A 461,373-nucleotide genomic window follows, 5' to 3' on the forward strand; every position below is an offset into this window, starting at 1 on the left:
TTGGCACCGGCATTCGTACCTCGCTGGCGCAGATCGTGGCAGAAGAGCTGGAAGTGCCCTGCGCGCAGGTCACCATGGTGCTGGGCCACCCGTTTGAGGTACCCAATCAAGGCCCGACCATTGCCAGTGCCACCATTCAGATCACTGCCGATCCGCTGAGACGCGCGGCAGCTCAGGCGCGGGAATATCTGCTGGAGCTGGCTGCCGAGCGCCTGGGGGTTTCGCGCACGGCATTACGCTGCGTCGATGGCCGCGTTCAATCGACTCAGTCATCTCAAGGATCGCAGGCTGACGGCGATGGCATTCACTATGCAGAGCTGCTCAAGGGTCACCGTCATGCCTTGACGCTTGCCGATCATGTCTGCCTGAAGCCGGTAAGTGATTATAAAATTGTCGGCAAATCGACATCACGAGTGGATATTCCCCAGAAAGCCACGGGCCAGCTGACCTTCGTACATGACATGCGCCTGCCGGGCATGTTGCACGGCGCCGTGGTCCGTCCGCCCTACACGGGCCATGACCGCGGGGACTTCGTCAATACCAGCGTGATTGCGGTCGATATCCAGTCCGTGGAAGGCATGCCGGGACTGGTAGACGTGGTGGTCATCGGCGACTTCATCGGTGTGGTGGCGGAGCGGGAAGAGCAAGCGAGAGCCATCGCCGACAGACTCGAGATACAGTGGCGACCCTGCGCGAGCCTGCCATCACTGGACGACGTTGAGCAGGCATTACGTGAATTACCGGCCACGCATCGACCGTTGCTCAACGAGGGCGATGTTGACAATGCGCTGGAAACCGCTCGTCATGCGCTAAAGCGCACCTACGTCTGGCCCTTTCAGCTGCATGGCTCCATTGGCCCGTCTTGCTCGCTGGCCGACTATCGCGACGGCCGACTTTCACTGTGGTCCGGCACGCAGAACCCGCACAGCCTGAGAGCCGATCTCGCCCGTTTGCTGGCACTGGATGAAGCCCGCATCACCATCACGCGCATGGAGGCGGCAGGCTGTTACGGTCGCAATTGCGCTGATGATGTCGGCGCCGATGCGGCACTCCTCTCGCGCGCCGTGGGGCGTCCGGTGCGCGTTCAACTGACGCGCGCGCAGGAACACACCTGGGAGCCCAAGGGGGCAGCCCAGCTGATGACAGTCACCGGCGCGATTGACGTCGATGGCAGCCCTGCCGCTTATCGTTTCACTTCGCGTTATCCGTCGAACAACTCCCCCACCTTGGCACTACTTCTGACCGGCGCAGCGACGCCCAGTGACATTCCCTTCGAGATGGGGGATCGCACAGCAGTGCCGCCCTACCGGTATGCGAATCGTGACATCGCATGCGATGACGTACCGACGTTGGTCCGCGCCTCCTGGCTACGCGGCGTCTCTGCCATGCCCAACACCTTTGCCCACGAGAGTTTCATCGACGAGCTGGCATTTCTTGCCAGGCAGGATCCTGTCATCTATCGCCTCAATGCGCTGACGGACCCTCGAGCCGTCGAGCTCTCCATGCGGGTAGCGACTCGCGCCGGCTGGGAAACACGAGTTGCACACTCTGCCCCTTCTGAAAGTCTCGATGACGAAGGGTGGCTATCAGGCAGAGGCTTCGCCTATGCCCAGTATGTCCACAGTCGCTTCCCCGGATTTGGTGCGGCACTGGCGGCCTGGGTCGTCGAGCTCACGGTGCACCCCAAGAGCGGACGCATCATCATCACCCGCTTGACGGTCGGCCAGGATGCCGGCCTCATGATCAACCCTGACGGCGTACGACATCAGGTGCACGGCAATGTCATCCAGACGCTCAGCCGAACGCTGAAGGAACGTGTGAGCTTTGAGGATGGCAAGCCGACCAGCAGTGAATGGGGCAGCTACCCTATCCTGCGGTTCTCGGAAATTCCCGATATCGACGTCATGCTGCTGGACCGCCCCGATCTCCCCCCGCTTGGCGTGGGTGAGTCCACGTCACTGCCCGGCACCCCCGCCATCGCGAATGCCCTGTTTGATGCCACCGGAGTTCGCTTCCTCAAGCCCCCATTCACGCCAGAGGTGGTAAGGGAAACGCTCAGGGACGCGTTGAACGAGGCAATTCAATGCTAGCCAAGCGGATTCACGAAACTGACAGTCGTCAGTCAAGAATGAACAACACATCCAGCCGCTACCAGATGACGAAAAGATAGAGCGTATTGGCTATGGCGCTGAGGCAGTCCTATTTCAGGGCTAGACACAATGCTGGCTCAGCTATCTTGCGATGATGTCACGCGATCAGCGATTGAGAATGATCGCCGTGATCGCCCCACCCGCGACAGCCGCCAGCACATAGCGACCATCAATATTCAGCCAGCGATGCCCGCGCGGCGGCTTGGACAGGTGACGATGCCGCCAATTCTGCACCCAGTAGCGATTATCGGAATAGTAATGACGCGGCAGATGGTCGCCTCGGCGCCATTGGTGATGACGACGCGCCTCATGGCGACGATGTTCATGATGCCTTTGCTGTCGGTAATGCTTCTTGTGCTGTCTGCCGTGATGGCCGCGATCATGATGGCCATGCCCTCGATCGTGATGTCCGTGGCCTCGATCGTGATGGCCGTGCCCTCGATCATGAGGACCTGCCTGTGCCAGTGGAGCACCCAGCAGGGTAAAGATCATCATCAGAATGGTCAGTGTGCGCGTGCGCATGGCTGGCCTCCTCATCTTGCCCCGCCGCCATTTCAACACCGGGAATCATGTAGGGAGTTTCTCAGTTAGGAAACAGTGTTGCGCAACCTTAACGAGACTTGTCCAGCACCGCAAGATGTCTCAATTTTCGCTATTTTTGTCGTTATTTCGTGCACAAAGCGTCGCCCGACGCTGCGATTGGTGTCGCTTATTGGATACATGAAGACCACTCCATGCCACACGGATTGATGACTGAGCAACGTACAAAAACGCCCCTATCGATTGACGATAGAGGCGATCTTCACCACATCATGCTTTCTGCGGCCATCTTTCATCGAATATTACGCGCCAGGAAAATTCCAAAAATCCCTATATATCATGAAGTTGCTGAACGATTTCATCATCATCGAGACTTGGCTGTCTCGTCATGGTGTCCCTTCCCGATTTCATGAATGTCCTTTCATTAGCAAGAGGAACAGCCACGTTGTCTCTGATTACTTCGGCGTGAGCGCATGGCGTTGCGAAGCATAGAAGCATTCAAATATGCGCTTTTTTGCATATAAAATCGAAAGAGCCTCCCCTTTATTTCCGCCGCTTTAGCCTTGAAACAATGCTTGGCGTAGCGACTGGCGTAGCGACTGGCGTAGCGACTGGCGTTCAGCATTGTGAAAAACTGCTTTGATGAATCGAGTCATCAAATTGACAAGTTGATAGTAAACCCCCGTATCATGCGGCCTGTAGCGCTACCTCTCTTCAAGAATCAGCAACATCTTGACGACATAGCCCAAAGTTCAAGTACGTGAGCTTTGCATTTCCATGTCCGTTCACCGATCATTTGCGCCACCACTGAGTAGTTTGATCGTTTGACTGACGACTTATCCTCGTCATTGCCGGTTTTAACGCCATCGCACTTACGTGACGCCTCAGGTAGGAGCAGCAAGATAAGCCGTAAAAAAAGGAGCCAAACATGGCCAGTACTGCGCCAGACCTGGATCGGCAAATCGCCCAGATGGACGATGAACTACTGCCGGTACCACGTCACAAACTGCACCGATGGCCGCACTTCGCCGGCCTTTACGCTGCCGAGCATGTTGCCGCTACCGAATTCGTTATCGGTGCGACCTTTGTCGCACTCGGTGCAGGTATCTGGGATATTCTGTTCGGTCTATTGATTGGTAACGCTCTTGCGGTTCTCAGCTTCTGGTTGATCACGACACCGATCGCCATCGAGACCCGCCTCAGCCTCTTCACCTACCTTCACCGCATCGCCGGTGATTCGATGTCACGCCTTTATAACTGGGCCAATGTCATCATCTTCAGTGCCATTTCTGCGGCGATGATCACCGTCTCCGCAACGGCGGTCAGGCTTCTGTTTGATATCCCGGCTCAGACCCAGGCATATCCCACCAGCTTTGAATTCATCCTGTTGGCGCTGGCAGTGGCAGCTATCGTAGTGCTGGTGGCGGTCTATGGCTTCAACGCTCTGACCGAATTCGCCAGCATCTGCGCCCCGTGGTTGATGCTGATGTTCACCGTCGGCGGCATGGTGCTGTTGCCGGAGCTGGCCGAGTCCGTCACCGGTGAGACCAGCCTTGGCAGTTTCTCGAATTTGATCGATGTCGCAGGCAGTACGGTCTTCACTGGTATCAATTCCGATGGTGAAGCAGGCATTGGTATCTGGGAAGTGATCGGTTTCGCCTGGGCGGCCAACACCTTCTCGCACTTCGGTCTGATCGATATGGCGCTGCTGCGCTACGCCAAGCGCAAGCGCTCTGGCTTGGCGACCGGTACCGGCATGATGTTTGGCCATTACGTTGCCTGGATTTCTGCTGGCCTGATGGGGGCGGCGACAGCTGCCGTGGCGGGTATCAGCATCGAAATACTTGAACCTGGTGAAGTTGCTCTCCATGCCCTCGGCGCCTCAGGCTTCGTCATCGTGGTCGTCGCAGGCTGGACCACCGCCAACGCCAATCTTTACCGTGCAGGGCTTGCCGCCCAATCTGCACTGCCCAACCTCTCGCGCAACAAGGCGACATTGGCAGTGGGTATCTGCGTGGCCGTGCTTAGCTGCTTCCCGTTCGTCTATCGCAGCATGCTGCCGCTGCTGACCTATGCGGGTCTGGTGCTGGTACCGATCGGTGGGATCATCTTCGCGGAACATCATCTGTTCCCGAAACTGGGCTTCAGCCGTTACTGGGCACGCTACAAGGGCCTGAAGCATAACGTCCCTGCATTGGCGACCTGGGGGCTATCACTGCTGTTCGGATTCGGTTTGGAGTTGGTCGATGTCATTCCCTTCTACTATCTGTTCCTGCCCACCTGGTTCGTCTCCATCGCGTTGTATACCTTGATGGCAAAACGCGCAGGCGCAGCACAATCCTATCCGGAAGCAGAAGCGGCCGAGCGTGAATTCCAGGCGCGCGTCGAAGTCTTCCATGCCAAGCAGGCAGAGACGACGAACTTCGCACCGATCAAGGATACTTCTGGCCTGACCAAGATCATCAAAGCGACTTGGATGGTGGTGGGTCTTGCCATTCCTCTCGTACTGGCAGTTCGTGTGCTTTTCTTCAGCCCCGACCTCGCCACTTACGAAGCGAATCGTGAAATGTTCTATCACGTGGCCATCTGGTGTACGGCAATCTACTTTGCATTTGCGTACTGGGAGCTACAGCGCGGCAAGGCGCTATTCAACAATCAGCCTGCCAAGCAAGCACCCGCTACTAGCTGAGTCGACAACGTGCCAACAGGCAAATAGACAGGCCAGCGGCGAAGGTAGTCCCAAGACACCGGGCTACCTTCGCCGCTGGCCGTTAGTACCGACGACTTCTTCACCCCTTTTGACCCGACCGCGACACGCGGCAGGAGACCTTCCATGACTCGTCTCTCCAATACCAGTCTGACTCAGCTTGATGCCAAGGTAGCGACGCCGACCTACGACCGTAGTGCGGTGAGCGCTGGTATCGTTCACTTTGGCGTGGGTGGCTTCCATCGTGCTCACCAAGCCATGTATCTCGATGAGCTGATGAACAACGGTCAAGCGCTGGACTGGGGCATCGTCGGCGTCGGCGTGATGCCCGGCGATCGTCGCATGCAGGAAGCCCTGGCTTCTCAGGACAACCTATACACCCTCGTGCTCAAGCACCCGGATGGCACCTATGAGCCGCGCGTGATCGGTTCCATCATCGATTACCGTTATGCACCGGACTCCCCGGATGCCGTGATTGAACTGATGGCAGACCCGGCCATTCGCATCGTCTCGCTGACGGTGACTGAAGGTGGCTATAACTTCCACCCGGTGAGCGGTGAGTTCAATCTTGAAAACCCGGATGTGAAGCATGACCTGGCCAATCCGGGCGCTGCCAAGACCAGCTTCGGCCTGATCACCGAAGCTCTGGCACGTCGTCGCGAACGTGGCGTGGCTCCCTTCACCGTGATGTCCTGCGATAACATCCAGGGCAACGGTGAGGTCGCTCACAAGATGTTCACTGCCTACGCACGCGCCCGCGATGCAGAATTGGCGGCGTGGATCGAAGCCGAAGTGCCCTTCCCCAATTCCATGGTTGACCGTATCACCCCTGTCACCACGCCTGCCGATATCGAAGAGCTGTCTGCACGTTTTGGCGTGGAAGATGCCTGGCCGGTGGTCTGCGAACCGTTTACCCAGTGGGTACTGGAAGATCACTTCGCCAATGGCCGTCCGGCATTTGAAGACGTCGGTGTGCAGCCGGTAGATGACGTCGAACCTTATGAACTGATGAAACTTCGTCTACTGAATGCCGGCCACCAGGCATTGTGTTACTTCGGTTATCTGGCGGGCTATCGCTATGCTCACGAAGCCTGCAATGACCCGCTCATCGTCGACTTCCTGCTCGGCTACATGAACGAAGAAGCCCGTCCAACCTTGGCACAACTACCGGGTATCGATCTTGATGCGCATTGCCGCACCCTGATCGAACGCTTCGCCAATCCGGAAGTGAAAGATACCCTCGCCCGTCTGTGCGCAGAAACCTCTGACCGCATTCCGAAGTTCCTGATTCCCGTTGCCCACGCGCAGCTGGAAAGCGGCGGCGAACTACGTCGTACGGCGGCAGTCGTTGCCAGCTGGGCACGTTACGCCGAAGGCGTGGATGAGCAAGGTGAAGCCATCGACGTGGTTGATCCGCTCAAGGAAGATCTGATGGCCCGTGCCAGCCGTCAGCGTGAAGAGCCAACCGCCTTCATCGACAACCGTGAACTCTTCGGAGACCTGGTCGATCAGCCGCGCTTCCGCGATGCCTATCTCAAGGCCCTGAAGAGTCTGCACGACAATGGCGCTCGCGCCACGCTGGAAATGCTGGTCGCTTCCTGAAATCGCTGATAGCTGATGATTGACGAAGTTCAGGAAATCGCGCGAGTTTGACGGCGGCAGAACGTAAAAAAGCGAGACGGGCTCAGGCCTGTCTCGCTTTTTTATGTCTATTGCGGACAACATGAGGCAGTCCTTCTGTCTTCTGCCTACTGACTCATGGACCTTCGACCTCTCAGCGGGTGCAAGGAAACCTGAATGACACACTGAGTCGTCATGAAGCGCAAAAGATCCCGCCAGGCGGGATCTTTGTCAGACACGTGAAATTGTGCGATCGGGCTTCGAAGCACCCTCAGCCATCGCGGAACAGGAAGCTGTAAGCATTCAAGGCCGGTACACCTCCGAGGTGGGCGTAAAGCACGCGTGACCCCTCAGGGAATTCTCCCTTTCGCACCATATCGATCATCCCCTGCATGGACTTGCCTTCATACACGGGGTCAGTCAGCACCCCTTCGAGTCTTGCGCATAGGCGAATGGCTTCCAGGGTCCCGTTATTGGGAAGACCATATTCTGGATATCCATAACGAGTATCCAGAACGATATCCTCAGCGGTGATTGGCGAATCAAGCTCGACCAGTTCTCCCGTCTGTTGAGCGATACGAAGAATCTGGGCCCGGGTCTGCTCCGGCTTGGCGGAAGCATCAATCCCGATCACCCGGCGTGACCGGTCATCTTCTGCGAAACCGACAACCATACCCGCTTGAGTGCTCCCCGTGACCGAGCACACGACGATATAATCGAAGGTGAACCCCAACTCCTCTTCCTGCTGGCGTACCTCTTCTGCAAAGCCGACAAACCCTAGACCACCATAAGGATGCTCGGAGCAGCCAGCGGGGATAGGGAAAGGCTTGCCGCCTCTCTCGACGACATCCGCCATAGCCTGCTCCCAGCTAGGGCGGATGCCGATATCAAAGCCGGCGGCATCCAGACGGACATCTGCCCCCATGATGCGTGACATCTCGATATTGCCGACTCGATCGTAGACGGCGTCGGAATAATTGACCCAATTCTCCTGAACCAACACACACTGCATGCCGAGATGTGCTGCCACCGCCGCGACCTGGCGCGTCTGATTCGACTGTATTCCGCCGATGGATACCAGGGTATCGCAGCCTTGTGCAAGGGCTTCAGGAATCAGATATTCAAGCTTGCGAGTCTTGTTACCACCGAACGCCAAGCCACTGTTGCAGTCCTCGCGCTTGGCATACAGCTCGACCTTGCCGCCCAGATGCTCGCTGAGTCGCTTTAAGGGGGTAATCGGGGAAGGACCAAATGTCAGCGGATAGCGCTCGAATTTATCCAGATTCATACCTTTTCTCCTTGTTATTGGATGCTCAGAACACTGAAGGCGACGTGAGCGGACACGACGTCACGGGAAAACTTCAGCACCCATAATGGTAGAGATATTCATCCGAATATTGGTTGCAAATAGCGAAGGTTTTTCAGATATTTGTTTCTAAAGAAATCAAGAAAACACATTTTCATTGTGAGAATCTGGCTTTGAACACAACAAAATTACACAAGCGATCTCAACCGACAGACACGAATTCATCTCTGGATCGCACTGATCGCGCCATTCTTGCGGTGCTGCAGGAAGACGCCTCCCTCTCCAACGTGGCCTTGGCCGAGAAAGTCAGTCTCAGTGCTCCCGCCTGCTTGAGACGCGTCGAACGCCTGAAGCAGACTGGCATGATAAGAGGCATCGTGGCATTGCTGGACAATGAAGCCTTGGGGGCAGGCATGGTGGTACTGATTGGCGTGGTGCTGGACCGCTCCACACCGGAATCCTTCGCTGCCTTCGAAGCCGCGGCACAGAAAGTATCGGGCTGTATGGAATGCCACGTCGTGACCGGAGAATTCGACTACTTCATGCTGCTGCGAACGAAAGACAGCCAAAGCTTCAACCGACTGCACGCTGAACAGTTGCTGTATTTGCCGGGCGTGCGTCAGATTCGCTCATTCATGGGCTTGCGTGAGGTGCTGTCCACTCCAGAAATCCCGATCTGATGAGGGTGTTGGCTGCACGACAGCAAGCCAGTTCGATGGGGAGCATGGGGGTACGCGCATCGGGATGACAGGTCACTGTATCTTGTACATGCCACCCACCTGGCTATCTCCCACATACCGCCGCAATCGGGGCCAGGGTTTCCAACGGCGGCCAGAGAGTTTTCTGATGTGTCGCATCAAGCCTTCACAGGCGCGGCTTGTGCAGACGCCATTCAATATTGGCTTTCACCATCGGCCATTCACTGGCAATGATGGAATACGCTGCAGTATCACGCACGGTGCCATTGGGCATGATCGAGTTTGACCTCAGCACGCCATCCAGCTTCGCGCCCAAGCGCTCAATGGCACGACGACTCTGCTGATTCAAAACATGCGTACGGAACTCAACACAGACACACCCAAGCTGCTCAAACGCATACCGTAACAACAACAGTTTGCACTCGGTATTCATCGGCGAGCGCTGTACCGATTTACGATACCAGGTAGAGCCAATCTCGAGGCGTCGATGTTCCTCACTGATATTCATGTAGGTCGTCATACCCACCGCCCTGCCCGTTGCGACATCCAAGATTGTGAATGGCAACATCGTCTCCAGTGCCGCCCTGCGTGATATCTCCGCCTCCATCCCAGCACCGTCCGGGATGCTGGTGTACCAGAGACGATGTAATTGCCCATCGGCAGTGGCCTCCACCAGATCACCATGATGATCGTGAGACAGCGGTACCAACGCGACATGCTGCCCTTTTACCGAAAAGGGCTCCGGCCAGGTAACCATGACAGACTCCTCAGTCAGCTCTCCACGACGGATGAGTAGAGAGTACAGAAGGTCAGTACACCACCAGGCTCTCACAGGAGACAACTCCCACCTCCCTCTTCATGCACAGCAGATAACCCTATTGAGAGGTATGGCTTCACGCGTCTTCTCACTGACAACCGGACGGGAAAATTCACATAGGGGCCAAAACGAAAAATCCCGCAGCCAGGGCTACGGGATCATCAAAGACAAGTACCTTATTGGGCTCCGTCTGATTGCTGGACACTATCTTGCCTACAAGCCGCAGGCTGACGCGGGTGACCGCCGTCTATCCTGTTGCTGATAAAAAGTACTCACTGGTTCGTGTCAACGCCAAGCCAAGTCACACGAAACCTATTGATGGCCGAGAACTCCGTCATGTAGAAAAGCGCTAGACAGTGCTGATGAATAACGACTATCTCTTCAACGAAAGCGGCCGGCCCTTTCATTGCTGAAAAGGCAGGCCACTATGTATTAGCTGACATCAGAGTATGACAAAAGCTCGCTTTGGGTTTCCCATCACTCGCTGCTAGCGTTGCTCATTCACCTGCACCACTGGTGTGGTGTTGGTGAAATTGGGGACATCCGCCATCAGCTGCTCCGTGTGCAGCCCAAAGGCAGCCTGAAACACCTCTACTGATGCAAAGTACAGCGTCCCGATCGCGATATAGGGCGCTTTCTCGCCTTGCGGACCCATATCAAGGCCAGCATCGACCTGGGTGTCCTTGAGCGCATCGCCCATTAGCTCTGCCACCAGCGGCAGATGTGTATTGCGATAGTAGTCAAAGTCGAAGACGACTTGCGGGCCGTTCGGGTAAAGAATATTGACCTTGATCATCAGAAGACTCTCCATCAGGAAGTGACCGTGACTTAGCGAGAAGTGACCGCGACTTAAACTGACAAGTCGCCAAGAATGATGTTGTCAGCATAGCTCTGATAAGCCGCTTCGATCTGCTTGGCCATTGGGTCCGGGAAGAGGTGAAAATCACCGGCTTCCAGTGCTTCCACAATACCAGCAGCCACGGTCTCAGCACCCGGCGCTTCATCAAAGCCGGCGCTCTTGCCCATATCCGTCGCGATCGGCCCTGGATGCACGCTCAGCACGCTGACACCCTTCTCGCCCAGCTTCTCACGCAGACCCTGGGTCACGGAGTAAGCCGCCGCCTTGGAGGCACAGTAGGTCGTCATGTCACCGAAGGTCTTCATGGACGCGATGGAGTTAAGCTGAACCAGCACGCCCTTATTGGCTTCCAGAGTATCAGCGAATGCTTGAGCAGTACGCAGCAGCCCAAAGACGTTCACATTGAACTCTTCCTGCAGGGCCGATTCCGCGTCTTCGCTCAGCGGGGAGACAACCTTCATTATCCCAGCGTTATTGACCAGAATATCGACATCGCGTGTGTGCTCAGCCAGCGCCTTGACGGACGCCTCATCCGTCACATCAACCGGTAGCGCAACCACCTTGTCGCCATATTTGGCTTGAAGATCTTGAGTGGACTCCGGGTTACGCACGGCCAGATAGACCTTCTCGACGCCATGTGCGAAGAAGGCATCGACGATTGCCTTACCGATGCCACGATTGGCGCCCGTCACCAGTGCCACCTTGCCTTTGACTGAATAGCGCATGTTTCTCTCTCGTATCAATGGATGCTCGATCAGCACAATCAATTGCGTACCGATCAGTATGAAATTACTCTATACCTATCAGTACGCAATGACAACACGTTGCGCCATCCCCCCTTGTCCAGGTGTGAAGTCCATCGCCACGCCGCCTGCTCATCTCAGCGATACCCAGAGCCCAGAAACACCAAGGGCCCTCGAAAGAGAGCCCTTGTCACTGCTTATGACGGCGCATCACTGCATGCCTTGCCACTAACTGCCCCAGCAATGGTCTACTCGCCGTGACATCACCCCGGGCCCAACTCGAGCCCAATCCCGCGCAGCGTCGTTTCAATCACTACCTCAAGCTGATTCGCCGAGACACCTGAACGCGCCATGGAGGCCGTACCCTTGAGCACGGTATACACCGTCAGCGCATTGGCCGCTGCCGTCTTGTCGAGCCCAAGCGCAATAGACTCCGGGTCTTGCGTAAACAACGCAGTGAACATGTCCAGTGCCATGCGGTCTTCTTGCTCCAGCAACGCATTAGCCTCTGCTGGCATATCGCCTGCAGCGGACTCCGACTGACACAGCACCAGAAAGCACCCTCTGGGATGCGGTGTAGCAGACTGCATGCTCACGACAGACAACATGTAATTGCGTAAACGACAGGCAAGTGAAACATCGGACGCCTGGAGCCACTGAAAGTGCTCGTGCATCTCGGTCTCGATGTAATGCCTTGTCGCCTTGACGAACAAGGCCGCTTTATTGCCGAAGGCGCTATACATGCTGGTCTTGTTGATACCCATCTGCTGAGTCAACTCGGCTAACGATGCACCGGTGTACCCCTTGAGCCAGAACACCTCCATCGCCCTGCGCAAGGCGATGTGCTCATCAAACTCGCGCTTGCGTCCAACTGCCATCGTGATGACTCCTCGTTTTTACATCGACCTGGGATGTCGGTCGGCATCCATTTCAAGCTCTCACGCTATATTGTACCAGAGGGTAAGAAACCTGCTTTATGGCTAGTAAATCACCACAGGACAGCACAAGAGAGTACAAGAAAGTACAAGGTCAACTTCCTCCTCGCCGACTCTCACCCGGGCGCAGCATTCTGACACGGGCCTTGGGCGTGCGCCGTGGCAAGACCGGAGGCTCAGGAGGCTGATCAAGCTGCATCGTTGCCTCGATCTTGCTGATACCGACGGCGCCACCGAGGGTAGTGGAGAACTCTGAATCGCTTTGATCATCCTCTTTGTCTGCCGAGTGCTGAGCCTTGCTTTGCGCGCCTGTAGACGCGTCGGAAGGGGGCACGATGACCCAGGCAAAGGTCGGCAATGTCAGGTTCCAGTAAATGGCCGGCAATCGAATCATCAGCACCGCTACAATCGCGGCACCGGTTGCCCAGGGCAGTGGGAGGCCAAGTTCCAAGAGCGCAATATAGAGGATGCCACCTGCCAACGACGCCGAGGCATAGATTTCCTGGCGCAGCACCATCGGCACCCGGCGTGCCAGTACATCCCGAATCATGCCACCTGCCACACCACTCATGGTGCCCATCACGACAGCCACGACGCCATCCATTCCCAGCATGCGTGCCTTATGGACACCAAGCACAGTAAATAGCGCAAGGCCGAAAGCATCCGTCACTGGCAGGAAGACGCGCGTCAAGCGATGAATATAATGAAACCCGAACGTCGCCACCAGCACGGTAAGCAGGATCACCCACAGGTAAATAGGCTGTTCGACCCAGAAGACTGGGCCAATCCCCAGCACCAGATCACGCAGCGTGCCGCCCCCAATTCCCGTTACCGCTCCCAGCACCAACATACCGAACGGATCCATCCGTGAACGGCAGGCAACGACAACGCCTGTCAGCGCAAAAATCATGACACCGGCCAAATCTAGCCAGGTTATCCAGTTCATACCTTTTCCTTCCCTTGCAATGTGACGCGACACGCGCTTTCCACAGCGTGGCTTGCACGGTGTCGATGCACACAGGACTTTTTTACTATCGTACTGAGGGTGTCATCGCGGGGCATCACCCTGCCAACGGCGGTAACGAACGGTAGCACTGAGCCACGACAGGCAATAGTGGCGTACCCGACTGATTCTGGCTGCTGAATGGAGCACTTTGGGCTGAATCAATGAATTATTGAGCTAACGAGCGGCTCTTTCATCATTCAGCGATCAATCAGCTGCCAGTCCACGCTGCGCGGTCACACTGGGGGCCTCACCAAAGCGCTGTCGATACGCGCGGGAGAAATGCGCCAAGTGCGAAAATCCGACCGAGAATGCCACTTGCGACACACTCACGCGGCTATCGGCGAGCACTCGCTGAGCATGATCAAGGCGCATGCCGAGATAGCACTGCTTGGGCGTCTCACCGAACTGAGCCATGAAGATGCGCGTCAGTTGCCGTTGGGATTGGCCAGCCAGTCGGCACACCTCGGGAATCGATAGCGCTTGCGCCAGATTCGCTTCCATTACTGCCAGAGCTCGGACAACACCGCGCGGCAGCGATGAAGGCGCAGGGCGATCTCGACTCACCGCTCCCTCATGGGCGCGCTGGTGAACGATCTGTCGCTCCACGGCATCCGCCAGCGACGGGCCATAAAGCGTCTCTATCCAGACCAGCATCATGTCGATACTGGCCGCGCCGCCTGAACCTGTCAGTCGCTCCCCCTGCCATTCGTAATGCGATGAGCTGACGGTCAGCTCAGGGAATTCCTGGCGAAATGCCGGCACACTTTCCCAGTGCAACGCCACCGGATGGCCTGCCAGCACACCGGCACGCGCGAGGATGAAAGGCGCCGTATCCAGCCCTCCCAACCAGGCACCGTGTGCGGCGAGATAGCGCAAGACCGCACGTGCTTCACTCCCGACACTCACCTCCGCCTCGTAGGATGACACCACCATCAGCCGTGGCTTGGTGTCCCTATCACTAGTGCCCGTTCTGTCGTGAGCACCCTCCACGATCAAATCACTCAACTGACCATCGACATCGATACGCACACCGTTACTCGCCACCACGGCTTCACCATTGGCGGACAGCAGTCGCCAAGCAAAAAGATCGCGTCCAAAGCGATTAGCCACCCGCAAGGGTTCCAGCAGGCAAAATAACGTCAGCATCGAAAATCGCGGCACCAGCCAGACGTTCAGCGTGTGCTCAGCCGCGCCCGGGGCCAGCAGTGGCGGGGAGTCAGGGCGCGGATAATGATGAGATCCCGCAGGTGACGTAGGCGAGCCGTGGTGAGAGGTTGTGTCCGACATGGGGCTATTTTTGTCAACTTGTTGGCTAATTTAATCAAACCCTACGCACGTCAGAGGATTAAGGTAAGGAAAACATCACTGCCGGACCGGACTTTCAGTGCCGCTCCCTCTGCCGCGGAGATCCACGAGTGCCCAGCGCGAACATAGCTCTCAGCCTGCTGAACCAAGGACAACAACTCCACCTGACACGCACCGAGGGAGATGTGATCTTCGATGCCCTGTGGCTTCGCGAACGGGCACCTGATGCAGACACGCTCGACGCCCTCACAGGCCAGCGTCTCATTGAGGCGGCCGAGTTGCCGCTGAACTTGAGCATCACTGACGCTACGCTCGAGAGTGGAGCTCTCAAGCTTGTGTTCAGTGACGACCACCATGCGCGCTTTCCACTGACGGCATTGATGACCGAAGCCACGGCCCACGAAGTACGTGATGACCTGACACTCTGGACGTCCGAGTCATGGGCAGCATCGCACGACATCATTCCCAGCACTGACTTCGCGACGGCGCTGGACGACGACGACGCCCTGCTCGACATGCTCGATCAGCTCAGTCGTTTCGGCTTCGTGCGCGTCAGCGGTGTGCCAGGGACGGAAGATGGCATGAAGGCGCTGATTCACCGCATCGGCCCCGTCAGACAGACCAACTGGGGCGGCATCGCCGACGTCAAGTCCGTGGCCAATGCCTATGACCTGACCATGACGCAGCGTGGGCTCGAACCCCATACCGACAATCCCTACCGGGACCCCATCCCCGGCTATATCTGGCTGCACTGCCTGTGCAATGCCGCAAGCGGAGGGGACAGTAGACTGGTAGATGGCTTCAATGCCGCCGAGCAACTGCGACGTCAAGACCCCGAAGCGTTCGCCTCCCTGACCGAGGTGACCCCGGGGTTCCGTTATCACGATGCGACCACCCGTCTGGAAAGCGAAGGCCCGCTGATCGAACTCGACAGCCGCGGCTGCGTCAAACGCGTGCGCTTCTCCAACCGTACCGAGCGCGTCCCCGCCCTGGCAAGCGAGACACTGCGTCGCTACTACGCCGCCCGTCAGGCCTTCTATCGCCTGATCACCAGTGATGCGCTCACCCTCCATCTCAAGCTCGAACCGGGCCAGATGCTGATCATGGATAACTATCGACTCTTCCATGGCCGCAGCGCCTTCCAACTGGAGGGCGGAACTCGTCACATGCGTCAGGGTTATGTGGATCGTGACTCTACCGCCAGCCGTCATCTACTCCTGCGCGATCTCCGCCATACTCAGAAGGCGACCGCATGAGTCAATCAGCCTCTTCTCGCCAGACGCTGTCGCCGCAGGTCACGGACAGTATTCCACCACTGACACAGGCGCGCTTCCGCCACTTCGGGGAGAGTGTTCATGAAGAATGGGCGCTGATTGATGACCATTTCCGCCACTACCAATCCGATGCCTGTCGCCGTGTGTTGCTTCACCTGCAACGCCTTCGTGGCGACCATCATGGCTACCCCATCGATCGCTATGACCATTGCCTGCAGACGGCCACTCGTGCACTGAATGCCGGTGCCGATGAGGAGATGGTGGTGTGCGCACTGCTCCACGACATCGGCGATGACCTGGCACCTGCCAATCATGCCGAGATCGCCGCGGCGATCCTCGCGCCCTTCATCGATCCGCTCAATACCTGGATGATTCGCCATCACGAACTGTTCCAGGGCTATCACTACCGGCATTTCTTCGGCCAGGACCGTCATGCACGCGAAGACTATGTGCAGCATCCTGCATATGAGCGTACTGTGCGCTTCTGCGACGAATGGGATCAGTCCAGTTTCGACCCCGACTATCCCACCCTGCCGCTATCGGATTTCGTGCCCATGGTCGAACGCATATTGGCTCGCGAGCCATTCGGCGGGCTGCCGGAGCTGGTGACGCCAGCCGAGGTGGCGCGAGCTCTCAAGGCAGACCAGCACCCTGACGGTCCTGAGCGCGCGGGGCATGACACGCGACAAGGAACCACCGTATGACGACCTGCGCTCAACATTTGATTCAGCTGCTGGGGGCCTATGGCATTGATACCGCCTTCGGTATCCCTGGCGTGCATACCATCGAGCTCTATCGAGAACTCCCCCACTCCGGGCTGCGTCACTACACGCCGCGCCACGAGCAGGGCGCCGGCTTCATGGCCGATGGCTATGCACGCGCCAGCGGGAAGCCCGCGGTGTGCTTCATCATCACCGGCCCGGGCATGACCAACATCGCCACGGCCATGGGTCAGGCTCTGGCGGATTCGATCCCGATGCTGGTCATCTCTGGCGTCAATGCCACCACTAGCCTCGGCCGAGGTCAGGGTCGGCTGCATGAGATGCCACACCAGCGCGAGACGCTGGCGGGCGTCAGCGTCTTCAGTCATACGTTACTCGACCCCGCGGCGCTGCCGGAGGTGATGGCTCGGGCCTTTGCCGTCTTCCAGGGAGCCCGCCCCGGCCCGGTGCATATCGAGATTCCGCTGGATGTGATGGCAGCACCGATGCCCGCGCACCTCTGCCATTCCACGTCTCCCGCGGTGTCGGCCTTCTTCCCGCCGGCCCCCGCGCCGCAAGCACTGGCGCTGGCCACCCGCTGGCTGGATGAGGCACAGCGGCCGCTGGTGCTGCTTGGCGGTGGCAGCGCCAGTGCGCCTCAGGCAGCACGTGCGCTGGTAGAGCGTCTCGATGCCCCCACTCTCACCACCATCAATGCGCGTGGCGTACTGGGACACCATCATCCGCTGGATCTGGGCTGCACCGCCACGTTCGCACCGATTCGTGAGCTGGCCCGCGACGCCGACGTGATACTGGCGTTGGGCACCGAGCTTGGGGAAACCGATTACGATCAGGTCTTCGACGGCGGTTTCGGTTTTACCGGCAAGGTGATCCGTGTCGATATCGATCCTCAGCAGCTGGCACGCAATCACTTCGCCAGCCTCGCGATGGTGGCGGATGTCAGCCTGACGCTGGACGCACTGGCCGAGTGCATCACACCGGCTCATCGCCAGGGCGCTGACATCTGTGAGGGCCTTCGTCAGCGTCTTGATCTTGAACGACAACCGGATCTGGCGCCTTACGTATCCCTGTTCGAGGTGCTGGATGCCAGCGTGCCGGAGGCCATCATCGTCGGTGACTCCACCGGACCGGTCTACGCCGGTAACTTCCTCGCCAGACGCAGCGAGCCACGTCGCTGGTTCAACGCGGCCACCGGTTTCGGCACGCTGGGCTATGGATTACCTGCGGCGCTGGGGGCCAGTATCGCGCGCCCCGACTTGCCAGTCGTGGCCATCGTGGGAGATGGCGGCCTGCAATTCGTGCTGGGAGAACTGGCCACCGCGCGTGACCTGAACCACCCCATCGCCATCCTGGTGTGGAACAACGATGGCTACGATGAGATTCGTCGTTACATGACCCATGACAAGGTCGAGCACCTCGGTGTCGACCTGCAAGCACCTGACTTCCCGTCGTTGGCAGACGCCTTCCGCTGCCGATACTCAGCCGTTACCACGCCTGACATGTTAAGCAGCGCTCTCGAGAATCTCAGTCAGGCAAGCTCCCCGCTGCTGATCGAGATCAACGTCGAGCGCTGGCTGGACAACGAATTGCAGCACCGTACCTGATGTCGCGACAGATTCAATTATCGACCACTAATAATCATGAGCCTCAGCACGATCTGAGGCCGACAAGGAAAGCCCGATGACGATGCCCTCCAGATCCATCAAGTGCACCCCGTGTGCTTCCGACAACGTAAGTAGCGAGACAGACCAACACTTTCTGAGCCGTACAACACGACTCGCCAGTGCTGCACTTGTCAGCTCAGTGCTGGCCAGCACTCTGATGCTGAGCTCATCGGCACTCGCCGCCGCAGCGATGGATCGCGACAAGAACATGACGCTGGTCGTGCCGCCGTGGCCTGGTGTCACGGTCAAAAGCGAAATCGTTGCCCAGATCCTTACTCCGATGGGTTACACCGTAGAGCGTCAGGAAGTCAGTTCTACCGTGGGCTACAAGACCATGACCACCGGCGATAGTGATGCCTTCCTCGCAGGATGGTTGCCCGCCCAGCAAGACAGCTATGACGCTGCCATCTCCAACGGCGCCATTACTGACCTGGGAAACAATGTCACCGGCGCCCGCATGGGCTTCGCCGTACCCGGCTATGTGTATGACGCCGGTATTCATAGCGCTGCCGACCTGGCGGCCAGTGGTGATAAATTCGACAAGACGTTCTACTCCATCGAAAGCGGCTCCACGGTCAGCGATTTCATCAATAACGCCGTAGACAACAATGTCTATGACCTGGGTGACTGGGATGTGATGGAGTCCTCAACGCCAGGCATGCTCAGCGAAGTACGTGCCGCTGCGCGCAATCAGACCTGGATCGTCTTCTACGGCTGGACACCGCACTGGATGGTGCCGGAGTTTGACGTTCACATTCTCGATGATCCCGACGCTGTTTACGGTGGTAAAAACGGTGCCAGCGACGTCAAGACCATCGTCTCCACCGATTTCGCCACTGCCAATCCCAACATGACGCGCTTCCTCGATCAGCTGATTTTCAGTGCTGATGAGCAAAGTGCGTTTATCCTCGATTACGGCCTCAATGAGCGTGATCTCGAAGATGTCGCTCACGATTGGATTCAGGCACATCCCCAAAAACTGGCCGAATTTCTCGATGGCGTGACGACGCGTGATGGTGGTGATGCCATCGCAGCCGTAGACGGCAGCTTATGAAGGCGAACGAACACGAACACTCCTCTCGACAAGGTGCCAGCGATGAAAGTATCGCCCGGCGCGATCTGGCCGCAGCCTATCGCTTGATGGCGCTTGACGGCATGGATGATGGTATCTCGACCCATATCTCTGCCCGTCTGACCGGAGAGCGCTTCCTGATCAATGCGCTTGGACTGCGCTTCGAGGAGGTTCGGCCGGACAATCTTGTCACTGTGGATGCCAGCGGCGACATACTCGATGACCCCACCGGGCTTGGTATCAACCCTGCCGGCTTTACGATTCATAGCGCCGTGCATGCGGCGCGCCCTGACGTTGAATGTGTGCTGCACGCACACACCGTCGCCGGAGTGGCCGTGTCCTGCCTCGACGAAGGGCTATTGCCACTCAATCAGTGGGCGATGCAGTTTCATCACCGCATCGGCTATCACCCCTATGAAGGTATCGCGCTGGAGCTGGCCGAACGTGATCGACTCGTCGCTCACCTCGGGTCGCACATGACGTTGGTACTGCAGCAACACGGCATGCTGACCTGTGGCACCAGCGTCGGCGACGCCTTCCTGCGCATGCGAGATCTCGAGCGTAGCTGTCAGGCACAGCTAGCGGCTCAGGCCACCGGCCAGATACTCACCCGTGCAACACCAGCCCTGTGCGAACACGTGGCACGTCAGTACGACCGCTGGAATGCCAGCGCCCAAGGCATTGATCTCGCCTGGCGCGCAGAGCTGCGTCGCCTGGGTATCACGGCACCTGCTGCCCAAATGACCTCATCCTCGGCCTTGCTGGAGACCACATGCGCTTCTCAACACTAACCGACCGTATCGCCGGCGAAGGGGCCAGTGCCTGGGACATTCACATACGTGCCCTCAAGCGCCGCGCCGCTGGAGAAGACATCACCGTGTTGTCCGTGGGTGATCCTGACTTCACCACCCCGGATACCATCATCGAGGCCGCCAAGGCAAGCCTCGACAAGGGTGCGACGCACTATGCAGACGTTCAGGGTAAACATGCCCTGCGGGAGGCCATCGCGGAACGTTATCGCGTAGCAAGCACCGACGCCAAGGCAGAGAATCTGATCGTGATGGCCGGTGCCCAGTGTGGCCTCTATGCGGTTGCTCAGTGCCTGCTTGAACCCGGTGATGAAGTCATCGTGCCGGAGCCCTGCTACGTGACCTATGAAGCCGTGATTCAAGCGCCCGGTGCTGTCATCAAGCGGGTGCCTCTGAAAGGTGATGACGGGTTTCGACTTGAGGTCGCCGACATCGCCGCGGCCATCACGCCACGTACTCGCGCCATCCTGCTCAACAGCCCCCATAACCCCACCGGCACGCTGATCGAGGCAGCACAATGGAATGCCATTGCCGCTCTGTGCCGCCAGCATGACCTCTGGTTGATCTCGGATGAGGTCTACGCCGAACTCATCTTCGATGGCGAGCATGTGTGTGCAGCAGCGCTACCAGACATGGCCGAGCGTAGCGTGGTGATTTCCAGTCTCTCGAAATCCCATGCCATGACTGGCTGGCGTGTGGGCTGGGTACTGGGCCCGCAGGCATTGATAGAGCATCTGACCAATCTGGCGCTATGCATGCTCTACGGCTGCCCCGACTTCATCCAGGACGCGGCCATCGCGGCATTGAGCGATGAGCGTCAGGCCGACATTCATGTCATGCGTGAGGCGTATCGTGAGCGCCGTGATGCTGTCTGCGATGCGTTGCAACACTGCTCAGCCGTGCACGTCATCACCCCACAGGCGGGCATGTTCGTGATGGTTGATATTCGTGCGACCGGTCTCAGCTCCCAGCAGTTTGCAGACCGCCTGCTGGATGAACACAACGTCTCGGTGCTGTCAGCAGAGGCCTTCGGCCCCTCCGGTGCGGGCTTTGTTCGTCTGAGCCTGACCGTGTCACCACTATTGCTGGCGGCAGCCTGCCAGCGACTGGCACTGCTGGCCGACACCGCTTGCGCAGGACGTGTGATCGACGCCGACACGATAGCGAACAAGCTCGGCATGAACGCGCCGGATACTTCCCTTCACAGTTGAGTCGCTTATGACAATGACGTCCACGAACACTGCACCGCAGGGCCGATCGACGATCAACCACCATGACAGCGAGCGCCCAACGCAACACACCTCCCCCAGTGCTGCCAAGGATGGCAAGGCGCAGTCATCCAGGATAGCCGTCGAGGCCAACCATATCGTCAAGCATTATGGCGAGCTGGCCGTACTCCACGATGTCTCTCTGCGAGTCAAGGAAGGCACCGTCACGACCATCATCGGGGCGAGTGGCTCCGGAAAAAGTACCCTGCTCCGCTGCATGAATCTGCTGGAACGCCCTGATCAAGGTGAGCTATCAATTGCAGACGAACACGTGCGCTTTGATCGCAATGCGCGGGGCGACATCATCGGGTTGGATCGTCGCCAGATCCAGCGGCTGCGTTCCAAGGTCGCCATGGTCTTCCAGCAGTTCAACCTGTGGCCTCATCTGACCGTGCTGGGTAACGTCACTGAAGCGCCAATGCGGGTCAAGGGCTTGTCGCGGCGCGAGGCCACCAAGGTCGCTGAACACTATCTCGAACGGGTGGGCATGCTGGAACGTGCTGACACCTACCCCGCATTTCTCTCCGGTGGTCAGCAACAGCGCGTCGCCATTGCACGTGCATTGGCGATGGAACCACGCGTACTGCTCTTCGATGAACCGACCTCAGCGCTGGACCCCGAGCGCGTCAGTGAAGTACTGGCGGTGATTCGCAGCCTTGCCGATGAAGGTCGCACCATGCTGATGGTGACGCATGAGATGGCATTTGCCCGTGAAGTATCAGACCAGATCGTGTTCCTCGATCAAGGCAGGGTTGGTGTTGTCGGTAGCCCCGCCGAGGTGTTCGAACAGACACATCACGAACGCTGCCGACACTTCATTGCGCCAGTAGCCTGACAACAAAACGACGTTGATGACGAATATTGATCTGATGATTGATGCACCCAGCAGCATGGCCCCTTTGCCGTGGTGACTGATAACAACAAGACGACCCCAGGAGATGGCCCAATGACACATATTCCCCTTGAAGCATCACGGACATATCCTTCCCTTCGGACTACCAGTGCGATACGCACGGCTCAGCAAACGCTCCAGCGCACTTTTCAACATGTCTTCAAGCAAACGACGCTCGGCGCACTCCTCTTCGGTAGCCTGGCCATCGGTGCCGCTGCTCAGGCACATGCTGCCGACACGCTCAAGATAGGCATTTCCGCAGAACCTTACCCGCCCTTTACCTACACCTCTGCCAGCGGCGAGTGGACTGGTTTTGAAGTGGAACTGGCCGATGCGATCTGCGACGCCATGCAGCGCGAATGCGCCATCACCCCAACGGGTTGGAGCGGCATCATCCCCTCGCTGAAAGCCGGTCGCATCGACATGATCATGAACTCCATGACCATCACCAAGGCCCGCTCGAAGGTCATCGACTTCAGCATTCCCTATTACAATTCGCCGGGCGCCTACGTCGCCTCCAAAGACCTCGACATCGAAATTCCGGACGGTCTCGACGGCAAGATTCTGGGTGCTCAGTCAGCGACCACCCACGCCAATTTTGCGCGCAAGGCGCTGAGAGATACGGGTGTCGATGTGCGCCTGTATGACCAGCAGGAGCAGGTCAACAGTGACCTGCTGTCCGGCCGCTTGGACGTGATTCTGGCCGATGAGATCGCCATGAGCGCGCTCGTCAAGCGTGATGAAGCCAGCAACTTCGAGATCAAGGCGACCACACCGCAACACGAGGCGTATGGCATCGGTGCCGGTGTCGGCATTCGCAAGGGAGAGAGTGAGCTCAAGAACGCACTCGATACCGCCATCAAGTCAGTCTATGCAGATGGGACCTGCACGGCGCTGTCGAAGAAGTACTTCGACACCGATGTCTGTATGGGCTGAACCCTGTCGGGTTACACAAGGTGCTACCTGCCACCTGACCTCCATACCGGCAGAGACGATCCCCACGGTCATCTACGTAGATGCATGACCGTGGGACTGTCGCCCTGCCCCTGACTCGACAAGGCCCCTGACCATGTCCCTTTTTCCCGATCAAGGGCTCGCTGACTGGGCGAGCCCTATCCTGTCTGGCGCCATCACCACGTTGCAGATCGCCTTTGCTGCCTATGCCATCGGGCTACTGCTGGGGTTGATAGGCGCCTCCGCCAGACTTAGTCCATGGGCGCCCGTTCGCGGCCTGGCCACCAGCTACTCGACGGTCGTACGGGCCGTGCCGGAACTCTTGCTGATCATCTTGCTGTATTACGGCGGCTCCCAGGCATTGACGTGGCTGATGAATGCGCTTGGCTTCGCAGGAAGAATAGAAATCAGCGGCTTCATCACCGCCGTCGGCGTGCTGGCCTTCGTGCAAGGTGCCTACATGACGGAGGTCTTCCGGGGCGCCATCCTGGCCATTCCCAAGGGACAGCTCGAAGCGGCCGATGCCTATGGTTTCTCACCCATGGCACGCTTTCGCTTCGTCATGCTGCCCGCCATGTTACCCAACGCCCTGCCGGGCATGTCCAACCTATGGCTGATTCTCATCAAGGACACGGCGCTCATCAGTGTCATCGGCTTCAGCGAGCTGTTCTTCACCGTTCAACAGGCAGCCGCCAGTACGCGCGCCTACTTCCTGTTCTACAGCGTGGCTGGCCTGCTTTATCTGATGATGACCCTGACCTCAAGCGCCGCATTCGGCCGCCTGGAGCGTTACGTGCGCCGTGGCGAGCCTGATATTTCTGCCCAGGAGGCGTGACATGGATTTCAGCTGGTTATCTGATCCGTATTATCAGGAATCGCTCTGGGAGGGCCTGGTCAATACGCTATGGCTGCTGGTGGTGTCTGCGGTGCTGGGCTTCACGCTGGCCGTCGGGATGGCGCTAGCGCGTATCAAAGGGCCGAAGCCGCTCGCCTGGTTGGCAAGCGGCGTGTCCGTCGTGATGCGTGGCACCCCTTTGCTGGTGCAGCTGTTCTTCTTCTATTACGGCATCGGCCGCTTGTTGGAAGGCGTGCCCGGCATCAAGGAGAGCATGTTCTGGGGCATCCTGCGGGATCCTTTCTTCTACGCCACTCTGACGTTCACACTCTCGGTGGGCGCCTATACCGGCGAAGTCCTGCGTGGAGCGCTGCTCAGCGTGCCGCCGGGTGAGCGTGAAGCCGGTCGCGCCTTCGGCATGGGGCCATTCCAGGTGTTCACACGCCTGTGGCTACCGCGTGCCATTCAGTTATGCCTGCCGACGCTGACAGGCGAGATGATCCTGCTGCTCAAGTCCGTACCGCTGGTGTCGACCATTGCCATGATGGATTTGCTGCAGGTCGCCAACATCATCCGCGATGAGAACTTCCTCACCTATGAGCCGCTGCTGCTGATTGCCGCCATCTATCTCGTGCTGACGATCATGCTGACGCTGTGCCTGCGCCAGGTAGAGTTGAACTTCCCCGGGGTACGGGCGCAGCGACGCACCGGCGGTCTCTTCAGGCGCAGCCCGAGTGTGGCCTCGCACTGACAGCTCAATGATCCGGCGCCACCGCCTTTGATCACATTCATATGTCTCACTTCGCGCCGAGCCTTCCTGCTCGGCGCTTTTTTATGTGACATTCACTCTTTTCGATTCCATACAGAATCAAATTGCACATAATACCGATTCCATAATGAATCAAATAGTGACTGTCGATACTGCGACTTTCGACGAATAACGAAATATATATCAATATAATCATCAGGTTGAAAGAGATTGAAAACTGGCATGCTGCTTGCAATCCATTCCTGCAAGAAACGCTGCACGATATCCGTAAACGGTCATCTGTTACAGGACACTTCCATGAGTATCGCGATTTTCAAATCTGCCAATCGCCTGATTACCGGCCAGCACGCCTCCGAGCGGCTCGGTGAAGAGATCATCCGCCTGGGCATGCGCTGTCCGCTGCTAGTGACCGACCCCGGTGTGCTGGCGTCCGGCACGCTCAAGCCCATTACCGACCAGCTGGATGCGCTCAAGGCCGGTGGGCAACTGACGCATTACCGTATCTTCAGCGAAGTCAGCGCCGAGCCTGAGGTGCATGTCGTCGAGGACTGCATGAGTGTCTATCTTGAGGCGAAAAGCGACAGCCTTATCGCCGTGGGCGGCGGCAGCGCGATGGATATCGCCAAGTGCGTAGCCGTCTATGCCACTCACGACGGTGATCTCGAAAGTCTGTTCGGAGAGAACAAGGCGAAGGTACGAGGCGCACCGCTGATTGCCATGCCGACGACCGCTGGTACCGGGTCAGAGGTTACCAACATCGGCATTCTTTCCGACACCGTGGCCAAGATGAAGAAAGGCATCGTCAATGATTACCTGTTACCCGATGTCGCCATCGTGGCGCCGGAGCTGACGGTCAGCTGCCCACGCCATGTCACCGCAGCCAGCGGTGTCGATGCGCTGGTGCATGCCATCGAAGCCTACCTCTCCAACTTCGCCACCCCGATCACAGACGCGCTCGCCATCAAGGCGATGCGCTTGATCATCAAGGCGCTACCCAAGGCCTACGCCAATCCGAATAATCTGAAGGCCCGCGAAGATATGGCGACAGGTAGCCTATTGGCCGGCATGGCCTTCGGTAACGCCGGTGTCGGCGCAGTACACGCGCTGGCCTATCCGTTGGGCGGGCGCTATCACTTGCCGCACGGCGTTACCAACGCTCTGCTGCTGCCCCACGTGATGCGCTGGAATGCACTGGCCTGCGTGGAGCGCTTCCGCGATATTGCCGAAGCCCTCGACATTGAACATCGCCATCTCAAGGATGAGGCCGCCGCAGAGTTGGTTGTCGAACGGCTGCATGGCCTGTGCAGTGACGTCGATATTCCGGCAGGATTGCGCCACTTCGATATACCCGAAGACGATATTCCGTCACTCGCCGCGGACGCCATCAAGGTCGAACGCCTGCTGCGCAACAATCCACGCCAACTGAGCCAGGCCGATATCGAGAGTATCTATCGCGCTGCCTACTGAAAAAAACAGCCAGCGGAGATACGCCCAACTCCGCACATGAACGATTCGACCGCATAACGATAACAACAGGAACGTCACCATGAGCCAGTGGAAAACTCGCCAATCGGGAGAAGAAAGCCCCTACTATGCCCTTGGGCCTTTCAAGATTCGTCTTCCCTTTCTGCATTACCGCTTTGAGCTGCCCGACTATCTGCAAGGTCTACTGATGTGTGCGGTTGATCTTGCCGCCATCCCGCTGATGACTGAGTTACTGGGCATGCCCTTTGAGGCAGCGCTCGCTATCGTGATGATCAACGGGCTGCTGTATCTGGTCCACCACCTGCTGGGCGACCCTGTCATTCCCGGCTGGATCACCCCTGCCATTCCGCTACTGATCGCGTATGTCGCTACCTTTCCGGAGGGTGAGACGCGAGTCCATGCCTTGATTGCCTTCCAGCTGATGCTCGGCATATTGTCGATCGTGCTCGGGCGAACGGGGCTGGCGAGCAAGGTGGTCAACCTGATTCCCTCGGCCATCAAGGCCGGTATCATCATGGGCGCGGGCCTGGCGGCCATTTCGGTTGTCTTCAAGGAAGGCGGACGCTTTGACACCTACCCCATCACGATCAGCATTGCCGTGGGCCTGGCCTTCTACATCATCTTCTCGCGTCACTTCGCCCAGCTGAAATCGTCAAGCCGGATGTGGGGTACGCTGGGCAAGCTCGGTATCTTCCCGATCATTCTGTTGGCAATCATCGTCGCACCGCTGGCCGGCGAAGCGGCATGGCCTGATGTGCAGTGGGGCTTTAGCCAGCCTGACTTCGTGACCATGTTCAGTCAGTACACCGTCTTTGGGGTAGGCCTACCGCCGTTGTCGATGTTCCTGACGGCGCTGCCGACCGTACTGGCAGCCTATATCGTACTGTTTGGCGATGTACTGCAGTCCAAGGCGCTGGTTGAGGAAGCTGATGAGGCACGACCGGACGAGAAGATCGATTACGACGCCAACCGTGCGCACATGATATTCGGCGGCCGCAATACGCTGATGAGCCTGCTTGGACCCGATGTCACCATGTGCGGCCCGCTATGGGCAGCGATGCAGGTTGTCGTGGTCGAGCGCTACAAGGAAGGCAAACAGGCGATGAACTCGCTGTTTGGCGGCTCGGGCTCGTTCCGCTGGGGGACCAACACTGGCCTGCTGCTGCTACCCATCGTCAGCCTCGTCCAGCCGATACTCGGCATTGCACTGGCACTGACGCTGCTGATCCAAGGCTACGTCAGCGTACGACTGGGCATTCTGGAAGCGCGCAGTCAGCGTGACCTCGGTATCGCCGGCGTGATTGCTGCAGTGCTGGTCATCAAGGGTGCCGCCTGGGCCTTCGGCATCGGCATCGCCCTGTGCCTGTTGATTTACGGCAAGCGCTTCTTCTCTGGCGAAATCGACGAAACGTTCAGCCGTGATATCGGAAAGGCAGATGCTGGCGCCTCTGTTATCAAGAAGACGCCGCCCACGTCAGCGACCAATGACGTATCGTAACCCCATGCGCCCCCGTTGCCTGACGGTGCGGGGGCTTCTGACAGGGGAACGATTGATGCAGAACGTGGAACAGGATCTCAAGCTCGAAGCCGCACTAGCGCTGCTGGACCGCCAATCGCTCGATGCGGTCAAGGTCATCGACCCGAAGGGGGAGGTGATTGGCGTGCTGACGCGGCAGGATGTCGAATCGGCGGGTGAACTCAAGGAACGTCTCGCACGGGAAGGCACACGCCCACCTTATCGCGGCGCTTCATCGACTGTCTCTGATACGGCAGCCACGATACAGCCCGCACAAGATCGACTGACCCGCGTGCCAATCCAGCGACTTCTGGATGCCTTGCATGATGGGGTCTATATCACCGATGCCCACGGCGTGACCGTGGCCATCAATCAGGCCTATGAGCGCATTACCGGCCTCAAGGGTAGCGATATACTGGGGCGCCACATGCGCGAACTGGTACGCAGCGGCTATATCTCCAAATCCGTATCGCTTGAAGTCATTCGCGATGGCCAGCCAGTCACACTGGTACAGAGCCTGCGTGACGGCCGCAAGATACTGGTCAGTGGTATGCCCATGCAGGCCGATGACGGGACCCTGAGTCATGTCGTCACCAGTGTGCGTGATATCACCGAATTGCTGCGCGCCAAGCATGCCCAGGAGCAACTACGCCAACTGCATTCGTTGCACGATACCTACAGTGTCAATTCCGGTACCGACGAACAATCACTGGAGCTGGTCACCAGCGATGCCACAGCCGATTGCTTCGCGCTGGCCGAGCGAGTGGCGGCCACTGATGTAAAAGTGCTGATTCAAGGCGAAACCGGCACGGGCAAGACGCTATTGGCGCGCTATCTTCACGAACACAGCGAGCGCGCCACTAGCGTGTTTCTCGAACTCAACTGTGCAGCCTTGCCGGAAGGACTTCTGGAGGCAGAGTTATTCGGCTACGCGCCCGGTGCTTTCACCGGCGCCAGCGTTCGCGGCAAGCAGGGACTATTGGATGTCGCCAATGGTGGCACGCTATTCCTTGATGAAATCGGTGATCTTCCCCTGTCGTTACAGGCCAAGCTACTCAAGGTAGTGGAGGAACAACGCTTCATGCCGGTCGGCGGTACCGAGCTGAAACGCACCAACGTACGTCTATTGACGGCATCTCATCATGATCTGCGGGTGCGGGTGAGCGAGGGGCGCTTTCGAGAAGACCTCTATTATCGCTTGAGCGTCGTACCGATCACCCTACCCCCGCTACGTGAGCGTCGCGCTGAGATCACACCGTTATTGCATCATTACCTGTCGCATTTCTGTCACCGCCATGCCCGCGTTTGTCGCTTTGATCCGGAAACGCTTGAACTGCTCGGCAGCCATGACTGGCCTGGCAATATTCGAGAACTGATCAATCTGGTCGAGCGACTCGTCGTCACGACCTGCGATGAGCTCATCACACCGAAGATGCTGCCGATAGAGTGCCTGGCGGGGACGCTCGGTGCTATCCCGTCGACTCCTCACTCTGCCCCTGATAGCGACTCCGTCAGCGCGACGTACCGTGGGCAACAGCGTGATCAACAACGCGAGCAACGCTTCGACGCCCCCACTTCAGCAACGGATGCCCTGCGCGAGGCAACGCTCAAGGAGAAAACCGAGGCTCTGGAGCGTCAACTGATCAGACAGGCACTGAACAACCACCGTACGACCCGCGCCGCTGCTAGCGCACTGGGCATCAATCAGTCGACGCTGGTCAAGAAGATGCAGAAATATACGATTACGCGATAGTTGGCTCGTCATTCATCTTCGCTTCGACTCCCGTCGCCAGAATACACCTGTCCCTACCGCTGGACTTGGCGCGGTAGAGAGCCTCATCTGCCTGCTGCAAGACACTCTCGAAGCGATAAGCATCTCCCGTACCCACTGCCGACACTCCCACGCTAATGGTAACGATGCCCTGATTGACGTTGTCAGCATGTGGCAGCGCCAACCCTCTGACATGCTGGCGAATCTTCTCAGCACGAGCCAGCAGGTCGCGTGGTCCGGTAGAGGGGAACAGAACCACGAACTCCTCACCGCCAAAACGAGCCACGATATCCACGTCAGGATGCACGCTTTCAAAAATGGCAGTCGCGATCCGCTTTAAACACATATCACCCTTCACATGGCCATATTTATCGTTGTAACACTTGAACTTGTCGACATCGATCATGGCAACGCCATATTGCAGGGAATGACTCGCGTGTTTGCTGATCAGCGATTTCACCAGGCAATCAAAATGACGGCGATTATAGACTTCGGTCAACGGATCAATAGAGGCTAGACGACGAAACTCCTCACTTTTATCAGTGTACTCTTCAACCCTCAGCTGCTCGCGAAGTAACAGTAGATAGGAAAGGCGTTCGGCTTTTTCGGCACGCACGTTGGAAATGATCGAGAATATGGTGACGGCACAAAAAACCATCATGGCCATGAGTCCGGCATTATCGAACGATATCGGGTGATAATTGACCAGATAAAGCATCACGATGATATTGAAGATCGACGTGTAGAGAGCAAACCAGAAACGCAATTGGAACAGGACATTGCCGACCAACACGATCAACCCCAGAGCAAAGAGATCCAGGAACGAGTGCGCCGACACCGACAGCTGCAACAATAGTGCAGTAAACAACATGGCAAAACAGATGAGTACCGACATGATCATTTCGCGCAACGCCGGTGTCACGCCACGTTTCAACAAGAAAATACAGGCCAGGGCAATGGGCGCCATGATACCGACACGAATAATGACAGCTTCCATAAAGTGGTCGGGGCGCATGTGTAAGTCATTGAACAAGAACAGTACATAAATGGTGATGGCAACACCCCCCATATATGTTAGCTGTCGACTTCTCTCTTGATGCACATCACGCTCAAATTTCTCCTCCAATATCAAGTGGAAACCAATACCCAGCAGGCCTGGGCTTTCCAACTGCCTGTCTATCAGTACCAAGAGCTCCTTCATCCCACCGCCCCCACTCGTAATGACTTGGCATTGCTCAAGTCGTTATCGCTGGGAGAAGAATGCCAGAAGCCTCATCATGACAGGGAATATGGATACAATCGTTCACATCTGCTTGTCCAACGTGACGGAATGACGACGCTCGCCACGTCTTTGTCGATCACACCGGCGATAAGGTGATAGCACGCAGCCCCTATCAAAAACGCCACCCGAAGGTGGCGTCCAGTCAATGACGTGGCGCTAGCACGGCAACGAAGAAGTCAATTGACGAACCTTCTGTGATTACCGGTGGGCTCAATGCATGGCTATCACAGTCGATGCCTCTCCCCCATCACTGACCCAGGATGATCGCCGTGATCACACCTGTCGCTACCGCTGTCAGCACATAGCGGCCGTCCACATGAATCCAGCGATGGCCCTGGGGCGGACGGGAAAGGTTGTGCGACTGCCAGTCACTGACCCAGTAGCGTTCGTTGGCGTAGTAATCACGCGGCACATGGCCGCCCTGCTTCCAGCCATGCGCGGGATGATTGGCCGCGGGCTTGTTGTGTGATTGCTGCTTCTGGTGCTGCTTCTGTTGCTGCTTCTGTTGCTGCTTCTGTTGCTGCTTCTGTTGCTGCTTCTGTTGCTGCTTCTGTTGCTGCTTCTGTTGCTGCTTCTGTTGCTGCTGGCCTTGCTGCTGGCCTTGCTGCTCCTGCTTTCCTTGCTCTTGGTAATGGTCATCCTGGGGGGCTGCCAGTGATAGCGAAGACCCCATCAGAGCGGAAACCATTACCAGGCTGATCAAAGTGCCTTTACGCATGATGAATCTCCTCGGTGTCTATTGGTATCGATGGCCAACCAATAAGAAAACAATGTTCTAAAACATTATCCTCCTGCCCCAGGAGTTGCAAGTCATGCACCGCTTCTCAGCCTGTTTCCTCATTTTCCGCACTAGTTGTCGCACGAATGAGACCCTGGGTGTCATCTCTTGTTCAGAAAACTCGGGGTCATCATGACAATCCTCGCCCCGCCACGTTTCCCGTGACCTCGCACTTCTCGGCATCTCTCAGACATCAATCGAAGTGCCAGGGAGCTGCGATGCGGAAGAAGCGCAGGGTCACTGCCGCATCAACGGGGCGGGTCAATCGCGACACCACCACGAATACCGGCAGATTGAGCATCAGGCCCCAGAAGCCCGCGTGAATCCCCAGCGGATGCGGCCAGATAGTGGTAAACACCACCGTGACCACAAAGCCTGCACAGATACCGCTGATTACCCCGATAGCCGAGGCGCGCGGCCAGAAGAACATGCCGATGAAGGCCGGTAGTACCTGCGAGGCAAAGCCTAACCCGATCAGCAGAATCATCACCAGGTTACCCGGCTCCAGGATCGCCAATGGTGCGATGACGAGGAACATGACCGGGAAGATCAGCCAGCGTGCCAGCTTACCAGCGCGACTATCGCTCAAGGCCAGGCTGGGCTGCAGGACATCACGACTGAGGCTCAACGCCACGGAATGGATGAAGGGCTCACTGGATGACATCGAGGCAGCCAGCGTCCCCGCGCCCAGCAAGCCCACCAACCACACTGGCATGTTGGCCATGGCGTACTCGAGCACCACCGTGTCAGCGCGTGCCAGTTCCGGCAGACTGAAAATACCGATGAACCCGACAACGACCAGCGGCAGTATCACCACGTAATAGGTCGGCAACCAACTGGCACTGCGACGAATGGTGCGTGCTGATGATGCACTCATCCACTGGGTCCATACCGGCGGCATGAAGGACAGCATCGAGACGATGATCGAGGTCGTCCAGAAACTGAAACTCATGTCACCACCCGCCCCCGGCAGGCGCAGATACTCTGGATGACTGTCCGCGACACGCGCGAAGACGCCAGCAAAGCCCCACTCTCCAGTCGCCAGATACGCGGCCCACACCCCGATCACCCACGCCACTACCAGCATCAGTACGCCCTGAAACACATTGGTGCGCCCTATCGCACGCTGACCACTGACGAACAGATAGATGGCAATCGCACTCAGCACCAGCAGCACGCCCGCCCATAGCGGGATGCTTCCGCCGCTCATCACCAACAAGATGTAAGCGGAGCCGATGGTCTGCAGCACTGCATAGGCGATGGAGGCGATCGACATCACCAGCGCCGATAGCGCGCCGAGTGCGGGGCTCTGATAACGATCCGCAATCGCGCTGGCCTGGGTGACATGGCCGAATTGCTCGCCGAACTTCCAGACCTTGGGGCCGAAGTACCACGCCACCAGCGCCAGATAGGCCAGATAGATGGCGACGTAGAACACCGGAACACCCTTGCTGTAAGCCCAACCCGGCGCGCCCATGAAGGTGTAGGCACTCACGCTGCCCGCTGCGATCAATAGATAGAGCGTCACCGGCCCCATCGATCGCCCAGCCACTCCCCATTGCTCCAGTGTGTCCATCTTGCGGCCACCGCGCGCGCCAAGCCCGATCAGCATGGCGACCACGATATAGCCCAGCGTCACCAGCAACGGAATGCTGTCATGCAGGTGGGAGAAGGTGCCGAAAAGCGTGCTGATCCGCTCAGTCATCCCGAGTCTCCTCACTGCTATCCAGCCACATGTTGGCAAGCCACATCACGCCACTGCACGCGAAGATGATCAGATAGCTCCAGATCACCAATGACGGCATTCCCCACAGCATGCTCTGACGATTGACCCACCCGATGACCGGCCAGATCCCCAGCGCGATCAGGGCCATGAAGATCACCAGCAGACACCAGCCTCGCCATGTAGAGGGAGACACGATGCGTGGAAGTGACGAGCAAGTCTCAAGAGTGTCTGGATCAGAAGGCATAGTAGAAGATAAAACAGGCGAGCCAGCGGCAGGTGAACCTGATGTAGCGGTGGAATCGTGCGGAACCAAGACAATCTCCGGCATGAACGTGGCATGAATGAAAATGACGGCGCGCAGTGTAGCCCCTCACGCCACGCCTGTGGAGTTGCAGGCGTGATAAATACATCAAAAAAAGCCGGGCCTCATCGAGAGGCCCGGCTTTTCATTTCGCTGACGATCACGGCAAGCGTGATTCGATGACGCTATCCGCACATCATCCGATGATAGCGTTGAGTATCAACAGGGTCACGATGGAGACTGCCCATGCCAATGTTGAAGGCAGCGTCAGTACCAGCATCTGATGCTTGGTACTCTTGACGCCCAGCATGCGATTGACCACCCAGAAATAGCTATCATTGAAGTAGCTGAAGAACATTGCGCCGATACAGGCAGCTTGTGCCGCCAACACCATATTGACGTCTGGCATTCCCATCAGGATAGGCGCAGAGATGGAGGCCGCCGTGATCATCGAAACAGTACCGCTCCCTTGAATGAAGCGAACCAGCGTCGCGATGATGAACGGAATCAACAGGGGCTGCAGACCCAGTGCTGCTACCTGCATGGCAATGTAGTCGCCACCACCACTGGCACGCAGCACAGACCCCAACGCGCCCCCGGCACCAGTCACCAACAGGATGATACCGGCCGTTTCGACGCCTTTTTCCAGATGCTCGAACACTTCCTGCTTGGGTGTCTTGGGCATCAGGCCATAGATCGCCACCAGCACGCCAAGCCCCACCGCAATGACCGGGTTGCCGATGAAGGCGACCGTACTGGTGAGTACATTGGTGGTATCACCCATCACCGCGCCCAGCAGCGTATTGAGGAAGATCAGCGCGATCGGCAGACCAATCGGCATGCAGGACATCAGTAACGACGGTAGCTCAGTATCCGCCATCATGGTGCCACTATCATTCTTGACGCTTCCTTCAAAACCGCCCGGTTGCGCTTCCAGCATCGCTTCAATGCGCGGCCCCATGATGCGGGCATAGATGACAAGCACGACAAGTGCAGGCGCCGTGATAACCAGCCCCCAGCCGATCATCAAGCCGATATCCACGCCGAAGATGCCTGCCACGCCCAGCGGGCCAGGGGTCGGGGGCACCGACGAGTGTGTGATGATCAAACCGGCCGCCAGCGCTATGCCCAACCCGATGACCGAGCGACCACTGTTGCGAGCCAGTGAGCGAACCAGCGGATTCAGGATGACATAGGCCGAATCACAGAAGATCGGGATAGAGACGATATAGCCCGTCAGCGCCATCGCGGCCTCTTCCTTGTTCTTTCCCAGCAGATTGAGGATGGCGTATGCCAGGCGCTGACCCGCACCGGACACTTCTAGCACCCGCCCCATCATTACACCGAAGCCGATGACGAGACCAATGGTGGACAGTGTCTTGCCGAAGCCGGTCGTGATGGCATTGATAACTTCGTTGGGCGGCATGCCGCCGATGAGGCCGGCCAGCGAGGCCGCGATGATCAATGCCAGCAAGGCATGCACGCGGGTTTTCAGTACTAGATAGATCATGACGAAGATGGCGATACCCAGGCCGATGATGACCTGTGGTCCCGCGACGGCGGCGTCTGTCATGGGAGTCTCCTATTCTCTTGTTGTTGTGTGGCGTTGGTGTATTTTTTTGGTGTTGTCATGTGGAGCTTGGCGGCGGATCTGTGTCGTACCTGGCGGAAATGCTGTGTGATGTTACGGCCGAACTAGTCTTGAAGTGTCTCTCCTATGGCATTCGAATGACGACGTCACCGTGAGTCAGTTGCCATTGGCCAGGACGTCACGATCACGCTGATGAAGGCTGATGATGTCGGCGAGATCTGCATCGCCCGTGAAGCCCAGCGCACGCGCCTTGCGTGTCTCAAAGCGCGCTGGCCAGCTGGAGACGATGGCCGTGATGCGTGCATCCGGCACATGACTGACTCGCACCAGCGCCTCAGCCCCTGCCATCTGTTCAAGTGCTTCAAGCATCTCGGCGACACTGACGGTGATGCCCGGCAGCATGAAACAGCGTGAGAGCCCAAAGGCGGCAGCGGGGACTTCCGCTCCCTTGAGCAATGCCTCAATGACACGCTGCGGCGACATCACGAACATCTCGAGATCCGTCGGCACCGGACAGATGGCGGCTTCTCCATTGAGCGGCTCGCGCAGGAGAGAAGAGGCAAAGCTTGAGGCCGCGGCGTTGGGTCGGCCGGGACGTACGATGATGGTTGGCAAGCGCAGTACACAGCCATCAATGAGGCCACGACGGCTATAGTCGTTGATCAGAAGCTCCGACATCGCCTTCTGCGTGCCATAGGAGTTCTGCGGCACCAACGCCGTCATGTCCTCGAGTATCTCGGGCAGATCCCCCCCATAGGCGGCAACAGAGCTGGCCATGACAAGACGCGTGGTACTGAGACCCCGTGCTGCGCAGCCTTCCAGCAGCAAGCGGGTCGCATCAAAATTCACCCGCATGCCGAGGGACAAGTCCGCTTCCGCTGCGGAACTGACGACGGCAGCCAGGTGATAGATGACCTGTGGCTCACCAGCCAGGCAGCGCTCCAGTACCGAGATATCTGCGATATCGCCAGCCACTACCTCGACTGTCAGCGCCGAGACCACTTCAGGCCGCGGAGCTTCAATCTGATCCAGCAGAGTCAGACGCGAGAGGGGCTGGCCGTTGAGGCTGCCCTTCTCGATCAAGGCGGCTGTCAGGCGCTGACCGAGAAATCCTGCCGCGCCGGTAATCATGACGTGCATCCGCTATCTCCTTCCGGTTATTCGATGGACGCCGTGCCATATTCATCTAGAGGCTCACACCGATATCTCATTCATTATTGGTCTAATAGTCATACCAGTTGTTGCGCAAATCTAGAGCGACCAAGGGACTCAGGTCAACATTTTCGTCGATAAGTACAACCAATAGCCTAAAAAAGGCCGTGTTCGCAATGTGCGCAAGCCACATTGGTATGCACAGCATACCAATTATTTGCCACCCCAAAGTGATGAATCATGCACAACGGCAGCACCCAGGACGGGAAATCACCCGACGTGGTGGCATTCAGAGCCAGGCTCCTGCTGCCTCACACGGCAAGCGGCATGCGGCTGGTCCCAAGTGCTTGGTCACAAGTGACGAGTGGCTTGCCACAGACCGTCAACCACTCGTCAATCCATGATCCTTGCCCCAGACCAACCCTTCTCGAGTCTTGCCTCGCGGACGATATTCACAGCCGATCCAGCCGTCGTAGCCCAAGCTTTCCAGCCGCGCGAAGAGCGCGGGATAGTGCACTTCACCGCCGTCCGGTTCGTGGCGGTCCGGCACGCCCGCAATCTGGACATGGCCCATGTGCGCGAATTGCGCCTCGAGATTACGAATCAGATCTCCCTCGACGATCTGGCAATGATAGAGATCGAACTGCACCTTGAGGTTGGCGGCGCCGACCCGGGCGAGAATCTCGCGCGCCTGCGCCTGACCACTGAGATAGAAGTTCGGCATGTCCCGGGGATTGATCGGCTCGATCAAGAGAGTCTTGCCCACCTTGGCCAGCTCAGCAGCGGCATAGCCAAGATTGGCGAGATAGGTGGCGGTATGGCGGGCACGCGTCACCTCGTCGGCTTCTGCCGGCACCAGACCTGCCATCGCGTGCACACGCGGGCAGTCGAGAATTTCGGCATAGCGGATCGCCTCGGCCACCGAGGCACGAAATTCTTCTTCGCGTCCCGGCAGACAGGTCAGCCCGCGCTCACCGGCCTCCCAGTCGCCTGGCGGGAGATTGAACAGCACCTGCTTCAATTGATGTGCATCGAGCCTTTCACGCAGCACCTCTGGCGCATAGGCATAGGGGAACAGGTACTCGACACCGGTGAAGCCACTCTCGGCTGCTGCGGCAAAGCGATCGAGAAACTCATGTTCAGTGAACAGCATGCTGAGATTGGCGGCCAATCGGATCATGATGGCTCCTTGGGTATCGCGAAAAGGCGGTGGCGTGTTGGCTGGCTCAAGTGGGCATTCATGGCCGGCCGAACTTGGCTTCAAGCTGTGCGACCTGCTCGGGTGTCAGACCGCGAGGATTTTCACCCCGCAGCAGCAGAAAGAGCTTGGCGGTCTCTTCGAGTTCTTCAGTGGCATAGACCGCCGCTTCCAATGTCTTGCCGGCGACGACCGGACCATGATTGGCCAGCAATACCGCACTGTGCTGGCCGGCCAGGCCGCGGACTGCATCTCCCAGCGCAGGGTCGCCTGGCATGTGGTAAGGCACCAGGGGCAGCTTGCCGACCCGCATCACGTAATAGGCCGTCAGTGGTGGGATGCACTCACAGGTATCCACACCGGGCAGGCACGACACCGCAACCGAATGCGTGGAATGCAGATGGACGATGGCACCAGACTGAGGACGCTCGTCATACATGGCCCGGTGCAGGAAGCTTTCCTTGGTCGGTGCATCACCCTCGATGAGCTGCCCACGTGCATCAAGACGCGAGATACGCGCCGGATCAAGGCGCCCCAGACAGGCGTTGGTCGGCGTCATCAGCCATCCGCCGTCGTCCAGACGCTGACTGATATTGCCGCTGGACCCCATGGTGAGGCCGCGGTCAAACAGCGACTTTCCATAGGTGGCAATCTGCTCACGCAGGGCATTTATCTCATGCTGAGTCTGGCTCATTGAATCTCCCCATCCCGAGGCATGCCATTGAGGACATCAAAGGCACGCGTGAAAAAGTCTTCACCACCGAAATTACCGGACTTGAGCGCCAGTGATAGCGTGGCACCCGGTTGAGTCGATGAAGTGGTCGGATGAGGCGTCTGCGTCCAGGGTACGCCGGGGTCGATCTGGCCACCGATACGCAGCTCACGAATCTCGAGCGCCGAGACGACCGCACCGGATGTCTCGCCGCCCGCCACCAGCAAACGCCCGACACCCTCCGCGACCAGCGTGCTGGCCAGACTGGCCAGTGCGCATTCGACAAGCTCACCGGCCTGCTTGACACCCAGCATGTCCTGCGCGGCCTTGACGCGCGCCGGCTCAGCCGAGGCAGAGATCAGGAAAGGTTGCCCAGCGCCCGACGCCAGTTGCTCGCGAGCAAAGCTCAGCGCTGCCTCGAAATGGGCATCCCCTTCTTGCAACGCCAGAGGATCAAGGGCGAACGCGGGGTGACGTGACGCGAAATGAGTGACCTGCTTGAGCGTCATGCGTGAACAGCTGCCGGAAAGCACCATGGCGGCACCCTGTCCCGGCGACAGTGCCGCAGCGTCATCAATTTCTTCAAGCCAGCCCTTGTGGCGGTATTGTGCCGGCAAGGCTTGCGCCAATCCGGAACCGCCAGTGACCAGGGCATGCTCGACCAGCACTTCCGCCAGCACCTCCAGATCACGCTCATCGAGACTATCGCAGATCACGTGACGGACATCCTGGCGGGCCAGCAACGCGAGATGCTCAGCGGCTGCCTCACTCCCCTGCGCCAAGGTGGCGTGATCGAGCAGCCCCACTGCATGGGGCGTCTGGCGAGACAGCACGCGAACGAGATCAGCATCCGTCATCGGGTTGAGCGGGTGATGCTGCATACCGCTGTCGTTGAGCAGACGATCCCCCACGAACAAGTGGCCCTGATAGACACTTCGGCCATTGATCGGGAATGCCGGCACGAATGCGGTCTGTGTGCTGTGCAGTGCTTCCAGCAGCGCATCCGCCACCAGTCCGATATTGCCCTCCGCGGTGGAGTCAAAGGTGGAGCAATACTTGAAGTACAGCTGACGTGCACCCTGCGCCTTGAGCCATTCAAGCGCCGCCAGTGACTCACTGATCGCCTGGTCGACAGGACAGCTGCGCGATTTGAGCGCCACGACCACTGCATCAATGTCTTGCAGGTCTACGCGGCTGTCATCCTGTGGCACACCGATCACCTGCAGAGTTCGCATGCCGGCGCGCACCAGGTTATTGGCCAGATCCGTGGCACCAGTGAAGTCATCAGCAATGCCACCCAGTACGATCGGCATCATTGCACTCCTTCGGCATCGTTCGCGGCCGGCAGACTGAAGCTGCCCAGTCGCTGATAGACCTTGATGACGGCAGAATCGTCTTCGCGCCCGAATCCTGCGCCGCTGGCAGCGGTAAACTGCTGCAGAGCACTACCCGCGACCGGCATGGCAAGCTTCAGCTCACGCCCGGTGCTGTGCACGATATTCAAATCCTTGACGAAGATATCGACGGCGGACAGCGGCGTGTAATCGCCTTTCAAAATGTGCGGCACCCGGTTTTCGAACATCCAGGAATTACCGGCGGAATGCGTGATGACGTCATAGAGCGTCTCGGGATCAATCCCCATGCTCATGCCCAGTGCCATGGCTTCAGCAGCCGCCGCGATATGCACGCCCGCCAGATGCTGATTGACCAGCTTGACGCTGGAGCCCGGACCAGCACAGTCGCCGAGACGATAGACATTGGCGGCCATCGCCGACAGCACGGTCTCAGCCTTGGCATATGCTGATGCAGTCCCGGATGACATCACCGAGAGCTCACCACTGCGCGCCTTGACGGCCCCACCGCTGATGGGTGCATCCAGAAGCTCAAGCTTCAAGCCATGAAGGCGTGTTTCCAGTTCGCGAGCAAAGCTCGGCGCCACGGTTGCACACTGAATCACCAGGCTTCCCGGTGACAGCTGTTCGGCCAGGCCGCCCTGCCCCTCTGTCCCGAAAAGAACCTGCTCGACCTGTTCAGCATTGACGACGACCAGCATCACCACCTGGCATTCATCTGCCAGCGCCAGAGGTGACGACACGCAACGACCGCCTGCGGCTTCAAACGCCTGACACGCCATCGGTGAGATATCACACCCGATCACGTCAAATCCCGCCTCCAGCATGGCGCGAGCACTGCCCATGCCCATGGCCCCGAGGCCGATGAGCCCGATCACTGGTGAAGTAGTTGCTGCTGACATCTGGCATCTCCTGCTGAAGCATTTCCCGAACCCGCATCAAGGCGTCCATGACTCACCTATTCGGGCTGAATGTTAGCGCTACCATGTTAGCGCTAACATCAGTAATAGAGTAGGCTGCAAGCCACGACAAGCGGCAGATGAGAAAACGCGACAAATGTCTAATCCCCCCGAATCATCACGGCGTCACCGCAAGGGTGCGATGCAACCAACGCTCAATGAGGTTGCCAAGGAGGCGGGTGTTTCCTCCATCACGGTGTCGCGCTACTTCAATAGTCCGGATAGCGTGCGCGAGGCGACACGTCTCAAGGTCGAGGCCGCCATCGAGAAGGTGGGATATGTGCGCAACATGATTGCGGGTAGCCTGGCCTCGGCGACCAGTCGCGTGATTCCTGTCATCGTGCCGTCGTTGTCCAACATCGTGTTCATCGACGTCATCAAGGGGCTACAGGACGAATTCGAGGCGCACGGCTATCAACTGCTGCTCGGCAAGACGGATTATGATCTCGCACGCGAGACCCAGCTGATACGCACCTTTCTTGGCTGGTCAGCCGCAGGACTTGTCGTGACGGGGCTGCGCCATACTGACGCGACACGCCAGATTCTGGAAAACTGGAATCAGCCCATCGTGGAGATCATGGAGCTGGGGGAAGGGTTGGATCTGAATGTGGGGATGGATCATGTCGCCGCGGGACGCGTCATGTGTGAACACCTGTTGGCACGCGGCTATCGCAACATCCACTTCGCGGGTGCAGAGCTTGATCTCGATTATCGTGCTGCCATGCGCTACGCCGGACATCGTGAGGCACTCGCCGCTGCCGGTATCGAGGAGGCTCCGTTATTGGATCTTCCCGTCCGCCAGCAGATGACCAGTGGCGCCCAGGCACTGGAGCGCATTCGCGAGAGTCATCCGGAGTGCGATGCCATTCATTTCGCCAATGACGACATGGCCTGCGGCGCGATTCTCGCTGCACCCCGCCTGGGCGTGCGTATTCCCGATGACATCGCGATCGCAGGCTTCAATGGCCTACCCATTGGTGAGCACGTCACGCCAAAGCTCACCACCATCCTCTCGCCCCGGGAGCAGATAGGCCGCATGGCTGCACGCAAGTTGCTTGCACGCATCAATGGCGAGCCGGTCGGTGAGGTGAGTCATGACCTGGGATTCACGCTCAGAGTCGGTGAAAGCACCTGACAGAGCCAGTGGTGACCATGGCCTCAGCGCATCAGTTGTGCCATCACCAGCTGCCCTGCCGCGACACAGACAAAGAATGCCGCCCCCGCCAGGCTTGAAGAGAAGATGGCCAGTGCCAAGGATAATACGGCTGCCACCCACAGCAGTCGGGCCGGCATGCTGGGTGCCCGACTGCGCTCGGGGGCCTGTTGATCCACGATCACTGGCTTGCGCAGATTGCGGAAGAATCGGGACAGCTCATCGCGACGTCTGGACGATCGCCCTGGGGCGTAAAGGTAGCGGGCAAGACACAGGAATCCGACGACGCTGATTATCTGGATGACCAGCGCGAGCGCCAGTCGGATATCCACCAACTGCTGAGCAGGAAAGCCACTCAACCCCGGTAATTGCTGCAGCATCTCGGCATCCAGCCATAGATAGCTACCGCTAGTCACACTGATCCCGACCAGCACACTGCCCCAGCCTGCCCAGTCCGGTGTACGCGTATTGAATAGCACCATCAGTGCAGGCAGTGCCAAAGGCATCTGCAACAACACCCCAAACATGATCATGATATCGAACAGACTCAACATCTCGAGCCGACTGAGCATGATCACGAACAGCACCACGATGATGCCTTGCATGACACCAAAGGCGCGCCCCAGCATGACGAGCCGCGACGCCATACCGCCCGACTCCTTCAACAATGGCATGATCAGCGTCATCATCACCCCGGCATCGCGATTGAAGGCGGTGGTGATCGGCGCAATGGTCACCGCCAGCATGGCCGAGATCACCAGACCCAGCACCCCTGAAGGCAAGTAATGAATGATGAAGTGCACGTAGGCCACGTTGGCGGCGTCCTTGCCGAGCTGGGGGTAAAGCGCCGCCAGATCGATATCTGCCGCCCCCATCAACCACGGTGGCAGGAACCAGGTGACGGGGCCAACGACGAAGAGGATAGAGGCCAGCAGCGCTGCCTTGCGGGCGCCACTGTCATCCGCCGTGGTGAGAAAGCGATAGCTGGAGGTCGCATTGTTGATACTGATGAATTGCTTGATCAGCATTGCTGCCGACCAGACCATCATGATGGCGACGCTGTAATCACTGCCGCCAACCCAGAAGGCCTTGTCGAATGCCGGCAATATCAAGGTATCGCTCACCAGCAGACTGATGCAAAAGCCGCCGATCACCAGGGTGAGCACCGCCAGCTGCATCATCTGGATGAAATTGTTGGCTGAGACGATCCATACGCCCCCGACCAGGGTGATGGCGATGATGATGCTACCGATCAATACGGCGAGAGTGAGGACAGATAACCCCAATACCGCACTGAGAAAGAGAGAGACGCCATACAGACCGATCGAGGCGGTCATTAGCGTCAGGAAGATCTGACTCACGACATAGAGAAGTTGCGTTGCCTTGCCGTAGCGCAGCGCAATGATGTCGGAGTAGGTACTGACTCTGAGTCGTCGGAAACGCGGCGCGAAATACAGCGCCGCGAGTAGAAAACCCAGTGCATTGCCCCAGAAGATCATCAAGACCGAAAACCCGTTCTCGAACGCCTTCTGGGCAGCCCCGGTGAAGGTCCAGGCAGAGAACTGCGTCATGAACGCCGTGCTCCCCGCCATCCACCAGGGCACATTGCCGCTGCCACGAATGAAGCCATCCGGCGTTTCGGCGCGACGACGATAGACCACGATAGTCAGCACGATGAGCACGATGGAGAAGAACAGCGCGACTTTATCCAGCTGTGTCATGAAGCTCCTTGCCGACTATCCGATTGGATATCATCACTGCGAATGTCGCTACCATCGTGTGAAGCGACATTTCGAACAGAACCTGAACGCCTTGGTTTCAAGCAACAAGTACAACACCTGAATACCTCAGTAATAATACTTGAGGCCGACACGCGTCTTGAGCTGACGTGTATCCGAACTGGAGCTCGAGCTGACGTCCGCAAGCTCCAGATAGGGGAACCAGGAGCCGATACGACGGCCGGCGCTCAAGATGTAATCATAGTTTTCACGGGTGTTGTCGTAGATATCCTTGTCTTCGTTCTTGTAATAGTTGGCTTCCAGCCAGTATTTATTCTTGCCGTGATTGTACGACATGGTGAAGGTGACCTTGTTCTGCTGATAATCATCATGATAATCCTCACTGTCATTGACGAATTCACGCCGATAACGCAGTGCCGTCGTCAGCGGGATGCTGCTGGCCTTGTAGCCGATCCGCAATTGAGGCTTCAGTGCATACTTGTTGTCACCAAAGGCAATCGGCATGCCTGGCTGGATATACCAATTCTCATCCAGCTTGAATTTGAAGCCCCAGTCTATTTCACTGTCGCCGCGCTCCAGATTGCTCATGGCCGCCTGTGAGCCATCACTGTCCTTCTCGGCACCGAATTTCGTTTCCAGCCCGTAATAGAAGTTGTTGATGGAATCACTGACTTTGACGCGCGTAGCATGCTGGTCAGAGTGATGCTTGTATTCGTGACGTATATCCAACGTGACAGCCTGTGCACTGCTGGCCAACATTACGCCGGCCATCGCGAGGGATATCTTGCCGAGGGAGATCTTGTTGTAGTGTTGCATGGCGAACCTCTTTGTTTTTATAAAGCGTCAGTCAATTGACATTCAGGCATCATCATTCCTGCCGCGCCGCCAGTCCTGGCTGACACGCTGTGTGCCTGTTGCTTCAGTGGCGTTGTGGAACGTTCCAGCTCCAAACGCGGGCGGCAAGATCCCCAGTCGATGAGGCGTTGCTCATCGACCCACATGCCGGGCTGGCGTGCCCGGCCAAGTGGTGGGGATCAAGTGCTGGGTATGGACGCAAGGTCCAGGGATTCAGTAAATCGACTCATTACAAGCTGTCAGTGCAGGAAGCCGCGCCGTATCAGGCCGAACGCAACCCCAGCATCTGGCGTGATCAGCGCGAACTACCTTCGCTGACCAGTACCTCTTCCTGTGCGCGCCCCTTCTTGTCGACCGAGGTCACCAACAGCAGACCGATCGCCAGGATGATGCCGCCGCACAGCACGAAGACCATGCGTCCCCAGAAGGGATTGGGTACCAGGAACATCAGCATCACGCCCAGACCTGCGACCAGAATCAGATAACCGAGGATGTTGCGCTGACGGTTGTCCACGCCGCGGTGTTCGTCGTCATCACTGACGACCGGCGTATCGCGATTGGTGAAGAAGGTATTTACCTCGGCTTCACGCTCCTCGGACAATCCGCGATAGAACAGCGTGGTCATGACGAAGAATCCAGCCGTGATGATGGTGTGAGCCATGATGCCCACGGCGACTTTTGCATCGCTCCACTCACGGGAGGTCAGGTCGTTTTCAAGCCCGAAGGTACTGACGAGGGTGTCAGGCGTCATGACGAAGCCAACGAAGTAGGACACGAAACCACCCACGACCAGCGTTGCCCAGGCCGCCCAGTCCGGCGTCTTGCGGATGAAGAAGCCAAGCAGCCCCGGGATGGTCATCGGCAGACCGATCAGCGCGCCGACATACATCATGGCGTCGAACAGGCTCAGCCCCTTGAGGGAGTTGATGAACAGCGCAAACGCGATGATCGCCAGGCCGAAGACGGTGGAAGACAGCCGCGACATCAGCAGCAGTTCCTTCTCGGAGGCCTTGGGACGCAGGATGACTTCATAGAAGTTCTTCACGAAGATACCGGAATTTCGATTCAGGCCTGAGTCCATGGAGGACATGGTGGCGGCAAACATCGCCGCGACCAGCAGCCCCAGCATGCCGGCCGGCATATACAGGCTGACGAAGCTCATGTAGGCAAAGTCCGCCGCCTTGGCACCGGCATCCGGATACATGGCGAACAGATCGATACCTTCACTGGCCATGAACCAGCTGGGCATGAACCAGATGAAAGGCCCGATGGTCATCAGCACACAGGCCAGCAGACCCGCCTTGCGCGCATTCTTGGAGTCTTTCGCGGCCAGATAGCGATAGGAGTTCAACAGATTGTTGGTGATGCTGAATTGCTTGATGAAGATGAAGAAACCCCAGAGTGCAAACAGCGAGAGATAGTTCATGTCGCCGCCGATCAGGAAGTCGACCGGGAAGTCCTGTACCACATGCGCAGGCCCTCCTGACTTGATGATCGCGACCACCGCACAGGTAATGGTGACAGCCATGATGATGACCATCTGCATGTAATCGGAAGCGATGACGGCCCAGGAGCCCCCCGTGACCGACATCACCAGCACGACGAGACCGGTGACGACGATGGTGGTGTTCATGTCATAGCCGAACAGCCCCGAAGTCACGATGGCCAGACCATTGAGCCAGATGCCGGCATTGATGATGCTGGTGGGCATCGACGACCAGGTGAACACCTGCTCGTTGACGGCACCGAAGCGCTGACGTATTGCCTGAATGACGGTGATGACCCGCAGCTGTCGGAAGCGCGGGGCGAAATACAGATAGTTCATCAGGTAGCCGAAGGCATTGGCCATGAAGATGATCGCCACGGCGAAGCCATCGTTGTAGGCCTTGCCGGCCGCCCCCGTGAAGGTCCAGGCGCTGAACTGAGTCATGAACGACGTTGCGCCGACCATCCACCACAGCATGTTGCCCCCGCCGCGAAAGTAATCGCTGGTCGTGGACGTGAAGGTCCTGAAGAGCCACCCGATCGAAATCAGGAAGAGGAAATATATGCCGATGACGGCAGTATCCAGATCAAAGTTCATGGCGTTGCACTCTTGTCTTTATCTGTCTTGTCGTTGTTGTTGCGCACCCGGCAGTGCGCTCTTGCCCAGAGCCTATCCCTTGCTCCGGGGTCTACTGTCAGCGTGCAGGACGTGCTGAGATGCAGCGTCTCTGCCTGTATTTGGATCGTTCCAACCTCAATGTTGAGTCTCAGTGCTTGAGACCGGATAACAGCCATCACGCCTGTCATCCGGCACCTGTCGTCCGTGTGATCTATCGCTCGAGGAGCATCACCTCCTGATCGATGCGGTAGTACTGCTCACCGATCTCCAATTCATGCAGTGCTGGCAACAGCGAAGGGTCCGTCAGCACCAGTACCAGCTGGCCCGTGCTGAAAGTCAGCTCCAGCACCGTCACCCCGTCTGGGGATGGCAGCGTGGTGAAACTGATCACCTCTGGACGCGCGCCACCGCACTGTTCAAGCGCTTCATTGAAGTGGCCGTGGCTTTCGAAGAGGTTGTAGAAGGTCTGTGTGGTCGCCGTGAGTCGGGTCATCACCTTGGCGTCAGGCCGCAGATTGTGTTGTGGGTCATTGGCACCGACCCGCAATTCAAAGACGTCCGCGGGGGCCTGGGTGATCTGATGCCAGCTATGGAAGCTGTCCCCGTCAAGCCACGTCATGCTGTGCGCGGTATCTGCCGTGAGCTGCCCTGTCTTCCACAGATGCTGATAGCCTGCTGAATTCCCCATCACTTCCCATGCGGCAAGCGCCGTGAACTCGCCATCCCACCAGCGAATGACCTGGCCACCGTGATTGAAGGTGTAGTCATAGACGTGAGGCTGCTCGGATTGCAGCGAGATGATGTCCACCAGCAGCGGCGTTTCGGTGTGATGGCTTTCCAGCAGCAGCACCTTGCGCTGCATGGCAACATTCTCATAGGCGTTGTCACACTGGGCGCGGGCCCCCGCAGCGCAACCATCCAGCAACGCGACATTACCGTGCTGAGTGTCCGCCAGCGCGTGATCCCCGTCGTGCTGGGACTGCATGTCCACGACCACCAGATTGTGGGCAACGCTCTGCTTGGCATAGCCCTCGTTTTCCTTGAGGTAACGCCCGCCAAACTTGGTTTCCACGTTCACCCAGCGCGCGAAGCCGTATTCCTTGAGCACTTCCTTGCCACGCGAGAAGAACGTCAGCCCCAGCTCATCGAAATGCCCGTGCCCCATGCCATGCTGCCCCGCGGTAAGCACTGCATGCTGCGCGGCCAGCCCCTTGCCGCGCTTGAGATGCGCATGCCCGCCACTGTTGCCCTCGGGGCCATCGTGGAAGAGCTGACTTCTCACTTCCGCCTCATGCGAGACTTCACGCATGGCACGCATCAGCACCACGCCATTGGCCTGTATCCAGCAGCCCGCTTGCTGGCGTGCCAATGTCAGCAGCTCACTCGGCGCGTCATATCTGGCCGCCAGCAAGGCCATGGCACAGCGCGCGCCTTCATCATCGAGATTCATGGTCCGCGAAGCATCGTTGAGCGCCGGAAAACGGCCATCGGGATACGCCGAGGACAACAGCACATTGAGTGACTTGCCGATACGCCCCTGGGCGTGTTCGAGGATGTTGCGCTCCGGGCAGTGGCGCACCAGCGCCTCCGCGAACAGGCACAGCGGGTGGATGGCGAAGCGATGGTAGTAAGGCCCTTCGACGTAATAGCCCTGCGGTGAGAACAGCAGCGCAATCTGCGCCAGAAAGCCCCCCGTCTCACCCGTGCCGTCCAGACCATCGATGGAGATCGCCAGGTGCGACGGACTGTCGATCACCAGAGCACAGATCCCGACCGCCGCGACAGACCACAGGCCATGATTGTGGATACGGTCAAAATCGTGGCGATAGGTCTCGGTGAACATCTCGAGCATCGGGCGGAAAAGCCCTTCCAGCAGCGTCTGATACTGCGCCTCACTCAAGGTCGGTTTGAGCAATGCAAGTCCCAAGGACGCATGCAGCAACCAGATGTGCTCATTTAGTATCTGATGGAACAGCTTGCCCGGCGGATTGGTATTGCGCGCGACCTGATATGGCATCTCGCGATAACAGGCGGCGTAACCCGCCAGCAGCTCGTGTGCGTGATCAAGCGCGCGAGTATCATCATCGAGACGCCCCAGCAGCGCGGCGCCTTCGATCAGACGAGCGTTTTCCTTGTGCGTGTTGTGCTCAAAGCTTCCCGCTTCGCCCTGCCCCGGAATCACCACACCGCGCGCAAGGCTTGCCGTCACACGGACCTCGAGCGCTGCGAGACTGCGTCCCATCGCATTGTCTGCGCTACGCTGTTGGCGAATCTCATCAAGCTCCGCGTGGGACCAGAGCAGATATTCACTAGGTGCCGACATAAATAGGTTCCATTGAAATAGAGGACCACCTGGCTTCTTCAGGCCGAACTGGCCCCTGCCAACAGCATGCTATCGACCAATGTTTGTCACTGACGGTCACACCCATGCGCTCCAGCCTTGCCACGTGAGAGTGTCGCCGGCCACTTCCACGGTGTGATCCCCCCCCGTGGTGAGCGCCATGGCCAACCGGTGTCGAGCGCCATCACTTGTTTCAAGTTCCAGCACGCAAGCCTCGTCACTGTCATGCAGCAGTCGAGAACTCGTGACATGGGGGCGTGCATCACTTGAGATCTCGCGCGCTTCATCGAAGACACCGTGCGTCTCGATGACGCTGGCCACCGTGTGACGTGTGCCGTGAGAGCGCAGCATCAGATAAGGCTCACCGCGCAGGTTGCTGTCGGGGTCATTCGCCCCGATCAGTCCCTGCACCAGCGTGGCAGCGTCTGAGCACACCAGGCGCGCCGTGACGAAGTGATCGTCCTGCAACCAGGTCACGGCCTGCGACGTTCCCGCTGGTTGCTCATCACCGACAGACAGCTGCCAGAGATGCTGGTAGCCATTGGCATCACCCAATGCCGTGGGTGACGCCTGCTGTTTCAGCAAAGGATCAGACACCATCAGCTGCCCCTGAAAATGCAGTGGAGTGTCGTAGCGGTGGGGGGTATCACTACTCGCACGCATGAGATCGATCACCAGTGGCTCTGCGATACCCGGCAGTGTCACCAGCGCCAGGCTGCGTTGAAGCGTCACGCCAGGCACATAACCTTCCAGACGTGCACTGGCGGCTTGCAGTGCGGGGTCAGATGTCTCGAAGTACACCAGGCTGCCGTGGTGTTCACAGGCACGCGCCGTGTCCAGGCCATGATGGGAAGTCTCGTCCACCACCAGGGTGTTGTGCGCCACACTTTGCTTGGCGTAGGAGCGATTCTCCGGGGTATAGCGTCCGCCGAATTTGGGCTCGATATTCACCCAGCGGCTGAAGCCATAATCGGTGAGCACCTCATGGCGGCCATTGTGATAGCCGAAGTGCAGGCCATCGAAGTGACCATGATCCAGCGCCGAATGCAGGCCGGGATCGCTACCATGCTGGCCAAATGCCAGGTACAGCATGCTCTCACCACCGCTTGCGGAAGGTGCTCGCAGAATCGCCAGCCCACCCGCATCACCTGCATGGCCGTCACTGATGAACTGGCTGTCACGGGCCAGGGGTGCCCGCTCCGCCGTCTCGGCGAATGTCGCCAGAGCATGGCTACCGGCACACAACGGCAAGTGCTGAACGTTGTCGCGCAGCAATCCCGCGACCGCAGGATTGAGACGCGAATCCTGATAACGATTCAACAGCGTGGCCGCGCCAAGCATCGCGCCTTCATCGATCAGGCCCATCGTCTTGGAGCTGTCATTCAAGGCGAGGAAGCGGCCATCGGGAAACGCGACCTGCTGCAGGCACAGGATGGCCTTGCGAATGATCTCGTCGCGATAGGCGTAGATGTCACGACGCGTGCCACTATTGACCAGTGCCTCGGCAAACAGCACCATCGGGCGCAGCGCGAAACGATGGTAGTACGGGCCCTCCAGGTAGTAGCCATCGGGTGAGAACAGCTGATCGAGTTGCGCGAGGAAACCGCCACTGACGCCATCACGCGCATTGCCGTAAAGCGCCTGGATGACCAGCGTTTCATCGTCCAGCACCAGGCCGGCGATTCCCGCTGCCGCGACAGACCAGATGCCATGGTTATGCACCACATCAAAGTCATGGGCATTCTGCACCACCAGCAGATCAATCATCGGCCGCAGCAGATGCTGCTCGATCTGTTCACGCTCGGCGGCCGGCAGCGCTGACTTGATGTTGCCGTAGGCATCCGCGCCATACAGCAGCCACATGCCTTCGTTCAGACACTGGTGAAACAGCTTGCCCGGCGGATTGCTGTCCTTGGACACATGGGCAGGCAGCGCTTCATAACTCTGCGAATAGCCCAACAACAGACGACGCACAAAGGCGAGATAATCCTCATTGCGTGTCACCAGCCACAGCTGTGAGGCCAGGCTGGCCTGCTGATAATTGAGCTTGTGGCGCGCGTGTTCCTTTCCCCCCGCCTCGCCTTGGCCCGGAATGCTCAGCGGCTCGTTCAGAATGGCCTGCATGTCCTGCTCGGCATGGGCCAGACGGCGTGCCAAGAGCCCCGTCCGATCATCCGATTCGTAGGCCGTGCGCAATTCCTTCAGCGCCGTGCGATCAAATAGCAATGTCTGTTCCATGGCGTGGCCACTCGTGATGATAGTTTGGCGTCGTTGTCATCCGGCGGGCTGCCATGCATGACAGCCCGCGCTTGTCGTGATGCAAGCTTCAATGAAGACTCAAGGACACATCTGTCCGCCGTTGACGTCGATGACCTGGCCGGTGACATAACCACTGGCATCATGAGAGGCCAGATACAGGTAGGTCGGCGCCATCTCCGCGCACTGACCAAAGCGACCCATGGCGATGCTGCCCGCGATGGTCTTCTTGAGTTCATCGCTCTTGTCTTCATGGAAAGCGGTATCGATGGTGCCGGGTGCCACGGTATTGAAGCGGATATTGTCCTTGGTGAATTCCTTCACCCAGTTGCGATGCAGGTTGTGCACCATCGCCTTGCTACCGCCATACAGGCAGGCACCCAGGCCACCGCCTTCACGACCGGCAATCGAGCCCGTGGTGATGACACTGCTGGTCTGTTGACTGTGCTTGGCAGAGGCGCGCAGATGCGGAATGGCAAAGCGCGTCACCATCACCACCGACCGAATATTGAGATTGATGACATTATCGAAGAAGTCATCATCGATGCCCTCAAGCCCCTGGCGACCGCCCAGTCCACCGGCGTTGTTGACCAACACATCCAGACCACCCATGGCCTCTACCGACTGGTTGACCAACGCCTCGCATTGGGCGGTATCGCGAACATCGGCCTGCAGGTAGAACACCCGATCCGGCGCGGAAAGCTCCGCCAGCAGTCCCTCCGCCTCAGCGGCGCTGCGGCTGCCATGGACGACGACCTTGGCGCCTGCCTTGAGCAGTGAGCGAGCCACGTCCAGACCGATACCAGCGGTGGAACCGGTAACCAATACGCGCTTGTCTTTCAGATCATCAAACATTGCCAACTCCTGAGCCTTGAAGGCGCCTTGGGCGCCGAAACGTACGCGCTTGTCAAAGGGCTCTCTCCCCTCACCAGTCACCAGCGTTGCGGGTTTCCGGCTCCGAACACATCGATCATGCGGTAAGTCTCGAGAGCACTTCATTGAAAATTAATTTAGATAAAACTGAAGATACATGTGTGTCACAAAGGGAGAACAAGGGACTCCTGCCATGTGCCATGATTTGTCAGCATTGGGTGAAAAGAGATGAGCAGGAAGTGACGAGTGAAGTGACAAGTGGCGGCTGGCAGGCCTTGCAGCGTGGGCCTCGCCACCTCAGTGTCATTCGTTGAGCATGTCGTCCCGCCTGGGAGAAAAGAGGTCCATCACTCGACTGTCATCCTCGAGGGCGATAGCGCCATGAAGCGTCTGGCGCGGGGCGATGAAGGCATCACCTGCCGTGAGTCTCCGTGTCTCATCACCCAGCACGATCTCGAAGGCACCCTGCAACACATAGCCGATCTGGTCATGTAGCTCATGTGCATGGGCTGGCCCGACAGCCCCCTTGTCGAATTTCACGCAGACTGCCATCAATTGCTCGGTATGCCCGATGATCTTGCGCTGGATACCGGACTCTACCGTCTGCCAGTCATGTTGCTCGGTGAGAAAGAAGTGACTGCCGTTCATCCGTGAACCTCCTGGGTATCTTGCACGCCTTGAACATGAGACAGGCATCCGTGACCTCATCCATGCATCGGTCAATGGCGTGACAAGAATCATCAAACTGAAATAGCGTTTTGAAAAACTAGCACTCAGTTTTTGTTTTTGAAACATCATTTCAATAACTTTTTTTCATATAGACCCATCCAACTATAGCCAAACGATTGGCTAACACTCCGATGCCATTGTGAGTAGCCGACGAAAGGTGTAAAAGCGAACAGACCTGTTCTAAAATCCAATTTCAATAATTTCAGAATTAAGGGATTTCATGTCATTAGAAACCAAGGCCACCGATGCCAAGGTAGACAACGTCACCGCAGTGATGAAGGTGATGGCAGTACTCGAGGGGTTGGATATCGACCATGAATCGAGCCTGTCGGACCTGTCTCAACGCGCAATGATGTCCAAGAGCACCGCGTATCGATTCCTGCAGACGCTCAAGAATCTGGGCTATGTCGCGCAGGACCCCGATAACGAGAAATATCGTCTGACCATGAAGTCCTTCGTACTGGGCAGTTCCGCGCTCGGCAACATGGACCTGATCAAGATGGCCGATCCGGACATGGCTGCGCTGTCGACACTGACGCGAGAAGCCGTTCACCTCGGCACCATCGACATGCCGACCGGTGAGATCGTGTATGTCCACAAGTACAACTCGCATTTCAACCTGTGCATGAACACCCGCATCGGGGACCGAACCCCTGCGCATACCACCGCGATGGGCAAGGCGCTGATGGCCTACATGAGCGAACCACAACTTGAGCAGATGCTGGCCAACACGTCGTTCGAGGCACGCACCAAGCGCACCCTGACCACGGTTGAAGCGCTGCGTGAACACTTCGCGATTACACGCGACACAGGACTCTCCGAAGACCTCGAAGAAATGGATGACGGTGTCTGCTGCTTTGCGACGCCCCTCTTCGATCATACCGGCAAGGCCATCGCGGCACTCAGCATGTCCATTCCGACCATTCGTTATCACCAGGACGTCACCCGCGAGTATCAAAAGATACTCTGTGAGTCCGGCCGCAATATCTCATCAAACCTGGGATGGAAGCCCAAGCGCTGAGTGGTGTCAGTGCACGCATGAGTCCATGCGATCGACGTCGTCATCTCCTGATGCCAGCCAGTGAATCAGCGTGCATTTCATCATGAGATGACGACACGTCCTGGATGATAGGACGTGCTTTTCCACCTGTTTCTTGCCTGCTTTCACACAGATACCTGACAGGATATTGGCGCTTTCTCATTGTCATCTCGTTGATATCCGTCAATGTCATTCCTAGTACTCTCCCCCGCTGCCCCTCCGAAATTCTCGCCACGCTCTCTGCACTTGCTCATCGCCCTTCTCGGGCTCGCTCGCTCTCGTCTTGTGACCAATGGATAACATCCAGTGCTCAATACCGATCATTTCCTTGCATTATTTCTCATGTAATCAATCACATACCTGGCATCACTTTAGCGCTATGACATGGGGTTCCGACCCAGACCCAATGACAGCATTAGCCTCTCAAGTCTTTGTAATAAATAATAAAAACAACAATGAAACGTCATTTCATTAACGTTAAATAATTTCTTGACAGTTGAAACGCTCAGCCTCTAGCCTTCGGATGCCTCAACAGAAACACCTCCCATAAGCACAAAAAAGGCAGGACGCCATGCATAACCATCGGGTACGCCACCCTATTCTCAATGCCCTTATCATCGCGGCAGGCGCAGGTGCCATTGCCTCACCTGCATTCGCCAGTGATGCCCCTCCGGCAGACGCTTTCAACCTGGATACCTGGAAGCTGACATTACCAATGGATGGTGATGGTGACGGCAAGGTGGATGAAATCACGGTATCTGAGCTTCAGTCCTATCGTCATCAGGATTACTTCTATCTCGACGATGAAGATCACCTGGTATTCGTGACCCCCAACAAGGCGTTCACGACACCTAATTCCAGTAATGCCCGTACGGAACTCCGTCAGATGTTACGGGGGACCGATACCAAGATTGGCACCCACGATCCGCAGAACAACTTTGCGCTCGCGTCCCACAAGAATGCCGATGAATTCGCACAGGTCGGCGGATATCTCGACGCCACTCTGCGAGTCGATCACGTGGCGGAACGTTCGAAAAAACCTGAGCGAAAGTCAGCATTTTCAGTCGTTGTCGGTCAGATTCATGCCGGCAAGGACGAGGGCGTCATGGAGGAGGACGAGGGCTTCGGTCACGGTAACGAACCTCTCAAGATCTTCTACAAGAAGCTCCCGGATCAGGAAACAGGCTCCGTCTTCTGGAACTATGAGAAGAATCTTGCCAAGGAAGACCCCAAGCGGACTGATGTCAGCTATGCGGTATGGGGACACGACTGGAATGAGTCGACTGACCCGGGTGAGGACGGTATCGCGCTGGGCGATACCTTCAGCTACAAGGTCGAGGTCAAGGGCGACATCATGCACTTGACCTTCAATGCCGAAGGCCATCCCACCCGCAATTTCGAGATCAACCTGGCCGACAATGTCGATGCCAATGGCAAGGTGGACAGCGATGATCTTCCGGCCGGATATGCCGGTGACTGGATGTACTTCAAGGCGGGGTCTTACAACCAGTGCAATACCAAACCCACCTCCAATGCCTGTGAAGGCACGGGTGATTGGAAAACGGATGAAGCCAACGGTGATTATGCCAAGGTGGTGTTCACCCGCCTGGACAGCGGCAAGTCTCAGTAACGTCAAACCATTTGTATGTGAAGCGCGATTGCGCTGAAATGTTTGCATGCCATGCCTGAAACACCCGAGTCGACAGGAGATACCTCTCCTGCGGTTCGGGTGTTTTGCATTGAGGATACGGCCATCACGGACGGTATCTGACACGCAAAGTCATCAGGCATGCATCGGTCATAGTCCTGGCATATGCCCTGCCTCCTATGCCCCGTCTTTACCTTGCCGGCGCGACTCACGAATGTTGGCGTGAAAAGTCAAATAAACGGCGCTTTTTGCTCATCTGACCTCGCGCAATTTCACGACACTGTGTCCAACCGAAGCGCAAGTCTTCTGCGAGCCCCGCAGAACGCTTGCTCGATTCGACCGAAAGTTATCCAGTTACGTGAGGCTCGACGATGAATCGCAAGACTATCCTGACATGCGCCATCACTGGCGCCGGTGATACCGCCAGCAAGAATCCCAATGTTCCGGTCACCCCGAAGCAGATCGCCGATGACTGCATCGCGGCGGCCAAGGCCGGTGCCAGTGTTGCTCACATCCACGTGCGTGACCCGGAGACTGGCGGCATCAGCCATTCCACCGAGCTCTTCCGTGAAGTCATGGATCGTGTTCGTTCATCAGACACCGACATCGTCATGAACATCACTGCCGGTGGCGGTGGTGACTGGATTCCGGATGCCACTGATCCGACTCGCGGTGGCCCGGGCACTGACATGCAGACCCCAGCCGAGCGTCATGCGCCGGTCGGGGAACTGCTGCCGGAACTGTGCACCCTGGACTGCGGTAGCCTGAACTTCGGCGACATGGTCTACATCAATACCGCTGACTGGCTGCGCGAGCACGCTCGTCTGGTGCAGGCTGCTGGCGTCAAGCCGGAGCTTGAGTGCTTCGATCTGGGCCACGTCTGGTTCGCTCGCCAGCTGCAGGAAGAAGGTCTGCTCGACGACGATCTGCTCTTCCAGCTGTGCCTGGGCATTCCGTGGGGCGCTGAAGCCGACACCGAAACCATGATGACCATGAAGAACAAGCTGCCGACCAATTCCAACTGGGCAGCCTTCGGTATCGGTCGCATGCAGATGCCGATGGTCGCACAGGCAGTGTTGCTGGGCGGTCACGCTCGCGTCGGTCTGGAAGACAACCTCTATCTCAAGAAGGGTGTCATGGCCTCTAATGGTCAGCTGGTCGAGAAAGCGGCAGGTATCATCGAAAACCTCGGTTCCAGCGTCATGACGCCGGCCGAGACTCGCGTCTTCCTCAAGCTGCGTGATCCGTCTACCGGCAAGACTGCCGGCGATGTCGCAGCACGTGAAACCGCTGGAGGTGTTGCATGAGCCAGTTATCCGTCATCGGTACCGGTGTCATCGGCAATGGGTGGATCGCACGCGCACTGGCCAATGGCTGGGATGTCGTCGCCTTTGATCCAGCCCCCGACGCACAGGCACGCACCCGCGCCTTCGTGGAAAATGCCTGGCACGCCCTCGAGAAGGACGGCCTTGCACAAGGCGCTTCCGTGGAACGCCTGCGCTTTGCACCGACCATTGAAGAAGCAGTTGTCGGCGCGGATCTGATCCAGGAAAACGTGCCGGAGCGTCTGCCGCTCAAGCAGGAAATCCTCAGCGCCATTGATGCGGCGGCTGACACTCATGTCGTGATCGGCTCTTCCACCTCCGGCTTCAAGCCGACCGATCTGCAGAAGGACTGCAAGAACGCACCGGGCCGCGTCATCGTCGCCCACCCGTTCAATCCGGTCTATCTGCTGCCGCTGGTCGAGCTGGTCGGTGGTGAGCATACGACGCCGGCACTGCTGGAAGGCGCGCGCGAAGACTATCAAGCGCTGTCCATGCGTCCGCTGATCGTGCGTCGCGAGATCGAAGGCCACATCGCTGACCGTCTGATGGAAGCGCTGTGGCGTGAAGCTCTGCACCTGGTCAATGATGGCGTCGCCACCACTGAAGAGATCGATGCGGCTGTCGTCTATGGCTGTGGTCTGCGTTGGTCACTGATGGGCACCTTCCTGACCTTCCACCTCGCCGGCGGCGAGCCGGGCATGCGTCACATGCTCGAACAATTCGGCCCGGCACTGAAACTTCCGTGGACCAAACTGGAAGCGCCAGAACTGACCGACGAACTGATCGACAAGGTCGTGGAAGGCTGTGAATTCCAGGCCGCGGGTCGTACGGTGGCACAACTTGACCGTCGTCGTGATGACTTCCTGGTTGAGATGCTGACGCTGACGCGCAAGTATTGGCCGGAAGCGGAAGGTCTTGAGGGCCGTATCTGATGGCATTGCTCGACATCACCGTGCCTCACGCATGGGTCGACTATAACGGCCACATGAATGATGCCGAATATGCGCGGGCCTTCTCGATGGGCGTTGAAGCGCTGATGGAACAAGTCGGGTTGGATGCGGCAGGCCGTGAGCAATATGACCTGACCATCTACACGCTGGAAACGCACCTCTGCTATCTGGCGGAAGCGCATGAAGGCCAGGCGCTCAAGGTCGATGTGCTACTGCTGGATCACGACGCCAAGCGCCAGCATGTGCTGTTCACCCTCAGCGATGCAGAAGGCAACGGCATCGCCACCAGTGAGCAGATGTTGATGGCCATGAGCATCAGCGGCGGGCGTCCTGCGCCCTGCCCTGATGAGGTCGCTGAACGCATCGCGGCGCTACCTCAGCCAGCCAGCGCTGATGACTGGCCCAAGGCAGCAGGTCGTCGCATCGGTATCCGTCGCAAGTAAGGGACTGCCATCCTGCGTGACTCGGCTTTTCATCGACACCCCGCCAGCAACCGCTGTCGGGGTGTTATCGTTTGGATCACTCCCCACTCAGAGCCGACTCATGACAACGACACCGTCTCCCCTATCATCTCCACTACGGTCAGCCATCCGCTGCCATGACTTCATCGAGACCTTTTCTCTCGGCCTGGAGGACATGGTCACGCTTGAGATACCGCAGGCGCGTCTGTGCTATGAAAAGCTGTGCCAGAAAATCGGTGCCCCTCTGCCCGCCGGCATGACATCACACGATGAAATGCTGTCAGTCGCGGACCGGGAGTCTCCTCTTCGATTGCGCCACCTCTGCCCGGCGGGATGCCAGAATGCCTCGTTGGCTCCCGTCGTCTACCTGCACGGCGGTGCCTGGCAGATAGGCTCGGTGGAGACCCACCAGGGAGTCGCTGCCAGTCTGGCGAATCATCTCGGACGCGTCGTGGTCAGCGTCGATTACCGGCTGTTGCCCGACGTCAGTTACCGCGACCTGCTGGAGGATTGCCTGGTCGCCGTTCGCCACCTGTCGCAGACACAGCCTCCGGCAGCTCTGGTCGGGGACAGCGCTGGAGCGCGACTGGTGATGGATGTCACCCGAGTGCTCTCGGCAGAATCCTCACCCGCACCATCTCCTTACCATGCCGAGACAGTGCTTGGCCTGGTCTATCCGCCACTTGATCCCGTCTTGTCGCTGGACGCTGATGATGAGCGCACGCTAGGCCCCACTGCGCCCCTCCTCAGTCGTGAGGAGATCGTCAGCATGTGGCAGGTCGTGGTCGAGGGTGATGCGTCAGGCAGCTATGCGCCCTCACCAGCCCACTCACGCTTCGCCCCTGCAAAGCGCATCGAAGTCTTGAGTGTCGAACACGACCCCCTCACCGCTCCACTAGAGGCTGCGATCGCGACATGGCAGGCGCAAGGGGCTGATATTGGCTATCGCTGTGCGCCGGGCATGGTGCATGCCGCGCTTCATGCACATCATGTGCTACCGGAGATGGGCGTCGCCTGGCGCGATTTCTGCGGCGCATTGAAGGGTCGCATTGACGACGCATGAGGCTGACTCTCCTGCACGTCAGCGCGTGACGCTTGATCGCGCAGCGCTATCTGCATTGCACCCAAGAAAATCGTATTCAAGAGAATCTGGCTCAAGACACTCGTACCTCGTCGCACTGCACCTCATCGCGGCGCAGTACCCGCAGCTCCACATCCGCGGGACACTGTGAAACAAGAGACTGCCAGCGGGCCTGCAATTGGCCCCGCAGCTCAGCGTCGCCGTAGATCACGACCACGACCACCAGTCGGAAGTTGTCATCCATCGCCCGTTCCGCGATGAGGGCTTCGTAAAGAATACTGTCAAGCACACGCTCAGCCTTGGCGTGATGTTTCAGCACTCTGACATCAACAAAGGTATTCACGGATGCCTGACCAACAAACACCGCATCGAAGCATGCCCGTGTATCACCTACCTGGATATCGTGGCGAACCTCACTGGCCTGCTTTGCGCCAGACTCGCGTGCAATCTGACGCACCAGAGCCGTTTTCACTGCGCGTAGCTCGTGGCGATGCTCTCGCGTCATCTTCTCGCGCGCCACCTCATGTGATGCCATCTCCCCACTGGATGGTGACGCCATCGGCGTGTCGTTATTGCCGCCGTGAAGCAGTTGCGCCACGTCAGCATCATCCACGGAGATCTGGGCATCCTCTGCCTTCCTCTCATCGCCATCCTCCTCGCCCAGTGAGTCCCGCACCTCAGCGGTCAGACGCGCCTCTTGTTCGCTGGGCGACAGGGTACGCATGAAGGAGCGGTCCTTATGGTAATCGCCAGGCGCATAGAGTTTGCCGTGATGATGGGTGACAAGACGATAGAAAACGCCCAGCACCAATAGCGGAAAGATAACGATGAAGGCGATCAGCGGCCAACGCTCAGCCTCTGTCAGCTTGTCGGCGGATGAATTCAACAACAGACTCGCGAATCCATAGATCAGCGAGATGAACAGCGCGATGATACCGAGTGGATTGCGCGCCAACTCCTTGGCATTTTTCATGAACTGCATAACTGCTCCATTCCCTTGGCCTGTTACTGGCTATGGGGCGCGGGCAGCCACATTGCAATGCCAACCCAGAGGCTTTGCCCTCCACACAACCCTTCGCCGCTGACCATCACTTGCGCCTGCTTCCTGCATATCGTTTGCACAATGACGATATATACTCGATGAGCATTTTCTTATTACGATATTGGCCGAGCATTCTGTACATCATCGGCCAGTACTTAGGTGGCGACCTCCCCAACGCCCCTGACCAACCGCAAGGATTGACACTACATGACAGGCAAGAAGCTCAACTGCCAGATCATTTTCTGGGCCACCTTGATCGGCGGCTTCGTCAGCTCGCTGATCAAGTCCGGCACCGAATCCAACATGCCGCCGCGTGTCAGCGGTGAAGCTTCTCCGCCGGCGATTCACATCGACTCCTGGCTGGGCGGCCTGGGAATCAACTCCCACTCCATGGACTACGTCTATCAAGGCATCACCATCCCGGGTGCCGTGATGCTGTATCACTGGCTGTTCAGCTTTGCTTTCGCCTTCCTGTATGTCGCCTTGTCAGCCTACTGGCCGAAAGTGCGTGCCGGTTATGGTGCGGTGTATGGCCTGTTGATCACCTTCGTCATGCATGGCTTCCTGATTCCGGCCCTCGGCTTCCGCAACCCGGCCTACCTTGGCGGTGAAACGACTGGCTGGCTGTGGAACCTCAACGGCTATGAACTGTGGAGTGAAACCCTCGGCCACGTCTGCTGGTCCATGTCGATCGAAGTCTGCCTTATCGCCGTGCTGGCGCACTTCTCCAAGCCCATCAAAGGCGCCTGGAGCAAGTAACTTCCCGCTCCATCTCTCAGATGAGCGCAATAAAAAGGCGCCCCTGCTTTCGCAGGGGCGCCTTTTTATTGTTACAACGGCACGCGCAGATCAGCCTTCGATAGTCATGCGGCACAGCAGCGTGTTGTCCTGCTTGAGGCTTTCCCCCCAGACGAACTTGGCGTTGTCGTCCCAGTCGATATCGTCATAGCCATCTTTCGGGCTGACGTCGCTGGCAGCGTGTTCAATGGCAGCCGGCCAGTCGCTATCGTCGAAGTCCGGGGCGGTCCAATCACCATCAACCGTAGTTTCCTCGAAGGCACAAGCACCCTCACCCGCTTGTGGGTCACTTTCGTCTTCGCAGGAAGTCTTCACCGGTGCGTGATGTACCACGAGGCAATGCATGTCGCTGTTGGTAACACCGATGACGTCACCTGTCTTTGCATCACGGAACTGGGCAATCATGCCGCCATCACCCATCTGCTGACGATCGGTGCCGATATATTCAAGGCCTGAGTCATTCTCCTTGAAGTCCTTGGCCTTGATGGCAATCGTCACCGGGAATTGCGTCTCGATGATGGCGGTTTCTGAATTGAAAGAGCGCTCAGTGGTGATCGGCACGCTGTCTTGCATCGCCTTCTCGCCATTGACGTACATTTCAAACCAGTTATCGACCCAGACCTCGGCCTTGAGTCTGGTACCGCTCTGAGGCCCGGCCTTGGGCTTTGCTGCATGCTCATCCTTGGCGTGTGAATCGGCAAAGGCAGGTGCAGCAGCCAAAATGAGGGCAGCGGTCAGTAATGTGCGCATGAGGATTCCTTTCGTGGTGAATAGTGATCGGTCTTCTTGGCTTGCAGGGGCTGTCTTGCGTCCATCATCTGCTCAGTTGCGGAAGGTGATGGAGGATGAATCAATGACCTTCCCCTTGAGCGCCTCGGTCATCGTCTCCCAGTTCACGCTCATGTCGTCATGATCCGGCAACGAATCCAGCGGTGCCTTCAAGGCATACAGCGTGATCGTGTATTCGTGATACGAGCCCTCAGGGCCGGGAGGTGAACAAGGCGGCGTATACCCGATACGTTTCTTGTCCTTGTCGGCGCCCTCATCCCCCAGCGACGCCGGGTTGCCGCGCGGCAAGGCGTGGGTGTCTGCCGGGAGATTCCACAGCAGCCAATACTGGCTGGGAGCGTCACGACCTTCGACGGTGCCTTTGGGATAGTGATGCATGATGAGGGCGAGGCTCTGTGTGCCGTCAGGCACATCCCCCCATGTCAGTGGGGGTGTGAGGCCATCGCCGCCGTCGCGAGTGCATTTCAGGTCATCCGGCAGCCAGCCGTCATCACTGAAGGCAGGACTGGTGAGCGTGAAGTCGCCTTGTGCCAGCGCAGGCGTGGCCATGGGCCCGGCCAGTGCCAACGTACAAAGCCCAGCGGCCATCCCACGCGCGAGACGCGTCTGCAAGGCACTTGAGAACTTGCCCGACAAATTGCTCAATAACTTGCTCGATCCTGCAGAACTCATCGGCAGTACTCCCCTGTCTTGACGTCTCCACCATCTGTCACGGTACGCGTTTCAAAGTCATAGCAATCGGGCGTATCGGTGGGCGTATAGCGAATGTAATAGGCTTCACCGTGATAGGTGTAATCCATGCTGCGCTTGCCGTCTGCCTGCTGGGTAAAGACGAGGTCTTCCACGCCCCCTTGCGGCGGAGTGCCGGCAGGACGCCCACGGCTATTGGCATCGCTGGTATCGTTTGCGGCTGACAATGGCGCCACACGTGGCAAGTCCTTCTGGTCAGGCACTTTCCCCATCAGGCACTGCACGATATAGGGCGCCTTCTGCGAAGTGTGGTAGCGATAGCCAAAGGTCTTGTCCGGCTGGCCATTGCAGATATCCAGCGCTCCGTTCGCGATATGACTGCCATCTGGATTATCGTCGCCATAGATGGGATACCCATCCAGCGCCCAACCGATGATGGGGTTGTCATCGGCATTCTTCATCTTGTCGATCATGCAGGTGGGTTTGACATGATAGTGGTAGTCATCGCCACGCCCGGAATGCCCACCACAGGCATCCAGCTGTTTGGTGGCCAGGGTGTCATTCTTGGCCTGATAACTTGAGAGGTCATCCTGAGACATCTCTCCGCCGCCGGTGTAGTCGTAGATCGGCACGCCATTGACGGCGACACCCAGCGCAGCATCACGCGTATAGGGTGACTCCTCACTGCCGCGCATCTTGGGCTCCAGCACTACGGGCGATGCGTAACCCTTGGCCGGCACCGGTATCTGCTCATTGGTGCCGACGATGCCGGTCATCATCTCGTGGTCCGGCCAGGTGTCCGAAGCAATCAATGCCTTGCCATCGTGACAGCTGACCGACACCGAATCGTCAAAGCCTGCGTCCTTCACCGAGGCTTTCACGACATCACAGCGTGTCTTCTGCTTGGCCGTCAGTGATGCCGGGTCATTGGCGATAGACTGCGCAGCGTGAAATGCCAACGGCGCCAAGACCGCAGTCCCTATGCCCAATGCAATGGAACGACGCATGAAGCGTCCTCGTCCATGCGAGTTCTGATCGGTGGATGACATGCTCCCCTCCTTTGAGGTCGTGGTGATGGAATCTGATCCAGACTCTTTGAAGAGAGCGGCCCGATGGCCGCCCCACGCCCAACCCTGGGCAACTTCACGTATGGCGGTTCTTGTGGTGGTTCTGGTGATAGCTCCGATGCCGGCTCGAACAGCAGGCGCTACCACTGCATGACGATGAACGTCAGTGTCATCACGCCGATGGCGACCATCCAGGCACCCAGCACGCGCTGGGCGATCACGAAAGCCGCCTCTGGCAACACGCGCCCGATCAGGGCAAACACCCCCCAGCACAAGAGGATGGTGCCCAGAATCGTCCCCAGCACTCCGACAAGCAACGCGGCGGGCGTAGTCGCCACGTCATGCCCCAGAAACAGCAGCCCCACGATCAGCCCCGCCATCAATGCCGGAACACGTGCCATCGCGGCATGCCCCCAGGCTGTACGCAGCGGCAGATGGATCGACACCAGCAAGGCGAAGAACATCGCAAGCCCGACCACTCCCATCACTAGGTAATCCGGTGCGAACAGCGACACCGCGATACCCAGCACCATGCCATTGATCACTCGCAGAACATGGCGCATCACCTCGCAAGCCGTGAAACGACTCTGAGTGGCAACACCGACCAGCCCTGCCGTCAGCAGCATGTAGAGAATGACGGGGCTTCCGGCGGCGGCTTGAAAGCCCAACATCAACTGATCCTGCCACATCACGCCAGAGCCTCTATCAGGAAGTAGACGCCCAGCAAGGCCGTCACCGCGCCCAACACTCGCAACAGCTGGCCTTGACGGAAACGCTCTGCCAGCACACCGACACCGATACCCGCGGCGTGCAACGAACCAGTCGCCAGCATGAAGCCGATGGCAAAGGCGAACGGATCAGAGGCCAACGGTAACTCCGCCCCATGGGCATAGCCATGACAGATGGCGAACACTGATACCACCAGACAAGCGATCCACAATGGCAATTTCACTCGTCCGGCAATGAAGATCCCCAGCACCAGCGCCGAGAGCGCGATACCGATCTCGATCCCCGGCAGAGGAATCCCGACAATGCCGACGACACTGCCCAGCGCCATGATCATCGGGAAGACAACCGGCAACAGCCAGGTGGCGGGACGCCCGAGAATGACACCCCATAGCCCTACCGCTGCCATGGCGGTGAAGTGGTCCAGCCCGGTCAGCGGATGGAGGAAACCAGCCGCGAATCCGCCGACGGAATCCGTATCCACATGAGCTTCGGCCATGCGTGAAAATAGCAGTAACAAGAAAGCCATGCTGAGTGCGCATGTACGGGCAGTGCTTGGCCGTAAACACTGGGGAAGCGTCATCATGTAGTCATCCATCGAGGTCAATAAAAAGCCTCCCCCCTATGCAGAAAAGAATGCATTGGAAGAAGGCTTGTTCATGCGAAGTTACTTGGCAAAGCAGTACAAGAGACCATCTCCACCGGTGCTTTTCAGCGCCGGGATATCACAGCCCTTGGTCTGGTGTGCCGAATTCCATGAGGTCGGCTGAGCGCCTCCCCCCTGGCGGTCGAAGTGTCCGACCATGACACCTTCATCATTGCTTGAACTGGTCCAGTCCTGACAGGTGCCACCTTCGAGCTCACCTTGGGCATTGGAGGCGGTGAGGATGTCATGACGATTGGGAGTATCCCCATAGCCAGTGATGTGTTCGCCCTTCTCCGTCAAGGCGGTCGCCTGACTGACGTTGGTGGCCACGGAATGCAGTGCCTCGACATCCTTGGCGACCATCACACCCTCGGCGTTGTACCAGGGGCCGGCACCAATGCGATCACGCGCATTCTCTTCGCTGGTAGACAGGTAAGCTGCCCACTGCCTGTCACCCACCCCTGCCGACTCTGCCAGTGACTGACAATGCGCATCAGCCCCTTTGACACCGCCGAAATCACCGCCCTTGCCGGGATTGTGACTGGTGACGAAGAAGCTCATGGAAGCATCCCCTGCGGCACCCTCCGCTGCGAGCGCCTGAGCACTTGCCAGACTTGCTGCCAGCAGGCCCGCCACCAGAGCCGCCACCCATTTATCACTACCTTGCTTGACCGACTTCATCCTGAAATCTCCTGTCATCATGACTGAAGTACTGGAAATATCGCGTCTCATGCGACGCTTGCTTCACATGACTCTGCGCGACGCGACTCATGGCCTACACGACAGACAGGCCACACGAAGATGGCCTGTCAGATTACTGCTCGTTGGCATCACCGGATGCATCATCGCTTTCCGGACCGCCTATGGGTGCAACACCATCCGGGCCCGGACCTGGCCCCTGGCCCGGTGCGCGTGGGGAACCGATCCCCATCTTGGCATTGGTGGTGAAGTTCTCCTTCGCCATCTCGCCTTTCAAGCACTTGGGCAGGTTGGGGAATTCTTCCGTGGCGTGATAGTGATACTCGCCTTCCGGGTGACGCTTGGTCGGGCCGAAGTGGCCATTGCAGCTGTCGAGATCCGTCGGCACTTCCCCCGTCGGATCTTCGCTGCCGAACATCGGATAACCATCGAAGGCATAAGCGAATTGAGCACTGTGGCTCTGTGGCAGCTGGCAGTTGACATCCACCTCTTCCTTGGAATAGACGGCGTCGATATCCGTTGCAGTCGCGTGCCAGTGATACCAGCCGCCGGGGTCGGTATGCCCTCCACAGGTATCCAGAGCCGGCAGATTGCCGGTATCCAGCACTGACGGCGCATCCGCGAAGATCGGGACACCATCCAGTGCCAGCCCGACCTTGGCCACGGTACCCAGTGACGTGGGCTCTTTCGCCTCCACTGGCTCCAGCGGCAACAGAATCGTCATCTCGACGCTTTCATCCGGGGAGACGTTCAGACAGTTGTTGTCGTCGACCGGCTTCTTGCTCAAGTCCGTCATGATGTGGAGTTTTTCATCCTCATCATAGAAATGGAAGCCAAGCGTATCGAGCATTTCAAAGAAGCTGCGATCCAGACGATACAGACCCGGTCTGGTGCCATCCCAATCCCAGATGCCACCGGCATCATCCAGTGTCGGAGGGCAGAAAGGGCCTGTCTTGAGGTCGTCTGGCTTATGCTTGACGACAATCCTGGTGCATTGGGTAGTGGTGCCATTTTCAAGGGTACATTCCACTGTCTCAGGCGCCTTGACCAGCGCAGATTCAGAGAACTGTCCCGGCACGACTTCGGCGCGAGCGGCGCTGGCCAACAACAAGGAGGCAGGCAACACCGCGGCCAGCCATGCCGTCTTGCTCACAAGGGATACTGGCTTCATGTAAGGCTCCAAAAAAAAGCGCCCGCAACTGATCAGTGGGGACATCATCAGTCAGACGGGCGCAGGATATTACGTAAAAGCGTCAGTGCCGCTATCCATGAACAGCAACACGAACATTATACCAAAACAATACACATATCTTTCAATAATCATACAGACATGCAGCAAGCAGAATCATTTCGCTGACAGGCACTGGACAGGTGCGCCATCACGGGATTCCGCCCAGGCAGTAAAAAACGGCAAGAACAGTAAAAAAGCACTCAGTGCTTGTCGCCCTTGGGTGCGTCATCTGGCAGGCAAGCCGTTTCACCACCCTTGGGAGGGGCGACGCACTGACCCGGCACCAGTGAATCAGCGTTCGGTACCTTGATCTGACACTGGTCACCCACCTGCTTGTCAGCACAGGCATCAAAGGCCTCCTGCGGGGGTTTGCCATTAGGCGGCCCACCACTCGGCGGCTGTTGAGCAGCACTCATCCCGCTCACTGTCAGCAGTGCAGTCGTCATCAGGAGCATTGCTCCGACACGCGCCATCTTGGGCACGGCGGCAGACATATGAGTGAAATTCATCGTGCTGTTCCTTGTGTTCCTGTTGATGGGCAAATCCTGCGACTTGACTGTGCAAGCAATAAGTCAAAAAACAGTACGCAACGAGGTAGATACGTCACGCACTGTCGCACGCTCTGCCACGTGATTACTCTGCAGCTTCGGGACGCTCCTGGCCCGGCGGCGGACCATCCGGACGCTCACCATCCTGACCCGGCGGCGGACCTGCCGGAAGCTCATCTGCCTTGCAGACAGCATCCGCAGAGTGGAGTGCACAGCCGCTTTCTCCGTGGAAGCAACCCAGGATCGCGTTCTTCTCGGCACTGTTGCCGTGGTAGTGATAACCAATGCTCTTGGCGGTGTGACCACTGCAGGCGTCAAGGTCCGCGTCTTCCGCGTCATCGCCGGTCAGCTTGGCCAGGATCGGGTATCCGTCCATCGCGAAGCCGATCATCGGGGCGTCCGCCTCGGCCACCTTCTCTTCCGGGCTACAGCCATTGGCGCCGTGGTAGTGATAGCCGGCATGCAGGTTCACGTGACCGCCACAATCATCCAGCGGTGCCACGGTATGAGCCGCGAGAATGACATCCTGCGGGGCAGAACCATCAAAGACGACCCCATTGAACGCCACACCACGCTGGCCATGCTGATTGTCATCTGGCTCGCCTTCCAGCGGCACCGGCACCAATGGCAGCACGTAGGTCGTTTCCGTCAGCTCATCCATGTAAGCCGGGTCACACTTCACGCAGTAGTTGTTGTATTCATCAGCCACGATTATTGCCGCCGCAGCTGCACAGGCTTCCTTGGTATCCGTGACGTTGATCTTGCCAGTCTCCTTGTCGAACAACTGCCATTCGGGGTCGTCATAGAAGGTGGCCAGATTCTCGATGAAGGCACCATCAACATCAATAGATTTGCCATCGCGCATCCAGATGCCGCCTTTATCGTCGCCATCACCAATGTTCTCCGGGCACCAGGAGCCCATCTCGTCATGGTCCAGTGAATTCTTGAGGGTGATGCTGAAGCACTGGGTCTCGGTGCCGCCGGAAAGCGTGCAGTCCACCACCTTGGGGCCCTCAACGATGCTCTTGGCATCGAACATCGACTTGATGTGCTCCAGACGTGCCGAGACATCCATCTCATGAGCCATCGCAGAGCCGGAGGCCATCAGTCCCATTGCACTACTCAGCAACATCGTGCCTGCAAAATGCTTCATGTAATCATCCCTATTGCGTGATATTGGCAGATGACAAGGGTCTACATCGAGGTGATGCCGACTGTCTTGTCTAACTAATATTGTTACCGCGAGACGCAACATTCACCCATCATCCAATAAACGAAGAATCGCTGCCAGCCTAATGAAATCCCTTTCAGCATAGCAGCAATCACGGTGCCGACCCGTCGGATAACAGCGCCAAACCCCCTCCCAACAATGCAAATAAACGTCAAAAATCTCCGGGCTTTTCATGGCTGCCTCTGAGTCATCATCACCATGGCCAATGTTTGTCTTCAGTAGGCGAAATGCCATGAAAGACACCACGTATCGTGCCATCACATTTCGTCAACATTTCCTGCACTACTTCACCGCTAGACTCGCCATCATTCATCAATATCCATACATCATCTTGTTCCTTGTCGAGATGCTAACGATGTCCTGACCATGATCATGATCATGATCATGACGATTCAGTTTGCTTCAGAAGACGGTGCCCTTGTCTTCCTTTTTCTCAATCGGACACCCTACCCATGAGATATCTCTCAGCTCAGACCGCCCTCGGCCTCTCTCTCCTCCTCACAGGCATAGCTCAGCCCGCTTGGGCGCACCACGGCGTGAATTCGGAGTTTGATGTCACCAAGGATGTCGACATTTCCGGCACCCTCTCACGCGCACGACTCGTCAACCCGCATTCCTATCTGTACATCGAATCGACGACAAATGATGACAAACCCGAGACCTGGGCGTGCGAAATGGGCTCATGGACGGCGCTCAAGCGTGATGGCTGGACCAAGGACATGTTGCAGACAGGGACTCACGTCACCGTTCACGGCCATCCCTCGCGCACAGAGGCGCTGGGGTGCGTCGTCGAGCAATTATCACTGGCAGATGGCACCCAGCTGGATACTCGCCCCGAGCATGAAACGAGCGATACAAAAAGTACGGCAGATGAACAAGCGCAGCGGGCGACGACTCAGGACGGCACTCCCACTCTTGCTGGCAACTGGGCCGCGATACACTTCCAGCCACTCGCACCTGGGGCTGGCGGTCCTCCGGGAGAACACGGCCCGCAACTGGGGCCACGTCCGGATCACGGCATGCCACCGTCAGGCGGCATGCCGCCCGAAGGCGCGGACCGCCCAGCACAATCTCTGCCCAAGGACCTGCCCGTGACAGCTGCCGCAAAGACAGCCTCCAAGGGTTACGATCGTGATGACAACCCTCGCTTCAACTGCATGGCGACCAATATCTTCGAAGACTGGACCTTCGATGAGATGGTCAATCATATCGAGCAGACTGCTGACACCGTTCATATTGACTACGGCTTCATGGATCTCGAACGCACCATTTATCTGAACCAGGTAAAGCACCCGTCAGACCTCACGCCCAGTCGGGCGGGGCACTCCATCGGCCATTGGGAAAATGGCAAGCTGGTCGTGGACACCCGCGGCTTCACGCCGGGCTATCTTCTGGCATCGCCCATGGACGGCGTCGCGCTGATGAACAGTGCACAACTGCATACCGTGGAGACATTCTGGCGGGATGAGGACGGTGTCACGCTGCATCGCAGTTACACCATCGAAGACCCGATCTATCTGACAGAGCCGCTGACAGGACAGGACGATGTCGTGGCGACCGATGATGCCTACGAGGAGTATCACTGCGACGACCTGACCAATGCCGGCCATGTTGAGCCGCCCCACTGAGGCGAGGGCTTTCCCCATGGAGCTTTGGTTCGCGCTGGAAGACTCGTGGCTGGGAATGTGGGTGGCAAGCTCTGAATGGGGCTATCCCATCACGCTGTCACTGCACGTGGTGGGCATGGCGATGGTGCTGGGCATCAGCTGGATGATCGATCTGCGCGTGCTGGGAATCAACACGGCTGCATCAATCACTGGACTGCTTCGCTATCGAGGCATCGTTCTGCTGGGGGCATTCATCAGTCTACTGACCGGTATCGGCATGTTCGCGGGGGAGGCCTCAATGGTCTACGACAACACGGCGCTGTGGGCCAAGCTGCTGGTGCTGCCCTTCGCACTGGGCACAAGCCTGTGGCTTTGGCGGCGTCTTCGCCCGGAAGCGCGTGCGATCCGACCGGCCGACAAGGGGCTGGCGCTGGTCAATCTACTGCTCTGGGGGGCCGCCATGCTGGCAGGCCGTTTGATCGGGTATTGCTCGTGAACTACTTGAGGCACATCCCATGACCGCGGACACCCTCGCGCTCTGGATGAAGTCCACCGCCCTGCATAGCGCCATTGTGCACTCGACCTCGGTGTGGCCAATCCTCGAGATGCTGCACTATCTCGGCCTCAGCCTGCTGTTCGGTGGGCTGATGATCATCGACCTGCGCCTGATGAGCGTGATACGTCATCTATCGTTTCGGGGGGCCAACGGCTTCATCCCCGGGGCGCTGGTCGGCTTTGCCATCAACCTGACAACTGGCGTGCTGTTCCTATTCGGGGACCCGGATCGCTATTGGGGCAATACCTCGTTTCAGATCAAGATGGCGCTGATCACCTTTGCAGGCGTGAATGCGCTGGTCTTTCGACACTATTTGAAGCCGTCGCTGATCAGCAGGGATGAGCCGCTGATCAACGACGCTAACCAGACCCCTGCCAACAAGCGTCAACTGGCCCTCCTGGCAGGCCTGCTGTCGCTGTGTGCGTGGATAGGGGTGATCGTGATGGGGCGCCTGATCCCCTACCTGGAATGAGACGCTCTGCATGTGACTGATCGTCAATCGCTCACCACGCAAAAGGCCTGCCCATTGGGCAGGCCTTTTTTGTCACGCTCATCGACGGACAACAAGAACATCGAAGGTCAACAAGGTCATCGCGTCTGGCGTGGCGAGTGCCCGAAGTGATTGCGATAGGCACGCGAAAAACTGGAGCTTGAGGTAAAGCCACTGGAAAGCCCCACCGAGAGGATGTCGAGATCAGTCTCCTTGAGCAGATGCCGCGCTCGCTCCAACCGCAATTTCAAATACCAGGCGCGCGGCGAGGTGGATAGTTCCTGCTCGAAGAGGCGTTGCAATTGTCTCAGCGATACCCGACAGCGCCGTGCCAATTCCTCAAGCGTCAGCGGTGTGTCCAGATGCTGTTCCATCAGCGCCACCGCATCGACCAACTGGCGTTTGTGGGTGCCAAGACGCCTGGCTAGCGTCATGCGCTGCTGATCGGTGCGTGTGCGCATGCGGTCGTGCACCAGCTGCTCGGATACGTCCACTGCCAGTGCTGTGCCATGACGGCGTGCGATCACGTCCAGCGCCATGTCCATGGCCGCTGCCCCACCGGCACACGAAAAGCGCCGTGCGCCCAGCTCGAACAGCTCGTCTGACGTACTGATGGTCGGAAAGCGCTCACGGAAGGCCGGCAGGCTCTCCCAGTGCAGCGTGACACGCTCACCGTCCAGCAAGCCTGCTGCTGCCAACAGGAAGCAGCCGGTATCAAGCCCGCCCAGCACACAGCCTGCCCCATCCAGGCGATTCAGCCAGCCACTCAGGGCACGGTTGAGATGGGCTTCTGGCTCAAACCCGCTACACACCGCCAACGACGGAAGTGAGCGAATATCGAGAATGCTGTGATCTGCCACCAATGTCATACCGCTTGATGACGTCACCGGCTGGCCATCCTCGCTGATCAATAACCAGCGAAATAGCGTCTGGCCACTGATGCGATTGGCGATCCTCAGCGGCTCTACCGCGGCAAAGAACGCCATCATCGAAAAGCGCGGCAGCAGCAGGAATCCGATGGTTTCGGGGAGCGGTCCTGAATAATCGAGACGCATGGCGTCAGGGCCTCCTCATGGTGTCCAGAGTTGAGGTCGTGATGACCTGATGGATGATAACCCGGCAAGTAATGACCTGATGGATGATGATCCGGCAATTAATGACTTGATAGACGGCGAGCTGATAGTTGGCGATCTGATGAGTGATGAAAAGCAACGTGAACCCTCGTTCGCATCTGCGCCCACTCAGACCATTCAGATAACGACTCGTGGTATTCCTATGCACGACAGTAGCGAAAAAATGTCGACTAATGAAAATAAAAAGTCGCTTGAGGTTAAATTATAGCATTGCACCTTTCTAATCTGTCCATGTGCCCTCGACGTGCCGAACACATACGCAGGCTGCAATTCCGTGGTAACAGCGTTAGTTGACAATCAATTTTCCAGAATCTGTAGCCATGAAAACTTAATGTATCCATAATATATCGTAATGCTATGAATTTATTAGCATTGCGCCGAGATTTTCCGAAGCGTTCCTACACCTCATCGCGTTGCCCGATGAACAACAATAAAGGGTTGCCGATGTGCGGCTGATCCGCCTCAGTCGTTCAAGGGATCGCTGGCCCTATGTCCAGCCTGAACAGGAGTATTGTGTGACACCATCTCAACCTGATCCCACATCCCCAAAAGATGCTTCTCTGGATTCTGGCCCCGCCAGTGGTCCACGTCCCTACAACTCTCGGGACATGAGCCTGATGGTCGAAAAGACCGGCATGCTGAAAGGCATGCACAAGGGCATGACACTGACGTCCGCCGGTCTGCTGTTGCTCTTCGTGCTGGCTACTGGTCTGGCTCCCGACCTATCTTCCAGCCTCTTCGGTGCAGCCCGCGGCTGGATAGAAAACACCTTTGGCACCTATTACCTTGTCACCATGGTAGGTCTCATTGGGCTGTGCATCGCTCTCGTAATCTCCCCGTGGGGAAATCTGCGCCTTGGCACGCCGGAGAGTCGCCCCGAATTTTCACGCTTCACCTGGATATCGATGTTGCTCTCGGCAGGTGTCGGCATCGGGATTCTGTTCTTTGGTGTTGCCGAACCGCTGTTCTATTTCGACAACTCCGGTGGGTTTGGCTATCCGAACAATCCGCATGCGGATCTTGCCGGCCATCTGGCGATGGATCATGCCCGTGCCGTGGATGCCCTCAAGCTGGCCTTCTTCCACTGGGGCCTGCATGGCTGGGCGGTCTATGTCATCGTTGGCATGACACTCGCGTATTTCGCCTATCGCCGCGGCCTGCCACTCGCATTGCGCTCGGCGTTCTATCCGCTGATCGGTGACCGTATCTATGGCCCCATCGGGCATGCCGTGGACATTCTCGGGGTGCTGGGGTGCGTGTTCGGTATCGCTACCTCACTGGGGCTGGGTGTCAGCCAGATCGCGGTCGGCCTCAACCGTCTGACAGGCCTGGATTCCGGCATCTACACTCAGGTGGTGCTGATTGCGGTGATCTGCGCAATCTCGATCGCCTCTGCCGTCTCTGGCGTCAGCCGCGGCATACGTATCATCTCTGAGTTGAATGTCGGCGTGTCCGTCATCGTGGTGGGCAGTTTCCTGGTTGGCGGCCCGACGCTGTGGTTGATCAGCATGTTCGGCGAAACCGTCGTCGCCTATGTGCGTGACGTAGTGCCGATGGGGTTGTGGGTGGCGAGCACACCGGCTGAAGCGGATTGGCAAGATGCCTGGACGATCTTCTACTGGGCGTGGTGGCTGGCATGGGCACCATTCATCGGCCTGTTCATCGCCCGTATCTCCAAGGGACGTACCGTTCGAGAATTCATTCTCGGTGTGCTGATCGCCCCGCCGCTGATCATTTTCATCTGGCAGGCGCTGTTCGGAGGAACGGCACTTCATCAGGAACTGACCGCGGCGATGGGGCCTGGTACCGGTGAGTTGATGGGCATGATCCGCGACTGGAACCTCCCGGAAGCCTTGTTCGCCACTGCAGACACGCTGGTCAGCAATGACATCCTGAGCACCACCCTCTCTTCACTGTTGATCTTCCTGCTGGTCAGCTGGTTCATCACCAGCTCTGACTCCAGCACACTCGTGATCACCACCATCCTGTCGATGGGTGACGAAGAGCCGCTGGCACGTCACCGTATCTTCTGGGGTATCTCCATCGGTGTCGTCGCTGCCGTCCTGCTGGTGGCAGGAGGGTTGAAAGCCCTGCAGACGGTTCTCATGGCAGCTGCCTTGCCTGTCAGTGTCGTGATTCTGCTGATGACAGTCGGGTTGCTGGTCGCTCTCTGCGAAGAGTCGATGACGGCTTACAAGCGTCGCAAGGCTCGTCGCCAGACCGTCACTGACTGATCCTACTGACTGATGCCATGAACACGCTGACTGATTAGTCGATATTGCGTCACCAATCCCTGCCAGGCCTCGCGCCTTGCGGGGATTTTTTTCATGGCTCCCTGCACGCGAACCCCGCCACTGAATGAAGCATTAGCCCTCTTCGACTAACGTCTCGATCTACAAATATTACGATGTAGCTGTCGCTTAAAGGCAATTTTATGTCGCTTCAGTTCAAAATTGCTTCTGTCGTCAAGATAGTCTTGTGTCGCTATCGCCATAGACAGGAGCCCACCATCGGTCATTTCGCTCAGCAGTCCAATACGAACGCGCGTTGCAGTGCCAAGACATCCCTGACTGAAGCTACGACAACAATCATAACGAAGACATTCACAGGAGCCACACGATGACGTCCCCCACCTCTCATCCTGACGAGAACATGTCAGATACTGAAGCCGCCACATGCGGACTTGGTGCGTCGACAACCGCCAAGGAGCAGTACTTCACCTCGCTTGCCACGGTGGCAGTCATTGCCCTGCTCATTGGTGCGGCAGCCTTGTTCCCTACAGGCTTCCTGTCGGTGCTCGAGTCCATCAAGACCCATGTCATCGGCAACCTTGGCTTCATCTTTACCTGGCCAGCCTTTGCCGTGTCATTACTGATGGTGGCCGTATGCTTTACACCACTCGGCAAGCTGCGCTTTGGCGAAGGTCCGCCCGAGTTTCATACCCTGAGCTGGATGGGCATGCTGTTTGCCACCGGCATGGGCATTGGTCTGCTGACCTGGGGGGTACTGGAGCCGAAATACCATACCGATGCAGGCCAGAGCAGCGACATGGCATTGCTGAATGCCTTCAATCACTGGGGACTACTGGCCTGGGCTGGCTATCTGGCGATTGGTGCACTGTTTGCTCACGCCATGTACAACATGAAGATGACCAAGCCGGCGGAAGAACTGCTTGGTAACGGACTCTGGAGCAAGCTCAATCTGATCAGCCTGGTCGTCTCGACCGTCATCGGACTGTCACTGTCGTTTACCTACGCCACCATCCCGATTCAGCAAGGCCTTCAGAAACTGCTGGGCATCGATTTCAGCCCGACCCTCATCATCTGTGTACTGGCCGTGTGCGCCATCGTTTCCTCTGCATCTGGTCTCAAGCGAGGCATCAAGTGGCTGAGCAACTACAACACCCTATTCGCCATCATTTTGATGGTGGGAGTGCTGGTACTCACCGTGCCGGGCGACATCTTCTCGACCTTCCTGCGACTGGTGCCGGAATATCTGATCAAGTACCCCGCCATGGCGACGGACATCGGTATTGGGGATCCAGCGCGCAAGGCATGGCTGGCTGACTGGCTATATGCCTTTGAAGCCGCCTGGTATGGCTGGTTTATCTTCACCGGCGTATTCATTGCACGCATCTCGAAAGGTCGCACGCTACGCGGCATGGTACTGGGCGTGATGCTGGTACCGACACTGTTCTCCTGCCTGTGGTTCGTCGTCTTTGGTGTTGGCAGCTTGAGCCTCGGCGTCGATGACGTCTTCGCATTGATCGACACCATCGATGCCAGCGGCATTCTGTCTGTCGTGTTGACCATCAATATCCTGTTGTTCTTCATTACCAGCGCCGACTCTGCTGGACTGGTGTGCGAGATGTTGACCGTCAAGCGCTCACGCGCCCTCTGGATCATCGCCATGGCTGCACTGGCCATCGTGGTCAGCTGGTTGGGCGGTGATGTCTACAAGACCTTGTTGAGCCTTATCTCGGTCGCCGCGATACCCGTTGCCCTCGGTATCTTCGCGTTGGTCATTGCCTTCGTGATTCGCGTACGGCGTGAACGTGCCGGTACCGCGGTCATCACGAATCAGTAACCATCGTTAGAGAATCATCATCGACAATGGGTCGACATGCAGCGACTCCCTCACGGCCCTGCCCTCATTCGAGTGCAGGGCCGTGTCGTGTGGGCGGCCTTTCGATGACACGGAATCCAGGACTCGCTAAAAAAGCATCCGCAAATACTGAAATGGGTTGGACAGCCAGGACATTCCTGCTGATAGGGTGGATTGAGCGCTAAAGCAACGGCGAAACCCCACTATGCTGGAGATAATCGTCACGTTCTGTACGGCTCCAGCATTGCCCAACAACAGGAATCTGCCATGCCAGCCAGTTTCAATGAGCATCTCAACCGCCAGATCACCGAGCTAAACGAAGAAGGCCTCTACAAGCAGGAGCGCGAGCTTACCTCGCCTCAACGTGCCAGCATTCGGGTCGCCAGCGGAAAAGAGGGGGATGAGGTCATCAACTTCTGCGCCAACAACTATCTGGGTCTGGCTGATGATCCTGAGCTGGTCGCGGCGGCACATCAGGCGCTGGACCGCGATGGCTTCGGCATGTCGTCGGTACGCTTCATCTGCGGCACCCATCATCAGCATCGTGTGCTGGAAAGACGCCTCGCGAACTTCCTTGGCATGGACGATGCCATCCTGTACTCCTCGTGCTTTGATGCCAATGGCGGCCTGTTCGAGACGCTGTTCGGCCCTGAAGACGCCATCATCTCGGATGCCCTCAATCACGCCTCGATCATTGATGGCGTGCGTCTGTGCAAGGCAAAGCGCTATCGCTACGCCAACAATGACATGATTGAGCTTGAAGCCCGCCTCAAGGATGCTGACGCCGCCGGAGTGCGCTTCAAATTGATCGCCACCGATGGTGTCTTCTCGATGGATGGTGTGATCGCCAACCTAAAGGGCATCTGTGAAATGGCAGAGCGCTATAACGCGCTGGTGATGGTGGATGACTCTCACGCCACCGGCTTTGTTGGTGCCAACGGCCGTGGTAGCCACGAATATCATGCAGTGATGGACAAGGTGGACATCATCACCACCACCTTCGGCAAGGCGCTGGGCGGTGCCTCTGGCGGTGTGACAGCGGCACGCGGGCCGATTGTCGAGTGGCTACGTCAGCGCTCACGCCCTTATCTGTTCTCCAATTCGTTGGCGCCGCCGATTGTCGCAGCGACTCTCAAGGCGCTGGACAAGATTGAGGACAGTGGCGAGTCGCGCCAAATGCTGTGGGACAACGTCGAGCGCTTCCGCAGTGGCATGCAGGCTGCCGGCTTTACCCTCGCCGGAGCGGGTCACGCCATCATTCCCGTGATGCTGGGCGATGCGCGCCTCGCGGGGGAGTTCGCCAATCGCCTGCTTGATGTCGGCATCTACGTGATCGGCTTCTCTTACCCCGTCGTCCCCAAGGGACAGGCTCGGATTCGCACCCAGATTTCTGCTGCACATACACCAGAGCAGATTGATACCGCGATTGCTGCCTTCACGCGTATCGGCCGCGAGCTGGGCGTGATCAACACGTCACCGGGAGAACGTTCATGAAGGCGCTAGCCAAGCTCAGACCAGAACCGGGCATCTGGATGACCGATACGGCGATACCGGAAATCGGCCATAACGATGCGCTGATCAAGATCCGCAAGACGGCCATCTGTGGCACTGACATGCACATCTTCCAGTGGGATGAGTGGTCACAGAACACCGTACCAATCCCGATGGTGACCGGACATGAGTACGCGGGTGAAATCGTCGCACTGGGCAGTGAAGTGCGCGGTTTCGAGATTGGCGATCGCGTCTCCGGCGAAGGGCACATCACCTGCGGACATTGCCGTAACTGCCGCGCGGGGCGTCGCCATCTGTGCCGCAATACCGAGGGCGTCGGCGTCAACCGCCCCGGTGCCTTTGCCGAATATCTCGCCCTGCCCGCCTACAACCTATTCAAGCTGCCGGATGAGATCAGTGATGACTTGGCCGCCATCTTTGATCCCTTTGGCAATGCCGTGCATACGGCACTGGCCTTCGATGTGGTTGGCGAGGATGTATTGATCACCGGCGCTGGACCCATTGGCATCATGGCAGCAGCAGTGGTGAGGCACATCGGTGCGCGCCATGTCGTGATCACGGATGTAAACGACTACCGGCTGGCCCTGGCCAGGAAGATGGGGGCAACGCGCACCGTCAACGTCGATCGCGAATCACTCAAGAAGGTAATGGCAGAGCTACACATGCACGAAGGCTTTGATGTGGTGCTGGAGATGTCCGGCGTGCCGTCAGCCGTGAGTCAGATGCTCGATGTCATCAATCATGGCGGCAAGATTGCCATGCTGGGCATCCCGCCCGGCGAGATGGCCATCGACTGGACCAAGGTCATCTTCAAGGGTCTGACCATCAAGGGCATCTATGGCCGTGAGATGTTCGAGACCTGGTACAAGATGGCCAGTTTGATCCAATCGGGGCTGGATCTATCGCCCATCATTACCCATCGCCTACCTATCGACGACTTCGAGCAGGGCTTCGAGATCATGGGCTCGGGGCAATCAGGCAAGGTCATACTCGATTGGGGCTAGTCACTCCTCCCCTTTTATAGACCGAATGCCGTGCTCATACCCGGCGCACAGAGACGCTCTATGAACCATTTGAGCGCCTTGCCCTGGCGACCACTGCGCCAGGCGATAGACAGACTAATCGGCACGCGTTCCATCTCCAGTGCCAATACCTCAAGACTGCCGGTCGCAATCTGCTCTCTCACGCGATGCAGCGGAAGATAGCCCACTCCCAGCCCCTTGGCCTGAATCTCGATCTTCTGAGCGATGGTCGGCACGATGATCTGACTACGCCCGTCCAGCAGTCCCGATGAAAGGCTTGGCAGATTGCGTGTGCTGTCTGCCACCACCACCGTCGGATAATCCTGCAGAGACGTGACGGATAATGGCTGCGACAAACGAGTCAACGGGTGACCACTGGCAACGGCAAAGACCAGCGACACCTCACCCAATGGTTGGCTTGCCAATCCTGAGACCGGTGCTTCGCCTGGCGCGCCAATCACGAGATCACAGCGATTATCATGTAGCGCATCCCACGCCCCGCTCAACACTTCCTCGCTCAGTACCACTCGTGTCCGTGGCTGGATGGCTTGGAATTCCTCCAGCAACGGGTAGAGTCCTTCTGGCTCAATGATAGAGTCGATACAGATACGCAGCTCGACTTCCCATCCGGCCCCGGACTGGCGAGCCAATGCCGTCATTTCTTCGGTGGCCAGCAGGATTCGGCGACCATGCTCGAGCACCAGCCGCCCGGCCTCGGTCATTGCTGCGCGACGTCGAGAGCGATCAAACAACGGCACGCCCATCTCTTCCTCAAGCTTCTGTACGGTGTAGGACACCGCCGAGGGCACACGATTAAGTGACTCGGCAGCAGAGGCAAAACTGCCGCGCCGATCAATGGCATCCAGTACGCGCAGTGCATCCAGAGTGATGGGTGATGTCATCATTCAAAAAATTTGACCTTTTAGATCAAAAACCTCCGTTATTTTTTCATTATGTCAGTCTTTATAGTGCATCCATTGATCAAGAACACTCACTCAATGGAGAACATCATGTCCACACCTTCCCTATTCAAGTCTATGCTTTCTCGTCTGCTGAGTACTGATGACAACGTCGCCAGCCTGATACTGCGCGTGCCCACCGGCATCATCTTCATGGCGCACGGTGCGCAAAAGCTGTTCGGCGCTTTCGGCGGTTATGGCCTGGAAGGCACTGGGCAGTGGATGGCCTCCCTTGGTATCGAGCCCGGCTATCTGATGGCGCTGATGTCTGGCAGTGCTGAATTCTTCGGCGGTCTCGCCATTCTGATAGGTCTGCTGACCCGCCCTGCTGCCGCGGTACTAGCCTTTACCATGTTGATCGCCATTCTCACCGTTCATATCAGCAATGGTCTGTTTGCCAGCAACAATGGCTATGAGTACGCACTGGCACTGATGACCACCTCGGTCGCCCTGGCACTACTGGGCGGCGGCAAGGCCTCACTGGATCGGCTGCTATTCTCGGCTCGATAACTCACCGCGAAGACTCGCCGATTGATGCCCCTCCCCGTTCACACAGATGAGGACTCGTCATGATGTACCTACGTCGTAACAATGAGCGCGGCCACGCCAGATTCGACTGGCTCGAAAGCCGTCACAGCTTTTCCTTTGCCAGCTACTACGATCCCGCGCATATGGGGGTTTCGGTGCTACGCGTCATCAATGACGATATCGTGGCACCAGGTACGGGATTTGATGCCCACCCGCATCGCGATATGGAAATCATCAGCTACGTGCTACAAGGCAGCATCGAGCATCGCGATACGCTGGGCTCGCACCGAAAGCTGAGTGCAGGTGAAGTACAGGTGATGAGCGCCGGCATTGGCGTTGAGCACAGCGAATACAACGTTTCAGAGCATGATTCGCTGCACTTCCTGCAAATCTGGATCACGCCGAATATCAAAGGGCTGACGCCGCGCTATCAGCAGCAACCTTTTGAGCCCACGCCTGGTCTGCAGCTATTGATCGCACCAGCAAATGACAAGACTGGCGCCGATAACGCTAACGCTGACGTGCTAAGCATCAATCAGGACGCACGGATGTATCGCGTCCAGCTTGATGGGCAAGATCTTGAACTGCCACAGCGCCCACATCGTGTCTATTACCTGCATGTCATCGAAGGCCAGGTAAGTTTGCAAGGCGAAACCCTGAAGGCGGGCGATGCAGCCGCGGTCAATACGAAGCAAGACGCGCCACTGGTACTGAGCGGCGCACAATCCCTGCATGCCTTACTGTTCGATCTACCGGCCTGAGTCGACGGAACACCATATCGAACATAAGCGTCACGATGATCGACTGCGTGGGGCAGAATAGTCATAGGGTGAACTCACTCACGACTAATCTGTCCCACCTTTCAGTATTCTAGTGTCGAGCCTTTCGGGGCCAATGACGCAGACGATCATCTTCACAGGAGGACGTGTCATGACAGCCAACACTCGTACCCCCGCCATCATTCAGGCAGACAAGGCCGAACCCGCCAGGCACGCGGAGAGAGTCTCTGACGCTCAGGCAAATCTTCATGTGCACGCTGATGCCTATTCCACTGCAGGCTTCTGGAATAAAGTCTCGAACGTGGCGAAAAAGGCTGGCAAGACGGTGCTGAATCCTGCCTTTCGCATGTACTTTGCGGCACAGGACCCCGACACTCCCATCTGGGCCAGAACGACCATCTATGGCGCATTGGGTTACTTCATCTCGCCGATTGATGCACTGCCGGATTTCACTCCTCTGCTGGGCTATACGGATGACCTCACCCTGATGGCCGGTGCCGTGGCCATCGTGGCAGCCCACATCAAACAGGAGCACGCCGAGCGGGCCGATAAAGTGCTCAAGCGCTGGTTCAACTAACATCGCCCATTCTTGCTTTGCCACGTGCATGGAAGGGGTGAAATGCATTACCCGCACCACGATCAGTCACTGACCGTCGGCATGGTATCCTGATCGCCGCTGCAGAATCGCGATTCAACCCCCAAATTCACGAGCCAGAGATATTAACGCTCAGGAAACCTCCATGACATTGATGAAAACCGCACTCGCGGGTCTGGCGATGCTCCTGATGACAGGCTGCGCTTCACGAGCGCAGATTGATGTTCCCGTAGTACAGCCCGTGCAGACTCAGGCCTACGAGCACAAGGCATTTTTTCCCGATATCTATTACAGCCAGCCTGAAGCCAACCTGTTTTCCGGTGCTGCTCAACAAGCCATGCAACCGCTTGGCAACGTCAGGCTATCGCACGTCTGTTCGCCGGCCATGACCAATTTCGATCAGCTGCTTCGTGAGCAACTCCCCAGCACATCGAGCATCACTCATGATGCTCGCGCGGGCGATTACCGCCTGCAGGTCGAGATCATGGCACACGAAAACAGAGGGCCAGTCTATCTTGACTATCTAATGGCAATAAATCTGCCCATGAACCTGCTGACCTTTGGCATCGCCAATGAAGATTTCGACATCATTGCAGATTTCAATGTCGAATATCGACTATATGACAAGGACGAAAAGCTGCTGTTCAGCAAGGATTATACCGTCAGGGATTCTGTGCCTCACCAGGCCGGTAACTTCGACATTGGAAATCGGATTTTCCTGCCCGCGCAGAACATGATGACGAAGTATCTGTTATTGACCATGAACGACTTCTTCAACAATGCCAGCCGGCCTCTGCCCGCAACAGGCACCTGAACAGTCGCCAGTACACAATGGACAATCTGAGCACTCAACGCCTCGTCTGCCTCGCAGCCGGGGCGCTTTCAATCACGCAAACACATCGTGAGATGGGCATTGAATCGCCGACAGATGCCTTACAGCCATGCTATTAGTCTAATCATCTTGCCGACCCGTGAGATGAATTTGCAGATCAAAAATCAATTATTTCATAAAATACAAACACTTGGGCCTATAAAAACGCAGAAACACGACTGGTATTACCAGATGGCCTCCAGTAGCAGAAACAAATCGACTCTCTTACCTTGAACTAGCATCAGACGTATAAACATTTTTCGTTTACTCACAACAATAATGACGTTCGCTGCGCCAAATGATGGAGAGTGCTGCACATGAATCAGTCGCTACTGGCTCTACTGGCCTTTGTGCCATTACTGCTCGCTGGAGTTCTATTGATCGGCTTCCGCATGGCCGCCCGCCTCGCCATGCCCATCGTCTTCGTGGTCACGGCGCTCATCGCGTTGCTGGCGTGGGACATGACCTTCAATCGCGTACTGGCCTCCTCGTTGCAGGGGTTGATTCTGACCATCGCCATCCTGTGGATCATCTTCGGCGCCCTGCTGCTGCTGAATACACTCAAGCACTCCGGCGGCATCGCTGCGATTCGCAACGGTTTCTCCGGTATCAGTCCTGATCGCCGAGTGCAGGCCATCATCGTCGCCTGGCTGTTCGGTTGCTTTATCGAAGGGGCCTCCGGATTCGGCACACCTGCTGCCGTTGCGGCTCCCTTGATGGTGGCGCTGGGCTTCCCTGCGCTGGCCGCCGTTGTCGTTGGCATGATGGTGCAATCAACGCCGGTCTCCTTCGGCGCAGTCGGTACACCCATCGTCGTCGGGGTATCTGGGGGACTCAACAAGGCAGGTGTCAGCGAAACACTGACCAGCAATGGCTCCAGCTGGGATAGCTACTTCCAGTTGATCACCTCTGAAGTCGCCATCACCCACGGCATCATCGGCATCTGCATGCCGTTGATCATGGTCGCTGTGATGGTGCGCTTCTTCGGGGCCAATCGCTCCTGGCGCGAGGGACTCGAAGTGGCACCGTTCGCGCTGTTCGCCGGCGTCTGTTTCGTCGTGCCCTATGTGCTGGCCGGCGTGCTGCTGGGGCCGGAATTTCCCTCGATGATCGGCGCCATGGTCGGACTGGCCATCGTCGTGCCTGCTGCTCGCAAGGGCTTCCTGCTACCCGCCACCACCTGGGACTTCCCGAAAGTCGAAAGCTGGCCCCAGGAATGGATCGGCAAGCTGGATATGACGCTGGAGCCCGTAGAAGGTCGCAAGCCACTGTCCGTCGGCATGGGCTGGATGCCCTATGTGCTTCTAGCAGTCTTGCTGGTGCTATCTCGCGTCATCACTCCCTTGAAAGATGCACTGACCTCCCTGAGCTTCGGCTGGAACAGCATTCTAGGGGAAAGTGACATTTCCGGAAGCCTGCAACCGCTATATCTGCCCGGCGGTATCCTGGTCGTGGTGGTCTTGCTGACCACCGTGCTTCACCGGATGCGCATGAAGGATGTCGGTGCTGCAGTCTCGGAGTCCAGCCGCACGATTCTGGGCGCTGGCTTCGTACTGCTGTTCACCATCCCGATGGTGCGCATCCTGATCAACTCGGGCGTCAATGAGGCGGACCTGGTCTCGATGCCCGTCGCGATGGCACAGTTCATTGCCGATAGCGTCGGCGACATCTATCCGCTATTTGCGCCAGCTGTCGGCGCGCTCGGTGCCTTCATCGCCGGTTCCAATACCGTCTCCAATCTGATGCTGGCTGACTTCCAGTTCAACGTCGCCGAAGCCCTTGGCCTCTCCAGCGCCATGATGGTCGCGCTACAGGCCGTGGGCGCGGCTGCCGGCAACATGATCGCCATCCATAACGTGGTCGCCGCTTCTGCCACGGTTGGCCTACTGGGGCGAGAAGGCATAACACTGAGAAAGACGATTCTACCGACGCTCTACTACGTCATCTTCGCCGGCATCATCGGCATGATTGCCTTCCATGGCATCGGAGTCGTGGATGGATTGATGAAGTAATGATCAGAGGCGTGCCATGGGGAGTGCTTTGAAGACCATGGCGCAATCTCGCTAAACGAAGACGGGGGCCTTTATAGGCCCCCGTCTTCGTTTCATCCTGAGCGAAGCCGCCGCCTCACGACCACTTGATCATCATGTCACCCGTACTGATGGGGAACCCCAGCATCTGCCGCAACGACGATGCATCTGGTGACAGAACCAGCCAGCCGACGGCGCCGATATTGAGCAGTACTGCGCACCAGAAGGTGACCTGATAACTGCGCTTGCGCGTCTTGTGGCGCAGGAGTTGCTGCGCGAACCAAGCACCGGGCCAGCCACACGTCAGCTCCATCAGATGCAGGGTACTCTCCGTGACTCGCCATGCACCACGCCGAGCCGCCTGCTTGTCCGTCCAGTAACTCAGGAAGGCCAGCAGGCTCATGCCCAGATACATGGCAAGTAACATCCACGGCAACACCCCCTGCTGCCACGCGACATACAACCCGCCAATCACGCCCAACGCCACCAACAGGCTTACCCATACGCCGACATTGACGGCCGATGAAGTACCGCCTGCGCCTTCCACACGAAAGCGCGTTACACGTGGTCGACCCTGCTCGTCCATCCCAAGCTGATAGGCCACTTGCGCACTGGCCTTGGGGCGGCCACGCCCCTTGTAGGCACTGATATGAGCGAACACCTCCTGCCCGCCCAATGACGGCTTGATGAAGCCAAAGCCCTTGTCATCGTTCCAGCGCGTCAATCTTCCTTGATGATTCATGTGCCAGCGACTCGTCCGTGTGTCATTGTCCAGCGGCTATCTCTAGCCAACAAAGGTGCCAGTGCTCTTGCTACCCCCAGCATTGCCACCCCCATTCTGGTCATTATCATGATCGTTGTCGTCATGCTCAGTACGCTGGTCGTCATCACGGAAGCTGCCCTGAATGGCATCCTTTGCCATCGCAGCCTTTTGCTCAGCTGAGCGCGCCAGCGCCTCATTCGGATTACGTGCTTCCACCTGCATCTGATATTGATAGCCTTGTGTTTCCAGCAGGCTGGCATACCACTGATTGCCCTTGAGGCTGATCGTGAGATTCAGGCCGAGAAACAGCACATTGGATATCAGCTGCCCTTCCATCGTCGCCGGAATGAGCATGGAGCTGAGTACGATGAAGCCGAACAGGCAAGCGGCCAGCATCCAGATACGCTTGTAGAGTGCCCAGAAAACCCCGAAAAAGAAGGCCGGCCACGACCACCCTTGCTTGACGGCACGGGGGCCGTGAAGGGGATGCTCGAGAATGCTGAATGTCGCCATCACTGAAATCCTTGTCAGATGCCCCGCCCCGAAACACGGCGTGATAGGGGAAGGGAGTCACAGATGAACCGAGCCGATGACATCAGTCGTTATCGACACTGCAAAGCCTGTCACTATAAACACCCGCCCTTGTCAGGACCATGAATTCGAAGCGGTTCTCAAGCGACAATCGTTACGGCCTCCCGCTACAAGGCTGTTCGAGCCGACATCTCCTGATAATCTAACCGGACACGCTGATGACAATCGGATCCTCGTTGGCGGGATAGGCACAACACATCAATACCTCCCCTTGAGCGATCGCCGCTTGCGGAGTGACGGGATATTGAACTTTCCCCGACATCAACCGTAGCGCGCAACTGCCGCAGCGACCGGAGCGACAACTCGACAAGGTGGCCAGGCCAGCCTGCTCCGCCAGCTCCAGCAAGGTGCCTTTCTGCGGAACCCAATCAGCCACCGTTGCTGCCGTCGGCTGAATGGGCTGTCCGCGCCGAGCCCGTGGCATGAAGGTAATCTCCGTGTGTGCCGGCAATGCATGCCTCGAAGGGCCATCGTCTGCGGACGGTGTCTCTGATTCCAACGAACCACGCCCGAAGAACTCGTGATGCAGATGCTCGCGCGGCAGCCCCAATGCCATGAGTGCGGCATATTGCGCCCTCATGAAACCTTCCGAACCGCACAGATAGACATGGCTATGGGCCATGTCCGGTAGCCAGTGCATCAGCGGTGATAGCGCCAGACGTCCACGCGAATGATGATGAGTCGTGGCCGCCGGATTGGCAGAGGGTCGTGAGTGTGCGATATGCAGATGTAACCACGCATGCTTGCGCGCCCATGCAGCGAGTTGGTCGGCAAAGGCCTGCTCTGCGCCATCACGCGCGACATGAACGAAGAACACCTCATGTGGCTCGGTATCACCCGCCGTTACCTGCCGGATCCGCTCCTCCAGCATGGCGATCATCGGTGTGATGCCGACGCCGGATGACAGCAACACGATCGATGCGGACGCTGCTTGCAACGTGAAGTCGCCCGTCGGCGGCAATGTCTCGATCACATCGCCCACTAAAAGCTCATCATGCAGCAACCGGGAGGCGACGCCCTGTGGGTCACGCCTGACTGAAACTCGATAGTCCGCGAGCTCGTCATGCCAGCTCTGCGAGAGGCTATAGCTGCGCATGACCGGAATCGAGCCACTGGTTAGAGGTTGTGATGGCGTCGACGACAACCGCAGGGTGAGAGACTGCCCCGCACGATAGGGAGCAATTCCCGCATCATCTGATGAGAGAGGCGCCAGATAAAAGGACGTGATCGAGGCACTTTCCTTGATCTTGCGTGTGACACGCAGGCGACGAAATCCCTGGGGCCTTGCCGTTGGCCGTGGCCATTCGCCTGTCTGTGCAAGCGACGGCGAGAGCTCGATCAAGCGCGCCTGCGCGGGTAGGGCATCCCTGACATGCAGGGTCTGCTCGGGCACGACATCCACAATCCGCTCGGCACCTTCAATCAATGCCGCGCGTTGCGGATTCCAGTCCACGCGCGCCCGCCCCTTCAGCACCAGTACTTCTCCGCTGGTGAAATCAGGAATCAACAGACTGACGCGTTCGTCCTGCTCAATGTTGCCCAGCGTATTGAAGAAGCGATTGCCGGCAAAATCAGGAAACGACAGACTGCCATCCGAATTCAGATGCAGAAACCCGGGCCTGCCGCCACGATGCGAGACATCCACTCCATTATGCGACGCTGCATCCAGGTCGGCGGCGCGGGTGGCGATGAAAAACGTATCGGCCTGTGCCAGAAGCCTCTGGCTGAGCGATGACGTGATCGCGACTCTCCGGCTTCTGGGGACGAGAGCCGTGCCGGACTGCCAATCCACCTCGCGCTGCTGGATGTATTGAGGACAATTGCCAAAGCTCTGATCAACCGAGAGTCGCAAGCCCCGCTCATCGTGGGACAGCACGGTGCCATTCAGACGATTACGCCGTCGACTGCTCATGTCGAGTCCCAGCAGTCCAAGCTTGGTCCCTGGATCAATCTCGAGATCAAGTAACTTGGCAAGTGGCGGCGTCTTGCGAATCACCATCTCATTCGGTGACACCTCGCACAGTTCACCGGGCGCATCAAAAGCCACGATAGCCCACGGCCAACCCTGCTTGTCTGGCACACCCATGAACAGCACCGGCAGACTCTCGAAGAATGCGACATGCTGATCAGGCATTCTAGCGCGCACATAAGATGTCACTTGATCCACGTAATCCTCAGGGACGCCAGCGCGCGCTTGAACGCGACGTTCGCCTGCATGAAATACCTGCCGGTGACTACTCATGATGAAGGCCTCTGATACACACTGATGTAGCGCTGGTCGACGGTGAGAAGCGTCAGGCCAGGACCGGACTCGTTGCCATGCCCACGAAGCCAGGTAGCGCTTCAACACGCGCAAGCCAGGCCTGGATATTGGGATAAGGCGCAAGGCTGACACCGCCTTCGGGCGCATGAGCGATATAGCTGTAACCCGCGATATCCGCCAACGTGATGTCGTCTCCGGCCAGGCAGGACTGCTGCTCCAGATGGGATTCCATCACACGGAGCAGCGCATGCGCGCGTGCGATGGTCTGCTCATGATCGAAGGACGCACCGAATACGGTGACTAGACGCGCAGCGCAGGGGCCAGAAGCAATCTCGCCAGCCGCGATCGACAACCAGCGTTGTACTTCGGCAGCCGCCAGCGCATCACTGGGCATGAAGCGTTGCTCGTCGTCATAGCGACCTGTCAGGTAAATGAGGATGGCATTGGAATCACTTAGATAGATGCCGTTGTCCTCGATAGCCGGTACCTGTCCGAAGGGACTGATCTTCAAGTACTCAGGGGACTTGTGCACCCCATTGGCCATATCGAGATCGACGGTTTCATAGGGAATGTTCAGCAACGCCAGCATCAGTTCGACACGATGACAATGGCCGGATTTGGGATTGCGGAACAGACGAATGGGGGCTGCGGCTGCAGGAAAGAGAGCGTTCATAGGTCACCTGACAATGTGTTGAAAGGAATCTGATGGATGAAGCAGGGATTGGATGAATCAATTTGGATGAAGCAGATTGGTCGAAAGCTGGCGATCGAAAGCTGATGAGAGAGTCATTTCGAGGCTCAGAACCCGAAATCGCTCAACCCCGGGTGGTCATCCGGGCGCCGCCCCAGTGGCCAATGGAATTTACGCTCGCTTTCGGTGATCGGGTGCTCATTGATACTGGCGTGGCGGTGAGTCATCAGCCCCTGATCATCAAACTGCCAGTTCTCATTGCCATAGGCACGGAACCACTGGCCGCTATCATTGTGATATTCGTAGGCATAACGCACAGCAATACGGTCGCCTGCCGTAGTCCAGAGTTCCTTTATCAGGCGGTACTCGAACTCGTTGGACCACTTGCGTGTCAGGAAGGCCGCAACCTCATCACGCCCGGTCACGAATTCCGCGCGATTGCGCCACCGGGTATCAGAGGAATACGCCAGTGCCACCTGCTGGGGATTGCGACTGTTCCACCCGTCTTCCGCCAGACGTACCTTCTGTGCAGCACTCTCTGGCGTGAACGGTGGCAAGGGATGGCGTGGGAGAGTGGCTGACATGACAGAGACTCCAGCAGTTGAGGGTAACCAGATAGATGCCCACAGTACTCTGCCTGCCAGAGTGCTAGAATCCTCGCCAATCACAATTCATTATTCCAGATATTGACAACAATCGCCGTGAACGGGAGCCACTGATGGACCGACTGCAGACCCTGGAAGTCTTCGTGGCAGTCGCTGATGCGGGCAACTTTGCCGCAGGTGGCCGAGCAATGGGCATCAGTGCACCTTCCGTAACCCGCGCCATCAATGCACTGGAGGCACGGCTCGGTGTGCGTGTCTTCACGCGCACGACGCGCCGAGTGAAACTGACGGAAACAGGAGTGCGCTACCTTGACGATGCACGGCGCATTCTTGCCGAACTCCAGGCCGCGGATGATGGTGCAAGCGGTGCCGCTGCACAGCCGACGGGGCGATTGCGCATTACCTGTCCAACCGAATTTGGCCGTCTCTTCGTCATGCCGCTATTGATGGAATATCTCGACAGTTATCCGGACATGCACGCGGAGGTCGTGATGGTCGACCGCGTGGTCAACATGATTGAGGAGGGCTTCGATATTGCGGTACGCATCGGCTCGCTACCCTCCTCCGGGCTATCAGCTATCAAGGTGGGTAGCGTGAGGCGTGTGCTCTGTGCAGCCCCGGAGTATCTTTTCCAGCATGGCAGGCCAGAGACGCTGGAGGTGCTCGCCACTCATCGTCTCATCACCACGACGACCTTGAACAACAGCAAGGAGTGGCGCTTCGGGAGCGGGCTTGACCAAGTGGTTCGTGTCAGCCCACGCCTTTCCGTCAGCAGCATTGCGGCCGGCATCGAGGCCGCCCGCAGCGGCTGGGGGATGACACGTGTGCTGTCTTATCAGATTGGGCCGGATCTTGAAGCAGGGCGACTGGAGACAGTCCTCGAAACGCTGGAGCCACCTCCACTACCGATCCACCTCCTGCATAGTGAGGGCCGTGGCGCCGTTGCCAAGGTACGGACCTTCCTCGATTTCGCCGCCAAGCGCTTGAGAGCCGAATCAGTGCTCACATCAGCGAGCTGATATCTCATGGCTATTGCGAATGACTGAAGGCCAGCATGTCCTGCATAAGCATCACCATCAATTGATTGGCCCCGACACTCAGCTGTCGCCCCAGTCGACTGATCAACTGCACATGGGGGATGACGAATTGCGCCTCTTGCAGCGGGATGCGGCACAACCGTCCTGCCTTCACCTCTTCACTGACCACAAATTCCGGCAACAATGTCACACCGCCGTGCAAGGCAAACTGCTTGAGCATGGCAATGGCATTGCAGGTCAGCGTCGGGCTGAGCATCACTCCCGCCTGATGCTCCGCCAACGTCACCAGCTGGCGAATGCCGAAAGACACCTCCGGCAGGGCCAATGAGTGGCTGGAAAGCTCAGACAGCGCCAAAGGTTCAGGTAATTCGGCCGCTGCGCATTGCCTGACGAGAGGATGCAGGGGGTTGACCACCGCGCACACCGGCTGAGGCCGTGAGACATGCGTGCGAATTCTGGGATCGCCCGCCGGGTGGAAGACCAGTCCCAGATGCGCTTCATCCTCGACGACCTGCCGGATGACCTCATTGGTTCCGCACAGATTCACCTTGAGCTCGATGCCCGGATAGCGCTGGGAAAAGCGACTCAATGGCTCCGCCAGCCCCTCGATGAATCCCTCGCCGATCGCCAATACCAGCGAGCCGCTCTGTAGCCCTTTCAATGACTGCAACGACTCCAACAGCACTTCCTGCTGTGCCAGGCGCTGTCGGTAATATTCGAGTACCCGCTCCCCGGCCTCCGTCGGCTTCACCCCGCGACGATGGCGCTCCAGCAGCGGCATCCCCAGTTCATGTTCCAGCTGGGTGATCTGTCGACTGACTGCGGAGGGCGCCACGTTCAGGTAGTCCGCCGCCGCGCGCACGCTACCTAGCCTGGCAGCCTCATGGAGGTGCCCGATCCGATGCTCCTGAACCTGACTCATGACGCCCCCAGCATTGCCTTCAAGGCAACATTAAAGTGAATTCTGGATTATTGCTGGAACACAGAAGCCCTGTCCATACTCGATGACATGCTCTTCAGCGACATGGCCTTCAGTGACCTGGAAGCGAACGGCGTTATCCCCTCTCACGACAGGAACGACACAATGACAACAACCGTCGGTGTAATTGGCTTGGGTAACATGGGGGGCGGCATGGCGGCCACACTCGCTCGCCATGACTTCCCCGTCTTCGGGTTCGATCTCTCCGCGGCTGCCCGTGACAAGGCGGCCGAGACAGGCGTCACGCCGGTCAGCTCATTGCCTGAGCTTCTCGAACACGTCGCTATCGTGATCGTGTCTCTGCCCAAGGCGGAGCACGTGGAATTGCTGTGTCTAGGCAAGGAAGGTGACCAGGGCAATGCGCAAGAAGGCGCAAGCCTGATGGCTCTGGGCAAGCCGGGCTTGATCGTGATCGACACCACCACCTCGACTCCCGAGACCAGCCGCAAGGTGGCGGCGGCACTGGCGACTCGCGGTATCGATTTCATGGATGCGCCTGTCTCCGGTGGCCCCAAGGGGGCCGCGACCGGCAGCATGTCGATGGTGATCGGCGCCGAGGATGAGGTGCTGGCACGCGCCATGCCGGTGCTGGAGGCCATGAGCGGCAGCCGCGTTCACGTCGGCAGCTGCGGTGCGGGCAATGTCGCCAAGATCGCCAACAACATGCTGGCCGCCTGCCATCTGATCAGCACGGCGGAGGCCGTCTCCATGGCCGCCAAGGCCGGTGTCTCGCCCGAGAAATTGCTGGAAGGCCTGAACGTGGGCTCCGGTCGCAGTGGCGCCACCCAGGTCATGTTCCCCAGCTGGGTGATCAACAAGGCGTATGACTCTGGTTTCACCATGGGTTTGATGCGCAAGGATGTCGGACTGGCCAGTGACCTGACAGATGCCCTCGGGCTGGAGCTTCCGCTCGCCAGGACCGTCGCTCGGCTCTGGGAAGAAAGCAGCGCTACCCTGGCTGATGGCGAGGACTTCTGCGCCATCGTGCAACGCACTGACTCGGCCCTCTTTGGCCACGGAGAATGACCATGCCTCTTGTTTATGCTAAAGCCTCCTGCACGACCTCCGCCCGCATCGCCGAACTGATGCAGCCCTTCTGGGGCGATCGAGGCAATCAAGACACCATCATCGGTAGCCTGATCGGCGGGGAATTCATCACCGGTACCGGTGACATCATCGAGGTGCGCAATGCCCATGATGACAGTCTGATGCTGTCCTTCCCGGACGCCGCTCCCTCGCAGGTAGTGCTGGCCAACCACGCCACGCAGAAAGCTCAGCAAGACTGGTGGGCACTGACGGCCCAGGCACGCGGACGCGCCATCTATCAAATAGGCGCCCTGATCCGTGAGCAGGCCGAGACGCTGGCCGAACTGGAAGCGCTGAGCGCCAACAAGCCGATCCGAGATGCGCGCGTCGAGGTGGCCAAGGTCGCCGAGATGTTCGAGTACTACGCCGGCTGGGCTGACAAGCTGCACGGTGAAGTGATTCCGGTACCGACTTCGCACCTCAACTACGTGACCTATGAGCCACTTGGCTGCGTACTGCAGATCACCCCCTGGAATGCGCCCATCTTCACCGCAGGCTGGCAGATCGCTCCCGCCATCGCGGCAGGCAACGCTGTGATCCTCAAGCCGTCGGAGCTGACGACTCTCTCCTCACTGGCGCTGGGTGTGTTGATCGAACGTGCCGGCGTGCCGCGTGGTCTGGTCAATGTCATCGCCGGCTACGGTCACACCATCGGTCAGGCCTTCATTGCCGAGGGGGATATTCGCAAGGTGGTGTTCGTCGGGTCTCCCGCGACAGGCCGTCATATCGCCACCGCCGCGGCGCAGCGCTGTATTCCAGTCGTGCTGGAACTGGGCGGCAAGTCGGCCAATATCGTCTTCGAGGACGCTGACCTTGACGTGGCGCTACGTGGCGCCCAAGCCGCCATCTTCTCTGGCGCGGGTCAGAGCTGCGTCTCGGGTTCACGCCTGCTGGTACAGGCATCCATCTTCGACAAGTTCACCAGCGCGCTGGCAGAAGCCGCGACGCGATTCACGGTCGGTGACCCGCAGAACCCCGATACCCAGATCGGCCCGATCAACAATGCCAGGCAGTATCAGCACGTGAAGACGATGATCACCGAAGCACTTGCCGATGGTGCCACCTTGCCTGAGGCACCAGCGACTTCGGTGCCGGGCAATGCCGGCTATTACGTCGCACCCACGGTACTGCTGGGTGACAATGCGATGCCCTGCGCCCAGGAAGAGATCTTCGGGCCGGTCGTCGTCGCCATTCCCTTCGAGACTGAAGAAGACGCCGTGCGTATCGCCAACGACAGCCGCTTCGGGCTGGCCGGAGCCGTCTGGACGCGCGATGTCGGCCGCGCCCATCGTGTGGCACGTCAGGTACGCGCGGGCACCTTCTGGGTCAATGGCTACAAGACCATTCACGTAAGCTCCCCCTTCGGCGGCTATGGCGAGAGCGGTTACGGTCGCTCCTCGGGACTGGATGCGCTGCGTGAATACAGCGAAGTGAAGAGCGTATGGGTCGAGACGGCTGCCGTACCGGCTGCCAACTTCGGCTATGGGGCCAGCCTGGAATAACGCTGAAGCATGCCGAACCTGGCACGAGCCGAACCTGGCTGGAATTGAACCGCAAGCCAGCCTGTCCAATGCCGAACGCATAGGGTTCGAGTCACGCTGGACTCCTCCGGAGACATGGCCCTGAAAGGGCCATGTCTCTTTTTTCGTCTGGGCCTGTCATTTACACCGACCCTCTTCTTTCTCTATCTCCCCTCGCCGTCCCAGTCCTGATCCTATCTCTATCTCTATCTCTGACTATCACGCTCCACCCGAGGTGTTCAGCGTCTCTTTCAGTACCGTGAGTGCCTGGACGATATCCGGGTAGTGGCGCCGACGGCTATGCACCGCCGTGAATATCGGATGCAGTATTTCCGGCGCATCCTCGACGATACCCAGCCCCTCTAGCGTGGATGCCAGGTCCTCGACGATACGCAAGGGCACATAAGTACTGCCGCCGGTTCTGCGCAGGAACTCCACGGCAATGCCTTCAAAACTGACCGAAATGGCGGAGTTGGAGAAATCAGGCAACAGCGTCTGGTGGCGCTGACGAAAAAACGAGGTGTAGTGAGTATTGAGGTAGGTGTCCTTGGGGATATGAGCGAGCTGCTGGCCATGCGTCGACACCATGACGAATCGCTCTTCACCGACCTGCTCAATCTCGAGATCCGGAAGGTACTGGGGGGAGTACAAGAGCCCGATATCAATGGCGCCAAGCGATACATCCTTGATGATCTGCAGCGAGTAATCCGCCTGCAGATCCACCGCAGTACGCTGGTCGCGGGCCCGAATGTTGATCACCCAATCCACCAGCACAGGACGCATCAAGCTGAACTGGCCTGCCAGGCGCAGCAGTCGATCACGGTCCTCACTGGCGCCGGTATCGCGGCGCGCCTGATCCCAGGTGGCGATTAGAAGCCTGGCATGCGGTTCAAAACGAATGCCGGCAGGCGTGGGAGTCGCCCCGGCACGGCCTCTCTCGAACAATTGGGCCCCGACATCTGCCTCCAGCGCTCGAATGCGCCCACTGATGCTGGATTGCGTCACCTCGAGACGGTCAGCCGTGCGGTTGAAATTGCGGCTCTCGAAGACATCCAGAAACGTCGTGACAAGCTTGATATCCATATCAATCACCAGAATCGATCATTAACGTAAGTGCAATCGATTGTATGACTTATGACACGTGAATAGCATTCCCCGTGATGCTTGACGAGCCGTTAAACGCTCGGGGCAGCGAGACAACAACAATGACCCCTTGAAAAGGAGCGTTTCATGTCGCGATTGACCACTGATCTCTTGTCGCGCCGCCAGCCAGGCCATGCATTGGAGAGAGCGTTCTACACGGACCACGACATCTACCAGCAGGACCTGGAGCAGATCCACTACAAGGAATGGCTGTTCGTCGCGCCAGCCTGTGAACTGTCCACAAGTGGCAGCTATCTGACCTACAGGATCGGCGAATACCCGATCGTGGTGATTCGCGGGGCGGACAACGAGATTCGCGCCTTTCACAATACCTGCCGCCACAGAGGATCGGTGATCTGCAAGACGCACAAGGGCAAGACGCCGAAACTGGTGTGCCCCTACCATCAGTGGACCTACGATCTTGATGGCACCTTGCAATGGGCACGCGACATGGGGCCCGACTTCGTTCCTGAAGATCACGGTCTGATCTCCGTTCATTGCCGCACGCTAGCCGGACTGATCTATGTGTGTCTTGCCGATGAGGCCCCGGACATCGAGTCATTCCTCCAGGTCGCGAGCCCCTATCTGGCACCGCACGATCTCAGCAATGCCAAGGTGGCCTTCGAGTCACGCGTGGTCGAGAACGGCAATTGGAAGCTGGTCTGGGAAAACAATCGCGAGTGCTATCACTGCTGCGCCAACCATCCCAGCCTGATCCGCACCTTCCCTGAAGACCCGCGCATTTCCTTCATCGGCGAGAACGCGATTCCCGACTTCATCGCCGACCACTTTGCGGCCTGTGAAGCCGAAGGGCTGCCGTCGCGCTATGTCGTCCCCCCCAATGGCCAGTTCCGGTTGTCACGCATGCCGTTGGTGGAAGGTACAAAAAGCTTCACGATGGATGGCAGCTTCGGGGTACATGGCAAACGACTCGGCCATGTCCACAAGGAAGATGCAGGAGTGCTGAACATGTTTCACTATCCCAGCACCTGGGCCTACTTCCTGCCGGATCACAGCATGACGTTCCGCGTGACGCCTATCAGCCCCACCGAGACGGAGCTGGTCACCTGTTGGCTGGTGGACAAGGATGCCGTCGAAGGCGTCGATTATGATCTCGAGCATTTGACCAGAGTCTGGATCAATACCAACAGCGAAGATCGTCGTGTCGTGGAAGACAATCAACAGGGAGTGAACTCGCGTGCCTATCGTCCGGGCCCCTACTCACCCCTGCATGAGGCCAGCGTCAGAGGCTTCGTGGAGTGGTACTGCGAGACACTGGGACCGCGATTGATCCCGGTCACTGCCGTGGCGTCATGAGGCAGGCCTCGACACTTGATTCAGCATTCCTCTGATTCCCCATTCACGACCACGCACCTCGATGACACTGCAAGGCGACGCGGTTATCACTCCGCGGCGCCTTGCGACGTTAGGAGGATATGCGTCAGCGTCATGCCCCCATACACAACCCGCGTTTGCGGCCTCCCCCCCGGGGGCGGATAAGGTGGTGTCATCTGACATGGCAGCACTCACCCAATAACAAGCACGGGGTTCTGGCGCATGATGCGTTCGATTCGACATCTGGTCTTCTGGCCAACCTTTCTGATACTCATCGCGGCGGTGAGCTTGAGCGTCTACGACAAGGAAAGTTTCCTCGCCACCACGACGGCGATGAACAACTGGGTACTGGATCACTTCTCGTGGCTGTTCACGCTCGGTAGCGTCTATCTGCTGGTACTGGCCGTCATCATCTATTTCTCGCGCCTGGGCAACATCCGCATCGGCGGTGAAGATGCCAAGCCGATGTTGAGCAAGGCGCGCTGGTTCTCCATCACCCTATGTACCACGCTGGCAGTCGGCGTGCTGTTCTGGACCACGGCAGAACCGCTCTATCACCTGATGGGCCCACCGGAATCTCTCGGCATTGAAGCCGGTTCCACCGAGGCAGTCCTGTTCAGCATGTCGACCATGTTCCTGCACTGGTCATTCACGCCGTATGCCATCTACGCCGTTCCAGCGCTGGTGTTCGCACTGGTCTTCTACAATCTTCGTCTGAAGTTCTCCATTTCCAGCATGCTGGAGCCGGTCTTCGGCCCGCGCATCACCCGCTACAGCAGTCTGATCGATGCCCTGGCACTCTATTCGCTGGTCGCCGGCATGGCGTCCACACTGGGCACCGGCGCATTGACACTGGCCGGCGGTATCGGTCAGTACACCGACGGCGAGACGACGCCTCTGCTGCTAGGCATCATCATTGCCGTCATCGTGGTCACCTTCGTGCTGTCCGCCGCCAGCGGCCTGCAGAAGGGTATCGCACGTCTGTCATCCCTGAATGCCGGCCTGCTGCTGGTGCTCGGTCTGTTCGTTTTAGTGTGCGGCCCGACCATCTTCATGCTCAAGCTCGGCGTGGAATCCTTCGGTGTCTATCTGGACAACTTCTTCACGCGCAGCCTGTTCACTGGCGCGGCGGGCAATGACCAATGGCCGTACTGGTGGTCCATCTTCTACTGGGCGATCTGGTTCGCCTGGGCACCGGTGACGGCCCTGTTCCTCGGGCGTATCTCGCGTGGCTACACCGTGCGTGAATTCCTGCGCGTGAACCTCTTCTATCCGGCACTGTTCGCCGTCGCATGGATCACGATCTTCTCCAGTGCCAGTCTCTACTTCCAGCTGCATACCGATGTCGACCTCAACGGCGTATTGAACGACCAGGGCGTCGAACATGTGCTCTACTCGCTGTTCGATCAGCTGCCGCTATCGGGTGTGTGGATTCCGTTGCTGCTGTTCATCGCTTTCATCTCTTACGTGACCGCAGCTGATTCCAATACCGATGCCATCGGCAATCTGTGCACCCGTGGCCTGACCGCTGACAGCGAAGGCAATTCCGGTGTGCCGATGAAGGTCATCTGGGGCGGCATGGTGGGCATCGTCGCCTGGGTCATGACAAGCTCGGTGGGCATCGATGGCGTCAAGATGCTCTCCAATCTGGGTGGCCTGCCGGCGCTCATCATCATCCTGCTGGCCAGTGGTGCTATCTGGCGCTGGCTGAGCAACCCTGAACTGCTGAACGTCGAGGCCAATCTGCGCCGCGACAATGCTTCTGCCACATCGCAAGACCGCCAGGACTCCGCCGCCATTCTCGACCAAAAGGCTCAGTGACATGCAGGTCAAGACCGACTTCCCGTATCCCGTCCGCGAAATCGAACACCTGTTGATTCCGCTCTCGGACGGCACCCAGCTGGCCGCGCGAATCTGGCTGCCAGAGGGCGCCGAACAGGCGCCGGTACCCGCCATTTTGGAATACCTGCCCTATCGCAAGAGTGATGGCACCGCACCGCGTGATGCGCTCACCCACCCGTACTTCGCGGGTCATGGCTACGCATCAGTGCGCGTCGACATGCGCGGCAACGGCGAATCCCAGGGGCTGATGGAAGATGAATATCTGCCACTGGAGCAATCCGATGCGCTGGAGGTGATCGAGTGGATCGCCAATCAGCCGTGGTGCACCGGCAAGCTAGGCATGATGGGCATCTCCTGGGGCGGCTTCAATTCGCTGCAACTGGCGGCGCACAAGCCAGAACCGCTCAAGGCCATCATCACGATCTGCTCCACCGATGATCGCTACACGGATGACATCCACTACAAGGGTGGGTGCCTTCTCAACGAGAATCTGGCCTGGGCCGCGACCATGCTCAGTTTCTCGGCGGCACCGCCGGACCCGCGCCTGGTCGGCGATGAGTGGCGCGCCATGTGGCAGGAGCGTTTGGACGAGATGCCGCTGCTGGCCGAGACCTGGCTTTCGCATCAGCACCGCGATGAATACTGGAAGCAGGGCTCCATCAACACCAATTACGCCGATATCGAAGCGGCGGTCTATACCATCGGTGGCTGGGGCGATGCCTACAAGAACACCGTCGGGCGGATGATGGAAAACCTGAGCTGCCCGCGCAAGGCGCTGATCGGCCCGTGGATTCACAAGTATCCGCACTTCGCGGTGCCCAATCCGGCTATCGGCTTCCTGCAGGAAGCGCTGCGCTGGTGGGACCACTGGCTGAAAGGCGAGGAAAACGGCGTGATGGACGAGCCGTCCGCCACCTTCTACCTGCAGGACTCCCTGCCGCCGAAGACGATGTATGCCGAGCGTCCGGGGCGTTGGGTGCAGACCGATGGCTGGCCTGCCAGCCATGTCGAGATGCACCAGATGTCACTGAGCGAGTCAGGCCTGAGCGATGACGCACGCCTGGGCCAGCAGGCGCTGGCCAGTCCGGTCGTGGTGGATTCCCCGCTCACTGCTGGCCGTCATCAGGGCGAGTACTGCGCCATCTGGTTCGGGCCTGACCTGCCGGCTGATCAGCGCATCGATGATGCGCTGGCCGTGTGCTTTGACAGTGAACCGCTCGACGCGCCGCTGGATATCCTCGGCAAGCCCAAGGTCACGCTGACACTGGCCAGTGACCAGACCTGCGGCCAGTTGGCAGTGCGCCTGAGCGACGTGCAGCCGGACGGCCAGGTCGCGCGCATTACTTACGGCGTGCTCAATCTCAACCTGCGCGATCATGATCATCCCGAGATGCTGGTGCCGGGCAAGCCCATCACGGTGGCACTTGAACTCGACATGGCGGGCTATCAGATTCCTGCGGGCCACCGCCTGCGCGTGGCACTGGCCACCGCCAACTTCCCGATGGTGTGGCCGGCAGCCAAGCGCTCGGCACTGACCTTGCAGCCAGGCTTGCAGTCGCTCGCGCTGCCGGTCTTCACCGGTGAGGCGATTGCCAATCCCTTCCAGGCGCCGGAGTCCGCTCAGCCCGCGAACATCAGCGAGCAACGTGAAGCCAAGCCCAGCCGCAGCGTGGTCGAGGATGTGGCCAGTGGAGAAATCACCACCATCGTCGAGGACGACATGGGGGCGATGACCTTTGAAGACACCGGCATGCGTGTCGAGCATCGCTGCACGGAGCGCTACACCGCGCACCCGGAAGACGCTGACCGCACGCGTGCCGAGATCGTCTGGCATTACCGTGCCGGACGTGACCAGCACGGGCGTGACAGTGCCTTGGGCGAGACGACCCCGGGCCAGTTCGACATCCGTGTCGAGAGCCATTACCGCATGCGCTGTGATGCCGAGAACTTCTACCTGGAAGCCGAACAGATCGCCTGGGAGGACGACATGGAAGTCCATCGCCGCGACTGGCAACGCACCGTGCCGAGAGCCGCGGTGTGACAGGACAGCCACACCTCGTCTGAATGACCGTCCCGCTGCAAGGCCTCACGGGTCGTCATGTTATCCTTCGCCGAGCACTTCCACGCTCAGCATAAAGGACTCGCATGTCGGCCCGTGATGCCCTCCCTCCTCTGCAATGCCTGCGCGCCTTCGAGGCCGCCGCCCGCCATGGCAGCTTCACTCAGGCCGGACGCGAGCTCAATCTGACCCAGAGCGCCATCAGCCGCCAGATCAAACGTCTGGAGGAAGATCTCGGCCGCCCGTTGTTCGAGCGTGACCCGGAAGGCCTGCGCCCGACGCCGGCCGGTGAGGACTACTACCGCGTCATCCGTCGCGTACTGCGCGAACTGGCCGATGAAACCTCGCGCCAACGTCGCCGAGGCAATGAGCGTCAGCTCACCCTGGCCACCAGTCCGACCATCGCCTCGACCTGGCTTGCCCGCAAGCTGACGGACTTTCGCGATCTGCATCCCGATATCGAACTGCGCATCCTGACCATGGAAGACCCGCATCGGCTGGATCTCGCCGAATTCGATCTGGGCATCTATTACCATCTCTCCCATGAGATCGATCCGCCTGGCGTTGCGGCGGAACCCATCTTCAGCGATGAAGACGTGATCGCCGTCTGCAGCCCTGCCTATCTGGCACGCTTTGGCGAAGTTCACGATGCCACTGACCTGCTCGACAACCACACTCTGCTGGTGGTGGAAGACTACTTCAAGGACTGGCTGACCTGGCAGCACTGGTACGGCACGCTGGGACTCGACTGGCACACGCCAGCCCATAGCTTGCGCGCCAACAGCTATCAACTGCTGATGCATGCTGCCTTCGCGGGCCAGGGCGTGGTGCTGTGCTGGTCGAAACTGCTGAGCGAAGATATCGCCGAGGGCAGACTCCTCAAGGCCCTGCCACATGCCATGCCCAGCCCCGGCACCTTCTCCCTGCTCACCCCGCAACACCGCCACCTGAGCCAGGCAGCCCAACGCTTCCGGCAATGGTTGCTGGAGCCGCCTGACGCCTGACGCCGGGCCTCGGGCTCAGGCTCAGGCTCAGGCCCCGATCTAGCCTCAGTACGCCACGACACTGCATAGACGCCAACGGCCCTGACGGTTTACTCATAAAGAGTTCGTCAGGGCCGTTGGCGTTTCTCACTTTTCTCACTGGCTACCAATACAGCCGGTCAGTCTCATGGACGAACCCTCAATACACGAAGGCAAACAGGAAGTTGAAGATCAGCGCGGCTGCGAAGCCCAGCGGAGCGGCCTTGAACAGTAACTTGGGCAACAGCTCATTGCGGCGCTCTTCACTGGGGCACGAGCCCAGAATCAGGCTGCCCCCGGAGGAGAATGGCGAGATGGCCGTGGACTGTGCGCCCACCACGATGGCGACGAACAGAATCATCGGATCGATCCCCAGCTGAAGCGCCAGCGCAGGCACCACCGGGAACAGCGCCGGAGTCACCACGCCCAGCGTGCTGGCGAACAGCGACATGATCGCCGCGATCACCCCGAACACGATCGGCACCGCATAGACCGGAATGTTGCCGCTGACCCAGGACGACAGCAGATCGATGGTGCCCACCTTGATGGCAATCGAGATCAGCATGCCGACACCACAGATCATGATGATGGTGCCCCACGGCAGCGAGGCAATCGCCTTGCGCTCATCGCCAAGCTTCATCAGCAGCGCGATCACGGAGAACACGCTGGCGATCAGGCCGATGTTGATACGGTCATTCACATATGCCACCAGCGAGCTGTCCGGCAGGATCATCGCCGTGATGGGCGGTGCCAGCACGGTCACCATCAGCAGCAGGGTCAGGCGCAGGGTCAGGCGCTGTTCACGATTCATCGCGCTGGGCGGTGCGACATCCGCCAGTCGGGTATCTTGCTGATGGCCTCTGAGCGAGAACAGGACCAGTCCACCGAGCACGATGATCGGCACGATCATGGTGGCCAGGAAGATGCCGAAGCTGTAGTGGAAGGCATCGCCAGACGAGATACCCGCGCCCGTCATCAAGCCCTGGAAGATGATGCCGCTCTGGCTGGAGACAAAGTTGGCGCCGGCCAATGCACCGTAGTTCACCGCCATGGCCCCGACGATCAACGACAGACGCGTCTTGTCACACAGCACTAGCGTGATGGGGGCCATGAAGGCCAGCACGGTGTAATACCCCGCGCCCAGTGCCGAGATGATCACCGACGAGAAGAAGATGGCAAACGGCAGCAACGCCGGCACATTGCGACAGCGATACAGCAGATGTTCGGCGAGCTTCTCGAGCGTGCCATTCACGATCGCGAAACTGTAGAACAGACAGACCGAGAAGATGATGAAGAAGATCTTCAGCGGCCAGAGACCGATCACTTCATTGGGCGACATGCCCAGCCAGAAGCATCCGATCAGATAGGAGAAGGCGATCGCGAATAGACCGATGTTCAGGCGAAACCGATAGCCCAGAACGATCGATACCACGATGGCCAGTATGACAATGAGACTCGACATGGCGAACACTCTTGTTGTTGAGATGAGGCGCAGGAAGTGACACGCAGGCACTGCCGTCAGCAGGAGAGATTCGGCGCAATCCCCTCGCCCGATACCTGACGGCATGAACGCATCGTCTTACAGCTGCAGCAGACGGCTCGGGTTATGCATCATGACCTGCTCTATCAGCGACTCATCCTTGAGCAGGGCGCACATCTGTTGATACTGATGGCGATGATCCGTGACATCTTCAAAGCGGGTGTGCGGCCAGTCACTCCCCCACAGCAGCCGCGTGTCATCTCCCATCGCCCGACGCAACACGGCAAGCGAGGCTGCCGCCTGCTCGGGCGTCGAGCCTGAACGATAAGGCGCAGAGACCTTGACCCAGATCGGCGCTTCCGCCAGCAGCGCCAGGAAGCGCTGGTGCTGTGGCAGGTCGCGATCCAGCACACCCTCCTTCGGCAAGCCGAAATGATCGATCACCAACGTCACGCCCGTGTCGATCAGCGTCGGCAGAACGTCCGCCAGGTCTTCGACACTGCGCTGGATTTCCAGATGCCAGCCGCGCTTCGCCAGCTGACGATAGAGCGCCAGCCACGCCTCTCCCAGGTAATCGGCTGGCGTCTTGCCGACCAGATTGAGACGCACCCCGACCACACCGGCCGCCGCCAGGCGATCCAGTTCGGCCGTCGTGATGTTGCTGTCCACCACCACCACGCCCCGCAGGCGCTCAGGGTGTGCTTCAAGGGCTGACAGCAGGAAATGATTGTCGGTCCCCAGAAAACTCGGCTGGACCAGCAGCCCATGGGAAAGCCCGCTGGCATCCAGGTGTGCTAGATAAGCCGCGCAGGTGGCATCATACTCTGGGCTGTAACGACGACCTTCCGTCATGGGAAGGTCATGGAGAAAGACGTGGGCGTGGGTATCAACGCCATTACACAAGGCCGGGAGTTCTGTCGTCATCAGGGTCACTCACTATCTGGCGCATGGCATGAGGGGCAAGATCCGCCTCATTCATCCAAACATATATATGAATTTGAGTGACAGACTAGCGTAAAAAATACGCTGACACAGCGCCCTCTCGACCAAAGGAGCACTACATGCCGCACGAACGGTCAGTTCGAGGAATCAGTGGTTCGGACAGCCGTCTGCCGCTTTATCAACGACTTCGCGATGAATTCCTGTTGCAGATCGCCGAAGGACGCTGGGTGCCGGGCATACCGATTCCCACCGAAGCCGAGATGACCCGCGAGTATTCGGTGGCGATCGGGACAGTACGCAAGGCCATCGACACCCTGGTGCAGGACGGTATTCTCGATCGACAGCAAGGGCGTGGCACTTTCGTGCGTCGCCCAGAGTTCACGCGTTCGTTATCGCGCTTCTTCCGTCAGGTGGATCAACAGGGCAACGTGCGTATTCCTGAAAGCGACATCCTCTCGCTGGAAAGTGAGCCTGCCAGCCAGCACGTCAGACAGACACTGGCGCTCGGGGAAGGTACACGGGTGATTCATCTGGAACGTGTGCGCCGCATGGAGGGCAAGCCACTGTCACATGAGCGTATCTGGCTACCCCAGACGCGCTTCGCCACCCTGCTCGACACACCGAAGGATGCCTTGGGAGACCTGCTCTACCCCACCTATGAAACCCTGTGCGGCCAACTGATCGCCCACGCGCAGGAGACGCTGTCGGTCGGTACTGCCGATGCTTTGACATCCGCCCTGCTTGGCATCGCGGTCGAGACCCCCGTCGTGGTGATCGATCGCCTCGCGACCGGCTTTGATGGCACACCGCTGGAACTGCGCCGCTCCTATGGCATCGCCAGCGACTTCCGCTATCAGATCGACATAGCATGACGGCATGAACTGAGCGCATTCGCTTCGTAGGCAACGCACACAAAAACGCCCCGGACGATTTCCCGTCTGGGGCGTTTTCTCTTCACTTCGTCGGGCTGTACTCCACCTCACTTGCCAGTGGTGCGTTCAGGTTGAGTCGCATAGTCGACACCATGTGTCTGGAGATAATCCCGAATCAACTGGCGAACGACCTGTGACGGCGTCTGATCCTGTGAGGCACACAGTTGCTCGAAAGCTTGCTTCTTGTGAGGGTCAATCATGAGGGTCAGGCGCGCGGTCTTCTTTTCCATCACACATCTCCTATAAACATTAACATCAGATGTTAATGTTTATTCCTATGCTTGGCAATGATGCCTTCGCTCATCTTCCTTGCTTTCGAGCGTGAGTCAATTGAATTTTATGGTAATCGTATGTTAACGTAGATCACATGCCAATCGCTTCTATTACTGCATGTGATGCCCACGAGAGCTCATGGCAAGAATAGATCTTCACGAGGTACCAGCGTATGGCACGTAGCCGTTTTTCCCTGAACGTTCCCGCCATTGCCACAGGGCTGCGTGCAGCCTGGCGAGAGGGCTACAGCCTTGCAGACCTGCGACACGATGTCATGGCAGGACTCACCATTGGGACGGTGGCTGTACCGCTTTCAATGGCGCTGGCCATTGCGGCGGGCGTCGCACCACAGCATGGCCTCTACACAGCCATCATTGCCGGTGCCATCATCGCGATCACTGGCGGATCACGCTTCAATGTTTCCGGGCCAACCGCAGCCTTCGTGGTCATTCTGTTTCCCATCGTTCAGCAATACGGTCTAGGCGGCCTACTCATTGCCACGATGATGGCAGGCGTTATCCTGGTCATATTAGGTATCACACGAATGGGGCAACTCATTCAGTTTGTCCCCTATCCCGTAGTGCTGGGCTTTACTGCGGGTATTGCGGTCGTGATTTCCGTCCTGCAGATACCTGACTTTTTAGGGCTTAACGTAGGCCAACTCAGCGAGCATTTTGTCGAAAACCTGGGACAGATCATTACCGCTCTTCCTGGTGTCAATCCCTATGAACTCGGGATAGGCGCATTTTCGCTAGCCGTCATGTTGCTATGGCCACGCCTGAACATCCCCATCCCTGCCCCATTGATTGGGCTGGTTGTCGGTGCTATCGCGGCTTATGGTGCCAATCAATGGCTGGGTGGCCCGAACTCTGACACGGTGGTACAGACGATAGCCTCGCGTTTCACATGGGAGGCAGATGGTGAGGTTGGCAACGGTATCCCGCCAATTGCCCCAACGATCATGGCACCCTGGTTACTACCCGGGGCAAATGGCCAGCCACTAGAGTTGAGCTTTGATCTGATACGCGCACTGCTGGGGCCGGCTTTTGCGATTGCCATTCTTGGCGCGATAGAGTCGCTACTGTGTTCTGTCGTATCAGATGGTTTGACAAAAACCAAACATGATCCGAATGCAGAACTCATCGGACAAGGGCTAGGAAACATCGTCGCCCCTATTTTCGGCGGTATCACTGCCACGGCAGCGATTGCACGCACCGCGACCAATATTCGCAGCGGGGCACGCTCTCCCATCGCCGCCGTCGTGCATGCGGGAGTGGTATTACTGGCAGTCATTGCCTTGGCGGGCTTGCTCGGACTGGTGCCCATGGCATCATTGGCGGCACTGTTATTCATCGTCGCCTGGAACATGAGCGAAGCGCGGCATTTCCTGAAAACGTTACGCTCAGCACCTGCTGGGGACGTGGCAATTCTGGTGACCTGCTTCGGCCTCACCGTGCTGTTTAACATGGTGTTGGCGGTCGCGGTGGGCATGGGGCTCGCAGCCGCGCTATTCATTCGACGCATGATTCTGCTAACACAAACGGAACGCATCGATCGCGACAATCATCCGGCCTTGCACACGCTGCCGAACAACGTTGCTGTCTACGCTATCAATGGGCCCCTATTCTTTGGAGTCGCCGAGAAAGCGCTACTGTCGTTGCATGTAGTGGACCCCAAGGTGACTATTGTCATTATCGATATGCAGGATGTACCGAGCATGGACGGAACGGCCATCGTGGCAATTCAGTCACTCATCGATAATATGGGCAGCAAGAACATTGCGCTTATTCTGGTGGGGCTAGCGCCTAGAATGATCGTCAAGCTACGCCGAGCCGGCATTCACAAGCGATTGGAGAGCCTGACGTACTGCCGTGATCTCGAGGCCGCAACAGCAGTTGCGATACGCTGGCAACGTTGATGAATGCAGAGGCTCAGAATTGACCGCTGATACGGACTGCTGGATTCAGATAATAAGTGCAACACCTGATATCTCTCGGCCGTTGATTCTGAGTGCAGCACCTGAGGTGCTCTGTCAGGTATTGCACTCATGTCGTACTCAAGACTCAGCGTTATATATCATGCCCCTATCCAGCTCTGGTTATTTCAAGGCTGTCATCCGGGAGCCCCTGCTGCTTCCAATAGCCAGCGACAAACCGTCAAACGTCAGAGATGATCCATGATCTTGCCTGGCGTGAGCCCGTCGAGGGCCGACCGACACCGGCTGCCTACTGGTCACCGGTGACTCCTGGCGAAGTCAGGTCAAACGATCATCAGATATACGATGGCAGCACCCACGACAGAGGTTGCTCAAGGCCATCAAGCAACATACGCCTGGTTTATAACGGGGCATTTATCATCGACCCAAGGAAGCTGGGACTCTCCCGCTACTGATCAGCCTTAACAAGACGCCCCTGACAGTTTCCCGTCAGGGGCGTCTTTCCATCCTTTCGTCAGTTCTGCGCTCAATGAGTCTTCACTCAACTGGTCTGCACACCTTCAAACATCCGACGTCTAGCGCCTTCCAGGTGCGTGCGCATCGCACTTTCCGCACGTACTGCATCCTTGTCGGCAATCGCAGCAATGATCGCGAGATGCTCATCCTGCACGATACGCAGACGCTCTTCAGAGGCACGCAGCGACAAGCCACGCGTCAAATTCATGCCCTCCTTGATGCTCTGATTCAGTGAACGCAATACCGTCGCATAATAGTGATTACTGGCGGCTTCAGTGATTGCGAGATGAAACTCGAAATCTTCTTCAGAGGCACGGTCGTGATTCAGGTTGGCCTGATTGATGGCCTCATAGCGGTCACGAATCAGGTCCAGTTGCTCAGCCGTCCGACGGAGTGCTGCAAGCCCTGCTGCACTGGCTTCCACATTGGTACGGAATTCAAAGCAGCGCTGAATATCGGCGATGCTGGAAATACGCGCGAATTCAAGCACCGCGCTATCCGGCCGATTGACCACAAAGCTGCCAGACCCACGCCTGGACACTACGAGATTGTCTTCGCGCAAACGGGCAAGGGCATCTCGCAACACAGGACGTGATACTTCATAGCACTCGCAAAGACGTGCCTCGGTAGGCAGCTTCTTGTTGACTGGGTAATCGCCACTGATGATAGCTGCGAGAATCTTCTCGTAGACTACCGATGCCAGCGAATGCTTGGCTACCTCACTCATCTCTACTCATCATCCTTCACATGGGCCTGTCGGAAATCCGACATCTAAGGGGAAGGATACGGGGCAAGCGCTCGTGCGGAAAGCCCGCCCCGCTGACATCCCTGCCAATAACGCTCAAATCACGGGGCCGCCGTAGATACCTTGCGACTGGCACGTACACCGTTGACGATGATCATGGTCCAGACCAGGGTAGCGGCAATCGCCAGCACCATCGCGATCGGACGATCAACGAAGGCGGTCAAGTCGCCATTGGACTTGAGAATCGAGCGCATGAAGTTGCTCTCGACGATCGGGCCCAGAATGACGGCCAAGATCATCGGCCCTACCGGGAAATCATTCTCGGCCATGAAGAAGCCCATCACCCCGATACCCAGCATGATCCAGATATCGAACATGGCATTGTTGGCCGCGAAGGCACCAACGATGCAGAACATCAGAATCAGCGGGAACAGGATCCCCGTCGGGATCGACAGGATATGACGCGCGCCACGGATGGCCATGAAGCCTAGCGGCAACAACAATAGATTGGCCAGGATGAAGACCATGAAGATGGCATTCACCAGCGGCCCCTGGGTCACGAAGACGTCCGGCCCCGGTGTGATGCCCTTGGTCATCAAGACGCCGATGATGATCGCCGTGACCGTATCGCCCGGAATACCGAAGACCAGTGCCGGAATATAGGCACCCGAGAGAGACGCGTTATTGGCGGCACTGGCAGACACCAAGCCTTCCGGATGCCCCGTACCGAATTTTTCCGGCGTCTTGGACAACTTGCGACTGACGGCATAGCTGATCCACGAAGCGATGTCAGCGCCCGCACCCGGCAAGGCGCCAATCACGGTGCCCAGTGCACCACCACGCAATACGCCACCCTTGTACCGCCATAGCGCGCTACCCACGCCTTCGAAAGGATTCTTGATGATCGGCGGCGATAACGGTGCCCGATTACGCGTTTCCGGCATACGGCGGATCAGCTCGGAAATGGCAAACAGGCCAATCAGCACTGGCAAGATCGAAATACCCGCCAGTAGATCGTAGTTACCAAAGGTGAAGCGCATCTGACCAGACACACTGTCCATGCCGACCATGGCGATGACAAGACCCGCCAGCATCGAGATTCCGCCCTTGAGCGGATCATTGCCGGATACCAGGATGGCGCATGAAAGCCCCAACAGCGCTAACCAGAAGTACTCATCACTGGTGAACTGGATCGCGAACTCGGCAATCATCGGTGCACAGAAGGCCAGAATCAGTACACCAATGACGCCACCAATCATCGAGCACGTCACATTGAGGCCCAGCGCCAGGCCGACCTTGCCTTGCTTGCCCATCGCAAAGGCTTCTTCGGTATACACCGCCGAGGCGGGTGTCCCGGGTATACGCAATAAAGCACCAGGGATGTCACCCGCCACGATGGCCATGGCGGTCGCGGACACGATAGCGGCAATCGCCGGTAACGGATCCATGAAGAAGGTCACCGGCACCAGCAGCGCAGTCGCCATGGTCGCCGTCAATCCCGGGATGGCGCCCATGAACAGCCCGAACAGTGAGGCGGCCAGAATGATGAGGCACACCTCCCAGGTGAAGACCATCGAGGCGGCCTGTAGTAGATCACTCATCAGTAGATCACCTTTTCCAGCAGCCCCAGATCAAGCGGCACATGTAGTAGCTGACCAAATACGCCCCAGATAATGGCGGTCGCTGTCAGAGCCATGCCCATCGATGGCAACCAGCGCCGATGATGGAAGGTATAAAGCAGCAGAGAGAGCAGAACAAAGGACACGATGGGGAATCCCACCACCGGCGTCAGGTAGACGTAGGCCACCACAGAGGCACAAATGGCAACCAACGTCAGAATGAAGTGCATCAACGGAATAGGATGCTGCCATTGAAGCCACTTCTCGCGATTGCCGAGACCGCGCAATAGCAGGATGGCGCCAAACAGCACCAGCAATCCACCGATGACCGTCGGAAAAGTGCCAGCGCCATACTCCTGGCGGGGGAGATTCTTGAGGTCGAGCGAGGCATATATGACGGCAGCCCCGAAGGCTGCCGTCACCACACCCGTCACCTTGTCATTGGTACGCATGTGCGGTTTCTCATGAAAACTTCAGGAGTAAAACAGGCAGGTCATCCATTCGCCAGACGATCAATTGGCCAGGCCCAGCTTCTTGATGGTGACTGCATTCTTTTCATCCTGATCCTTCATGAAGGCTTCAAAGCCTTCCGCATCTTCCCAGACGGTACCGTAGCCACGGCTGGACATGAAGGTCTGGAATTGCTCGGAGTTCCAGACTTTTTCTGTCGCTTCCGCCAGGCGCTCCGTCACTTCTTCCGGCATCCCTTTCGGCCCGACCAGCCCACGCCAGGAGCCTTGATTCCACTCAGAGCCCGTCAGCTCCTTGGCAGACGGGACATCCGGGAAGGAGTCCAGGCGATCATTGGCCAGCACTGCCAGTGTCTTGACGCGACCTGAGGCACGCATGGATTCGGATTCCGGCATGGAGGAGAACACGATGTCGACCCCACCGGCGGCCAGCTCCTGCAGACCCGGCGCAGCACCTTCACTCGGCACCAATGTCACGTCATTCGGATCAATGCCCTGCTGATCAAGGAAGCCCGCAAAGGATAGATGGTAGGCAGCCCCCGGCGCAGAGCCAGACACGGTGTAATCGCTGGGATTAGCCTTGAGATCCTTCAGTGCGTCATCCAGCGTCTCCCATTTGGAATCAGCCTTCACGGTGAACGCCGCATAATCCAGATTGAGCAGTGCAATCGGAGTGAAATCCTTGTAGGAAAGCTGAGCGGTACCAATGTGCTGATAAGTGGCAATTTCTGCCGTGCCCAGCCCAAGGGTATAACCGTCAGGGCGTGCCATCTTCATGGTCATATGACCGACAACACCGGACCCGCCGGTCTTGTTGACGACATTGACCGGCTGACCCAACTCTTGTTGCAGCCCAGCCGCCAGCTGACGACCCACCGAATCGGTACCACCGCCGGCAGACCACGGCACGATAAGGGTAATCGGCTTGTAGGGATAATCCGCCGCCATGGCGACGGAAGCAGATAGGGTGAGAACTGAAGCACAGAGGACGTGTGACAACTTACGCATGGCGCGGACTCTCTCTTTATCTTGTTATGGAGGCGTTGGTGAAATGTTCATCAGCCACTTGGACGCTTACGCTTTTCACGTGAACTACGAACAGGGTTAGTGGAAATAGTGGAAACACTGCGTGCTCTGCTTACCTGACGGCGCTGGAGCTATCGAGCAGTGGTTGTCATGTTGTTGCGACTGCCTTGGCACTGAAGTGAGTGTCAGTGGGATGCAATGATTTTACAAGTTATTACAACTTGAACTTTAGACCAATCCAAAAATGATCGGAATGAAATATCTCAATACTGATGGCAGCGGTAAACGGAATGTCATTCCCCTTAGATTAGCTGACCAGACAGGGAGACACCCTTATCCTATGGCCGTAGCACTCCCTATCATTCAGCGTGAAAACACCTCAAAAAAACAACTCAAGTCATTGAAAATCAATAAATATACGAAATTTACAAACAATACCGCCATACCCGTATCAGTCGATAAATGCTTCTACCTCTCGCTATACGACTAACGTGTATCCCCTCTCATGCTACCCGCATGTTTCATCACCCTCCTTCGTTCATGCCGAGACGGTCACGCCCGCCAGTTGTTATTATTTGTTTGTCGATCACAAAAGAGTGGGCTAAGGTGACTCCTGCCGGTAGGAGGGCATCAAGACTCGCCACTGCCTCCCTACCCACCTACTTTCGCCAAGTGGCTTGATTCATAGCAATTGCCCCTGGTGCTTGCTTATTAGTAGTCGCCACACACAACAACACACTGATCACTCAGGAAATTGCCATGTTCACCGATCTCCAGCAGAAAAAAGTACTGATCACCGGTTCTACCAAGGGTATCGGCCTTGCTGCTGCCGTTGCCTTCGCTCGTCAGGGTGCCTTGGTGGGCATCAATAGCCGTCAGAAGGATGAGGCTGCACAGGATGCCATCGCTCAGATGGAAGCCACCGGTGCACGCTTTGAATACTTCGCACGCGACCTCTCTACCAGCGAAGGCTGTGCCGCACTCATTGAAGATTTCACCAAGGCATTCGGTGGCATGGATGTGCTGGTCAACAACGCCGGCGGCCTGGGCATTCGTGCCGGCCTTGAGAGCCTCGACGATGCAGCCTTTGATCTGGTGATGGACCTCAACCTGCGTTCTGCGATCATGACGACCAAGTACGCGATGCCGCATCTGAAGGCATCTGCCGCAGCATCCGGCACCACCGCCAGCGTCATCAGCACCGGTTCCATCGCGGGTCGTGAAGGTGGCGGCCTGGGTGCCTCTCTTTATGGCGGCACCAAGGCCATGTTGCACAACCTGCATCGCAACTGGGTGAAGGAGTTCACCAAGGACAATGTGCGCTTCAACATCGTCTCCCCGGGCACCATCGACACCGTCTTCCATGCCGACAAGAGCGAAGAACTGCGGGCGAAGATTGCTGGCAGCATCCCGATGGGCCGCTTCGGTACCTCGGAAGAATGCGCTCCCACCTTCCTGTTCCTCGCATCGCATGCCACCAGTGGCTACATCACTGGTCAGGTGATCGATATCAATGGCGGCCAGATGTGTCCGTAAACCAGCGTCACGCATAAGACAGCATCATTTGCGAACCAAGACCGCAAATGGGTCAGAAGCTCTCGCAAGCCAGGGATGCCACCGCCTCGACACATGCCAAGCCCTAGTGGCCATCGTTTGTGTCGGGGCTGTTTCGCCCCTGTTCAGTCAACAGAGAAGAGATATTTCATATGTCACTTTCAGACCAATCGCCATTGCACGGACATCAGCTCATCGGCCAGCGCAGCCTGCTCGCCACTGGCAAGCCGCTGCATGCCATCAACCCTGCCAATGGCGAGACGCTTGAGCCGGGCTATCCCTCCGGCGGTGCAGAAGAAGTCGAACTGGCCTGTAAACTTGCACATGACGCCTTCGATAGCTTCCGCGAGACAGACCCAGAATCACGCGCCACCTTCCTTGAGACCATCGCCGAGGAAATCGAGGCCATCGGTGAACAGATCACCGAACGCGCCCTACAGGAAACCGGTCTACCGCGCGCGCGTCTTGAAGGCGAACGTGGCCGTACCTGTGGGCAGCTACGTCTGTTTGCCGGTGTCGTACGTGCTGGCGAGTGGCTGGATGTCCGCATTGATCCGGCCCTGCCGGAACGCAGTCCGATGCCGCGTGCCGACCTGCGTCAGCGTCGTATCGCACTAGGCCCCGTCGCCGTCTTCGGTGCCAGCAACTTCCCGCTGGCCTTCTCGGTCGCCGGTGGCGATACCGCGTCTGCCCTTGCGGCGGGCTGCCCGGTAATCGTCAAGGCGCACTCTGCCCATCCGGGTACGTCCGAGCTGGTCGGTGGAGCCATCCAGCGCGCCGTCAAGCGCTGTAACCTGCCGGAAGGCGTGTTCTCTCTGCTCTACGGCAGTGGCAGAATTCTCGGCCAGGCACTGATCACTGATCCGCGCATTCAGGCTGTCGGCTTCACCGGCTCGCGCAGTGGCGGCACCGCATTGCTCAAGACGGCCCAGAATCGCCCGCAGCCAATTCCGGTCTACGCCGAGATGAGTAGCATCAATCCGGTACTGCTGATGCCGTCGATCATGGAAGCACGCGCAGAAGCCTTGGGTCAGGCATTCATTGCCTCGCTTAACATGGGCGCAGGCCAGTTCTGCACCAACCCGGGCCTGGTACTGGCACTGGAAGGCCCGGCACTGGAGCGCTTCATCAAGACCGCCGCCGACAATGTCGCGGCCAGTGCTTGCCAGACCATGCTGACGCCGGGCATCCACGACGCCTATCGCAAGGGCGTCGAACAGCTCTCCGCTCTGTCGCAGGTCGAGGAAGTGGCGCGTGGCATGCTGGATTCAGACAATGCCAGCCCCTGCCAGACCGCCCTGTTCCGCACCAAGGGCAGTGACTTCCTCAGCGAAGCTGCCCTGCAGGAAGAAGTCTTTGGCGCCAGCTCGCTGATCATTGCCTGCAAGGATATCGCCGAGATGCGCGCCGTCTGCGAGCATCTGGAAGGACAGCTGACCGCCACCGTTCACATGGACGACGCTGATCACGATGCGGTACGTCAGCTGCTGCCAGTACTGGAGCGCCGCGCTGGCCGTATCCTCGCCAATGGCTGGCCGACGGGTGTCGAAGTCTGTCAGGCCATGGTGCATGGTGGCCCGTGGCCCGCCACCTCCGATAGCCGCACGACTTCCGTGGGTAGTGCCGCCATCGAACGCTTCCTGCGTCCGGTGTGCTACCAGGACCTGCCGGAGGAACTGCTGAGCCCGACATTGCGCGACGCCAACCCTGAAGCCCTGCCACGCCTGATGGACGGCAAGCGCTAACGGTTGACGCTCGCCCTTGCCTCTCTCGAGTCCGCGGCATGGCGCTCGGGAGAAAGGCATCAACGTCACGACGGCGCCCACTGCCAACGTCGTCGTGACATCAGTGACAATGGATACAAGACAAGATCAATAACAAGGACACGCCATGATGTCTGATCACCCTTCTGCGTCATCGACGCACGCCTCTTCTCACTCCTCTTCTCAATCCTCCCAAGCGACGTCTTCACGTCCGCTTGAGATACTGGCCTTTGGCGAGGCCATGGCCCTGCTGGTCGCGGAAAGTGAGGGAGACCTCGCTCAGGTCTCACACTACGAGCGACGTATTGCCGGCGCCGACACCAATGTTGCCATCGGCCTGGCGCGACTGGGCTTTCACGTCGGCTGGCTGAGCCGCGTGGGCCACGATAGTCTCGGCCGCTATCTACGCCACACCCTGGAAGCCGAGGGACTCGACTGCCGACACTTGAGCGAGGATGCTCTGGCCCCCACCGGCCTGATGTTCAAGGCGCGCGCCAAACAGGGCGAAGACCCACACGTGGAGTACTTCCGCCAAGGCAGCGCGGCCAGCCGAATGGACGCAAGCGATGCCAGCGGCGTCGATTTCAGCGCTCTGCGTCATCTTCACGCCACTGGCATACCACCGGCGGTGTCCACCACCTGCCGTGAACTCTCCTTTGCTCTCTTCGACAAGGCGCGCGCGTCCGGTGCCAGCATCTCGTTTGATCCCAATCTGCGCCCGACGCTGTGGTCCAGCGAGCACGAGATGCGCGAGACCCTGAATCAACTTGCGTGTCAGGCAGACTGGGTCTTCCCGGGTCTGTCAGAAGGCCAGTTGCTGACGGGAAAGAAAACGCCGGAAGCCGTTGCAGGCTACTATCTCGAGCGGGGCGCCAAGGCGGTCATCATCAAGCTTGGCCCTGAAGGCAGCTATTATCGCGGCGTCATCGGCGGCCAGGAAGCGGCCTTCAGCGTGCCCGGACAACGCGTCGACAAGGTCATCGATACTGTCGGTGCTGGCGATGCCTTTGCGGTCGGTGCGGTCAGCGCGCTACTGGACGGCCTGTCACCGCGCGACGCCATGCTGCGCGCCAACCTGCTGGGCAGTCGCGCCGTACAAGTGCGCGGTGACATGGAAGGCCTGCCGGATCGCGCCACTCTGACAGCGATAGAGCGTGAGCTGGCCGTCAGCGCCACCTGAGCACGACTCAGTCAACTCACCCTGTAGCGCATACCTCTTGTTAGACTATTTTTTCAGCTTCAGTCCAGCCGCTGCTGCCTAGACTCTTGTCAGACAAGAAGGGTCAATCAAGGAGCAATCCAAGGAGAGTTCATGCACGCGCCAACCTATTCCCCACAGAACGTCAGTCATCTGGAGAGCGGCTCTGCTTCGCTCCCCGCCCGCCTCAAGGTCGTAGTCCTCAAACCGCTGGCAGAGGACCAGATGGCCGCATTGCGCAAGCATCATGAGGTCGTGGTGCTCTCGAGCTACACCTCTGCTGAAGCCCTCGATGCAGCCTTGCGAGATGCCTTGCACGATGCTCACGGCCTGATCAGTTCAGGCCTGACCATCACGCCGTCGTTGCTCGATGCCGCACCGCAGCTGCGCGTGATCTGCAGCGTTTCAGTGGGGTACGACAACTACCCGCTCGAGGCGATGAATGCCCGCGGCATCCTGCTGTGCAACACGCCGGACGTGCTGACCGAGACGACCGCCGATACTGGCTTTCTCTTGATTATGGCCACTGCACGTCGCGCAGTGGAGCTTGCCAATCTGGTACGTGAAGGCCACTGGAAGCACAACATCGGTGAAGCGCATTTTGGCAGTGATGTTCACGGCAAGACGCTCGGCATGGTGGGCATGGGCAGAATTGGTGCCGCCATTGCACGGCGTGGCGCGCTGGGGTTCGGCATGCGTGTCCAATACTCCAACGCCTCTCCCAAACCTGAACTGGAAGCTGAATTGGGCGCCCATCGGGTCGAGCTCGACACGCTGCTTGAGAGCTCCGACTTCGTGTGTGTCACGGTTCCCTTGAGCCCAGAGACGGAACGCCTGATCGGACAACGCGAGCTTGAGAAGATGTCCTCTCACGCCATCCTGATCAACATCGCACGTGGCCGAGTCGTCGATGAAGCGGCACTGATCGCCTGTCTCGAAAGCGGCGGCATTCGCGGCGCAGGCCTGGATGTCTTCGAACAGGAGCCCCTGCCGGCAGAATCGCCACTCACGCGTCTGCCTCAGGTCGTCGCCCTGCCCCATATCGGCTCAGCGACACACGAAACTCGTCACGCCATGGCACAGCGCGCCCTCGACAACTTGCTGCTTGCCCTGAAAGGCCAATCACCGCTGAGCGCTGTCAACGTCTCTCATTGGACACGTAAAGGCTGAATGCAATGTTGACGCGACTCCTCGCTGAGGCTTGTGGTATCCGCCAGATGTCAGACCAAAGTGAGACCGTATGACCGCCGAGATTACTCTATGCTGGAAAAACAGGATTTAGATCAATCCAAGTCGTTGCCACATAGAGCAACCTCAGGACAACGCCCAGGACAGACGCCATGACAGAGCTAGTGACTCCAACGCCGGTCGATGATGGCGATGGTGACAGCCACTCAGATACCGGCCCATCAGACGCTGATCACTCCGCGTCGTCCACGAAGGTCTCAGGCAGCATCACGCTGCAAGACATCGCAGCACACGCCAACGTCTCACGCAGTACCGTGTCACTGGTGCTGCGGGCCAGTCCGCTGGTCGCGGAGCGAACACGCGCCAAGGTTCAAGCCTCGATCAAGACCCTGGGCTATGTCTATAACCGAGGCGCCGCCGCCATGCGTGGCGCCCTGACCTCGACACTGGGCGTCGTTGTCTACGATATCGCCAATCCGTTCTTCGGCTCGATGGTGGCCGGTATCGATGCCGCACTCAATCAAGAAGGCTATGTGTCCTTTCTCGCCAACAGTGAGGATTCACCTGAGCGTCAGCAGCGCTTTATCGAGCGCATGCGCGAGCACCGGGTTGATGGGCTACTGCTATGCCCAGCCGAGCATACCGATCCGGCATTGATTCACCGACTGGCTGACTGGGGCATGCCGTGCATTCAGGTCATGCGTTATCTGGATGCGCCGCCCAATGACTATGACTACGCCGGTACCGACTTTCGGCGCGTCGCCGAGCTTGCGGTCAATCATCTGGCCAGCCTTGGCCATCAGCGGATCGCCTTCATCGGCGGCGCCGATCATTCAGTGAGTCATGATCGCTGGCTAGGCTATCAGGCCGCACTGGATGCGCACGGACTGTCGTATCGCCGACTGGTTCGCGGGCACGGCGTCACCCGTCGTGTCGGCTACGAATTGATTCAGGAATTGATGCAGGAAACCCCACGCCCGACCGCCGTCGTCTGCCATAACGACCTGGTCGCGTTCGGCGCCATGCTCGGCCTCAGGCATATGGGATTGGAGCCGGGCAAGGATTGCGCCGTGATTGGCACCGATGATGTCGAAGAGGCGGAGCTGGGCGATCCACCGTTGACCAGTATCGCGACCCACCCCTACGCCATTGGTGAGCAGGCGGCACGACTGGCGCTCAGAAGGATTGCCAACCCGCACGGTAAACGAGAAAACGTCATCATGCCGCCAGAGTTGAGGATACGTCAGTCATGCGGTAGCCAAGCCGCCATACGCTAAATAGCGGCCCGGTAGACAACGACACGGCGCGACGTGAAAACACCACCACGCGGCCCATCCCCAAGCAAACGCATGAACAGGCAAAAGAGCATCACCCGGTCGCCAGGAGGGCTGCCGGCATAGCACTTAGCGAAACAGCACTTAGCGAAATGCTAGTGAAGTCCACAAAAACAACCAACGCCAAGGTAACGTCATGACTCATAATTGGATCAATCCAAACGCCATGCAACATCCCCTCTCCACTCGCCTATCGCACCGTCTCGTACACCGCATAGGGCGGGGCATAGCACTCGGTGCCACCGTGGGCACTCTGCTGACCGCCACACTGGGCTTCTCCGCCAGTGCACAGGCAACGGAGCTGCGCTTCGGACATGCCGGCACCGAGGATACTGCCTATCAACTCGGCGCCGAGCGCCTGCGTGATCTGCTCAGCGAAAGAACCGATGGTGATATCACCATGACCATCATGGGCAATTCGGTGCTGGGTCATGAGACAGAAATGTTCGAGCAGCAGATGGCCGGCGCCCTCGACATGTCGATCGTGAGCCCGGGCCTGATCACCGACTTCTCACCCACCGCCAACGTCTTCACCATCCCTTTCCTGTATCGCGATGTCGATCACTGGCAGAAGGTGCTGGATGGTGAGGTGGGAGCAGAGATCGCTCAGAAGATCAGTGATGAAACCGACGTGAAAGTGTTGGCCTACTTTGGCGGCGGCAAGCGTCACATCGTCAGCTCTCGTGAGGTCAAGACACTGGATGACTTGCAGGGGCTCAAGCTGCGCACCAATCCGACCAAACCGCTGATCGTCGCCTGGCAGGCGCTGGGTGTCGAACCGAGCGTGGTGGCCTGGAAGGAAATCTATACCGCCATCCAGCTAGGCGCGATTGATGGCCTGCTCAACGAGCCGGAATGGACGCTGCGCATGCGTTTCCATGAAGTCGCACCCAATATCGCACTGTCAGAGCACGATATCACCGTGCGCCTGCTCACCATGTCCAAGATGTCCTGGGACAATCTGGATGAAGAGCAGCAGAAAATCCTGATGGAATCTGCCAAAGAGGCCGCCGGCTATGCACGCAAGGTGCAGCTGGAGCAGGACGCCGCAGCACTGGCCGAGCTTGAGAAGCAAGGCGCCAAGCTGCACAAGATTGATCGTGTCCGCATGCAAGAAATCGTGGCCGAGCCACTCAAGGAAGTGATTGCCGAGATGGGCCTGCAAGACATCTACGACAAGGTGCGTGCCGTCAAGTAACGCTGCTGGACAGGAGGCAATCACTGCGGGTGATTGCCTCTTTTGCCTGCGCATTGCTGATGCATTGCCCCGTCGAGTCTGTTGCGCTTCATCTCTCACAATTGGCGTGCCTTTTCATCGTCACGCCTTTTCTCTTCCCGAGGACAGTGCCATGACACGTGTGCTCTCAGGGCTTGACAGCCTGAACCGGACACTCGAACGTTTGCTTTATCTGGTGTTGCTGGCGCTGCTGGCAAGCTTCATTACCTTCATCATCTACCAGATTGCCAGTCGCAATCTGGCGTTTCTGCCGCGTCTGTTTTGGACCGAGGAATTCAGTCGCTTCGCCTTTCAGTGGATGGTGATGCTGGGGACCGCCGTTGGCGTCCTGCATGCCGACCACTTTGTACTGGAAGCCTTCCCCCGCGGCAGTCGCGCCGATCTCGTGACACGCTGGATTCGTGACCTGGCCTGCCTGCTGCTGGGCGTATTGTTCATCGTGCACGGCAAGGACTTCGCGCTCTCGGGGCTCAGGCGCAACGCCATGGCCTCGGGCCTGTCGATGATCTACGTCTACTCGGTCTTTGCCGTCAGCGGCATCTTCATCGTGTTATTCAGCGTGCAGCGTCTACTTCATGCCTGCCTTTACGGCATGAATGCCATGGAAGCATCACTCAACACGCCCAATGAGGCGGAAGTGATACCGGCCATCGATGACACTGATCTGCTGCCTGATGCACTGGCCACGCCTGTCGTTGGTGATGCACCTTCCTCTGCTGCCAGGAGACCTCTGTCATGATGCCCATGGACTGGCTATTCCTGATGCCCTGGCTGCTGTTTGGCGTACTGGGGATACTGATCGTGATCGGCATTCCAATTGCCATGGCATTGGTACTGACCGCGACAACCTTGATCTTTCTCGACCCACGCCTGACGTACTGGATCATGTTCCAGCGCATGTATAACGGCATGGACTCCTTTGTACTGCTGGCCGTGCCGTTGTTCCTGCTCGCGGGCAACTTGATGAATGCCGCGCGCATCACTGAACGGCTGATCACGCTATGCATGCGCTTGGTCGGTCATTTCCGCGGCGCACTGGCACATGTCAACGTACTGGTCAGCATGCTGTTTGCCGGTGTTTCAGGCTCCTCCACTGCCGATAGCGCAGGCGTGGGTACCGTACTGATTCCCGCCATGAAGCGTGAGGGATATCCCGTCAGCTTTGCCGTGGCGGTCACTGCTGCCTCCTCGGTGATGGGCACGATCATTCCGCCCTCGATCAACATGATCGTATGGGGCGCACTGACCAACACCTCAATTGCCGGCCTGTTTCTCGGCGGTATCTTGCCCGGCATCATGATTGGTGTCGCTCAGCTGATGCTCAACATGCGCTATGTCCGCCGCTATAACGTGCCGGTACGCAAGCGTGCATCACTCAGTGAACTGATGAGTTCAGGCAAGGATGGACTCCTGGCATCCGGGATTCCGATCGTGATCATCGGCGGTATTACGCTGGGAATCGTGACGCCAACGGAAGCTGCCGTCATCGCGGTCGTCTATGCGTTGGTGCTCGGCTTCGTCATCTATCGCGAACTCGACATGGCCAAGTTGCTGACCGCCTCGACCGATACGGTAAGGTTGTGCTCGCTATCACTGTTTAGCCTGGTGGGTGCGGCAATCTTCGGCTATCTGATCAGTTTCTATCAGATTCCGCCCAAGCTGATGGCAGGTGTCAGCATCACTGACCCGACGGTGCTGCTGGTCGTGATGACCGTCGTGCTGTTGGTGATCGGCACCTTCATGGATGCTCTGCCGGCCATGGCGATCATGGCGCCTATCTTCTATCCATTGGCGATGGCGGCAGGTGTGCATCCGGTGCAGTTCGGGGTCATCGGGGTCATGGCGCTGGGTCTGGGTTTGATCACGCCCCCCTATGGACTGTGCCTGATGATTTCCGCCAAGATCGGCGGCATCCCACTCCTCAAGGCGATGGCAACCACCATGCTGTACCTGGGCGTGATGCTAGCCGTGATCGTGCTGCTGATCTTCTTCCCGGATCTGATCCTGGCCATTCCGCGCCTGATTGCACCGGATTTCGTGTAGAGCTGCACGCGAATCAATCAAGGTCTGACCAGATGCTGAACAAATACTCTGGTGATCAGACATCGCGCTTGTCATCACTCAATACCGACGTGCCCTGCACGTCGGTGTTTGACTATCGGAGCCCTGTCCATGCCGCCACTATGTCTTCTGTTCGATTCTGATGGCACCTTGGTCGACAGTGAAATTCTGCTCGCCGAGGTGATGGCTGAAGTGCTGTCGAATTACGACCTGCCTTTCACGGCATTGCGCTATATGCGGGAGTTTCGTGGCGTGCGCTTCCTGACCATCGTCAACACGCTAGAGCAAACGTATGGTGCGCTGGCGCCCGATGCGCTGGAGGAGATGGAGAATACGTTGCGGGCGAAGATGGAGGACCGCATGCGTGAGCAATTGCTGCCGATGCCAGGCATGCGTGACGCCCTGGCCGCTCTCAGAGGCCATGACTGCGCCGTCGTTTCCAACGGCCCGGAACGCAAGGTGCGCTGTGCCATGCAGAGCAGTGGACTGGCGGAATTCTTCGGCGACAACCTGTTCAGCGCCTACACCCTCAAGCTTTGGAAGCCTGATCCGCGCCTCTATCAGGCAGCCGCGCGCTTGATGGGCTATCCGCTGGAGCAATGCGTGGTGATTGATGATGCTGCCGTGGGCGTACAAGCCGGACTTCTCGCTGGAATGCACGTCATCCATTTCAATCATTTCCCCGAGCACGAACAGACGCCCTCCGGCGCCATCGCCATGCATCACGCCAGTGAGCTGCCTGCGCTCATCGCGCAACTGTCACGCTCACTCGACATGCCAATGCCCCATCATCGAGACGATGACGAGGCCTTTTCTTGACACACCGTTACTGGTATCAGCTCAGCTGACGTACGGCCATCTCAAGCCCTCGCAACTCAGCCAGGCCCTTCATGCGCCCATAGAGCGGATAGCCCGGGCGTGTCTCACGGTGAGCGTCATCGAGGATATGGTGGCCGTGATCCGGTCGCATCGGCAGCAGGGCACCACCGGCGGAAGTCCGTCGACGCTCTTCCGCGACCAGCACACTGATGATGCCGACCATGTCCAGGTCACCTTCCAGGTGCTCTGCTTCATGGAAGGAGCGCTTGTCTTCACTGTCTCGGCCTGTGGCGCGCAGATGTGCGAAGTGGATATAGGGCGCAAAGCGACGCGCCATCACACAGAGATCTATATCGGGATTGGCACCGTAGGAGCCCGTACAGAACGTCAGACCATTGGCAGGGCTTGGCACCACACCCAGCAGCCAATCCGCATCGACCATGCTCGAGACAACGCGTGGCAGACCGAACATCGGCCGCGGCGGATCATCCGGATGGATGGCGAGGCGAATCCCGACCTCTTCCGCTACCGGTACGATGGCCTTGAGGAAGGTCGCCAGATGCTGACGAAGGCGGGCGGCATCGATACCGTCGTAAGCCGCCAGGGCAGCACGAAATTCCGCCAGGCTATAACCCTCTTCAGCCCCGGGTAGACCCGCGATGATGGTGCGAACCAGCGTCTCACGCCCCGCTTCATCCAATGCCTCAAGATGCGCTTGCGCGGCGCGCTGTTCCTCGTCGCTGTAATCCTGCTCAGCATTGGGGCGCTCAAGCAGATAGAGATCAAACGCGGCAAACGCCTCCTGATCAAAGCGTAATGCGGTCCCCCCCTCAGGCAACGGCCAGGCAAGGTCAGTGCGCGTCCAATCCAGTACCGGCATGAAGTTGTAGCACACCGTCTCGATACCGCACTGGGCAAGATGCCGCAGCGACTGCTGGTAGTGCTCGATGTGGCGTTCATGTCCCGGCGCTGCCTGCTTGATACTTTCATGTACCGGAATGCTTTCGACCACCGACCAGCGCAACCCCGCCGCTTCGATCAGCGCCTTGCGCTCACGAATCGCGTCAAGCGGCCATACCTCGCCATTGGGAATCTCGTGCAATGCGGTGACGATACCGGTCGCACCGGTCTGACGAATCTCTTCAAGACTGATGGGGTCTTCTGGACCAAACCAGCGCCATGTCGCTTCCATGTCATCTCCTGCAGCCGAATAAAAGACCTGGGTAGTTCGTGAGGACGCATTTGCGGCATAGACACTTTCCATTGCGTCACAACAAAATATGACAACTTATTGCAGCTCTTGCCATGCGACCTATGTCGTTGACATGTCTTGGCCGTTCTAATGTTGTGTTTTCTGCCCGTATCATCGACGCCAATAAGTGCACAATCCTCATATAGACAAGGCGATGGGAGCTTATATTGGGTGAGTCGCCCTGATGCTACCGACCTTGGTCGCAGAGACATTTTGTGGAGTCAAAGTTGTCAATATTTGTTTGATCGCCCCGTCATTCAGACCTATAGTGAGTCCGGAAAGCACGACTGCCATCACTTGTTAGCCATCACCACTATCTATCACCACACCCCAGAACACGACGGACGCCATATGACCGCTATCACTTCGACTGATCACGCCAGCTACGCCGAACTCTCCTCCCTGACGCGTGAACGCCTGATGCGTGCATCCACCGCATCACTGCACACCCTGCTGTTCAAGCGCGGGCTGCGTAATACGTTCATTCAGAATGTCGTGCAGATGAACAGCAAGGAAACGCACATGGTTGGCCAGGCGTTCACGCTGCGCTACATTCCGGCGCGTGAAGACATTGATACCGTCGCCGCCTTCCGTGACCCGAAACATCCGCAGCGTCTCGCGGTTGAAACCGTACCTGCTGGCCATGTCATGGTGTCCGATTGCCGTCAGGATGCGTCTGCCGCCAGTGCAGGCAGCATTCTATTGACGCGTCTTGAGTATCGTCAGTGTGCAGGCTTTGTGTCGGATGCCGGCATCCGTGACTCCAGCGCTGCCGCGGCAATGAACCTACCAATCTTCTGCGCCAAGCCCAGCGCCCCGACCAACCTGACCAAGCATCATGCCGTCGAACTGCAAGTGCCCATCGGCTGCGGTGGCGTACCGGTCTTCCCGGGCGATGTGCTGGTAGGCGATGCCGATGGCGTCATGGTGGTACCGCTGGAACTGGCTGACGCGATAGCCGAAGAAGCCAGTCAGATGGAAGATTTTGAAGATTACGTGCTGGAAAAAGTCCGCACGGGTACTCCCGTCATCGGCCTATATCCGCCGACGGATGAAGCGCGTGCCGAGTTCGAGCGCCACATGGCCGCCAAGCACCGGTAATCATCTCGAGAATTGCCACTGCGGACGGCAGGCATCGCCAGTGTGTCGTCCGCGCCCTTCTCTCAATAACCGCTACCTGGCAATTCCCGCTGCGTAGCAACGAAGGTTTCATCAGACACGCCACTCGACGACAACCATAACAATGTCCGGAGTCACGCCATGACCCATACCGCCTGCAAGAATCGCATCGCCAACGCGACAGCATCTCGCCCGCTCATCGCCCTGCTTGCCCCCTTGGCACTGTCAGGACTGATGTTCGCGACGCCCTTTGTCAGCACCACGGTACAAGCTGACTACCCGGTTCGTGATATTCGCCTGATCGTGCCGTGGCCGGCCGGCGGTGGTGCAGATGCCATCAGCCGCAAGATCAGCAATCTGGCGGAGCAGGACCTTCCGAAATCGATCTACGTCGAGAATATTGGCGGTGCGATCACGGCATCCGGCTTGATGCAGCTAAGCAAGGCGCGCCCTGACGGCCATACTGTCGGCGTGATGACCTACGACAGCGTCATTACCTTGCCGCGCGGCAATCTGGTACCAGGCTATTCGCTGGATCGCATGATTCCCTTCGCGCGCATCACCAAGGAAGCGGATGCGATCGTAGTCTCGAAGCAATCAGGTTATGAGAGCTATGAGCAGCTCATCGAAGCGGCTCGAAAAAATCCTGGCACAGTGCGGATTGGCGTGGCACCACAGGGCTCTGGCCCGTTCCTGGCCGTACGTCGCCTGGAAGCCGCGACCGGCGTCACCTTCAATGTCATCACCTATCCGGGCTCCTCAACGGCGGAAGCCGAAGCACTGCTCTCCGGTGAGATTGACGGCGCCATCTCCAGTCTCGGCGACTTCTCGGGCATTCTGGACTCTGGCGATGCACTCGGCATAGTTGAGCTCTCCTCCGAGCAGAATCCCGCCTATCCGGACGTTCCGCCGCTGAGCAAGCTGGGTGGTGATCTGGAAACCGGCAGTTTCATCGTGCTGGCCGTGCCCAAGGGCACACCTGATGACGTGATCAGCACACTGGAAAACGCCTACCACAGCGCTTATGAAACGCCGGAATTCCAGAAATGGATTACGGGGGTTGGCGTGACGCCCAGCTGGTTGGGATCCGATGAAGTGAATGACTGGATCGCGGAATATCAGCAGCAGACCTTCAGCGCAATGGACGAACTGGGACTGTAATCACGGTGGCATGAAGGATTCCTCTATCCGACGTGAATACCGAAAGACGACAGCACCTTCTCCGCTCTCCATCGCTATCCGGTACCCGATGTCTGTCGGGTACCGGTAAGGACTTCTACCATGCAACGCACCGCTTTGCAGACGCCGCAGCGCCATTGGCTGATCAGCGGCTCTACACCTCTGACGCTGGTACTGACAGCTCTGAGTGCACTTTATCTCATCAGTGCACAGCAACTGGCAGCGCCAATGGAGAATGGCCGACTCTCGCCGTCATTCTTCCCCTTGCTCATTGGGCTGATTGCCTTTGCCCTGTGCCTGGCACAATTGATCGCCAACTACCGTGACGCACGCCAACGTCTCTCTCACTCCCCCGCAACACCTGCTGAAGAACACCATGCAGCCCCCGAATCCGCAGGCGATCCCGACGCAGATTCTGCAGAAGAAGAAATGCCAGTCACTGGCGCACTGAGTTGGTTCACGCCTGCTCTGCGCCTGATGGCGGCGACCGCACTCTATATTCTGGCTTTCTCGCATCTCGGCTATCTGCTGTCGTCGGCACTCTATGTCTACGCCATCATGCTGCTGTTTTCTGGTCGCAAGAAGTGGATGAGCAAGGCAGTGATCGCCTGCGTGATTGCCGTGCTGGGCTATGTACTCTTCGAGCAGCTCTTCAATGTTCACCTGCCCACCCTTGAACTGCCTGCCCTTGGGCTTGGTAGCGGGAGCTAAGTCATGGATTTCATCGTTCAGGTATTTTCAAGCTTTGCGCTGCTGCTCGACCCGGTCATTCTGTTCTATGTCGTGGCAGGCTTCGTGATCGGCACTATCTTCTCGGCAATTCCAGGCCTGACCGCCACACTGGCGCTCGCCCTGCTCTTGCCGCTGACGTACAGCCTTGATGTCACCACCGCCTTGATGGCGTGCGCCAGCATCTACATGGCCGGCATGTGCGGCGGCAGCATTACTGCGACCACCATCAATATTCCCGGTGCACCGTCTTCAATGATGACGGCACTGGAAGGCTACCCGATGCAGCAACGTGGCGAGGGTGCGCTTGCACTGGGCCATGCCTCTTTCGCCTCGATGATTGGCGGCAGCCTGGGTGCGCTGCTACTCATCGTGCTTGCCCCCTTCATTGCCGAGGCCTCTTTGCTGGTCAAGACCACCGGCAAGTTCTCGCTGATTGCCTTTGCACTGATCGTGATCGTGGTGGCCCAGCGTGGCAATATCCGCAAGGCCGGGATAACCGCGTGCCTCGGTCTGATGCTCGCGACGGTAGGACTGGATGCCATGCAACCGCTGGCCCGCTTTACCTTCGGTGTCAGTGAGCTGACGGCAGGGATTGATCTGATGCCGGTCATCATCGGTACCTTCGCCATCAGTGAGCTGCTGATTCAGGTGGGTAATCGCAAGAAAGATGCCGACATGCGCCGCCAGTTGAAGGCCAGTACTCAGCTCAAGCGTCGCGACTTCATCCCACCACTCAGCACCATTCGTGAAATCGGTGTGGCCTGCTATCTGAAGTCGACCGTGATCGGGTATCTGGTGGGGACGTTACCGGGTGCCGGCGGTTCGATGGGCGGCTTCCTCGCCTATGTGGAAACCGTGCGTACCTCCAAGAAACCGGAAAGCTTCGGCAAGGGCAATCCGCAAGGTATCGCGGCGGCTGAAAGCGCCAACAATGCAGTCTGTGGTGGTGCCCTGGTACCGATGCTGACCTTCGGCATTCCGGGGGATCCGGTCACCGCCATCGTACTTGGGGTACTGGTGATCAACGGTATTCAGCCAGGGCCGCAACTGATGGCCTCGCAGTCAGGCCTGATTGCGCCCATGCTCGCGTCGCTACTCTTCAGCGCGCTGGTACTGATTCCGCTGACGCTTTATCTGATGGGCCCATACTTCCTGCGTATCGTCACCATTCGCAAGGATGTGCTCTACGGAGTTATCGCGCTGCTGGCCGTGGTCGGTAGCTTCGTCGCTACCTACTCAGTCTTCCAGATGATGATGACGCTGGTGATGGGGGTTATGGCCTACCTGATGCGCAAGCACGATTACCCAGTGATCACGCTATTGCTCGGTTTCATTCTTGGCCCGAACCTGGAAGAGTTCCTGCGCCGTGCGTTGACGCTCTCCAACGGCAACCCGATAACCTTCATCACCACGCCGGACAGCCTGTTCTTCGTAGTGCTGACAGTGGTGTTTGTCTACTTCCTCGGTATCCGCAAGCCGGTACAGCTCAAGAAGATATCTGCCGAGAAAGCTGGTTCTACCGGCTAGGCTCGCCCCACACAGCATCACACCACTAAAGACTCATCCATGAAAAAGCCTGACACATCACTGTGTCAGGCTTTTTCATATCAGTAGGCGCAGAACGCTCAACCCTCTGCTGATTCACTGTCCTGCTGCTTGGCCAGCTTGTGACCGTCTTCGGTCTGGCCAATCTTCCAGTAGCTGGAGACATAGAAGTGAGACTTGGGGATCTCGTATTCGGCTTTCAGAAAGCGCCGCAGTGCCCGCATGCTGCCGAACTCGCAGGCAGCCCAGACGGCAATTCGGCCTGACAGCAAAGGCAGGGCACTGACGGTCTCGAGCAATGACGTGCCTTCTGCGTCCGGATGGGGATTGACGACCCAGTGAAGCTGTACGCCCCGCGGATGCGCGAGTGTCTGGATATCAGCGTCATCGATCACTTCGATGACCGCATGCCCCTGCGCGTGCTCGGGCAGTTCGGCCAGGTTGACACTCAGGGCTGGCAAGGCCGTCATGTCGCCCACCAGTAGAAAGGTATCAGCGTCATGATGGATCAACTTCTTCGGGCCAGGGCCGCCGACCATGATGCGATCGCCGGGTCTGGCATTGGCCGCCCACTGTGCCGCGACACCGCCGGCTTCCTGTTGATGGCCATGCATCACGAAGTCGACATCAATCTCATCCGGGCGCTGATGACGAATGGTATAGGTGCGCATCAACCGACGATCACCCTCCCCACCCGCGAAGATCAATTTGATATAGGCGCTTTGCTGGTCTGACGGGATATCCGTGATGTTCTCGCCACCGAGCGTGACGCGCAGCATGTGATCGGTGACCTTGGCGGTCCGAATCACTTCCAGCTCACGAGGGGTTGGTCTACTCATGAAACTCATTCCTTCAGTCGTCAGTTCGAGGGGCGCATTGCGGGGCTACGGTGTCTTGTCTATCGGCCTTACGAGCCGGTGACGGCTCTGGCAAGCCGGTATCAGACAACCCGCTGGCGTTATGAATGATGGTGTCGACGATGCGCAGGAAGGTGTCGAGATCCTGGTCGCCCAGGTGTCGTGTCAACTGCTGGGCCGTCTCTTGCTCCAACGCGGTGATTCTATCCAGCATCGCAAGCCCCTCAGGCGTAGGCGACAGGAAGTGGCTACGTCGATCGTGAGGATTGTTGGCCTTTTCTATCATCCCCGCCTGCTGCAGATCATTGAGAACACGCGTGATGCGCGCCTTGTCCTGATCCATACGTTGCGCGATCTTTCCCGCCGTACATTCCGGAATGCGGCACACCCCCTTTAGCACGCGAACATGCGTGATCGGGAGGGCTATCTGGTGGTGACGTATCCCTTCCTTCAGCTGACGCCGATAGGCATGCATGAGCTGATGGAGGGCATCATTGAGAGTGGAAACTGTCATGTACGCTCGCTATCTAGTAGACAAGATCAACTATATAGAGATGATTGTAAAAGTCCACCAATTACTGAAAGAGATTCATTATCATCTAAGGGCTGAGCCCTCGCACTCCCCCATCCTTGATTATTCACTTCAACATCAGGCGACGGCGGCGATAGATCCCGAGAGGAAGATGAAGAGGAAGAGATAGAGAGAACAATAGTGCCAACACGCAACAGATAACCCCTTCTGCACCGGCTGCGGCATGGCCGGTGAACGCTGGAACCTGCTACTGTCAGACTATTGATTCCTGACGATTCCAAGAGGCACCGATGGCGGAACTCTGCCTGCTGTTTGATTCAGACGGCACGTTGGTAGACAGCGAGATTCTATTGGCTGAGGCAATGGTCGCGACCCTGCCCGAATACGGCCTGCCCTTCACGACAACCCAGTATCTGGATCACTACCGGGGCATGCGCTTCAGAAGCATCGTCAGGGAGCTGGAAGCCGTACATGGCGAGATGGAACGGGTACGTCTGGAGGAAATGGAGGCGCGCATGCGCGCCATGCTCGAAGACCTGATGCGCTCACGTTTGACGGCCATGCCCGGCATGCCAGAGGCCCTGATGGCACTGTCGGGATACCCGTGTGGCGTCGTCTCCAACGGGCCGGAGCGCAAGGTGCGTCTGGCCCTGGACAGCACGCGCCTGGCCCGCTTCTTCGATGGCAAGATCTTCAGCGCCTATACCCTTGGCGTCTGGAAACCGGACCCACGTATCTATCGTCTGGCGGCGGAAAAGATGGGGTACTCGCCCGCACACTGCATCGTGATCGATGATGCGACGGTGGGTGTCAGGGCGGGACTCGACGCTGGCATGCACGTCATCCACTTCACGCATCATGACGATGGCTTCGATACGCCCTCGGGTGCACTGCGCATGCGACATCCGCAAGAACTGCCGGGCCTGGTGGCTCAGATATCCCAGCGAATCGTCCATCGCGGCCATTGATGAGGCCATTGAAGATTCCACGGGCGATCGCGAGTCATCAGCTCCGTTTCATGAATTGAATTTCACCAGCGTGACGATACGCGTCAATCCCTGCGCCGCTGCCAGCGAGGCTGCGGTGTTACCTTGGGCATCGACGATGCTTGGGTCAGCACCGGCCTTGAGCAGATGCTGGATCATGGCTTCGTGACCAAACAGCGAGGCCATCATCAGCGCCGTCTGACCCGCGTAATTGGTGTGATTCACGCCACAGTCCGTGTTGGCGATCAACCAGTCAGCCGTCTTGAGGTGATCGCGAAACGCCACGCCCATCAAGGCATTGCTGCCTCTTTCATCCAGTGCACAGGTATCAGCCTCGAATTCCTTTAGCAACTTCAGCGTATTGGTATGCCCGTAGTAGGCCGCCATGATGAAGGGGGTGTAGCCGTGCGATCCCGTGATCGAGAGATCCCCTCCCTGGGCGTGATATTGCTCAAGGGCCGCGTTGTCACCCTCGCGCGCCGCGTCCATGACATCGCCAGTGTCCATGGGGCCTGCGGCCAGTGCCGGCAAGGCCACCAGACTCATCAGCAACGCGGCGATGACGAGCCCGGTTCGCGCGAGACGTCGCGCCAATGTCCAGACGGCCTTCAGGGAAAGAATGTCGCTCAGCGAGGCAATGATGCTGAGCGAAAGAGAGGAAAGAGCGCTGGTTGACAGCGATTTGCGATAGCAGAACATGCGAGGACTCCTCAGTGCGAGTCGTGACGACGTGCGCCCGGCACGGGGCCATGTCAGAGAGATGGGGCGGCGCCAGACAGAGGGATGTATCGGGAAATCACGACAGGGAGGCATGGCCTCCCTGTCGTCTCGGCAAGACCGAAGGATCAGTCAGCCGGATGGTCGACCAAGGCTTCAACATCCTCCATGTCGACATCTGCCATCTTGGCCAGACGCTCGCCATATTCATGGTCAGCCTGATAGAAGTAGCTGACCATGATGTCGCGGATCTCTTCGCTCTTGACCTTGCCGATATCGCCGCCCAGCGCTTCGATCAGAGCGTCCTGATCGTGCTTGGAGAAGGAGCGATACAGTTCACCGGCCTGAGCGAAGTTCTGCTCCTTGTCGATCGGCTGCTGCTGAGTCGTGCCGTTGAGGGCATAACGCTTGTATTCGTACTGGGAGTCATCCATCAGCGCGCCTTTATAGCGGCTCGGCTGGTAGTTGACGGAACCGGAACGCGGCTTGGAGTAACCCGCGCCATCCTGATGGTTGTTGTGTACCTCAACCTTGGGCGCGTTGACCGGCAGCTGCATGAAGTTGGCACCGAGGCGATAACGCTGTGCATCGGCATAGGCGAACAGACGGCCTTGCAGCATGCGATCTTCCGACGGCTCGACACCCGGCACTAGATTGGCCGGTGACATCGCGGCCTGCTCGGTTTCCTGGAAGTAATTGTCCGGCGTGCGATTCAGGGTCAGCTCACCCACCTTGCGGGCCGGGATAAGATCTTCCGGCCACATCTTGGTGGTATCCAGCGGATTGAAATCGAAGCTGTTGAGCTTGTCCGGGTCCAGCGTCTGGATATAGAGGTCCCAGACCGGATCATCGCCAGCATCCAGATGCGTGTAGAGGTCATCGGTCAGGTGGTTGAAATCGGTGGACTGCACCTTGGCGGCTTCTTCCGGCGTCAGGCCATGCACGCCCTGACGGGACTTCCAGGTGAACTTCACGTACTTCCAATCGCCTTCGGCATTGACGAACTTGAAGGCATGCACGCCAGAACCATCCATCTCACGCAGGCTTTCGGGAATCCCCAGCGGCGAGTAGAGGTAGGTCAGCATGTTGGTGCTTTCGGGGATATGGCTGAAGAAATCGAAGTAACGATTCGGGTCCTGCAGATTGGTGCGCGGGTCCGGCTTCAGGGCATGAATCATGTCCGGGAACTTCATCGCATCACGGATGAAGAACACCGGGAAGTTGATACCGACGATGTCCCAGTTGCCTTGATCGGTATAGAACTTGACGGCAAATCCGCGCGGATCCCGCAGTGTTTCCGGAGACCCCTTGCTGTTGATGACGCTGGAGAAGCGCACGAAGACAGGCGTGACGTCGCCCTTGTCCTGGAAAGGCGCGGCAACGGTCAGATCCGTCAGATCCTCCGTGGCACGGAATTCACCATAGGCACCGACACCGCGAGCGTGAACGACACGCTCCGGAATACGCTCACGCTCGAAGTGCCCCAGCTTTTCCAGCAGGTGGTGATCTTCCAGCAGCGTCGGACCATTCGGACCCGCCGTCAGAGAATCCTGATTGTTGCCGACGGGTGCCCCGTTGGAACGTGTCAGCGTCACTTCCTGCGACATGGCATTGGCCGACATGCCCAGCGCCATGACAGCAGCGGCGGTCTTGAGGGGAAAACGGACGTTCAGCATCAGACAACTTCCTCGTGGAATCAGGGTTTACGCGCCGCAGTATTAGCGAAAGCTATTGATAGCTAAAATCAATAATGACTAATGCTCATATAGCGAAAAGCGATGAACCTCCCCGCAATTCCGTGTGGTAATTCTATCTTGAGGTGTTGACTGCCCTCTCCTTCATCGTTGTCTCTACTGCCTCTCTAACGCCTTCTGTCGCCATCTGTCGATATCTACCAATAAATACTGACGTCATGTCTCCAAAACGGGCTTTTTCATCAAAGAGTCGTCTCAGAGATTGAACTTCACCAGCGTCACTACACGGGACAGTCCTTGGGCGGCCGCCAGGGATTCGGCAGTGTTGCCTTGCACATCGACCACACTCTTGTCGGCACCGGCATCCAGCAGCTGCTCAATGATCGCTTCGCGGCCGAAGAGTGAAGCCATCATCAGTGCCGTCTGGCCACTGTAATTGCGATGATTCACATCACAGTCGGTATTGCCCAGCAGCCACTCGGCAGTCTGCTCATGACCACGAAATGCCACTCCCATGAACGCATTGCTGCCCTTTTCATCCAGCGCGCAACTGTCAGCGCCTTCTTGCTGCAGCACGGCCAGGCTTTCGGTGTGGCCGTAGTACGCCGCCAGAATGAAAGGGGTAAAGCCACGCGAATTGGTGACCGACACATCGCCACCGTCTGCGTAATACTGCTCAATCGCGGCAGTGTCTCCATCGCGAGCGGCATCGAAGATATCGATGTCGCTTGCCGCCAGTGCAGGTGCTGCTGATATCGCCAGCAAAAGACTCATCGTCAGCCCTGCCAGGCTCGGCATGACGCCACGCCGAACTGCCTGGCGAGGCATGCTTCGTTTCATTGGCTCCATATCGTTTCTCCCGTCGCGTATCTGGCCAATCGGCAGAGGGACGCTTGCCCCCTCTGCCGACCTCTGGCGCACTTCAACAAAATGTCATGTCAGCTCTGTTGCGGTATCACTTTTCGATCAAGGCTTCGACGTCATCCATGTCGACATTGACCTGCTCGGCCAGACGCTCGCCATACTCGTGATCCGCCTGGTAGAAGTGGCTGACCATGATGTTGCGGATCTCGTCGTTCTTGACCTTGCCGAGATCGCCCGCCAGCGCTTCGATCAGGAATGTCTGGTCCTGCTCGGAGAAGGAGCGATACAGCTCACCGGCCTGCGCGAAGTTCTGCTGCTTGTCGATCGGCTGCTGCTGAGTGGTGCCATTGAGGGTGTAGCGCTTGTACTCATAGGTCGCATCATCCACCAGACCACCGGCATTGCGGCTCGGCTGATAGTTGACGGAGCCAGAACGCGGCGCGGAGTAACCGGCACCATTCTGGTTATGGCTGTGTACGTCCACCTTGGGCGCATTCACCGGCAACAGCTGGTGGTTGACGCCCAGGCGGTAACGCTGGGTATCGGCGTAGGAGAACAGACGCCCCTGCAGCATGCGATCTTCTGACGGCTCGATCCCCGGAATCATGTTGCTCGGGGCCAAGGCTGCCTGCTCAGTCTCCTGGAAGAAGTTGTCCGGTACACGGTTCAGCTCAAGCTCACCCACCTTGCGCGCCGGGATCAAATCTTCCGGCCAGATCTTGGTGGTATCCAGCGGATTGAAGTCGAAGTCATTGAGCTGGTCCGGCTCGATGGTCTGCACATACAGATCCCAGATCGGGAAGTCGCCTTGATCCAGGTGCGTGTACAGATCATCGGTCAGGTGATTGAAGTTGGTGGACTGCACCTTGGCGGCCTCAGCCACGGACATGCCGTTATTGCCCTGACGCGACTTCCAGGTGAACTTCACATACTTCCAATCGCCTTCGGCATTCACGAACTTGAAGGCGTGCACACCGGAACCATTCATCTCACGCAGGCTGGTTGGAATCCCCAGCGGCGAGTAGACGTAGGTCAGCATGTTGGTGCTTTCGGGGATATGACTGAAGAAGTCGAAGAAGCGGTTCGGGTCCTGCAGGTTGGTGCGCGGATCCGGCTTCAGCGAGTGCACCATGTCCGGGAACTTCATCGCATCACGAATGAAGAAGACCGGGAAGTTGTTGCCGACCAGATCCCAGTTGCCTTGATCAGAGTAGAACTTGACCGCGAAGCCGCGCGGGTCACGCAGGGTTTCCGGCGAATGCTTGCTGTGAATGACCGCAGAGAAACGCACGAACACCGGAGTGACCTTGCCGTCAGTCTGGAAAGGCGCCGCGACGGTCAGGTCGCTCAGGTCCTCAGTGGCACGGAATTCACCATAGGCTCCGGTACCGCGGGCGTGAACGACACGCTCAGGAATACGCTCACGATCAAAGTGAGCCAGCTTCTCGATCAGGTGATGATCCTGAAGCAGTGTCGGACCATTCGGGCCTGCAGTGAGAGAGTTCTGGTTGTTGCCGACCGGCGCGCCGTTGGAACGCGTCAGTGTCTCTTCTTCCTGCGCCAGGCCATTGGCAGAGAGACCCAACGCCATGACAGCGGTCATGGTCTTGAGGGGAAAACGGATGTTCAGCATCGGGCGACTTCCTCGTGGAATCATGGTTAACGAGCTGAAGTATTCGTGCGCCAGCGCGATAGCAAAAATAAATAATAGCTAACGACTACATAGTAAAAAGCGATGATGTTGCGACTTTGGCAACGTGATAGTGCTTTTTATAAGGGATATATCACGAGGATTTACCCTCTTCTTGCTTCATTAGGTATTGACAATATTGAAGGTATGTTCCGTGAAAACTCACTCAATCAACGCAGAGTTGCGCCAATGCAGCCACTTGATCCAACCATCATCCGAGCTATCCTGCCGCCCTGTTGATTGAAGCACGCGACTGTGGTGGCACCCCAAAACGGCTCCCTGACGTCGTTGCAGTCACCTCACCGCAACGACTCAGCAACTCCTTCCATCGGGTCAACTTCACCAATCGGGTCAACCTCACCAATCAGGTCAACGACATCAAGACGCCAGTCAGCTTCGCGAAGACGGCACAGGATGGCGCCGGTCATTCGCAACAAGCAGACGACAGACAAAAAAAGCGGCCCCCAAAGGGAGCCGCTTCTTCACCGCCGTCTTTTCACTTCACGTACGCGTTCAATCCTTGGCTTGCGCTTTCTTCTTGGCAGAGCGTCGGAAGGCAGGCATGTCGTCAATCACCAGCACAGGATTCAATTCTTCCTTGGGGAAGTCATTCTTGAGCCAGCGCAGCATCGAGAGTGCGAGAATCATCAGCACCGGGATCATTGGCAATGCCACGACAATGGTCGAGGTCTGCACTGTCTGCAGACCGCCCAGCTGAATCAGTGACACCCCTACCGCAGCGATCAGGAAAGCCCAGACAAGACGCAGAGACCGCTTGGGTTCCTGATAGCCGGAAAGCTTGCGCGAGGTAACAGATGCCAGTACGTAGGCGGAGCTATCCAGCGTGGTCGCCAGGAAAATGAAGCACAGCAGGATGAACGCGATCGTCACGACCTTGGCGTAAGGCAATGTCTTCAGGATGCCTTCCACCGCCAGCGGGATACCGCCACTGTCCAGCAGCGCCTTGATATCCAGCACGCCACTCATCTGCAGATCCAGTGCGTAGCCACCCCATACCGCGAAGAAGATCCAGGTGCCCAGTGAGCCGAATACCAGCTCGGCGATGATCAACTCACGGATGGTGCGCCCGCGGGAAATGCGTGCCACGAACAGGCCTACCATCGGTGCATAGGCGATCCACCAGGCCCAGTAGAAGACGGTCCAATCCTTCCAGAAGGTGGAATCACCCGCTGGGTCTGTCCACAGACTCATCGGAATGAAATTGCCGAGTGTCTTGCCGAGGCTGTTGACGAAGCCTTCGACCATGAACTGCGAGTCACCCACGATGAAGGTGAACGCCAGCAGGAAAATCGCCAGAATCACATTGACGTCAGAGAGGATCTTGATGCCCTTGGCCAGCCCGAACCAGACACTGGCCGAGAACATGGCTGTCCAGATACACAGCACCACGACTTCCAGCCCGAAGTTGGCCTCGACACCCAGAATGCCGCTGACCAGCTGAGACACCAGCGGCACGGCCAGGCCCAGCGATGTCCCGACACCGCCCACGATGCCGAACACCACGATGGAATCCAGCAGCACGCCCCAGGCGCCATCGGCATGGTGACCCAGCAGGCCACGGGCGGCGACGGACAGACGCACCCCATCACGCTTCTTGACGTACATGGAGTAGGCAATCGGCAGCGCAGGCAAGCAATAGAAGGCCCACGGCGTCAGCCCCCAGTGGAACTGACCGAAGGCCAGTGCCCACTCGGCCGCTTCGCGACTCTTGGCAACCACGTGATAGGCGGGCGAGGTGTAGTAGTAGATCGGCTCGACCCAGGCCCAGTTGACGATCGCGATGCCCATTCCGCAGGTGAAGATCATCGCCACCCAACTGAAATAGGAGAAGTCAGGCGTATCCTCTGCCCCGCCGAGACGCACATTGCCGTAGCGGCTCATCGCCAGCCAGATGAGGAACACTACAACGCTCAGACCTGCGACCAGATACAGCCAACCGAACTTGCCAGTCGCGAAGGCGAAGGCCGAGTTGATCAACGCGGTGCTGGCCTCGGGGAACATGATGACAGGGCCAATGAAGGCCAGAATCACCAGTACGGCAGGGATGAAGACCCTGGGGTCCAGACTATCGCCCCGCTTGGAAGGAGTTACGTCTTGTCGCACAACATTTACCTTTGTGAGGAAGCTTCGACGACACGACAGGCGTCGCATCGCGGCCGAGCTTCACTGCGAGTTCGATAATTTCTGGTAATACAAAGAGCGGGGAATTATACATATATAGATTTAACGCGCAGTACACTTTCCCCAGCGGCTGACGAACCGTGAGTTGCTATACGGCCTTTTCTCATCTCAACATGAGCGTCATTCATCTTTAGTCGTAGGAATGCTAGGACGGTATTCACATGGCCTCTCAGGCAGATCACCGAGATCTCTCGCTGTGAGCAACGCACGACGCCCCATCCCGAGACATTCGGAATGAGGCGTCGTGTCATGCCTGCGGTTGAAGCCGCTGATTCACCATCATGCGCTGATGACAGGCAAGATGATGAGGTTTCATGGCAAGTCTTGCACAACTTCTGTCCTACCAGGCCATGGGATCAACCGGATCACTCGGCGACTTGATCATGACGGCCGCCTGACCTGCTCTCATGTGCGTGCATCACCGTCGTCCAGCATCCAGCCGGCCGCCTTTTCCGCGATCATCAACGTCGGCGAATTGGTGTTGCCACTGACAATGGTCGGCATGATACCGGCATCAGCCACTCGCAATCCCCGCACACCGATGACGCGCAGGCGACTGTCAACGACCGCCATCGGATCATCCGCCCGCCCCATGCGCGTGGTACCGACAGGATGGAAGATGGTGGTGCCGATATCCCCCGCCAGCGTGGCCAACTCCGCATCACTCTGATACTCGATGCCCGGCTTGACCTCTTCAGGCTGGTAACGGGCAAAGGCCGGCTGACCGGCGATGCGGCGTGTCACGCGCAGCGAATCCGCGGCGACCTTGCGGTCCTCCTTGGTGCTCAGATAATTGGGGGCGATGGCGGGCGCCTGCCGCGGGTCCGCGCTCTGCAGCCGCACCGTGCCGCGACTGGTCGGATTGAGATTACAGACGCTGGCCGTGATCGCCGGGAATGGATGCAGCGGCTGCCCGAATGCCTCCAGACTGAGGGGCTGCACGTGGTACTGAATGTTGGGATGGTGATGCTCAGCACTGCTGCGGGTAAAGGCTCCCAGCTGTGACGGCGCCATGCTCATCGGGCCAGAACGTTTGAACAGATACTGCATGGCGATGCCCATCTTGCCGAGCAGAGTACTGGCGATGGCATTCAGTGTTCTGGCATTGGTGACCTTGTAGACGGAGCGAATCTGCAGATGGTCCTGCAGGTTCTCGCCTACACCTGGCAGGTCCTTCACCACCTCGACGCCGTGAGACGACAACAGCGCCGCCGGACCGATGCCCGAGACCTGCAACAGATGCGGCGAACCGATGGCACCGGCACACAGCACCACTTCGCGTGTCGCGGTCAGATTGATGACCTCGCCATCACGCACCACCTGCAGGCCTGTGCACCGCAGTGACTCCTGCTCAGCGCTCTGTTTTCGACGCTGTTCTTCACTCTGCGCATCACTGCCCTCGAACAGCAGCCGATTGACCTGCGTGGAGTGCCACAGCGTCAGGTTATCGCGCTTGAGCGCCGGTCGCAGGAAGGCCTTGGCGGTGTTCCAGCGCCAGCCCGAACGCTGATTGACCTCGAAATAGGCCACACCTTCGTTGCTGCCACGATTGAAGTCGTCGGTACGCGGTATGCCGGCCTGCTCGGCCGCTGTCGCGAAATCATCCAGCACCTTCCAATTGAGACGCTGACGCTCTATGCGCCACTCACCACCGTGACCGTGAAAGTCACGATGCTCCGGCGTGGCATCACCACCCTCATCGAGACGGGCATGATCCTCATGGCGCATGAAGTCCTGAAGACACTGCTCCCAACGCCACTGATCATCGCCGGTCACTTCGGCCCAGTGATCGTAATCACGTGCCTGGCCGCGCATGTAGATCATGCCGTTGATGCTGGAGCAGCCGCCCAATGTCTTGCCGCGCGGATAGAGCAGCGAGCGACCATTGAGCCCCGCGGCCGGCTCGGTGCGGTATAGCCAGTCGGTACGCGGGTTGTTGATGCAGTACAGATACCCCACCGGGATATGAATCCAGTGGTAGTTGTCCCGCCCACCCGCCTCGACCAGCAGCACACGGTGCTTCGGATTCACACTCAGTCGATTCGCCATCAGGCAGCCGGCAGACCCGGCGCCCACGATGATGAAGTCGTACTCATGAGGGATATCGCTGATGGCAGCTTGTTGTTGTTTGGCGTTGTCGTGCATGGCACATCCCCTGGCAGACACAGTCGAAGCACACGGCAGGCGCAAGCTGTCTTGCCTGGCTGGAAAGCATGCCTTCCAGACACCGATGCTCACGAGGCAACCGTCATGAAGGCTGTGCCTTGAATCTACCCCGCCAGACAGGGCGATCAATTGAATTATTTCGGGGCACGATATAACGATGCCTGATATCACGACAGGTGCCTGAACGCTGAAAGTCAGTTCGTACTGAAACCCTTTCAGGACGGGGGCTGCAGGCAGCTCCCCCTATTCCGGGAGGGGCAGTCTGCCCGCCAGCTCGTCAGACCTCGTTCCGTCGCGCTAGACCAATGGGGGATAGGCGTTCATGACCGTGACAAGTCAAGAATGCAGAGCGCCATGTTCAATTGACCCTCCATCCCCTTGCTGATGAGAACTCACCCGATGCAGCCCCTGTCCCGACTTCAAGCCTTCGTCACCGTGGCCCGTACCGGCAGCGTCTCTCGGGCCGCCGAGGTATTGCACCTCTCGCAACCGGCAATCAGCCTCAAGCTCAAGCAACTACAAGAAGCTCTGGGCCTCAGTCTGTTTGATCGTCATCCGCATGGGCTGCAACTGACCTCCGATGGCCAGGCACTGCTCGCCAATGCGGAAAGCACTCTGGCGAGTGCGCGCCATTTCGAGCAGGCCGCCGCTGCCTTGCACAACACCCTACGGGGCAAGCTGCGAATCGGTACCATCGTCGATCCGGAGTTCATCCGACTCGGCAGCTTTCTGCGTCATCTCCTGGCGCAAGCGCCCGGGGTAGAAACCGCACTTCAGCATGGGATGAGTGGCTGCGTGCTCAAGGCGCTCAGCCGTGATGAGCTTGAAATCGGCTTTTATCTTGCCCCACCCGGCGAAGGGCCAGACGACAGCACGCTGAGTTACCGGGAGCTGGCCTTCTTCGACTACTACATTCTGGCGCCCGCCGGCTGGTCATCTCGATTGGTCGCGACCGACTGGGCCTCACTGGCGGCCCTGCCGTGGATCGTCACTCCCGACAACTCGGTGCATTCCCGGCTACTGGCACACGCCATGCGCGATGTGGATTGCGTACTGCATCGCGTGGCACAGGTGGATCAAGAGGTGTGCATGCTGGATCTGGTGCGGGCGGGTGTGGGCCTGTCACTCGCGCGCGATGTGCTGGCACTGGCCGAGCGACAGGAACGAGGGCTCAACATCGTGCCGGACACGCGCCTGCCCTGTGCATTGAGTGTCGTGTGGCGCAGTGACAAAGCAGAAGAGCCCGCGGTCAAGGCCGCACTGGAGGCACTGAGACACGTGTGGCCCGCCCAGTAAGTAGCCGCACCTTGCACTCCAGAGCCTTGGCAACATGAACCATGAACGCAAAACGCCCCAGCCAACGTGAGTGATCACATTTACTGGGGCGTTCGTCTCTATCATGTCACCGCGACATTCGCTGCTCGGATATTACGATTTGCCTCGTCATTACGAACGGCGCGTGAAGACGACACTCAGGTTGTTGGCCGGCATCTCGATCACCTTGTCGAGCAGCAAGCCATTGCGCTCTGCCTCCTCGATCACCGCTTCAAGATTTCTCACGCCCCACAGCGGATTGCGGCTTTTCAGCTGAACGTCAAAGCCTTCGTTACTGGGCGCGGTATGTTGGCCATTGCGCTTGTAAGGGCCATACAGATAGAGCACTCCGCCCGCGGGCAACAACTGCCCTGCCTGCAGCATCAACTCTGCGGTGACACGCCAGGGCGAGATATGGATCAGGTTGATCGCGACCAGCGCATCACACGCAAGTACCGGCCAGGTACCCATCGCGTCCAGCTCGATCGGTGCCTTGAGGTTGGCAAGGTCAGCTTCCGTGCGCCAGTCCGCAATTGACTCCAGGGCGCGTGGGCTGGCGTCAGTCGGCTGCCACTCAAGATGCGGCAGGCCGTGCGCGAAGTGTACGGCGTGCTCACCACTGCCGCTGGCCAGCTCCAATACCTGGCCCGCCTCAGCCAATACCTCTCGCAGCACCTCGAGAATGACATCACGATTGCGCGCCACGGCGGGGCTCGCCAGGCGCTGACTATTGTCGTGCATCTGATCACGCATCGCGGCTCGCGCACCAGGTTCAGAGGACGCAGGTTCAAAAGAAGCAGAGGGGGGAATATCCGAGGCGGGCATGCAGAACTCCAATGGCAAGGATGGCATCGCCAGCATACAACAGCGCCGCACATCATGGGGATGTACGGCGCCTGTGTTTACAGAGCAATGACAATCAACTCTCTACAATGAACAGCCTGCAATGAACTATCGGGCAAGACCTCGCATGGGGTCCAGCCCAGCTCAGCGCGAACGCACGACACTGCTACGGGCACGCCAGAAATCCAGCACTCGCAGCGGGTCTCCCACCTCATGTGCCTTGTGCTGCGCGTTATGCGCCATCGCGCGTGTCGCATCGCGATCACCCAGCAACCGCTCGAGCGCCGCTATCCATTGCGCTGGGTCATCCTCGACCAACAGGCCGTCCACGCCGTCCTCGATCAAGTCAATGAAGGGCGCGCGACGACTGTAGATGCCGACACCGCCCATGCGGGTGATATCCAGAAAGCGCAGCCAAGACATTTCATGATTGGTAGAACCCGTCATCAATGGTGCCAGACCAATCGCGATCCGACGCCGTGCGCAGTAATCCTGAAACGCCTCCCAGCCAAGCGCCTCCATCGTCTTGAGCCGAGGAATCTCCGTCAATGCCAGCGGCAGATGACGCCCCATCATCAGCTCGATCTCGGTCTCTTCATGGCATGCCTGAATGGCGCGCAATACCGGGGCCAAGGCCACGATGTCTTCGCGATGCGCGAGAGTGCCATGGAAACCAACACACCAATCCTCCGCCTCAAGGTGATGCAGGTCTGGCAAGCTGCCAATCATGGGGGGTGTCAGCAAGCTGATCATGGGATGCTGACCCGCCAAGGCACTGACCAGCTGCTGACTGACCACGACGACTTCATCCGCCAGTGCCATCAGTCGCCGCTGCATGTCGCTGTTGGCAGCACTGGCGCCGGATTCCACTCCACCCTCGCGTGACTCCTGGCCACAAAAGTCCTGATCCAGCAGATAACAGATACGACCATGCTGCTCACGGTGCGCCTCCAGCATGTCGATCCATTCTGGCTTCAGCGAACGCGCGATCAACAGGCAAGCACCCGCCAACCGTGCATTCGCCATCTTGGGTGAGAACTTCCAACGGCGCGTTTCAAAGCGCTCGACACGCGTGCCTTCCTTGCGCAATGCCGTCATGGCAGGCAGAAAGAAGTAGATGTCTTCCAATGCCAAGGCATCATCGCTCAGCACGATCCAGTGGGATGTTGTCGGGAAGGCAGTCATGACAGTCTCCTTTACTCGAGGCATTCATGGTCCCGGCACGCTTGGCTCTGGGGGCCAATGAGGGGTATTGATGTCATGATCGGCGCTCGTTCTGAGAGGGCCTGACGCGTTGCCGCGCATCTACTTTTCATGAAGCGCTAATGATGAGCGTAATGAATTCTCACCAGTCTACCAGTCACAAATGCAGAATTGAGCGGGCTGTCATCAACGCATAGTTGGCATTGAAGTTGTCATCGCCATCTCTGGTCACATTCCTCGGGCCCAAAAGTCAGCACATGTGTCAGGGCTGCCTATGCATCTGGCTTTTTGCTGAGCACGCGCCGCCATCTCGCGCGTCGCCTCGCGATCCGTCAATAACCGCTCGATCGCCGCCTGCCACTCCTGTGGATCATCCCCGACCAGCAGGCCATCCACTCCATGCTCGACAATCTCGGTAAAGGGCGCGCGACGGCTATAGATACCCACGCCGCCCATCGCGGCGATATCGAGAAACTTGATCCACGACTTGCCACGATTGAACGGCGTATCGAGCAAGGGAGCCAGCCCGATCTGAAGCCGACGCGTCGCCTGATAGTGCTGAAATTCCTGCCAGGGCATGGCGTCCGGTGCGGTGAGACGCGGGATATCTAACAGTGCCTCGGGCAGGTGACGTCCCATCATGACTTCAAGCTGTATGTCTTGATGCCCCTGCATGACGGCCGAAAGCGCCGGCGCCAGATGTGCGATGTCATCACGGTGCGCGCGAGTGCCGTGGTAGCCGATACACCACTGCACCTCAGCGAAATGCGACAGTTCATCGGGCGATGACAGCATGGGAGGCGTAAGCAACGAGACATTGGCATGCTCCCTCGCCAACTGAGCCACCAGCGCGTCACAGCAGGCGACTACTTCATCTGCCAGTGCCAATAACCTGGGTTGACGCGCCGCCAAACCACTCAGGCGTGAGACATAGGCATCAGGCAGCCCCGACGTGCGAGTGACGGCGCCGAGGTCATCATCGATGAGATAGACAATACGGCCGAAACGCTCACGGTGCCGCTCGATCAAGCGCACCCAGCGCTCGCCCAGCGAACGCACGATCAACAGATTGGCCCCCGCGAGTCGCCGCAACGCCAGGCGGGCCGGCAAGCGATATCGACGCGTCTCGAAGCGTTCAATGACGGCACCCTGCTCTCTCATCCTTGGAGCAGCGGATTCCAGAAAGTAGATATCTTCGGTCGGCCGAGCGCCATCACTGAGCGCAACCCAACGCACGCCTTCCAGGGGTGAAGCATCAGACGTCATCAGGTCATATCCTGTTCACGCAAGGACTCGCGGGGCACGACATGCCAGGAAGACTCGACGCCGCGCGCTGCAGCACGCTTGTCATCTCGCGCACGCTCTGCCTTCAGAACACGATACTGCAAGCGATTGAGCCACTCTCCGCCCAGGCCCGGCAACGGCAGGAAGGGTGTCGTGCGACTCATGCCCCACAGCGCCAGGCGCGAACTTCCCGCCTCGGCAGGCCCACGACCATGCATGCCAAAGGTATCGGCGATCAGCAGCGTATTCGCCGGCACCTTGAACAGCGTGGGCGCATTGAGGCCGAACTGAGCCAGTGCCCCCTCCTCCACCCGGAAGGAGCCGCGCTGGGTATAGCGATTGGCATGCTCACGCGCTGTCAGACTCATGTGATATTCCCACTCCAGTCGCCCCGTGTTCAGCTGGGTGGACTGCGGCACAAACATGAAAGGCCCGTTGTGCTCACTGACGTCTTCCAGATAGAGCCAGAACTTCATGGTCGGCTGGAAGGTATCGACATGCAGAGACTTCTGCGGGTCCGCCTCATCACTCTCACGGGCACCATTGAAGACTTTCTCGAGATGCACGATGGGCAGACGACGATGGCCGGCGCAGAAGCGCAACAAACGCTGGAGTTGCCCATCAGCCAACACCTGCTTGGCAGTGGGCAACTGACTCAGAGTCTCGGGATCCAGCAGTACACGATGTGTACGCGTATCACCCTGACAGCATTCACGCACTTCCCCCGGGCCGTGTTCATGCACCGATTCGAGCTCGGCACGCAACTTCGCGAATACCTCAGGCGTCAGAAAGTCCTGCTTGAGCAGAAACCCATCACGCAGATACGCCTCACGCTCTGCTGCAGGCACGCCATGACTGAGCATGGCCATGCGCCAGCGCATGACTCTCGAGGCAGTCCGAACACGCAGCGTATGCAGGCCGCGTCGATTGAGTCGATCACTACCGATCAACGGGTTGGCGATGAATGACTTGGCACCGGTGAATAGCGCAAGGCCCCACAAAGGAGCCTTGAGCAAGAATTGTGAGCGTGGCATGGCGATCCTTGCGAGAAAAAGGTGATAAAGGCGCTACAGGCAAGCGTAAACCGGCTCTGAATCTCGGGTCTATCGCATGGCAGCGTCATTTTGCCACCTCCATGCGACAGGTGGAGCTACGTCAGGGCTCAGGCAGGCCCTGTCAAAGAGATCACTGCCCGATTGATTTATATAATAGCGGCTGACAAACCCGAATCCTCATACTGACCGTCAAGCCGACACACTTTTCTATCAGAGTGACGATTATCACGATGTCACGAGATAGGTCACGAATACGGCTGCACAGGACGACGGAAGGCACATCCCATTCAGGCAGTACATGAAGACAATACTCGTCGCCCTTCCAACTGACATACGTTTTTACTTCTAGAATCTTCACATCTGGGGCAATCCTCTAAAAATCGACACGATGTAGTGAAAACCATAACCATCTGGCAAGAAACACTTCGTTAAAAATCTCGGGAGGTACATGGCTACACTCAATAAGCAGCTCTAAGATTTTCAATGACTTAATAACAACCCAGACCCCAACTCTTTATTAATTCTGACAGAAATCAACAGGAAGATAGAGAGCGACAAGACACGTATCATCGCTAAAAACGTTTAAAAAATGTTGAGTACCATTCCTCTGGTACTGATGGTATTGCAATGAATCGTCTTCACTATGGCAAAAAGCTTACACAATTCATGCAAAATGACGTACATCCTGCACAAAAAAAACAAGATTCTTGCTCTTTTATGTTGAACTTTCACATTTCAGGGATTAGCCTTCGGTCGTAAGGACAATAAAGTGCTGGCGGTAAAAAAAGAATTAAACGTAAAAAACACGAATTTTCAGGGGTTGTTCCGCTCCTCCATAAAGAATGCTCGCAAGGTATTCGGGAGCGTGGAATATCATAAAAAGTAGGCAAGGGGATTATATCAATGGCTGTCATCAATCTTGATCTTGCAGGCACTCAGACCCAAGTCATCGACTCTGGGAACTCGGGTGGAGATGAAAGTAACACCGTCAACATCTCTGCACTTGGGTCTTCCGAGCTGATAGTAGATGGTATTTCTGCTGATATTGAGAGTATTTTAGGGATTGAAGCAGGTGCGTCGCCCACATTTACAGCAACCAACGCTGGCGAGATCAATATAGATCAAGGGCTCTTGAGTCTTACCGTAGGGAGCTCGACGACCTACAATATTGAGGACAGCAGTAGTATCAACCTTGACGGTGGCACTATTGGCGCTCTCAGCGGTCTCAGCACCAGCACCGTCAACTTCTCGGGGTCAGAAGATGGCAGCTTCTCCTACTCCTCCCCGAGCATCGGTGTGCTGAATACTGTCAATTTCGAGGTCAATGGCATGGAAGCCGGCGACATCTTCAGTACAAATGGCGATGATTGGACATTGGCAGACGGTGCAAATTCTTATAATGCTGAGACGGGCTATCTGAGTATTACATCGGATAATACCTCTGTCTTGGGAACTGTGGGCACAACCGTCAACGCCAATATCGCGATGACTCAGGAAGAAGCCGATGGTTATCTGTCAGGCGATGTCTCTCTCAACAACGGCGAGAATGGTTTCGAATTCGTCTGCTTTGCAGAAGGCACCATGATTGCGACGCCTGAGGGTGAAGTCGCTGTCGAAGCCCTTAAGATCGGCGATCTGGTGGTCACGGCAAGCGGTGCAGCCGTCCCGGTCAAGTGGGTCGGACGTCAAACGGTCCGCCCTGCGACTGCCAAGGACAAGTTCCAGGCCGTACGTATCCAGGCAAACACCTTTGCCCAGGGGACGCCGAATCAGGATCTGACCGTCACTGCCAGCCACGGCATGATCATCGATGGCCTGGTCATCAACGCAGGCGCGCTGATCAATGGCACAACCATTACCGCTGTATCAGCCCGTGAACTTCCCAAGGAAGTGACTTACTACCACGTCGAAACTGAAAACCATGAAGTGATCATTGCCAATGGTGCTGAGGCCGAAACCTACATCGATTATATCGATCGTCAGGCATTCGAAAATTACGAGGAATACACTTCACTTTACAGCGTCGAGACGCGTATCGTCGAAATGAGTCGCCCTCGTATCTCTGCCCGTCGTCTGGTACCAATGGCAATCCGCGAACGCCTGGCGATTCGTGAGCAAACTCTGGACATCCAGGCTGCCTGATAGCAAGCGTTACCACTGATAGTTCACAGACACCCGCAGGACAGATGCTATCTGGCCCGCGGGTGTTTTCATGTGTGAAACCCAATTTTATGGGGGCATCTGTAAATAATTGGTGCATGTCCAGCGAGTTTTAATGGCTCGGCCGTAGATTCTGAATGCAATACCTGAGCTTCCCTGTGAGGTATTGCGCTCATGTCATACACAGAACTCAACCTTACCGATCGCGTCACTATCCAGATTTGCCTATCTAAAGGATTGAGCCTGCAAGCCATTGCTCGGTGCTTGGATCGGTCACCCTCTACTATCAGCCGTGAAGTCCGTAGAAATAGCGATTCGGGTGATGGCTATCGAGCTGAACGAGCACAAGCAGCCCGACTCAAACATTGGCTCTACTGTCGCCCCAAGTGAAAGCTTTTCATTGATAGCGAACGGTTCGCGCTGGTCGAGAACCTTTTTCGGTACGACTTGTTTCCAGAGCAGATCGTCGGCAAGCTGCGACACATGAATCTAACCAAGTTTGAAGACGCTACGTCTACCGCGAGACGATTTACACTGCGATCTATGCGCTATCGATCGGCAACTGCGCAAAGAGCTCATCCATTGTCTGCGGCATGGAAAAGCTTGCGTAAACCTCGGCGTGGGGGAATGGTCCGGCGTGGTTAGATTCTCGATCTGATCAGCCCCCTTCTCCGTCCACTCGAGGTGGACAAGCGCGAGATGCCGGGGCATCGGGAAGGCACTTTGATCAAAAGAAAAGGCAACGCTTCTGCGATTGGCACTCTCGTAGAGCTCAGTAGCAGCTATTTGATATTGGCCAAGATGTACGATGCCATAGCTACCTCTGCCGTAGAGGACTTCAGTGCTGCACTGAACAGAATGTCATTGGTAGCACGAAAGACCCTGACATATGACCAAGGGAGGGAAATGGCCAGGCATGCCGGTATCACGCAAAACACTGATGTCGCCATCTACCTCTACGACCCTCATAGCCTCTGGCTAAGGGGAGCAACGAGAACATCAATGGCCTGATTCGCCAGTTTCTTCCCAAGGGGACGGATCTCCCTCTGAGCATCCTAGAAGAGATGTAGGTTACTGTCTTCGAGTTGAACATGCGGTCTCGGAAACGCAACGACTTCAAATGCCCAATTGAGGTAATGAATAAACTGATGGCAAAGCACAATGATGCCCCACCCTCAATCCAATGAAAATGTTGCACTCAGTCTCTGCATCCGCTCCGTGAATCCGCTTCTTGCCCCACCGAAAGCGTGAAGGCAATGGCCCTGTCAAGCGATCACAGATCAAATGTATTTTGGATGTGATGTTGTCACGGCTCCGGCCCAAGGCATGATCTAAAGCTCTTCAGAGCTCCTTTTTGCCTCCACCAGTCGAGGCGCGTGTTGCACGAATCGCTGTCGAGTCGACCATCCAGATTCCCAGGTTCATCAAACCACCTTTGCGAAGCCGTAGCTTAAGACGCGACAAGACTACCTCAAGGAGGACATCATCACGCCACTGACGGAACTTGATGCAAACAGTAATCCAAGGGTCATAACGCTCGGGAAGTTCGTGCCGCCTGGCGCCAAGTAGAGAACCCAGAAGACGTCATTTAGTATCTGTCTGTCGTTTTTCTTAGGCTTGCCCGTCGATTGTACCGGTGACACGATATCTTCGAACAACCACCATTGAGGATCAGGGGTTTCGTAGCGTTCTGATATACCTCACCTATGGTGATGTGCATGACTCAATCATTAGCAAAAATGACTTTTCTTACCTGAATTCAAGCAACAAGTGCAGCACCCGCGGTATCTAAAGGTCCTGAATATTCTCCCAGGGATACTTGCGCCGATGTTCGATAGCCGAGACGTCTCCGGGGCCGATCATTCAGTTTCTCGACCACCTTACGTAGCTCAGCATTGCTGACTTTCTGGAAGTCTGTCCTTGGGGAAGCATTACCGTATCAAGGCATTGGTAGTATCGTTGGTCCCTCGCTGACCGGAGTAGTAGGGGTCACAGAAATAAATATTTGCTGCCAAAGCCTTCGCGACATGTTCGGGGCCGGCGAATTACGAGCCATTATCCAAGGTATTTGTCTGGACAACACCACGACGAGGTTTCAGTAACCGAACCATCGCACGTTGCATAAATTCCGCTGTGAGCTTGGGCAATTGTATGTCCAAGGAATAGCCACTTCGGGGCTCTACCAGCGTAATTATCCTCGATTGCTTATGTCCCTTAACCACCGTGTTACCTTCCCAGTAACCAATGAAACACCTGTCATTGGTCTCGACTCGGCAAGATACCGCATCGCGTCGCTACCTTGCCGAGTCCAGTACTCTTGGCATGAACACTATGCTTACTACGGCGTTTCGGTTGGCGCACGTGCTTCCAGAGATCGCCTCTAGAAGCCTTATGAACCCAGTTCATCGTATAAATCCATTGATGTCTGACGCTCATACCGGATAAGGGCGCGATAAAATGGCTGACCTGCTCTGGGCTCCATTCCTCACGCAGGCGACCGGCACAGCGGCGATCATACTAGGTTCTGTACGAAAAGTCGGTTCGTAGGCAGCGGCGTATGCAAGCTACGCATACCATCGCATAAAAGCTACGGGCCAGCTTTTCATATCGCGTCGCAATACGACGAAACTCTTTCAGCCAACTGAAAGAACGCTCCACGATATTGCGCTGACGGTACATAGGTTTATCAAAACCCCGTGGGAGACCTGGACGGGGTTTTCGCTTGATCCTTCGTTGAGCGATGATCGGCTTGATTCGAACGCGGTCGCAGTAACGGCGCAACTCATCACTGTCATAGCCCTTGTCTGCCACGATGTAGCGGCAACGTTTTCGTGGCCGACCAAGACTCCCCGGTAGATAAACTTTTTCCAGGGTGGGCATGAAGTACCGGGTATCCGACTCTTGCCCTCCCGACAGTGTGAAAGCGATGGGCCAGCCAAGGCGATCACAGATCAAATGAATTTTGGTCGTGATGCCTCCACGACTCCGGCCCATTGCATGGTCTAAGGGTTCTTCAGATCCCCCTTTTTGCCTCCACCAGCGGAGGCGCGTGTTGCACGAACGGCTGTTGAGTCGATCATCCAGGTCTCGAGATCCATTAGGCCATCTTCGCGAAGCCGAAGTTGAAGGCGCGACAAGACCGCCTCAAAGGTACCGTCATCACGCCATTGGCGGAACCTGGCGTAGACAGTGCTCCAAGGGCCATAACGTTCGGGAAGGTCGCGCCACTTGGCGCCAGAGCATAGAGCCCAAAAGATGCCGTTCAACATCTGTCTATCGTCTTTCCTGGGCCTGCCCATCGCTTGAGCTGGTGACACAATGTCTTCGATCAACTGCCATTGGCTATCAGAGATTTCGTAACGTCCTGCCATACCGCACCTATGCTGGATGTGCATGGGCCACATTATCAAAAATGACTTTTCGTACAAAACCTAGGTAAAGCCTTGAACCGCATCCTGGCAGTACGGCGACGATGATCGCTACATGACTAGACACTCGCGAGATAGTCGCTGCGTATCGGCGCACCTCGCGCTTGACGATACTGTCATTAATGCCAAGTGCATTAGCAATCTGCCGTCGACTCAATCCTACGTCACAACGTGCATGAATCTTGTATCGCTGAGTCTGGGTCAGCTGTTGGTAGCTAATGCTCTGCTTCACTTTGGTCGGTAAAGTAGAGAGGATGCCGGTGCTAACCTTTTTTCTTATACCGAGTGATTCAAAGTGCTGCACTTATTTTATGAATCCAGAAGGTGAGGTTAACTTGCAGTAGAGGAACCAGCGAGAAATATTTTATAATCTAGCATTTTTTTGTCTTTTGCATTCCAATACGCACTAGTTTTTTTATAAGGCATCTCCATATGAATATGAACATGGCGACGTAGAAGATATTGAGGAAGTATAATAACTTTATCAATATTTTTATTTTTTGTTTCTTCCAGATAATAGGCGACTGCTCTAGTCAATAGTCCAGGGCCAGTTTTATGCCAAGTATTCTCATTATCTCTAGCTAGCAAAGATTCAGCGGCGATTTCTGCTGCATTTATAATGGCAGGATGCTGTGGCGCGGCAATTATCACATTATTTGCTAATGCACCATGTTCTTCTCTAAAACAGATGAGAGACGCCTCTTTAAAAAGCAGTTGATCGAAATCTCGATAATAGCGATCATCAGCATCAGCATATAAACCACCAAATACTGCTAAATAGCATAGGCGGAAAAAATCAGCCTCTTCGGCAGGGCTGTTTGCTAGTGAAAATGCTCTAGCATATTGAGTTCCATAGTGCTTTTTCAAAAATAGTCGCGCTGTAAACTTATTGAAACATTCATAATTAGTATTCGGAATATTTCTCCAAGTTTGCATAACCCCGACTATAGCAGCTGGTAATGTTTTAGTATTCCAGTACTGAACAATATTACGTGGTATAAGACATTGACCCGTATTAGTTCCTGAATTATTCCTGACGTAGCCTCTTATGCATTTGACTGCAGGATATGTATGACGCAATACTAAGTCATTAGATAAAACATGCAAGGATGCAGAATCCACCTCTCTATTATAGAGGGTCAAATCATTCAAAAGAGAACCTAGTACAGAAACAGAGAAATGGTCTGACACTACATTATTAGTCATGGAAGATTTTACATCACTGATAAGTAACTTTGCTTCTTTTTCATTACCAGTCATCAATAATACATGCAACCTAGTCATTAGCAGATAGTTAGTGTTCTTGATTAATGCTGATTGTAATTTTTCTTGAGCCTGTTCTACACGATCTAAGTGAAGCAAACTACGAGTAACAAGATTAATTGCAGCAATACGTTTACTAGGGGAAATAGGATTATTCAACACTACTAGAGAAAGATGAGGATAACCTGCATCCAGTAATATTTTTGCGTGCAGGAATATTAACTCACTATCCTTGGGCCAGCGTCGTCTACAAAATTTAATATATCGAAGAGCAAGATTATGCACATCTACGAGTTGAAGATAACGTATTAGTCTAATTGCCTCTTTTATAGTACGGTTTTTTTTTACTTCTTTGCGAAATACTTGCAAACCAATAACAGGTCCGTATAGCCTCAATGCAAATTCAGCTAATACTAAATAGCGCTCCTCATCCGGAATAAATGTGGTTAAGCGTGACAAGTAAGGCTCTATATCCTTATCGGATACCATATTAATAGTTTTATCGATAATATTAATAGCAATATCTGAAGATACAGGCCCTTTTACAAATATTAGCTTTAACAATAACCTCACTGCTTTATCTTTTTCTAATTCTTCAGCTTTAATCAAGAGATTAAAAATCTGTTGCTCTGAGAATGAATTAGCCTTCATAATCAGACAGTCGATCATTTCTGGGTATATGTTTAAAAAGTCAGGATTTTTGTCAAACGAATGAACATTGAGCATCGATGCGACATGTAGCAACTCATGAACTGATAAAGTATCTACAACAGCATAGTTTTTATATTTTTGCCAAAACACTATTGATTCATTAATAAACAAGCATGAAGAAAACTTTGATATAGCTGTCCAACGCATCAATCTAGCAGCAAGATGATTAGGATTTTTATCCAATAAACGGTCTAGAAGATTGATAGTTACCGTTAATCTACCGCATGTTAAATAGAAACGAGCGGCCGCTAACATAGCATTAGGATGTGATTTTTTTTCGTGTATGTGACGTAATACTGGTAGAGAACACGTAATCATACCTAGTTGTCCTAACAAGTCCAGCCACAAACATTGCAATCCCGGATTGCCAGGCCATCGCTTAATAGCATAGTCTAATATTTTTATAGCTTTTTCTTTCTCTTCTAGTTCACGTAATGCCTGTGCGTAATTTTTATAAATATCTGGATCATCTGGATTTTTCTTCAGTGCTATTTCGCCACGAAGCTTTGCCTGCGTATAGTTTTTTTGATCAATTGAGCTGAGTACCCATAACTTCCATGTAATAGGCAAAGGATTATCTAGTGTCAATGCTGTAGATATTTTTTCCTCAGCGTAAATAAAGGACTTCCTTTTTAGTGCAGCTTGAACTGCTTTTACAGGTATTAAATGAAGTAATTTTAATGCATTATCGTGATTTGGCGATTGGCTTAAAGCCAAATTCACCAAATATATCGCCACTTGAAAGCGATGATGCGATAGGAAAAACCTGGCCCCGGCCATCAATAAAGGTGGCTTTAAGCTATCTATTTCTGTTCTCAATTTTCTTATCAAAGCAAATGCTTCAGATTTTAATCCTAAACTTTGTAGAATACTTAATTTTTCATACTGTAAACCTCTATGATTTGGCCAGTTGTGGAGAGCCTTTTCCAAACAATCTAGTGCTAGTTTTTTTTCTCCGTAACTATCGACAATACGTACTTCGAGTAAATAGAGATATGGGTCGTTCGAGTTGACATGCAATGCTTTTTTTATTCTTACTTTTGCATTATGCCAATTAGCTTGTTGCATTTCAATTTCTACATATAAACGCCATGCTTCCGATGAATTAAGGTCGCAAGATATAAGAGAAGACACTAAATTATCAGCAGTATTATATTGGCCCTCTGCTACAGCTTCTTTGATTTTTATTAGAATAGCACTCGAATTAAGCTCCATACATCCTCACCTTCATCCAATTTAAAATATTACAATAATAATAATTTTCAAACAGTAAAAATACAAATGGTTTTCAATTCCTGGCTTTATAGAGTAAGTGAGTACTTTGAATCCAGGCGGCAAAATTTGCAGTAGTATAATGCATCTTAGCCAGTATTACATAGCCACTACTGAACGATGAGCGAGTGCCAACTGCGAGAGGTTTCCTTTGATCAGGTTACCCTCCCAGGGCCCTGGCAATTTATCCTTTATCCACCTCGGATGGACGGAGAAGAATGTTGACCGTGTCGGTAATCACCCCCTGACAATCTATTTCACCCACCGAGTTTTATGTGAGCATTTCCTCTGCCGTGGCAATGGATGAGCTCTTTGCGCACTTGCACGATCGACAACGGTGAAACCGTCTCGCGGTAGACGTAGGCACCTTCAAGCTTAAGTAGGATCATGAGTCGCAGCTTGCCGGCGATCTGCTCGGGAGACAAGTAGCGCCGAAGGACGTATTCGTCCAAAGCAAATCGATCACTACCGACGAGAAGTTTTCGCTTGGTGCGGTGGTAGAGCCGACGTTCGAGTCGAGAGACATGGACTCGTCCAGCGCATTCGACATCATCTGAATAACTATTTCGACGAGCTTCGTGGCTGGCACTGAAAGGCAAACGCTCCATGGACCGAGCAATCAGTAGGATGCGGTAATATCAAAATTTTTCCTGCCCTTTTTTAATATTCTTGCCAACACTCAGCTACGACATTATATATTTATTATATTAACGAAGAGAAAAGTCCTCGTGTACTAACGTCAAATTAGGATTGTAGGCTGGGTCATTGTCCAGCTGCTCTGCCCAGGTTGAGCGCATGTACTCACACTCGGAGAGCCAGCGCGCGCGCTTCTTCGGCGTGTCATCAGCTCCGCGCGAGATGGACTCGTGATGATAAAGCTCCGCGTAGGGTGTCCATAGATTGCGATACCCTGCTTCTCGCACCTTGAGGCATAGATCAACGTCGTTATACGCTACAGCAAGCTTTTCTTCATTGAGGCCGTTCACCTCTTCAAAGACCCGGCGACGCAACAGCAGACAAGCCGCGGTGACCGCGGAGAGATTCTGTGTCGATTTCAATCGTCCCTGAAAACCATCTTCATTACGATGGAAGAAGCGATGCGCATGGCCGGCAATACTGCCAAGCCCGAGAATGACCCCGGCATGCTGAATCGTCCCATTGGGATAATAGAGCTTGGCACCGACACACCCGATGTCCGAACGGCACACCTGCGACACCATTTCCGTTAGCCATTCGCCATTCATCGGCTCGATATCATTGTTGACCAACCCAATGATATCGCCACGCGCCTCACGTGCTCCAAAATTGTTGATCGCGGAGTAATTGAATGGCTGATCCCAGTGCAATACACGTACACGCGCATCACGTTTGACGATGTCACGCATATACTCAAGCGTTACCGGACACTCACTCTGGTTGTCCAGAATCAACAGCTCAAAATGCCGATAGTCTGTATGGTCAAGAATGGCATCGACGCAAGGCTTGAGAATATCTACACCGTCACGGGTCGGCACCAGCAGTGACACTAGAGGCGGTGTGTCTGGCAGTGGCCATCTCACGCGCACATTCTCGGCAGTATCACTCGCAACATCATTGGCTTCTATCAGCACATTGCCCGGCTCAGCGACGGCCGCCCCCCCCTGACGGGCTAGATAGTCGCTTACACGTGCTAGGTGACGTGATTCGGGTATCCCCTGGTCACCCATTGCCGAGGAGAGGTTAGCATCACGGACATGCAGCAGTACTTGAGGGACTCGCCACACCAGCGTCTGATGGCTCTTGTGGGCCGGCTCGATCATCTCCAGAGCCAACTGATGAATGAGATCAGTAGCCTGCATTCCAGCGATATTTTCGCTCCCGAGAGATCGACGACAAGCTTGCCACTGCTCGCGAGACCAAAGGCCAAGATGCCCCAAGTATGGCGTAGACAAAAGTAGATCCGGGTTCCAGCCAGGTTTGAAGTTCGGCGAATGGCGATGTCCGGAAGCATCGAGGCGGTCTTCGTCGCAGTACAGGAATCCCGCCTGCGGCTTCTCGCCCAACAAATGAGCAAAGCGCATCAGGGCATCAGGCGACAAAGTGGCACCAGTCGTCAACAACCCCATCCAGTCACCCACCATCGCAGTGCTGATGACCTCAAGCTGAGCAGCTATGCTCTCGGACGCACCCACTTCTCCACCTGCCAATAGCAGGATGCGGTCATCACTCTCGCAAAGGGCAGCCAGCCAGGAATGGTTCTCTGACGTCATGCCCGGCGCTGCTACCACAAGTTGCCACCGTGAATACGTCTGTTCCATCAGGCTTGACAGGCTAGCGTCGAAAGCTTCCCGAGTGACATCCTCCTCAAGCATCAGCCCCAAACTGAACACGATTTTGGGGGTGGGATCCGTCGTCAAAGGTGCAGTGCCAGCAACTTTAACCAGCCCTTGCCCCAGCGATTCGACCATGTCGATCCACTGCTGATAATTGTGCTTGGAGCACAGACTGATGAACGTGCTGTCGTAGTGACGAAGCGCAACGACTGACCACTTTTCATGGGTCTGTTGAACTTCCTGCTGGATGGCACGTGCGACAACAGTCTTCGGCAGACCGCGGAAATGTCGATGTGCCGTCACCAACCGTTGAACCAGTCGATCCTTGGCAAAACTGGGCGTCAGCCATACCAGTCTGAAATGCTTGAGACGAAAGGTGCCACGGCTATTAATGGGGCATAGCGTGATACGCCGCACTCCACGAGGGACCCGCAACATGCGACGAGTTATCTTCCCCGCGCGGAGTGGCAGCTCCACCGTATGAATTCGGCTAGAGGTCTCGAAGGTAATGACGGCAGCGGCCCCCGTGACTGAGCGCTCCATGTCTATCTCGACCATGTTCCAGCCGGGCAACGGCCGAGGACCTTCCCAGAGAAAAGCTGGCGTACTGGAAAGTGAACGCCATTCGCCCTCGTCAAGCGGCTCTAGATCGCTATCGATACGCAGATAGCGCGGTACGCGGATATGCAGAGGCAGCGAAAGAAAGGTGGGGGCTTTGGTAGTGGAGGACTGAAGCTTTGATCCCTCCAGAAACGGTGGTGTCGGCAACGCTTTCTTCCATGACTGATGAAAAGGAGAGATAAGAAACAAAAAGATAGATGGCTCGAGAGCGAAAAACCGTAAGACGACCACACGACAAAACTTCGCTCGGGCACACCGAGCGAAGTCATTATCTCATTGCCAGTAATCAGTCATGCCATACAGGATTCAATGTTACGCATCGTCGGAGCCGGGTGCGTTCACTTGCTCAAGCACTGATTTCTTGTCTACTACCCGGCGCTGCAGCTTCTTGATGCTACCGCCACTAGGACGGTTATCCCGTGCTTTTTCCAGCAGCAACAGGGCATCATCCAATAGACCGTGTTGCTCAAAATAAGATCCTAGCTCGCGAAGGCGATCCGCTTCCTTCATATTACTGCTAGCAATGATGCCACGGGCGCGGGGGCTCAAACCTGCCTGTGCAGCAGGTTCTTCAAAGTCAATTCCTAATAGATCCAAAAGCTTTAGGAAAGCATACCCTTGGCGCCCTTGACGATATTGAGCCAACGCCTCTTCTTTCACGGCAGCCAATTCCTTGGCGCAATGGACTTCCAGGTAAGCCAGAGGACGATAAGGGTTGTTCAAATCAGCCGTTCTCACTCTCTTTGGCTCTTGAGGTGGAAACAGCACTGCACGATCAAGCGTCGGGAAGCGCTGTATGACAGGCTCCATGGCTGCCAGAAACATGTCATTGATGTCCTTGTACAATAGCTCCGGTATGTCTCGGCTACCTAAGGAATCTTCTTCTGGATGCTGATCAGAATACCCTTGCAGCGCCCAGTCGATTTCACGCCCTACTTCAGATGGAAGCTTGCCCAGCACAGTATTCAATATTCGTTTGAGTTCCAATGCAGAACGAACATAACTGCGATTCGTGATTTTCTTCTCAGGCAGCAGAGCCGGGATTTCAGAGGCAGCGACGCCTAGTTCCCTTAGGAAAACGGCCTCGATCTGAGGGACATCATCAGCAGGTCTCTGATAGGTCATAAAGTGGCAGTTATCATCACCAAAGGCATTGGCCCACTGAATCAAGGGTAGGCCCGCCAGACTCGGCTTGCCATTGCGCATCACAGGAGCAAGGTGATTGGACAGCCGCCATGTCTCGCCATGACGCTTGATACCCTGATTGTGATTACCCATTAGATAATCAATGGGAGCACGAACAAAAGCGATGACACGGATGTCTTCAGGCGCCAGCTGCATGCGTTCATGCAGTAGGGTGTAAAGCGGCTCGGCCTGGTTGAAAAACGACTCAGACGACAACACAAGCTTCAGGCCCTTCTTGCGGGCATGAGTCAGCCACTTGCTCAGCAGTGCTTCGGCGCCATCGATATCCTTGTCACGTAGTGCTCCTCCAAGCTGACCATGACCGCCCGACACACCGTTCTTGTCGATACCATGCTCAGGGTAATAGAAACCAAGCTTTTCAAGAGGCCTGCGGGAGTTCAGCATAAAATTCTGCAACGCAGAAGAGCCTGCTTTTGGAGAGCCAATGTGGATACAAATGGAAGTTTTCATATCCAAGTAATCCATACTTTTAGATATTGGTCTTATCCAATTTCTAATCATGTAGCAACGTCCTCATGAGTAGAAAGATACTCAAGAATTAACATGAGAAGTGCCAGAGAATAGTTTGCGAGCGATCAATTTATCCTTTGCATCTCCACTCGACATAGAAATTAGTCTTTCAACAACGAAACCCGCTTTAGTTTTTATTTTATCTTTATCAATATCTACCAACTCATCTATACTAAGGCCATCCATAAATTCATATCGAGCTTTTATGTAGTTTTTATATTCTAACAAAGGCCAATTGAATTTGCGACGTGAAGAATTTTTACTTCCTTTATATCCTGAGCGATTTGTTTTTAAATCGTTCTTTGATTTAGGCTGCCCTTTTTTTAATATTGCAAAATATTCTGTTTCCGATCTATTCATACGATGCAGAATATAAGCCGATTGCTTAACAATATTCTCTTTTTCTAGTAACTGGGGACGATTTTTTTGGAAAATTGCTTCGCTACCACTTGGATTTAAAACTTTTAAATCAAAATATTTAGGGCAATGTATACGTACACGTTTTATACTTTCCCATGGTTTAGGGGAGAGAGTTTTAACATGAGCGCCGAAATGAAACCTTGACTCTGGCGTGAAGACAGAGAATGGCAAATCATATCCTATCTCACAATACCAAGGATAGCTGATAGCGTCTTTGCCGTTAGAGACGGATAATACGTGGTCGTGAATATTCGATTTGAAATCGGACGGCACCCAAAACTCATCTATATCTAGTGGAAGCCAATAATCGACGGACAAATCTTTACAGCGCGCAATATCTTTGGCATAAGCTATAGTTTGAATTTTACTACCTATTTGAGGACCACAGAAGTCTACCCAGTCAATAACTTCGTATTCTAGCCCTGGCACTCTTTTACTTAACCTTCTTAATACTTCAAGGGATGTATCTGTCGTACGATTAACATATACAACGATACTTTCAAATCCAAAATAATGGTGATGAAAAACCCATTCAGCAAGATATGGAGCCTCGTCTTTAGCTATAGCACACACTCTGTAAATTTTTTTACTCATAATGGTTTCACCATTTTATTCAAACTAAATAAAATCAAGAGAAGCTGGGGAAATCAACATATTCATTGAGTGGTAGTATTCACGATCCGAAACGTAATCCATCTTGGCCACATCAATCATCTCGCCCTTCGCTCCGGGAATCTGAACCGCGCGATAATTCAGCTCTCTAGAGAGTGACATCTTGTAAAACTCCGGAGATAGGTGCGCACAAAATAGCTCAAGAACCTGAGTCTTTGGCTTGGCAAAGATGATATTTGCCAGACCTGCGCCATGTGGCGCAATGATATGTGTCGCATTCCGAATTACGGCAGCCGTGGTAGCTACTGAATGATCCTCACAGTAATACGTCTTGTAACCCAATTTCGCGATCTTTTCGACAAAGACGGCTTCATTCAAGATACGGCGAGTATTACCCTTAGAGCGTGAAATATAGATCTTTCCAGGCGTCGGTTCAGCGACGTCAGCAGAGAATAGCTCACATACGAAATCAGCCGCCCACGTCGGGGTATAAAGATGCGTACGAGGAGCTGTTACCGTGACTAGCTCATCTGCCACAAAGTACTTGGGGTGTGTCTTGTAATCCCATACCTTGCCATCATCAATGCCGAGCAGCTGAAAACTCTCTTTCTTGAAGGCACTGCCATAGAAATTGACGATGATTCTGTCAAAGTCCTTAGCGACATCGTAACCCGCTTCGGTGACGACTTTGATCTTGGGCAACAGATCCAGCAGCCAATGGCTATAAAGATTGGAACCAGGCGTGACAAGATCCAATACGCGCCCCTCAACACGCACCAATTCACCTTTTATTCTGGCAGCCAACTTTTTCGTCCCGATTGGCGACGAGATCTCTTCAACGAACTGGCCTTCCGAGTGGAAGGCCTTGTTGTTTTCGAGGCAGGCGCTGACGTTGCTCCCGCTGTGCACATGCACAGCGGGCTCCTGCTCGTGGGGAGACAGAGAGAAAAGCGCGTGATCATACTCAAAACTGTGCTTGACGGGCACTTTCATGCCAGTGCGAACGGTTTGCTTAAACAAGATAACGAATACTCCGTCTAATCACAGGAAGCGCTCTGCTCCAACAATGCTCAAATGACCTTCTTGAAGGCTGCAATGATGTCGGACTGGACTTCACGCAGCTTAAGCTGACTCATTTCGTGAATCTTGCTGTCCTGAAGCATTGAGGTTTGAGCGTCACTCTGGGAAACATCCAGCTTGCGAGAAAAATCACGGCCAATGGAAGAGAAATAATCGTAAAATTTGAATTCGCCGCCGCCATGCAGAGTACCGCTATCTACCCAGACATTGGGAATGCCCAATGAGTCAGAGAAGATAAGGCCATGCAGGCTTTGACTGAGAATGACTTCGCATTCCAGCATCTGTGTAAAGATGGCGTGATGATCATTGGTCCTGAAATCAATGACGCATATATCCCCCAGTGCCGAGAATTTGTTGATGAAAGCCACATCATCCACCTTGGTGTGATGAGGAATCACACCAAACTTGAATTTCTTGGCTGGCTTTGTCGATACCAGCAGCGAGGCCAGCAGGCCAGGGTCCCCGATGGACACATCATTGCCCTTAGCACCCAGCAGAGACTTGGTCAGATAACCGCGGACGGAATGAATATCAAGGAAATCATTCGCCTTGTTCTTCTTTTCGATATTCGCGACAGGTTTCATCAAGCCGGAACCAACCACAGCCAGACGACGACGCCCGGGCTTCCAATCATCACGGTTGTAGACCCAGTTCAGAATACTCCCGGTACTGATCACATCGGCATTGAAGATGTTAGTCTTGGAGTGCTCTACCTGAAAGTGATTCTCCAGCAAGATAGAGGTGATCTCGTCGCCCAGGTTGTTCATTCCTTCCGGACTTCTCCACCAGGTCACATTCAGCATATCAGCAATCCTTACTCATAATTTTTGAAAACGTCAGCGTCATGACATCAAGTGCTTCAGAGAGTGAGTCAGAAGAAGATGAAGCTGAAGAACCTTGATACATGCACCAATCATCATTACCGATAAAGTTATCAGAGATGAATTGATTATCCTTGGCATATTCTTTCAATATGCGCTGCCTGGAGGCTGACGAAAGATATTCATCATTTCGGCGGTAAAGCCCTGGATGCCCTGACGCATACTGTTCAAGCTGATGCTTGATGGTCTCGTCATGTATATCATGAAAGATATGATTGACCTTGGACAGCGCATCACACAGATAAGGGTTCAGGCTCTTGTTGTCAGTGGAATCTACCGGCTTCTGGACGCCGTTCTTGATCCCGAGGCGTGCAAAGAAATCACTGACCAGATCACCTTCAAACAGACTGCCACGCAACAACGGCACTACCGTAACATTGTCTTTGCCATAGAGATTGCTGAAGGCACTGGCAATGACGCGATAGTTGGGATTCCTGTTCTTCAGCGCTTGGCTTACGAAAGCCTCCAATGTCAATCCTTTCTTGTAGCCCCATTGCTGCCAGGCCGACATGATGAACTGATCTTGACGGCGAATATAATAGATCACCTCATGACTATCGAAGGTGTCACGCACCAGGCGATGAATATTTAAGCCTGCGGGTGACGCCAATTGATTGACCAGGTTTTCGGCACTGATCAAGACAGTCTTGGAGGTATGACCGTACTTTTTCTTCAGTCGCCTTAATGCAGTATTGAGAGGCGCCAAGTCTTTCTGTTCCATAGCATGACGGAAAAAGGCTCGCGGTGTTTCACCACCAGGATTGAAGCCATCATCACCCGGAGTGCGCATCTGTGGGTCAGGCACAATAATATCATGGGACTCCAAGAGATTACGGTTCTTGATGATCGCCTTCTGAATCGTTGTAGAACCGCACTTGGAGTGGCCCGGATGTACTATCAGTTTCATGCCAAATCATCCAATGAAAGACTATCTTCAGGTAAGACATTGATTGGAGAGTAATCTGTCTTGATAAGACCTGCTGATGGCAATTCAAACAACTCGATCAGCTTCTCATTACCTTGCTTAAAGTTGGCATCAAAAGCTTGCTGCTCCGCAACTGAAAACAATATCTTTTGGTCATGCTCATGATCAATTGCTTTCGACAATGCGATAATCTTGTCACGTCTTTGGGCAAACTCACCATTGCCGGACGCTCCTCGTCCAAACTTCTGTACCAATAATAAACAACGTGTCGGTAACGAGGGATTGATAATAGCCGTCTCAGACAGTTGTCTGGCATCCTGGCGATACTCGATATCGAATGCTTGTAAGAAATCTTGTACAACCCGACGGCTATAGGGCAAAACCGATAGATTTTCCTCACCTACATGTTTTTCCCACTGACGAATGTGGTTCAGATAGTTTAACCACCCGATATTTCTCAGCGCAAGCGTAAAGAGTGAAGCGTCGTAACGGATATTTGGGTCTTTCACCAGCTGGTTGTAAAGAGACAGCAGGAGTTCAGACTGCGGACGTACAGTGAACAACACCTTGACTGTCTCAAAATGCTCCGCGACAAAAATCCGAAAACGAGGATTGTTGAAGTACATCGGTGATAGTTCAGAAGACAACAGTACGCTAGGCGCAGGACTCTCCTCCATTTCGATACGCAGTTTTTCCAAGGCATCGGCAGGTGACATATCACTTTGATATGCACCACTACCTTGGAAAGACAATGCAAAAGGATGATGGGAGTGATCAGGCCACTGCAAGGACTGAGGGTAAAGAATGCCCTTGTCAAGAAAGTCGGCATATTGTGCCTGAATCTGGGACTGGACTGCCGATGTTCCCGTCTTCGACCAGCCAACGTGAAGGTACAAAGTATCTTTTTTCATCATTCACCAATAAACGGATTACGGCCGATCTGGCTCACCAGAGCGCCCCATTTGAGAATCTGGGCTTCATCCAAGGCATCTTTACCATTGAGGACATCGGGCATGCCCAATGCACGCCACTTGTCCATTGGATGCAGGATATGGAAGCACACAAGCCCCATATCCCCCGGACGCTGAGCATCGGCAACGACATTGTCACCGATATGCAGGTGACTACGGCCATGCTCATTGGCAAGGTCTTCCTTCACCATGGCCCACATGGTGCCACTGTCTTTGCGCTTGCCTTCCTCGCTGGACACCATCAGGCGATAGGCCGCAGCGACGCCTGCCTTGCGCAACATCAAGCCAACCTGATCACGCGTGTAGTAGGTATCAGAGATGACCCACAGGACGTGACCGGAAGACCCAAGATGATTGAACAGCTCTACCATTTCATCCTTGGGCTGAATCATCGCGAGGTCCAACTCGAACTCACGCTTCATCCACCCTTGTGCGACGTCTTTTGTGACCTTCAGAACATCTGCAAGTTCATCGTAGATGGCATCGATACGAATATCGCCCTGGAAGCTGGCACGCTTGCGCAACGTGAACTCCGCCTTGTTACGCAATGCCACGAAGTCATGGGCAGATGTCACTACGCCTTGCTCTACCAGCCACTTGCCCAATTTGAGCTTGGCGTAATCCGCCACGGTAAATTCACGGCGCACCAGGGTATCAAACACATCGAAGCTGATGATCTGATGCGATTGGATCGCGGGTAGATGCTGTTCGATGGAACCATGGTAACTAGCGGTGATATAGCTCTGATCGGCCGTGAAATCACCGCTGGATGGGTGATAGAAGAATTGCCGATATCCGAGATTTTCAGCCTGAGCACCCAGCACGCGCTCCAGCGCATGCAGCTGAGAACCGTCATTGGGAAGTGGCTCTTCCGGAAAGTCCTCGTACTTCCAGACTCGATCCGCAATGCCCTTGAGTGCCATCGGCCGTGCCCAGAACATACCGCCGGCCGGGTAGCTCAAGAAGTCATTTACGTGCTCTATCTCAAGAGATTCCTGCCATTCACGCATGAAGCCCTTGTTCATGGTCTGGTGGTTGACCCAGCTTGGCATCATCCAGAATGTCGTTGGATAGTAGAGCCCCAAGGTGTCATCTGCTGCGAAAGCGTTCAGTGCACGTTTGACCACAGACTTGTCGCGAAGAAGAAACTCGGTGAGATAGTCCGCCCACTGGGTCTGCTCACGCCCTGAATACAGTGATTTCTTGGAGTGCAGATGACAGAAGAGATCATAATCTTCAAGTTGATCTGCGTATTCGACAAGCAGCGGACCAAAGTTACGTCCACGGTTGGGAACCCGCCGTGTCTCGACACGGGAAACGCAGGCATGACGCGAAAAGGTCTTCCTGGCGCGAGTTTCATCGACCCCTGCCGCCAAGGTCAACAGAACATCAACATTGATCGGCATATCATTTAGCGCTTCAGCAAAGCGATCAATGAAGTCTTCATAAAAGACGTGCAGGCAAATGGCCATCTTCAACTGACTGGCGGCTTCTGACAGAGGGATATCCAACGGCATACGAGAATTTGGTACCCAGCGAGGCGTCAGCGGGACATGCTGGCGCCCTTCCTGCTTGCCGTTCTTCAGATAATGAAACAGTGGGCTTTGCTGGTCATAGAATACGTCCATGTACATGCGATGGTAGCTCTCACCATCGAAGGCTGGTGACGGATGCACCGGCGCAAAGCGGGATTTGTGGAGATAGTCCTGGAAAGCATCTGCCGAGCTTGCGAACTTCTGGCCGTATTGCTGCTGATACCAACCCGCATCGAAGAGACCAAGCGCCTCAGCTTGTTGTAATTGGGTCTGATCCACGACAGGTAAGGCCTCTTGTTTGCGCTTGTTGAAGATGTTGAATGTTTTCATGATGCCTCTCGATCAAATGTTGAAAAGGGCGAGTGGATTGAGAATCCCGTTACCCGAGAAGTCATCATCAACAAAGAACAGGTGCCAGGCACACTGCGGTATGGCTCCCTGTCGTGTGGTAAAGCTCTCATACATCTGCTCGACTTCTTCGGAGGTAAAAGTGACCTCGTCTGCCATCCAAGTCGCAACCTGCTCAATGGCACCATCAAAGACTTGCTGTAAATCCTGGAAATGTCGCTGAGTCGCCGCCTGGCGTCCATAGCAGAACTCGAAGCCACCATCGCTGTCTTCGCGTACATCGACCACCTGGCCATGCGGCGCTGTCATCAATGATTCGAACAGCAAGGAGCGGTCCAACATCTGGAAGCCGTCGCCCCATGAAGCGTTCTCCCGGAAGACACCCTCCAGAGTTGCAACACCTGCACCATGCTGGTTCCCACTTTGCTTGGTCGTGACGTAATAAAGCCCATGCGTGTCACGCTCCAACATGCGAGTCAACAATTTCTGAATGGTTCCTGAGTATCCCAAGTCAAGCATCATGGGCTGCGGGCCTGTTTTCAAACCCAGTGCTGCCAGATAAGCCATCACACCCTGCAGAGTGGGAGCGACCAAGGCTTTCAGCCTTGGTACATGAGGCTCCAGCCACATGATGGCATCTGATTGCTGTTCAGGGAGCTTGATCTGCATCTGTAACAGCTCAACGGGCAGGACGCTGAAAGCTTCATGCATCTGAAGCCCAAATCGCTTGCGCATGAGATCCAGCATTGACCCTTCAAAGTCATTCGCAAGCGCTAACGGCCAAAGATAATCATGACCGAGATTTGCGCGGAACAACAAGGTACGTGAGACCTTCAAATACCGTGGAGCATATTCCAACTCAATATGTCCATGGGCATTCAGATGAGACAACAGTCGCTCGAAGCACCAACCCTCACGGGCCAGACATACCGGTACTCGCCCTGCTCCTTTCGCTTCTACTTCCTTGGCATACACCAGAAATGCCGGTCCCATGAAACTGGCACCAAACTCTCTGAGAGCCTGACGAGTATTCTTCATCTTGTCACCAATCCCTTAATTTACGATCTAGATATACTCTTGATGATACTCAGATACGCGACTTCATGATCACCTCAAACTCCAATGATACCAAATCTTCTCAGACGAAAACTGCAGCCTCTTCAAAAGACTTGCCTTCTTCATCCTTTCCAGAGAGTTGAGGTGACTCACCATTGATCAGAGGCCACTCAACTCCTACCGTGGCATCGTTCCATTTCAGTGAATACTCATCACCAGGCGCATAGTAATCACTACACTTGTACTGGAACTCCGCAGACTCACTGGTGACATAGAAGCCGTGCGCGAATCCCGGTGGTACCCATAGCATCTGCTTGTTGTCTTCGCTCAACAGCGCACCCACCCACTGGCCGAAAGTCGGGCTGCTCTTGCGCATGTCGACGGCTACATCGAACACTTCACCCTGTGTCACGCGTACCAGCTTGCCCTGCGGCTGATTCAGCTGGTAATGCAAGCCACGCAAGATGCCCTGACGAGATTTGCTATGGTTATCTTGCACGAAGGTGTAGTCACCGCAGTGCTCGACAAATTCGCTATGACGAAAGGTTTCCATGAAGAAACCGCGCTCATCACCGAACACTTGCGGAGTCAGGAGCACGACTTCAGGAATGGCGAGTTTTTCGTAATTCATGCACGTCTCTTTGGTAAGTGACCACTCTTGGTGGAATGATCTCAAGATTGAAAAACAAAAATTCCCGAAGTGATTGCGGTAGACGCGGTCACTTCGGGATAGTCATCATAATTACAGACAAGGAAAAATCACTATGCCTCGACTACCATGGAATTCTTTACTAAAGTCCATATACTCGTCATATATCCAAAATATACGGCCGTCTGGCTTATCATGCATAAAAGCTTTAGTGCACAAATCTGCGGCTTGATGACTTACACGTTACCGCCACGCTTGTCGTCCAGACGCTTGAGCAGGTACTGGCCATAGCCGGTCTTCTTCAGTGCGGTACCTTGTGCTTCCAGCTGCTCGTCACTGATCCAGCCGTTGGTCCAGGAAATCTCTTCCAGGCATGCCACCTTCAAGCCTTGACGGTGCTCGATGGTCTGCACGTACTGACCCGCTTCCAGCAGGCTGTCGTGGGTGCCGGTGTCCAGCCACGCGAAACCGCGGCCCAGACGCTCGACCCGCAGGTCACCGCGCTCCAGATAGGCATTGTTGACGCTGGTGATTTCCAGCTCACCGCGCTCTGACGGCTCAACCTGTTTGGCGATCTCGACCACATCGTTGTCGTAGAAATAGAGGCCGGTCACCGCGTACGGTGACTTGGGCTTGAGCGGCTTCTCTTCAATGGAAATCGCGGTGCCTGACTCGTCAAACTCGACCACACCGAAGCGCTCCGGATCTTGTACCAGGTAGCCGAAGACGGTCGCGCCACTCGGCTGATCTGCCGCGCGCTTCAGCTGCTCGGAGAAGTGCTGACCGTGGAAGATGTTGTCACCCAGCACCAGGCAGACCGGATCATTGCCGATGAATTCTTCACCGATGATGAACGCCTGCGCCAGGCCATCGGGGCTTGGCTGCACGGCATACTCGAAGCGCACGCCATACTGGTCGCCGTTGCCAAGCAGCTTTTCATACTGCGGTAGATCTTCCGGGGTGGAGATGATCAGTATCTCGCGGATACCGGCCAGCATCAGTACCGACACCGGATAGAAGATCATCGGCTTGTCGTAGATCGGCAGCAGTTGCTTGGAAACACCCAGCGTGATGGGGTGCAGTCGTGTACCGGAACCGCCGGCGAGAATGATACCCTTGCGCGCCATATAAAATTTCCTTGTCGTATCGACGTTTAGTGTTACGCGGAGAAATTGAGTCGTCCAGTCTGCCCAGCAATTATCATATCGCTATCAAGTGGTGAGATAGATCAGACTTTGATGCCAGAGGCTAATAATGCACAACTCTAACTCAACGATCGAGATGTTCTGTCAGGGTCAGTGACAACTGAGCGTCCCAACTCGGCAGTGAATAGCCCAATGCCGCTTCCAACTTGCCCAATGCCAGTCGCGAGTTCAACGGGCGCGCAGCGGGTGTCGGGTAGTCAGCGGTCGGAATGCCGCCCAGCGTCTCAGGGTCAATCGCCAGCGTCTCTCCCAGCTCGATGGCCTGGCGGAAGATGGCCTGGGCGAAACCGTGCCAGCTGGTAGTGCCTCGCGGGGCCAGATGATACAGACCACTCGCGATATTCTGGCGCAACGCCTCACAGGTCAGTTGCGCGATCAATCGGGCGGGGGTCGGTGCGCCGATCTGATCGTTGACGATGTTCAGCGTGTCACGGTCACGCCCGAGCTTGAGCATCGTTTTCATGAAGTTGTTGCCGCGCGCGGCGTACACCCAGCTGGTACGCAACACCAGATGACGGCACTCACTCGCCATCACGGCGTCATCGCCGGCCAGCTTGCTCTCACCGTAGACCGAGAGCGGCGCTGTCGGACTGTCCTCGCTCCAGAACTGCTCGCCATCGCCCGGATAGACGTAGTCGGAGGAATAGTGCACCAGCACCGCGCCCAAGGCGCTTGCTTTCTCCGCCAACAGCGCCGGTAGCTCAGCATTGAGCCGCATGGCGTCTTCGCGTTGCGCTTCGGCCTTGTCGACGGCGGTCCAGGCGGCAGCATTGAGTATCAGCTGTGGTTGATAGGCATCCACATAGGCGGCCACCGCGTCCACATCACTGGCATCCATGTCACTGCGGCGCGGGGCACGCACTTCTCCGAATGGCGCGAAGCTGCGCTGCAACTCGAACCCGACCTGGCCATTGCCGCCAAGAATGAGAATTCTGCCGAAACCGTTGTTCAACGGCGTGGTGCACGGTGCCATCTTGTCCGCTGCCATGATCAGCTCCCGGTTCCGAGGCGCTCGCCACGGTAGCTGCCGTCCTGTACACGCTGCCACCAACTTTCATTGGCCAGATACCACTCGACCGTCTTGCGCAGGCCGGTCTCGAAGGTTTCCTGTGGTACCCAGCCCAGCTCACGCTCGATCTTGGCGGCATCGATGGCATAACGCACATCATGGCCCGGTCGATCCGTTACATAGCTGATGAGGTCTTCATAGTGGGCAATGCCAGCCGGCTTCTCGGGCACTAACTCTTCCAGCAGTGCACATAGTGTCTTGACGACCTCAATGTTCTGCTTCTCGTTATGGCCACCGATGTTGTAGGTCTCGGCAATCTCACCCTCGGTCGCGACCTTGATCAGTGCACGTGCATGATCTTCCACGTACAGCCAGTCACGCACCTGCTTGCCATCGCCATACACCGGCAGTGACTTCCCTGCCAAGGCATTGAGAATCATCAACGGAATCAGCTTCTCGGGGAAATGGAACGGGCCGTAATTGTTGGAGCAGTTGGTGACCAGTGTCGGCAGGCCATAGGTACGCTGCCAGGCCCGCACGAGGTGATCCGAACTGGCCTTGCTGGCCGAGTACGGAGAACTCGGGGCATAAGCTGTTGTCTCAGTAAAGAGGTCTTCTGGCCCTTCCAGATCGCCATACACTTCATCTGTCGAAATATGATGGAACCGGAAACCGGCAGCCTTCTCGGCATCGGATGCTTTCAAGTCTTTCCAATAGTGACGTGCCGCTTCCAATAACTGATAAGTGCCGACGATATTCGTCTCGATGAAATCTGCCGGGCCATCGATGGAGCGATCCACGTGACTCTCGGCCGCCAGGTGCATCACGATATCCGGCTGAAACTCCGCGAAGACAGCCTTCATCTTCTCGCCGTCACAGATATCGGCTTGCACGAAGTGATAGCGCTCGGAATTAGCGACATCAACTAATGACTCAAGATTACCGGCATAGGTCAGCGCATCAAGGTTGATGACGGTGTGCTGGGTAGAACGGATCAGCTCACGGACGACCGCGGAGCCAATGAAGCCGGCTCCTCCTGTGATTAAAAAAACAAAATTATCTTTTTTCATTTCAAACTTCCACAAAGTTTATATTTTTGAAAAATCCAAATAATGAAGATTGATATATTTCGCGAATTTTAAAATAAGAACTAGAACTTAAAAAAACTTCTTTATCTAGTAAGCACGCAGCTATAGCCACATGTAGCCTGTCAGTATATATGTTTTCGTACTTAGCTATAGCATCAAAGAAAGGAGAGATCTCTGAATAAGAATTTCCTTCGAAACTTATATCTCTATTACTTAATGGATGAATCATTTTCCCTGAAGCTTCTTTATCATTTCTATAAAAGAAACCATCACCACTCCCACCTGTGCAACTCAAACGAGGCAAAGAAAACGCCATATCATGACAAAAATGGCCAGAGCTTTTATAAAAAGATTCTTTATTTCCTCTAGACCATAAATGAACATTACTCCATTTTCCTGAAATTTCATAAGTAGAAGGTAAAACAATAACTTCAGTGAACAAGGAGGCGAGATTATTAACTATATCTTTTGCACCTGGTGTTACCGCACACCACGCACCGCTCCCACCGTATATACAGAGATAATCTTTATATTTAGAATAATCAAAATCATCAGAAAAAATATAATCTTTCTTTAATTCTTTGTATTCTATATGATGCTTATTAAAGAAGGCGATTGCTCCTTGTCGAATCAGAGCATCTCCAAAGTTACCTTTATTGGCAATGTATAAAACTGGCTTATCAGAAGCTATTTTCTTTATAAATCCAGCAAGCTTAAAGAACTCTAGCTCATGAGAAAAACTTTTTAATACTGGCTGAGAGTTCTGAATAACTTTAAACTCTCCGCAAAAAACCTCATCCCCATTACTCAAATCTATAAATAACTTAGTATCAGACAAATCTAAATGTGAACAGAATTGGAATGAAAAACGAGCTGATGATGAATTAAACTTTGAGCGATATTGATTTCTCATCCCTGGAGAAGGTAGATCGATAACACCATGCTTTAGTATATCATCATTACAAATACGTACGCCTTCTATTTTCACATCCTCTGAATCAAGTACAAAAACTCCACCCACGGATACTTCTCGACCAGGAGTCAAACTTATTTTGTTAGTATCTAATGAGAACTTGGAGGTAAAACTAATTCCTTTGGCACGGTGAAATTTTATTTTTATCTTCTCTTGATCAATAACGTCACCACTATCTTTACCGTATGTATATTTTAGAATTTCAATTATGGAGTTATGAACTGATAATAATTCATATGGAAGTGAATTGAAAGCCTCTTTCAATTTCTGAGAGTACTTTTCTTTAGCGGTATAATCTACCTCTTCGTTGGAATCGTGCTTATAGAAGTATCCATCTAAGAAATGCTTTCTATCTGCATTTAGAGCTAGCCTGCCATTACCTCTTCTCCTCTTCCACTCAAACTCCTGTTTTGAACGAATTGCATAATGGTTTAATTGACAAACGTCGTAATAAAATAATGCATCATCATCCCTAACAGGGTTACCACCATTCAGGTAATGATCAGGGAAAGTAACCATTTTCGCTGTTGCATAAATAATATTTGGATTTGATCCCTTGTGAGGGATCGGATGATGATTATTAATACTTTTGTAAAGACTGCGATCCACCCTACTTATTGTTTTAAAAAGTTTATTCTGATTGTTGCTAGAGCTTGATAATATAAATTTGTCAATAGTAGGTGCATCAGAATAACAATTGATTCCAGACGAACCGAAATGTTTCCAGCTTAGCACCAAGCCATCAGGATATTTAAACTCTTTAATTAATTCATGAAGAGAATCATGCTTATGTAAGACGAGAAACTCATCCATATCTAACCAAGCAAGATAATGATTCTCACTTTCTGGATTATCGAACAGCTCTTGACTTAGATCTTGATATGCAGTTATCTGAGGACTTTCACCTTCAGCAAGAGTTCGAGGTCTCCAGTCTATAAGCTTCATACTATGCATTAGTGATAAAAGCTTATCAGATCCATCGGTATTGTCATTTGAGTAAACTACAAAATTATCTACCCCAAGCTCTTTATAATACAAATACCACTCAAGAATATAGGGGCCTTCGTTACGAATACACGTGGCAAGCGTAAACTTAATATTAGACATATCAATCACCATGACTCATGGAAAATATTAAAATCTTTCATTTCAGAAATATAATCACTTAGTTGGTTCGCAGCATATTCCCGCCACTCATCTGGCATACCATACCCTTTGGTAGAATTAACTTTTTTATTATTATCCTCTTCATTAATGTGTATCTGACTAATACCTAAAAAAGAAGATATTTTGTCAGCTTCGAGTTGAGGATTTGATCGAAAATCTTCAAAGTAAAGCAGCAGAACATTTTCTTGACCTACACCAGCATACACTTTTTTTAAATTCCCGGCATAATCCATATTTTTGTAAAACCAAGGTTTAGATAAAGTGTCTTTAAATACTTCAAAGCCATCGTCTAGCACGCTATCTTCTTTGCCAGTCCATTTATGATGGAACTTATAATGAGACCATAATCGCTGCATAGGATCTCTTAAAGTATAGATAACTCTAGTTTTACGACTAGTTTTATGTACGTTTTCCCAGCCATCTGAACTCATTTGACAATACAAATTAGAAAAGTCGGCACAATACTTTTCACTCTGAGGATCATCAAATAAACTTATGTACCACTCATTAGAAATGCTATTTGGCTTAGCGTAATTAACATACCAAGAAATTTCTTGAATATTTTCTGCAATATATTTAGGGTTACCACCGCCATATTTATTAAGTATTGATTTGAGTTTTAAAATTCTTGAATGATGATTAAGTTGGTTTTCAATGCCAACCTTATTAGCAAAGTAATGTATTTCTTTTTCTTGTGTAAATGATACGTCAGGATGGTCTTTTAATCTTTCATAAAGCCATGTTGTACCTGCTTTCATGGCACCCACACTTAGGAAAAGATTGTTGATCATTTAGCATGCCTTATAATAATCAGAAAGTGTAATGATTTGTTCAGATGCAAAGTAGTTAGCTTTTAGTGCAGGAGTAGTTTTTACTCGATCATCAATTATCGACAGGATATTTTCTATAGCTTTACTTTGTGCCTTTATAAGGTAGCCATTACTAGCATCTACATCTTCACCAATACCACCTATAACAGACGCCACAACCCAACAACCACAGGCAGCTGCCTCCCTAGTAACCAGGCCAAAACTTTCAGGCCAAGTAGATGGCGCAAACAGTACATCTATTTGTCGATAGATATTCACAACCTTATCTTGGCCAGTGCGCCCAATAAACCTTACAGGTACAGTCCCCCAGAATTGCCGTGATTCGTAATCTTCTTCCTTGGAGTGGTCTACCACCAAAAACTCCATATTTCGTGGCTGTGCTTTCATAACAGCTTCCTTCAGCAGGAAGTATCCCTTGTGCTCTGCCATGCCACCCACATGCCCGCCCACTACTCGCTTAGTATAAGAGGTATCCTTGGGAGCCCAAGGCAAGTCATCGGAAATGCCGTTGGGTGTTACCTCGATCTTCACAATATCGTTCTTGCGATAGATATCAGCAAACGCATTAGACACCGTGAGAACCTTATGAGCGCTACTCAATAATCCTTTGAGATAAAGCTTACGCTCTACGGAGGCTTCTTGTGTGATGCTAGGGGGTAGATTGATTGTTGCAAAAGGATCCGAATGCCCTTCTGGGTATACTGTACCCTCATGATCTACCAGAAATTGGAAGTCGGAAATCCACCACGCATCATGCGCTGTAACGATATAAGGCACCTTAGCATCACGCGTTGCTTCCACGACAGATCCGGTCAAACGCTGCACGCAGTGAAAATGCACTAAATCAGGCTTTTCACATTCAAGAAACTCGGTGAACATCTGATACATGCGCTCATCCTTGGCATGCCAGTCCATATTCTCTCGCCATAGTGTCGTGGAACGATAGACACGTACTCCATCATGTCGATACATACTCAACTGATGAGGTGTGCGACACTCACTATCCGCGGTAAACACGACCAATTCGAAATCATCACCATAATGCTTGCGTAGTGCTTTGAAGTTGTCGTCTACCACACGAGTAGCGCCACCTATTGACTGCGGCGGAAAAAAAACATTGACGAGGGCAACCTTGCGTTTCTTACGAACCAATTCAGTGTGCCCATCATCTCCATTCACATAACTTGCACCATCCATCAAGCGATTAGCGTGAACTTCGAGGCTAGAAACAAGCTGGCTGCCAAGCACTTCGAGTGAGTATTCATCGCGAGTACGTTGTTGGGCAGCTTTTCCCATTTTATTGCGAAGCGATTTATCTTCGACCAGGCGAGTAATGGCACTCTCCCAGTCATCTGCAGTAACCGCCAAGAAAGCATCTTCTCCGTCGCGAATCACGTCACGATAGTTTTGCGTGCTGCTGACCACTGAAGGGACGCCATGGCATGCCGCCTCAAACCATTTCAGTTCAGATTTGCATTCGTTCATGACATCATCATGAAGTACTGCCAGATTGATATCTGCTCTACGCAACAGTGACCAATATCCCTGAACACTTTTCAAAGGGGGAATCAGAGAAAGCTGATCAGCAAAGCGATCGGTGAAATATTTTGGTAGTTTTAGATAACCAACGATGACAAGACGAAGGTGCGGGTATTGCGTGAGAAGCTTCACAATCGCCGGTAACGCGAGCTCCATGAAATCTTGATTATGCGCTTGAGTCCCACTTCCATAGAAGATATCAAGCGTCTTTTTGGGGGACTCCAATGGTTGACTGAACTCATTGAGACTATCCAGTCCATTGCGATGCAGCAGACATTCCTTGCCAAAAACCAGTTGAGCAAGCCGTTCTCTCAAGGGTTCTGTAGATGCCAATCCCAAACGGCAATGTCGTGCAGCTGCGTGGAAGAGGGCCATACCACGGGTGAGCTCCTGGTACGTCTCCAGTGATACGTACCCCCCATAGCTGGCAAGCGCCGGTGGATAAACAGGATCAAAGATCAGGTCGTCTATTTCGTAGATGCTGAGCTTGCCTACGGCATTGGTCTGGGCCATAGCCTTCAGAATCTTTGGCATTGCAGGGACACGATAGAATATGACGACATCATGCGTTGCCAATGCTTCAGCGTGCTGATCAATCTCAAGCCAGTTGATCGCAGTCACTTCCTTGCCAACCGCTTCCAACTGTTCGACTTTCTGATTGATACGATAGCGCTCGCACTGGGCGATATGATAGTCGCCAACAATGAGGATTCTATCGAGGTTGAGACTCGGCAATATGGCAGGATTCTCGCTTGTACCGCAGGCACGAAGATAGGCGTCGTAGACAACCTCACTGAAAGTGTCAAATGCCCTGACTAGCTCCTCTCGATTGCCTTGTCCCACGTAGCTCAGCAGTGCAGGGAATACATTATTCCAGGCATCTTCTGCAAATTCGTCAAGTTTTTCGTGTTGAAAAGTGAATTCTCCATAAGCTTCAAGTCCTTCGGCCAGACTGGTCAGTGCTTTCTCATATTGTTGTAGCCTAACAAGACATGTTGCTCTATTAAAATAGAGCCACTTAGGAGTATTACTCAAAGCTTTTGCAGAATTGTAATATCCCAATGCAATTCTATTATGCCCTTGATCCAGATAGAGATTACCCAACAACTCTAAGCTGGCAGAGAGACTAAAGAAAGAATTAGAACTTTCCAGTAATTTTTTCGCTTTTGTTTTATCGCCAATCTCCAGATAATATTTGGCTATTCGTAGATAAAACTCTGCATTTTTTTGATCATCTTCGTAAAACGAGACAGGCACATTGATTTCAGCAGAAAATGTTCCAAGAACGTCTTTAAGTGTAATCTCAATTCCTAGCGTGGAATTTAACTTGTATATATATCCATAGCTAAAATCATGTGAGGCAATCGAATCTGGATAACCATGTCCCTTCAGCCATTGTGACAGGGTTGCGATTCTCCCCTCCTTTTCTCCAAACATATCATAGTGCTTATATAATTTTTTTTCTCTATAGAATCGTGTTTTCTCCAAGTCCAGATAAAGAGCAGCATAAAAGGCGTCGTCGAAAGGTTTTACCAAAGACATTTCCAAAGTACTTTGGACTGCCTTGAACTCAGTTACACTTTTATTGTTCTGACTGTCTTTCAGTTCGCTAAGTGAATTTGATTTGGCATTGATATTATCCGTCTGTAACATCAAGCTTTTGGCGTGATCACCAGAGCACACTCTGCCCTCAAGTTTACCATAATAATGCCAATGATTAATTATTTGTGCATCCGACATTAGCTTAAGATCATGATATCGAGACTTATAATACTGTAAATCAAGCGTATAACCTGTTACGATTTGTTCGTTATTAGTATTAGTTCCCTTGTCTAACATTTTCACTTCCCTTTTTAATCGCGATGATCTTTAACTATAAGAACAAGCATGCTAAATATAAAGCCGAGGAATATCATCACCAACGAAAAGATGGTGACATTATAAAGTCGCTCAGGTTGTTCGGGATATTCTGGCAATATCGGACTTTGCAGGATACTGACTTGTTTAAGTTTACGCGCGGCTTCTATCCTCGTATTTTCAAGTGCCGCCAATGCATTAGAATATGTCTGCTTGGCAAAGTCAGCACGTAACTGCAAGGTCTCGTACTGACTGGAAACACTGTTGAGTGCGTTGCCGGATTGCCGTGCGAGACGCTCTTTCTCCAAGTCAATTTGCTGCTTGAGTGCATTGATTTCACTTTCTACCCTTACCATGTCGCTGGAACGCACGCTCTGATAACTGGCCAACGCACTTTTGCGTGCCTTGTAGGTCGCCAATTGAGCTTCCAGGGTAGCTACGACGGTATTGAGACTCTCAACTGTCTGTGTCGGTGATACCAGGCCATTCTTGTTCTGATAGTCCAACAAATCCTGACGGGATTGCTCGAAATTCTTTTCCAACAGGCCTACCTGTTTATCGAGGAATTCAACTTGATCTTCCGCTAGGCGCTGCCCCATCTGATTCATGTGGCGCTCACCCTCCTCCAGTAAAAGCTGGGCAAATTTCTGAGCAAATTCAGGAGTCCAAGCCTGTACTTCAACATTCAATACACCAGCGTAGTCATCCATCTCGACATTGATACGCTTGAGATAATAGCCATGCAGTTCTTCGATTGATGCATCTGCATCGCCCAGGCGCGCTAAAATATCGCCATGTGTACTGTAATGCGTCCGGAAATCGAGCTGCTCTTGCACTTTCTTGAGCATATCGACGCTCATCAGATATTCTCGTAGCAACAGAAGATCACTGTTGCTCTGATTACCTGACAGTAATGAACCGAAACTCACTTCGCTTGAACCGCTCACCTGAGGGCTTTCGAGTACTACCGTCGCTTTGGAAACATAGCGATCATCAGCCCAGGCTAGCCAATAAAAGCCAACAAGCAAAATAGACAACAGGACAAAAGCCCATTGTGGGTAGCGTTTGATAAAGGACGTCATGCGTGTTCCCGCTGGTGAGGCACACCGGATGAAGCCGGCGGCATTGAAAGGATGGGCGTTGCATTGAGTTGCCGTGATTGACTCAGGAGGTCTTGGATTGGCGCGATTCTATTTCTTCCCGTACTTCGCGCAGCGATTCCTTTGCGGCGCGTAACGCGTTTCCGTAGGGCTTTTTCTCGCGAGGAGGAAGCGTTTCTGCTGCTTCGCGTGCAAGCTTTGCCTCATCCAGCATCTGACGACGCTCAACACGTAGCTTCTGTAATTCTGCCAAAGACAATTTGCTTAACTTAGGGCCATCACAGTCTGCATGATAAGCCGCAATAGCATCATGAATATTGTCATACCAATGAGCACGCCCACCTTTTAAATAAATCCCGGCTTGGCAAAGATCCTTCAAAATACTTTCACCGTGCGAGACCATAATAAGGCTTGCCCCCCCTACCATATCATTAAATGCTTTTGTAGCTTTTGCCTTAAATGCTCTGTCCCCTACTGCTGTCGCTTCATCAGAAAGATAGACATCAAATTTAAATGCCAATGACAATCCGAAGTTAAGCCGTGCGCGCATACCAGAAGAATAGGTACGTATTGGTTCGTCAAATGCGGGCCCAATTTCAGCAAAATCTTGAACTTGTTCAATAATGCTATTGATATTGTAGTCCGCACCATGCAGTCGTGCCACAAACTTGACATTTTGCCGACCCGTCATACTACCTTGTAAGCCTGCTGCCAAACCTATCGGCCAAGAAACTTTGGAATGACGAACAACACGCCCTTTTTGAGGGGTATCCATACCTGCAATTAATCGCAGCAGGGTTGATTTTCCTGCACCATTAGCGCCGAGCAGCCCTACACTAACTCCAGAGGGAATAATGATATTAATATCTTTCAATACCCACTGATCGTCTGTTTGACTGTAGTGCGACTGATAAAAACGCTTTGAGAGATTTTGGATTTCAATCATTGGCTCTTCAGGCGCTCCTTGAATCGAACGTGCATCAATAATCCTAGCGCCAAGGTGCTCAGCGTCCATGCCCAGAAATAAATCATATCTGTGCCGTGCACCACCTGATAGCCCTCGAAGAAACCTTGCCGTGTGTATTCTAATCCGTGCACGATGGGATTGAGCATCAGATATTCTAGCAAATAGTGTGGCAATTGATTGAGTGGCATGATAACTCCAGACAATATCAGCAATGGCATATTTAACATGCGAATAACCTTGCTGATTTCAGGCACCAATGTACCCAATACTGAAGTTACTAAACCAAGGCCTAGACCTAAAAGCCATAAGGACAACCAGCCACCTATCGCTTGGAATCCATTATCCGGTCGAAAGTCGGTTCCTATCATCAATCCACCTGCGATGAATAATAGGAAGATGATAGTTCGAATCATGCCGTCCAGTGCATTACGTACCAATACGCCATCTACTGGATGTACCTGGCGATAGGCAAATAATGCTTTATTGGCACTGATAGCCCCCAAGCCTTGCATCATGCCTTGCCTTATCAGGAAGAATCCCAGCAACCCGACCAGCATCCATGGAATGAAGGGAGCATTGGTGATCAATTTATCACCACGAATATAGCTACGAATACCGATCATCACGAGCAAGAGAAGGGCCGGCTCTGCAATCATCCAGAACCAGCCCATTCGGTCGGTCATGGTTCGACCAATCGCTTCGCGCATAAACATGGCAAACCAGACACTGCGCGTCACAGCCCAGGCAGAACGGGCCTTGGGCACGCCCTGTCCATTTGTCGCATCAGATTCTTGATCAGTGGAATTACCCGATGAATTGCCGGCGTTATGATCCATGATTACAGGTCTAGAGCAATTTTGGTGGCGACTGCAACTTGATACAGAATCTGCGTGATACTACCCGCCAGCTGTAGATTGTTGGTTGGAGGGGCCGGGAGAACGAGGATTTCGTCTCCTGAGCGGAGATTGACATCTTCGGCGTGACGCACCGCACCGTTTTGACGCACTACCAGGATCTGCTCATCGTCAGCATGCTGTGTGAATCCGCCCGCGTTCTTGATGTAGTCCATCACGCTCAACCCTGGTGTGTAGACCGCTGCCTGTGGTACGACGACTTCTCCACTGATCAACAAGGAATCGCTGACTTCCGGTAGCGTCACGACATCGCCGTCCTGCAATCTCACATCTGCAATTTCTCCATCATCACGCGCGACAACCAATCTACCTGTTGGCTCTGTCTCTCGCGCCTTCTCTACGAACTGCTGAATGAGACTGGCTTCTTGCTCACGCGACGATGCTTCATTAGTGGTCGAAGTCGGTGTGCCAAGGTATGTCATTTCCAAGCGCCTTAGGCTCTCTTCCAACGATTTGGCTTGCTGCTCCTTCACACTTTCACGACGAATGGAAACGCTCTGATAATCTGTTAGCCCCTTAGGTACGCCGACGGCATTGAGTAATTCGCCAAGATGCGCATTACGAGGCAAGGCATAACGTGAAGGACCGTAAAAGCTGCCTTCCAGCTGCACGACAATAGTTTCATCACGCTGGTCTGCGCTGTAGAGAACTTCATCTCCAGCACGCACTTCTGCCTCGCGAAATTCTGCAATCGGCAGATAACGCGAAATGGGGCCGTCTGAACGTGAACCACGCAGCAAGACATGGGATACACCTGCTTTCAGGCGGGCCAACTTATTGACATCTTGCCCATTCAAGCGCGTGGAGGTGAGCTCGTAACGATAGTCACGCTCAACATCGCCGACGACACTGATGGCCGGGCCGCGTTCTTCCACAACGACGGTATCACCATCGCGGAATTGCGGACGGGCAATCTCACCATCGATCAGGAAGTCATAGAGATCCACACTGCTGATAATGCGGCCGTTACGCTTGATCTTGATGGAGCGATAGCTCCCCAGCGCTTGATCAATACCACCGGCTTGATCCAGAAAGTACAGCATGGAGTCATTCGGGGTACCGGCGTAACGGCCCGGGTTCTTGACATAACCGGTCACGAAAACGCCCACCGGCTGAACACCCTGAAGATTGGTGTAGACACTGACATTTTCGGGATATACGTCTTGGATGGCAGTACGCACCTTGCCATCCAGCTGAGCATTGGAAATGCCCTGAACTTTCATCGGCCCGATACCGGGAAGGAAAACATTCCCCTGTGCGTCCACCGACAGGACTGACTCGATTTCCACCCCACCCCAGACACGCAACGTGATCTGATCACCCGGCTTGATGGTGTAGTCGCTGTTCAGACCATCGGCGACCATGCCACGGAAACCGCCAGTAAACAGATTCTCACCGAATGGCGGTAGGGAATCCGGGTCTGTCTTTGATTCGGAGGTAATAGGTCCGTATGTTCCACTACGCCAGTCAGCGCGTGCCGAATCTTCTACCTTTTCGGTTTTCTCAGGGATGCCGGTAGCTTGCTCGCCAGTGGATAGAAAGGAGCTGCTGTCTAGTCCAACGGCCATTGCAGGGCTGGCGTTCAGGCACGCTACCGCCACCAGGCACCCGGCCCGGAGCAAGAATCTAGAAATTGTCATTGGGCAAGGCCCCTCGTAATGCGGTATTGATCAGGCGGCTCAATCATGAATGGCATAGCCTGACACCAGTGTCTTTTGAATCTATCTAACAAGTCTGTCTATCAAATCTGACTTTCATCGCTGTCCATATAAGCTACTGGTCAACAAGCGCTTACTCAGAACACCGTTACGCTGTATCGCTTCATTGAGATTGAGCTTCAACGGGCGTCTTCCAACAACCCTATGACCAGACGCTGCGTGACCCAGGTGCCCTGCGTGGCAGCGCCCGTATTGCTGGTGCGACACGCCAGTTCCTTATTAGGCAAGTCACGATCATTGGAAACGGTCAGATGACGACAGACCAGGCCGCTGGCTGCGAAATAACGTTCACCGGCGACCACTTCGACATTGCTGCCCCAGGGGCTGCTGACAACCGGCATGACACCGCCGATGGCGGCGGTGTCCAGAAAGGCGGAGATATCCTTCGACAACGGTGCGGCACCACTGAGGCTGGAGAGATTGTTGCTGCCATTACCCGTCGACATCGGGTAGCTGGTGGCGCAACCGGAGACGATGATCGCAAGGCCTGCTGTCGCCGCGAAGCGCACGACACCCGGCAAGCGATGCTTGAATTTGGATTGAGTCATATGAGAGTCCTGAAACTGCAAACGCCCCCACCTTGCGGCGGGGGCTAATCGGCGCGAATGAATCAGCCGATGACGTTGTAGTGCTTGAGCTGACTGACCAGCTTCAGCGCGGTCTGCTCTAGCGTCAGTTCACCGGTGTTGATCTCAATTTCCGGATTCTCCGGTGCTTCATACGGAGAGCTGATACCGGTAAAGTCGCTGATCTCGCCGGCACGCGCCTTGCGGTACAGCCCCTTCGGATCACGCTCTTCGCACACGCTGATCGGCGTATTGACGAAGACTTCGATGAATTCGTCAGAACCAACCATGTCGCGTACGGTCTGGCGATCTGCCTGGAACGGTGAGATGAAGCTGACCAGCGTGATCATGCCGGCATCCACCATCAGCTTGGAGACTTCGCCGACCCGACGGATATTCTCGCCGCGGTCGTCTTCGCTGAAGCCAAGATCACCACATAGGCCGTGACGCACGTTGTCACCATCCAACAGATAGGTGTTGTAACCCATCGCAAACAGCTGACGCTCCAGCGCGTTGGCCGCGGTGGACTTGCCCGCACCCGACAGACCTGTGAACCAGATGATGCACGGCTTCTGCTTGTTGCGTTCAGCACGACGCTGTTTGGTCACCGCCATGTCGTGCCATACGACGTTGCTGGCACTCAGGGTGTCCTTGACCATGCCCGCACCCATGGTGATGTTGGACAAGCGGTCGATGAAGACGAAGCTGCCGGTATGCGGCGAACGCTGATAGCTGTCCATGGCCAGCGGCTGGGTCAGCTCGACCTGCACGCGGGCAATACCGTTGAGCGGCACATTCTCGGCTTCGTTGCGCGCCATGGTGTTGACGTCGGTCTGGTGGATGATACGGCCCACGCGACCGATGACACTGGAGGTGCCGAGCTTGATCTCGTATTCCTTGCCGACCAGCAGCGGATTCTCGTGCATCCACACCACATCAGCAGTAAACGCCGTGCAAGGCTCGAGATCGGAATCAATCGCCACGATCATGTCGCCACGCGAGATATCGATCTCGTCAGTCAATGTCAGCGTGACGGCCTGGCCTGGCCACGCGACGTCAAGATCGCCATCGAAGGTGACGATACGTTCGACAGTCGAGAGCTTGCCGGACGGCAATACCTTGATCTGCTGGCCTGGCGTCACAGTGCCGGCGGCCAGCGTGCCGCAATACCCACGGAAGTTCAGGTTCGGACGATTGACGTACTGCACCGGGAAGCGCAAGTCAGTCAGGTTGCTATCTTCAGTGACATCGACCGTTTCGAGGATGTCCATCAGCGGGAGGGCTTCGTAGCCCGCATCGGCGTACCACGGTGTCTTTTCGCTGATGGAGACGACGTTGTCACCTTCCAATGCAGACAGCGGCACGAAACGAATGTCGGGAACTTCCAGGTCCTTGGCGAACTCTTTATAGTCAGCGACGATTTCATCGAAGCGTTCCTGGGAGTAATCGACGATGTCCATCTTGTTGACGGCGACGATCAGATGTTTGATGCCCAACAGGGAGCAGATGTAGCTGTGACGACGCGTCTGCGTCTGCACGCCGTAGCGAGCATCGATCAGAATGATCGCCAGGCTCGCGGTAGACGCGCCGGTCGCCATATTGCGGGTGTACTGCTCATGCCCCGGGGTATCGGCAATGATGAACTTGCGCTTGTCGGTCGAGAAATAGCGATAGGCGACATCGATGGTGATGCCCTGCTCACGCTCGGACTGCAGGCCATCGACCAGCAGCGCCAGGTCAATCTTGCCCGTGGTCCCGCTCTTCTTGGAATCGCGGGTGATAGCGGCCAGCTGATCTTCGTAGATCATCTTGGAATCATGCAGCAAGCGACCAATCAGGGTCGACTTGCCGTCATCCACGCTACCGCAGGTGATGAAACGCAGCAGATCTTTCTGCTCGTGTTCCTTGAGATATGCTTCGATGTTTTCCGCGATCATCGTCGACTGGTGTGACACTGTACTTCTCCCTGGGCGGGGCCTGTCCGGCACGAGCGCTATGACGCTTCCAGCGGCGGACATTCCTCGTCCTGTCAATGTGATGTTATCCGTTCTTGTCATCATCACGCCTTGGCGTTGATTCCACTATTTGCCTGACATGGTGGAAACGCTGATGAAGACCTGGAAATGCTGTTTAAGACCTGGAAACGTTGTTGAAGGCCTAGAAATAGCCTTCGCGCTTCTTCTTCTCCATGGAGCCAGCCTGGTCGTGATCAATCGCACGACCGGAGCGCTCGCTGGTACGGGTCAGCAGCATTTCCTGAATGATTTCCGGCAGGGTCGCGGCGGTGGATTCCACGGCGCCGGTCAGCGGATAGCAACCCAGGGTGCGGAAGCGCACGGACTTCATTTCCGGCACTTCGCCTTCGGCCAGTGGCAGACGGTCATCATCAACCATGATGTCGAGACCATCACGCTGCACGACCGGACGTACGGCGGAGTAGTACAGCGGCACGATCTTGATGGACTCAAGATAGATGTACTGCCAGATGTCCAGCTCGGTCCAGTTGGACAGCGGGAAGACGCGGATCGACTCGCCCTTGTTGATCTTGGAGTTGTAGATATTCCACAGCTCCGGGCGCTGGTTCTTCGGATCCCAACGGTGGTACTGATCGCGGAAGGAGTAGACACGCTCCTTGGCACGCGACGCCTCCTCATCACGACGTGCGCCGCCAAAGGCCGCATCAAAGCCATACTTGTCGAGGGCCTGCTTGAGACCAGCGGTCTTCATGATGTCGGTATACTTGGCGCTGCCGTGATCGAACGGATTGATGCCCGCCGCGACGCCTTCCTGATTGATGTGTTCAATCAGCTCCATGCCGACTTCCGCGGCCATCTCATCGCGGAACTTGATCATTTCCTGGAATTTCCAGGTGGTATTGACGTGCATCAGCGGGAAAGGAGGAATGCCCGGCGCGAAGGCTTTACGCGCCAGGTGCAGCATGACGGCAGAGTCCTTGCCGATAGAATACAGCATGACAGGATTGGAAAACTCTGCCGCGACTTCGCGGATGATGTGAATGGACTCAGCCTCAAGCTGCTTGAGGTGGGTCTGACGTTCCGGTGTAATGCCGAGCTTTTCGGCCGTCGATGATGCGGTCATTGCGGTTTCCTTGATATCACTCTGTTTTCATGAAAGGCACCAGGCTGCACACTGCAAACCCGCTGAAGAACGCGTCCTACCGCACTCTAGATGCCTCTCTATTATTTAAAGCATGACTTTAACGAGACTGACACTGCCATGCGTCAGTCACATGACGCCTCTTGCCTGAATCGCTTGCCTACCTATCAGGCCCAAGGAGCAGCCGGCGTGGAGCAAACGATGAAATACGGATTGAGTACGCTGTCATGCTGGTTATAACGCAACGCCTGCCGTGTCTCGGCATTCAGTACCTGCCCACCAGCAGCTTCCACCACCGCATGTGCTGCGCCGGTATCCCACTCGCAAGTCGGGCCAAGGCGCGGGTAAAGATCCGCGGCGCCCTCTGCTACCAGGCACAGCTTGAGTGAACTCCCCATGGCCACGATATCGCAGGCAGCGAAATCTGCGACAAAGGCCTTGAAGTCATCCGTCTGGTGCGAGCGGCTACCGACGATACGCCAGCTATCTTCTGCACCCGGCGCGGCAGTGACTGAAATTGGCTGAGGTGCCTCGCTACCCACTTGCTTTTCTGCAATGGACGACACGCCATCGGCTTGCTGCGCACCCACATACAAGGTGTCTATCGCAGGGGCATACACGACTCCGACGACCGGTACGCCTGCTTCGATCAGCGCGATATTGACGGTGAACTCGCCATTGCGCTTGATGAACTCCTTGGTGCCATCCAGCGGATCGACTAGCCAGTAGCGTGTCCATTCGCTGCGCACTGTCCATGAGATGTCGGCATCTTCTTCTGACAGGATGGGCGTTGCACCAAATTGGACATCCATGCCCTTGAGCCCATCGACAATGACGCCATGCGCTGCGCGGTCAGCCGTCGTCAATGGGGAATCGTCAGCCTTCATGTCGACAGTAAAATCGCCGCTTTCATAGATCTCCATGATGGCAGCACCCGCCTTGCGTGCGATGGACTCAAGTGCTGTCAGCATCGCCCGCGTCGTGTTTGTCGTCATGCCCGCTGTCGTATCCATCATGTATTCCCTTGTCGGTCTTCAGGTATGTCGTAAAAGAGGGCAAAAAGCCTGCCAACCATTTATTCGCACACAGCCGCACATATTTTTTGCCATGTTTCAGTCCGCTGCTGCCCTTCACTTTCTTAGCCAGCAAAAGGCCAGATCAGCGGAATCAGAGCCACCGATGTCACGCCGACAATGATGCTCATCGGCAGGCCCACTTTCATGTAATCGGAAACCTTGTAGCCACCAGGCCCCATGACCATCAGGTTGGTTTGATACCCCAGTGGCGTCAGGAAACTGGCTGAAGCAGCAAACATGATGGCAATTGCATAGGGCATCAGTGAGACACCCAGTTGTTCACTGACCGCCATCGCGATAGGAAACATCAGTACGGCAGCAGCATTATTGGTAATGATTTCGGTAAATAACGTCGTAGTCAGATACACCAGCGCAAGCATCAATAAAGGCGAACCACCGCCCAGCTGCATCAATTGCTCTGCCACCAACTGTGCTGCCCCGCTATCTGACATCGCTTGCCCAAGTGCCAGCGCAGCAGCGATCACGATAAGCACACTGCCATCGATACTGGCCCGCGCTTGCGCCGCTGGAAGGCAGCCCGTGAAGACCATCATGACAGCAGCAGCAACGGCAGCTTCGACCAGATCTACCAAGCCGGCTAGGTGCGTAATGATCATCAGACTCATGATCACGATAGCGAGCGGCGCCTTGGTGAGATTTGGCATACCATTACCATCTAACGCACTGACGAGCAGGAATTCGCGGTTATAGCGATGCAGACGAGTGAAGTCAGCAGCGGCTTCCAACAATAAGGTGTCGCCGGGCCGCAGCACGATATCGCCGACCTTGCTGTTGATACGCTCGCCGTCGCGAGATACAGCGAGGATCACGGATTGATAACGGGTACGGAAGCGGGCTTCCTTGATGCTCATTCCCACGACGGGAGAGCTTGGCGCAATGACTGCTTCCACCATGCGGCGCTGGTGGTGATCAAGATCAAGTCCTGCTGCATCAGTATCCAGGCCACGGAAGGCGCGAACTTCATTGGCAGTATCCGCGACACCCACGAAGATGAGGCGATCACCGGATTGCAGCACGGTATCCGGGCCCACCATCGATAGTAGCTTTCCAGATCGCTCTATCTCCGCGAGATAACCGAATTGCAGGCTACGCAAGCCAGCCTCTTCAATGCTCTTGTCGTGCAAGGGGCCCTTGTCAGCGACGCGCATCGCGACAGAGTATTCACGCCCATTGCCCAACTGCTCAACCAGCCCTTTGCGCTGAGGAAGGAAGCGCCAGCCGACCAGCACCATCCAGAGCGTCCCCATGATCAATACGGGAACACCTAATGGGGTGATATCGAAAATACCGAGCCCAGGAAGACCGGCCTGTGATTGCAGCAGACCATCAACCACCAGATTCGTACTGGTGCCTATCAGCGTGCAGGTACCACCGAGAATCGCCGCGTAGCTCATGGGCATGAGCAAGCGAGAGGGTGAGATTTTCATTCGCGCACACCAGCCTTGCACCAACCCGATAAACAGCGCGACGACAGGCGTGTTATTGAGGAAGGCACTCAGCAATGACGTGATAGGCATCAAACGTGCCAGTGCCGAAGAAGGAGATGTTGGACGACCGAGCAACCGTTCTAGCATCCAACGTAACGCCCCCGTTTCCTGAACACCTGCCGCGACGACGAACAGCGCGCCAATGGTCATGATGCCAGGGTTGGCGAACCCCGACAGGAAGGTAGATGGAGAGATGATACCCAACAGGATAAGCAGCACAGCGGCTGCCATCATCAGCCATTCAGCTGGCCATCGGTTCCAGATCAGTCCTGCTAGCACGCCCAACGTAACCACCAGCGTGACGATAGCGTCCATGTGCTGCGCAATTTCCATCTACTAGTATTCCCTTGGCATCCTGCCGCTTGTCTACAACAGCCACTCTAGAGTACTTACCAGAACGCTGTGCCTTTTTGACTACAAGGTGACGTATCTGTCGAGTTTGGCGAGATGACATATTATAGCAAAGCGGAGCACATTAGCAGTAAAGCTCGCACCACAAAAGCATGCAGGCAATAAGACTGACTTCAGTCAAAAACTCATACTAATCATTCGCCCACTAATGACTTTACCCACAAAGGCTTTGATTGAATTCATCCGTCACTTTGCGTACTTTCGCTATTTGTAGACTCTGCGTCAACGGTCGCGCACCATAGGCTGCAAGAATGTGCCTGGTGACATGAGTGAGCAGTTACTTTTCTTTAATGCAACGGAAGAATTGCATACAAAGCGCAGAAGAAAACAAGGATGGTAGCCTCCCGTGCAACCCTGCTCAACCTCAGAAAATACTGCCGACGACATCAGGAAACCCTTTTCTGGCGTGGCCTACAGCCGATCATTATGTTTTTCATCTGGTATTCTCCATAAGCCTGATCTTGACTGCTTTATCCCCGAACTCATGCCTCTACGCAAGGCTTGCATAGATTTTCCTGGCACCTTGAGTCGTGGGAAAAAGAGTGGAAACAAGAGACAAAACTCCTCTGCGACCACCTTGTCATGGCGACTCGGGGCGATAAAAAATGTAATAAAATCACCACTTTTCACATTTTTTTCGCCTCAGAGGCATACACAACTCGGCACCCTTGAGCGCGCCAATAATAGCGACCAAAGTCGAATTTTCCTGCACAATGAATCTGCCACATGTGTCGTAGGCTGGGGCCATAAATCCACCGCTGAACGTGCCAGACGCCATGCCCGTAAGCATGCTCTTCCCTATGTCGCATTAGAGGATGGTTTTCTTCGTTCATTGACGCTTGCCAGTGCTGGTTATCCCGGTATGTCACTGGTCGTCGATCACCAAGGGATCTATTACGATGCCCGCCAGCCGAGCGATCTCGAGCAGCTGATCATCGAGTCCCCGCAACGCCAGGATGCCAAATTACTTCAGCGTGCGTGCCTAGCCATGCAGCAGCTTCGTGAGCAGCGCCTAAGCAAGTATAACCATGCACCCGAGAAACGCCTGCCAGCCTGCCAGAAGCGTCAGCGCATCCTGGTTGTCGACCAGACCGACGGCGATGCCTCCGTCGAAGGTGGCATGGCTAACGCACAGACGTTTATTGACATGCTACATGACGCCTGCGCCCTGCCGGATGCCGAGGTATGGGTAAAGGTGCATCCAGATGTGATCGCAGGCAAGAAACAGGGCTACCTGCTCGAAGGTGCCCGCCAGCGTGGCTGTACATTGCTCAGCGACGACATCAATCCATGGAGTCTGTTTGAGCAGATCGATGCCGTGCATGTGGTGACTAGCCAGCTGGGGTTTGAGGCAGTGATGGCGGGCCTGCCGGTCACCTGCCATGGAATACCCTTCTATGCGGGTTGGGGACTGACCGAAGACCGCCAGCAATGCTCGCGCCGCGGACGCTCGCGGACGCTCGAGCAAGTCTTTGCCGCGGCGTATCTTCAGTACAGTCGCTACGCCAATCCCTACACTCGCAGCGCCGCGTCACTTGAAGAGATCATTCATCTGTTGGCTGATCAAAAGCGTCAGAGTGAGAAACTGGCAGGTGATTGGATAGCCCCCGGCTATTCTCGCTGGAAACAGGGATTCCTGCCCTTCTTCCTGGGCCCGATGGCACAACTGACATTTGAAAAAAATGACATGGATGCCCTCAAGCGGTTGCAGACCAACGCCAGCACGACATCTGGCCTGCCGTCTTCGCGCAGCCGGGTATTGAGCTGGGCGAGTCGCACCACGTCCGGGTTTGCGGCAGAAGTCGCCACACACGGCGGTGAGCTATGGCGCATCGAGGATGGATTTCTGCGTTCCGTCGGCCTGGGGGTGGATCTGGTACGTCCGCTGTCTCTGATTCTTGACTCGCGCGCGATGCACTTCGATGCGAGCGCCCCCAGCACATTGGAAAACTGGCTGGAAAATCATCAGTTCAGCGAGGACGAACTTGAGCGCGCTTGCAGTCTGCGCGAGCGCATTACTGTACTGGGTTTGAGCAAGTACAATTCGGAGAGTGACGAGCTGCCTGATATTCGCGCCCTGGCGATCGGGCGCGAAGTCGTATTGGTGGTGGGACAGGTGGAGTCTGACGCCTCAATTCGCCACGCTTGCCCCGGCATCCGAACCAATCGGGCTTTAATTGAAGCGGCGCGAAAATTGCACCCTCATGCCTACGTGATCTATAAGCCGCATCCTGACGTTGTATCAGGTGGACGGGCTGGTGACATGGCGAAGACAGACAATTTCTACGATCTTGAATTGACCGCTGGCAACATCAGCCAGCTGTTTTCCCAAGTGGATCACCTGCACACGCTATGCTCCCTGGCGGGCTTTGAAGCCCTGCTTCGCGGCGTCACGGTGACGACGCATGGGATGCCCTTTTATGCAGGCTGGGGATTGACGCGTGATCAGCTTGACTGCCCTCGACGTACCCGTCGCTTGAGTCTGGATGCATTGGTAGCGGGCGCCTTGATCGAATATCCCGTTTATGTCGCGCCAAAGCAGGGGCATCTTTGCAATGCAGAAACGGTCGTCACGATTCTGGAACAACAACGCGAGACACTCCGTCATGGCACCTTGACACCTTCCCTGCCATGGAAGACGCGGCTTTATCGGGGCTATCGCGCGCTATTCATCGGGAAGCACTGATTTATGCAACATGAACGTCTGGAGTTACCGTTTATCAGCACTCCTCTTTTTAGTGCTCCGTTCCTGAACGGAGCACGCGAGCAGACCCCGACATTCAAGCTGTCCGATGAGGCAGTATTGACGCGACCGTCATCCCAGTCAGAGTCATCGCCACCGGCGAAGACACCGTCCCCTATGTCACCTGATCACCAGCGCAAATCCGGTGATGGTCGTCGTCGTGTGTTCATGTTGCTGCAGGGCGTGTGTTCGCCCTTCTTTCTCGATCTGGCGAACAAGCTCAAACAGGATGGCCACGAGGTCATCAAGGTCAACTTCAATAGCGGTGACAGCTACTATTGGCGTCACGACAAGGCGTATGCCTTCCGCGGCCGCATCGAAGAGCTCGGTGACTACATCGCTGACCTGTGGCGCAAGCATCATGTCACTGATCAGGTGCTGTTCGGTGACCGTCGCCCTGTACATCGGGACGCCGTGCTCAAGGCGGAATATCTTGGCATTCGCACCCATGTCTTCGAGGAAGGATACTTTCGGCCATTCTGGGTGACGCTGGAACGCGAGGGGGTCAATGGCCACTCGTTGCTACCGCGTGACCCAGACTGGTTCAGAGAGGCTGGCAAGCATCTGGATGATGCGCCGACGCCGCAGCGCTTCAAGGCGCCCTTCCGCGAGCGCGCTCGTCATGACATCACCTACCACCTGGCGGGCGCTGCCAATCCGCTGCTGTTTCCGCGTTATCAGCCGCACAGCATCAATGCCGCCCATGAATATGCCGGCTATGCCACACGTCTGCCACTGATGCGCTGGTACAAGCACCGCGATGGCAAACGCATCGAACAGCTGACCCGAAGTGGTGCACCTTTCTACCTACTGCCACTACAGCTCAATACGGATGCCCAGATTCGCTATCATTCACGCTTTGCCAACATGCAGGAAGTCATCCAGCGTGTGATGAAGAGCTTTGCGCTCAATGCTCCTCGCGGGGCACGACTCGTGATCAAGAATCACCCGCTGGACATGGGGCTGGTCAATTATCCGGCCTTGATTCGCAACCTGGAGCGTCGCTACGACCTGATCGGGCGCATCGTCTATCTGGAAAGTGGCAACTTGGAGAAACTGCTGCAGCAGGCCAAGGGCATGATCACCGTCAACAGCACTACCGGCAACGTGGCACTGCAATACCGCTGCCCGACCTTCTGCATGGGAGATCCGATCTTCAACCTGCCGGGCCTGACATTCCAGGGCAACCTGAATGATTTCTGGACACAAGGTCAGCGCCCCGATACCACGCTGTTCCGCAACTTCCGCAATACCGTCATTCATACCGTGCAGTTGAATGGTGGCTTTTACTGCAAGCCGGGCATGCAGCTCGCCGTACAAGGGGCTGTCAAGATACTGAGTGCTGAGCGCTCGCCGCTCGAGCTCATGCTGAGCCGTTGCTGACAAGAAGGCTTGTACCGCAGGGACGCAGCCAAGCCCCGCAGCACCGAAGCGATCCACGAGATGCTGAGAAGTGACGATTGCTCAGCCAAAAACGAAAAAGCATGGGAACTACCGACCGTCTGTGTCGGGATTCAAGGAGACAGATCATGACGGCCATGCCCCCAAAGCAGCCAACCCAGCCAACCCAGCCAACCCAGCCAGCGCCATCAGACACACGCCGCGACAGCGATTCATCTACTGAGGGTGGCGCAGACGCCAGTTCATCCGCGGCACTGCGACGCGTGCTGATTACCGGTGCCACCGGTGAGATAGGCGGCGCCTTGGCACGTGGCTATGCAGCCAAGGGCACCACACTTATCCTGACCGGTCGCAGACAGCGCAAGCTTGATGATATTGCTCACCAATGCCGAGCACTGGGCGCGGAGGTCGAGTGCACGGTACTCAATCTGTGTGATGAAGAGACGCTACTGACTTGGCTTGAGGAGGTCTGCGCGCGCGGCGTGCCCGATATCGCCATTGCCAATGCCGGCATGAATACCGATATCGGCCCACAGGGTAATGGTGAGCGCTGGGAAGACGCTAGACGTCTCTTGCAGACCAATGTCATGGGAACACTGGGCATGGCGCATCATCTCGCGCTGGCAATGAAGGCGCGCGGCAGTGGTCAGCTAGTGCTGTTAAGCTCATTGGCGGCCTGGCATGGTCTGGCCCTGACGCCCAGCTACAGTGGCAGCAAGGCAGCAGTCAAAGCCTACGGCGAAGGGCTGCGCAGCTGGCTAAAGCCCTTCGGTGTCGGTGTGACGGTCGTGATGCCCGGCTATGTCACGTCACCGATGTGTGAGGCAATGCCTGGTCCCAAGCCCTTCGAGATGCCAGCGCACAAGGCGGCGCAGCGAATCATGAAAGGGGTGGCGAAGAATCGTGCCCGCATCAGCTTCCCCTTCCCGCTCAATTTCGGGTGCTGGTGGCTGAGCGTCCTGCCGGCAGGAATATCGCAGCGCTTGCTGGGCCTGTTCAATTACACTCATTGATACAGTCATTGAAAGCGTGATCCTGACGGCCTGCCATGCACGGCCTTCCGATAGCGTCTCGCTCTACACATCAGTACTCCAGATGGTCGAGATTCCGACCTGAACATTACACTGCATCTGCTACGGCAGACGCTAACGAGGTCGGCATTACATGGAGTTTGTCATTGCGTTTTTATCTTTCATGGCATGGCCGTTGCTTATCGGCCTGGTGATGACGCTGGGTCTTGAACACCTGCTATTGCGGCAGATGACCCTGCCTCCAGTGGCTTTCCTGCGCCGCCCGGTCAACGCCCAGTTGGCCCACGTCAGCTACTGGTGCGCCAGCTGGGCCCTGTGCACGCTGATCACCCAACGCCCCTGGTTCTCACTGGTGGTCGTCAATGCGCTGTGGCTGGTCGTTTTGCAGGTCAGTCATACCAAGTATGTGTCTCTTCGTGAGCCCTTCCTCAGCCAGGATTTCGAGTACTTCACTGACGCCATCAAGCATCCGCGCCTCTATATTCCCTTCTTTGGCATCGGGCTGACTATCGTCGCGACCGCTGCCGGGGCGCTCGCGATTGGCTTGGGACTATGGCTGGAACCGACTCTCTCAGCTTCACAAAGTACGGCAGCTGTTGCAGCCAGTGCATGGCTACTGCCCGTGATCAGCATATTGATCGCCTCCAGTGCACTCACTTACGTCATGGGGGGAAAGCTTGCGCCGAAAGTCACCCTGATGCCTGAATTTGATCTTCGTGAGTTGGGCATGGTGGCTTACCTGCTCGCCTATGCACGCCTGGCACGCCGCCCTCTGGCGCCTACGCATGACCCGCTGGAAGCGGCGCAGCGCGAGGTGGAACTCACACTCACCACCCTGCTGAAAGACGCTCAGGAAGCTGCCCTCGAAGACGGATCGCAAGCGACGGACACCCAGGCGCTCTTGCCGCATGTCGTCAGCGTGCAGAGCGAATCCTTCTTCGATGCGCGCCGTATCTACCCACAGGTACGCGATGATCTACTGCCGCATCTGGACCGCTGTCACTTCACGGCACTGGCGCAAGGCTTGCCATGTGGTCGATTGGCCGTGCCTGCCTGGGGGGCCAATACAGTACGCACCGAAACCGCCTTCTTGACCGGTCTGACGCCTGAGCAGCTGGGCGTGCATCAGTTCAATCCCTACCATCAGCTGGCCAAGCGCGCCGTGCCCAACCTGGCCGCCAGCTACAAGGCGCTGGGCTATCGTACACTTTGCATTCACCCCTATCCGGGCAGCTTCTATCTTCGAAACAAGGTGCTCAAGACACTCGGCTTCGATGAATTCCTCGATATCGCTCACTTCAGCGATGCTGACAAGTGCGGACAGTACATCAGTGATGCCGCTGTCGCCGCCAAGGTGGAAGACTGCCTACTGGAAGCGGGTGATACACCACTCTTCATTCAGGTCATCACCATGGAAAATCATGGCCCGCTGCATCTCGAGACATTCGACAACGCGCGCCTGGCCGAATGGTATGAAGGCGAGCTACCGGAGAATTGTCGTGAACTTGGCATCTATCTGCGCCACCTGGTCAATGCGGATGCCATGATCGACCAACTCAGTACGGCGTTGTCGCGTTTACCGCGCGGTGGACTGCTGTGCTTCTACGGTGATCACGTCCCCATCATGCCCGAGGTCTATCAGACGCTCGGCGAGCCCAATGGTGTGACAGATACCTTCATCTGGTCGACGCAGCTACCGGAGTCCGCCGAGGTCGCTCAACAGACCATGGACGCCGTGCGCGAGGCAGACCCAGAGCTGATGGAATCGGCCCTGGTCTGCGACGGCGCCTTCAAGACCGACGAGCAATGCCGTAAAGGCGACCCGCGCGTCATCAACATTGAAACACTTGGAAGTGCGCTGCTGCAGGCGACGAACCAACATGTTCGCCACAGTGCCGCGACTCAGAAGTTCAGGAGCCTCTCATGACCCGACGCGTTGCCATCATCGGCGCTGCAAGCCGTTTCCCCGGCACCACTCAGGCCACTCTGTGGGCAGACCTCCTGGCCGGCAAGGACATGGTGACCGAAGTCGCCGATGACCGCTGGAGCAAGGACTCCCTATTACATCCGGACAAGAAAGCCCCGGGGATGAGCTACAGCTTTGCCGCCGGCACGCTGGGCGACATCTCGGGCTTTGATCCGGCATTTTTCGGCATCAGCCCACGCGAAGCGACCAGCATGGACCCCCAGCAGCGCATGTTGCTGGAAATGAGCTGGGAAGCCATCGAGCATGCCGGCATTCCCGCCAATAAGATGCGCGGTTCACGCTGTGGCGTCTACATGGGCGTAGCCAGCCTCGACTATTCCTATCGCATGGCGGATGACCTGAGCGCCATCGGCCCGAATACAGCGACCGGCAACACCTCGAGCGTTGCCTCCAACCGCCTGTCCTATGCCTTTGATCTGCATGGGCCCAGCCTGTCACTGGACACCGCCTGCTCTTCCTCGATGGTCGCCTTCCACCAAGCCTGTCAGTCGATCCGCAGCGGTGAGACGGACATGGCGCTGACCGGCGGCATCAGCCTGCACCTGCACCCCTATGGCTTCCTGATCTTCTCCAAGGCCACCATGCTGTCAAAGACTGGCCGCTGCCAGGTGTTTGACGAAGCGGGCGATGGCTATGTGCGCTCCGAGGGGGGCGGTGTCTTCCTGCTCAAGGAGCTCGAGCAGGCCATTGCCGATGGCGATCGGATCCTGGCTGTCGTCGCCTCTACCGTCGTCAATACCGACGGCTACAAGTCCGGCCTGACCGTGCCCAACCCGGCCGCGCAGATTGAGCTGATGGAGCGCGCCTGTGAGCTGGCCGGCATCACCCCGGACGAGATCGATTACCTCGAAGCACATGGGACCGGCACCTCGGTGGGTGACCCGCTCGAGACGCGCGCCATCGGCGCTGCCATCGGTCAGAAACGCTCCAGCCCGCTACCGATTGGCTCGATCAAGAGCAATATGGGCCACCTGGAGACCGCCTCTGGTGTCGCAGGGTTGGCCAAGGCGCTGGGCGTCATCGCGCACCGCGAAGTCCCGGCGACCATCAAGATTCAACGTCTGAATCCCAAGATTCGCACCGATGAGTGGAATCTGGATATCGTCACCCAGCCCCGCAAGCTGAAAGCTGAAGGCCGTCTGGTCGTCGGTATCAACTCGTTTGGCTTCGGTGGCGCCAATGCGCACGTGCTGCTGGAAAGCCCGCCTCTCTCCCCTGGAGGCTCGGCTCATCAGCACACTGATGCTGAACCGGACGCAGAGCAGGCTCAGCCGCTGCGCCTCAGTGCCCGCTCGCCAGACGCACTCAAGCAGACGGCCCGCGAACTGGCCGAGCATCTGCGCGCGACACAACAACACGGCAATGCGCCGAGTCTCTACGATCTCAGCTGGCAACTCGCGGTGCGTCGCGAACATCATGTTCATGGTGCTCTGTTGAGTGCAGATACCTTCGAGACATTGCTTGAAGATCTCGATGCATTGGGTGCAGAGGGAGACCTTGGCGACCACCCGCGCATCACATTGGCGGATCGCCTGCCACCACTCGCGACGGAAAGCGACAACGGCGCCTCGGTCCGTAAGCCCGTAAAGGGATCCACCGTTGATCTCCCTGCAGCCGACACTCGTGCGACTGATAGCCGAGAACGCGGCCCCGTCTTCGTCTATTCCGGCAACGGCTGCCAGTGGGAAGGCATGGGGCGGGCCCTCATGCAAGAATCCGCCAGTGTGCGCGCTTGCCTGGAACGCCTGGATACCCTCTTCCGCGATTTCAATGGCTTCGAGCTGCTTCACGAGCTGAACGGCTACCCGCAGAGCGAAAGCGATGACGGCAGCACGCGCGAGAAGAACCACCGTCTTGATGCCACCGAGGTCGCGCAGCCGACGCTGTTTGCCTTGCAGGTCGCCGTCACCGAATGGCTGATCGAGCGTGGCATTTGCCCCGCTGCCGTCACCGGCCACAGCGTGGGTGAAGTCGCGGCCGCGTGGGCCAGTGGCGCACTGACACTGAATGACGCCATTCGCGTCATCTTCCAGCGCAGTCATCATCAGGGACGCACTCGCGGTACTGGCGCCATGATGGCGGTCGGCCTTGGCGAGAGTGATATCCGTGAATGGCTGGAACAGGACAGCTGGCACACGTTGTCACTGGCGGGCATCAATGGTCCACGCGGTGTCACGCTCGCCGGGGATCGTGAGCTGCTGGAGGCCCTGGGCAAGCAGCTTTCCGCGCAAGGCACCTTCGCTCGCGTGCTGGGGTTGGACTATGCCTTCCATAGCCCGGCGATGGACCCGATCAAGGATGGACTGCTGGCGTCACTGAAGGGCCTTGCGCCGCAAGCCACTCATATCCCTTTTGTCTCCACCGTGACGGGCTGCGTCATCGCAGGCGAGCAACTGGACGCGCGTTACTGGTGGGAAAACATTCGCCAGCCGGTCATGTTCGAAGCCGCGATCAGCGAACTGGTCGCCTGGCCAGCCGCAACCAGCCAAGGCAGCGGCCATGGGCGGCATCGTCTCTTGATCGAGATCGGGGCCCATCCGATTCTGCGCAGTTACTTGAACGATGTCCTCAAGGCGCGTGGTGATGATGCGCCGGCCGGCCAAGTACTCGCCAGTCTCGAACGTCGACATGATGGCCTTGAGGCACTGGAACATCTGCGCGGCCGAGTGCTTCTATCGGGCGCTGTCGATCTCGGTGAGCAGTTCCCCGTGACAGGACAGTTCGTGGAGCTACCGAGCTATCCGTGGCAACGCACTCCCTGTTTCGTCGGTACCACCAGTGAAGGCCAGCGCCTGCTGGATCGTCACTACGTGCATCCACTATTGGGTTATCGTCTGGCCCAACAACGTCTTACCTGGGAAGCGCAGCTCGACACTCAGAAAGTGCCTTGGCTGGCTGACCACCAGGTCGGTGAAAGCGCGGTATTCCCGGGAGCAGGCTATCTTGAGCAATGCTTGGCCGCCGCCCATGAATGGCAAGCCGCCAAGGGCGATGCTGATAAAACAGATGCTCATGGCCTGCACGCTGTGCTGGATCTCGAAGATTTCGAGATCCGAGCCCCACTGTTATTGGATGACAGTACGCTGCGCCTGACACGCCTGTCACTCGACAACGCCAATGGCGCCATGCGTCTGGAAAGCCGCGAGACCCGTGCTGAAGATGCCGACAAGTGGAATCTTCACGCCGTGGCACGCGCCTTTACCGGCACACGTGGACGTCTACTCGAACGTCGTGCTCCGACACTGCCCTCTCGTAGCGCAGATTTCGATCGTGATGCGCATGTGGCTGCAGCAGCGCAACTCGGCCTGCACTATGGCCCATACTTCCGTGCCGCTGAGCAGATCTGGGTCGAGGCCGGAAATGATGTTGCGTCACGCCCGCAGGTGCTGGCACGTTTTGCACTGACACCAGAAATGGCTGCACAGGACGCAGACTTCCATCTGCACCCCGGCGTTCTCGACAGTGCCTTCCAGCTATTCATCCCTCTACTGGGAATTCTCAAGGGACAGGCAGCGGCCAGTGATGGCATGGCATTTGTGCCGGTGCGGGTCGGTCGCTTGCAGGTACGCCAACAGGTACGCGCCTCACAGATCACTACCGCACGCGTCGTGCTGCGCTCACGAGGGCCACACTCTCTATGCGCCGACTTCGAGCTATTCGATGCTGAGGGCTGCGCCGTTGCAGTCGCGGAAGAAGCTCGTTTCCGCGCCGTGCGTCTGGGTCGTGATGGCCGCGCGCACCTAGATTATCTGGACGTGGAACTGACTGCAGCTCCTCATCCCGGAACCGCGATCAAGGTGCCTGATCTGGCACTGATGTCGTTGATCACGGCGACTCACGAGTATCCTCAGGATGAGGCGCACCCGCTCAATGACAGTGTGCGCTTCGCCGATGAGGTGGAGCCACTGCTCGATAGCCTGATGCTCTCCAGTGTCCATGAGACGTTGGTGCGTCATGCCGCGCCCGGTGAACCCGCCCAGTCACATCTGGATATCGAGGCGGCGACCCGCTGGCAGCAGCGCGCACCGCTGTTCAGCCGTGCGCTGCTGGGATGGGCTGAAGTGCAAGGGCTGATCGAGGCCCAGGACAATGGCTACTGGCAGATCAATGAACTTGACCTGCCCGCCGCCCGTGATATCTGGCAGCTGTTGGCACGAGATTATCCCGGCCAATTCCCGCTGACTCATATCGCTGGTCGCCTGCATCTGCATCTTGATGAATGGCTCAATCGCGGCATGCCGCTGAGTGAGGAGGGCAACGATGCCGCTATCGACGAAGCAGGGGAAAATCAACCTGAAGAAACCCTGTCAGACGAGAGCGATACCAAAGCCTCCATGCATAGGGCGCGGGCGGCAAAATCGCTGACTCCCGATGCACAGGCTGCTCTTACTCAGCTGCGCCAGCCGCTTGTCCCGACACTGCTCAAGACGGCGGTCGGCAATGCTGGTTGGCAGTGGCTGAGCGAGCAACTTGACCAACGCCTCGCGTCCGCCCTCGCTGGACTGCCAGCAGGTCAGCGCCTCAATATCATCGAAATGGGTGCCGGCGGCCCTTGGGTAGGTCAGCGACTGGTCTCGCTACGTCATGCCAATGTACATCGCCGTCCTCATGATGTACTTGGCTACACCTTCGTGGCTGCCAGTGCCTCGGCTCTGAATGAAGGAAATCGCCTTCAGGAAGACCTGCCGCTGATCAACGTGGTCTCGAGTGATGACTGGCAGGCTGCAACGCCGAGCGACGCTGTAGCGTCTGCCAATGCGTATATCGCCAATAACCAGTTGGCGATTGTGCATCTGGATCTGGAAGCCCCGTCGCAGGCGCGCGAGATATTGACGGCGCTAGTGGGCCACCTTGCCCCCGGTGCTGACGTCTTGCTGTGTGGGTGTGAGCCGGCAACATGGAGCGGCCCTCTTCTCGCATTGGACGATGGTGCGCAACTCCGTAGCCACCCCAGCAGTGCTCAGTGGCGACGCCTGCTGGCTCAATTGGGACTCCAGTGCGACCTGACGACACAGACGGAATCTGGCGCTCCTCTGGCAGGGGCCTGGTGGCTTTCAGCACGCCTGAAACCGACACAGGCCGCTGACTCCTTAAGCGATCACTCCACAACTGCTCATTCCATAAGTACTCAGGCATTGCAGATCGCATTGCTCGACGGACCGCAGTCGCGGGCTGATCAAGCCTTCGTGGAGCACCTGACCCAGACACTCAAGGCACGAGGTCATCAGGTCAGCCACGAGACACTGCCCACCTCGATGGATAGCGATCAGGACAGCACTCCCAGCGTACTCGTTGAGCATCTGGCGCAGTTTGATCATCTGATCGCATTGCCCGCCGCTCAAGGGCAATCAGAGAGCGATAATGCTCAGCAGTGCGCGCGTCAGCTACTGCTTGCTGGAGTGGCACAAGCCTTTGATGCTGCTCAGGAGCAAGATGAAGACGCCGTTGCGCCGACACTTTGGGTGATGACACACGGTGTGGCCGTCCTCTGGCCGCTGGCTGCATCACCTACTCTTCAGCCTGCTCAACCCTTGAATGGTGACGGGCATCAGGCACCTGCCGACGCGGCGAGCTGGGGCTTTGCCCGCAGCCTGGCCAACGAGAGCCAATCATTGGCAATACGGCTGCTGGATATCCCGCTGAATACCGCGCCGAGTGACGTGCTGTTTGCGGCCATCGTGCAGGAGCTGGAAGCTCCGGATCATGAGCAGGAAGTCGTGCTTACCGCTGCAGGGACACGCTTTGCCACGCGCCTGCGCGAGGTGGCGGCTCCGCATACGACGTTGCCCCGTGCCACTGTCTCGAGCCTCTCGCAAGATCGAGCGGCAGTTAGTCTGGGCTTCAGCCAGCCGGGCCAGCTGCGCAATCTCGAATGGCAGCCCCGGGTGCTCCCGCCGGTGGCGCGTGGTGAAGTCGAAGTGCGCGTCGAAGCGACTGGCCTGAATTTCCGCGACGTCATGTATACGCTAGGCCTGCTGTCTGATGAGGCGATCGAGCATGGTTTCTCTGGTCCGAGCCTCGGTCTCGAGTTTTCCGGTGTCGTCACCCAGGCAGGCGAAGGTGCCGAGTTTTCTGTCGGTGCGCGTGTGGTCGGTTTTGGCCCCGCAAGCTTCTCGGATCGTCTGGTGATCGCGGAGACTGCACTTGCGCATGTGCCGCAGGGCATCAGTCTTGAAGCTGCCGCCACCATTCCCACCACCTTCTTCACGGTCTACTACGCGCTCAAGCATCTGGCACGCCTTGAAGCGGGTGAAAAGGTTCTGATTCATGGTGCTGCGGGTGGTGTCGGCATTGCCGCACTGCAGATTGCTGACTGGCTGGGAGCAGAAGTCTTCGCGACGGTAGGCTCGCCAGCCAAGCGTGACTTCCTGGCGCTGATGGGCATCGACAATATCTACGACTCACGTAGCCACGGCTTTGCTGAGGATATTCTCGCGGATCTGGCAGCCCGTCAGCAGCGAGATGCGTCAGTCGATGCTCGCGGAGTGGACGTGGTGCTCAACTCCCTCGCGGGTGAGGCGATCGTCCAGAATCTGCGCGTGCTCAAGCCCTTCGGGCGCTTCTGCGAGTTGGGCAAGCGTGATTTCTACGAAAATACTCCGATGGGGCTGCGCCCGTTCCGCAACAATCTGAGCTACTTCGGTATCGATTCCGATCAGTTGATGAAGGAATGCCCGGGGCTGACCACACGCCTGTTCCGCGAGATGATGGCGTTGTTCGACAATGGCACCTTGGCACCGCTGCCCTTCACCACGTTCGATGCCAGCCAGGTCGTCGAGGCCTTCCGCTACATGCAGCAGGCCCGTCAGATAGGCAAGGTGGTCGTGACGCAACGAGCAGCCAGCACGCCTGCTGACACTGATGGCGAAGTCCCGATCGCCGACAATTCCAATTCAATACCACGCCCACCTGCTACCGCTGTGTCGGTGACAGCGAGTACATCGGCATCAACCACACTGACGCTAGATCCGACAGCCAGCTATCTGGTGACCGGTGGCTTGGGTGGCTTTGGCCTGCGCAGTGCCGAATGGCTTGCCGCCCAGGGCGCTCGTGAACTGATTCTGCTCGGACGCTCCGGTGCGTCAAGCGAGGAGGCCCAGTCAGGCGTCGCACGCTTGGAAGCGCAGGGAGTGCGCGTGCACGCACTGGCGTGTGACGTATCAGATCGTGAAGCACTGACCCATGTCTTCAAGTGCATCACCACCCAGGAGTCCGCGGGTGAAAAGACGACGATGGCTCCGCTCAAGGGCATCATCCATGCCGCGGCAGTCATAGACGATGCACTGATTCGCCAGCTCGACGCCGGCCGCATCACGCGAGTGATGACGCCAAAACTGGAAGGTGCCCGTCTGCTGGATGTCTTGAGCGCAGGACACGCGCTCGACTTCTTCGTGCTCTACTCCTCCGCCACTACGTTGTTCGGTAACCCCGGACAAAGTGTCTATGTGGCAGCCAACCACTGGCTGGAGGGCTTGGCAGCCAGCCGTCGTGCACGTGGCTTGCCAGCGACCTGTGCTCGTTGGGGCGCCATTGAAGATGCAGGCTTCCTCACCCGCAACGAGAAGACACGTGAAGCACTCAAGAATCGCTTGGGGGGTGATGCACTGATGGCCGATCAAGCCCTGGCATGCTTGGGTGACATGATCTTGGCTGATCAACATGCTCTCGTAGTGGGTCAGCCCTCACGCTCGCTGGGTGTACTAGAGCTGGAATGGGGCGCGCTGGCGCGATTCCTGCCGACGGCCGACACCCCGCGCTTTGCCGAAATAGCACGACGCGCCGGTGACGACGACACCAGTCAAGCTCAGCAGGATGACATTGCCGCGGCACTGGCGGGACTGTCTGGAGAGGCGCTGCAGACAGCCATTGTCGAGATACTCAAGGGTGAGCTGAGCAAGATATTGCTGATCGATGTCACTGCGATCGACGTGAACAAGAGCGTCTACGACATGGGCTTTGATTCGCTGATGGGGGTCGAGCTCATGACAGCGGTAGAAGCACGTCTGGGCATCAGCATTCCAGTGATGATGATCAGTGAAGCCGCCACGCTATGGCGTTTGGCGGAACGTTTGATGCACAAGATGGACAATGGCAGCAGCGAAGATGGCGAAAGCAGCCGTGAAGAGCAGGCCATGGCCAAGTTGGTCAAACAGCACGGTAGCGAAGAGACCTCTCTGGCAGACCGAAGTGAGATGGTCAGCAAGTAGCCTGGCGGAACTTGATCTGCCCGCAGGGCTTAAAGAGGCAATTACAGATACATATGAAAAAAAGGGTGGGGAGCCATGGCTCTCCACCCGTTTTCGTTTCTACTGAGGAAATTATTCCTGATTCGCAGCGATCTGTGACATGAACGTGGTCTTTAACCGATTCACAGTTGAAATACTGTTCTTATTTCCCGTCATACACTCAAAGTGATACTTGATCTTGGCGACCTTGGCAGGACTTGCCAGCACTAGTTTTTTTAACAATGCCTCCTCTTCTTTCCCCAATAATGGTTGCCTGCCAGAACGCTATCTAGCGCGAAGTCCACTCACACTACTACTGATGACGATAAAGTCATGACACCTAGATTGGCGTCACTAACAGCTATCGCCGCATCTGACCAAACAAGCGCAACATTCGACAATACTACCGTGATCTACCGATATTTTATTGCAGAAATATCGCAATTTCCACCGTTTATGGATACGATGTCCTGAACGCCTACTATTTCAGATAACGACTCTTACCTACAATATTGAACAAGGTAAATATCGACATGAACATGAACACTTATATAAGAAATTGAAAGTGCGCCTCGGTAGGCGTGCGCTTTCTCGATAGTCACCTTACCGACAATCCTCAATGGGGCTGTCATCAATGCTGGATAGTTTTCTGTTGCCAGCATATAAAGATGCGCCGCCCAGAGGAAACATCGAATCGCTTACGTCAGCTCTCAAGGATGAACATGAGCATGAAGATTCTCAATTTCTACAAGCGCCACTGCGACAGAGCCAGGGTCCCGATATCCTGCATCCAATCGCTCAATGGATTTTCGATCAAGATAGCCGTACTGAGGGAAGGAGAACACTTCGTGGAATTCCTCCACGCGAATGAATTCATCTTCGGTATAGAGGTTGAAACACAGGAATATGCCGAGTTCATCAGCCTCTTGACCGACCTTCATATACGGAATAACCCCCACCTTGATCCCGAGGCTCTCACGCTATATCTGACTTTGAAGGTCACCGACCAACTTCCCCGAACCCCCATGCCTGAGCGTCCTTCACAAGGCTCCTGTCCAGTAGACATGTACCACAGAAGAAAATGAAGCTAGCTCATTGGTCTTGAAATAGTGGGCTCTCCGCCCTTTTCGATCCCTACCATCAACTCGCCCTCTCTTGTGCCTTCAGGAAAGGGCACAAGAGGTCTGCGTCAGAACGCTCAGTTTCACCAAGATGAATGCCGTTATCTCAATAAGGCCTGGCGTTCTCCAGACCTTTTGATGCCCCTCTTGAATGCCAGCCAGTCTCCTTGCTTCCCTCCTGCTCTCAGCATCCTGTCGCCGCTCCTTGCTCAGCCCTCCCAGAACGAATTGCCGATTTGTGCTAACGCACGATGCCGAATGACCCGCAGGATGAATCCAAGGCGTCACCTGCAGGCCACCGGCAAGATGGCCGTGGTTCAGGCTCGCTCAATCGCGGGCTATCTGCCTCAGATTGAAGTCAGCAAAAGACACAATTCCAATAACAAGCCGGAGTTCAGGCATGACCACAACCGCATCCCCTGAGTTTGAGACCAAGATCGATTTCATCTACCTGTCGGAGCAGGACATGATCCGCGCGGGGGTCACTGACATGGCGGCTTGCGTCGATACCATGGAAGAGATGTTCGGGCTACTGCACAGCGGGGATTACCGCATGGCCGGCGCCAACAATGACTCCCACGGCGCGATGATCATGTTCCCGGAAGACTCGCCCTTCGCGAACATGCCCAAGCCGACGGCAGACCGCCGCATGATGGCCATGCCCGCCTACCTGGGGGGTAGCTTCGGGACTTGTGGGGTCAAGTGGTACGGCTCCAACATCGAGAACCGGGCCAAGGGTCTCCCTCGCTCCATCCTGATGTTCACCCTCAGCGATGCTGATACCTCCGCGCCGCTGGCCTACATGTCCGCCAACCTGCTTTCCGCTTACCGTACCGGGGCCATCCCAGGAGTTGGCGCACGCCATCTGGCGCGCAAGGATTCCCGCGTCGTCGGCCTGGTCGGTCCGGGCGTGATGGGCAAGACGACGCTCGCGGCCTTCATGGCAACCTGCCAGAACATCGACGCGCTCAAGATCAAGGGTCGCAGTCACGCCAGCATCGAGTCCTTCATTGCGTGGGCCAAGGAAAGCTATCCGCAGCTCACCACGATCCAGAGCGTGGACAGCTTGGAAGAGGTGGTGCGTGACTCCGATATCGTCACCTACTGCAATTCCGGCGAAGTCGGCGATCCTGCCACTTACCCCTTCGTCAAACGTGAATGGGTCAAGCCAGGCGCATTCCTGGTGATGCCGGCCCTGTGCAACATCGATGAGGCCATGGAAAAGCACGATATCCGCAAGGTGCTCGACAATACCGGTCTGTACCAAGCGTGGTACGACGAAGCGCCCAAGCCGGCTCATCACTATATCCCGGTGATCGGTGTGCGTTTCATGGACATGATAGAGGAAGGCAAGCTAACGCTGGATGAGCTGGAAGACATCGGCAAGATCGTGGCGGGAGAGGCACCAGGACGTACGAATGACGAGGAAATCATCCTCATGTCCGTGGGCGGCATGCCGGTCGAGGACGTTGCCTGGGCCACTTGGGTATATCGCAATGCGCTCAAGCAGGATATCGGCGTCAAGCTCAACCTGTGGGACACACCTGTTCTCAGCTGAGCTGATATCCACCTGGCTCTTGGCCAACACTCCTCACAGCCTCCCCCTATCTATCTGGAAAGCATCATGACGAATATCGTAAAAGTGAAAACCGGCTCCAAGTTTGAAGAAATTGCCAGCTACTCACGCCTGGTAGCAGTGGACAACTGGATCTTCGTCTCCAACACCGCAGGCCGCAACCCTGACACCAAGCTGATTGATGAAGATGTCAGCGAGCAGCTGCGTCAGGTCTTCGCCAATATCGAGGCGGCCCTGCTGTCAGCCGAAAGTGGCCTGACCGATATCATCGCCGTGAAGATCTTCATCCAGAACCCGGCAGATACCGACACCGTCATGGGTCTGTTCGGCGAGAAGATGCACGGTATCGATCCGGCCATTACCGTGACCTGCCCACCGCTGGGCTCTGAAGTCTACAAGGTGGAGTTGGAAGTCACGGCCTATCGCGGTGCCGGCAACCTGCCCGTGACACGCATCAATACCGCCAAGGATTGATGTGATCAGCTGATCACTGACGTGGCTTGCGTGACCACTCGACATTTCAGCAAGTCTTGATCGCAAGCACGTGATGCTCTTGTCACACATTTTCTCAGGAACAGGTTCCATGGCACCCAGCATCTCACCCGTCCAGACATCGCAGGATTTCCCCGAGACCACGAGTGTCGTGATCATCGGCGGCGGCATCGTCGGCCTGACCGCTGCTCTCGCGCTCGCTGAGCGAAATATCCCGGTGGTCGTTCTGGAAAAAGGCACGCTCGCGGGGGAGCAGTCCTCACGCAACCTCGGCTGGATCCGCAAGACCAGCCGTCATCATGAAGATGTCCCGTTGGCGATGGCGGCAGATCGCCTGTGGGCCGGCATGGCGGAACGTGTCGGCAGTGATGTGGGATATCGCCAGGCAGGCATCATGTTCCTGGCCAGGACCGAAGAGCAGCTTGCCATGCATGAAGCCTGGAAGGCCTCGGTGACAGATCTCGAGGTGGACTCACGCATCCTCAGTTCCCGCGAGATCGATGCCAAGGTACCCGGTGGCAAGGGGCAGTGGGCGGGAGCGATTCACACGCCAACCGATGGCAGAGCGGAGCCGACACTGGCCGCCAGCGCCATTGCCCGAGCGGCGATCGCCAAGGGAGCCATCATCGTCGAGCAGTGTGCGGTGCGCACTCTCGAGATGTCCGGTGGGCGTGTCAGTGGAGTCGTGACGGAAAGAGGCGAGATTCGCTGTAAACAGGCGTTGTTGACCGGCGGCATGTGGTCACGGCGCTTTCTCGGCAATCTCGGGGTCTCGTTACCGACCCTTCCAGTCATCTGCTCGGTCTTCAAGACAGCCCCCATGGAGGGCCCGACGGATATCGCCGTAGGGGGGCCGGACTTCTCCTTCCGCAAGCACCGAGATGGCGGCTACATCGTCACGCAGCGCGGAGCCCTTTCCGCGCCGCTGACGCTGGACCACCTATTGATCGGCTCGCGCTATCTTGATGCCTTGAAGACACAACGTGGTTTGCTGCGCATCTCCTTCGGCAAGCCATTCTTCAAGGACCTGGCGCTACCCAGGCGCTGGAAGACCGGCAAGATATCGCCCTTCGAGAGGGTCCGCACCATGGATCCCGCAACAGTGCCTGAGCTGAATGATGAAGCCATGACCAACCTGACCGCCGCCTGGCCAGTCTTCAAGGAAGCTACCATCGAGTCGTCCTGGGCCGGAATGATCGACATCACCCCGGACTCCAATCCGGTCATCGATGAAGTTACCGCCATACCGGGGCTCAGCATCGCCACAGGATTCTCCGGTCATGGCTTTGGCACGTCCCCGGCGGCAGGACAGTTGATTGCCGACCTGATGTCAGGCGCTGAGCCCATCATCGACCCGGCACCCTATCGCTTCGATCGTTTCTGATGAAGACTCATGCCGCCAGACAGCGCTGACGTGTCATGGAGGGTGCCTCATGGAAGAGGCGCCGATATTCACGACTGAAATAGCTCTGGTGGAAAAAGCCGTGAAGTGCTGCAGCGTCGGCAACTTGTTGCAAGGGATCCCGCAAGAGTCGTCGCCGCACCGCATTGAGTCGCAATGCACGAAGATAGTGCACGGGTGACTGGCCGGTCTCGGACTGAAAGCTGTACTGCAGGGTGCGTCGCGAGATCTTCAATGTCTGACACAGCGTCATCACGGATGGCGGATCATCCGGTGTGTCGTTGATCAGCGAGTGGCAACGGTCGACGATGTAGCGGCGAGTCTTGAAGGAGGTGTCGTCGCTGGTAAGAGACTGCGCACTGTCTTCCAGCAGCAGCGCGACCCCTTCCTCCAACTGGCGTGCGATGACCCGGTCAAATGCAGCGCTGGCAGTCTCCGTTGGGGAGGCGGACCGAACGTGGTCTGTCAGACTCCGCCACTGCCAACGCACGGCATCGAGTACCTCGAGCGGTACTTGCAGCGTACGCAACTGATGCTGTTGCTGGCCCAACCAGGAATACCGCTCACGGTCGATCGAGACCACCAGGACGTCATAGCAGCTCGGAGACACACTCCAGAATTGCTCGCAGTCAGGCAGTACCGAAAGCGTATTGGCCGCAAAGTGGGAGCCGGAATCCCAGTGAAGCGGAATTACCAGATGCCTTTGTGATTGAGGGAAACAGATCGACTGCGCGATGCCGAGGTTGGCACTTTCGCGAAACAGGCGGATGCCGCCTCCGCCGACATCGACAAGATCACCGCTGAAACAGCCTTCCTCGATCTGATTGAATTCCTGTTGCCAACCTACCAGCCGCCGAGCGTGCTCGGAAACATCTTCACTGTGATGCAGGGCGATCATCTGACGACGGCCTCTTGAGCCTTTCATCCGCAGCAGGCCATTCACTGACGCCGTTGAAGCGCGCTGGCCCCTGCAGACGTCGGGGATGCCAATTCTCACCAGCAACAGGAAGGATGAGCGCGCCAGAGATAGCAGAACCCGCCCTGGGTAACACCAGCCTGCACTGGAGAGTACCTGGCCGCCTGCGCGATCTCATGCCAGTAGACACGACATCAGAAGGCCACCATAGCCTGCAAGAGCAATATCCATGCCACCACACGGCGCATCAGGCCAGCTCTGGCATCAAGACAACAACAATGCTCCATGAATCCCTTTCCCAGGAGGCCTCATGTTATCCACTGATTCAGTGACTCTCTCATTCGATACATGGCTGGAAACGCTGCGTGACGTTTGCGGCAGCTTCGACTCCACTCCATTGAGCCGCTTGAACTTTCAGGGCAACGTCACGACACGTAGCGCTGGGGGAATCGACATCGCAGGCATACAGACGAATGCCGAGAGAATTGTCCACCACCGGTCTGCCCGTATCGCTGACGATAGTGACTGCTTTCTTATCGTTCAGAAGCACGGCAGCGCTACCCTGATCCAGAACGGCGAGACGATCACCATGCGCCCGGGCGAGATGACGCTCATGGATTCGGCCGTCGCCAGCCAGATATACCCTCATGGATTCATGGAACATGACTCTCTGCATCTGCCGCGAGTTGAGGTCATGCGCCGCTTTGGTCAACCGCATGTGCCCTTCATGAAGGTGGCGACAGACAGTGCCAGTGGTCAGATCTTTCAGATGATCGTCAGCCGTCTGCTGAATGATCCACTCACTGCAATGGAGGAAGAGGAATACAGCGGTATCTCAGACTCTCTCATCGCCCTGCTACCCGGCATTCATCGTCACCAGGCCACCGCGAACCCTCATCCTGATGATGCCAACGGAACCCTCTATCGTTGCGTGCAGCAATACATCGATCACCACCTGCATGAGGTGGACATGACGCCGGAGACTTTGGCCAGCAAGTTCCATATCTCCGTTCGCCAGCTGTATCGCCTGTTCGAGCAACATGAGGAAAGCATCTGTCGCTATGTGCAGCGCAAACGCCTGGAGCGCTGCGCGGAATCTCTGGTCAGTCCATTGCAAGCCAGCCAGACGATCACCCGAATCGCCTTTCAATGGGGGTTCACGGACTCGGCCCACTTCAGTCGTGCCTTCAAGCGCCTATTCTCGCAATCTCCACGCGAATATCGCCGCCAGTATCTTCTCGATGCCTCCTGAGGCTGACGTCTCATAATCCGGTGACACCGACCTCACCAAGCCTTTCCTATCGACACGATTGCCGACTGATCTCATCAGTCAGTTCATCACTCCACGCACAGGCCACCGAATGACGGGTAGCCTGTGCGTGGGTATTGGCAACACCTGCCGTCGACTGTCATCCACTGCCGACATCAAAGCCTCCGGCGAATGACATTTCCGACGACATCACTTCGCGATGTCAGCGACGAACAGCCCTTTCTTCATCTTGAACTTCACCCAGCAGGCTGCCAGGACACTCACTCCACCCAATACTCCACCGAGCAGGAGATAGACCGTACTGGTCATATCCGGTGACGGTGATGCATGGGCGGCGACATATCCCATGCCGAGAATCCCGATAATCTGTGGCAGAGGATAGAAAGGCGTGCGATATGGGCGGACATGTTTCGGCTGACGCATACGCAGGATGATGACATTCAGGTGGGCCACGATGTAGGCGAGAATCCAGCTGGTAGAAGCACCGATCAACAGCAGGATAATCTGATCCGGGTTCACCAGCAGGAAGGTGACGGTCACGCTGGCTGCTAGGCAGAGAATGGCGACCCAGGGCGTCGCGAATCTTGCATGACGCTTGCCGATAATAGCCGGCACCTGGCCATTGTCCGCCATTCCCCCCAACATGCGCGGCACCGCTGCCAACGCCGAATTCAGTGTGCTGCAGGTAGCCGTCATGCCCATCACCGTGGCGATGATGATGCCTGTGCTGCCGAAGACATTGGTCACCAGATCAAAATACGGAAGCGAAGAGGTCGTCAGTGTCTCGGACGACAGATACCGCCCACCAGCCAGACAAAACAACGTGAACAGCACGAAGATGATACCCAGTGACCAGAACATGGCACGCGGTATGTACCGCTCAGGTTGGCGCACCTCCTTGATCATCGGGCAGATATACTCACAGCCGACAAAAATCCACATCGCCAGCGCTGTCAGTGAAATGAAGCTGCCATCCTGAATTCCCTCGATCCCCCAATCGATACCGGCTGCGGCCTCACCGATAGTGACCATCGGCGTCTCCAGCAATGCGCTGGCGCCCACCAGTAGAATGGTGGCGATCATTGCGAAGGTGAACAGGTTCTGGAGTTTGGCAAAGACATCGGTGCCCATGATGTTGAGTAGCGTCAGGGCTGCCAATAGAAGAAGCGGCACGACGTGACTTGGCAAAATACCGGGAAACAGCTGCTGCAGCAGTGCATCGACCAGGATCAACTCCGCCGATAGACCAAAGGTCGCCACGATCACATAGCCCGCGAACACCGAAACAATGGCCGGAAAGTGGCCAATGGCTTTCTGGGTATAGGTTGCCAGCGTGCCCTGAGAGCTTGGGTACATGACGGAAAGCTCAGAGAAGCTCATCGCATTGCAGAGCGCGAACACCAGTGCCAAGGCCATGGCGGCAATGAAACTCAGGCCACCGATCCCGAACCCCAGCAGCGCAGACACCATGGCACCCTGCACCACCACGCAACCGACACAGATCGCGATCATGGTCGTGAAGCTCATCGAGGACTGGCCTGATGATGCCGCGGGGAAATCGAAAGGCTCTCGATTCAAGCTGATATTTAACATGAGACAATCCTCTGGCCTTAGGCCTTTGTTGTTATTGCCGAACGGTTGTTGCTGCGCCTGTGATGACGGCTCCACCCAGCCAAACAAGCTAGGCCAGGTAAACCAGACATCCCACGACTGCCTCAAGACTGCCCCCACCCCCTACCAACGTCTTGACTCAAGCTGCCAATGAGTTGGCCTGCCTGCCAAACGCCACATGACCACCCGACGACCTACGTTGCCTTGACGCTCTGCTTCCCCATGACCCTTTTCATCTTCTCTTTGGCTTGCTGAGCGGGCATACACCTACCGCGCAGGCACAGATACACCTGTTACGGCTGCTGGCGAGCCACCAATACTGGCGCCATAACGCGTCTTGGCGTAACGTCGTGGACATTGGAATCACCACAGACACGAGTACCAGAAACCATAAGACTCTCGCGCCAGGACACGGACTGCCGGGGAAGCGCTGGAACTCACGCAACAAGCACCCGCGGGCGGAGAGCCGAGGCTCTTGCGCCCGTTTTTTGGGTCAGCATCACATGTGCAAGGAACTCGACTCTTGGCAACCCGCAATTCCTCAGGTTCATCCGCCAGTGATATGAAGCAGCAACTGCTCGACAAGGCGCGTGCACGTCGTACACGCACCACTGCCATCAACAGTAGCGAGACAGAACATGATGTCTTCGAGCAGAAGGCAGCAGTCCCTGCCGAGATCAATGACGATTTCGTACGCTTTGATCGTCAGCCCGGTTATCAGCAGCTGAGCATGATGCAACAGGCCGGCGCCGCCTTTGGCGTGCCCGAGCCCTTCTTTCGTATCCACGAAGGATGCGCGGGTGCGACCACTCGCATCGAGGGTCGCGAGCTGGTCAACTTCGCCAGCTATAACTATCTCAATTACTCGCAGCACCCCGACGTGGTGAAAGCCGCGGCTGATGCGGCAGCTCATTACGGCACCTCTGTCTCGGCCTCACGTGCGGTCTCCGGTGAGCGGCCCATCCATCAGCAGTTGGAAGCCGCCGTGGCGCGCACGTATGACGTGGAAGATGCCGTGGTCTTCGTCAGCGGTCACGCCACCAATGTGTCGACGCTTGGTTACCTGCTGGGGCCGAAAGATCTCATCCTGCATGATGAGTGGATCCACAACAGCTCGCTGGTCGGGGCACAGTTGTCGGGCGCACGCCGCATGCCCTTCGCTCACAACGATCCTGATGCGTTGGAAGCCCTGCTCAGTGCACAGCGCGCCAAGTTCGAGCGTGTACTGATCATCACCGAGGGCCTCTACAGCATGGACGGCGATGTGCCGGACCTGAAGCGCCTGATCAAGCTCAAGCAGCAATATCGTTGCTGGCTGATGGTTGATGAAGCGCACTCCTTTGGCGTACTGGGTGAGCGTGGCCTGGGGCTACGCGAGCATTTCGACATCGATTCACGAGATGTCGATATCTGGATGGGCACCATGAGCAAGACGTTGTCCGGTTGCGGTGGCTATATCGCCGGCTGCAAGGAACTGGTCAGCATGCTGCGCTACTTCGCGCCGGGCTTTCTCTACTCAGTCGGCATGCCGGCGCAGGTAGCCGCACCGTCGCTCAAGATTCTCGAGCTGCTCCAAGGAGATGATGCACGTCACCGAATCGCTCGCCTGCATGCGGTTTCCGGCTACTTCCTCAAGCGTGCACGCGCCTTGGGGCTAGACGTCGGCGACAGTCTTGGTGTGGCGGTAGTGCCCGTGATTCTGGGTAGCTCTCTCGTGGCGGCCCGTCTCTCCAACAAGTTGTTCGAGGCTGGCTTCAACGTGCAGCCCATCCTGCATCCGGCCGTCCCTGAGAAGAGCGCCCGCCTGCGCTTCTTCCTTTCCTGCGAGCACACCGAAGCCCAGGTCGATGCCGTGCTGGAAACACTCATCAAGCAGTTGAGCGATATCAGAGCCGGGAAATGAGTCTTCGGGTTGTGCAGGACTGATCCGCGCGATAATCAGATCCGGCTCTCGAAACCAAAAGCGGCCCCACTTTTCAGTGGGGCCGCTTTTTTGACGCACATCGATATCACTTCAAGGCATGCAGTAACGCCTGGCGGGCATTGTCCTGATACTCGGGATTGGCGAGGTCAGCGAATAGCGTCGATTGATCCACGACCGGTCCCGCGAGCGCCTTTTCCTTGCTGGCGTAGAAGATTCCACTGCGATAGCTATCGTCGCCAAGGGCTTGCACATAACGCCCCGCGCCTGATTCGAGGCCATGTGCCATGTTGAAGAACGGGAGCACCTTGAAACCAAACTTGAAGATCGCCTTCTTGAGCCCGGGCAAGTCCTCACCTACCTGGGTACCTCCCGTATGTCCGGGACTGATCGTATTGATGCGCACATCAGGATAACGACGTGCCAGCGCGCCCATCCAAAGCGCCCCGACCAGCTTGACATAGGCATAGGCTGCCATCGGATCGTTGTCACCGGCGAAACGACTGCCATCATTGATGGCGATGAATTCCTCCACGGACCCCATCTTGATTACCGGACGCGTGATACCGATACGTGGTACCCCACGTGCTGCCTCAGACCCGGCATAAAGCACGACACCGTGTAGCTTGCCGCTTTCCAGCAAGGTCTCCGCGAGCAGCACGTGCCCCAGCAGATTGCTGGCGGTCATCTGCGAGACGCCTTGGGGAGTGCGTGCCAGAAAGTCCTTGCCTCCCAGGCCGCCGGCATTCATCACCAAGGCATCAAGCGTGCCATCAAAGACGCTAACCGCATCACGCACGGCCGAAGGGTCAGCGACATCGACAATCACGACCTCGAAGATGTTGCGCCCACTGACGGACTCCAGTCCCTTGCGTGCCGCTTCGGCTTTCTGGGCATTGCGACAGGCCAGATAGATCGTCTCGATCTCCGGTTGTTGCGCCAGCTGTCGTGCGCACTCTTTGCCGAGCCCGGAGTTGGCACCCGTAATCATGATGCTCTTCATGGTCTGTCATCTCCCGTTCGGGTCGCGTTGACGACATTGCGCCAAAATACGCACCGCATGAATCAGTGCCGCGTCTTGTATCTCATATGGCTTGCTCGGCGATCAGGTCCGTCAGCACTTGCTCGAACACGTCGCTGGGCTGCGCACCGCTGACAGCGCTACGACGATTGAAGACGAAGGTCGGCACGGATGAGATACCCATCTGCTTCCAGTGCTCTTCATGGGCCGCCACCTGCTTGCGTGCCTCGAGATCATCCAATCGCGCCAGACCTTCCTCGGCATCAAGACCGACGGATTCCAGCGACTGTGCCATCACGGCACGATCGGAGAGGTCCTTCTGCAGCGTGAAGAAATCTGCAAAGAACTGCATCTGGAGGTCATGCTGCATGCCATGCTCTGCGGCGTACTCAAGCAGGACGTGCAACTCGAACGTGTTGACCATGCTCATGTCATCGAAGTAATTGAAGGTGAGCCCTTCTTCGGCCGCGAGCCCTGCCAAGCGCTGACGTGCCTCGACACTGCCTTCAGGAGTCGTTCCGTACTTGCGTGCAGAGTGCTCACGCAGGTTCTCACCTTCCGCGGGCATATCCGGATTCAGCTCAAATGGCTGCCATGCAATCTCGACCTTGTCCGTGAGGCCCAGCGACTCGATGGCCGTCTCCAGACGCTTGTAACCGATGATGCACCAGGGGCATACCACGTCAGAGACGATGTCGATCTTCAGCTTGTCTTGCATGTCAGTACTCCGTAAATCTGTCCATTGCGTGATGCCATGACAGGCTGTCGGCTGGCATCCCGACGCGTGAGATGAGAATCGTCAAGATAACTCAGCGCACCCGGATGAGTCGGTCAACAATCATTTGTGAGCAATCACTCAAAATAAGAGTCACTGTATGCCTCCACCGCTGTCGGATCAAGCCTGATCTGGACAAGCCGCTGCGAGGCAGCCCGGACACTGGTCGGGAATGAGACATCTCGCGAAAAACAATGCTGCGACTAAACCGAAGTCTTCAGCAGCTAAGGCGTGCCAATGTGACTCTTCTCAATCTCGCTAGATGAGTAAAGGATCATTCTTTCTATCGATAATAACGATTTTTCTAAAGCCAACTTGTGAGTTAGCAATTAGGCTTGTAACGTGTCGTTGTCCAATACTAAACATCGCTACCGAAATCGCCATTGCCATTGCCATTTACTATTTATATTGCCATTTACTATTGATAGTGCTGCTGAACCGTCATATTTAATCACAGTAGTGTCGTTATAGAGTCATCACCTTATTCCTCTCTCACCCCTCCCATCTTATCACTACTGTGCTTGCCGCCATCCTCATGATCCAGCGACACAGGGTGCAACGTACAAGGCCCTACATGGCGCTCGTGACAGAACACACACCCTACTTTTCCATCGTGACCCCTAACTACAATTCAGGTAACAGTCTGGCGGCGTGTATCGCTAGCCTGGAAAGTAACACCGCCTCCTATGAACACATCATCGTGGACGATGGCTCATCGGATGAGGCTTTCGCGTTGGCAGAAAAACGCGTTGCCGAAGGTAAAGGCCAACAATTGGTGCTGAAGCGTAACCCACGTAACGTGGGCCCCGGCCGGACGCGCAACCATGCTCTGAGGCTGGTAACAGGGCGCTACGTCGTGTTCTGTGATGCCGATGACCATTTGGCGCCGGGGGCACTGGATCGCCTCAAGGCCGAGATCGAGAGCTTCAGGTCGCCTGATGTCATCGTCTTCCGCTATTGCCTGCACAATCAGAAAGGAAAAGTCGCTAGCCTGGCGTTATGTGAAACACCGCGGGAATGTCAGCCTGGCGAGGCCTTTGCGGACTTCATGCATGACCGGATAGTGTCAGCCCCATGGGGCAGAGCCATCCGTGCCGAGCTCGCCTGTGCGCTGGAATTCATCGATCTACCCGTCGAAGAAGATGGTATCTATAATCTTGAACTTTTCGGGTGTGCCGAACGAATTCTCTATATTCCTGATATATTATATCACTTCGACAAGCGCCAGACAGGCACGTTGACACGCAAGCCTTTCAATAATAGCGAGTTCGGCAAGTTCCATAGTAGTTGGACATCATTTGATCATCTTTATCGTACGCACTTCGCCACACAACATGGTGAGCAATTACTTGAGATGCGAGCGTTACGCTTTATCTGCATCAATTCCATCATGCGTCAGGCGATCAATAAAGCGCAGGATGACCATCATATCCGCAAGGCCATTCTGAAGCAGATACGCCAATCTTCGTTCGCAAGTCTGCGCCGGCTCTCCTTCAAGGAGAAAGTATTGCTGGCGAGCTATGTCATCAGTCCCTTCATAGCTCGCCAGTTGATACGCAAGAGTCAGTACGCCTAGCAGTCAAGTACGCCTAGCGGCCAGATGCCTCGGATGCCACTGCGCTTGTCTCTAGCGACACAGCATCCCGGGCAAGCCCTCGCTCTCGGGCGCGCATCGTGCCCCAGAGAATCGCCAGCCAGTAGGCATAGACCATCACTCCGCTTGCCTGGGAGAACATCACCCAAGTCATGCCAAAATCAATGAAGGTCAGCGGCAGCAAGACGCCGGCGACTGCCAAGGAGCGCAGCGTGAGGTCATCACTATCCAGTCGACGGTAGAACAGGCGCAATGGCACCAGGTAAAGCGCCAACAGCGCCAACAGCCCCGGCACACCGCGCTTGACCCAGGCATCCAGGAATTCATTGTGCGGATGCGTGTACTCCTGCACATGACGGCTGAGCTCACCCGCTGAGATCATCTCATCACGTGTCGTGGCATATCCGCTCTCCCCTCGGCCAAGCCACGGCTGATCCATGATCATGATCGAGGCTCCCCGCCACATCTCAAGACGTGCACCCGCCGAGGTGCCCGCATTGCGATCTTCGACATACCCCGTCACATCCGACACGCCCGCTTCCACGCGTTGCTGAATGCCGGTCGCTGGCACCATCACCATCAGTGCAATCACCGCGACGCAGATCACCACGCCCAGCTGCAAAACGCGCCGCGAGACCACCTCACCATAGCTGCGATACAGCACCCAGGCCGCAAACGGGAAGCCTATCCAGCCGCCGCGTGTGCCCGACATCAAGGAACCGATGATGCCCAGGGTGCCGCCGACCAGCAGCGCCAGTATCCATAGTTGCCGTGATGCACTCTTGAGACTGACTGCCCAGCCCAGACCCGCGAGGCACATCAGCCCCATCAACATGCAGATATCGCCGAAGTTGATGGTATTGGTATAGCCACTCGCGCGGTGCACCCCCCATACCAGCTTCTGCCACATCGCCCAGCTGCCAGTGAGGACACTGCCGATGATCAGTCCTCCCCACAACGCCTTGAGCGAGGGAGGAAAGCGCAACATCACCAACAACACCGGCACAGCAAGCAGTAGACGCAACGGCACACTTGTCGTGCGCCAGTGGTCTCCCTGAAGTGCAATGCTGACCAATAGCAATATCCCAAAGGCCAGCATGGCGCCTATCACGGGATAATCAGCGCGTGCTGGAAGACTCATCAGTTCGCGTGGTGCTTGCAGTAGCCGATAACTGCTCAGCATCACCAGCAATGCAGGCCCGATGCTGTAGCCAGAGGGTACGATCAGACTCAACATGCCAAACAGAAAGACACACACGGAGACGGGGTTCATGACAACAGACATTCCTTTGCTGCAATGGGGGTGATGGACTGAGCATCATCTTGCGATTTCGCCGATGACGACAGAGCGATGTGGCCAATCTGCTGCGACGACCAACACGCGACGAAGAAAACGATGGCGTGAAGCCTGACACAGAAACCTCAGTCCATGGCATCAGGCACGTAGCATGAAACTCTTCACCATCACGATTAATAGAAGGCGTTTCGGAAAGTACGGCACTCTGGCGAGCAATGTATTCTTGAAGACAACTATCTACTCATTCAGTACAGAACCGTTGCCGTGATCGTGTCGCTGTAAGCCCCTGCAGGAACGAGCTGACTGCCAAAGATGCGACCATATATCGACATGGGATTGCCAGGTGTTGGAAACAGTAATCCCAGAATTGGAGTAAAGGAAACGGTACCTTCAGGCGTATTGGTTCCTCCCCATGTCGTAGTCCGTGCAGCATTCGTATAGAGGTTGTAAGCCAGGGAATACGTCCCGCTGACCATTGTTCGCGCTGTAGTGCTTCCGCTACTTCCCGAACTCAACGCGACGCTATATCTCACACTGCGACTATCGAGCAACTGCCGAGTGCAAGTGACGGTGAGGCTGCCGGTACTATCGAGATTATTGCCCGAGAGCGGATCATAGACACCGAAGGCAACACCCGTCGCACTGACGGTGCAGGTAATGGCAGAAAACGCAGGAGTCGACCACAACCCGCAACAGCCCATAAGAATCATTGCCAATCTCGAGGACGCTTTCATGGTGACTCCTGACAGAGCAGCGGACCAATCCTCGGCATGGGACCGGCGTTGGTCGGCATTCTTGCCGTGAAATGACATCGATGATTGCCCCATTGAGCCGTCAACTGATTGTCAGCCCCAAGCCCTGTCACCCAAGCTTCACCACGGCGAGCGACAGGGAAGCGTTGCGTCGCACCTGAATGGCGGATGGTCGCTCCCGCGGGGATGGGCTCACCACCTGGCTGAATAACGGTCAGCAAGGCGCCATCTGCGGCCTTAACCTTGAAGTCGACCAGCAGCCCTCGTCGATAGCCCGGCACGATGGTCGCGTCTCGCCCATCAAGGCGAGCGCCAAGGGGAATATCTGCCTGCTCGAAACTGAGGCGATTTCGCTCGAAGGAGCGCAAGTCCGGTATCAAGGCGACGCCATTGCCGTTGGTCGTGGCGACACGCTGATTCTCGCTGTAGACCGTCACGTCGGGATACTCTCCCACCTTGACTATGCCGAAACTGTCATCGATGCGACGCGTCACGAACATATTGCCCGCCAGCAGTGCGACGCCGCCCGTGGCATTGAGTCGATAACCCGTCTCTCCCTCGTATCGCGCCGCCTGAAGGAGATAGGCGCCATGATCTCCACGCACCGCCACTTCAGCGCTGACATCAGTGGACACGCCATCGCGTTGCTCAGATGATTGTTCCGCCGACAGGCGATATCCGACGCCATTGCCTCGCGGTGCATTACGCTGAAGCTGTAGGCGATTGCGATAACCCTGACCATCACTGTCATGGCCAACACTCACACTGGTTCGCTCGCCAAGCGACATGCTGAGACTGATACCCACGAAACTCTCGTGACTCACCAGCTCACGTGATGCGTAAAGACTCAACGAGGCATCCGATGACAGGCGTGTACTGTAATTGGCACTGACGATACGACTATCCATATCGTCACGACGCACGATGTCGGCATAACCCAGCCCGAAAGCTCCACCTTGTGGAAGTCGCGTACCTATATTGGCACGCGTGGTCCAGCTTGCGGGACTCGTCTCCTCACGCAACCCAAGCTGACGAAAATCTTGCGTAGTCGCTGTCGTGCTCGCCCCGAAGCTGAGATGTCTGCCACGATGTTCAAGCCCCAGGCTGGCAAGCCCACCCTCACCGGCCTGCGCCGTACTGCCTGCCAAGGCCCCTGTCACGACACCAAGACCGGGATGTACCAGCCAAGCGCCACTGACGCCCGCCGTCTGTTGAGCGGCCAGCGCCTCCAGGCGCAACCCACCCGTGAAGGAGTCCGACACACCCACATCGTGATTGGCTACCAGAAAGCCGCGCCCGTACTCATTGCTCGCGCGCGAGTAATCTTCACGGATGGCGCCCGCTTCATAGGTGTAATCGTGCAACCCGCTACGCAACAACTGCTGACTGGCGTAGAAGGAGCTCACGACGACCTGCTCTCGCCCCAGAACATCGCGAACGATGAGGCGTACATCATTTGCCCCGGTGATCACCGGAATATTGCTCACGGAGAAAGGGCCAGCATTCACTGAATTCTGAGCCTGCTGACGATCATTGGCATAGATCTCTACCGACGACGGCACCGTCGCTTCGCCTTCAATATTAGGCAAGGGGAATGTCGTGAAGTCAGGCTGCGTAGTGAAGTTGGTTCCCCACTGCACCCCTCCATACAACACACTGCGCCCCCAGGCACCGGCGCGAGAATAGGTATCCCCCAGTGTCAGAGTACGCAGGTGTGCTGGGTCGTCATGACGAAGGTTGCTGGTCAATCGCACGAGTCGAGAGTCACCATAGGCCGCATGACCATCACGAGCCAGCAACGTTGTCGTCATCAAGCCCCACTGATTGAATCCCGCCACTTCCAGAATACCGCTGGTGGAATTCGAGATATCTGAGCGAGACTGATGGAGGACATCGTAATTGAGAAACCCGCCTGCCACTCCCTCTTGCGGCACGCTGAGCGCTGACAGGGCCAAATCAATACTCGACCCAACCAGCTGCCGTGGCGCTGCCTGCAATACCAGTACCTGGCTGGCGCCATCGATTGAATACGTCAGCCCCTCAAGATGATTGAGCGGATAATAGACCTTACCCAGATGCTGTAACGCGAGAATCTCGGGCGGGACAATCAACTCCCAGCGTTCAAGATCAACGCGTGACACCAGCAGCCCCTGTTCGGGGCTATCGAGAATGCGCGCGATCGCCGGCAATGGCTTGCCATTGACGCTCACGGATAGAAGACGCAATGAGGCATCGCCTACTTCACGCAGAGCCGCATGACACTCCGACACGACAATGCCTCCGGCAGTGGCAAGAAGAACTACCACTACGCTGACGAGGCGTTCAAGGCGTGAGCGTGGTAATGGTGGTGTCGAGCACACCCTCATTGGTCTCGGCCTTGAGATGATAAGGGACAACCGCATGGGCGGGGATGGTGAATAGCCAGTGTCGACGGCTGCCCGGCAACACATAACGCAACGCATCACTCGTCACGACGGGCTGTGCGCCCTCCTTCGCCTCTGCCGTACTCTGCATCAGCGACAGACGCGAAATCCTGACATGGGCATTGCCCTGATTGCTGGCTTCGACGCGCAGACGACCATCGTTTAAACGTGAAGCACTCCACGAAAGCTCGCGCGCAGGCACAACAGAGGGTGTGACAAAGACAGGAATACCGATGCGTAGCATCATCTGGATGGCACGTGGCGTCTGAGATGTGCCCGAGGAATGCTGTGACGCTGGCCCGATGGCCAGTGCTGCCATGAAGTCTTTCTCCACGGGTGGACTGTCACCGGGCGTAGCAGGCGCCTGCTCAAGGAATACACGAAAGCTTTGCTCACGCGTGCTGGGCGTCGTGTCACTCAAGCCAACCCGTATGATCTGGCTCGCACCTGCTGCCAATTCAAAGACCGGTGGACTCACCACAAGGGCCGTCGTCGATTGGTAGCGCTCCTGATTATCCTGAATCGACCAAGCATTGATAGAAGCCTGCATGACGACATTGTCATCGCCTCTATTGGTGATCGTCATGGCAGAAATCGCGTTGCTACCATCCAGGGTGATCATTACCGGATTGACTGACAGGCTAGCCGCCTGAACCCAGGGCGCCATCATCAACAAGACACCGCCTGCAAGCAGGCGGTAACGGCGCAGGAATAACGGCATGATGGCAGCAAAGGCCAGGGTGGAGAGGATCATGGAAGAAAGAATCATGAAGGAGAGGTTCAATAGGTAATAGTGACGTTTATTGTATCGGCATAATCATCGGCAGCCACATACTGGGCAGCCGGTATCTGACCATACACGGTATGCAGATTGATGCCGGTTAACCCTCCTGTTGCCGCAACCGTATCACTCCCCGAGGTGTCTCCCCAGACACTGGATCTTGCGGCATCTGAATATAGCTCGTACTCAAGGAAGCTCCCCGGCTCACCAATCATCGCTCTCGTCGTGGCGCTGGTGTCAGCCGCATTGGCGCCGACATCTAGCGCAATCTCGTAATCGGTCCCCGCCGTGCAGAGAGCAGTGATGACACTGCTACCGTCAAGTACCCCACCAGAATTGGGGTCATAGGTCCCGAAGGCGAGATCGGTCGCTGTGACAAGGCAGCTATCCAGCACGCTTGCCGTTACCTGAAAAGTGGTCGTGGTCGTCGCGGCCAGCACGGGAAAGGCAGCGCCTAATCCCAAGGCAGCCACAAGTAGCAACGGTGTTTTACGCTGAAGATACAGACGGTGTTGAGTCATGGCCACTCCCACGAGTTGAGACGAGTTATTCAATTGTTTTTACCAGACCATTAATACTCCATTCCACAATAAATGACTAGGTTATTTCCAGAACTCAGATTATAGCATTCATCAGTAAATCAACGATTTGCTGAGGAACATGGAGACCTATCGTGATAACCAAAAGCCAACTGAATTACTTGACGCAACCTAAATAGACTCCGCCTCTCTTTCATCGGCAGCAAAATAGCCTATCATGAAAAACATTCAACGAAAATTAAACTATAAATTTTACTGGCCACTACCAACTATATTAGATGACATCCAAGTCCTGACTTGAGGAATCGCTGCTGCCATGTGAGTACTCGAACCTTTTCAAAGTGAAAATAGCTTGTCTTCATGCAAGGATCCATTGCCAAGTACACTATCCCACGTCTCTGTGCGGTTAATAGCTCCCAAGAATGACAATGCGAGAGGTCAAAAAAAAGCCACCCCGAAGGGGCGGCTTTTTCAAGTACCTCATAGCTTGACTATTGTAGGCACCAATACATTCATTTGCTTCTCGATAATTGATGTGAGGTATTTAACATAAGGAAGATGTACATGATGTACATCTCTATACATCAATATACCCTCATTTACTACAGGACATAATTGATTATTACAAAGCCAATCCGAAAGATCTATATTGCCTATCAAATTACGATAAGCATTTGCAGGATTATTCTCTAACAGAGAATTAATCCTCTTCTTGATACATGGGTCGTTATTCCTTGAGACTTGATCTTTATAAGCACAATCTGGCACATCGTAAGTAAATCTAGGATTGTCTCTAATACCGATTATGTCAACACCCATAGAATTCATTCTTCTCCAGGTATCAACATATTCTTCAGGAATATATTCAGATGTCGTGGTTGTACGAGTAGTATTAGTGATAACAAAGGCAGGATCAATTTTTTCTATTTCCTTAAAAACATTTTCATTCCACACTTTGCATGAAATATCTGAATGTTTCAAAGCCCCTAGCGGACAGCTACTTTTACTCATACTAATAATTTCAAAATTATTCTTTTTTGCTATTAATCGAAGCGCCGGCAACCATTGCAGAGCATGCGAGCCTCCAGCCAAGACGACTTTTATATCTGACCCAACATCACCAAAGCTACACTTTTTAGCACTAGTTCCACTGCCCTGTTGATGACATCCTATATTGTAAGGGCTCGGCAATACTCTCCTCGCCGCTATCAGCTCATCTCTAGAGATAGTAGTTGATACAAGTTTGTTTTTTAACTTATTGGCATTATTATTACCACTAAAATCATTCCACTTTTGGGTAATCTCATGCTCGATAGAGATAAAGTCATTTTTTACAACCAAAGCGATGAAGGAGGCAGGGAGAAAGAATATGACACCGATACAAATATTCACATACAGATTGGATTTTGAGAATTTTCCTATTTTATTTTCGAGCAACAAGTTAGTTGTCGGGTCCCGTCTGATTAACTACGAGCTTAGTGAATAACTCCGGCCGTTCGGCTTGCCATTCCTTCATCGCTGCGATTGGCGCCTTGTGATGTAGTGCCTTCTGAGGAATGTGGTAGTTATATAGCCAGCAATAACGCTCAAGCGTCTGTTCCAAGTCCTCACTTGAGTCATAGCGCCGAGTCGCCAATACATCACTGATACGGCCATTGAAGCGCTCCACCATCCCGTTCGTCTGCGGTCTTCCCGGTTTGATCAATCGATGTTCGATACCATGGCTTTGGCACTCCTGATCGAATAGATGGCGCCCGCTGGGCCTACGTTCACCTCCCACGGTGAAACGATCGGTAAATGATTTGCCGTTGTCAGTGAGCACGGTGTGAATCGTGAAGGGAGCCTTCTCCTTCACCCGCTTCATGAACGCCTGGGCGTCCTTCGCAGATTGGCTTGATCTGACCTCCAGATATACCCAGCGAGTAGCGCGATCAATCGCGACGTAGAGATAGCGCTTCTGATCTTCGTCAGGCATTTGGGGAAGGTGCTTGATATTGATGTGCACATATCCGGGCTCATAATCCTTGAAAGGCCGGTGTTTGGGCTTCTCGTCCCCTTCCGCATCTCGCCGCGCCAGCTTGGCGAGAGTCGGCACATCACGTCGTTTGAGCATGCGCTGAAGCGCGGAACGTGACAGCTTGGGGTTCAGGAATTCACGCGCGACGACAAGTAGATCATCAAGCCCCAGGCGTATCAGTTCGCGGGTGGCGATGACCACCTCCTCCTGTTCAGAGGTCAGAGTCGCCAGCAGGTTATGGCGTGTGTGTGAGCGATCCTGGATATGATCACGGTAACGCCAGCGCTGGATGGTTGAGATGCTGACCCCAAACTGACGAGCGAGATCTTTGTTCGTCATGCTGGCAGGAGCTGCTTGGATGTCGGCACGAATTTTCGGTGTCGTCGTCGCTTGCTTATGCAGCTTGATGTCCATGAAGCCTTTCCTGAATAAATTGCTTGATGAGCTCACAAGAGGCTAACAAAGGATAGCTTCGTTGTGAAATTTGATCATCCGGCACCCTACAACTAACAGCATTGCATTTCATGTACCCGAAGCCACTTGGCGCAAACACGTTTATTAATAATCGACTTCTGACAGTTTATAGTTGTGCATGCATTAAAAAAGCCTGCGATATATTCGCAGGCTTTTCATTATGGTTATACTACTTAGCTTTTATTGACTCAGTCGTTACCGAACAGATCCCGCGTGTATACCTTGTCAGCTACATCTGCGAGCTCTTCTGCCATACGGTTGCTGAGGATCACATCGGCCTCCTGCTTGAAGGCCGCGAGATCGCTCAATACGCGGGAGCCGAAGAAAGTATCTTCTTGAAGCACAGGTTCATAGACGATGACTTCGATGCCCTTGGCCTTGATGCGCTTCATTACTCCCTGCATGGCGCTGGCACGGAAGTTGTCTGACCCCGACTTCATCACCAGACGATAGATACCCACCACCTGCGGGTTGCGCTTGAGCACGGCCTCAGCAATGAAGTCCTTGCGCGTGGTATTGGCATCGACGATGGCCTGGATGATGTTGTTGGGCACTTCACCGTAGTTCGCCAACAGCTGCTTGGTATCTTTCGGCAAGCAGTAACCACCATATCCGAATGACGGGTTGTGATAATGCTGGCCGATACGCGGGTCCAGCCCTACCCCTTCGATGATCTGCTTGGCATCCAGGCCATGTGACTCGGCGTAGGTGTCCAGCTCATTGAAATAGGCCACACGCATCGCAAGATAGGTATTCGCGAACAGCTTGATGGCCTCCGCCTCAGTGCTATCAGTGAACAACACGTCAATGCCCTGCTTGATGGCGCCTTCCTTGAGCAGACCGGCAAACACCTCGGCACGCTCAGAGCGCTCACCGACGATGATGCGCGAAGGATGTAGGTTGTCATACAGCGCCTTGCCTTCACGCAGGAATTCCGGTGAGAAGATAAGGTTCTGCGTCTGGAAGCGCTTACGTGTTTCAGCGGTATACCCCACCGGTACGGTAGACTTGATCACCATCACCGCATCTGGATTGATCGCCATCACGTCCTGAATCACCGCCTCAACACTGGAGGTATTGAAGTAGTTCGTCTTCGGGTCGTAGTCCGTCGGTGTCGCGATTACGACAAAGCGCGCATCACGATAGGCAGCGTCCTTGTCCAGTGTCGCTCGGAAGTTGAGGTCACCACGGGCAAGAAACTCATTGATCTCGGTATCTTCAATCGGGGAAATACCACGATTCAAACCTTCCACTTTCTCCGCGATGATATCTACCGCCACCACTTCATGATGCTGTGATAGCAACATGGCGTTGGAGAGTCCGACGTAACCCGTGCCTGCGATGGCAATTTTCATTCCAATAAATTCCTATAACAATTTGTACAGATTAAAAGGTAAATGCAGATTGTAGTCCGATGCCTTGTCCTCGCGCAGGAATTACGGTGAGAACGGCAGATTCCACGCAGGGGAGCGCTCACGTGCCTCAACGGTATACGCCACCAACACAATAAATTCTCGACAGCCCAAGAGTCACGTACAAAAACGTTTCTATCAAGGTCTCATCCGCACCTGAGGGTGATCAGCAGTCACATGAAGCCTTTCAAGAACGCTACCGCCCCGAGGTGTTTGACGGCGCATTCGCCGAGGCCCGGTTGCAAATGCCCACAGGCTTCGCTGCATGTAGATCCTTAGCACTATTGGTTCCATAAAAGGAACAGCGCGCACCTTCTAGGAAAATCTTCTTCATGGTGGAATAGCGGCCTTGACGGGTAATATCCATACTTTAACTGTCGCTATTCATACAACCTTCACCCTCAAGACAAGAGGCCTTGATCAATATTGTCAGAGCGAACCCCTGGTTTACGGGCGCAAAAATCCTCCACGAGACAATGAATCAATCAAAATTTTGGTCGCCTGGCAGAATGTTACTATTATTTATTTTATATGAAAAATAGTGGGAAATACTGTCTTCAAAGCTGTACAACATATCATTTCTGCATAGAAAACTTTGGCACTAACAATGATGAAATATGACATACCCGTGCAATATTTTACCCAAGGGGCATTGCACTCAAAGCACAAGGTAAAAATTCCCATGCATCCAGTGCGTAGCCTCACGTCCCACATTGATCAGGGGAACTATCGATGTTTTACCTGGTTAATTTTTCTGAAAAATGTCGCACATAAGGAACACAGATGTACTTGATAAGAGACTAATCATACTGCACCACGTTACTATTTTTCCATAGCTTATTCACATTCGATTCAAGCTTGGCAGCAGAAAGAATACTATAGTTTAACCTTAACTTACTGAATATAAAGACATTATATTCACGATATCTCGCATAGACCATCCTTGGAAGCCTTTACGGCGACTCATATCCGTCACTTAAATGCGACGCTAAACAAGACTCGCCTTTAGAAGGTTACTCAAAAACACAATACAGATACATTATTGTTTCACTCATGTCACCAGAGGACTAGAGCTGCCATTGCAGAAGGACTATTCACCCCACTATATTAATTTAACAATCCAATATATATAAACGATTTAGCATTAGAGAGTCTTAGTTCCTTTAAACTCACTTAGTATCATGCGCCTCACTAAGACTTGTCGTTGTCGTTCTTGTGGCAGTACAAAAAGACAGAGAGAATATTCTCTTCCATACTGCAGTACGTTAAGATGACGTGCATGACATCCAAGATATTTTCGACGTGCTGAGATTGGGTTCATGCTTTGATTTCAAAGCCATGACAGAATGAGGCGCTGGCTAATCGACATATCAACAACACCACTCGATTAACGTTAATAAAGTGAAAGCCGGGGAATATTGAGATGCTTCACTTTTCGATATTGATGCCTATTTGGAAACATATTGGCATGTGCATCATGGCAATAACCATACTTGCATCAGCACTTTGAGAAGTGCGGATTTCCTGCTCAGGAAGATAAGGGAACACCACATGAAACGCACCGCCGCAACACTGATAATCGCTGGGCTAACTCTGTCACCGCTGGTTGCTCAGATAGCTAAAGCAGAGAGCGAAACTGCCGCACAGAGCAGCACCTCGACCAATACGTCAGGTGGTGGTCCTGCCGCAAGGCCTGGCGCAGCAGGTGATATGGCAGTCGGTAGCATGGCCGCTAACGCAGTGGGCTTGGCGGTTGCCGTCGGTCTCGCGGCAAGCGTTGCCTCGGGAGGCGATGGCAGTAGTGGCGGCAGTACCAGTGGCAGCGATAATACAGATCCTGATGGTGGCGATGGCACGACAGGAACCACCGGTACGACTGACCCGAGCGATGGCAGCAACCCTGATCAGGGCGGCGAGTCTAGTGATGGCGACGGTACGACGGGCACCACAGGTACGACCGGAACCACTGGCACCACAGGTACGACTGGCACCACGGGCTCGACCGGTACAACTGGCACCACCGGCACTACAGGTACCTTCTAATCATCATGAAGCCGATATCCATTGCACAGCAGGGTCGCCTGGCGGCTCTGCTATCCGTGATAGGGAGCGTCTTGCTTGTCGGATGCTCGACACTCGAGCAGGGCCAGCTTGGTCAGACAGCAAGCGCTGTCATGGGCAGGGATATGTTTGATGCCGAGCAAGCTCGCGCCCTGCCCTACGCTTCTCTTCGCATGAGCCACGAGGGCAATACTGGCCTGGTGGTGCTTGCCGCTCTGAGCGCGCCATCATCTGAGGCACCCGCCAGACAAGAGTTGGCGCGCTTCGAGACGGCCGATCATGCCTTCGTCCGCCTCAAGGATGGCTTGCTTGGCGGTACGGCAGGCTTTGCAAGCGATCTGCTCGACATGCAGCGCGATACGCTCGCAGTGCCGGCCGATAGTGCTTCTGAGCAGAAAGCGGCTTTGCCATCCACCGCGTCACCAGTCGCACCATGGGTACTGGATACCCGGCATGTGCTGCATTACGACGTGCATTCACGCTGGCAACGCGCGGATGGCTCGGAAGGCTATGCCCTCGGGCGAGCAGAATGGCAATGCGCGCCGGCACGCCCAGTGGCGCTGCCACTCGGGACACAATCATTGGCTGAGTGTCAGGAGAAGATTCGCTGGCAGAACGGCAAGGTGAGCACCAATCACTATGGGGTGGCAGACACTGATGACGATTCACTTCCCCCGCGCGTCTGGAAGGCCGATGTTCAGCCTTGGCCAGGTGCACCTCGCTGGAGTTGGGAGGTGGCCCGTGGCTGGTGGTAAGCCTTCACTGCGGATCACTTCCGCGAGTCGCGTTACACAACGGTGCGTACTGGCCGTGACGCTAGTTGTCGCCTCCTTCGCTAGCCCCTCTACGGTCGCTGACGAGACGCCAGCCTCTTCCTCGCTTCCCGATAGCGTGAGATTGAGTGAGGCCGTCATTCACCAGTTATCAGAGCTGGCCACCCCGACAGGTATCGAGTGGCCCTACGCCTTCGTGGCGTCACAGACCATGCGTGGACGCTCACGAGCACTCGGAGAGCGGCTGTTCTTTGAGGTGCGGCAGCTCACCACCCAGGCACGCTTCGAGACACAACTGCAACGAGATGGGCTTGTCAGCTGGGCGCGCGTGATTCGGCGCAGCCCCGTCGATGGCCGCCAGGTCGGACGTATCGACCCGATTTCCTTGTGGCGGACACCGCGTCTGGATATTCCACTGAATGACAATGACTGGATTGGCCAATGTCAGCCGGACAATCGCATTCAGCTGTGGAGCGCCATTGGTGTTCGTCATCTGGAGTGGAGCTCCGGATTGACGTTACGCCAGGCGCTGGATGGCCTGCCCGGCGCGCGGAGCAATGCTGAGCACGCCAGTGTCATCACGTTGAGTGGCGCCATCTTCTCGCGCGGCATCAGTGCCTGGAACGAGCAGCCCTACTCGCTCGCGCCGGGCGATCGCATCGTAGTCGACCTGCCGCGTATTTCGGCAGCGTCTGCATGGGTCAATCGCAGCCTGCCTGAGTGGCTCAGCCTGCAATGGCCGGGCAAGGGTTGCCGTGCGGTGAGTGCCATCAGCGGTGAAACTCAGGAGGTCGAGTACCTTACCTCGCTCATCAATGTCACTGAGCCTGCCATGCCAGCAGTCGAGAATGTCAGCGGAGACAGCACGCCATGACGGCTTATTCTTTATCCACTGCTCACGATCGAGTGCAGACCGCCATTCGTCAGCTCGTATATCTCAGTGCCGGCATGTTACTCATCCCGTCGGCTCATGCTGGGCTGTTGGATGGTGAGCAGCCGGTAGAAAGCCGTCTGAGTGGGCTGGGCCTGGGACAGTCGGACTTCGGCGGTGTCGGGCTGATGCAGACACCGACGGCGCGCATGCAGAGAGCGGGCAGCCTGGCGTTCTCCTATACCGATGTCTCGCCTTATCGACGCTACAACGTCAGCCTGCAGCCGCTGGAGTGGCTTGAGACTGGCTTCCGCTATACCGAAATCACCAACCGCCTGTATGGCGAGGCCATCGCGGGCGACCGTGATTACCTCGATAAAGGGGTCGATGCCAAGATTCGCCTGTGGGAAGAAAGCCGTTACCTCCCCGCCGTCGCCGTCGGCCTGCGTGACATGGGCGGTACCAGCCTGTTCGGTAGTGAATATCTGGTCGCCAGCAAGCGCTGGTATGACTTCGATTTCACACTGGGGCTTGGCTGGGGCTATCTGGGCTCGCGGGGGGATCTCAACAACCCGCTGGGCTGGGCAAGTGACAACTACAATGATCGTCCCACGGATACCGGTGGTGATGAGGGTGGTGAGTTCTCGCTCAACAGTCTGTTCAAGGGTCAGATGGGCATCTTCGGCGGTGTCGAATGGCAAACACCTTGGCAGCCGCTGGTACTGATGGCAGAGCTTGACGGCAATGACTACCAGAGTGAACCGCAGAGCAATGATCAGGAGCAGGACAGCCCGATCAACCTCGGCGCGCGCCTGAGCATGACCGACAACCTGATACTCAAGGCCGGCTGGGAGCGCGGCAATACTGCCATGCTCGGCGTCACCTTTGGGGTCGATCTCGCAGGACTGTCACAGGCCAAGCTGGATACACCGCCGGAGCCGCTTGTCGCCAAGGCGCCGGCGAGCAACCAGCTCAGCTGGCCTGAGCTCTCCCGAGAGATACAGGCGCAGTCCGGCATTCGCGTTGATAGCCTGACACGTGAAGGCACAGCGCTGATCGTCAGCGGTGAGAGCACGCGTTTCCGCTCGACGGCCCAGGCGGAAGGACGCGCCAATCGCGTACTGCATAATCGAGTGGATGACTACTTCGAGAGCTTCCACTACCGCTTGCGTTCCGGCGGGCTTGATACGCGCGAAGATGTTCACGCACGTGCTGACATTGCCAAGGCAGGCCACGATGCGCGCCAGCAGCTGCGCTATACCCACAGTGTCTATGCGCTGGCAGCGACCGAGCCCAATGACAGCAAGGCCGAGGGAGCAGCGCGCTATTCTGACGAGAAAGTGTTGCTGGAAAATACCGGCGACCGCTGGAGCGCCGGCTTCTCACCGGGGCTCAATCAGAACATCGGCGGCCCGGATGGCTATCTCTATCAGGGCTATCTGAAAGGCTCGGCAGCATGGCGAACCGACCGCCATGGCTGGCTGTCAGGCTCGGCCCAGCTGACGTTGTTCGACAACTTCGATCAGTATGAGTACATCTCGGATTCGAAGCTGCAGCGAGTTCGCTCGTACATCGGCCGCTACATCGAGGAAACCGATGTGGGTATCGATAACCTGCAGTACACGCGCACCCATCAATTCGGGCGCAACTGGTACGGCATGGCGTACGGCGGCATTCTCGAGATGATGTATGCCGGTGTCGGCGGCGAGGTGCTCTATCGTCCGCTGGGTTCACCGCTGGCCTATGGCGTGGACGTCAATTGGGTGAAGCAGCGCGCTTTCAATCAACAATTCGGACTGCGTGACTACTCGACCACCACCGGCCATGCCAGTATCTACTGGGACACCGGCTATGAAGATGTATTGGCCAAGATCAGTCTCGGCCGCTATCTCGCCAAGGATCTCGGCATGACACTCGATATCTCGCGTGGCTTCGCCAATGGCGCACGCATGGGTGCCTGGGCCTCCTTCACCGATGCCGGTGATGACTTCGGCGAAGGCAGCTTCGACAAGGGCTTCTACATCATGCTGCCGCTGGATGCCTTCTTCGTGCACTCCAGTCGCGACAATGTCAGCCTCGCCTGGAATCCGCTGACGCGTGATGGTGGCGCGCGCCTCAATCGCAAGTACAGCCTGTATGACATGACGGACTACCGCGACATGGATGAGTACTGGCAGGACTTCGACTCCAACGTCTGGAAGTAACACCGCCCTTCGCACCATGAAAAACACGCAGACCGCGATCATTGCTGATCGCGGTCTGCGTGTTTTTCATGGGCTAGTCGTGGCGGCCATTCAATGGCGCCGTGGATGTCAGCGCCCGGTGAAGTTGTTGCGCACCAGATCCACCACATCATCCATGCGCCCATTGAGAAGCGCCTTGGCGGAATACAGTGCAGTGGACGCGACCTGGCCAGCCTCGATATGCGGTGGCATCACCAGTTCCATGCGGTTGACCTTGACCTCGAGAATGCCGGGGCCGTCCTGCGCGAGCAGTGCCTGCACGGCTTCGTCCAGCTCGTGCTTGGCTTCGACGCGGCGCCCCCACAGGCCCAGTGACTGCGCCACGAGAGAGAAGTCGGGATTTTCCAGATCGGTGTAGCTGTCCAGCAGCCCATCGACCTTCTGCTCAAGCTCGACGAAGCCCAGCGTGCTGTTGTTGAAGATGACGATCTTGACCGGCACCTTTTCTTGCTTGAGGGTCAGCAGGTCTCCCATCAGCATCGATAGGCCCCCATCACCGCACATGGCGATCACCTGGCGTTCGGGATACGCCTTGCTGATACCGATGGCCTGCGGATAGGCATTGGCCATCGTGCCATGCATCAGACTCGGGAGTGTACGGCGCTTGCCGTTGGCACGAATGTGACGCAGACACCACACCATCGGGCTGCCGCAGTCGGCGGTGAATATCGCATCTTCGGTCGCGAAGCGATTCAGTGCCAGCGTGACTTCCTGCGGATGGATAAGATGCTCGTCATCCGAGGTGACAGCATCATCATCACGCGCTTCCAGATGCTTCTTGCGGCAGCTCTCCAACCAGTCCGCGTCATCACGCGGCTCGATACGCGTCAGCAGTGACTCACAGGTGTCCTTGACGCTGCCGACCACGCCGAGATCGACCGGATGCCGCAAGCCTATCTTGCCCGGATCGAGATCGACCTGGATCACGGTGGCCTTGTCAGGATAGAACTGCGACCAGGCAAAGCTGCAGCCGAGCAGCAACAGCGTGTCGCACTCCGCGACCGCCTGATACCCTCCTTGCAGACCAAACACCCCGGTCATGCCCACTTCATGGTCGTTATCGGGCTCGATGAAATCCTTGGCACGTGACGTCCACGCCACTGGCGCCTTGAGTCTTTCGGCCAGTGCCATGACTTCTGCACGGGCATGCTGACAGCCCACCCCCGCGTAGATCGTCACCTTGCCGGACTTGTTGAGCGCCTCGGCGACAGCCTCCAGCTCTGGCTCACTCGGGCGAATCACCGGCGAGAAGCGGTGCGCACGCCACGGCAACGATTCCTTGGGCTTCTGCGGGAAGAGATCTCCCGGCACGATCAGCACCGCGACACCGCCTTCCGCCAGCGCCTTCTGAGCGGCGATCGAGATCATGCGGCGCGCATTCTCGGGGTTGGTCAGGTATTCGCAGAATACGCTGTATTGGGAGAACAGTGCTTTCTGGTCAACATCCTGCGGAAAGCCGACCCCCATCTGCGCCGTCTCGATCTGAGAGGCGATGAAGACAACCGGCGCGCCATTGCGGTGGGATTCCATCAGGCCATTGACGAAGTGAGTGCTGCCAGGGCCGCAACTGCCGGCACAGCATGCCAGCTCACCAGTCATGAAGGCCTCCCCGCCTGCCGCGAAGCCCCCCACCTCCTCATGGCGAACGTGCACCCAATCCATCTCCGAGCGCCGGATGGCATCCGTGAAATGGTTGATGGTATCGCCGACGATGCCGTAGCAACGCTTGGCACCGGCCTCGCTCAGTGTCTCGACGATGATTTCCGCAACGTTCTGTCCAGAGGTATGTGACATAGGGCGCCTTCCTTTTCCATTGAGCTAGAACAGGATGAGCAATGCATTCACTCATTCAAATAAACAGTGAACTAAGACGTTGGGATGATGCCGGGAAAAACAATGGAAGGATGCCACAAGGGAAATGACACACGGCGTTGCGTGAGGCGTAGCATGATCTTCAAGCTTGGGTACAAGACTCGTGACAGAGGAGAGAATGATGCTGGAGAAGATGGGATTACGGTGGCCGATCATTCAGGCTCCGATGGCAGGCGTCTCGACAGTGCAACTGGCAGCCGAGGTTTCGAATGCAGGCGGATTGGGCTCGATCGGTATAGGCGCGACGGACGCAGTCGGTGCGTTCAAGATGATCACTGAACTGCAAGCGCTTACCGACAAGCTCTTCAACGTCAATCTGTTCGTGCACAAGGCACCCACGCATGACCCTGCTCGCGAGGCTGCGTGGTGCGAGTGGCTGACGCCACAATTCCAGGCCTTCGACGCAGAACCACCTGCTACGCTTCACGCGCTCTATACCAGCTTTGCTGATGATCCTGACATGCTGGCGATGTTACTCGAGACCCGCCCGCCGATTATCAGCTTTCACTTCGGCCTGCCCTCTCACGAGACCATCAATACCCTGAAAGGCGCAGGGATATTTTTACTGGCGACAGCGACCTGCCTGGAGGAAGCCAGGGAGATTGAGCGGGCCGGCCTTGATGCTATCGTGGCGCAAGGGTTCGAGGCAGGAGGCCATCGCGGCATGTTTGATCCGAAAGCCTCGGATACCCAACTGAGCACTGCCGCACTGACAAGGCAGCTGGTACATGCCACGCACCTACCGATCATTGCCGCAGGCGGCATCATGGATGGTGCGGGCATTGCTGCCGCCCTAGCGGATGGAGCCATGGCAGCCCAACTCGGGACCGCCTTCATCGCCTGCCCGGAATCCAGCGCCGATGACGCCTATCGAGACGCACTCGCAGGGCCAGCAGCGCATGACACCCGTATGACCTCGATCGTATCAGGCCGCCCCGCGCGCATTCTCGCCAACCGATTCGCCAACCTGATGGATGACCCTTCACGACCCTCAATGCCGGATTACCCTCTCACCTACGCTGCCGGCAAGGCGCTCAACGCCGCCGCCAAAACGCAGCAAGAGCATGGATTTGGCGCGCACTGGGCCGGTCAAGGCGCCCCGCTAGCACGAATGATGCCAGCAGCTCAAATGGTGCGAGTATTGGGGGGAGAATTGGCTGCGATACTTGAAAAGACATGACGCGAGCGCATGACAGCTGGAGGGGGCAAGCGTCACGCGCGTGAGGCTAGCGCGCGAGATAGACGCAAGAGGCTGTCATGAATGTGGGATGCAAAGTAAAGGATCTGTGAGGACCAGCACACCTGTTGGCATGCTGGTCTGGCCGACCCAACCAGCTTGTTCGGCGAGCGGATTTTGTTCGCTCATTCCACCAGTTCAAGCACCTTGTTCATGCCTTGATGCATATGCTCATCAATGTGGGCGAGCATATCCTGCAGCGATGAACCTGTCGCCAGCGCGAGATAGCGATCATGGGCCTCACGTGAGGGGCCTGGGCGCTGGTGCGCCCGCTGATGCAGCACGAAGTAGCATTGAAGATGCGGCAGTATCCGCTCCCAGTCCGCCAGCAGAAACTCATTGCCGGACGCTTCATGGCACCAGCCATGCAGATGGAGCTCTGCAATGATCGCGCCTTCACTGTCTCGACGCGCAATCGCATCACTGAGCACTTGATGACGCCTGGCCAACTCATCCGTCAGCGTTGAAGTCCTGAGTGGCCAGAGAATAGTGAAGGCCATTCTCTCAAGCCCCGCACGATAGGCATATAGCTGTGCGAGATGTGCATGATCGAAGTGGCGTACACGCACGCCCTTATAGGGTTCACTGACCAGAAGCCCAGTGCTGAGAAGGTGGCGTAACGCCTCACGCACTGGCACTCGACTGACGCCGAGTGCCTTGGAGAGATAGGCCTCAGTGAGCTTCATGCCCGGCGTGAGCGTCCCCGAGGCGATGAGACCCTGGATCTGCTCGGCCACGCCGGACCAGAGAGTGTCCGGTCGATTCAGCTTGCTGAAGTCATTCATTCCTTGCCCGAACCTTCTGTCACTTCGCCTCCTCGAGATAGCCTTGATAGAACGCGTTCAGCTGTTGATAGACAGGCCCTACCTCACCCGTTCCAATCGTGCGGCCATCAATGGCAAAAACGGGGGTCAGACCACCCAGCGTACCTGTCACGAAAGCTTCATCGGCATTGTACACTTCAGCCAAAGTGAAGTCCTTTTCGCGCACGGCCAGTCCATTGCTAGCGGCCAGATCGATCACTGCCTTGCGGGTCAGGCCATTGAAGTTGCATAGCCCCGTCGAGGTCCAGACTTCCCCCTTGCGCACAATGAAGAAATTGGTGGAGTTGCAGCTGGCCACGAAGCCTCGGGTATCCAGCATCAGCGCCTCATCGGCCCCTGCATGCAATGCCTGAATCAGCGCCTGAATGAAGTTGAGACGACTGTGGGAATTCAAGCGCAGATCAAAGACGTCCGGGGTGCTGCAACGGAAGGTCGAGGTAAACAGCTTGATGCCCTTCTGCTTGCGGGCCTCGTCGATCTTCTTGTATTCCGCCACGACCACGACCGTCGGCCCTTCCAGCACGAAGCGCGGGTCTTGATTTGGCGTGCTCTTGAGCCCACGCGTCACCATCAAACGAATGTGCACACCATCGTGCATGTCGTTGACGCGCAGCGTCTCGCGGATGATGCCGATCATGTCATCACGGCTCATGCCAAGATCCATATCAATGGAATTGGCGCCCTCGAACAGCCGCTCGATATGCGCATCAAGGGCCAACAACTTGCCATTGATCAGGCGCATGCCCTCCCAGATTCCATCCCCCAGCACGAAGCCACTGTCGAAAATGGACACCGTCGCCTCATTACGTTTCTTGTACTCGCCATTGACGTAGATGAGGACGTTGTCGTTGCGCGGATCAGTGACATACGCCTGTGAACTGATAGTGGACATGGCCATGATCAAGCTTCCTGAGAAAGAGGGGTGGAATGGGCGGAATGGAGAGTGCGGCGACCCTTCCAGAACGCAAGCCCAGTCATGGCGCTGATGAGACAGCCGGCCATGAAGGCGAAGTGATAAAACATGTAAGGGAGGTAATCGAGGGTCGCTACGCCAGTAGTGGCAGCCATGAACACAGCGCCGCTGGTCCAGGGAATCATCGGGCAGGACAGCGTGCCGCCGGCCTCACAATTGCGGGAAAGCACCCGGCGCTCGATATCCTGCTTCTCATAGAGATCGCGTGTCATCGCAGAGGCCGTGAACAACGAGACATAGGCGGCCCCACCGAAGACGGACCCGAAGAATCCGCAAGTGATGGTGATGACGGTAAGGCTCACATCCCCCTTGACCATTTTTGACAGCCGATTGCCCACCGAGCGAATGACGCCGAGGCTCTCCATCAAGCCACCCAGCCCGAGAGCAAAGATGACGATGACTACCACCGGCAACATGGACTGGATACCCCCACGGCTGAGAATGCCACCAATCGTGGAACCTTCCAGTGTCTGGGTGTAGCCCTGATACAGCGACATGGCAGCCTCGAGTGGCGTTGCGCCCTGCACCCACCAGGAACACAGCACACCGAGAAAGGCCCCTATTGCGATCACCGGAATGGCAGGCTTGCGCGCCATCAACAGACCAAGGGTGATCAGTAGCGGCAACAGCAGCATCGGGCTGATCACGAACAAGGTGTCCAGATCGCTCAGCATCACCTGCGCAGACTGCATGGCCTGGCTTGAAACCGCGGAATCCATGCCCAGCAGGTAGAAGCCGCCCAGCACGATCACACCGGCCGGCAGACCCACCCAAGCCATGGAACGAACATGATCGATCAGCGGCACATCGCAGAGAGAGGACGACAGTATGGTGGTATCCGACAGCGGAGAGATGGCATCACCGACATAGGCGCCGGAAATCACGGCCCCAGCCACATAGGGCAGCGGAATCTCGAAACCTGCACCGACACCCATCATCGCGACCCCTACCGTCCCCACCGAGGCAAACGAGGTGCCTGTCACCAGGCTGGTCAGTGCACAGGCGAGAAAGGCGATGGGCAGGAAGGTGCCGGGGTGGACAAGACTCAAGCCGTAATAGATGACCGTCGGCACGATGCCACCAGCGATCCAGGAACCCACCACCGCCCCGACACAGGTGATGATCAGCACGCCTTCCATGCCGCGCATGATGCCGTTCATCAAGCCGGCCTGCAGGCTCGGATACGGTACCTTCAAGATCCAGCCACACAGCATCAGCAGGAACCAGGCAGCGAACAACGCCAACGCCACCGGCACCTTGAGTAGCAGTACGCTAGACATCAACAAGCAAAACGCCAGAAAAATTCCGGATAGCGCTACACCTTTCAACTCCGGTGTGGAGTGGTTTTCAGTGGTCATGACTGCACCTTTTTAGAATTGTATACAGTACACATTCACTCTATACCGGTCTTTACAAGAGGTGCAAGAGGCTTGTGAAGAGGCTTGTGAAGAGGCTGAAACGAAAAAGCCCCCATCACGGTGGGTGATGAGGGCTTTTGGGTGTCGCAAGAGGTTTCACACGTCTGGGTTCAGGGGCTTGAAGCCTACTTCAGCGCTTCATCTTGTCACGAGTGGTGTAATACACGCTGTCGATGTGCGAGAGCATCGCACGCTCGGCAGCATCAGGATCACCGGCACGCAATGCCTCGACGATCCGCACATGTTCCTCGTAACTGCGCTTGATTGAACCGCTTTCCGTCATGACCTGGCGGCGGATGTTCAAGGCGTAGGTATAAAGCTCATCGGCATAACGGATCAGGATTTCATTACGTGAATATTCCGCGATGACATGATGGAAGTTCTGATCCGATAGCTGAAAATTGACTGGTGAGTCGAAGTGCTGCGACTGAGCCTCAAGCAAGGCGTCCAGCTTCTTCAATCCGGCTTCATCAATATGGCGCGCGGCGCGGCGCGCGATGGCCGACTCCACCACGATGCGACTCTCAAACACGCTTTCAATATCCAGATTGTTGAGCTGATCCCCTTGTTGGCGAGCCGGATGGTTGCGGAAATTGTCGATCACCGTCTCACTGGCGCACACGCGAGACTTGCTGCCATGCGAGACATTGATCAACCCATAGCCGATCAGTAAGGACAACCCTCCCCTGACCGTTTCACGGCTGACTTCAAACAGCTGCGCCAGCTCTCGTTCACTGGGCAACTCATCACCATCGCGCAATAGCCCGGAAAGGATCATCTCGATCAGCTTGTCGGCCAGGACTTCTTTCTTGGTCTGATTCTTGAGCGCTTTCTCAAAGGCGAAAGGCGTCTGGTTCATGCGGCCTCCACTGGTATATATTTCATACCAGCATAACTGAAACGCTCGTATGCCGCACCAGAAATCCGACCATGGTCGCAATTCTCTCTAAAACCTTGACCAGACCAGTTCGGTTCAGCTAGCTTTTACCCCAACTGGTCCGGTAAACCAACCAGCAGACCATAAGATGCGAATTGACTGAAAATACCAACAACAACGCCAACTCCTACAAGGCTGGAATCCACATGTCCGCAACACATCCCGTCATTGCCCTGACCCTTGGTGACCCTGCCGGTATCGGCCCTGAATTGATCGCTCGCCTGATTGCCGAACGCGAGCAGTTCACCGGAACCCATAGCGTCCTGGTCGGAGATTCATGGCTATGGGAGCAGGGGCAACGCCACGCGGGGCTTTTTGCCGATCTGCCGCAAGTGGCGAGCTTCACGGAAGCCCGCGCACATGAAGGCCTGAGCATGATGGCCGTGGACAGCGTGGAAAAGGGCGACGTGACCCTCGCCCAGGAAAGCGCCGCCTGCGGGGCTTCTACTCTGGCGGTGCTGACACGCTGCATCGAGGCCGCTCAGTCGGGTCAGGTCGATGCCATCTGCTTTGCCCCGCTCAACAAGCTGTCCATGAAGAAAGGCGGTCTGGCTTACGAAGATGAGTTGCACTTCTTCGCGGAAAAACTCGGCGTCAGCGGCTATTTCTGCGAATTCAACACCCTGGGCACACTATGGACGTCACGCATCTCATCGCACATTCCGCTGAAGGATGCCGCAAGCTACGTCACACAGGAGCGAGTCATTGCTGCCAGCCAACTAATCCATGACACGCTCAAGTTGGCAGGTTTCAACACTCCCCGTATCGCGGTAGCCGCCTTCAACCCCCACGGCGGTGAAGGAGGGACCTGTGGTCGTGAGGAGATTGAGGTCATCGCTCCCGCCATTGCCAAGTGTCGCGCTCAAGGCTATCCCATCGAAGGCCCCTTCCCGGCTGACACCATTTTCATCAAGGCCCGCGACGGTGAGTACGACGCCATCGTGACCATGTATCACGATCAGGGCCAGATCGCGATCAAGCTGCTGGGCTTCAAGTCAGGCGTCACCGTTCAAGGGGGTTTGCCTATCCCTATCACCACCCCCGCCCACGGCACAGCCTTCGATATTGCCGGCCAAGGCAAGGCGGATGTAGGGCCCACACGCAATGCTTTCGCGATTGCCAAACGCATGGGCACCAACCTGCGTGCACTGCGTCTCGAGACTGCCGCTGTCTGACGACTGTCACACTCACCTTATTCACTGACTTTCATGCATCGCCATCAACAACAAGGATAATCCGATGAAAATCACCAAGGTACGGACACGCGTCTTCGAGTGGAAAGGCCACACCGTCCCGCCGACCGCACACTTCTGCTCCAATGCCATGGACGAGCTGTGGGACAAGGGCGACTCGATGGGCACCTTCCGCTTCCACGGCTGGACCGTGGTCGAGATCGAGACGGACAACGGTCTGGTCGGGCTGGGCAACGTGGCGCTGGCACCGCGCATCGCCAAGGCCATCATCGATCAATACCTCGCGCCGCTGATCATCGGCCAGGACCCGTTCGACAACGAATATCTGTGGCAGCGCATGTATCGCTCCACACATGCATGGGGCCGCAAAGGCATCGGCATGGCCGCCATTTCAGGCGTCGATATCGCTATCTGGGACATCATGGGCAAGGCCGTCGGCAAGCCAATCTTCAAGCTGCTGGGTGGTCGGACCAAGGACAAGATTCCCTGCTACGCCTCCAAGCTCTACCGCACTGACCTGAAGGGCATGCAGGAAGAAGCACAGTCCTATCTGGATCAAGGCTTCACTGCCATGAAGATGCGTTTCGGCTACGGCCCGCGTGATGGTGTGGCAGGCGTGCGTGCCAATCTCGATAGCGTGGCCGCCGTCCGTGAAGTCATCGGTGACGATGTCGATCTGATGCTCGAGTGCTATATGGGCTGGAACCTGGATTACGCCAAACGCATGCTGCCGAAGCTTGAGCGCTTCCAGCCGCGCTGGCTGGAAGAGCCGGTCATCGCGGATGACATCGACGGCTATGCAGAGCTCAATCAGCTGACCAGCATCCCTATCTCCGGCGGTGAGCACGAGTTCACCCATTACGGTTTCCGCCAGCTGCTCGAGAAACGCGCCGTCTCCGTCATCCAGTACGACACCAATCGTGTCGGCGGTATCACCGCAGCTCGCAAAATCAACGCGCTGGCTGAAGCCTTCAGCGTGCCGGTCATTCCGCATGCCGGTCAGATGCACAACTATCACCTCACCATGTCATCGCTGGCTTCACCGATGAGCGAGTACTTCCCGGTAAATGACGTCGAGATCGGCAACGAGCTCTTCTATTACATCTTCAAGGGTGATCCGGAGCCGGTAAATGGCTTCATCGATCTCGACGAAGAAACTCCGGGGCTCGGCCTTGAGCTGAACAATGACTATTTCGATCAGTTCAACATCATCGAGTAAGGAAGCCATCATGAGACTTGTCCAACTCCGTACTGCCAATGGCCCGCGTGTAGCTGTCGTCGAAAGCCGCGATCAGCTGCGTCTGCTCACCTTCCCGGGCGGCACCTATGAGCTGGCCTCACGCGCCATCGAACTGGGTACCGGCCTGGTCGCCCTGATCGAACAGCACTATTCGCATCAACTGGTCGACTACAAGCAGGCGATTGATCGTCAGGAATTGCTGCCGCCGGTTACCCACCCTGACCGTGCGCGCTGCACTGTCACCGGCACTGGCCTGACGCATCTAGGCAGTGCCGATACTCGCGATGCCATGCATGCGGCTGCTCAGGCTCACGATGATGCAACTCTCACCGACTCGATGCGCATGTTCCGCATGGGGCTCGAGGGCGGCAAGCCAGATGAGGGTAAGGTCGGCGCGCAACCAGAATGGTTCTACAAGGGTGATGGCAGCATCGTGATCGCACCGGAAATGCCGATCAGCGTGCCGGCTTTTGCTGAAGATGCCGGTGAAGAACCTGAGCTGGTCGGCCTGTACCTCAATGATGCACAGGGTCAGCCTCATCGCATCGGCTATGCCGTGGGCAACGAATTCTCCGATCACATCACTGAGCGCGCCAACTATCTATGGCTGGCCCACTCCAAACTTCGCGCCTGCAGCTACGGGCCTGAACTGCTGATCGGTGAGCTGCCCAAGCATCTGGAAGGTACCAGTCGCATTACCCGTGAAGGCCAGACCCTGTGGGAAAAACCCTTCCTCACCGGTGAAGCCAACATGGCGCACAGTCTGGCCAATCTGGAGCACCACCACTTCAAGTACGCCCAGTTCCGCACGCCAGGGGATCTGCACGTGCACTTCTTCGGCACCGCCACCTTGAGTTTTGCCGACCATATCAAGGTGCAGGAAGGCGACCGCTTCGAGATTGAGCTGGGCGCCTTCGGGCGTCCGCTTCGCAATCGCGTCATCTTCGAATCGCACACGCACGGCTCCGAGCAGCCCTCTCCCGTAGCAGTGCTCTGAAAACACACCACGCATCACACACGCCAGAAGCACCACAAGAATGATCAGGGCCTGGAGGAGTCCGCCACCACCTGGCCCTGATCACAGCAGTAGCGGTAGCAACAGAACCAGCGCCAGCACGTACCAAAAGCATCACGCCAATAAAATAAAAAAGGGCTTCGCCATGACACTCCCAACCCGCCATACCATCACCGCTATCGCCGCCGCCGCACTGGCCAGCCTTGCACTGACAGGGACAGCGAACGCCGCAACGTCACTGACTTTTGCCCATGCGCATCCGGTCACCGACTCCCAGCATCTCGCCGCCGAGCGCTTTGCACAGCGCCTGGCAGAGCGCAGTGACGGCGAGCTCAAGATCAAGATCTATCCCAACGGCCAGCTGGGCAATGACCAAGCCATGATCTCCGGTGTCCGCAGCGGCACCATCGACTTGGAACTCTCCGGTAATCCCTACTTCAGCGGACTGGTCAGCGAACTCAACGTGCTGGATCTGCCCTTCCTGTTCGACACCCGTAAGCAGGCCTATCAGGTGCTGGATGGTGATATTGGCCAAGATTTACTGAGCAGCATGGCACCTCAACAGATTGAAGGGCTGGCCTTCTGGGAAATCGGCTTCCGCAACCTGACCAACTCACGCCATGCCGTCGAGACCGCTGATGACATCAGCGGCCTGACGCTGCGCACCACCCCGAACCCGGCGCATATCGCCGCCTTCCAGGCCCTCGGCGCCAACCCGACGCCAATGCCTTTCTCCGAGCTCTATACCGCGCTGGAAACCCGCACTGTCGATGGCCAAGAGAATCCGGTCAGCCTGATTCGCTCCGCCAACCTGTATGCAATCCAGAACTACCTATCGCTGACCGCGCATGCCTATACCGCCGCGCCCTTGATCATGAACAAGCAGAAATTCGACAGCCTCGCGCCACCACTGCAGACGCTGATCAAGGAAGAAGCCCAGGAAGCGGCTCGCTATCAGCGCCAGCTAAATCATGACAATGAACAGGGAGATCTGGCCTTCCTCGAGGAACAGGGCATGCAGGTCGTGCGCGACCCCGATACCGCCAGCATGCGCGCCAAGGTCGCTAAACCGGTGCGCGCCGAGTTCACCGAGAAGCATGGCAGCGAACTGCTGAATCGCATCGACGACGCCCTCGCGCTCTGATCAAGCTCACCTGACTCGCCACACAAGGAAGCTCGCCATGCTCTCTGACTCACTTAAGCCATCGGCGATGCCTGCGTCTCTTGCCGAACTGGGCAAGCAGCGCGAGCGCTATCTGGCCACACAGCAGGATGATGATCTGCCGATCATCGATGCCCACATGCATGTCTGGGACCCGACGCGCAACTACCACCCCTGGCTATGCGATGAGTCGATGATCCCCTTCCGCTACGGCAACTATGCCGCGATTCGTCGTCCCTACCTTCCCGCCGAGCACCTCCGGGCGGCGGGAGAGGCGCATCGCGTGATGGGCTGCGTCTACATGGAAGCGGAATGGGCGCGAGGCGATGCGCTCAAGGAAGTGCGCTGGGTCGAGGAAACCGCCCGCGAGACCGGCTGGCCCGATGCCATGATCGCTCAGGCCTGGCTGGATCAGGACGACATCGCCGAGCAACTCGATGCACTTTGCCGGTCTGCCATGGTCAAGGGCGTGCGTCACAAACCTGCGGCTCTCGAGCGCCACGATCCGTCCTTGGCTACCCATGCCACACCTGGCTCACTGCGCTGCCCGCGTTATCAGTACGGCGTCAGTGAAGTCGCCCGTCGCGGCCGGATCTTCGAGCTGCAGGTGCCCTGGTGGCACCTCGAGGAACTGCTGCCGCTGCTGGAGCGCCATCCAGCGATGACGGTGGTGATCAATCACGCCGGCGTGCCCGGAGATCGTCATCCCGACACTCTGTGCGAATGGTCGCGTGCCCTCGCCATGGTCGCCGCCTGGCCGCAGGTGATGATCAAGTTCTCGGGTCTCGGCATCGCGGACCAGCCCTGGCGACTGGAAGACAACCGTGAGGTCTTTGCCATCGTGCTGCGCCATTTCGGGGTTCACCGCGTGATGTTCGCCAGCAACTTCCCGGTCGATGGGCTGGTGACCTCACTCGATACGCTGTTGCAGGCCTTCAAGGACCTCAGCCGCTCGCTGAGCCCTGAGCAGCGACTCAAGCTCTTTTGCGACAACGCCGTGCGCTGCTACTCGCTTGAGGCAACTCGCTAGAAACACCGTCTGGAAAAACACATCTCGAGAAAGACGGGCTGGAAAACGACTGCACGAGAAAAGATCGGCCGAAATACGCCACTAGAACAATAAACAATGAGGAATTCGCCATGCTCTCTCGCCATTGCCTACTCAAAAACGTGTCCACATTAGGTCTGTTGCTGGCCTTTTCCGCGACGGCTCATGCCGGCATCACCGCACGGATGGGCACCAGCTTGCCGGATGCACACCCCCAGACGCTGGGTGCCAATAAATTCGCCGAATTGGTGGATGAAAGATCCAATGGTGATATCACCATCACGGTGTTCTCTAACGGCATTCTGGGCAACGACGTCAACATGACCTCGATGCTGCAGTCCGGCACCCTGGACTTCACTGTCCCGTCGACTGCCACGCTCAGCAGCCTCAATCCGGACTTCAACATCGTCAGCCTGCCCTTTCAGTTCGACGACAGTGATCATGCCGATGCGGTACTCGATGGCGAGGCTGGCCGCGCCCTGCTCGCCAGTCTCGACGACAAGCAACTGGTCGCACTCGAGTACTGGGAGAACGGCTTTCGCCACATGACCAACAGCCGCCGCCCCATCGAGACACTGGAAGACATCAAGGGTCTCAAGATTCGCACCATGCAGAACGCGCTCTACATCGATCTCTTCAATGGATTGTCAGCCAATGCCGTGCCCATGGCAGTCAATGAACTGTTCACCGCCATGGAGACCCGCACGGTGGATGGCCAGGAGAATCCCTACACGGTGATCGACGCCAAGCGTTTCTTTGAAGTGCAGAAGTATCTGTCACGAACTGCACACGCCTATGACGCCCAGGTGCTGGTTGCCTCGCGCAAATTCATGCAATCGCTCAATGATGATCAACAACAACTGATTCGGACTGCCGCTCGCGATGCCACGCTTTACCAGCGTGAGAAGAGCAGAGCCATGAACGATGAACTGCTGAGTGAGCTGCAGGAAAAAATGGCAGTCAATGTGGTGCCAGACGCTGAGCGCGTGCGCATGCGCGAGGCACTTGAGCCGGTGATTCAGCAGCACACACAAGCCCTCACACCAGCTGTAGTCGAGCAGTTCCGGGCGGCGCTGGCAGATGCCCGCTAGACCCTGTCGCTTTCATCCAGTAGCGCTGTCACTGAAATGCCTCCTTCGGGGATAACACCATGAATAAACTGACCCACGAGATGCCGTTATCCATGTCGATCAAACCCTCCGCACCTCCGCCCAACGACGTGTCACGCAAGGGTGCTGACGCACCGCCAGCCACGACTCCTTCCGGCCTTGCTGCCAGCGCCACATCGATATTCAGAGGACTTGAGAAGAGTCTTACCTTGCTGATGGTGCTGGCACTGGTCGTGATGATCGCGCTGGTGTTCGTCAATGTCGTGCTGCGCTACGGCTTCAATAGCGGGATCTCGATCAGTGTCGAACTGTCTCGCTTCCTGTTCGTCTGGGTCACGTTCATGGGAGCAGTCGCGGCACTGATCCGCCAGGAACACCTGAGCGTCAATACCTTCGCAGACAAGCTGCCAGCGGCCTTGCGTGCAGTATTGGATCGCCTGGTCACGCTGGTAATGCTCGGCTGCTGCCTGATGCTGCTCAAGGGCAGTTATGACCAGACAGTGCTCAACTGGAGCAATCTTTCTCCCATCAGCGGCATTCCTGTCGGTGTGTTCTATCTCGCCGGGCTGATGGCAGGCGTATTGATGACTCTGATTCTGCTCTGGCGTCTGCTGACACCGCTCCCGCTGCATGGTGTCACGGGGAAGAAAGCCACCGACCTCTCATCTGATCAGCAAGGAGACACGCCATGACCATCGGGCTCTTCCTCGGCTCCCTGCTGGCCGCCATCGGCCTGAGCCTCCCCATCGCCTTTGCTCTGCTGGTCAGCGCCATCGTGCTGATGTTGCATCTTGATCTTTTCAACTCACAAATTCTGGCCCAGAACCTCGTCAACGGCGCTGACAGCTACACCTTGCTGGCCATCCCGTTCTTCCTGACCGCTGGAGAAGTGATGTCGCGTGGCGGACTCTCCCAGCGCATCGTCACGCTGGCGATGTCACTGGTCGGGCACCGCAAGGGCGGGCTGGGCTTCGTGGCCATCTTCGCCGCCATCGTCATGGCGAGCCTGTCGGGCTCGGCCGTCGCGGATACCGCCGCGCTTGCCAGCATGCTGTTGCCCATGATGCGCAAGGCCGGCTACCCGCTGGGCCGCTCGTCCGGCCTGATGGCCGCCGGTGGCATCATCGCACCGATCATCCCGCCCTCCATTCCGCTGATCATCATCGGGGTCGCCGGGGGCATCTCCATCGGCAAGCTGTTCCTCGCCGGAATAGTGCCGGGGCTGATCATGGGTGTGACGCTGGTGGTGATGTGGCTGTTCATGACGCGCAAGGAAGATCTGGTCGTCACCAAGAAGGCCAGCGGACGCGAGCGGCTCAAGGCACTCAAGGACAGCTTCTGGGCCATCATGCTGCCGGTCATCATCATTGGTGGCATCAAGAGCGGTATCTTCACGCCGACGGAAGCCGGGGTGGTCGCGGCCGTCTATGCCATCTTCGTAGCGACCGTGGTATATCGCGAGCTGGATCTTGGTCAGCTCTATCAAGTACTGGCACAAGCGGCGCGCAGTACCGCCATCGTGATGTTCCTGGTCGCCGCCGCCATGGTCGCCTCCTGGCTGATCAGTATCGCGCAATTGCCACTGATGGTCGCCGGTCTGCTGCAGCCGCTCGCCGATGACCCGCGCATCCTGATGCTCGCCATCATGGGCATCGTGCTGGTGGTCGGCATGGTGATGGACCTGACGCCGACCATCCTGGTGCTCACGCCAATCCTGATGCCCATCGTCAAGCTGGCCGGTATCGACCCCGTCTACTTCGGGATCATGTTTGTCCTCAACTGCGCCATCGGCCTGATCACCCCGCCGGTCGGCAATGTCCTCAATGTCATCACCAGCGTCGGCAACCTCAAGTTCGAGAAGGCCGTGAGTGGCGTTGCACCCTTCGCCCTCGCCTATGTGGTGATCCTGCTGCTGTTCGTCGCCTTCCCGCAGATCATCACCGTTCCGCTTTACTGGATGACCGACTAAGCCTGCATCGCATCCCCCGGCACGCAGTCTCGCTGGGAATCAATGTGCACGTTAGCTGCCCACGCCAAAGATAACGCCAACAAAAACGCCAACGACAACAAGAGCACCTTCCCATGACTCCCGTGACCAAGATCTCACTCGCCAGCCTACTGTTGCTTGCCCCACTGAGCGCCGCACACGCGGCGACCGTTCTCAAGATGGCTCATGCCGCCCCGACCACCGATACCCAGCAACAGGCAGCAGAGCGATTTGCCGAACTGGTGAGGGAAGGGACTGATGGCGAGATCACTATCAACATCTTCGGTAATGGTGTGCTCGGAGGTGACCAGCAGATGATCGCAGGTGTACGCAGCGGCACCATCGATATCGAGATGTCCGGCAATCCCAACTTCGCGGGCCTGCAGCCGGCGCTCGGCGCCTTTGATCTTCCCTACATCTTTGCCAACCGCGACGAGGCCTACCAGGTACTGGATGGCAAGGTCGGCGACGATGCGTTGGCACTGCTCAAGCAAGACAACCTCAAGGGCCTGGCCTTCTGGGAGGTGGGCTTTCGCGCGATGACCAACTCCAAGCATCCGATCAAGACACCGGCGGATGTCGATGGCCTCGTCATGCGTACCAATTCCAACAAGTCACTGATCGAAGCCTTCTCGTTGCTGGGAGCCAATCCGGTACCGATGCCGCTGGGCGAGCTTTATACCGCACTGGAAACGGGCACCGTCGATGCACAGGATCATCCCATCAGCATCGTCTGGTCTGCTGGCTTCTATGAAGTTCAGGACTATCTGTCACTGACCAATCAGGCCTACACGTCACTGCTGTTGGTGATGAACGATGACAAGTTCGAAAGCCTGTCGCCGGAATACCAGCAGGTATTGATAAAAGCAGCACGCGAGGCCGGACAGTACCAGCGGGACCTGAACGAAAAGAACGAGAAGACGATTCTGTCTGAACTGGCCAAGAAAGGCATGAAGATCGAGACCGACGTCGATACTGCCGCCTTCCAGAAAATCGTGCTGCCAACCTGGGACAGTTATATCGCCGCCAACGGACGCGATTGGATCGATGCCATCCAGAGTGTCGAGCATGACGTGACGTCCGCCAAGGCTGGGCACAAGGACAAGACCACAGCTGCCGTGACTCAGTAACGCATCAGTCCTTTTTCAATTTACCTACCTGTCACCCCAGCGAGGGCACAAGCCCCTGACGACACCCTCGCTGATTGGAGAAATGTCATGTCTCGAGATGTCCTGCTGCTCAACCAGAAATGCGCTCATACCCTGAGCCTGTTCGATGCCACCAGTGGTGAAGAACTCCACCATCTGCGACTGCCGGATTACCCGCATGAGTTCGTGGTGGACTCCACGGGCCGTTACGCCTTCGTGGGCCATTACGGCATTCTCGGTGCCGACTGCATCGGTGATCAGGGCGGCTGCTCAGTCTTCGTGGTGGATCTCGAGACCTTTGCGCTGGTCAATACCCTCAGCACCTGGCCGTACTACCGCATCCATGGGCTAGGCATCGATGATCAAGATCGTCTGTACGCGATGAGCGAAGGTCATAACACTCTGCTGCTGTTCAATACGCCCCTGACACAGTCCACGCCGGACCTGGCCGTCTCTTCCGGAGGCTACAAGACTCACTTGTTCGCACTGACCAGCACCGGCGACTGGGCCTATGGCATCAACCTGCTCAGCAACACCATCACCAAGTTCAAGCCGCATGATGCCACCTTCACCCCCCTCGCGATGATTCCGGGCCGCAAACCCGAGGGCAACAGCCTCTCTGCCGATGGACGCACTCTGTTCATCAGCAACCGTGATGACGACAGCATCGTGGCGGTGGATACCGAATCGATGACGGTTCGCGCCTCGGCAACCACCGGACGTGATCCCAACCGTATCTACCGAGACCCCAAGGGTCGCTTGATCACCACCAACTACGGCGAAAGCTCACTGTCTCTCTTCGATGAAGCGCTGGCGCCTCTGGGTACCATCCAGCTCGAGGCCATTCCGATCGCCATGAGTTTCCATCCGGATGGTGAGCAGGCCTTCGTCTCGCTCAAGGGGGATCGCATCGCGGTGCTGGATCTGGAGAGCGGTCAGGTGCGCCGCAGTTTCACCACCCGCGCCGAGCCGGATGTGTCGTGCCTGCTGGTACGCGAGCACTGAGCCGACGCCATTACCGACCGGTCCGACCCAGTTCCTGTTTTCCACGACGCGAGCCTGCCATGACGGATAACGCAAAGCACACCAACCGGCACGAGTCTTCGCCCGTCTCTGAGAGGAAAGACGAGCCATCGAGCGCACAGCCGCTGATCGATGCGCACCATCATCTCTGGGCGCTGGATGGTCAGGTGGCGTATCCCTGGCTGGAAGACTCGCCGGTGGAGAACTTCTTTCTCGGCGACTATGCGGCGATTCGCCAGCCCTTTCGGGTCGCGAATCTCAAGCGCTTGATCCCCGCAGGCTATCGCCTGGCAGGCAGCGTGCACTGTGAAGCAGAGGCGTCACGTCCCCAGGCTGAGAAAGAGACGCGCTGGATTGCCGAGCAAGCAGCCATTCATGGTCTGCCTGCGGCGCATGTTGGCTGGGCCGCCTTTGGCACTGACGAGTGCGCCGCACAGCTCGACGCTCAATGTGAGTCGGCGCTATTCAGGGGCGTTCGCGCCAAGCCTGTCACTGCGGCAACCCCCGCGATGCATCACTCGATCATCGGCACTGCGGGTAGCCTTCAGGATTCACGCTGGTGCGAAGGGCTTGCACTGCTTCAGGAGCGTGATCTGAGCTGGGACTTGCGTGTACCGGCCTGGCATCTGGAAGACGCCGCCGTAACGCTTCAGAGCTTTTCCGACTTGCGCGTCATTCTCAATCACACCGGGCTGCCGTGGGACCGCTCACGCGAAGGACTGGCTCAGTGGCGGGCAGGCATGCACGCATTGAGCGAGAACTCGCAGGTCGCCATCAAGCTTTCCGAGCTTGGCACGCCCTGGCATGACTGGGACGCGAATGCCAATCTGGCACTTCTCTGTGAGGCGCTGGAGATCTTTGGTCCCACGCGCTGCCTGTTTGCCAGCAATTTCCCGGTTTCAGGGCTCAAGGTCAGCTATGGCGACTGGCTGGCACTGGTGACCGGCGCCATTCAGCAGACACAGCCAACCGAGAGCCGCCAGTCCACGCTCGACAAGGTACTGCATGACAACGCCATTCATTGGTATCGGTTACCGCTTGATGCCCTGGCTACCCGTTGACCCCATCCCGGGCGCCGCTGGTTAGCCGCTTTCATTGCTTTTCACTCAACCACACTCGTATCCCTCAGGAGGCACCATGTCACTCAACGGCCATCAGCTCATCGGACAACGCAGCTTCGTCGCCACTGGCGATCCCATCTATGCAGTCAACCCGGCCACGGGAGAAAGGCTCGAACCCGGCTACCCGGGCGCCAATGCCAGCGATATGGAAGACGCCTGCCAGTTGGCGGGCCAGGCGTTTGATGTCTATCGCGCCACGACGCCTGAAGAGAGAGCCGCTTTCCTCGAGACCATCACCGAGGAAATCGAGGCGCTGGGCGATACCCTGACCCAACGCGCGATGCAGGAAACCGGCCTGCCCGAGGCACGCCTGAACGGTGAGCGCGGCCGTACCTGCGGGCAGCTCAAACTGTTTGCCAAGGTGCTGCGCCGGGGAGAATGGCAGGATGTACGTATCGATCCTGCCCTGCCGGAGCGCGCGCCACTGCCGCGAGCTGATCTGCGTCAGCGTCAGATTCCGCTGGGCCCCGTCGCGGTCTTTGGGGCCAGCAATTTCCCGCTGGCCTTCTCGGTCGCCGGTGGCGATACCGCCTCTGCGCTTGCCGCTGGGTGTCCGGTCGTCGTCAAGGGCCACTCGGCGCACCCGGGCACCTCGGAACTGGTCGGCCAGGCTGTGGCGCGCGCAGCCAAGCGTTGCGACATGCCAGAAGGCGTCTTCTCGTTGCTGTTCGGCCCGGGCAATGAAGTCGGCCAGGCGCTGGTCAAGCATCCCGAGATCCAGGCCGTCGGCTTTACCGGCTCACGCAGTGGCGGAACTGCCCTCCTGGCACTGGCACAGGCGCGTCCGCAGCCTATCCCTGTCTACGCCGAGATGAGCAGTATCAATCCCGTCATCTTGATGCCGGCCGCCCTTGAGGCCAGTGCCGAGTCACTGGGTAGCGCCTTCGTCGCCTCGCTGAACATGGGGGCGGGTCAGTTCTGCACCAATCCGGGCCTGGTGTTGGCGGTGAAGGGTGACGCGCTGGAACGCTTCAAGCAGGCCGCCATCCCCGCCGTTCACGCCAGCCCGGTGCAGACCATGCTCACACCGGGCATTCATAAGGCCTATGCCCAAGGGGTCGAAAGCCTCTCCGATCAGCAAGGCATCACCTGTCTGGCCAGCGGCCAATGCGATTCCCCCATCGCCAGTCCCTGCCAGACCCAGCTATTCAGCACACATGCCAGTGACTTTCTTGCCAATGAGGCCATGCAGGCAGAAGTCTTCGGCTCAAGCTCGTTGATCATCGAGTGCGATGATCTCGAGCAACTCAAGAAGGTCTGTTCTGGCCTCGAAGGCCAGCTGACCGCGACACTGCACATGAATGAGGCCGACCACGTTGCTGCCCGTCATCTGATACCGGTGCTGGAACGTCGTGCCGGGCGCATCCTGGTGAATGGCTGGCCAACAGGTGTCGAAGTCTGTGACGCCATGGTCCACGGCGGTCCGTGGCCTTCAACCTCCGATAGCCGAACCACCTCGGTAGGCACTGCGGCCATTCACCGCTTCCTGCGTCCGGTCTGCTATCAGGATCTGCCGGATGCGCTGCTCCCACCAGAGCTCAAGCATGCGCCAGCAGAAGGCATCAGCCGCTTGGTGGATGGCAAGCGCGAAGCTTGATATGTCGCCAGTTCCTCGGTCGATAGAACCTCATATTGAGTGGGTAACTGGCTTCAATATGATTGATTCCTGTCAAATTCTGGCCTGACCAAAAGAGCCGCCTCAAGGCGGCTCTTTCATGTCGGGACCAGTACATCATCTCAACCATGACTAGTATCTCGACTTCGTGGACAGCATGGCACCAGGAATATCTGCCGGAATGGCACAGTCTGAGAAAATCGAAGTGTTGGAAATGCTACTGATCCGGGAGATGTCTTCTGAACCTTGGCGCGAAGCAGCAATCGTCCTGTCTACCCCTGTGAGACATGAACAAGCCTGCTACAGGAAGACAAGGGACAAGCCTCTATAAATATACGCATGAAAGTATTATTGGACGGGATGCTCTATCTGGATATGGTGTAAAGGTTGAACACCTCTCAACCCTAATAATAACCATGAGAAAAATCCCGATGAAAAGTCCAAACAACAACGGGGAAAAACCGGTCGATAGACGTCGTTTCCTGAAATATGCCGGTGCTGGTGCAGCGGTATTGATGCTTCCTTTTGAATTACGCATGGCGCTCGCATCTGGAACATCCCCAGGCAAGGACTCAGTGCTCGTAGTCATCGACGTCCAGAATTGCTTCTTGCCGGGCGGTTCACTGCCAGTATCCGAAGGCGATCAAATCATTCCCATCATCAATATGCTGGGCAAGAAATTTGAAAATGTCATCTTTACCCAAGACTGGCATACACCTGGCCATGCCTCCTTCGCTTCCAGTCATGAAGGAAAATCACCATTCGATACGATTGAATTACCCTACGGCAAGCAGATGCTGTGGCCCGATCACTGTGTTCAGGGTACGAAGGATGCCCAGTTGGCTGATGGTCTGGATATCTCCCATGCACAGTTGATCATTCGCAAGGGATATCACGATGAAGTCGATAGCTACTCAACCTTTGTTGAGGCGGATGGAACAACAAAGACGGGGTTGACTGGCTATCTCAAGGAACGCGGCTTGCGCAATATCTTTGTCTGCGGACTGGCCACGGATTTCTGTGTCAGCTGGTCGGCCCAACATGCTGCATCCGAAGGCTTTACCGTCTCGGTCATAGAGGATGCCTGCAAGGGTATCGACCTGGATGGGTCAATGGCTGGGGCCTGGCAAGCAATGAAGGAGGCTGGCGTAGAGCGCATCACGTCCAATGACATCAGCTGACATCAGCTGACATCACCATTTGGAACCTCAGCCATGCTGGCCTGATGAGCTCATGAAATACTGACCGATAAAGTAGAAGGTTTGATTCGCCAGGTAATGGATGCTTGAAGCCGGGAAACATCTGACCCAGCTTCAAGCATCTTTTGTATCAAGCGACTATCCGCCCCCTATCGAAGAGGATTCCGATCAATCATCCTCATATCCTCCAACATGTCGCGAGGATAATGCCTCGTAACAATCCTATTCCCGTTTGGCCCGCTAGGGCCACGTGCACTTCATGCACCTCTTCACTCTGATAACAGGAGCCTGATAGCAAGAGCCTGCTCACGAGGTGGCAAAGGAAATCAGCCATAGAAGTGATGCACCAAGCTCATGGGGATCGCCGGCACATAGGTCACCAGCATCAACACCAGGAAGAGCACGAAGATCATCGGCAGATTGACCTTGGTGGTTTCCCACATGTCCGTTCTGGCAATGGAGCAGGAGGTTGCCAGTACCGAGGCAACGGGGGGTGTCTGCTGACCGATGGCCAGGTTGAGCGTGAGAATCAGGCCGAAGTGGATGGGGTCGATCCCGATCTGCTGGATCAGCGGCATCACGATCGGGACCACCAGAATGATGGCCGCTGCGCCGTGCAGGAACATGCCGAGTAACAACAACAGGATATTGAGCAACGCCAATACCGCGACAGGATCAGTCGTCAGCGAGGTAATCTCTTGCGCCAGCTGCTGTGGCAGTTGCATCTCGGTTAGAAACAGCCCCAGCACCGCGGATGTCGCAACCAGCAACATGACGACAGAGGTCTGGATCACGCCATCGATTACTGCGCGATAGAGTACCTGAAGATTCAATTCACGATAGACCAGCCCTCCAATGACCAGTGCCGCCAGTACAGCGATTCCCGCGCCTTCCGTGGCGGTCACGAATCCACCGAAGATACCACCCAGGATGATGACCGGTAGCGTCAATGCCCAGAAGGCCTCGCGGAACGCCTTGCCTAGCGTCGACAGCGAGAAGGCAGCTTCACACGGCATATCGTACTTGCGAGCGTAGTAGTAGCAGAGTGCTGCAAGCCCGAAGGCCCCCAACAGGCCCGGAATGATGCCCGCCACGAACAGCTTGACGATGGAGGTATCCGCGATCGCACCGTAGAGAATCATCGAGAGCGATGGCGGAATGATGATCGCCAATGACGCGGATGACGATGTGATGGCCGCTGAAAACTCTGGCGTGTAATTGCGCTTCTTCATCTCGGGAATAAGTATCGAACCCGTCGCTGCCACATCGGCAACGGCAGAGCCTGATATCTCGGCGAAGAACAATGACACCCCGACATTGACCATCGCCAACCCACCACGCACGAAGCCCACCATGGCGGTGACCAGGTTGATCAATCGCATGGAGATGCCGGAAGTATTCATCAGCGCACCGGCGAGGATGAACAGCGGAATGGCGATCAACGGAAACTTGGTAGCCCCATTGAAGAGCGTCAGCGGCACATTCACCAAGGCATCCACGCCCATGAAGATCACCACTCCCACGACCCCCACGGTACCGATGGCAATCGCGATGGGCACGTTGATCAGCACCAACGCGAACAGGGCCGCAATAATGATCAGCAGCGTCATGAGCGGTGCTCCTTGAGGTCTTCTTCGGCCAAGCGGATGGCTTCCGCGATCGCTTCTTCTTCACTGTCGATTCCGTGGCACATCTTTCGCCACGCCTGCGGCATGCTCAGAAGCTCACATAGGATGAAGAGTGCAGCACTGAGAGGAATGACCGATTGGGTCACATTCAAGCCTATGCTCGGCAATGCGATCAGAGAATCCCAGGCAAGGACATCCAGCACCTGATAGCCAAACCAGCCGACGACGGCAAAGAAAGTCACCACGATTAGCTCTGAGATAACAAAGATCACACTACGCAAGGCGACTGGTGCCTTGGTGACAAGTCCCGGAAACCCCATATGCGAACGTTTGAGCGCTGCAAGGCAGGCACCATAGAAGCTGAGCCACGCCAGATTGATCGATGCCACTTCATCGTACCAGGGCAACGAACCCCCAAAGGTGCGCAGGGCCACCGCGACCAACACGATCAATGTCAGCGACAACAATAAGCTGACGGTAAAGCACTCAAGACAGCGTTCCACGACACGATTGAAACGATCGAGATAGGTTGTCTCTGCCATGGGCAACTGTCCTTCCCCACCATCGGTGGGGAAGGTTGCCTTGGCCGCATGCGAATGCGAGCTCATGACTTACTCCTCGGCCAGTGCCATTGCCCGATCGACAAGTTCTTGGCCACCGTCGACCTTGTCGGAGAACGCCTGATAGACCGGCGCACTCGCCTTCACGAAAGCGGCGCGATCAACTTGATTGACCTCCATGCCGCCCGCTTTCAGGCTCGCCAACAGCTTGTCATCAAGCTCAGCACCCTTGGCGAAGGCCCAGCTCTGGGTCTCGACGGAAACCTCAGCAATCGCCGCCTTCACATCCTGGGGCATCTTGCTCCAACCGGCCTGACTACTGGTCAGCCAGATCGGCGAATAGACATGATTGGAGAGTGACAGGTACTTCTGCACCTCCTGGAACTTGGCACCATCGATGTTGGACAACGGGTTTTCCTGACCATCGACCACCCCGGTCTGCAAGCCCACGAACACTTCCGAGAACGCCATCGGAGTGGGGTTGGCTCCCCATGTCTTGAACATGCCAGTGCGCCATTCGCTTTGGGGCGTCCTCAACTTAAGGCCCTCCAGATCCTCAGGCACGACAACCGGGTGTTCATTGTTGGTAATCTGACGAAAGCCGTTTTCCCAGGTAGATATCAGCTTGAGTCCTTTGGACTTGGCGTCTTCTGCCAGATCCGTCATCACGATGGCATCATCGATACGCTTGAGGTGCTCACGGTCCTTGACCAGAAATGGCATGTCGAACAACGCAAAACTGGGAGACACGGAAGACATCACCGAGGAGATGGCCGCTAGATCAATGGTACCGAGACGCAGCTTCTGGATCAGTTGACGTTCATCCCCCAGCTGCCCACTGTGGTAGTACTCCACCTGATGCGCGTCGCCCAACTTCGCCTGCAGGCTATCGGCAAAATGTTGTGCTGTCTGACCTTGCAGACTGTTGGGATTCCCTCCGATGGCAAAGACGATCTTTTCAGCGTGGGCCGCGGTAGTACCGAATGCGGCGGTTAAGATGGCGGCGGCAAGCATGACTCGCTTCATGGTTGTTTCCCTTGGCTTGTTATGATTATTGGCATGCACGCATCTGGGCCTCACTTCGGGTTTATTCTCCCGACTTGTCCCTCGAGGTCACTCGGCGATGACTCGCGAGACAGGCACCTCAAGTGGATTGCAAAGCAGACCAGATAGCACAGAACTTAGCCGTAGTTGCCGCAAAAGACCAACCTGATACGATGAAAAATAGACCTTTGTCTAGGAAATACGAGAGAAAAGGAGCCATCCAGCAACATCTGGACTGCAAAGCAAACCACGAAAGAGATGCGACTCTACTCAATGTCCAGCCACGCGCTCCTGAGATGAAACGTGCCCTGCCAGCGAGAGCTGCCAGGGCACGTTTCATCTCAAAAGAGCGCGTCACTCCCAGGCAGGGAACGGATCCGGCAGGACGCGCCAGGCTTCCTTGCCCGCCAGCAGCGTGGCGTCATCGAGTAGACATTCGTCCAGCGCCTGGCGGATACGGGCTTCATCCAGATTCTGGCCAATGAAGACCAGCTCCTGGCGCATGTCACCGAAGGGTTCTTGCCACTTTTCTTGAATCGATTCCAGATATTCGGGGTCTTCCGGCCACTCCACCTTAGGTACCGCCTTCCAGAACATGCCCCCGAATCCATAGTGGGCGATGCCACCGGCTTGGCTCCACTGCCCGGCATACTGCGGACGCGTGGCCAACCAGAAGAAGCCCTTGGAGCGCAGCAACTTGCCACCGAACCAGTCACCGTGCAGCAAGGTGAAGAACTTCTGCGGATCGAAGGGCTTGCGCGCAAGATACGCGAAGCTGGAGATACCGTACTCTTCGGTTTCCGGCATGTGCTCGCCACGTAGCTCCTTCAGCCAGCCAGGTGCCTGCTGAGCACGATCAAAGCTGAAGCGCCCCGTATCCAGCACCTTCTCCAGCGGGACCGAACCATGCGCCATGGACAGAATCTCGGCCTCGGGGTTGAGTGAGTGCAAGACGGCCGTCAGTTCTGCCACCTGAGTCGCGTCAAGCAGATCCGCCTTGCTGATCAACAGCACATCACAGAACTCGATTTGATCGACCAGCAGGTCCGCGACGTTGCGCTCATCGTCTTCTCCAAGGCTCTCACCGGCCTCGGCCAGCGACTGTGCCTCGCGATATTGCTCAAGGAAGTTGGCGCCGTCGACCACGGTCACCATGGTGTCGAGTCGGGCGACATCCGACAGACTCTGGCCATCCTCGTCCTCGAAGGTGAAGGTCTCCGCCACCGGCAGCGGCTCGGAGATGCCCGTGGACTCGATGACCAAGGTATCAAAACGCCCTTCTTCCGCCAGCCGCCGTACCTCGATGAGGAGATCCTCACGCAGGGTGCAGCAGATGCAACCATTGCTCATCTCGACCAGCTGCTCCTCCGCGCGATTGAGTGTCACCTCGTTGGCACCGCCAGGCACTCCACGGACCAAGGCGGCATCGATGTTGACCTCACTCATGTCGTTGACGATCACCGCCACCCGGCGCCCTTCACGGTTACCGAGAATATGGTTCAACAGGGTCGTCTTGCCAGCGCCCAGAAAGCCGGATAGCACAGTGACTGGCAGAGCAGAAGGCAGTGAAGCGGGCCTGTCAGGGGAGGAAGTCGATTGCAGGGTTGTCATCAGTCTTTGCCTTGAATTCATGAGGGAGCATCACGCCGAATCAGGTGCTGCATGACGTCCATAAGAGCTTGTCTCAAAGCGCCCTTATCAGAAGACTTGCATCAGCAAGCACGATTGCGCGGCAGGTCGAGGAATGCGCCATCATCCACCCGACCCCGAAATGATACGTTATAACATTTCTATAAGGCAATCCCTTGTCCCCTTCCACGAGAAGACCAAAAACGCCCCGCTGACAGGTCAGCAGGGCGTCGATAGTGGCAATGAATCCAATGTGAGAACTCATGTCATCGTCATGAATTCGCTCAACCAGAAGTCTTCCTAGACAGCCATCATCACGGCGGATGCCATCACCGCTCCGCCCACCAGGCGTGAAGCGATGGCTGGCACATGCATCAGGCGCTGGCCCGCGACACGACCCAGCAATGCCAAGGCCAGCGTCGCGACCACGAAGCCCGCCATGTAGCCAATGGCGCTACCAGCCGCTGGCATTTCCAGCGCATGAGCGAAGCCGTGGCAGGCCATGAAACCGGCGACCATGATGGCGCCCGCCAGGGTCGGCAAGCGCATCAGCAGCGCAATCAGGCCTCCGGCAATCAGTACCGACATCAGGATACCCTGCTCCGCTATGACGGCATGACTGGCAAGCCCACCACTGAGCAGGGCAATACCTGCGCCTCCCAGCATGCCGATCACCATCAACAACGGTGTCAGTGTCTTGAGGCTATTGGACTGTCGAGCACTCCAGACACCGATGGCGAGCATGGCCATCAGGTGATCCAGCCCGGTGAACGGATGCGTCAACCCCGCCAGCAGGCCTTGGGTCTCGTGTCCTGGATGAGCGGAAGCAGAGGTGGCGACCAACAGCAGGGAGGACATCAGCAGTAAAGAACAGGAACGCTTCATGTATCAGCCTCAAGATTATGTTGTCGTTGGGTCAAGAAAGCTCAGAGCAAAAAACGAAAAAGTGGCGAGCGATACAGGCCTGTGATCAAGCCTCGGCCGACAGCTTTTCGGGGCGCCGTTCCGGCAGCATGCCGCGGTCAAGGATGAAGGTGATGATCTCCTCCACGCCGACCCCGTCATACAGATTGGCGAACACGAAAGGACGCTCGCCGCGCATCTTGCGCGAGTCACGGTCCATCACCTCAAGCGAGGCGTGCACATACTCGGCGATATCGATCTTGTTGATGATCAACAGATCTGACTTGGTGATGCCCGGCCCACCCTTGCGCGGAATCTTGTCGCCCGCAGAGACATCGATCACATAGAGGGTGAGATCGGAAAGCTCCGGGCTGAAGGTGGCGGACAGGTTGTCACCGCCGGATTCCACCAGTACCAGCTCCATGTTCGGGTGACGCGCCTGCAGATCATCGATGGCCGCCAGGTTCATCGAGGCATCCTCTCGAATCGCAGTATGCGGGCAGCCGCCGGTTTCGACGCCGAGAATGCGGTCCGCCGCCAGCGCTTCGTGACGCAACAGGAAGTCGGCATCTTCGCGGGTGTAGATGTCATTAGTGACAACCCCGATGTCGTAATGGTCGCGCAGGGCCAGACACAGCTGGCGCAACAACGCCGTCTTGCCGGAGCCTACCGGCCCTCCCACTCCTACGCGTAGACAATGCTTCATGGCAACTTCCCTTCTCATGAGATATCGGACGTTCATGTCGGTCGGTTCAGGCGCAGCCGCCTCAAGACAAGCGGCAGTCGTTCAACTCCTGAACAGACGTGAATATTGTGTTTCGTGCTGGGCGGAAGCGAGTGCCAATCCCGGCAATATAGGGCCAAGCTCGGTATCCGTTCGCTGCAGTGACTGCGCCACGACCTCCACCACGCGGGGACGCAGCTGCTCGGTCAAGCGCTGCGCGGCGGTATGTCCCAGCGGCATGGCCTTGCAGGCCACCGCCAGCTGATTCTCGAGCCACGCCCACGCAAAGCCGATCAAGGTCTGACGCGGTGGCACCCCACGCTGATGTGCCACCCAGGCGAACACCGTCACGTAGCCCGGCGCCTGGGGCATCAGCGCTACTGGCGGTTCAAGCTCGAGACTTCTGAGCAGTCGCAGCAGTGCCGCCCCCAGGCGCGCGTCTTCATCACTGAGTTCAGCAGTTTCGCGTGTCGCCTTGAGCCAGCCATCCCACTCGGCCAGAGCCTCGCCATCCTGCGCAGCCCACGCCTGCTGCAAGCGTACCAACAGCGGAAGTTCGCAGCGGCCGAGCCCGTCTTCCAGCACGCCGTCAATCCACTCGCCCAGCTCTTGCTCATGGGTGACCCACCCCAGTTCAAAGGCACTTTCCAGCCCCTGGGACCAGGCAAAGGCACCGATGGGCAGAGCAGGACTCACCAGCTGCAAGAGCCCCAGCAGCGCCAGATCCTCCTGAGCAGGAAGCCCCGCCGCGGCATCAGTGCTCATGGGCGTGGCTATGGTCATGGTCATGGTCGTGAGCGTGGGAATGAGCATGACCGGCCTGAGCATAGGCACCCGGTTCGGGATCAAACGGTGCCTCGTGATGCTCAAGCGACGCACCAAGGCGCATGGCCAATGCCTCCAATACATGATCCGGTGGGAAGCGCACCCAGCCGAGCTCGCTCTCGGTCCCAGCCTCCTGAACGCCGAGTGCCAGTTGCACATGACGATTGCCCAGGTGATAGCAGAGCGCCGCCATTGGCAGGCCCGAGGCGATGTAGGCAGTCACTACCGGTTCAGGCGCGGCCTGAATCCGGATCACCTCACCCTTGCTGGAGGACAGGCGATCCCCCTCACGCAGTACGGGGCCGCGGTCCAGAAACAGGCCAACGTCGCGCCCACCGTCTGTCGTGGCCTTGAGGCGGCCACGAATGCGCAGTTCCAGTGGCAGGGTCAGTGTATCCAGAACGTGGACGCCGGAGTGAGCGCTCGCTCCATCATCGGTCGAAAGCGCCAGTCGTTGTGTCAGTTCAATCATGTCGGCCATCTCGAATAGGGAATCAAAACAGGTGATAGCGTTGAGCCAGTGGCAACACCGTGGCAGGCTCACAGGTCAACAACTCACCGTCGGCAAACACTTCGTAGGTCTGGGGATCGACCTTGAGTTCGGGGCAGGCGTCGTTGAGCTTCATGTCGCACTTGCGCACCTGGCGCACGTTGCGACAGGCCGACAGCGGGCTATCGAGCCCGAGCGTGACACCGACGCCGGCATCAAGCGCCGCCTGACTGACGAAGGTCAGTCGCGTGGCACTGGCTGCCTTGCCGAACGCGCCGAACATCGGCCGATAATGCACCGGCTGCGGCGTGGGGATGGAGGCATTCGGGTCGCCCATCGGCGCGGCGGCGATCATGCCCCCTTTGAGAATGCAGGCGGGTTTGACGCCAAAGAAGGCCGGTGACCACAGCACCAGGTCCGCCAGTTTGCCGACTTCTATCGAGCCGACCTCGTGGGCGATGCCATGCGTGATGGCGGAGTTGATGGTGTACTTGGCGATGTAACGCCGGGCACGAAAGTTATCGGTACCACGCTCAACGTCTTCCGGCAGCAGACCACGTTGCACGCGCATCTTGTGAGCGGTCTGCCAGGTACGGCAGATCACCTCGCCCACTCTCCCCATCGCCTGGGAGTCGGACGACATCATCGAGATGACACCCAGATCATGCAGGATGTCCTCGGCCGCGATCGTCTCGCGACGAATGCGCGAATCGGCAAAGGCGACATCCTCAGGAATGCTCGGGTCCAGGTGGTGGCAGACCATCAGCATGTCGAGATGCTCATCCACCGTATTGACGGTGTAGGGGCGCGTCGGGTTGGTGGACGACGGCAACACGTTAGGGCGCGAGCAGGCGGTAATGATGTCCGGGGCATGGCCGCCGCCCGCACCTTCGGTGTGGAAGGTATGAATGCAGCGGTCCTTGAAGGCCGCCAGAGTATCTTCGACGAAGCCGGATTCATTCAGGGTGTCGGTATGTATCGCGACCTGCACATCATAGGCCTCGGCCACGGTGAGACAATTGTCGATGGAAGCTGGCGACGTGCCCCAGTCTTCGTGCAACTTGAGGCCGATCACACCCGCCTCGATCTGCTGTTCCAACGCCTCAGGCAGCGAGGCATTGCCCTTGCCGAGCAAGCCGATGTTCATCGGCAGGCTATCCACTGCCTGCAGCATCTTGCCGATATGCCAGGGCCCCGGCGTGCAGGTGGTGGCGTTGGTACCGGTCGCCGGCCCGGTGCCGCCGCCGAGCATCGTGGTGATACCGCTCATCAGTGCTTCCTCCACCTGCTGCGGGCAGATGAAATGAATGTGCGGGTCGACCCCGCCAGCCGTCAGAATCTTGCCTTCCCCAGCGATGATCTCAGTGCCCGGGCCAATCACGATGTCCACGTCGGGCTGGGTGTCCGGGTTGCCAGCCTTGCCGATGGCCGCGATGCGCCCCCTCTGCAAGCCGACATCCGCTTTGACGATGCCCCACCAGTCCAGAATCAGCGCATTGGTGATCACGGTATCCATCACACTGTCGTCGGCGCGCTGGCTCTGGCCCATGCCATCGCGGATGACCTTGCCCCCACCGAACTTGACCTCTTCGCCGTAGTGGGTGAAATCCTTCTCCACCTCGATCCAAAGCTCTGTATCACCGAGACGCACGCGGTCACCAGTGGTCGGGCCATACATATCGGCATAGGCCTGTCGCGTTATTTTCATGTCCTGCCTCGCGATCCGGGAGGGTGAGCGTTTACGTCAGAGCGGAGCATCACTGTCGTCCTTGAGCGGGCCTGACTCAGGCGGATCTGTCTCAGGCGGATCTGTCTTCAGCGCCCCCATCACCTCGCCACGGAAGCCATAGATGTGGCGACTGCCCGCGAAGGGAATCAGCGTGACACTGCGAGACTGACCCGGCTCAAAGCGAATCGCCGTGCCCGCCGCGATGTCCAGCCGCTGCCCCAGCGCGAGATCACGATCGAACTCAAGCGCCGGATTGGCTTCGGCAAAGTGGTAGTGCGAACCGATCTGGATCGGTCGGTCGCCGCCGTTACCCACCGAGAGCGTGGTACGCGGGCGGTCTTCGCACAGCGCGATGTCACCCTCTGCAATCTGATATTCCCCGGGAATCATCATTGTTGGCCTCACACGATGGGGTTGTGAACGGTCACCAGCTTGGTGCCGTCCGGGAAGGTCGCCTCGACCTGCACCTCGGGGATCATCTCGGCGATGCCGTCCATGACATCGTCACGGGTCAGCACCTCGGCCCCACGCCCCATCAATTCGGCCACGCTCAAGCCTTCACGGGCCCCTTCCAGAATCTCGGCGCTGATCAGCGCAATGGATTCCGGATAATTGAGCTTGAGGCCCTTGGCCTTGCGACGTTCCGCCAACAGCGCGGCGGTAAACAGCAGCAGCTTGTCCTTGTCTCTGGGCGTCAGTTCCATGTCATTGCTCTTGTGATGTTCATTGATGCATCAAGACGTCGTGTCTCGACGAAGTTCATAGCCGTCAGGTCAGCCAGATGCGTGGCACATGGGCGGCAATCCCTGTCATGAGTGGGCGCAGAATCTGCCAGGCCTGCTGGCACAGTGCCCAGGCGTCGTTGCGTTCGTGGCCCAGATAGCGCAACAGCACCACTCCATTGCGGCGTGTCACGGCCCAGTGAGGGGATGGGGCAAGCCCTTCGCGCAACGCCTCGATGGCAGCCGGCTCATCCTCCAGTCCCACGGCCCACAGCGTGGCCTGCACACTGCAGCCTCCCTGCCCCCAGGTGCCGATGAAGCGCGGATGCAACGGGTCCAGCGACTGGCGTTCGATCCATAACGGCTTGCCGTCGCGTGTCAGACGAAAGCGCTGTTCAAGATGGCCACTGATGAACGGCAGTGCGCCAACCGGCCGCCCCAGCGCCAGCACTTCCCACCCGAGACAGCGGGCGCGGCCGGCAAGCGCGATCGTGGTGGTCTGCTCGCCGCGTGATCCGTCAAAGGCCAATGTTTCCTGTGGCAGCCATTCCAGGGTCGCACCCTCGGCGACCGTCAGATGCGTATGCTGCCCCCAGGCCACGCCATTGCGATCCGCCTTGTAGAGCTTGGCGGCGGCGGGCGTGGTCAGCAGTACATGCGCGCCTGACGCCACCTCGGCAGTGATCTGCAGTGCATCGCCGCTGACCAGCCCCCCGGGCGGATGCAACAGGTAGACATGGCAACAACCGTGCCGCCCTTCGGGATAGAAGGGCCGCTGCACACGCAAGGGGCCGTGATGGCGCCGGCGTGTCAGTCGCGTAATGGGCACTGCGCCATCACGGCTATCGGCCTCGAAGCGCAAGGAAAGCGCGGCTTCCCACTGACGCTGATGATCGAAGCGGTGGCCGGAGGCGTTCACCTCATCACCGGGCGGGGTCACGGGGATGGCGGTGTGAATCGTCATACGGTCAGATGCTGTTTGATGAGTTCATCGGAGAGACCCGCGATCTCGCCTTCAGCGACACGACGACCGCGATCCATGATCACGAAGCGGTCCGCATACTTGCGTGCAAACGGCAGCTTCTGCTCGACCAGCAGAACCGTCAGGCCGTCCTCCTTGATCAGGCGACGAATGACCTCACCGATCTGAGCGACGATATTGGGCTGAATGCCCTCACCCGGCTCATCGAGAATCAACAGGCGCGGCTCGATCACCAGGGCACGGCCAATCGCCAGCTGCTGCTGCTGACCGCCGGATAGATCCCCCCCGCGGCGATGACGCATCTCCTTGAGTACCGGGAACAACTCATAGATGCGTTCGGGTATCTGGCGCAGGCCATCGCGACGCACAGCAAGCCCCGTGCGCAGGTTCTCTTCCACCGTCATCAGCGGGAAGATCTGACGTCCCTGGGGCACATAGCCGATTCCCAGACGTGCGCGGTCTTCCAGCTTGCGGCGTGTCAGGTCGAGACTCTTCTCTACCGTGCTCTTCTGGGCCTCGTCGCCCGCGAGGTAGTGCAAGGCGCCGTCACGTACGACCTCCTCGCCCATGATGCACTTCATCAACGTCGTCTTGCCGACGCCGTTGCGGCCCATCACGCAGGTGCATTGGCCAGCAGGAATCTCCAGCGTCAGGTCCCACAGCGTATGGCTTTCCCCATAGAACTGGTTGAGCGTGTCGATGGTCAGCAGCGGCGGCTCGGCATCCGGCACCCGTGCATTGATATTCAGCGCTTGCGTCATCAGTCACTTTCTCCCAGATAGACTTCGACGACTTTCGGGTCCGTCGAGACTGCATCCATGCTGCCTTCCGCCAACACTGCGCCCTGATGCAGCACCGTTACCTTGCGCGCTATCGAGCGCACGAAGCCCATGTCATGCTCGACCACCACCACCGACTGACGCCCTGCCAGACTGGTCAGCAGCTCCGCAGTGCGCTCCATCTCCTGTTCGGTCATGCCCGCCACCGGCTCATCGACCAGCAGCAGGCGCGGCTTCTGCATCAGCAGCATGCCGATCTCCAGCCATTGCTTCTGGCCGTGGGAGAGAATGCCCGCCGGGCGCTCCCGCCACTGGCCGAGATGGATCGTCTGCAGGACTTCATCGATACGATCACGAGTCTCGCCGGTCATGCGTGCGGTCAGCGTCGGAAAGATGCGCTTGTCAGTCGCCATTGCCAGCTCAAGATTCTCGAACACGCTGAGCGCCTCGAAGACGGTGGGCTTCTGGAACTTGCGACCGATGCCCAGCGTCGCGATCTCCGGCTCACTCATGTGCAGCAGGTCATGGCGGCTGCCGAACCACACCGAGCCGCTGTCGGGGCGTGTCTTGCCGGTGATGATGTCCATCATGGTGGTCTTGCCGGCGCCATTGGGGCCGATGATGCAGCGCAGCTCACCGTCATCGATGGTCAGATTGAGATTGTTGATCGCCTTGAAGCCATCGAAGCTGACGCAGACATCTTCCATGTAGAGGATCGGCCCGTGAGTCACGTCGACCGGCGAGACGCGCGGCGTCAGAAAATCGAAGACTCGATCACGCGTCGCCATTTCTCTCAGCAGGCTCATGCGGGGCTCTCCCCGGTTGTCTCATTGATCTTCGCAGCGTTACGGGACGTGTCATGAGTGTCGTCAGCGCTCGTCTGGCGATGCCCCCACTGGCTGAAGAGTCCGGCGATGCCCTTGGGCAGCAGCACGGTGACCAGCACGAACAGCCCGCCGAGGGCGAACAGCCAGGCATCCGGCATGATGCCGGTGAATACCGTCTTGGCGTAGTTGACGATCAGCGCGCCCAGCACGGCACCGTAAAGCGTCGCGCGGCCACCCAGTGCCACCCATACCACCACCTCGATGGAAAACAGCGGCGAGAACTCGCCGGGATTGATGATGCCCACCTGCGGCACATACAGCGCACCCGCCACACCCGCCAGCATCGCGGACACCACGAAGATGAACAGCTGGACACGTTCGACGCGATAGCCCAGAAAGCGCGTGCGCGCCTCGGCATCTCGACAGGCGATGCTCAAGCGGCCCAGCTTGGAGCCAACGATGCCGCGACACAGCAGATACCCCAGCGCCAGTGCGACGCCGCTGGCAATGAACAGGGCAATGCGCACGCTGTCGGTACGCAGGTCAAAGCCCAGCATGTCCTTGAAGTCAGTCAGGCCGTTGTTGCCGCCAAAGCCCATCTCGTTTCTGAAGAACGCCAGCATCAAGGCGAAGGTCAGCGCCTGGGTGATGATGGAGAGATAGACCCCCGTGACGCGGGAGCGGAAGGCGAGGAACCCGAACACCAGCGCCAGCAGGCCAGGCACCAGCAGTACCATCAGGAAGGCGAAGCCGGGCATGTCAAAGCCGTGCCAGAACCACGGCAGCTCCTGCCAGTTGAGAAAGACCATGAAGTCCGGTAACTCAGGATTGCCATACACGCCGCGGTCGCCCACCTGGCGCATCAGGTACATGCCCATGGCATAGCCCCCCAGCGCGAAGAAGGCACCGTGCCCCAGGCTCAGAATGCCCAGATACCCCCAGACGAGATCCACCGCCACCGCCAGCAGTGCGTAGCACAGGTACTTGCCCAACAGCGTGACGGTGAAGGTACTGACGTGCAGCGGATGGCTCTCCGGCAACAGCACATGCGACAGCGTCACCGCGATCACCGAGGTGAAGAGCACCGCAAGAAAGATCTGAGTGGAACGCTCCGTGAAGGGGCGCACCAGCCATGAACGTGAATCAGGCATGGATCAACCCTCCGCGGCGCGGCCCTTTTGCGGGAAGAGTCCCCGCGGGCGCTTTTGAATGAACAGGATGATGAACACCAGCACCACGATCTTGGCCAGTACCGCGCCCGCCCAGGGCTCCAAGAACTGGTTGAGAAGCCCCAGTGACATACCCGCCACCAGCGTGCCCCACAGATTGCCCACCCCGCCGAACACCACGACCATGAAGGAATCGATGATGTAGTTCTGGCCCAGGTTCGGACCGACGTTGGTGATCTGCGAGAGCGCGACACCGGCGAGTCCGGCGACGCCGGAGCCCAGGGCGAAGGTCATGATGTCGACACGCGTCGCCTTGATGCCCATCGAGCGCGCCATGGCACGGTTCTGTGTCACCGCCCGCACCTCGAGCCCGAGACGGGTACGCCGCATGATCAGCATCAGGCTGGCGAACACGACCAGCGCGAAGCCGATGATGTAGAGACGGTTGAGCGTCAGTGACAGCGCCTCGTTGACCATCAGCGAGCCGCTCATCCATTCAGGCGTGACCACGATGCGATTCAAGGGCGAGATGGTGGTGCGCACCAGCTGCTGCAGGATCAGGCTGATGCCGAAGGTCGCCAGCAGCGTTTCCAGCGGACGTCCCTTGAGGTGCTGGATGACACTGCGCTCGATGATGACGCCGACTGCCGCCGCGACCAGGAAACCCGCAGGAATCGACAGCAACAGCGCCAGCCCAGGTTGGCCCGGCAGCAGTTGCTGCATGCCCCAGGTGGTATAGGCGCCGAGCATGATCAGTTCGCCATGCGCCATGTTGATCACGCCCATGACACCAAAGGTGATCGCCAGACCTATCGCCGCCAGCACCAGCACAGAACCCAGTGACAGGCCGAAGTACAGGGTCTCGAACCCGCGGTTGAGCTTGAGCTTCTGCTGGATACCTGCCAATGCCGAGGTGGCTGCCTCGGCCAGTTCAGGGTCATCACTGGCGGCGGCACCGTTGAGCGCCGCGATGGCCGCGCTGTTGAGACTTCCGGAGAGACGCTCCAGCGCGGCCATGTCGCCACGGGCCTCCAGCTGCTGGATCGCCAGTGCTTCTTCCAATGCCCCGCGAACGCTTTCATTCTCCTCGCGCTCGATCAGGGGGCCCAGCTTGTCCGTCATGGCGTCAGTGACACTGCCCCGCAGTCCTCGTGCCGCCTGTAGACGAACCGACTCATTGTCGGAGGTGAGATCGATCATCGACAGCACACCATCGACATGACCGCGCAGGGAATTGTTGATGCGCAGCGTATCGATCTCGCGGCGCGAGATCTTGCCGGCGGAGTCGCCGCTCAGCGCATCGGAGACCGCCCAGTCACGCCCACGGTTGTTGTCGACGATCAAAAAGCGATCGCCCTCCTTGCGCCGTGCCAGCTTGTTGGCGGCAAATGCCTCGAGCCAACCGCGCGCACGGCTGTCGCCACTCAGGGCGATCTCATCGATGACAGCGGCCTTGCCGACATTGGAAGCCTCGGCGAGTCGTGTCAGCAGGGATTGGGCGGCATTGTCGTCGCCACGCACTGGCGGCTGAGCCGAGGTATCTGACTTGGCCAAGGCCTCAGGTTCAGCCGCCGCAAACAGGGGGAATGACAGCAGGCAGACCAGCAGCATCTGCCAGAGCCAGCGGTGTTTTCCATTGAGGGAGATAGACATCAAGATGGGGCCATCCATGGTGAGCGCATCAACCGTCAGAGGCGTCACTGCCTGACTGCCGAGCGCGAGAGATCACGGAGATGGCCTGCGCTGCCGACAAGCTGACAACGCAGGCCATCGCATGAATGCTATTGCGCTGTGGCGCTCTCCTTCGCACCACAGGAATGGGTCACGACATTGTAATTGCCGCATTCCATCGGCTTGCGCCAGTCACTGATCAAGTCCTTCGAACCTTCCAGATAATCCGACCAGGCATCGCCAGCCACGGTGGAGGGTGTCTGCCAGACAACGGAGAACTGGCCATTGTCCTGAATCTCGCCGATCAGTACCGGCTTGGTGATGTGATGATTGGGCATCATGGTGGCGTAGCCACCAGTCAGATTGGGTACCGAAACGCCGATGATGGCGTCCTTGACCGCATCGACCTCGACGCTACCCGCCTTGCGCACGGCTTCCATCCACATGTTGAAGCCGATGTAATGGGCTTCCATCGGGTCATTGGTGACGGCATCGTCCTTGCCGGTGTAGGCGATCCACTCATCGATGAAATCGTAGTTGGCGTCGCTGTCCACGCTCATGAAGTAGTTCCAGGCCGCGAGATGTCCGACCAGCGGCGCGGTATCGATACCGGAAAGCTCCTGTTCGCCCACCGAGAAGGCGACGACCGGGATGTCCTCGGCCTTGATGCCCTGATTGGCCAGCTCACGATAGAACGGCACATTGGCATCGCCATTGATGGTCGAGACGACAGCCGTTTTCTTGCCAGTGCTGCCGAAGGATTTGATGTCAGACACGATGGACTGCCAGTCGGAGTGACCGAACGGGGTGTAGTTGACCATCACGTCCTCATCGGCCACGCCGTGAGACTTGAGATAGGCGGCGAGAATCTTGTTGGTGGTACGCGGATAGACGTAGTCGGTCCCGGCCAGCACCCAGCGTTTCACGCCGACATCGTTCATCAGATAATCCACTGCCGGAATGGCCTGCTGATTGGGCGCGGCGCCGGTGTAGAAGACGTTCTCGGAGGATTCCTCGCCCTCATACTGCACCGGATAGAACAGCAGGCCATTGAGCTCTTCGATGACTGGCAGCACGGACTTGCGTGACACCGAGGTCCAGTTGCCGAAGATCACGTCGACCTTGTCCTGGGCCAGCAGCTCTCGTGCCTTCTCGGCAAACAGTGGCCAGTTGGAGGCGGGGTCGACCACGACGGGCTCAAGCTTGCGGCCCAGCAGTCCTCCCGCGTCGTTCTGCTTCTTGATCAACATCAGCATGGTGTCTTTCAGCGTCGATTCGCTGATCGCCATGGTGCCGGAGAGTGAGTGCAGAATCCCGACCTTGATCGGCCCCTCTTCCGCTTGAGCAATGGTGGCAAGCGAGAAACCGACACAGGCGGTCAGCATTGCGGCAGCAATTTTCTTGTTCACGACATTCCCTCGTTTCTTGTTGTACTTGTTATCCCTCCTGTGCTGGTGCAATTGATATGCCAATCAATGCCGTAGCACTGACCTGCTTAGTACATTCCACTGCTGTCACTACTTTTAGTTAGATAACCAAACACCCCGGGCGCACCAAAAAAGCGCATGACAAAACAGCTTCTTTTTAAACGCGCACCAATTCAGTGAGCTTTCACAATTTTCTTAGTCTGTGCTCTGCTACATAGCGAGTTGAAAGCCTTTTTTTCTCTTTATTTTGTCGCTTACTGGTGCATTCCTAGCTAGCGACATATTGATCACAGGCGATATTTCATACTGGGGATACTTCCCGCATCTGCATTTCTCGCTCTCCTCAGAGAATAGCGGCGCCTGATATATAGACTGGAGGATTGCGGCCATCGGGCCGCTGAAGATCGACTTCCCAGATTCACGAAGCTCGATAGCGTACGAGTTGACTGCGAGCGACTCCGCAGGACAAGAGACGTCAGCGAACTGGCGTCAGATACTGTCTGCTAATCGAGGTACTTCATGATTCCCCCACTGCCATGCGTTCTTTCCCCTGCCGACGCCACACACACTCCCTTAGGGTCTGCCCCTTCCTCCGACTCAATGACCTCTCAAGGGGGTGATCATGTCGCATAACGAGAAGGTCGGAGGCCTGCCAACCGATATGTCGTCATGGTCTGGAAAGGAAGAGAGTCACGCGCTGACAGAGGATATGGAGTTGTCACGCGCTGCCAGACGATTACTGTCTGACAGCATGGCCAAGAACACGATTCTGGCATTCCGATCTGATATCCGAGGCTTCCTGAAAGCCGGCTACTCACTCCCCGCCACTGCACAACAAGTCGCCAATTATCTCGCTGAAATGTATGCCAAAGGGCGTAAGCCTGCCACGATCTCCCGCCATGCCAGCTCGCTGGGCACCTGGCATGTTTACATGCAGTTGCCCTCACCCACCCTTAGCCTGGAAGTGAAAGGTGTATTGAAGGGGATTCATCGCAAGAGTGATGGACGACAACGTCAGGCGCCCGCGTTGCGACTCCATCATTTGCAACAGCTGCTAAATACTCTGGATCTTGATGAGCCCAGAGATTTACGTAATGCCAGCATGTTCTGCCTGTGTTTCTACGGCGCGTTTCGCTCCAGTGAGGTCGTCGCACTCTACAGGGAGGATATCGAGTGGCGTGATGGCGGTATCGTGATCACGTTGCGCCACAGCAAAACCAATCAAAGCGGACGGATCGAGCAGAAGACGCTTCCCCGTAATCCTGCGGGCGATCGTTGCTGCCCAGTGACACTCCTGGAGGCCTGGCTTGCATGGAGTGGCATTCGTCGAGGCGCCCTGTATCGATCCATCGATCAGGCTGATCGAGTGGGGGCTGGCAGAATGCACCCCGTCACCTTCAGTAACCTGCTCAAAAAGGCGTTACAGCGTGCCAACCTCACTGCAGAGAGATTTACCACCCACAGCTTCCGTGCTGGCTTCATTACCGAAGCGCATCTCCGTGGCAAGAGCGACCAACAGATAAAACGCATCAGCGGACATCGTGACCAGAAAACCTTCGAACGCTACATCCGCATGGCGGATGACATGCATGACCCGGGCAACGACATCTTTTGATAGCTCGGACTCAGAAAGGCGCTGCCAAGGACGGCAGCACTTCCAGTGACGCTGACGAGATGATATTTACCCTACTATGAGGATTAGATAATCAATAAGACGCCAGGGAGGGATCATGACCGATACCTACGCCCCACTACCTGAGGCCGAGTTTGTCATCTCAGGCAAGTTACGGAGTCGTTCACGTCGTTTTCTCGACGGCCTCATCTATCTTCCTCCCCCGCGCAAAGGCACAACGACATCTCACAAGCGTGTCCTGCTCCGGCACCTCCCCATTGTGCTCGTCAGTGCCCAGGGGCATGCAGAGTTGCTCAACAGCGGCATGCTACTGCGCCAACTCAGTGGTCTCTCTCTCGAGAACTTCCATTCCCTTCAGGTCTTCGAGGTGGACCGTCAAAATCTCACGCATGAGGAGCTGGAGGTATTGCGCTACTTGTCAGAGGTACTGCCACAGGAGCTCTTCAATACCTCACTCGTGATGGAAGCCCGAGCTTTCATCAAGCAGCTCAATGAGAAGCCTGGACTGGAAGAGAAACTGGCGCGCATCGTATTCGGGTTATCGAAGTCCACCCTGGACATCAAGAGCCTCATGATCCTGACCCAGGGACGCTGGGCCAAGAGCACGCTGCAACGCGCTCATAGCCCGAAAGGACAACGTAGTCCCGACGATGAGCCCGTGGTGCTAGAGCCACCCTCTACCGCGAAAAAACGGGAGAACGAGGCACAAAAGGTGGCACCAACCTCAGCGACTATCACTCACTCAGCGTCTAAGCCGACAACGCCGCCCCGATGGCAAAAAGCGCTGAACACACCCCCGGACACAGCGAATCCCGTCCCCTCAACGACTCTCAAGTCTCATGTGGACCTCCATAGGACAGGCGATCTGTTTGACGATCAGCAGAACGATATAGGGAGCCCCTCGTCTTGACACATGACACTCCCGAGAGCAAGACATGGCTCCCCGAGGCAATACTTCATCAATGGGAAGATCAGCTGGGTGACCTGGTACTGTCAGCATCAGAGGAAACGCGTTTATGGCCGTTTCTTCAGCGCAACCTCCCCCCCTGTAGCCAAGCGGACCTCTGGATATCCGCCAATGTTCAGGCAATGGATGACAATGATCCTTCATTGCTAGACCTCATCAGCAAGCTTCTGAGACTGCTCCCACTTGCACCAGGTCCTTTACAGACGATTCGTCAGAGCCACCCCCTGCATAGCCACCTGACCTTTCCCGACAAATTCGCTCCCTCCATGGTGCGAGCAGACATCGCAAACCAAGCAATACAGATTGCACGCCACGACACGGCTTCAACACCCTATCCCGAACTCTTGCCAGGTAATGCCGAGCAGTCCCCCATTGAGCACAATCGCCGCTTGATTCGTCTCGCTTTGCGCGACATGGCGGGTTACCACTCAGGCCCTCTTGTCGATCCCAGTATCTATTACCAACATCTGTCGACGTTACGCATCGCATTGAGGTACATGTTGCCACGTTGGAATCACCCGATCGTGTGGAGTCATTCTGCCAGTCTCTCGCTGCTCAGTGCCTGGAAAAGCACACCTTGGCTGGCGAATCATAAGCCGAAGCTTTATAACCACTTGAACCGAGCCAATGAACTGCTCTCCGGTCACCCGTCCCTTGGAACTCGACGCACGCGCTATACAAAACGAAGCCCGCAACGCTCCGTCTTTTATCAAGACACTTTCAAGCGCAACTTTTCGCCTGTTATCTCAAACTCTGAGCTACCTGAGAACGTCGATGCCTCACTGCGCCCGGAAGAGGACGAGGACGATGCGGCTAGCTTGGAAAAGGAAAGGGTCGCGCACCAACAAGAAGAGGAGACGCCCTTCCACCGCAAGGGAGACAGCCTCCTGACACCGGAAGATTGCAGGGTAATCGCTCGCAAGCGTCAGCAAACATCCATCGCTCAAAGCTTGGGGAGTCTGTCGAATTTCGCCACGACCCAGGGTCAGGTCCGTAGAATACTGAAATTACCTCTGCCGCCTGATACCACACTGCTGGTGCAGCTTATCCTCGCGACAGGTATCGCGCCCAGGCGTCTCAGCCAGATCCGCGTGGCAGACGTGACGCAGGAAGCGATGCTCCGCACTACGGCGGCATCTCGTGACCAATCGCTGCAGTGGGTCCCCGAAAGCAGCACACTCTACGTCCCCGTCATTCATGCACCGTCAAAATGTCCACCGCTACCTCTGCGTCTACCGGACACACTCGCTACACCACTCAATCAATTGAGTGAAGCGACAACTCAACCTCTATCCAAGAGCCTGACACTGCTCAACCGTCGGCTGGTGCAACACATGGAATTGGACACTGGCACCACTCCCACGGCTCAGCGCGTTGTCAGAGCAGCGCGGCATCATATTCTCGGCATGGCGAAGACGGATATCGAAGCGGAGTGGCTTCACGGGGAGCTCAGTCTGAAAACAGCAGCGCCTGCCGCTTACCGCAAGATGCCCATGCGTGAGCTACAGCGCCTCATGAACGCATCGCTCGAATGGTGGGAAATCGCAACTCCAAATAAAGCGATTTCGCTTCCCAAGAATACGCAAGTCATCACGAGCTTGGGCTCGAGCGTGACACTGACGCTCCAAACGGCCAAGGAGGCACTGAAGGGGTTGCATGACCTGGTGCAAGCTGGCCTTTCTGACTTCCCCAAAGCCGCCCGTACGCAAAGTCATTCGCAAGATGTCTGCTCGGCCTTGATCGAACTCAATAGCGCACTGTGCTGCTACACACTCCTGGGAGTCCAGCTGACGGCAGGACTTCGCCCTATAGGCCCCACTACGCGAATGTCTCGGCGTGGACGTCTGCTGTGGATCGCTGACAAGGATTCGGGCCACTACAGAGAGAGCCGTGTCATCCCGCTGCCCCTCCCGATTTGCCAGAATCTCGATACCCTGCAGGCGTGGCAGACTGCCTGGCGGCAACACTGGCCACGAAATGGAGGGGCTTGGCTGTCATGGCCTGAAGACGAACAGGTACTGGCCATGTGGTGGTCGAGGCGCAAGGCAAGCCTCAATCTGACAGCAAAGCCTTTCCAGCAGACCCACATGCGAGACTGGATCAGCGCACGCCATCAGGCACCGCAGCTGACAACATCATCACGCAGTGCACTCGATACCCTGCAGGCACTGCCCGATAACGCCCCACGTCATTTCGTCGCCCAGACACTCGATGGCCGATTGAAAGCGAATACGCTGGATATGCTGCTAGGCCATGTCAAACGCGGCCAGCAGCGCCACGCCCCCTATGCCAGCAATATCTGCCTACCACCCGAGATGCAACGCCTCTTGGGGACCTTATCCGATGAGTTGAGGATAAAGGTGCTACCTCTCAAGGATTTGCCATGAGCGGAGATTGGATATTTTCCATTGCGCCTGAAAAGGAGGCTTCCGCAATCCCATGGCTGACCAGGTCCGATCCTGACTTGCACCTCAAGTTCATGAGAACCCGCCACATGCAGGAACTCTGGTCGCAATGGGAGGAGCGCCGACTTGATCGAGTCAAAGGCAGACAACGCCAGCAAAGCCTGCACCTTCTGTACTGGATCGAGCGTCACGCCAAGCGCCAACCGGCCACCGATGTACCAGCAGAGGCCGGGAGTATTACGCTGACACTCAACCACACTCACGCCGACGCCATGGCCAAGGAACTGATTCGTTGGAGACACGTTCATCATCGTCGCCCGATAGGGCGTCGCGAAGCCTACGGCGTCATCGCCCGCTTTCTGGAGGAGGTCAATCAAAGTCCGGGAGTCTTGGCGATGTTGCCACAGTGGCCCACGCTGGCCCGACGCAAAAGCGTGCTGCCAATGGATGCGAAGGCACTGGCCAACACGACCAAGGTCTTGCCGATCATCCGCAAGCTACGTCATTCCGGGACTGGCTTTCCCCTGCTACGCGCTGCCGTAGAGCTCGGTGTGCGTGCAGGGTTAGGGCAACAGATCATTCTGGTCACATTGGCCTGCCTCACGCGTCGCCACTTCGAGAGTGATCGAAGCGCCCCCAATGAGTGGGTCTGGATCCCTGCTCACTCGGCACCACCACGGGTCATGTCACCTCACCTGACGGCCTACCGTCTGCCATTGGAGTCAACACTGGCGACGGCACTCAAGACGTTGAGAGCCAAGAAACCCGTCACCGCCAAGGACGAATGGTTGCTGGCCAATGAGCAGGAAGACGAACACCTCCCGATTACTGAGCGGATTCGCATCATCAAGGATCGCATGAGACAGGAGCTGGCATCCTTGGTCACAACACTGCCCCTGACGATCGAAGAGCGCCGGACAATAAAACTGACCACCCTGTTGAGAGCATTGCCCCATGCCGCAGTGCTGGGGGGGTTACCCGGTTATTGGGTCAGTCAGTTCAGTCGCTATCCAATCCCCTACAGTAGCGCCCAAGGGCTTTATGAGCCCCACTCCTACTTCGCTCGGCTCGAGGCTCCTCCTGCCAGTACGGTCATGGCATCTCATTCCGACGACCGCCAGCCTGAGCCTGTGGCTAATAACGACAAGGTGAGCACCGTCGATCTTTTTGCAGCCGAAACGCAAGAAACGAACGCTCCATATCCCTCAACCGTGCTGACACAACCCCCAGGGCAGCGCTTGATTAGCGGAGCTTCCTGGCCGATTGACTGGCTTCCTTCGGCAAGACGTATCATCAAGCAATGGATCGGTGTCATTTCCTCTGATTATCTGCGCAAGACAAGCGACGAGTATGTTAGAAGGCGCCTGGAAGCTCTGCTACTCGAAACAAGCAGGCGTCTCACCAGACTCATGGGTATCCGCCACAGCTACCCGGCCATGGTGCTCTATTGGCTCCATGACCTGCGCGTGACTCGCATGCTTCGCGTCAGCTCACTGCACACCTATCTGTCTCGCAGCTTGCCGATGGCGATGGCGGACTACGCCTTGTCGATCGATATCCATGAATGGGACAACGACAGTGCCCAGGAAATGTGCTGGTGTGTGCCTCACGATATGGGCTGGTCTGCCAGCACGACACAGAGCTTTCTTGGCAATATGGGGCAGCTCATCCGCTTCATGCACAGTATGGGAGTATTGCTGGACGTCGAGCCGCCGATATCAGGCAACAGTAAAGCTCCCAGCGCCAAACGAATACATTTCGCCACCCTGAGACAGATGGAAAAGGTACGGGACCATCTTCTCGCCAAGCCCGATGCAACGCCTGATGCCACCATGCAATGGCTCAGCATCGCACTGGGCTTCCACGGTGGTATGCGCGCCAGCGAGGTCTGTGCCCTGACACTACGAGACATTCGCATCGAATGTCCCCAGGGGACCTTCTCGCTCGAGCACTGGTTGGAGGATCAATACCCGGCCGGCCCATCACCGACGCTATCTGACGCAGAGTTTTCGCCCCCTCCCTCGCATGAGACGGATATCATTCACGAAGCGTTGAGTGAGCAGCTGAGATCACTGCCAGAGGTTGAGTGCCGCGTCTATATTCGCGGTGGGAAGACCCCTGCTGCCCGGCGCGTACTCCCGCTGCACCTTTTGACATTTTTCGGAGATATTCAGTTGTTGGCAGCGTGGTGGGTATATCGGCGGCGATGCTTCCCCACGACGGCCCTCTCTGACATCGCCCTGTTCGGCCCGAGCGAGAGCGGTCTGGCCTTCAATCACGCCGGTCTGATCGCCCCGGCGATCGACGCCATGAGAGATGTGCTGGGAAACGCTATCGACTTTCACTCGTTACGTCACGCAGCCGTCAGCTGGTGGCTGATCCGTCTTGAAGCGGCACAGAATCGAGACATTCTCGATGACTTGCAGGAGCACGGCTCCTGGGGCTTGCAAAAAGCGTCCCTGAAACGATTTCTTGAGGGAGTGCAGGGCTATGCCGGGGAAGATAGCCGGGAACGTGGCATGTTGCTGTATCAACTCGCCATCTGGATCGGCCACCGCACGCCGGAACAGACATTGACGCACTATGCCCATAGCCTGGAGTACCTGCATCGTCAGGCCATGCGGCGCGCCAGTGAATACACTCAGGCGATTACGCCCTGGATAGCCCCGGTGCAATGAGGTCAGGAGCCCATCAATAACTAGATGGGCTCCTGGCGTGAACGAGCGCGGGTGATCTCGGAGCGCTTATTCTTTGGGCGATGGTATCCGGCTGATCAACTCTTACAGAGGGGACTCTACACGGAGTTGCCTGTATCGCCTTCCAGTGCGGCATAGGCGACTATCTCGACCAGCATCTCTTCGCGTGCAAACCCGGAGACGATGATGGCAGCCCGATTGGAATATGGCTCACGAACGTACTCGGCATACATGCCATTGACCGTCGCCAAGTGCTCGCGTTCAATTACATAGATCAGCACCTGAGTCAGCGAGGAGGCGTCGCCATCGGCGCATTCCAGGGTATGAATCAGATTATCCAGCGTCTGGCGGGTCTGGGCAGTAATTCCGCCCTCCACGACATTGCCAGCGGCATCGATAGGAATCTGCGCAGTGAACAGGATGTCATTTCCGACACTCCTTCAGAACGGGACCCAGTGCCATGGGCCGCAGGATTTAATGGGCTGAAGTTAGTTTATATGGCAACTATGCTGACAGCCTCCGGTCTTTGCTGCAGCCATATTATCGCGCGGGCGTTGGCGAGGCTGGTGGCGGCGTTCGTCTTCTTCTGTCTGATGCCGGTTCAGGTTTTGGCCTCCGGGCTTGAGAGCAAGGAGTTGGCACGATATGTGGTCATTCCTCCGGCAACCCTAAAGCGTCGTGCCGATACTGGCTACTTCAAACCTGCCGAGGGCGATCGGCTGTACCGTTTCGCTGAGGTTTACAAGAGCGCGGTGGACCTGTTCGAGGGCGACAAGGCGAAGGCGAAAGAATGGCTGCTCAGCCCCGTGCGTGGGCTTGGGGGCCGTCGCCCGGTCGAGATGGTGGCTACCACTGCTGGCGCCGAAGCCGTTCTAGATCTGATCGGCCGACTTGAGCATGGCGTCTTTGCATGACTGTGGTGCGCGGTTATCGACTCGTTATAGGCCTCCTGAGTATTCTCCTAGAAACACCTGCGCCGGTGTTCGGTAGCCGAGCCGTTTTCGAGGACGGCCGTTCAGCTTCTCGACCACCTTGCGTAGCTCTGCATTGCTGATTTGGCGTAAATCTATTCCTTTGGGTAAGTACTGTCGTATCAGGCCATTCGTGTTCTCGCTGGCCCCACGCTGCCAGGAGCAACAGGGATCGCAGAAGTACATCGCCGCCGTCACGGCCTTGGCCACCGCTTCGTGGCCGGCGAATTCCGAGCCATTATCCAGCGTAATGGTTTTGACCGCTCCACGACGCGGCCTCAACAAGTGGATCATGGCCGCTTGCATCAGCTCGGCCGAGATCCTGGGCAGACGTGCCGCCAGTAGATAGCCGCTGCGTCGCTCGACCAGCGTGACCAGGCTTGACTGCATGTGGCCCTGTATCACGGAGTCGTCCTCCCAATGGCCGATAAAGCGCCGATCATCAACTTCATCCGGGCGGTGCTCAATCCCGAATCGATTGGGGATCTTGCCCAATCCGGCGCTCTTGGCGTGTGTGCGGTGCTTATTGCTGCGTTTGGGCTGACGGAGGTGCCGCTAAAGATCACCACTTCGTGCCTTGTCGTCCCAAATCAAGGAGTCGATCCATTGATGACTGACACTAACGCCGGCCAAGGACGCCATGAAGCCACTGATTTGCTGTGGGCTCCACTCCTCACGTAGCCGGCCGGCAACGGCGGCCATCATGCTCGGCAGGCGCTTTGTCCACTCGGTAGCAGTGCGGCGCCGATGATCACTGAGGGTCTGGGCTTGCTCGGGATCATAGCCATCGGCGGTGGCGTTGCGCCTAATCTCACGGCTGATAGTACTGCTATGGAGATTCAGCTCCCTGCCGGTCTGGCGCTGGCTCATGCCCAAGTCATAGCGGGCATGGATCTGGTATCGTTGGGTCAGGGTCAGTTGTCGGTATTCCATGCTCTGCTTCACTTTGGTCGGTGAGCCGAGAAGGGTACCGGCGATGGCCCTCCTGCCTCTACCGTGCGGTCCAAAGTGCTGCGGTTATTCTATGAATCCAGGGTTTACAGACATCGATCTGCTACGCATCTTAAACAAGCTAGATAAAAAGCACGGTAATGATGCAATTACTGGCTTGTACGTGTTCGTTGTTCAGTCGCTGCGCTCAATCCAGTCGATCGTGACGACAGTGATGACGGATCATTATCAGAATGCGGCCAGGAAAGAGCGTGAAGCGATGTTGAACGTCTCCTCCGCGATGCCTCTGGACGCTTAGCTGCCACGCCAGAGAGCTCTCCTCTCCCGCCTCTACCTCGAGGGGGTTTGAATATTGACTAGCCAGAATGTATAAGTAAGTCAATATACAAGGAATAGTACAACGAAAGAACAATCAAGGGACGCCAACAATGTTTAACTCAAAGAAAATCCAAGTTCTATCAGCGGTCTTGCTTACAGGCCTTCTACAAGGCTGTTCGATGCATACACAAAAATCTTATGACCCAGAGCACTCATTGCCTAGCAATCTGATGAAAGATTATGCCTATGTATCGCAGCATGACGTCGGCGATGCTGAAGATGGCACTCTAGCGACTTATAATAGAACAGAAAGCACTATCTTTGATATTTTATCTTTCGCCACCCTCTTGACCTCCAGTGATTTGTCGGATGTTGCTGAATCCGCATCTGTGATCCAAGCGATGAAGCCTAATAAGCCTAAGCATCGTCACAAGCATCCATTATTATTCGCAAGCATTCCCTACGCTGCTGGTGGTGATCGACAGTCAGCTATCAACGACTATATCAATATCGTTAAGGATTCTCTGATCGAGACCGTGGGTGAAAACGGCAGTGTTAGTTCTCTTCCAGTGAGTACTTTAGGGTATATGAGCTATACCGGGTTTTCATTTACCTCAGAGAAGCTAGGGTGCCAGGTTGGAGACCAATGCATTGTCCGACTATCACTTACAATTGCACGGACTAATGAGTCCACCATTGCCGGTGAGTGGGTGAACAAGCAAGACTTCGAATCAATTGCAAAAAACCAGCATCGTGACTTATTCAAACTGAAAGACGCGGCCTATTTTAGCGCTGTCGAATTGAATTCAATCGACACTTTGTCCCAGGTACTATTCTTGTCATCAAGTGAAAGCTTCGACTACGAGTCGGCATATAACAAGCTAAGCCAAAACCTACCGGGAACGTTCTATATTTATCTGCCACCGGAGGCCGACTACGGGATTACAACCCCTTACCCTTATATGTTGAACAAGGGAAATCACTTGCTATTCCAAACCCCATAAAGAAACCCCGCCTTCGGCGGGGTTTCTTTATGGGGTTTCTACGTTGTATATTTGTCGGGCTTCTTGGTAGCGCTCATCAAATTCAAGATCTCCCATCCTCTCGCTAGTGCGCTCAATCACGTCAGGTCGCGACTCTTCGCCGTCATCTCCTGCGCCCAGCCAATTACCCTCACCGGTTAAAGCTTCAACTGTCAGATTGTCTGGCGCCCCTTGGTAGAGATCATTCTCGACCAACGTCGCTGTCCACTCATCCAGATTCACTTTATCCCAGTCCACTGCATTCAAGACGTCTAGGGGGATACCACCACACTCCGGGTCCTCAGCATCGCCAAAGTCTTGCAAATCGGGATACTCATCACCCATCTGCTGGCGGATCTGCTCTTGCATGATGCGCGCCATCGGGCTCTTGAAGCAGCAATAGCCTTTGCGCTTCTCAATACATGCTCCTAGTACCTCAGTCTTGCAGTAGGAGCCAACATAGGTGCAATTACCGTACTCGCGATGTGCCGCAAGCATAAATTCATCTTCCTCACAGGCCCAGACGATCTTGATGATGGCCATCGCCAAGGCATAGTAGCCGTAGATCGCCATCATAAAGCTCGCAGTGCCCATCATCGTGACACCTTCCGTAGCGGCCTGCTCACCCATTTGACCGGCAGCAGCCTGTCCGCCAGCCGCTGCAGCATCAGGCCCCGCCATATTGCCGATGATTTCCGATATCACCTTCTGGGTCTGCTCCTTGAGCTTTTCGATCAAGCTATCCAGTGCTTCCGTCACCACGTCCTTTACCGCACCGACCGTGTTGTCATACATGCTGGTCAGTGGGTCAGTGATAGTGGACACCGAGTCCTTGATTGGCTGGGCTAGGGTGTTGTAGCCACTTTGGAACGTGCTTCCAAACGACTCGGCGGCGAACTGGGCTGACGTGATGGCTTCGTCGATCTTCGGCACAGCCATGATCATCACCAGATAATCTCTCGCTGAAACATTGACTGGTTGCTCACAGCAATCCTGGATGCCACCGAGTGCCGTCTTGCATTCATAAGCGGAGCCGCCGAAGACCTTGCACGACACGTTCTCTTCCGCGTCCTCGACCCCGGTGCACTTATTGCAGATCGACTTCCCAGATCCTTGAGCTCTCGTATGGTCGAAATGACTGACAACAACGTGTCAGCACCATGATCTGTTTCATGATTATCGACCCGAGGGACGCTCCAATGACAGACGCAAAATCATTGCGTGACACTTCACCGATTGATGATACCCACCACCAGGACAACGACCGCCAACTCAAACGTCGCCACACCCTCAGTCAGTGTCTGATTCCTCTCTTGAATCAATATGCCGAGACGAAATCTCACTTCACCATTGTGGAATGTCGAGATGCGCTACTGACACACTCATCGCTCAGGTCTATCGACAAGCACTCTCTCTATCGAGCCATTACCAAGCGCTTGACGCAGTGCATCGACAAGGGACTTGCTATTGAAGTCGGTATTCGAGGCAAGAAACGCAAGATGTTTCAAATGCTCAGCGCACTACAAATGCCGATCGCCATGGGGCTCGAGCCTGCCCCCTCCACTGCGATCACGACGAAGGAGGCCGCCACTCACGATACGCCCATCGACTCTTCTCAAGTCCCCACACTGCCATTTACAGAGAAAGACCAGCGTGAGTTGGAGAAAATGATTGCTCAGAATCTCGTCACGCGACAAGAGATCGGTTACATGATCGAGTGCCTCGACCTCTCCCTCCACCAAAAGCCGGAATGGCGCGACGTGATACTTACGGCGCGAAAGCAGGCCGAGGACATGGCGATGAAAGCGTGGGGACACTACATGGCCTTGAGCCAACTTCGTGAAGTGACAATGACGGAGGGCGAGGCATGAAACACAGGTCGCACAACCGTCTAGTAAAAAATGGCAAGACACCGCCTCTGCGGGACTGGCAAGCGCGCTGCATTGAAACCGCACTTCAGGTGCTGAACGACGATAACCCTCACTTTCTCTGCCAGGCGACCCCAGGGGCCGGGAAGATGCTCATGTCGGCGGTACTCGCCGAAGAGCTGATGCTCAATGGCAGTATCGACTTGATTCTCTATCTCGGCCCCACGAGCACCATCGTGCAACAGGCTAGACAACAGTTCGAGCGAGTACTGGAACGTCCTCTACGCGGAGAAGCCAGTGACGCAGGTACCTGCGTGACCTATCAAGCGCTACATCACCGATTGGATACGCTGAAGCAATTTTGCCAGAGAGGCCGAGTACTGTTGATCTGGGATGAAAGCCATCATGCCGCCAGTCAGACCAGTGCCGATGGCCATCATGTCTCGGGACTCAATCAATGGGGTAACGCCCTGCTATCCCTTGAGCAACACGTTCGCTTCACTCTGGCGCTGTCTGGGACGCCATGGCGAACGGATGGGAGCTGTTTACCCCTGCTGCATTATCAGATTCACGTGGCGGCATCGTCACCCGGCGCGGCACACTCTCCTGATCGCCGCCTGGTTCCCGGATTCGTCTACTCCCTGCGCGAAGCCATCGACGATCAGGTGTGCAGAATTCCGACGATACATATGCTCGATAACCGAGTGATTCTGCTGCGCACGCAGGCAACACCATCGCAGCCGCCTGACACGAAGCGCTATACCAGCCTGCCGGCACTCCTGAGACATCCGAAGGTGCCTTACGCATCGTTGGTTCGCCATGACGGGCTCGTGACACAGCTACTCCACCAGGCCACTGATCAATTGGCCTGGTGGCGCCGGGAAGACCCGACTGCTGCTGGCCTGGTGATTGCCGCTGATATCGCCCATGCCAGCGCTATCGCTGAACGACTTGATCAGCAGGGACATACCACCTGCCTGGTCCACAGCCAATTACCGGGAGCCCATGAGACGCTGGCCCGATTTCAACAGACGAGCGCCCAATGGATCATCTCGGTCAACATGATCAGCGAAGGCGTTGATCTCCCACGCCTGCGGGTATGCTGTTACCTGAGCCACATCAAGACGGAACAGTACTTTCGCCAAGCCTTGGGTCGCATCATTCGTCGCCAGAGCCACTTCGATGGGCAATGTGACCTCTTCATGTTGCAAGACCCCTTGCTGGAGCGCTATGCCCAACGCGTGCTGGAGGACCTCCCGGAGTCACATTCACGAATTCAGTACTCAAGCTTCGCCGGTAGCGCTGCCAAGGCCCTGCCTCATGCACGACCGTTGCGCCAAGGCGCTCCCCCTGAGCTCCAAACACAAGACGATGCCCGACTGCCGCCCCATCGACGGCCTCCCGGCACACTGACCGATACCATGGTCGCCAGGCTCGCGGCAGACACGCCAGTCCCCCACTCAAACCGCGACCTCATCGCAGAGATTCACTTCTCTCGAGAGTACCTCACCCATGTGATTCGCCCGACATGATGCCTTAGGGGCGAGACGTTCCCTCGCTCCTTGCCTCCCCACCCACCGTGCCGGTCTCTCCCTGAGAGCCCGGCACGGTACATTGCCCTGCTGCCATTCACATGAGGCAGCTAGTTGGCAGACGCACGTCGCTCTCTTCCACCACTCACCGCATCGCCAAGAGATGGGTGGTCATGATGACAGGGCTGAAAGCGCTCACGGTACGGACGATTTCCCGTCACATGTCGTGACAATAGACGTCAGGCTATCGCCTGCCCGACGCTCTATACGTCCCTTGCCAGGGCGTATTGAAGGCGCTGCAAGAGCTCAGTGCGCTGGTGACTCCCTCCTCGCCTAGTACCTCCCATTGACCGACCGCGACGTCGTTCCGAAACCAGGTCTCAACCCAATCGGCGCCGCGACAGAGATAAAATGACAATCTCTTCCGTATTATAAGGAGGTGGGTGTCTGCCATGTAGGGCTCATACCACAAACCGCAAATAACGCAATAATAACTCATGACAAAACTGATTCTATGATTTTCCTTCCCTCCTCATTATACGTTATGATGCGATGGAACCTACTCTCCTCCGATATGCCTCGACAGCCTCTCACACGTGGAAATTTCCGGTCAGTCCATGGGGTAGGCCATCAGCCCAGTCAACCCTCACAACGTGTTGATAAACATAAGAAAATCGACATAATTTGTTGAATGACAAGGAACACTGAACCCTAGAATGGCTTACCATATGACAACAAAGTGTGGTTTTTCGTTTATTGCTTCCTGTAAGTGACTGATTTAATTAATCACATAAAATAAGGGGGATTATTGCTATTGTTATCCTCGAGAATTTTGGTGGAAAACTACCACTAAATTTTCTTTCTACATAAAGCTTGCAACCCTACTTCCTTTCCCTCCCAAGCAATACGCAAGCGCTCTCCATCCTGCACAAATTTGACTTCCTGACTGACACAGCTAGCCAGAATACGATGCTGTCGCTGGGCGAGAATCTGCCACGTCATATGGCTGACATCCTGACGCGCATCGCTGTCGATGATGTCGTGCTCCTCATTCGACTCACCATCGCCGTGCTGCCCATCCCCGTGCTGCCCGTAGCCCTGCTGAAGTGCCGGCATCAGCTGGGGATGACTCTCCAGGCGCAGCCGATAGTCACGCTGCCCGGCGCTCAAGGTAAAGGTCGTTTTCTGTTGCGCACAGGCCACCGCCGAGTGCAAATTCCACTCCAGCGCGAAGGGGTGCTCACCCGAGAGCTCATCAAGGATCACGAGTCCGACCTCCCGCAGCAGCACGAGAGTACGAATGACGCGTAAGTCGCCTGCATAGGCAGCGCTCATGTCCAGTCGCAGCACCACGGCGTTGTCGTCATAGTCATGCGAGAGTAGCTGCGCGGTGGCATCGGGATCATCCAGCCGCTGCCCTCCCCCCGCTATCAGGGGAACGTTGTGCGCGCGCGAGGTACGCGTCCACTCACGGTGATGCTGGCTGCCGAAGGCGTAGCCATAGCTGCCGGTGGGACACAGCAACGAATGGCCGTTGTCGATGAGGCTGATATTGCCTTGGTCCGCATGACGGTGAGAGCTGTTGCCAAACGGGCTGCAACGATAGCGCAACTCAAGCTTGGCGAAGCGATCGAGGCCATGCCCGGCATGCGAGTAGAAGGCATGACGGGAGTCACCATGGGTCTGAGGTTCGAACCTGTCCTGCTGCTTGATGCGTTCATGAGTGAGACGAAGCTGGTCCCGTGTCGGGATGACATCCAGCAGATGCAGCGAGTAGACCTCTATCCTGTCTTCAAGGGCGCGACTCGCGGCGATGTCTTCCGCGCTCCCGAAGCGTTCGGCATAGAGACGCAGGGGATTCTGAGCGAAGAAGCCCGGCCATTCCTTGCCTTCTGGCCGACACCAGAAGCCATCGCCGAAAGGATGCAGGTCGTTGTCTGACGCCACGAAGTCACGACAATAGGCCAGATAATTGGCGTAGAACGGATGCTGGTAGAAGGAGAAGCCCGTCAGCCGTTCCACCGCCAGAAAGAACGGATGGAACCACTTGGTGTAGGAAGAGGAATAGAAGGCCCCTTCTGCCCAGCCACCGTCAGCGCCACCATAGAACGGCAGTACGCCGCGATAGAGATCCAGCGCGTATTGCAGCCATTGCGTGCACTGCGCAAGGTCGTGCTCCTTGTGCAGTACCAGTGCCGCCACACCGAGATAGGCCGGCAGGCGCGAGGTATGCGAATGGCCGGGATATTGCGCAAAGTCATCCTGTTCAAGACGCAGCATCATCTGCTGCGCGACCCGCACCAGCAGCGAGCGCACGAAGACGCCCTCGCCCTCGGCCAGCAGAGGACGCAGCCAGTGATAGGCAAGGAAGACGTTGCGCGCCAGAGACAGCCCGACCTCATCCCCCCACCGACACGGTCTCACCAGTGACGCCGGGCCATCCGTGCTCCACTCGGCCAGAGTGAGCAGGCGCGTCACCGCGGCTTTGCCAGCCGCCTCATCACCGTCAATGCGGTAGAGAAGACACAGCGCCATCAGGTCTCGGTCGATCCACTCGCGCATCTGATGGATGGCAAGACGCTTGTAACGCTCTCGTCCCTGGCGATAGTGATCGGGATAGACCGGCAGCGAATGCTTGAGCGCCACGTCTGCGGTCGCGCGCAGTCGCGGCAGATGTGGCGTGGCGGCCTCGCGTACCTGAGCAAGGTCACTCTCCGGATAGAGCATCCATTGCTCCCAGCCTTCGCAGGCCACAAACAGCGCGTCGGCCCGGGGCGCCAGATAGTCGGGCTCCTTGCCGGTCAGCGTGAAATCGATCCAGGCCGAGCTTTCCCCCCTCTCATCGATGACATGCCATTGATAGTCACCGGGCGCCAACAGGGTATCGAGCAATACCGGCGAGCAGACCGCCTCACGACACAGCGCCTCGCCAGTGTCGCGTTTGATCAGCTCGAAGGTATAGCGCACGTCCGTCCCGGCCATGGGCCAGGTGAAGGCAGGCGGATTGGTACTGGCAGCAAGAGCCGCGCAAGGCGACAGAAATACCTGAAAATCATGGTCTCGTGATAACAGCAGCATTCGGCCTCTCCCTTACCTCCAGTGATAATCGCCCGTCTCGCGATCGATATGGCCGATCTGTCGTGCCGGCGTGCCGGCAAAGATGGCGTAGTCCGGTACATCACCGGTGACCACTGAATTGGCACAGATCAGGCAGCAGCGACCCAAGGTACAGCCCGGTGTCACGACCACACCGGAGGTCAGCCAGGCACCCTGCTGGATGATGACTCGCCCCTTCACCTCATCGGAGCGCGCACTGAAGCGGTCATCCTGAGGAGAATATTGGTGATTGGAGGCCACGATCGAGACATGCGGCCCGATCAACACATGCGAATGGAGGGTGACATCGCCGTTGATGTAAGCCTGCAGGCCGATATAGACCTGCTCATGAATGGCAGCCTTGTCATGGGGACGCACGATGGCGCCGGGGGCGATTCTGATGCCTTCCGCCATGAAACCGAGGATATGTGCACGCGTCTGATCATCCTCGCGGTTGTTGCTGGCCTGCAGATACAGCGTGAATTTCTCGAACTCTTCCTCGCTCAGCGCGCCACCATGCTTTGACTGAACTGACATGTCGTCTCCTGACTGAACCGTTGACCTCTCTGATATCCAGCATCACAGGAAGAGAGAGGATCGCTCCCCTCTCTCCGCATGATCTCCACACGATCTCTATGTGATCTCCACGTGATGCCTGGACACTACGATGACTTGTGAATGGGGTTCATGAGTGAGACGTCTGATAACTCACGTCATGCTCCTTGGTCTGACCGACGCGATTCATGAGGAAGCCAAGCGCCCCGAGAATCGCCGCAATGACGACGAAGATGAACCGGCCCGTCATGTCGTTGGGCACCAGTACCAGCAGCAGTACCCCGAAGGCGGAGGCCATCAGCAACTTGCCCAGCAGCAGGTACGGCTGACGATCCTGCTCAAGTGTCTCAGGCGTGTCTTCACAAATGACCGGTGTACTGACATTGTCGAAGAACTCGGCAATCTCCGCGGCACGCTCCGCTGATGGCGCCTTGTAGAACAGCGTCGTGAGCAGGAAGAACGGCAGCGTGATCAGAAGGTGCCCACCGACGCCCAGGGTGACGGATTTCAGCTCGGCAAACTCGCGCCCTTCCATCGGCTGCGCCATGCCCATCACGGACTGCACCATCTCCGGCGTGACGCCAAAGGCAATGATCGCCGACACGCACATCCCCACCAGAATGGTGCCCCAACCGGCCCAGTCCGGTGTCTTGCGAATGAAGAAGCACAGGATAGCCGGAATCAGGAGCGGGAAGCCCACCAGGGTACCCACCAGCATCATCGCGTCGAACAGCCCGAATTCCTGCAAGGTGGTCAAGAACAGCCCCGCGCCGATCACGATCAAGCCGAACATGGCCGTGAAGATCTTGCCCGCCAGCATCAGTTTCTTCTCATCGCCGTCCTTGCAGAAATACGGCTCGTAGACGCTCTTGACCAGTATCCCGGCATTGCGATTGAGCGCGGAGTCCATCGACGACATGGTGGCCGCGAACATGGCAGAAAGCATCAAGCCCACCATGCCCAGCGGCAGCTCGCGTCTGACGAAGATGTAATAAGCGGCGTCTGCCTGATTGCTGCCCAGGTCCGCCAGGCCCCAGCTCGCCGGGTCAGGATAGTTGCCCGCCACATACCAGGCCGGCAGAAACCAGATGCTGGTACCGAACAGCGTCAGGCCGCAGGCAAGCAATGCCGCCTTGCGCGCATGTTTGGTGTCCTTGGCAGCTACATAACGGTAGGAGTCGATCATGTTGTTGGTGCTGAAGAACTGTTTCACGAAGATACAGATGAACCAGCCGACGAACAGGTAGCCGTAGCTGTAACCATCGCCGAGGAAGGCATGCTCCGGCAGTCCCTTGCTCATCAGGTTTTCCATGCCCCCCGACTTGACGACGGCGACCACCGCAGCCACGAAAGTCATCACGGTCAACAGCACCATCTGCAGGAAATCAGACGCAATGACGGCCCAGCTACCGCCCACCAGCGACATGAACAGCACTACGAAACCGGCGCCGGCGACGGTCTGTGCGATCGGGATGTCCAGCACGGCACTCACGAACACCGACAGACCATTCAGCCAGATGGCAGCCTGCATGACATTCAGTGGTACGTTGGCCCAGGTGAATACCTGCTCGTTGACGCGCCCGAAACGCAGCCGAATGCCCTGAATCGGACTGACGACCCGCATCTGCCGTGCCTTGGCCGCGAAGAACAGATAGTTGATGAAGTAACCGGCGGCATTGGCAACGAAGACGATGACGATGGATATCCCGCCCGTCAGTGCCTTGCCCATCAGCCCGGTGAAGGTCATGGCGCTCAGCGACATCATGAATGCCGTGGCCCCGACCATCCACCAGGGCATGCGGCCACCGCCACGGAAGTATTCATTGGTCGATTTGGTGGCAGAGCGATATAGCCAGCCCAGCAACATCAGGAATGCAAAATATACCAAGACAATCAGTATATCGATGTTCATCTTTTGCCTCTTTATAGTTATATGGCGTATGGCGTGCTGAAGTAGAGGACAGCGTTGGAGTGGTCACGCTCACACGGCTATCTCGGCTTCTGATGCCGTGACGATCGTTACGCCCTCCTTGGCAAACGATAATGAAATGGCGTTTCAGCAAAGCTAGCAGCGGGGCACTAAAGATGAAACATCGTTTTAATTCTTAATTGATATATAAAAATACTTTTATATGGAGTTTTCCTAACGTTATTGATAGCCGCCTGAATTCCAACAAGAGCAATGAAATAGAAAGTTCAGTATCCTGTTGATTCAACTACGTAAAAATTCAGTATCTACCTACCACTCGCGATACACCTCACATCGCAATCCTCCCTGGATATCAGCGTCATCACTGCACTCATACGACGAATTGCCCTATCAAAAAACAGAGATGAACAGCCTCCCATAAGAAAAATGCATACCCTGCGATAAACTACGCCCCCTACTTACGTCATAGCCTGCACTCCCATAATGCTCGCGATATTCACACAAGCTGATGGAGAGATGCTCGCATGCCCCTGACACCTGCCCTATCCAATGCGCTGCCGCTGACACTGACCGGCGTTGCAGATACCGAGTCCCCGCTGACGCTGAACCTGATCACCGATAACGGTCTTGAGCCTGTCAGCCCACTGTGGCTGCGCGAGCGAACCCAGGACCCGGCGCAATTGGATCAGGTCACGACTCAGCGTCTATTTGACTCGCATGCGATTGACGTCAACATCGCATTGACTGCCGCGCAGGGTGTCGATGACACGCATGTGGAGTTCACCTTCAGTGACGGACATTGCGAGGTGTATGACCTCACGGTGCTGGCGCATGAGCTGCAAGGCATCACGCCGTTCCCGGTCGCCGAGAGCTGGAATGCCAGCATCGACCAGCAGGCGCAGCGGGTGGATTGGCAGAAGATGGGCAACAACGCGGACTTCCAGAAGGCACTGGCCGCTTATCTGCGGTTCGGCTATATCATCGTCACCAACGTGCCGACGGATCCGGAGCGCATCTTAGAAGTCGCCGGTCACTTTGGTTATGTGAAGGACACCAACTTCGGCAGCTACTTCGAAGTCTATTCGCGCCCGACCGGCAACGATCTGGCCTATCGCAGCGTTGCCTTGGGTCCGCACACGGACAACCCGTATCGTGATCCGGTGCCAGGTATCCAGATGCTGCATTGCCTGGTCAACGAGACGACAGGCGGCCTGTCCACGCTGGTCGACAGTCTCAATGCGCTGAAGCTGCTGAAGGCCGAGATGCCGCTGGGCTACGAGTTGCTGCGCACCACGCCGGTTGGCTTCCGCTTCCTGGATGCTGGTACCGAGCTGACCACCCGTCGTTGCGTGATCCGCGAAAGCGATGATGGCGTTCCGATAGGCGTCAACTACAGCCCGCGTCTCGATAACCTGCCGCACATGTCACTGGAGAACACGCGCCTGTATCATCAGGCTCGTCAGCGCCTGGGCCAGCTGTTCCAGGATCCGGCCAACGAGATTCGCTTCCAGTTGGCGTCCGGTGAGCTGATGATGTTCGACAACACCCGCGTGCTGCATGGCCGTACAGCGTTTGACACCAATGAAGGGCGTCGTCACCTGCAAGGCTGCTACATGGATGGTGATGGCCCGCGTGAACGCTTCGCCACGACGCTGATGCGCGAACGCCAGGAAGAGACACAACAAGAACACCGTGAGGAAATGGCGTAATGGAACAGGTTTCATTCATTCAGATGAAGGACGGCACGGCAGAAGACTATGCCCTGCTTGAGCGCCTTGAAGACCAGTTCAATGAAGGGTTGGTAGAACGTCTTCTGCTTGCCTTGCGCAAGCTCGACGATGGCCTGAGCGGTTACAAGGTCAGCCGCCTGGAGCACTCGCTGCAGTCTGCCGCGCGCGCCGAAGCCGATGGCGCCGATGATGATCTGGTCGTGGCCACCCTGATTCACGATCTCGGTGATGAGCTGGCCCCCTACAATCACTCGCAGCTGGCGGCCTCCATCATTCGTCCGTACGTACGGGCGGAGGTCACCTGGATCGTCCATCATCATGGGCTGTTCCAGAAGTTCTACTACGGTCACTTCTATGGCGAAGACCGTAACGAACGCGACATCTACAAGGATCATCCGTGGTTTGAGAAATGTGTCGATTTCTGTGAGCGCTATGATCAGGCGGCCTTTGATCCGGACTACCCGACACCGTCACTGGAGCACTTCGAACCGGCCCTGCGCCGCGTCTTTGCGCGCAAGCCCTTCGATCCGGCAGTGATTGGCGAGGAGCCCAAAGGCGGTTTCGACAGCCCGGTATAAGACATCCCCCTGTGCTTTATCGGTATCGTCATTGCGACACCGCCGATTGATGAATATCGCCTCGTCGCGTATAAGTGCCGCCTACCCTCTCGGTAGGCGGCACTTTCATATTCATCTCCGGGCATTGGCCGCCGTCCCGGATGCGCAACGAGGACGCCCGTGCCTGCCCGCAAGACACCCCCAACCCCTGACGAGACGCTTGGCGCGTCGGATGACCTGCCCTCACTGCGAGGACTGGTCGCCTTTGACGTGACCGTCAGACTAGGGTCGATGACGGCAGCCGCCAGCGAACTCGACACCACTCAGCCGGCCATCTCTCAGCGTATACGTGCACTGGAGGAGCATCTCGGCCATCCGCTGTTCACTCGCCAGGGCGGGCGACTGGTGTTGAACGCCTGTGGCGAATCCTTTCACGCGGAAATCGCGCCAAGCCTTGCGCACCTGTGTGGCGCTGTCACTGAAGTCCGTCAACAGGTACGCAAGCGGGTCCCGCGCATCACCATCGCGGCTGGCGCTGGCTTTGCACATGTCTGGTTGCGACCACGACTGGAGCGGCTCGAACAGGCATTTCCCGAATGCGCCTTCACGTTGCTGCCGATAGACCGTGATGAAGCCCCCGAGATGCAGCATGCCGACATCGCCATTCGCTTCGGCCCGCCGCTGGCCAATGATCATGGCGATACGCTGGTCGTGCAGGAATGCGCCTTCCCGGTGTGTTCCCCGCAATACGCCCAGCGACATGGGCTCGAAGAGGGGTTGACGGCAGAATCACTCGCGCGCATCACGCTGATCCACCTCGATCTGCGTGATTCACGCTGGCTGGATTGGCCGGCCTGGTGTCGTCACGCCCAGCTGCCCGTACCACGGCTGGACAAGGCCTTCCCCTACAACAACTTCCCGCTGACCCTCAATGCCGCGGTCAATCACCAGGGAGTTGCCCTCGGGTGGAGTCATGTCATCCAGGACATGCTCGACGATGGCTCGCTCATCGCACTGACACCCCATATCGCGCGTGATCGCTACGGTTACCGCATGAGTGTGCGTCACCCCAACAGTGCACTGATCACCCCGATCGCTCGCTGGCTGAAGCGAGAATTCACTCAGCTGGCAGGCCCGCTCCCGCCTGACCAGCCACTGGCCTAGCCCCGACCAGCTCCCGATCTAGCCCCGGGGGGGGGGTGAGGCAGGCAACGTCGTGCTCACCAGGTCGTGCTCACCAAATCGTGCTCACAAGATCACGCTCACAACCCCTCGCGTAGAGACTTGAGCACACGTTCGGCACGTGCCGACAATGGCCACTCGGCCCGTGTGATCAACCACAGCGTGTCCACGACCTCTTGCTGCCCTTCAGGCGGTGCGACCACGCGAATCGCCTGCTGATCAGCAAAGGATTCTCGCGCGTGTCGCGGCAGCACGCTGAACCCCAGCCCCCGTGCCACCGGCGCCAGAATCAACCCGATCTGATTGGTGGAACCTCTCTGAGTCAAGGTACTGACGCCCGCATTGCCGGGAAAGCGACGACTGAGCAGGCGCGCCGCCATGTCCAAGCCGTCGGGATGATTGATGAAACCCAGCTCGACGAGATCTTGCCAGCAGGTGATCTCGATGCCGGCGGGCACCACCAACTCCAGTGGCTCATGCGCGAGCTCAGTCACGCTCAGACGCGGATCATCCGGTTTCAGCGTGACGATCCCCAGCTCGAAGCGCGTCTCCAGCACGGCGTCCACTACCTCTCGTGTCGGGGCAAAGCGATGATGGATATTGAGCCCCGGTGACGCCTCTTGCAGTGCCAGCAGACGCGGATACAGCGCAAGCCCGATGCTGCCCGGCGTGATCAGGCGTATATCGCCCTGACTATCCTCATTGCCCGCCAAGCGCTGCGTCAGGCGCTGGTCGGCAGTCTCGAGCTCGCGAGCGTAATCCAGCAAGGCATGCCCGGCGGGGGTCAGCTCCAGCTGTCTGGGCTGACGAATGAACAATCTTCCCAGGCGCTTTTCCAGATGCTGGATGTGCTGGCTGACCGCCGCCTGCGTGAGGTCGAGCTGCTCCGCCGTGCGCGTGAAGTTGCCTGTAGTGACCAGCGCGCGAAAGGTACGCAGCCATTGGGGTTGCAGCATGTCATCTCCTCGATGGCGCAACGGTGAGCAGTGCCGGAACTGCCACCGGTAACGGCGACACATCACCAGCCCAATCATAAGTGATTATTATCACAATCATAACAGGATCGTTGTTTTCATTATCACCAGTGGCGCTCAATATGGCATCCAACGTCACGTAGGCAGTGACTGAAATACCCTATTTCACGACACACATATCATGAGGTGAATCATGAGCAACGAAAAGCACACGCCGTATCCGCGTACCTTCTCGCACATCGGCCTGTCAGTCGGTGATGTGGAAGCAGCCGTCAAGTTCTACACCGAAGTCCTCGGCTGGTATGTGGTGATGGCACCTACCACCATCACCGAAGATGATTCCGCCATCGGCGTGATGTGCAGCGATGTCTTCGGCCCGGGCTGGGGCAGCTTCCGCATCGCTCACCTGTCCACTGGCGACCGTATCGGGGTCGAGATCTTCGAGTTCCCGAACCACGAGACGCCGGAAAACAACTTCGAATACTGGAAGACCGGCATCTTCCACTTCTGCGTCCAGGACCCGGATGTCGAAGGCTTGGCCGAGCGCATCGTGGCGGCCGGCGGCAAGCAGCGCATGCCGGTACGCGAGTACTTCCCGGGCGAGAAGCCGTTCCGCATGGTCTACATGGAAGACCCGTTCGGAAACATTCTTGAGGTGTATAGCCACAGCTACGAAATGACCTACGCTGCGGGTGCCTACGCGAACTGATGGCGTACGAACTGTTAACGTCGTCATCAGATGTCAGGCGAGAGACGATGATCTCGCGATAACGTCTCTCACCAGCGCCTTTCGGCAACCTCTCTCAGCACGCCCCCTCGATCTCATGTCGAGGGGGCGTGCTGCGTTTCAGGAACGACTCGCCGGGCATATCGTCACGACACATATGAATCACTCACACCATATTCCATATGCGGAATAATAGTTCTATATGTGAAAATCAATTTGACACTCATCACTTCACTCCCTAGCCTGTAGGCAAATTCATGGGGAGTGATTCATGCGCACCGACAAGAACTTCATCAACAACGAATTCGTCAACTCCGGCCAAGGCGCGATGATTTCGGTCTACAACCCGGCCACCGAAGCATTGGTGGGCCAGGTACAGGCAGCCACCACTGAAGAAGCCCTTGACGCGGTTGCCATCGCCGCCAAGGCCCAGAAAGCCTGGCGCGTCATGACCAGCACCGAGCGTGCCGGCTATATGCACAAGCTCGCTGACGCCCTGATGGCGCGCAAGGATGCCATCGGCAAGGCATTGGCTGACGAATCAGGCAAAAGCCTGGAAGACGCCACCAATGAAGCTGTCTATGCAGCAGATATCACTCGCTATCACGCCGAATGGGCGCGTCGTATCGAAGGCGAGATCGTGCCGAGTGATACCCCCAACGAAAGCCTGCTGCTGCAACGCGAACCGATTGGTGTCGTTGCCTGCCTGATTCCGTTCAACTATCCGGTATTCACCCTGCTGCGCAAGATTGCTCCCGCGCTGATCACCGGCAACGCCGTGGTCGTGCGTCCCAGCAACAACACGCCCAGCTCCGCCTTCGAGATCGCCAAGGCCGTACAGGATTCCGGTATTCCGGCCGGTATCGTCAATATCATGGCGATGGATCACGGCACTGCCGAAGCAGTATGCACACACCCGAAAGTCGGCATGATCACCCTGACGGGTAGCGTCGGTGCAGGTCGCAAGGTACTGGAGTACTCCCAGGTCAACATCGCCAAGTCTTCGCTGGAACTGGGCGGCAAGTCACCGGCCATCGTCGAGCCGGACGCTGACCTCGAGAAGGCCGCCCAGCAGATCGTGGCCTCTACCCTGACCAACTGTGGTCAGCTGTGTACCGCCATCGAGCGCGTCTATGTGCATGAGTCTATCTATGAGACGTTCGTCGGCCTGCTGAAGCAGCAGATGGAAGGCTACGCGTTCGGCAACCGTCTGGAAGATGCAAGCCACATGGGGCCGCTGATCAACGAAAACTCCCGTCTGAACATTCACCAGATGGTCGAGCGCGCGATTGATGACGGCGCCACGCTTGAAGTCGGCGGTTACACCCCCGAGGGCAAAGGTCATTTCTATCCGCCGACCCTGCTGACTGGCTGCCGCCAGGACATGGAGATAGTGCAGGAAGAGATCTTCGGCCCTGTTCTGCCGGTGCTGTCCTATCGCGATATCGATGAAGCGCTTGAGCTGGCCAACGATCACCAGTTCGGCCTGGCATCCGTGGTATTCACCGAGAACTATCGCACTGCCATGAAGGTCGCCAACAACATTGAAGCGGGTGAGGTCTATATCAACCGCACTCCAGCAGACCCGTATCAGGGCTATCACGCCGGCTGGAAGCGCTCCGGTCTTGGCGGCGATGACGGCAAGCACGGCATGCTGGACTACACCCAGACCCGTCTGGTCGTCATGAACTACTGATCGCGCTCCCCGCGCCATGTGCCCTCGAGATACTGGTTATCCCGAGGGCATTTTTCAGTCCATCACCTCCTTCTTCCTGCTGATGATGAGCCACGACAGCGCGGATCCTGTGCTGCTCGACTCACTCCTCAGTCAGTCACTTCTGTATAGCCTGTGACCACTTAAAGGCCTGCCACCATGAAAGTCGTCAGTTGCGAAACACACATCGTTGCCACTCCGCCGCCCCACGTAGGCGGCATGTATTGGATCTTCGTTCAGCTGCGGACCGCCTGCGGCATCGAGGGGGTCGGTGAAGTCTATGCCGCCACCTTCCACCCGGAAGTGATGAGCAAGGCCATCGCGGATGTCTTCTCACGCTATCTGGAAGGCAAGGATCCGCATCACATCGAACGCCTGTACCGTGAAGCCTTCTCCAGCGGCTTCACCCAGCGCCCGGATCTGACCATGATGGGTGTGCTCAGCGGCCTGGAAATGGCCTGCTGGGACATCGTCGGAAAAGACGCAGGTCTGCCGGTCTATGAGCTGATTGGCGGCAAGATTCACGACAAGCTGCGCTCCTATACCTACCTGTATCCGAAGGATGCACGCGGCAATTACGACTACGACAATGTCGAACTGGCCGTCGAGTGTGCGCTTGAGAACAAGGCCAAGGGCTTCACCGCGCTGAAGTTCGATCCAGCTGGCCCGTACACCGCCTATTCCGGCCAGATGCTGTCATTGGAAGGCATGGACAAGAGCGCCACCTTCTGTCGCCGTATCCGTGAAGCGGTCGGCAACAGCTGCGACCTGCTGTTCGGCACCCACGGCCAGATGACACCGGCGTCCGCCATTCGTCTCGCCAAGTATCTTGAACCGTATGATCCGCTGTGGCTGGAAGAACCCGTGCCGCCGGGACAGAGCGAGGCCATGGCACGTGTGGCAGATCACACCTCCATTCCAGTGGCCACCGGTGAGCGTCTGACCACCAAGTACGAATTCCATGATGTGCTCAAGCACAATGCAGCTTCGATTCTGCAGATGAATCTGGGGCGTGTCGGCGGCATTCTGGAAGGCAAGAAGATCGCGGCACTGGCCGAGGTCTACTACGCCCAGATCGCCCCTCACCTCTATAACGGCCCGGTCGGTGCTGCTGCCAGCATTCAGCTGGCAACCGCGACGCCCAACTTCCTGATTCAGGAAAGCATCGGCACCTGGGATGGCTTCCACGCCGATGTGCTGCAGGAAAAGATCGAGTGGCGTGATGGCTACATCATTCCGTCCGACAAGCCGGGACTGGGTGTCGAGCTGAACATGGACGTCGTGCGTGCCAACTCCCCCTATACCAGTCGCGCATTGCACCTGAGCATGGACCCACGTCCGTATGACGTGAAGGAACAATCAGGGTCAGACTGGAAACTCCAGCCGGAGGCATAAAGGCGATGGAATACGATTTCGTCATCGTGGGCGCCGGATCGGCGGGGTGTATCCTCGCCAACCGACTCAGTGAAGATGGGCGTCACACCGTGCTGCTGCTGGAAGCGGGGGGGAAGGACCTCTCGCCGTGGATCAAGGTGCCAGTCGGGTTTGCCAAGACTTACTACAACCCGACCTACAACTACATGTATTACAGCGACAGTGAAACCGCGATGGGCGGTCGCAAGATCTACACCCCGCGCGGCAAGGTGCAGGGTGGGTCTGGCTCCATCAATGCCATGATCTATGTGCGTGGCCAGGCATCGGACTTTGATGACTGGGTAAGTGCCGGCAATGAAGGTTGGTCATTCAAGGAAGTACTGCCCTACTTCAAGCGTCTGGAATGTCATCCGGCGGGGGATACTGAGTATCACTCAAGCAAGGGACTAATCGGGATCACGCCGCTCAAGAAAGGCGCGCACCCCATCTGTCAGTCCTGGCTTGAAGGTGCCCGTCAGCTGGGATACACGCTCAATGAAGACTTCAATGGCGCCACCTTCGAGGGTGCCGGCATCTATGAAGCCAACATTCGCAAGGGTCAGCGCGATTCCAGCAATACCGCCTACCTCAAACCGGCACTGTCGCGTAACAACCTGACGCTCAAGCATGTCTCGCGGGTAGAGCGCGTGCTGCTGGAAGAAGGCCCGAACGAGACACCGCGTGCCACGGGCGTCGAGTATCGTGTTGCTGATGAGGTAGTGAACGTCACGGCACGCCGCGAAGTCATCGTGTGTGCCGGTGCGGTAGATTCACCCAAGCTGCTTCAGCTCTCCGGCATCGGTGATACAGAGCAGCTTGCGGAGCACGGTATCGCCTCAAGGGTACACCTCCCTGCCGTGGGCCAGAACCTGCAGGATCATCTGTGTACCAGCTACTATTACCGCGCCAATCGCACCACGCTCAATGATGACTTTTCCTCCTTCTGGGGACAGGCCAAGGCGGGACTCCAATATCTGGTGAACCGCAGTGGTCCCCTGGGGATGAGCGTCAATCAGGCGGGGGGCTTCTTCCGCGGGCGTGACGAAGAGACAGAGCCGAACATCCAGCTCTACTTCAACCCGATGTCCTACCAGATTCCCAACGATCCGAAAGCCAAGCTGACGCCGGAGCCGTATTCCGGCTTCCTGCTGGCCTTCAATTCCTGCCGGCCGACCAGCCGTGGCAGCATTTCCCTGGCCTCGTCTGATCCTGCGGTGCCTGCGGTGATTCGCCCGAATTACCTCAGCACCCAAAAGGATATTGATGAGGTGATTCAGGGCTCGCGACTGATACGCAAGATGATGGGCGCACCGGCGTTACAGGCCGTGACCGAGTGTGAAGTCGCACCCGCTGAGCGCGTGCATGACGAGCAGAGCATGCTGGAGTACTTCCGTGCTGAGGGTGGCTCCATCTATCACCTGTGCGGTTCCTGCGCGATGGGGCCGGACAAGGAAAGCGCGGTGGTCGACAGTCGCCTCAAGGTGCATGGCGTCACGGGCCTGCGAGTGATTGATGCCTCCATCTTCCCCAATATCACCTCCGGCAATCTGAATGCGCCGGTAATGATGGTGGCGGAGAAAGGCGCGGACATGGTGCTCGCCGATCACGCCAGCCGAGCTTGAGGCCTGGCCTGTCAAGGCCTTGAAGTGGCCTTGAAATCAGGACAGCGCCTGATGTCAGGCACTGTCCTGATGACGTCTCTCAGCTGAGAGACTGTGCATCTGGTATTCTATCGGCCAGCCATAACCTTCGGCACTCAGCCGAGGCAGTCATCTGTCTCGGCTGAGTGCCGTATTCACGGTGCCATGCCTTGCCTTACGAGGCGAAGGCCAATGAGTGCCTGCATCCGCGTTCTGGAGTCACTGCGCGTTCATGAATCTCGAGAAAACCAAGGCGCCCGCTGTCGATCATAGCGTCCTGATCCTTGATCTCCTTGCGGCAGCCTCCTACCCGCTGACGCTATCGGAGATCTGTGAAGCGACCGGCATTTCCCCTGCGACAGGGCACCGGGTGATCAACGCTCTGCTGCATCACCAGTTGGTGGCCAATGACCCGGGGCGCAAGAAGTCATACTGCATCGGCTCGCGGATCTTCCAGATTTCCTCGACGATCTACAACAAGCAGAGCCTGATTCCCGTCTTCTATCCCATCGCCGAAATCTTGAAGAACGAGATTCATCGCTCGATCTTCCTGTGCATTCCCATTGGCGATCAGGTGGTGGTGATCTCGAAGGTCGATGCCTCCGGCAGTGGTAGCTACAACCTCTATATCGGCAAGACCATGCCGCAGCATGAATCCGCGGCAGGCAAGGCGATTCTCGCCATGCGCCCTGAAAGCTCACGCAGCCTGTATCTAGACGCGGCGACACGTACCAATCCTGGCCTTGCAGAGAGTCGTGAAGACGTGGACAGCGAGCTGAAACGTGCCCAACGCCTGGGATACGCCGTCTCCAGCGGTGAAGCCGAGGGTCAGCTGAGCTGTATCGCTGCCCCTGTCCTCAATCTGCGCAATGAGCCGATTGCCGCCATCAGCGCCGTGATCAGCAGTGACTGGCTGAACCCGCAAGAAGCTCGCGCCTATTCCAAACATCTGGTACAGGCGGCGCGCCAGCTCTCTTCACGCATCATTTGATGCTCGGTAGCATTTCATGCTGCACTGCACAAAGTCTTGCCACTATATATACCTGTTTTTCACAGGGGTGTTTTCGATCGCGATCGTGTGTGTTTTCTGAAGACTGGCGGCGAATCTCCACCGCCTACCAGGCAACCTGAAACGCAGTACGCCCACCTCTCGTTCTGATGGAGAGACGGGCGCACTGTATTTCAGATCGCACTGTGTTTCAGATGATGAAACGGCTATCCGATATCAGGACAGCGCTGGGGCTCCGAGAAGTGCTTTCACTTCAACATACTCAGCCAGCCCCTCATCACCCCACTCACGGCCATTCCCTGACTGCTTGTAGCCACCGAACGGTGCATCAAAGGAGAACTCAGCGCCCTGCATATAGCACTGTCCTGCCTGCATGCAACGTGCGATCGGCAGGGCTGCCTCGGCGTCACGGGCATAGACGGCGGATGACAGACCATAGACGCTATCGTTGGCGATCGCGATGCCCTGCTCCAGGGTATCGTAGGGCAGGATACACAGCACCGGCCCGAAGATTTCTTCGCGCGCGATTTCCTGCTCATTGCTGACATTGGTGAAGATGGTCGGGCGCACATAACAGCCTTTATCCAGACCTTCCGGTGCCTCGACACCGCCGAGTGCCAACTCGACGCCGTCATCAATGGCGCGCTGCACCAGGTGCAGTACTCGCTCGCGCTGAAGCTGGGACACCAGCGGCCCCATGGTGGTCGCCGGATCCGTCGGGTCACCGACCACCTGCTCACCTGCGATCTCGACGGCCAGTCGAGTGGCCTCTTCAAGACGTGAGCGCGGCACCAGCAGGCGCGTGAAGGCATCGCAGGTCTGACCGGTGTTGGCCATGATGTTCTCGACACCCATGCGCACCGCCGCAGCCATGTCAGCATCTTCCGTCACCAACAGAGGTGACTTGCCACCCAGTTCCTGGCAGACGCGCTTGACGGTCGGTGCCGCACTTTCCGCGACCTTGCTGCCTGCCGCGGTAGAGCCGGTGAAGGAGACCATGTCCACCTGCGGATGACCGGACATCACCGGGCCGATCTCATGCCCTTCTCCCGTCACCACATTGAAGACACCTGCAGGCAAGCCGACCTTCTCGAAGATCTCGGCCATGATGAAGTCCTGCAGCGGCGTCTGCTCCGCTGGCTTGGCGATGACGGTACAGCCGGCCGCCAGTGCCGGTGCCAGCTTGCCGATCAACTGGTGCAGCGGATAATTCCACGGATTGATCAGCGAACACACGCCGATGGGCTCACGCATCAGGATGACATCGCCCTTGCGCTCATCTTCTTCCATACGGAAGGCACGCTCGGCGTAGTAGCGCATGCCTTCAATGGGACCTTCGACATGCATGGCACCCACGAGCTGCACTGGGCACCCCATGGTCATGACCTGCACGTCGCAAAGTTCCTGGAAACGGCGCTGCATTTCATCGGCAGCGGCCATCATCAGATCATGACGTTCTTGCGCAGACGTCATCGACCAGGCTGGCAGCGCCTGACGCGCTGCCATGATGGCAGCCTCTACATCCTGTTCACCGGCACGTGGAACGCTTGCACACAGCTCACCGGTAGCCGGATTGATCACATCCATCCGCTCACTGCCGGTGGGGGCCTGCCACTGTCCATTGATGTAGAAGTTGTCGTGATGTTGCATGCCAAACCTCTCGATTCTGGTGGGAGTGAAGACTATCCCTGAGGGTGTTACCAAAACGCAACTGCCCCGGAGGCCACATGCGTGGCACTCCGGGGCAGTCTTGATCGCTTAGTGGCGACCGGTGACCTTGACTTCGTAGCCGATTTCTTCCGGCTCGTCATCGGTCAGCTCTGCCGGGAAGCCGGTGCCAAGCACCTGGACATCAGCAGATTCCTCGAGGCGACGAATGATGTTGGACGACCATTCACGCGGGCCGAAACGTTCCTGGCCATCACGGAAGATGTCCATCAGCATCGGGGAGATTTCCAGCGGCACCTCCAGATTCTTGGCCAGGGTATCGAACAGACCGACATCCTTGAGCACCAGATCCATGGTGAAGCTGATGTTGCGGCTACCGTTCAGAATCACCTGAGACTCTGTCTCGTGGACAAAGGAATTACCTGAGGAGATCTTGATTGCCTCGTAGGTGGTATTCATGTCCAGACCTGCCTTCTTGCAGACGGTCAGGGCTTCCGCCACGGCGCACAGGTTGGCAGTGGCCAGATAGTTGGTCATCACCTTGAGGACAGACGCGGTACCCAGCTCACCGGTGTGCAGTACACGACGACCCAAGGTGGTCAGCACCGGCAATACCTGCTCGAAGGACTCACGATCACCACCGACGAAGATGGAGATATTACCGGTGGCGGCGCGGTGGCAGCCCCCAGAGACCGGCGCTTCCAGTGCCTTGGCACCGGTGGCCAGCACCTTGTCGGCGATACGACGCAGTTCGCTGTCATCGGTAGTGCTCATCTCGAGCCAGATCTTGCCTTCGCACAGACCGGCAATGATGCCGTCATCGCTTTCCATCACGGCGCTGCAGGCAGCCGGTGACGGCAGGCAGGTGATGATCATGTCATTGGCTTCAGCGAGGGCCTTGGAGGAGTCAGCCCATTTGGCGCCCTGCTCGAGGAAAGGCTTGGCGGTTTCCGGGTCAAGGTCACGCACGGTGACGTCGTGTCCATTACGCAGCAGACTACCTGCAAGCTTGCCACCTACGTTGCCTAGACCAATGAATCCGACTTTCATGTGCTGTCCTCTCGTTGCTGTCTGCGGGCTGTCTCGTATATGACGAATGCCATGTTGAGGCTCACCGTACGGGCCAGAGGCGCAGGCAACAATTCATAAGAATTTTGTCACTGGTAACAATTTTTTTGATCGCACACCAAGACGCCACCCGGAGGTGGCGTCTTGGTGTGCATATCCTGCGGGACATGTCGGAGCAACGGGGGGATGTCTCAGGGTGACAGCACTTGTGAAGGACTGGCCTGGCTCTGGATGTGCAACCAGTTCAGCAGCGTTGCCACGCGCGGGTCCTGCGCCAGTTCGCGATGGCAGACGGCGCCCCACTCCCCTTGCCCCGTGATCACCTGCCCCGTCGGATTGACCAGACGACCGGAGGCCAGATCATCATCGGCAAAGGGGCCATTCACCAACGCCACACCCTCGCCACGCGCCGCCATCTCCAGCGCAACGACCAGCGTATCGACCACGATGCAGTTACGGCTCGGGCATGGGCCCAGCGCCAGAGTCTCGAAGTAGCTGTCCCAGTTCCACCCCTCGGTATAGACCCCGATCAACGGCAAGGTCTTGAGGGCATCGCTGGGCAGCGGCATTGCTTCATCCTCAAGCATCTGCGGGCTGCACACCGGGAACAGACGCGAATCGAACAGCGGTTGCCAGTGCAGATGATCGGCAAGCGGGGCGTCGCGGAAGACAATACCGACATCGGCATTGGCCTCATCGAATTCCCAGCCGAGGCTGCAGGTCATCAACTTGAGTTCAACCTCAGGATGCGCCGTCTGGAAATCCGACAGCCTGGGGGCCAACCAGCGTATCGAGGTCGTGACGTAGACCTGCACCGTCAGCGGTTGGGAATGCTGCATCTGACGCAACGCTTCTGCCCCTTGCACCAGACCTGCCAGCGCCTCGCGTACGACCGGGTAGAAACGCTGTCCAGCCGCGGTCAGCACGACGTGTCGCCCTTCGCGCGCGAACAGCTTCACGTCGAGACTCTCTTCGAGCCGCTGAATCTGATTGGCAATGGCAGGATGGGTCAGGTGAAGCTCTTCGGCGGCAGCGCGCAGGCTGAGCAATCGCGCGGCAGCCTCAAACCCTTTCAGAGAACTCAGTGGAGGAAGTTTCTGTAGCGGCAGAGGGGTCGGCATGGGGAACGCTCACGAGAGACTGCTACGCCATGAGGGACATCGAGCAGCAATCGAATCAGGGGTGATAAACACGAAGGCCTGCCAATGACAGACCCTCGAACAATTGATCACGATGATATCAAACCCATCGTACCCCGTAATGCCGCACCGCATGAGGCTTTCCCGTGAAAGACATCAGCTCGAAAGGCGCACGTCGAAGATATGATTCAAAAGCGACGCCAGCTGGCCGTCAGCACAACACCTGAGATTGGCTATCTTGCTGCAAAGGATGGCATCGAAATGCCTGATGCGCTGCTTATCTAGGAATTTTCACTATCCCAATTACGACCCCTAGCGATCCATTCACGCACACAGAGATGAATTATCGACAATTCTTGCAATACTCAGCTCGCTTCTCGATGACACTCTGGTGACGAAAGGCTTACCCGCTGCTCCCATTTCTTCAACGTGGCGCGATACGCACACGACAGCGCTACCTATAAAAACCACTGACGTTCCCCGCCAACCTGAAGAAAGGAGTCTCATGGCATACCGGTCATAGACGATATTCCCTCTCCCCGCATTACGACCTGACTTACACGATAACAAGATCAAGGAGTGTCACATGTTCGGAGCAACGGTCCGTCCGCTGGTTTTCTGGCCACCGTTCATCTTGCTGTTTCTCTCTGTCATCGCCAGCCTCGTCAATCTCGACGGCTTTCTCGCGGTGACTACCAGCATCAACACCTGGGTACTCGATACCTTCGGCTGGCTATTTTCCATTACGGCATTGTGCATGGTGTTCGCCTGCCTGGTGGCTTATCTGTCTCCGCTGGGACGTACTCGCATCGGCGGCGAAAAAGCCACCCGACTGTTGACGCCATGGCGGTGGTTCTCGATCACGCTATGTACTACCCTGGCCGTCGGCATCATGTTCTGGTCGACCGCCGAACCGTTGTATCACCTGCATAGCCCACCCACGTCACTGGGCATCATTCCAGACAGCCCCGAAGCGGCACGCTTCGCCCTCTCGACCATGTTCTTGCACTGGTCATTCACGCCCTACGCGATCTACACCGTACCGGCACTGATCTTCGCGCTGATGCATTACAACCTTGGCAAGCCCTTCTCACTCGGCACGCTGTTCGTGCCGCTGCTGGGTGATCGTCTGATCGGTCGCAAGGGACGCGTATTGGATGCACTGGCACTGTTCGCGCTGGTCTGCGGCATGGCCTCCTCGCTGGGAACAGGCGCCATGACCCTGGCAGGTGGGGTGGACCGATACCTTGGCACAGGCACAGGGCCACTGATGCTGGCCCTCGTGACGCTGGCTATCGTGGCTTGCTTCACGGCGTCTGCCGCGAGCGGTCTGCAAAAGGGTATCGCCAGACTCTCGGCCATCAATGCCAGAGCATTCTTCGCCTTCCTGCTCTTCGTCTTTGCCTGTGGCCCGACACTGACCATCCTGGGCTACGGTACTGAAGCGGCTGGCGATTACTTCAACAACTTCATGGCCAAGAATCTGTTCACTGGGGCCTTTGATGGTGATCCGTGGCCCAAGAGCTGGAGTATCTTCTACTGGGCCAACTGGATGGCATGGGCACCGATTTCCGCCCTGTTCCTTGGCAAGATCTCGCGCGGCTACACGGTGCGGCAATTCATATTGATCAACATGGTCGCCCCGTCGCTGTTCTCCATCATTTACGTCGCTGTCTTCAGCAGTACAACGCTGAAACTCGACATGGAAAGCGGTGGCTTGCTGTATGGAATTCTGTCGGATTCAGGAGCAGGCTCCGTGATCTATGCCCTTTTCGATGAACTCCCCATGAGCAGCCTGACGGGGATTGTCTTCCTGATGATCGCCTTCCTGTCCTTCGTCACGGCAGCCGATTCCAACACCGATGCCATCAGCCAGCTATGCAGCTCTGATAGTCAGGCGGCTCTGGCAGGAGAGGAAAGCAAGGAAAGCAGCCGAGGACGCCTGATGATGAAGATCATCTGGGGCTGCACGATTGGCGCAGTCAGCTGGATCATGACGGCATTCGTGGGTATCGATGGCATCAAGATGCTCTCCAACCTGGGCGGAGTCCCGGCGCTGTTCATCGTCATCGGCGCGACGGCTTCGCTATTCAGTCTGGTCTCGATGGGTACGGCGAAAATCGGGCTGGAACATACGCCGTCGCGATCCTACTCCCCGGAAGCACATCAGCGGTGGCAGGTATCACAGCCTAAATAACGCACAGTCGGCCTTGCAGGCCTGGTCTGATTGCATGTTCGCAAGACACGAAAACCGCGCCATTTCTGGTGCGGTTTTCTTGTCTTGCACAACGGGTTTCATTGCAGAAATTGCGGAGACTCATCTTTCATACGCGTGCGTTATACCTTCGAATCCAAATGTAAACAACGCTAACAAAACAAAAATTTATAGGTTAGGATCCGCGCCCTCATAAAAATTTATAGGAGTACGCATGTTTGGTTCATCTGTCCGTCCACTCGTCTTCTGGCCACCCTTCATATTGCTGATGGTTGCCGTCGCCGCGAGCCTCATCGATCTTGAAGGCTTTCTCGCTACCACTACGGTGATGAACGATTGGGTGCTGGACAAGTTTGGCTGGCTGTTCTCGGTGACCTCACTTGCCATGGTCGTGACCTGCCTGGTGACCTATATCTCACCGCTTGGCCGCACGCGTATCGGGGGAGAAAATGCCTCCCGCATCCTGTCTCCATGGCGCTGGTTCTCCATCACACTGTGCACCACCCTCGCCGTGGGGATCATGTTCTGGTCAACCGCAGAGCCGCTCTATCATCTGCATACGCCTCCCGGATCGTTGGATTTGACCGCGAACTCCCCGGAAGCAGCACGCTTTGCCCTCTCGACCATGTTCCTGCATTGGTCGTTCACGCCATATGCCATCTATACCGTGCCAGCGCTGCTGTTCGCCCTGATGCATTACAATCTGGGCAAGCCATTCTCCCTGGGAACTCTGTTTGTCCCGCTCCTCGGCGACAGACTGATTGGCCGCAAGGGACGTGCCCTTGATGCACTGGCACTGTTTGCACTGGTCTGTGGTATGGCGTCATCTCTTGGCACTGGCGCCATGACCTTGGTCGGTGGCCTGGATCGCTTCCTCGGTACCGGTACCGGCCCGTTGATGCTGGCGCTGGTGACACTCGCCATCGTGGCCTGCTTCACGGCATCTGCCGCCAGTGGTCTTGAAAAAGGGATCGCGCGCCTTTCCGCCATCAACGCCAAAGCCTTCTTCATCTTCATGGCCTTCGTGTTCGTCTGCGGCCCCACCCAGACCATTCTCGGCTATGGCACTGAAGCCGCTGGGGAATACTTCAACAACTTCATGCAGAAAAGCCTGTTTACCGGCGCCTTTGACGGTGACCCGTGGCCGAAGAGCTGGAGTATCTTCTACTGGGCCAACTGGATGGCATGGGCACCGATTTCTGCGCTGTTCCTCGGCAAGATCTCACGCGGCTATACCGTGCGTCAGTTCATGCTGATCAACCTCGTAGCGCCGTCGCTGTTCGCCATCGTCTACGTCAGTGTCTTCTCAAGCTCCATCATCCAGTTCGACATGCACAGTGGTGGCGCGATGTACCAGCTGCTCAATGAATCAGGTGCCGGTTCGGTCATCTACGCACTGTTTGATGAACTGCCCTTCAGTACGCTGACAGGTATCGTCTTCCTGGTCATCGCCTTCCTGTCCTTCGTGACAGCAGCCGACTCCAACACTGAAGCGATCAGCCAGCTATGCAGCACCGATAGCCAGGCCGCAATGGCAGGTGAAACCGAAGCAAAAGGCGACAATCGCTTTGGCATGAAGATCATCTGGGGCATCACCATCGGTGCGGTTGCCTGGATCATGACGGCCTTCGTGGGGATTGATGGTATCAAGATGCTGTCAAACCTGGGGGGCGTACCTGCACTGTTCATCGTCATCGCTGCCACGGCATCACTACTGCGTCTCGTGTCGATCGGAACCGCCAAGCTCGGTCTTGAGCACACGCCATCACGCAGCTATTCATCAGAAGCGCATCAACGCTGGGAAAGCATGCGCAAGCCTGTCGAAGACAGCTGAGTGTCTCCTGTCCAGTGGTGACTGCCACTGCTGGACCTTTGATCCGGATCTGAAAAAGGCCATGCATCCTCAGGGATGCATGGCCTTTTTTGCGTCAGAAAAAAGTCTCTGCGTAGTTTCTGGAGAGCGCTTCACAAGTGACAAAAACCCACGCCATCAGACTCACCTCGCCCAAGATTGAGCAATCATTCAAAATCCGGTAGGCTGGTGAGCATCTATCATGAAGGCATCTGAACCTGCAGTGCAGCCAGCCTCACACGATTGTCCTGAGGATAATTTACCGCGCTGGGACACGCTGCTGAAAGCTGGCGCTCGTCAATTTTTCTGCCCTCTTGCCAACACTCTCCAAATCGCCTGCTCTTGTGCGACTTGCCCACCAAGGAGATTCCATGTCTGACCAAAAACCTGCTTCGGTACTGGTGTTTGACGTCAATGAAACCCTGCTCGACATCACTACGCTCACGCCGTTGTTCGGCCGCGTATTCGGTGATGAAGCCGTACTGCGTGAGTGGTTCGCACAGCTGGTGCTCTACTCCCAAGCACTGACACTGTCCCAGCGCTATCTTCCCTTTGGCGAGCTGGGCATCGGCACGCTGAAGATGCTTGCCGACATTCATCAGGTGACACTCGACGAGAGTGATATCGATGAGCTGAAATCCCGCATGGCCAACATGCCGGCACACCCCGATGTCGCCCCTGCGCTGGAGCGCCTGACACAAGCGGGATTCCGATTGGTCACGCTGACCAACTCGCCTGCCGGTGCATCACCCACTCCGCTTGAGAAGGCCGGTATCAGCGATAGTTTCGAGCAGCATTTCAGTGTCGATACCGTCAAGCAGTTCAAGCCAGCGCCTGACACCTACCGCTACGTTGCCGATCAGCTGGGCATTGAGCTGGAGGATATCTGCATGGTGGCCTGCCACGTATGGGATACGATTGGCGCACAGGCCGCAGGATGCAAAGGGGCCTTGGTGACTCGCCCGCACAATGCCGTACTGCCTGCCAGCAATGTGCCGGTGCCAGACTATGTGGCCGATGAGCTGATGGCCCTCGCGGAACAGATCATCGCGGCCAACGCGGCGTGACCAGTCAGATGCACATGAGATGAGCCGAGCTGAATATCAGTAACAGTATCAAAAACGGGGCTCTCAGCAGCCCCGTTTCCATTTCTCGCAAGTCCGGCTGGGGTGACATTTGCGTCTCTAGAACTCGTTCTGGATACGCTTGTACCCCAGCACCAGTGAATTGTTGGTGCGCGCGACATCTTCCGAGAACTCACTGGCATCGACTGACACTCGCGGCAAGCTCTCGAGATCAGTTGAGCGGCCGACGCGTCGGTTGGAGGGCACATGGAAGCCGGCGGGCAGATGGCAACCATCGACTACGGCATTGAAGCGAATCACGCAGCCATCCTCGATGGTGCAATCGAACAGCACGCTGTTGAAGCCGATGAAGACGTTATCTCCCACCGTACAGGGGCCGTGCACGATAGCGCGATGGGCGATTGAGGAGCGCTGTCCGATACTGACGCGCGCTCCGGATTTGGAGTGAATGACGACGCCATCCTGAATATTGGAATGGGCACCGATCACGATCGGTTCGATGTGGCCCTCTGCATCCATCTCATCAGCGCGAATCACGGCATAGGGACCGATGAAGACGTTTTCCTCAACGATCACCAATCCGCACAGAATTGCAGTGGGATCGACGAAAGCATCCGGATGGACTTGCGGCAAGTCACCGCGCGGGTTTCTGCGAATCATGAAAGCGCCTCTATCGTCTCAGTGGCAAAGCCACGCAAGGATGGGTTGCCTGTCATTGCCAGGCAGCTTCAGCACGGGTATCTCAGGCCGGTACGGCCCATGCCACGGCGTCATGAGGGTGCAGGCTCTCAACGTGTCTGACATGGACATGAGGAGCAACATGCGTCAGAGATAACGCATCAATGATGCGCCGCGCCGCATCCTCGACGAACATCAGATTCTGACCATTGAGTGCAGCGAATGCCTGCTCGTCAGCCCGCTTGACGGCAGTCTGCACCGGCGTCGCCAACACCTCTTCAATACGATCAATCAGCGTGATCAACCCGAGATTCGGTGCATCAGCGGCGACCATGATCTCTATGCGGGCTTCGCTGCGCTGACTATGAGGCGTTGCCAGGGTGGCATTCTGGCGAAGCCAGTCAGCTACCTTCGCGGGGGCCAGCGAGGCCTGCTCGCCAAAGGCCGCCATGAATCCTTGCTCGATCAATTGACGAGAGAGCGCAGCCGAACATGGGCAGGTCGAGGAATAGCCGACCGTCACGGTCGCCTTGAGCTGGAAGATACCCTCGCTCAGGCACGCTTCCAGGGCGATCGGATATGCCTTCCAGCCCGACAATTCTGGTGTCATCAGCGCTGGGCGGCGCATCAATAGATCAAATCGCAGGCGCAGACGCGCATTCTGGCTCTCGCAATCGCGATGACTTTCCACCATGTCTGAAAGCACTTGCTGCAACACATCGGGTGTCAGCGCGTGTCCGCTCCCGACGGCATCCAGAAGTCGATAGAGGCGTGACATGTGAATACCCTTGGCGTGCGTCGCGGGAAGATCTACCTGCGCATCCACCCGAGCGTGAAGCTCGCGATGATAATTCGGCTCCACCAGCGTGATTGGCAGATCGATGCCCTGCATGCCAACCCACTCCAGCGGGGCCAGCGATGAGGACACCTCGGTCAGTGAAACATCGGGGAGTAATGCATTCATGCTCAACATCCATCAGAAGGTGGTCTCTCGTGCCTCCCCCCACGCGTGAGGGAAATGGGAGCTTGGCATGAGGCAGACGGAAATATCAGGCTCCCTCTCGGTACGGCATGTCATGGCAATGCCCACCCAATAAACGATATGTTATAACATACCATTTCAAATTGTCCACGACCCACCTGATCGATGCTTCCGCCGTGGCACCCAGACTATGCACCATGCCCCTCTCGGCGCTTGCTGCGCCACCCTCTCATGACTGCCTGCCTTTCTGCCTTTCTGCCTTTCTTCCTGTCTACCTCCGCTTTCATATATTGCTTGCTCATTGCCAAGCACATCCGCCTTGCATCGATGAATGTGATGCTTATTTTCTGCATGGATAACGCGTAGAAACTCCGCGAGTGACTGATATCAGTACGACGCTGAAAGATCACTTGATGGCATCACCCTAAAGTCGAGTTTGCCCTACAAAATTTTGCAGCTAACTTTTTTGCATCGATTCGATTCGGATCGATGACAGCAATCGGCGTACCCAATCAATTCTCCTTATCACTGCTGCATGACGAGCTGATCACTCTATCTTATCAACGAGTGACCAATCACGAAGCTCGATGCCGATGGAATGAATCTCGAGAGATTGACACCCTTTCATTAGCACAAGTCATTTAAATCAAGCATTGAAAGCAAGTATTGAAATCGGTTCATTAAAAAATTCGTTAAAAGCCGATTGTTAATACCAACGCCGTTGAAGCCTAGCAAACAAGACAATAATGCCGTGGCCTATACCGCCATTTATCCAAAAGATAGAGGTACCATGAAACTCATAAAACAATGGATCTGCTCAGTGGGTACTTTTCTGATACTCAGCAGCCAGAGTGTCGCCCAGCCATTGGTACAACTGGACCAGGAGCAACTCGCAAGCGCCAAAGCGGCCATTATCGACAAGAGTGCCCCACAGACGACGCTCACGGCTTACCATCAATTACTCGCCAAGGCTGATGCCCTGCTTGATGAGCCCAATCCGTCGGTAATGAACAAGACTTTCTTCCCGCCCAGCAAGGACAAGCATGACTACTTGAGCATCAGTCGGTACTGGTGGCCGGATAAGAGCCAACCGGACGGGTTGCCCTGGATTCGCAAGGATGGCCACACCAATCCATCGACTCAGACCGATGACGTGGATCGTCCACGTATTGGCCGTATGGCAGATGCCGTCAGTATATTGGGGCTTGCCTACTATTATTCAGGCAATGAGCACTATGCCCAGAAAGGTGCCAGCATCATCAATACCTGGTTTCTGGATGATGCCACTCGCATGAACCCGAATCTACAATATGCGCAGAGTGTGCCGGGCAATCCCAATGGGCGCCGATCCGGCATTCTGGATGGCCGTTTGATTCCATTGCAAGTACTGGACGGACTCGTCCTTATTTCCGACTCCCGATATTGGAGTGATAAGGACAATACGCAAATGAATGCCTGGTTGACCAATTATCTTGATTGGCTGACGACAAGTGATTTGGGGATTCAAGGTGCGCAACAGATCAATAACCATGGTTCCTGGTATAAATTCCAGATTGCGGCGTTATCATGGTATCTGGGCAATGATGAGCAAACTGAAGAGGTCATTGACGCCACCAAGGATAGCCTCAGCTATCAGTTTTCTGCTGACGGCTCACAGCCCGAGGAACTGGAAAGAACCCGCTCGTTCTTCTATAGCACCTTCAATCTTGAAGCACTGACCAGCATTGCCATCATTGCCGATAAAACAGGAAGCTCCCTCTGGACGTATCAGACTCCCAAGGGCAACAGCCTCACGTCAGCCATCGACTACTTGATGCCGGTCGCCGAAGGCAAAGCATGGCCATACCCCACACCGGGCGTAGATCTTGCCTACCTGGCACCGCTATTGGCGCGCATCGCTCCTCAGGCAGACTCTGCCCGATACGCAGACGCGCTCAAGCACATTCTCAAGGATCTGGCTGCCAATCCTGACAAAAAGGCCTATCAACAGACCATTTACGACGATCTCGCCTTGCGATATCCGCATTATATGCAGTGAAAGTGCTTGATACATTCTCGTCTGATACATGAATCACCGTCCGCCGAGCATGTTGCTTGGCGGACGGTGAGTCATGCGTAAACGCTAGGGACGCATCAGGTACGTACTAGGGTCGCGGGTCGTTGCATGGCGCTTCACATAGCGACCAGGCGTCATGCTCGATATCCAGCATCGCCGCGATGGCAGCCGTGGCGACGACATGCGTACGTTCGTTGTCCTCATCATGCACATTGAGCCCACCATGCACGACCGTCACTTCAGCACGCCCCCGTGGCAGCTCACGTGTCACGACATCGATATCCACCGCGTCCGGCTGCTGCACGCCGATGGTGACGTCGACACGCATTTCCTTGTGATCAATGCCCAGCGACTGGAATAGCACGATGGACGAATGATGCAGGGCATCCTGCACCGCACGGCAAGCTGCCTTGGTGTAGTCCTCACCATAGAGATCATTGCCGGTGCCCATTTCGAGAATGATGCGCTGTTCAGGCATGTGTGGGCTCCATATCAAAGGAAACGATGATGGCAACATTGGCGATCACGCTCACGCCACTGCCATCCGGCTTGGCGACATCCAGTCCCCCCTTCACGACCCGAATGCTCGGCTGTCCATAAGGAAAGATACTTAGCAAGGCATCGGTATCCACCTTGTCAGGCTGCTGAATGCCGATCTCGACATCGATCAGCATGGCCTCCTTGGGAAAGCCGAACGCATCCGCCACTTCCAGTACGTTGTGCCATAGCGCATCACGGATGCCGCGGGCAGCGGCTTCTGTGTAGTTGCGGCTTCGAATGGAACTGCCCATACCAAACTGGGTCACCATGCGAGTTCTGGCCATGAAACCTCCCATATAACAGGATGAGTGGAACAAGAAGCGGTGTGCCCCTGCAGCAGGTAGCCAAACATCAGGCAGCCTGATAGCAAGATACATCATGCCAGTCGCGACACGGTGCTCTCACTCTCTTGCCACGCATCCATGAGTCTCCACCACAAAAGAAAAGCCGCCTGAAGATAGAGTGGTCATGCCTCCTCCATATATAACGTCAGGAGAAGGCATGCTTACTCAACCATCAGGCGGCGATTTTCTGAATCACGCTACGCTTTTGAAACGCCCCTGCACGATACGGTCGATCACCATCGCACATAGCAAAATGGCGATGCCGGCCAGCAGTCCCTGCCCCTTGGCAGCATATTGCAACGCCATGAGCACATCGGACCCCAGCCCCTCTGCACCAATGAGCGACGCAATGACCACCATCGACAGACACATCAGAATAGTCTGATTGACCCCTGTCATGATGTTGGGGAGTGCCAAGGGAATCTCGACATCAAGCAGCAACTTGCGCCGCGTGCAACCGAAGGCCAGCGCCGCCTCGACGATGGTCGGTGGCACCTGCTTGATGCCCAGGGCCGTCAGACGTACGACAGGCGGTAGCCCGAAGATGATGGTAGCCAGAATGCCCGGCGGCTTGCCTGTGCCGAAGAAGGCGATGATGGGAATCAGATAGACGAAGGCGGGCATGGTCTGCATGAAGTCCAGCACCGGCTCGGTGATGGCATTCACATAGCGATTCTTCGCACACCAGACCCCCAGCGGCACACCGATCAGCACACAGATCGTGGCAGCGGTCCCCAGCAAGGCAATGGTCGACATGCTCTTCTCCCAGAACCCGAGAAAGGCCAGATAGGCAAGCGCTGCCGCAGTGAAGATGGCGACTCTCGGCCCCGCGAGGCGCCAGGCCATGACGAGGGTCAATATCATGATCACCGGCCAGGGAGTATCAACGAGAATGATCTCCAGGGTATCGAGCAGCAAGCTGATGACACTCGCGATACCGTCGAAGAAACTCCCGCCATGCAGCGCAAGGTAATCAAAACTGCTATCCGTCCAGTTGGAAGCCGCGGTATAGATCCCCTGGTTACTGGGGAACTGCAATAACCATTCGACGGGCTTTTCGACCGTATAACGGTAGAGCGTCACCGGGTATACCAATGCAAGTGCAATGACACCATAAAAGAGGCTTTGCCAACTGAAGCCACTTTTTTCTCGCTTGTTGACGCGCCAGCGACAGTACTTTTTCTCATAGATCGGGTTGGCAATCAGCCCCTGGATAACCATCACCGCGAGCAGGGCAACTAGCCCCCAGAGCATCAGATTGTTAGCACCCGCGGCGGTGGCATTGGCCGCTTCCGTGATTCTTTCGGCTGCCCGCTGGAGATTATCAGCGGCACGCTGCAAGGAGGGTGCATTGGCAGCGCCGGCCTCAAGTGCAGCCTGCGCCTTCACCGCCATCTCCTGGGACTTGGCAGTCAAGCCAGCAGCCCGCGACAACTGGTCTGCTCCCAGCTCACCCCAAAGTCCCTTGCCGATCTGTACAAATGCCAGCAGACAGGCAATGGAACTCAACCAGAAAAGTCCCCATAGATGGCGCGATGCCGCCCACAGAGGTCCAAACAACGCGGCCGGCACATTGAACGTCGGTGACATCCCCGTGTGTGACTGAATCTTCGTGAACTGCTTTTCATAATATTGCCCATTCCTGTCAGCAAAATGACGGACCGAATGGCTTGAGCCTGACGACGTGGTGGGCTTGACGTTATCTTTCATCCTGCTGTCCTCCCCTGATCCCCAACAGCAACTTGTTCTTGGTGACCATTCCGAGATCCTTGCCATTGGTATCCATCACGATCACTGGCAGATCGCTGGAAGTGGCAATATCGATCAACACTTCCAGTGAAGCCTCTTCCTTGACGCGAGGAGCACGCGACATGGCCCTTTCATCAAGCAGAATTTCGCGATCAATGTCCTGCATGATCGAGCTGGCCGTGATGAGTTTCAGGTTCGAGATATCCTTGACGAATTCGCGCACATAATCGTCTTCTGGACGCATGACGATCTGCTCAGGTGTGCCTACCTGCACCAGTTGACCATCTTTCATGATCGCGATGCGGTCTCCAATACGTATGGCTTCATCAAGATCATGGGTAATGAAGATGGTGGTCTTCTTCAGTCTCTTGGTCAGTGATACGAATTGATCCTGAAGCTCTCGTCGAATCAAGGGATCAAGTGCACTGAAGGGTTCATCCATCAGCAACACCTCTGGATCACTGGCAAGCGCTCTCGCCAGGCCAACACGCTGCTGCATGCCGCCAGAAAGCTGTGCTGGGAAGTAATCTTCATAGCCTTCGAGATTGACGAGAGACAGTGCGTGCTGAGAAATCTCCCAACGCTTGAACTTGGGAATCCCCTGCACTTCAAGAGGGAAGGCAACATTGTCCAGCACGCTGCGGTGCGGGAGCAGTGCCATGTGCTGGAATACCATGCCGATATTCTTGGCGCGGATATCTCGCAGTTCATCGTGAGACAGTGCCGACATGTCCTTGCCAAGCACCTCAATGGTGCCGGAGGTAGGTTCAATGAGTCGATTGAAGTGACGAATCAGGGTGGACTTTCCGCTACCGGAAAGCCCCATGATACAAAATATTTCGCCACGCTCGACTGTGAATGAGACGTCGGAAATCCCGACAACACAGTTGTACTTTTCTCTGACACTGGCTTTATCAAGGCCGTCTTCCGTAATCGCCTTCATGACTTCTGCAGGATTATTACCAAAGATTTTCCAGACGCCATCCAAACGAATAACCGTTTCCTGCATGCTGAATACCCCTATCCTGACGGCTGCGCCGTGGCCCTTAATGTGCCAATTGGCGACTTGATTGCTGGCCCCTCCCGCGGGGATGCGAGCCAGCAACCTCATTCACCAGTCGACTATCTCGAGTGACTTCATTGCGCGAGCCACGACTCCACGAGGTCTTCGTGATTGGCCACCCATTCTTCGGCATAAGCCTCGGGATCTTTCTTGTCGACGGTCAGGGCATAGCTCATGTCATTGATCTGCTCAAGACTCAGCTTCACGTGACTCAGGAGGCGCGCGGCAGATGGTGCGCGAGTCTCCAGCGACTTGGCATAGTGAATATAAAGAGACGCTTCTGGCCAGGCACTGTCGGCATTGGACTTTTCAAGCCAGTCAGGATCGTCTGTCGGCTGAACGATGTGCCATGTCTTGTCGTTGTGCGGCGGTTCTTCCAGATGGACCAGATCATACATCTGGAACATCTGATGAGGGCTGTAACAGAAGAAGACGAGCGGCTTGTTGGCCGTATCTGATGCCGAGAGCTCCGCGACGAAGAGCGTTTCGTCCAGCTCGTAAAGCTTCATCGTCTGGTCATAGCCATAACTCTTGGCCTTGATACGTTCCACCGTGCTGGAAGCCGCCGCCGGCGGACCCGCCCACATTTCACCATATCCATCACCATTACGATCAAATAACTTGGCAATGTCGGGGTCGGTCAGATCATAGATGGAAGTGATTCCATATTGCTCCGAGACCGCCTTGGTCACACAGACGCCCTGAGTGGCTTCAACACCATTCATGTCCTGGACGACCGTGCCACGTTCCTTGACATATTTATCGTGAAGACTCTGCTGATTGGGCAGCCATACTTCGGGGTGAACATCGATGGTGCCCTTGTCCATCGCCTCGAAGATGACGGCATTGGTGCCATTCTGCATGGCGACATCCAGGCCGAGATAATTCTCCATCACGACTTTCAAGATGTTGCTGGTCGCGGCAGCCGTCGGCCAGTTGGGTACGCCAATGGTCACGTCAGCGGCATAGGTCATGCTACTGGTAAGGGAGAGTATCAATGTCGTGGTTACACGATTTATCAGTTTCATCACGTCTTCCTATATTATTCTTGTCATGGGGTTAGTGACTTACATGTTGGGATAACTGGGGCCTCCGCCCCCTTCCGGCACTGCCCATCGAATATTCTGGGCAGGATCCTTGATATCGCATGTCTTGCAATGCAGACAGTTTTGCGCATTGATCTGAAAACGTTCGCCCGCACTTTCCTGAACGATTTCATAGACGCCGGCGGGACAATAACGCTGTGCAGGCTCCATATATTCGGGCAGATTGAAAGTAAGCGGTATCGCAGGGTCCTCGAGTTTGAGGTGACACGGCTGGTCATCAACATGCTGGGTATTGGACAGATATACCGAGGAGGTCTTGTCAAAGCTGAGCACACCATCCGGCTTGGGATAGTCAATGGCTTTGCACTCTGCTGCCCGCTTCATCTGGGCATGATCGGGCGTATTGTCTCGCAGCCGAACGGGAAGCTTTCCACCAAAAATATTCTGATCAATGAAGTTGAAAGCCCCTCCAAGGACAGGGCCCAGCTTGTGCAATGCCGGCCCGAAATTGCGGCTGGCATACAGCTCTTCATGGAGCCAGGAAGACTTGAAGCGCTCGGTATATTCATGCAGCTCCTTACCACCAGTATCGCCCTGCTGCAGTGCCTCAAAGACGACGTCTGCTGCCAGCAACCCAGACTTCATTGCGGTATGAGTGCCCTTGATCTTGGCGAAATTCAGGGTGCCGGCATTGCAGCCGATCAGCAGCCCGCCCGGGAAGGTCATCTTGGGCAAGGCATTGAATCCACCCTTGCTGATGGCACGAGCACCATAGGACACTCGCTTGCCACCCTCCAGGTACTGCGAAAGTGACGGGTGATGCTTGAGTCGCTGGAACTCATCGAATGGGCTGACGTGAGGATTGGAATAGTTCAGATCGACAATCAGCCCGACGACGACCTGATGGTTGTCGCCGTGATAAAGAAAGAATCCCCCCGAAGTCCCGTCACTCAATGGCCAGCCGGTACCGTGCACGACGAGTCCTGGCTGGTGACGGGCAGGCTCTATATCCCACAACTCCTTGATACCCAAGCCATAATGTTGGCTATCAGCATCGCGATCGAGATCAAAGCGCTGGTAGAGCGTCTTGCCAAGATGGCCACGACATCCCTCGGCGAACAGCGTGTAGCGAGCATGCAGCTCGATACCTTGCATATAGCTATCATTGGCCTCGCCATCACGGCCGACGCCCATGTCCCCTGTCGCGACACCCTTTACTGAGCCGTCCTCGTGATAAAGCACTTCACTGGCCGCGAATCCGGGAAATATCTCGACACCCAATGCCTCCGCCTGCTCAGCCAGCCAGCGACAGAGATTGCCAAGGCTGATGATGTGATTGCCCTGATTATGTAGCGTCTTGGGAATCATCCAGTCGGGAAATTGCAATGCGCGTTGCTGATTGGGCAGGAATAGCACCTTGTCCTCGACCACGGGTGTCCCCATGGGGGCGCCACGTTCTGCCCAGTCGGGAAATAGCTCATCCAGTGCACGCGTTTCCAGAATCGCGCCAGACAGGATGTGGGCACCAACCTCGGAGCCCTTTTCGATTACACAGACGGTCAATTCCGAACCTGCCGTCTGCGCCTGCTGCATCAAGCGACAGGCAGCCGATAGGCCAGAAGGGCCTGCCCCTATGATGACGACGTCAAACTCCATGGCTTCGCGTTCATTCTGACTCATGGATTCTCTCCTGGTCTGGCTATCGGTGAGTAGGCCATCAATGAGCAAGTAAACGCTGACGCGCTGCTGTCAGGGTATTGCGCATCAGACAGGCCACCGTCATGGGGCCGATACCACCGGGCACGGGAGTCAGACCACCTGCCGTGGTGATGGCGGCGTCGAAATCGACATCTCCCACCAGTCGCGTTTCGCCTTGAGCGTCTGCGATACGGTTGATACCCACATCAAGGACTATGGCCCCGGGCTTGATATGTTCATCACCTATCATGCAGGGACGGCCGACAGCGACGACCAGAATGTCCGCCTGCCGGCATTCTTCCACGATATGCTGACTGCGCGAATGAACGGTCGTCACGGTGCAATTGGCATTGAGCAGCAATTGACCGATGGGCTTGCCCACGATATTGGAGCGGCCAACGACGACGGCCTTCAAGCCGGACAGGTCGCCGAGCCGATCCTGAAGCAACAACAGACACCCCAGCGGTGTACAAGGCACCATGCCCGGATGACCTGCACTCAGACGGCCGACATTGATGGGATGAAAACCATCAACGTCCTTGGCGGGGTCTATGGCCTCGATCACTGCCGTCTCGTTGATCTGTTTCGGCAGGGGCAGCTGAACGAGGATGCCATCGATGCTGTCATCCTGATTCAGGATCTCGATCAGAGAGAGAAGTTGGGCCTGGGTCGTATCGACCCCGAGCAGGTGCTGAAAGGATTTGATGCCGACTTCCGCCGCCTGACGCATCTTGGTGCGCACGTAGACCTGACTTGCTGGGTCACTGCCGACCAGCACGACCGCCAGGCCCGGTTGACGGCCTGCGTCAGCCACGAACGCAGGTACCTGCTCTGCCACTTCAGCACGAATTTTCTGTGCGAATGCCTTGCCGTCCATCACGACGTTGCGCGTCACTTCGCTCGCGCAGGAGGAACTCAGATGATTCATTTCTCTACTCCACGCTGCTAGAAGACGACCGTTCTCAACCCGTTCTGGAAGACGCGATGTGAGACGTGATATTTCACGGCGCGCGCCAGGGCAGTGGCTTCCATATCGCGACCGACCTGCGTGAGATGCAGGGGATCATGTGCGTGATCCACACGCTCGACCATCTGTTCAATGATCGGCCCTTCATCAAGGTCACCGGTGACATAGTGAGCGGTTGCGCCGATCAATTTCACGCCGCGGTCATAAGCCTGGTAGTAGGGTCTGGCGCCTTTGAAGCCGGGCAGGAACGAGTGGTGAATATTGATGCAACGTCCCACCAGCTCCTTGCTGAGCGAGTCAGACAGCACTTGCATGTAACGCGCCAATACGACCAGCTCAGTCCCCGTGCTCTTGATGATTTCAAGGAGACGAGCCTCCTGCTGAGGCTTGGTTTCCTTGGTGATGGGCAGATGGATATAGTCAATGCCCTCACGCTCAGCCAGCTCACGCAGATCTTCGTGATTGGAAACGATGGCGGTGATATCGATCATCAGCTCACCAGTGGAGCGGCGATATAACAGATCCCGCAGGCAATGGTCATACTTTGAGACCATGATCAGTACTTTCGCACGCTCTGCAGTGTCGTGGATTTCCCAGTCCATCTCGAAACGCATGGCGGTCACTTCAAAGGCCGCTTTCATCTGATCGACAGTGAACGTTCGCTCGCTTTCAAAGACAAACTCGATGGTGGAGAAGAAACGTCCCGTTTCCTGGTCATCGTACTGATGCAGTTCCTTGATGAAACAGCCACGATCCGCCATGAAGTTACCCAGCGCTGCCACGATACCGACACGCCCGGGGCAAGATACCTTGAGAATATAAGTCGTTTTATTTTTCATGATTATTGTATTTAGACTCCTGCATCAGGCTCTTAGAGAGCGGTGTCGAACTGCGGCATGACATCGAACAGATCACCCACGATGCCAAAATCGGCCACCTGGAAAATCGGCGCATCAGGGTCCTTGTTGATGGCCACGATCACCTTCGCGTCCTTCATGCCCGCCAGGTGCTGAATCGCACCAGAAATGCCCACGGCGATATAAAGTTCTGGCGCGACTACCTTGCCTGTCTGACCCACCTGGAAATCATTGGGGACGAAACCTGCATCGACGGCTGCGCGAGAAGCGCCGACGGCAGCTCCCATCTTGTGTGCCACATTATCGAGAAGAACGAAGTTCTCCCCATTGCCCATACCCCGCCCACCGGAGATGACGACTCGCGCAGTCGCGAGTTCCGGCCCCTCAGTCTGAGGCGCAGAACGTCCCAGTACCGAGGCGCGCTCCTGGCGCGACGTCGCCGGCAGAGTCACGCACTCCGCATTTCCTTGCGTAGCCATGAATGGCTCGAACTTCGTGCTGCGCACGGTGATGACCTTGGTGGCTTCATGACTCCGATAGGTCGCCATCACGTTACCTGCATAGATAGGACGCTCGAAGGTATTGGCATCCATGATCGCGCTGATATCGGACAGCTGAGCGACATCCAGCAAGGCAGCAACACGCGGCATGAGATTCTTGCCGAAGCTGTTGGCAGGTGCGAGAAGGTGGGTATAGCCTTCGGCGCAATCCCTGACGAGAGGGGCCATATCTTCTGCCACTGGCAATGCGAACTGCTCGGAATCGACCGTCATCACACGACGAATACCCGTGATCCTGGCCGCATGCTGAGTCACTGATTCACAGGCACTCCCCATCACCAGCAGGTCAATTTCATCTCCGATCTGCCGTGCGGCACCCAGGGTATTGAAAGTGGCGGAGGCAATATCGTTATTATCGTGATCCACGATTACAAGAATGGACATGACTGACTCCTTAAATGACGTTCGCTTCGGTTTTCAATTTTTCCACGAGCTCAGCTGCCGAGTTGACCAGGACACCACCCGATTCACGCACGGGGGTTTCACTCATCGACAACAGCTCAAGACGCGGAGTCAGATCCACTCCCAATTCATCGGCCGTTATCTTTTCGAGAGGTTTTTTCTTGGCTTTCATGATGGCAGGCAGTGAGGCATAACGTGGTTCATTGAGGCGAAGATCGACGCTGACGACAGCAGGCAATGCCAGTGCCAGAGTTTCCAGGCCATTATCCACTTCCCGTACGACTTCAAGCGCTCCCTCATTCACCGTCATTCCGGAAACAAAGGTGCCTTGTGGCCAATCCAGCATGGCTGCCAGCATCTGACCAGTCTGATTGCAGTCATCATCAATGGCTTGTTTGCCAAGCATCACCAACTGGACGCCTTCTCTTTCCACCAACGCCTTGAAGACCTTGGCGACTGACAGAGACTCCGTACTTCCCTCGAAGGGTACATGGATGGCTCTGTCGGCGCCGACGGCCAATGCCTGACGCAGGGTTTCCTGAGATTTGTCGGGGCCGATAGAGACCACGATGACTTCATCGGCAACCCCGGACTCCTTCAGGGTTATCGCTTGCTCTACTGCAATTTCATCAAAGGGATTGATAGCCATCTTGATATTTTCAAGATCGACACCGGATCCATCTGCCTTGACTCTGACCTGCACGTTATGATCAATAACGCGCTTGACACCTACCATTATCTTCATGGGGATTTCTCCACGATTACATAGAATTGTTTTAATATCGCAATGAAATATGCCAGTGAAAATCTTCAGTAAATTTCACATCACCCGGCCAGCCCTCTCACGAGTTCAGCCATCACTGATAGTAATTCAGGAACCTGGATGACTTACTGAATCGACTTCATCACCAATGATTCATCAGTCAATTGGCAAGACATGATCATGAGAGAAACTGCCTCCCCTCGGGATAGCGACATCTGCTATCAACAATATATATCGAGGGGAGACACTCTCATTTATACGACATCTTTACCTATCGTATTGATAGAAAGATCATGACTTGATCAGCGCATTTTCCGGATCCAGCAATGGTCCCGAGACAACGCAGGCCGCATGCTGCTCACCAATGATATCGACGGTGAGGTTGGCCCCTTCCTCAGCATGGGCGGGATTGACAAAGCCCATGACGATGTTCTTGTCGACCCGGTAGCCATAACCAGCAGACGTGACGGTACCGACCACCTTCCCATCGGCGTAGATCGAGTCACCTGGGTGGGCGGCAGCATGCTGGCAGTCAACGACCATCGTCACGAACTTCCTGCGATATGGCTTGCCTTCCTTGGCCATGAGCGCTTCCTTGCCCGGGAAGTTCGGCTTGTCCATCTTCACGAAACGCCCCAGGTCACTTTCGAAAGGATCGAATTCGGTGATCAGATCTGCCTTCCAGTGACGGTAGCTCTTCTCGAGGCGCATGGACTCTGTTGCCAATGAACCAAAGGGTTTCAGATTGAATGCCGGGCCCGCTTCATCGATGAGCTTGTACGCCAGATAGAGTTGCTCATTGGGGACGTGCAGCTCCCAACCCAGCTCGCCGCTGAAGCTCACTCGCAGTGCCATGGCTTGCGCATGGCCGATGTAGACTTTCTTGGCGGTGAGCCAGGGGAATGCTGCGTTGCTCCAATCCGTGCGCGGGGAGAGAGACGCCAGCAGATCACGGGACTTGGGCCCAGTGATCACCAGGATCGTATGTGAGTTCGTCATGGGAACAAGCTCGACACCGGTGTCAGGCAGATGTGACTTCAGCCATTCCATGTCGTGATATTCAGCGGCAGCGGCAGAGCCGTACCAGAAGCGGTCATCAGCCAGCTTGGCCAGCGTCGCTTCACCAGCCACGTTGCCCTTGTCAGTCAGGAAGTAGCACAGACCCACACGCCCGACCTTCTTGGGCACGTTGCCGCACATCAGGCCATCCAGCCATTCTGCGGCCTTGGGTCCCTTGATCTCATAGCGGTTGAAGCCGCTGACTTCCATCAGACCGACATTTTCGTGTACCGCCTTGACCTCTTCCGCAATGACCTTGTCGACGTCGGTGAAGCGGAAGCTGTGCTTGAACTCGAAGTCAGGGGTCGGCTTGTAGAACAACGCCCGCTCCCAACCATTGACGGTGCCGAACTCAGCGCCTTTTTCTTTAAGCACAGGGTATAGCGGCGTCGTCTTCGCCAAGCGGCCGGCATCACGATGCTCATGCGGCATGTGGAAGCGGAATTCATTCTGATAGTCTTCCACTGCCTTCAAGGCAGTGAACTCAGTGTTGGCATGTCCAGTGAAACGCGCGGGATCCAGGCACCAGGTATCCCACTCGGACTCACCATGCACGATGAGTTCGGCAAGAATCTTGCCATGGCCACCACCTTCCCCGAGCCCGGCACGCAAGCCGATGATGGAATAGACATTGGTCAGGCCCGGGGTCTTGCCGACCAGCGGGTTGCCATCAGCAGAATAGGTGATGGGGCCATTGATGATGCTGTGAATCCCGGTGCGCTCCAGGCATGGCATGCGCTTGAAGACACGCTCCATGTTGTCCAGGCAGCGATCCAGATCATCCGGGCATAGTGCATTGACGAAGTTGGGGTCGATGCCATCCATGCCCCAGGTCTTGCAGCGTTGCTCGTAGATGCCCACCAGCAAGCCTTTCTTTTCCTGACGGCTGTAGAAGTCATCGCGTGGGTCACGCAGCAGCGGAACGCGCGTTTCACGGGCTTCCAGTTCAGGCAGAGGCTCCGTCAGGAAGTACATGTGTTCCATCGAGATGACGGGATACTCGACACCCAGCATGTCACCCACTTCATTGACGCGATAACCGCAGGCATTGACGATGATTTCGCAGGTGATATCACCATTTTTCGTCTGAACGACCCACTCGCCATCGGGCTTTTGATAAACCCCCTCCACCGGGTTGTGACGATATATCTCTGCCCCGGCTTTACGAGCACCGCGCGCCAGCGCCTGAGTCAACTGAGCCGGATCAATGTCACCATCGAGTGGATCCCACAGACCACCAAGAAGTTCTTCATCGGCTTCCAGCAGTGGATGACGCTTCGCACATTCCTCGGCATCGATCAGTTCAAAATCAACGCCCATCCCTTTCGCCAGGGAAATGAAGTGCTTGTAGCCATCCATATGCTCCTGGGTAGATGCCAGACGGATCCCCCCCGTTGCGTGATGGTAATTGATGGGGTGTTCGGGATCTTCGGACAATTCTTTATATAACTTAATACTGTGGCTTTTCAGACCCACCATTGTCTGTACTGCGCCAAAGTTTGTTACCTGTGCAGCAGAATGCCAGGTCGTCCCTGATGTCAGTTCATTACGCTCCACCAATACCACGTCTGTCCAACCTTCCTTGGTAAGGTGATACAGCGTGCTGCAACCTGCAATCCCACCGCCAATAACAACCACTTTTGCATGTGTTTTCATTGGTATTCCTCAACTTGTTCTTATTGGTAAACGATAAACATTATCGGTACGAACGGTGTTATTTCAGCATTGTTCTTGTCTTCGGCGGTGTCTCTGAACCGTACGACCCAATGAATGAAAGCGCTTTCATTTTTAGCAGCAAGGTTTTGGCCTTGCAAGGCGTTCCCTACCTATTTTTGTAAGCAGCCGTACTCTTTCTGACGCCGCAAAGACCAACGCGATTTAAACCAAAGCTGGTTAATTAGCGAAAAAATCTACATAACCCATTCAATAAAGCGTTTGAAACTGGGTCATGACACTAAACCAGTGAAGTCATGAGGCCTTTCTCAACCATACATCTCGTCACGTCACGATAGAAAACATCAGAAAAATACGCTTGATCAGACATCATGCTGAAGCAATGCCTCATGAATCACAGCGAAGACTCAGCGGCATGAGACAGCATTGAGGGTACTTGGCTCAGTTGGAGAGCCAGGTACAGGAGAGAGCTGAGGAAGGGAGTAGATAGGCACGCACTGCGTGAGAAGCAATGTACTGCCCGTCACCTTTCACGGGGACTGGCGCGGTGGGGCGCAGGAGGCGCGCACGATCAACTCGACATCCAGTACGTCAGGTACATAAAGGTCTGACTCTTTCAATCTGGCGATCAGATACTCAGCCGCCAGAACCCCCATGCGGCGCTGAGGCGTTCTCAATGTCGTCAGCGGCGGTGACAGGTGGGCCGCCAGCCAGGTGTCATCGAAGCCGGTGATGGATACGTCACCCGGTACATCGATGCCCATGATCTTGCTCTCGAATATGGCGCCATAGGCAAACGGATCGGAGCCGCAGATGATCGCGGTAGGTCGATTATCCTGCGACATCAGTGTCCTGAAGACCTTCTGACCTTGTTCGACCCCAAAGGGACTCTGCATGACAGACGTCTCCGGCAGAATCAGGCCGCGCGTTGCCAGGGCATCGCGCACGCCCTGCAGACGATGCTGCGCACGGTCATTGCCTTCCAGCATCCCTGAAATCATCGCGAAGTCGCGATGGCCCAGATCCAGCAGGTAATGCGTCACCATGCTGGCAGCATCATGATTATCGAAGCCGATGCAGGGATGCTTCAGCGTCGTATCAATGGACCAGTTGATGATATAGGGAATGCCCTTCGCATTGAGCACATCATAGATGCCTTCATCACGACACAGTCCTACCAATAGCAAGGCGTCGACACCGTGGGCCACCATCTGGGCAATCTGCTCTCGCTCCTCTTCCACATCATAGTTGGAAGACGCCACCACCATGGTATATCCCGCACTGGAAATATAGCGATGAAACTCCTCAAGAGAGTGCCCAAAGAGCGTATTGTCCAGTGAGGGAACAATCGCACCGATCATACGAGACTTATTTGACGCCAAGGCACGTGCGGCCGCGTGCGGAACATAACTCAATGATTTTATTGAGCTGTCTATTTTCAACTTGGTACGATCACTCACAATCTTGGGATTGTTGAGATACCGCGATACCGTCGCAGGAGAGACTCCCGCATGTTTGGCAACATCTTCCAGCGTGACACTATTCAGCCCAGTATTAATCTTCTTCACTCTGACGCCTTATTGTAAAATTACCAGAATAAATATGAACAATATCAATACGCCCTGAATATCGTGTTACCCGCCCGATCTGAACTCCCTGCAGGACGCTGAGCAAGAATCTCGTCGTCATTCAATTTAGAACTTCAACAAATGCGAAAAAACTGGCGTAGTGTATTACGACTCTTCATGGGGACGCCGCCTTCTATGTTCAACGCATGGCTCGCCGCTTTCCGTTCAGTCCATCGAGTCAGCTCCATCACTCAAGCCCCTGACGTGAAGACTATCTCCTCATCTCCGCTATCCGTGGGCCTTGAGGTCGCCAATGCATCAGAGAGGGAAGTTGATGCCCCCGCCGTGCCGCCCCACGGTCTGATGAGAAGCCAGCGCGACGTTGTCAGTGAACCAACGGCAATCGTGCCCAGAAATGGCCGTCCTGAGTGCTCAGTTCGCTGTCTTGCATCAGATAGGCAAAAGTCGCCATCGGTTCGAGATCAGCAAAGGCCTCTGGGTGCAACCAACGCGCGATCTGTTCGAGAGCGACGATCGCAAAAGGCCCCTGATGGAAGCCATGCCAAAGTGCCAGTACCTGCCCTTGCTGCACGGCTTCCAGTGCCGGCCAGCCGGGTAGCGATGCTACCAGATGCTGAAGATCCGCTTCGATGTCCTGCTGCGACACGCCGATTCCCGCGCGAATCCCGTCGCCCTTGCTCCATTGACCGCCAGTATTGAGTATCACTTCAGGGGGATGAGCCAATACCCATTCCTTGCTGAGCGTCGCCCCGCTGACCGGTGCCAGGTCAGCGGCCAGATTGCGTGCCCCGGCACGCGTCACCATGTCCGATACGCCGTTGTGCAAGTTGGTGCGACAGCAGTCCACCTTGACGCCAGGTGCGATATTGATCAGCACACGTGGGCGTTCGGTAATGTTGCGCAGACGCTGATCAATCTGCGCCAGATGGCGTTCTATCATGTCGTCAACGGCCTTGGCCCTCGCCTCCTCCCCCAGCACGGCACCCAACAGCTGCATGCTGGCCGGGCCATCTTCCAGCGGGTGTCGATTGAACTTCACATACAGATAGGGTGTTCCTACCTCGCTCAACAGGTGCGCCAGCGGCGAACCTTCAATCCGCGAACGCTGCGAGAGATCGAACAGCACCAGGTCAGGACGCAGTGCCAACAGGCCTTCGCTATCCAGCCCCGGCGTCGAGGCCCGGCTCAGCGCCGGCAGCGTCGCCAGGCTCGGCCAGCGCGTTTCCAGCCGCTGCGCCATGGCGGGATCAAAGACTGCCAGCGGATACGCCCAGCCAACGACGCGCTCCAGCGGTGCCTGCATCAGTGTCAGCAGTGCATAGAGCTGGCGTGGTTGCGCGAGAAAGATGCGCTGAGGCGGTGACATCAAGGTCACGTCACGCCCGGCAAGATCGGTAACCTGCCTGGGAAAGTCATCAGCATCGTCGGCATGTGCCATCGCACCTGATATACCTAGCCACAGACAGCCGAGCGTCATCAAGGTTCGCGCCATGACGCGACCTGGAAAAAGCCTCATCGTGATACCTCACCCAGTGTCGCACCCGACACATCGTCCGCCACGCGGTCGCTCATCACTACGGGATACCCCTGCGAGCAGGTCTCGATACGTGCCTCGATCCCATAGGCTTCGCGCAGATGATCTGCCGTGATCACCTGTCGTGGATCACCTGTGGCCAGGAGTCCCGTAGGCGCGAAGAGAATGATCTGGTCACAAAATCTCAGCGCGAGATTGATGTCATGCAAGGCGATCAGGCAGATCGCCTCCTGTTCGCGCACGATACCGCGCACTCCCTCGATCAAGGCCAACTGCCAACGTAGATCAAGGGCGCTGGTCGGCTCATCGAGCAACAACAGCTGAGGTTGACGAACCAATGCCTGGGCAAGGCCGACCATCTGGCGCTGCCCACCTGACAAGGTATCCATGCGGCGAAACGCCAAGGCATGCAGCGAGAGACGCTCGAAGACCTGCTCGACCAGTGCATCAGTATCGGCACGACTCAGCTCCGCCCGCGCCGCGCGACAGGCACTGGCCACGGCTTCGTAGGCCACCAGACTGGTAGGCTGTGGCAGGCTCTGCGGCAGATAACCGACATGGCGCATCCGCGTGGCACCCCGCAGCGCCGAAAGCTCAAGCTCACCGAGATGAATCTGTCCCTTGGCAGGCCGCAGACCGGCAACCGCCTTCAGGAAAGTCGATTTGCCGACAGCATTGGGGCCAAGCACCCCAACCAGAGAGCCTGACGGCATCGGTGGAAGATCCAGTCCATCGAAGATGAGACGACGCTGATAACCGGTCGTGAGACCCGAGATACGAAGTTCCACTGGTAAATGACTCATCCCTGCCCCCTGCGCTGACCGAGCAGCAGAGCCAGAAAACACGGAATGCCAATCAACGAGGTGACGATCCCCACGGGTAGCACCAACCCTGGTATCAGCGACTCACTGGCCGTGGCGGCCAGGGACAGCACAAGCGCCCCTGCCAGCGCACTGCCGGGCAGATAGAATCGGTGGTCTTCGCCCAGCGCCAGACGCGCCATATGGGGGCCGACCAGGCCGATGAAGCCAATCGTGCCGACAAAGGCCACCGCCACTGCTGCCAACAGACTGACGCGCAACAGCGCCGTGCGCCGAAGACGCGTCACCGGCACACCAAAACTGCGCGCATGATCTTCGCCTGCCCGCAGCGCCGTCATGGCCCAGGCGCGGCGCATGGCAAACGGCAGACAGACGACCAGCACGCTGGCGATGATGGCCACGCGCTCCCATGATGCCCCAGAGAGACTCCCCATGGTCCAGAATACCAATTGCTGCAGGGCATCAGGACTGGCAATGAACTGAACCAGTGCATTGATGGCATTCAGAACGAAGACCAGCGCGATTCCGAACAGCACGATCACCTCGCGACTCGCGCCGTAGAGCGAGGCTACGGCATCGATGGCCAGAATCGACAGCGCCGCGAACACGAAGGCCATCAAGGCAATGGTATAGCTGGGTGGCAGACCCGGCAGAGTGACATCGAGAATGATGACCAGTGACGCCCCGAGCGTCGCTGCAGCGCCCACCCCCAAGGTGAAAGGACTGGCCAACGCATTGTTGAGCACCGTCTGCATCTCGGCGCCGGCAAGCCCAAGCGCCGCCCCTACCAACGCGGCCATGATCGCCGTGGGCAGACGAATCTGCCAGACGATTGCCTCGTTGATCGCCCCATGAGCCCCCGGGTGCACGAGTTCTGCCAGCAGATCGCTCAGCGGGAGATGGGCAGGCCCCGTCATGATGTCAGCGAATATCGCCAGCAATAGCGCAGCGCCCAGCAAGGTGATGATGACCACTCGTCGCCAGGCGAATTGTCGGTATTGCTGAGCGAGAGATAGAGAAGAAGTTGACGTGAGTTGCGCACGTGAAGTGGAGGACATCAGTCTTTTTTCGATCACCAGCAAGGTCTGCCACAGGAAGATGAGAAGGAATTCCGATTCGGTAGCGCCAGAGACCGGGAAACGATGCGTCGGAGATTCTCGACACATCTCCCGCGGCTCGTGGTCCCTGCCTGTCATTGAAGAGGAGGCCGAGAGACACCACGCAAAAGATGATAATGATTAACGAATGCATTCACAATGCATTGCCAGCATCCAGCGCTACGTCAACGCACTGTCAACCTGACGGCTCGCGCAGCCGCTATCAAAAGCTTGGACAGGACATGAGGGATTGCTATGTTCAGGACTCCATTGATAGCAGGAGTCTGACATGACCCGCCTGACCGCAAAGGATTTTGCTCCAGAGTTGCTGGAGCTGTATGACGGCTATGTTCACGGCAACATCACGCGTCGGCAGTTCCTCGATGGTGCAGCGGCCTTTGCCGTCGCGGGACTGACAGCCACCTCCATTCTGGCAAGCCTGAGCCCCAACTACGCGTTGGCGTCACAGGTGGAATTCACTGACCCCGACATCATCGCCGAGTACATCACCTACCCCTCTCCTCAGGGCCATGGTGAGGTGCGAGCGTATCTGGTGCGCCCTGCCAAGACGGAGGGGCCATTGCCTGCAGTGATGGTCGTTCATGAGAATCGTGGTCTGAATCCCTACATCGAAGACGTCGCACGGCGCGTGGCCAAGGCAGGCTATATCGCCCTCGCACCGGATGGCCTCAGCTCCGTCGGCGGCTACCCGGGCAATGATCCCAAGGGCAAGGAGCTGCAAGCCGCGATTGATCCCGAGAAGCTGATGAACGACTTCTTCGCCGGTATCGAATTCCTGTTGGCTGACGAGCGCACCACCGACAAGGTCGGCATCACCGGCTTCTGCTATGGCGGAGGTGTCTCCAACGCCGCGGCGGTGGCTTACCCGGAGCTCGCCTGCGCCGTACCCTTCTACGGGCGCCAGCCACGCGTAGAGGAAGTCGCCGCCATCAAGGCACCGCTGCTGCTGCAGTACGCCGAGAATGATGAACGCGTCAATGCCGGCTGGCCGGCTTACGAAGCCGCCCTGAAAGCAAACGACAAGGTCTATGAGGCCTATATCTACCCGGGCACCAGCCACGGCTTCCATAACGACTCCACCCCGCGCTATGACGAGGAAGCCGCCAAGCTGGCCTGGGACAGAACCTTGGGATGGTTTGCCAAGTATCTGAGCTAAAACGCTGAGCTACGTATCTGAGCTACATATCTGAACTACTGACGTGCCAGTGGGCAGAAGCGCAAGCCAACCGCCACTTGTGAACACACTGCAATAACCTGAACATCAATGACCTAACATGCCGTATCGTCACCAATGCGACGATACGGCATGTCGTCAACGGATTGGCATAAACGACGTTACCTACCCCCCCATGAATAAATAGCTTATCTTCCATCATGTAAAATACTGGACTGTTGAAATATCAGGCGCAGCAGTCAAAATGCACCATTCACACTCATATATACGAATAAATAAATATGAGAACATGTATTAATGTCACAAACAATATCATGAGCAATATTACAAAAATATCGCATATCATATTGAGTATTTATACAAAAATGCCGAGGATATCAGCGAGATAGTGGCCAGCTATTTGACCGACATCAAGACACTGTTAAAAATGATAGCCACTTAGCCGCCATGGCCAACAAAGCGCTGAATGAATGGAGTATCGTTGAGCCGTTCTCACTGAATGATCCAACGAGTCGCAAAACATCCTCCAGGCGACAGACCGACTGTGCATTGCTGAGCATACCAACGGCCGTCATCGCTCAGATCATGCGTTTTTTTATTCGAAACACGCGCCACCTGCGAGCAACTGGCTCATCAGTGCTCACCCGATCTGATTTTTAGTCACTCCCGAACCCGGATATGACGTCAAATCTCGAATGACTGTTCCTTATGGCCATCATGAAAGAAGAGCACACCGCTTTGCGAACCTCTTCGAGCAACCCTTCTCGAACGCACGCACTACCTGCCGCTCTCACATGCAGGCGATACCACAAATGACCGCGATCCATAATATCCGACTTGGGAATCCCTCATGAAGCGACTGCGAACAGCGCTTATCATTCTTGTATTGGCGGCTGCCGCGGGCGCTGGCGGGTATTACTGGTGGCAACAGCTACAGGACGATCTCGCCGAAGGGTTTGCCCGCGCCAATGGACGCATTGAAGCAACACGCATCGATGTAGCACTCAAGTTCAGTGGCCGAATCGCGGAGGTCGTCGTCACAGAGGGCCAATGGGTGGCGGCAGGCGAGGTGATTGCGCGAATCGATGCCACCGCGCTGAAGGCACAGCTACGCGCCGCTGAGGCAGGCACCCGACAGACTGAGCAGTCGCTGACTCAGGCCAAGGCGCTGGCGATCCAGCGCATGAGTGAATTATCGCTGTCCGACTCAGAATTGACGCGTATCCAGACCTTGGCGGGGCGAGGCTATGCGTCGCAAGAATTGCTGGAACAGCGCCGTTCGCAACGCACCACCGCGGTGGCGGCACTCAATACCGCGCAGGCACAGATAGCCGCTGCCGAGGCGGCCATCGAAGCCGCCAAGGAGAATGTCGCAGCACTCAATGCCAATCTCACGGATTACACCCTCATCGCACCCCACGCTGGACGCGTGCAGTACCGGCTGGCTGAGCCTGGCGAAATTCTGGCGGCGGGAGGCAAGGTCGTCTCATTGCTGAACCTGACAGATGTCTACATGGATGTGTATCTGCCCACTGATCAGGCGGGGCGCCTGCGCTATGGCAGTGAAGCACGGCTGATTCTCGATGCTGCTCCGCAGTATGTGATACCCGCGACCGTCGATTTCGTGGCCTCTGAAGCCCAGTTCACCCCGAAATATGTTGAAACCGAGAGCGAACGCGAGAAGCTGATGTTTCGCGTCAAGCTACAGATTCCTGCGGAGATTCTGCACCGCTATCAGGACGTCGTGAAAACCGGAGTCCCGGGGATGGCCTATGTACGCGTGGACCCAGACGCCGAATGGTCTGAAGCGCTGCAGGTGAAATTACCCGAATGACGACCTCCCCCACCTCCATCGTCGCGACGCTTGACGGTGTCAGTCATCGCTACAAGTCGACCAGCGCCCTGGAGAATATCTCGCTGACAATCCCTGCCGCTCGGATGGTCGGCGTGATTGGCCCTGATGGCGTAGGCAAGTCCACGTTACTGGGGTTGATTGCCGGGGTGCGGCGTATACAGACCGGGGAAGTTTCCGTGCTCGGGGGAGCGATGAGCGACGCAAGGCATCGCGCGGCAACCTATGCCCGCATTGCCTATATGCCCCAGGGCCTGGGACGCAATCTCTATCAGACACTATCCGTCTACGAGAATGTCGATTTCTTCGGTCGCCTCTATGGCCAGTCGAGGGCTGAACGCGTAACGCGCATCGAACTGCTGCTCAAGAGCACGGGGCTTGCATCATTCTCTGGCCGCCCCGCGGGCAAGCTCTCCGGCGGCATGAAGCAGAAACTCGCGTTGTGCTGCGCGCTGATCCACGACCCGGATCTACTCATCCTCGACGAACCGACTACGGGTGTCGATCCACTGTCACGGCAGCAGTTCTGGCAATTGATCGAGCGCATCCGTCAACACCGCCCCACGATGAGCGTGATCACCGCCACGGCGTACATGTCAGAGGCTGAGCGTTTCGATCAGCTGATCGCCATGAATGCCGGCGCTATCCTGGCGGAAGGGACGCCGGAGGCATTGAAGTCCCAAACCGCGACTGAAACATTGGAAGCCGCCTTCATTGCGCTGTTGCCGCAAGAGGATCGGCAGGGTCATCAGACCATCACACTGCCACCGCGCATGGTTCAAGAAGGCCCTCCCGCCATCGAGGCTGAAGGACTGACCATGCGATTCGGCAACTTCACCGCCGTCGATCACGTCAGCTTTCGCATTGAGGCCGGTGAGATATTCGGCTTTCTCGGCTCGAATGGCTGCGGCAAGACCACCACCATGAAGATACTCACCGGACTCTTGACCGCCAGCGACGGCACTGCCCAGTTGATGGGCAAGCCTCTCGGCACCGATTCCATGGCCATCCGCCGCCGCGTGGGCTACATGTCGCAATCCTTTTCGCTTTATTCAGAGCTGTCGGTGCGCCGTAACCTGGTACTGCATGCCGACCTCTTTCACCTGCCCAAGGCGCAGCGGGAGCCTCGGGTAGCAGAGCTGATAGAACGCTTTGATCTTGCTGCGGTGTCGGAGTCGACGCCCGACAACCTGCCACTCGGTGTTCGCCAGCGCCTCCAGCTTGCCGTGGCGGTACTGCACGCTCCTGAGCTATTGATCCTCGACGAGCCAACCTCCGGGGTCGACCCCATCGCTCGCGACGCTTTCTGGGCGCTGCTGATCGAGCTGTCACGCAAGGACGGGGTGACGATCTTCATCTCCACCCACTTCATGAACGAAGCCGAGCGCTGTGACCGCATCTCGTTGATGCACGCGGGCAAGGTGTTGGCCCAGGGCGTACCCGATGATCTGCGTCGTCAACGTGACGCGGCAACTCTCGATGACGCCTTCATTACCTACTTGCGGGAAGCCGGAGCAGAAGACACTGCTGCCCCCGTCTCACTGGAGTTTGCAGCGGCGGGGGGGCAAGCAGAGCACCGCATGGGCTGGTTCTCACTCGCTCGGACATGGGCCTTCGCCAGACGCGAGGCGATGGAGATCCTGCGCGACCCCATTCGTCTGGTATTTGCGTTGTTCGGCCCTCTCATATTGATGGTCGCGATGGGCTACGGCATTACCTTCGACGTCGAGAATCTGTCCTACGCAGCCCTCGACCAGGACCAATCACGTGAAAGCCGAATGTTTCTCGATGCAATGGCGAGTTCGCGCTATTTCGATGAGCGATCTCCGCTTGCCGACTTCACCGAACTTGATCGACGCATGAAGTCCGGGGATATCTCGCTTGCCGTGGTGATGCCGCCCGATTACGGACGAGACCTGCTATCAGGACGAACCCCGCAGATCGGCGCCTGGCTGGATGGCTCAAACACTACCCGTGCAGAAACCGGTCGAGGATATGTGCAAGGGGTGTTGTCCACTCATCTGAGCGATCTTGTCATGCGCGAGGGCGGGAATGCCGTGAGTGTCTATCCGGCTAGCATCGCCCCCCGGCTGCGCTACAACCAGGCTTTCCTGTCTCGGCATGCAATCCCACCGGGTGTCTTGATGATGCTGTTGATCATGATTCCGGCCATGCTCACGGCGCTCAGTGTCGTGCGCGAGAAGGAAATGGGCTCGATCCTCAATCTCTATGCGGCCCCGGTACACAAGATTGAATTCCTGCTCGGCAAGCAGCTGCCCTATATCGGCATTGCCATGGTCAGCTTCGTCAGTCTCGTGGTGCTGATGCTGACACTGTTCGGCTTGGGCATACCGGGAAGCCTCCTTGCGCTTGTCAGCGGCGCGCTGCTGTTTACCACGGCAGCCACCGCCTTCGGCCTGGTGGTCTCGAGCTTCGTGGGCTCACAGATCGCCGCGATCTTCGCCACCGCCATCATCGTCATGATCCCCACCGTCAATTTCTCGGGGATGATGTATCCCGTCTCGACCCTTGAGGGAGGGGCGGCGTTCATCGGTAGGGCTTTTCCAGCACTCTATTTTCAGCAGATCAGCGCAGGTGTCTTCAACAAGGGACTCGACTTGCGAGTGCTGTACCCCGATCACCTGGCGCTCGGCGGATTCTGCTTGCTCTTCTGGATGGCGGCCACCGCATTGCTGAAAAAGCAGGAGGCATGATGCGCTGGATCACGAATATCTATCGCCTGGGCATCAAGGAACTGTTCAGTCTATTGCGTGACCCCGTGCTGATGGGGCTGATTCTCTACACGTTCACCGTTGCGATCTATACCGTCGCCAATGGCGTGAAGACCGAGCTCAACAATGCATCGATCGCCATCGTGGATGAAGATCGCTCAGTGCTCTCCTCCACTCTCACTGGCGCGTTTCTGCCGCCCTATTTCAAACCACCGGCCGTCATCGCGCCATCCGCCGTCGATCCGGGCATGGATACCGGGCGCTATACCTTTGTGCTGGATATTCCTCCAAGTTTCGAGGCAGACGTACTGGCGGGTCGATATCCCGTGATCCAGCTCAATGTTGATGCCACGGCGATGGCGATCGCCGGCAATGGTGCCAACTACATCACCAGCATCCTCGACACCGAGCTGTTGAAGTTCGTCAGTCGCGACGGAGGGGACACGGCACTAGCCGTCGATCTGCGTATTCGCGCGAAATACAACCCGAATCTTGACTCGACCTGGTTCATGGCGGTGATGCAGATCATCAACAACCTGACCATCCTGGCGATCGTGCTGGGCGGGGCCGCGGTCATCCGCGAGCGTGAGCATGGCACCCTCGAACACCTGCTGGTCATGCCGGTGACCGTCAGCGAAATCATGCTTGCCAAGATCTGGGCCAACGGACTGGTGATCGTGGTCGCGGCGATCCTTTCGCTGCAGATCGTGGTGCAAGGCTTGCTGGGCATCCCCATTCTCGGTTCGCTCGTGCTCTTTTCACTGGGGGCTGCGGTCTATCTTTTCGCCGTGACCGCCATGGGGATCACTCTCGCGACCGTGGCAACCACAATGCCTCAATTCGGCCTGTTGTCGATTCCCGTCTTCGTCGTGATGAATCTGCTCTCCGGTGGCATCACACCGCTTGAGAGCATGCCGCCAGCACTTCAGACCATGGTGCAGGTACTACCTTCGACGCACTTCATCACGTTCGCCCAGGCAGTCCTGTACCGTGGCGCGGGTCTCGACATCGTGTGGCCGCAATTGCTGGCAACGGCGGTAATCGGCATGGCCTTCCTGACCTTTGCGCTAGTGAGATTCAGAGCGACCCTGGCCGCCGTGAGATAGCGACCGAGGCATCAGCTGCACAGCAATCCACTGGCCACGATCCTCGCGACGGTACCCTTGCCGATGCCACTGATACGCGTCAGCTGGTTCGATGACGCCCAGGGGCGGTGATCGATGATATCGGCTGCGCGGGAGGGACCGATGTTAGGTAACCGTCCCAGTTGATCGGTGTTCGCGGTATTGAGATCAATGCAGGCATTGGCTGACGGACGGGCCGGCGATGACGTGGAAGCATTGGCGGCCACCTGTCGAACACCATTGGACGGCAACATGGCCAACGACCCGCCTTCCAGCATCATATAGATCGGCGCGTGATCCGAGACATCTGCACGCGCAGCCTTGTGGGAGATGCCGAGATACTCCGGGAAGCGGAAGATACCGCCGCTGACCTGTGGCCACTCATCGGGCACGAACCAGATGTTGTCGTAGAGACTCGCATAGCGCCCATCGGCAGTGGAGAGCGTTGTCGCCCCTTTCGTGATGAGCGGGCGCAGACCCAGCGCACGCAAGTCGCTCCAGGCCGCTTCATCCGGTGCCATGTTGAAGTCGCCCATGATGAGCGTCGGACTGCCGGGCGAGATTTCCTTCATCAGGTCATAGATGTCGGCCAGTGCACGAATTTCCGGCGAGCGATCTGCCTTGTTGTCGCCATAGATGATATGCACATTGGCGGCGCTGAAAGTCTTGCCGGTGGCCTTCTCGACGAAGGACGCGAGCAACGGCTCACGCGAGAACACATCCTGCGGATCGAGATAGACGGTCGCACCGCCCTGATAGCTGATGGTCTTGTCGCGATACAGGTAGGCGTAGCGTTCGGTATAGGTACTGCGCCCGACGGCGTGGCTGACGAGGCTATCCCACTCATCGCCCGTCAGCGCTTCAAGCCGGTGCTCAAGCTCTGAGATGACCTCTTCCTTCATCACTTCCTGCAGGCCGATGAGGTCCATGTGCTGCGCGACGGCGGCCACGTCTTCCAGATGCTTGCCGTTGTTCCACCCGGCATGTTTCAGATTCCAGCTGGCGATGACGGCATCCGCCTGACTCATCCCCGACACACTTGAGACGACTACCAGCAAGAGTGCCTTGCCAATACGCTTCCACCACGACCCACTGTTATCTGTGTATGACACGCAATATCCCTGACGACGACTCGGCCCATGAAAATACTAACCGGCTGTATTTTATGAGTTTATCGCCGTAGTTTATAGCACAAGGATATTATTGATTACCGCATGCGCAGATTGCGGCCGGGAACGCGTCAGTGCGTGAAAAGAGCCGCTTGTACAGGAGCCGTCGCTTGACCTTCATCGGCAGGCGTCTACCCTCCTGCGTCAACTCGATCTACCTCCTCATCTGCAACGTGTCTCACGTCAACGCGAGCTTTCATGATCACTTCGTCATCCGCCTCTCCTGCACGCCAGTTGGCCTCCCTGCGTCGGACATCCCCGCTGGTACACAACATCACCAACCATGTCGCCATGACACCCATCGCCAACACCCTATTGGCGATCGGTGCCTCACCACTGATGGCTCACGCATTGGAGGAAATGCAGGACATCGTGGGGATCGCCGATGCCCTGTGCATCAATATCGGCACCCTTTCCGGCCCCTGGATAGACGCCATGCATCTGGCGGCTCATACCGCACATCTGGCCGGCAAGCCCTGGGTGCTCGACCCTGTTGGCGTCGGCGCCTCTGCGCTACGCCAGCAGACCTGCCGCGCACTGCTCGCCTATCAACCCAGCGTGATTCGAGGTAATGCCTCTGAAATACTGGCACTGGCGGGTGAAGCCAGTCAGAGTCGCGGCGTTGACAGTGGTGATGACGCACGGGAGGCTTGCGATCGTGCCACACAGGCGGCTCACGCGCTTGCCAGACAGCACGACTGCGTGGTGGCGATGACGGGCGCAGTGGATGTCGTCACCGATGGCCGGCGGATGATCCGCATCACGGGAGGCCACCCACTGATGGGCCGCGTGACGGCGATGGGCTGTGCGCTGAGCAGTGTGGTGGCTGCCTTCATCGCCGCCAATGATGCATCATTGAGTGCCACCGCTACGGCGCTGGCCTGTTACGCTTGTGCAGGAGAGCACGCCGGCCGCATTGCCGCGGGACCGGGCAGTTTTGTGGGCGTGTTCATGGACACGCTTTACGCTCTTGATGGCGAAACAGCCGCACTTGAAACGCGCATGGAGATAACCAATGTCGCTTGATCTATCCCTTTATCTGGTCACGGACCCCGCACTGTGTGCCCGACGTGGGCTGGAAGCTACCGTGATGGCCGCGGTACGTGGCGGCGTCAGTGTCGTGCAGCTGCGTGACAAGCATGTCAGCGATGCCGAGATGATCGTGCAGGCCAAGCGACTGAAGGCACTGCTGGACGAGTATGAGGTTCCGCTGATCATCAATGACCGTCTTGAGGTCGCGCTGGCCAGTGGCGCCGATGGCCTGCACATCGGCCAGGGAGATGGTGACCCCGCTGAAGCACGCCGTGTACTGGGCGATGATGCGCTGATCGGCCTGTCCGTCCAGACGCTTGAACAGCTGGCACAGGTCGATGTCGAGCATCTCGACTATCTGGGCCTGGGGCCGGTATTCGCCACCCCGACCAAGCCTGATCATGCGGCCCCATTGGGCCTTGAGGGTCTCGCACGACTGGTACGTGCAAGCCCCCTTCCCACTGTCGCGATCGGGGGTCTGACACTGATCAATGCACGCGAAGTGATGGCATCGGGCACTGACGGACTCGCCGTCGTGTCAGCCCTGTGCACGGCGGCTGATCCGGCGATGGCCGCTCAGGAGTTCCTCGCGCAGTACCCGTTCTGAGTCTTTGCCTGAACGCCTGAACGCCTGAACAAGGCATTCCAGCCACGGCCATGTAGACACGACAACGCCCGCCATGGATAGCCATGGCGGGCGTTGTCGTTGGTGCTTGAGCGCATCAATGTGTGCGTATCAGCTGGCCGACAGATCACTCTCGGCATTCGCGACCAGTGCGAACTCTTCCTCAGCAGATTTCGCCACCAGATGATGCCGGCTGACCAGCGCGTAATAGCCGATGCCGACGATGAACAGCAGCACGGTGTAATTGAAGGCACGGGGGTCAAAGGCATAGACCCCCGTCAGCGCGACCAGTGACAGCAGCAACGCAATCGACGACGTCACGATGCCCCCTGGTGTGCGGTACGGACGCGCCAGTTCCGGCTGACGAAGACGCAGCAGGATATGGCTAGCCGCCATCAAGGCATAGGAGACGGTGGCCCCGACGACCGCCATGCCCAGGATGAGATCACCTTCACCGGTCAACGAGACCAGGAACCCGAAGATGCCCGGCACGATCAAGGCCCAGGTCGGTGCCTTGCGCGCACTGGTAAGCGAGAGCGTCTTGGGCAGATAACCGGCGCGCGACAGCGCGAATACCAGACGGCTATAGCCATAGATGATCGAGAAGAACGACGCGACCAGTCCTGCCAGGGCCAACACATTGACCAGCGTGGCCAACCCATGACTGCCAGTGGCATTCAGCGCATCGACCAACGGCACGGCACTGGCCTCCATTGCTTCAGCACCCGCAGCCCCCGCCAGCAGGAAGACGACCAGCACCGCCGTGAACATCAGGAAGATCATCGCGCCGATGATGCCACGCGGCACATCGCGTGCCGGATCACGTGACTCTTCTGCCGCCAGCGGTACGCCTTCCACCGCCAGGAACAGCCACATGCCGAACGGCAACGCTGCCCAGATGCCGTACCAGCCATTGGGCATGAATTCGCTGGCACCCCAGGCATCGGTCGGGGCGATATCGAACAGACGACTACTGTCAAAGTCACCGATCAGTGCCACGGCGGTCGCGATGATGGCGAAGACTGCCAGCCCGCTGATCACCATCATGACCTTGAGCGCTTCGCCCACGCCTGCCAGGTGGATACCGATGAACACCACGTAGAAGATGGCGTAGACCAGCGGCCCATTGATCCCCAGCAGTGATTCCACGGCACTGCCGATGAAGATCACGATAGCAGCGGGCGCCAGCGCATACTCGATCAATACCGCCAGCCCTGTCAGATATCCCCCGAACGGCCCCATCACCTGACGCGCAAAGCTATAACCACCACCGGATACCGGAATGGCCGCCGACATCTCGGCCAGTGATAGCACCAGCGCCAGATACATCACGCCCATCAGTAGCGCCGCGATGGCGAAGCCACCCCAACCGGCTTCGGCGATCCCGAAATTCCAGCCTGCAAAATCACCGGAAATCACATAGGACACACCCAGGCCTGCGAGCAGCACCCAGCCGGCGGTGCCCTTCTTGAGCTGACGCTTGGCCAGATAGTCCTGGTCCGTTGCCGCGTGTTGTGCAGAATCTTTTGTCATCGGGTCAACCTGATCTTATTGGACGTCATGAGAGGCATGACGTTCTTTTGTATTTAGAGTCTGTCGTATTGATACGTGCTTGCGCCTGCTGCCACTCGAGCTCACGACAACAGGAAATTCTGGATACCGCCGCCCTCTTCGAGTGCAGCACCTTGGCTTCTGTCCTTGAGACCGACGCCGGTGAGCCCGAGTCGACGTGCTTCGCTGAGCAAGTAATGCAGTCGCTGGCCAGCCAGGGTGAAATCAAGCCCGGCAGGACGCACATTCGAGATGCAGTTGCGGCTGGCATCGGTGAGACCGACATGCGGCTGCCAGGTGAGATAGAGCCCGAGACTATCGGGCGAACTGAGTCCAGGGCGCTCACCGACCATCACCAGCACGGCGCGGGCATTGAGCAATTCACCGACCTCATCGCCGATGGCGACGCGGCCCTGTTCCACCACCGTCAAGGGTGCCAATTGCCAGCCACGATGCGAGGTGTCGTCCTGCGTACCGTCGTGTTCGACGTCGGGAGCAGCATCCTCGGCGAGAATCTTGAGCAACGCCTCGATGAACGGGGCGGCATTGTGCTGAACGGCCAGAGACGACAACCCGTCGACAATGACGATGGCCAAGTCGGTGGGTTCCGCTTTCAATGCCGTGAGAGTCTCCCTTGAGGCATCATCAAGGCGGCGACCATGATCAGGACGCTGCAGGTAGCATGTGCGGTCTTCAGCCCGACTGTGCAGGCGCTGAATGGCCGGCGCCCCCTTGAGGACCTCGAGACTGGAGAGCTCTTCGATCAAACGCTCCGTTTCCAGTGGCAGGTGCACGGCATCCTGCGCACGGGCATGCGCCAGCTGGAAGGCCAGGGATTCGTCCGTCGGCAGACTGATGCCAGCACGCCCCAATCCGATACGGGCATCCGTGAACTGACTCAGCTGACGCCAGGGATTGTGCGTGACGACCTCTTCATCACCGGGCGTCTCTTGCGTCTTCACATCAGGAGGTATGGGGAGGCTCATGAACTGGCTCCTGTCACCTGATTCAACGAATTCGCGAAGCGCGATGGCATGGTGGTGGGCAGTTTCTGCCGCGAGACATCGATGAAGATTTCCATGCTCTCGAGCCAGGCCGCAAATTCAGGTGCGGGCGCCAGACCCAGTACTCGGCGCGCATAGAGCGCGTCATGGAAGGACGTGGTCTGATAATTGAGCATGATGTCGTCAGACCCGGGGATGCCCATGATGAAATTGCAACCCGCCACGCCCAGCAAGGTCAGCAGAGTGTCCATGTCATTCTGGTCAGCGTCGGCGTGATTGGTGTAACAGATGTCACAGCCCATCGGCAGGCCGAGCAACTTGCCGCAGAAATGGTCTTCGAGACCGGCACGGATGATCTCCTTGCCGTTGAACAGATACTCCGGCCCGATGAAGCCGACCACGGTATTCACCAGCAATGGCGAGAACTTGCGGGCCACGGCATAGGCACGCGCCTCACAGGTCTGCTGATCCAGTCCGTGATGACCATCAGCGGACAGCGCGCTGCCCTGCCCCGTCTCGAAATACATCACGTTGTTGCCGACCGTGCCGCGCTTGAGCGACAGCGCCGCTTCATGGGCTTGTGCAAGCACGCTCAGCGAGACACCGAAGCTCTCGTTGGTCGCCTGGGTACCGCCAATGGACTGGAAGACCAGATCCACCGGCGCGCCCTGCTCGATGCACTCCAGCGTATTGGTGACATGGGTCAGTACGCAGGACTGGGTGGGAATCTCGTACTTGTGAATCACCTCATCCATCAGACGCATCAGCTTGATGCTCTGGGCGACATTGTCAGTCGCGGGATTGATGCCGATGACCGCGTCACCACTGCCATACAGCAGGCCATCAAGAATACTGGCCGCGATACCGGTGACGTCATCGGTGGGATGATTGGGCTGCAGACGAGTGGAAAGATGACCGCTCTGGCCGATGGTGTTGCGAAAGGCCGTGATGACCTCGCACTTCCTGGCGACCAGGATCAGGTCCTGATTGCGCATCAACTTGCTGACCGCGGCCGCCATTTCCGGCGTGATACCGGCACGCACCTGGGCCAGCATCAAGGGCGTCGCCAGATCGCTGAGCAGCCAGTTGCGAAAATCGCCGACCGTCATGTGGGAAAGCGGTGCAAAGGCCAGCAGATCGTGATCATCGATGATCAGGCGAGTGATCTCATCCTGCTCATACGGGATCAGCACATCTTCGAGAAACGTCTTCAGCGGAATCTCAGCCAGACACATCTGGGCGACGACGCGCTCTTCAGCGGTCTCGGCGATCACTCCGGCCAGGCGATCGCCCGAACGGGCAGGGGTGGCCTTGGCCATCAGCGTCGCCAGGCTTGCAAAACGATAGCTGCGACTTCCCAGCGTGTAGCGATACTCAAGACTCATGCTTGATTCCTTGCACTGACAAATTCGTGGTATGTGATTAGCAGGAATCAGGCCAATTGATCATCAGGCGAACAATTGCTCGCCGCAGACCGCGTGCCACGCCTGCGCAATGCCGGCTCTGATCACCAGTAACATCGGCGACCGGGAGGACGTAAACGCTTACTCTGCGCTTGAAGCGATGCCTTCTTGCACAATCATGGCCACCACAGCACCAAGATGGTGCGCTGATTTTCACCATGAAGTAGCGACCTCGGGTACCTGTTTCATCTCGACAGCCGATGCTTCACGACGATGCGCCATTCAATTGCGAAATGATCGCTTCACGCTGCTTGAGCGACTCGACCCCTGCCTCACCCAGCTTGCTGGCCACTTCGCTCAAGAGACCCTCTGCCAGGAACATGAAAGCACTCATGCTGTTACTGTAGAACAGGCTGTGATTGGGCACATGGAAACTGTAAAGCGCCAGCGCTTGCAGGGGTGAACTGGACGAATCCGTCAGCGCCACCACCTTGATGCCGCGCGTGATGGCTACCTGCGCACAGGTCACCACACTGGGCGTATAAGGGAAGCAGCTCGCTACCACCAACACATCTCCCGCCTCCAACTGCGCCAGGGCATCCGCCACGCCCTGCCGGCTGGCATCCAGCGGTGCCACATTGGCGCGCAACATGCCCAGCCCATAGGCCATGAACAATGCCAGTGAATTGAACTGCCGCATGCCATGTAGCCGAACTCTCGGAGCATCCGCCAACAATCGCGTCACCGCCTCGAATGCCTCTGGGTCAATCCTCTCCAGCATCTCGGCGATATTGCCACTCTCCTGACGTGCCAGACGCGTCAACTGTGCCATTGCCGTATTGTCGTCATTGCGAGTCAGCAACTGAGATGCCTGCTCACTGTAGAAATGGCGGCCTTCGGTCACTTCGCGCCGAAAGACATCCTGAAACTTGCTGAAGCCGTCATAACCCAGTCGCTGCGCTAGACGCGAGAAGGTCGAGGCATTCACGCCCAGCAATTCCGCCAGCTGGCTGATGGAAGATACCGCCGTGCGCTGCGGCGACTCGATCAAGCTGCTCAGCACGCGTCGCGAGCTATTGCCGAGCCGGAGTTCCACCTCACGTCGATCGATTGCCTCCAACAACTGCTTCAGCCCTGAGACCGTGTCAGGTGGCAGTGAGGCAAGGCGAGTCGAGGACGTGACAGGAGGAGTGGCCATGAGGAAAATCCTGTAAAGGCTGGTAAGACGCGGCGACAAGGGACACCGCACGCAATGCTTGGAGAGGAAGGTATCACCTTTGACGCCACGTCTTCCTCACACGAAGACGTAAGCGTCTGGGAGCATTGTTGATCCACATAAAATGCAAACATTAATTGCAAAATAAATTAATGCACCTATTATTTGCATTATAGAAACATTCCATTTTGCCTTGCAAGACATCGGTCTCGAGGGGCAAGCCGCCGGAGACCCGCATGAGCCACGTATTCCATCGCCACCTGAACCAGGACTACCCAACCGCCGTCAAGGGCGATGGCCCCTACCTGATCGACAGCCAGGGACGCCGCTATCTGGATGCCAGTGGCGGTGCGGCGGTGTCATGTCTCGGCCATAGCGATGGTGACGTCATCAAGGCCATTCAGGATCAGGTCAGCACCATGGCGTACGCGCACAGCTCATTTTTCACATCAGAGCCCATGGAGGAACTGGCTGACTTCCTGATCGCTCGCGCGCCAGAAGGGCTTGAATCGGTCTACTTCGTCTCGGGAGGCTCGGAGGCCGTGGAGGCCGCGCTCAAGCTGGCGCGCCAGTACTTCATCGAGGTCGGCCAACCGCAGCGCAAGCATCTGATCGCTCGCCGTCAGAGCTATCACGGCAATACGCTGGGTGCCCTGGCCACCGGTGGCAATGCCTGGCGCCGCCAGCAATTCGAGCCGCTGCTGATCAACGTCAGCCACGTCAGTCCCTGCTACGCCTACCGTGAGCAAGGCGCAGATGAGACACCCGAAGCCTTGGGCATTCGCCTGGCCACGGAGCTGGAAGACGAGATCCTGCGCCTGGGTGCCGAGAACGTGATGGCCTTCGTCGCGGAGCCCGTCGTCGGCGCCACCCTGGGGGCCGTCACGGCGGTACCCGGCTACTTCAAACGTATTCGTGAGGTGTGTGATCGCTACGGGGTACTGCTGATTCTCGACGAGGTGATGTGTGGCATGGGCCGTACCGGCAGCTTGTTCGCCGCCGAGCAGGAAGGAGTGAGCGCTGACTTGATCACCATCGCCAAGGGGCTGGGCGCCGGCTATCAGCCGATCGGGGCGACGTTGGTCAGCAAGCGCATCCGCGACGCCATCGCCAATGGCTCCGGCTTCTTCCAGCATGGCCATACCTATATTGGCCATGCGACCGCCTGTGCGGCGGCCCTTGCCGTACAGAAGACCATCGAATCTCGTGGCCTGCTGGAACGTGTGAATACGCTGGGAGATGGCTTGCAGGCCCGCCTGCGTGAACGCTTCGCCCATCACGCCAATATCGGGGACATTCGCGGCCGCGGGCTTTTCCAGGGGATAGAGCTGGTCACTGATCGAGAGACGAAGACCGCCTTTGACCCGGCGCTCAAGCTCCATGCGCGTCTCAAGAAAGCCGCCATGGCCGAGGGCCTGATGTGCTATCCCATGGGGGGCACCATCGATGGCCGCCAGGGGGATCACATCCTGTTGGCACCGCCCTTCATTCTCGATGACACGCACCTGGACGAGATCACGCTCAAACTCGGCAGCGCGATTGATACGGTATTGGCGAGCCTCTAGCGCCATACGGCCACCATCCATTCGGTCGCTCCCCATCCGGTGGCTATCGTCCGGTTGCCATTGAGAGGGCCGCTCAATCGACCAAGCCCCCTTCTTCCTTCATTATCCGTATGCGGAGTTCACGACATGGCCATTCATTCCCGTCTCTCCCCCCTTGACGACACCTCGATGAGCGATGCCCAGCGCGAGGTGCTCAGCGAGATCCTGAGCGGCCCCCGTGGCAATCTCGATGGCCCGTTCCTGGCCTGGATTCACAGTCCGCAACTGGCCAATCACGCGCAACGCCTGGGAGCCTTCTGCCGCTACGCAACGGGGCTTGAGTTGCGCCTGAGCGAACTGGCCATTCTTGTCACGGCCGCATGGTGGAAATCCCAGGCCGAGTGGCAGATCCACGCGCCCATTGCACAGCAGGCAGGTCTGTCATCTCAAGTCATCGAGACACTGCGCCTGGAACAGACGCCAGACTTCATCAAGGCCGATGAACAGCTGATCTATCGCTTTACCCGTGCTCTCTATGAGACGCGGCGAGTCGATGAGGCCGTGTACGCAGAGGCTGTTGCGATGTGGGGGGAGTCGGTCGTCGTCGAACTGGTCGGTGTGCTGGGCTATTACGCGCTGGTCGCCATGACACTGAATACCTTCGCCGTGCGTCGTGACAGCGCGGCCCCACTTCCGTTTGATGAGCCCACGCCGACGGCGTGAATGGATGATCCATCCTTGCATTTCTACTCATGCAGGCTTGCTCACCTCTCGCCGTCACGGCATTCTCGAAAGACACCTCGCCTGGCGGGGTGTTTTCACGAGTGGGCGTGTCATGGACGCGAATTCTCAAGCGTTCACATGAGCCTCCCGCCGCTTTCACCGTTCTGATGGCCCCCATCAAGATTTTCTGACAACAACAAGGAAAGCCATTCATGAGTGATGTTGAACGCACCGAAGTCGCCGTCATTGGCGCAGGAGCCGTCGGTGTTGCCTGTGCCTTGTGGTTACGTCGCGCAGGGCATGAAGTCACCCTGATTGAGCGCGAGACGATCGCCAGCGGCACCTCCTACGGCAACGCCAGCACCCTGGCAGATTATGGATGTCTCCCCATCGCACGACCGGAAATATGGGGCAGTATCCCCACCTTGCTGTTCTCGCCCGCCTCCCCCTTCGTCATCAACTGGAGTCGAGTGCCACGCCTCTCACCCTGGTTGATGCGCTTTCTGGGCCAGTGCAACGCCACCCGTTTTCGTGCCAACAGCGAGGTGCTCGCCCAACTCTTGAGCAGCGCCTACGACGATTATCAACCGCTGTTCGATGAGACACCGGATGCCACTTCACTGATTCAGCGCCGTGGGTGCCTGTATTCCTATGGTGAGGCCAAAAACCTGAACGCCGCGCACGGCGATATCACGCTGCGTGAGCAACTGGGGATTCAGCAACAGGTGCTGTCGGCAGAGGAAATGGTCGCGCTGGAACCGGCGATGGAGGGGCATACCGCAGGGGGGATTCTCTTCCCGAGCTCAAGCCACCTGGATGACCCGCAGGTCTTCGTCGAGACATTGGCAGCACCGCTGCTCAATGAGGGCCGTATGGTGCAGGCCGAAGTGGAATCACTGACGCAACGCAGCGATGGTCTGTTGCTGCGCTACGCGGACGGTCGCACGCTGCTGGCAGACCGCGTGGTACTGGCGAGTGGTGCCTGGTCGGCAAAGCTCGCCCGTCAGGTGGGAGACCGCATCCCGCTGGATACCGAACGCGGCTATCACATCGAATTTGATCTGGAAGAGTCGCCGCTGACGCGCCCGACATGCCCCGTGGAAAGTGCCTTCTACATGACACCCCTAAAGGGCCGTCTGCGGGCAGCGGGCACCGTCGAGCTGGGGTCGCTCAACGATCCCGCCAATCCTGCGCGGTTGCGCTATATCGAAGCAGGCGTGCGCAATATCCTGGGGCTCAAGGAAGAAGTGTCGCGCAGCTGGCTGGGCTTCCGCCCGACCCTGCCGGATTCACTGCCGGTCATCGGCCCCTCCCCGCGTGAACCACGCCTGATCTATGCTTTCGGCCATCAGCACATCGGCCTTACACTGGCAGGCGTGACGGGGCGTCTCGTAACGGAGTGTTTAGCCGGAAGCTCACCAGAGTGGCTAAAATCCTGCTCAGTAGAACGTTTCTAAGCAGGCGATATCAGCGAGAGTGATACAGACTCGCCATGCATGACGTCAGGCGATTCAGCGTACGTTCAGTGCCGCGTCCTTCGCGGACGACAGGCGCGTGAGCAGCTCGCGCCATTGCGTGCAGAGCGTGTCTGCGTCGTAACGTGCAGCATTTTCCCGTGCCAGTGCCGACATCGCGTCGCGCTGGTCGGGGTTGCCTATCAATTCGCTGACGGCATGCGCCAGTGCTTCAGCATCATCCACCTTGACCAGCACGCCGCTTCCGCAGGCCAGGATCTCGGCAGGCCCCGTTTCACAGTCGGTGGAGATGACTGGCAGGCCGAAGAACTGCGCCTCAAGCAGCGTCATGGGCAGTCCCTCCCAACGCGAGCTCATCGCGAATAACGCCGCCTGTCGATATTCGACCTCTACCGCAGAGGTGCGACCGACAAAGACGACGCTGTCATTGAGACCCAACGTCTTGGCCTGCGCCTTGAGACTGGCTTCATCCTCGCCCCATCCCACGATGCGCAGCTGCCAGTCAGGGTGCTGTCTCGCGACAATCGCCCAGGCGCGCAGCAGCACATCGAAGCCCTTCTGCTCGGTCAATCGGCCGACGGCCAGCACAACCCTAGAGGTGCCTGGGTCCGTGGCTGTTACATCCGGGCCAGGCAAGGCAAAGCGCGGCACCGGATTCCAGATCGCCTGCACTTTATTGCCGATGCGATACCGCTCTTGCCAGGCAACGGCATCACGCTCCGTGAGCACCACAATGGAATCCGCCAGGCGAACTGCCGCTGAACGCCCTATCGAGCGCAAACGCGAGCCATGATTGGTGGAGAGATTGAAATGCTCCCAGCAAATCATGCGGGCACGAATAAACGGCGCCCAAGGCGCGCAGAACGCAAATAATACCGAATCCACCAGTACCACCACATCCGCCTGTTGGCTGCGTATCTTGGACAACAGTGCTGAACTGATCCCGAGGGAACGCCGTGCACCACCCTGCGCCTCCTTGAGCCCCAGTGCAGAGGTGGTAACACCAGATTCCAGGTGGAAGGACGTCGTTGCCGGGCCGAACAGACTGGCAATGGCCACATCATGCCCCGCCCGTACCAGACCACTGCCTATCTCACACGTGACACGCTCGGTACCTCCATCGCTGGAAAGATTGCCGACGATAAACAGAATCTTCATTTTTCATGCGCTCCATGCGTGAAAAAGGGGCGCGCGGATGATCCAGACGAACTGATCCAGACGAACTGATCCAGACGAACGGATTCAGCTGAGCTCTGATGCAATCACTAGAGGGCACCAGACATGTCTATCTCCGGCGCAGAAAAAACCCGCCATCGACTAGGGTCGGTGGCGGGATAGAGTGTAGGAAAGTCTAACAGCGGGAAGTACGAGAAAGTTACTTACGAACGTCTCTGTGCAGATGAGCGTTTCGAGTCTGAATTTTCACCGTCGAGCTCACGCTTCGTACCCGTGCGCAATGCTTCTGTGGAGACCTGATGAATGATACCGCAGTCTTCACAATGGTACTGAGGCGCATGGCCAGCCAATCGCTGCCACCATTGACGCTTGACACGATGCACGCTGGCGCCCCCACATTGGGTGCAGAAACGATATCCATTCATGATGACTCTCTGCTCTCTATTCTCTGTAATTACGAGCACGCCTCTGGATCGCGTGTATCACTCCAAGGCTCGTAACGTGACGAGGAGAATGACGGCATGGTCAAGACCAGGTGCAAAGTCTGGGGTCTTGATGGCATGGACCGATGACGTGCTTTCATAAATTACATATAAGGAATGTCGCTAGTATGCGCGATTTATCCAACCCTGGTTCATGATATTCACCCCACTGTCGAGACGTAATTTCATCATCCTCTCAGCGACCCAAGTGATGATGACACGCCAATCGAGAGCTATCAGGCCGGTGCAAGTACTGACTTACGTGGCGATTGCTCCAACGTATGTTGCAGGCATCCCAGATAGGCGCGCACCACGATTTTCTGGTCAAACTCGGCCTCGATACGGGCCCGCGCTGCCTGCCCCGCCTGTACCAATGATTCGTGAGGCATCTCCAGACACGCCTGAAGATGCTGTTCAAGTGATTCGACACTGCCGGCTTCACACAGCCAGCCGGTAACACCCGGCTGAACGGAACTGCGACATCCCGGAACATCGCTGACAATCGCAGGGCGTCCCATCGAGGCGGCTTCCAGCACCGTGCGTGGCATGCCTTCACGATAGGATGGCAGCACCAGAATATTGGCCTCGGCGAGGAAGGGCCGTACGTCACGCTGTTCGCCGAGATAGTGCAGCACGCCGCGCTCACGCCATTGCGTGATTTCCTCATCACTGATCGCCGTGCGATTGCTGATACCCGACGGGCCAATCAACCAGAAGCGCGCCTGCGGATAGCGATCATGCAGCCGCTCGGCCGCCGCGACATATTCACGTACGCCCTTGTCAGCGATCAACCGCGCGACCATCACGAAGGTCAGCGGTGGTGCTGGTGGCTGCGCGGCAAAGGCAAAGCGCTCCGGATCAATTCCGGCACCCGGCAATACGACTGATGGCGTCGACTTCTGTAGCCCAAGACGCATGAACAGCGCCTGATCATCACGGTTCTCGAAGAACACGCAACGCGCACCGCGATTGGCAAAACCATAAAGCGCACGCACCCGGCGAAACAGCCAGCTGTCATGCAGGAACGCCGTGCCGAGACCCGACACATTGTTGGTGTACGGAATGTTCAACAGACGACAGGCCAACCCTGAATAGACGTTGGCCTTGATGGTGAAATTGAGCACATAACGGGGCTTGAGCTTCAGCAGTGTCATCAACAGTGACAACAGGCTACGACCCTCACCTACCAGTGAGGTGCCCTTGCCTTCCATGCCCAGCGGGCGATGCTCAACCTTGAGCTCATCGACCAGACGCGGGCTATGGGCATCCGTAGGCGCGAGACAGATGACACGATAGCCATTGTCGCGAAGGCCTTCGATGACCCCGCGATGGAAGTTGTAGAGAAAAAAAGATGAGTTGGAGACCAACACCACCGTGGGGGGCTGGGCGTCACGTGCAAGCATGGGGCTATCCTTGGCAGTTCATGCGTAGTGAATGACCGACGTCATTGATGACTGGCATAGCTGATGATGTGTGAGGGGATGAGGCGAACGCGCCATCGGGTCATGCAGAAAGGCATCAGGCCTCGTGAGTCTCAGGCTGACGATGAGATCGTCAACCTGAGAGGGCCCTGAAAGCGTGACGACACGGGGATGAATTATTCACGGCCCAGACGACGCGCCAGACATGGTTTGATGGCACGCGTGTCAGTCGAGTAACGAGGGGCGACGCTCCTGCTGCCAGCGAGTCACGAGTCCGGTGTCATACGCCATGCACACGACGTAGATCACCAGGAACGGGAAACGATAGCGCACTGCGGTGCCGTAGTTGAAAACCACCAGTCCGTAGATGGTGAAAGCACCGATGAGATATAGCAGCCAGAAGAGCGTCTTCTCGCGCTGCACCTGCCAGCACTTCACGGTCAACCAGACAAGGAAGGCCACCACCAGGATATTTTCGCCAGATTGGATGAGCTGCAATAGATTGGCAGCCTCCCACGGCATCGGCTTGATCAGGAAATAGAGCGCTCCCTGCACACCGGTGACCACAAAATCACCAAAGCCCTGAATAATCTGGACATCCTCGATCTTGCCACCATCCTCGATGTACATGGCTGCCCGGAAGAAGTTGATCTGGTCCACCGCCAGCGGATAGATCACCAGCACACTGGCGCACAGGCCCGCCAGCAGCCAGCAAAAGCGCTTGCCGGAAAGTCCACGTCGGCTGACGTCATAGATCAGATAGATGCCAAGGAATATCAGCATGATGAGCATGTTCTGGAACTTGATGATCCAAAGCGGCGCCAACAGAAGCAATGCCCAGCCTGGCCGGCGATCGATCGCCAGCAGAAAGCTGGCCAGCATGATGCCAGTGACCAGGGTGTCACGCAGACTCAGCGAGCTATAGAGCACCAGGCTTGGGTAGCAGAGCAGAAACAGCAGCACCGCATGCGAGATGATGCCGCGGCGGATCATGATCATCAGGCCGCCGATATACAGAAACTTGTTGAAGAATCCCAGACTGGAGATTGTCTCTACCAGCGGCAACGGCAACAGGGCCAACAGGCCAGAAGAGAACGAGACAGTCAGTGAGCGGTCCAGCGCGTCCCAGTCCATGCTGCGCATCGCCATGACCTGCTGCCAGTAACGAAACTGGTCAGGCATGTAATTGGCATCAAACAGCACATTGTTGAGCAGATACGGGACAGCACTGCTCAGGCTCAGGATGATCGCCGTATTGCGGGTTATCCAGCCACGCAGAAAGCCCACCATTACCAACACCAGGCACACGAGCAGATTGGGCAGGTCGAGCAGAATATCTTCCATGAAAAGGCTTAATCTCGTTCGGAGCTTTCCGCCATCACGGCACGGGGGGATTTGACAGCAAGGGAGGCTGGTGAGGCGGCATACCGACTTCCTGATGCATTGACGTATGCGTTGCTTTCCAAACGCGTAACGGATTCATGCCTTGCTGCTGAGCGCTCAGGCTCACGAGCACCGACCTCGACTGCCTGCGCAGAAGAGGTGACACCCGCTGCGCTCAGCAATAATCCCAGACACTGCATCAACTGCTGATTACTGAGCGTCGCTGCCGTCTCCAGCTGCGTCGTCTCTGGCTTTGTCACATGCGCCGTCTGGGCGATAGCCGGTGCCAGGTTCAGGTTCACCAAGGCCACTCGCGTTCGTGAAACTCCGCCTTCACGAAGAATTTCGCGGGTAACGTCATCATTGGCAGACAGTGCCAGCGCGGCCCGCGGGTACTTCAAGGCCATCTTGCAGCGCAGCCCGTTGGCCCTGTCACCCAACGCATGCCACTCACTGCTGATCAAGGCGGCGTGATACACCACCACCGGCACACGACCTCGATTGAGGTGACCCGCCTTGAGCGCCATCAGATTGGCATCCAGGCCACTGGCCAGTAACACGCACGGCCGATGACGGGCCAGATAACGTGTCAGTGCCAGGACACTGGTCAAGCGGTGTTGCGATCCCAGCTCGACCAATCTTACGCCATGTGCCAGTGCCGCCATTATTGATTCGTTGGCCTGCTGCACCACGAGATCCACTTCATGGCCCATACGGGTCAGGCCGGCTGCCAATGCCAACATCTGGCGTGTTTCTCGACTGCCTTGTTCACGGCCGCCCTTTTCACCTGTGCCACCATCACTAGCGCCCTGCTGTGGCGCAGAGACCACTGGTGAAGAGATAACGGGTGAAGAAATAAACAGTGCCAATCTGTGCGTTTTCATTGCGACTCCTTCGCAGTACTTGCAGAATCAACCAGCCCGTCAGGCCAGGCGCTGATAGACACTGCGTGCCTGACGCGCCAGCGACGCAGGCAATAGCGCAACTCCCTTGCGTGCGACACGCTTGAACATGAGCTTCAGCCACATGCCTCTCTGACGCTGCATCAGGGTCAGCCACTCCGGTGTCATCATCTGCTGCGAATCGACGCAGTAGACGGGCTTGCCGGTCAGCCGCGTGATGCTGGTGGACTGCCCCACCTCGCTCTCGATGAACAGTCGGCAACCAGACTGGCGGTAATAATCCGCCTTGTGACTCGCGTGACGATTCTGACGCAGACGCTCTTCCTTGCTGGGCAAATCGAGCATGATCAGGTGGTCATACTCGACGCCATGACCCGCAAGCCACGCCTGTGTCTCGGGGCGGTACTTCTCCAGCCGATTGGTGACGAGGGAATGCACGCGATAGGTCGGCAGATGCAGCGCTGGCGCATTGCTCAAGAATTCACGGTAGATCGGGCCATCATCGTTCTGCTCTGCCGTCGGGTCGAGACACAGCACGCCATCGATATCCAGACAGCTGTCAGCGAGGGCCGGATGATGGAACATGTTCCACTGGAACATCCGCGGGTGCTCAAGCTCCTTCAGGTACATGTCGACACCGATGACGGGTGCTGGGTTGGCATAGATCACGCACGTGGTGATCTCACAACGACAGGCAGCGGGAATGCGCTCCAACGCGATCTTGAGCGAGGCACCGCTGTTGAGGCTGTCATCCACCAGCAGCACGCGACTGGCTTCCCAGAGTGACGTTGATTCACTGCGCAGCTTGCGAGTGATGCCCTTGCCCGGGGTGCCATTGGCAATGAAGGTATCGAGGTCGGTACAGGCCAGGTTGAGCATCGCGCTGATCATGTACGCCGGCACCATGCCGCTGCGCGGAATACCGACGATCAGATCAAAGTTACCCGCCTGCAGCCGCCCCAGCTGGGCCGAGATATCGTGGCTCAGATCCCCGTAACTGCGATAGTTCATGCCGCCTCTCCCTTGCGCCGCACGCGCGTGCGTCGTGTCACTTTATCCATCACGTCATGTCGCACCAGTTTCAGGACACGCCCGCGTTTCATGTGCGAGATGAAGCCCAGCCCACGATAGAAGTTACCCACCCGTTGATGCGGACGCGCAGGAGCCATCACGTACTGCTTGAAGTAGTGATAGAGCGGAATATAAAGCGTGTCGGCATCCGGTAGATGACGCGTGCTGGCATGGAAGACATCAATGGCGGAGAGCATCTCGCGCTGATAGCGAAGCTCGGCCTCGACTTCCTTCTGCTGTGAGGTCCAGGAGCCCTTGGCATTGCGGCGATAGACGCAGGCCGCCTCTTCGTAATACACCGTGTCTCCCAGCAGAGCCATGTAGGCCTGCAGGAAGAAGTCCATGATCGGCGCGGTGCGATAGGACTCAAGCATTGCCTGCACGCTTGAATCCATGCGCCGGAAGGTCAGCGCCGGCGACGGAATGGAGGCGCCTCGCAAGCCAATCACGGCCTCGGTGGGAATCTTGTGCACCGTATCGGCGTAGCGGCAGATGATGGTGTGCTCACCGCTATGCTCATCAAATTCGATTGCCGGGTGGAAGCACACCGTCGCGCCTGGGTTGGCATCAAACAGCGCCACCTGACGTGCGAGTTTATCGGCCTTGATCCAGTAATCATCGCCTTCACAGTAGGCGATGATGTCACCGCGCATCACAGGCATGCAGAAGGTGATCGGCCAGATATGCTGCGAGTACTGATTCACGTCCTGCAGGATCGGGCGAATGATGTTCGGATAGCGCGCAGCGTACTCCTCGATGATCTCGCGCGTGCCATCGGTAGAGGCATCGTCATGCACCACGATCTCAAACGGGAAGCGGGTGCGCTGCATCAAGAAACCATCCAGCGCCATGCTGATGTAATCGCCATGATTGAAGGCAAAACACATCACCGAGACCCGAGGCGTGCTGAGACTACCCTCCCAGTCCGCCATGATGGTCGCTTCATCAGCCGGCGCTGGCGGCACCGGCACTGCCCCTGATTGCGGCGTCCCGCCGGTCACAGGGGTTTCAAGCGCCCGGGAATAGCTGAGTTCAGCTAGCATTCAAATTCTCCACTTTCCGTTGTGAAAGTCGTTCTTGAACCCAGGCAGCGCCGTATTGCCATGCCGAGAAGCGCAACAGACACGACAGCAGCAGATAGAGCCCACCGGCCAATACGCTCAGTAGCAGCAACTTCATCACTGGCGACCAGGGCAGATAGGGCTCAATCAACCAGGTTGCCAATGCGATCCCGCTCGACAACAGCAGTGACGGCATGAAGTCCGCCAACTGTTCGCCGATGCTGTAGTTGATCAAGCCACGCGAGAACCAGGCGTTGGGAATATAGGAGAGCACCGCGACGACGATCTGGCCGACCAGAATGGCCATCACGCCGTGACGCCAGGTAAAGGCCAGTACCACGCAGATCAGCACCTTCTTCACCACCTCAAGCCCGAGGAACAGGTCCGAGCGCCCCTTGACCTTGAGCACATTGAGATTGAGCGCACTCAGCGGATGCATGACTGCAGCGATACACATCAATTGCAGATAGGGCACGGCGGATAGCCAGCGCTCTGGCAACAAGGTGACAAAAAGAGGCTCCGCCAGCGCGGCCAGCAGCAACATGGTGGGAAACAACAGATAGACCATGACCTGCAGAATCCGCCGATAGGCCATCTTGAGCAGCGCCGGGTCATGCTGAATGCTGGCCAGTGCAGGGAAGGTCACGTTCTGCACCGCCGTCACCAGCTGATTGATCACCAGCTCCTTGAGGCGCTCGGCAAAGAAGAACAGCCCCGCGACGGAGGCGGCGAACAGCTTGGCGACCAGCAATATGTAGAGATTGACGAACACCACATCCAGCATGCTCGACAGAAACATCTTGTAGCCGAAACTGAACATTCCCTTGAACGACGTCATGTCGAACATCCATGACGGACGCCAGGTGCCCCACCACCACAGCAACGCTGTCGTCACCAATGCAGCGATCAGCATCTGCCCGACCAGTGCCCAGACGCCATAACCCAGCCAGCCCAGCAACACCGCTGCGACACCTGAAATGACACTGCCGGGAATGCCGGCCTTCATGCGCGTCCGAAAATCCAGCGCGCGGTTGAGCATGGCGCCCTGAATGACCTCAAAGGCATTGATCAGCACCACCAAGCCGCCGATACGCACCAGCAGCACCAGCCGAGGCTCCTCATAGAAGCCTGCGATCATGGGGGCGGCGGCAAACAGCAAGGCATAGGCCAGCGCACCAAACGCGATATTGCTGAAAAAGGCGGTACTGGCATCCGCCGGTGCCAACGTGGGAATCCGCAGGATGGCTTGCGACAGACCGGAATCCATCATCGCCGAGGCGATGGTCAGAAAGACCAGCACCATTGCCAGCAATCCGAAATCTTCCGGCAACAGTAGCCGCGCCAGCAGCAGCGTGACCAGGCTGGCCATGCCGCGGCGCAGAAGTTGGTCAGAAAAATTCCACAAAATGCCAATGGCAGTCTTGTTGGTCAGCGACACGTAACAGCACCTTCTTGAGCATTCGTTGACTCGCCAGCGAAGAATACTTTCTTCGCGAGATCAGCAGAGCCGAGAGAATCATGAGTAAATGCGTCATGAGGCAGCGAGTCTTGAGCCACCGCCCCTGCCACCAGAGCGTATTCCTCAAGCTGCGCCGCAATATCCTGTGGCGAGCACCACATCAGCACATCGACAATCGACAAGCCCGGCACGAAGGGTGCATGAGTCCGTGATGTCGGTGATGACTGCGCATGGACACACGGGTGGCTCGAGAGAAATGCCAGTGCCATGTCGGCATCATTGAAGGCAGTCGCGCTATATAGCTTGCGTCCGCCGATACTGTTGATATAGCGGCTGGCACCACGCCGGCTCGCCAGATCAATCAGACGCGCCTGACCCTTGAGGCGTCGGTCGTGATCGATCTCACTGGTCTTGTAAAACCGGCAACGGATGCCCAGATAGCGACAGATCTGCTCGAAACTATGCTGGCAGAAGGGCGCGATACGACGTTCCTCATAGCGCAGGATCGTCTGCAACAGCGGCATGACCTGGGCAAAGTACGGTGCCTTGGCATAAGCGTGACGCAAGGTTTCCAGCAGCGGTTCTTGCGTCGATGCGAAGCTCAGTTCACTGATCAGACGATTCGGAGAGGCCTGCGGCACCGACAAGGTGAAGCGATGCGCCTTGCCGTTCAGCAGCACACTATTGCGATTGATGAAGCCGCGCGGGATATAACTGACATCGTCAAAGATCAGAAACTCGTCGCAGGCATGCATCAGCTGGAAGTAACCCAGATGCGGCAGCAGGTATGGCTGCATGATGACAATATTCATGTTTCAAGCAGCCTTGATGTGCCGATTGACGATGATGTGAATCGCCGACAGGATTTCATTCACTTCAAGGCCGGCATACAGCGGCAGGCACATGATGCGACTGGCAATGTCCTTCGAATGCACGATCTTGGGGATCGTGAAGTCCACTTCCTGATGCTCCGCGGCCGGGCGCCCCAGAAACGCCAGTGACTCAAGTGACGGACAGAAGTAGCGGCGCGCCAGGAAGCCGGCCTGCTCAAGTCGCTGCATCACGTCGAGCAGCACGGTTTCACTTTCCAGGATGATCGGGAAGTAGGCGTAGTTGAGACTGGACCCGGTCTGACGTGTCTGCAGCTGCACGTTGCCGCGCAGTGCCTGAGCGTAGGCGTGCCACACCAGCGCTCGGCTTTCCAGATTGCCTTCGATCTCATCGAGTACGCACAGCCCCATCGCCGCCTGGAACTCATTCATCTTGGCGTTGATGCCAAGCTCTTCAATGCACTCAGGACCGGTGATGCCGAAATTGATCATCTTGCGCGCACGCTCCAGATCTTCCTTGCGCTTGAAGATGATCGCGCCACCTTCGATGCTGTGGAACAGCTTGGTGGCGTGGAAGCTCAAGGTGCTGGCATCGCCATACGACAGCAAGCTCTTGCCGCGATAGGTTGCCCCAAACGCATGCGCACCGTCATAGATCACCTTCAGACCATGCGCTTCACCCAATGCATCGATTGCCTCGACATCACAGGCATTGCCGAACACATGCACTGGTGCGATGGCGCGCGTTCGCGGCGTGATCGCCGCCTCGATATTGGCGGGATCAAGACACAGCGTCATCGGATCAATATCCGTGAACACCGGCTGCATGCCTTCCCACTTCAGGCTACTGGCCGTGGCAATGAAGGTGAATGGGGTCGTGATGACCTCCGCCGGGTCATGAAGGCCTGGCATTCTGGCGATACCCAGCGCGCGATAGGCAATCTGCAGGGCCAGCGTTCCGTTGCTGACCAGCAGCAAGTTCTCGACACCCAGATAGGTTTCCAGGCGCTTGGTGAGCTCCTGCTCCAGCGGGCCATGATTGGTCAGCCAGCGGCTTTCAAAGATGGCATCCACGTAGCGATCAAAATTCTGGCGCTCTGGGAAGTACGGACGCGTCACCGTGATCATGATATCGACTCCTTTCGTACATCAGATGAGGTTGGCTCGGCTCGAACGATAGCGTTCGACAGAAAGGGCTCGCGGCCCGAATGGTGCGATGAGAGTGAAACGACGTACATGGCGCGCTAGCGCGAGCCACTCCCGCTGATGACGATCTTGATGGTGCGTATCACCACCAGCAGATCCAGCCAGAAGGAGAAATGCTTGATGTAGAAGAAGTCGTACTCGAGCTTGCGGATCATGCCTTCCACTTCGGCGGCATAGCCCTGCTCCACCTGAGCCCAGCCAGTGATGCCCGGCCGCACGACATGGCGGTAATGGAAGAACGGCACATCCTTGCGATACCAGTCCGCCAGATTCATGGATTCAGGCCGCGGGCCAATCAGGCTCATGTCACCCTTGAGCACGTTGATCAGTTGCGGGAGTTCATCGAGGCGGAACTTGCGGATGACACGGCCGACGCGAGTGATGCGCGGATCGCTGCCTTCCTGAGTGAAGCCAGCCCCCTTCATGCCGTCATACATGCTGCGAAACTTGTAGACGGTGAAAGGACGGCAGTGAAAGCCCATCCGCGGCTGGCGAAATACCACCGGGCCCGGGCTATCCAGGCGGATGGCAAGGGCGGTCAGCAGCATGATCGGCAGCAGCAACGGCAGCACGACAATGGCCACGGCCAGATCCATCCAGCGCTTGATGACCTCGTAGTCTTCACGAGGAATCAGTGAGCCATATTCGTTGGCATACAGGTGATCAAGCAGCACACGACCAGTGATCATTTCGTGCGCGTGGGTCGCGTGATAGACAGGAATCCGGTGGATGGTGCAATCGGCGAGAAAGCTCTGCCATTCACTGGGTAGCTCAGCGCGCAGGTCTGCCACCACGCCATCGATACGCCGAATACCGACCAGGTCCGGCCCGGTCAGCGTGAACCAGTCAACGCCAGGACGCGTGCACAGACTCGGCGCCTTGCCAAACGGCACCACGGCAAAACGCATGCGACGCAGGCGTGAATCGATGTAGTAGTAGGCAGTGCAAAGGCTGACGGCGAGCACGAACGAAAGGCCTACCTGATGACGCGAGTACTCGAGATCGAAGATGCCCAGTATCAGCATGAGCGCCAGGTAGAAGATCACGATGGCCGGCACGACGTAGAGATAGGAGCGCGTCCCCGGTAGACGTGATAGGCGATTGACCGCCGTGATCGACAGCGTATAGGCCACGCCAGTCCCCAGCAGTGCATGCCACTGCCCATCACTGGTCAGCCACCAGACGTAATTGACACCCTCCAACTGGTTCATGTACGCCTGATAGAGTGCTGGCGCAATCACCACGACCAACATGCCAAAGACCAGCTGCAGTCGCTTGCTGGCGATCAACCGCTCGTAGTGATGCGAGTAGCGCCGCTGATGCTCCATCGATAAGGGAATACCGCTCATCGTGCCTACCTCCTCCGTGAATTAAGCGTCATGAGAGCTGAACTGTGTGGTATGCCGGAATCAGGCATAGCTGTAGTTGTAATACCCATAGCTACTCTTATCGCCGATACCCTGCTCGATCGCATTCAGGATGGCGCCCTTGACGTGAATGCCGTTGTTCTCGAGTTTCTTGCGAGCGTGCTCAAGCTCCCGCAGTTGATTCATCCCATAACGCGCCACCATCAGACTGGCACCCACATGACGACCGATGATCAGCGCCTCGGTGACGGCAAGGACTGGCGGGGTATCGATGATGATCAGATCGTAGCGCTCACCGAGAAGGTCGAGCAGCTGAGCGAAATTCGGCTGCATCAGCAGCTCAGAGGGATTGGGTGGCGAGACGCCACGCCCAAGGAAGTCGAGGTTGTCGATACGTGAGTGATACAGCACGTCTTCGAGTGAGCTGACACCACTCAGTACGTCAGAGAGTCCGCCCTGTTCAGAAGTGCGCTGGAAGGCATGATGCAAATGACCACGACGCATGTCGGCATCGATCAGCAAGACACGCTGTCCTGCTTCGGCACTCACCGCTGCCAGATTAAGACTGACGAAGCTCTTGCCGATGCCGGGGCTCGGCCCTGTGAACATCACGGATTTACGATGATTATCGAGCAAAGCGAAATGCAGGCTGGTACGCAGGCTGCGCAGCGCCTCGATACTGATATCAGAAGGCTGTGAGGTCGCCAGAATCCCTTGATAGATTTCACGCCCTCCCTTCTCACCCTTGAGACGGACGCGGCGCATCATGCCCGGCTGTAGCGGCGAGAGCGGAATCGTGGCGTAGACCGGCAGGTCCAATGCCTCAATCTGCTCGGCAGAGTCGATCCCCTTACGCATGGAATAACGCATCAGCACTACCAGTACGCCCAACATCAGACCGGCCATGCTGAAGACCATCATCATCAGTGAAGTTTTGGGAGAGATAAGCCCCGGCTGCAGCACAGCAGGATCAAGAATGCGCACGTTGCCGACGGTACCAGCCTTCTTGAGGCGCACTTCTTCACGCTTGTTGAGCAGCGCGACGTAGATTTCCTGGCTAACGGTGACATTGCGATTCAGGTTCAGTGCTTCACGTTGCGCAGCCGGTAATTGTTCGGCCTGCTTCTGAACCCGCGCCTTTTCTTCATTCAGTGAACCGCGACGTGCCACGAGTGCGCGATACGCTGGATGCTGGGGCGTGTAAGCACGTGACAGCTCTGCAAGACGCAGTTTTATCTCGGTGAGCTGGTTATCCAGCCCCACCAGATTCTCCATTACCTGCTGGCTTTCCGCGGTCAGATCAACGGAGTCGCGGCGACGGCGATAATCATTGAGTGCAGACTCAGCCTCGTCCAACTGACCACGCAGGGTCGGGATTTGATCACCGAGGAAGTTAAGCTGACTATCCGCTTCGGCAGACTCTCGCTCGATGTTCTGCTGCAAGAACACATCAGTGATGGCATCCAACGTACTGACGATAGCGGCTTGATCACTGCCCGAGAGGCTCAGAGTGACAACGCCGGTATCCGTCCCGTTGCGCACGGAAGTGAATCGCGACTTGATCGCGTTGATGGCACTCAGATCAGGAATGCTGGCGAGCTTGAAGCGAGCTCCCGGCTTGGCAGACAGTCGCTGCACGAAGACCTTGATACCTTCCATCAGCGCATTCTCACCGACAGTCCCGCGCATCAGTAGAGTGCCCTCGGCATCCAGCAAACGGTAATGCTCAGCGTCCACGACCTCGAGCGTCAGCGCCTGGCGCTGCCACTGGCCACTCAGGTTCAGCGTGGTGACCGTCAGCGCATCATCACCCCAGGCATAATCATTACCGCCCAAACTGTCCGGCAGACGAAAATCCAGGTTCGACAACCAGTTACCGATCAGCGGGTAGCGCACCGGCGTCACGACAATATTGAGACGCTCACGGGCGACGGCCTGCCCAAGCACCAGCCGCGAGGCGAGAATTTCCAGTTCATCACTGGTACTGCCTTCGTCCTTGCCAACTGCCTGTCCCGCTAGCGGGCCCAGCAGGCTGGCGCTTGTGCCTTTGTCTTCGATCTGAATCAGCGAGTCGGCGAGATAGATACGCGGCTGGCTACCCACGAGGTAGATCCCGATGGTCGTCATCAACAGCGTACTGGCAATCAACCACCAGCGACGATGCCAGAGCAGCGCCAGAATCGTACTGAAATCGAGGTTTCGGCCGGCATTCTCCTTGGCAGGCTGCGCGGCAGAAGGCGGTGAGGTGTATTGATTCATGACACCGCCTTAACTGAATGCTGCAGGTTCGACAGGCAATGGAACGCAGTGATGGTCATTGAAGAAACGTACATGGAAGGTGTCGGTATCCGAGCAATCATTGAATCAATCCTCGATGTCGTCGATCACCGAGACGAAGGCCCCGGTGCTGGTCACTGACGGCAACAGCTGGCTCAGCACGCGGTTCCAACGGCTGACAGGCGCAGCAGTCACGTAGACCACATCACGCGGTTGCAGCGGGAAACGTGCACCCAGCATGAAAGAGGTCGCATCGGAAATATCGAGAATGAAAACAGTCGCCAGCTTGTCCGAATCCGGCGAGTTCTCACGGACAACGAAGATACCGGATGGGTCAGCGCGCTCTTCATCAACACCACCGGCACGCGACAGTGCGTCAGTCAGGCTCAGTCGCTCATTACCCACCGGCATGTTGCCGGGCTTGAGTACCTGCCCCAGCACAAAGACGTTCTGGTCTTCGGCGACCGGTACGTTAATGACATCACCGTCCTGTAGCAGGCGGTTTTGACGCATATCACCTTCTTGCAGCAGCTGATAAAGGCTCAGATGTTCCTGCTTGCCATTACGCGTCAGGGTGATGTCATGGGTGTTGGCCAGCGTCGTGACACCACCGCTGCCACTGACAGCATCAATCAATGTCAGTGGTACATCGGTCACCGGGACAAAGCCCGGCTTATCCACGGCACCACTCAGGTAGACACGTTGGGAGCGGAACTGAGCTACCGACACATTGACTTGAGGCTCAGTGATGTAACGGGAAAGGCCTTTCACCAGGGCAGCGCGCACTTCATCAACGGTCTTGCTTCTGACGTTGATGCGGCCGACATAGGGATAGAACAGGGTGCCATCCGGCTGAACGGTATAGGTCAACGCCTCGACGGTCTGGCGTTGCGCACCAGTCTCCTGAGCAAGATCCAACGGCGTACTCAGGTTGATATCAAGCACGTCCCCGCCACCCACTCGGTAGACATAGCGCTTGATATCGTCGACAAGCTTCGCGTCGGCAGGTGCTGTCTGGGCAATGCGTGACCGATAGGTACTGATCAACCCCGGTGTGATCGGACTGATCGTGACCTGGTCAGAGAGTGGCGCTATTTCAGCCTCGTACTCCATATGACCGCCAGGCGCAAAAGCGCACCCTCCTACTGTCACCAACAAGGTGGCGAGTGATAACGCCTTGAGCGTTGATCTGATCGGCATTTCCATAACCTGTTTCATCCCCTGTAAACCCTGACCAATGCAGTCACCGTGGTGATTGGGCACGCTACCGCCCCGAGGAATTGGCCTTCTCCCCTGCAGCCCACTGATATCTGCTGTCCCTGTCCTTCCCGCTCTCCGAAGTCGACCGTACGGATTCGAAGCACTGTAATGGCATCATCAAAAACGAGTGACGTGCGCCATCTCGTGCGCATCATCATGTTTAACTTCATCATGCATAGATGAGGAAAATCATCCTATTGACCAAGTGGGCTATAAGTAATAACCGTCAACACAGCATTTCAATACTCATCGAAAAACAGGACTTTCATACCATTCGGCAGGAAGTATTATCTCTCTTGAGAGAATCGATTGTTGCTGATAAATGACAACTAAAGCATTTACCTCATCACGAACGTTCATTATTCGCACACGAGTGAATCAGCCGTCATTACTCTTTCACCACATGAATTGATCAAGTACCCCGTCCTCACTGAGAAGAGTTACCATCAAGGCTGATGGCATACGACTTCTCTCGAGAGGACATGGGATTCATTACGACAGTATTCAAAGAAGGGAGTGTTCTCGCTGCTGCATCCACTCCTCGTCGCCTCAGAGATATTCGTCTTGCGTGACCTGGCAAGGCATCTCTTTCACGACAAGGTGTTTCATATTGCACAGCTGATATCCGACACTCACACAATATCTTTAAATACAACAACATACTGACCAGCTTGCGCAAAAATCCATCAATGAACTTCCCATTTCTAGTGCTCTGGTTGTGGTGGGTGAGCCTGTGCAAAAGTCTCCACAAGCCTCCCTACTTCTCAACAGAGCAGCGATGAGATGGTCCTGATCAGTAATCTCGTCAATAACAACATGAGGTCTATGTGGCACTGCTGCCCGCCTTCAAGACGCTATCTTCATGCGCGACCAAACAATATTGAGAGACTACTAATCAAACTGTCGGGAATGATAGTAAATCAATTCATCTTAACAGCAAGAACAAGTCTGCTTATCGCGACGATTTTACTGGCAGTGTTAACTTTAGACTGCCTTATCTCAGTCCTGTCATTAGCAGAGTGATACCGGCGACCCTTGGATTTTAAATGAGTCGTACTAAGACAAACCTCACCCCCTCCTGATTATGTTTTACTAATATCTAATCATCCTCATTGACCAATAGGTATGAGTAAACTCAACACCGTAACGCTCAAGGGCGATTAACGAGACACGTCATACAGCGCTGGGCGATATCCAGCATGAAAATGGGTAGCCAATGCGATAAACATCGGCCACCCATCGTGTAAATAGCGATTACAGGAGTTGACTCAACTGACCATCAAGGCATGACAACACATGGCGGGCTCAGACATGACAAGCTCAGATATGACGAGCTCCAATGAGTACAGTGAAGCGCAGCGGGTCTGGAATCATCAGGTCAATGTTTCGAGCGCTGAAGCTGCCTGCTGCCCCTGTTGATGCGTGGCATAAAGCGTGAGGTGCCCCGCCACCGCATTGTTGATGTGATAGCTGCCACCATGGCGCCGCGCATTACGCGCGCATGAGCGCCGCAACTCGACATCGCCGACCAGACGCGCCAACGCCTCGGTATAGCGGGCTGGCGTCTGCTCATCAACCACCAGACCATTGCCCACCCGATGCACGACCTCGGCACAGCCCCCGACATTGGTCACCAGTACCGGCAGGCCGCTAAGCGTGGCCTCCAGAAGAGAGATGGGCAGCCCTTCCCAGGCAGATGACATGATGAAGATATCCGAGGATGCCAGCAGTCCTGCCACGTCTGAGATGTTACCCATCAGCGTGACATGCTCTCCAAGCTGCAACGTATCAATCTGCGCAAGCAGTGCATCCCGATGCGGCCCTTCACCAGCAATACGTAGCATAAAGGCAAGCCCCTGAGCCTTGAGACGAGCACAGCTCTCCAACATCAATTCGTATTGCTTGGCGTCCGTGAGACGACCAATTGCCACGAGCTGAACAGGCGCATCAACAGAAGCCTCACGCCAGCCGCTGGACTTGAGTCGTGCACCCGAGACGGCGTTGTCTATCTGTACCACTGGCCGCGAACTCAGAGGCTCAAGCTTGCGCGTACACGCGTGACAGATACCGATATAAGCGCTGACACGACGATCGAACAGTCGGAACATCCACTGGGGAGCGCCCAGCTCAATGCTGTGCACGGTCATGATGACCGGCATGCGACGTGGCAGCAGGAAGGCAAACATCAACACGTAGTAGAGATGGCAATGCACGACATCCGGCGTAAAGCGAGCTACCTCGGCACGTAACCTCGCTGCTCCTCGCCATGGACGACGACGCGTCTCTGCTCCCAGAAACGCGTAACTGATACCACCGGCACTCAGCTGCGCCAGAAAATTGCGCTCGTAGTCGAGATCGCGCCCACACTCTTCCGCGCGCTCCAGAAAGGTAATGTGCACGCTGTGGCCTGCAGCCACCATTGCCAGGCTTAGATCCTTGACATAGACCTCAGCCCCACCAGACGCTGGGGTTGAGATGACATGCATGATTCTCACGGCGATAGCCTCCCGCTGTCGTTCATGAAAGACAAAACCGAGTCACCAAACCGATGCTCGAAAAATGCTGAACATTAATACGCACGTCGTAAAAAACGTGACAGAACACCAGAAAAGCGGCACCAGGAATCTCTCTCGGCACCGCTATCGGATCATTCTAGAATTCCCTTGAATTGCCTCGCCCACCATCGAGAGCACGCATCGACTCGCCGCAATCAAATGACGTGCAGCAGTGCAGACGACTCAAGGCCCTGCAGCACCGTGCACCAGCTGGCCTCAACCGTGCGTTTCGAGAAGCGCTCAAGCCCGTAATCAACATTGGCACGTAGCTTGTCAAGCAGAGCATTGTCCGCCATGACTTCATCCAGCTGATGGGTCAACGATGCCACGTCGCCGTTTTTTACCAGATAGCCGTTGACGCCGTGCTTGATGATCTCGCGTGGGCCCGCCGGACACTCGAAGCTGACACACGGCACACCGCAGCTCAGTGCCTCGACCAACACCAACCCAAATCCCTCAAAGCGTGACGACAGCACGAAGAGATCGGCCGCCACATACTCTTGGCAAATATCATTGGACTGACCCGGCATCTGCACCTCGGCAGCGATACCCAGCGCCTCTGCCTGCGCCTGAAGCGAAGCGCGACAACTGCCCTCACCGACAATACGCAGCACCCAGTTCTTGCGGGTGTCTACCGGAATGGACGCCCAGGCGTCGAGCAACAGATCAAACCCCTTCTGCGGGTCCAGACGCCCAACAGCAACGGCCACATGTGGTGTTACACGCGGCACGTCTAACGCCATTGCAGGACTTGCCTGACGCTGCCCAAGCATGTATTCCAGCGGATTCAGGTTAGGCACGACACTCAACCGCTCACGCGAGGCGGGATGCAGTCTTTCCCAGTACTCACGGTCTTCATGCGAAAGCACCACGATGCGGTCAGCACGTCGTGCCGCCAGCCGCCGAGCGGTATCCCGCCGCGCAATCCCCAGGTCCGAGGTCGCATTGAAATGCTCCCAGCAGACAAAGCGGGTGCGACGACACAGATAGCTGGGTAGCAGAAACGGCAGAAATCCGATGCTTTCCACCACGATCACCACATCCGGACGCTTGCGCAACACCATCCACAACAAACGTGCGAACAGCAGAATTCCACGCAGCGCGCCCAGATGCGTGCGATCAGGATGCAGTGATTCGTGCTTGATATCCCGATGCAAGGGATACGGACTCTCAGCAGGCCCATACTCACTGATGACTTCGACACGATAATCGCCGCTGGCCACCAACAGGTTGGCGGTATCGGCGCAGGCACGCTCGGTGCCGCCTGTGCGTGACTGAGCACCCGTGTAGAACAGGACATGCTTGAGAGGCGTCATGAGGCGTATTGGCTCCGCCGAATTAATTGCCGAGATAGTGAAGGACTCAATGCATAGATCATCAACAGTGCTTTTTCTTTAAGCGAGAGCTGACGGAGCGCAGTCCATGATGTCTGCCGCAATTGAGTAAGAACGACACGTCGAACACGTGAATCATCCCGTGTCTTGTTGATGCCCTGCCGCATGATGAAGTCCATCCCGACAAATCGCAGACCGCGGACTTCGAGTAACAGCAGGCCATGAGTCGCCGCAAAGTGTCTGCGGTAATGATCTTCGAAGACCTGCCAACTACCATGAAACTTGTCCAGCTCTTGATTGCTGAACGGCTTGCGTGTCAGAGAACCATCACTACGCTTATCAAAGTGATACAACACCGTCGGAAGATAGAGGATGCGTTCGGCACGCCCGAACAGATCAAGGTTATAAAGACTGTCCTGCGCGACTGGCAGTGCCGGGAATTTCAGTGCACAAGCCCGATCTGCGCGAATAGCCTTGCCCCAAGGCGACGAGACGATGGTATCGCGCATGAAGTCACCAAAGGCCTCCCTCCGGGAGTGCTCAATCGGCGCCGTACACAATTGAACACTGTCCATGTCGCCATGCGGGCAATGCAGGCGATAACGGAAGACCACGACATCCGGATATTCAAAGGCTTCGATCTCGGCTTTCAGGCTATCCAGCGCTTCAGGCGCCAGATAATCATCAGCATCGCAGAACAACACGTAACGTCCAGTGACCAGGTTAAGTCCACGATTACGCGTCCCTCCAGGGCCCAGGTTCTCGGGATTACGCCGCAGCACCAACTCGGGCGAACTTCCTGATGCGGCCTGCTCTTCCGCCCACAAGAAACCATCATCGGACGAAGCATCATCAATGATGATGTGCTCGAAAGCTGCCTGGTTCTCGCGAAGACTTTTGATACAACGCTCAAGATCGCCCCCCGAATTATGGTTCGGGGTCACTATGGAAAAGAAAGGAGACTGTACTGCATTGCGTTCCATGCCCTGCCCTTCTATTCAGTCAATTATTGTCAGTCAGTTCGCCTTTATTATCCGCAATGATCAGTCGACTCTCACTGCATTCATCCTGATCACAGAGAGAGTTCCACCAACAAGACGCAAGACACGTCAAACGTCCGCAGTGGATAAAAACCCGACATGGCATGATAGTAAAGTGCGACACTTAGCGGCCTGCTGTTGACCACAGATTAATAACTCCCTGAAGCTCCCACAAGGCAACCTGTCGCTAAAAACCGAAATAATGAGGCTGAATACCCCTAACCTCTGTCATTTAATATTAAAACCCCATCACAAGTGACCACTCGTTTACTCAATTGATGTTTAGCTGATTGAGCTAATACCCTCAACGACATCATCCCGGACATGCTAGGCGTTTCAGCCCCCTGATGGAGATAGGTCTGCACGAGTCCATCCACACCTTTCATGCCGCGCGCGTTATCATGTGCACGTCCCCTCTCGAAGACGCCCCTCGATAACCGGCAACCGGCTATCACCACCTCCATTCACGGAGACCCCATGGCACTCTGGCAACTTGTCGCCATCATGATGAGCCTGGCCCTCGCCAGCTACATTCAAACCCTCACGGGCTTTGCCTTCGGGCTGATCGTCATGGGGTTATTGGCGACACTTGATGTCCTGCCTATCGAAAGTGCTGCCCTGCTGTGCACCCTGCTTGGGTTGTTCAACAACACCATGGCCATGCGCGGACACTGGCGCCAGGTTAGCCCCAGGTTCGCGCGACGCCTGCTGGTGACAAGCTTGCCGATGCTGCCTGTCGGGTACTTTCTGGCCCACTGGCTTGGGGAAGCGCGTGCGCCACTGCTGGGCATGCTGCTGGGTATCGTCATCCTGATCGCCTGCCTTGCTCTGCTGGCACAGCCCGCCCCACGGACGACCCATTCCCCCCGCTGGCATTTCAAGCTGGCGGGGGCGCTTTCCGGGCTGATGGGAGGGCTTTTCTCGGCAAATGGCCCACCCTTGGTGGTGGTGCTCTATCGTCAGCCCATGACGTTGATCGCCGTGCGCTGCACGCTTTTCGCCGTATTCATCGTCACCGGCGTGGTGCGCATGGGGCTGACCCTCGCCGAACCCGGCCGTATCGGCGACACACTTTCCGAACTGCTGATCATTGGCCTCTTCGGCACCTTCGTGGTGATCATCTTCACTGAGCTGGCGCGACGCTTCCCGCCGCCGTTGAGTGATAAGCACCTGCGCCAGGTCGCCTATGCCATATTGCTGGTGGCGAGCGGTAACTTGATCCTCAAGGGGCTTATCTAGACACTCAGGGAGCAGATGCTTCATGAGATAAACACCAGACAGGGAGTCAGGTTGATGCAACTGTACGAGCCCGATATGAACGGCCCTGAGATTAACGACCCTGACCCACGAGATTTCAGTACAAAAAATTTCAGTACAAAAAAAAGGGACTGCCCATGGGCAGTCCCTTTTTGATACCGGTAACGTCATCTCAGATACTGATGACGCAGGCGATCACTCTACCGTGACACTCTTGGCAAGGTTACGCGGTTGATCAACATCGGTGCCCTTGAGCACGGCAACGTGATAGGAGAGCAACTGCAGCGGAACGGCATAGACGATGGGTGCCAGATAGCGGCAGACCCCCGGTACTGTCACCACATGTACGCCCTCACCCGCCTTGAGGCTGACTTCCGGGTCTGCGAAGACGAACAACTGACCGCCGCGCGCGCGGACTTCCTGCAGGTTGGACTTCAGCTTCTCCATCAGGTCATCCATCGGCGCGACAGCCACCACCGGCATGTCTTCGTCGATCAATGCCAGCGGGCCGTGCTTCAGCTCGCCCGCGGCATAGGCCTCCGCGTGGATGTAGGAGATTTCCTTGAGCTTGAGCGCCCCTTCCATCGCGATGGGGTACTGGCTACCACGCCCCAGGAACAGTGTATGGTGGCGATGCATGAATTGCTCAGCCAGCTGCGCAATTTCACCATCCAGTGCCAGTGCCTGCTCAACGACATGCGGCAAGTCCTTCAGACGCATCAGCAACTGACGCGCGAGCAGGTCATCACCGTCTGCTGCCTGCCCCTCACGGCTCTGGCGTAGCGCAAGCGTGGTCAGCATCAAGGCCACCAGCTGTGTGGTGAAGGCCTTGGTGGAGGCAACGCCGATTTCCGGGCCTGCGCGTGTCAGCAGTGAAATATCCGACTCGCGTACCAACGAGCTGCCCGCCACGTTGCAGATAGCCAGACTCGCCAGATAACGACCAGCCTGCGGCCCCTCGGCATTGAGCTTCTGGATGTCACGCAGTGCCGCCAGCGTATCCGCCGTCTCACCCGATTGGGACAAGGTGATGAACAGTGTGCCCGGTGCCGCGACGCGCTCACGGTAACGGAACTCGGAGGCCACCTCGATCTGTGTCGGCAGGCCTGCAATCTCTTCAAGCCAATAGCGCGCCACCATGCCCGCGTGGTAACTGGTACCACAGGCGATGATCTGCACCTGACGCACTTCACCGAAGAGTGCAGCCAGCTGCGCCTCATCGACCAGCCCCTTGCCTTTCTCTTCCCCTGTTTCAGCCGCGAGGAAGGAATTGCGCGAGGCCTCAAAGGCGTCCATCCGCACACCTTGCGGATCAAGACGGTCCGCCAGCGTACGGGACAACACGGTGGGCTGCTCCATGATCTCTTTCATCATGAAGTGGCGATATTCACCCTTGCCGGAGGCCTCGACGCTGTGCTCATAACGCACCACTTCGCGGTCGACGGGCATCAGTGACTCGCCATCGCTTGAACGCTCCAGCACCTGAATGCCGTCACCGCTGATGGCGACCATGTCGCCCTCATCCAGATAGATGAAGCGATCAGTGACCGGCAGCAGCGCCAGCGGATCAGATGCGATGAAGTGCTCACCGATACCGACACCCACGACCAACGGACTACCCTGGCGTACGCCGACCAGCAGATCAGGTGTGTGTTGCTCCATCACGGCCAACGCAAAGGCGCCTTTGAGGCGTTCGGTGGCAGCATTGACCGCCTCCGGCAGTGCACGGCCGTTGCGAAGTTCACGATCAACCAGATGCGCGACCACCTCGGTGTCCGTCTCCGAGGTGAAGACATAGCCCGCCGCTTCAAGCTCGACGCGCAGTGCCTCGTGATTCTCGATGATGCCGTTGTGCACCACCGCCACTCGCTCATTGGAGAGATGCGGGTGAGCATTGTGCTGCGCCGGACGTCCGTGGGTCGCCCAACGGGTATGCGCCACACCGATCGCACCGCTCAACGGCGCCTCGATCAGCGCCTCTTCCAATGCGCGTACCTTGCCTACCGCACGCGCACGGCGTAGCTCGCCAGCGGCGTCGATCACGGCGACGCCGGCAGAGTCATAACCGCGGTATTCGAGGCGATGCAGCCCCTCGAGCAGAATCTTGCTGATATCACGCTGTGCCAGACCGGCAACGATGCCACACATGGGAAACTCCTCTTGTTCGTGCTGACTTGCTTGATGGCGACATCAGCACGAATGGATTCGATACTTGTTGCAATGCGTCAGGATGAAATGAAGTGTCAGATCAGCCGTGCGGCAGGGTCAATGTGTCGCCACGACCCACGGCGTAATACATCAACCCCGCAGCTTTCATGGCAGAAGGCTCGAACAGGTTGCGTCCATCAACCACGACCGGGAAGCCCAGCTGAGCCTTGAGCCACGGAGCATCCAGCGTGCGGAATTCCTTCCATTCAGTGCAGATCACCAGCGCGTCTGCGCCCTTGACCGTCTGCTGACGGTCCGCCACCAGCACGAGATCATCGCGCTCGCCATAGATGCGACGACATTCCTTCATCGCTTCCGGATCATAGGCCTGCACCGTGGCACCGGCAGCCCACAACGCTTCCATCAGCGTGCGGCTCGGCGCATCGCGCATGTCGTCGGTATTGGGCTTGAAGGCCAGACCCCAGACGGCAATGGTCTTGCCGGCCAGATCACCATCAAAGGCGCGTGACAGCTTGTCGAACAGCGTGACCTTCTGGCGCTTGTTGACGGACTCAACCGCTGTCAGCAGCTCTGCCTCGTAGCCGACCTGGCTAGCGGTGCGGGCCAGCGCCTGCACATCTTTCGGGAAGCAGGAGCCGCCGTAGCCGCAGCCCGGATAGATGAAATGATAGCCGATACGCGGATCACTGCCGATGCCGCGACGCACTTCCTCGATGTCCGCGCCGAGGCGCTCCGCCAGGTTGGAGATCTCGTTCATGAAGCTGATCTTGGTGGCCAGCATCGCGTTGGCGGCGTACTTGGTCAGCTCCGCGGCGCGCACGGCCATGAACATCAGTTTTTCATGGTTGCGGTTGTACGGGGCGTAGCACTCGCGCATCTGCACGCGGACCTTCTCGGAATCCGTACCGACCACGATGCGTGCACCGCGCGTGAAGTCTTCCAGCGCCGCGCCTTCCTTGAGGAATTCCGGATTGGAGCAGACATCGAAATCGTGGCTGACACCGCGGGTCTCCAGCACTTCACTCACACGAGCATGCACACGATCCGCCGTGCCGACCGGCACCGTGGATTTGTCGATGATGACCTTGTAGCCATCCATGTGCTCGCCGATGGTGGCGGCGACCGCCAGCACGTACTTGAGATCGGCACTGCCGTCTTCATCCGGCGGCGTACCGACCGCGATGAACTGCAACACACCGTGTTCGACCGCATCACGTGCATCGGTGGTGAATCTCAGGCGACCGGCGTCGACATTGCGCAGCAGCATGCCTTCGAGTCCCGGCTCATAGATGGGCAGCTCACCGCGCTTGAGGCCGTCGATCTTGGCTTCATCGACGTCCATGCACACCACGTCGTGGCCTACATCGGCCAGGCAGGTACCCGTGACCAGTCCTACATAACCACTACCAAAAATCGTGATCTTCATTGATGTCATCCTTGCAGGCCTTGCAGCCATGTCGAACGTGAAAGTGATGAGCGGCAAAATCCCCGATTCCGGCGTGAAGTTACCCAACCCGCTGACGACGCTCGCCAGCAGGAGGGGTAAATGAAAACGCAGGGAATGTCAGTGGCTGACGTTATGCCATCACCGGATCAGGGCTGGTGCTCAGCACTAGCGAAAGAAATTGCCAGCGAATGTCGTCAGATGGCCATGCTTGAACGCCACCGGCGCCTTGCGCAGGAAAAAGGCCAGTGACAGCGGCGAGAAGCGACTCCCCGTCACGCGCGCGAACATGCGGCCCTTGGTGCGTGCCTTGGCAGGCGTGCTGTAGAAGTCACTGCCGGAGGTGACGCCGGCATGCGCGACGATACCAAGATTGGCCCGCATGAGGCGTGCACCCTGCTGGTGCGCATCACTCATCACGATGAATTCCTCACCGGAGGGCTGATCGGTCCCGAGCCCGAACTGCTCGTCAAAGCGCGCATGGAACTGACAGAGGTCCAGCGCCATGTCGACAGAGCGCACGCGGGCCAGCGTCATCAAACTGTGAGATTTGAAGGCGACCGGCGGCGCGGCACGATCCGGATCGCGCTCATGCAGCGGGAAGGCCTTGACGTGCGGGAAGCTGATCGCCGCGGCTTCGGTACAGGTGAAGGCTTCCATCACCAATGCCACTGCCTGCGGGTGCAGCTGCACGTCGTCATCCAGGATATAGGCATACCGCGTGGCACAGGCGGCCAGCGCGATGTTGCGACTCTTCGAGAGCCCACGCCCTTCGACGGCCAGGTACTCAAAGCGACTGTCCAGGTGCGTCAGGACATGCTCGCGATATGCCTCCTTGCTGTCGGCATCGGTCACCTGATGCACGATCAGGAAACGGGCACCGGGCAACTCATCGTAGCGCGGCACGCTGTAGAGTCCCGCATCCAGGGTCGAGATCAAGAAGGTCAGTTCTGGCACCTGACGACGGGAATCGTCCGCGACCTGACGTTGCCCCGGTAGCATGCGCGCATGCGACTCGGAATGCGAAGCGCCTAGCGGCTGCGTGTCATCCTGAGTGTGCTGAGTCACGTTGGCCGTTACATCCTTATCAACGATGTTTTGCATAACCGTTCACCGCGTAATGGACAAAATTGCGACTGGCGCTGATGACATCCATCCCCAGCACCTCTCGATACAGACGCCACTGATAGGCAGCGGCCTTGAACTTGTTGGACGACACGCTGCCTTCACGGCGGGTGTAACGTGCCAGTGGCTCGGGCATGCCTTGGGCCGGCCCCAGCTGACCAATGATGATCAACCACAGTGCCAAGTCCTGACGCTTGCGGATGGTCGGCATGTAAAAACGCCCGAAGCTACCCGCATCATAGATAGCGGTCAGGCAGCCGATGGAGTTGGAGCGCAGCATGTCATCACGTGTCAGTCGCGCAGGGGGGGCAAAGTACGAGACATGCTCGCCCTGCTCATCGACCATCTCGTAGCCGGTGTAGGAAAGCCCTGCACCCGTCTCTTGCATGAAGGCGATCTGACGCGCGATCTTCTCTGGCAACCAGGCATCATCGGCATCGAGAAAGGCAATGTAGCGCCCCTTGGCCTCGGCAATCGCGCGATTGCGCGCACGTCCCGGGCCTCCGTTGGTATCGGTTTCCAGAATGCGGATCTCGACAGCGCCGGTATCCATCTCGGCAAAATCAGCCCGTAACTGCTCCGCTGCGTTGTCCGGCGAGGCATCGTCACTGATCAAGATCTCACGCACCGGCTCACTCTGAGCGAGCACAGACTCAACGGCCGCATGCAGACGGCGGTCATAGCCGTAATTGGGCATGATGACGGAGACATCAGCCATGGGCGCTCTCCTCTGGATGATCCAGGCGATAAGGGGGGGGTTGGCTCGAGTTGATCGAGCCGGAGCCGCCGCGAGCGGTCTCGTGCGTCTGCTCATCTGACGCAGAAGCACCCGAGGCTGGCGGTACCAATCGCGATATCAATCGCTGATAGTCCGGCAGTACTTCATGCGCGCTGTAGCGTGCAAAGCTGCGCCAGGCGCCATTCGACAAGCGCAACAACCTATCATCATCGAATTCGAGCTTGGACAATTCATGTGCCAGCTCCCCGATAATGGCAACGTCATCACTATCATCCACCTCGGCGCTGAGTACGCCGTCGCGCCCATACTCGATCAGCGCCAACGGGCCGGAGCGCACCGGACGTGACAGACACGGCAAGCCTTCACGCTTGGCCTCCAGCACGTTCATCGGCAGGCATTCACGGTCGGAGGTCAGCAACAATAGCCGGCCACGACGCAGCTCTTCGGACACCTGCTTGAGCGCGCCCGTGAATAGCACCCGCGTATCGCCGGGCACCGTGTCATCGTTCGCCCCCTGGAAAGCCTTCAATCCCAGCTCGTGACAGAGAGCCAGCAGCGCTTCCCGTTCGGGACCGTCACCGACCAGTACCAGTCGTCCGCGACGGTAACCGGCATGCGCAAACGCACGAATCGCCAGATCAACACGCTTGATCGGTGCCAATCGCCCTACCATCACGATGTCTGCCTGATGCTCACAGTGAGCACGCGTGTCCTGCGCGGTGTGATCATCCAGATAGTTGGGAATCACCGTCGGATGCAGGCCACGACGACGCCAGCATTCGGCATCGACTTCGTTGAGCACCTGCAGCACGTCAAGATGCCGATACAGCAGCTGCTTGATGACACGCTTGGCACGGCGATCGTGATGATAGGCGCTATGCTCTTGCGCAATCACACGCGTCTGAGGGCGTGGCTGTCCATTAACATCCACACCGCCCGTACCACGCGCGGCCAGCTGCGCGGCCAGATGGAAGGCAAAGTAACCGCTGACCATCACCTCGATGCGCTGCTCCAGCATCACGCTGCGCAGATGCGTCACCCAGTGACGGAAGTTCTTGCGCGTCCCGGTGGCAGGCAGCCCGAGGGTGCAATACTCGACGCCCTCCAGGCGGCCCCAGTACGGCTCGCCTTCACGCACCGAGACCAGCGTGACCCGATGGCTGGTGCGCAGATCCCGCGCCAGACCATGCATCACCTTTTCGACACCACCACACGCACTGATGTCCTGGATCAACAGAGCAACATGGGCCATGTCAGGCTCCTCGCACGACAGGCTCACCGTCCTGTGCGTCATGTTCAGAGGCCGGCGCATTCACGACGGCAGCATCCGCGGCGTCCTTGGTGTCGACACCCGCTGCTGCCGCAGCGACAGGGGAACGCGCCGGATAGGCATCATCGTTGAGTTTCAGTTCGCGCTGACCCCAGACACCGGCACGCCCCGGCGAGCGGCGCAGGAAGTCGCGGGTGATGTCGGCCGTCACGGCAAGCTTGGCCGCGATGACTTCTTCGGCCAGCGCCGGGAAGGCCTTGTCCGCCACCAGTGCCTCGATATCGGCCACGATACGCGCCGGATCAAAGTTCTCGATGTCCTGAACGCTATCACCGAGACCGAAGTCACGCATGATGCCCGGCGCCTTGGGACCACAATAGGACAGTGCATAGACCGGCGTGCCGGACATCAGCGCGAAGATCACCGAGTGGAAGCGTGTTCCGACCAGGAATTCGGCGTCGCGGTAGAGGTCGACCAGCGCATCCGGGCTCGGGTCACCTTCGACCAGTTCCATGCGCTTGGCGAGATTCGCGCCATCTTCACCATCCGCCAGAGCCTTTTGCAGATGATCGAACACCAGCTGGGAGATGCGCTGGTCGTTCTCGATATCGGTCGGACCCAGCACGTGCGGCACGATCAAGAGGCGCTCGATCCCCAGACGTTCACGTGCTTCCAGCAGTGAACGCGACAGCACCTCGACACGCTTGGCGAAGGCTTGATGATCCAGCCCCCACCAATCGCGCAGGGTAATCACGGCATAAGGAGAGGCCACACCATTGGGCGCCTTGACCTCTGCATGCTCCTCACTCGGGCGCGGCGACATGGCAAAGGCCATGTCCGTGCCCAGCAATGCGTGCGGCAATTTCGGATCCGCTTTCTGCGTCATCGCGTGAGTGATTTCCTCACGTGACACCACCAGACAGTCGCTCAAGGTGCGCAGGAAGAAGCGCTCCTGGGCGGGGGTCTTGAACGGGCCGAAGGAATGGCCCAGCAGCAGGACGCGCTTACCGGCCTTGCGAGCCAGCATCACCGGTGCCAGATAACCGATCAGTGCCAGCCACGAGGACAGCGTCTTCTTGAAGCTGCCGTTGTGGAAGATGTGGCCGCCTTTCACGACCACCAGATCAGCGGCGTCAATGATGTCGTTACCACTCTTGCCCTGCTTGCCGAACACCATCTTGGCGCCCAGACCCAGCAGCGAGGTGACGAAGCGCAGCTTGTCGCGCATCGGCGGCATCAGTGGCTGGCCGACAGTGACGCGTTCGCGGTAACGGCGACGAATATGACGGAACGGGCCACGCTCGGTCGCGAAGACCTGATCATCGATCGGCAGAATATCGATGCGGTGGCCTTCGCTCTGCGCGACGCCAGCACCCGAGACATCACTACGGCCCTGTTCGGCATCGATCAGTTGGTCGAGAAAGTCGATCGTGCCCATCAGGATGGCCGAATCGCCCTTGTTATCGTCGTGCCAACCGTGAGTCATGCATATCTTGGCCATGCTATATGTCCTTTTATATCTGTCATGTCTGCTATTCGGGGTGCGTGATGCCAGGGCATCACCACGTTCATTCTTGCCTTGTCAGGCCATGCTTGCCGTTGACAGGCTGTCGGGATCAAGTACTGGCGGCCGCCGACTCGGCAGGGACGTCAGCGCTGTGCTGGCGCGCGGGTTGGAAGCACAGTGCCATCACCAGCATCACCACTTCAGCGGCGACAGGAACGCACAGGAAGATGCTGTAAAGATCCCACTGCGCCTGACTGCCATCGGAGTGAGTCAGCGCTGCAATACTCAGTCCGCCTCCCACCACCAATGCGGCACCGACGCTCTGGCACAGCAAACGCTTGCCGTTCTTGCGCAACGCCGCAAGGCGCGTGAAGGCGCAGGTGACAAAGGCGTGCACCAGATAGACCAGCGCAAAGGCGCGCAAGGTAAGCGTCAGACGCGGATAGGCACCATTCAGGAAGTGCTCGGCCAGCCATGGCGCAACCAGTGCCAGCCCGCCCGCCACTGGCAGCGCAAAGCCGGTGGCGATGATCAGGTATTCACGCAGCCGCGCATCGCCCTGCGCCAGTTTCGGCAGGTAATAGCGGTACAGACTGGTGGGGAAGACATAGAGCGCAAAGACGATCGAGGTGACCACCGAGACGCTGGCGACCTGCGCCGGCGCAAAGGCGAGCCCAGCCAGGATCACCCACGCCTGCAGGTAGGCAAAGGACATCAGGTTGTTGTAGAGAAAGCCGCGACCGCGTGCGAAGGCCGCCTTTGAAGGCAGGCGCGCGTGGGGCGTCTCGTCATGAGCATCCGCGGCAGCATCATGTGACAACCACATGCCCAACAGCATCACGATGACCAGAACGATGGCGCTGACCATCACGAAAGTCGGCACCGGCGCCAGGCCAAACATGCCTGCCGGCGTGGTGAGTTGCTCGGAAAGCGCTGTACCGCTGATCAGTGCCACAGCCTGATGGTAGAGCGCCGGGCCCGCGGCACAGGCGACACCGATCGCCACGGCCAGCGAGATCAACACTGTCATCAGGTTGACGCGACCGAGACGCTCCTGGCGCTGCAGACGCGAATTGACCATCTGCAGGCCGACCTGCTCTGCCGCTGCACGCAGCGCACAGAAAGCGAAGATGAAGGCAGACATGCCCAGCAGCGGCGCTATACCCAGCGCGAACCCGATGGCCAGCAACGCATAGACACCGATACCGACGACCATCCAGCGACGCAGCGCACTGCCGCTCGCGCCATCTGGCGTCACCAGCAGCACTTCATTGCCGCCCAAGCGCGCCAGTACGCCAAGCAGCACCGCGTAGTTGAGCGCCAGTGCATACTCACCGAAGGCTTCTGGCGCCACGGCACGTGCCAACAGAAGACCCGCGGCGGAAGACAAGCCACGTGCCATCAGATTGAACAGCGAGAAGATCAGCGCTTCACTCATGACTGACCTCCGTTACCGACGACCAGCGCTTCGTCACTCAAGAAATAGAACTCGTAGTTGTTCAAGAAATCGTGATCCTGATTGCCGGCCGCCACCTTCAGTGACATGAAGAACAACGCCATCATCAGCACACCGCTGAGCAGGCTGGGCACCAACTTTTCGCGGAAGTGCTCGATCACGTCACATATCACGAAGATGGCGAACGGCAGGAAGTAATAGCTGGCACGCGCCACATGTTCACCATAGGTGATGAACAGGGTGTAGAGCGCCACGCCGATGAACATGAGATTGAACGCCCACGGGTCCAGCGACAGACGAAAATGCTTCCACATCATCAGCGTCGCCAGGCAGATCAACAGATAGATGACGTAGAGCTTCTGTCCCCCACCCGAGAAGTCCTCGAAATAGTGGGCGTAGAGCCCCAGCGCGCTCAATGCACTCTTGGCCAATGGGCCTGCCACGAAACACAAGGGCAACAGCACCAGATAGACCCAGAAAGGATAGGCGCGGCGCAGCAACGGATACGCCACCAGCAGCGGGAGATAGAGGGCGAGCGTGTAGTGAAAGCTCACCCCCACCAGCATCAACCCGAGTGCCGGCAGCCGCATGCCGCGCTCCAGACACGCCATCGCCACCATGAACAACGCGATCGCCACATGCTGCTTCACGAAGCCGAAGGCCGAGAGATAGATCAGCGGCAGACACACGAAGAACAGCAGGCACCAGGCGAGATTGCGACGGCTCATCACCAGCGCCGTCAGGAAACACGAGACGTAGATGAAAGCGGTGATGAAGAAGAACAGCTGCGGCTCACCCCAGGCGCGCGCCATGCGGATAAGCGCCGCTGGTGCCGGCTCCAGGAAGCTGAGATCGACCTGCCAGGTAGCCATCTGGCGGTACGAGAAATAGTCGTACCCTGCGTCGTAACGCAATGCCATGAACGCCAGACACAGTCCACCTGCCAGCCAGGCACCCAGTATGCGGGTGCGTTCGCTGGCGGCCAGCGGCAGGACTGCCACCAGCAGGGCCATGAAGGCGATGTAATAGCCACTGACGGTCAGCATGCTTAGCGTGCCCCGAAGCCAGTCAGCATGGTCTTGATGGTACGACCGACGATCAACAGATCGAGCCACACGGAGAAGCGCTTGATGTAATAGAAGTCGTGCTCAAGCTTCTCGCGGGTCTCATCTGCATCAGAGGCATAGCCCTGAGTGACCTGTGCCCAGCCGGTGATGCCCGGACGTACCACATGACGGTAGTTGTAGAACGGAATCTGCTCGGCGAATTCGTTGACGAACTTGACCTGTTCCGGACGCGGCCCGATCAGGCTCATCTCGCCCTTGAGGACGTTGATGAACTGCGGCAGTTCGTCAATACGGGTCTTGCGGATCACGCGACCGATACGGGTCACACGCATATCGTTGGCTTGCGCGAACTGGGCGCCGGACTTCTCGCTGTCGTGACACATGCTACGGAACTTGAACATGCGATACGGGCGACCACCCTGACCGACACGCTCCTGCACGAAGAACACGCCACCCTTGGAGTCGAGGCGAATCAGTACGGCAGTGACCAGGCAGATCGGCAGCACGAAGGGTGCCACGGCCAGCACGGCCAGCATGTCGAACAGACGCTTGAACAGCTCATACTCGCTGTTCGGAGCCAGCTGACCGAAGCTGTTCTCACGAACTTGATCAAGCTCGACACGACCCGTCAGTGATTCGCGGACTTCGCTGGCGTCATAGACCGGAATGCGATGCAGCACACAGTTGGCCAGGAAACGCTGCCACTCGGCCGGCATATCGGCTTCCAGGTCAGCAACGACACCGTTGTAACGCTCTTCGCCCAGGTCCGGCGCACGCATCAGGTTCCAGCGTGCCCCCTTGGTGGTGAAGAGACTGCGATAGTCACCGAACGGCACCACGGCCAGCTTGCGAATGCGCGTGCGCTGCTCGGCCCAGAAGCCGACGGAGCAGATCAGCATCGCCGCCAACCAGGAGCTACCCAGCAACAGACGGCTGAAGCGCAGGTCCAGCGCGATCATGACACTCATCGCGAGCAGATAGCTGATGGTGATGGCCGGCAATACGTAAGCGAAGGCCTTGGCACCGGGGTAACTGGACATGTGACGAATGGCCTGCAAGGCGAGCAGGAAACCACCGCAGGCGGCAATGACGCTGTGCATGCGCATTTCGCTGACCCACGGGCGCAGGCCATTGATCAACAGCAACGGGATGCCGACCGCAAGAATCAGACCGACGAAGGCCTGACACAGCGAGTTGAACATCAACCGCTCATACATGCGCGAATGGCGCTGACGGCCTTCCAGCCCGGTAGTCGCGGGATTTGTCGTGGTATTCATGTGCCTATTCCCCCTTGGCTTGCGTTCGTGTTGTGGTTCCGTTCATCACGCTCAGTGCCCGACCTTGCTACCTGATCTGTTGACACCGATTTGCCGCACATTGCTCTGACTGTTCATTGAGCACCACGCCCTGACACCGGCACCTCGACGCTCGCTTGTCTTGACATCGGGCCATCGGCGTGGATTGCAAGTAAGCACCTGCTCACGTGCCGTTCTGATATTGATAATCATGATAGCTGTAGCCGTAGCTGTAAGCAGTGGTGGCCTTGCGTTCCACAGCGTTGAGAATCGCGCCATCCACGCTGATGCCACTGGAGGCGAAGCGTTCAAGCGCCGCCTCGATTTCCTTGGGCGAGTTATGCATGAAGCGCGTCACCAGCACGTTGACACCGCACAGCTTGCCGACGATGGCCGCATCGGTGACCGCCAGAATCGGCGGCGTATCGACGATGACCATGTCGAAGTGTTCGCTGGCCCACTCCAGCAGATCGCTGAAGCGTGTCTGCAGCAGCAGCTCGGAAGGATTGTTCGGCGAGGTACCGCGTGCCACGTAGCTGAGGCTGCTCGGCGCGCTATCATTTCCGATCACCGCCAGACTTTCATCGCCAATGCTGCGCACGATGCTCTCGCGCTCGACCTTGCCCAGCAGATAGTCACTGAGCCCCGGAGAGACAGCGCCCTTCTGGGTACCCGCCATGCTCTGGTGGACGTGACCGCGACGCATGTCAGCATCGATGACCAGTACGCGCTTGCCCGCCTGGGCACAGACGGCTGCCAGGTTGGCGGAGACGAAGCTCTTGCCGATACCCGGGCTCGGGCCACAGATCATCAGACGATTGTTGGTCGCTTCCATCATCGTGAAGTGCAGGCTGGTGCGCAGACCGCGCAGACCTTCAATGGAAAGATCCGCCGGGTTGCGTATTGCCAGCAGGCCCGGTGACACAGCGGCCGGTGTCTGGGCTGCCTTGTCAGCACTGAGCGCGGACGTCATGGAAGAGAAGCGCTTGAGACCCCGTGCAAGACGGCGATTGAGACGCGCCTGTTCTTCCGAGAGCGGCAACGTGGCATGCACATTCAAACCCAGATCGGAAAGCTCCGACGGCGTCTCGATACCGCGATGCAGCAAGGAACGCAGCAGAATGAAGATGACACCCAGTGCGCCGCCCAGCAGCGTGGCGATGATCACGATGAGCGCCTTGCGAGGACTCACCGGGTGCGGCTGCGCCACGGCATCATCCAGGATGCGGATATTGCCGATGGTACTGGCCTGAGCGATGTTCATTTCTTGAGTCTTGTTGAGCAGCTGCACGTAGATCTGCTGGTTGACCTCAACCTCACGCTGCAGACGCAGAATCTCCTGCTGGGTGTCCGGCAAGCCTTCAATCTGCTTTTCCAGTGCCTTGCGGGTGCGCTGGAGATCGCCGCGCTTCTGACGCAGCGCCACATAACTCGGATGACTGGCATTGAACTTGCCAGAGAGCTCAGCCTCTTCCAGCTGGGTCTTGTTGAGCTGACTATCGATATCCACCAGCTGGTCCAGCACGGACTTGGTCTCGAGATCCAGATTCACGCTTTCGCTCTTGCCACGATAGGCATTGAGGCGCTGCTCAGCGTTCTGCAGCTTGTCGCGTACGGTCGGCACCTGCTTCTTGAGAAACTCGAGCGACTTCTCGGCTTCGGCAGACTTACGGTCAACGTTCTGTTGCTGATAGATGTCCGTGATGCGCTTGAGCACCTGCTGCGTGTGCAGCGGATCTTCGCCGACCAGCGCCAGACCCAGCACACCGGTTTCCTTGCCCATTTCAGCCACGGCGAAACGTGCGCGCAGGGCATTGGTGGCTTCCAGCGTGGACTGGTGCATCAAAGTGAACTCGGCACCGGCACCGGCCTCAAGCGCTGCCACTTCCAGCGTGACCTCACCGAGCGGCCCCTCAAAGCGCTGCACTTCACCCACTGCGCCCTTGCCGAGCACATCGCCGTCGTAGCGCAGCTCGTACTGGCCCTGGCCGTCTTGATTCTGTCCCAGTGACACCAGAGTCATCGGCACATCATTCCAGGCCTTGGGCACCTCAAGATTGATGACATCAAGCGACTCACCGGCCCACACCATGCTCGACCCCGACAGCCAGCTCGGGCGTGCCATGTCGTGCGTATGCAGGAAGTTGCCGATCAATGGGTACTGATACGGCTTGACCACCAGGTCGAGCTGCTCCTCGTGCACCGTCTTGCCCAGCACCAGACGCGAATTGATGATCTGGATCTCGGATTCCGACGGCGGCGCTTCACCGCGCAGCATGCTGGGGATATCACGTAGCGGATTCATGTTGCCGCCGCTTTCCTCGACCTGCACCAGCGCATCCGCCTTGTAGATCGGAGTCGCCAGCAGTGCGTAGAGCACCGCCAGCACACTGAAGGTGCCGGTAATCAGCACCAGCGCCAGGCGGTTGTCATACAGCTGCCCCAGCATGCGCCCCAGATCAAGACTGGTACGCGCCGGGACAGCCGAGGCCTCATTGCCGGCAGACTGGCGGGAGGGTTGGGAATTGCGGATCGACATCGTTGAATCACTCTCCTGGTGCCCTGCTCGCCCATCACGCTGGCGAGCAGGGTTCACCTTGACGACCCCTCACCTTAGTTGGTGAGGGTATCGAGGTTGTCCTGGATTTCGGTGCTGTAGTAGATAGAGCTCACCGTCGGCAACAGCTGACTGATCACGCGATTCCAGCGCGACACGGGGGCAGCGGTGACATACACGACATCCTGCGGCTTGAGGGTGAAGTCAGCGCCGAGAATCAATGCCGTGGAGTTGCGCGCATCCAGCTGATAGACAGTGGCCAGCTTCTCCGGGTCTTCACGGTTACGACGCACCACGAAGATACCCGAGGCATTGGCGGAGTTTTCCTTGATGCCGCCCGCCTGTGCGATGGCATCGGTAAGCGAGATCGGGCTTCTGCCCAGCGGCAGGCTGATGGACTTGTCCACCTCGCCCATCACGAACACCTTCTGGGTACCGACGTCCGGAACATAAAGGGTGTCGCCATCCTTGAGGAGTCTGTCCTGCCCCGCACCCGCAGATGCCGCGTTACGCTGCGCCAGCAGGTCATACAGGGAGATGATGGTCTCTTCGCCATTGCGCTTGAGCACCACGTTGTGCCAATCCGCGTCATCAGATAGCCCACCCGCAGCCGCGATGGCATCCAGCAGACTCAAGGGCACATCATCGATCGCCTGTACGCCGGGCGACTCGACTTCCCCGCTCACACGCACCTTCTGACTACGGAAGGCCGCGACCTTGACGTCAATCTGCGGCTCGTTGAGATAGGGCTGCAGCTTCTGTCCCAGCACACGACGTATCTCGTCCAGCGACATGCCGCTGACCTTGACTCGACCGATATAGGGATAGAAGAGCATGCCATCGGCATGCACCAGATTGCCGGCTTCCTGAGCACTGCGCTCGGAACCCGTCGGCAGTGACAGCTCCGGGTGGTCATAGACGACGATGGTGAGAATGTCGCCAGGGCCCACGTGATACTGGTAGTCCGGCGCCAGGCGCGCGCGGGTGCTGCTGTTGAGCTCTTGCGTCAACGCCGTTTCCAGCGCCTTGGGGCCATCGCCGCCATCCGCCGACTGACGAGCTTCGGCATCTGCTCTGGATTGCGCCTTGATCAGACCAAAGGTAATGGGTTCTACATCGACGATGTCGTCCACCGGTGCCGCCGTGGTGTCGTAGTCGATGTTGCCGCCGGGTGCGAAGACGCAGCCCGCCAGTCCGGTGAGGGCGCCGAGGCTCAAGCTGGCGCCCAGAAGTCGTGCTATCAGTGCATTTTTCATCTGAAGTCCGTTGAGTCGACAGACTCCGGCAAGCGCACGTGGCACTTGCCGGAGTCATCCCCCGCCGCATCATGCTGCCGGGATAAATTCAGTAACGTCTCCAACTCACCTTGCGCGGTGTTCTCTGCCGGAGGTGGACCCCCCGTGCTTTTCTATCGCATGGAAATGGGAGCATCACGATGAAGTGACATTCCATCATTCATCATGAGATCGCGCCTCTTTACGAAAGCATTTCGATTACATGAAGAATCCACATTACTGCCGCTTACTTTCCTTTATCTCGCAGACCAAAAAGTCCTAAATACGAGACGTTATGCGACACCCACCTTGGTGAACGTCTTGCGCCTCACTCGCGATAGCCTCCATGGATCGGTGACCACGTCCATGAGAGGGCTGTCGCGTAAACAGTGAAGGGATAGGCCTAGCGACCAAACTCGACCTGGCGAGCATTTTACCTTATCCAGACTGATCTCCAATCTCACACCGTTACAAAAATCCAATAAAAACATTGGTTTGTATTATCCCCAGTACGGCTTATGTCGCCGTAACATGGATGGACATGTAGCCACTTACAGACACTGATAGCGGCACTACGTCGGCAAAATGACACAGCCTTTTGCGGGATATCAGCTGCCATGCGGGTCATGGCTTGAATCGCTACTCAAAAAAATAGCCACAAGCATGTCTCTAATAATCCACATCAAGATTACTCTTTTTTACATAAATATTTTACGCCAGTTAAACGCTCGCAATACGCACCTCATCAAGGTGGACAGGCCATGATTTCCCGTTACCATGAGCCACGCTTCAAGGACTTCAAGGCCTCAATTATCAGAGAAATGGACTGATGTGCGAGGCTGAAAAGACAGTGAAGCGGACATGGCCAACGGAGCCGGCCATGGCAGGAACACCTCGGGACGAGGCTGCGCCAGGGAAGACGCCACGGACGGTGTCAGGGATGGCGCCCCACTCCTGTTTCGTAATCTTCAGCAGCAGGATCTTGCGGCAGCTGTCATTGCCGTACGCCATGTGGCTGCACTTGCTACTGCAGCAACCCATGCTGCGGTACGGCGACGCAATCCTGACCGGCAGACAACCGGTAATGCTCAACTGGGAGACATCATCATGCGTAAATCAAGACTCGGTGCCGTTCTCGGCCTGACCGGCGCCCTGCTGGTAGCAGGCAACGCCCTGGCCGAAGAAGAAGCGCCTCAAGGTGCAACTGGTACCACAGGTACGACCGGCACGACTGGCACCACCGGCACGACTGGTACTACCGGCACGACTGGTACTACCGGCACGACTGGTACTACCGGCACCACCGGCACGACTGGCACCACGGGTTCAGTCCCGACCGGCAGCGCCGCAGGTACTGGCACAGCCAGCCAGAATGCGACCGGCAGCGTAACGCCGAGCGCCAATGGCGGAAGTGTTGCCGCTGGTGCAGCGACAGGGACGGTTGGCGGCGGTACCGGCACGACAGGTACCACTGGCACCACCGGCTCGACCGGTACTCGCTGATGACAGTGCGTGCATCTCAAGGGCACCGGTCTGACCGGTGGCAGGCGGCGGCATGCCGTCCACTCGCATTGCTGGGTGTCACCGCATGCCTGGCAACACTGAGTGGTTGTGCCCAGATGGTCTCGAGTTCGCTCGAGGACACCTTCGGGCGCGATGACTTTGACGCTGCACGCGCCAGCGAGCTGCCCTATGCCTCACTCAAGCTGCGACATGCCAACAACACCGCGTTGGTGGTACTGGCAACGCTTGGCGGCAATGGGCGAATTGCGCGGTTCGAGAGTCGCGATCGCGGCATCCTCGAACTGCGCGATGGCGTTCTGTCCGCCACTTCGGGCTTCGCCCGTGATGTGGCGGACAGGCGTGAACAAAGCACTACCGGGCGCGCCTTGGCGCGTCCGGCCTGGCTGATGGACAGCGGCACCTCCTATCGCGTCAGTGTCAGTGCGTTATCGCCCTACCCGCGCCAACTGGAACGCCAGGATGCCGCCTCCACCGGTAGCCAGCGCCAGGACACCGTGGCCGTCATGCACGTCCATGAAGCCGAAGCGCATCTTGAATGCGATGCCGCCGCGCCTTATCAGCTGCCCCTGGCCGAGCTGAATCTTCAGCATTGCAGTGAAATCCTGCGGTGGGATGACGGAAGCACCAGCACCAATGAACTCTGGCGCGATGATACTCGTGTCTGGGCCGCTGACATGACCGCATGGCCGGATGGCCCTCGGTTTGGCTGGGAGATTGCCAAGGCATGGTGATCCCGACGATACGCCCCTCATATTCCCGACTGGCCTCTCTTGTCACTGCCGTCGCGTTCACGACGCTCGCCGTTAGTGCTCTCCATGTGCCTGTCGCGATGGCCCAGGCAACACCGCTGCCCTTCAGTGCCGCCAGCACACCGCTGGCGAGCCAGGTATTGGAGCAGCAATGGGCGGCCATGGCGCAACAAACGCCTGAGCAAGCATCTGACAAGAGCCCCGCGCCACGTGCAGATCGCAGACCGCTCGACTGGCGCTACAGCTTTGTCAGCACGCCGTTGATTCGCCAGCAGATGGCCAGCAAGGCCAATCGCCTGAGCGCTGAAATCGGATTGATTGCGGCCCGTTATGACGTGGCCGCCACGCCAGGCAGCCCGAGCGCCCGTTACGTGACAGCACTGCACGAATGGGAGCGTTATCTCGATCAGGGACGCGACAAGACCCGCAGCGATAACGTGATGGCACGCCTGCCCGGCCAGCTTGACCCACGTCGCGACATTCGCGATGGCCCGCAGGCGATCCGCATCGCGCCGGGCATGGTCATCGGTGCCTGCCAGGCGCCCGACAGCATCCTCATCATGGATGCCAGCGGTGTACATCAGCGCCAGTGGCGCCCCAATCTGACGCTGGATGCGTTGATCGATGAGCGCAGTGATGCCGATGCCCTTGGGGATGCCAGCCATGTGAGCCTCGTCACGCCGCAGGGCCAGGTTCTGACGCGCCCGATTGCCGTCTGGAACCGACTGACCCGCGGCGACGCCGATCTGCCCATCGCACCGGGCGCCAGTATCGTCATCAACACGCCGGGGATCGATACCGCCCAGCAGTGGGTCAATCAGGCGCTACCCGAGTGGCTGGCCAGTCGCCTGCCCGGCCATGACTGCCAAAGCTGGCAGCTGGACGCCGCAACGCTGCCCGCCGCGTCAGCCCCCAGCGCCGCCATGCCTCACTCCTGAGCAGCACCATCACGCTCACCTTCCCGCGCACCCACCCCATTCACGCTCGCACGCCACCGGCGTGTGAGCTTGCGAGATGTCCATGTCGAGTCCCTTTCGTCCCGCCAATCGTGTCGTCAACCGCCCTGCTGCTCGGCCTGTCGCGCTTGCCGCGCCATCACGCCCTGCCCCTGCGCGCCATGGCTGGCTGATATTGGGTCTCGCCGGCGGCCTGCTGAGCGCTCAGATCGCGCAGGCCGCGACAGGAGAGTCCCAGAGTGACTTCGGCGGCGTCGGCCTGATGCAGACCCCGACCGCCCGCTTCGCCCCCAAAGGCGAGCTGAGTTTCACCTATAGCCGCACCCAGCCTTACAAGCGTTTCAGCGTCAACGCGACACCCTTTGATTGGATGGAGCTGGGCTTTCGTTACGTCTCGGTCGAGACGGTCAGCTATGGGGACGCGGCCCCCGATCGCGATTACCTGGATAAATCATTCGATACCAAATTCCGTCTGGCAGAAGAAGGCCGCTATCAGCCAGAAGTGGCGGTGGGCCTGCGAGATCTCGGCGGTACGGGCCTGTTCAGCTCCGAGTATCTGGTCGCCAGCAAGCGCTACGGTGATCTCGACTTCACGCTCGGACTCGGCTGGGGCTATCTGGGCACGCGTGGCGACTTCAGCAACCCCTTGAGCGTGATACGCAGCAGCCTGGAAACACGCAGCGACACCACCAGTGATGATGGTGGCGACTTCTCGCTTGGCAGCATGTTCAGTGGCAGTCCCGCCTTCTTCGGTGGTATCGAATACCAGACCGGCTGGGACCCGCTGACGCTGATGCTGGAATACGAAGGCAATGACTATTCCGACGAGCCATTGACGGTCGAGATCGATCAGGACTCGCCGTTCAATGTCGGCGCGACCGTCAAGGTCAATGACAACCTCTCGCTGCATGGCGGCTGGGAGCGCGGCAATACCGCGATGCTTGGCCTGTCGTTGTCGACCAATCTGGCAGGAATGTCCCAGGCCAAGGACGACGGTACGCCGGAGGAAGTCGCTCCCAGTACTCACAGCCGCTACCGCAATGACCAGACACCGGAAGCCTTCCGCATCCGCTCTCTGGATGAGGCCAATCGCCCCGCCGCATCATCGGACGACATGTCTCGCAAGGCATCTGCCTCCGCCGCTGTCAGCACCGGCCTGAATGCCAGAACGGACCTGAATAGCAGCACCGCGCCAGATGCCGGAGCGACATCGGACTTCACGACGCCATCTTCCCGTGAAGAAGGCAGCGATGCGGGCAAGCTTCTGACCCTCACTCCGCAGACCAACGAGCCCGAGTCAGAGACGCCAGCAGCCGAGATCCAGATGCAGGACGTGGACTGGGAGGCACTGGCCGATACGCTGCGCGCCCAGACCGGCCTGGACGTCTCACGTCTGCGCGTCGAGGGCGACACCCTGGTGGTGGAGGCCGAAGCCACGCGCTTCCGCAAGGACCTTCAGGCGGAAGGGCGCGCCAATCGCGTGCTGCACAACCGTCTGCCGAAAAGCATTACCAGCTTCCGCTATCGCTTGAGCAGCAATGGCCTGGCCCTGCGTGAGGACAACCACCCGCGCGAGCCTTTCGTCGCCGCCGCCAATGACCGTCGCTTCGGCGCCGAATACGAACACTCCATCACCGCGCGCGCTGCCAGCCCTGCTACGGACGCATCCGAGCGCAAAGGCTCCACGGTGCTCGACCGTGAACCTTCCGGCTTCAGCTGGGGTGTCTCGCCCAACCTCAAGCAGAACTTCGGTGGCCCCGATGGCTATCTGTATCAGTTCAATCTGCAACTGGATGCACTGTGGCGCACTGACCGCAATGGCTGGCTGACTGGCGTCGCGAGCTATCAGGTGGCTGACAACTTCGATAAATATGACTATATCGCCGATTCCGATCTGCCCCGCGTGCGCACCTATGTCGGTGAATACCTGAAAGAGACGGATCTGGGCATCACCAACCTTCAGTACACGCGGACGCATCAGTTCGGTCGCGACTGGTACGCCCAAGCCTATGGCGGCATTCTCGAGATGATGTATGCGGGGGTGGGGGCGGAAATTCTCTATCGCCCGATGAACAGCTCACTGGCGCTGGGCCTGGATATCAACCGCGTTCGTCAGCGAGCGTTTGATCAGCAGTTTGGCCTGCGCGATTACTCAGTGACGACCGGGCATGCCACGGCTTACTGGCAGACAGGCTGGCACGATGTGCTGGTCAAGGGCTCGGTGGGACGCTATCTGGCCGGGGATGTCGGGGCAACGCTGGACATGTCACGCAGTTTCTCCAACGGTGTCAGCGTCGGGGCCTGGGCGACCATGACCGATGCCGGCGACGATTACGGCGAGGGTAGCTTCGACAAGGGGCTGTACGTGAGCATCCCGCTGGACGCCTTCTTCACGACATCCAGCAAGGGCAGCACCGGCTTTGCCTGGGCGCCGCTGACGCGTGATGGTGGCGCACGCCTCAACCGTCGTTATCAGCTCTATGACATGACCAATGATCGCGATCCGGGCGGGTATTGGAACGGGATCGACAAGGTCTACAAGTAATCCTTGCGCGAGTGTGTTTCACTGCCGCCGACAGCTTGCTGGTTCGCGGCAGGCTGATTCATTGTCCCACACGAAGCCTTGATGACTATTTCGATGACCCTTTCGACGATTGATGTATCGCCCGTGATCGCCAGTGACGCGACCTCACCTGCGCCTGGCGAGATCGCCTGCAGCAACTGCCAGGCGTGCTGCTGCCGACTGGAAGTCATCCTGCTCACCGATACCGGTGTGCCGGACTACCTCATCGATGAGGATGAATGGGGCGGAGAAGTCATGCGCCGCCTCGATGATGGCTGGTGTGCCGCCGTCGATCGCGAAACGCTGATGTGCACCATCTATGATCGCCGGCCGATGCTCTGCCGCGAGTACGAGATGGGCAGCCCGGAATGTGAAGACGAGCGTCTCGAAAACGGCCTGGATCAATGATCCAGGCCGTTGTGTCTTCGTGAACGTGTCTTTGCGGACGTGCCCTTGCAAACGACAGGCGTGCCGTCAGGCAACATCCACCTGCGCTTCTGCCGGACGCTCGACAGGTGGCTGATGCATAGCGCGCATATGGCCGTGGACTTCGACCTCGCGGTGCCAGCTGAGCGCCTGCTCCAGACAATGCGGCGTATGCCCTCCCCGCTGGCAGGCTTGCTCGAAGTAGGCCCGCAGGGCCGGACGATATAGCGGGTCGGAGCAATGCTCGATGATCAGCTCGGCACGCTCTCTCGGCGCCAGCCCACGCAAATCTGCCAGGCCATGCTCGGTCACCAGAATATCGACATCATGCTCGGTATGATCGACGTGGCTGGCAAACGGCACCACGCTTGAGATATCACCGCCCTTGGCCAGCGACTTGGTAATGAATACCGAGAGCTGGGCGTTGCGCGCGAAGTCACCAGACCCCCCGATGCCATTCATCATCCGCGTACCACACACGTGGGTAGAATTGACGTTGCCGTAGATATCGAACTCCAGCGCCGTATTGACGGCGATCACACCGAGGCGACGCACGATGCCCGGATGATTGGAGAGCTCCTGTGGGCGCAGGATGAGGCGATCCCGATAGCGCTCCAGATCTTTCCAAAGCGTCTGTCCGCGCTCCTCGGTGACAGTGATGGAGGAGCCGGAGGCGAAATCGAGCTTGCCGGCATCCAGCAGATCAAAGGTGGAGTCCTGCAGCACCTCGGAGTACATGGTCAGGTGCTCAAAGGGACCATCCTTGAGGCCACTCATCACGGCGTTCGCCATGCTGCCGATACCCGCCTGCAGCGGCAACAAGGCCGGTGTCAGCCGCCCCAGCGTCACTTCCTGCGTCAACAGCCCCACCAGATGACCCGCAATCTTCTGCGTATCGACATCTGCCGGTGCACAGCTGGAGGGGCTGTCCTTGCCGCGCGTCAGCACGATGGCAGCGATCTTGTCGGGATCGATGGGAATATAGGGCGTGCCGATGCGCGAGTCTGGCGCGACGACCGGAATTGGCTGACGGCTCGGGCGCATCTGTGGAATATAGATGTCGTGCAGCCCCTCAAGGGCAGCTGGCGATTCCAGATTCAGCTCGATGATGACCTTGTCGGCCAGGATGGCGTAGCTGGCCGAGTTGCCCACCGAGGTGGTCGGCACGATGCCGCCATCGGCGGTGATGGCGCATGCCTCGATCACCGCGACATTCATCTCGCTCAGCTGGTGATTGCGCAGTAGCTCGACCGTCTCCGACAGGTGCTGATCGATGAACATCACCTCACCTGCATTGATCGCACGGCGCAGTACCGGGTCCACCTGAAACGGCATGCGACGGGCCAGCAGGTGCGCGTCGGCCATCTGGCCATCGAGGTCATTGCCCAGTGAAGCGCCTGTCATCAGCGTGATCGAGAACGGCTCACGGCGTGCCTTCTCGACCAGCGCCAGCGGCAAGGCCTTGGCCTCCCCCGCCCGCGTGAAGCCGCTCATGCCGACGGTCATGCCATCCTGAATCAGTTCGGCGGCCTTGGCGGCGCTCATATGGCGCGACTCCCACCCCTGCCAGCGACAGCGCTTGGCAAGTTCGGCGCGTGAGGCATCATCCAGCTCGCTGATCTCGACGCGTGATAGCAACGAGAGCGTTTCCTGCTCCGGCGAAGATGTCTCATCTGGCAACTGGCCAGTGCCAATAGTGGTAGCACCAAGGGGAGTGGGAGCAGAAGTAACGGAGCCAGTAGAGCGAGAAGAAGGCAAAGACACGGCGACAGGTACCTCGGTGACAGGTGAGTACCATGAACGAATACACGCAAGGGGGATCATGGCAACGACAGGAAAAGGGAATGCGAGGAGCAGAGTACTGAATACTGAATGCTGCGTACTGAGTGCCAAGAGCTGAATGCCAAGAACAGAGTGCGCCAGGCAAACCATCAGGAAGCACTCATATTAGCTTCCCATGTCGACTAGCCTCCTGCATCAGGCCTTGGTCGATATCGTGGTTCAGAATGCGGAATCCAGAGGTGCAGGAATGTCGACCTGCTGGTGTGAATGCGCGTCCATGAAAAATCCCGCACCTGATGAGGGTGCGGGATTTTTCATGGCGGCATTTGATGACCTTGCGACATTCGTGAGCAAACGCGCAGGCAAGTACCGTGGCGTTACACCATGCGGTCAAAATCCATGTTGTCGAAGCTGTCTGGCGCATCGGCGTAGCCATACAGCGTATTACGGCGTTGCAGGCGGAATTCACCCAGCAGCTGCTCGTAACGACGCGGCACTTCGGCATTGTCACGCGTCACGATATACAGATTCTCATAGACCGCCTCGGTCAGTGGCATCTCTCGCACCTGACGCTGCCACGGCGAGGTTTCAAGCACGGTACGCGAGACCACCGTAAAGCCAAGGCCACGTGCCACGGCGTCCAACACCATGCCGATGTCATTGGTGAAGCCCTGCTGCGGGAAGTGGCTCATGGAGCGGAACTCGCCGGTGAAGTTGGCGCGCAGCAGCGCACTGGCGTTATTGACACCGTCCGCGTAATTCATGAAGCCCAGCGCCATCAGCTCGTTGAGGCTGTTACCGGCAAAATCGGCCGGCACCACCAGACACAGCGGCTCCTGATGCCAAAGCTCGAAGTTGAGATCAGGGTGCTTGACCGGTTCGGTAACGATACCGAGATCAAAACGACCGGCCAGCACGTCCTGCACGATCTCGGAATTGTAGGCAAAGCTGTAACTTACCGTCAGTCCCGGATGCTGCTGCTGATAGCCCAGCGTAAACGGATAGAACATCAACCCGACGCTTGAAGGGCTGGCCACGCGACATTCACCACTATCAGGAGAGTCATCATCCAGTGAGTGCATGAACTGAGTGTGCTCGGCAAACAGCTTGATGGAGTAGTCGTAGCAGCGTCGTCCCGCCGAGGTCAGCGAGAACTTGCGCCCCTGGCGATTAAGCAACGAGCGCTCCAGGTACTGCTCCAGCTTGCGGATGTGCTGACTCACGCCAGGCTGGGTCATTTCCAGCTTGCGTGCGGTATGGGTAAAGCTGCCGGTCTCCACCAGAGTGATGAAGGTACGAAAATACTGGGCATTGAACATGGAGGCACTGACCACTCACAAACGGGGGACGCGGCTCGGCGCGTCGTGTTGCCGAATAGCGGCCTGAATGTCTACACAGGCGCCACCGACCCGCAAAGTACACAACTCTACCAGAGCCAGCGCCGTGGCGCAGCGCTGCGCGGCAGCGGTCTTGCGTGTTAGCATCGTCATCATCATCACGCATGAATTGTCGAGTGCAGCAGTGACCATGATTCCGCGGCCGCGTGCTACGGAATGAAGGCCATTTTCTGCTCTTTTTATTTGTCTTTGCTGGCACCCATGAGTGCTGGCATGAAACACGAGATGCTCCCGATGCTTGATCCTCTGGCCGCACGCGGCGAAGCCATTCATAAAGCGCTGCTTGCGATGGAAAGCGAATGCGCTGAAGCTGACCTGTTCCCACTGGGTTACATGATTCCCCAGGTGGAATTGGTGCTCGAGAATGCCGATTACGAGGCCAATGATGTGGTCGCGGAAGATTTTGACGCCACCTTTGAAGAGTGGATGCAGCACGCCTTTGCACAAGACAGCATGGGCGTGGATGACCGCGAGCGCATCGGCGAACTCTGGATTGAAGTCCAGAACCGCGCCCAGCAAACCTTGGGCGCCTGACACAAGGAAGACGGTCATGAATTCTGTCACCAGTGAAGCCACCACCTACTCACGCGATTCAAGCTCTACGCTGGTTTCTACCATCATCTCGCCGGAAGGCAGCCTGGAAGTGCTGTCTCAGGATGAGGTCAATCGCCTGCGCGATACCTCCTCCAATGGCCTGCATGACATTCTGCGCCGCTGTGCGCTGGCGGTACTGAACTGCGGTAGCCAGACCGATGACAGTGTCTCGGTGCTCAATGCCCACAAGACCTTCGAGATTGAAGTGCTGCAGCAGGATCGTGGCATTCGCCTCAAACTCGATAATGCGCCGGGCGACGCCTTCGTCGATAGCAAGATGATTCGCGGGATCCGCGAGCACCTTTCCAGCGTGCTGCGCGATATCGTCTATGTGGCCAACGAGATCCAGAACTCGCCGCGCTTTGATCTCGACACCACTGAAGGCACCACCAACGCGGTGTTCCATATCCTGCGCAATGCCGGTGCCCTCAAGGCCTCTCGTGAGCCGAGTCTCGTCACCTGCTGGGGTGGCCACTCCATCAATCGCGAAGAGTATGAGTACTCCAAGGACGTGGGCTATCACCTTGGCCTGCGGGAAATGGACATCTCGACCGGCTGTGGTCCGGGGGCGATGAAGGGGCCGATGAAAGGCGCCAATGTCGCGCATGCCAAGCAGCGTCGCAAGACGGGTCGCTATCTGGGCATTTCGGAGCCCGGCATCATTGCCGCCGAGTCACCGAACCCGATCGTCAATGAACTGATCATCATGCCGGATATCGAGAAGCGCCTTGAAGCCTTCGTGCGCACGGCACATGGCATCATCGTCTTCCCGGGCGGCGTGGGCACGGCAGAAGAGATACTCTATCTGCTGGGCATTCTGCTGCATCCGGAAAACGAGGGGCTGCCCTTCCCGGTCATCTTCACGGGCCCGGCGTCCAGCGCTGAGTACTTCAAGCAGATCGACGCATTCATCACCTATACCCTGGGTGACGAAGCACGCTCGCGCTATACCATCATCGTCGATAATCCCGTCGAGGTGGCGCGCACCATGCACGCAGGCATTGAAGAAGTGTCAGAGTTCCGGCGTAGCCATCACGACGCCTTCTACTACAACTGGCGCCTGCACATTGCCCCGCACTTCCAGCAGCCGTTTGCGCCGACGCACGCCAACATGTCCAGCCTTGCGCTCCATCGCAATCAGCCGGTGCATGAACTGGCCGCCAATCTGCGCCGCGCCTTCTCGGGCATCGTTGCAGGTAACGTCAAGCAGGAAGGTATCGAGGAGATCGAGCGCGACGGTCCTTTCCGCCTGACCGCCGAGCCGGAGCTGATGCAGCGTCTTGATGCCCTGCTGACGTCCTTCGTGGCTCAAGGGCGCATGAAGCTGCCGGGCACCGACTACGTGCCTTGCTATACGCTCAGCAAGTGATGTGCGCCTGACGCGAGTCAATCGCTGATGTGCCTGTCGCTGACATGCAAATCACATTGTCGCGACTTACCACGCAAAACGCCCCGATCATGACTGATCGGGGCGTTTTGCGTTGGTAGCAACTGGCAGCAACTGACACTGGGCGCACCGGACAAGCGTTGGCTTGCCGAGCATCGAGCTCGTGCGTCCTACGTGTCCTTGCGTCCGCGATGCATCCACAGGCTGATCACATGCGCGACCAGACCCAGTGTCAAACCATCCACCAGCACTTCAAGGCCACCTTCCTGCACACGATCCAGCATCGGTGCGGCAAAGTTGAAAGCCGCCATCGCAGCCAGCCCTACCACCATCCAGACCAGCAGGCGACGCATCAGCATTGGCACTTCGTCCTTGGCGATGTCCGGCAGCTGGCGGTAGATATAAACGCCTAGCGCGGTGACCGCCACGGCAAAGCCCACTATCAGCATCAGGCGCGTGTTATCGCCACTCATCAAGAAGCGCGGGATATTGGCGAGCATCACCACGGCCAGACCCGCCAGCACGGTGACACGCTGCGGAGTCAGGTTACGGGCGCGGGGATGATCAGGTTTCAATTTCGGCATGCAATCAGTCTCTGGTGTACGTCACACGGGGATGAATCATACAGACGTGTCAGGCGAACGACTCAAGCAGTCGCGGGCAGGGTCGGAATCCAAGACTCCACCCACGGCAGCGCCGCATCATCTGCCATGAAGGTTTCCATGGCATCAATCTCGAGACGCTCACCGTGGCGCGTGGCACCGAGATCTGCCAAGCGCTCATCAAGATGACGGCCAGCGCCGCAGTAGGTGTCGCCGTAGGAGCTATCACCCAGCGCGATCAACCCATAGCGCAACCAGTCGAGTGCCGGTGATTCGGCACCGAGCGAATTGAGGAAGCCCATCAGATTGCCAGGCACATCGCCACTGCCGGTCGTGGAGGTGACGAACAGCGCCAGATCAGGCCGAGTCTCGGTCAGATCTGCCAGTGTCGGCTGGTCGAGCACCTCGACCGTATACCCTGCCTGCTCGAACAGCGGTTGCACCTGTTCAGCCACATCCAGTGACCCACCATACATCGTGCCGACAAACATCTTCAGAAGCGCCATGCATCCTTCCTTATCCGGACTATCACCCGCCAGCGGCGAGAACATGAATACAGCGTCAAGCGCGATCTCATATCGCACCCGACATTTGGTCGCGATGGTAGCACAGCGAACCGACCTGCCGCAGGCACTGCCAGCCTTCAGTAACCCGCTCCCAAGGGAATGGGATGGCGTAGCGTGCCACGTACGAGTCGTACGCATTTACTGCACCACTTGTCGCTTGTTTGCGCATTATTCAGACATCATCCGCCGTCAAGGCGCTTTTATGGCATCTGTCTGTCATCAGATACGGAACCATCTCCTTTATCTGACGTCTGAGCCGAAGTAGCAGCAAAAATAGTGCGTAGGACATTGAACCCTGACCTACAAGACACAAGTCGTCCCATCTTGCTGATACCGGAGTCGCGCAATACCTGGCTTCGTCAGATGCAACACTGATATAGCAGTGATATAGTTAGCCTGCTCAGGGAGGTATTGCCTCCTGATCCGTTATCTCCACTGACCCTGAGCTGGCGCATTCCTGACATGCCGCGTGCGAATGGCGCGTAACAGAACGATACGATTGTTGATCGATGAGCGCGTCTTTGCCGTGACATGTACACGGTTTGAGGGGCACGGTCATCGACAGGCAATCCGTTGTGCAGCGCCTGGCGCTGCGACGAGCCTTCCCTATGGCTCGTGACAAGGTGGGTGTTTCTCTGACGACACACCCAGACCCACTGAACAACCGGACCTATCCGATGAGCGATATCGACGCCTATAACACCTTCCTGATGGTGGCAGACCTCGGCAGCCTATCCCGCGCCGCAGAGCGCCTGCGCCTGCCCAAGTCCACCGTCAGCCGTCGTCTCGATGCCCTCGAGGGTCGCTTCGGCACTCGTCTGGTCGAACGTGGCCACCGCGGCATTCGCCTGTCGGAAGCTGGCGAAACGCTATACCGATACGCCCGATCGATGGCCAACCTCGATGACGAGGCACATCGCGCCATCGAAGATCGTCAGTCTGATCTCACGGGCACCATTCGTATTCATGCCACACCGGCACTCGGGCGTCACTTCCTGGGCCGCGCGCTGACCAGCTTCCTGTCAGAGCACGATGGCGTCGATATCAAGCTGAAGCTGTGGCACAACGGCCGTGAGATTCTCGAGAACCAGCCGCACCTGGTGATCGGCTTCCCGCATCTTGCCGGCAGCACGCACGTCTTCCGCCCGCTGACGCAGTGGCAGCAAGCGGCCTACGCCGCCTCTCACGTCGAGGACCCTGACGAGCTGCCGTGGGGCGAATTGGAGCCACTCGTTTCTGGTACCTCGCTGTCGCGTCACCCGGAAGACCCGCGTCCGAATCACATCCAGTCCGATGACCTGGAAGTGCTGACGGATTACGTGGCTGACGGCCTGATTCGCGCCGTGCTGCCGACTGACTGGGTCAACTCGCTCAGCGAGCGCAACGGCCAGTCCTTCAAGCGCCTGGAATGTGACGAGATCCCGCCGGTCGAAATCGGCATGCTGCTACCGCGCGGCCCGATCCCGACCCGCGTTCGCCTGCTTGCCGACTGGCTGGCACGCGAGATCGGCAAGACAGAGCCGGAGCGCGTCACCGCCAAGGCCGCGCGTCGCACGGTCAGCGAAGTCGCTACCACGACAGGCTGATCAAGCGCGCCACACGACGCCCGCTCAGCGCAGCAAAAAAGGCCAGCCCTCAAGGGCTGGCCTTTTGCGTTCTGGCGCGTCATGTTTAGCATGCACTGAATCAACAACAGGCAGGCCTTCTCATGTGGCAACGCGACACCCTCACCCTCTCCGCCCGCAAGCGCGGCTTTCACCTCATCAGTGACGAGGTCGAGCACGCCCTCGCCGAGATGGGGCCCGTCAGTGTCGGCTTGCTGCATGTGCAACTGCTGCACACCTCCGCCTCGCTGACGCTCAACGAGAACGCCGACCCCGACGTGCGTCACGACATGGACGCCTTCCTGCGCCGCCTGGTGCCCGGCAACCTGCCCTACTTCCGCCACACACTGGAAGGCGATGACGACATGCCCGCCCACGTGCTCGCCAGCCTACTCGGCACCCAACTCACCCTGCCTGTCGAAGCCCATCGCGGCGTCAACCGCCTCGCCCTCGGCACCTGGCAAGGCATCTGGCTTGGCGAACATCGCGACCACGGTGGTAGCCGCAGGCTGTGTCTGACGCTAAGTGGCGAGTAATTAAGAAGATTAAATTCTTAATATTTAACTTTTATTTAATTGCTCAATAACTCCACTAATACCCAGCATAGTGATACCGCTATCTTGTCCAAGCAAACCCGAGTCGCTTCTACTAGGTACTGTACGAAAAGTCGGCTCGTAGACAGCGGCGTATGCAAGCTACGCATACCATCGCATAAAAGCTACGGGCTAACTTCTCATATCGCGTCGCACTAAGACGGAACTCTTTCAGCCAACTGAAAGAGCGCTCCACGATATTTCGCTGACGGTACATAGATTTATCGAAACCCCGTGGGAGACCTGGGCGGGATTTTCGCTTCATCTTTCGTTGCTTGATTCGTACACGGTAGCAGTAACGGCGCAACTCGTTACTGTCATAGCCCTTGTCTGCCACAATGTGGCGGCAACGTTTTCGTGGCAGACCAAGACTCCCCGGTAGATGAACCTTTTCCAGGGTGGACCTGAAGTACCGCGTATCCGACTCTTGTCCCGCTGAGAGCGAGAAGGCGATGGGCCAGCCAAGGCGATCACAGATCAAATGGATTTTGGTCGTGATGCCGCCACGACTCCGGCCCAGCGCATGGTTTAAGGGGTCTTCAGACCCCCCTTTTTGCCTTCACCAGCGGAGGCGCGTGTTGCACAAACGGCGGTTGAGTCGATCACCCAGGTTTCGAGATCCATCAGGCCATCTTCGCGAAGCCGAAGTTGAAGAAGCGACAAAACCGCCTCGAAGGTGCCGTCATTCCGCCATTGTCGGAACCTGGCGTAGACAGTACTCCAAGGGCCATAACGTTCGGGAAGGTCACGCCACTTAGCGACAGAGCAGAGGACCCAAATGATGCCGTTCAGCATCTGTCTGTGGTATTCCTGGGCCTGCCCATCGACTGAGCCGATGACACAATGTCTTCGATCAACTGCCATTGGCTATCAGAAACTTCGTAGCGTCCTGCCATACCGCAGCTATGCTGGATGTGCATGGGTCACATTAGCAAAAATGACTTTTCGTACAAAACCTAGAGATACCGCAGATGCTGCGCTTATAGCTTAAATGCAGGGACTGGCCCAAGTTACTTTAGAAACGTATAATTAATCATCCGAGCCCTGATAGCTATGTAATAAATGGATAATCAGTCACCTGGGAATCAGCAGCTATCTATCAAGTAGGTACTTAGTTACCCGGGGGCGACAGTTAAATATTAAAAAGAGGAACCTTGATGAACGATCAGCTATCCAAACTAATGCATGAACTTGACCAGTCAAAAGAGAAAACTAGCGAGCATTTAATTTCTTCAAAGATCAACAATGTTACCGAAGAAGATCAAAGCCCTGAAGCTATTGCTGAGAGAATTGCGTTTGAGTTTTGCGAGGATTATCTAGATAAGCAAAATGGCTGGGGTACATATTATGGCCCGATGATGGCTTGGGTTGGCGGCGATGGCAAGGCTTATGAAAGACCCAGTATTTCTTTAATCAATAACGATATTATTGAGCATTGGAAAAGTAGATCAGAGAATACTAACAACTCGATAATGAAGGCTCGATATTTAGGGCTTGTATGGGATCTCTCTGAAGCCGCTGTTGGCGAAAAACCTGACTATCAAATAGCTACTCAATATGTGAATGCCCTTCTTGATGTATCAGATAATGATTCTTGTGAATATCCAACTGAAACAATTACGAAGATTACTAGAGCTTATAATGTTGCTTTTAGTCTAAAGAAACCTGAGCTTATAGAAAGATGCATTGAAAGCGCCATTGAGTTGGAAGATAGAATTGCAGAGGATGACAAGCCAGGACTTTCGGGCTTTTGTTTTAACCTTTTCATTTTAGGTAAAAGTAAGCACTTATCTGAAACCCAAAGAAAAAAACTAATAGAAGACCTCGAGTCTCGACTAGTGCGAGTCTCTGAAAGCCATTCTCCTTGGAATTGTGAGTCGGTAGGCATTCCTTTAGCTACCTACTATCGCAGTAAAAAGATGGGCGATGAGGTGACTCGAGTAATCGATATTGTTGGATATTGTTTTGAGGAGGCGTGTGAAGGCTTGGCTCCAATGCAGGTTTCTTCTTGGCTTCAACATGTACATGATATCTATATTAGTTTTAACATGAAGGGAAGCGCGGAGAGAGTTTCAAAGAAAATTTCTGAGGTAGGTCCTGAAGTCGTAGCAAGTATGCAAGAGTTTTCTCATGGAATAGATATTCCTAAGGAAAAACTAGATACCTATCTAGATTCTATGACAAGTGGTTGTCTCGAAGAGACACTTTATAGAATAGCAGTACATTTTATCCCAAAGAAAGAACAAATAGAGCAACAGGTATTGGAGTTGGCAAAAAGTTATCCCTTGACATACTTGTTCACCAAAACACTGCAAGATTATAAAGGCAGGCCTATCGCCACTATTGGTGGGATTGAAAATGATCTAGAGGGAAACATTATTCATCAGCTTTCTCAGAATATGAATATTAATGCATTCTTCCTAAGAAGTTCATTCAAAAAAACCTTAGCTATTTACGAGACAAGTGCGGAGAAAATGACTGATTATGTTTACAAATCATCAATATTTGAAGAATCCCAAAAGAATCTTGTGCATTCAGGAATACAAGCGTACTTGAATGAAGATTATATATCTGCAATACATACTTTGGTACCTCAGGCCGAAGCGGCGGTCAGAACGTTAGTCGATTTAATGGGGGGTGCTACTTTACGGAAAAATAGACAGGGTGGATTGCAGTTAAGAACATTTGATGATTTGCTTAGGGATGAAAGCGTCGAAAGTTGCTTTGGTGTTGACTCATCGTTCTATTTTAGAATTCTACTTACCGACCAGAGGGGGTGGAATATACGAAATAATGTATGCCATGGAATCAGTCCGGCAAATGCTTTTAACTATTCAACGGCAGACAGAATTATGCATGTAATTCTTTGCTTGGCACTGGTGAGAGAGAGTTAATGTTTAACAAGATCTACTGTCACGTAACTTTTCCGCTGCGCTCCAGTTTTTCCGCAGAGCACGGCGTTATACATCAACATGGGAAGCCCGCTCGAGATTAAGAGAGGAGCTAGTGAAACAAGAGCCACTAGGTTTTGTACGAAAAGTCATTTTAGCTAAAGGTTCATCTACCGGGGAGTCTTGGCCGGCCACGAAAACGTTGCCGCCACATCGTGGCAGACAAGGACTATGACAGTAACGAGTTGCGCCGTTACTGCGACCGTGTACGAATCAAGCCGGTCATCGCTCAACGAAAGATGAAGCGAAAATTCCGCCCAGGTCTCCCACGGGGTTTCGATAAATCCATGTAGCGTCAGCGAAACATGGTGGAGCGCTCTTTCAGTTGGCTGAAAGAGTTCCGTCGTAGTGCGACGCGATATAAGAAGTTGCCCCGCAGCTTTTATACGATGGTATGCATAGCTTGCATACGCCGCTGCCTACGAGCCGACTTTTCGTACAGAACCTAACAACTATAAATTCTCATCATGCAAAGCCCATCATATCTTAAAGTCAAAAAAGGCCGCGAGTGATCGCGGCCTTTTTTGTTGTCAGGAGCTACTGAAACACGGGCTTATCGCGTCGAGTCCTCATCCCCTTCTGTGCCACCCATGGGGTCCATGGCGCGACTGGAGGGGTATCGGTAGGAGGCGAAGCGCACGGCAACGACAGACATGGCGAGCAGGAAGATGCCGCCACAGAGATAAAGCAGGCCGATATCAGGGGCTTTGTGGTGCGAGACGTCGCCGATGAGGTAGCGCGTCAGCGCGGTGATGGCGATATAGAGCAGAAAGCGGATCGGCAGGTGGTTGGTCTTGAAGTAGATGCCGACCATCGCGCCAAGTTCGAGATAGATGAACAGCAACAGGATGTCATCGACACTGGCTGCGCCCTTCTCGATCATCTCCATGAAGGCGGTGACCGAGGCGATGGCGATCGCACCACCGATGGCAAACAGCCCCAGATAATGGAAGCCTTCGACCAGAAAGTTACCGACTGAATTGGCGTGCTTGTGCATCTGATCCCGACTCTTGTCTAGCCAGTTCATGTCATGTCTCCTCGGACACCACCACGATGATAGTGGCTGTTTTTCTGCAAGAACGGGGCCGCTCGCCGGTGGGGTGTCGTCCGTAGTATTCAATTCAGCCCACTCTATCGTCGCGTCCTGTCAGCTCGCCCTGCTGTCAGCAGAGATGACGCAAGGCCTGACGATCAGGCAAGGAACACGGGCGTTACCAGCCGAGGGCCTGTTTGACGAAGGGAATGGTGAGCTTGCGTTGCGCGGAGAGCGAGGCATTGTCGAGCTGGCTCATGGCGGCGAACAGGCCCGGCAGACTGCGCGGGCCGCGATGGAGGATATAGCGGGCGACTTCATCCGGTAGCGCAAGGCCGTGGTCACGCGCGCGCAGCTTGAGCGCTTCCAGCCGCTGGGCGTCATCAAGGCCAGAAAGATGGAAGGTGACCCCCCAGGAGAGCCGCGAGGCGAGATCTGGCAAGGTCGCGGGCAACAGGCGCGGCGCGCAGCTGGCACTGACCAGTAAATGGCGGCCACCATCCCGCAAGCGATTGTAGAGGTGGAACAGCGCCTCTTCCCAGCGCTTGCGCCCGATGACGCCATCAAGGTCATCAATCGCCACCAGATCCATCTCATCCAGCCCTTCCAGCATGTGCGGCGGAAAGTGACCTATCTCGTTAAGTGGCAGATAGAAGGCGCGCTTGCCCTGCTCACCGGCCAGATGACACGCCGCCTGCAACAAATGACTGCGACCACTCTGATCACCCCCCCACAGGTAGACGAACGGCTCCCCGCCGGGGGCAAGCTGCCCTTTGAGAGCCTCCGCCAGCGAGGTTGAGGTGAAGTGGTAGTTGCTGAAGGTGGCAGCGTCGCGTACCCCGACGCCGAGTGCCATCTGTCCCTGAGTCATTGCCATCCGTTGTGCTGTTTGTTATTGCCGTGATCAAGCATCACGCTGCTGCCCATCAATGCGTATCCTTCGACGATGCTATCTCTACCTCGCCGCCTGTTTCAGCGCTGGAGAGCACCACGCGGGAATCTCGCTGTTGATCATATAAAGTACTGTTTTTATAGCGATCTAGCAGATAACGCAAGACCACCATGATCACTGCTGCCATTGGCAATGCAAGCAAGATGCCGGTAAAGCCGAACAACTGTCCCCCTGCCATCACCGCGAAGATGACGGCGACCGGATGCAGTCCGATCTTGTCGCCCAGCAGCAGCGGTTGCAACACCACCCCTTCCAATAGCTGACCCAGCGCAAAGACACCGCCGACGGCCAGCAGCGCCCACCACTCCCCAAACTGGAAGAAGGCGACGGTCGCGGCGATCACCACCCCGACGATCACGCCCAGATAGGGCACGATGCTGGCAAGCCCGGCGATCAGCCCTATCAGCAGCGCAAACTTCAGGCCGATGATGGCAAGGCCGATGGCATAGACGATACCCAGCGCCAGCATCACCAGCAGCTGACCGCGCAGGAAGGCACCCAGCACCTCATCACAATCGTGGGCAAGCTTGGTGGCGGTGGGCTCCATGTGCCGCGGCAGCAAGGCTTGCAGCTTGTCCTTCATGCGGTCCCAGTCGAGCAGCAGATAGAAGGTGACGACGGGAATCAGCGCCATGTTGCCCAGCCAGATGGCCATCGCCAGCCCGGACTTGGAGACGGTACCCAGCAGCGCCGCCGCAAAGGTGCCGGTCTCTTTCCAGTTACCCAGTAGCAGGCCGCGCACCTGATCAAAGTCAGCGCTGAAATCCATGCCGGTGAATGACTGAATCTCAGGCAGTACGGTTTCTCGAATCCAGTTGAAGACCATCGGCATGAAGCTGATCAATTGTGCGAGCTGACGCCCCAGCAATGGCACCAGAATCAGCACGGCGATCAACAGCACCACCGATAGCACGCTGAATACCAGGCTGACGGCCAGACGTCGCGACAGGCCTCGCTCCTCCAGCCAGTCCGCCAGCGGATCACCGAGATAGGCGAGAATCATGCCGATGAAGAACGGCATCAGAATCGGTTCGAGCAGCACCAGCAATCCAATGAAGGCAATGCCCGCTGCCAACAACCACCATTTACGCTGCATCATTACTCCTTGGAAGGTGCCTGTATGGCGGCGATGCCATGTCACACTGAACAGATCATACCCGAATCGCCATTGTTGCCTGTCCCCGTGTCACTCACAAGGCACGGACGTGCCATCGCTGCGATGCCTTGCGCCTGACAAGCCGTGCAGACCTGCAACCTGTTCACATCATTCACATTTCAAAGGGTTTTTGTGAATCGGCACAGTGTCAGCCGTGAAGTGCAATGCTACAATAGCCGCCTTCAATTCCCCCCGATCGATCGTGTCTCACCGCCCAGGCCGCACCGACAGGAACCGCACATGACGCAACGCCCCCAGGATTCCACGCCCAGCAAGACCTCCCTGAGCTACAAGGACGCCGGTGTCGATATCGATGCAGGCAACGCCCTCGTAGAACGCATCAAGGGTGTCGCCAAGCGCACTCACCGCCCTGAAGTGATGGGTGGTTTGGGTGGCTTCGGCGCCCTGTGCGAACTGCCGGCCGGCTATCGCCAGCCTGTGCTGGTCACCGGTACTGACGGTGTCGGCACCAAGCTGCGCCTGGCCATGGACCTTGGCCGTCACGACACCATCGGCATCGACCTGGTCGCCATGTGCGTCAATGATCTGGTCGTTGCTGGTGCCGAGCCGCTGCAATTCCTAGACTATTACGCCACCGGCAAGCTCGATATCGACATCGCCGCTGACGTGGTGACAGGTATCGGTGAAGGCTGCCTGCTGTCTGGCTGTGCATTGGTCGGCGGTGAAACCGCTGAAATGCCGGGCATGTACGAAGGTAGCGACTACGACCTGGCCGGCTTCTGCGTCGGGGTGGTCGAGAAGTCAGAAATCCTCGATGGCAGCAAGGTCGGTGCCGGTGACGTCATCCTCGGTCTCGCCTCTTCCGGCCCGCACTCCAATGGCTATTCACTGATCCGCAAGATCCTTGAAGTCGCCGATGCATCTCTGCTGGAGCAGGACATCGACGGCCAGCCGCTGGCAGACGCCCTGATGGCCCCGACTCGCATCTACGTCAAGCCGTTGCTGTCACTGCTGCGCGAATCTGGCCTCAGCGTGCACGCCATGTCTCACATCACCGGTGGCGGCCTGCTGGAGAACATCCCGCGCGTACTGCCGAAGGATTGCACCGCCGAGATCGACATCGCCAGCTGGAAGCGTCCGGCCGTGTTCGATTGGCTGCAGCAGCAGGGCAATGTGGATGAGCACGAGATGCACCGCGTGCTGAACTGTGGCGTGGGCATGGTCGTTGTCGTGTCGGCCACTGATGCTGCCGCTGCCCGTGCGCACCTTGAAGCAAGTGGCGAGACTGTCTTCACCCTCGGCAGCATTCGCATGCGTCAGGGCGAGGAAGAACAGGTCCAACTGGAGAATCTGTCGGTATGATCGACCCGAATACCACATCCTCCGACGGCAGCACACTCGGCGGTTTCGGTAACGGCTTCGAAGCCGATGATACGGTGGAGCGCCCGAGCGTGGTGGTACTGATTTCCGGTAGCGGCAGTAATCTGCAAGCGCTACTGGAGGCTCAGGAGCATGACGAGCTGGGTGGCGACGTGGTTGCAGTCGTCTCCAACAAGGCCGATGCCTACGGGCTGGTACGTGCCCGTGAAGCGGGTATCGATGCCGTTGTACTGCCGCATGAGGAATACGACAGCCGCGACGCCTACGACAGCGCGTTGATCAAGGTCATCGAGCGTCACTCACCGGATCTCGTCGTGCTGGCTGGCTTCATGCGCATTCTGTCGCCGCTGTTCGTGCAGTACTTCTATGGCCGTCTGCTCAACATCCACCCGTCGTTGCTACCGGCCTGGCCGGGACTCGATACTCACCGCAAGGTGCTGGACGCCGGCGAGAGCGAGCACGGTGCCAGCGTGCATTTCGTCACCGAGACACTGGATGGCGGCCCTGTCGCGATTCAAGCGGTGGCTGACGTGCTGGACGGCGATGACGAGGCAAGCCTCAAGGAGCGCGTCCATACCCGTGAGCACCTGATCTACCCGATCGCGGTGCGCTGGGCACTGGAAGGCCGCTTGAAGCTTGCAGGCGATGTGGCGACGTTGGATGGCCACACCTTGCCGGTCGGTGGTCTGCGCCTGTCGCACGCCGATGTGGAAGAAGAACTCAGCGATGAGCTGCCGGAAGACGAAGAAGACTGATCAGACGCGCCGGCCCTGCTGGCGTTGCTGACAGACAGTACGAGCAACACGAAAAACGCCCTGCGACATTTCCTTGTCGCGGGGCGTTTTCTTTCATGCATGACCAGGAGGTGCATGACCAGGACATGCATGACCAGGACGTGCATGACTAGAATGTATAGCTGGCCCCCACCTCAAGGCGTGTACTGACCTCATCCCAGGTCTCGATGCCACCGCCAAGATGCAGCATGCCATTAGCCCCCAACTGCATCCGCCAGCCACCATCAAGGCGCACGTAGTTGTCGCTACCGCGATCAAGGTCATCAGCGCTGTAGGCGTTGGTCGGCAGGCTTGCCAGACGCACTTCAGCACTTTCGGCGTCATCATCCAACCGCTTGCCGTAGGCGAGCTCACCGTAGAGCCCGAAGCCATCAGCGATGGCGCGATCAACCATGAAGCCGGCCTCCACCCGCCTATCACGCAGCGTCTGAGATGAGACGATCAACGCATTGGCGGCAGAGCCTGACTCGGTGTAACCGTCGATATCTGATTCGGTATGGCGATAGGCGACAAATGGCGCGTTGTACCAGACGGAGTCAGCATCGGTCAGGCGATAATCCAGGCGTAGCTCTGCACTGAAGCCATCGCCTTCTGTCTCGCCCGATAGCGTGCGTGATGATTTGCCAAGCGCGACGGTGCGATCCAGGTCGTAAACGAAGTCCCCATAGCTGGCCACCGCTTGCATGCCGACCTTGCCTAGCTGCTGGCGTGCAAACAGACTGAACACCTGCCCATCCAATGCCAGATCACTACCATCATCCACATCGTAATCGGCAGTGCGACGACTGACGGACGCCCCGCCCCACGCCTCACCCCAGCCATTATCCAGCGACAGCATCACACCGACACCCGCACCGCGCTGCTCGCTATCAAAGCCTTGCTGGCCGGTGGAGGTCACACTGTCACCATCGCCCTGACTCGATGAGCCGACGGCAAACACCCTCACTCCCTTCTCTGCCCCTTTCAGCTGTGCGCCCGGTCGTAATTCATCCGAGAGGCTGCGCTGACTGGCATTGAGCGCACCACTGCCCAGCTGTGGCCCTATCCCAAGCACAGAGGGAGCAATCAACATGCCATAGGCGTAGTCAGCAAGAATCTCCTGCCCGGCAGTGGTCGGGTGCACGCTGTCATTGAAGAGCAGCTTGCTGGGATCTTCCTCGCTGCCGCCCAGCCCATAGTCACTGAGGTTGCAGCTGTCCGAAAAACACACTTGCGTCAGGTCTACATCGGTGGCGAAGCCAAACTCGGCGGGTGAAGCCAATACCTCAGCCAGGATGCCAACGGTATCCAGGCGAATGATGTTTACCTCGCCATCCAGTGCCGCGAGGCGTTCGCCCAGCGCATCATTGAAGACTGACACCAGTGCTGAGGAGCCCGCAGCCTGTGCCTCACCGGAGGACTGACCCGCTGGCGTACTGCCGACATCCGGCAGGTTGGAGACGATGATGGTGGTGGCACCGGCCGCCGCCAGTGCTTCCACCGCCGAGGCCAGATTGCCCGCCGAGGTTACCGCGGTCGACGCCGAGGTGATGATGCCCTGCAGGAAGTCATTGCCGCCGCCGTTGACGTAATAAAGAGCATCCGGATCGGCACTGCCGTCAGTGCTGACCAGATAGCCATCCTCGACGCGCAACACCGTACCTGCCCCTTCGCTGCCGACAGGAATCGCCACCGTGGAGCCATCCTCATCAGTGACCGAGGCCAGAATCTGCTCAGTGGTATAGCCGCCCACCGCGTAGTTGGTGCCGTCGGTGAAACCGGCCAGTTGATAGATGATCGAAGTGGAGGGGTCTGACGCGAGGCCCAGCTCCGAGGCCAGAAGCTGAGTCGAGACGCTGCCGTAGGAGGAATTCTCGTAATCCGGTCCGCTGCGATTGGTGAAACGCAGGCTATTGAGACCCCCGAGATCCGTGTCGGGGAACTGACCGGAGTCACTCAGACTGTCACCAAAGATATAGATGCTGGAGTAGGCTTGTGCTGGCGAGGCCAGCAGCGCACTGCTGATGGCGAGCACCAGGCTGCTCAAGGTGAAGTGTGTGGCGAACCCACGACTCTTGCTGCGTGATCCAGATGACATGATGTGCCCCTTGCTCGAATTTTTATTGGCGCAGGCCGTCAAGGCGGCCCACTCACAGCATAGGCACCACACATTCAATTGAATCGGTTGTTTCATACGACTTCAGACTAATGTGAGACTGGCTTGGCGGCGGAATCTCGGGCATAAAAAAACGCGCCTCCGAAGAGGCGCGTCATTGCACTGCCATCGTGATCAAGCGCGCGGCAGTGTCACGCCACGCTGGCCCTGATACTTGCCACCACGATCCTTGTAGCTTGTCTCGCAGATCTCGTCAGACTCGAGGAACAGCATCTGCGCCACGCCTTCGTTGGCATAGATACGCGCCGGAAGGTTGGTGGTGTTGGAGAATTCGAGTGTCACATGGCCTTCCCACTCCGGCTCCAGTGGCGTCACATTGACGATGATGCCGCAGCGCGCGTAGGTCGACTTGCCCAGACAGATGGTCAGTACGTTACGCGGAATACGGAAATATTCGACGGTACGCGCCAGGGCGAAGGAGTTGGGCGGAATCACGCAGGAATCGCCCTTCACATCGACGAAGCTCTTCTCATCGAAGTGCTTCGGATCAACGATCACGGAATGGATATTCGTGAAGACCTTGAACTCATCCGAACAGCGCACATCGTAGCCGTAGCTTGAGGTGCCGTAGGAAATCACACGACGCTCGTCGTGAAAGCGCACCTGATCAGGCTCAAAGGGTTCGATCATGTCGTGGCCTTCCGCCATGCGACGGATCCACTTGTCGGATTTGATGCTCATCGAGCGTACCTGACTGACTGATGGGATAAAGACGCCTGAGCGTCATGTAGAAGCGGGCCAGCATGATACCGGCCCGCTACGCGCCTGAAAACCGCTACGCCGTTGGAAACCGGCGGCTCAGCTGAAGCTGATGCTCGGTCCTTGCTCGGCATCGGCACCTTCCAGTGCCTCGGCTACCTGACGTGCAATCGCGCGGAAGGTGGCGGCCACTTCACCGTCAGGCTCTGCGATGACGCTCGGGCGACCGCCATCGGCATTGGCACGGATGCTCAGGGTCAACGGCAGCTGACCCAACAGGCGTGTTTCATACTCACCGGCGATACGCTCACCGCCGCCCGCCCCGAAGACCGCTTCGGTATGGCCACACTGAGAGCAGGTATGCGTGCTCATGTTCTCGACCACACCCAACACCGGCACCTTGACCTTACGGAACATCTCGATGCCCTTCTGCGCATCCAGCAAGGCGATATCCTGCGGTGTCGTCACGATGACCGCACCGGAGACCGGCACCTTCTGTGACAACGTCAACTGGATATCACCGGTGCCCGGCGGCATGTCGATCAACAGGATGTCCAGCTCGCCCCAGGCCGTCTGGTTCAGCAGCTGCTGGAAGGCGCCCGCAACCATCGGGCCACGCCAGACCATCGGGTCTTTGACATCGACCAGATAGGCCATCGACATGGTCTTGATACCGTGGGCGATGATAGGACTGAAGACCTGCTCACCGGCCATTTCCGGACGCTGACCTGTCGGCACGCCAAACATCTGCGCCTGACTCGGACCATAGATGTCGGCGTCGAGCAGGCCGACCTTGAGACCTTCTGCGGCCAGAGCCAGGGCCAGGTTGGCAGTGACAGTCGATTTACCGACGCCACCCTTGCCAGACGCAACCGCGACGATGTGCTTGATGCCTTCCATATCTTGAGACTCCTGTAACGCCCTGCGCGTCGCGCGCTCCGAGCTTCAATAGCGAGGAGGAACGACTGGCGCAGGTCGTCTGAACTGTCAGCGAAAATGAGCTGTGGAATACGATGCGCACAGTATGCCTGCCCTCCGCGACGGGAGCCAACCCGTCTGGATAGCGTCAACTCTTCAGCGCCAGTCGCATGCCAGTGATGCATCGACTCTGCATGGCGATGAGCAAATCAGAAGCGCACATCGACCGGCAGGAAGCGCCACTCGCCCGGTGCCATCCGACCCAGGGTGATGGCACCGACACGCAAACGACGCACTTCGTTCACCTTGAGGCCTTGCGCCTCAACCGCCGCGCGAATACCACCCGGCGGCACGCGCTTCATCGCGATGCGCAGGCGAATATCACTCTGCCAGCTGATGCTGACCTTGGGCTTGCGTCCGCGAATGTCGGCACACAGTGCATAGCCGATGCGCCTGAGGCCTTCTTCATCCAGCTCACCTTCTACTTCGACGATGTATTCCTGCTCCAGCTGGTCCAGGTCAGCGCCCAACTTGCGAATGACGCCGCGATTCTGCGACCAGACTGCCAGTCCTGACTCCCCTTCGCCCAGCTCTGCCAGCGGTTGTTGCGACAGGAAATGTACCTTGAGCCAGTCTGCACCGCTGTTATCCAGTGCACTGCGTGGCGCACCATCGCGAAGCGTCAGCGGATCGACCTGTTCTTCACCAGGCGCCTGATACCACACCAGACTCAAGGGCTCGATGGGCTCCATGCTGGCGCCTTCATCGACAGTGACCACTTCATCGGTGACCTTGAAGAACGGCGCTTCGACAATCTCTCCCGCGACACGCACCACACCACAGGCGATGAGGTGCTCGGCCTCACGGCGCGAGATCCCCTGCTGATGGGAAAGAAACTTGGACAGACGGACGGGTTCGGTCATGGAGGAGACTCTCAAAGCGGCAACGCAAAAAACACGCAGAAGGTGGGGATGCCTGACGGGCGATCACAAATAGCCGGCCATGATAACGACATGCGCCAACGATGGCACGGCCGAATGATGATGCAGTGGGATCGCTCAACACCTGTCGTAGGCGTCTTGTCATGAGAAATGATACTCTGTCGGGTCGCTCACAGCGTGCGCAACGTGACAACGCTGCTCAATGCAGCACGGAACCCTTTGCGCTGGACACCGTCAGAGTTACGTTGAACTGTGCTGAACAAGAACTGTGCTTAACAGAACTGCGTTGAAGCCATTCATGGGTCATGCCGACATGGAGTCAGGCAGACTATCGGACTTGTCCGTAAAATGCCGCCGTGGAAGACAGGCGGTGACTGCCGGATCGATCGGCCAGCGATTCATCAGGATGAGTGGTTCCACCTCATCTGAATAGACATCGCGCGCCGCCAAATCTCTCCATGTTCCTCAGGTCATGTTCCCCAAATCATGCCCTAAGGTCATGTTCACAGGTAATTCGTATGCGTCTACCCCCTTTCATGCGCCACCCGTCATGCACTACTCGTACTCTACGCCACCTGGTACTGGTCTTCGGTCTGACCCTGACAGCCGGTTGCTCTGCTCCGCAGGCTTCCGATACGCTCTCGGTCGCAACGCCAGTGAGTGCTACCGCCAAGGCAAAACGCCTCGAAAGCTTGTTGGTACAGGGTGAGGCCCAGTCCGACATACCCGACGACCTGCTGATCTCCAAGGCCAGTGCACGCGCGATTGATCCCAACGGCCAACGACCGCTGGATGATCCACTGACCTGCCTGGCCCGGGCTGCCTACTGGGAAGCCAAGGGCGAAGGCAAGAGCGGCATGCAGGGCATCGTCAATGTCGTGATCAACCGCGCCGCAGATCCACGCTTCCCAGACAGCCTGTGTGGTGTGGTCAAGCAAGGCGGCGAAACGGGTAGCTGCCAGTTCTCGTGGTGGTGCGACGGTCGCTCGGACGACGTACACGAACTCGAAGCCTACGCGCAGGCACGTGACGTGGCACGCCAGGCGCTCAATCAGCAACTGGAAGATACCACTGATGGCGCGCTCTACTTCCACGCACGCTACGCCACGCCCTATTGGGCCAAGCGTTTCGTGCGCACCGCACGTATCGGACAGCATCTGTTCTATCGCAACTAGCCATCAAATCGCCATGAAAAAGCCCGTCATGCAGTAAGCATGGCGGGCTTTTTCATGGCACCGTCCACTGATCAACTGCCAGGCTGCGCGGCAAGCTTGGTGCGAATGAACTCGCTGTGACTGACGTGCAACAGTCCGGCGAGACGCCGGATACGGTGCTCTTCATGAGCAGCCAGCTCGCCATCGGCGTACGCCAGCTCCCACATCATGCCGATCAGCTCGGTACGCTCCTCAAGGCTCATGTGGTCATTGACCTGCTTGACGAAACGATAGTGGTCAGTCGCCTTCTCCACATCGTGTTCAGCCTTTGCCAGCAGACTGGCCAGCTCATCATCAGCGAGCGAAAAGCGCTCGGCCAGCTGACCCGCCAATGCCTTGCGTTCTCGGGCATCCAGTACACCATCGGCATGAGCCACCTCGAACAGCAACACTGCCATCGAGAGCTCTGGACCGGGTACATCATTGGGGGTGGCATTGCTGCCGGGCGCCATCACCTGGCGGATAAGGCGATTTATCTGGCCGGCGACGGATAACGTGCTGGGCATGAAATACCTCCACTGTCGTGAGCTGAACGAACATGACCTGAATCATCATGATCCACTCTCTTGATGGGGGCCCTCGCGCGCGATTCGAAGTACGGGTCGCGCATGCCGGCGTTGCCGGTTACGCGACACCCCTTCGCGCCGCCTACACCTTCGCGATATAGTACCCGCATCCCGACGGGCCAGCCTTGGCAGCCCGAATCACGAGTCATTCCGGCAAGCCTCTGCTGTCCGTGCAGTAGGCGCCCTTTACCATCAAGACGAGGCCTCATGTCAGCGCGCAAGATTCTGGTCACCAGTGCCCTGCCCTACGCCAACGGGTCGATCCATCTGGGTCACCTGCTTGAGTACATTCAGACGGATATCTGGGTACGCTTCCAGAAAAGCCGTGGCCACGAATGTCATTACGTGTGTGCCGACGATGCCCACGGCACCGCCATCATGTTGCGTGCCGAACTGGAAGGCGTGACCGCTGAGCAGTTGATTCAGCGCGTGAGTGACGAGCACCAGGCCGACTTCGCCAAGTTCGGTGTGGGCTTTGACAACTACCATTCCACGCATTCCCCGGAAAACCGCGCCCACAGCGAGCGTATCTATCTGGCGCTGCGTGACGCGGGTCATATCGCCACACGTGACATCGAGCAGATGTTCGATCCGGTCAAGGGCCTGTTCCTCGCCGATCGCTTCATCAAGGGCACCTGCCCGAAGTGCAAGACCGAAGACCAGTACGGCGACAACTGTGAAGCCTGCGGCGCAGCCTATACGCCGGCGGAACTGATCAATCCTGTCTCGGCCATCTCCGGCGCGACACCGGAAATGCGCACCTCCAAACACTACTTCTTCAAGCTGCCGAACTTCGAAGGCTTCCTGAAGGAGTGGACGAAGAGCGGCCGCGTGCAGAGCCAGATCTCCAACAAGCTGCAGGAGTGGTTCGAGGCGGGCCTGGCCGAGTGGGATATCTCCCGCGACGCACCTTACTTCGGCTTCGAGATTCCGGACGCACCGGGCAAGTATTTCTATGTCTGGCTGGATGCGCCGATCGGCTATCTGGCCAGCTTCCAGAATCTGTGCGAGCGTGAAGGCCTCGACTTCGACAGCTACTGGAACGCCGATTCCGACGCCGAAGTGCACCACTTCATCGGCAAGGACATCGTCTATTTCCACGCCCTGTTCTGGCCGGCGATGCTGGAAGGCGCCGGCATGCGCACGCCGTCCAGCGTCAACTGCCACGGCTTCGTGACCGTGAATGGCGCCAAGATGTCCAAGTCGCGCGGCACCTTCATCAAGGCCGATACCTACGCGCAGTTCCTGAATCCGGAATACCTGCGTTACTACTTTGCTGCCAAGCTGACGGCGGGTGTGGATGATCTTGACCTCAATCTCGACGACTTCACGGCACGCGTGAATTCAGATCTGGTCGGCAAGGTGGTCAACATCGCCAGTCGCTGCGCCGGGTTCGTCAAGAAGTTCGGCGACAGCAAGCTCTCCGAGATCTGTGCCGAGCCTGAGCTGGTCAACCGCTTCATCGTCGCCGGTGAAGGCATCGCGGCTGACTTCGAAGCCCGTGAATTCGCCCGCGCCATGCGCAAGGTGATGGAGTTGGCCGATGAAGCCAATACCTACATCGCCGACAAGGCGCCGTGGGCCATGGCCAAGGAAGACGGCCGCGAGCAGGAAGTGCTTGAGGTCTGCTCCGTGGGTATCAACCTGTTCCGCCAGCTGATGGTCTATCTGGCACCGGTCATCCCGACGCTGACCGACAAGGCGCGCGAGTTCCTGAATGTCGAGAGCCTCGATTGGGCCAGCCGTGAAGTCGTGCTGACCGGTCACGCGATCAACAAGTTCACACCGCTGCTGACCCGCGTAGAGCCGGCGCTCATCGACAAGATGCTCGAGGCCTCGCGCGAAGTGCTGGTCGAGGAGCAGAAGATCAAGGACGGTAGCGCCAAGGCAGAGGCTGCAGCGCAAAGTGCCTTGGAAGCAGACCCGATCGCGGACGAGATCGACTTCGATACCTTCATGAAGACCGACCTGCGAGTGGCAAAGATCGTCAAGGCAGAGCACGTCGAGAAGGCCGCCAAACTGCTCAAGCTGACACTGGATATCGGTGGCGAAACCCGCACCGTATTCTCCGGCATCAAGTCTGCGTATGCACCGGAAGCGCTGGAAGGCCGCATGACCGTGATGGTGGCCAACCTTGCACCGCGCAAGATGCGCTTCGGTATCTCCGAAGGCATGGTGCTGGCCGCCGGTGACGACGAAGGCATTTACCTGCTGGAACCGCATACTGGTGCCAAGCCGGGGCAGCGTGTGACCTGATCCACTGATGACCGAAAGCTGAGAGCCTTTCAGTAAAACGCCCCGCCAGAGTCTCTTTGGCGGGGCGTTTTCGTTCATCACTCAAATACATCATCTGCACCGACGATGACTATTCGTAACGGCGGCCCGCGTGCTCAAGCCAGCCATCCACATGCCGACCACCGGGATCATGATGCGTCCAGTGAATGACGCCGCCCTTGTCGTTCCACTCATACTCGCCGTAGAAACTGATGCGATCGCCAACCTTGAGGCTATCGATGCGCGGCGCGAGATCGATATTGTGCGCCACCAGAATGGTCGTCCCCCCCGCCACACGCATCAGGAATTTCTGATGACGACTGCCTTTCAGATCATCTCGGAGCAGACGTGTCACCGCGCCCTCCCCACGTACCTGCACATCGCTCTGCTGAGCGCTGATGGCGCGACGCAGACGGCTTTCATCCGCGGTAGCGGTGCCCGCACCCTGGGCAACCTCAGCGCTCGGTGACTGGAAGCCACTCCACAACTGGGAGAGCGAGAAGTTGCCATTGCCAGACAGCTGGGAGATGCCCGCCATGACGACCACGATAATGATGACCCATAACGGCCGCCTGCCCCGTGAACCTGACCCACGCATACCCCACTCCTTGCTGATGGAAAGTTTCTGACACACACCATGATAAAAAAGTAATAAAGGAATTCTTCTTTATTACTTCAAGAGCCAAGCAAAACGCGAAACAATAGCTGTCACATACTGGCAACAGTGCGCCTTGATTGCCACGCTACAGGCTGTCGGCTCGCAACATCTTGCGTATAATACGCCGCGGCTGGCAGTCACTTCGCCAGATCGCTTCCTGACAGCGTGCGGCAGATCAGCAGTGACATGATTGCAGCCTGAACGCTGACGACTGCCCGTGCAGCAGAGCACTGCCATACGCTATCGTGATTGCATGCAAGCGCGTGTGAATACGTGCGGCAACATGACAGCGAAAAGAAGAGTGTCTTCGAAATACCCTGACCGAGCGACGCCCCTGATGAGTGAATACCTTCTTATCCTGATCAGCACCATCCTGGTCAACAATTTTGTACTGGTGCAGTTCCTCGGCCTATGCCCTTTCATGGGGGTTTCCAACAAGCTCGAGTCGGCAATGGGCATGTCACTGGCGACGACCTTCGTGCTGACGCTGTCGTCGATGTGCGCCTACCTCACCTATCACTACATCCTCGCCCCACTGGGGCTTGAGTATCTGCGCACCATCGCCTTCATCATGGTGATTGCCGTCGTCGTTCAGTTCACCGAGATGGTGGTCAAGAAAACCAGTCCGCTGCTCTATCAGGTACTCGGTATCTTCCTGCCACTGATCACCACCAACTGCGCGGTACTCGGCGTGGCGTTGCTGACGCTGAATCGAAATTCCAGCTTCATGGAAGCCACTTTGTATGGCTTTGGCGCCGCCGTCGGCTTCTCTCTGGTGCTAGTGCTGTTCGCCGCCATGCGCGAACGCTTGGCAGCTGCCGATGTACCGCGTCCTTTTCAGGGGCCGGCTATCGCGATGGTCACTGCCAGCTTGATGTCGCTGGCCTTCCTCGGCTTCTCTGGACTGGTGCAGATCTGACATGCTCGATTTCCTCAACGACCATACCCTGATCTCCGCCATCGTCGCGCTGGTAGCCATGGCAATTGTATTCGGCGCCCTGCTCGGCTTTGCCTCGGTCGCATTCAAGGTCGAAGGCGACCCGATCGTCGAACAGATCGATCATCTACTGCCACAGACTCAGTGCGGCCAGTGCGGCTATCCGGGCTGCAAGCCCTATGCCCAGGCCATTTCCGATGGCGACGAGATCAACAAGTGCCCACCGGGAGGCGAGAGCACCATTGCGGCACTGGCGGATCTACTGGGTCGTGAGGCCACGCCACTCGATGGCGACACAGACAACACGCCCAAGGTCGCTGTCATTCGTGAAGATGAATGCATCGGCTGCACCAAGTGCATCCAGGCGTGTCCAGTAGACGCCATTCTCGGCTCAGCCAAGCACATGCATACCGTCATCGCTGATGAATGCACCGGTTGTGATCTGTGTGTTGAACCCTGCCCGGTGGACTGCATCGACATGGTGCCGGTGGCCACTGACGTGCGCAGCTGGCACTGGCCCAGGCCCGCAGGACCGACGATCGACAACGTTCGCTACAGCGGTAGTCTGATCGCCACGGACGCTGCTGCTGACGACATGAAGACTGATTCTGCATCATCTGCAAGGGATGTCGCCTGATGGTTCTTTCGCTACTTAAATCCATGGTGACATCCTCAAGCGCGCGCAGGGCATTGCCCGGTGGTTTCTCAAAGGTTACGCCTGACGGCGCTACTGATGGCGCTACTGATGGCAAGCATGACGGCGGCGATGCACTCCCGAAAGTCTTCGATTTCAATGGCGGCATTCATCCACCGGAGCGCAAGGTACTCTCCAATCGCGCGCCACTCGTGGCAGCCCCACTGCCCCACGAAGTCGTGCTGCCCCTCAGCCAGCATATCGGTGCACCTGCCCAACCGCTGGTTGAGGTTGGGCAGCGCGTGCGCACAGGAGAGCTGATTGCCCGTGCCCAAGGCATGATTTCAGCCCCCGTACACGCCAGTATCACCGGCGTGGTAACGGCGATCGAGAAGCGCCAGATTCCTCATGTCTCCGGACTTGAAGACCTGTGCATCGTGATCACGCGCGAAGGCGAGATTGATGAGTGGGTCAAGATGGATGCCTGGCGTGACTGGCGTGAACAGGAAGGTCAGGACCTGATTCAGCGCCTGCAGGATGCCGGCGTGGTGGGGCAAGGCGGCGCGGGCTTCCCTGCTGCCGTCAAGGCACGCGTTCGCGAACGCCATGCCATCGATACGCTGATCATGAACGCCGCCGAGTGTGAGCCCTACATCACCGCCGATGACCTCACCATGCGCACGCATCCCGAGGCATTGATCGAAGGACTGGAGATTCTCGCCAGTCTGATCGGGCCGGAATGTATCTTGATCGGCATCGAGGATAACAAGCCCGAAGCCACCATCGCCCTCGAACAGGCCATTCGTGTCCGCAAGGCTGACAGCCGACTGCCTGCGCTCGACGTACGTATTGAAGTCGTGGTCGTGCCGACCAAATACCCCTCCGGTGGTGAAAAGCAGCTGATCAAGCTGCTGACCAATCGTGAGGTTCCCAGCCGCGGCCTACCGGCCGATGTCGGCGTAGTGGTGCATAACCCGGGCACGGTACGTGCCGTACAGCGCGCAGTGTGCTTTGGGGAGCCAATGATTTCCCGCGTCATCACTCTGACCGGTGAAGCGTTGGGCCATCCGCATAATGTCGAGGCACGACTGGGTACCGCGATAGGGGATCTATTGCAGCTTGCCGCACCGTCGTCAGCAGGAATCGGTCGTCTGATCATGGGAGGGCCAATGATGGGCTTCACGTTGCAAAGCGATGCCATGCCCATCATCAAGACGACCAACTGTCTATTGGCAGCCTCTCACGATGCACTGCCGGCACCGGCGATAGAGCAGCCCTGCATTCGCTGTGGCATGTGCGAGCAGGCCTGCCCGGCGGACCTGCTGCCACAGCAGCTTTACTGGTACGCCAAGGCACGTGAGTTCGACAAGGCCGAGCTCTACAATCTTACCGACTGCATCGAGTGTGGTGCCTGCGCCTATGTCTGCCCAAGCCAGATTCCGCTGGTGCAGTACTATCGTTTCGCCAAGGGCGAGATTCGCAGTGCTCAGCATGAAGCGCGCAAATCCGAGCGTGCCCGTCATCGCTTTGAATTCAAGCAGGCACGCCTTGCGCGTGAAGATGCCGAAAAAGACGCCAAGCGCAAGCAGCGCACACAGACGGCGCGGGCCCAGACCCCAGGGTCGACAGCGACAAGTGCAACGCCCGCCTCCTCGACCGCTTCTACAGTAGCTGCCTCTATTGCGGCCAAACCTTCAGCTGTCTCCAGCGCACCTGATCTCAAGGCGTTCAAGACCGCGCGTGCCGCCGCCAATATCGCCGTCAAGAAAGCCGAGAAGGCACTCAAGAGTGCCAACGAGAGTGGCGAAGGCGATATCGCCGCCCTGGAAGCAACCGCCACCAGTGCGCGTGAAAAACTGGCCACTGCCGAAGCCGCGCTGAAAACCGCCAGTGAGGCGATAGAATCAGTGCCGGTCACATCGACGGCTCCCGGCACACCTGCCACAGCCATCGCGAATCTCAAAGCGCTCAAGACGGCGCGTGCCGCCGCCAATATCGCCGTCAAGAAAGCCGAGAAGGCACTCAAGATTGCCAGCGAAAGCGGCGAAGGCAATATCGCCGCCCTGGAAGCGGCCATCACCAGTGCTCACGCAAAGCTTGCGAGCGCTGAAACTACCTTGAAAGCTGCCAGCGAAGTACCGGTGACAGCACCTGCTCCAGTGTCACTACCGGCCATTGCGGGTGCAGCAGCACCTACCGCGAATCTCAAGGCGCTCAAGACAGCGCGTGCCGCCGCCAACATTTCGGTCAAGAAGGCCGAAAAGGCGCTCGCACGCGCCAGTGAGAGCGGCGAAGGTGATATCGAAGATCTCCAGACGTTGTTGGCAACAGCGCAGGAAAATATGCGCGCAGCCGAGGTACGACTGGCCAGTGCCCAAACAGACGACACGGGTGCAGGCAAAGCGCCTGAACGCATCCCCGGACAGCTGCCGGAAGCGGCACACGCGACTGAAGCGTCTGTCGGGCGTGGCAGCATGGCCAGCAACGTGACGCTTTCGCAGGCCGAGATTGAAGCGGCCCGTACCGAGAATCTAGCCAAGCGTCACAAACAGGTGACCATTGGCGTCAAGGCAGCCGAGATGGCGTATCGCAAAGCCGAAACGGCACTGTCCAGTGCCGATGATGAGAGCCGCTCTCGCCTTGAAACCAAGCTTGATCGTACGCGTCGCAATCTGGAGCATGCCCGCGAGTCACTCGCGGAAGTCCAGGCACTGGTGGATGCTCAATGATGAATGCCCGCCATCTCACGCATTCAAAGCTACGAGCGCCACGCCAGCCCCTTTTTCATCGTAAGTTCACCGCAAGGAATTTGAGCGCCTCATGAGCCTGATGCATGCAAGCTCCCCTCATGCCCACGGGCCTACTGCGACATCGCGCGTGATGGCATGGGTACTGGCTGCCACGTTGCCGGGTATCGTCGTGCTGTGCTGGCACTATGGCTGGGGCGTCCTGTTCAATCTGGCCTTTGCCTGTCTGGCAGGGGTCGGTCTTGAAGCCCTGCTACTCAAGATGCGTGGACGGCCGGTCAGCTTCTTCCTGAAGGACAACTCTGCACTGGTGACCTGTGTCCTTCTGGCGGTCTCTCTGCCACCACTGGCGCCCTGGTGGCTGGTGCTGACGGGAGTCATCGCCGCCATCGTCGTCGCGAAGCAACTCTATGGTGGACTGGGGCAGAACCCGTTCAATCCGGCGATGGTCGCCTATGCCCTGTTACTGATTTCCTTCCCAGTGGAAATGTCGCGCTGGTCAGCGCCACAAGGGTTCGCGCTCGGCTTCAGCGACAGTCTTGCGCAGTTCTTCGGGCTTATCGCGACCCCCGATGCGCTGACCGGGGCTACGCCGCTGGATACCTTCCGCAACAAGGGTGAGCTGAGTACGGCGGAGTTCTGGGCCAATCCTGCGTCATTGCCGGCAGCCAATCTGCTTGCCTGGCAGCAGTCGGCAATCGCCTGGGGGCTGGGCGGGCTCGTGCTGCTCGCCAAACGTCTGATCACCTGGCACATCCCTGCCGCCATGCTGGGGAGTCTTGCCGCGATCTCTGCCGTCTTCTTCTTAATGGACGCGGATCAGTACGCCAGCCCGCTGTTCCACCTGCTGTGCGGCACAGCGATCTTTGGCGCCTTCTTCATCGCCACCGACCCGGTCACGGCGGCAACCTCCAACAAGGGCAAGCTTTACTACGGCGTAGGTATCGGCATTCTGATCTTCCTGATTCGTGCCTTCGGTGCCTATCCAGATGCCATCGCCTTCGCGGTACTGCTGATGAACTTCAGCGTGCCCTTCATCGATTACTACACTCAGCCTCGCAGCTATGGTCACAAGAAGCCTCGTCGAGGCATCTCGCTGGAGGACAAGTCATGAGCAAGACATCCGATACGCCCATGAAATCACCAGCACCGCGCGGCCTGAAACAGAACATGACCCGTGCTGCACTAGGACTAGCGGTATTTGCCATCGTGACCGCAGGGGTAGTGGCCGTCACGCAGATCACGACCGCAGACACGATTGTCAAGAATGAGCGCGCGGCGCAGAGTGCCGCTCTGGCCGAGATCATTCCGCCGTCACTTCACGACAACGAACTGCTCGACGACACCTTTGCGCTGCCGCCCTCGCGAGTATTGGGGCTGACAACCGCTGATACTGGCTGGCGCGCGACCATGGATGGCAAGACAGTCGCCATCCTCCTGCCAGTCGTGACAGGCAAGGGCTACAGCGGCGACATTCGCCTGCTGGTCGGTATCCGTGCAGATGGCAGCATTGCCGGTGTTCGCGCCGTGAAGCACAGCGAGACACCAGGGCTTGGCGACAAGATCGAAGCACGCAAATCTGGCTGGATTCACGAATTCGATGACCAAACACTCAGCTCGGTGAAGTGGAAAGTGAACAAGGATGGCGGCGACTTTGATCAGTTTACCGGCGCCACCATCACGCCACGTGCCGTCGTGGGTGCCGTTCGTCAGGCGTTGATCTACTTCATGGCGCATCGCACGGCGCTATTGGCCGGTGACAGCGAGACACTGACGGCCACCAAACGTGTCAAAAAAGAAGCACCTGAACCTACGGCCTCATCACCGCCCGACGGCATTGCGCTGCCTGAAAACAGCACGACACCGGTAGGTGCCGCGATACCTGCAGGCGCGGCGACATCCAAGAAGACGGCTAGCGATGCCAAAGCTTCCGCTTCCCCCGAGCACAGCGGAGACAATGCACATGAGTGATATCTCGCTTGGCAAGATCAGTCGCAACGGACTATGGGATAACAACCCGGCATTGGTTCAGCTGCTGGGACTATGTCCGCTGCTGGCCGTAACGGCGAGCGTCGTCAATGCACTCGGGCTAGGGCTGGCGACACTCCTGGTACTGGTCGGCTCGAATACCGCCGTTTCACTGATACGCAATCTGGTGCCAGCCGAGGTGCGGCTGCCCGCGTTCGTGATGATCATCGCATCGTTCGTGACCTGTGCTGAGCTCCTGATGAAGGCATATACCTTCGAGCTCTATCAGATTCTCGGCATCTTCATCCCACTGATCGTGACCAACTGCGCGATTCTAGGCCGTGCGGATGCCTTTGCTGCCAAGCATCCGGTACTCCCGGCTGCTACCGACGGCTTGATGATGGGGCTGGGCTTCATGGCCGTGCTAGTACTACTGGGGGCGATGCGTGAGTTATTTGGTCAAGGCACGCTGTTTGCCGGCATGGAACTATTGCTCGGACCAATGGCGACGGATTGGAAGATGACCATCTTCCCCCACTATTCCTTCCTGTTCCTGGTGTTGCCGCCCGGTGCCTTCTTCTGCATGGGACTGATCATTGCGGGCAAGAAGACCATCGATGAGCAGCTGGCACAGCGACGCAAGGCCGCTGCCGCAGATACCCCGAAGGTGTCACGGCGCGTGCGTGTTACCGGCACGATATCGTGATGATCGCGCTCTGATCATCCAACGCTGAATCGTCGCGAGAATCCATTGCCATTGCCCGTATCGAGAGATCATGAACGCTCAGAAACGCCTCGAAATATTCACGCGCCTGCGGGCGGAAAATCCTGAACCTCGCACCGAGCTTGAGTGGTCAACGCCGTTTGAGTTACTGATCGCGGTGTTGTTATCAGCTCAAGCCACCGATGTCAGCGTCAACAAGGCGACGGCCAAGCTCTATCCGATCGCCAATACACCCGTCACGATTCTGGCGTTGGGCGTCGATACGCTGAAGGAATACATCAAGACCATCGGGCTTTATAACACCAAGGCCGAGAATGTCATCAAGACCTGCCGCATGTTGATAGAGCAGCACGACAGCGTGGTCCCGCAGACACGAGAAGCACTGGAGGCATTACCCGGTGTCGGACGCAAGACAGCGAACGTGGTGCTGAATACAGCCTTTGGCCAGCCGACCATGGCAGTGGATACTCACATCTTCCGCGTCTCCAATCGCACCCGAATCGCACCTGGCAAGAACGTATTGGAAGTCGAGCACAAGTTGATGCGCCATGTGCCCAGAGAGTTCCTGGTCGATGCCCATCATTGGTTGATTCTGCACGGTCGCTATACCTGCATGGCCCGTAAACCGCGCTGCGGTAGCTGCGTGATCGAAGACCTCTGTGAGTACAAGGATAAGGTCGACCTGTAAGACGCTGACATATCAAGGATACCTGACAGAACTAGACCACTCGGGCTTGGCAGCCTTAGCGTTGACTAACCATCCAATATCAGACTCTCTCCTTTCAACCGGCAGTCCCAGTAGACTGTAAACAATAAATACGGTCGCAAGGACTTGCCATGTCAGTGCCTTCTCATCTTCGTCATACTCCGAAACCTTCGCCACCCGAGACGAAGGATCTCTTGTCGTCTGATGCGAAAGCGGATGCCTCGGTTGAAAGTCTGACGCTGCAACTCCAGACGCTCGAGGCAGAGAACCACCTATTGAGGACGCTGGTCGATGCCCATCCGGACATCCTGTTCATCAAGGATGCCCAAGGACTATTCCGCTACGCCAACCGCACTCTGACAGAATTCTACGGTACGACACTCGAAGACATCATCGGGCGTGAAGATAGCTACTACACCGGTAACAAGGAACAAGGGAACTTCTTTCGTCGTAGTGTTCAACACGTACTCGACACCTTCGAAAGCGAGCTTGTCTTTGAGGACGCCACCGATGCCGAGACGGGGGAGATCAAGCACTTCCGCTCCATCAAGCTGCCGTTTCACAGCACACAGGGCGAGGAGTTAGTCGCGGTGCTGGCGCACAACGTCACCGCCGAAGTACGTGAGCACGAGCGCAAGACCCGCCAGATTGATCATATCTACGATACGTCACTGGAAGGCTTCTGGGACTGGAATATTCAAAGTAGTGCCGTGACGCACAATCGTCGCTGGTCACAGATACTGGGAATACCGGAGAGTGAACTGAGCAATAGCCTGGAGGAATTTGCCGCACTCCTGCATCCAGAAGATATGCCAGAAGCCATGGTTGCCATCGAAGACTGTCTGGCGGGCAAGGCACCCTATTACCATCGACACCGCATGCTGAATCGCCAAGGGAAAGTGCTGTGGGTCATCGATAAGGGAGATGTCATTGAGCGCGATAAAGAGGGAAAGCCTCTGCGGATGATTGGCTCGATCACGGATATCACCCGTGTCGTGGAATCGGAGGCATTACTGCATCAGCACAATCGTTTCGATTCCCTTACCAAGCTGGCCAACAGATCCTCGTTGATCGACTTGCTGCAACAAACCATCATCACGACTGATATTCGGGGTGGCCATGCTGCCTTGATTTTCATTGATCTGGACCATTTCAAGAAAATCAATGACCTGCTCGGTCATACTGCCGGTGATCACCTGCTGATCGAAGTCGCTCATCGCCTGAGCCGTCAAGCCCGTAGCACTGACATGGTTGCCCGTTTCGGTGGCGATGAATTTGTCATCCTGCTTCAGCCCTTGAGCGAGTACGCCATCGACGCCAATCGCGAGCTCGAAGACGTAATGGAGAAAATGCAGCATTCCCTCAACCAGACCTACTCACTGACAGGCCCCTCGGGCAAGCTTCTGGAGCATCACAGTTCAGCCAGCATGGGCAGCATCATGTTTCATGACCGCAGCCTAAGTGCCGAAGAGTTGATTCACCGTGCAGATATTGCCATGTACTGCGCCAAGGAAGCGGGTCGCAATCAGCGAATCAGTTTCGACCCCAGCATGCGATTGAAGCTGGAGCGATCCGTACAGCTGGAACACGATCTACGCAGCGCCATTGAGCTTGATCAAACGTGGATCGTGCTGCAGCCACAATTTGATCAGCATCAGCAGTTACTCGGCGCAGAGTGCTTGATGCGCTGGCGACACCCGGTGTACGGCATGATCTCGCCATTCGAATTCATTCCGCTGGCAGAGAAAAGCCACCTGATCGACAGGCTAGGTGATTGGGTGCTCGAAGAAGCCTGTACGTTACTCAAGACATGGGAGAGCGTTCCTGCACTGGCTGACATTCATCTATCGATCAATGTCAGTACACGCCAGATCGACAGCCCCTGCTATGTCGATAGCATGGCTGAGACCCTGACTCGACATGATATCTCTCCGCTATGCCTGCAGCTTGAACTGACAGAGAGCGTCTTCGTCAATGACATGCCCACCACCGTGGGGCGCATGCATCAATTGAATGCGCTGAGCTTGAGCCTATCACTGGACGATTTCGGCACCGGCTTTTCCTCGCTGACCTATATCAAGCATCTGCCTTTTTCCGAAATCAAGATCGACAGAAGCTTCATCAGTGATCTCGAGCACGACGTGATGGATTTCCGCATGGTCGAATTCATCATCCATCTGGGCCACGAACTAGGGATGCGTGTGGTCGCGGAAGGCGTCGAGACTCAAGGCCAGTTTGATCATCTCACCGCCATGGGCTGTGACGTCATCCAAGGCTACCTGCTGGCGAAGCCGATGCCAGTCGATGCCTTCATCCAACGTTATGGCGGCTCATGACACCCCTTGCAGGGTGACGCTGGCGCTGTCATGAACATGGCCTGATGTTGACTCAATCACTATCTGATCATCCGAGGCGCGCAGCCCTGCCGATTCATGGCACACTGTGCGCTCTTTTCTGTCCGGAATACCTACGCAATGGAAGACTTCTTTACCTGGATCGGGGCTCAGCTTGGTGCTGCCATCCGTTTTATCGTCGAGGGGCTAGGTGGCTTTTTCGCTAATTTTGACGATGCGCTAAAAGGCTTCTTCAGCGGTCTTGCCGGCGAGCTCGGCATAGGCACTTCGATCTTCAGTCTGCTGGGGCTGATCCTGGGCCTTTATCTGCTATTCAAAGGCGTCACGGCACTGCTCAGAGGCTCGATCGTCGGGGGGATACTGCTCGTTTTCATCGGCCTGACATTCCTCGGTTGGCTGATCACCTGAGCTATCGACAGCGACTGGGAAATTGCGCTTATCGCATTACACTCTCGACAAAAAGCCCTCGCCAACTGGCGAGGGCTTTTTGTCTCTGGAGGAGATGCCAGACCGCTCAGGGCCTGGCGACTCCTGGGGATCAGGCTAGCGCTTTCTCTACGACCTCGTAGACATTGCGCGACAGCTTCTCGGCACGAATACGCTCGAGCTCTGTTCTCATCAGCGCCTGGCGAGTGGCATCGAAACGCTTGAAGCGGGTCAGCGGCGTGATGATACGCGCGGCAATGTCCGGGTTCAGGCGATTCAGCTCAATGACCACATCTGCCAGCAGGCGATAGCCTTCACCATCAAGGCGGTGGAAGTTGACGCGATTCTGACCCGCGAAGGTACCAATCAATGCGCGCACCTTGTTGGGATTCGTCAGCGAGAAGGCTGGATGCTCCATCAGGAAGCGCACACGGTCCAGTACATCAACCTGCGGACGCGTGACTTGAATAGAGAACCACTGATCCATCACTAGCGGGTCGTGAGACCAGCGCTGGGCGAAGGCCTTGAGTGCCGGATCCCCCAGCTCAGTGCGTGAGGAGTGCACCAGCAACGTCAGTGCTGCGCGTACGTCCGTCATGTTGTGTGCTGCTGCCAGCTGAGCTTCGGCCAGACGCACACCCTCTTCATCCTCGATGCTCATCAGATAGCTGAGCGCGGCATTCTTGAGACTTCTACGCGCCATCTGCTCAAAGGTCGGTGCGTATTCGCCCTGCTGTTCGTTGGCGTGATAAAGCGCCACGAAGTCATCACGCAGTGCCGTTGCCAGCTGAGCCTTCGCTGTCTTGCGCGCCCAGTGGATGGCATCAACATCGACCACGGTCTGCTGCTCGGCAATATAGGCTTCTGATGGCAGCGTCAACATCTCGGCAAGTACAGCGCGATCCGTGGGTTCACCTGCCAGCAGGAAGCGATACACGGCCAATAGACGCTCATCAACGCAAGCGTCTTTCTCACCGCGCTGCCAGGAAGCCATCAAGTCTTCAAGCGCTGCCAGCGCCAGGCGCTGACCAGAATCCCAACGATTGAAGCCATCACTGTCATGCTGCATCAGGAAAGCCAGTTGCTCGCGGCTATAATCGAAGCCCAGCTTGACCGGTGCAGAGAAGCCACGTAGCAACGACGGCACCGGCTCACGCTCGATACCGGTGAAGACGAAGGTCTGCTCGGCTTCCGTCAACTCCAGTACGCTCTCGCTACCCAGTGACTCACCCTCCAGTACAAGCGGCAGATCATGTCCGTCAGCGCTCACCAATCCCATGCGCACCGGAATGACCAGCGGTAACTTTTCGCTCTGGCCTGGAGTCGGCGCCGTCGTCTGGCGCAGGGTCAGCGTGTAGGCCCTGGCGTCAGCATCGAAGGCACCACTGGCGGCCACGTCAGGCGTACCCGCCTGAGCGTACCAGCGCATGAATTGAGTAAAGTCACGTCCAGAAGCTTCACTCATCGCGCTGATGAAGTCTTCGATCGTGGCTGCACGGCCATCATTCTGTGCGAAGTAAAGATCACTCCCACGACGGAAGGCCTCTTCGCCCAACAGGTTGGCGACCATGCGCACCACTTCCGAGCCCTTCTCATAGATAGTCAGGGTGTAGAAGTTGGATATCTCGATGTAGGAGGCCGGGCGGACCGGATGGGCCGTGGGGCCAGCATCTTCAGCGAACTGCGCGGTACGCAGCATGGCCACGTCTTCGATACGCTTGACCGGCGCCGAGTTCATATCTGCCGAGAAGCTCTGATCACGATAGACCGTGAAACCCTCCTTCAGCGACAGCTGGAACCAGTCACGGCAGGTCACGCGGTTACCCGACCAGTTATGGAAATATTCGTGCGCTACCACGCCTTCGACACGCTGGAAGGCAGCATCGGTCGCAGTGTCATGATTGGCCAACACACAGGAGCTGTTGAATATATTGAGCCCCTTGTTCTCCATCGCGCCCATGTTGAAGTCGTTGACGGCGACAATCATGAAGATATCCAGATCGTACTCGCGACCATAGACCTCTTCGTCCCACTTCATGGAGGCCTTGAGGGAGGTCATGGCATGCTGGGTCTTGTCGAGATTTTCCGGCTCGACCCAGATTTCCAGCGCCACGTCGCGTCCGCTCATGGTGGTAAAGCTATCGGCATGCTTGACCAGATCACCTGCCACCAGCGCGAACAGATAGCAGGGCTTGAGATGCGGGTCCTGCCAGGTCACGAAGTGACGGCCACCGTCCAGCTCGCCGCGCTCAACGGGATTACCATTGGAAAGCAGAATCGGGTAGTTCGCCTTGTCAGCAATCACGTGGGTGGTGAAGACGGACATCACGTCTGGACGATCCGGGTAATAAGTGATGCGACGGAAACCTTCGGCCTCGCACTGGGTGCAGAACATGCCAGAGGACACGTAGAGCCCTTCAAGCGCGGTATTGGCGGCAGGATCAATCACCACAACCGTCTCAAGCTCACAGCGTGCCGGCAAGCCATCGAGAGTCAGATGCGTCTCGCTCACCTTGAATTCATCACTGGCCAATATGCGACCATCGACACTCACGCGTTCAAGTGTCAGGTGCTCACCATTGAGCACCAGCGGCGGTGTCGCATCACTGCCGATGGCAGCATCGGGATTGCTCTCAAGCGTCAACACGGTAGTCACACGTGTGGCAGAAGGCTCAAGCTCGAAAGTCAGACGCGTTTCAAGCACTTGCCAGGCCGGGGCCTGATAATCGGCAAGATGAATGGCTGCAGGTTGTGACATGAAAATCTCCGCAATCAACGCCGGCGAAGGAAGATAGCTCCGCGCGACAAAAAAGAATCGGGCACCGAGCGACCGCTCACTTCAGATGCTCTTAGAACAGCACGTATCTGACACCCGCGAGACACTCATTCACGTGGAAGCGTATCGACAGCGGTAGCCTCGGGAGTACTGCTGTCCACGGATGCCACGCCACGCCCGCCCTTCGGCTCAGGCCGAGTCGCCAGCCATATCGCCAGCAACGTCAGGAAGACCAGCAACGACAGCTTTACCGCCAGCACCGATACCGTGAACAGAATGATCAGCATCGAGACAGCCAGCATGCTTACCGCCATGATGCGCGCGCGCAGCGGGATGGCGCGTTCTTGCTCCCAGGCAACCAGTGTCGGCCCTATCTGGGGATGCTCGCGAATATAACGCGCGAAGCGGGGAGAGCCTCTGCTGGCACATGCCAGCGCCAGCAGCATGAATACGGTCGTCGGCAGCAGAGGCAAGAACATCCCGACAAAGCCGATGGCGAAAAACAGCCAAGCCAAGCCAAGCCAGCAAATACGCTTCATGCGCCGGAAGATCATCATGTCGGGTCCTCGTCACCTTTGGCCGCACATTTCTTTGTGCTACCTGCCACCAGTCAACCGGCAAGCTGTCTCGGGGGGAAGTGTTTTATCGCTATCTACTTGATAGCACTCGCTGCATGGTAACGGGCTTGCCGAAGTCACGAAAGGCTACACGTGCGCAACAACGCCACACCTGATGTGCGGCGAAGCACTCTCTTTATGCGTTACGCGCCATCAACCACAGGCGCATGATGGCCTCACAACGGTCTGCCAGTAGCTCAGGCGTACGTGCCAGCGCCTGTTCCAATGGCATGGCACTGTCACATAAGGTGAAGACGGCACCTACGCCTTCTTCATGCGCAGCCTGCCAGCCATCACCCAGACGCCCTGCCAATACGATGGTCGGCACACCAGCGGCCTTGGCTGCACGCGCGGCCCCAATGGGCGTCTTGCCACCCAGACTCTGCCCATCGAGTCCACCTTCACCGGTGATCAGAAGATCGCACTGTGAAAGTCGCGCAGTGACGTTCAGGCGCTCCATCACCAGCTCAATGCCGGGCCGAAGTGCACCAGACAACCAGGCTGCCGCCGCGTAGCCCATGCCACCTGCTGCGCCGGCACCCGCGAGAGTAGATTGGTCGCCGCACAATACTTCGGCACTCAAGCGCGCGAAGCGAGCGAGCGCTGCGTCAAGCTCTGCCACCTGCTCTGGATTGGCGCCCTTCTGTGGCCCGAACACAGCGGTAGCCCCACGCGGACCACACAGCGGATTATCGACGTCGACCGCGGCCGCAACACTGAGCGTCGCGAGACGTGCGTCCAGTCCGCTGGCGTCAAGACTAGCCAGCTGAGCCAAGGCTGCCCCTCCCGGCGGCAATTCCTCGCCTTGAGCATCCAGCAAGCGCAGGCCAAGTGCCTTGAGCATGCCGCTGCCGCCATCATTGGTCGCGCTGCCACCCAACGTCAGAATCAACTGCTCGGCACCCACGTCCAGCGCAGCCAGAATCAGCTCACCGACACCATAGGTGCTGGCGATACGCGCATCGCGTTCGTCCGGTGTCAGCAGGTGCAAACCACTGGCCTCAGCTAGCTCAACAATGGCGGTGCGGCTACCCGGCTGCCACCCCCACTGTGCGCTGACCTTGCGTCCTAGCGGATCCTGTACCTGACAGCAACGTGCCTCGATAGGGTCTGACTCAATCGCTGCTGCCAACAGTGCGGCCAACGTGCCCTCCCCGCCATCTCCCAATGGGCAGAGATCCAACTCGGCATCAGGCAAGACACGCCGTATACCGACGGCCATGGCTTCAGCCGCTTCACTGGCTGCCAATGCTTCCTTGAAGCTATCCGGGGCCAGCAGAATTCTCGGCGCAGATGATGAAGACACTACTGCATCAACACTTGTTTCGAAATTTGCGTCAGATCCATGAAGGGGCATCCGTACTTTCCTTGTCGAGAGTAGCAATGAGGATGAGTGTCATAGTACACAGCCACGGCACAAACGACTCTTCTCAAATCGGATGACAGCTCATCCTTACCAACGACATGCATCGGCCACAAACACAACTGCCGCCCGTCGGAAGCCCGACGGACGGCAGTTGAAGGTCACTGACTCAGTGATTCAGTGACGTGTTACTGACATTACTCAGCTGGCTTCACCAGACGTGTTTCTGTCGGTGCCAGACTGACCTTGCCTTCGCGCTTCAAATGGCCCAACGCGCGCTTGAAGTTAGCCTTGCTGGCGCCAAAGGCTTCGCTGACGGCTTCAGGCGCGCTCTTGTCGCCCAACGGCAGCACACCACCGCTGGCCTCAAGGCTCGCGAGAATACGATCCGCCAGCTGCTGATGCCCAGCCGGACCCGGCGCCTGCGGCGTCAGATCAATATTGCCATCACCATCATTTTTCAATACCCACAGGCGCAGACGATTGCCAATACGCAGACGTGTGAAGATCCGGTCGTGATGCACAAGACCCCAGTGGGTATTGTTGATGATGATCTTCATGCCCAGCTCCGTACGCGCGGCGACCAGTCCTGAGACTTCCTCGCCTGCGGCATACTCGCTTGGCACCTTATCCAACCAGCGATCAAGACGCATCGAAGCGACCATGCGGTCACTGTGCTTGTCGAGTCCGACGTGCACCATCGCAAACTGACCGGCCTTCAACTCGCGCTTGCGCTCGCCGTAGGGCAGCAACAAGTCCTTGCTGAGGCCGTTATCGAGGAAGGTACCGATATCATTGACTTCGACCACCTTGAGTGCGGCAAATTCACCGGCCATGGCACGCGGATAACGCGTGGTCGCCAGCAGACGGTCTTCGTCATCCAGGCTGACAAAGACTTCAACGGCATCGCCGATGTCAGAGCCGGGGGGAATGAAGGGCGTCGGTAGCAGAATTTCACCATGACTACCGCCATCGACGAAGACGCCGAAGCCGACCCGCTTGGTGATCGTCAGGGTATTGCGCTGGCCGATAGCGAGCGGAGCAGACATGTAACCTCTCTTTGCGCTTGCCATGCCACTGGGGCACGATCAGCGCAGACATAACAAATGAAAATTGCGAAGCGCTTTGAAAGCGTAGCGTCTGGACCACGGATAGCGTAGCGCCTGGACATGAGACATTACGCTTTCAAAGCGAGTCAAACGAACTCAGCACCGCACGCCGGGAGCGTGCGGTGCTGAGCATGACGATATCTGCCGCTTGCGCAGCGAAAATCAGTCGCGGAAATTATTGAACTGCAGCGGCAGCTCAATGCCTTCATCACTCTTGAGCAATGCCATGGCGTCCTGCAGATCATCACGCTTCTTGCCGGTCACACGGACTTTCTCGCCCTGGATCTGCGCCTGCACCTTGAGCTTGGCATCCTTGAGCGCCTTGACGACCTTCTTGGCGTTCGCCTGATCGAGCCCCTGGCGCAACACCAGCTGCTGGCGGGCACGTACTCCACCACTTTCAGGATCTTTCTCTTCCAGACAGCGCACGTCGATACCGCGTGCAATCAGACGTCCCTTGAGCAGATCAATCATCTGACGCAGCTGAAAATCAGCCTCTGCCTCAAGATTGACGTTCTCTTCCTTCTCGAGTGCGAAGGTGGCAGTCACGCCCTTGAAGTCGAAGCGAGTCGCGAGTTCGCGATTGGCCTGATCGACGGCGTTCTGAACTTCGTGTTTATCGAGTTCGGAGACAATATCGAATGACGGCATGGAGTGATTCCTTTAGAGCCTTGAAAAATAGCGCATTGACGCGAAAGCACCCTAGAACGAAAGTGCCATAAAGAACAGCGCATCCTAGCCCATGAAGGCGTGTCGCGCCATGCCCGCACGCAAGGAGTCTGACTCAGACGGCGTTGGCATCGACAAGTGCCGTCAGCGTCTTGCGCATCTTCCAGGCCGAAGCGCCGTCTGCATAGTAATCCGTCAGACGACCGTATTTGGCAAAGCCATGCCGCTCATAGAGCGCGATCGCAGGCGCATTACCGGTATGCACCTCAAGATCCAGCTGCTGACAACCCTGTTCACAGGCCAGGCATTCAAGCGCACTCAGCAACTGTTGCGCCAGGCCACGCCCTCGTGCATCGGGATGCAAGCAAAAGGAGTAGAGCCGTGCCCGCTGTGAATTGCGTCGAAACAGCAAGGTGCCGTAACCCAGCACACTACGTAGCGGCGTGGCGTCATCCTGCTCAATACTGCCTGTCGGCCACAGGGCAGCCATGACATTGCTGGAGTCCGCCGCCATGCTTGAGGACTGTAGAGGCGAGGTTGTCTCTTCATCGGGCTGAATGACCACCAACGTGCGCGCATTGGCACGCAGAATGAGGTGAGACAACTGACGACGACTAAACCAGTCGCTGTCAAAGCTCACTTCCTCTAGCTCTACAAGAGCATCGAGATCAGCTCGAATGGCAGGACGCAAAATAGGGGTCATGGTGCAGGCTCTCTCGCTTGGCAGTGCCCGCAAGCTGCATTGACAGACAGCTTGAAATGGCGCGTTTGGATGCGCTGCATTCTGGCCATGCAGGCGTGTCTTGTCTTGGCCTGATTGCATGAAATTATTTCACCTTTCAGCCTATTGCGATGACGGGGATTGTTTTTCATGATGCGCATATTAGGCATCGCTTCGGTGCCCGCCCTTTAAGGCTCTGAAATGTCACGTCTGCGTATTGTGGTTGACCGTGTTTCCGACTGGCGCGCTTTCTATCCCAGTGACGATGTCGTCAGTGCGCATGACTTCCTCTCAGAGCTCTCCAATGATGCACCCACCGTAGCGACTGGTGACGATGCGCCGCAGCCTGCGACTCATGTCATCAACCTGTGCGGCGGACTCGACTATCTGGGTATCGGCTATTATGTCTCGCTGCTGGCACAGGCGCGCGGGCAAAAAGCGCTGCCGACTGTCGAAACCCTAAACCTGCTGTCGCGCAAGTCATTGATCGACATGGAGCTAGGCGGCATCCGTGTGCTGCTGGAAGAACTCACGCGTAAAGGTTCATTACCAGCACCGAGTCACCTGCCGCTTGTCGATGGCAAGCGTCCGCGTATTGATCTGTTGTTGGCCTTTGGGGAAAGCGATGATTCCGCGCTGTCACGTCTTGGCCGCAAGCTGTTCGAACGCCTGCCCTGCCCGCTGCTGGAGGTACGCCTTGAAGCACGTGGCGATACCTGGACACTCAAGCGTATTCGCCCTCAATCACTGAGCCATCTGGCAAAACGTGACGAGGACCGATTTGCTCAGGCCATCAACCGCCACTCACGCAAGGTCTGGCGGACGCCCAAAGCACGTCATCACTATCGCTTTGATCTGGCAATGCTGGTCGATCCAGACGAAGCGCTACCGCCGTCAAATCGTACCGCGCTGAAGCACTTCATTCGTGAAGGGCGTCGACTGGGTATTGATGTCAGCCTGATTACGCGCCGTGACGAAGGGCGTTTGGCTGAATTCGATGGCCTGTTCATTCGCGAGACAACCAGCCTCGACCATCACACCTATCGTATGGCCAAGCGTGCCGAGCATGAGGGGCTGGTGGTGATGGATGATAGTCAATCAATCCTGCGCTGCACCAACAAGGTCTTCCTGCATGAGCTACTCAAGGCACGTGGTCTGAGTGCACCACAGGGTCGCCTGATTCATCGCGGCGAACTACGCCAACTGGCTGAGCGTGGCCAGCACATGCGCTACCCGCTGGTAATGAAGGTGCCAGATGGCGCCTTTTCGCGTGGCATCGTCAAGATTGAGGGGCCGGAAGCACTGGTGCGCGAAGCAGAGATTCTATTCCATGATTCCGCGTTGCTGCTGCTGCAGGAATGGCTGCCAACGGAATTCGATTGGCGCATCGGTGTGCTCGACGGCAAGGTGCTGTATGCCAGTCGTTACTATATGGCCCGTGGCCATTGGCAAATTTACGATCACAGCGGTAACCGGACTCGCTCCGGAGGCTTTGCCACGGTAGACCCGAGTGAGGTGCCGCCCGCGATCATCAAGGCTGCGCTTAAGGCGACACGCCTGATCGGTGATGGCCTCTATGGTGTCGATCTCAAGCAGCTGGAAGACCGGGTGGTGGTGATTGAGGTCAACGACAACCCGAACCTGGATGCAGGCGTTGAGGATATGGTGCTGGGCCGCGAGCTTTATCGTCGCGTGATGGAAGTCTTCCTGGTGCGCATGCAGGCGCGCCGCCAGCCCGTACTTGGCTAACTCGTGCGTAGCTAACCCGCCCCTTGGCTTTAAAGGTAGGCCAAGCCTCTTTGGCCATCATGACTCAGGATAACGACTCTGTGCCTTTGCCTGAACGCAGCACGCCCGCCATGTTAGACAGGCGGGCGTGCTGCGTTCAGGCTTTCGGTGATGTCAGGCCATGCTGCCAAGCCATGCTGACGGGCCCATCAGAGGCCACCTGCCGTCAACCAGCGTTCAATCTGTGCAGGGTGCTCATCAATCCAAGCCTGCGCGCCCTCCACCGGGTCACCACGTGATTCGATCCCTGCCATCAGTGTGGCAAGTTCTTCATCACTCATTTCCCATGCATTCAAGGCCCGTGTGATCTTCGGAAAGTCCTCGCCAAACGCGAGGCGCGACATCCAATGGATATCTTCATTATCGCCGTAAATACCTTCAGGGTCTTTCAGATACTTGAGGTCGTATTTGGCGAATGCCCAATGAGGATTCCATAGCGTCACGAGCATCGGCGCCTGACGTGAATATGCATCACTCAATGCCGACATCATCGCGGGCTCCGAGGAATTGACCTGCTTCATATCGAGTTCATAGCGATCAATCGCATCATCGGTCAAGGCAGCAATGGCAGACCCGGCATCGATGCCTAGCACCGTTGGCCGACCCTTGTAGGCAAATTCATCTTCACGCCCCTTGAGGTCTGCAATGGAATCAATATCCACATAGCTTGGCACTACCAACCCAAGCCCAGTACCGCGGTACCAGATGTCGTGAACTTCAATATCGTCATCATAGGGCGCTAGAAACGGTGCATCTGACGTAGGTAGCCACAACTCCAGCGTGACATCGATATCACGAGTTGCAAGCCCGGCAAACAAGACACTCTTGCCAATGGACTTCAGTTCGACGTCATAGCCTCGCGTGTCTAGCAGCAGTTTCCACATATTGGCGACAGCCACATTCTCAGCCCAATTATTGGTACCGAGAATCACCTTACGGTCATCAGAGGCTTGCGCTTGACCAAGCGCCGCACTCAATGCGACAGCGCCTAGCAGGCCGAATAATGCTCTCTTGATCATGCTGCCATCCTTTTGTTATTAATATTATATAATTATTTATAACTTAATTAAGATAACACCATAACAAAAAGGAATAAAGATTTCATCCTTTGCGCCAAATGCAACAACGCCCGCTCCTCCTGCAAAGAGGGAGCGGGCGTTGTTGTTGAGACAGAAGAGCCAGTGTGACGACAGTATTTACTCGCCCAGCGTGACCTCAATCTCATAGCCGGTGAACTTGCGCAGGTTGATCACGCCAGTGTCGAGAATCAGGTACTGTCCCTTGAGACCCTCGAGCACACCTTCCACGACCGGTGTCTTGTCGAAGTTGAATGACGTGACCTTGGTGGGCGCAGTACGTACCGGGAAATCAAACGCCAGCGGCGTCGTTCTCAATACGCGAATGGCACCCTCACCACAATGCACCTGCAGTGCCGCCAGCCCGTCTTCCATCTGTGCGAGGAGTTGATCACGCTCGGCTTCCAGATCCAGCTCAGCCACATCGCCTTTCAGCATTGCGCGCCAGTTGGTTCTGTCATTGACCGCCTGCTTGAACAATACCTCTACCAGCCCAGACTGCAGCCGGTTGGACACCTCGACAATCGGTAGCGCCTGAATGGCGCCCTGATCAAACCAGCGAGTCGGCATCTGAGTCGCACGCGTAATGCCGACCTTGAGCCCCGAAGAATTGGCGAGATAAACGATGTGCGGCTGGAAACAGAACTGCTCGCCCCACTCCGGGTCACGACAGGTGCCCTCGGCGAAGTGGCAGGTTTCTGGCTTCATGATGCAGCCATCGCACTGCGGCAGCTTGCGAAAACAGGGATAGCAATGGCCCTGCGCGAAGCTCTTCTTGGTCTTGCGACCGCAGTGTGTACAGTGAATCTGACCGCTGAAGGTCAGACGTATCGGCTGGCCTAGATAGGCATTCAGTGGCTGACGCTTATCGCCAAGACGCAACGCATAGTTGGCCTCTACACGCTCACGCAGTCCAGCAACGGCCTCGGGCGAAGTGTCAATCACGACAGGCTCACCGGATGGCTCTATCGACATCTTGGCAAGATTACCGCTCAGCGTACGAGACTCAGCGTGGCTGACAGTATGCTGGGCCTGATCTTCACTGGCCTTCAGCGTAGCGTCGAGTGTCAATTGACCCACTTGATCTGCTCCGGCTCATCCTTGACAGCCTTGTCCTCAGCAGTCTCGTCACGCGGACCACAGGTACCGTTATCGATGAAGCCGACACGGGACTCAGGCGTTACATTGTTGTGCACTTCATACTTGATAACCGCTTCCATGCACAGCGCAACCTGCTCTGGCGTCAGCACTCGTCCATCCGGCCACTTCCGCAGCTGCATGGATTGTTTGAGGCTCTCATAGATAGCGGGCGTCATCTGTCCCACCATGCCGTCAAAGGTCATGTTGCTCATGGCTTCTCTCCTGATACTGGGCCACGGCTGCCGTCGCAGTCCGTGATTGATGGCCGCCATTCTATCACTGTCATCTCTGGTGCTGTCAGCATGCGACCTCTGACGACTCATCGGTGATCCATCGGGCTCTACCTACGGAGCCATCTACGGAGCTATCCAACGACGTTATCTGGTGAGATATCTCGTGAACTACCCATCGCGCTTTCCTGCCGCACTATCTCGCAAGCATTGTCGCAAAGCACTTGAAGCTGCCTAATTCGCTTTCTGCCGCATGCGCCTTGGCAACAGCAAGCCAAGCACCAGGCCAGATATCAAACCACCCAGGTGCGCTTCGTTGGCAATATCACCTAGCCCGATAGCATTCGAAAGCGGCGTCATGCACAGCACAAGATAGATAAGCATGAAGATCATCAACGAACGCTGGATCTGGTAACCCAGCGCCGGACGGCGACGGGCAGCAATGAACACATAACCAATAACGGCAAAATCGATGCCGGAGAGCCCCCCGAACAGCACACTGCCGACCGCGTACTGCGCCAGATTGGCTGCAATGCCGCTGATCAAGAGCACCAATGCAAAACGCCAAGGACCATCAATGGCTTCGATCTGACGGCCAAAGACCCATAGCCACAGCAAATTGAAGACCAGATGCAACACACCAAAATGCATCAGCGAGGGTGACCACAGCCGCCACCACTCACCGGATAATGTCGCTGACAATGTCTCGGGGCGGATATGCTGTGTACCGATCAATTCAAAGGGTACGATCGCCAGCCACTGGAACACTGCCGCCTGACCGAGGGAATACTGTGCCAGCACGGTAAGGCAGCAAGCCAGGCCGACAAGCCAGGTCAATGGCGTCAGACGTATGAGTTGCCAGAGCCCAGCGGGATTCACGCCATGCACGCTCACAGGCGTAGCACCACCATCTCGCAGCGACTCCCCGTTCGAGTGGCGCTCCAACATGGCCACCACGACTGACAGCTTCTCAGGGTCTGCCAGCCATAGTACTTGCTTTGCCTCGCCAGAATCTGGCGAGGCAGGCGCATCGTGAGTGATTTGATGACCGATACCCTCAGCCCATAGCGCTTCACGCAATGGGAGGCTATCGAACGCCTCTGGCAACGTCAGAACCTTGAACATGCAGTGCCCCTAGCAGTACTTGGCAGTAGTAATGCACCGTCGACAGGCTGCCGAGACGCATAAAAGAAAGACATGACGGGCGGGACATCAACATGGCGTCCCGAATGGCTATCAGACAGGCATAAAAAAAAGCCCGGTGGGGGGCCACCGGACTGAGCAAGGGATCATTCAAGGGAACACTTACTCAGAGTACGCCAATGGCGAATGGTTCACCGCACTTCGATTGAAAAAACCAATGACCATCAACGTATTTTTAAACAAAGCCTATATGGCGACTTCAACACCTGCTGCTGCCGCTGATTACTCTACAGGCTTATCACTACCCTGGCCCTCAGTGTACTCCTGACTCGATAGTGCATCAGCAGGTAGCTCCTCAGGCAGTGGCCGCCGCGAGGGTTCACGTGGCACCGGTACCCAAACGAAGTTTTCAGCATCCAAGGTTGCCTCACCACTAAAGCGATAGGCCACCAATCGGCCGAACTTGACGGCGCTGTAATCCAGACAGGCGATGTTAGGTGCAGGTAGCGCCGGTAGGCCCTCGCACCAGTAATGCCCCAAGAACAATGGCGGTTGCTCCACTCCGTAATAGGGGAGATTGGCAAGTTCGTCATCACTCAGCCAGCGGGATTCCAGTTCGCCCGGAAGATTATCCGGCTGAAAGACGACATCACCATAGGTGCGCGGTTCACGCGCCCAGAAATGGGTACGGAAGCTACGTCGCGTGAAGCCATCGCCGGAGTGAATTTCGACACCTTCCGGCAAACGCAGACTCGCGCCACGTGTCAGTCGCTCCAGTACTCGCCAGGCAAAGCTGCTGGAATCAATGGAATCGTGTAGAAAATCCTCATCGATGCGTCCATCAGGACAGCGCTCAAGAAAAGCGCGCACCAACGGCTCATCCCAGCAGGCATGCACCACTCGCAGGCCGCTCTTGCCAGGCGCCAGCGGCGGCAGGTCAAGACACAGCGGCATACGCATGAACCAGCGCAGCGCCTCGTCCCACTCATCGGGATGATGCTGATACTGCTCCAGCGTTTCGCGAATGATGCGATTATGCCGTGACGTATGCGGCCGCAAGAAGCTGCGGTGCTCCTCGCCCTTCTGCTGACGCCCACGCCGACAATAAGCCAGTGCGTTGTACTCGTGATTCCCCATCACGATCAGCGCCTCTCCGGCATCGACCATGCGACTGGCCAACTGAACCGCCAACCTGATGCGCGGGCCGCGATCGATGATATCGCCAAGGAAGATCACCTTGCGTGTCGGATGACGATAAACACCATCGATCAGATGATAGCCGAGCGTCTCCAACAACGTCGCCAGGGTCGCGCCGCAGCCATGCACATCACCGATCAGATCATAGCCATCTTGTGGCGTCACAAACTCATTCATGCAGTGAGCCTTGATGTCATTCGCCGAGGCGGTTGCTCCAGCCGAGCTTGGTACGACAGATCTCGAAATAGTTGTGCTCCAGTGGGTGAATCAGCGTCAAACGCTCACGCTTGCGACGAATCTTGAGCACATCTCCGGGTTTGGCGACTACCTGCGTCTGACCATCACAGCTGATATGCGGATACGTCGAGTTGCTGGCACTGATATGCAGTGTTATCTCACTGGCCGCGTCGATGACAATCGGCCGGCTAGATAGCGTATGCGGGAACATCGGCACCAGCGTAATCGCCTCAAGGCGAGGATGGACGATCGGGCCACCACCGGACAGCGCATAGGCAGTTGACCCCGTCGGGGTCGCGACAATCAGCCCATCCGAGCGCTGGGAATAGACAAACTGCCCGTCGATGAACAGCTCAAACTCGATCATGCGCGCAGCCTTGCCCGGATGTAGCACGACATCGTTCAGGCCATCTGCGGCGCCAATCTTCTCGTTATCACGGAAGACTTCTGCCTCGAGCAAGAAGCGCTGCTCACTGAGATATTGACCACCCAGCACCTCTTCAACTTTCTGCTCCAGCTCATCGGGCCGAATATCCGTGAGAAAGCCTAGCCGGCCTCGATTGACACCCAGTACTGGGGTGCCACTACGACAGAGCGCGCGCGCGGCGCCCAGCAGGCTGCCATCACCACCGACGACAATCACCAGATCACAGCGCTCACCCATCTGACGACGGCTGGCCACTTCCAAACCATGGTCCAATAACAGCGTAGCGGTACGCTCTTCGATCACCATGGCGAGCCCACGGGCATCCAGAAAGCGAATCAGGCGCTTGAGCGTGTCGACCACCTGAGCACTGCCCAGCCGACCGATCACACCGATCGTATTGAATTTCTGCTCCATTACGCCTCCCCGGCTGTCATGACGGCCATTATGCGGACTCCCTGCACAGCCGGCAATGCGCCCGACTTTCGTAGCGGCTTTCGTCCCATATCACCTCATATCGGCGCTACACGATGTTGCATAACATCTATCTCCCATACATCCATCTTCCACGCGTGAGCGTTAAACCAGTCAGTCCCTCATGTCCTGCGCGGCAGTGTTATCGATGTCATTGACTCTCTACGTCTCTTGTTCTTGACGAACCGGTTCTTGACGAGCCTGTTCTTGATGGCACTGACTATTGATAACTCACCGTCGCCCGCGCCTTACTTTCAGGAGTACTTGCTCATGCAGCTTGCCATCGCCCAAGGGTCCGGCTACCGTCACTTTAACAATGGATCCCCACCCAGAGGAGCCGGCACCACCATGCCAGCACACACACCGTCTGCCAGTCCGCAGGAATCAGACACCTTCGATCACGCCAGCGCTATCGAAGCCTGTGCCCGTGGTGAAGAATCCGCCTTTCGCAGTCTCTATGATCTGGAATCGGGTCGTATGCTTGCGCTCGCGATGCGCTTGCTGGGGAGTCGAGATCAAGCAGAAGATGCTGTCCACGATGCCTTCATCAAGCTGTGGTCCAATGCCGGACAATATCGGCGAGAACTGGGCAACGGCCGCGCTTGGCTGTTCAGCATCTTACGTTATCGCGCATTGGATCAGTTGCGTGCTCAAGGGCGTACACCGCGGGGTAACAGCGATGCGCTCGATACCCTGGCAGATTTACTCGCCAATCCGGAAACCGCCGCAGATGATAGTCAGACAGCGCATCAGCTCAGCGATTGTCTTGGTGAACTGGAGCTGCCTCGCCGTGAACCCATATTGCTGGCCTTCTTCAAGGGGCTGACGCACGAGCAGATCGCAGAGAAGATGAGCTCACCACTCGGCACCATCAAGGGACGCATTCGCGCCGGACTCAAGCTACTGCAGGAGTGCCTGTCACGATGAATACTTCCCTTATCCCCGAATCACCTGAAGAGCAGAACCTGCTGCTCGGTGAACATACGCTAGGCCTGTTGGACCCAGAGCGCGAGGAAGAGATACGTGCCTGGATAGCACGCGACGATGCCGCCGCCCGCATGGCCCTTCGCTGGCAACAGCACTGGCTGAGCGTCAGTGATCGCCTGCCTCCTGAGCCTGCTTCTGATTCGCTCTGGAAGCGTATCGATGCAAGTCTCACACGTCTGAAGCAAGCGCCCCCGACAGCTTCTTCAGCAAGCCGTGAAAAGGGACGCCAGCCATCGTGGCTGGTACGCTGGCTGGGTGGCGGTATCGGTCTTGGGTTGGGTGCAGGTCTGGCGCTTGCCCTCGCGATGCAGATCGGCCCCTTCGCCCCTCAGGACGGCGCTGACACCCGTGCGCCTGACATGGCAGTGCAACCCTCCAGTTCCGCCGAACAGCGCATGGTGGCCGTTCTGCAGACGCTGGAAGACCCGGGTACGCCAACGTGGGTGGCACATGTCACCACCAGCGGCGGGCTTCAGCTGACGCCCAAGACGAGCATAGCGCAGCCCTCTGACGGTGTGATCGAGCTGTGGACACTAACCGACCCAGCCGAAGGTCCACGCTCGCTGGGCCTGGTAGACGCCGTAGCAGGTATCGAACTAAGCGCTGCGCAAATTGGCAGCATGAATCCGGGGCAGCTGCTGGAGATGACGCTTGAACCTGATGGCGGTTCGCCGACGGGCAAACCGACGGGCAAGGTCCTCGCTATTGGCCGGTTGGTTGATCTCAATCAGCTCGACAGTTAGACACAGCACTCATCAGCTACGCGGCCACGAACAAGCCGTCGCACGCTACAGGCGCCCCTGAAAGCGTGAATGCCGCCAGGGGCTCCTTGTACCTGTAGTGGTGATGACCCTACTGGCGAAACGCCAGACAGCAAAAAGCCCCGCATTGGCGGGGCTTTTTTATACCTGAAGCGACATCTTTACAGGTATCAGCGCGGGTGGAGCCTGGGCCACACCTCAAGACGCGTATCACTTAGCTTTCAGTACGTTCCAGCCAAGCTTCAACGGTTTCAGCACCGTGAGCTTCTTTCCACTCTTTCAGCTGCTTGTGGTTACCACCACGAGTCTCGATCACTTCACCGGTGTTCGGGTTCTTGTAGATCTTGAGCTTACGCTTGCGGCGCACGCCGCCAGACTTGTTCTCGCCAGCAGAAGCGGCAGCCGGAGACTGGGACGCTTTCGGGTCCAACAGAGAGATGACATCACGAGTGGACTTGCCGTACTCGCTCATCAAGGCATCCAGCTTATCCTTGAATTCCAGCTCATTTTTCAAACGGTCATCATTGCGCAGCGTTTCAAGTTGCTCTTGAAGCTTCTTGAGCTCTTGTTCTTTCTGCATGAAGTCAGTTAGCAGGGACATGGACATCTCCAGTTTATCGGGACAGGCAATTAAGGCACAGGAAGGTTGCGCTGAAATCAGTCGGGAAAATATTCATTTGCCTGACAAACAAATCACTACCCACCCATAAGATCTGTGCAGGACACTCGGGACAATTTAAGCACCCGCACAAGGACAGGAGCGATTATAGACCAGAGATACCGGCAACGTGAAGCGTTAAATAGCGTGTTTCAAAAATATGCAATATTTGATGATATTGCAACACCCTGCTTAAAAACAATACTCAATACCTACTGACATCATTAAGCACTAGCATCAATCTCATTGGTTACAAGACGCTTACCTTGATAGAGAGGATATTGTACTGCGCCTGGACTCCCAACGTTAAGCCTGTGAGCGCATTCGGCCCTAAAAGTTCACGGGTTATTCACAATACCTGTTCATGGGGCATTCATTCCGTCGAGCGTTGCAGTACTTCATGAGAGGCCCCTCTTCATTTACGGTTCATACAAAGTCCGAGGCTTTCTTTGCAGCTCATGCAAAACAGATATTCTTCGTTACAACAGCAAGAATTTCTAAAGTAGAAAAATGAGCAAACTAGCTTACGTCGAAGCGTGTTTTTCGCCATATAGCGTCGTTTATCATTAGTAGTCAACCTGATAGAATAAAAATGTTAACAAAGAGCATTCCGTCTCTCTTACCTGCTGGAGAATTCACATGTCCTGCACTCGACTCACCTCTGAACCACTTCCACAGCAGGCGCTCTGGCATCCCTATACTCAGATGCAGGCCATGCCTGCGCCTCTTGATATCGTCGGCGGCACCGGCTCACGCATGACGCTCGCCGGTGGCGAAACATTGCTGGATGCCACATGTTCCTGGTGGTGCATGATTCATGGTTATGGTCACCCACGGCTGGTCTCTGCCATCCAAGCACAAGCCGCTGAGCTATGTCATGTCATGCTGGGTGGCATACGGCACCGTCCCGCAGTGGAGCTTGCCGAGGCACTGGTGCGCATTACACCGCAGGGGCTGAATCATGTCTTTTTCTCGGACAGCGGCTCCGTCGGAATGGAAGTCGCGATGAAAATGGCTGTGCAATATCAGCAGCAGCGTAAAGATCGTGATGACACCAGGGGGCGTACACGCATGTTATCCCTGATGAAGGCATATCACGGTGATACCGCAGGCTGCATGGCGGTGTGTGATCCCGAAGAAGGCATGCACTCACTATTCGCCGATTTTCTACCCAAGCACTACTTTGCGCCCGCACCCACGGCAGGCTTCACAGCAACGCGGGAAGAGGTTGCGTCTGATATTGCCTGTCTAAGAAGGAGCCTTGAAGCCCACTACCATGAAATAGCCGCATTGTTGATGGAGCCATTACTGCAAGCTGCTGGTGGGCTCAATATGTACTCGCCCTACTACCTTGAAGCAGCACGTGCGCTATGTGACGAATTTGGCGTCGTATTGATCTTCGATGAAGTCGCTACTGGTTTTGGCCGCACCGGAAAACTCTTTGCCTGTGAGCACGCCAATGTCACGCCCGATATCATGGTGTTGTCCAAAGGGTTGACCGGCGGCTATCTAGGGCATGCGGCAACGATTGCACAGAGCCATATCTTTCATGCCTTCGATGGCGAGGATGCTGACAACGCCTTCATGCATGGCCCCACCTTCATGGGTAATCCATTGGCCTGCCGCGTCGCACTGGAAAGCCTCAAGGTATTTGAGGAAGACAATTATCTGGCCAGGATTGCAGAGTTGAATCAGGTACTGCGCGAAGAGTTGCTTGAGTTTTCCCATCCCGCCATTCGCGATATTCGTGTACTGGGTGCCACTGCAGTCATTGAAGTTCATGACGCCAAGAGTCTTGAAGGGGCACAAGTGCATGCTCGCAAGCAAGGTGTCTGGCTACGCCCCTTCGGACGCTGGCTATACACAATGCCCGCCTACATCACGTCACATGAGGATTTGCGACAGATTACGCGAGCCATGACCAGTCACTTTAGCGCGCCGAGCCAATGAGCTGACACCTGCATCTCGAACATACATCGCACCAGGCGAGCGTGATGTATGTTCGAGATAGGAAAACGGATGGAACAGGTGCGACCGCTTATTCTTCAAACACCCCATAACCGAACTTCAAGCTGCTGATGGTCCGCCGCCGTGAGCTGCCCGCCCTTGAGCAGCTTCTTGAGAAAGTGACGATAGCGGCGCGCAATCTTGCGCCGAGCCAGCCAGGCAACACCTGTGGCCAATGGCAGAAAGTCAGGATTGGAGATGCCATCAATCAGCCATAGATGTGGCGGCTGGCCGGGAGTGAACTGCACCACGACATTGCGATCGTTCAAGTCTGATGGAATCAACCAGCGCTTATCCAGATAGTGATAGAGACTGGCCAGTTGCTCTCTCAACTCGCTACCACTCAGCGATGCAGGATCGTCATTGCAGACGTCACGCAGGCGCCGTGAGGTGGTGCCGTCACCATCGAGAATCAGATCGAACACCAGCCCCAGCCCCTCTGGGGTCGCCACGCTGCCGTGATACGCCGGCACATGGGACCAATCACGCATTCCTCGCCTGACAAGTCCTTCAAAGTAGCGCTGCTCGCGCTGATTCTGACGACTTCCCTTATCGGGATAGCGTGGCACCTTGATACAGCGGCGTGGATTTTGCGGGTCTTGATAGACGCGCCGATCATTCCCCATGCCAATGACGCGGGCATTTTCCAGCTCCAGCATGCGCACTCCTGTTGAATAACGCCTGCGACTGCAGCCGCCGGACAGCACGGCATTCTACAAAATGCTGCCAAGCGGCGCCAACCTGGCCCAGATGCCGCCTCCATCGTTCATCAATCATTCAGATTGATGCCTCCATCTGGTACGATGGCGCGCCGTTTTTTGATGGCTTTCAGGATGAAGACATCCGGCGAACATCATGCGAGGTATTGCCCGAGATTGGGTGGCCACGCACCCTGGCGATCTTCGCTATTGGCACTCACATCTTTTGAGGTACTCGCATGAATGCGGTAATTCTGGCCGTCCTGGTCATGGTCGGTCTATCCCTTGCCCGCGTCTCGGTCGTCTTTGCTCTGGTCGCCGGCGCACTGGTCGGCGGCCTGTTCAGCGGCCTGTCATTGACCGACACCATGACAGCCTTCAATGATGGCGTTGGCGGTGGTGCCAAGGTCGCCTTGGCCTACGCCACGCTAGGCGCCTTTGCCGTGGCCCTGTCACGTTCTGGCTTGCCCGACATGCTCGCTGCACGCCTTGTGGGCATGCTCAATGGCGAGAGCACTCCGCGCCGCCAGGCCGCCATCAAGTACGGTCTGCTAGGCAGCGTGACACTGGTTGCAATTTCCTCCCAGAACCTGATCCCGGTGCACATCGCCTTCATCCCGATCCTGATTCCGCCCCTGCTGGTAGCGATGAACCGTCTGCGTCTCGATCGCCGTGCCATTGCCTGTGCATTGACCTTCGGCCTGACGGCTCCTTACATGCTGTTGCCGGTCGGTTTCGGTTCGATCTTCCTCAACGACATTCTGCTGGCCAACATCAATGAGGCGGGCCAGGCGATGGGCCTTGAAGTGACACGTGGCATGGTCCCCATGGCGATGGCGATTCCCGTCGGCGGCATGTTCCTCGGTCTGTTGACTGCCGTCTTCGTCTCTTACCGCAAGCCGCGTGACTATGCGACCCGCGAGATCAAATCCACCAACGTGCCGGGCTACACCCCAGACCATACCCCAACGCGTAGTGGCCTGATCATGGGCGTCGTGGCCATCATCGCCGCGCTGGTCATTCAGCTCTATTCTGGCTCCATGATCCTGGGAGGCCTGGTAGGCTTCGCCATCCTGTCACTGGGCGGCCTGTTCAAGTGGAAGGAGGCGGATGACCTCTTCACTTCCGGCATGCGCATGATGGCGCTGATCGGCTTCATCATGATCTCCGCTGCTGGTTTCGCCTCGGTCATGAAGGCCACTGGTGATATCCAGACACTGGTAGATGCATCTTTCCATATCATTGGTGATAACAAGCCACTGGCTGCACTGGTGATGCTGATGGTCGGCCTGTTCATCACGCTGGGCATCGGTTCCAGCTTCTCGACCATTCCTATCATCGCCGCCATCTATGTACCGCTTGCACTGCAGTTCGGCTTCTCACCGCTGGCAACCGTCGCATTGATCGGCACGGCTGCCGCGCTGGGTGATGCCGGCTCACCGGCCTCTGACTCAACCATCGGGCCAACATCCGGTTTGAATGTCGATCAGCAGCATGACCACATCTGGGATAGCGTGGTGCCGACCTTCATCCACTACAACATCCCGCTTATTGTCTTTGGCTGGATCGCCGCGATGACGCTGTAATACGCCATACGGCTCCATGAGTCGCCACACGACTGACACGACAACGCCCGCCAAGGAGGAGTTACCTCCTTGGCGGGCGTTGTCGTTGTCTTGGTGATTGAATCATGTGGCAACAAGACAGCAATACCTCAGAACACGGCGTCACCACTAGACAGTTACTGGACAAGCATCCAGTCTTTCAGCATGATGCGCCAATGCGCAAGATTCTCCATGCCGACTGCGATTGCTTCTATGCCGCCGTCGAAATACTTCGCCACCCCGAGTGGCGCGACGTGCCGATCGCCATCGGTGGCCGTACGGAGCAACGTGGCGTCATCGCTACCTGCAACTACCCTGCTCGCGCCTTCGGTGTCCATTCGGCCATGTCGACGGCACGTGCCCTGCGCCTGTGCCCACAACTGATACTGGTGCCGCCGGATTTTGAGCGCTATCGCGCCATTTCCGAACAGATTCAAGCCCTGTTTCTCGAGTTGACACCCGTGATAGAGCCTCTATCACTGGATGAGGCCTATCTGGATGTCAGTGCCGTGACGGCCTTTCAAGGCAGCGCCACCTGGATGGCGCGCTGGTTGAAGGAAGAAGCTCTCAGACGCACCGGCATCACCCTCTCCATTGGCGTGGCCGCCAACAAGTTTCTAGCCAAGATCGCAAGCGACTGGGAGAAACCCGATGGCCTGACCGTCATCACCCCGCAGACCAGCGATGCCTTCATTCGACAGCTACCGGTCGGCAAGCTGCACGGTGTCGGCCCGGCAACGCTCGCCCGCCTGACACGCCTGAACATAGAGACCTGCGAAGACATGCGCAGTGTGCCACTGACCACGCTGATCGAGCACTTCGGCAAGTTCGGTACCCGCCTGCACGAGCTGTCACGGGGTGTTGACGACCGTCCCGTAAGGGTTGAGCGAGAGCGAAAATCCATCAGCGTAGAGAACACCTACGATCATGACCTGCCAGATCTTGCCGCATGTCTTACGCGACTGCCTGAGCTGATGGAGCGCCTGACCCGCCGTCATGTCCGCAATGACACGCCGGTGTTGGCCAAGCAGTTCGTCAAGGTGCGTTTCAATGACTTCACCAGCACGACACTGGAAAGCGTATTGCCGACCTCCCGCACTTCTCTGCCGGAGGTCGAGAGCTTCGCGACGCTGCTTGAGCAAGCCTGGCGACGTGGTCAACGGCCCGTCAGGCTGCTGGGCGTAGGCGTGCGCCTCAAGGCGATCGAAGAGACTCAGCAGCTGGGGCTTTTTCCGTAATTCATCGCTGAGCGGATGTCTCCTCCGCCGCATCATCTCCCCAGCTGCCCCACAAGGCCGAGGGTGAGCGTAGCCGAATCTCCAGCGGTAACCCTTCTACATCATGCTGAAGGTCAATCTCCTCAAGCGGCTTCAGTCGCACTTCCAGCATCGCCTGGTTACCATCGAAAGGCCCTGCCAGTTGCGATGGCAGCTTCTGTGTCAACTCAGGCGGTGCGACGATACGCGCCAATACGCTACGCCCATCGGAAAAATGCGCTTCCGCAATCCGGCCCACTGCCACCTTGCCCACATACTTGGGGGAGAAATAGGCATGTAACTCCGGCGCATTCGCAGGTACCAGCACGCCCAATGACTCACCGGCACTGACTCGCTGACCGCCCTGCACATACGTCTTGGCCAACAGCCCCGGCTGAGGGGCCTGAATATTCAGCTCGGCAATGGTGGCCTCCAACTGCGCCAGTTGCCGCGTCAGATTCTGACGACGCTGGACGACGGGCCCAGCAAGTTCGGCACGTAGTTTTTCGCGCTGCTGTATCAACAGGTTTTCCTGAGACTGCGACAGCTGATCCCGGGCACTGGCCTGCGACACATGGATGCTCGCCAGATCCGTCAGAGGCACTTCGCCTTGACGTCTGAACGCATCGAACTTGTTAGCCAGGCCCGTCTGGAACGTCAGCGAAGATTGCGCGTTTGCCACACGGCGCTGGGCGGTATCGATCAACGATTCACTCTGCTCCTGGGCGCCTTTGGCGGGTAGCGTCGCGAGTATGTCCTTGAGGGCTTTCCTGTCCGCGATGAGCGCTGAGTCCTCCAGCAGGAACAATGGCTTGCCTGCAGCTATCCTCTCACCCGCCCGTTGCGGAACTGACACGACCCGAGCATCACGCGGACTGGTGATCACCAACGGAGAGTGGGTCAATACCGCGGGTGCCACCAACAACACGCGATCGCGTAGCGCATACCAGCCGAAGGCGATCACTGGCACCAGAATCAATGCCATCAGGCCACACCAGCGCCAACGTCCACCTCCCCGGTGTGCTTTCGCATAAGGTACCTTGAGGCCATTCTGCTGATCAGGATGGCGGGATTTTTCAGGGTCGAAACGAATATCCATCAGAAACGGTTTCCTCGGCGCAGGACCCACCATGGGGCCATGCTGGTTTCTTCGTGGCTGCGGCGCAGCACTTCATTGAGAATCGCGACAAGTGCGAGCAGGCGTAGCGCCAATTGATACAGAGGCATGACCGGCAACCAGGCCATGTCGCGCAATGTCGCGCGAGGATTTCGGCTGACGCATAAAAGGCCCACCAGGGCGTACCAACTGCATAACCCGAGATAGATCAAGTACAGCAATACACTGATGGCCACTGCATGCACCGCCGGTTGAGTGGCGTACCACCACACCACATACCCCCCGATGACGAAGGGCAGCGCCACGCTCTGAACCAGCCCATAGGTCAGCGTGAAGAGCGTGCCTGCCCATCCCATTAGACGCGGACGAATGCCCCGCCAATGCTTGCGCAGGTACACGAAGTAAAGGTCCCCCTCCCAGCGCATGCGCTGACTGGCCAGACTCCGCACCGTCTCTGGGCCATCGGTATAACCGATGGCATCCGGGATGAATGCCAAACGCATGTGCGGATGGCGACGCTGGTACTGCTTGAGACGCAGGGTAAGATCGAGATCTTCTGCAGTGTGGGTGTCCCAGCCGCCGACTTGGCGCACGATGTCGGTCCGGAAGATACCGAAGGCCCCCGAGATATTGTTGATCAGGTTCCAGCGGGCAAGGCCGGTACGGCCATATTCAATGGACAGCAGATACTCAAGTGACTGAAGACGAGTGACCAGCGACCTGGTGCGGTTGCGGATACGCAGGTTGCCCGCAGCAGCCAACACATCAGGGTCTTCAAAGACCACCACGCTACGCATGATCATGTCCGGGGCGAAGCCGGTATCACCATCCAGCGCATACACCAGCTCACCGGTAGCAAAGCCGAGACCCGTGTTGAGTGAGGATACCCGCCCACCCCGCTGCCACTTGGGAACCACCCGCAACGTGCGGTTGGGCAGTCGACGAAATGCCGCGGCCTGGCGGCGCGCTGCCAGCAGAGTGGCCTGATTGGCCGTCGCGCCATCAATCACCATGATGACTTCCACATGGCCAGGATAATCCTGATGCAACAAGGTCTCGGCACTTTCGGCGACGCCCTCCCCCTCCGAGTAACACAGCACCAGGCAACTGACTGACGGATAGCGCTGCGGCATGGCATCCGCGTCATGTGGTCCACCGTGTCCACGATTGCGAAGATGACCGATCATGCCGGTAATCACGATGACTGCCAGCGGCAGCTCGAAAAGGATAAGCAACGGCAACAGGAAAACGGTTCCCCGGAAGGAATGCAGCATCCACTCAACTGTCGAGTGTATTTCCCACAGTACCTGGGAGATGAAGAGATCCAGTCCATTCATGTGGCTCTCCTCATACTGATCCCATAATGGGTGTAGCTGTGTCCACCAGCAGGTTCGGGAGCCACTGGGATGCCTTGCCACGGTGGTGTTCACTCGGTAGCTCGTGCATCTCAAGCGACATGTTGAGCTGTCCATCGAGATGCTTGAGATCAGTCAATGACTGGATACGCAGCGCGACATCCTCGAAACGTTCCCGCGGCGTATGCGGCAACAGGAACAGCCACTGTTGCGCGGTGTATTCGCAGACGAGGTCGGTATCACGCAGCAGACTACCCAGACGCTGAGCCATTCCTTCAAGGAGGCCGTGCTCATCGTCACGATCATGAGACAGCACCATCAATAGATGACGATGAGAGTGACGACGTGCCAGCGGCACCAGCAGGTCCAGCATGTGATGCAAATCAGACGGCACCACACGCTGCCCGGGCAATGGTGTCGAAACACTTGCCCTGTCGGGGGCTGCCACGGCAATGCGTCCTTCGGCGTTCAGCTGCAATGAGGCAATGCGCTGCTGTACGAGCTCACCGGGCTGTTGAGTCTGACCACAATCCAGGCACTGGGCCTCCACCTCGCCCTCCACCAGCCAGAGATCACACTTCCCGCAGGCCAGTGATTCCAGAGGACGGTCGTAATCCACGCCAATGTGACGCAGACGAACCCGGCATTTCGGGCAACTGAGCTGGTCGTGCTGTGTAAAGCGGTCCATGCGGTCCACGTGGCCGCAGGCGAAGCAGTGCAGACCATCCAGCGGCTTGAGATCCAGGTGACGACAACGCGGACAGACATCCACATAATTGAGATGCACGCTTCGACACTGACGACAGTGGCGAGTACGCGTGACCAACGTCTTCTCCTCAAGCCAGCCACGGTGCTCAAACAACTCCAGCAGAGTGCGTTGAGCCTCAGCGTCGAGTCCCCACGCTGACAACAACGGCCAATGGCATCCAGTTTTCAGCTCGGCGGCAAGAGACACGGCCAGTACATGCTCTGGATACAGGCTCCACCACCGCATCAACCGCTCGAAGGGCGCAAGCGCCTGATAATCACGCGCTTCACTCGTCTCAAGTGCCTCACGATGTTCGATCACCGCCTCCAGATTCATCGCTCAGCTACCCGGCCATTGATTGGCCAATGCCTGCACATGGGGTGTGACCGCACCTTCGACGATGATGGGGATCAACGCCCCATGCGGTGTGGCGCGTATCTCCGAGAGCAGGCTATCGAGCTGTCGCAGCCCCGTTGAACTGGCTTCTTCGAAAAAGAGATGAATGGCGGAGTATTGCTCGCTCGGGGGTGGCGTCGCAGCCTGGGCATGGCCCGGATCACTTGGCTGGCCAAGCGCTTCAAGCAAGGAATCTTGCTCGATATGAGTTTCAAGGGGAGGAGTCGCAGCGCGACCGACAACAGCTATACGCATGACAAGGCTTCCCATGAGGTGTGACGGGCATGCAATCGCCAGACTTCCCAGGAAGATGGAAAGTCTGGCGATTGCATGCCGGCTTCTGATTCAGACTTTCATGGACCAGCCTTGTACACCCGAGTTCACGCCTGTCGCCCACCAATAACGACTTTGGTAGCAACTCCATACCTGCTGGTAGGTAGAATGCTGAATTACTAATCTCTTATAATGACTATTCTAGTCAAAAAGGGTCATATACAAACAAGATGAATCTTATACAACAACGACGTATCGATAACGGCCCGACGAAAAAAACCGGCACCTGCTGTGGCAGGTACCGGCGATGGATCGAGGCGGCTGACGTCTCATCTCAGATGACGGCAGCCAAAAGCCTCAGGCAAAGACGATGGTCTTGTTGCCGTGAATCAGCACGCGGTCTTCAAGGTGCCAGCGCAGACCCCTTGCAA

The 461,373-nt window shown here is 57.0% G+C and carries 366 protein-coding genes and 7 pseudogenes (2 of these 373 cut by a window edge); 154 read left to right on the plus strand and 219 right to left on the minus strand.

Annotated elements, in window-relative coordinates:
* Nucleotides 1-2,090: the 3' portion of a xanthine dehydrogenase family protein molybdopterin-binding subunit gene (locus GQR90_RS10155; RefSeq protein WP_158774003.1), read on the plus strand. It extends 202 nt beyond the left edge of the window; the window shows 2,090 of its 2,292 coding nt (coding positions 203-2,292); its start codon lies off the left edge, out of view; its stop codon occupies nucleotides 2,088-2,090.
* Between the two features lie 165 nt (nucleotides 2,091-2,255).
* Here the strand turns inward: GQR90_RS10155 and GQR90_RS10160 are convergent, their stop codons facing one another.
* Nucleotides 2,256-2,672, minus strand: coding sequence for an RcnB family protein (locus tag GQR90_RS10160; protein WP_158774004.1), 417 nt, complete (start codon nucleotides 2,670-2,672; stop codon nucleotides 2,256-2,258).
* 946 nt (nucleotides 2,673-3,618) lie between these two features.
* Here GQR90_RS10160 and GQR90_RS10165 point away from each other — a divergent pair.
* Nucleotides 3,619-5,379 (plus strand): purine-cytosine permease family protein, encoded by a 1,761-nt coding sequence (locus GQR90_RS10165; protein WP_158774005.1) that lies wholly within the window; start codon nucleotides 3,619-3,621, stop codon nucleotides 5,377-5,379.
* Between the two features lie 144 nt (nucleotides 5,380-5,523).
* Nucleotides 5,524-6,999: a mannitol dehydrogenase family protein gene (locus tag GQR90_RS10170; protein WP_158774006.1), complete on the plus strand. Its 1,476-nt coding sequence runs from the start codon at nucleotides 5,524-5,526 to the stop codon at nucleotides 6,997-6,999.
* A 289-nt stretch (nucleotides 7,000-7,288) separates the two neighbouring features.
* Here GQR90_RS10170 and GQR90_RS10175 read toward each other — a convergent pair whose 3' ends face one another.
* Nucleotides 7,289-8,305, minus strand: a complete 1,017-nt coding sequence (locus GQR90_RS10175) for a 1-aminocyclopropane-1-carboxylate deaminase (protein ID WP_158774007.1) — start codon at nucleotides 8,303-8,305, stop codon at nucleotides 7,289-7,291.
* Nucleotides 8,306-8,418: 113 nt separating this feature from the next.
* Between GQR90_RS10175 and GQR90_RS10180 the strand changes: the two genes are divergently transcribed.
* Nucleotides 8,419-9,003, plus strand: a complete 585-nt coding sequence (locus GQR90_RS10180; RefSeq protein ID WP_233266222.1) for an Lrp/AsnC family transcriptional regulator — start codon at nucleotides 8,419-8,421, stop codon at nucleotides 9,001-9,003.
* 184 nt (nucleotides 9,004-9,187) lie between these two features.
* Here GQR90_RS10180 and GQR90_RS10185 read toward each other — a convergent pair whose 3' ends face one another.
* The 6 genes from GQR90_RS10185 to GQR90_RS10210 form a co-directional block, all read right to left on the minus strand.
* Nucleotides 9,188-9,778: a GNAT family N-acetyltransferase gene (locus GQR90_RS10185; RefSeq protein ID WP_158774008.1), complete on the minus strand. Its 591-nt coding sequence runs from the start codon at nucleotides 9,776-9,778 to the stop codon at nucleotides 9,188-9,190.
* Nucleotides 9,779-10,325: 547 nt separating this feature from the next.
* Nucleotides 10,326-10,634: an EthD family reductase gene (locus tag GQR90_RS10190; RefSeq protein WP_158774009.1), complete on the minus strand. Its 309-nt coding sequence runs from the start codon at nucleotides 10,632-10,634 to the stop codon at nucleotides 10,326-10,328.
* Nucleotides 10,635-10,687: 53 nt separating this feature from the next.
* Nucleotides 10,688-11,422 carry an SDR family oxidoreductase gene (locus GQR90_RS10195; protein WP_158774010.1) on the minus strand — a complete coding sequence of 245 codons (735 nt, stop codon included), beginning with the start codon at nucleotides 11,420-11,422 and terminating at the stop codon, nucleotides 10,688-10,690.
* A gap of 281 nt (nucleotides 11,423-11,703) precedes the next feature.
* Complete coding sequence (locus GQR90_RS10200) at nucleotides 11,704-12,318, minus strand: TetR/AcrR family transcriptional regulator (RefSeq protein ID WP_158774011.1); 615 nt, start codon at nucleotides 12,316-12,318, stop codon at nucleotides 11,704-11,706.
* A gap of 151 nt (nucleotides 12,319-12,469) precedes the next feature.
* Entirely contained in the window at nucleotides 12,470-13,321 is an 852-nt protein-coding gene (locus tag GQR90_RS10205) for a trimeric intracellular cation channel family protein (RefSeq protein ID WP_158774012.1), read from the minus strand.
* A 264-nt stretch (nucleotides 13,322-13,585) separates the two neighbouring features.
* Nucleotides 13,586-14,668, minus strand: a complete 1,083-nt coding sequence (locus GQR90_RS10210) for a GlxA family transcriptional regulator (protein ID WP_158774013.1) — start codon at nucleotides 14,666-14,668, stop codon at nucleotides 13,586-13,588.
* Between the two features lie 128 nt (nucleotides 14,669-14,796).
* Between GQR90_RS10210 and tmpA the strand changes: the two genes are divergently transcribed.
* The 13 genes from tmpA to GQR90_RS10275 all read left to right on the plus strand — a co-directional run bounded on the left by tmpA (nucleotide 14,797) and on the right by GQR90_RS10275 (nucleotide 29,699).
* Entirely contained in the window at nucleotides 14,797-15,942 is a 1,146-nt protein-coding gene (gene tmpA / locus GQR90_RS10215) for a 2-trimethylaminoethylphosphonate dioxygenase (protein WP_233266223.1), read from the plus strand.
* Nucleotides 15,943-16,001: 59 nt separating this feature from the next.
* Nucleotides 16,002-16,664, plus strand: coding sequence for an HD domain-containing protein (locus GQR90_RS10220; protein WP_199269543.1), 663 nt, complete (start codon nucleotides 16,002-16,004; stop codon nucleotides 16,662-16,664).
* A complete protein-coding gene (locus tag GQR90_RS10225; RefSeq protein ID WP_158774015.1) occupies nucleotides 16,661-18,286 on the plus strand; it encodes a 5-guanidino-2-oxopentanoate decarboxylase in 1,626 nt (541 codons plus the stop codon). Before GQR90_RS10220 ends, GQR90_RS10225 begins: the two co-directional genes overlap by 4 nt.
* Nucleotides 18,287-18,362: 76 nt before the next feature.
* On the plus strand, nucleotides 18,363-19,400 hold the full coding sequence (locus GQR90_RS10230) for an ABC transporter substrate-binding protein (RefSeq protein WP_325064259.1): 1,038 nt from the start codon (nucleotides 18,363-18,365) through the stop codon (nucleotides 19,398-19,400).
* Nucleotides 19,397-20,209 carry a class II aldolase/adducin family protein gene (locus tag GQR90_RS10235; protein ID WP_158774016.1) on the plus strand — a complete coding sequence of 271 codons (813 nt, stop codon included), beginning with the start codon at nucleotides 19,397-19,399 and terminating at the stop codon, nucleotides 20,207-20,209. Before GQR90_RS10230 ends, GQR90_RS10235 begins: the two co-directional genes overlap by 4 nt.
* Nucleotides 20,191-21,438 carry a pyridoxal phosphate-dependent aminotransferase gene (locus GQR90_RS10240; RefSeq protein ID WP_158774017.1) on the plus strand — a complete coding sequence of 416 codons (1,248 nt, stop codon included), beginning with the start codon at nucleotides 20,191-20,193 and terminating at the stop codon, nucleotides 21,436-21,438. The genes GQR90_RS10235 and GQR90_RS10240 overlap by 19 nt, the downstream gene beginning before the upstream one ends.
* Nucleotides 21,439-21,451: 13 nt before the next feature.
* On the plus strand, nucleotides 21,452-22,330 hold the full coding sequence (locus GQR90_RS10245) for an amino acid ABC transporter ATP-binding protein (protein ID WP_158774018.1): 879 nt from the start codon (nucleotides 21,452-21,454) through the stop codon (nucleotides 22,328-22,330).
* Between the two features lie 111 nt (nucleotides 22,331-22,441).
* Nucleotides 22,442-23,323 (plus strand): transporter substrate-binding domain-containing protein, encoded by an 882-nt coding sequence (locus GQR90_RS10250; RefSeq protein WP_158774019.1) that lies wholly within the window; start codon nucleotides 22,442-22,444, stop codon nucleotides 23,321-23,323.
* A 133-nt stretch (nucleotides 23,324-23,456) separates the two neighbouring features.
* Nucleotides 23,457-24,176, plus strand: coding sequence for an ABC transporter permease (locus GQR90_RS10255; RefSeq protein WP_158774020.1), 720 nt, complete (start codon nucleotides 23,457-23,459; stop codon nucleotides 24,174-24,176).
* Nucleotide 24,177: 1 nt separating this feature from the next.
* On the plus strand, nucleotides 24,178-24,927 hold the full coding sequence (locus GQR90_RS10260) for an ABC transporter permease (protein WP_158774021.1): 750 nt from the start codon (nucleotides 24,178-24,180) through the stop codon (nucleotides 24,925-24,927).
* Between the two features lie 315 nt (nucleotides 24,928-25,242).
* Nucleotides 25,243-26,412, plus strand: a complete 1,170-nt coding sequence (locus GQR90_RS10265) for an iron-containing alcohol dehydrogenase (RefSeq protein ID WP_158774022.1) — start codon at nucleotides 25,243-25,245, stop codon at nucleotides 26,410-26,412.
* Nucleotides 26,413-26,491: 79 nt separating this feature from the next.
* Nucleotides 26,492-27,928, plus strand: coding sequence for a hypothetical protein (locus GQR90_RS10270; protein WP_158774023.1), 1,437 nt, complete (start codon nucleotides 26,492-26,494; stop codon nucleotides 27,926-27,928).
* Nucleotides 27,929-27,983: 55 nt separating this feature from the next.
* Complete coding sequence (locus GQR90_RS10275; RefSeq protein ID WP_158774024.1) at nucleotides 27,984-29,699, plus strand: sigma-54 interaction domain-containing protein; 1,716 nt, start codon at nucleotides 27,984-27,986, stop codon at nucleotides 29,697-29,699.
* On the opposite strand, the gene GQR90_RS10280 is transcribed toward GQR90_RS10275, so the two are convergent.
* The 10 genes from GQR90_RS10280 to ltnD all read right to left on the minus strand — a co-directional run bounded on the left by GQR90_RS10280 (nucleotide 29,689) and on the right by ltnD (nucleotide 40,711).
* Nucleotides 29,689-30,918: a GGDEF domain-containing protein gene (locus GQR90_RS10280; RefSeq protein ID WP_158774025.1), complete on the minus strand. Its 1,230-nt coding sequence runs from the start codon at nucleotides 30,916-30,918 to the stop codon at nucleotides 29,689-29,691. The two genes, GQR90_RS10275 and GQR90_RS10280, sit on opposite strands and share 11 nt — an antisense overlap.
* A 328-nt stretch (nucleotides 30,919-31,246) precedes the next feature.
* Nucleotides 31,247-31,717, minus strand: coding sequence for an RcnB family protein (locus GQR90_RS10285; RefSeq protein WP_158774026.1), 471 nt, complete (start codon nucleotides 31,715-31,717; stop codon nucleotides 31,247-31,249).
* 253 nt (nucleotides 31,718-31,970) lie between these two features.
* Nucleotides 31,971-33,482 carry a sodium:solute symporter family protein gene (locus tag GQR90_RS10290; RefSeq protein ID WP_158774027.1) on the minus strand — a complete coding sequence of 504 codons (1,512 nt, stop codon included), beginning with the start codon at nucleotides 33,480-33,482 and terminating at the stop codon, nucleotides 31,971-31,973.
* Entirely contained in the window at nucleotides 33,475-33,651 is a 177-nt protein-coding gene (locus GQR90_RS17630) for a hypothetical protein (RefSeq protein WP_233266225.1), read from the minus strand. Before GQR90_RS17630 ends, GQR90_RS10290 begins: the two co-directional genes overlap by 8 nt.
* Nucleotides 33,652-34,000: 349 nt before the next feature.
* On the minus strand, nucleotides 34,001-35,377 hold the full coding sequence (locus GQR90_RS10300) for a GntP family permease (RefSeq protein WP_158774028.1): 1,377 nt from the start codon (nucleotides 35,375-35,377) through the stop codon (nucleotides 34,001-34,003).
* A gap of 174 nt (nucleotides 35,378-35,551) precedes the next feature.
* Nucleotides 35,552-36,535 carry a D-erythronate dehydrogenase gene (gene denD, locus GQR90_RS10305; RefSeq protein WP_158774029.1) on the minus strand — a complete coding sequence of 328 codons (984 nt, stop codon included), beginning with the start codon at nucleotides 36,533-36,535 and terminating at the stop codon, nucleotides 35,552-35,554.
* A 394-nt stretch (nucleotides 36,536-36,929) separates the two neighbouring features.
* Entirely contained in the window at nucleotides 36,930-37,727 is a 798-nt protein-coding gene (otnI, locus tag GQR90_RS10310) for a 2-oxo-tetronate isomerase (RefSeq protein WP_158774030.1), read from the minus strand.
* A 58-nt stretch (nucleotides 37,728-37,785) separates the two neighbouring features.
* On the minus strand, nucleotides 37,786-38,439 hold the full coding sequence (gene otnC / locus GQR90_RS10315; protein ID WP_158774031.1) for a 3-oxo-tetronate 4-phosphate decarboxylase: 654 nt from the start codon (nucleotides 38,437-38,439) through the stop codon (nucleotides 37,786-37,788).
* A complete protein-coding gene (gene otnK / locus GQR90_RS10320; protein WP_158774032.1) occupies nucleotides 38,436-39,770 on the minus strand; it encodes a 3-oxo-tetronate kinase in 1,335 nt (444 codons plus the stop codon). The genes otnC and otnK overlap by 4 nt, the downstream gene beginning before the upstream one ends.
* Nucleotides 39,770-40,711, minus strand: a complete 942-nt coding sequence (gene ltnD, locus GQR90_RS10325; RefSeq protein ID WP_158774033.1) for an L-threonate dehydrogenase — start codon at nucleotides 40,709-40,711, stop codon at nucleotides 39,770-39,772. The genes otnK and ltnD overlap by 1 nt, the downstream gene beginning before the upstream one ends.
* Before the next feature lie 154 nt (nucleotides 40,712-40,865).
* Here ltnD and GQR90_RS10330 point away from each other — a divergent pair, with 154 nt between their 5' ends.
* Nucleotides 40,866-41,903, plus strand: coding sequence for a LacI family DNA-binding transcriptional regulator (locus GQR90_RS10330; RefSeq protein WP_158774034.1), 1,038 nt, complete (start codon nucleotides 40,866-40,868; stop codon nucleotides 41,901-41,903).
* A gap of 23 nt (nucleotides 41,904-41,926) precedes the next feature.
* On the opposite strand, the gene GQR90_RS10335 is transcribed toward GQR90_RS10330, so the two are convergent.
* The 7 genes from GQR90_RS10335 to GQR90_RS10365 form a co-directional block, all read right to left on the minus strand.
* On the minus strand, nucleotides 41,927-43,642 hold the full coding sequence (locus GQR90_RS10335; RefSeq protein WP_158774035.1) for a sodium:solute symporter family transporter: 1,716 nt from the start codon (nucleotides 43,640-43,642) through the stop codon (nucleotides 41,927-41,929).
* 126 nt (nucleotides 43,643-43,768) lie between these two features.
* Nucleotides 43,769-44,476 carry an oligogalacturonate-specific porin KdgM family protein gene (locus GQR90_RS10340; protein WP_158774036.1) on the minus strand — a complete coding sequence of 236 codons (708 nt, stop codon included), beginning with the start codon at nucleotides 44,474-44,476 and terminating at the stop codon, nucleotides 43,769-43,771.
* 334 nt (nucleotides 44,477-44,810) lie between these two features.
* A complete protein-coding gene (locus GQR90_RS10345) occupies nucleotides 44,811-46,598 on the minus strand; it encodes a sodium:solute symporter family transporter (RefSeq protein WP_158774037.1) in 1,788 nt (595 codons plus the stop codon).
* Between the two features lie 232 nt (nucleotides 46,599-46,830).
* Nucleotides 46,831-48,942: a heparinase II/III domain-containing protein gene (locus tag GQR90_RS10350; RefSeq protein ID WP_158774038.1), complete on the minus strand. Its 2,112-nt coding sequence runs from the start codon at nucleotides 48,940-48,942 to the stop codon at nucleotides 46,831-46,833.
* Nucleotides 48,943-49,038: 96 nt separating this feature from the next.
* Entirely contained in the window at nucleotides 49,039-51,198 is a 2,160-nt protein-coding gene (locus GQR90_RS10355; RefSeq protein WP_158774039.1) for a heparinase II/III domain-containing protein, read from the minus strand.
* A gap of 99 nt (nucleotides 51,199-51,297) precedes the next feature.
* On the minus strand, nucleotides 51,298-52,071 hold the full coding sequence (locus GQR90_RS10360) for an SDR family NAD(P)-dependent oxidoreductase (RefSeq protein WP_158774040.1): 774 nt from the start codon (nucleotides 52,069-52,071) through the stop codon (nucleotides 51,298-51,300).
* Between the two features lie 321 nt (nucleotides 52,072-52,392).
* Nucleotides 52,393-52,737, minus strand: a complete 345-nt coding sequence (locus GQR90_RS10365) for a cupin domain-containing protein (protein WP_158774041.1) — start codon at nucleotides 52,735-52,737, stop codon at nucleotides 52,393-52,395.
* A 301-nt stretch (nucleotides 52,738-53,038) separates the two neighbouring features.
* Here GQR90_RS10365 and kdgR point away from each other — a divergent pair, with 301 nt between their 5' ends.
* The 6 genes from kdgR to GQR90_RS10395 all read left to right on the plus strand — a co-directional run bounded on the left by kdgR (nucleotide 53,039) and on the right by GQR90_RS10395 (nucleotide 59,304).
* The gene (gene kdgR, locus GQR90_RS10370) at nucleotides 53,039-53,839 is read left to right on the plus strand and encodes a DNA-binding transcriptional regulator KdgR (protein ID WP_158774042.1); all 801 of its coding nucleotides are present in this window, start codon (nucleotides 53,039-53,041) and stop codon (nucleotides 53,837-53,839) included.
* 589 nt (nucleotides 53,840-54,428) lie between these two features.
* Nucleotides 54,429-55,487 carry a polysaccharide lyase family 7 protein gene (locus GQR90_RS10375; RefSeq protein WP_158774043.1) on the plus strand — a complete coding sequence of 353 codons (1,059 nt, stop codon included), beginning with the start codon at nucleotides 54,429-54,431 and terminating at the stop codon, nucleotides 55,485-55,487.
* A gap of 389 nt (nucleotides 55,488-55,876) precedes the next feature.
* On the plus strand, nucleotides 55,877-56,812 hold the full coding sequence (locus tag GQR90_RS10380) for a 3-keto-5-aminohexanoate cleavage protein (protein WP_158774044.1): 936 nt from the start codon (nucleotides 55,877-55,879) through the stop codon (nucleotides 56,810-56,812).
* On the plus strand, nucleotides 56,809-57,762 hold the full coding sequence (locus GQR90_RS10385) for an L-carnitine dehydrogenase (protein ID WP_158774045.1): 954 nt from the start codon (nucleotides 56,809-56,811) through the stop codon (nucleotides 57,760-57,762). Before GQR90_RS10380 ends, GQR90_RS10385 begins: the two co-directional genes overlap by 4 nt.
* Entirely contained in the window at nucleotides 57,762-58,223 is a 462-nt protein-coding gene (locus GQR90_RS10390) for a thioesterase family protein (RefSeq protein ID WP_158774046.1), read from the plus strand. The genes GQR90_RS10385 and GQR90_RS10390 overlap by 1 nt, the downstream gene beginning before the upstream one ends.
* A gap of 100 nt (nucleotides 58,224-58,323) precedes the next feature.
* Nucleotides 58,324-59,304, plus strand: coding sequence for an alpha/beta hydrolase fold domain-containing protein (locus GQR90_RS10395; RefSeq protein ID WP_158774047.1), 981 nt, complete (start codon nucleotides 58,324-58,326; stop codon nucleotides 59,302-59,304).
* A 91-nt stretch (nucleotides 59,305-59,395) separates the two neighbouring features.
* Here GQR90_RS10395 and GQR90_RS10400 read toward each other — a convergent pair whose 3' ends face one another.
* Entirely contained in the window at nucleotides 59,396-60,304 is a 909-nt protein-coding gene (locus GQR90_RS10400) for a hypothetical protein (protein WP_158774048.1), read from the minus strand.
* A gap of 267 nt (nucleotides 60,305-60,571) precedes the next feature.
* Between GQR90_RS10400 and GQR90_RS10405 the strand changes: the two genes are divergently transcribed.
* Nucleotides 60,572-61,123 (plus strand): YagU family protein, encoded by a 552-nt coding sequence (locus tag GQR90_RS10405; RefSeq protein ID WP_158774049.1) that lies wholly within the window; start codon nucleotides 60,572-60,574, stop codon nucleotides 61,121-61,123.
* Between the two features lie 90 nt (nucleotides 61,124-61,213).
* Here the strand turns inward: GQR90_RS10405 and GQR90_RS10410 are convergent, their stop codons facing one another.
* The 9 genes from GQR90_RS10410 to GQR90_RS10450 all read right to left on the minus strand — a co-directional run bounded on the left by GQR90_RS10410 (nucleotide 61,214) and on the right by GQR90_RS10450 (nucleotide 68,711).
* Nucleotides 61,214-61,912, minus strand: coding sequence for a PEBP family protein (locus GQR90_RS10410; RefSeq protein WP_158774050.1), 699 nt, complete (start codon nucleotides 61,910-61,912; stop codon nucleotides 61,214-61,216).
* 72 nt (nucleotides 61,913-61,984) lie between these two features.
* Nucleotides 61,985-62,623 carry a YbhB/YbcL family Raf kinase inhibitor-like protein gene (locus tag GQR90_RS10415; RefSeq protein WP_158774051.1) on the minus strand — a complete coding sequence of 213 codons (639 nt, stop codon included), beginning with the start codon at nucleotides 62,621-62,623 and terminating at the stop codon, nucleotides 61,985-61,987.
* Nucleotides 62,620-63,690, minus strand: a complete 1,071-nt coding sequence (locus GQR90_RS10420) for a YHYH protein (RefSeq protein WP_158774052.1) — start codon at nucleotides 63,688-63,690, stop codon at nucleotides 62,620-62,622. Before GQR90_RS10420 ends, GQR90_RS10415 begins: the two co-directional genes overlap by 4 nt.
* 158 nt (nucleotides 63,691-63,848) lie before the next feature.
* Entirely contained in the window at nucleotides 63,849-64,379 is a 531-nt protein-coding gene (locus GQR90_RS10425) for a hypothetical protein (RefSeq protein ID WP_158774053.1), read from the minus strand.
* A gap of 17 nt (nucleotides 64,380-64,396) precedes the next feature.
* Nucleotides 64,397-64,963, minus strand: a complete 567-nt coding sequence (locus GQR90_RS10430; protein ID WP_199269405.1) for a HupE/UreJ family protein — start codon at nucleotides 64,961-64,963, stop codon at nucleotides 64,397-64,399.
* A gap of 138 nt (nucleotides 64,964-65,101) precedes the next feature.
* A complete protein-coding gene (locus GQR90_RS10435; RefSeq protein ID WP_199269406.1) occupies nucleotides 65,102-65,761 on the minus strand; it encodes a hypothetical protein in 660 nt (219 codons plus the stop codon).
* A gap of 133 nt (nucleotides 65,762-65,894) precedes the next feature.
* Entirely contained in the window at nucleotides 65,895-66,950 is a 1,056-nt protein-coding gene (locus tag GQR90_RS10440) for a YHYH protein (protein WP_158774054.1), read from the minus strand.
* Nucleotides 66,951-67,210: 260 nt separating this feature from the next.
* On the minus strand, nucleotides 67,211-67,519 hold the full coding sequence (locus GQR90_RS10445; protein WP_158774055.1) for a hypothetical protein: 309 nt from the start codon (nucleotides 67,517-67,519) through the stop codon (nucleotides 67,211-67,213).
* Nucleotides 67,520-67,643: 124 nt separating this feature from the next.
* Entirely contained in the window at nucleotides 67,644-68,711 is a 1,068-nt protein-coding gene (locus GQR90_RS10450) for a YHYH protein (protein ID WP_158774056.1), read from the minus strand.
* A 530-nt stretch (nucleotides 68,712-69,241) separates the two neighbouring features.
* On the opposite strand from GQR90_RS10450, the gene GQR90_RS10455 reads away from it, so the two are divergent.
* From GQR90_RS10455 to GQR90_RS10465, 3 genes are read left to right on the plus strand one after another with little or no spacing between them, the layout of a single operon-like run.
* On the plus strand, nucleotides 69,242-70,417 hold the full coding sequence (locus tag GQR90_RS10455; RefSeq protein WP_267902028.1) for a DUF6152 family protein: 1,176 nt from the start codon (nucleotides 69,242-69,244) through the stop codon (nucleotides 70,415-70,417).
* Between the two features lie 16 nt (nucleotides 70,418-70,433).
* A complete protein-coding gene (locus GQR90_RS10460) occupies nucleotides 70,434-70,892 on the plus strand; it encodes a hypothetical protein (protein ID WP_158774058.1) in 459 nt (152 codons plus the stop codon).
* A 19-nt stretch (nucleotides 70,893-70,911) separates the two neighbouring features.
* On the plus strand, nucleotides 70,912-71,424 hold the full coding sequence (locus GQR90_RS10465) for a hypothetical protein (RefSeq protein ID WP_158774059.1): 513 nt from the start codon (nucleotides 70,912-70,914) through the stop codon (nucleotides 71,422-71,424).
* A gap of 116 nt (nucleotides 71,425-71,540) precedes the next feature.
* Here GQR90_RS10465 and GQR90_RS10470 read toward each other — a convergent pair whose 3' ends face one another.
* Entirely contained in the window at nucleotides 71,541-72,497 is a 957-nt protein-coding gene (locus GQR90_RS10470) for a GlxA family transcriptional regulator (RefSeq protein ID WP_158774060.1), read from the minus strand.
* A 49-nt stretch (nucleotides 72,498-72,546) separates the two neighbouring features.
* On the opposite strand from GQR90_RS10470, the gene GQR90_RS10475 reads away from it, so the two are divergent.
* The 5 genes from GQR90_RS10475 (at nucleotide 72,547) to tdh (ending at nucleotide 79,195) form a co-directional block, all read left to right on the plus strand.
* Nucleotides 72,547-72,783 (plus strand): hypothetical protein, encoded by a 237-nt coding sequence (locus tag GQR90_RS10475; RefSeq protein WP_158774061.1) that lies wholly within the window; start codon nucleotides 72,547-72,549, stop codon nucleotides 72,781-72,783.
* Nucleotides 72,784-73,090: 307 nt separating this feature from the next.
* The gene (locus GQR90_RS10480) at nucleotides 73,091-74,809 is read left to right on the plus strand and encodes a BCCT family transporter (RefSeq protein WP_233266227.1); all 1,719 of its coding nucleotides are present in this window, start codon (nucleotides 73,091-73,093) and stop codon (nucleotides 74,807-74,809) included.
* A gap of 385 nt (nucleotides 74,810-75,194) precedes the next feature.
* A complete protein-coding gene (locus tag GQR90_RS10485; RefSeq protein ID WP_233266229.1) occupies nucleotides 75,195-76,661 on the plus strand; it encodes a BCCT family transporter in 1,467 nt (488 codons plus the stop codon).
* Between the two features lie 285 nt (nucleotides 76,662-76,946).
* On the plus strand, nucleotides 76,947-78,173 hold the full coding sequence (kbl, locus tag GQR90_RS10490; protein ID WP_158774062.1) for a glycine C-acetyltransferase: 1,227 nt from the start codon (nucleotides 76,947-76,949) through the stop codon (nucleotides 78,171-78,173).
* Nucleotides 78,170-79,195: an L-threonine 3-dehydrogenase gene (tdh, locus tag GQR90_RS10495; protein WP_158774063.1), complete on the plus strand. Its 1,026-nt coding sequence runs from the start codon at nucleotides 78,170-78,172 to the stop codon at nucleotides 79,193-79,195. Before kbl ends, tdh begins: the two co-directional genes overlap by 4 nt.
* A gap of 14 nt (nucleotides 79,196-79,209) precedes the next feature.
* Here tdh and GQR90_RS10500 read toward each other — a convergent pair whose 3' ends face one another.
* Complete coding sequence (locus GQR90_RS10500) at nucleotides 79,210-80,118, minus strand: LysR substrate-binding domain-containing protein (RefSeq protein WP_199269407.1); 909 nt, start codon at nucleotides 80,116-80,118, stop codon at nucleotides 79,210-79,212.
* Nucleotides 80,119-80,223: 105 nt separating this feature from the next.
* Here GQR90_RS10500 and GQR90_RS10505 point away from each other — a divergent pair, with 105 nt between their 5' ends.
* The 5 genes from GQR90_RS10505 (at nucleotide 80,224) to GQR90_RS10525 (ending at nucleotide 84,957) form a co-directional block, all read left to right on the plus strand.
* Nucleotides 80,224-80,682, plus strand: a complete 459-nt coding sequence (locus tag GQR90_RS10505; RefSeq protein WP_158774064.1) for a DoxX family protein — start codon at nucleotides 80,224-80,226, stop codon at nucleotides 80,680-80,682.
* Nucleotides 80,683-80,741: 59 nt separating this feature from the next.
* Nucleotides 80,742-81,461 (plus strand): pirin family protein, encoded by a 720-nt coding sequence (locus GQR90_RS10510; RefSeq protein ID WP_158774065.1) that lies wholly within the window; start codon nucleotides 80,742-80,744, stop codon nucleotides 81,459-81,461.
* Nucleotides 81,462-81,630: 169 nt separating this feature from the next.
* Nucleotides 81,631-82,056 (plus strand): YkvA family protein, encoded by a 426-nt coding sequence (locus tag GQR90_RS10515; RefSeq protein WP_158774066.1) that lies wholly within the window; start codon nucleotides 81,631-81,633, stop codon nucleotides 82,054-82,056.
* A gap of 163 nt (nucleotides 82,057-82,219) precedes the next feature.
* Complete coding sequence (locus tag GQR90_RS10520; protein WP_158774067.1) at nucleotides 82,220-82,888, plus strand: hypothetical protein; 669 nt, start codon at nucleotides 82,220-82,222, stop codon at nucleotides 82,886-82,888.
* 374 nt (nucleotides 82,889-83,262) lie between these two features.
* The gene (locus tag GQR90_RS10525; protein WP_158774068.1) at nucleotides 83,263-84,957 is read left to right on the plus strand and encodes an L-lactate permease; all 1,695 of its coding nucleotides are present in this window, start codon (nucleotides 83,263-83,265) and stop codon (nucleotides 84,955-84,957) included.
* Between the two features lie 115 nt (nucleotides 84,958-85,072).
* On the opposite strand, the gene GQR90_RS17635 is transcribed toward GQR90_RS10525, so the two are convergent.
* The 5 genes from GQR90_RS17635 to GQR90_RS10550 form a co-directional block, all read right to left on the minus strand.
* Complete coding sequence (locus GQR90_RS17635; protein ID WP_158774069.1) at nucleotides 85,073-85,717, minus strand: DUF1294 domain-containing protein; 645 nt, start codon at nucleotides 85,715-85,717, stop codon at nucleotides 85,073-85,075.
* A gap of 42 nt (nucleotides 85,718-85,759) precedes the next feature.
* A complete protein-coding gene (locus tag GQR90_RS10535; protein WP_158774070.1) occupies nucleotides 85,760-86,251 on the minus strand; it encodes a DUF2628 domain-containing protein in 492 nt (163 codons plus the stop codon).
* A gap of 220 nt (nucleotides 86,252-86,471) precedes the next feature.
* Nucleotides 86,472-88,463: a 2Fe-2S iron-sulfur cluster-binding protein gene (locus GQR90_RS10540; RefSeq protein ID WP_158774071.1), complete on the minus strand. Its 1,992-nt coding sequence runs from the start codon at nucleotides 88,461-88,463 to the stop codon at nucleotides 86,472-86,474.
* A gap of 160 nt (nucleotides 88,464-88,623) precedes the next feature.
* Nucleotides 88,624-89,265, minus strand: a complete 642-nt coding sequence (locus GQR90_RS10545; protein ID WP_158774072.1) for a glutathione S-transferase family protein — start codon at nucleotides 89,263-89,265, stop codon at nucleotides 88,624-88,626.
* A 125-nt stretch (nucleotides 89,266-89,390) separates the two neighbouring features.
* Nucleotides 89,391-89,867, minus strand: coding sequence for a nuclear transport factor 2 family protein (locus GQR90_RS10550; RefSeq protein ID WP_158774073.1), 477 nt, complete (start codon nucleotides 89,865-89,867; stop codon nucleotides 89,391-89,393).
* Nucleotides 89,868-90,001: 134 nt separating this feature from the next.
* Here GQR90_RS10550 and GQR90_RS10555 point away from each other — a divergent pair, with 134 nt between their 5' ends.
* Nucleotides 90,002-90,907 carry a LysR family transcriptional regulator gene (locus tag GQR90_RS10555; protein WP_158774074.1) on the plus strand — a complete coding sequence of 302 codons (906 nt, stop codon included), beginning with the start codon at nucleotides 90,002-90,004 and terminating at the stop codon, nucleotides 90,905-90,907.
* A 10-nt stretch (nucleotides 90,908-90,917) separates the two neighbouring features.
* On the opposite strand, the gene GQR90_RS10560 is transcribed toward GQR90_RS10555, so the two are convergent.
* Complete coding sequence (locus GQR90_RS10560; RefSeq protein ID WP_158774075.1) at nucleotides 90,918-91,847, minus strand: LysR family transcriptional regulator; 930 nt, start codon at nucleotides 91,845-91,847, stop codon at nucleotides 90,918-90,920.
* Nucleotides 91,848-92,009: 162 nt separating this feature from the next.
* On the opposite strand from GQR90_RS10560, the gene GQR90_RS10565 reads away from it, so the two are divergent.
* Together GQR90_RS10565 and GQR90_RS10570 are read left to right on the plus strand one after the other, a co-directional pair.
* On the plus strand, nucleotides 92,010-92,930 hold the full coding sequence (locus GQR90_RS10565) for an NAD(P)-dependent oxidoreductase (RefSeq protein WP_158774076.1): 921 nt from the start codon (nucleotides 92,010-92,012) through the stop codon (nucleotides 92,928-92,930).
* Between the two features lie 2 nt (nucleotides 92,931-92,932).
* Nucleotides 92,933-94,492, plus strand: a complete 1,560-nt coding sequence (locus GQR90_RS10570) for an aldehyde dehydrogenase family protein (protein WP_158774077.1) — start codon at nucleotides 92,933-92,935, stop codon at nucleotides 94,490-94,492.
* 237 nt (nucleotides 94,493-94,729) lie between these two features.
* Here GQR90_RS10570 and GQR90_RS10575 read toward each other — a convergent pair whose 3' ends face one another.
* Nucleotides 94,730-95,593 carry a LysR family transcriptional regulator gene (locus tag GQR90_RS10575; protein WP_158774078.1) on the minus strand — a complete coding sequence of 288 codons (864 nt, stop codon included), beginning with the start codon at nucleotides 95,591-95,593 and terminating at the stop codon, nucleotides 94,730-94,732.
* A 147-nt stretch (nucleotides 95,594-95,740) separates the two neighbouring features.
* On the opposite strand from GQR90_RS10575, the gene GQR90_RS10580 reads away from it, so the two are divergent.
* From GQR90_RS10580 to GQR90_RS10595, 4 genes are all read left to right on the plus strand, one after another.
* Nucleotides 95,741-96,970, plus strand: a complete 1,230-nt coding sequence (locus tag GQR90_RS10580; protein ID WP_158774079.1) for an aromatic ring-hydroxylating oxygenase subunit alpha — start codon at nucleotides 95,741-95,743, stop codon at nucleotides 96,968-96,970.
* Between the two features lie 240 nt (nucleotides 96,971-97,210).
* Nucleotides 97,211-98,809, plus strand: coding sequence for a BCCT family transporter (locus GQR90_RS10585; protein ID WP_158774080.1), 1,599 nt, complete (start codon nucleotides 97,211-97,213; stop codon nucleotides 98,807-98,809).
* 1 nt (nucleotide 98,810) lies between these two features.
* A complete protein-coding gene (locus GQR90_RS10590) occupies nucleotides 98,811-100,871 on the plus strand; it encodes a CocE/NonD family hydrolase (RefSeq protein ID WP_158774081.1) in 2,061 nt (686 codons plus the stop codon).
* A 104-nt stretch (nucleotides 100,872-100,975) separates the two neighbouring features.
* Entirely contained in the window at nucleotides 100,976-101,893 is a 918-nt protein-coding gene (locus GQR90_RS10595) for a LysR substrate-binding domain-containing protein (RefSeq protein WP_158774082.1), read from the plus strand.
* A 178-nt stretch (nucleotides 101,894-102,071) separates the two neighbouring features.
* On the opposite strand, the gene GQR90_RS10600 is transcribed toward GQR90_RS10595, so the two are convergent.
* Both GQR90_RS10600 and GQR90_RS10605 read right to left on the minus strand, forming a co-directional pair.
* On the minus strand, nucleotides 102,072-103,373 hold the full coding sequence (locus tag GQR90_RS10600; protein WP_158774083.1) for an SLC13 family permease: 1,302 nt from the start codon (nucleotides 103,371-103,373) through the stop codon (nucleotides 102,072-102,074).
* Between the two features lie 117 nt (nucleotides 103,374-103,490).
* Nucleotides 103,491-104,315, minus strand: coding sequence for an amidohydrolase family protein (locus GQR90_RS10605; protein WP_158774084.1), 825 nt, complete (start codon nucleotides 104,313-104,315; stop codon nucleotides 103,491-103,493).
* A gap of 137 nt (nucleotides 104,316-104,452) precedes the next feature.
* Here GQR90_RS10605 and GQR90_RS10610 point away from each other — a divergent pair, with 137 nt between their 5' ends.
* Nucleotides 104,453-105,205 carry a GntR family transcriptional regulator gene (locus GQR90_RS10610; RefSeq protein ID WP_158774085.1) on the plus strand — a complete coding sequence of 251 codons (753 nt, stop codon included), beginning with the start codon at nucleotides 104,453-104,455 and terminating at the stop codon, nucleotides 105,203-105,205.
* A gap of 107 nt (nucleotides 105,206-105,312) precedes the next feature.
* On the opposite strand, the gene GQR90_RS10615 is transcribed toward GQR90_RS10610, so the two are convergent.
* Entirely contained in the window at nucleotides 105,313-105,495 is a 183-nt protein-coding gene (locus tag GQR90_RS10615) for a CopG family transcriptional regulator (protein WP_158774086.1), read from the minus strand.
* Between the two features lie 215 nt (nucleotides 105,496-105,710).
* On the opposite strand from GQR90_RS10615, the gene dauA reads away from it, so the two are divergent.
* Nucleotides 105,711-107,456: a C4-dicarboxylic acid transporter DauA gene (gene dauA / locus GQR90_RS10620; protein ID WP_158774087.1), complete on the plus strand. Its 1,746-nt coding sequence runs from the start codon at nucleotides 105,711-105,713 to the stop codon at nucleotides 107,454-107,456.
* A 559-nt stretch (nucleotides 107,457-108,015) separates the two neighbouring features.
* Here the strand turns inward: dauA and GQR90_RS10625 are convergent.
* The 4 genes from GQR90_RS10625 to GQR90_RS10640 all read right to left on the minus strand — a co-directional run bounded on the left by GQR90_RS10625 (nucleotide 108,016) and on the right by GQR90_RS10640 (nucleotide 111,832).
* Nucleotides 108,016-108,717: a FadR/GntR family transcriptional regulator gene (locus GQR90_RS10625; RefSeq protein WP_158774088.1), complete on the minus strand. Its 702-nt coding sequence runs from the start codon at nucleotides 108,715-108,717 to the stop codon at nucleotides 108,016-108,018.
* Between the two features lie 119 nt (nucleotides 108,718-108,836).
* Entirely contained in the window at nucleotides 108,837-110,336 is a 1,500-nt protein-coding gene (locus tag GQR90_RS10630) for a tripartite tricarboxylate transporter permease (protein ID WP_233266230.1), read from the minus strand.
* Nucleotides 110,336-110,806 (minus strand): tripartite tricarboxylate transporter TctB family protein, encoded by a 471-nt coding sequence (locus tag GQR90_RS10635; protein ID WP_158774089.1) that lies wholly within the window; start codon nucleotides 110,804-110,806, stop codon nucleotides 110,336-110,338. Before GQR90_RS10635 ends, GQR90_RS10630 begins: the two co-directional genes overlap by 1 nt.
* 60 nt (nucleotides 110,807-110,866) lie before the next feature.
* Nucleotides 110,867-111,832 (minus strand): Bug family tripartite tricarboxylate transporter substrate binding protein, encoded by a 966-nt coding sequence (locus GQR90_RS10640; RefSeq protein ID WP_158774090.1) that lies wholly within the window; start codon nucleotides 111,830-111,832, stop codon nucleotides 110,867-110,869.
* A 777-nt stretch (nucleotides 111,833-112,609) separates the two neighbouring features.
* Here GQR90_RS10640 and GQR90_RS10645 point away from each other — a divergent pair.
* From GQR90_RS10645 to GQR90_RS10685, 9 genes are all read left to right on the plus strand, one after another.
* On the plus strand, nucleotides 112,610-113,386 hold the full coding sequence (locus GQR90_RS10645) for an SDR family NAD(P)-dependent oxidoreductase (protein ID WP_158774091.1): 777 nt from the start codon (nucleotides 112,610-112,612) through the stop codon (nucleotides 113,384-113,386).
* Between the two features lie 170 nt (nucleotides 113,387-113,556).
* Complete coding sequence (locus tag GQR90_RS10650; protein WP_158774092.1) at nucleotides 113,557-115,149, plus strand: aldehyde dehydrogenase (NADP(+)); 1,593 nt, start codon at nucleotides 113,557-113,559, stop codon at nucleotides 115,147-115,149.
* A 145-nt stretch (nucleotides 115,150-115,294) separates the two neighbouring features.
* Nucleotides 115,295-116,347, plus strand: coding sequence for a sugar kinase (locus GQR90_RS10655; RefSeq protein WP_442778523.1), 1,053 nt, complete (start codon nucleotides 115,295-115,297; stop codon nucleotides 116,345-116,347).
* A gap of 132 nt (nucleotides 116,348-116,479) precedes the next feature.
* Nucleotides 116,480-117,535 carry a 2-hydroxyacid dehydrogenase gene (locus tag GQR90_RS10660; RefSeq protein WP_158774093.1) on the plus strand — a complete coding sequence of 352 codons (1,056 nt, stop codon included), beginning with the start codon at nucleotides 116,480-116,482 and terminating at the stop codon, nucleotides 117,533-117,535.
* A 170-nt stretch (nucleotides 117,536-117,705) separates the two neighbouring features.
* Nucleotides 117,706-118,830, plus strand: coding sequence for a LacI family DNA-binding transcriptional regulator (locus GQR90_RS10665; RefSeq protein WP_158774094.1), 1,125 nt, complete (start codon nucleotides 117,706-117,708; stop codon nucleotides 118,828-118,830).
* 193 nt (nucleotides 118,831-119,023) lie between these two features.
* A complete protein-coding gene (locus GQR90_RS10670; protein WP_158774095.1) occupies nucleotides 119,024-120,085 on the plus strand; it encodes a TRAP transporter substrate-binding protein in 1,062 nt (353 codons plus the stop codon).
* Between the two features lie 151 nt (nucleotides 120,086-120,236).
* Nucleotides 120,237-120,863, plus strand: coding sequence for a TRAP transporter small permease (locus tag GQR90_RS10675; protein ID WP_158774096.1), 627 nt, complete (start codon nucleotides 120,237-120,239; stop codon nucleotides 120,861-120,863).
* Nucleotides 120,860-122,167, plus strand: a complete 1,308-nt coding sequence (locus GQR90_RS10680; protein WP_158774097.1) for a TRAP transporter large permease — start codon at nucleotides 120,860-120,862, stop codon at nucleotides 122,165-122,167. The genes GQR90_RS10675 and GQR90_RS10680 overlap by 4 nt, the downstream gene beginning before the upstream one ends.
* 129 nt (nucleotides 122,168-122,296) lie before the next feature.
* On the plus strand, nucleotides 122,297-123,004 hold the full coding sequence (locus GQR90_RS10685; RefSeq protein WP_158774098.1) for an HAD family hydrolase: 708 nt from the start codon (nucleotides 122,297-122,299) through the stop codon (nucleotides 123,002-123,004).
* A 16-nt stretch (nucleotides 123,005-123,020) separates the two neighbouring features.
* Here GQR90_RS10685 and uxuA read toward each other — a convergent pair whose 3' ends face one another.
* Nucleotides 123,021-124,196, minus strand: coding sequence for a mannonate dehydratase (uxuA, locus tag GQR90_RS10690; RefSeq protein WP_158774099.1), 1,176 nt, complete (start codon nucleotides 124,194-124,196; stop codon nucleotides 123,021-123,023).
* A gap of 411 nt (nucleotides 124,197-124,607) precedes the next feature.
* Between uxuA and GQR90_RS10695 the strand changes: the two genes are divergently transcribed.
* The 4 genes from GQR90_RS10695 to GQR90_RS10710 all read left to right on the plus strand — a co-directional run bounded on the left by GQR90_RS10695 (nucleotide 124,608) and on the right by GQR90_RS10710 (nucleotide 128,813).
* Complete coding sequence (locus GQR90_RS10695; protein ID WP_158774100.1) at nucleotides 124,608-125,357, plus strand: ribonuclease activity regulator RraA; 750 nt, start codon at nucleotides 124,608-124,610, stop codon at nucleotides 125,355-125,357.
* 159 nt (nucleotides 125,358-125,516) lie between these two features.
* The gene (locus tag GQR90_RS10700) at nucleotides 125,517-126,536 is read left to right on the plus strand and encodes a Bug family tripartite tricarboxylate transporter substrate binding protein (RefSeq protein ID WP_233266232.1); all 1,020 of its coding nucleotides are present in this window, start codon (nucleotides 125,517-125,519) and stop codon (nucleotides 126,534-126,536) included.
* A 120-nt stretch (nucleotides 126,537-126,656) separates the two neighbouring features.
* Nucleotides 126,657-127,265 carry a tripartite tricarboxylate transporter TctB family protein gene (locus tag GQR90_RS10705; protein ID WP_158774101.1) on the plus strand — a complete coding sequence of 203 codons (609 nt, stop codon included), beginning with the start codon at nucleotides 126,657-126,659 and terminating at the stop codon, nucleotides 127,263-127,265.
* A 3-nt stretch (nucleotides 127,266-127,268) separates the two neighbouring features.
* The gene (locus tag GQR90_RS10710; protein WP_158774102.1) at nucleotides 127,269-128,813 is read left to right on the plus strand and encodes a tripartite tricarboxylate transporter permease; all 1,545 of its coding nucleotides are present in this window, start codon (nucleotides 127,269-127,271) and stop codon (nucleotides 128,811-128,813) included.
* A 98-nt stretch (nucleotides 128,814-128,911) separates the two neighbouring features.
* Here GQR90_RS10710 and GQR90_RS10715 read toward each other — a convergent pair whose 3' ends face one another.
* Together GQR90_RS10715 and GQR90_RS10720 are read right to left on the minus strand one after the other, a co-directional pair.
* The gene (locus tag GQR90_RS10715) at nucleotides 128,912-129,670 is read right to left on the minus strand and encodes a siderophore-interacting protein (RefSeq protein WP_158774103.1); all 759 of its coding nucleotides are present in this window, start codon (nucleotides 129,668-129,670) and stop codon (nucleotides 128,912-128,914) included.
* 13 nt (nucleotides 129,671-129,683) lie between these two features.
* The gene (locus GQR90_RS10720) at nucleotides 129,684-130,202 is read right to left on the minus strand and encodes a MarR family winged helix-turn-helix transcriptional regulator (protein ID WP_158774104.1); all 519 of its coding nucleotides are present in this window, start codon (nucleotides 130,200-130,202) and stop codon (nucleotides 129,684-129,686) included.
* Between the two features lie 308 nt (nucleotides 130,203-130,510).
* Here GQR90_RS10720 and GQR90_RS10725 point away from each other — a divergent pair, with 308 nt between their 5' ends.
* On the plus strand, nucleotides 130,511-131,188 hold the full coding sequence (locus GQR90_RS10725; RefSeq protein ID WP_158774105.1) for an HAD family hydrolase: 678 nt from the start codon (nucleotides 130,511-130,513) through the stop codon (nucleotides 131,186-131,188).
* Nucleotides 131,189-131,236: 48 nt separating this feature from the next.
* Here GQR90_RS10725 and GQR90_RS10730 read toward each other — a convergent pair whose 3' ends face one another.
* The 6 genes from GQR90_RS10730 to GQR90_RS10755 form a co-directional block, all read right to left on the minus strand.
* Nucleotides 131,237-131,905 (minus strand): ankyrin repeat domain-containing protein, encoded by a 669-nt coding sequence (locus GQR90_RS10730; protein ID WP_158774106.1) that lies wholly within the window; start codon nucleotides 131,903-131,905, stop codon nucleotides 131,237-131,239.
* A 146-nt stretch (nucleotides 131,906-132,051) separates the two neighbouring features.
* Nucleotides 132,052-133,599 (minus strand): catalase, encoded by a 1,548-nt coding sequence (locus tag GQR90_RS10735; protein WP_199269408.1) that lies wholly within the window; start codon nucleotides 133,597-133,599, stop codon nucleotides 132,052-132,054.
* Between the two features lie 273 nt (nucleotides 133,600-133,872).
* A complete protein-coding gene (locus GQR90_RS10740) occupies nucleotides 133,873-134,445 on the minus strand; it encodes an ankyrin repeat domain-containing protein (protein ID WP_199269409.1) in 573 nt (190 codons plus the stop codon).
* Between the two features lie 127 nt (nucleotides 134,446-134,572).
* Nucleotides 134,573-136,114, minus strand: a complete 1,542-nt coding sequence (locus tag GQR90_RS10745) for a catalase (protein WP_158774107.1) — start codon at nucleotides 136,112-136,114, stop codon at nucleotides 134,573-134,575.
* Nucleotides 136,115-136,684: 570 nt separating this feature from the next.
* Nucleotides 136,685-138,295, minus strand: a complete 1,611-nt coding sequence (locus GQR90_RS10750; RefSeq protein WP_199269410.1) for a BCCT family transporter — start codon at nucleotides 138,293-138,295, stop codon at nucleotides 136,685-136,687.
* A 483-nt stretch (nucleotides 138,296-138,778) separates the two neighbouring features.
* Nucleotides 138,779-140,518: a GMC family oxidoreductase gene (locus GQR90_RS10755; protein WP_158774109.1), complete on the minus strand. Its 1,740-nt coding sequence runs from the start codon at nucleotides 140,516-140,518 to the stop codon at nucleotides 138,779-138,781.
* A 420-nt stretch (nucleotides 140,519-140,938) separates the two neighbouring features.
* Here GQR90_RS10755 and GQR90_RS10760 point away from each other — a divergent pair, with 420 nt between their 5' ends.
* Entirely contained in the window at nucleotides 140,939-141,835 is an 897-nt protein-coding gene (locus GQR90_RS10760; protein ID WP_158774110.1) for a LysR family transcriptional regulator, read from the plus strand.
* Nucleotides 141,836-141,985: 150 nt separating this feature from the next.
* On the opposite strand, the gene GQR90_RS10765 is transcribed toward GQR90_RS10760, so the two are convergent.
* The 4 genes from GQR90_RS10765 to GQR90_RS10780 all read right to left on the minus strand — a co-directional run bounded on the left by GQR90_RS10765 (nucleotide 141,986) and on the right by GQR90_RS10780 (nucleotide 146,217).
* Nucleotides 141,986-142,606, minus strand: a complete 621-nt coding sequence (locus tag GQR90_RS10765; RefSeq protein WP_233266233.1) for a DUF938 domain-containing protein — start codon at nucleotides 142,604-142,606, stop codon at nucleotides 141,986-141,988.
* 234 nt (nucleotides 142,607-142,840) lie between these two features.
* Nucleotides 142,841-143,881, minus strand: a complete 1,041-nt coding sequence (locus GQR90_RS10770; protein ID WP_158774111.1) for a glycosyltransferase — start codon at nucleotides 143,879-143,881, stop codon at nucleotides 142,841-142,843.
* Between the two features lie 246 nt (nucleotides 143,882-144,127).
* On the minus strand, nucleotides 144,128-145,165 hold the full coding sequence (locus tag GQR90_RS10775) for a glycosyltransferase (RefSeq protein WP_158774112.1): 1,038 nt from the start codon (nucleotides 145,163-145,165) through the stop codon (nucleotides 144,128-144,130).
* On the minus strand, nucleotides 145,165-146,217 hold the full coding sequence (locus tag GQR90_RS10780) for a phytanoyl-CoA dioxygenase family protein (RefSeq protein WP_158774113.1): 1,053 nt from the start codon (nucleotides 146,215-146,217) through the stop codon (nucleotides 145,165-145,167). The genes GQR90_RS10775 and GQR90_RS10780 overlap by 1 nt, the downstream gene beginning before the upstream one ends.
* Nucleotides 146,218-147,141: 924 nt before the next feature.
* On the opposite strand from GQR90_RS10780, the gene GQR90_RS10785 reads away from it, so the two are divergent.
* Both GQR90_RS10785 and GQR90_RS10790 read left to right on the plus strand, forming a co-directional pair.
* Nucleotides 147,142-148,380, plus strand: a complete 1,239-nt coding sequence (locus tag GQR90_RS10785; protein WP_158774114.1) for a Hint domain-containing protein — start codon at nucleotides 147,142-147,144, stop codon at nucleotides 148,378-148,380.
* Between the two features lie 192 nt (nucleotides 148,381-148,572).
* A pseudogene (locus GQR90_RS10790) lies at nucleotides 148,573-149,585 on the plus strand (IS30 family transposase).
* 572 nt (nucleotides 149,586-150,157) lie between these two features.
* Here the strand turns inward: GQR90_RS10790 and GQR90_RS17815 are convergent.
* The 29 genes and pseudogenes from GQR90_RS17815 to GQR90_RS10930 all read right to left on the minus strand — a co-directional run.
* A pseudogene (locus GQR90_RS17815) lies at nucleotides 150,158-150,920 on the minus strand (IS30 family transposase); the annotation flags it as partial.
* Nucleotides 150,916-151,769, minus strand: a protein-coding gene (locus GQR90_RS10795; RefSeq protein WP_158774115.1) for an IS5 family transposase whose coding sequence is annotated in 2 segments (ribosomal slippage) — nucleotides 150,916-151,427 and nucleotides 151,427-151,769 — 855 coding nt in all. Because the reading frame shifts where the segments join, the coding sequence is not laid out codon by codon here. The pseudogene GQR90_RS17815 and the gene GQR90_RS10795, both read right to left, overlap by 5 nt.
* Before the next feature lie 7 nt (nucleotides 151,770-151,776).
* Nucleotides 151,777-152,130, minus strand: a complete 354-nt coding sequence (locus tag GQR90_RS10800) for a helix-turn-helix domain-containing protein (protein ID WP_158774116.1) — start codon at nucleotides 152,128-152,130, stop codon at nucleotides 151,777-151,779.
* A gap of 26 nt (nucleotides 152,131-152,156) precedes the next feature.
* A complete protein-coding gene (locus GQR90_RS10805; protein ID WP_158774117.1) occupies nucleotides 152,157-155,015 on the minus strand; it encodes a tetratricopeptide repeat protein in 2,859 nt (952 codons plus the stop codon).
* Between the two features lie 764 nt (nucleotides 155,016-155,779).
* Entirely contained in the window at nucleotides 155,780-158,152 is a 2,373-nt protein-coding gene (locus tag GQR90_RS10810) for a glycosyltransferase family 2 protein (RefSeq protein ID WP_158774118.1), read from the minus strand.
* Between the two features lie 165 nt (nucleotides 158,153-158,317).
* Entirely contained in the window at nucleotides 158,318-159,661 is a 1,344-nt protein-coding gene (locus GQR90_RS10815; protein ID WP_158774119.1) for a hypothetical protein, read from the minus strand.
* 81 nt (nucleotides 159,662-159,742) lie between these two features.
* Nucleotides 159,743-160,735: a glycosyltransferase family 2 protein gene (locus GQR90_RS10820; protein ID WP_158774120.1), complete on the minus strand. Its 993-nt coding sequence runs from the start codon at nucleotides 160,733-160,735 to the stop codon at nucleotides 159,743-159,745.
* 24 nt (nucleotides 160,736-160,759) lie between these two features.
* Nucleotides 160,760-161,773 carry a glycosyltransferase family 61 protein gene (locus GQR90_RS10825; RefSeq protein WP_158774121.1) on the minus strand — a complete coding sequence of 338 codons (1,014 nt, stop codon included), beginning with the start codon at nucleotides 161,771-161,773 and terminating at the stop codon, nucleotides 160,760-160,762.
* 50 nt (nucleotides 161,774-161,823) lie between these two features.
* Complete coding sequence (locus GQR90_RS10830; protein ID WP_158774122.1) at nucleotides 161,824-162,636, minus strand: polysaccharide pyruvyl transferase family protein; 813 nt, start codon at nucleotides 162,634-162,636, stop codon at nucleotides 161,824-161,826.
* Nucleotide 162,637: 1 nt separating this feature from the next.
* A complete protein-coding gene (locus GQR90_RS10835; protein ID WP_158774123.1) occupies nucleotides 162,638-163,621 on the minus strand; it encodes a hypothetical protein in 984 nt (327 codons plus the stop codon).
* Nucleotides 163,618-164,550 (minus strand): hypothetical protein, encoded by a 933-nt coding sequence (locus GQR90_RS10840; protein WP_158774124.1) that lies wholly within the window; start codon nucleotides 164,548-164,550, stop codon nucleotides 163,618-163,620. The genes GQR90_RS10835 and GQR90_RS10840 overlap by 4 nt, the downstream gene beginning before the upstream one ends.
* Nucleotides 164,550-166,475, minus strand: coding sequence for a rhamnan synthesis F family protein (locus tag GQR90_RS10845; RefSeq protein ID WP_158774125.1), 1,926 nt, complete (start codon nucleotides 166,473-166,475; stop codon nucleotides 164,550-164,552). Before GQR90_RS10845 ends, GQR90_RS10840 begins: the two co-directional genes overlap by 1 nt.
* A gap of 12 nt (nucleotides 166,476-166,487) precedes the next feature.
* Nucleotides 166,488-167,531: an HAD family hydrolase gene (locus GQR90_RS10850; protein ID WP_158774126.1), complete on the minus strand. Its 1,044-nt coding sequence runs from the start codon at nucleotides 167,529-167,531 to the stop codon at nucleotides 166,488-166,490.
* Between the two features lie 100 nt (nucleotides 167,532-167,631).
* Complete coding sequence (gene rfbC, locus GQR90_RS10855) at nucleotides 167,632-168,180, minus strand: dTDP-4-dehydrorhamnose 3,5-epimerase (protein WP_158774127.1); 549 nt, start codon at nucleotides 168,178-168,180, stop codon at nucleotides 167,632-167,634.
* A gap of 254 nt (nucleotides 168,181-168,434) precedes the next feature.
* A complete protein-coding gene (gene rfbA, locus GQR90_RS10860; RefSeq protein ID WP_158774128.1) occupies nucleotides 168,435-169,325 on the minus strand; it encodes a glucose-1-phosphate thymidylyltransferase RfbA in 891 nt (296 codons plus the stop codon).
* A gap of 142 nt (nucleotides 169,326-169,467) precedes the next feature.
* Complete coding sequence (gene rfbD / locus GQR90_RS10865; RefSeq protein WP_233266235.1) at nucleotides 169,468-170,391, minus strand: dTDP-4-dehydrorhamnose reductase; 924 nt, start codon at nucleotides 170,389-170,391, stop codon at nucleotides 169,468-169,470.
* Nucleotides 170,392-170,393: 2 nt separating this feature from the next.
* Nucleotides 170,394-171,482: a dTDP-glucose 4,6-dehydratase gene (rfbB, locus tag GQR90_RS10870; RefSeq protein WP_158774129.1), complete on the minus strand. Its 1,089-nt coding sequence runs from the start codon at nucleotides 171,480-171,482 to the stop codon at nucleotides 170,394-170,396.
* Nucleotide 171,483: 1 nt separating this feature from the next.
* Nucleotides 171,484-173,580 carry a glycosyltransferase family 2 protein gene (locus GQR90_RS10875; protein ID WP_158774130.1) on the minus strand — a complete coding sequence of 699 codons (2,097 nt, stop codon included), beginning with the start codon at nucleotides 173,578-173,580 and terminating at the stop codon, nucleotides 171,484-171,486.
* A 5-nt stretch (nucleotides 173,581-173,585) separates the two neighbouring features.
* Complete coding sequence (locus tag GQR90_RS10880; protein WP_158774131.1) at nucleotides 173,586-174,431, minus strand: sulfotransferase; 846 nt, start codon at nucleotides 174,429-174,431, stop codon at nucleotides 173,586-173,588.
* Nucleotides 174,432-177,848, minus strand: coding sequence for a glycosyltransferase (locus tag GQR90_RS10885; protein ID WP_158774132.1), 3,417 nt, complete (start codon nucleotides 177,846-177,848; stop codon nucleotides 174,432-174,434).
* 14 nt (nucleotides 177,849-177,862) lie between these two features.
* Nucleotides 177,863-178,948 carry a chain-length determining protein gene (locus GQR90_RS10890; RefSeq protein ID WP_158774133.1) on the minus strand — a complete coding sequence of 362 codons (1,086 nt, stop codon included), beginning with the start codon at nucleotides 178,946-178,948 and terminating at the stop codon, nucleotides 177,863-177,865.
* Nucleotides 178,949-179,030: 82 nt separating this feature from the next.
* Nucleotides 179,031-179,912 carry an ABC transporter ATP-binding protein gene (locus tag GQR90_RS10895; RefSeq protein ID WP_158774134.1) on the minus strand — a complete coding sequence of 294 codons (882 nt, stop codon included), beginning with the start codon at nucleotides 179,910-179,912 and terminating at the stop codon, nucleotides 179,031-179,033.
* Entirely contained in the window at nucleotides 179,909-180,769 is an 861-nt protein-coding gene (locus tag GQR90_RS10900; protein WP_158774135.1) for an ABC transporter permease, read from the minus strand. The genes GQR90_RS10895 and GQR90_RS10900 overlap by 4 nt, the downstream gene beginning before the upstream one ends.
* 2 nt (nucleotides 180,770-180,771) lie before the next feature.
* A complete protein-coding gene (locus GQR90_RS10905) occupies nucleotides 180,772-182,487 on the minus strand; it encodes a polysaccharide biosynthesis/export family protein (RefSeq protein ID WP_158774136.1) in 1,716 nt (571 codons plus the stop codon).
* A 197-nt stretch (nucleotides 182,488-182,684) separates the two neighbouring features.
* The gene (locus GQR90_RS10910) at nucleotides 182,685-183,113 is read right to left on the minus strand and encodes a DVU3141 family protein (RefSeq protein ID WP_158774137.1); all 429 of its coding nucleotides are present in this window, start codon (nucleotides 183,111-183,113) and stop codon (nucleotides 182,685-182,687) included.
* A 62-nt stretch (nucleotides 183,114-183,175) separates the two neighbouring features.
* On the minus strand, nucleotides 183,176-185,086 hold the full coding sequence (cysN, locus tag GQR90_RS10915; protein ID WP_158774138.1) for a sulfate adenylyltransferase subunit CysN: 1,911 nt from the start codon (nucleotides 185,084-185,086) through the stop codon (nucleotides 183,176-183,178).
* 202 nt (nucleotides 185,087-185,288) lie between these two features.
* Nucleotides 185,289-186,230, minus strand: a complete 942-nt coding sequence (gene cysD, locus GQR90_RS10920; protein ID WP_158774139.1) for a sulfate adenylyltransferase subunit CysD — start codon at nucleotides 186,228-186,230, stop codon at nucleotides 185,289-185,291.
* A 185-nt stretch (nucleotides 186,231-186,415) separates the two neighbouring features.
* Nucleotides 186,416-187,264 (minus strand): 3'(2'),5'-bisphosphate nucleotidase CysQ, encoded by an 849-nt coding sequence (gene cysQ, locus GQR90_RS10925; protein WP_233266238.1) that lies wholly within the window; start codon nucleotides 187,262-187,264, stop codon nucleotides 186,416-186,418.
* Nucleotides 187,265-187,386: 122 nt separating this feature from the next.
* Nucleotides 187,387-189,165: an SLC13 family permease gene (locus tag GQR90_RS10930; protein ID WP_233266239.1), complete on the minus strand. Its 1,779-nt coding sequence runs from the start codon at nucleotides 189,163-189,165 to the stop codon at nucleotides 187,387-187,389.
* Between the two features lie 562 nt (nucleotides 189,166-189,727).
* On the opposite strand from GQR90_RS10930, the gene GQR90_RS10935 reads away from it, so the two are divergent.
* From GQR90_RS10935 to GQR90_RS10980, 9 genes are all read left to right on the plus strand, one after another.
* Nucleotides 189,728-191,929: a capsular polysaccharide export protein, LipB/KpsS family gene (locus GQR90_RS10935; RefSeq protein WP_158774140.1), complete on the plus strand. Its 2,202-nt coding sequence runs from the start codon at nucleotides 189,728-189,730 to the stop codon at nucleotides 191,927-191,929.
* Between the two features lie 174 nt (nucleotides 191,930-192,103).
* Nucleotides 192,104-193,369, plus strand: a complete 1,266-nt coding sequence (locus GQR90_RS10940; RefSeq protein ID WP_158774141.1) for a capsule biosynthesis protein — start codon at nucleotides 192,104-192,106, stop codon at nucleotides 193,367-193,369.
* A gap of 146 nt (nucleotides 193,370-193,515) precedes the next feature.
* Nucleotides 193,516-194,400 carry an SDR family NAD(P)-dependent oxidoreductase gene (locus tag GQR90_RS10945; protein WP_233266241.1) on the plus strand — a complete coding sequence of 295 codons (885 nt, stop codon included), beginning with the start codon at nucleotides 193,516-193,518 and terminating at the stop codon, nucleotides 194,398-194,400.
* Between the two features lie 151 nt (nucleotides 194,401-194,551).
* Nucleotides 194,552-196,345, plus strand: coding sequence for an LTA synthase family protein (locus GQR90_RS10950; protein WP_158774142.1), 1,794 nt, complete (start codon nucleotides 194,552-194,554; stop codon nucleotides 196,343-196,345).
* Nucleotides 196,342-204,612, plus strand: a complete 8,271-nt coding sequence (locus tag GQR90_RS17640; RefSeq protein WP_233266242.1) for a type I polyketide synthase — start codon at nucleotides 196,342-196,344, stop codon at nucleotides 204,610-204,612. Before GQR90_RS10950 ends, GQR90_RS17640 begins: the two co-directional genes overlap by 4 nt.
* Before the next feature lie 746 nt (nucleotides 204,613-205,358).
* Nucleotides 205,359-205,715, plus strand: a complete 357-nt coding sequence (locus tag GQR90_RS10965) for a hypothetical protein (RefSeq protein ID WP_158774143.1) — start codon at nucleotides 205,359-205,361, stop codon at nucleotides 205,713-205,715.
* 436 nt (nucleotides 205,716-206,151) lie between these two features.
* The gene (locus tag GQR90_RS10970; protein ID WP_158774144.1) at nucleotides 206,152-207,309 is read left to right on the plus strand and encodes a tyramine oxidase subunit B; all 1,158 of its coding nucleotides are present in this window, start codon (nucleotides 206,152-206,154) and stop codon (nucleotides 207,307-207,309) included.
* 66 nt (nucleotides 207,310-207,375) lie between these two features.
* Nucleotides 207,376-207,801 (plus strand): Rid family hydrolase, encoded by a 426-nt coding sequence (locus GQR90_RS10975; RefSeq protein ID WP_158774145.1) that lies wholly within the window; start codon nucleotides 207,376-207,378, stop codon nucleotides 207,799-207,801.
* Between the two features lie 109 nt (nucleotides 207,802-207,910).
* A complete protein-coding gene (locus GQR90_RS10980) occupies nucleotides 207,911-209,203 on the plus strand; it encodes an NAD(P)/FAD-dependent oxidoreductase (RefSeq protein ID WP_158774146.1) in 1,293 nt (430 codons plus the stop codon).
* Nucleotides 209,204-209,210: 7 nt separating this feature from the next.
* Here the strand turns inward: GQR90_RS10980 and GQR90_RS10985 are convergent, their stop codons facing one another.
* Nucleotides 209,211-210,119 (minus strand): helix-turn-helix domain-containing protein, encoded by a 909-nt coding sequence (locus tag GQR90_RS10985; RefSeq protein ID WP_158774147.1) that lies wholly within the window; start codon nucleotides 210,117-210,119, stop codon nucleotides 209,211-209,213.
* 328 nt (nucleotides 210,120-210,447) lie between these two features.
* Between GQR90_RS10985 and feaR the strand changes: the two genes are divergently transcribed.
* A complete protein-coding gene (feaR, locus tag GQR90_RS10990) occupies nucleotides 210,448-211,389 on the plus strand; it encodes a transcriptional regulator FeaR (RefSeq protein ID WP_158774148.1) in 942 nt (313 codons plus the stop codon).
* 207 nt (nucleotides 211,390-211,596) lie between these two features.
* Here the strand turns inward: feaR and GQR90_RS10995 are convergent, their stop codons facing one another.
* Complete coding sequence (locus GQR90_RS10995) at nucleotides 211,597-213,000, minus strand: APC family permease (protein ID WP_158774149.1); 1,404 nt, start codon at nucleotides 212,998-213,000, stop codon at nucleotides 211,597-211,599.
* A gap of 541 nt (nucleotides 213,001-213,541) precedes the next feature.
* Between GQR90_RS10995 and GQR90_RS11000 the strand changes: the two genes are divergently transcribed.
* Nucleotides 213,542-214,921: an aminotransferase class I/II-fold pyridoxal phosphate-dependent enzyme gene (locus tag GQR90_RS11000; RefSeq protein WP_442778524.1), complete on the plus strand. Its 1,380-nt coding sequence runs from the start codon at nucleotides 213,542-213,544 to the stop codon at nucleotides 214,919-214,921.
* A 106-nt stretch (nucleotides 214,922-215,027) separates the two neighbouring features.
* Here GQR90_RS11000 and GQR90_RS11005 read toward each other — a convergent pair whose 3' ends face one another.
* Together GQR90_RS11005 and GQR90_RS11010 are read right to left on the minus strand one after the other, a co-directional pair.
* On the minus strand, nucleotides 215,028-215,942 hold the full coding sequence (locus GQR90_RS11005; RefSeq protein ID WP_158774150.1) for an SDR family NAD(P)-dependent oxidoreductase: 915 nt from the start codon (nucleotides 215,940-215,942) through the stop codon (nucleotides 215,028-215,030).
* Nucleotides 215,943-216,024: 82 nt separating this feature from the next.
* Nucleotides 216,025-216,678, minus strand: a complete 654-nt coding sequence (locus GQR90_RS11010) for a DsbA family oxidoreductase (RefSeq protein WP_158774151.1) — start codon at nucleotides 216,676-216,678, stop codon at nucleotides 216,025-216,027.
* Between the two features lie 631 nt (nucleotides 216,679-217,309).
* Here GQR90_RS11010 and GQR90_RS11015 point away from each other — a divergent pair.
* Nucleotides 217,310-218,311 (plus strand): glycosyltransferase family 2 protein, encoded by a 1,002-nt coding sequence (locus GQR90_RS11015; RefSeq protein ID WP_158774152.1) that lies wholly within the window; start codon nucleotides 217,310-217,312, stop codon nucleotides 218,309-218,311.
* A 13-nt stretch (nucleotides 218,312-218,324) separates the two neighbouring features.
* Here the strand turns inward: GQR90_RS11015 and GQR90_RS11020 are convergent, their stop codons facing one another.
* The 8 genes from GQR90_RS11020 to GQR90_RS11055 all read right to left on the minus strand — a co-directional run bounded on the left by GQR90_RS11020 (nucleotide 218,325) and on the right by GQR90_RS11055 (nucleotide 227,967).
* Nucleotides 218,325-219,602 carry an O-antigen ligase family protein gene (locus tag GQR90_RS11020; protein ID WP_158774153.1) on the minus strand — a complete coding sequence of 426 codons (1,278 nt, stop codon included), beginning with the start codon at nucleotides 219,600-219,602 and terminating at the stop codon, nucleotides 218,325-218,327.
* Nucleotides 219,603-219,871: 269 nt separating this feature from the next.
* A complete protein-coding gene (locus GQR90_RS11025) occupies nucleotides 219,872-220,360 on the minus strand; it encodes a Csu type fimbrial protein (RefSeq protein ID WP_158774154.1) in 489 nt (162 codons plus the stop codon).
* Nucleotides 220,357-222,648, minus strand: coding sequence for a fimbria/pilus outer membrane usher protein (locus GQR90_RS11030; protein ID WP_158774155.1), 2,292 nt, complete (start codon nucleotides 222,646-222,648; stop codon nucleotides 220,357-220,359). Before GQR90_RS11030 ends, GQR90_RS11025 begins: the two co-directional genes overlap by 4 nt.
* Nucleotides 222,649-222,700: 52 nt before the next feature.
* Nucleotides 222,701-223,570, minus strand: coding sequence for a fimbrial biogenesis chaperone (locus GQR90_RS11035; protein ID WP_158774156.1), 870 nt, complete (start codon nucleotides 223,568-223,570; stop codon nucleotides 222,701-222,703).
* 11 nt (nucleotides 223,571-223,581) lie between these two features.
* Entirely contained in the window at nucleotides 223,582-224,103 is a 522-nt protein-coding gene (locus GQR90_RS11040; RefSeq protein ID WP_158774157.1) for a Csu type fimbrial protein, read from the minus strand.
* Nucleotides 224,104-224,601: 498 nt separating this feature from the next.
* The gene (locus GQR90_RS11045) at nucleotides 224,602-225,561 is read right to left on the minus strand and encodes an SGNH hydrolase domain-containing protein (RefSeq protein WP_158774158.1); all 960 of its coding nucleotides are present in this window, start codon (nucleotides 225,559-225,561) and stop codon (nucleotides 224,602-224,604) included.
* 1 nt (nucleotide 225,562) lies between these two features.
* On the minus strand, nucleotides 225,563-226,552 hold the full coding sequence (locus GQR90_RS11050; RefSeq protein ID WP_158774159.1) for an IS481 family transposase: 990 nt from the start codon (nucleotides 226,550-226,552) through the stop codon (nucleotides 225,563-225,565).
* Nucleotides 226,553-226,800: 248 nt separating this feature from the next.
* On the minus strand, nucleotides 226,801-227,967 hold the full coding sequence (locus tag GQR90_RS11055; protein ID WP_158774160.1) for a nucleotide sugar dehydrogenase: 1,167 nt from the start codon (nucleotides 227,965-227,967) through the stop codon (nucleotides 226,801-226,803).
* A gap of 1,608 nt (nucleotides 227,968-229,575) precedes the next feature.
* Between GQR90_RS11055 and GQR90_RS17535 the strand changes: the two genes are divergently transcribed.
* From GQR90_RS17535 to GQR90_RS11075, 4 genes are read left to right on the plus strand one after another with little or no spacing between them, the layout of a single operon-like run.
* The gene (locus GQR90_RS17535; RefSeq protein WP_199269411.1) at nucleotides 229,576-230,067 is read left to right on the plus strand and encodes a hypothetical protein; all 492 of its coding nucleotides are present in this window, start codon (nucleotides 229,576-229,578) and stop codon (nucleotides 230,065-230,067) included.
* A 5-nt stretch (nucleotides 230,068-230,072) separates the two neighbouring features.
* Nucleotides 230,073-230,840: a YjbF family lipoprotein gene (locus tag GQR90_RS11065; RefSeq protein WP_158774161.1), complete on the plus strand. Its 768-nt coding sequence runs from the start codon at nucleotides 230,073-230,075 to the stop codon at nucleotides 230,838-230,840.
* Nucleotides 230,841-230,895: 55 nt separating this feature from the next.
* Complete coding sequence (locus GQR90_RS11070; protein ID WP_158774162.1) at nucleotides 230,896-231,732, plus strand: capsule biosynthesis GfcC family protein; 837 nt, start codon at nucleotides 230,896-230,898, stop codon at nucleotides 231,730-231,732.
* Nucleotides 231,729-233,933 (plus strand): YjbH domain-containing protein, encoded by a 2,205-nt coding sequence (locus tag GQR90_RS11075; RefSeq protein WP_233266244.1) that lies wholly within the window; start codon nucleotides 231,729-231,731, stop codon nucleotides 233,931-233,933. Before GQR90_RS11070 ends, GQR90_RS11075 begins: the two co-directional genes overlap by 4 nt.
* A 108-nt stretch (nucleotides 233,934-234,041) precedes the next feature.
* Here GQR90_RS11075 and GQR90_RS11080 read toward each other — a convergent pair whose 3' ends face one another.
* The gene (locus tag GQR90_RS11080) at nucleotides 234,042-235,766 is read right to left on the minus strand and encodes a thiamine pyrophosphate-dependent enzyme (RefSeq protein WP_158774163.1); all 1,725 of its coding nucleotides are present in this window, start codon (nucleotides 235,764-235,766) and stop codon (nucleotides 234,042-234,044) included.
* A gap of 199 nt (nucleotides 235,767-235,965) precedes the next feature.
* Between GQR90_RS11080 and GQR90_RS11085 the strand changes: the two genes are divergently transcribed.
* A complete protein-coding gene (locus GQR90_RS11085; protein WP_158774164.1) occupies nucleotides 235,966-237,024 on the plus strand; it encodes an NAD(P)H-dependent flavin oxidoreductase in 1,059 nt (352 codons plus the stop codon).
* Nucleotides 237,025-237,206: 182 nt separating this feature from the next.
* On the opposite strand, the gene GQR90_RS11090 is transcribed toward GQR90_RS11085, so the two are convergent.
* The 4 genes from GQR90_RS11090 to GQR90_RS11105 all read right to left on the minus strand — a co-directional run bounded on the left by GQR90_RS11090 (nucleotide 237,207) and on the right by GQR90_RS11105 (nucleotide 241,155).
* Nucleotides 237,207-237,866 (minus strand): GntR family transcriptional regulator, encoded by a 660-nt coding sequence (locus tag GQR90_RS11090; protein WP_158774165.1) that lies wholly within the window; start codon nucleotides 237,864-237,866, stop codon nucleotides 237,207-237,209.
* Nucleotides 237,867-237,885: 19 nt separating this feature from the next.
* On the minus strand, nucleotides 237,886-238,803 hold the full coding sequence (locus GQR90_RS11095) for an aminotransferase class IV (protein WP_199269413.1): 918 nt from the start codon (nucleotides 238,801-238,803) through the stop codon (nucleotides 237,886-237,888).
* 2 nt (nucleotides 238,804-238,805) lie between these two features.
* Nucleotides 238,806-240,236 carry a Na+/H+ antiporter NhaC gene (gene nhaC, locus GQR90_RS11100; RefSeq protein WP_158774167.1) on the minus strand — a complete coding sequence of 477 codons (1,431 nt, stop codon included), beginning with the start codon at nucleotides 240,234-240,236 and terminating at the stop codon, nucleotides 238,806-238,808.
* Between the two features lie 190 nt (nucleotides 240,237-240,426).
* A complete protein-coding gene (locus tag GQR90_RS11105; protein ID WP_158774168.1) occupies nucleotides 240,427-241,155 on the minus strand; it encodes a FadR/GntR family transcriptional regulator in 729 nt (242 codons plus the stop codon).
* A 224-nt stretch (nucleotides 241,156-241,379) separates the two neighbouring features.
* Here GQR90_RS11105 and GQR90_RS11110 point away from each other — a divergent pair, with 224 nt between their 5' ends.
* From GQR90_RS11110 to GQR90_RS11170, 13 genes are all read left to right on the plus strand, one after another.
* Nucleotides 241,380-242,408, plus strand: coding sequence for a 4-hydroxythreonine-4-phosphate dehydrogenase PdxA (locus GQR90_RS11110; protein ID WP_158774169.1), 1,029 nt, complete (start codon nucleotides 241,380-241,382; stop codon nucleotides 242,406-242,408).
* Nucleotides 242,409-242,472: 64 nt separating this feature from the next.
* Nucleotides 242,473-243,645: an L-rhamnonate dehydratase gene (locus tag GQR90_RS11115; protein ID WP_158774170.1), complete on the plus strand. Its 1,173-nt coding sequence runs from the start codon at nucleotides 242,473-242,475 to the stop codon at nucleotides 243,643-243,645.
* A gap of 10 nt (nucleotides 243,646-243,655) precedes the next feature.
* Nucleotides 243,656-244,663 (plus strand): AraD1 family protein, encoded by a 1,008-nt coding sequence (gene araD1, locus GQR90_RS11120; RefSeq protein ID WP_158774171.1) that lies wholly within the window; start codon nucleotides 243,656-243,658, stop codon nucleotides 244,661-244,663.
* A gap of 163 nt (nucleotides 244,664-244,826) precedes the next feature.
* Nucleotides 244,827-245,825: a TRAP transporter substrate-binding protein gene (locus GQR90_RS11125; RefSeq protein ID WP_158774172.1), complete on the plus strand. Its 999-nt coding sequence runs from the start codon at nucleotides 244,827-244,829 to the stop codon at nucleotides 245,823-245,825.
* 37 nt (nucleotides 245,826-245,862) lie between these two features.
* Nucleotides 245,863-246,873 (plus strand): amidohydrolase family protein, encoded by a 1,011-nt coding sequence (locus GQR90_RS11130; protein WP_158774173.1) that lies wholly within the window; start codon nucleotides 245,863-245,865, stop codon nucleotides 246,871-246,873.
* A gap of 110 nt (nucleotides 246,874-246,983) precedes the next feature.
* Entirely contained in the window at nucleotides 246,984-247,982 is a 999-nt protein-coding gene (locus GQR90_RS11135) for a TRAP transporter substrate-binding protein (protein WP_158774174.1), read from the plus strand.
* A gap of 59 nt (nucleotides 247,983-248,041) precedes the next feature.
* Nucleotides 248,042-248,692, plus strand: coding sequence for a TRAP transporter small permease (locus tag GQR90_RS11140; protein ID WP_199269414.1), 651 nt, complete (start codon nucleotides 248,042-248,044; stop codon nucleotides 248,690-248,692).
* On the plus strand, nucleotides 248,689-249,969 hold the full coding sequence (locus GQR90_RS11145) for a TRAP transporter large permease subunit (RefSeq protein WP_158774175.1): 1,281 nt from the start codon (nucleotides 248,689-248,691) through the stop codon (nucleotides 249,967-249,969). Before GQR90_RS11140 ends, GQR90_RS11145 begins: the two co-directional genes overlap by 4 nt.
* Before the next feature lie 113 nt (nucleotides 249,970-250,082).
* Nucleotides 250,083-251,117 carry a TRAP transporter substrate-binding protein gene (locus GQR90_RS11150; protein WP_158774176.1) on the plus strand — a complete coding sequence of 345 codons (1,035 nt, stop codon included), beginning with the start codon at nucleotides 250,083-250,085 and terminating at the stop codon, nucleotides 251,115-251,117.
* An 87-nt stretch (nucleotides 251,118-251,204) separates the two neighbouring features.
* Complete coding sequence (locus GQR90_RS11155) at nucleotides 251,205-252,140, plus strand: YncE family protein (RefSeq protein WP_158774177.1); 936 nt, start codon at nucleotides 251,205-251,207, stop codon at nucleotides 252,138-252,140.
* 59 nt (nucleotides 252,141-252,199) lie between these two features.
* Nucleotides 252,200-253,219, plus strand: coding sequence for an amidohydrolase family protein (locus GQR90_RS11160; RefSeq protein WP_158774178.1), 1,020 nt, complete (start codon nucleotides 252,200-252,202; stop codon nucleotides 253,217-253,219).
* Between the two features lie 76 nt (nucleotides 253,220-253,295).
* Nucleotides 253,296-254,876: an aldehyde dehydrogenase (NADP(+)) gene (locus GQR90_RS11165; protein ID WP_158774179.1), complete on the plus strand. Its 1,581-nt coding sequence runs from the start codon at nucleotides 253,296-253,298 to the stop codon at nucleotides 254,874-254,876.
* A gap of 305 nt (nucleotides 254,877-255,181) precedes the next feature.
* On the plus strand, nucleotides 255,182-256,075 hold the full coding sequence (locus GQR90_RS11170; RefSeq protein ID WP_199269415.1) for a nicotinamidase: 894 nt from the start codon (nucleotides 255,182-255,184) through the stop codon (nucleotides 256,073-256,075).
* Nucleotides 256,076-256,419: 344 nt separating this feature from the next.
* Here GQR90_RS11170 and GQR90_RS11175 read toward each other — a convergent pair whose 3' ends face one another.
* The 17 genes from GQR90_RS11175 to urtA form a co-directional block, all read right to left on the minus strand.
* Nucleotides 256,420-257,703 (minus strand): TRAP transporter large permease, encoded by a 1,284-nt coding sequence (locus GQR90_RS11175; RefSeq protein WP_158774180.1) that lies wholly within the window; start codon nucleotides 257,701-257,703, stop codon nucleotides 256,420-256,422.
* On the minus strand, nucleotides 257,700-258,329 hold the full coding sequence (locus GQR90_RS11180; RefSeq protein WP_199269416.1) for a TRAP transporter small permease: 630 nt from the start codon (nucleotides 258,327-258,329) through the stop codon (nucleotides 257,700-257,702). The genes GQR90_RS11175 and GQR90_RS11180 overlap by 4 nt, the downstream gene beginning before the upstream one ends.
* Before the next feature lie 3 nt (nucleotides 258,330-258,332).
* Complete coding sequence (locus GQR90_RS11185) at nucleotides 258,333-259,307, minus strand: TRAP transporter substrate-binding protein (RefSeq protein WP_158774181.1); 975 nt, start codon at nucleotides 259,305-259,307, stop codon at nucleotides 258,333-258,335.
* Nucleotides 259,308-259,679: 372 nt separating this feature from the next.
* Entirely contained in the window at nucleotides 259,680-260,936 is a 1,257-nt protein-coding gene (zigA, locus tag GQR90_RS11190) for a zinc metallochaperone GTPase ZigA (RefSeq protein WP_158774182.1), read from the minus strand.
* 318 nt (nucleotides 260,937-261,254) lie between these two features.
* Nucleotides 261,255-261,839: a HupE/UreJ family protein gene (locus GQR90_RS11195; RefSeq protein WP_158774183.1), complete on the minus strand. Its 585-nt coding sequence runs from the start codon at nucleotides 261,837-261,839 to the stop codon at nucleotides 261,255-261,257.
* Between the two features lie 85 nt (nucleotides 261,840-261,924).
* Nucleotides 261,925-262,563, minus strand: a complete 639-nt coding sequence (ureG, locus tag GQR90_RS11200) for an urease accessory protein UreG (RefSeq protein ID WP_158774184.1) — start codon at nucleotides 262,561-262,563, stop codon at nucleotides 261,925-261,927.
* An 81-nt stretch (nucleotides 262,564-262,644) separates the two neighbouring features.
* On the minus strand, nucleotides 262,645-263,346 hold the full coding sequence (locus GQR90_RS11205) for an urease accessory UreF family protein (RefSeq protein ID WP_158775470.1): 702 nt from the start codon (nucleotides 263,344-263,346) through the stop codon (nucleotides 262,645-262,647).
* A complete protein-coding gene (gene ureE, locus GQR90_RS11210; protein ID WP_158774185.1) occupies nucleotides 263,336-263,878 on the minus strand; it encodes an urease accessory protein UreE in 543 nt (180 codons plus the stop codon). Before ureE ends, GQR90_RS11205 begins: the two co-directional genes overlap by 11 nt.
* Before the next feature lie 22 nt (nucleotides 263,879-263,900).
* On the minus strand, nucleotides 263,901-265,604 hold the full coding sequence (gene ureC, locus GQR90_RS11215) for an urease subunit alpha (RefSeq protein WP_158774186.1): 1,704 nt from the start codon (nucleotides 265,602-265,604) through the stop codon (nucleotides 263,901-263,903).
* Between the two features lie 36 nt (nucleotides 265,605-265,640).
* Nucleotides 265,641-266,015, minus strand: coding sequence for an urease subunit beta (locus GQR90_RS11220; RefSeq protein ID WP_158775471.1), 375 nt, complete (start codon nucleotides 266,013-266,015; stop codon nucleotides 265,641-265,643).
* 11 nt (nucleotides 266,016-266,026) lie between these two features.
* Nucleotides 266,027-266,329, minus strand: a complete 303-nt coding sequence (ureA, locus tag GQR90_RS11225) for an urease subunit gamma (RefSeq protein ID WP_136938553.1) — start codon at nucleotides 266,327-266,329, stop codon at nucleotides 266,027-266,029.
* Nucleotides 266,330-266,393: 64 nt separating this feature from the next.
* Entirely contained in the window at nucleotides 266,394-267,311 is a 918-nt protein-coding gene (locus tag GQR90_RS11230) for an urease accessory protein UreD (RefSeq protein ID WP_158774187.1), read from the minus strand.
* The gene (urtE, locus tag GQR90_RS11235; RefSeq protein ID WP_158775472.1) at nucleotides 267,308-268,039 is read right to left on the minus strand and encodes an urea ABC transporter ATP-binding subunit UrtE; all 732 of its coding nucleotides are present in this window, start codon (nucleotides 268,037-268,039) and stop codon (nucleotides 267,308-267,310) included. The genes GQR90_RS11230 and urtE overlap by 4 nt, the downstream gene beginning before the upstream one ends.
* 50 nt (nucleotides 268,040-268,089) lie before the next feature.
* On the minus strand, nucleotides 268,090-268,914 hold the full coding sequence (urtD, locus tag GQR90_RS11240; protein WP_158774188.1) for an urea ABC transporter ATP-binding protein UrtD: 825 nt from the start codon (nucleotides 268,912-268,914) through the stop codon (nucleotides 268,090-268,092).
* Entirely contained in the window at nucleotides 268,911-270,086 is a 1,176-nt protein-coding gene (urtC, locus tag GQR90_RS11245) for an urea ABC transporter permease subunit UrtC (RefSeq protein ID WP_158774189.1), read from the minus strand. Before urtC ends, urtD begins: the two co-directional genes overlap by 4 nt.
* A 3-nt stretch (nucleotides 270,087-270,089) precedes the next feature.
* Entirely contained in the window at nucleotides 270,090-271,757 is a 1,668-nt protein-coding gene (gene urtB, locus GQR90_RS11250) for an urea ABC transporter permease subunit UrtB (RefSeq protein ID WP_158774190.1), read from the minus strand.
* 128 nt (nucleotides 271,758-271,885) lie between these two features.
* Nucleotides 271,886-273,160, minus strand: coding sequence for an urea ABC transporter substrate-binding protein (gene urtA, locus GQR90_RS11255; RefSeq protein ID WP_158775473.1), 1,275 nt, complete (start codon nucleotides 273,158-273,160; stop codon nucleotides 271,886-271,888).
* Between the two features lie 664 nt (nucleotides 273,161-273,824).
* Between urtA and GQR90_RS11260 the strand changes: the two genes are divergently transcribed.
* The 4 genes from GQR90_RS11260 (at nucleotide 273,825) to GQR90_RS11275 (ending at nucleotide 280,885) form a co-directional block, all read left to right on the plus strand.
* Nucleotides 273,825-274,817, plus strand: a complete 993-nt coding sequence (locus GQR90_RS11260) for a site-specific integrase (RefSeq protein WP_233266248.1) — start codon at nucleotides 273,825-273,827, stop codon at nucleotides 274,815-274,817.
* A gap of 115 nt (nucleotides 274,818-274,932) precedes the next feature.
* Nucleotides 274,933-275,745 (plus strand): hypothetical protein, encoded by an 813-nt coding sequence (locus tag GQR90_RS11265; protein ID WP_158774191.1) that lies wholly within the window; start codon nucleotides 274,933-274,935, stop codon nucleotides 275,743-275,745.
* On the plus strand, nucleotides 275,742-278,189 hold the full coding sequence (locus GQR90_RS11270; protein WP_158774192.1) for a hypothetical protein: 2,448 nt from the start codon (nucleotides 275,742-275,744) through the stop codon (nucleotides 278,187-278,189). The genes GQR90_RS11265 and GQR90_RS11270 overlap by 4 nt, the downstream gene beginning before the upstream one ends.
* A gap of 107 nt (nucleotides 278,190-278,296) precedes the next feature.
* Nucleotides 278,297-280,885 carry a hypothetical protein gene (locus GQR90_RS11275; RefSeq protein WP_158774193.1) on the plus strand — a complete coding sequence of 863 codons (2,589 nt, stop codon included), beginning with the start codon at nucleotides 278,297-278,299 and terminating at the stop codon, nucleotides 280,883-280,885.
* Between the two features lie 116 nt (nucleotides 280,886-281,001).
* On the opposite strand, the gene GQR90_RS11280 is transcribed toward GQR90_RS11275, so the two are convergent.
* Nucleotides 281,002-281,325 carry a RidA family protein gene (locus GQR90_RS11280; RefSeq protein WP_158775475.1) on the minus strand — a complete coding sequence of 108 codons (324 nt, stop codon included), beginning with the start codon at nucleotides 281,323-281,325 and terminating at the stop codon, nucleotides 281,002-281,004.
* A 144-nt stretch (nucleotides 281,326-281,469) separates the two neighbouring features.
* Here GQR90_RS11280 and parS point away from each other — a divergent pair, with 144 nt between their 5' ends.
* A complete protein-coding gene (parS, locus tag GQR90_RS11285) occupies nucleotides 281,470-281,817 on the plus strand; it encodes a type II RES/Xre toxin-antitoxin system antitoxin (protein ID WP_233266249.1) in 348 nt (115 codons plus the stop codon).
* Between the two features lie 24 nt (nucleotides 281,818-281,841).
* Here parS and GQR90_RS17820 read toward each other — a convergent pair.
* Nucleotides 281,842-282,807: pseudogene (locus GQR90_RS17820) on the minus strand (IS30 family transposase).
* A 446-nt stretch (nucleotides 282,808-283,253) separates the two neighbouring features.
* On the opposite strand from GQR90_RS17820, the gene GQR90_RS11300 reads away from it, so the two are divergent.
* Nucleotides 283,254-284,147: a hypothetical protein gene (locus tag GQR90_RS11300; RefSeq protein ID WP_158774196.1), complete on the plus strand. Its 894-nt coding sequence runs from the start codon at nucleotides 283,254-283,256 to the stop codon at nucleotides 284,145-284,147.
* A 27-nt stretch (nucleotides 284,148-284,174) separates the two neighbouring features.
* Here the strand turns inward: GQR90_RS11300 and traN are convergent, their stop codons facing one another.
* A complete protein-coding gene (traN, locus tag GQR90_RS11305; RefSeq protein ID WP_158774197.1) occupies nucleotides 284,175-285,104 on the minus strand; it encodes a conjugal transfer protein TraN in 930 nt (309 codons plus the stop codon).
* Nucleotides 285,105-285,337: 233 nt separating this feature from the next.
* Between traN and GQR90_RS11310 the strand changes: the two genes are divergently transcribed.
* Nucleotides 285,338-286,036: a hypothetical protein gene (locus GQR90_RS11310; RefSeq protein ID WP_158774198.1), complete on the plus strand. Its 699-nt coding sequence runs from the start codon at nucleotides 285,338-285,340 to the stop codon at nucleotides 286,034-286,036.
* Complete coding sequence (locus GQR90_RS11315; protein WP_158774199.1) at nucleotides 286,033-287,565, plus strand: DEAD/DEAH box helicase; 1,533 nt, start codon at nucleotides 286,033-286,035, stop codon at nucleotides 287,563-287,565. Before GQR90_RS11310 ends, GQR90_RS11315 begins: the two co-directional genes overlap by 4 nt.
* 849 nt (nucleotides 287,566-288,414) lie before the next feature.
* Here the strand turns inward: GQR90_RS11315 and GQR90_RS11320 are convergent.
* From GQR90_RS11320 to GQR90_RS11330, 3 genes are all read right to left on the minus strand, one after another.
* Nucleotides 288,415-290,643: a heparinase II/III domain-containing protein gene (locus GQR90_RS11320; RefSeq protein WP_158774200.1), complete on the minus strand. Its 2,229-nt coding sequence runs from the start codon at nucleotides 290,641-290,643 to the stop codon at nucleotides 288,415-288,417.
* A gap of 12 nt (nucleotides 290,644-290,655) precedes the next feature.
* Nucleotides 290,656-291,198, minus strand: coding sequence for an acyltransferase (locus tag GQR90_RS11325; RefSeq protein ID WP_158774201.1), 543 nt, complete (start codon nucleotides 291,196-291,198; stop codon nucleotides 290,656-290,658).
* 148 nt (nucleotides 291,199-291,346) lie between these two features.
* Nucleotides 291,347-293,128 (minus strand): sodium:solute symporter family transporter, encoded by a 1,782-nt coding sequence (locus tag GQR90_RS11330; protein WP_158774202.1) that lies wholly within the window; start codon nucleotides 293,126-293,128, stop codon nucleotides 291,347-291,349.
* A 542-nt stretch (nucleotides 293,129-293,670) separates the two neighbouring features.
* On the opposite strand from GQR90_RS11330, the gene GQR90_RS11335 reads away from it, so the two are divergent.
* The 3 genes from GQR90_RS11335 (at nucleotide 293,671) to GQR90_RS11345 (ending at nucleotide 296,597) form a co-directional block, all read left to right on the plus strand.
* On the plus strand, nucleotides 293,671-294,855 hold the full coding sequence (locus GQR90_RS11335; protein WP_158774203.1) for a TauD/TfdA family dioxygenase: 1,185 nt from the start codon (nucleotides 293,671-293,673) through the stop codon (nucleotides 294,853-294,855).
* A complete protein-coding gene (locus GQR90_RS11340) occupies nucleotides 294,855-295,454 on the plus strand; it encodes an HD domain-containing protein (RefSeq protein ID WP_158774204.1) in 600 nt (199 codons plus the stop codon). The genes GQR90_RS11335 and GQR90_RS11340 overlap by 1 nt, the downstream gene beginning before the upstream one ends.
* Before the next feature lie 159 nt (nucleotides 295,455-295,613).
* Nucleotides 295,614-296,597 (plus strand): LysR family transcriptional regulator, encoded by a 984-nt coding sequence (locus tag GQR90_RS11345; protein WP_158774205.1) that lies wholly within the window; start codon nucleotides 295,614-295,616, stop codon nucleotides 296,595-296,597.
* Nucleotides 296,598-296,695: 98 nt separating this feature from the next.
* On the opposite strand, the gene GQR90_RS11350 is transcribed toward GQR90_RS11345, so the two are convergent.
* Nucleotides 296,696-297,571 (minus strand): LysR family transcriptional regulator, encoded by an 876-nt coding sequence (locus GQR90_RS11350; protein ID WP_158774206.1) that lies wholly within the window; start codon nucleotides 297,569-297,571, stop codon nucleotides 296,696-296,698.
* A 211-nt stretch (nucleotides 297,572-297,782) separates the two neighbouring features.
* Between GQR90_RS11350 and GQR90_RS11355 the strand changes: the two genes are divergently transcribed.
* The 5 genes from GQR90_RS11355 to GQR90_RS11375 all read left to right on the plus strand — a co-directional run bounded on the left by GQR90_RS11355 (nucleotide 297,783) and on the right by GQR90_RS11375 (nucleotide 304,074).
* A complete protein-coding gene (locus GQR90_RS11355; protein WP_158774207.1) occupies nucleotides 297,783-298,298 on the plus strand; it encodes a lactoylglutathione lyase family protein in 516 nt (171 codons plus the stop codon).
* A 289-nt stretch (nucleotides 298,299-298,587) separates the two neighbouring features.
* The gene (aldA, locus tag GQR90_RS11360; RefSeq protein ID WP_158774208.1) at nucleotides 298,588-300,012 is read left to right on the plus strand and encodes an aldehyde dehydrogenase; all 1,425 of its coding nucleotides are present in this window, start codon (nucleotides 298,588-298,590) and stop codon (nucleotides 300,010-300,012) included.
* A gap of 177 nt (nucleotides 300,013-300,189) precedes the next feature.
* On the plus strand, nucleotides 300,190-301,425 hold the full coding sequence (locus GQR90_RS11365) for a mandelate racemase/muconate lactonizing enzyme family protein (RefSeq protein ID WP_158774209.1): 1,236 nt from the start codon (nucleotides 300,190-300,192) through the stop codon (nucleotides 301,423-301,425).
* Between the two features lie 5 nt (nucleotides 301,426-301,430).
* The gene (locus GQR90_RS11370) at nucleotides 301,431-303,065 is read left to right on the plus strand and encodes a GMC family oxidoreductase (protein WP_158774210.1); all 1,635 of its coding nucleotides are present in this window, start codon (nucleotides 301,431-301,433) and stop codon (nucleotides 303,063-303,065) included.
* A gap of 250 nt (nucleotides 303,066-303,315) precedes the next feature.
* A complete protein-coding gene (locus tag GQR90_RS11375; protein ID WP_144727245.1) occupies nucleotides 303,316-304,074 on the plus strand; it encodes an IclR family transcriptional regulator in 759 nt (252 codons plus the stop codon).
* Between the two features lie 234 nt (nucleotides 304,075-304,308).
* Here the strand turns inward: GQR90_RS11375 and GQR90_RS11380 are convergent, their stop codons facing one another.
* The 3 genes from GQR90_RS11380 to GQR90_RS11390 form a co-directional block, all read right to left on the minus strand.
* Entirely contained in the window at nucleotides 304,309-305,742 is a 1,434-nt protein-coding gene (locus GQR90_RS11380; RefSeq protein ID WP_158774211.1) for an aldehyde dehydrogenase family protein, read from the minus strand.
* A gap of 108 nt (nucleotides 305,743-305,850) precedes the next feature.
* Nucleotides 305,851-306,810: an NAD(P)-dependent oxidoreductase gene (locus GQR90_RS11385; RefSeq protein ID WP_158774212.1), complete on the minus strand. Its 960-nt coding sequence runs from the start codon at nucleotides 306,808-306,810 to the stop codon at nucleotides 305,851-305,853.
* Nucleotides 306,811-307,019: 209 nt separating this feature from the next.
* Complete coding sequence (locus tag GQR90_RS11390; RefSeq protein WP_158774213.1) at nucleotides 307,020-307,949, minus strand: LysR substrate-binding domain-containing protein; 930 nt, start codon at nucleotides 307,947-307,949, stop codon at nucleotides 307,020-307,022.
* Between the two features lie 604 nt (nucleotides 307,950-308,553).
* Here GQR90_RS11390 and GQR90_RS11395 point away from each other — a divergent pair.
* The 3 genes from GQR90_RS11395 to GQR90_RS11405 all read left to right on the plus strand — a co-directional run bounded on the left by GQR90_RS11395 (nucleotide 308,554) and on the right by GQR90_RS11405 (nucleotide 313,101).
* A complete protein-coding gene (locus GQR90_RS11395) occupies nucleotides 308,554-310,164 on the plus strand; it encodes a BCCT family transporter (RefSeq protein ID WP_158774214.1) in 1,611 nt (536 codons plus the stop codon).
* A gap of 232 nt (nucleotides 310,165-310,396) precedes the next feature.
* Nucleotides 310,397-312,016, plus strand: a complete 1,620-nt coding sequence (locus tag GQR90_RS11400) for a BCCT family transporter (RefSeq protein ID WP_158774215.1) — start codon at nucleotides 310,397-310,399, stop codon at nucleotides 312,014-312,016.
* Nucleotides 312,017-312,405: 389 nt separating this feature from the next.
* On the plus strand, nucleotides 312,406-313,101 hold the full coding sequence (locus GQR90_RS11405; protein ID WP_158774216.1) for a haloacid dehalogenase type II: 696 nt from the start codon (nucleotides 312,406-312,408) through the stop codon (nucleotides 313,099-313,101).
* 117 nt (nucleotides 313,102-313,218) lie between these two features.
* Here GQR90_RS11405 and GQR90_RS11410 read toward each other — a convergent pair whose 3' ends face one another.
* Together GQR90_RS11410 and folE2 are read right to left on the minus strand one after the other, a co-directional pair.
* Nucleotides 313,219-313,779, minus strand: coding sequence for a gamma carbonic anhydrase family protein (locus GQR90_RS11410; RefSeq protein ID WP_158774217.1), 561 nt, complete (start codon nucleotides 313,777-313,779; stop codon nucleotides 313,219-313,221).
* Between the two features lie 82 nt (nucleotides 313,780-313,861).
* Nucleotides 313,862-314,761 (minus strand): GTP cyclohydrolase FolE2, encoded by a 900-nt coding sequence (folE2, locus tag GQR90_RS11415; RefSeq protein ID WP_158774218.1) that lies wholly within the window; start codon nucleotides 314,759-314,761, stop codon nucleotides 313,862-313,864.
* 769 nt (nucleotides 314,762-315,530) lie between these two features.
* Between folE2 and GQR90_RS11420 the strand changes: the two genes are divergently transcribed.
* On the plus strand, nucleotides 315,531-316,817 hold the full coding sequence (locus GQR90_RS11420; RefSeq protein WP_199269418.1) for an alginate lyase family protein: 1,287 nt from the start codon (nucleotides 315,531-315,533) through the stop codon (nucleotides 316,815-316,817).
* 106 nt (nucleotides 316,818-316,923) lie between these two features.
* On the opposite strand, the gene GQR90_RS11425 is transcribed toward GQR90_RS11420, so the two are convergent.
* From GQR90_RS11425 to GQR90_RS11495, 16 genes and pseudogenes are all read right to left on the minus strand, one after another.
* Nucleotides 316,924-317,313 (minus strand): Lin0512 family protein, encoded by a 390-nt coding sequence (locus tag GQR90_RS11425; RefSeq protein ID WP_158774219.1) that lies wholly within the window; start codon nucleotides 317,311-317,313, stop codon nucleotides 316,924-316,926.
* A complete protein-coding gene (locus tag GQR90_RS11430) occupies nucleotides 317,306-317,659 on the minus strand; it encodes a Lin0512 family protein (RefSeq protein WP_158774220.1) in 354 nt (117 codons plus the stop codon). Before GQR90_RS11430 ends, GQR90_RS11425 begins: the two co-directional genes overlap by 8 nt.
* Nucleotides 317,660-317,911: 252 nt before the next feature.
* On the minus strand, nucleotides 317,912-319,429 hold the full coding sequence (locus GQR90_RS11435) for an ABC transporter permease (RefSeq protein WP_158774221.1): 1,518 nt from the start codon (nucleotides 319,427-319,429) through the stop codon (nucleotides 317,912-317,914).
* Nucleotides 319,419-320,477, minus strand: coding sequence for a quaternary amine ABC transporter ATP-binding protein (locus GQR90_RS11440; protein WP_158774222.1), 1,059 nt, complete (start codon nucleotides 320,475-320,477; stop codon nucleotides 319,419-319,421). The genes GQR90_RS11435 and GQR90_RS11440 overlap by 11 nt, the downstream gene beginning before the upstream one ends.
* 128 nt (nucleotides 320,478-320,605) lie before the next feature.
* Nucleotides 320,606-321,559 (minus strand): ABC transporter substrate-binding protein, encoded by a 954-nt coding sequence (locus GQR90_RS11445; protein ID WP_158774223.1) that lies wholly within the window; start codon nucleotides 321,557-321,559, stop codon nucleotides 320,606-320,608.
* Nucleotides 321,560-321,598: 39 nt separating this feature from the next.
* Nucleotides 321,599-323,257, minus strand: a complete 1,659-nt coding sequence (locus GQR90_RS11450) for an electron transfer flavoprotein-ubiquinone oxidoreductase (RefSeq protein ID WP_158774224.1) — start codon at nucleotides 323,255-323,257, stop codon at nucleotides 321,599-321,601.
* A 37-nt stretch (nucleotides 323,258-323,294) separates the two neighbouring features.
* Nucleotides 323,295-324,203 (minus strand): bifunctional methylenetetrahydrofolate dehydrogenase/methenyltetrahydrofolate cyclohydrolase FolD, encoded by a 909-nt coding sequence (gene folD / locus GQR90_RS11455; RefSeq protein WP_158774225.1) that lies wholly within the window; start codon nucleotides 324,201-324,203, stop codon nucleotides 323,295-323,297.
* A gap of 17 nt (nucleotides 324,204-324,220) precedes the next feature.
* Nucleotides 324,221-325,081 (minus strand): formyltetrahydrofolate deformylase, encoded by an 861-nt coding sequence (gene purU / locus GQR90_RS11460; RefSeq protein WP_158774226.1) that lies wholly within the window; start codon nucleotides 325,079-325,081, stop codon nucleotides 324,221-324,223.
* Between the two features lie 32 nt (nucleotides 325,082-325,113).
* Nucleotides 325,114-326,043 (minus strand): electron transfer flavoprotein subunit alpha/FixB family protein, encoded by a 930-nt coding sequence (locus GQR90_RS11465; protein WP_158774227.1) that lies wholly within the window; start codon nucleotides 326,041-326,043, stop codon nucleotides 325,114-325,116.
* Between the two features lie 10 nt (nucleotides 326,044-326,053).
* Nucleotides 326,054-326,806 carry an electron transfer flavoprotein subunit beta/FixA family protein gene (locus GQR90_RS11470; protein WP_158774228.1) on the minus strand — a complete coding sequence of 251 codons (753 nt, stop codon included), beginning with the start codon at nucleotides 326,804-326,806 and terminating at the stop codon, nucleotides 326,054-326,056.
* Nucleotides 326,807-327,115: 309 nt separating this feature from the next.
* Nucleotides 327,116-329,539: a GcvT family protein gene (locus GQR90_RS11475; RefSeq protein ID WP_158774229.1), complete on the minus strand. Its 2,424-nt coding sequence runs from the start codon at nucleotides 329,537-329,539 to the stop codon at nucleotides 327,116-327,118.
* A 548-nt stretch (nucleotides 329,540-330,087) separates the two neighbouring features.
* Nucleotides 330,088-330,918 (minus strand): substrate-binding domain-containing protein, encoded by an 831-nt coding sequence (locus tag GQR90_RS11480; protein WP_233266253.1) that lies wholly within the window; start codon nucleotides 330,916-330,918, stop codon nucleotides 330,088-330,090.
* A 51-nt stretch (nucleotides 330,919-330,969) separates the two neighbouring features.
* Nucleotides 330,970-331,125 (minus strand): annotated as a pseudogene (locus GQR90_RS17825) (LacI family DNA-binding transcriptional regulator); the annotation flags it as partial.
* Nucleotides 331,126-331,510: 385 nt separating this feature from the next.
* Nucleotides 331,511-332,638: an ABC transporter substrate-binding protein gene (locus GQR90_RS11485; RefSeq protein WP_158774231.1), complete on the minus strand. Its 1,128-nt coding sequence runs from the start codon at nucleotides 332,636-332,638 to the stop codon at nucleotides 331,511-331,513.
* A 20-nt stretch (nucleotides 332,639-332,658) separates the two neighbouring features.
* Complete coding sequence (locus GQR90_RS11490) at nucleotides 332,659-333,483, minus strand: ABC transporter ATP-binding protein (protein WP_158774232.1); 825 nt, start codon at nucleotides 333,481-333,483, stop codon at nucleotides 332,659-332,661.
* Nucleotides 333,480-334,667 (minus strand): FecCD family ABC transporter permease, encoded by a 1,188-nt coding sequence (locus GQR90_RS11495; protein WP_233266255.1) that lies wholly within the window; start codon nucleotides 334,665-334,667, stop codon nucleotides 333,480-333,482. Before GQR90_RS11495 ends, GQR90_RS11490 begins: the two co-directional genes overlap by 4 nt.
* 220 nt (nucleotides 334,668-334,887) lie before the next feature.
* Between GQR90_RS11495 and yghX the strand changes: the two genes are divergently transcribed.
* From yghX to GQR90_RS11515, 4 genes are all read left to right on the plus strand, one after another.
* A complete protein-coding gene (gene yghX / locus GQR90_RS11500; protein ID WP_158774233.1) occupies nucleotides 334,888-335,775 on the plus strand; it encodes a YghX family hydrolase in 888 nt (295 codons plus the stop codon).
* An 868-nt stretch (nucleotides 335,776-336,643) separates the two neighbouring features.
* Nucleotides 336,644-337,627: an HlyD family secretion protein gene (locus GQR90_RS11505; RefSeq protein WP_158774234.1), complete on the plus strand. Its 984-nt coding sequence runs from the start codon at nucleotides 336,644-336,646 to the stop codon at nucleotides 337,625-337,627.
* The gene (rbbA, locus tag GQR90_RS11510; RefSeq protein ID WP_158774235.1) at nucleotides 337,624-340,359 is read left to right on the plus strand and encodes a ribosome-associated ATPase/putative transporter RbbA; all 2,736 of its coding nucleotides are present in this window, start codon (nucleotides 337,624-337,626) and stop codon (nucleotides 340,357-340,359) included. The genes GQR90_RS11505 and rbbA overlap by 4 nt, the downstream gene beginning before the upstream one ends.
* Nucleotides 340,359-341,483, plus strand: coding sequence for an ABC transporter permease (locus GQR90_RS11515; RefSeq protein ID WP_199269419.1), 1,125 nt, complete (start codon nucleotides 340,359-340,361; stop codon nucleotides 341,481-341,483). Before rbbA ends, GQR90_RS11515 begins: the two co-directional genes overlap by 1 nt.
* Nucleotides 341,484-341,494: 11 nt before the next feature.
* Here GQR90_RS11515 and GQR90_RS11520 read toward each other — a convergent pair whose 3' ends face one another.
* The gene (locus tag GQR90_RS11520) at nucleotides 341,495-342,613 is read right to left on the minus strand and encodes an endonuclease/exonuclease/phosphatase family protein (RefSeq protein ID WP_233266257.1); all 1,119 of its coding nucleotides are present in this window, start codon (nucleotides 342,611-342,613) and stop codon (nucleotides 341,495-341,497) included.
* A gap of 255 nt (nucleotides 342,614-342,868) precedes the next feature.
* Here GQR90_RS11520 and thiM point away from each other — a divergent pair, with 255 nt between their 5' ends.
* A complete protein-coding gene (gene thiM, locus GQR90_RS11525) occupies nucleotides 342,869-343,696 on the plus strand; it encodes a hydroxyethylthiazole kinase (RefSeq protein WP_158774237.1) in 828 nt (275 codons plus the stop codon).
* Nucleotides 343,686-344,309: a thiamine phosphate synthase gene (thiE, locus tag GQR90_RS11530; RefSeq protein ID WP_158774238.1), complete on the plus strand. Its 624-nt coding sequence runs from the start codon at nucleotides 343,686-343,688 to the stop codon at nucleotides 344,307-344,309. Before thiM ends, thiE begins: the two co-directional genes overlap by 11 nt.
* Nucleotides 344,310-344,438: 129 nt before the next feature.
* On the opposite strand, the gene eat is transcribed toward thiE, so the two are convergent.
* From eat to GQR90_RS11550, 4 genes are all read right to left on the minus strand, one after another.
* Complete coding sequence (gene eat / locus GQR90_RS11535) at nucleotides 344,439-345,860, minus strand: ethanolamine permease (RefSeq protein ID WP_158774239.1); 1,422 nt, start codon at nucleotides 345,858-345,860, stop codon at nucleotides 344,439-344,441.
* 101 nt (nucleotides 345,861-345,961) lie between these two features.
* Entirely contained in the window at nucleotides 345,962-346,864 is a 903-nt protein-coding gene (gene eutC, locus GQR90_RS11540) for an ethanolamine ammonia-lyase subunit EutC (RefSeq protein WP_158774240.1), read from the minus strand.
* Complete coding sequence (locus GQR90_RS11545) at nucleotides 346,861-348,267, minus strand: ethanolamine ammonia-lyase subunit EutB (RefSeq protein WP_158774241.1); 1,407 nt, start codon at nucleotides 348,265-348,267, stop codon at nucleotides 346,861-346,863. The genes eutC and GQR90_RS11545 overlap by 4 nt, the downstream gene beginning before the upstream one ends.
* 283 nt (nucleotides 348,268-348,550) lie before the next feature.
* Entirely contained in the window at nucleotides 348,551-349,483 is a 933-nt protein-coding gene (locus GQR90_RS11550) for a MurR/RpiR family transcriptional regulator (protein WP_158774242.1), read from the minus strand.
* 254 nt (nucleotides 349,484-349,737) lie between these two features.
* Here GQR90_RS11550 and GQR90_RS11555 point away from each other — a divergent pair, with 254 nt between their 5' ends.
* The 3 genes from GQR90_RS11555 to GQR90_RS11565 all read left to right on the plus strand — a co-directional run bounded on the left by GQR90_RS11555 (nucleotide 349,738) and on the right by GQR90_RS11565 (nucleotide 353,225).
* A complete protein-coding gene (locus tag GQR90_RS11555) occupies nucleotides 349,738-351,066 on the plus strand; it encodes an aspartate aminotransferase family protein (RefSeq protein WP_158774243.1) in 1,329 nt (442 codons plus the stop codon).
* 126 nt (nucleotides 351,067-351,192) lie between these two features.
* Nucleotides 351,193-351,768, plus strand: coding sequence for a carboxymuconolactone decarboxylase family protein (locus tag GQR90_RS11560; RefSeq protein WP_158774244.1), 576 nt, complete (start codon nucleotides 351,193-351,195; stop codon nucleotides 351,766-351,768).
* A gap of 212 nt (nucleotides 351,769-351,980) precedes the next feature.
* Nucleotides 351,981-353,225, plus strand: coding sequence for an NAD(P)/FAD-dependent oxidoreductase (locus tag GQR90_RS11565; protein ID WP_158774245.1), 1,245 nt, complete (start codon nucleotides 351,981-351,983; stop codon nucleotides 353,223-353,225).
* 54 nt (nucleotides 353,226-353,279) lie between these two features.
* Here GQR90_RS11565 and GQR90_RS11570 read toward each other — a convergent pair whose 3' ends face one another.
* The 15 genes from GQR90_RS11570 to GQR90_RS11640 form a co-directional block, all read right to left on the minus strand.
* On the minus strand, nucleotides 353,280-354,401 hold the full coding sequence (locus tag GQR90_RS11570; protein WP_158774246.1) for a glycosyltransferase family 4 protein: 1,122 nt from the start codon (nucleotides 354,399-354,401) through the stop codon (nucleotides 353,280-353,282).
* A gap of 736 nt (nucleotides 354,402-355,137) precedes the next feature.
* Complete coding sequence (locus GQR90_RS11575; protein WP_158774247.1) at nucleotides 355,138-356,304, minus strand: glycosyltransferase family 4 protein; 1,167 nt, start codon at nucleotides 356,302-356,304, stop codon at nucleotides 355,138-355,140.
* A gap of 243 nt (nucleotides 356,305-356,547) precedes the next feature.
* The gene (locus GQR90_RS11580; protein ID WP_158774248.1) at nucleotides 356,548-357,666 is read right to left on the minus strand and encodes a hypothetical protein; all 1,119 of its coding nucleotides are present in this window, start codon (nucleotides 357,664-357,666) and stop codon (nucleotides 356,548-356,550) included.
* Between the two features lie 8 nt (nucleotides 357,667-357,674).
* A complete protein-coding gene (locus GQR90_RS11585) occupies nucleotides 357,675-358,589 on the minus strand; it encodes a glycosyltransferase (protein ID WP_158774249.1) in 915 nt (304 codons plus the stop codon).
* A gap of 39 nt (nucleotides 358,590-358,628) precedes the next feature.
* A complete protein-coding gene (locus GQR90_RS11590; protein WP_158774250.1) occupies nucleotides 358,629-359,618 on the minus strand; it encodes a phosphoribosyltransferase family protein in 990 nt (329 codons plus the stop codon).
* The gene (locus tag GQR90_RS11595) at nucleotides 359,615-360,721 is read right to left on the minus strand and encodes a glycosyltransferase (RefSeq protein ID WP_158774251.1); all 1,107 of its coding nucleotides are present in this window, start codon (nucleotides 360,719-360,721) and stop codon (nucleotides 359,615-359,617) included. Before GQR90_RS11595 ends, GQR90_RS11590 begins: the two co-directional genes overlap by 4 nt.
* Nucleotides 360,711-362,177, minus strand: coding sequence for a lipopolysaccharide biosynthesis protein (locus GQR90_RS11600; RefSeq protein ID WP_158774252.1), 1,467 nt, complete (start codon nucleotides 362,175-362,177; stop codon nucleotides 360,711-360,713). The genes GQR90_RS11595 and GQR90_RS11600 overlap by 11 nt, the downstream gene beginning before the upstream one ends.
* A complete protein-coding gene (locus tag GQR90_RS11605; RefSeq protein ID WP_158774253.1) occupies nucleotides 362,168-363,010 on the minus strand; it encodes a WbqC family protein in 843 nt (280 codons plus the stop codon). Before GQR90_RS11605 ends, GQR90_RS11600 begins: the two co-directional genes overlap by 10 nt.
* A gap of 3 nt (nucleotides 363,011-363,013) precedes the next feature.
* Nucleotides 363,014-364,156, minus strand: coding sequence for a DegT/DnrJ/EryC1/StrS family aminotransferase (locus GQR90_RS11610; protein ID WP_158774254.1), 1,143 nt, complete (start codon nucleotides 364,154-364,156; stop codon nucleotides 363,014-363,016).
* Between the two features lie 116 nt (nucleotides 364,157-364,272).
* Nucleotides 364,273-365,583, minus strand: coding sequence for an exopolysaccharide biosynthesis polyprenyl glycosylphosphotransferase (locus tag GQR90_RS11615; RefSeq protein WP_233266259.1), 1,311 nt, complete (start codon nucleotides 365,581-365,583; stop codon nucleotides 364,273-364,275).
* Between the two features lie 60 nt (nucleotides 365,584-365,643).
* Nucleotides 365,644-367,860: a polysaccharide biosynthesis tyrosine autokinase gene (locus GQR90_RS11620; RefSeq protein WP_158774255.1), complete on the minus strand. Its 2,217-nt coding sequence runs from the start codon at nucleotides 367,858-367,860 to the stop codon at nucleotides 365,644-365,646.
* Between the two features lie 105 nt (nucleotides 367,861-367,965).
* Entirely contained in the window at nucleotides 367,966-369,078 is a 1,113-nt protein-coding gene (locus tag GQR90_RS11625) for a polysaccharide export protein (protein WP_158774256.1), read from the minus strand.
* A 1,433-nt stretch (nucleotides 369,079-370,511) separates the two neighbouring features.
* Nucleotides 370,512-371,624, minus strand: coding sequence for a glycosyltransferase family 4 protein (locus tag GQR90_RS11630; protein ID WP_233266532.1), 1,113 nt, complete (start codon nucleotides 371,622-371,624; stop codon nucleotides 370,512-370,514).
* Nucleotides 371,625-371,848: 224 nt separating this feature from the next.
* Nucleotides 371,849-373,009 carry a glycosyltransferase family 4 protein gene (locus tag GQR90_RS11635; protein WP_158774258.1) on the minus strand — a complete coding sequence of 387 codons (1,161 nt, stop codon included), beginning with the start codon at nucleotides 373,007-373,009 and terminating at the stop codon, nucleotides 371,849-371,851.
* Nucleotides 373,006-374,010, minus strand: coding sequence for a glycosyltransferase family 2 protein (locus GQR90_RS11640; RefSeq protein ID WP_158774259.1), 1,005 nt, complete (start codon nucleotides 374,008-374,010; stop codon nucleotides 373,006-373,008). Before GQR90_RS11640 ends, GQR90_RS11635 begins: the two co-directional genes overlap by 4 nt.
* A 534-nt stretch (nucleotides 374,011-374,544) precedes the next feature.
* On the opposite strand from GQR90_RS11640, the gene GQR90_RS11645 reads away from it, so the two are divergent.
* Nucleotides 374,545-375,306 (plus strand): sulfite exporter TauE/SafE family protein, encoded by a 762-nt coding sequence (locus tag GQR90_RS11645; protein WP_158774260.1) that lies wholly within the window; start codon nucleotides 374,545-374,547, stop codon nucleotides 375,304-375,306.
* A gap of 213 nt (nucleotides 375,307-375,519) precedes the next feature.
* Here the strand turns inward: GQR90_RS11645 and glmS are convergent, their stop codons facing one another.
* The 11 genes from glmS to GQR90_RS11700 all read right to left on the minus strand — a co-directional run bounded on the left by glmS (nucleotide 375,520) and on the right by GQR90_RS11700 (nucleotide 391,209).
* On the minus strand, nucleotides 375,520-377,472 hold the full coding sequence (gene glmS, locus GQR90_RS11650; protein ID WP_158774261.1) for a glutamine--fructose-6-phosphate transaminase (isomerizing): 1,953 nt from the start codon (nucleotides 377,470-377,472) through the stop codon (nucleotides 375,520-375,522).
* A gap of 100 nt (nucleotides 377,473-377,572) precedes the next feature.
* Nucleotides 377,573-378,919: a UDP-glucose dehydrogenase family protein gene (locus GQR90_RS11655; RefSeq protein WP_158774262.1), complete on the minus strand. Its 1,347-nt coding sequence runs from the start codon at nucleotides 378,917-378,919 to the stop codon at nucleotides 377,573-377,575.
* 186 nt (nucleotides 378,920-379,105) lie between these two features.
* Entirely contained in the window at nucleotides 379,106-380,005 is a 900-nt protein-coding gene (locus GQR90_RS11660) for a glycosyltransferase family A protein (RefSeq protein WP_158774263.1), read from the minus strand.
* Between the two features lie 19 nt (nucleotides 380,006-380,024).
* On the minus strand, nucleotides 380,025-380,780 hold the full coding sequence (locus tag GQR90_RS11665) for a glycosyltransferase family 2 protein (RefSeq protein WP_199269420.1): 756 nt from the start codon (nucleotides 380,778-380,780) through the stop codon (nucleotides 380,025-380,027).
* A complete protein-coding gene (locus GQR90_RS11670; protein WP_158774265.1) occupies nucleotides 380,773-382,053 on the minus strand; it encodes a glycosyltransferase in 1,281 nt (426 codons plus the stop codon). The genes GQR90_RS11665 and GQR90_RS11670 overlap by 8 nt, the downstream gene beginning before the upstream one ends.
* Before the next feature lies 1 nt (nucleotide 382,054).
* Complete coding sequence (locus tag GQR90_RS11675; RefSeq protein WP_158774266.1) at nucleotides 382,055-383,572, minus strand: polysaccharide pyruvyl transferase family protein; 1,518 nt, start codon at nucleotides 383,570-383,572, stop codon at nucleotides 382,055-382,057.
* 115 nt (nucleotides 383,573-383,687) lie between these two features.
* On the minus strand, nucleotides 383,688-385,016 hold the full coding sequence (locus GQR90_RS11680) for a lipopolysaccharide biosynthesis protein (protein ID WP_158774267.1): 1,329 nt from the start codon (nucleotides 385,014-385,016) through the stop codon (nucleotides 383,688-383,690).
* A complete protein-coding gene (locus GQR90_RS11685; RefSeq protein ID WP_158774268.1) occupies nucleotides 385,013-386,080 on the minus strand; it encodes an EpsG family protein in 1,068 nt (355 codons plus the stop codon). The genes GQR90_RS11680 and GQR90_RS11685 overlap by 4 nt, the downstream gene beginning before the upstream one ends.
* Nucleotides 386,081-386,082: 2 nt before the next feature.
* Entirely contained in the window at nucleotides 386,083-387,378 is a 1,296-nt protein-coding gene (locus GQR90_RS17645; protein ID WP_233266261.1) for a sugar transferase, read from the minus strand.
* Between the two features lie 202 nt (nucleotides 387,379-387,580).
* The gene (locus GQR90_RS11695) at nucleotides 387,581-389,935 is read right to left on the minus strand and encodes a polysaccharide biosynthesis tyrosine autokinase (RefSeq protein ID WP_158774269.1); all 2,355 of its coding nucleotides are present in this window, start codon (nucleotides 389,933-389,935) and stop codon (nucleotides 387,581-387,583) included.
* A 74-nt stretch (nucleotides 389,936-390,009) separates the two neighbouring features.
* On the minus strand, nucleotides 390,010-391,209 hold the full coding sequence (locus GQR90_RS11700; protein ID WP_158774270.1) for a polysaccharide export protein: 1,200 nt from the start codon (nucleotides 391,207-391,209) through the stop codon (nucleotides 390,010-390,012).
* An 879-nt stretch (nucleotides 391,210-392,088) separates the two neighbouring features.
* Here GQR90_RS11700 and GQR90_RS11705 point away from each other — a divergent pair.
* The 5 genes from GQR90_RS11705 (at nucleotide 392,089) to GQR90_RS11725 (ending at nucleotide 397,427) form a co-directional block, all read left to right on the plus strand.
* Complete coding sequence (locus GQR90_RS11705; RefSeq protein ID WP_158774271.1) at nucleotides 392,089-392,730, plus strand: hypothetical protein; 642 nt, start codon at nucleotides 392,089-392,091, stop codon at nucleotides 392,728-392,730.
* Entirely contained in the window at nucleotides 392,730-393,482 is a 753-nt protein-coding gene (locus GQR90_RS11710; RefSeq protein WP_158774272.1) for a YjbF family lipoprotein, read from the plus strand. Before GQR90_RS11705 ends, GQR90_RS11710 begins: the two co-directional genes overlap by 1 nt.
* Entirely contained in the window at nucleotides 393,476-394,438 is a 963-nt protein-coding gene (locus tag GQR90_RS11715) for a capsule biosynthesis GfcC family protein (RefSeq protein WP_158774273.1), read from the plus strand. Before GQR90_RS11710 ends, GQR90_RS11715 begins: the two co-directional genes overlap by 7 nt.
* Before the next feature lie 82 nt (nucleotides 394,439-394,520).
* The gene (locus GQR90_RS11720) at nucleotides 394,521-397,001 is read left to right on the plus strand and encodes a YjbH domain-containing protein (RefSeq protein WP_158774274.1); all 2,481 of its coding nucleotides are present in this window, start codon (nucleotides 394,521-394,523) and stop codon (nucleotides 396,999-397,001) included.
* A gap of 81 nt (nucleotides 397,002-397,082) precedes the next feature.
* Nucleotides 397,083-397,427, plus strand: coding sequence for a YkgJ family cysteine cluster protein (locus GQR90_RS11725; protein WP_158774275.1), 345 nt, complete (start codon nucleotides 397,083-397,085; stop codon nucleotides 397,425-397,427).
* A gap of 66 nt (nucleotides 397,428-397,493) precedes the next feature.
* Here GQR90_RS11725 and GQR90_RS11730 read toward each other — a convergent pair whose 3' ends face one another.
* Together GQR90_RS11730 and GQR90_RS11735 are read right to left on the minus strand one after the other, a co-directional pair.
* Nucleotides 397,494-399,209 (minus strand): acetyl-CoA hydrolase/transferase family protein, encoded by a 1,716-nt coding sequence (locus GQR90_RS11730; protein ID WP_233266262.1) that lies wholly within the window; start codon nucleotides 399,207-399,209, stop codon nucleotides 397,494-397,496.
* A gap of 395 nt (nucleotides 399,210-399,604) precedes the next feature.
* Nucleotides 399,605-400,546 carry a LysR family transcriptional regulator gene (locus GQR90_RS11735; protein ID WP_024953390.1) on the minus strand — a complete coding sequence of 314 codons (942 nt, stop codon included), beginning with the start codon at nucleotides 400,544-400,546 and terminating at the stop codon, nucleotides 399,605-399,607.
* Between the two features lie 291 nt (nucleotides 400,547-400,837).
* Between GQR90_RS11735 and GQR90_RS11740 the strand changes: the two genes are divergently transcribed.
* The gene (locus GQR90_RS11740) at nucleotides 400,838-401,158 is read left to right on the plus strand and encodes a hypothetical protein (protein WP_158774277.1); all 321 of its coding nucleotides are present in this window, start codon (nucleotides 400,838-400,840) and stop codon (nucleotides 401,156-401,158) included.
* A gap of 16 nt (nucleotides 401,159-401,174) precedes the next feature.
* Nucleotides 401,175-402,587 carry a nucleotide 5'-monophosphate nucleosidase PpnN gene (ppnN, locus tag GQR90_RS11745; protein ID WP_158774278.1) on the plus strand — a complete coding sequence of 471 codons (1,413 nt, stop codon included), beginning with the start codon at nucleotides 401,175-401,177 and terminating at the stop codon, nucleotides 402,585-402,587.
* Between the two features lie 188 nt (nucleotides 402,588-402,775).
* Here ppnN and GQR90_RS11750 read toward each other — a convergent pair whose 3' ends face one another.
* Both GQR90_RS11750 and GQR90_RS11755 read right to left on the minus strand, forming a co-directional pair.
* Nucleotides 402,776-403,189, minus strand: coding sequence for a hypothetical protein (locus GQR90_RS11750; protein ID WP_158774279.1), 414 nt, complete (start codon nucleotides 403,187-403,189; stop codon nucleotides 402,776-402,778).
* A 62-nt stretch (nucleotides 403,190-403,251) separates the two neighbouring features.
* The gene (locus GQR90_RS11755; protein WP_158774280.1) at nucleotides 403,252-403,713 is read right to left on the minus strand and encodes a flavodoxin domain-containing protein; all 462 of its coding nucleotides are present in this window, start codon (nucleotides 403,711-403,713) and stop codon (nucleotides 403,252-403,254) included.
* Between the two features lie 668 nt (nucleotides 403,714-404,381).
* Between GQR90_RS11755 and GQR90_RS11760 the strand changes: the two genes are divergently transcribed.
* Nucleotides 404,382-405,359: a LysR family transcriptional regulator gene (locus tag GQR90_RS11760; protein WP_158774281.1), complete on the plus strand. Its 978-nt coding sequence runs from the start codon at nucleotides 404,382-404,384 to the stop codon at nucleotides 405,357-405,359.
* A 122-nt stretch (nucleotides 405,360-405,481) separates the two neighbouring features.
* Nucleotides 405,482-405,913, plus strand: a complete 432-nt coding sequence (locus tag GQR90_RS11765) for a secondary thiamine-phosphate synthase enzyme YjbQ (protein WP_158774282.1) — start codon at nucleotides 405,482-405,484, stop codon at nucleotides 405,911-405,913.
* A gap of 112 nt (nucleotides 405,914-406,025) precedes the next feature.
* On the opposite strand, the pseudogene GQR90_RS11770 reads toward GQR90_RS11765, so the two are convergent.
* A pseudogene (locus GQR90_RS11770) lies at nucleotides 406,026-406,866 on the minus strand (IS5 family transposase).
* 261 nt (nucleotides 406,867-407,127) lie between these two features.
* On the opposite strand from GQR90_RS11770, the gene GQR90_RS11775 reads away from it, so the two are divergent.
* A complete protein-coding gene (locus tag GQR90_RS11775; protein ID WP_158774283.1) occupies nucleotides 407,128-408,864 on the plus strand; it encodes a DUF4209 domain-containing protein in 1,737 nt (578 codons plus the stop codon).
* A gap of 161 nt (nucleotides 408,865-409,025) precedes the next feature.
* Nucleotides 409,026-409,370: pseudogene (locus tag GQR90_RS17650) on the plus strand (transposase); the annotation flags it as partial.
* A 104-nt stretch (nucleotides 409,371-409,474) separates the two neighbouring features.
* Here the strand turns inward: GQR90_RS17650 and GQR90_RS11785 are convergent.
* The 3 genes from GQR90_RS11785 to GQR90_RS11795 form a co-directional block, all read right to left on the minus strand.
* On the minus strand, nucleotides 409,475-409,948 hold the full coding sequence (locus tag GQR90_RS11785; protein WP_158774285.1) for a phosphate-starvation-inducible protein PsiE: 474 nt from the start codon (nucleotides 409,946-409,948) through the stop codon (nucleotides 409,475-409,477).
* 184 nt (nucleotides 409,949-410,132) lie between these two features.
* A complete protein-coding gene (hda, locus tag GQR90_RS11790; protein ID WP_158774286.1) occupies nucleotides 410,133-410,831 on the minus strand; it encodes a DnaA regulatory inactivator Hda in 699 nt (232 codons plus the stop codon).
* 49 nt (nucleotides 410,832-410,880) lie between these two features.
* The gene (locus GQR90_RS11795) at nucleotides 410,881-412,002 is read right to left on the minus strand and encodes an AI-2E family transporter (protein WP_158774287.1); all 1,122 of its coding nucleotides are present in this window, start codon (nucleotides 412,000-412,002) and stop codon (nucleotides 410,881-410,883) included.
* A 300-nt stretch (nucleotides 412,003-412,302) separates the two neighbouring features.
* Here GQR90_RS11795 and purM point away from each other — a divergent pair, with 300 nt between their 5' ends.
* Both purM and purN read left to right on the plus strand, forming a co-directional pair.
* A complete protein-coding gene (gene purM, locus GQR90_RS11800) occupies nucleotides 412,303-413,385 on the plus strand; it encodes a phosphoribosylformylglycinamidine cyclo-ligase (protein ID WP_158774288.1) in 1,083 nt (360 codons plus the stop codon).
* Nucleotides 413,382-414,158 (plus strand): phosphoribosylglycinamide formyltransferase, encoded by a 777-nt coding sequence (gene purN / locus GQR90_RS11805; RefSeq protein ID WP_158774289.1) that lies wholly within the window; start codon nucleotides 413,382-413,384, stop codon nucleotides 414,156-414,158. Before purM ends, purN begins: the two co-directional genes overlap by 4 nt.
* A gap of 148 nt (nucleotides 414,159-414,306) precedes the next feature.
* On the opposite strand, the gene GQR90_RS11810 is transcribed toward purN, so the two are convergent.
* From GQR90_RS11810 to GQR90_RS11825, 4 genes and pseudogenes are all read right to left on the minus strand, one after another.
* Entirely contained in the window at nucleotides 414,307-416,274 is a 1,968-nt protein-coding gene (locus GQR90_RS11810; RefSeq protein ID WP_158774290.1) for an autotransporter domain-containing protein, read from the minus strand.
* A 192-nt stretch (nucleotides 416,275-416,466) separates the two neighbouring features.
* Nucleotides 416,467-417,033 (minus strand): dCTP deaminase, encoded by a 567-nt coding sequence (gene dcd / locus GQR90_RS11815; protein WP_158774291.1) that lies wholly within the window; start codon nucleotides 417,031-417,033, stop codon nucleotides 416,467-416,469.
* A gap of 117 nt (nucleotides 417,034-417,150) precedes the next feature.
* Nucleotides 417,151-417,972 (minus strand): annotated as a pseudogene (apbC, locus tag GQR90_RS11820) (iron-sulfur cluster carrier protein ApbC); the annotation flags it as partial.
* Between the two features lie 206 nt (nucleotides 417,973-418,178).
* Complete coding sequence (locus GQR90_RS11825) at nucleotides 418,179-418,892, minus strand: RNA pseudouridine synthase (RefSeq protein ID WP_158774293.1); 714 nt, start codon at nucleotides 418,890-418,892, stop codon at nucleotides 418,179-418,181.
* Nucleotides 418,893-419,428: 536 nt separating this feature from the next.
* On the opposite strand from GQR90_RS11825, the gene GQR90_RS11830 reads away from it, so the two are divergent.
* Entirely contained in the window at nucleotides 419,429-420,085 is a 657-nt protein-coding gene (locus tag GQR90_RS11830) for a cell wall hydrolase (protein WP_158774294.1), read from the plus strand.
* A gap of 71 nt (nucleotides 420,086-420,156) precedes the next feature.
* On the opposite strand, the gene GQR90_RS11835 is transcribed toward GQR90_RS11830, so the two are convergent.
* Nucleotides 420,157-420,630, minus strand: a complete 474-nt coding sequence (locus GQR90_RS11835; protein ID WP_158774295.1) for a tellurite resistance TerB family protein — start codon at nucleotides 420,628-420,630, stop codon at nucleotides 420,157-420,159.
* A gap of 267 nt (nucleotides 420,631-420,897) precedes the next feature.
* Between GQR90_RS11835 and metG the strand changes: the two genes are divergently transcribed.
* Nucleotides 420,898-422,946 (plus strand): methionine--tRNA ligase, encoded by a 2,049-nt coding sequence (metG, locus tag GQR90_RS11840; protein ID WP_158774296.1) that lies wholly within the window; start codon nucleotides 420,898-420,900, stop codon nucleotides 422,944-422,946.
* Between the two features lie 109 nt (nucleotides 422,947-423,055).
* On the opposite strand, the gene GQR90_RS11845 is transcribed toward metG, so the two are convergent.
* Nucleotides 423,056-423,562: a DUF3465 domain-containing protein gene (locus tag GQR90_RS11845; protein ID WP_233266264.1), complete on the minus strand. Its 507-nt coding sequence runs from the start codon at nucleotides 423,560-423,562 to the stop codon at nucleotides 423,056-423,058.
* A 397-nt stretch (nucleotides 423,563-423,959) separates the two neighbouring features.
* On the opposite strand from GQR90_RS11845, the gene rsxA reads away from it, so the two are divergent.
* The 9 genes from rsxA to GQR90_RS11890 all read left to right on the plus strand — a co-directional run bounded on the left by rsxA (nucleotide 423,960) and on the right by GQR90_RS11890 (nucleotide 434,100).
* Complete coding sequence (rsxA, locus tag GQR90_RS11850) at nucleotides 423,960-424,541, plus strand: electron transport complex subunit RsxA (RefSeq protein ID WP_158774297.1); 582 nt, start codon at nucleotides 423,960-423,962, stop codon at nucleotides 424,539-424,541.
* 1 nt (nucleotide 424,542) lies between these two features.
* Nucleotides 424,543-425,196 (plus strand): electron transport complex subunit RsxB, encoded by a 654-nt coding sequence (gene rsxB / locus GQR90_RS11855; protein WP_158774298.1) that lies wholly within the window; start codon nucleotides 424,543-424,545, stop codon nucleotides 425,194-425,196.
* Nucleotides 425,196-427,922 carry an electron transport complex subunit RsxC gene (gene rsxC / locus GQR90_RS11860; RefSeq protein ID WP_233266266.1) on the plus strand — a complete coding sequence of 909 codons (2,727 nt, stop codon included), beginning with the start codon at nucleotides 425,196-425,198 and terminating at the stop codon, nucleotides 427,920-427,922. Before rsxB ends, rsxC begins: the two co-directional genes overlap by 1 nt.
* Before the next feature lie 91 nt (nucleotides 427,923-428,013).
* Nucleotides 428,014-429,054: an RnfABCDGE type electron transport complex subunit D gene (locus tag GQR90_RS11865; RefSeq protein ID WP_158774299.1), complete on the plus strand. Its 1,041-nt coding sequence runs from the start codon at nucleotides 428,014-428,016 to the stop codon at nucleotides 429,052-429,054.
* Nucleotides 429,051-429,911: an electron transport complex subunit RsxG gene (gene rsxG / locus GQR90_RS11870; protein WP_233266267.1), complete on the plus strand. Its 861-nt coding sequence runs from the start codon at nucleotides 429,051-429,053 to the stop codon at nucleotides 429,909-429,911. The genes GQR90_RS11865 and rsxG overlap by 4 nt, the downstream gene beginning before the upstream one ends.
* The gene (locus GQR90_RS11875; RefSeq protein ID WP_158774300.1) at nucleotides 429,904-430,614 is read left to right on the plus strand and encodes an electron transport complex subunit E; all 711 of its coding nucleotides are present in this window, start codon (nucleotides 429,904-429,906) and stop codon (nucleotides 430,612-430,614) included. The genes rsxG and GQR90_RS11875 overlap by 8 nt, the downstream gene beginning before the upstream one ends.
* Before the next feature lie 70 nt (nucleotides 430,615-430,684).
* Nucleotides 430,685-431,320, plus strand: a complete 636-nt coding sequence (gene nth, locus GQR90_RS11880; RefSeq protein WP_158774301.1) for an endonuclease III — start codon at nucleotides 430,685-430,687, stop codon at nucleotides 431,318-431,320.
* Between the two features lie 149 nt (nucleotides 431,321-431,469).
* Nucleotides 431,470-433,674: a sensor domain-containing protein gene (locus GQR90_RS11885; RefSeq protein WP_158774302.1), complete on the plus strand. Its 2,205-nt coding sequence runs from the start codon at nucleotides 431,470-431,472 to the stop codon at nucleotides 433,672-433,674.
* 138 nt (nucleotides 433,675-433,812) lie between these two features.
* On the plus strand, nucleotides 433,813-434,100 hold the full coding sequence (locus GQR90_RS11890; RefSeq protein WP_158774303.1) for a hypothetical protein: 288 nt from the start codon (nucleotides 433,813-433,815) through the stop codon (nucleotides 434,098-434,100).
* A 130-nt stretch (nucleotides 434,101-434,230) separates the two neighbouring features.
* Here the strand turns inward: GQR90_RS11890 and pepN are convergent, their stop codons facing one another.
* The 6 genes from pepN to GQR90_RS11920 form a co-directional block, all read right to left on the minus strand.
* Complete coding sequence (pepN, locus tag GQR90_RS11895; RefSeq protein ID WP_158774304.1) at nucleotides 434,231-436,876, minus strand: aminopeptidase N; 2,646 nt, start codon at nucleotides 436,874-436,876, stop codon at nucleotides 434,231-434,233.
* A gap of 125 nt (nucleotides 436,877-437,001) precedes the next feature.
* Nucleotides 437,002-437,451, minus strand: coding sequence for a YbaN family protein (locus GQR90_RS11900; RefSeq protein WP_233266269.1), 450 nt, complete (start codon nucleotides 437,449-437,451; stop codon nucleotides 437,002-437,004).
* 196 nt (nucleotides 437,452-437,647) lie between these two features.
* A complete protein-coding gene (locus tag GQR90_RS11905; protein ID WP_233266271.1) occupies nucleotides 437,648-438,817 on the minus strand; it encodes a glycerate kinase in 1,170 nt (389 codons plus the stop codon).
* Nucleotides 438,818-439,071: 254 nt separating this feature from the next.
* Nucleotides 439,072-439,923 carry a CvfB family protein gene (locus tag GQR90_RS11910; protein ID WP_158774306.1) on the minus strand — a complete coding sequence of 284 codons (852 nt, stop codon included), beginning with the start codon at nucleotides 439,921-439,923 and terminating at the stop codon, nucleotides 439,072-439,074.
* A 222-nt stretch (nucleotides 439,924-440,145) separates the two neighbouring features.
* The gene (locus GQR90_RS11915; RefSeq protein WP_158774307.1) at nucleotides 440,146-440,634 is read right to left on the minus strand and encodes a YajQ family cyclic di-GMP-binding protein; all 489 of its coding nucleotides are present in this window, start codon (nucleotides 440,632-440,634) and stop codon (nucleotides 440,146-440,148) included.
* Nucleotides 440,635-440,767: 133 nt separating this feature from the next.
* Entirely contained in the window at nucleotides 440,768-441,355 is a 588-nt protein-coding gene (locus tag GQR90_RS11920) for a GNAT family N-acetyltransferase (RefSeq protein ID WP_158774308.1), read from the minus strand.
* Between the two features lie 219 nt (nucleotides 441,356-441,574).
* Here GQR90_RS11920 and GQR90_RS11925 point away from each other — a divergent pair, with 219 nt between their 5' ends.
* A complete protein-coding gene (locus GQR90_RS11925) occupies nucleotides 441,575-443,122 on the plus strand; it encodes a RimK family protein (RefSeq protein ID WP_158774309.1) in 1,548 nt (515 codons plus the stop codon).
* A gap of 188 nt (nucleotides 443,123-443,310) precedes the next feature.
* Here GQR90_RS11925 and GQR90_RS11930 read toward each other — a convergent pair whose 3' ends face one another.
* From GQR90_RS11930 to GQR90_RS11955, 6 genes are all read right to left on the minus strand, one after another.
* The gene (locus tag GQR90_RS11930; RefSeq protein WP_158774310.1) at nucleotides 443,311-444,180 is read right to left on the minus strand and encodes a glycine betaine ABC transporter substrate-binding protein; all 870 of its coding nucleotides are present in this window, start codon (nucleotides 444,178-444,180) and stop codon (nucleotides 443,311-443,313) included.
* 177 nt (nucleotides 444,181-444,357) lie between these two features.
* Nucleotides 444,358-445,317, minus strand: coding sequence for a DUF2797 domain-containing protein (locus GQR90_RS11935; RefSeq protein WP_233266273.1), 960 nt, complete (start codon nucleotides 445,315-445,317; stop codon nucleotides 444,358-444,360).
* The gene (locus tag GQR90_RS11940; RefSeq protein ID WP_158774311.1) at nucleotides 445,305-445,589 is read right to left on the minus strand and encodes a YeaC family protein; all 285 of its coding nucleotides are present in this window, start codon (nucleotides 445,587-445,589) and stop codon (nucleotides 445,305-445,307) included. Before GQR90_RS11940 ends, GQR90_RS11935 begins: the two co-directional genes overlap by 13 nt.
* 252 nt (nucleotides 445,590-445,841) lie before the next feature.
* Nucleotides 445,842-446,732 carry a rhomboid family intramembrane serine protease gene (locus GQR90_RS11945; protein WP_158774312.1) on the minus strand — a complete coding sequence of 297 codons (891 nt, stop codon included), beginning with the start codon at nucleotides 446,730-446,732 and terminating at the stop codon, nucleotides 445,842-445,844.
* 300 nt (nucleotides 446,733-447,032) lie between these two features.
* Nucleotides 447,033-448,124, minus strand: coding sequence for a metallophosphoesterase (locus GQR90_RS11950; protein WP_158774313.1), 1,092 nt, complete (start codon nucleotides 448,122-448,124; stop codon nucleotides 447,033-447,035).
* Between the two features lie 16 nt (nucleotides 448,125-448,140).
* Entirely contained in the window at nucleotides 448,141-449,025 is an 885-nt protein-coding gene (locus GQR90_RS11955; RefSeq protein WP_158774314.1) for an NAD(+) kinase, read from the minus strand.
* Between the two features lie 405 nt (nucleotides 449,026-449,430).
* On the opposite strand from GQR90_RS11955, the gene GQR90_RS11960 reads away from it, so the two are divergent.
* Nucleotides 449,431-450,009 carry a sigma-70 family RNA polymerase sigma factor gene (locus GQR90_RS11960; protein ID WP_158774315.1) on the plus strand — a complete coding sequence of 193 codons (579 nt, stop codon included), beginning with the start codon at nucleotides 449,431-449,433 and terminating at the stop codon, nucleotides 450,007-450,009.
* Nucleotides 450,006-450,812, plus strand: a complete 807-nt coding sequence (locus GQR90_RS11965; RefSeq protein ID WP_158774316.1) for an anti-sigma factor — start codon at nucleotides 450,006-450,008, stop codon at nucleotides 450,810-450,812. Before GQR90_RS11960 ends, GQR90_RS11965 begins: the two co-directional genes overlap by 4 nt.
* A 232-nt stretch (nucleotides 450,813-451,044) precedes the next feature.
* Here the strand turns inward: GQR90_RS11965 and GQR90_RS11970 are convergent, their stop codons facing one another.
* Nucleotides 451,045-451,431, minus strand: coding sequence for a histone-like nucleoid-structuring protein, MvaT/MvaU family (locus GQR90_RS11970; RefSeq protein ID WP_158774317.1), 387 nt, complete (start codon nucleotides 451,429-451,431; stop codon nucleotides 451,045-451,047).
* 696 nt (nucleotides 451,432-452,127) lie between these two features.
* On the opposite strand from GQR90_RS11970, the gene bioA reads away from it, so the two are divergent.
* A complete protein-coding gene (gene bioA, locus GQR90_RS11975; RefSeq protein ID WP_158774318.1) occupies nucleotides 452,128-453,438 on the plus strand; it encodes an adenosylmethionine--8-amino-7-oxononanoate transaminase in 1,311 nt (436 codons plus the stop codon).
* A 95-nt stretch (nucleotides 453,439-453,533) separates the two neighbouring features.
* Here bioA and GQR90_RS11980 read toward each other — a convergent pair whose 3' ends face one another.
* Nucleotides 453,534-454,154: a YrbL family protein gene (locus GQR90_RS11980; RefSeq protein ID WP_158774319.1), complete on the minus strand. Its 621-nt coding sequence runs from the start codon at nucleotides 454,152-454,154 to the stop codon at nucleotides 453,534-453,536.
* A 278-nt stretch (nucleotides 454,155-454,432) separates the two neighbouring features.
* Here GQR90_RS11980 and GQR90_RS11985 point away from each other — a divergent pair, with 278 nt between their 5' ends.
* Together GQR90_RS11985 and dinB are read left to right on the plus strand one after the other, a co-directional pair.
* Nucleotides 454,433-455,779 carry a Na+/H+ antiporter family protein gene (locus GQR90_RS11985; protein ID WP_158774320.1) on the plus strand — a complete coding sequence of 449 codons (1,347 nt, stop codon included), beginning with the start codon at nucleotides 454,433-454,435 and terminating at the stop codon, nucleotides 455,777-455,779.
* Nucleotides 455,780-455,973: 194 nt separating this feature from the next.
* Complete coding sequence (dinB, locus tag GQR90_RS11990) at nucleotides 455,974-457,035, plus strand: DNA polymerase IV (protein ID WP_158775486.1); 1,062 nt, start codon at nucleotides 455,974-455,976, stop codon at nucleotides 457,033-457,035.
* Nucleotide 457,036: 1 nt separating this feature from the next.
* On the opposite strand, the gene GQR90_RS11995 is transcribed toward dinB, so the two are convergent.
* From GQR90_RS11995 to purU (GQR90_RS12015), 5 genes are all read right to left on the minus strand, one after another.
* Nucleotides 457,037-458,152 carry an HlyD family secretion protein gene (locus tag GQR90_RS11995; RefSeq protein WP_158774321.1) on the minus strand — a complete coding sequence of 372 codons (1,116 nt, stop codon included), beginning with the start codon at nucleotides 458,150-458,152 and terminating at the stop codon, nucleotides 457,037-457,039.
* Complete coding sequence (locus GQR90_RS12000) at nucleotides 458,152-459,507, minus strand: glycosyltransferase family 2 protein (protein ID WP_158774322.1); 1,356 nt, start codon at nucleotides 459,505-459,507, stop codon at nucleotides 458,152-458,154. Before GQR90_RS12000 ends, GQR90_RS11995 begins: the two co-directional genes overlap by 1 nt.
* A gap of 10 nt (nucleotides 459,508-459,517) precedes the next feature.
* Complete coding sequence (locus GQR90_RS12005) at nucleotides 459,518-460,609, minus strand: hypothetical protein (RefSeq protein ID WP_158774323.1); 1,092 nt, start codon at nucleotides 460,607-460,609, stop codon at nucleotides 459,518-459,520.
* Between the two features lie 3 nt (nucleotides 460,610-460,612).
* A complete protein-coding gene (locus GQR90_RS12010) occupies nucleotides 460,613-460,924 on the minus strand; it encodes a hypothetical protein (protein ID WP_158774324.1) in 312 nt (103 codons plus the stop codon).
* Between the two features lie 375 nt (nucleotides 460,925-461,299).
* Nucleotides 461,300-461,373 carry the end of a formyltetrahydrofolate deformylase gene (purU, locus tag GQR90_RS12015; protein ID WP_158774325.1) on the minus strand. 781 nt of this gene lie beyond the right edge of the window, so 74 of the gene's 855 nt are visible here — the last part of the coding sequence; the start codon falls outside the window, past its right edge; its stop codon occupies nucleotides 461,300-461,302.

The organism is Cobetia sp. L2A1 (assembly GCF_009796845.1).
Classification (GTDB): Bacteria; Pseudomonadota; Gammaproteobacteria; order Pseudomonadales; family Halomonadaceae; genus Cobetia.

Coding starts and splice junctions, on each gene's coding strand:
- GQR90_RS10725 (WP_158774105.1), top strand. CDS start 130,511: ATGGCGGAACTCTGCCTGCTGTTTGATTCAGACGGCACGTTGGTAGAC.
- GQR90_RS11260 (WP_233266248.1), top strand. CDS start 273,825: ATGTCGCATAACGAGAAGGTCGGAGGCCTGCCAACCGATATGTCGTCA.
- hda (WP_158774286.1), bottom strand. CDS start 410,831: ATGGCAATGACTCAGGGACAGATGGCACTCGGCGTCGGGGTACGCGAC.
- GQR90_RS10975 (WP_158774145.1), top strand. CDS start 207,376: ATGACGAATATCGTAAAAGTGAAAACCGGCTCCAAGTTTGAAGAAATT.
- kdgR (WP_158774042.1), top strand. CDS start 53,039: ATGTCATTAGAAACCAAGGCCACCGATGCCAAGGTAGACAACGTCACC.
- GQR90_RS11170 (WP_199269415.1), top strand. CDS start 255,182: ATGAACAAGCCTGCTACAGGAAGACAAGGGACAAGCCTCTATAAATAT.
- GQR90_RS11025 (WP_158774154.1), bottom strand. CDS start 220,360: ATGAAAGCGTCCTCGAGATTGGCAATGATTCTTATGGGCTGTTGCGGG.
- GQR90_RS11355 (WP_158774207.1), top strand. CDS start 297,783: ATGAGCAACGAAAAGCACACGCCGTATCCGCGTACCTTCTCGCACATC.
- GQR90_RS11755 (WP_158774280.1), bottom strand. CDS start 403,713: ATGGCGCTTCTGAAGATGTTTGTCGGCACGATGTATGGTGGGTCACTG.
- GQR90_RS10260 (WP_158774021.1), top strand. CDS start 24,178: ATGGATTTCAGCTGGTTATCTGATCCGTATTATCAGGAATCGCTCTGG.
- GQR90_RS10940 (WP_158774141.1), top strand. CDS start 192,104: ATGTCACCTGATCACCAGCGCAAATCCGGTGATGGTCGTCGTCGTGTG.
- GQR90_RS17630 (WP_233266225.1), bottom strand. CDS start 33,651: ATGGCCCTGATCGCGCTGGGGATCTGGCCGGTCATCGGGTGGGTCAAT.
- GQR90_RS11165 (WP_158774179.1), top strand. CDS start 253,296: ATGTCACTCAACGGCCATCAGCTCATCGGACAACGCAGCTTCGTCGCC.
- GQR90_RS12010 (WP_158774324.1), bottom strand. CDS start 460,924: ATGCGTATAGCTGTTGTCGGTCGCGCTGCGACTCCTCCCCTTGAAACT.
- GQR90_RS10625 (WP_158774088.1), bottom strand. CDS start 108,717: ATGAGTGAGGTAGCCAAGCATTCGCTGGCATCGGTAGTCTACGAGAAG.
- GQR90_RS11410 (WP_158774217.1), bottom strand. CDS start 313,779: ATGATTCGCAGAAACCCGCGCGGTGACTTGCCGCAAGTCCATCCGGAT.
- GQR90_RS10875 (WP_158774130.1), bottom strand. CDS start 173,580: ATGTCTAATATTAAGTTTACGCTTGCCACGTGTATTCGTAACGAAGGC.
- GQR90_RS11945 (WP_158774312.1), bottom strand. CDS start 446,732: ATGTTCAAGGTTCTGACGTTGCCAGAGGCGTTCGATAGCCTCCCATTG.
- GQR90_RS11010 (WP_158774151.1), bottom strand. CDS start 216,678: ATGCAAGACAAGCTGAAGATCGACATCGTCTCTGACGTGGTATGCCCC.
- GQR90_RS10280 (WP_158774025.1), bottom strand. CDS start 30,918: ATGAAGGAGCTCTTGGTACTGATAGACAGGCAGTTGGAAAGCCCAGGC.
- GQR90_RS11610 (WP_158774254.1), bottom strand. CDS start 364,156: ATGATCACGGTGACGCGTCCGTACTTCCCAGAGCGCCAGAATTTTGAT.
- GQR90_RS10245 (WP_158774018.1), top strand. CDS start 21,452: ATGACGTCCACGAACACTGCACCGCAGGGCCGATCGACGATCAACCAC.
- GQR90_RS11950 (WP_158774313.1), bottom strand. CDS start 448,124: ATGAATGAGTTTGTGACGCCACAAGATGGCTATGATCTGATCGGTGAT.
- rsxA (WP_158774297.1), top strand. CDS start 423,960: ATGAGTGAATACCTTCTTATCCTGATCAGCACCATCCTGGTCAACAAT.
- GQR90_RS10435 (WP_199269406.1), bottom strand. CDS start 65,761: ATGAAGTCGGTCAAGCAAGGTAGTGATAAATGGGTGGCGGCTCTGGTG.
- GQR90_RS12000 (WP_158774322.1), bottom strand. CDS start 459,507: ATGAATGGACTGGATCTCTTCATCTCCCAGGTACTGTGGGAAATACAC.
- GQR90_RS10170 (WP_158774006.1), top strand. CDS start 5,524: ATGACTCGTCTCTCCAATACCAGTCTGACTCAGCTTGATGCCAAGGTA.
- GQR90_RS11195 (WP_158774183.1), bottom strand. CDS start 261,839: ATGAAGCGTTCCTGTTCTTTACTGCTGATGTCCTCCCTGCTGTTGGTC.
- GQR90_RS10190 (WP_158774009.1), bottom strand. CDS start 10,634: ATGATCAAGGTCAATATTCTTTACCCGAACGGCCCGCAAGTCGTCTTC.
- GQR90_RS10635 (WP_158774089.1), bottom strand. CDS start 110,806: ATGCGTACCAATGACAAGGTGACGGGTGTGGTGACGGCAGCCTTCGGG.
- purN (WP_158774289.1), top strand. CDS start 413,382: ATGATCGACCCGAATACCACATCCTCCGACGGCAGCACACTCGGCGGT.
- GQR90_RS10500 (WP_199269407.1), bottom strand. CDS start 80,118: ATGATGACATCACCCATCACTCTGGATGCACTGCGCGTACTGGATGCC.
- GQR90_RS11845 (WP_233266264.1), bottom strand. CDS start 423,562: ATGCGTGGGTCAGGTTCACGGGGCAGGCGGCCGTTATGGGTCATCATT.
- GQR90_RS11920 (WP_158774308.1), bottom strand. CDS start 441,355: ATGACCCCTATTTTGCGTCCTGCCATTCGAGCTGATCTCGATGCTCTT.
- GQR90_RS11275 (WP_158774193.1), top strand. CDS start 278,297: ATGCAGGAACTCTGGTCGCAATGGGAGGAGCGCCGACTTGATCGAGTC.
- GQR90_RS10230 (WP_325064259.1), top strand. CDS start 18,363: ATGACGATGCCCTCCAGATCCATCAAGTGCACCCCGTGTGCTTCCGAC.
- GQR90_RS10720 (WP_158774104.1), bottom strand. CDS start 130,202: ATGACAGTTTCCACTCTCAATGATGCCCTCCATCAGCTCATGCATGCC.
- zigA (WP_158774182.1), bottom strand. CDS start 260,936: ATGACAACCCTGCAATCGACTTCCTCCCCTGACAGGCCCGCTTCACTG.
- GQR90_RS10905 (WP_158774136.1), bottom strand. CDS start 182,487: ATGACAATTTCTAGATTCTTGCTCCGGGCCGGGTGCCTGGTGGCGGTA.
- GQR90_RS11925 (WP_158774309.1), top strand. CDS start 441,575: ATGTCACGTCTGCGTATTGTGGTTGACCGTGTTTCCGACTGGCGCGCT.
- GQR90_RS11205 (WP_158775470.1), bottom strand. CDS start 263,346: ATGAGCACTGATGCCGCGGCGGGGCTTCCTGCTCAGGAGGATCTGGCG.
- GQR90_RS10735 (WP_199269408.1), bottom strand. CDS start 133,599: ATGCTGAACGTCCGTTTTCCCCTCAAGACCGCCGCTGCTGTCATGGCG.
- GQR90_RS11335 (WP_158774203.1), top strand. CDS start 293,671: ATGCCCCTGACACCTGCCCTATCCAATGCGCTGCCGCTGACACTGACC.
- GQR90_RS10385 (WP_158774045.1), top strand. CDS start 56,809: ATGAGCCAGTTATCCGTCATCGGTACCGGTGTCATCGGCAATGGGTGG.
- GQR90_RS10675 (WP_158774096.1), top strand. CDS start 120,237: ATGACACGTGTGCTCTCAGGGCTTGACAGCCTGAACCGGACACTCGAA.
- GQR90_RS11680 (WP_158774267.1), bottom strand. CDS start 385,016: ATGAGTGAAGCGCTGATCTTCTCGCTGTTCAATCTGATGGCACGTGGC.
- GQR90_RS11560 (WP_158774244.1), top strand. CDS start 351,193: ATGGCCATTCATTCCCGTCTCTCCCCCCTTGACGACACCTCGATGAGC.
- GQR90_RS10705 (WP_158774101.1), top strand. CDS start 126,657: ATGCAACGCACCGCTTTGCAGACGCCGCAGCGCCATTGGCTGATCAGC.
- GQR90_RS11445 (WP_158774223.1), bottom strand. CDS start 321,559: ATGAAACTGATAAATCGTGTAACCACGACATTGATACTCTCCCTTACC.
- GQR90_RS10985 (WP_158774147.1), bottom strand. CDS start 210,119: ATGATCGCCCTGCATCACAGTGAAGATGTTTCCGAGCACGCTCGGCGG.
- GQR90_RS11365 (WP_158774209.1), top strand. CDS start 300,190: ATGAAAGTCGTCAGTTGCGAAACACACATCGTTGCCACTCCGCCGCCC.
- GQR90_RS11590 (WP_158774250.1), bottom strand. CDS start 359,618: ATGAACTATCGCAGTTACGGGGATCTGAGCCACGATATCTCGGCCCAG.
- GQR90_RS11830 (WP_158774294.1), top strand. CDS start 419,429: ATGCGTCTACCCCCTTTCATGCGCCACCCGTCATGCACTACTCGTACT.
- GQR90_RS10815 (WP_158774119.1), bottom strand. CDS start 159,661: ATGAAAACTTCCATTTGTATCCACATTGGCTCTCCAAAAGCAGGCTCT.
- GQR90_RS11785 (WP_158774285.1), bottom strand. CDS start 409,948: ATGAACTGGCTAGACAAGAGTCGGGATCAGATGCACAAGCACGCCAAT.
- GQR90_RS10185 (WP_158774008.1), bottom strand. CDS start 9,778: ATGGTTACCTGGCCGGAGCCCTTTTCGGTAAAAGGGCAGCATGTCGCG.
- GQR90_RS10885 (WP_158774132.1), bottom strand. CDS start 177,848: ATGTTAGACAAGGGAACTAATACTAATAACGAACAAATCGTAACAGGT.
- GQR90_RS10340 (WP_158774036.1), bottom strand. CDS start 44,476: ATGCAACACTACAACAAGATCTCCCTCGGCAAGATATCCCTCGCGATG.
- metG (WP_158774296.1), top strand. CDS start 420,898: ATGTCAGCGCGCAAGATTCTGGTCACCAGTGCCCTGCCCTACGCCAAC.
- GQR90_RS11665 (WP_199269420.1), bottom strand. CDS start 380,780: ATGGCTGATGTCTCCGTCATCATGCCCAATTACGGCTATGACCGCCGT.
- GQR90_RS11550 (WP_158774242.1), bottom strand. CDS start 349,483: ATGGCCACTCCTCCTGTCACGTCCTCGACTCGCCTTGCCTCACTGCCA.
- GQR90_RS11080 (WP_158774163.1), bottom strand. CDS start 235,766: ATGTCACATACCTCTGGACAGAACGTTGCGGAAATCATCGTCGAGACA.
- GQR90_RS10400 (WP_158774048.1), bottom strand. CDS start 60,304: ATGCAGTTCATGAAAAATGCCAAGGAGTTGGCGCGCAATCCACTCGGT.
- tdh (WP_158774063.1), top strand. CDS start 78,170: ATGAAGGCGCTAGCCAAGCTCAGACCAGAACCGGGCATCTGGATGACC.
- GQR90_RS10335 (WP_158774035.1), bottom strand. CDS start 43,642: ATGACACAGCTGGATAAAGTCGCGCTGTTCTTCTCCATCGTGCTCATC.
- GQR90_RS10425 (WP_158774053.1), bottom strand. CDS start 64,379: ATGTTGGGCTTTCAAGCCGCCGCCGGAAGCCCCGTCATTCTCTACATG.
- GQR90_RS11465 (WP_158774227.1), bottom strand. CDS start 326,043: ATGTCCATTCTTGTAATCGTGGATCACGATAATAACGATATTGCCTCC.
- GQR90_RS10610 (WP_158774085.1), top strand. CDS start 104,453: ATGCCGCACGAACGGTCAGTTCGAGGAATCAGTGGTTCGGACAGCCGT.
- denD (WP_158774029.1), bottom strand. CDS start 36,535: ATGCACGTCATGATTACCGGCGCGGCAGGATTTCTCGGTCAGCGCCTG.
- GQR90_RS10640 (WP_158774090.1), bottom strand. CDS start 111,832: ATGCGTAAGTTGTCACACGTCCTCTGTGCTTCAGTTCTCACCCTATCT.
- GQR90_RS11675 (WP_158774266.1), bottom strand. CDS start 383,572: ATGGCCAAGATATGCATGACTCACGGTTGGCACGACGATAACAAGGGC.
- GQR90_RS11325 (WP_158774201.1), bottom strand. CDS start 291,198: ATGTCAGTTCAGTCAAAGCATGGTGGCGCGCTGAGCGAGGAAGAGTTC.
- GQR90_RS11425 (WP_158774219.1), bottom strand. CDS start 317,313: ATGCCTGAACAGCGCATCATTCTCGAAATGGGCACCGGCAATGATCTC.
- GQR90_RS10585 (WP_158774080.1), top strand. CDS start 97,211: ATGATGCGTTCGATTCGACATCTGGTCTTCTGGCCAACCTTTCTGATA.
- GQR90_RS10820 (WP_158774120.1), bottom strand. CDS start 160,735: ATGAGTAAAAAAATTTACAGAGTGTGTGCTATAGCTAAAGACGAGGCT.
- GQR90_RS11695 (WP_158774269.1), bottom strand. CDS start 389,935: ATGTCGATCCGCAATTCCCAACCCTCCCGCCAGTCTGCCGGCAATGAG.
- GQR90_RS10545 (WP_158774072.1), bottom strand. CDS start 89,265: ATGAACGCTCTCTTTCCTGCAGCCGCAGCCCCCATTCGTCTGTTCCGC.
- GQR90_RS10210 (WP_158774013.1), bottom strand. CDS start 14,668: ATGTCGGACACAACCTCTCACCACGGCTCGCCTACGTCACCTGCGGGA.
- GQR90_RS11050 (WP_158774159.1), bottom strand. CDS start 226,552: ATGGACATCAAGCTGCATAAGCAAGCGACGACGACACCGAAAATTCGT.
- GQR90_RS11875 (WP_158774300.1), top strand. CDS start 429,904: ATGAGTGATATCTCGCTTGGCAAGATCAGTCGCAACGGACTATGGGAT.
- ureC (WP_158774186.1), bottom strand. CDS start 265,604: ATGAAAATAACGCGACAGGCCTATGCCGATATGTATGGCCCGACCACT.
- ureE (WP_158774185.1), bottom strand. CDS start 263,878: ATGATTGAACTGACACAACGACTGGCGCTTTCGACCGATGATGGAGCG.
- GQR90_RS11670 (WP_158774265.1), bottom strand. CDS start 382,053: ATGGCCCATGTTGCTCTGTTGATCCAGGACATCAGTGCGTGTGGTGGT.
- GQR90_RS10350 (WP_158774038.1), bottom strand. CDS start 48,942: ATGTCGGCACCTAGTGAATATCTGCTCTGGTCCCACGCGGAGCTTGAT.
- otnC (WP_158774031.1), bottom strand. CDS start 38,439: ATGAGCCAGACTCAGCATGAGATAAATGCCCTGCGTGAGCAGATTGCC.
- GQR90_RS10715 (WP_158774103.1), bottom strand. CDS start 129,670: ATGAGTAGACCAACCCCTCGTGAGCTGGAAGTGATTCGGACCGCCAAG.
- uxuA (WP_158774099.1), bottom strand. CDS start 124,196: ATGGAAGCGACATGGCGCTGGTTTGGTCCAGAAGACCCCATCAGTCTT.
- kbl (WP_158774062.1), top strand. CDS start 76,947: ATGCCAGCCAGTTTCAATGAGCATCTCAACCGCCAGATCACCGAGCTA.
- thiM (WP_158774237.1), top strand. CDS start 342,869: ATGATCACTTCGTCATCCGCCTCTCCTGCACGCCAGTTGGCCTCCCTG.
- GQR90_RS10580 (WP_158774079.1), top strand. CDS start 95,741: ATGTCGCGATTGACCACTGATCTCTTGTCGCGCCGCCAGCCAGGCCAT.
- GQR90_RS11740 (WP_158774277.1), top strand. CDS start 400,838: ATGAAACACGAGATGCTCCCGATGCTTGATCCTCTGGCCGCACGCGGC.
- GQR90_RS11340 (WP_158774204.1), top strand. CDS start 294,855: ATGGAACAGGTTTCATTCATTCAGATGAAGGACGGCACGGCAGAAGAC.
- GQR90_RS11545 (WP_158774241.1), bottom strand. CDS start 348,267: ATGAGTCTTGAGTATCGCTACACGCTGGGAAGTCGCAGCTATCGTTTT.
- GQR90_RS10270 (WP_158774023.1), top strand. CDS start 26,492: ATGAGCCAGTGGAAAACTCGCCAATCGGGAGAAGAAAGCCCCTACTAT.
- GQR90_RS11090 (WP_158774165.1), bottom strand. CDS start 237,866: ATGAATGACTTCAGCAAGCTGAATCGACCGGACACTCTCTGGTCCGGC.
- cysD (WP_158774139.1), bottom strand. CDS start 186,230: ATGACCGCATCATCGACGGCCGAAAAGCTCGGCATTACACCGGAACGT.
- aldA (WP_158774208.1), top strand. CDS start 298,588: ATGCGCACCGACAAGAACTTCATCAACAACGAATTCGTCAACTCCGGC.
- nth (WP_158774301.1), top strand. CDS start 430,685: ATGAACGCTCAGAAACGCCTCGAAATATTCACGCGCCTGCGGGCGGAA.
- GQR90_RS11095 (WP_199269413.1), bottom strand. CDS start 238,803: ATGGCCATGTCCACTATCAGTTCACAGGCGTATGTCACTGATCCGCGC.
- GQR90_RS11955 (WP_158774314.1), bottom strand. CDS start 449,025: ATGGAGCAGAAATTCAATACGATCGGTGTGATCGGTCGGCTGGGCAGT.
- GQR90_RS11635 (WP_158774258.1), bottom strand. CDS start 373,009: ATGACGCCTCTCAAGCATGTCCTGTTCTACACGGGTGCTCAGTCACGC.
- GQR90_RS10510 (WP_158774065.1), top strand. CDS start 80,742: ATGATGTACCTACGTCGTAACAATGAGCGCGGCCACGCCAGATTCGAC.
- GQR90_RS10935 (WP_158774140.1), top strand. CDS start 189,728: ATGCCTCTACGCAAGGCTTGCATAGATTTTCCTGGCACCTTGAGTCGT.
- rfbA (WP_158774128.1), bottom strand. CDS start 169,325: ATGGCGCGCAAGGGTATCATTCTCGCCGGCGGTTCCGGTACACGACTG.
- GQR90_RS11570 (WP_158774246.1), bottom strand. CDS start 354,401: ATGAAGATTCTGTTTATCGTCGGCAATCTTTCCAGCGATGGAGGTACC.
- GQR90_RS11475 (WP_158774229.1), bottom strand. CDS start 329,539: ATGAAAACACATGCAAAAGTGGTTGTTATTGGCGGTGGGATTGCAGGT.
- GQR90_RS11125 (WP_158774172.1), top strand. CDS start 244,827: ATGACACTCCCAACCCGCCATACCATCACCGCTATCGCCGCCGCCGCA.
- GQR90_RS10330 (WP_158774034.1), top strand. CDS start 40,866: ATGTCTAATCCCCCCGAATCATCACGGCGTCACCGCAAGGGTGCGATG.
- urtC (WP_158774189.1), bottom strand. CDS start 270,086: ATGCCTGATTCACGTTCATGGCTGGTGCGCCCCTTCACGGAGCGTTCC.
- GQR90_RS10235 (WP_158774016.1), top strand. CDS start 19,397: ATGAAGGCGAACGAACACGAACACTCCTCTCGACAAGGTGCCAGCGAT.
- GQR90_RS11430 (WP_158774220.1), bottom strand. CDS start 317,659: ATGGCCAGAACTCGCATGGTGACCCAGTTTGGTATGGGCAGTTCCATT.
- GQR90_RS10415 (WP_158774051.1), bottom strand. CDS start 62,623: ATGAGTTCTGCAGGATCGAGCAAGTTATTGAGCAATTTGTCGGGCAAG.
- GQR90_RS10660 (WP_158774093.1), top strand. CDS start 116,480: ATGCACGCGCCAACCTATTCCCCACAGAACGTCAGTCATCTGGAGAGC.
- GQR90_RS11385 (WP_158774212.1), bottom strand. CDS start 306,810: ATGAAAGTCGGATTCATTGGTCTAGGCAACGTAGGTGGCAAGCTTGCA.
- GQR90_RS11705 (WP_158774271.1), top strand. CDS start 392,089: ATGGCCAACGGAGCCGGCCATGGCAGGAACACCTCGGGACGAGGCTGC.
- GQR90_RS10485 (WP_233266229.1), top strand. CDS start 75,195: ATGACGTCCCCCACCTCTCATCCTGACGAGAACATGTCAGATACTGAA.
- otnI (WP_158774030.1), bottom strand. CDS start 37,727: ATGATCCGATTGGCCGCCAATCTCAGCATGCTGTTCACTGAACATGAG.
- GQR90_RS10165 (WP_158774005.1), top strand. CDS start 3,619: ATGGCCAGTACTGCGCCAGACCTGGATCGGCAAATCGCCCAGATGGAC.
- cysQ (WP_233266238.1), bottom strand. CDS start 187,264: ATGATGGATACGACAGCGGGCATGACGACAAACACGACGCGGGCGATG.
- GQR90_RS10765 (WP_233266233.1), bottom strand. CDS start 142,606: ATGCGTGATCAGATGCACGACAATAGTCAGCGCCTGGCGAGCCCCGCC.
- urtD (WP_158774188.1), bottom strand. CDS start 268,914: ATGAGCCTGCTGAGAGAAATGGCGACGCGTGATCGAGTCTTCGATTTT.
- GQR90_RS10470 (WP_158774060.1), bottom strand. CDS start 72,497: ATGCGTCTCGATTATTCAGGACCGCTCCCCGAAACCATCGGATTCCTG.
- GQR90_RS11405 (WP_158774216.1), top strand. CDS start 312,406: ATGTCTGACCAAAAACCTGCTTCGGTACTGGTGTTTGACGTCAATGAA.
- folD (WP_158774225.1), bottom strand. CDS start 324,203: ATGAATCATCTGAGTTCCTCCTGCGCGAGCGAAGTGACGCGCAACGTC.
- GQR90_RS10775 (WP_158774112.1), bottom strand. CDS start 145,165: ATGACGTCTGATGCTTCACCCCTGGAAGGCGTGCGTTGGGTTGCGCTC.
- GQR90_RS10290 (WP_158774027.1), bottom strand. CDS start 33,482: ATGACTGAGCGGATCAGCACGCTTTTCGGCACCTTCTCCCACCTGCAT.
- GQR90_RS10880 (WP_158774131.1), bottom strand. CDS start 174,431: ATGATCAACAATCTTTTCCTAAGTGTGGGTGCCATGAAAGCAGGTACA.
- GQR90_RS11390 (WP_158774213.1), bottom strand. CDS start 307,949: ATGCCGACCCCTCTGCCGCTACAGAAACTTCCTCCACTGAGTTCTCTG.
- GQR90_RS11485 (WP_158774231.1), bottom strand. CDS start 332,638: ATGGCGCGAACCTTGATGACGCTCGGCTGTCTGTGGCTAGGTATATCA.
- ureA (WP_136938553.1), bottom strand. CDS start 266,329: ATGGAACTGACGCCCAGAGACAAGGACAAGCTGCTGCTGTTTACCGCC.
- GQR90_RS10455 (WP_267902028.1), top strand. CDS start 69,242: ATGAGATATCTCTCAGCTCAGACCGCCCTCGGCCTCTCTCTCCTCCTC.
- GQR90_RS11700 (WP_158774270.1), bottom strand. CDS start 391,209: ATGAAAAATGCACTGATAGCACGACTTCTGGGCGCCAGCTTGAGCCTC.
- GQR90_RS11940 (WP_158774311.1), bottom strand. CDS start 445,589: ATGAGCAACATGACCTTTGACGGCATGGTGGGACAGATGACGCCCGCT.
- GQR90_RS11160 (WP_158774178.1), top strand. CDS start 252,200: ATGACGGATAACGCAAAGCACACCAACCGGCACGAGTCTTCGCCCGTC.
- GQR90_RS11040 (WP_158774157.1), bottom strand. CDS start 224,103: ATGACTCAACACCGTCTGTATCTTCAGCGTAAAACACCGTTGCTACTT.
- GQR90_RS10390 (WP_158774046.1), top strand. CDS start 57,762: ATGGCATTGCTCGACATCACCGTGCCTCACGCATGGGTCGACTATAAC.
- GQR90_RS11720 (WP_158774274.1), top strand. CDS start 394,521: ATGTCGAGTCCCTTTCGTCCCGCCAATCGTGTCGTCAACCGCCCTGCT.
- rfbB (WP_158774129.1), bottom strand. CDS start 171,482: ATGAAAAAAGATAATTTTGTTTTTTTAATCACAGGAGGAGCCGGCTTC.
- GQR90_RS11605 (WP_158774253.1), bottom strand. CDS start 363,010: ATGAATATTGTCATCATGCAGCCATACCTGCTGCCGCATCTGGGTTAC.
- GQR90_RS10995 (WP_158774149.1), bottom strand. CDS start 213,000: ATGTTAAATATCAGCTTGAATCGAGAGCCTTTCGATTTCCCCGCGGCA.
- GQR90_RS10465 (WP_158774059.1), top strand. CDS start 70,912: ATGACCGCGGACACCCTCGCGCTCTGGATGAAGTCCACCGCCCTGCAT.
- GQR90_RS10980 (WP_158774146.1), top strand. CDS start 207,911: ATGGCACCCAGCATCTCACCCGTCCAGACATCGCAGGATTTCCCCGAG.
- GQR90_RS11480 (WP_233266253.1), bottom strand. CDS start 330,918: ATGATCGGTGCGATTGTTCCCTCACTGGACAATACGCTCTTTGGGCAC.
- GQR90_RS11130 (WP_158774173.1), top strand. CDS start 245,863: ATGCTCTCTGACTCACTTAAGCCATCGGCGATGCCTGCGTCTCTTGCC.
- GQR90_RS10550 (WP_158774073.1), bottom strand. CDS start 89,867: ATGTCAGCCACTCTCCCACGCCATCCCTTGCCACCGTTCACGCCAGAG.
- GQR90_RS10450 (WP_158774056.1), bottom strand. CDS start 68,711: ATGAAGCATTTTGCAGGCACGATGTTGCTGAGTAGTGCAATGGGACTG.
- GQR90_RS11085 (WP_158774164.1), top strand. CDS start 235,966: ATGCTGGAGAAGATGGGATTACGGTGGCCGATCATTCAGGCTCCGATG.
- GQR90_RS10970 (WP_158774144.1), top strand. CDS start 206,152: ATGACCACAACCGCATCCCCTGAGTTTGAGACCAAGATCGATTTCATC.
- GQR90_RS11735 (WP_024953390.1), bottom strand. CDS start 400,546: ATGTTCAATGCCCAGTATTTTCGTACCTTCATCACTCTGGTGGAGACC.
- rbbA (WP_158774235.1), top strand. CDS start 337,624: ATGACGACCTCCCCCACCTCCATCGTCGCGACGCTTGACGGTGTCAGT.
- GQR90_RS10685 (WP_158774098.1), top strand. CDS start 122,297: ATGCCGCCACTATGTCTTCTGTTCGATTCTGATGGCACCTTGGTCGAC.
- folE2 (WP_158774218.1), bottom strand. CDS start 314,761: ATGAATGCATTACTCCCCGATGTTTCACTGACCGAGGTGTCCTCATCG.
- GQR90_RS10375 (WP_158774043.1), top strand. CDS start 54,429: ATGCATAACCATCGGGTACGCCACCCTATTCTCAATGCCCTTATCATC.
- GQR90_RS11230 (WP_158774187.1), bottom strand. CDS start 267,311: ATGACGATTCACACCGCCATCCCCGTGACCCCGCCCGGTGATGAGGTG.
- GQR90_RS10730 (WP_158774106.1), bottom strand. CDS start 131,905: ATGTTCTGCTATCGCAAATCGCTGTCAACCAGCGCTCTTTCCTCTCTT.
- GQR90_RS10780 (WP_158774113.1), bottom strand. CDS start 146,217: ATGCCACGCTCACAATTCTTGCTCAAGGCTCCTTTGTGGGGCCTTGCG.
- GQR90_RS10380 (WP_158774044.1), top strand. CDS start 55,877: ATGAATCGCAAGACTATCCTGACATGCGCCATCACTGGCGCCGGTGAT.
- GQR90_RS11505 (WP_158774234.1), top strand. CDS start 336,644: ATGAAGCGACTGCGAACAGCGCTTATCATTCTTGTATTGGCGGCTGCC.
- GQR90_RS11960 (WP_158774315.1), top strand. CDS start 449,431: ATGCCAGCACACACACCGTCTGCCAGTCCGCAGGAATCAGACACCTTC.
- eutC (WP_158774240.1), bottom strand. CDS start 346,864: ATGAGCCTCCCCATACCTCCTGATGTGAAGACGCAAGAGACGCCCGGT.
- GQR90_RS11585 (WP_158774249.1), bottom strand. CDS start 358,589: ATGAAAACGCACAGATTGGCACTGTTTATTTCTTCACCCGTTATCTCT.
- ppnN (WP_158774278.1), top strand. CDS start 401,175: ATGAATTCTGTCACCAGTGAAGCCACCACCTACTCACGCGATTCAAGC.
- thiE (WP_158774238.1), top strand. CDS start 343,686: ATGTCGCTTGATCTATCCCTTTATCTGGTCACGGACCCCGCACTGTGT.
- GQR90_RS11180 (WP_199269416.1), bottom strand. CDS start 258,329: ATGAGCTCGCATTCGCATGCGGCCAAGGCAACCTTCCCCACCGATGGT.
- GQR90_RS11375 (WP_144727245.1), top strand. CDS start 303,316: ATGAATCTCGAGAAAACCAAGGCGCCCGCTGTCGATCATAGCGTCCTG.
- GQR90_RS11575 (WP_158774247.1), bottom strand. CDS start 356,304: ATGCTTGCACGTGACGCCCAGCCCCCCACGGTGGTGTTGGTCTCCAAC.
- GQR90_RS11135 (WP_158774174.1), top strand. CDS start 246,984: ATGCTCTCTCGCCATTGCCTACTCAAAAACGTGTCCACATTAGGTCTG.
- GQR90_RS11810 (WP_158774290.1), bottom strand. CDS start 416,274: ATGTCATCTGGATCACGCAGCAAGAGTCGTGGGTTCGCCACACACTTC.
- GQR90_RS10265 (WP_158774022.1), top strand. CDS start 25,243: ATGAGTATCGCGATTTTCAAATCTGCCAATCGCCTGATTACCGGCCAG.
- GQR90_RS11395 (WP_158774214.1), top strand. CDS start 308,554: ATGTTCGGAGCAACGGTCCGTCCGCTGGTTTTCTGGCCACCGTTCATC.
- urtB (WP_158774190.1), bottom strand. CDS start 271,757: ATGTCTATCTCCCTCAATGGAAAACACCGCTGGCTCTGGCAGATGCTG.
- glmS (WP_158774261.1), bottom strand. CDS start 377,472: ATGTGTGGCATCGTTGCCGGTCTGGCACAGCGTGATATCAGCAAGATT.
- GQR90_RS11175 (WP_158774180.1), bottom strand. CDS start 257,703: ATGACGCTGCTGATCATTATTGCGGCCCTGTTCGCGTTGGTGCTGATC.
- GQR90_RS11370 (WP_158774210.1), top strand. CDS start 301,431: ATGGAATACGATTTCGTCATCGTGGGCGCCGGATCGGCGGGGTGTATC.
- GQR90_RS11580 (WP_158774248.1), bottom strand. CDS start 357,666: ATGGAAGATATTCTGCTCGACCTGCCCAATCTGCTCGTGTGCCTGGTG.
- GQR90_RS11915 (WP_158774307.1), bottom strand. CDS start 440,634: ATGCCGTCATTCGATATTGTCTCCGAACTCGATAAACACGAAGTTCAG.
- GQR90_RS11655 (WP_158774262.1), bottom strand. CDS start 378,919: ATGAAGATCACGATTTTTGGTAGTGGTTATGTAGGACTGGTCACGGGT.
- GQR90_RS10345 (WP_158774037.1), bottom strand. CDS start 46,598: ATGAACTTTGATCTGGATACTGCCGTCATCGGCATATATTTCCTCTTC.
- GQR90_RS17635 (WP_158774069.1), bottom strand. CDS start 85,717: ATGAATCATCAAGGAAGATTGACGCGCTGGAACGATGACAAGGGCTTT.
- GQR90_RS10595 (WP_158774082.1), top strand. CDS start 100,976: ATGTCGGCCCGTGATGCCCTCCCTCCTCTGCAATGCCTGCGCGCCTTC.
- GQR90_RS10275 (WP_158774024.1), top strand. CDS start 27,984: ATGCAGAACGTGGAACAGGATCTCAAGCTCGAAGCCGCACTAGCGCTG.
- GQR90_RS11835 (WP_158774295.1), bottom strand. CDS start 420,630: ATGCCCAGCACGTTATCCGTCGCCGGCCAGATAAATCGCCTTATCCGC.
- GQR90_RS11320 (WP_158774200.1), bottom strand. CDS start 290,643: ATGCTGCTGTTATCACGAGACCATGATTTTCAGGTATTTCTGTCGCCT.
- GQR90_RS10945 (WP_233266241.1), top strand. CDS start 193,516: ATGACGGCCATGCCCCCAAAGCAGCCAACCCAGCCAACCCAGCCAACC.
- GQR90_RS10560 (WP_158774075.1), bottom strand. CDS start 91,847: ATGAGTCAGGTTCAGGAGCATCGGATCGGGCACCTCCATGAGGCTGCC.
- GQR90_RS10575 (WP_158774078.1), bottom strand. CDS start 95,593: ATGGATATCAAGCTTGTCACGACGTTTCTGGATGTCTTCGAGAGCCGC.
- GQR90_RS11715 (WP_158774273.1), top strand. CDS start 393,476: ATGGTGATCCCGACGATACGCCCCTCATATTCCCGACTGGCCTCTCTT.
- pepN (WP_158774304.1), bottom strand. CDS start 436,876: ATGTCACAACCTGCAGCCATTCATCTTGCCGATTATCAGGCCCCGGCC.
- GQR90_RS10665 (WP_158774094.1), top strand. CDS start 117,706: ATGACAGAGCTAGTGACTCCAACGCCGGTCGATGATGGCGATGGTGAC.
- rsxC (WP_233266266.1), top strand. CDS start 425,196: ATGGTTCTTTCGCTACTTAAATCCATGGTGACATCCTCAAGCGCGCGC.
- GQR90_RS11110 (WP_158774169.1), top strand. CDS start 241,380: ATGTCCGCAACACATCCCGTCATTGCCCTGACCCTTGGTGACCCTGCC.
- purU (WP_158774226.1), bottom strand. CDS start 325,081: ATGAAAAATAAAACGACTTATATTCTCAAGGTATCTTGCCCCGGGCGT.
- GQR90_RS11435 (WP_158774221.1), bottom strand. CDS start 319,429: ATGAAAGATAACGTCAAGCCCACCACGTCGTCAGGCTCAAGCCATTCG.
- GQR90_RS10590 (WP_158774081.1), top strand. CDS start 98,811: ATGCAGGTCAAGACCGACTTCCCGTATCCCGTCCGCGAAATCGAACAC.
- GQR90_RS11185 (WP_158774181.1), bottom strand. CDS start 259,307: ATGAAGCGAGTCATGCTTGCCGCCGCCATCTTAACCGCCGCATTCGGT.
- GQR90_RS10840 (WP_158774124.1), bottom strand. CDS start 164,550: ATGAAAAAAGATACTTTGTACCTTCACGTTGGCTGGTCGAAGACGGGA.
- GQR90_RS10615 (WP_158774086.1), bottom strand. CDS start 105,495: ATGGAAAAGAAGACCGCGCGCCTGACCCTCATGATTGACCCTCACAAG.
- GQR90_RS11470 (WP_158774228.1), bottom strand. CDS start 326,806: ATGAAGATAATGGTAGGTGTCAAGCGCGTTATTGATCATAACGTGCAG.
- GQR90_RS11910 (WP_158774306.1), bottom strand. CDS start 439,923: ATGTCTGCTCCGCTCGCTATCGGCCAGCGCAATACCCTGACGATCACC.
- traN (WP_158774197.1), bottom strand. CDS start 285,104: ATGGCTGTGCCGAAGATCGACGAAGCCATCACGTCAGCCCAGTTCGCC.
- eat (WP_158774239.1), bottom strand. CDS start 345,860: ATGACAAAAGATTCTGCACAACACGCGGCAACGGACCAGGACTATCTG.
- GQR90_RS10175 (WP_158774007.1), bottom strand. CDS start 8,305: ATGAATCTGGATAAATTCGAGCGCTATCCGCTGACATTTGGTCCTTCC.
- GQR90_RS11140 (WP_199269414.1), top strand. CDS start 248,042: ATGAATAAACTGACCCACGAGATGCCGTTATCCATGTCGATCAAACCC.
- GQR90_RS11625 (WP_158774256.1), bottom strand. CDS start 369,078: ATGCCGATCAGATCAACGCTCAAGGCGTTATCACTCGCCACCTTGTTG.
- rfbC (WP_158774127.1), bottom strand. CDS start 168,180: ATGAATTACGAAAAACTCGCCATTCCTGAAGTCGTGCTCCTGACTCCG.
- GQR90_RS10475 (WP_158774061.1), top strand. CDS start 72,547: ATGGATGATAACCCGGCAAGTAATGACCTGATGGATGATGATCCGGCA.
- GQR90_RS10205 (WP_158774012.1), bottom strand. CDS start 13,321: ATGAACTGGATAACCTGGCTAGATTTGGCCGGTGTCATGATTTTTGCG.
- GQR90_RS10505 (WP_158774064.1), top strand. CDS start 80,224: ATGTCCACACCTTCCCTATTCAAGTCTATGCTTTCTCGTCTGCTGAGT.
- GQR90_RS10930 (WP_233266239.1), bottom strand. CDS start 189,165: ATGGAAATTGCGCAGCACATGGACGCTATCGTCACGCTGGTGGTTACG.
- dcd (WP_158774291.1), bottom strand. CDS start 417,033: ATGAGCATCAAATCCGACAAGTGGATCCGTCGCATGGCGGAAGGCCAC.
- GQR90_RS11105 (WP_158774168.1), bottom strand. CDS start 241,155: ATGAACCAGACGCCTTTCGCCTTTGAGAAAGCGCTCAAGAATCAGACC.
- bioA (WP_158774318.1), top strand. CDS start 452,128: ATGTCCTGCACTCGACTCACCTCTGAACCACTTCCACAGCAGGCGCTC.
- GQR90_RS10850 (WP_158774126.1), bottom strand. CDS start 167,531: ATGAAGAATACTCGTCAGGCTCTCAGAGAGTTTGGTGCCAGTTTCATG.
- GQR90_RS10710 (WP_158774102.1), top strand. CDS start 127,269: ATGGATTTCATCGTTCAGGTATTTTCAAGCTTTGCGCTGCTGCTCGAC.
- ureG (WP_158774184.1), bottom strand. CDS start 262,563: ATGAAGCATTGTCTACGCGTAGGAGTGGGAGGGCCGGTAGGCTCCGGC.
- GQR90_RS10525 (WP_158774068.1), top strand. CDS start 83,263: ATGAATCAGTCGCTACTGGCTCTACTGGCCTTTGTGCCATTACTGCTC.
- GQR90_RS10680 (WP_158774097.1), top strand. CDS start 120,860: ATGATGCCCATGGACTGGCTATTCCTGATGCCCTGGCTGCTGTTTGGC.
- GQR90_RS11315 (WP_158774199.1), top strand. CDS start 286,033: ATGAAACACAGGTCGCACAACCGTCTAGTAAAAAATGGCAAGACACCG.
- GQR90_RS10600 (WP_158774083.1), bottom strand. CDS start 103,373: ATGTCGAGTCTCATTGTCATACTGGCCATCGTGGTATCGATCGTTCTG.
- GQR90_RS10300 (WP_158774028.1), bottom strand. CDS start 35,377: ATGACAGACGCCGCCGTCGCGGGACCACAGGTCATCATCGGCCTGGGT.
- GQR90_RS10655 (WP_442778523.1), top strand. CDS start 115,295: ATGATGTCTGATCACCCTTCTGCGTCATCGACGCACGCCTCTTCTCAC.
- nhaC (WP_158774167.1), bottom strand. CDS start 240,236: ATGACCACTGAAAACCACTCCACACCGGAGTTGAAAGGTGTAGCGCTA.
- GQR90_RS11380 (WP_158774211.1), bottom strand. CDS start 305,742: ATGCAACATCACGACAACTTCTACATCAATGGACAGTGGCAGGCCCCC.
- GQR90_RS10965 (WP_158774143.1), top strand. CDS start 205,359: ATGAAGATTCTCAATTTCTACAAGCGCCACTGCGACAGAGCCAGGGTC.
- GQR90_RS10700 (WP_233266232.1), top strand. CDS start 125,517: ATGACCCATACCGCCTGCAAGAATCGCATCGCCAACGCGACAGCATCT.
- GQR90_RS10360 (WP_158774040.1), bottom strand. CDS start 52,071: ATGTTTGATGATCTGAAAGACAAGCGCGTATTGGTTACCGGTTCCACC.
- GQR90_RS10570 (WP_158774077.1), top strand. CDS start 92,933: ATGCCTCTTGTTTATGCTAAAGCCTCCTGCACGACCTCCGCCCGCATC.
- GQR90_RS11400 (WP_158774215.1), top strand. CDS start 310,397: ATGTTTGGTTCATCTGTCCGTCCACTCGTCTTCTGGCCACCCTTCATA.
- GQR90_RS10605 (WP_158774084.1), bottom strand. CDS start 104,315: ATGACGACAGAACTCCCGGCCTTGTGTAATGGCGTTGATACCCACGCC.
- GQR90_RS11005 (WP_158774150.1), bottom strand. CDS start 215,942: ATGAAGAGCATCATGATTACGGGTGCCAACTCCGGGCTCGGCAAAGAG.
- GQR90_RS10285 (WP_158774026.1), bottom strand. CDS start 31,717: ATGCGTAAAGGCACTTTGATCAGCCTGGTAATGGTTTCCGCTCTGATG.
- GQR90_RS11640 (WP_158774259.1), bottom strand. CDS start 374,010: ATGGAACGCAATGCAGTACAGTCTCCTTTCTTTTCCATAGTGACCCCG.
- GQR90_RS10900 (WP_158774135.1), bottom strand. CDS start 180,769: ATGGATCATAACGCCGGCAATTCATCGGGTAATTCCACTGATCAAGAA.
- GQR90_RS10460 (WP_158774058.1), top strand. CDS start 70,434: ATGGAGCTTTGGTTCGCGCTGGAAGACTCGTGGCTGGGAATGTGGGTG.
- GQR90_RS17640 (WP_233266242.1), top strand. CDS start 196,342: ATGACCCGACGCGTTGCCATCATCGGCGCTGCAAGCCGTTTCCCCGGC.
- GQR90_RS10630 (WP_233266230.1), bottom strand. CDS start 110,336: ATGAGTGATCTACTACAGGCCGCCTCGATGGTCTTCACCTGGGAGGTG.
- GQR90_RS11900 (WP_233266269.1), bottom strand. CDS start 437,451: ATGATGATCTTCCGGCGCATGAAGCGTATTTGCTGGCTTGGCTTGGCT.
- otnK (WP_158774032.1), bottom strand. CDS start 39,770: ATGCCGATCGTACTGGGTGGCATTGCTGATGACTTCACTGGTGCCACG.
- GQR90_RS10255 (WP_158774020.1), top strand. CDS start 23,457: ATGTCCCTTTTTCCCGATCAAGGGCTCGCTGACTGGGCGAGCCCTATC.
- urtA (WP_158775473.1), bottom strand. CDS start 273,160: ATGCTGACCGCCTGTGTCGGTTTCTCGCTTGCCACCATTGCTCAAGCG.
- GQR90_RS10355 (WP_158774039.1), bottom strand. CDS start 51,198: ATGGAACAGACATTGCTATTTGATCGCACGGCGCTGAAGGAATTGCGC.
- GQR90_RS10565 (WP_158774076.1), top strand. CDS start 92,010: ATGACAACAACCGTCGGTGTAATTGGCTTGGGTAACATGGGGGGCGGC.
- GQR90_RS17535 (WP_199269411.1), top strand. CDS start 229,576: ATGAAACGCACCGCCGCAACACTGATAATCGCTGGGCTAACTCTGTCA.
- GQR90_RS10200 (WP_158774011.1), bottom strand. CDS start 12,318: ATGGCAGTTGGACGCAAGCGCGAGTTTGATGAGCACATCGCCTTGCGC.
- GQR90_RS11450 (WP_158774224.1), bottom strand. CDS start 323,257: ATGAGTCAGAATGAACGCGAAGCCATGGAGTTTGACGTCGTCATCATA.
- GQR90_RS11930 (WP_158774310.1), bottom strand. CDS start 444,180: ATGATCAAGAGAGCATTATTCGGCCTGCTAGGCGCTGTCGCATTGAGT.
- GQR90_RS10895 (WP_158774134.1), bottom strand. CDS start 179,912: ATGATTGAAATCCAAAATCTCTCAAAGCGTTTTTATCAGTCGCACTAC.
- rsxB (WP_158774298.1), top strand. CDS start 424,543: ATGCTCGATTTCCTCAACGACCATACCCTGATCTCCGCCATCGTCGCG.
- GQR90_RS11615 (WP_233266259.1), bottom strand. CDS start 365,583: ATGAGCGGTATTCCCTTATCGATGGAGCATCAGCGGCGCTACTCGCAT.
- GQR90_RS10830 (WP_158774122.1), bottom strand. CDS start 162,636: ATGCTGAATGTGACCTGGTGGAGAAGTCCGGAAGGAATGAACAACCTG.
- GQR90_RS10695 (WP_158774100.1), top strand. CDS start 124,608: ATGACCGCTATCACTTCGACTGATCACGCCAGCTACGCCGAACTCTCC.
- GQR90_RS10755 (WP_158774109.1), bottom strand. CDS start 140,518: ATGCACGACAACGCCAAACAACAACAAGCTGCCATCAGCGATATCCCT.
- GQR90_RS10420 (WP_158774052.1), bottom strand. CDS start 63,690: ATGTCATCCACCGATCAGAACTCGCATGGACGAGGACGCTTCATGCGT.
- GQR90_RS11685 (WP_158774268.1), bottom strand. CDS start 386,080: ATGCTGACCGTCAGTGGCTATTACATCGCCTTCATGGCCCTGCTGGTG.
- GQR90_RS10835 (WP_158774123.1), bottom strand. CDS start 163,621: ATGAAACTGATAGTACATCCGGGCCACTCCAAGTGCGGTTCTACAACG.
- GQR90_RS11825 (WP_158774293.1), bottom strand. CDS start 418,892: ATGACCGAACCCGTCCGTCTGTCCAAGTTTCTTTCCCATCAGCAGGGG.
- GQR90_RS11035 (WP_158774156.1), bottom strand. CDS start 223,570: ATGATTCTTTCTTCCATGATCCTCTCCACCCTGGCCTTTGCTGCCATC.
- GQR90_RS10760 (WP_158774110.1), top strand. CDS start 140,939: ATGCAGCCCCTGTCCCGACTTCAAGCCTTCGTCACCGTGGCCCGTACC.
- GQR90_RS10520 (WP_158774067.1), top strand. CDS start 82,220: ATGACATTGATGAAAACCGCACTCGCGGGTCTGGCGATGCTCCTGATG.
- GQR90_RS11015 (WP_158774152.1), top strand. CDS start 217,310: ATGGCGCTCGTGACAGAACACACACCCTACTTTTCCATCGTGACCCCT.
- GQR90_RS12005 (WP_158774323.1), bottom strand. CDS start 460,609: ATGAATCTGGAGGCGGTGATCGAACATCGTGAGGCACTTGAGACGAGT.
- GQR90_RS11595 (WP_158774251.1), bottom strand. CDS start 360,721: ATGCTAGCTGAACTCAGCTATTCCCGGGCGCTTGAAACCCCTGTGACC.
- GQR90_RS10950 (WP_158774142.1), top strand. CDS start 194,552: ATGGAGTTTGTCATTGCGTTTTTATCTTTCATGGCATGGCCGTTGCTT.
- GQR90_RS11620 (WP_158774255.1), bottom strand. CDS start 367,860: ATGAATCAATACACCTCACCGCCTTCTGCCGCGCAGCCTGCCAAGGAG.
- feaR (WP_158774148.1), top strand. CDS start 210,448: ATGTTATCCACTGATTCAGTGACTCTCTCATTCGATACATGGCTGGAA.
- GQR90_RS10805 (WP_158774117.1), bottom strand. CDS start 155,015: ATGGAGCTTAATTCGAGTGCTATTCTAATAAAAATCAAAGAAGCTGTA.
- GQR90_RS11155 (WP_158774177.1), top strand. CDS start 251,205: ATGTCTCGAGATGTCCTGCTGCTCAACCAGAAATGCGCTCATACCCTG.
- GQR90_RS10555 (WP_158774074.1), top strand. CDS start 90,002: ATGGACCGACTGCAGACCCTGGAAGTCTTCGTGGCAGTCGCTGATGCG.
- GQR90_RS11965 (WP_158774316.1), top strand. CDS start 450,006: ATGAATACTTCCCTTATCCCCGAATCACCTGAAGAGCAGAACCTGCTG.
- GQR90_RS11065 (WP_158774161.1), top strand. CDS start 230,073: ATGAAGCCGATATCCATTGCACAGCAGGGTCGCCTGGCGGCTCTGCTA.
- GQR90_RS11220 (WP_158775471.1), bottom strand. CDS start 266,015: ATGATTCCCGGGGAATATCAGATTGCAGAGGGTGACATCGCGCTGTGC.
- GQR90_RS10445 (WP_158774055.1), bottom strand. CDS start 67,519: ATGAATTTCACTCATATGTCTGCCGCCGTGCCCAAGATGGCGCGTGTC.
- GQR90_RS11515 (WP_199269419.1), top strand. CDS start 340,359: ATGCGCTGGATCACGAATATCTATCGCCTGGGCATCAAGGAACTGTTC.
- GQR90_RS10890 (WP_158774133.1), bottom strand. CDS start 178,948: ATGACGTCCTTTATCAAACGCTACCCACAATGGGCTTTTGTCCTGTTG.
- GQR90_RS11150 (WP_158774176.1), top strand. CDS start 250,083: ATGACTCCCGTGACCAAGATCTCACTCGCCAGCCTACTGTTGCTTGCC.
- GQR90_RS11495 (WP_233266255.1), bottom strand. CDS start 334,667: ATGTGTCGAGAATCTCCGACGCATCGTTTCCCGGTCTCTGGCGCTACC.
- GQR90_RS17645 (WP_233266261.1), bottom strand. CDS start 387,378: ATGAATACCACGACAAATCCCGCGACTACCGGGCTGGAAGGCCGTCAG.
- GQR90_RS11765 (WP_158774282.1), top strand. CDS start 405,482: ATGTGGCAACGCGACACCCTCACCCTCTCCGCCCGCAAGCGCGGCTTT.
- GQR90_RS10430 (WP_199269405.1), bottom strand. CDS start 64,963: ATGGCTTTCTTGTTACTGCTATTTTCACGCATGGCCGAAGCTCATGTG.
- GQR90_RS11265 (WP_158774191.1), top strand. CDS start 274,933: ATGACCGATACCTACGCCCCACTACCTGAGGCCGAGTTTGTCATCTCA.
- araD1 (WP_158774171.1), top strand. CDS start 243,656: ATGAGACTTGTCCAACTCCGTACTGCCAATGGCCCGCGTGTAGCTGTC.
- GQR90_RS10535 (WP_158774070.1), bottom strand. CDS start 86,251: ATGGCGACATTCAGCATTCTCGAGCATCCCCTTCACGGCCCCCGTGCC.
- GQR90_RS10785 (WP_158774114.1), top strand. CDS start 147,142: ATGGCTGTCATCAATCTTGATCTTGCAGGCACTCAGACCCAAGTCATC.
- yghX (WP_158774233.1), top strand. CDS start 334,888: ATGACCCGCCTGACCGCAAAGGATTTTGCTCCAGAGTTGCTGGAGCTG.
- GQR90_RS11890 (WP_158774303.1), top strand. CDS start 433,813: ATGGAAGACTTCTTTACCTGGATCGGGGCTCAGCTTGGTGCTGCCATC.
- GQR90_RS11995 (WP_158774321.1), bottom strand. CDS start 458,152: ATGGATATTCGTTTCGACCCTGAAAAATCCCGCCATCCTGATCAGCAG.
- GQR90_RS10160 (WP_158774004.1), bottom strand. CDS start 2,672: ATGCGCACGCGCACACTGACCATTCTGATGATGATCTTTACCCTGCTG.
- GQR90_RS10650 (WP_158774092.1), top strand. CDS start 113,557: ATGTCACTTTCAGACCAATCGCCATTGCACGGACATCAGCTCATCGGC.
- GQR90_RS11115 (WP_158774170.1), top strand. CDS start 242,473: ATGAAAATCACCAAGGTACGGACACGCGTCTTCGAGTGGAAAGGCCAC.
- dinB (WP_158775486.1), top strand. CDS start 455,974: ATGCGCAAGATTCTCCATGCCGACTGCGATTGCTTCTATGCCGCCGTC.
- rfbD (WP_233266235.1), bottom strand. CDS start 170,391: ATGGCAGCGGACAAGATGGCACCGTGCACCACGCCGTTGAACAACGGT.
- GQR90_RS10645 (WP_158774091.1), top strand. CDS start 112,610: ATGTTCACCGATCTCCAGCAGAAAAAAGTACTGATCACCGGTTCTACC.
- GQR90_RS10845 (WP_158774125.1), bottom strand. CDS start 166,475: ATGAAAACATTCAACATCTTCAACAAGCGCAAACAAGAGGCCTTACCT.
- GQR90_RS10225 (WP_158774015.1), top strand. CDS start 16,661: ATGACGACCTGCGCTCAACATTTGATTCAGCTGCTGGGGGCCTATGGC.
- GQR90_RS11750 (WP_158774279.1), bottom strand. CDS start 403,189: ATGCCGAAATTGAAACCTGATCATCCCCGCGCCCGTAACCTGACTCCG.
- GQR90_RS11970 (WP_158774317.1), bottom strand. CDS start 451,431: ATGTCCCTGCTAACTGACTTCATGCAGAAAGAACAAGAGCTCAAGAAG.
- GQR90_RS11350 (WP_158774206.1), bottom strand. CDS start 297,571: ATGCTGCAACCCCAATGGCTGCGTACCTTTCGCGCGCTGGTCACTACA.
- GQR90_RS11330 (WP_158774202.1), bottom strand. CDS start 293,128: ATGAACATCGATATACTGATTGTCTTGGTATATTTTGCATTCCTGATG.
- GQR90_RS10740 (WP_199269409.1), bottom strand. CDS start 134,445: ATGCCTCGCCAGGCAGTTCGGCGTGGCGTCATGCCGAGCCTGGCAGGG.
- GQR90_RS11020 (WP_158774153.1), bottom strand. CDS start 219,602: ATGAACCCCGTCTCCGTGTGTGTCTTTCTGTTTGGCATGTTGAGTCTG.
- GQR90_RS11555 (WP_158774243.1), top strand. CDS start 349,738: ATGAGCCACGTATTCCATCGCCACCTGAACCAGGACTACCCAACCGCC.
- GQR90_RS11710 (WP_158774272.1), top strand. CDS start 392,730: ATGACAGTGCGTGCATCTCAAGGGCACCGGTCTGACCGGTGGCAGGCG.
- GQR90_RS10515 (WP_158774066.1), top strand. CDS start 81,631: ATGACAGCCAACACTCGTACCCCCGCCATCATTCAGGCAGACAAGGCC.
- GQR90_RS11490 (WP_158774232.1), bottom strand. CDS start 333,483: ATGAGTCATTTACCAGTGGAACTTCGTATCTCGGGTCTCACGACCGGT.
- GQR90_RS10365 (WP_158774041.1), bottom strand. CDS start 52,737: ATGAACGGCAGTCACTTCTTTCTCACCGAGCAACATGACTGGCAGACG.
- GQR90_RS10440 (WP_158774054.1), bottom strand. CDS start 66,950: ATGAAGCCAGTATCCCTTGTGAGCAAGACGGCATGGCTGGCCGCGGTG.
- rsxG (WP_233266267.1), top strand. CDS start 429,051: ATGAGCAAGACATCCGATACGCCCATGAAATCACCAGCACCGCGCGGC.
- ltnD (WP_158774033.1), bottom strand. CDS start 40,711: ATGTCAGCAGCAACTACTTCACCAGTGATCGGGCTCATCGGCCTCGGG.
- GQR90_RS10540 (WP_158774071.1), bottom strand. CDS start 88,463: ATGCCTGATCAGCATGTCGCATTCTTCGAGAGTCTGCCGGTGCTGTTC.
- purM (WP_158774288.1), top strand. CDS start 412,303: ATGACGCAACGCCCCCAGGATTCCACGCCCAGCAAGACCTCCCTGAGC.
- GQR90_RS11630 (WP_233266532.1), bottom strand. CDS start 371,624: ATGCATGTCATCTCAACCCCAGCGTCTGGTGGGGCTGAGGTCTATGTC.
- GQR90_RS11985 (WP_158774320.1), top strand. CDS start 454,433: ATGAATGCGGTAATTCTGGCCGTCCTGGTCATGGTCGGTCTATCCCTT.
- GQR90_RS11865 (WP_158774299.1), top strand. CDS start 428,014: ATGAGCCTGATGCATGCAAGCTCCCCTCATGCCCACGGGCCTACTGCG.
- GQR90_RS10410 (WP_158774050.1), bottom strand. CDS start 61,912: ATGCGCACATTACTGACCGCTGCCCTCATTTTGGCTGCTGCACCTGCC.
- GQR90_RS10240 (WP_158774017.1), top strand. CDS start 20,191: ATGCGCTTCTCAACACTAACCGACCGTATCGCCGGCGAAGGGGCCAGT.
- GQR90_RS11775 (WP_158774283.1), top strand. CDS start 407,128: ATGAACGATCAGCTATCCAAACTAATGCATGAACTTGACCAGTCAAAA.
- GQR90_RS11310 (WP_158774198.1), top strand. CDS start 285,338: ATGATTATCGACCCGAGGGACGCTCCAATGACAGACGCAAAATCATTG.
- GQR90_RS11300 (WP_158774196.1), top strand. CDS start 283,254: ATGTTTAACTCAAAGAAAATCCAAGTTCTATCAGCGGTCTTGCTTACA.
- GQR90_RS11645 (WP_158774260.1), top strand. CDS start 374,545: ATGGCACTCTGGCAACTTGTCGCCATCATGATGAGCCTGGCCCTCGCC.
- GQR90_RS11795 (WP_158774287.1), bottom strand. CDS start 412,002: ATGCAGCGTAAATGGTGGTTGTTGGCAGCGGGCATTGCCTTCATTGGA.
- GQR90_RS11075 (WP_233266244.1), top strand. CDS start 231,729: ATGACGGCTTATTCTTTATCCACTGCTCACGATCGAGTGCAGACCGCC.
- GQR90_RS11440 (WP_158774222.1), bottom strand. CDS start 320,477: ATGCAGGAAACGGTTATTCGTTTGGATGGCGTCTGGAAAATCTTTGGT.
- GQR90_RS10745 (WP_158774107.1), bottom strand. CDS start 136,114: ATGCTGAACATCCGTTTTCCCCTCAAGACCATGACCGCTGTCATGGCG.
- GQR90_RS11760 (WP_158774281.1), top strand. CDS start 404,382: ATGGCTCGTGACAAGGTGGGTGTTTCTCTGACGACACACCCAGACCCA.
- GQR90_RS10770 (WP_158774111.1), bottom strand. CDS start 143,881: ATGACTGCCTTCCCGACAACATCCCACTGGATCGTGCTGAGCGATGAT.
- GQR90_RS10395 (WP_158774047.1), top strand. CDS start 58,324: ATGACAACGACACCGTCTCCCCTATCATCTCCACTACGGTCAGCCATC.
- GQR90_RS10670 (WP_158774095.1), top strand. CDS start 119,024: ATGACTCATAATTGGATCAATCCAAACGCCATGCAACATCCCCTCTCC.
- GQR90_RS11145 (WP_158774175.1), top strand. CDS start 248,689: ATGACCATCGGGCTCTTCCTCGGCTCCCTGCTGGCCGCCATCGGCCTG.
- GQR90_RS10195 (WP_158774010.1), bottom strand. CDS start 11,422: ATGCGCTATTCAGTCAAAGGCAAGGTGGCACTGGTGACGGGCGCCAAT.
- GQR90_RS10250 (WP_158774019.1), top strand. CDS start 22,442: ATGACACATATTCCCCTTGAAGCATCACGGACATATCCTTCCCTTCGG.
- GQR90_RS11885 (WP_158774302.1), top strand. CDS start 431,470: ATGTCAGTGCCTTCTCATCTTCGTCATACTCCGAAACCTTCGCCACCC.
- GQR90_RS11980 (WP_158774319.1), bottom strand. CDS start 454,154: ATGCTGGAGCTGGAAAATGCCCGCGTCATTGGCATGGGGAATGATCGG.
- GQR90_RS11565 (WP_158774245.1), top strand. CDS start 351,981: ATGAGTGATGTTGAACGCACCGAAGTCGCCGTCATTGGCGCAGGAGCC.
- GQR90_RS11725 (WP_158774275.1), top strand. CDS start 397,083: ATGACTATTTCGATGACCCTTTCGACGATTGATGTATCGCCCGTGATC.
- GQR90_RS11055 (WP_158774160.1), bottom strand. CDS start 227,967: ATGAAAATTGCCATCGCAGGCACGGGTTACGTCGGACTCTCCAACGCC.
- GQR90_RS10910 (WP_158774137.1), bottom strand. CDS start 183,113: ATGACTCAATCCAAATTCAAGCATCGCTTGCCGGGTGTCGTGCGCTTC.
- GQR90_RS10405 (WP_158774049.1), top strand. CDS start 60,572: ATGACAGGCAAGAAGCTCAACTGCCAGATCATTTTCTGGGCCACCTTG.
- dauA (WP_158774087.1), top strand. CDS start 105,711: ATGGCACGTAGCCGTTTTTCCCTGAACGTTCCCGCCATTGCCACAGGG.